This is a genomic window from Mycobacterium genavense ATCC 51234 (assembly GCF_000526915.1).
Classification (GTDB): Bacteria; Actinomycetota; Actinomycetes; order Mycobacteriales; family Mycobacteriaceae; genus Mycobacterium; species Mycobacterium genavense.
Window position 1 is genome coordinate 173014 of sequence record NZ_JAGZ01000003.1, and the last position, 373486, is coordinate 546499.

Annotated in this window: 282 protein-coding genes, 3 tRNA genes, 1 other RNA gene and 68 pseudogenes (1 of these 354 cut by a window edge); 129 read left to right on the forward strand and 225 right to left on the reverse strand. The window is 67.5% G+C overall.

Annotation, left to right across the window (positions count from 1 at the left end):
- From lnt to T428_RS0108545, 3 genes are all read right to left on the reverse strand, one after another.
- On the reverse strand, nt 1–178 hold the 5' portion of the coding sequence (gene lnt / locus T428_RS0108535) for an apolipoprotein N-acyltransferase (RefSeq protein WP_025736145.1). It extends 1817 nt beyond the left edge of the window; the window shows 178 of its 1995 coding nt (coding positions 1–178); the start codon lies at nt 176–178; the stop codon falls past the left edge of the window.
- On the reverse strand, nt 171–1703 hold the full coding sequence (locus tag T428_RS0108540) for an amidohydrolase (RefSeq protein WP_084298694.1): 1533 nt from the start codon (nt 1701–1703) through the stop codon (nt 171–173). Before T428_RS0108540 ends, lnt begins: the two co-directional genes overlap by 8 nt.
- Before the next feature lie 106 nt (nt 1704–1809).
- On the reverse strand, nt 1810–2343 hold the full coding sequence (locus T428_RS0108545) for an FxsA family protein (protein WP_025736147.1): 534 nt from the start codon (nt 2341–2343) through the stop codon (nt 1810–1812).
- A gap of 73 nt (nt 2344–2416) precedes the next feature.
- On the opposite strand from T428_RS0108545, the gene T428_RS0108550 reads away from it, so the two are divergent.
- On the forward strand, nt 2417–3112 hold the full coding sequence (locus T428_RS0108550) for a dienelactone hydrolase family protein (RefSeq protein ID WP_025736148.1): 696 nt from the start codon (nt 2417–2419) through the stop codon (nt 3110–3112).
- Here T428_RS0108550 and T428_RS26630 read toward each other — a convergent pair.
- The 6 genes from T428_RS26630 to T428_RS0108575 all read right to left on the reverse strand — a co-directional run bounded on the left by T428_RS26630 (nt 3101) and on the right by T428_RS0108575 (nt 10316).
- Nucleotides 3101–3832, reverse strand: coding sequence for a type 1 glutamine amidotransferase domain-containing protein (locus T428_RS26630; protein WP_245604844.1), 732 nt, complete (start codon nt 3830–3832; stop codon nt 3101–3103). The two genes, T428_RS0108550 and T428_RS26630, sit on opposite strands and share 12 nt — an antisense overlap.
- Nucleotides 3811–3957: a type 1 glutamine amidotransferase domain-containing protein gene (locus T428_RS34280; RefSeq protein WP_245604845.1), complete on the reverse strand. Its 147-nt coding sequence runs from the start codon at nt 3955–3957 to the stop codon at nt 3811–3813. Before T428_RS34280 ends, T428_RS26630 begins: the two co-directional genes overlap by 22 nt.
- A 7-nt stretch (nt 3958–3964) precedes the next feature.
- On the reverse strand, nt 3965–4360 hold the full coding sequence (locus T428_RS0108560; protein ID WP_025736149.1) for a PPOX class F420-dependent oxidoreductase: 396 nt from the start codon (nt 4358–4360) through the stop codon (nt 3965–3967).
- A gap of 18 nt (nt 4361–4378) precedes the next feature.
- On the reverse strand, nt 4379–7966 hold the full coding sequence (gene cobN, locus T428_RS0108565) for a cobaltochelatase subunit CobN (protein ID WP_025736150.1): 3588 nt from the start codon (nt 7964–7966) through the stop codon (nt 4379–4381).
- A 195-nt stretch (nt 7967–8161) separates the two neighbouring features.
- Entirely contained in the window at nt 8162–8809 is a 648-nt protein-coding gene (locus T428_RS0108570; RefSeq protein ID WP_025736151.1) for an alpha/beta hydrolase, read from the reverse strand.
- 49 nt (nt 8810–8858) lie between these two features.
- Nucleotides 8859–10316 carry a flavin-containing monooxygenase gene (locus T428_RS0108575; protein ID WP_025736152.1) on the reverse strand — a complete coding sequence of 486 codons (1458 nt, stop codon included), beginning with the start codon at nt 10314–10316 and terminating at the stop codon, nt 8859–8861.
- A gap of 123 nt (nt 10317–10439) precedes the next feature.
- Between T428_RS0108575 and cobG the strand changes: the two genes are divergently transcribed.
- The 3 genes from cobG to T428_RS0108590 are packed head-to-tail and all read left to right on the forward strand — an operon-like array spanning nt 10440 to nt 13662.
- Entirely contained in the window at nt 10440–11540 is a 1101-nt protein-coding gene (cobG, locus tag T428_RS0108580) for a precorrin-3B synthase (RefSeq protein WP_025736153.1), read from the forward strand.
- Between the two features lie 9 nt (nt 11541–11549).
- Nucleotides 11550–12176 carry a precorrin-8X methylmutase gene (locus T428_RS0108585; RefSeq protein WP_025736154.1) on the forward strand — a complete coding sequence of 209 codons (627 nt, stop codon included), beginning with the start codon at nt 11550–11552 and terminating at the stop codon, nt 12174–12176.
- Nucleotides 12177–12183: 7 nt separating this feature from the next.
- Entirely contained in the window at nt 12184–13662 is a 1479-nt protein-coding gene (locus T428_RS0108590) for a precorrin-2 C(20)-methyltransferase (protein WP_025736155.1), read from the forward strand.
- Here T428_RS0108590 and T428_RS35700 read toward each other — a convergent pair.
- Nucleotides 13663–15233 (reverse strand): annotated as a pseudogene (locus tag T428_RS35700) (PPE domain-containing protein).
- A 136-nt stretch (nt 15234–15369) separates the two neighbouring features.
- On the opposite strand from T428_RS35700, the pseudogene T428_RS34290 reads away from it, so the two are divergent.
- Both T428_RS34290 and sigC read left to right on the forward strand, forming a co-directional pair.
- A pseudogene (locus T428_RS34290) lies at nt 15370–15987 on the forward strand (DUF2275 domain-containing protein); the annotation flags it as partial.
- Nucleotides 15988–16167: 180 nt separating this feature from the next.
- Nucleotides 16168–16722 carry an RNA polymerase sigma factor SigC gene (gene sigC / locus T428_RS34295; RefSeq protein ID WP_245604850.1) on the forward strand — a complete coding sequence of 185 codons (555 nt, stop codon included), beginning with the start codon at nt 16168–16170 and terminating at the stop codon, nt 16720–16722.
- Here sigC and T428_RS0108605 read toward each other — a convergent pair.
- From T428_RS0108605 to dprE2, 4 genes are read right to left on the reverse strand one after another with little or no spacing between them, the layout of a single operon-like run.
- Nucleotides 16719–17447 carry a cobalt-precorrin-6A reductase gene (locus T428_RS0108605; RefSeq protein ID WP_025736157.1) on the reverse strand — a complete coding sequence of 243 codons (729 nt, stop codon included), beginning with the start codon at nt 17445–17447 and terminating at the stop codon, nt 16719–16721. The genes sigC and T428_RS0108605 overlap by 4 nt on opposite strands.
- Nucleotides 17447–18202, reverse strand: a complete 756-nt coding sequence (gene cobM / locus T428_RS0108610) for a precorrin-4 C(11)-methyltransferase (protein WP_025736158.1) — start codon at nt 18200–18202, stop codon at nt 17447–17449. Before cobM ends, T428_RS0108605 begins: the two co-directional genes overlap by 1 nt.
- On the reverse strand, nt 18199–19359 hold the full coding sequence (locus T428_RS0108615) for a bifunctional cobalt-precorrin-7 (C(5))-methyltransferase/cobalt-precorrin-6B (C(15))-methyltransferase (protein WP_025736159.1): 1161 nt from the start codon (nt 19357–19359) through the stop codon (nt 18199–18201). The genes cobM and T428_RS0108615 overlap by 4 nt, the downstream gene beginning before the upstream one ends.
- A complete protein-coding gene (dprE2, locus tag T428_RS0108620) occupies nt 19356–20105 on the reverse strand; it encodes a decaprenylphospho-beta-D-erythro-pentofuranosid-2-ulose 2-reductase (RefSeq protein ID WP_025736160.1) in 750 nt (249 codons plus the stop codon). Before dprE2 ends, T428_RS0108615 begins: the two co-directional genes overlap by 4 nt.
- A gap of 35 nt (nt 20106–20140) precedes the next feature.
- Here dprE2 and T428_RS0108625 point away from each other — a divergent pair, with 35 nt between their 5' ends.
- Complete coding sequence (locus tag T428_RS0108625; RefSeq protein ID WP_025736161.1) at nt 20141–20554, forward strand: F420-dependent biliverdin reductase; 414 nt, start codon at nt 20141–20143, stop codon at nt 20552–20554.
- Between the two features lie 257 nt (nt 20555–20811).
- On the opposite strand, the gene T428_RS31015 is transcribed toward T428_RS0108625, so the two are convergent.
- Entirely contained in the window at nt 20812–23271 is a 2460-nt protein-coding gene (locus T428_RS31015; RefSeq protein ID WP_025736162.1) for an ADP-ribosyltransferase, read from the reverse strand.
- A 129-nt stretch (nt 23272–23400) separates the two neighbouring features.
- Between T428_RS31015 and T428_RS34300 the strand changes: the two are divergent.
- The 10 genes and pseudogenes from T428_RS34300 to T428_RS26675 all read left to right on the forward strand — a co-directional run.
- A pseudogene (locus tag T428_RS34300) lies at nt 23401–23655 on the forward strand (hypothetical protein); the annotation flags it as partial.
- A 698-nt stretch (nt 23656–24353) separates the two neighbouring features.
- Nucleotides 24354–25550 (forward strand): nitrate/nitrite transporter, encoded by a 1197-nt coding sequence (locus tag T428_RS0108640; RefSeq protein WP_084298677.1) that lies wholly within the window; start codon nt 24354–24356, stop codon nt 25548–25550.
- Nucleotides 25547–29244, forward strand: a pseudogene (locus T428_RS26650) (nitrate reductase subunit alpha). The gene T428_RS0108640 and the pseudogene T428_RS26650 overlap by 4 nt, the downstream one beginning before the upstream one ends.
- A 2-nt stretch (nt 29245–29246) precedes the next feature.
- The gene (narH, locus tag T428_RS0108650; protein ID WP_025736164.1) at nt 29247–30902 is read left to right on the forward strand and encodes a nitrate reductase subunit beta; all 1656 of its coding nucleotides are present in this window, start codon (nt 29247–29249) and stop codon (nt 30900–30902) included.
- Nucleotides 30899–31534, forward strand: coding sequence for a nitrate reductase molybdenum cofactor assembly chaperone (gene narJ, locus T428_RS26655; protein ID WP_036467562.1), 636 nt, complete (start codon nt 30899–30901; stop codon nt 31532–31534). Before narH ends, narJ begins: the two co-directional genes overlap by 4 nt.
- 10 nt (nt 31535–31544) lie before the next feature.
- Entirely contained in the window at nt 31545–32270 is a 726-nt protein-coding gene (gene narI / locus T428_RS0108660; protein WP_025736165.1) for a respiratory nitrate reductase subunit gamma, read from the forward strand.
- A gap of 175 nt (nt 32271–32445) precedes the next feature.
- Nucleotides 32446–34005, forward strand: a complete 1560-nt coding sequence (locus tag T428_RS32670; RefSeq protein ID WP_156942901.1) for a putative alpha/beta hydrolase — start codon at nt 32446–32448, stop codon at nt 34003–34005.
- Nucleotides 34006–34803: 798 nt separating this feature from the next.
- Complete coding sequence (locus T428_RS34305; RefSeq protein ID WP_051465170.1) at nt 34804–35217, forward strand: hypothetical protein; 414 nt, start codon at nt 34804–34806, stop codon at nt 35215–35217.
- Between the two features lie 3304 nt (nt 35218–38521).
- On the forward strand, nt 38522–39076 hold the full coding sequence (locus T428_RS33220; protein WP_281173771.1) for a DUF5631 domain-containing protein: 555 nt from the start codon (nt 38522–38524) through the stop codon (nt 39074–39076).
- Between the two features lie 12 nt (nt 39077–39088).
- A pseudogene (locus T428_RS26675) lies at nt 39089–39394 on the forward strand (DUF2563 family protein).
- Here the strand turns inward: T428_RS26675 and T428_RS36030 are convergent.
- From T428_RS36030 to T428_RS0108735, 10 genes and pseudogenes are all read right to left on the reverse strand, one after another.
- Nucleotides 39391–39486 (reverse strand): annotated as a pseudogene (locus tag T428_RS36030) (M24 family metallopeptidase); the annotation flags it as partial. The pseudogenes T428_RS26675 and T428_RS36030 overlap by 4 nt on opposite strands.
- Nucleotides 39487–39531: 45 nt before the next feature.
- Nucleotides 39532–39636, reverse strand: a pseudogene (locus T428_RS36035) (hypothetical protein); the annotation flags it as partial.
- The gene (locus T428_RS36040; protein ID WP_156942902.1) at nt 39609–39959 is read right to left on the reverse strand and encodes a DUF7373 family lipoprotein; all 351 of its coding nucleotides are present in this window, start codon (nt 39957–39959) and stop codon (nt 39609–39611) included. The pseudogene T428_RS36035 and the gene T428_RS36040, both read right to left, overlap by 28 nt.
- The gene (locus T428_RS26680; protein ID WP_051465171.1) at nt 39901–40821 is read right to left on the reverse strand and encodes an MFS transporter; all 921 of its coding nucleotides are present in this window, start codon (nt 40819–40821) and stop codon (nt 39901–39903) included. Before T428_RS26680 ends, T428_RS36040 begins: the two co-directional genes overlap by 59 nt.
- A 141-nt stretch (nt 40822–40962) precedes the next feature.
- Nucleotides 40963–42052, reverse strand: a pseudogene (locus T428_RS26685) (restriction endonuclease subunit S).
- A pseudogene (locus T428_RS26690) lies at nt 42043–43424 on the reverse strand (class I SAM-dependent DNA methyltransferase). The pseudogenes T428_RS26685 and T428_RS26690 overlap by 10 nt, the downstream one beginning before the upstream one ends.
- A complete protein-coding gene (locus T428_RS0108720; RefSeq protein WP_036467565.1) occupies nt 43424–44656 on the reverse strand; it encodes a winged helix-turn-helix domain-containing protein in 1233 nt (410 codons plus the stop codon). Before T428_RS0108720 ends, T428_RS26690 begins: the two are co-directional and overlap by 1 nt.
- Before the next feature lie 41 nt (nt 44657–44697).
- Nucleotides 44698–45396, reverse strand: coding sequence for a cell division protein DivIVA (locus T428_RS0108725; protein ID WP_025736170.1), 699 nt, complete (start codon nt 45394–45396; stop codon nt 44698–44700).
- A 90-nt stretch (nt 45397–45486) separates the two neighbouring features.
- Nucleotides 45487–45972 carry a dihydrofolate reductase gene (locus tag T428_RS0108730; RefSeq protein WP_025736171.1) on the reverse strand — a complete coding sequence of 162 codons (486 nt, stop codon included), beginning with the start codon at nt 45970–45972 and terminating at the stop codon, nt 45487–45489.
- Nucleotides 45969–46769, reverse strand: a complete 801-nt coding sequence (locus T428_RS0108735) for a thymidylate synthase (protein ID WP_025736172.1) — start codon at nt 46767–46769, stop codon at nt 45969–45971. Before T428_RS0108735 ends, T428_RS0108730 begins: the two co-directional genes overlap by 4 nt.
- Before the next feature lie 41 nt (nt 46770–46810).
- Here T428_RS0108735 and T428_RS26695 point away from each other — a divergent pair.
- Nucleotides 46811–47559, forward strand: a pseudogene (locus tag T428_RS26695) (dienelactone hydrolase family protein).
- On the opposite strand, the gene T428_RS0108745 reads toward T428_RS26695, so the two are convergent.
- The 4 genes and pseudogenes from T428_RS0108745 to T428_RS0108760 all read right to left on the reverse strand — a co-directional run bounded on the left by T428_RS0108745 (nt 47556) and on the right by T428_RS0108760 (nt 51840).
- A complete protein-coding gene (locus tag T428_RS0108745; protein WP_025736173.1) occupies nt 47556–48782 on the reverse strand; it encodes a glycosyltransferase in 1227 nt (408 codons plus the stop codon). The pseudogene T428_RS26695 and the gene T428_RS0108745 overlap by 4 nt on opposite strands.
- 5 nt (nt 48783–48787) lie before the next feature.
- The gene (locus tag T428_RS0108750; protein ID WP_025736174.1) at nt 48788–49885 is read right to left on the reverse strand and encodes an acyl-CoA dehydrogenase family protein; all 1098 of its coding nucleotides are present in this window, start codon (nt 49883–49885) and stop codon (nt 48788–48790) included.
- A pseudogene (locus tag T428_RS26700) lies at nt 49882–51061 on the reverse strand (acyl-CoA dehydrogenase family protein). Before T428_RS26700 ends, T428_RS0108750 begins: the two are co-directional and overlap by 4 nt.
- Nucleotides 51058–51840: an SDR family oxidoreductase gene (locus T428_RS0108760; protein WP_025736175.1), complete on the reverse strand. Its 783-nt coding sequence runs from the start codon at nt 51838–51840 to the stop codon at nt 51058–51060. Before T428_RS0108760 ends, T428_RS26700 begins: the two are co-directional and overlap by 4 nt.
- 131 nt (nt 51841–51971) lie before the next feature.
- Between T428_RS0108760 and T428_RS31860 the strand changes: the two genes are divergently transcribed.
- Nucleotides 51972–52301: a PE-PGRS family protein gene (locus T428_RS31860; RefSeq protein ID WP_084298696.1), complete on the forward strand. Its 330-nt coding sequence runs from the start codon at nt 51972–51974 to the stop codon at nt 52299–52301.
- 20 nt (nt 52302–52321) lie between these two features.
- Here T428_RS31860 and T428_RS26705 read toward each other — a convergent pair.
- Nucleotides 52322–55547: pseudogene (locus T428_RS26705) on the reverse strand (acetyl-CoA carboxylase family protein).
- Between T428_RS26705 and T428_RS31030 the strand changes: the two are divergent.
- Complete coding sequence (locus T428_RS31030; protein WP_169733633.1) at nt 55522–56190, forward strand: oxygenase MpaB family protein; 669 nt, start codon at nt 55522–55524, stop codon at nt 56188–56190. The pseudogene T428_RS26705 and the gene T428_RS31030 overlap by 26 nt on opposite strands.
- A 71-nt stretch (nt 56191–56261) precedes the next feature.
- On the opposite strand, the gene T428_RS0108780 is transcribed toward T428_RS31030, so the two are convergent.
- The 7 genes and pseudogenes from T428_RS0108780 to T428_RS26720 all read right to left on the reverse strand — a co-directional run bounded on the left by T428_RS0108780 (nt 56262) and on the right by T428_RS26720 (nt 62077).
- A complete protein-coding gene (locus T428_RS0108780) occupies nt 56262–56663 on the reverse strand; it encodes a flavodoxin family protein (RefSeq protein ID WP_169733640.1) in 402 nt (133 codons plus the stop codon).
- A 50-nt stretch (nt 56664–56713) separates the two neighbouring features.
- Entirely contained in the window at nt 56714–57172 is a 459-nt protein-coding gene (locus T428_RS0108785; RefSeq protein WP_025736179.1) for a hypothetical protein, read from the reverse strand.
- Nucleotides 57169–57906 carry a 4-hydroxy-tetrahydrodipicolinate reductase gene (gene dapB / locus T428_RS0108790; protein WP_025736180.1) on the reverse strand — a complete coding sequence of 246 codons (738 nt, stop codon included), beginning with the start codon at nt 57904–57906 and terminating at the stop codon, nt 57169–57171. The genes T428_RS0108785 and dapB overlap by 4 nt, the downstream gene beginning before the upstream one ends.
- Nucleotides 57907–58242: 336 nt before the next feature.
- Complete coding sequence (locus T428_RS0108795) at nt 58243–59568, reverse strand: type II toxin-antitoxin system HipA family toxin (RefSeq protein WP_025736181.1); 1326 nt, start codon at nt 59566–59568, stop codon at nt 58243–58245.
- Nucleotides 59549–59857: a helix-turn-helix transcriptional regulator gene (locus tag T428_RS0108800; RefSeq protein WP_025736182.1), complete on the reverse strand. Its 309-nt coding sequence runs from the start codon at nt 59855–59857 to the stop codon at nt 59549–59551. Before T428_RS0108800 ends, T428_RS0108795 begins: the two co-directional genes overlap by 20 nt.
- 101 nt (nt 59858–59958) lie before the next feature.
- Nucleotides 59959–61046 (reverse strand): annotated as a pseudogene (locus T428_RS26715) (NAD(P)H-dependent amine dehydrogenase family protein).
- A gap of 5 nt (nt 61047–61051) precedes the next feature.
- A pseudogene (locus T428_RS26720) lies at nt 61052–62077 on the reverse strand (aromatic ring-hydroxylating dioxygenase subunit alpha).
- A 231-nt stretch (nt 62078–62308) separates the two neighbouring features.
- Here T428_RS26720 and T428_RS0108815 point away from each other — a divergent pair.
- Both T428_RS0108815 and T428_RS0108820 read left to right on the forward strand, forming a co-directional pair.
- Nucleotides 62309–62887: a TetR/AcrR family transcriptional regulator gene (locus T428_RS0108815; RefSeq protein WP_025736183.1), complete on the forward strand. Its 579-nt coding sequence runs from the start codon at nt 62309–62311 to the stop codon at nt 62885–62887.
- 77 nt (nt 62888–62964) lie between these two features.
- Entirely contained in the window at nt 62965–63423 is a 459-nt protein-coding gene (locus tag T428_RS0108820; RefSeq protein ID WP_025736184.1) for a GNAT family N-acetyltransferase, read from the forward strand.
- A gap of 4 nt (nt 63424–63427) precedes the next feature.
- Here the strand turns inward: T428_RS0108820 and T428_RS0108825 are convergent, their stop codons facing one another.
- From T428_RS0108825 to aldR, 5 genes and pseudogenes are all read right to left on the reverse strand, one after another.
- A complete protein-coding gene (locus T428_RS0108825; protein WP_425412014.1) occupies nt 63428–64501 on the reverse strand; it encodes a PDR/VanB family oxidoreductase in 1074 nt (357 codons plus the stop codon).
- A 20-nt stretch (nt 64502–64521) separates the two neighbouring features.
- Complete coding sequence (locus tag T428_RS0108830) at nt 64522–66288, reverse strand: SDR family oxidoreductase (RefSeq protein ID WP_025736186.1); 1767 nt, start codon at nt 66286–66288, stop codon at nt 64522–64524.
- A gap of 3 nt (nt 66289–66291) precedes the next feature.
- Nucleotides 66292–67200 (reverse strand): metal-dependent hydrolase, encoded by a 909-nt coding sequence (locus tag T428_RS0108835; RefSeq protein WP_025736187.1) that lies wholly within the window; start codon nt 67198–67200, stop codon nt 66292–66294.
- Between the two features lie 100 nt (nt 67201–67300).
- Nucleotides 67301–68792: pseudogene (locus T428_RS26725) on the reverse strand (flavin-containing monooxygenase).
- A 15-nt stretch (nt 68793–68807) separates the two neighbouring features.
- A pseudogene (aldR, locus tag T428_RS26730) lies at nt 68808–69323 on the reverse strand (HTH-type transcriptional regulator AldR).
- Nucleotides 69324–69389: 66 nt separating this feature from the next.
- Here aldR and ald point away from each other — a divergent pair.
- On the forward strand, nt 69390–70517 hold the full coding sequence (gene ald, locus T428_RS0108850) for an alanine dehydrogenase (RefSeq protein WP_025736188.1): 1128 nt from the start codon (nt 69390–69392) through the stop codon (nt 70515–70517).
- Here the strand turns inward: ald and T428_RS0108855 are convergent.
- The 5 genes from T428_RS0108855 to T428_RS0108875 all read right to left on the reverse strand — a co-directional run bounded on the left by T428_RS0108855 (nt 70514) and on the right by T428_RS0108875 (nt 76946).
- Nucleotides 70514–71542: a nitronate monooxygenase gene (locus tag T428_RS0108855; RefSeq protein WP_025736189.1), complete on the reverse strand. Its 1029-nt coding sequence runs from the start codon at nt 71540–71542 to the stop codon at nt 70514–70516. The genes ald and T428_RS0108855 overlap by 4 nt on opposite strands.
- Nucleotides 71543–71602: 60 nt before the next feature.
- Nucleotides 71603–72985: a M16 family metallopeptidase gene (locus T428_RS0108860; protein ID WP_025736190.1), complete on the reverse strand. Its 1383-nt coding sequence runs from the start codon at nt 72983–72985 to the stop codon at nt 71603–71605.
- A complete protein-coding gene (locus tag T428_RS0108865) occupies nt 72963–75236 on the reverse strand; it encodes a polyribonucleotide nucleotidyltransferase (protein ID WP_036467576.1) in 2274 nt (757 codons plus the stop codon). The genes T428_RS0108860 and T428_RS0108865 overlap by 23 nt, the downstream gene beginning before the upstream one ends.
- A 327-nt stretch (nt 75237–75563) precedes the next feature.
- The gene (gene rpsO / locus T428_RS0108870; protein ID WP_025736192.1) at nt 75564–75833 is read right to left on the reverse strand and encodes a 30S ribosomal protein S15; all 270 of its coding nucleotides are present in this window, start codon (nt 75831–75833) and stop codon (nt 75564–75566) included.
- 141 nt (nt 75834–75974) lie between these two features.
- Entirely contained in the window at nt 75975–76946 is a 972-nt protein-coding gene (locus tag T428_RS0108875) for a bifunctional riboflavin kinase/FAD synthetase (RefSeq protein ID WP_025736193.1), read from the reverse strand.
- Between the two features lie 142 nt (nt 76947–77088).
- On the opposite strand from T428_RS0108875, the gene mntR reads away from it, so the two are divergent.
- Nucleotides 77089–77793: a manganese-binding transcriptional regulator MntR gene (gene mntR / locus T428_RS0108880; RefSeq protein WP_025736194.1), complete on the forward strand. Its 705-nt coding sequence runs from the start codon at nt 77089–77091 to the stop codon at nt 77791–77793.
- A 146-nt stretch (nt 77794–77939) separates the two neighbouring features.
- Here mntR and T428_RS0108885 read toward each other — a convergent pair whose 3' ends face one another.
- The 5 genes from T428_RS0108885 to T428_RS0108905 all read right to left on the reverse strand — a co-directional run bounded on the left by T428_RS0108885 (nt 77940) and on the right by T428_RS0108905 (nt 83043).
- A complete protein-coding gene (locus T428_RS0108885) occupies nt 77940–79172 on the reverse strand; it encodes an acyl-CoA dehydrogenase family protein (RefSeq protein WP_025736195.1) in 1233 nt (410 codons plus the stop codon).
- A gap of 6 nt (nt 79173–79178) precedes the next feature.
- Entirely contained in the window at nt 79179–80369 is a 1191-nt protein-coding gene (locus T428_RS0108890; RefSeq protein WP_025736196.1) for a lipid-transfer protein, read from the reverse strand.
- Nucleotides 80370–80501: 132 nt separating this feature from the next.
- Nucleotides 80502–81410, reverse strand: a complete 909-nt coding sequence (gene truB / locus T428_RS0108895) for a tRNA pseudouridine(55) synthase TruB (RefSeq protein ID WP_025736197.1) — start codon at nt 81408–81410, stop codon at nt 80502–80504.
- Nucleotides 81407–82081 carry a 4'-phosphopantetheinyl transferase PptT gene (gene pptT / locus T428_RS0108900; protein WP_025736198.1) on the reverse strand — a complete coding sequence of 225 codons (675 nt, stop codon included), beginning with the start codon at nt 82079–82081 and terminating at the stop codon, nt 81407–81409. The genes truB and pptT overlap by 4 nt, the downstream gene beginning before the upstream one ends.
- Entirely contained in the window at nt 82078–83043 is a 966-nt protein-coding gene (locus T428_RS0108905) for a metallophosphoesterase family protein (RefSeq protein WP_036467579.1), read from the reverse strand. Before T428_RS0108905 ends, pptT begins: the two co-directional genes overlap by 4 nt.
- Before the next feature lie 168 nt (nt 83044–83211).
- On the opposite strand from T428_RS0108905, the gene T428_RS0108910 reads away from it, so the two are divergent.
- Together T428_RS0108910 and T428_RS0108915 are read left to right on the forward strand one after the other, a co-directional pair.
- The gene (locus tag T428_RS0108910; protein ID WP_025736200.1) at nt 83212–83799 is read left to right on the forward strand and encodes a DUF3558 domain-containing protein; all 588 of its coding nucleotides are present in this window, start codon (nt 83212–83214) and stop codon (nt 83797–83799) included.
- 40 nt (nt 83800–83839) lie between these two features.
- A complete protein-coding gene (locus T428_RS0108915) occupies nt 83840–85546 on the forward strand; it encodes a CocE/NonD family hydrolase (RefSeq protein WP_025736201.1) in 1707 nt (568 codons plus the stop codon).
- Here the strand turns inward: T428_RS0108915 and T428_RS0108920 are convergent.
- Genes T428_RS0108920 through T428_RS0108930 form a run of 3 tightly spaced genes read right to left on the reverse strand, consistent with a single transcriptional unit; the run spans nt 85505 to nt 87305 of the window.
- Nucleotides 85505–86065: a DUF1802 family protein gene (locus T428_RS0108920; RefSeq protein WP_025736202.1), complete on the reverse strand. Its 561-nt coding sequence runs from the start codon at nt 86063–86065 to the stop codon at nt 85505–85507. The genes T428_RS0108915 and T428_RS0108920 overlap by 42 nt on opposite strands.
- Nucleotides 86062–86331 (reverse strand): DUF2277 domain-containing protein, encoded by a 270-nt coding sequence (locus T428_RS0108925; RefSeq protein WP_025736203.1) that lies wholly within the window; start codon nt 86329–86331, stop codon nt 86062–86064. The genes T428_RS0108920 and T428_RS0108925 overlap by 4 nt, the downstream gene beginning before the upstream one ends.
- A 44-nt stretch (nt 86332–86375) precedes the next feature.
- Entirely contained in the window at nt 86376–87305 is a 930-nt protein-coding gene (locus tag T428_RS0108930; protein ID WP_025736204.1) for a histone deacetylase family protein, read from the reverse strand.
- Between the two features lie 284 nt (nt 87306–87589).
- Here T428_RS0108930 and T428_RS0108935 point away from each other — a divergent pair, with 284 nt between their 5' ends.
- The 6 genes and pseudogenes from T428_RS0108935 to T428_RS0108955 all read left to right on the forward strand — a co-directional run bounded on the left by T428_RS0108935 (nt 87590) and on the right by T428_RS0108955 (nt 92907).
- Nucleotides 87590–88450, forward strand: coding sequence for a hydroxypyruvate isomerase family protein (locus tag T428_RS0108935; RefSeq protein ID WP_025736205.1), 861 nt, complete (start codon nt 87590–87592; stop codon nt 88448–88450).
- Nucleotides 88447–89340 (forward strand): 2-hydroxy-3-oxopropionate reductase, encoded by an 894-nt coding sequence (locus T428_RS0108940; protein ID WP_025736206.1) that lies wholly within the window; start codon nt 88447–88449, stop codon nt 89338–89340. Before T428_RS0108935 ends, T428_RS0108940 begins: the two co-directional genes overlap by 4 nt.
- Nucleotides 89337–91130 carry a glyoxylate carboligase gene (gene gcl / locus T428_RS0108945; RefSeq protein ID WP_025736207.1) on the forward strand — a complete coding sequence of 598 codons (1794 nt, stop codon included), beginning with the start codon at nt 89337–89339 and terminating at the stop codon, nt 91128–91130. The genes T428_RS0108940 and gcl overlap by 4 nt, the downstream gene beginning before the upstream one ends.
- Nucleotides 91131–91174: 44 nt before the next feature.
- A pseudogene (locus tag T428_RS35350) lies at nt 91175–91315 on the forward strand (helix-turn-helix domain-containing protein); the annotation flags it as partial.
- A 91-nt stretch (nt 91316–91406) separates the two neighbouring features.
- Nucleotides 91407–92153, forward strand: a pseudogene (locus T428_RS0108950) (enoyl-CoA hydratase); the annotation flags it as partial.
- A gap of 172 nt (nt 92154–92325) precedes the next feature.
- The gene (locus T428_RS0108955) at nt 92326–92907 is read left to right on the forward strand and encodes a hypothetical protein (protein ID WP_025736209.1); all 582 of its coding nucleotides are present in this window, start codon (nt 92326–92328) and stop codon (nt 92905–92907) included.
- On the opposite strand, the gene T428_RS0108960 is transcribed toward T428_RS0108955, so the two are convergent.
- The 6 genes from T428_RS0108960 to rimP form a co-directional block, all read right to left on the reverse strand.
- Nucleotides 92904–93914, reverse strand: coding sequence for a DHH family phosphoesterase (locus T428_RS0108960; protein ID WP_025736210.1), 1011 nt, complete (start codon nt 93912–93914; stop codon nt 92904–92906). The two genes, T428_RS0108955 and T428_RS0108960, sit on opposite strands and share 4 nt — an antisense overlap.
- Nucleotides 93889–94377 (reverse strand): 30S ribosome-binding factor RbfA, encoded by a 489-nt coding sequence (gene rbfA, locus T428_RS0108965; RefSeq protein ID WP_025736211.1) that lies wholly within the window; start codon nt 94375–94377, stop codon nt 93889–93891. Before rbfA ends, T428_RS0108960 begins: the two co-directional genes overlap by 26 nt.
- The gene (gene infB, locus T428_RS0108970) at nt 94377–97169 is read right to left on the reverse strand and encodes a translation initiation factor IF-2 (RefSeq protein ID WP_025736212.1); all 2793 of its coding nucleotides are present in this window, start codon (nt 97167–97169) and stop codon (nt 94377–94379) included. The genes rbfA and infB overlap by 1 nt, the downstream gene beginning before the upstream one ends.
- 63 nt (nt 97170–97232) lie before the next feature.
- On the reverse strand, nt 97233–97595 hold the full coding sequence (locus T428_RS0108975; RefSeq protein WP_211243909.1) for a YlxR family protein: 363 nt from the start codon (nt 97593–97595) through the stop codon (nt 97233–97235).
- A 72-nt stretch (nt 97596–97667) separates the two neighbouring features.
- The gene (nusA, locus tag T428_RS0108980) at nt 97668–98723 is read right to left on the reverse strand and encodes a transcription termination factor NusA (RefSeq protein WP_025736214.1); all 1056 of its coding nucleotides are present in this window, start codon (nt 98721–98723) and stop codon (nt 97668–97670) included.
- 49 nt (nt 98724–98772) lie between these two features.
- Nucleotides 98773–99300 (reverse strand): ribosome maturation factor RimP, encoded by a 528-nt coding sequence (gene rimP / locus T428_RS0108985; RefSeq protein ID WP_025736215.1) that lies wholly within the window; start codon nt 99298–99300, stop codon nt 98773–98775.
- A gap of 203 nt (nt 99301–99503) precedes the next feature.
- Here rimP and T428_RS0108990 point away from each other — a divergent pair, with 203 nt between their 5' ends.
- On the forward strand, nt 99504–100043 hold the full coding sequence (locus tag T428_RS0108990; protein WP_051465172.1) for a hypothetical protein: 540 nt from the start codon (nt 99504–99506) through the stop codon (nt 100041–100043).
- The gene (locus tag T428_RS0108995) at nt 100040–100486 is read left to right on the forward strand and encodes a ferritin-like domain-containing protein (RefSeq protein ID WP_025736217.1); all 447 of its coding nucleotides are present in this window, start codon (nt 100040–100042) and stop codon (nt 100484–100486) included. Before T428_RS0108990 ends, T428_RS0108995 begins: the two co-directional genes overlap by 4 nt.
- 6 nt (nt 100487–100492) lie before the next feature.
- On the opposite strand, the gene T428_RS0109000 is transcribed toward T428_RS0108995, so the two are convergent.
- From T428_RS0109000 to mqo, 8 genes are all read right to left on the reverse strand, one after another.
- A complete protein-coding gene (locus T428_RS0109000; RefSeq protein ID WP_025736218.1) occupies nt 100493–102241 on the reverse strand; it encodes a proline--tRNA ligase in 1749 nt (582 codons plus the stop codon).
- A gap of 99 nt (nt 102242–102340) precedes the next feature.
- Nucleotides 102341–103957, reverse strand: coding sequence for an MFS transporter (locus T428_RS0109005; protein WP_025736219.1), 1617 nt, complete (start codon nt 103955–103957; stop codon nt 102341–102343).
- A gap of 22 nt (nt 103958–103979) precedes the next feature.
- Nucleotides 103980–105206, reverse strand: coding sequence for a uroporphyrinogen-III C-methyltransferase (gene cobA / locus T428_RS0109010; RefSeq protein WP_025736220.1), 1227 nt, complete (start codon nt 105204–105206; stop codon nt 103980–103982).
- A gap of 81 nt (nt 105207–105287) precedes the next feature.
- Nucleotides 105288–106661, reverse strand: coding sequence for a cobyrinic acid a,c-diamide synthase CobB (locus tag T428_RS0109015; RefSeq protein ID WP_025736221.1), 1374 nt, complete (start codon nt 106659–106661; stop codon nt 105288–105290).
- Nucleotides 106658–107272: a cob(I)yrinic acid a,c-diamide adenosyltransferase gene (gene cobO / locus T428_RS0109020; RefSeq protein ID WP_025736222.1), complete on the reverse strand. Its 615-nt coding sequence runs from the start codon at nt 107270–107272 to the stop codon at nt 106658–106660. Before cobO ends, T428_RS0109015 begins: the two co-directional genes overlap by 4 nt.
- A gap of 28 nt (nt 107273–107300) precedes the next feature.
- Nucleotides 107301–109139 (reverse strand): magnesium chelatase subunit D family protein, encoded by a 1839-nt coding sequence (locus tag T428_RS0109025; RefSeq protein ID WP_025736223.1) that lies wholly within the window; start codon nt 109137–109139, stop codon nt 107301–107303.
- Nucleotides 109136–109606 carry a GNAT family N-acetyltransferase gene (locus tag T428_RS0109030; protein WP_025736224.1) on the reverse strand — a complete coding sequence of 157 codons (471 nt, stop codon included), beginning with the start codon at nt 109604–109606 and terminating at the stop codon, nt 109136–109138. The genes T428_RS0109025 and T428_RS0109030 overlap by 4 nt, the downstream gene beginning before the upstream one ends.
- A gap of 97 nt (nt 109607–109703) precedes the next feature.
- Nucleotides 109704–111191 (reverse strand): malate dehydrogenase (quinone), encoded by a 1488-nt coding sequence (gene mqo, locus T428_RS0109035; protein WP_025736225.1) that lies wholly within the window; start codon nt 111189–111191, stop codon nt 109704–109706.
- 121 nt (nt 111192–111312) lie between these two features.
- Here mqo and T428_RS0109040 point away from each other — a divergent pair, with 121 nt between their 5' ends.
- Complete coding sequence (locus T428_RS0109040) at nt 111313–112329, forward strand: alpha/beta hydrolase (RefSeq protein ID WP_025736226.1); 1017 nt, start codon at nt 111313–111315, stop codon at nt 112327–112329.
- A 321-nt stretch (nt 112330–112650) separates the two neighbouring features.
- A pseudogene (locus tag T428_RS35705) lies at nt 112651–113711 on the forward strand (mycothione reductase).
- Here the strand turns inward: T428_RS35705 and T428_RS0109050 are convergent.
- Nucleotides 113694–114188, reverse strand: a complete 495-nt coding sequence (locus T428_RS0109050) for a Fur family transcriptional regulator (RefSeq protein ID WP_025736227.1) — start codon at nt 114186–114188, stop codon at nt 113694–113696. The pseudogene T428_RS35705 and the gene T428_RS0109050 sit on opposite strands and share 18 nt — an antisense overlap.
- 101 nt (nt 114189–114289) lie before the next feature.
- Between T428_RS0109050 and nicT the strand changes: the two are divergent.
- The 4 genes and pseudogenes from nicT (at nt 114290) to T428_RS26745 (ending at nt 118414) form a co-directional block, all read left to right on the forward strand.
- A pseudogene (nicT, locus tag T428_RS26740) lies at nt 114290–115394 on the forward strand (Nickel transporter NicT).
- Between the two features lie 104 nt (nt 115395–115498).
- The gene (locus tag T428_RS0109060; protein WP_025736228.1) at nt 115499–116632 is read left to right on the forward strand and encodes an alkaline phosphatase family protein; all 1134 of its coding nucleotides are present in this window, start codon (nt 115499–115501) and stop codon (nt 116630–116632) included.
- A gap of 524 nt (nt 116633–117156) precedes the next feature.
- A complete protein-coding gene (locus T428_RS33225; protein WP_169733634.1) occupies nt 117157–117330 on the forward strand; it encodes a hypothetical protein in 174 nt (57 codons plus the stop codon).
- 169 nt (nt 117331–117499) lie between these two features.
- Nucleotides 117500–118414 (forward strand): PPE family protein, encoded by a 915-nt coding sequence (locus tag T428_RS26745; RefSeq protein WP_051465173.1) that lies wholly within the window; start codon nt 117500–117502, stop codon nt 118412–118414.
- Here T428_RS26745 and T428_RS0109080 read toward each other — a convergent pair.
- From T428_RS0109080 to T428_RS0109105, 6 genes are all read right to left on the reverse strand, one after another.
- Nucleotides 118411–119139 (reverse strand): gamma-glutamyl-gamma-aminobutyrate hydrolase family protein, encoded by a 729-nt coding sequence (locus T428_RS0109080; protein WP_025736230.1) that lies wholly within the window; start codon nt 119137–119139, stop codon nt 118411–118413. The genes T428_RS26745 and T428_RS0109080 overlap by 4 nt on opposite strands.
- A 107-nt stretch (nt 119140–119246) precedes the next feature.
- On the reverse strand, nt 119247–119810 hold the full coding sequence (locus tag T428_RS0109085) for a hypothetical protein (RefSeq protein WP_036467585.1): 564 nt from the start codon (nt 119808–119810) through the stop codon (nt 119247–119249).
- A 78-nt stretch (nt 119811–119888) separates the two neighbouring features.
- Nucleotides 119889–121388, reverse strand: coding sequence for a cobyric acid synthase (locus T428_RS0109090; protein ID WP_025736232.1), 1500 nt, complete (start codon nt 121386–121388; stop codon nt 119889–119891).
- A gap of 4 nt (nt 121389–121392) precedes the next feature.
- Nucleotides 121393–122250 carry a type I methionyl aminopeptidase gene (gene map, locus T428_RS0109095; protein ID WP_025736233.1) on the reverse strand — a complete coding sequence of 286 codons (858 nt, stop codon included), beginning with the start codon at nt 122248–122250 and terminating at the stop codon, nt 121393–121395.
- 104 nt (nt 122251–122354) lie between these two features.
- Complete coding sequence (locus tag T428_RS0109100; RefSeq protein ID WP_025736234.1) at nt 122355–122939, reverse strand: DUF1707 SHOCT-like domain-containing protein; 585 nt, start codon at nt 122937–122939, stop codon at nt 122355–122357.
- A 41-nt stretch (nt 122940–122980) separates the two neighbouring features.
- The gene (locus tag T428_RS0109105) at nt 122981–124810 is read right to left on the reverse strand and encodes a penicillin-binding transpeptidase domain-containing protein (protein ID WP_036467587.1); all 1830 of its coding nucleotides are present in this window, start codon (nt 124808–124810) and stop codon (nt 122981–122983) included.
- 131 nt (nt 124811–124941) lie between these two features.
- Between T428_RS0109105 and T428_RS0109110 the strand changes: the two genes are divergently transcribed.
- Nucleotides 124942–125448 carry a hypothetical protein gene (locus tag T428_RS0109110; protein WP_025736236.1) on the forward strand — a complete coding sequence of 169 codons (507 nt, stop codon included), beginning with the start codon at nt 124942–124944 and terminating at the stop codon, nt 125446–125448.
- A gap of 9 nt (nt 125449–125457) precedes the next feature.
- Here T428_RS0109110 and T428_RS0109115 read toward each other — a convergent pair whose 3' ends face one another.
- Genes T428_RS0109115 through dxr form a run of 4 tightly spaced genes read right to left on the reverse strand, consistent with a single transcriptional unit; the run spans nt 125458 to nt 129958 of the window.
- On the reverse strand, nt 125458–126312 hold the full coding sequence (locus T428_RS0109115) for a GNAT family N-acetyltransferase (protein WP_025736237.1): 855 nt from the start codon (nt 126310–126312) through the stop codon (nt 125458–125460).
- A gap of 56 nt (nt 126313–126368) precedes the next feature.
- Entirely contained in the window at nt 126369–127529 is a 1161-nt protein-coding gene (gene ispG, locus T428_RS0109120; RefSeq protein ID WP_025736238.1) for a flavodoxin-dependent (E)-4-hydroxy-3-methylbut-2-enyl-diphosphate synthase, read from the reverse strand.
- A gap of 20 nt (nt 127530–127549) precedes the next feature.
- Nucleotides 127550–128764 carry a M50 family metallopeptidase gene (locus T428_RS0109125; protein WP_025736239.1) on the reverse strand — a complete coding sequence of 405 codons (1215 nt, stop codon included), beginning with the start codon at nt 128762–128764 and terminating at the stop codon, nt 127550–127552.
- Nucleotides 128765–128770: 6 nt separating this feature from the next.
- On the reverse strand, nt 128771–129958 hold the full coding sequence (dxr, locus tag T428_RS0109130; RefSeq protein ID WP_036467589.1) for a 1-deoxy-D-xylulose-5-phosphate reductoisomerase: 1188 nt from the start codon (nt 129956–129958) through the stop codon (nt 128771–128773).
- Between the two features lie 116 nt (nt 129959–130074).
- On the opposite strand from dxr, the gene T428_RS0109135 reads away from it, so the two are divergent.
- Nucleotides 130075–130329 (forward strand): DUF2631 domain-containing protein, encoded by a 255-nt coding sequence (locus T428_RS0109135; protein WP_025736241.1) that lies wholly within the window; start codon nt 130075–130077, stop codon nt 130327–130329.
- 1 nt (nt 130330) lies between these two features.
- On the opposite strand, the gene T428_RS0109140 is transcribed toward T428_RS0109135, so the two are convergent.
- From T428_RS0109140 to pyrH, 6 genes and pseudogenes are all read right to left on the reverse strand, one after another.
- Nucleotides 130331–131182 carry a cytochrome c biogenesis CcdA family protein gene (locus tag T428_RS0109140; protein ID WP_025736242.1) on the reverse strand — a complete coding sequence of 284 codons (852 nt, stop codon included), beginning with the start codon at nt 131180–131182 and terminating at the stop codon, nt 130331–130333.
- Nucleotides 131179–131691 (reverse strand): annotated as a pseudogene (gene dsbE / locus T428_RS26750) (disulfide bond-forming protein DsbE). Before dsbE ends, T428_RS0109140 begins: the two are co-directional and overlap by 4 nt.
- Before the next feature lie 62 nt (nt 131692–131753).
- Nucleotides 131754–132856: pseudogene (rlmN, locus tag T428_RS26755) on the reverse strand (dual-specificity RNA methyltransferase RlmN).
- Between the two features lie 17 nt (nt 132857–132873).
- On the reverse strand, nt 132874–133800 hold the full coding sequence (locus tag T428_RS0109170) for a phosphatidate cytidylyltransferase (RefSeq protein WP_025736246.1): 927 nt from the start codon (nt 133798–133800) through the stop codon (nt 132874–132876).
- Nucleotides 133801–133821: 21 nt separating this feature from the next.
- Complete coding sequence (gene frr / locus T428_RS0109175) at nt 133822–134379, reverse strand: ribosome recycling factor (RefSeq protein WP_025736247.1); 558 nt, start codon at nt 134377–134379, stop codon at nt 133822–133824.
- A gap of 65 nt (nt 134380–134444) precedes the next feature.
- Nucleotides 134445–135218 (reverse strand): UMP kinase, encoded by a 774-nt coding sequence (pyrH, locus tag T428_RS0109180; protein ID WP_025736248.1) that lies wholly within the window; start codon nt 135216–135218, stop codon nt 134445–134447.
- Between the two features lie 316 nt (nt 135219–135534).
- Between pyrH and mbp1 the strand changes: the two genes are divergently transcribed.
- Entirely contained in the window at nt 135535–135774 is a 240-nt protein-coding gene (mbp1, locus tag T428_RS0109185) for a microaggregate-binding protein 1 (RefSeq protein ID WP_025736249.1), read from the forward strand.
- 248 nt (nt 135775–136022) lie between these two features.
- Nucleotides 136023–136747: pseudogene (locus T428_RS26760) on the forward strand (winged helix-turn-helix domain-containing protein).
- A 30-nt stretch (nt 136748–136777) separates the two neighbouring features.
- Here the strand turns inward: T428_RS26760 and T428_RS26765 are convergent.
- The 3 genes and pseudogenes from T428_RS26765 to T428_RS0109205 form a co-directional block, all read right to left on the reverse strand.
- Nucleotides 136778–137704: pseudogene (locus tag T428_RS26765) on the reverse strand (lysophospholipid acyltransferase family protein).
- 144 nt (nt 137705–137848) lie between these two features.
- Nucleotides 137849–138421 (reverse strand): annotated as a pseudogene (locus T428_RS26770) (MPT63 family protein).
- A 297-nt stretch (nt 138422–138718) separates the two neighbouring features.
- Nucleotides 138719–139192: an MPT63 family protein gene (locus tag T428_RS0109205; RefSeq protein WP_025736250.1), complete on the reverse strand. Its 474-nt coding sequence runs from the start codon at nt 139190–139192 to the stop codon at nt 138719–138721.
- A gap of 211 nt (nt 139193–139403) precedes the next feature.
- Here T428_RS0109205 and T428_RS0109210 point away from each other — a divergent pair, with 211 nt between their 5' ends.
- A complete protein-coding gene (locus T428_RS0109210) occupies nt 139404–139823 on the forward strand; it encodes a MarR family winged helix-turn-helix transcriptional regulator (protein WP_025736251.1) in 420 nt (139 codons plus the stop codon).
- A gap of 6 nt (nt 139824–139829) precedes the next feature.
- Here T428_RS0109210 and T428_RS26775 read toward each other — a convergent pair whose 3' ends face one another.
- Genes T428_RS26775 through rpsB form a run of 3 tightly spaced genes read right to left on the reverse strand, consistent with a single transcriptional unit; the run spans nt 139830 to nt 142235 of the window.
- Complete coding sequence (locus tag T428_RS26775) at nt 139830–140516, reverse strand: amidase family protein (RefSeq protein WP_025736252.1); 687 nt, start codon at nt 140514–140516, stop codon at nt 139830–139832.
- A gap of 32 nt (nt 140517–140548) precedes the next feature.
- Complete coding sequence (tsf, locus tag T428_RS0109220; RefSeq protein WP_025736253.1) at nt 140549–141388, reverse strand: translation elongation factor Ts; 840 nt, start codon at nt 141386–141388, stop codon at nt 140549–140551.
- A gap of 1 nt (nt 141389) precedes the next feature.
- Complete coding sequence (gene rpsB / locus T428_RS0109225; protein ID WP_025736254.1) at nt 141390–142235, reverse strand: 30S ribosomal protein S2; 846 nt, start codon at nt 142233–142235, stop codon at nt 141390–141392.
- Between the two features lie 327 nt (nt 142236–142562).
- On the opposite strand from rpsB, the pseudogene T428_RS0109230 reads away from it, so the two are divergent.
- Nucleotides 142563–143012: pseudogene (locus T428_RS0109230) on the forward strand (M23 family metallopeptidase); the annotation flags it as partial.
- Between the two features lie 13 nt (nt 143013–143025).
- Here T428_RS0109230 and T428_RS0109235 read toward each other — a convergent pair.
- Both T428_RS0109235 and T428_RS26780 read right to left on the reverse strand, forming a co-directional pair.
- Nucleotides 143026–143922 carry a tyrosine recombinase XerC gene (locus T428_RS0109235; protein WP_025736256.1) on the reverse strand — a complete coding sequence of 299 codons (897 nt, stop codon included), beginning with the start codon at nt 143920–143922 and terminating at the stop codon, nt 143026–143028.
- A gap of 33 nt (nt 143923–143955) precedes the next feature.
- Nucleotides 143956–145114 (reverse strand): annotated as a pseudogene (locus tag T428_RS26780) (alpha-hydroxy-acid oxidizing protein).
- 55 nt (nt 145115–145169) lie between these two features.
- Here T428_RS26780 and T428_RS0109250 point away from each other — a divergent pair.
- The 3 genes from T428_RS0109250 to T428_RS0109260 all read left to right on the forward strand — a co-directional run bounded on the left by T428_RS0109250 (nt 145170) and on the right by T428_RS0109260 (nt 148023).
- Complete coding sequence (locus T428_RS0109250) at nt 145170–145850, forward strand: flavin-binding monooxygenase-like family protein (RefSeq protein ID WP_169733635.1); 681 nt, start codon at nt 145170–145172, stop codon at nt 145848–145850.
- A gap of 142 nt (nt 145851–145992) precedes the next feature.
- The gene (locus T428_RS0109255; protein WP_245604855.1) at nt 145993–146796 is read left to right on the forward strand and encodes an alpha/beta fold hydrolase; all 804 of its coding nucleotides are present in this window, start codon (nt 145993–145995) and stop codon (nt 146794–146796) included.
- Between the two features lie 246 nt (nt 146797–147042).
- Complete coding sequence (locus T428_RS0109260) at nt 147043–148023, forward strand: enoyl-CoA hydratase/isomerase family protein (RefSeq protein ID WP_084298700.1); 981 nt, start codon at nt 147043–147045, stop codon at nt 148021–148023.
- A gap of 305 nt (nt 148024–148328) precedes the next feature.
- Here T428_RS0109260 and T428_RS31035 read toward each other — a convergent pair whose 3' ends face one another.
- Nucleotides 148329–148994, reverse strand: a complete 666-nt coding sequence (locus T428_RS31035; RefSeq protein ID WP_025736263.1) for a TetR/AcrR family transcriptional regulator — start codon at nt 148992–148994, stop codon at nt 148329–148331.
- A 255-nt stretch (nt 148995–149249) separates the two neighbouring features.
- Between T428_RS31035 and T428_RS0109275 the strand changes: the two genes are divergently transcribed.
- The 4 genes and pseudogenes from T428_RS0109275 to T428_RS35365 all read left to right on the forward strand — a co-directional run bounded on the left by T428_RS0109275 (nt 149250) and on the right by T428_RS35365 (nt 152900).
- Entirely contained in the window at nt 149250–150404 is a 1155-nt protein-coding gene (locus T428_RS0109275) for an acyl-CoA dehydrogenase family protein (protein WP_025736264.1), read from the forward strand.
- 173 nt (nt 150405–150577) lie between these two features.
- A pseudogene (locus tag T428_RS26790) lies at nt 150578–152083 on the forward strand (AMP-binding protein).
- Nucleotides 152084–152115: 32 nt separating this feature from the next.
- A complete protein-coding gene (locus T428_RS35360; RefSeq protein WP_211243911.1) occupies nt 152116–152493 on the forward strand; it encodes an enoyl-CoA hydratase/isomerase family protein in 378 nt (125 codons plus the stop codon).
- Between the two features lie 158 nt (nt 152494–152651).
- Nucleotides 152652–152900, forward strand: coding sequence for an enoyl-CoA hydratase/isomerase family protein (locus tag T428_RS35365; protein WP_211243913.1), 249 nt, complete (start codon nt 152652–152654; stop codon nt 152898–152900).
- Between the two features lie 1069 nt (nt 152901–153969).
- On the opposite strand, the pseudogene T428_RS26800 reads toward T428_RS35365, so the two are convergent.
- Nucleotides 153970–154419: pseudogene (locus tag T428_RS26800) on the reverse strand (siderophore-interacting protein); the annotation flags it as partial.
- A gap of 121 nt (nt 154420–154540) precedes the next feature.
- On the opposite strand from T428_RS26800, the gene T428_RS0109305 reads away from it, so the two are divergent.
- A complete protein-coding gene (locus T428_RS0109305; RefSeq protein WP_051465176.1) occupies nt 154541–155356 on the forward strand; it encodes an IclR family transcriptional regulator in 816 nt (271 codons plus the stop codon).
- 1 nt (nt 155357) lies between these two features.
- Here the strand turns inward: T428_RS0109305 and T428_RS26805 are convergent.
- From T428_RS26805 to T428_RS35370, 5 genes and pseudogenes are all read right to left on the reverse strand, one after another.
- Nucleotides 155358–156483 (reverse strand): annotated as a pseudogene (locus T428_RS26805) (PPE family protein).
- Nucleotides 156484–156493: 10 nt separating this feature from the next.
- Nucleotides 156494–156793 (reverse strand): PE family protein, encoded by a 300-nt coding sequence (locus tag T428_RS0109315; RefSeq protein ID WP_025736269.1) that lies wholly within the window; start codon nt 156791–156793, stop codon nt 156494–156496.
- Between the two features lie 77 nt (nt 156794–156870).
- Nucleotides 156871–157932: a PPE family protein gene (locus T428_RS0109320; protein WP_036467596.1), complete on the reverse strand. Its 1062-nt coding sequence runs from the start codon at nt 157930–157932 to the stop codon at nt 156871–156873.
- 16 nt (nt 157933–157948) lie between these two features.
- Entirely contained in the window at nt 157949–158956 is a 1008-nt protein-coding gene (locus T428_RS26810) for an MFS transporter (RefSeq protein WP_281173755.1), read from the reverse strand.
- 124 nt (nt 158957–159080) lie between these two features.
- Nucleotides 159081–159206: pseudogene (locus T428_RS35370) on the reverse strand (hypothetical protein); the annotation flags it as partial.
- A gap of 272 nt (nt 159207–159478) precedes the next feature.
- Here T428_RS35370 and T428_RS26815 point away from each other — a divergent pair.
- Nucleotides 159479–160735: pseudogene (locus tag T428_RS26815) on the forward strand (CaiB/BaiF CoA transferase family protein).
- Nucleotides 160735–161646 carry a beta/alpha barrel domain-containing protein gene (locus tag T428_RS0109335; RefSeq protein WP_025736271.1) on the forward strand — a complete coding sequence of 304 codons (912 nt, stop codon included), beginning with the start codon at nt 160735–160737 and terminating at the stop codon, nt 161644–161646. Before T428_RS26815 ends, T428_RS0109335 begins: the two are co-directional and overlap by 1 nt.
- On the opposite strand, the pseudogene dprA reads toward T428_RS0109335, so the two are convergent.
- The 4 genes and pseudogenes from dprA to fdhD all read right to left on the reverse strand — a co-directional run bounded on the left by dprA (nt 161643) and on the right by fdhD (nt 165656).
- Nucleotides 161643–162795: pseudogene (dprA, locus tag T428_RS31870) on the reverse strand (DNA-processing protein DprA). The gene T428_RS0109335 and the pseudogene dprA overlap by 4 nt on opposite strands.
- A pseudogene (locus T428_RS26820) lies at nt 162792–164302 on the reverse strand (YifB family Mg chelatase-like AAA ATPase). Before T428_RS26820 ends, dprA begins: the two co-directional pseudogenes overlap by 4 nt.
- Nucleotides 164302–164700 carry a YraN family protein gene (locus tag T428_RS0109350; protein ID WP_025736273.1) on the reverse strand — a complete coding sequence of 133 codons (399 nt, stop codon included), beginning with the start codon at nt 164698–164700 and terminating at the stop codon, nt 164302–164304. The pseudogene T428_RS26820 and the gene T428_RS0109350 overlap by 1 nt, the downstream one beginning before the upstream one ends.
- Before the next feature lie 137 nt (nt 164701–164837).
- The gene (gene fdhD / locus T428_RS0109355; RefSeq protein ID WP_025736274.1) at nt 164838–165656 is read right to left on the reverse strand and encodes a formate dehydrogenase accessory sulfurtransferase FdhD; all 819 of its coding nucleotides are present in this window, start codon (nt 165654–165656) and stop codon (nt 164838–164840) included.
- Nucleotides 165657–165900: 244 nt separating this feature from the next.
- On the opposite strand from fdhD, the gene T428_RS0109360 reads away from it, so the two are divergent.
- Entirely contained in the window at nt 165901–166659 is a 759-nt protein-coding gene (locus tag T428_RS0109360) for a GAF and ANTAR domain-containing protein (RefSeq protein WP_036467726.1), read from the forward strand.
- Here T428_RS0109360 and T428_RS0109365 read toward each other — a convergent pair whose 3' ends face one another.
- From T428_RS0109365 to rplS, 4 genes and pseudogenes are all read right to left on the reverse strand, one after another.
- A complete protein-coding gene (locus tag T428_RS0109365) occupies nt 166660–166965 on the reverse strand; it encodes a DUF2469 domain-containing protein (protein WP_007171389.1) in 306 nt (101 codons plus the stop codon).
- A gap of 4 nt (nt 166966–166969) precedes the next feature.
- Nucleotides 166970–167786: pseudogene (locus T428_RS0109370) on the reverse strand (ribonuclease HII).
- A 13-nt stretch (nt 167787–167799) separates the two neighbouring features.
- Nucleotides 167800–168681, reverse strand: coding sequence for a signal peptidase I (lepB, locus tag T428_RS0109375; protein ID WP_025736277.1), 882 nt, complete (start codon nt 168679–168681; stop codon nt 167800–167802).
- Between the two features lie 90 nt (nt 168682–168771).
- Complete coding sequence (gene rplS / locus T428_RS0109380) at nt 168772–169113, reverse strand: 50S ribosomal protein L19 (protein WP_025736278.1); 342 nt, start codon at nt 169111–169113, stop codon at nt 168772–168774.
- A gap of 329 nt (nt 169114–169442) precedes the next feature.
- Here rplS and T428_RS0109385 point away from each other — a divergent pair, with 329 nt between their 5' ends.
- On the forward strand, nt 169443–170411 hold the full coding sequence (locus T428_RS0109385; RefSeq protein WP_025736279.1) for a serine hydrolase: 969 nt from the start codon (nt 169443–169445) through the stop codon (nt 170409–170411).
- On the opposite strand, the gene trmD is transcribed toward T428_RS0109385, so the two are convergent.
- The 7 genes from trmD to T428_RS0109420 all read right to left on the reverse strand — a co-directional run bounded on the left by trmD (nt 170408) and on the right by T428_RS0109420 (nt 173975).
- Complete coding sequence (trmD, locus tag T428_RS0109390) at nt 170408–171103, reverse strand: tRNA (guanosine(37)-N1)-methyltransferase TrmD (protein ID WP_025736280.1); 696 nt, start codon at nt 171101–171103, stop codon at nt 170408–170410. The two genes, T428_RS0109385 and trmD, sit on opposite strands and share 4 nt — an antisense overlap.
- 3 nt (nt 171104–171106) lie before the next feature.
- A complete protein-coding gene (rimM, locus tag T428_RS0109395) occupies nt 171107–171640 on the reverse strand; it encodes a ribosome maturation factor RimM (RefSeq protein WP_025736281.1) in 534 nt (177 codons plus the stop codon).
- Nucleotides 171641–171652: 12 nt separating this feature from the next.
- Nucleotides 171653–171895, reverse strand: a complete 243-nt coding sequence (locus tag T428_RS0109400; RefSeq protein WP_025736282.1) for an RNA-binding protein — start codon at nt 171893–171895, stop codon at nt 171653–171655.
- A 4-nt stretch (nt 171896–171899) separates the two neighbouring features.
- A complete protein-coding gene (gene rpsP / locus T428_RS0109405; protein ID WP_025736283.1) occupies nt 171900–172421 on the reverse strand; it encodes a 30S ribosomal protein S16 in 522 nt (173 codons plus the stop codon).
- Between the two features lie 197 nt (nt 172422–172618).
- A complete protein-coding gene (locus T428_RS0109410) occupies nt 172619–172954 on the reverse strand; it encodes a hypothetical protein (RefSeq protein ID WP_025736285.1) in 336 nt (111 codons plus the stop codon).
- A gap of 47 nt (nt 172955–173001) precedes the next feature.
- The gene (locus T428_RS0109415; RefSeq protein WP_025736286.1) at nt 173002–173433 is read right to left on the reverse strand and encodes a nuclear transport factor 2 family protein; all 432 of its coding nucleotides are present in this window, start codon (nt 173431–173433) and stop codon (nt 173002–173004) included.
- A 65-nt stretch (nt 173434–173498) separates the two neighbouring features.
- Nucleotides 173499–173975, reverse strand: a complete 477-nt coding sequence (locus tag T428_RS0109420) for a carboxymuconolactone decarboxylase family protein (protein WP_025736287.1) — start codon at nt 173973–173975, stop codon at nt 173499–173501.
- Between the two features lie 80 nt (nt 173976–174055).
- On the opposite strand from T428_RS0109420, the gene T428_RS26825 reads away from it, so the two are divergent.
- Together T428_RS26825 and T428_RS0109430 are read left to right on the forward strand one after the other, a co-directional pair.
- Nucleotides 174056–174376 carry a hypothetical protein gene (locus T428_RS26825; protein ID WP_156942905.1) on the forward strand — a complete coding sequence of 107 codons (321 nt, stop codon included), beginning with the start codon at nt 174056–174058 and terminating at the stop codon, nt 174374–174376.
- A 40-nt stretch (nt 174377–174416) separates the two neighbouring features.
- The gene (locus tag T428_RS0109430) at nt 174417–175286 is read left to right on the forward strand and encodes a D-alanyl-D-alanine carboxypeptidase family protein (RefSeq protein ID WP_025736289.1); all 870 of its coding nucleotides are present in this window, start codon (nt 174417–174419) and stop codon (nt 175284–175286) included.
- Here the strand turns inward: T428_RS0109430 and T428_RS0109435 are convergent.
- The 5 genes and pseudogenes from T428_RS0109435 to ffh form a co-directional block, all read right to left on the reverse strand.
- Nucleotides 175283–175885, reverse strand: coding sequence for a TetR/AcrR family transcriptional regulator (locus T428_RS0109435; RefSeq protein WP_025736290.1), 603 nt, complete (start codon nt 175883–175885; stop codon nt 175283–175285). The two genes, T428_RS0109430 and T428_RS0109435, sit on opposite strands and share 4 nt — an antisense overlap.
- Before the next feature lie 5 nt (nt 175886–175890).
- A pseudogene (locus T428_RS26830) lies at nt 175891–177568 on the reverse strand (N-acyl-D-amino-acid deacylase family protein).
- Between the two features lie 96 nt (nt 177569–177664).
- A complete protein-coding gene (locus tag T428_RS0109445; protein ID WP_025736291.1) occupies nt 177665–179320 on the reverse strand; it encodes a serine/threonine-protein kinase in 1656 nt (551 codons plus the stop codon).
- A gap of 44 nt (nt 179321–179364) precedes the next feature.
- Nucleotides 179365–180435, reverse strand: a complete 1071-nt coding sequence (locus T428_RS0109450; protein WP_156942917.1) for a metal-dependent hydrolase family protein — start codon at nt 180433–180435, stop codon at nt 179365–179367.
- A 13-nt stretch (nt 180436–180448) separates the two neighbouring features.
- Nucleotides 180449–182005 (reverse strand): signal recognition particle protein, encoded by a 1557-nt coding sequence (ffh, locus tag T428_RS0109455; protein WP_025736293.1) that lies wholly within the window; start codon nt 182003–182005, stop codon nt 180449–180451.
- Between the two features lie 195 nt (nt 182006–182200).
- Here ffh and T428_RS26835 point away from each other — a divergent pair.
- Nucleotides 182201–183006, forward strand: a pseudogene (locus tag T428_RS26835) (alpha/beta hydrolase).
- A 146-nt stretch (nt 183007–183152) separates the two neighbouring features.
- Nucleotides 183153–184886: pseudogene (locus tag T428_RS26840) on the forward strand (DEAD/DEAH box helicase); the annotation flags it as partial.
- Between the two features lie 23 nt (nt 184887–184909).
- On the opposite strand, the pseudogene T428_RS26845 reads toward T428_RS26840, so the two are convergent.
- From T428_RS26845 to sepIVA, 14 genes and pseudogenes are all read right to left on the reverse strand, one after another.
- Nucleotides 184910–186575 (reverse strand): annotated as a pseudogene (locus T428_RS26845) (HD domain-containing protein); the annotation flags it as partial.
- A 222-nt stretch (nt 186576–186797) separates the two neighbouring features.
- Nucleotides 186798–187136 carry a P-II family nitrogen regulator gene (locus T428_RS0109475; protein ID WP_025736295.1) on the reverse strand — a complete coding sequence of 113 codons (339 nt, stop codon included), beginning with the start codon at nt 187134–187136 and terminating at the stop codon, nt 186798–186800.
- 2 nt (nt 187137–187138) lie between these two features.
- Nucleotides 187139–188572 (reverse strand): annotated as a pseudogene (locus T428_RS26850) (ammonium transporter).
- A gap of 158 nt (nt 188573–188730) precedes the next feature.
- Nucleotides 188731–190017, reverse strand: a complete 1287-nt coding sequence (gene ftsY, locus T428_RS0109485; RefSeq protein WP_025736296.1) for a signal recognition particle-docking protein FtsY — start codon at nt 190015–190017, stop codon at nt 188731–188733.
- 70 nt (nt 190018–190087) lie between these two features.
- Nucleotides 190088–193696 (reverse strand): chromosome segregation protein SMC, encoded by a 3609-nt coding sequence (gene smc / locus T428_RS0109490; RefSeq protein WP_025736297.1) that lies wholly within the window; start codon nt 193694–193696, stop codon nt 190088–190090.
- Between the two features lie 236 nt (nt 193697–193932).
- A pseudogene (locus tag T428_RS26855) lies at nt 193933–194226 on the reverse strand (acylphosphatase).
- A pseudogene (locus T428_RS26860) lies at nt 194213–194636 on the reverse strand (OsmC family protein). Before T428_RS26860 ends, T428_RS26855 begins: the two co-directional pseudogenes overlap by 14 nt.
- Nucleotides 194637–194645: 9 nt before the next feature.
- A complete protein-coding gene (locus T428_RS0109505; protein WP_025736298.1) occupies nt 194646–195215 on the reverse strand; it encodes a NifU family protein in 570 nt (189 codons plus the stop codon).
- Entirely contained in the window at nt 195212–197128 is a 1917-nt protein-coding gene (gene feoB / locus T428_RS0109510) for a ferrous iron transporter B (RefSeq protein ID WP_025736299.1), read from the reverse strand. The genes T428_RS0109505 and feoB overlap by 4 nt, the downstream gene beginning before the upstream one ends.
- A complete protein-coding gene (locus tag T428_RS0109515; protein ID WP_025736300.1) occupies nt 197125–197361 on the reverse strand; it encodes a FeoA family protein in 237 nt (78 codons plus the stop codon). The genes feoB and T428_RS0109515 overlap by 4 nt, the downstream gene beginning before the upstream one ends.
- A 132-nt stretch (nt 197362–197493) precedes the next feature.
- On the reverse strand, nt 197494–198354 hold the full coding sequence (mutM, locus tag T428_RS0109520) for a DNA-formamidopyrimidine glycosylase (protein WP_025736301.1): 861 nt from the start codon (nt 198352–198354) through the stop codon (nt 197494–197496).
- The gene (gene rnc, locus T428_RS0109525) at nt 198355–199068 is read right to left on the reverse strand and encodes a ribonuclease III (RefSeq protein WP_025736302.1); all 714 of its coding nucleotides are present in this window, start codon (nt 199066–199068) and stop codon (nt 198355–198357) included. It lies immediately after the preceding gene.
- A 3-nt stretch (nt 199069–199071) separates the two neighbouring features.
- Nucleotides 199072–199662 (reverse strand): YceD family protein, encoded by a 591-nt coding sequence (locus tag T428_RS0109530; protein WP_211243914.1) that lies wholly within the window; start codon nt 199660–199662, stop codon nt 199072–199074.
- 78 nt (nt 199663–199740) lie between these two features.
- A complete protein-coding gene (gene sepIVA, locus T428_RS0109535; RefSeq protein WP_025736304.1) occupies nt 199741–200478 on the reverse strand; it encodes a cell division protein SepIVA in 738 nt (245 codons plus the stop codon).
- A gap of 315 nt (nt 200479–200793) precedes the next feature.
- Here sepIVA and T428_RS26865 point away from each other — a divergent pair.
- Nucleotides 200794–201530 (forward strand): annotated as a pseudogene (locus T428_RS26865) (thioesterase II family protein).
- Nucleotides 201531–202151: 621 nt separating this feature from the next.
- Nucleotides 202152–203626: pseudogene (locus T428_RS26870) on the forward strand (type I polyketide synthase); the annotation flags it as partial.
- A gap of 32 nt (nt 203627–203658) precedes the next feature.
- On the opposite strand, the pseudogene T428_RS31875 reads toward T428_RS26870, so the two are convergent.
- From T428_RS31875 to T428_RS33550, 7 genes and pseudogenes are all read right to left on the reverse strand, one after another.
- Nucleotides 203659–204168: pseudogene (locus T428_RS31875) on the reverse strand (polyketide synthase dehydratase domain-containing protein); the annotation flags it as partial.
- Nucleotides 204071–204892, reverse strand: a complete 822-nt coding sequence (locus T428_RS36045) for an SDR family NAD(P)-dependent oxidoreductase (protein ID WP_425412015.1) — start codon at nt 204890–204892, stop codon at nt 204071–204073. The gene T428_RS36045 and the pseudogene T428_RS31875, both read right to left, overlap by 98 nt.
- A gap of 1004 nt (nt 204893–205896) precedes the next feature.
- Nucleotides 205897–209043, reverse strand: a pseudogene (locus T428_RS31045) (type I polyketide synthase); the annotation flags it as partial.
- Between the two features lie 21 nt (nt 209044–209064).
- Nucleotides 209065–209370, reverse strand: a complete 306-nt coding sequence (locus T428_RS31050; protein ID WP_051465180.1) for a hypothetical protein — start codon at nt 209368–209370, stop codon at nt 209065–209067.
- Nucleotides 209371–209829, reverse strand: coding sequence for a beta/alpha barrel domain-containing protein (locus tag T428_RS33540; protein WP_211243915.1), 459 nt, complete (start codon nt 209827–209829; stop codon nt 209371–209373).
- The gene (locus T428_RS33545) at nt 209805–210512 is read right to left on the reverse strand and encodes a beta/alpha barrel domain-containing protein (protein ID WP_211243916.1); all 708 of its coding nucleotides are present in this window, start codon (nt 210510–210512) and stop codon (nt 209805–209807) included. The genes T428_RS33540 and T428_RS33545 overlap by 25 nt, the downstream gene beginning before the upstream one ends.
- A 17-nt stretch (nt 210513–210529) precedes the next feature.
- On the reverse strand, nt 210530–211021 hold the full coding sequence (locus T428_RS33550; protein WP_211243917.1) for a hypothetical protein: 492 nt from the start codon (nt 211019–211021) through the stop codon (nt 210530–210532).
- A gap of 139 nt (nt 211022–211160) precedes the next feature.
- On the opposite strand from T428_RS33550, the gene T428_RS26890 reads away from it, so the two are divergent.
- Together T428_RS26890 and T428_RS26895 are read left to right on the forward strand one after the other, a co-directional pair.
- On the forward strand, nt 211161–212672 hold the full coding sequence (locus T428_RS26890) for a DUF222 domain-containing protein (protein WP_425412016.1): 1512 nt from the start codon (nt 211161–211163) through the stop codon (nt 212670–212672).
- A 358-nt stretch (nt 212673–213030) separates the two neighbouring features.
- Nucleotides 213031–213689 (forward strand): annotated as a pseudogene (locus T428_RS26895) (SIMPL domain-containing protein).
- A 58-nt stretch (nt 213690–213747) separates the two neighbouring features.
- Here T428_RS26895 and hpt read toward each other — a convergent pair.
- From hpt to dacB, 4 genes are read right to left on the reverse strand one after another with little or no spacing between them, the layout of a single operon-like run.
- Nucleotides 213748–214401, reverse strand: a complete 654-nt coding sequence (hpt, locus tag T428_RS0109580; RefSeq protein WP_025736307.1) for a hypoxanthine phosphoribosyltransferase — start codon at nt 214399–214401, stop codon at nt 213748–213750.
- An 11-nt stretch (nt 214402–214412) separates the two neighbouring features.
- Entirely contained in the window at nt 214413–215372 is a 960-nt protein-coding gene (gene tilS, locus T428_RS0109585) for a tRNA lysidine(34) synthetase TilS (protein ID WP_025736308.1), read from the reverse strand.
- Nucleotides 215351–216397 carry a zinc-dependent metalloprotease gene (locus T428_RS0109590; RefSeq protein WP_025736309.1) on the reverse strand — a complete coding sequence of 349 codons (1047 nt, stop codon included), beginning with the start codon at nt 216395–216397 and terminating at the stop codon, nt 215351–215353. The genes tilS and T428_RS0109590 overlap by 22 nt, the downstream gene beginning before the upstream one ends.
- Nucleotides 216394–217779 (reverse strand): D-alanyl-D-alanine carboxypeptidase/D-alanyl-D-alanine endopeptidase, encoded by a 1386-nt coding sequence (dacB, locus tag T428_RS0109595; RefSeq protein WP_025736310.1) that lies wholly within the window; start codon nt 217777–217779, stop codon nt 216394–216396. Before dacB ends, T428_RS0109590 begins: the two co-directional genes overlap by 4 nt.
- A 159-nt stretch (nt 217780–217938) precedes the next feature.
- On the opposite strand from dacB, the gene T428_RS0109600 reads away from it, so the two are divergent.
- Both T428_RS0109600 and T428_RS26900 read left to right on the forward strand, forming a co-directional pair.
- Nucleotides 217939–218427 carry an inorganic diphosphatase gene (locus T428_RS0109600; RefSeq protein ID WP_025736311.1) on the forward strand — a complete coding sequence of 163 codons (489 nt, stop codon included), beginning with the start codon at nt 217939–217941 and terminating at the stop codon, nt 218425–218427.
- 47 nt (nt 218428–218474) lie between these two features.
- Nucleotides 218475–219191 (forward strand): annotated as a pseudogene (locus T428_RS26900) (hypothetical protein).
- A 5-nt stretch (nt 219192–219196) separates the two neighbouring features.
- Here the strand turns inward: T428_RS26900 and T428_RS0109610 are convergent.
- Nucleotides 219197–220279 (reverse strand): DUF475 domain-containing protein, encoded by a 1083-nt coding sequence (locus T428_RS0109610; RefSeq protein WP_025736312.1) that lies wholly within the window; start codon nt 220277–220279, stop codon nt 219197–219199.
- A 127-nt stretch (nt 220280–220406) separates the two neighbouring features.
- Between T428_RS0109610 and T428_RS0109615 the strand changes: the two genes are divergently transcribed.
- The 3 genes from T428_RS0109615 to T428_RS0109625 are packed head-to-tail and all read left to right on the forward strand — an operon-like array spanning nt 220407 to nt 222755.
- Nucleotides 220407–221702, forward strand: a complete 1296-nt coding sequence (locus tag T428_RS0109615; RefSeq protein WP_025736313.1) for a polysaccharide biosynthesis protein — start codon at nt 220407–220409, stop codon at nt 221700–221702.
- 13 nt (nt 221703–221715) lie between these two features.
- Nucleotides 221716–222417 (forward strand): glycosyltransferase family 2 protein, encoded by a 702-nt coding sequence (locus T428_RS0109620; protein ID WP_025736314.1) that lies wholly within the window; start codon nt 221716–221718, stop codon nt 222415–222417.
- Nucleotides 222414–222755 (forward strand): DUF2304 domain-containing protein, encoded by a 342-nt coding sequence (locus tag T428_RS0109625; RefSeq protein WP_025736315.1) that lies wholly within the window; start codon nt 222414–222416, stop codon nt 222753–222755. Before T428_RS0109620 ends, T428_RS0109625 begins: the two co-directional genes overlap by 4 nt.
- Before the next feature lie 97 nt (nt 222756–222852).
- On the opposite strand, the gene T428_RS0109630 is transcribed toward T428_RS0109625, so the two are convergent.
- Nucleotides 222853–223797: a GDP-mannose 4,6-dehydratase gene (locus T428_RS0109630; RefSeq protein ID WP_025736316.1), complete on the reverse strand. Its 945-nt coding sequence runs from the start codon at nt 223795–223797 to the stop codon at nt 222853–222855.
- Between the two features lie 32 nt (nt 223798–223829).
- Between T428_RS0109630 and T428_RS0109635 the strand changes: the two genes are divergently transcribed.
- Nucleotides 223830–225620 carry a hypothetical protein gene (locus T428_RS0109635; RefSeq protein WP_051465181.1) on the forward strand — a complete coding sequence of 597 codons (1791 nt, stop codon included), beginning with the start codon at nt 223830–223832 and terminating at the stop codon, nt 225618–225620.
- 12 nt (nt 225621–225632) lie between these two features.
- Here T428_RS0109635 and T428_RS0109640 read toward each other — a convergent pair whose 3' ends face one another.
- The 3 genes from T428_RS0109640 to T428_RS0109650 form a co-directional block, all read right to left on the reverse strand.
- A complete protein-coding gene (locus T428_RS0109640) occupies nt 225633–225944 on the reverse strand; it encodes a hypothetical protein (RefSeq protein ID WP_025736318.1) in 312 nt (103 codons plus the stop codon).
- Nucleotides 225945–226028: 84 nt separating this feature from the next.
- Nucleotides 226029–226101, reverse strand: a tRNA-Thr gene (locus T428_RS0109645).
- Nucleotides 226102–226156: 55 nt separating this feature from the next.
- A complete protein-coding gene (locus tag T428_RS0109650; protein WP_025736319.1) occupies nt 226157–227374 on the reverse strand; it encodes a DNA polymerase III subunit delta' in 1218 nt (405 codons plus the stop codon).
- Nucleotides 227375–227484: 110 nt separating this feature from the next.
- Between T428_RS0109650 and T428_RS0109655 the strand changes: the two genes are divergently transcribed.
- A complete protein-coding gene (locus T428_RS0109655) occupies nt 227485–229146 on the forward strand; it encodes an adenylate/guanylate cyclase domain-containing protein (protein ID WP_156942918.1) in 1662 nt (553 codons plus the stop codon).
- Between the two features lie 10 nt (nt 229147–229156).
- On the opposite strand, the gene topA is transcribed toward T428_RS0109655, so the two are convergent.
- From topA to cspA, 3 genes are all read right to left on the reverse strand, one after another.
- Nucleotides 229157–231946, reverse strand: coding sequence for a type I DNA topoisomerase (topA, locus tag T428_RS0109660; RefSeq protein WP_025736321.1), 2790 nt, complete (start codon nt 231944–231946; stop codon nt 229157–229159).
- Between the two features lie 181 nt (nt 231947–232127).
- On the reverse strand, nt 232128–232718 hold the full coding sequence (locus T428_RS0109665) for a hypothetical protein (protein ID WP_025736322.1): 591 nt from the start codon (nt 232716–232718) through the stop codon (nt 232128–232130).
- 177 nt (nt 232719–232895) lie between these two features.
- Nucleotides 232896–233099, reverse strand: a complete 204-nt coding sequence (gene cspA, locus T428_RS0109670; RefSeq protein WP_007166602.1) for a cold shock protein CspA — start codon at nt 233097–233099, stop codon at nt 232896–232898.
- A 248-nt stretch (nt 233100–233347) separates the two neighbouring features.
- Here cspA and T428_RS26905 point away from each other — a divergent pair, with 248 nt between their 5' ends.
- Together T428_RS26905 and T428_RS0109680 are read left to right on the forward strand one after the other, a co-directional pair.
- The gene (locus T428_RS26905; protein ID WP_036467609.1) at nt 233348–235651 is read left to right on the forward strand and encodes a DEAD/DEAH box helicase; all 2304 of its coding nucleotides are present in this window, start codon (nt 233348–233350) and stop codon (nt 235649–235651) included.
- A gap of 310 nt (nt 235652–235961) precedes the next feature.
- Entirely contained in the window at nt 235962–236999 is a 1038-nt protein-coding gene (locus T428_RS0109680; protein WP_025736323.1) for a PAS domain-containing protein, read from the forward strand.
- Between the two features lie 120 nt (nt 237000–237119).
- Here T428_RS0109680 and T428_RS35710 read toward each other — a convergent pair whose 3' ends face one another.
- From T428_RS35710 to ssd, 7 genes and pseudogenes are all read right to left on the reverse strand, one after another.
- Nucleotides 237120–237296 carry a pilus assembly protein TadG-related protein gene (locus T428_RS35710; RefSeq protein WP_342666193.1) on the reverse strand — a complete coding sequence of 59 codons (177 nt, stop codon included), beginning with the start codon at nt 237294–237296 and terminating at the stop codon, nt 237120–237122.
- Between the two features lie 31 nt (nt 237297–237327).
- Entirely contained in the window at nt 237328–237630 is a 303-nt protein-coding gene (locus tag T428_RS34335) for a TadE family type IV pilus minor pilin (protein ID WP_025736324.1), read from the reverse strand.
- A 23-nt stretch (nt 237631–237653) separates the two neighbouring features.
- Nucleotides 237654–237845, reverse strand: a complete 192-nt coding sequence (locus T428_RS0109695; protein ID WP_156942919.1) for a DUF4244 domain-containing protein — start codon at nt 237843–237845, stop codon at nt 237654–237656.
- Between the two features lie 33 nt (nt 237846–237878).
- Nucleotides 237879–238466, reverse strand: coding sequence for a type II secretion system F family protein (locus tag T428_RS0109700; protein WP_211243918.1), 588 nt, complete (start codon nt 238464–238466; stop codon nt 237879–237881).
- A pseudogene (locus tag T428_RS26915) lies at nt 238463–239250 on the reverse strand (type II secretion system F family protein). The gene T428_RS0109700 and the pseudogene T428_RS26915 overlap by 4 nt, the downstream one beginning before the upstream one ends.
- A pseudogene (locus tag T428_RS26920) lies at nt 239247–240421 on the reverse strand (TadA family conjugal transfer-associated ATPase). The pseudogenes T428_RS26915 and T428_RS26920 overlap by 4 nt, the downstream one beginning before the upstream one ends.
- Nucleotides 240418–241459: pseudogene (gene ssd / locus T428_RS26925) on the reverse strand (septum site-determining protein Ssd). The pseudogenes T428_RS26920 and ssd overlap by 4 nt, the downstream one beginning before the upstream one ends.
- Nucleotides 241460–241950: 491 nt before the next feature.
- On the opposite strand from ssd, the gene T428_RS0109720 reads away from it, so the two are divergent.
- The gene (locus T428_RS0109720; protein ID WP_025736327.1) at nt 241951–242808 is read left to right on the forward strand and encodes an HAD-IB family hydrolase; all 858 of its coding nucleotides are present in this window, start codon (nt 241951–241953) and stop codon (nt 242806–242808) included.
- A 429-nt stretch (nt 242809–243237) separates the two neighbouring features.
- On the opposite strand, the pseudogene T428_RS26930 reads toward T428_RS0109720, so the two are convergent.
- From T428_RS26930 to T428_RS0109750, 5 genes and pseudogenes are all read right to left on the reverse strand, one after another.
- Nucleotides 243238–243997 (reverse strand): annotated as a pseudogene (locus T428_RS26930) (oxidoreductase).
- A gap of 11 nt (nt 243998–244008) precedes the next feature.
- On the reverse strand, nt 244009–245625 hold the full coding sequence (locus T428_RS26935; protein ID WP_036467612.1) for a dipeptide ABC transporter ATP-binding protein: 1617 nt from the start codon (nt 245623–245625) through the stop codon (nt 244009–244011).
- Nucleotides 245622–246485 carry an ABC transporter permease gene (locus tag T428_RS0109740; RefSeq protein WP_025736329.1) on the reverse strand — a complete coding sequence of 288 codons (864 nt, stop codon included), beginning with the start codon at nt 246483–246485 and terminating at the stop codon, nt 245622–245624. Before T428_RS0109740 ends, T428_RS26935 begins: the two co-directional genes overlap by 4 nt.
- Complete coding sequence (locus T428_RS0109745) at nt 246478–247404, reverse strand: ABC transporter permease (RefSeq protein ID WP_025736330.1); 927 nt, start codon at nt 247402–247404, stop codon at nt 246478–246480. Before T428_RS0109745 ends, T428_RS0109740 begins: the two co-directional genes overlap by 8 nt.
- 3 nt (nt 247405–247407) lie before the next feature.
- The gene (locus T428_RS0109750; protein WP_051465183.1) at nt 247408–249030 is read right to left on the reverse strand and encodes a peptide ABC transporter substrate-binding protein; all 1623 of its coding nucleotides are present in this window, start codon (nt 249028–249030) and stop codon (nt 247408–247410) included.
- 383 nt (nt 249031–249413) lie between these two features.
- Here T428_RS0109750 and T428_RS31055 point away from each other — a divergent pair, with 383 nt between their 5' ends.
- Entirely contained in the window at nt 249414–249938 is a 525-nt protein-coding gene (locus T428_RS31055) for an LppU/SCO3897 family protein (protein WP_051465184.1), read from the forward strand.
- Nucleotides 249939–249941: 3 nt separating this feature from the next.
- Here T428_RS31055 and T428_RS0109760 read toward each other — a convergent pair whose 3' ends face one another.
- Entirely contained in the window at nt 249942–250412 is a 471-nt protein-coding gene (locus T428_RS0109760) for a DUF4232 domain-containing protein (RefSeq protein WP_084298681.1), read from the reverse strand.
- 200 nt (nt 250413–250612) lie between these two features.
- Between T428_RS0109760 and acs the strand changes: the two genes are divergently transcribed.
- Nucleotides 250613–252571 (forward strand): acetate--CoA ligase, encoded by a 1959-nt coding sequence (gene acs / locus T428_RS0109765; RefSeq protein WP_025736333.1) that lies wholly within the window; start codon nt 250613–250615, stop codon nt 252569–252571.
- Nucleotides 252572–252581: 10 nt separating this feature from the next.
- Here the strand turns inward: acs and T428_RS0109770 are convergent, their stop codons facing one another.
- The gene (locus tag T428_RS0109770) at nt 252582–253280 is read right to left on the reverse strand and encodes a S1 family peptidase (protein ID WP_025736334.1); all 699 of its coding nucleotides are present in this window, start codon (nt 253278–253280) and stop codon (nt 252582–252584) included.
- A gap of 234 nt (nt 253281–253514) precedes the next feature.
- Between T428_RS0109770 and T428_RS0109775 the strand changes: the two genes are divergently transcribed.
- Nucleotides 253515–254060, forward strand: a complete 546-nt coding sequence (locus tag T428_RS0109775; RefSeq protein WP_025736335.1) for a phage holin family protein — start codon at nt 253515–253517, stop codon at nt 254058–254060.
- The gene (locus T428_RS26945) at nt 254061–255011 is read left to right on the forward strand and encodes an alpha/beta fold hydrolase (RefSeq protein ID WP_036467616.1); all 951 of its coding nucleotides are present in this window, start codon (nt 254061–254063) and stop codon (nt 255009–255011) included.
- A 6-nt stretch (nt 255012–255017) separates the two neighbouring features.
- Here the strand turns inward: T428_RS26945 and marP are convergent, their stop codons facing one another.
- The 4 genes from marP to nth are packed head-to-tail and all read right to left on the reverse strand — an operon-like array spanning nt 255018 to nt 258394.
- On the reverse strand, nt 255018–256211 hold the full coding sequence (gene marP, locus T428_RS0109785) for an acid resistance serine protease MarP (RefSeq protein ID WP_025736336.1): 1194 nt from the start codon (nt 256209–256211) through the stop codon (nt 255018–255020).
- A 5-nt stretch (nt 256212–256216) separates the two neighbouring features.
- Nucleotides 256217–256999, reverse strand: coding sequence for an NUDIX hydrolase (locus T428_RS0109790; RefSeq protein ID WP_036467621.1), 783 nt, complete (start codon nt 256997–256999; stop codon nt 256217–256219).
- A 56-nt stretch (nt 257000–257055) separates the two neighbouring features.
- Entirely contained in the window at nt 257056–257700 is a 645-nt protein-coding gene (locus T428_RS0109795; protein ID WP_025736338.1) for a TlpA family protein disulfide reductase, read from the reverse strand.
- Between the two features lie 13 nt (nt 257701–257713).
- Nucleotides 257714–258394: an endonuclease III gene (gene nth / locus T428_RS0109800; RefSeq protein ID WP_036467623.1), complete on the reverse strand. Its 681-nt coding sequence runs from the start codon at nt 258392–258394 to the stop codon at nt 257714–257716.
- A gap of 173 nt (nt 258395–258567) precedes the next feature.
- Here nth and T428_RS0109805 point away from each other — a divergent pair, with 173 nt between their 5' ends.
- Both T428_RS0109805 and crp read left to right on the forward strand, forming a co-directional pair.
- Nucleotides 258568–258954 (forward strand): hypothetical protein, encoded by a 387-nt coding sequence (locus tag T428_RS0109805; RefSeq protein WP_025736340.1) that lies wholly within the window; start codon nt 258568–258570, stop codon nt 258952–258954.
- Between the two features lie 85 nt (nt 258955–259039).
- Nucleotides 259040–259714: a cAMP-activated global transcriptional regulator CRP gene (gene crp, locus T428_RS0109810; RefSeq protein ID WP_025736341.1), complete on the forward strand. Its 675-nt coding sequence runs from the start codon at nt 259040–259042 to the stop codon at nt 259712–259714.
- Between the two features lie 104 nt (nt 259715–259818).
- Here the strand turns inward: crp and T428_RS0109815 are convergent, their stop codons facing one another.
- From T428_RS0109815 to sp36, 3 genes are read right to left on the reverse strand one after another with little or no spacing between them, the layout of a single operon-like run.
- Nucleotides 259819–260613, reverse strand: a complete 795-nt coding sequence (locus tag T428_RS0109815) for an MBL fold metallo-hydrolase (protein WP_025736342.1) — start codon at nt 260611–260613, stop codon at nt 259819–259821.
- Entirely contained in the window at nt 260610–261074 is a 465-nt protein-coding gene (locus T428_RS0109820; RefSeq protein WP_025736343.1) for a RidA family protein, read from the reverse strand. Before T428_RS0109820 ends, T428_RS0109815 begins: the two co-directional genes overlap by 4 nt.
- Before the next feature lie 13 nt (nt 261075–261087).
- On the reverse strand, nt 261088–261249 hold the full coding sequence (gene sp36, locus T428_RS32685; RefSeq protein ID WP_090607515.1) for a Sp36 family protein: 162 nt from the start codon (nt 261247–261249) through the stop codon (nt 261088–261090).
- Nucleotides 261250–261358: 109 nt separating this feature from the next.
- Here sp36 and bagA point away from each other — a divergent pair, with 109 nt between their 5' ends.
- The gene (gene bagA / locus T428_RS0109830; RefSeq protein ID WP_025736344.1) at nt 261359–262381 is read left to right on the forward strand and encodes an ATPase BagA; all 1023 of its coding nucleotides are present in this window, start codon (nt 261359–261361) and stop codon (nt 262379–262381) included.
- A pseudogene (gene bagB / locus T428_RS0109835) lies at nt 262378–263529 on the forward strand (ATPase BagB); the annotation flags it as partial. The gene bagA and the pseudogene bagB, both read left to right, overlap by 4 nt.
- 232 nt (nt 263530–263761) lie before the next feature.
- Here bagB and T428_RS0109840 read toward each other — a convergent pair.
- Nucleotides 263762–264112 (reverse strand): WhiB family transcriptional regulator, encoded by a 351-nt coding sequence (locus T428_RS0109840; protein WP_025736346.1) that lies wholly within the window; start codon nt 264110–264112, stop codon nt 263762–263764.
- 361 nt (nt 264113–264473) lie between these two features.
- Between T428_RS0109840 and ponA2 the strand changes: the two genes are divergently transcribed.
- The 5 genes from ponA2 (at nt 264474) to T428_RS0109865 (ending at nt 269806) form a co-directional block, all read left to right on the forward strand.
- Complete coding sequence (ponA2, locus tag T428_RS0109845; protein ID WP_025736347.1) at nt 264474–266900, forward strand: transglycosylase/D,D-transpeptidase PonA2; 2427 nt, start codon at nt 264474–264476, stop codon at nt 266898–266900.
- 46 nt (nt 266901–266946) lie between these two features.
- Entirely contained in the window at nt 266947–267906 is a 960-nt protein-coding gene (locus T428_RS0109850; protein ID WP_025736348.1) for a metallophosphoesterase, read from the forward strand.
- Nucleotides 267903–269009: an L-cysteine desulfhydrase Cds1 gene (cds1, locus tag T428_RS0109855; protein ID WP_025736349.1), complete on the forward strand. Its 1107-nt coding sequence runs from the start codon at nt 267903–267905 to the stop codon at nt 269007–269009. The genes T428_RS0109850 and cds1 overlap by 4 nt, the downstream gene beginning before the upstream one ends.
- A 70-nt stretch (nt 269010–269079) precedes the next feature.
- Nucleotides 269080–269153: transfer RNA gene (locus T428_RS0109860), tRNA-Pro, on the forward strand.
- 110 nt (nt 269154–269263) lie between these two features.
- Nucleotides 269264–269806, forward strand: coding sequence for a hypothetical protein (locus tag T428_RS0109865; protein ID WP_025736350.1), 543 nt, complete (start codon nt 269264–269266; stop codon nt 269804–269806).
- A gap of 42 nt (nt 269807–269848) precedes the next feature.
- On the opposite strand, the gene T428_RS0109870 is transcribed toward T428_RS0109865, so the two are convergent.
- The 3 genes from T428_RS0109870 to T428_RS0109880 all read right to left on the reverse strand — a co-directional run bounded on the left by T428_RS0109870 (nt 269849) and on the right by T428_RS0109880 (nt 271032).
- Nucleotides 269849–270229 (reverse strand): thiol-disulfide oxidoreductase DCC family protein, encoded by a 381-nt coding sequence (locus T428_RS0109870; protein WP_025736351.1) that lies wholly within the window; start codon nt 270227–270229, stop codon nt 269849–269851.
- Between the two features lie 24 nt (nt 270230–270253).
- On the reverse strand, nt 270254–270556 hold the full coding sequence (locus T428_RS0109875; protein WP_025736352.1) for a DUF4193 domain-containing protein: 303 nt from the start codon (nt 270554–270556) through the stop codon (nt 270254–270256).
- Between the two features lie 176 nt (nt 270557–270732).
- Nucleotides 270733–271032 (reverse strand): hypothetical protein, encoded by a 300-nt coding sequence (locus T428_RS0109880; protein WP_025736353.1) that lies wholly within the window; start codon nt 271030–271032, stop codon nt 270733–270735.
- 142 nt (nt 271033–271174) lie between these two features.
- On the opposite strand from T428_RS0109880, the pseudogene T428_RS26950 reads away from it, so the two are divergent.
- Nucleotides 271175–271841: pseudogene (locus tag T428_RS26950) on the forward strand (HAD family hydrolase).
- Here T428_RS26950 and T428_RS0109890 read toward each other — a convergent pair.
- Together T428_RS0109890 and T428_RS0109895 are read right to left on the reverse strand one after the other, a co-directional pair.
- Complete coding sequence (locus T428_RS0109890) at nt 271838–272338, reverse strand: DUF6328 family protein (protein ID WP_025736354.1); 501 nt, start codon at nt 272336–272338, stop codon at nt 271838–271840. The pseudogene T428_RS26950 and the gene T428_RS0109890 overlap by 4 nt on opposite strands.
- A gap of 19 nt (nt 272339–272357) precedes the next feature.
- Nucleotides 272358–272726, reverse strand: coding sequence for an STAS domain-containing protein (locus T428_RS0109895; RefSeq protein WP_025736355.1), 369 nt, complete (start codon nt 272724–272726; stop codon nt 272358–272360).
- 159 nt (nt 272727–272885) lie between these two features.
- On the opposite strand from T428_RS0109895, the pseudogene T428_RS26955 reads away from it, so the two are divergent.
- The 6 genes and pseudogenes from T428_RS26955 to T428_RS0109925 all read left to right on the forward strand — a co-directional run bounded on the left by T428_RS26955 (nt 272886) and on the right by T428_RS0109925 (nt 278519).
- Nucleotides 272886–273765: pseudogene (locus T428_RS26955) on the forward strand (STAS domain-containing protein).
- Nucleotides 273766–273787: 22 nt separating this feature from the next.
- A pseudogene (locus tag T428_RS26960) lies at nt 273788–274179 on the forward strand (STAS domain-containing protein).
- Entirely contained in the window at nt 274169–274579 is a 411-nt protein-coding gene (locus T428_RS0109910; protein ID WP_025736356.1) for an anti-sigma regulatory factor, read from the forward strand. Before T428_RS26960 ends, T428_RS0109910 begins: the two are co-directional and overlap by 11 nt.
- Nucleotides 274572–275201 (forward strand): SpoIIE family protein phosphatase, encoded by a 630-nt coding sequence (locus tag T428_RS0109915; RefSeq protein WP_025736357.1) that lies wholly within the window; start codon nt 274572–274574, stop codon nt 275199–275201. The genes T428_RS0109910 and T428_RS0109915 overlap by 8 nt, the downstream gene beginning before the upstream one ends.
- Nucleotides 275198–277435 carry a SpoIIE family protein phosphatase gene (locus T428_RS0109920; protein ID WP_025736358.1) on the forward strand — a complete coding sequence of 746 codons (2238 nt, stop codon included), beginning with the start codon at nt 275198–275200 and terminating at the stop codon, nt 277433–277435. Before T428_RS0109915 ends, T428_RS0109920 begins: the two co-directional genes overlap by 4 nt.
- Nucleotides 277436–277499: 64 nt before the next feature.
- Complete coding sequence (locus T428_RS0109925) at nt 277500–278519, forward strand: iron-containing redox enzyme family protein (RefSeq protein WP_025736359.1); 1020 nt, start codon at nt 277500–277502, stop codon at nt 278517–278519.
- A 1-nt stretch (nt 278520) separates the two neighbouring features.
- On the opposite strand, the gene T428_RS0109930 is transcribed toward T428_RS0109925, so the two are convergent.
- The 6 genes and pseudogenes from T428_RS0109930 to T428_RS0109955 all read right to left on the reverse strand — a co-directional run bounded on the left by T428_RS0109930 (nt 278521) and on the right by T428_RS0109955 (nt 282039).
- Entirely contained in the window at nt 278521–278730 is a 210-nt protein-coding gene (locus tag T428_RS0109930; RefSeq protein WP_025736360.1) for a CDGSH iron-sulfur domain-containing protein, read from the reverse strand.
- Nucleotides 278727–279419: a HemK2/MTQ2 family protein methyltransferase gene (locus tag T428_RS0109935; RefSeq protein ID WP_025736361.1), complete on the reverse strand. Its 693-nt coding sequence runs from the start codon at nt 279417–279419 to the stop codon at nt 278727–278729. Before T428_RS0109935 ends, T428_RS0109930 begins: the two co-directional genes overlap by 4 nt.
- A gap of 97 nt (nt 279420–279516) precedes the next feature.
- A complete protein-coding gene (locus tag T428_RS0109940; RefSeq protein WP_025736362.1) occupies nt 279517–280071 on the reverse strand; it encodes a type 1 glutamine amidotransferase domain-containing protein in 555 nt (184 codons plus the stop codon).
- Nucleotides 280072–280088: 17 nt separating this feature from the next.
- Nucleotides 280089–280484, reverse strand: a complete 396-nt coding sequence (locus T428_RS0109945) for a hypothetical protein (RefSeq protein WP_025736363.1) — start codon at nt 280482–280484, stop codon at nt 280089–280091.
- A 62-nt stretch (nt 280485–280546) separates the two neighbouring features.
- A pseudogene (locus T428_RS26965) lies at nt 280547–281533 on the reverse strand (LLM class F420-dependent oxidoreductase).
- A 41-nt stretch (nt 281534–281574) separates the two neighbouring features.
- Nucleotides 281575–282039 (reverse strand): GatB/YqeY domain-containing protein, encoded by a 465-nt coding sequence (locus T428_RS0109955; protein WP_025736364.1) that lies wholly within the window; start codon nt 282037–282039, stop codon nt 281575–281577.
- Between the two features lie 65 nt (nt 282040–282104).
- On the opposite strand from T428_RS0109955, the gene T428_RS0109960 reads away from it, so the two are divergent.
- From T428_RS0109960 to T428_RS0109980, 5 genes are read left to right on the forward strand one after another with little or no spacing between them, the layout of a single operon-like run.
- The gene (locus tag T428_RS0109960; protein ID WP_084298685.1) at nt 282105–283553 is read left to right on the forward strand and encodes a DUF7847 domain-containing protein; all 1449 of its coding nucleotides are present in this window, start codon (nt 282105–282107) and stop codon (nt 283551–283553) included.
- A 12-nt stretch (nt 283554–283565) separates the two neighbouring features.
- Nucleotides 283566–284219, forward strand: coding sequence for a DUF4129 domain-containing protein (locus tag T428_RS0109965; protein ID WP_025736366.1), 654 nt, complete (start codon nt 283566–283568; stop codon nt 284217–284219).
- On the forward strand, nt 284219–285358 hold the full coding sequence (locus T428_RS0109970; RefSeq protein ID WP_025736367.1) for a DUF4350 domain-containing protein: 1140 nt from the start codon (nt 284219–284221) through the stop codon (nt 285356–285358). The genes T428_RS0109965 and T428_RS0109970 overlap by 1 nt, the downstream gene beginning before the upstream one ends.
- Nucleotides 285355–286332, forward strand: coding sequence for an AAA family ATPase (locus T428_RS0109975; RefSeq protein ID WP_025736368.1), 978 nt, complete (start codon nt 285355–285357; stop codon nt 286330–286332). The genes T428_RS0109970 and T428_RS0109975 overlap by 4 nt, the downstream gene beginning before the upstream one ends.
- Nucleotides 286332–287666 carry a DUF58 domain-containing protein gene (locus T428_RS0109980; RefSeq protein WP_025736369.1) on the forward strand — a complete coding sequence of 445 codons (1335 nt, stop codon included), beginning with the start codon at nt 286332–286334 and terminating at the stop codon, nt 287664–287666. Before T428_RS0109975 ends, T428_RS0109980 begins: the two co-directional genes overlap by 1 nt.
- 7 nt (nt 287667–287673) lie before the next feature.
- Here T428_RS0109980 and T428_RS0109985 read toward each other — a convergent pair whose 3' ends face one another.
- Nucleotides 287674–288666 carry a stage II sporulation protein M gene (locus tag T428_RS0109985; protein ID WP_025736370.1) on the reverse strand — a complete coding sequence of 331 codons (993 nt, stop codon included), beginning with the start codon at nt 288664–288666 and terminating at the stop codon, nt 287674–287676.
- Between the two features lie 138 nt (nt 288667–288804).
- On the opposite strand from T428_RS0109985, the gene T428_RS0109990 reads away from it, so the two are divergent.
- Nucleotides 288805–289635 carry an RDD family protein gene (locus tag T428_RS0109990; protein ID WP_425412018.1) on the forward strand — a complete coding sequence of 277 codons (831 nt, stop codon included), beginning with the start codon at nt 288805–288807 and terminating at the stop codon, nt 289633–289635.
- Here the strand turns inward: T428_RS0109990 and T428_RS0109995 are convergent, their stop codons facing one another.
- Nucleotides 289636–290022, reverse strand: coding sequence for a hypothetical protein (locus tag T428_RS0109995; protein ID WP_025736372.1), 387 nt, complete (start codon nt 290020–290022; stop codon nt 289636–289638).
- A 186-nt stretch (nt 290023–290208) separates the two neighbouring features.
- Here T428_RS0109995 and T428_RS0110000 point away from each other — a divergent pair, with 186 nt between their 5' ends.
- A complete protein-coding gene (locus T428_RS0110000) occupies nt 290209–290949 on the forward strand; it encodes a PadR family transcriptional regulator (protein WP_025736373.1) in 741 nt (246 codons plus the stop codon).
- Nucleotides 290950–290997: 48 nt separating this feature from the next.
- Here T428_RS0110000 and glpK read toward each other — a convergent pair whose 3' ends face one another.
- The gene (glpK, locus tag T428_RS0110005; protein ID WP_051465185.1) at nt 290998–292554 is read right to left on the reverse strand and encodes a glycerol kinase GlpK; all 1557 of its coding nucleotides are present in this window, start codon (nt 292552–292554) and stop codon (nt 290998–291000) included.
- A gap of 135 nt (nt 292555–292689) precedes the next feature.
- Between glpK and T428_RS0110010 the strand changes: the two genes are divergently transcribed.
- Both T428_RS0110010 and T428_RS26970 read left to right on the forward strand, forming a co-directional pair.
- The gene (locus T428_RS0110010) at nt 292690–294177 is read left to right on the forward strand and encodes a glutamate-cysteine ligase family protein (protein ID WP_025736375.1); all 1488 of its coding nucleotides are present in this window, start codon (nt 292690–292692) and stop codon (nt 294175–294177) included.
- Between the two features lie 19 nt (nt 294178–294196).
- Nucleotides 294197–294876: pseudogene (locus tag T428_RS26970) on the forward strand (class I SAM-dependent methyltransferase).
- Here T428_RS26970 and T428_RS0110020 read toward each other — a convergent pair.
- The 11 genes and pseudogenes from T428_RS0110020 to T428_RS36050 form a co-directional block, all read right to left on the reverse strand.
- Complete coding sequence (locus T428_RS0110020) at nt 294846–295454, reverse strand: VOC family protein (RefSeq protein ID WP_211243919.1); 609 nt, start codon at nt 295452–295454, stop codon at nt 294846–294848. The pseudogene T428_RS26970 and the gene T428_RS0110020 overlap by 31 nt on opposite strands.
- Before the next feature lie 12 nt (nt 295455–295466).
- On the reverse strand, nt 295467–296612 hold the full coding sequence (gene egtE, locus T428_RS0110025; protein ID WP_025736377.1) for an ergothioneine biosynthesis PLP-dependent enzyme EgtE: 1146 nt from the start codon (nt 296610–296612) through the stop codon (nt 295467–295469).
- Complete coding sequence (egtD, locus tag T428_RS0110030; RefSeq protein ID WP_025736378.1) at nt 296609–297574, reverse strand: L-histidine N(alpha)-methyltransferase; 966 nt, start codon at nt 297572–297574, stop codon at nt 296609–296611. Before egtD ends, egtE begins: the two co-directional genes overlap by 4 nt.
- Nucleotides 297574–298272: an ergothioneine biosynthesis protein EgtC gene (gene egtC / locus T428_RS0110035; RefSeq protein WP_025736379.1), complete on the reverse strand. Its 699-nt coding sequence runs from the start codon at nt 298270–298272 to the stop codon at nt 297574–297576. Before egtC ends, egtD begins: the two co-directional genes overlap by 1 nt.
- Entirely contained in the window at nt 298272–299564 is a 1293-nt protein-coding gene (gene egtB / locus T428_RS0110040; RefSeq protein ID WP_036467759.1) for an ergothioneine biosynthesis protein EgtB, read from the reverse strand. The genes egtC and egtB overlap by 1 nt, the downstream gene beginning before the upstream one ends.
- Nucleotides 299565–299656: 92 nt before the next feature.
- A complete protein-coding gene (gene egtA / locus T428_RS0110045; protein WP_025736381.1) occupies nt 299657–300955 on the reverse strand; it encodes an ergothioneine biosynthesis glutamate--cysteine ligase EgtA in 1299 nt (432 codons plus the stop codon).
- A gap of 155 nt (nt 300956–301110) precedes the next feature.
- The gene (locus T428_RS0110050; protein ID WP_025736382.1) at nt 301111–301758 is read right to left on the reverse strand and encodes a sensor domain-containing protein; all 648 of its coding nucleotides are present in this window, start codon (nt 301756–301758) and stop codon (nt 301111–301113) included.
- 71 nt (nt 301759–301829) lie between these two features.
- Nucleotides 301830–303272, reverse strand: a complete 1443-nt coding sequence (locus tag T428_RS0110055; RefSeq protein ID WP_025736383.1) for a catalase — start codon at nt 303270–303272, stop codon at nt 301830–301832.
- Nucleotides 303273–303420: 148 nt separating this feature from the next.
- Nucleotides 303421–303804 carry a hypothetical protein gene (locus tag T428_RS0110060; protein WP_025736384.1) on the reverse strand — a complete coding sequence of 128 codons (384 nt, stop codon included), beginning with the start codon at nt 303802–303804 and terminating at the stop codon, nt 303421–303423.
- 212 nt (nt 303805–304016) lie between these two features.
- Nucleotides 304017–304410: pseudogene (locus tag T428_RS33555) on the reverse strand (hypothetical protein).
- Nucleotides 304411–304572: 162 nt separating this feature from the next.
- On the reverse strand, nt 304573–304674 hold the full coding sequence (locus T428_RS36050) for a PPE domain-containing protein (RefSeq protein ID WP_156942921.1): 102 nt from the start codon (nt 304672–304674) through the stop codon (nt 304573–304575).
- Between the two features lie 236 nt (nt 304675–304910).
- Here T428_RS36050 and T428_RS35375 point away from each other — a divergent pair, with 236 nt between their 5' ends.
- On the forward strand, nt 304911–306182 hold the full coding sequence (locus T428_RS35375) for a PPE family protein (protein ID WP_025736385.1): 1272 nt from the start codon (nt 304911–304913) through the stop codon (nt 306180–306182).
- Nucleotides 306183–306201: 19 nt separating this feature from the next.
- Here the strand turns inward: T428_RS35375 and T428_RS0110080 are convergent, their stop codons facing one another.
- The 6 genes and pseudogenes from T428_RS0110080 to T428_RS0110110 form a co-directional block, all read right to left on the reverse strand.
- Nucleotides 306202–306729, reverse strand: a complete 528-nt coding sequence (locus tag T428_RS0110080) for a hypothetical protein (RefSeq protein ID WP_025736386.1) — start codon at nt 306727–306729, stop codon at nt 306202–306204.
- 17 nt (nt 306730–306746) lie between these two features.
- Nucleotides 306747–307175 carry a hypothetical protein gene (locus T428_RS0110085; RefSeq protein WP_025736387.1) on the reverse strand — a complete coding sequence of 143 codons (429 nt, stop codon included), beginning with the start codon at nt 307173–307175 and terminating at the stop codon, nt 306747–306749.
- A 456-nt stretch (nt 307176–307631) separates the two neighbouring features.
- Nucleotides 307632–308270: pseudogene (locus tag T428_RS34345) on the reverse strand (putative alpha/beta hydrolase); the annotation flags it as partial.
- Nucleotides 308271–308373: 103 nt separating this feature from the next.
- Nucleotides 308374–309504 (reverse strand): DUF4185 domain-containing protein, encoded by a 1131-nt coding sequence (locus T428_RS0110100; protein ID WP_051465188.1) that lies wholly within the window; start codon nt 309502–309504, stop codon nt 308374–308376.
- Nucleotides 309505–309511: 7 nt separating this feature from the next.
- Nucleotides 309512–310555 (reverse strand): aspartate-semialdehyde dehydrogenase, encoded by a 1044-nt coding sequence (locus T428_RS0110105; protein WP_025736390.1) that lies wholly within the window; start codon nt 310553–310555, stop codon nt 309512–309514.
- Complete coding sequence (locus T428_RS0110110) at nt 310556–311821, reverse strand: aspartate kinase (RefSeq protein WP_025736391.1); 1266 nt, start codon at nt 311819–311821, stop codon at nt 310556–310558.
- Nucleotides 311822–312101: 280 nt separating this feature from the next.
- Here T428_RS0110110 and leuA point away from each other — a divergent pair, with 280 nt between their 5' ends.
- Nucleotides 312102–313979, forward strand: coding sequence for a 2-isopropylmalate synthase (leuA, locus tag T428_RS0110115; RefSeq protein WP_425412019.1), 1878 nt, complete (start codon nt 312102–312104; stop codon nt 313977–313979).
- Between the two features lies 1 nt (nt 313980).
- Here leuA and T428_RS0110120 read toward each other — a convergent pair whose 3' ends face one another.
- On the reverse strand, nt 313981–314973 hold the full coding sequence (locus T428_RS0110120) for a DEDDh family exonuclease (protein ID WP_025736393.1): 993 nt from the start codon (nt 314971–314973) through the stop codon (nt 313981–313983).
- 81 nt (nt 314974–315054) lie between these two features.
- On the opposite strand from T428_RS0110120, the gene T428_RS0110125 reads away from it, so the two are divergent.
- The 3 genes from T428_RS0110125 to T428_RS0110135 are packed head-to-tail and all read left to right on the forward strand — an operon-like array spanning nt 315055 to nt 317394.
- A complete protein-coding gene (locus T428_RS0110125) occupies nt 315055–316284 on the forward strand; it encodes a Mur ligase family protein (RefSeq protein ID WP_025736394.1) in 1230 nt (409 codons plus the stop codon).
- Between the two features lie 4 nt (nt 316285–316288).
- A complete protein-coding gene (locus T428_RS0110130; RefSeq protein ID WP_156942922.1) occupies nt 316289–316984 on the forward strand; it encodes a type 1 glutamine amidotransferase in 696 nt (231 codons plus the stop codon).
- Between the two features lie 2 nt (nt 316985–316986).
- Nucleotides 316987–317394: a hypothetical protein gene (locus T428_RS0110135; protein WP_025736396.1), complete on the forward strand. Its 408-nt coding sequence runs from the start codon at nt 316987–316989 to the stop codon at nt 317392–317394.
- A gap of 6 nt (nt 317395–317400) precedes the next feature.
- On the opposite strand, the gene recR is transcribed toward T428_RS0110135, so the two are convergent.
- Nucleotides 317401–318012 carry a recombination mediator RecR gene (gene recR / locus T428_RS0110140; protein ID WP_025736397.1) on the reverse strand — a complete coding sequence of 204 codons (612 nt, stop codon included), beginning with the start codon at nt 318010–318012 and terminating at the stop codon, nt 317401–317403.
- Nucleotides 318013–318021: 9 nt separating this feature from the next.
- The gene (locus T428_RS0110145; RefSeq protein WP_025736398.1) at nt 318022–318372 is read right to left on the reverse strand and encodes a YbaB/EbfC family nucleoid-associated protein; all 351 of its coding nucleotides are present in this window, start codon (nt 318370–318372) and stop codon (nt 318022–318024) included.
- A gap of 137 nt (nt 318373–318509) precedes the next feature.
- Here T428_RS0110145 and T428_RS0110150 point away from each other — a divergent pair, with 137 nt between their 5' ends.
- From T428_RS0110150 to T428_RS36055, 4 genes and pseudogenes are all read left to right on the forward strand, one after another.
- Nucleotides 318510–319232 carry an Rv3717 family N-acetylmuramoyl-L-alanine amidase gene (locus tag T428_RS0110150; RefSeq protein ID WP_025736399.1) on the forward strand — a complete coding sequence of 241 codons (723 nt, stop codon included), beginning with the start codon at nt 318510–318512 and terminating at the stop codon, nt 319230–319232.
- A gap of 506 nt (nt 319233–319738) precedes the next feature.
- Nucleotides 319739–320680, forward strand: a pseudogene (locus T428_RS34350) (condensation domain-containing protein); the annotation flags it as partial.
- A gap of 69 nt (nt 320681–320749) precedes the next feature.
- A pseudogene (locus tag T428_RS34355) lies at nt 320750–341037 on the forward strand (non-ribosomal peptide synthase/polyketide synthase); the annotation flags it as partial.
- A gap of 318 nt (nt 341038–341355) precedes the next feature.
- Nucleotides 341356–342156 (forward strand): condensation domain-containing protein, encoded by an 801-nt coding sequence (locus T428_RS36055; protein ID WP_051465191.1) that lies wholly within the window; start codon nt 341356–341358, stop codon nt 342154–342156.
- On the opposite strand, the gene T428_RS36060 is transcribed toward T428_RS36055, so the two are convergent.
- Nucleotides 342131–342688 carry a hypothetical protein gene (locus T428_RS36060; protein WP_051465192.1) on the reverse strand — a complete coding sequence of 186 codons (558 nt, stop codon included), beginning with the start codon at nt 342686–342688 and terminating at the stop codon, nt 342131–342133. The genes T428_RS36055 and T428_RS36060 overlap by 26 nt on opposite strands.
- Between T428_RS36060 and T428_RS36065 the strand changes: the two are divergent.
- From T428_RS36065 to T428_RS36075, 3 genes and pseudogenes are all read left to right on the forward strand, one after another.
- Nucleotides 342641–349510: pseudogene (locus T428_RS36065) on the forward strand (amino acid adenylation domain-containing protein); the annotation flags it as partial. The gene T428_RS36060 and the pseudogene T428_RS36065 sit on opposite strands and share 48 nt — an antisense overlap.
- A complete protein-coding gene (locus T428_RS36070; protein WP_425412021.1) occupies nt 349496–350287 on the forward strand; it encodes a thioesterase domain-containing protein in 792 nt (263 codons plus the stop codon). The pseudogene T428_RS36065 and the gene T428_RS36070, both read left to right, overlap by 15 nt.
- The gene (locus T428_RS36075; RefSeq protein ID WP_425412020.1) at nt 350212–350397 is read left to right on the forward strand and encodes a hypothetical protein; all 186 of its coding nucleotides are present in this window, start codon (nt 350212–350214) and stop codon (nt 350395–350397) included. Before T428_RS36070 ends, T428_RS36075 begins: the two co-directional genes overlap by 76 nt.
- Before the next feature lie 4 nt (nt 350398–350401).
- Here T428_RS36075 and T428_RS0110230 read toward each other — a convergent pair whose 3' ends face one another.
- Nucleotides 350402–350839 carry an SRPBCC family protein gene (locus T428_RS0110230; protein ID WP_025736414.1) on the reverse strand — a complete coding sequence of 146 codons (438 nt, stop codon included), beginning with the start codon at nt 350837–350839 and terminating at the stop codon, nt 350402–350404.
- A 129-nt stretch (nt 350840–350968) separates the two neighbouring features.
- On the opposite strand from T428_RS0110230, the gene T428_RS0110235 reads away from it, so the two are divergent.
- Together T428_RS0110235 and T428_RS0110240 are read left to right on the forward strand one after the other, a co-directional pair.
- Nucleotides 350969–352297 carry an FAD-binding oxidoreductase gene (locus T428_RS0110235; protein ID WP_211243923.1) on the forward strand — a complete coding sequence of 443 codons (1329 nt, stop codon included), beginning with the start codon at nt 350969–350971 and terminating at the stop codon, nt 352295–352297.
- Complete coding sequence (locus T428_RS0110240; RefSeq protein ID WP_211243924.1) at nt 352294–353604, forward strand: class I SAM-dependent methyltransferase; 1311 nt, start codon at nt 352294–352296, stop codon at nt 353602–353604. The genes T428_RS0110235 and T428_RS0110240 overlap by 4 nt, the downstream gene beginning before the upstream one ends.
- A gap of 2 nt (nt 353605–353606) precedes the next feature.
- On the opposite strand, the gene T428_RS0110245 is transcribed toward T428_RS0110240, so the two are convergent.
- The 3 genes from T428_RS0110245 to ffs all read right to left on the reverse strand — a co-directional run bounded on the left by T428_RS0110245 (nt 353607) and on the right by ffs (nt 357178).
- Nucleotides 353607–355511, reverse strand: coding sequence for a DNA polymerase III subunits gamma/tau (locus tag T428_RS0110245; protein ID WP_025736417.1), 1905 nt, complete (start codon nt 355509–355511; stop codon nt 353607–353609).
- Between the two features lie 190 nt (nt 355512–355701).
- A complete protein-coding gene (locus T428_RS0110250; RefSeq protein WP_025736418.1) occupies nt 355702–356997 on the reverse strand; it encodes an aspartate aminotransferase type Ic in 1296 nt (431 codons plus the stop codon).
- Between the two features lie 84 nt (nt 356998–357081).
- An RNA gene (gene ffs / locus T428_RS31920) (signal recognition particle sRNA small type) lies at nt 357082–357178 on the reverse strand.
- 77 nt (nt 357179–357255) lie between these two features.
- On the opposite strand from ffs, the gene T428_RS0110255 reads away from it, so the two are divergent.
- Nucleotides 357256–357341: transfer RNA gene (locus tag T428_RS0110255), tRNA-Ser, on the forward strand.
- 101 nt (nt 357342–357442) lie between these two features.
- The gene (gene lucA / locus T428_RS0110260) at nt 357443–358237 is read left to right on the forward strand and encodes a lipid uptake coordinator LucA (protein WP_025736419.1); all 795 of its coding nucleotides are present in this window, start codon (nt 357443–357445) and stop codon (nt 358235–358237) included.
- Between the two features lie 88 nt (nt 358238–358325).
- On the opposite strand, the pseudogene T428_RS27015 reads toward lucA, so the two are convergent.
- From T428_RS27015 to T428_RS27020, 4 genes and pseudogenes are all read right to left on the reverse strand, one after another.
- Nucleotides 358326–358982 (reverse strand): annotated as a pseudogene (locus tag T428_RS27015) (LLM class flavin-dependent oxidoreductase); the annotation flags it as partial.
- A 1-nt stretch (nt 358983) separates the two neighbouring features.
- Nucleotides 358984–359469, reverse strand: coding sequence for a VOC family protein (locus T428_RS0110270; protein WP_025736420.1), 486 nt, complete (start codon nt 359467–359469; stop codon nt 358984–358986).
- A gap of 22 nt (nt 359470–359491) precedes the next feature.
- Nucleotides 359492–360751: an MBL fold metallo-hydrolase gene (locus tag T428_RS0110275; protein WP_036467636.1), complete on the reverse strand. Its 1260-nt coding sequence runs from the start codon at nt 360749–360751 to the stop codon at nt 359492–359494.
- Between the two features lie 9 nt (nt 360752–360760).
- Nucleotides 360761–362029: pseudogene (locus tag T428_RS27020) on the reverse strand (sulfotransferase family protein).
- Nucleotides 362030–362079: 50 nt separating this feature from the next.
- Between T428_RS27020 and T428_RS0110285 the strand changes: the two are divergent.
- Nucleotides 362080–362967, forward strand: coding sequence for an IclR family transcriptional regulator (locus tag T428_RS0110285; protein WP_025736423.1), 888 nt, complete (start codon nt 362080–362082; stop codon nt 362965–362967).
- On the opposite strand, the gene T428_RS0110290 is transcribed toward T428_RS0110285, so the two are convergent.
- Nucleotides 362957–363343, reverse strand: coding sequence for a DUF2237 family protein (locus T428_RS0110290; protein WP_025736424.1), 387 nt, complete (start codon nt 363341–363343; stop codon nt 362957–362959). The two genes, T428_RS0110285 and T428_RS0110290, sit on opposite strands and share 11 nt — an antisense overlap.
- Nucleotides 363344–363591: 248 nt before the next feature.
- On the opposite strand from T428_RS0110290, the gene T428_RS35380 reads away from it, so the two are divergent.
- The 3 genes from T428_RS35380 (at nt 363592) to T428_RS0110300 (ending at nt 365278) form a co-directional block, all read left to right on the forward strand.
- A complete protein-coding gene (locus tag T428_RS35380; protein ID WP_281173770.1) occupies nt 363592–363720 on the forward strand; it encodes a hypothetical protein in 129 nt (42 codons plus the stop codon).
- Between the two features lie 78 nt (nt 363721–363798).
- Nucleotides 363799–364053, forward strand: a complete 255-nt coding sequence (locus T428_RS34370; RefSeq protein ID WP_281173774.1) for an NINE protein — start codon at nt 363799–363801, stop codon at nt 364051–364053.
- Between the two features lie 94 nt (nt 364054–364147).
- Complete coding sequence (locus T428_RS0110300) at nt 364148–365278, forward strand: cellulase family glycosylhydrolase (protein ID WP_025736425.1); 1131 nt, start codon at nt 364148–364150, stop codon at nt 365276–365278.
- Nucleotides 365279–365452: 174 nt separating this feature from the next.
- On the opposite strand, the pseudogene T428_RS27030 reads toward T428_RS0110300, so the two are convergent.
- The 5 genes and pseudogenes from T428_RS27030 to T428_RS0110330 all read right to left on the reverse strand — a co-directional run bounded on the left by T428_RS27030 (nt 365453) and on the right by T428_RS0110330 (nt 370508).
- Nucleotides 365453–366592 (reverse strand): annotated as a pseudogene (locus T428_RS27030) (3-ketosteroid-9-alpha-monooxygenase, oxygenase component).
- Nucleotides 366593–366604: 12 nt separating this feature from the next.
- Entirely contained in the window at nt 366605–367708 is a 1104-nt protein-coding gene (locus T428_RS0110310) for a nitronate monooxygenase (RefSeq protein WP_025736426.1), read from the reverse strand.
- Between the two features lie 252 nt (nt 367709–367960).
- Nucleotides 367961–368733 (reverse strand): annotated as a pseudogene (locus tag T428_RS27035) (SDR family NAD(P)-dependent oxidoreductase).
- Nucleotides 368734–368774: 41 nt separating this feature from the next.
- Nucleotides 368775–369395, reverse strand: a complete 621-nt coding sequence (locus tag T428_RS31130) for a TetR/AcrR family transcriptional regulator (RefSeq protein ID WP_025736427.1) — start codon at nt 369393–369395, stop codon at nt 368775–368777.
- Nucleotides 369396–369434: 39 nt separating this feature from the next.
- Nucleotides 369435–370508, reverse strand: a complete 1074-nt coding sequence (locus T428_RS0110330) for a GGDEF domain-containing protein (protein WP_025736428.1) — start codon at nt 370506–370508, stop codon at nt 369435–369437.
- A gap of 212 nt (nt 370509–370720) precedes the next feature.
- Between T428_RS0110330 and T428_RS34375 the strand changes: the two genes are divergently transcribed.
- The 4 genes and pseudogenes from T428_RS34375 to T428_RS27050 all read left to right on the forward strand — a co-directional run.
- On the forward strand, nt 370721–371089 hold the full coding sequence (locus T428_RS34375) for a TetR/AcrR family transcriptional regulator (RefSeq protein ID WP_051465195.1): 369 nt from the start codon (nt 370721–370723) through the stop codon (nt 371087–371089).
- Nucleotide 371090: 1 nt separating this feature from the next.
- The gene (locus tag T428_RS34380) at nt 371091–371354 is read left to right on the forward strand and encodes a hypothetical protein (protein ID WP_051465196.1); all 264 of its coding nucleotides are present in this window, start codon (nt 371091–371093) and stop codon (nt 371352–371354) included.
- Between the two features lie 99 nt (nt 371355–371453).
- Nucleotides 371454–372212, forward strand: a complete 759-nt coding sequence (locus T428_RS0110340) for an alpha/beta fold hydrolase (RefSeq protein WP_025736429.1) — start codon at nt 371454–371456, stop codon at nt 372210–372212.
- 39 nt (nt 372213–372251) lie between these two features.
- Nucleotides 372252–373486 (forward strand): annotated as a pseudogene (locus T428_RS27050) (MCE family protein); the annotation flags it as partial.

The following is a 373486-nucleotide window of genomic DNA, read 5'->3' on the forward strand; positions in this document are numbered from 1 at the left end:
CCTTGCCCAACCGTGCGATCCCGCGGGCCGGCGCGGTGGCCAGCCGAGCGGCCAGGCCCGGGCGGCTGGGGTGCGGCTCGGCTTCGTCGGGGTCGAGATCGTCGTCGTCGCCGTCGTCGTAAAGGTCGTCGTCGAGATCGGCGGCGTCGTCGCGGCGGTCGGCTTCGTCGTCAGCCATGGATGACAGCACCCCGGTGCACGGTCCGCCGGCACCGCGGCAAGTCGGCGGTCGGGTCCAACCGGGGCAACGCGGGAACCCGCGACCGCGGATCGGTCGACCACCGCTGGACACTGTCATCCGGGGCGTGGACGTCGAGGTCGCCGGCGTCCCACACCACGTACGACGCCGGAGCACCGGGCACCAGGGTCCCCATGTTGTCGTCCCGCACACCGCAGGCGCGCCAGCCGCCGCGGGTGGCACCGGCGAACGCGGCCCGGGCCGACACGCCACTGTCCGCGGTGCGGTGGTGGACCGCCGCGCGCACGCTGGCCCACGGGTCGAGACCCGTCACCGGGGCGTCAGAACCTAGCGCGAGGGGCACGCCTTGGGATGCTAACAGCGCAAGCGGATTGAGCGGGCCGGCTCGTTCGGCACCGAGACGGTCGGCGTACATGCCGTCGCGACCACCCCAAAGCGCGTCGAAGTTGGGCTGCACGCTGGCGATGACACCCCAGGCGCCCAGCTTGGCCGCTTGGTCGGCGGTCACCATCTCGAGGTGCTCCAGCCGGTGCCCGCAACGGGCGACGGCGACGGCCCCGAGGTCGGCGACGACTCGTTCCAACGCGTCGACCGCGGCCGAGACCGCGGCGTCGCCGATGACATGGAAACCGGCCGTCACCTGCGCCTCGGTGCATGCCCGTAGATGGGCTTCGATGACGTCGGCATCGAGGTAGCAGGTGCCGACGCGGTCCGGCGCATCGGCGTAGGGCTCGTGCAGCCAGGCCGTGTGCGACCCCAGGGCACCGTCGACGAACAGGTCACCGGCCAGCCCGCGGGCGCCGGTCCGCTCCATCAGCGCGCGGGCCTGCGCGGCGGTGCTGACCGCTTCACCCCAGTAGCCGATCACCTCGACGCCGTGGTCGAGGGCGCGCAGCCGCAGCCAGTCGTCGAGGCCACCGATCTCGGGTCCCGCGCATTCGTGTACGGCGACGATGCCGGCGGCGGCCGCGGCTCCCAGGGCGGCGGTCCTAGCCTGCTCCAGCTGCGTAGCGGTCAGCAAGCTGCAGGCGGCGGCTCGGACCAGGTGGTGGGCGTCGCCGGCCAGCGGCCGGTCGGCGGTGAATCCGCGGGCAGCCTTTAGCTCCGGGACCAGCCTGCGCAGGCCCGTCGAAGCCAGCGCCGAGTGGACGTCGACGCGCGCCAAGTAGGCCGGCCGGTTACCGAGCACCGCGTCGAGCTCGGCGGTGGACGGCGGGCTGTTCTCCGGCCACGACGACTCGTCCCAACCATGTCCCCAGATCGCCTCGCCCGGGTGGGCAGCGGCGTAGTCGGCAACCATCCGCAGGCATTGCCCGAGCGAGGGCGTCTCCCGCAGATCCAGCCCGCTGAGCGTGAGCCCGGTCGCCGTCAGATGAATGTGACTGTCCACAAATCCCGGGGTGACGAAGCCGCCCTCGAGATCCACCACGTCGGCGTCGGGAAATTGTCGGCGACCAACGTCATCGCTACCCAGCCACGCAACGACGTCGCCGCGCACCGCCATCGCGGTCGCGTCGGGATGGGAGGGGCTGTGCACCCGCCCGTTCAGCAGCAGCGTGGTCAGAATCGGGGTCACACCGCAAAACTACGTGCAGCGGCGCCGGGCGCCGTCAGTTCGGGCCGACCGCGTATCGGGGGCCGCCCCAGTGCTCGGGCTCGCCGGTAACGGGTCGGTTCAACGCCGCCGGCTCGACATCGTGGACGTCGATGACCTCGCCGTCGATGTAGTCATTCCTGGTGAAGCTCTCGGTGAAGGTCGACGCGTAGCTCAGCAGCGGTGCGCTGCGCCCGAAACTGCGCAGCGCGATCCGGGTCACGCCGGGCCCGGCGGCCGAGCGCACCGGCGGAAGCAGCAGCAGCATGCCCAGGACCGTCGTGACGAACCCCGGGACGAGGACCAGCGCCGTCGCCACCGTCACCAGCGCGCCGTCGCCCAGGGTGGTGCGCGGTTCCTTGCGACCGGAGCGCAGCTGCCCGAGGTCGCGAATCAGCTGCGATCCCGCGATCGGCGCCAACAGGCCCCAGCCGAGAACGAACGTGACCAGCAGACCCAGCAGGGTCCAGCCCCAGCCGACCGTCGAGATCAGCGCGAAGACCGTCGCCAGTTCGACGACGGCGTACAAGAGTAACAACCGGCGCACCATGTGATTCCAACGTCTGCGGGTCGCACCCGAGTTCCCCCGGTGATCGGTGTCGCGGCTGCAGTTAGATGACGATATGACCACGATTGAGCTCGATACCCCGGACGGACCGATCGACGCGCTGCTGAGCATTCCGCACGGGACCGGCCCCTGGCCCGGTGTGGTGGTGATTCACGACGCCTTCGGCTACGGCCGGGACAAGCAGTCGATCAACGACCGCATCGCGCGGGCCGGCTATCTGGCGCTGACGCCGAATATGTACGCGCGCGGCGGGCGCATCCGTTGCATCACCCGGGTGATGCGCGAGCTGATGACGCAGCGCGGCCGTGCTCTCGACGACATTCTCGCCGCCCGCGATCACCTGCAGGGCCGGCCGGACTGTACCGGGCAGGTGGGAATCGCCGGCTTCTGCATGGGCGGCCAATTCGCACTCATCATGTCGCCCAAGGGCTTTGGGGCTTCGGCGCCGTTCTACGGCGCTCCCCTGCCGCGTCACCTCAACGATGCGCTGGAGGGGGCATGCCCGATCGTGGCGAGTTTCGGCGCGCGCGTCCTGCTGGGCAAGGGCGCACCCGAGAAGTTGCGGGAAGTGCTGGCGGCCAAGCAGATCGCCAATGACGTCAAGGTCTACCCCGGCGCCGGGCACAGCTTCGCGAACACCTTGCCCGGCCAACCCCTGCTGCGAATCGCGGGTTTCGGCTACGACGACGCCGCGACCGAAGACGCCTGGAGTCGGGTCTTCACGTTCTTCGGGGAGCACCTAACGGCGTAGCTTGTCCGATACGACGCCGGCGAAGGTGTGGGTATCGCCGGGCCAGCGCGCCGAGATGTAGTTGCCGTCATCGACGACGAATGCGGGCCGTGAGTCGGTCACGGTGTCCCGCGCCATTCCGGAAGACTTCAGCCGCCAGTGCGGCGTGCCACGTTCGACGTCGCGGAAATCCGCCGGATCTTCAAGCGCGCGAGTGACTTCCGATTGCACGGACATGTAGCCGGCAGGCTGGCCGGGTTGCTCGGGGTACGTCCGATAGTAGTCCGGATCCCAGAACCGGGTGATCCGGGTCAGCCGCCACGCCAGCCGCTCCATCGCCCAGGTGAGCGCGGTGGTCTTGCGTCCGTAGAGCACCGAACGACCCGTGGCGGGATCGACGCTGCGCGCGGCCAGCAGCACACCGTGACAGATCGCGGCCACGATCAGGTCGCGGGCGAAGGCATCGACCACCGGGCGTTGCAGGATGTCGTTGTCGAGGTAACTGCGCATCCCGCGGGCGCGATGCCCGCCCGGCAGCAGCAACGCGTCGATGCCGTCCAGCGTGACGGCCTTCCAGCGGGCGGGATGCCGGTACTCCGGCGAGCGCACCATCGCGGCGTAGGCGTCGCGGCCCTTGGTGTTGGCGCGCAGCGCCAGCCCGACAAGCGGGAAGGAACTCAATATTGGTAGCGCGGACCAGATGTCGAGGCCCCGGCCGGTCACCATGACGTCGTCGGCCACACGGCCGTGCCGCTTTCGGTCGCGAAGATCACCCGGTGACCGTTGTCGGTCAGGACCCGCCAGCTGACCGCGACCTCGGTCGGGTCGAAGTCCCGGTCCGGGATCGGCATCAGCACGGTGCTCATCGAGGCGTTAGCCCGGGGCCACTCGGAGTTCGAGCCCGATGTTGTTTTCCATGCCGCCGCGCAGCTTGCTGAAGAAGCTGAACACCGTGCCGACGATGCCGTAACGCTCACCGATCGCGTCGTAAACTGCGCCGGTGTGCGACTTGTCGAGCACGGTTGCGATGCCCTCGACCGCCTCGCTCGTCGGCCGACCGCGCATGGTGCAGGTGGCCATCGTCACGCGCGGCGTATTGCGAATCCGCTTGACCTTCCACGAGTTTCCCTGCGTGATCACCAGCAGCCGGTCGCCGCGCTCCTCGTCCAGAGCGGTCCAGACCGGAGTCGGCTTGGCGCGGCCGTCCTTGGTGAAGGTGGTCAGCAGGATGTACTGGGCCTTGGCGAGGTCGGCAAAGGTGGGCGTCACGGTCTCAACCTACCTGTGTCAGCCCTCCAAGTCGCCCTCTGTTTCCAGCAGCGTCTGGCGCAGCCCGTCCAAGGTTTCCGGTTGCGGCTCGGCCCACATGCCGCGACCGGCGGCCTCCAACAGTCGTTCGGCCATGCCGTGCAGCGCCCACGGATTGGATTCCGTCATGAATTTGCGGTTCTCCGGATCCAGCACGTAGCGCTCGGTCAGCTGCTCATACATCCAGTCCGCCATCACCCCGGCGGTGGCGTCGTAGCCGAACAGATAGTCGACGGTGGCGGCCATCTCGAATGCCCCCTTGTAGCCGTGCCGGCGCATCGCGGCCATCCAGCGGGGGTTGACCACCCGGGCCCGAAACACCCGCGTGGTCTCCTCGGACAGCGTGCGGGTGCGGATCGCGTCGGGGCGGGTGTTGTCGCCGATGTAGGCGGCCGGCGCCTTGCCGGTCAGCGCTCGCACCGTGGCGACCATGCCGCCGTGGTACTGGAAGCAGTCGTCGGAGTCCGCGATGTCGTGTTCGCGGGTGTCGGTGTTTTTGGCGGCCACTGCAATTCGCCGGTACTGGCGGTTCATGTCGTCGACCGCCTCGCGACCGTCGAGATCGCGGCCGTAGGCGAAGCCGCCCCAGGCGGTGTACACCTGGGCGAGGTCGGCATCGTCGCGCCAGTTCCGGCTGTCGATCAGCTGCAGCAGCCCGGCGCCGTAGGTGCCCGGCTTGGATCCGAAAATCCTGGTGGTGGCCCGCCGTTGGTCGCCGTGCTGAGCCAGGTCGGCTTGCGCGTGGGCGCGGACGTAGTTGTCGTCGGCGGGCTCGTCGAGGTCGGCGACCAGCCGGACCGCGTCGTCGAGCATCGTCACGACATGCGGGAACGCATCGCGGAAGAACCCGGAGATCCGCACCGTGACGTCGATGCGTGGCCGGCCCAGCTCGGCCGGCGAGATCGGTGTCAGACCCACCACGCGCCGTGAGGCGTCGTCCCACACCGGCCGAACACCCAGCAGCGCAAGAACTTCGGCGATGTCGTCGCCGGCGGTGCGCATCGCCGAGGTGCCCCAGACCGACAGGCCCACCGACTGCGGCCACTCCCCATGGTCGTTGCGGTACCGCGCTAGCAGCGAATCGGCAAGGGCGACGCCGGCTTCCCAGGCCAGACGGGATGGTATCGCCTTAGGGTCGACGGAGTAGAAGTTGCGGCCGGTGGGCAGCACGTTGACCAGGCCGCGCAGCGGGGAGCCGGACGGGCCGGCCGGAATGAACCGGCCGTCCAGCGCTCGCAGCACCTGGTCGATCTCCGAGGAGGTGCCGGCCAGCCGGGGTATCACCTCGGTGGCCGCGAACCGTAACACGTTGGCCACGTCGGCGTTGCCGGTGATCGTGTCCGCGGCCGCGGGATCCCAGCGGCTCGCTTGCAGCGCTGCGACCAGTTCGCGGGCGGCGGCCTCGGTTTGATCGACGGTGGTCCGCTCGTCGGTGCCGTCTTCGGCGAGGCCGAGCGCTTGTCGCAGGCCGGGGATCGTCTGCTCGCCGCCGAACAGCTGGCGGGCCCGCAAGATCGCGAGTACCAGGTCGAGTTCGCCTTCGCCCGTGGGCTTTTGTCCGAGGATGTGCAGGCCGTCGCGGATCTGCACATCCTTGATCTCACACAACCAGCCGTCGACGTGCAGCAGCATGTCGTCGAAGGAGTCTTCTTCGGGCCGTTCGGTCAGGCCCAGATCATGGTCCATCTTGGCGGCGCGGATCAGCGTCCAGATCTGCTGCCGGATGGCGGGTAACTTGCCGGGATCCAGCGCGGCGACGTTGGCGTGCTCGTCGAGCAGTTGCTCCAAACGCGCGATGTCGCCGTAGCTTTCGGCGCGGGCCATCGGGGGGATCAGATGATCGACGAGCACCGCGTGCGCCCGCCGCTTGGCCTGGGTGCCCTCGCCGGGATCGTTGACCAAGAACGGGTAGATCATCGGCAGGTTGCCCAGTGCGGCATCGGATCCGCAGGCCGCCGACATGCCCAGCGTCTTGCCCGGAAGCCACTCCAGGTTGCCGTGCTTGCCCAGGTGCACCACGGCATGCGATCCGAATCCGGCGTCCAGCCAGTGGTAGGCGGCCAGGTAGTGGTGGCTGGGTGGCAGGTCCGGATCGTGGTAGATGGCGACGGGGTTCTCGCCGAACCCGCGGGGCGGCTGCACCAGCAACACCAGATTGTCGGATTGCATTGCGGCGATGACGATCTCGCCGTCGGGATCGTTGGTGCGGTCCACGAACAGCTCGCCGGGCGCCGGGCCCCAATGGGTCTCGACGGCGTCGCGGAATTCTTCGGGCAGCGTGGCGAACCAGGCGCGGTAGTCCTTGGCGGACACCCTGACCGGGTTGCCGGCGAGTTGCTCTTCGGTGAGCCAGTCGGGGTCTTGCCCGCCGCGTTCGATCAGCGCGTGGATCAGGGCGTCCCCGTCGCCCGCCTCGAGACCGGGCAGGTCGCCGACCCGGTAGCCGGCGTCGCGCATCGCGCGCAGCAGGGCGACCGCGCTGGCCGGGGTGTCCAACCCGACCGCGTTGCCGATGCGGGCGTGTTTGGTGGGATACGCCGAGAAAACCAGGGCCACCCGCTTGTCGGCGGGAGCGACGAACCGCAGCCGCGCGTACCGGATGGCCAGCCCCGCGACCCGCGCGCAACGCTCCGAGTCGGCGACATAGGAGATCAGCCCGTCGTCGTCGATCTCTTTGAACGAGAACGGGACGGTGATGATGCGCCCGTCGAACTCGGGCACCGCCACCTGAGTCGCGACATCCAACGGGGACAGGCCGTCGTCGTTGTCGTTCCACTGAGCCCGCGAGCTCGTCAGGCACAGACCCTGCAAGATCGGAATATCCAGGGCGGCAAGGTGTTCGACGTTCCAGCTGTCGTCGTCCCCGCCGGCGGACACGGCCGCGGGCTTCATCCCGCCGGCGGCGAGCACCGTGACCACCATGGCGTCGGCGTCTTTTAGCCGATGCAGCAGTTCGGGTTCGGCGGTGCGCAGCGACGCGCAGTAAACGGGCAGCGGCCGGCCGCCGCCGTCTTCGATGGCCGCGCACAGCGATTCGACGTAGGCGGTGTTGCCGGCCAGATGTTGCGCGCGGTAGTACAGCACCGCGATGGTCGGGCCGTCGGTGTGCCGGGCGTGCGGGCGTTCCAGTTCACCCCAGGTCGGGGTCACCACCGGTTCGGTGAAGCCGACGCCGGTCATCAGCACGGTGTCGGACAGGAACGCGTGCAGCTGGCGCAGGTTCTCCACGCCGCCGTGGGCCAGGTAGATGTGCGCCTGCACCGCGATGCCCGCGGCCAACGTGGACAGCCCGGTCAACTCGGCGTCGGCGGCCTGCTCGCCGCTGACCAGGATCGTCGGAATGCCGCTCGCGATCACCGTGTCGATGCCGTTTTGCCAGGCCCGATAGCCGCCGAGGATCCGGACCACCACGATCTGTGCGCCGGCCAGCAGGTCGGCCAGCTCTGGGTCGGTTGAGGGGTCGGACAACCGCGCCGGGTTGGCCCACCGATAGTTTTTCCCGCTGGCGCGAGCGCTGATCAAGTCGGTGTCGGACGTCGACAGCAGCAGGATCGTCGGCTCAGCCACCCCTCATTCGTACCGTAGGGGCGCTGTGAGCTTCAGAACCCGGTGCAGATGCGACAAATCGTATGGGCGCGCAGATGCCGACCCAGACGCGCGGCTGGGGGCCCGACCAGGCCGGCGGTGGAGGCGGTGGCACGGCTTGCACGAATGCCCCCTCGGCAAACATTGCCACAAAGCGCGCGGGAGCGGTGTGGCTTTTCAACCGAGCACCGCCGCGATACGAGCGACGACCTCACCGGCGATCTCGGGCGGCTCGGCAGCGTAATAGCGATCGACGGCCGGGTCGTAGGCCGCTCCGGCAATCGACCCGTGATCGGCCGCCAGCTCGACGAGATCGACCGGCCACCCGACCTCTTCGAGGCGGGCGGCGAAGTCGCGGCTGGCGGTCACCGGAACCACGTCGTCGTCCACGCCGTGTAGCAAGGTGAACGGCGGCCCGTCGCGGTCGAGGACCAGTCCGTCGCCCGGGACGCGACCCGTGATCGGGTCCGGGGCCATGAAAGCGCCTGCCAGACAGACGGTATGGGTCAGGGGAACATCCCGGCGCGTCAGGGTCAGACCCGCGGCGACCAGACCTCCCATCGACCAGCCGACCAGCACGAAGCCGCTGTTGCGCTGCCACATGAATTCGACCGATCGCAACAAGTCCGCGCGGCCTCCGTCGCGGGCGTGGGAATCCCAATCGATCACCACGACGGTGGCACCGTGGCCCGCCAACAAGTGGGCCAGCGGCCGGACGACGGCTCGGGCATTGGCCTGCATGCCATGCCAAAACAGGATCGCCGGTCCGGCGGGATCCCCGAACACATCGGCCAACCGTCCCGGGGCATATTCCATCGTCTGCACCGGGTCAGTGTGCCCGTGAATTGCCCGTCGCAATCTTCGGGTGGACGACCTAGGCCGTGCGGACGTCGAAGTCCGCGGGCTCGGGTCGGCGCAAGAGTGCGCGGTGGGTCTCCGGCGCCCAGGGGCGCGTCTCCGGCAGACCATCCTTACCCAGGTACCAATTGCTGCAGCCTGACGCCCAGATTGTCTGCGGCAGAGCGACTTTCACACGCTCGTTATACTCCTTGGTTGCCGCTTCCGTCGGCGCTGCGGCACGTACCACGCCGCTGCGAATGCGACGGATCCACCAGATCATGTAATCGGCCTGGTCCTCGGCGATGGCGATGAAGGACTGCTGGCCGATCGGCGAATGCGGACCCATCAGCATGAAGAGGTTGGGAAACCGCGGCACCGCGACCGACCGATACGCGATCGGACCGTCGGCCCACGCCTCGTCCAGGGTGATGCCGCCCTCCCCGATCACCTGCATCGGCCGCAGGTAGGCCCGGGCGTCAAACCCGGTGGCGTAGACCAGCACATCGAGTTCGTGCAGGGTGCCGTCGGCGGTCACGACGCCGCGGGGTTCGATGCGCTCGATCCGATCGGTGACCACTTCGACGGTCGGGTGCTGCACCGACCGGTAGAACCGTGACGACATCGCCAGCCGCTTGCAGCCCGGCTGGTAATCCGGGGTGAGTTTGGCCCACAATTCCGGGTCGCGCACCGACAGCCGCAGGTTCCAACGACAGGTGGCCTGAAACAGAGCGCGGCGCAACCCCGAATGGATCAGCGCGCCGCCGAAGACCTTTCGGAAAAACGCACCCCAAAACCAGTGGCTCAGCGAGTTGAATCCCGGCACGCGCGAGATCACGTGCCTGGTCATCGCCGTGTACCGCGGGTTGGGCATCGGGTACACCCATTGGGCGGTCCGCTGAAACAACGTCAGCCAGCGCACCTTGCCGCCGAGCTCCACGATGATCTGCACACCGCTCGAGCCGTTTCCGATCAGACCGATTCGCTTGTCCGACAATGAGACCGAGTGATCCCACCGCGACGAGTGGAATGCCGCCCCCGCAAAGGTCTCCCGCCCGGGGATGTCCGGATAGTTCGGTATGCGCAGCACGCCGGTCGCGACGACCACGACGTCGAACGTTTCCTCACCGAAACTCGTGGTGAGATGCCATGTCCCAGCACAGTATTCGGCTTTGGTGACGTCGCAGCCGAAGCGGATGTGTCGCCGTATGCCCCGTTCGTCGGCCACCCGCCGAAAGTAGGCCTGCAGTTCCGGGCCCGGGGACAGCAGACTCGTCCACTTCGCGTTGGGCGCGAAGGTGTAGGAGTAGTACCGCGACGGCACATCGCAGGTAAGGCCCGGATACGTGTTGTCACGCCAGGTGCCCCCGACATCGTCGGCCTTTTCGAAAACGGTGTAGGAGTCAATGCCGGCGTCCTGCAATTTGGCCGCCATGCAAAGGCCCGATACCCCGGCGCCGATTATTGCGACTTTGACTTGGCGCTGCTGCGTCATGGCCAACCACCAACTTCCCCCGGTATGAGGCCGACGGTAGCGCCGCGGCAAGCAGCGGTGGGGCGAACCAACGGCCAGACAATTGGTGTTTTCAGCGCGGCGTTCTGCCTTAACGTGGAATACGTGCCCCGATCCCGTGACGCCGACGCGTGCCCCGGTGCGCTGCAGGTGCATCAGGCCGCCGACGGCGCGCTGGTGCGCGTGCGGCTGCCGGGCGGGATGATCACCGCCGCGCAACTGGCGAGGCTGGCCGCGTTGTCCAGCGGCTTCGGCTCGGGAAGCTTGGAGCTGACCGTGCGCGGCAATGTGCAGTTGCGCGCGGTCACCGACGTGACGGCGGTCGCCGAGAGCATCGCCGACGCCGGGTTGCTGCCGTCCGCGACGCACGAACGTGTGCGCAACATCGTCGCCTCGCCGCTGTCCGGACGCGCCGGTGGACGCGCGGACGTGCGGGCCTGGGTGGGCGCGCTGGATTCGGCGATTTGCGCCGAGCCCAAACTGACGGGCCTGGGTGGCAGATTCTGGTTCAGCATTGACGACGGCCATGCCGACGTGTCCGGGCTGGGCGCCGACGTCGGCGTCCACGTCTGCGAGGACGGTTACGCACTGCTGCTGATGGGGCGCGACACCGGCCTGCGGATGAACGCCGACGATGTGGTCGCGACACTGCTCGGAGTCGCCCTACGGTTCACCGAGATTCGCGAAAATGCTTGGCGTATCAACGAGTTGGACAACATCGAGGAACTACTTCCGGGAGCTGACGTCAGCGCCGCCCCCGTTGCGCCGGTCGCCAAACCACCGGTGGGCTGGATAGCCCAGGATGACGGCCGGGTCGCGTTGGGCGCCGCGGTGCCGCTGGGTGTCCTGCCCGCGCGCATCGCGGAGTATCTCGCCGCGATCGACGCACCGATGGTGATCACGCCATGGCGCTCGGTGCTGGTGTGCGACCTCGACGAGGGTGTCGCCGACGCCGCGCTGCGGGTACTGGCCCCACTGGGCCTGGTGTTCGACGAGAACTCCGGATGGCTGGACGTCAGCGCCTGCACCGGAAGCCCCGGCTGCGCACGCTCGGCCGCCGACGTGCGGGCCGACGCGGCGCACCTGGTCGGAACGGATTCCGCGGTACATCGTCACCTGGTCGGCTGCGAACGCGCGTGCGGCAGCCCGCCGACGGGACAGGTGCTGGTCGCCACCGGCGACGGATACCGGCTGCTCCGGCCGTAGGGTGAGCACGTGCTCGACTACATCCGCGACGCGGCGGAGATCTACCGCCAATCGTTCGCGACCATCCGCGCCGAAGCCGACTTGGCACGATTCCCCGCCGACGTCGCGCAGGTAGTGGTCCGGTTGATCCACACCTGCGGGCAGGTCGACGTCGCCGAGCACGTCGCCTTCACCCGGGACGTCGTCGCGCGGACCAGCGCCGCGCTGCACAACGGCGCGCCCGTGCTGTGCGATTCGTCGATGGTGGCCGCCGGAATCACCAAGGCACGACTGCCCGCCGGCAACGAGGTGGTGTCGTTGGTGGCCGATCCCCGCGCACCCGCGCTGGCCGCGCAGCGGCGCACCACCCGCTCCGCGGCGGGCGTCGAGCTGTGGGCCGACCGGCTCGACGGCGCGGTGCTGGCCATCGGCAATGCGCCGACCGCGCTGTTTCGGCTGCTCGAACTCGTCGACGAGGGGGCCGCGACGCCGGCCGCGGTGCTGGGCGGTCCGGTGGGCTTCGTCGGCTCGGCACAGTCCAAGGTCGAGCTGATCGAACGCCCGCGCGGGATGTCGTACCTGGTGGTGCGGGGACGCCGCGGCGGCAGCGCGATGGCCGCCGCCGCCGTCAACGCGATCGCGAGCGACCTTGAATGAGCACGGCGTGACCGCGCGGGGCACGTTGTGGGGGGTCGGCCTGGGGCCCGGCGACCCGGAGCTGGTGACCGTCAAGGCCGCTCGGGTGATCCGCGAGGCCGACGTGGTGGCCTACCACAGCGCCCGGCACGGCCGCAGCATCGCCCGCGGCATCGCCGAACCGTATCTGCGACCCGGCCAGCTCGAGGAGCACCTGGTCTATCCGGTGACCACCGAGGTGAGCGATCATCCCGGCGGTTATGCCGGTGCGCTCGAGGACTTCTACGTGCGGGCCACCGAACGCATCGCCGGGCACCTCGACGCGGGACGCAATGTGGCGCTGCTGGCCGAGGGCGATCCGCTGTTCTACAGCTCCTACATGCATCTGCACACCCGGCTGACGCAGCGGTTCGACGCCGTCATTGTGCCGGGCGTGACGTCGGTGAGTGCGGCGTCGGCCGCGGTGAGCACGCCGCTGGTGGCCGGTGACGAGGTGCTGTCGGTGCTTCCGGGCACCCTGCCCGTCGGCGAACTGACGCGCCGGCTCGCCGACGCGGACGCCGCCGTCGTGCTCAAGCTCGGACGCTCATATCACGCTGTGCGGGAAGCACTTTCGGCTTCCGGACGGCTGGCCGAAGCGTTCTACGTGGAGCGGGCCAGCACGGATGCGCAACGCGTCGCGCCGGCCGCGGACGTCGACGAGGCCGGCATGCCGTACTTCTCACTGGCGATGCTGCCGGGCGGTCGGCGGTTCGAGCAACGCGCGCCGGTCGGGGGCGTCGCGGTGGTGGGGCTCGGTCCCGGCGACCACGACTGGATGACACCGCAGAGCCGACGCGAGCTGGCCGCCGCGACCGACCTGATCGGCTACCGCCACTACCTCGATCGTATCCCGGTGCGCGACGGTCAGCGGCGCCATCCCAGCGACAACACCGACGAACCCGCACGGGCTCGATTGGCGTGTGCGCTGGCCGAACAGGGCCGCGCCGTGGCGGTGGTGTCGTCGGGTGATCCCGGGGTGTTCGCGATGGCCACCGTCGTCCTCGAAGAAGCCAAACAGTGGCCGAGAGTGGAGATTCGGGTGATTCCGGCGATGACCGCGGCGCAGGCCGTAGCCAGCCGGGTCGGCGCGCCGCTGGGCCACGACTACGCGGTGATCTCGTTGTCGGACCGGCTCAAGCCGTGGGACGTGATCGAGACACGCCTGGCCGCCGCGTCCGCAGCCGATTTGGTGCTGGCCATCTACAACCCCGCGTCCAAGAGCCGGACCTGGCAAATCGCTGCCATGCGCGACATCTTGCTGACCCATCGCGAACCGGGAACGCCAGTTGTCATCGGCCGCAACGTGTCCGGGCCCGACGAGGACGTCCGGGTGGTGCGGTTGGCCGACCTGGATCCCGCCGACGTCGACATGCGCTGCCTGCTGATCGTGGGATCGTCTCAAACCCAGTGGTACCCAGGCGATTCCGGTGACAGAGTGTTCACACCCCGGCGTTATCCGGGCTAGTCAGTCCCTGACCCAGGTGTTCGGCAGCATCGGCAGCGACGGCCCGTCATTGAGCCCGTCACCGGCCAGCGTGGTCAACCCCGCAGCCCGGCCCGCCCCGGATTTGGCTGCGGCCCCGGCGAATCCGAGCGGCCCGGCGCCGGACTCCCCGGCCGAAGTGACGGACTCGTCGTCCGGGTCGGTGGGCGTGTCCTCGAGGTCCATGAATTCGTAGCGGTAGGCCTTGTCCTTGGCGTCTTGCGCCCGACGCCGGCGGGCCTTCAACCGCTCCTTGGCCGAGGCCGCCGCGGCGCCGGCCGGGGCGTCGACGTCGTCGGGTGCGGGCTCCTCGGACTTGCGGCGGGAACGATTGCGCGCGCTGGCGCTGCCGGACAATCCTGACAGTCCGACCGCCCACAGCGCGTCGGACATGCCGGCGCCGAGGCCGCTCATGCTCGTCGGGCCGAAGCCCACGCCGGGTGGAGTACCGACCGGCGGGGCCGCGCCGGCGGCCGTGGCCGTGGCGGTCGCTGGAGCCGGTGCGGGCGCGCTGGCGCTCGAGGACGTCCGAGGACGTCGGCACGTTGCCGAAACCCGCCGGGGCCGGCGCGGTGGGCATCGGCGTGGGTGCCATCGCCGGCACCAGCTGCACGGCCAGGGGAACCGCGGTGCTCACCGCGATCGCCGTCGCACCCGCGGCCGCACCGGCACCAGCCGCGGCCGCAACGGCCATCATGGCGGGGACGGCGACGACAGCCAGCTGCACCGCGACCTGGATGAACGGCCAGAAGATCATCCGGGTGGGGAAGATCGCCCAGCCGAGCGCGCTCGACAGCGCCGGCGAAAGACCGAGTTGCCCGAAGAACGAGGCAAGGCTGTTGACCCGCGGCACCGGCGGGAAGGGCCAGCCACCGGGGTTGAGGTCCTTGGACACCCGTCACGCGAAGGTGCTTGGTGTACTGCTGCAGCCATTTGGCGAGCTGATCCATCCAGGACGGATACTGCGGCGCCGCCGCGCTGGCTTGCTGAGTGGTCGACGACGTGTCAGCGGCGGCCGTCATGATCTGCGGGGCCGGCGTGGACGGCGGAACGGCGGCGAGCGCGGATTCGCTCACCGCCTCGTAGGTGCTCATCGTCGTGGCGGCCTGCACCCACATACGGGCGTAGTCGGCCTCGTTCACGGCGATCGGAATCGTATTGATGGCGAAGAAGTTCGTCGCGACCAGGGCGCCGTGGATGGCGTGATTCGCCGCGAACTCGCCCATCGTGGGCATCGCCGCCAGCGCGGCCGTGTAGGCGGCCGCGGCCGTCTCGTGCAATGCCGCCGCTGTCGTGCTGTCCGCGGCGCTGGCGAGCAGGCAGGTCAGATACGGCGCGTGGGCGGCGACGTACTGTTCCGCACTCGGGCCCTGCCACTCGCCGGCCTGCACCGCGCCCAGCAGCCCGGTGAGTTCGTCGGCGGCGTCGGTGCATTCGGTGCTCAACGCCGACCACGCGCCGGCGGCCGCCAGCAGCGCCCCGGGGCCGGGCCCGCTGCTCAGCAGGGTGGAGTGCACCTCTGGTGAAAACGCGAGCCAGATCGGGGCGGTCATCGACGCGGGCCTTCCGGAACATGACGCGGGCCTTCCGGGAGATGTGGGCTGTTCCTAGTGGTCGTTGCGCCGCGGGTTTTAGTTCCCACCCGGTTTCGTCTTTGCGCCGGGCGCACGCATGCGCAACGATGCAGGGATGCGGTGTGACATTGCGCGTGAGGCGCTTTCCGCCCGGTTGGACGGCGAGCGAACGGAAGTGCTCGCGCAGCAGGTCGATGCCCATCTGGAGACCTGCCGCGGGTGCCGCACCTGGCTGATCGGCGCGGCCACCCAGACTCGGCGGCTGGCCTCGATCGAGCCCGGCGACGCGCCCGACCTGGTCGCCCGGATCATGGCGAGCATCGACGAGGACCCCGCCGCGCGGCACGGCTGGACGCGCGCGGTACGAGCGCGCTACGCTCGATGGGGACTGATCGCCGTCGGGGTCTTCCAGGTGGCGATCGCGGCCGCTCAAATCGGCGGCGTCAACTTCGGCATGGTGTCGCACCACATGCACGGCGCAATGTCCGGCGAACACCTGCTACACGAGTCAACCGCGTGGTTGCTGGCATTGGGTGCGGCAATGGTCGCGGCCGGCATCTGGCCGATGATGGCGACCGGCGTCGCCGCGATCTCCGGTGCGTATTCGCTTGGGCTGATGGGTTATGTGGCCGCCGACGCTCTCGACGGACAGGTGACCGCGACTCGCGTCGCCAGCCACGTACCGCTGTTGCTCGGCCTGGTATTCGCGGTGTTGGTGGCGCGTGAGCGCACCGGCGGGCGTGGCCCCACGGAGTCCGACTTCGACGCTCTCGACGGCGAGGTGCCGGCCAGCTTCGCCGTGCGGCGACACGGCCACCTGCGACCGATCAACCGCTCCGGGTCGGACCTCGCCGCAGGCTCTACGACGGCCCGTCGTAGACTGTCCGAACCCGCGCAACGAAGGTGGTTGGCCTTGACCGCGTCAAGCGACGACGATGCCGTAACCGAACTGGCCTTGGCAGCCGCGCGCGGGAATGAGCGGGCCCTCGAGGCCTTCATCAAGGCCACTCAGCAAGACGTCTGGCGGTTCGTCACATACCTGTCCGACGCGGGCACCGCCGACGATCTGACGCAGGAGACGTTCCTGCGGGCGATCGGAGCGATCGAGCGGTTCTCCGGACGCTCCAGCGCCCGCACATGGCTGCTGTCCATCGCGCGCCGCGTGGTCGCCGATCACATTCGCCACGTCCAGTCGCGGCCGCGCACCGCCCCGGGTGCCAACCCCGAGCACATCCTGAACGGCGACCGCCACGCCCGCGGATTCGAAGAGTTGGTGGAGGTGACGACGATGATCGCCAACCTCACCCCCGAACAACGCGAAGCCCTGCTACTGACCCAGCTGCTCGGTCTGCCCTATGCCGACGCCGCCGCCGTGTGCGGCTGCCCGGTGGGCACCATCCGCTCCCGGGTAGCGCGGGCCCGCGACGCCCTGCTGGCCGACGCGGAACGCGACGACCTCACCGGTTAGACCTGGCGTGCAACCCAATCCGCGGCTTGCTCGACGGTGTCGACCTTGGTCACCCCTGCCGGCAACGGCGGCCGTTGCACCATGACCACCGGAATATCCAGCGCCGCGGCGGCATCCAGCTTTGCTCGGGTCATGTCACCGCCGCTGTTCTTGGTCACCAGGGCGTCGATGCGGTGATCGCGCATGATCGCAAGTTCGTCGTCGTAGCGATACGGCCCGCGGGACAACAGCAACGCGTGACGGCGGGGCAACGTTCGGGCATCGGGTTCGGTGACCGCGCGAATCAGAAACCACGCTTCGCTGGCTTGGAAGGCTTTGGTTCCCGAGCGGCCCGTGGTGAGGAAAACCCGTTGATAGCGTTGGTTTTCGACGGCCTGCGCCGCTTCGGTGTCCGAGGCTACGCGGATCGCGGTGCCGGGGTCCCAGGCCGGGCGGGCCAATACCAGATGGGGGATCTCTAGTTCGCCAGACGCCTGCGCGGCGTGGGCGGTCATGGTTGCCGCGAACGGGTGGGTGGCGTCGACGACGGCGTCGATGCGGTGTTCCCGAAGCCAGCTTTTGAGGCCGTCGACGCCGCCGAACCCGCCGATGCGCACCGAGCCGACGGGCAGCGCCGGATCCGGTACCCGGTCCGCCAATGAGCTGATCACGTCGACATCGGCGGGGTCCAACGCCTTGGCGAGCGCGCGCCCCTCGGCGGTACCGCCGAGTAACAGCACCCGCATCAGTGTCGGCCTCGTGCGCGGCGCGCGGTCGAATACAGGTAGCTGTCGGTGAAGCCCTCGGCGGCAAGCACATCGCCGACGATGATGACGGCGGTCTTGGTGATGTTGGCGGCGTGCATCTGGTCGGCGATGGTAGCCAGCGTGCCGCGCAAGACCGTTTCTTCCGGCCAGCTGGCGAAAGCCACTACCGCCGAGGGGGTTTCCGGACTGTAGCCGCTGCGCAGGAGTTGCGGGACGATCGCGTCGATCTGGGCGGCGGCCAGGTGCAGCACTAGGGTACCGCCCGATTTGGCGAGGGTTGCCAGGTCTTCGCCGGGCGGCATGGCCGTCGAGAGGGTCGCGACGCGGGTCAAGGTGACCGTCTGCGCCACGCCCGGAACGGTGAGCTCTCTGTTCAAGGCGGCGGCTACTGCGGCGAAAGCCGGTACTCCGGGCACGATTTCGTAGCCGACGCCCAGTGCGTCGAGCCGCCGGCATTGTTCGGCCAGCGCGCTGTACAACGACGGATCACCGGAGTGCAGCCGGGCGACGTCGTGGCCTTTGTCGTGCGCGGCGACGAGCTCGGCGACGATCTGCTCGAGCGTCAACGGGCCGGTGTCAACGATTTTCGCGCCCGGCGGGCACAGGGCAAGCAGGTCGTCGGGCATGATCGAGCCCGCATACAGACATGTCTCGCATCGCTGCAGCAGCCGTTGGCCGCGTACCGTGATCAGGTCGGCGGCGCCGGGGCCGGCGCCGATGAAGTACACCGTCACTTCGTCACCGCCCACTGGGTGACCGGGTATTGCGGGCGCCAGCCGGTGAAGGCGCCCAGCGGCTCACCGTGATAGAGCTGAAATCGTCGCAGCTCACCGTTCATGGTTGACTGTGCTTGCAGCACAACGGCTTCGGATTCGGTAGTTACGGTGTTGACGACCAGACGGCCTCCTTTTGAAAGCTGCTCGAGGCAGGCATCGAACAGGCCCGGATGGGTGAGGCCGCCGCCGACGAAGATGGCGTCGGGCGGTTGCGCGCCGTCGAATGCGCCGGGCGCTTCGCCGCGCACGTCGATGTTGACGCCGAAGGCCGCGGCATTGAATTCGATGTTGGTGCGCCGCTTTTCGCCTTGTTCGAACGCCACGGCGGTGCAGCCCGGCCAACTGCGACACCATTCGACGGCGATGCTGCCCGAGCCGGCGCCGACGTCCCACAGCCGCTCGCCGGGCCGCGGCTTCAAGGCCGCCAATGTCACCGCGCGGATGCCGTGTTTGGTGATCTGCCCGTCGTGGACGAACGCGTCGTCCGGCAGGGGCGTAATGCGCTCGTCGGGCAGGTAGCGGATGGCAATCACGTTGAGGTCGTCGATGTCGTCGTTGCTCCACTGGCGAGCGGTGCCGTCACGGCGGCGTTCGTCCGGGCCGCCGAGTTGTTCGAGCACGCTGAATTCGGAGTCGCCGCGACCGTGGGCGGTGAGCAGTTCGCTCAAGGCATTCGGCGTGGACCGGTTTTGCGACAGCACGATCGCTTGGCCGCCGCGACGCACCGCGGTGTGTGGCGGCGCGGTAACCAGGCTGATCACCTCGGTTTCGTGGACGTTCCAGCCCATTCGGGCACACGCCAATGTCACCGCCGAGACATGCGGCAGGACTTTGACCTTTTCCGCGCCGTAGCAACGGATCAGGGTGTTACCGATGCCGTGCATCAGCGGGTCGCCGCTGGCGACGATGTGGATGTCTGGGCCGTCGACGGGTAGTGCTTGCACGGCGGGCAGCATCGGTGACGGCCACTGTCTGCGCTCGGCGGTAACCGTGCCGTCGAGCAGTTTCAGTTGCCTTTCAGCTCCGTAAACGACTGTGGCCGTTCGTAATTCGTAGCGGGACTTTTCGCCGAGCCCCGCCATGCCGTCGGCACCGATGCCGACCACGACGATCATCGCGGCATCCTGCGCCAGACGAATTGCGGCAGCATGCGCATGACGGCCGCCGCGGGGCCCAATGCCCACGGGATCCACACCGTGCGCCGTCCCTTGGCCAGCGCACGCGCGGTGCCGGCGGCCACCTGCTGCGGAGTGCTGGACAGCGGCGCCGGCGTCATGCCTTCCGTCATACGCCCGATCACGAACCCGGGGCGCGAGATGAGCAGGTGCACGCCGGTTCCATGCAGCGCGTCGGCCAGCCCGCTGGCGAAGCCGTCCAGGCCCGCCTTTGCCGAGCCGTAGACGTAGTTGGCCCGACGCACCCGCGCGCCCGCGATCGAGGAGAACACCACCAGTTGGCCGCGGTTGCTTTTGCGCATGGCGTTCGCCAGATGCGTGAGCATGCTGACCTGGGCGACGTAGTCGGTGTGCACGACGGCCACCGCGTGCGCGGCGTCGGCCTCCGCGCGTGCCTGGTCGCCGAGGATCCCGAAGGCCAGCACCGCGGTGCCGATGGGTCCGTGCTCGGCGATGACGTCCGCGACCAAACAACCGTGTGAGCCCAGGTCGTCGGCGTCGAACTCTCGGGTGTGTACAGCCTTGGCGCCGGCTTGGCGGAGCGCGGCGACCTGCTCGTCGAGCTGGTCGGCCCGGCGCGCGGCCAGGACCACCGTGGCGCCCGGGGCCAGCAGCCGCGCGAGTTCGATGCCGATCTCACTGCGGCCACCCAGAATGAGAACTGGACCCGCGCCCGTGTCGTCCACGGCTGCGATTATCACCTGCGCTAGCGTGAGCGGTGATGGCGAACACCGCGACACGGCTCACCAACGACGCTTTGGCGTTTCTGTCCGAACGCCATCTGGCGATGCTGACCACGCTCCGGGCGGACAACTCGCCGCATGTGGTAGCCGTCGGATTCACCTTCGACCCCACCACCCATATCGCGCGGGTGATCACCAGTGGGGGCACGCAAAAGGCCGTCAACGCCGACCGGGCCGGGGTGGCCGTGCTCAGCCAGGTCGACGGCGCGCGCTGGATTTCGCTCGAGGGCCGGTCCAAAGTCAACAGCGATGCCGATGCCGTGCGTGATGCCGAGTTGCGCTACGCGCAGCGCTATCGCACGCCCCGGCCCAATACGCGGCGCGTAGTCATCGAAGTTCAGATCGAGCGCGTGCTGGGGTCCTCAGATCTGCTCGACCGCAGCAGCGAGTAGCTAGGCGTCGCGCGGCGTTCGAACTCCGTACCCGAAGTGTCGTCCCAGAACTTAGGCGACAACTCCGTCACCCGGTCCTCAGGCGGGACAGCATCTCTTTGCTTCCGGAATTCGTCAAAGGCTTTTCGGGCTCGCGCCAACTCGGCTTCAGTTGGTGGGGTACGACCGAGTTCTTCGGGCGTGGTAAACGTCCTCCCACCGATTTTCCTACTCACGTGTGACTCCCATCTCCCCGTTGCTACCCATTCACTCATGCCCTAATATTCGATCATTTCAATGAAGGTCCGGCCAGTTATTGGATCGAAAATCCTGTTCATGACATAAAATTCCGTACCTGGCGGGAACAGAACCTCCTGCTCGGCTGGGAACATAGAGAAGCTATAAATATCTCGCCCAGATTTGGAAAGAATCTGAAATTCGACATTGCCCGAGAACGTCGGCAGTTGTGCTACCGCGGGATTCTTGGTCGTGCTCAAAAATGCATGCTCCACAATAACCTCGCCGGGTTGATATTGCGCGAGCATTTCTAGCGGGATGTTTGAGCCACGAATTACGGGACCTCCGTACGGTGGGAGCTTCTCCAACGCGCGATTCAGTGCGTCGACCCGAGCAGCTAGCGATGCACCCACTGTCCCATTCCTCAGTGCGTCGTTTAGGTCCGCGTAACCAGGTCCAGTGTAATCGGCGAGTGCAGCCAGATCATTGCTGTTCCAGGGCATGTGCGCGTTTGGATCGGCATCGCCATCCGAGATCCCGCCGCTGTCTGCACCCCCATCGGCAGGACCGTGTGGTCCTGGTTCCGAAGGTAGGCCGTGAGGCTTGCCTTCCTCAAATCCGTGCACACCGCTGCTAGCCGGGCCTGGCTGGTGCGGATGTCCACCCCAGGATCCGGGTTCGGGAGCCTGCGTGTGGGGCGCCGTCGGCATCGGGGCCGTCGGTTGCAATTTGGCCGTGGGCAACTGCTCGACCGGTGCGGAGGGCAATGACCGCGGTTCGTGCGGTGCAACGGCTCGAGCGGGTACCGGTTCGTGAGGACTTCCAGGCGCATCGGGAGGTCGAGCCTCGGTCTGGGGTACGGAATCGTGCGGAGCAACGGGTACACTGGGGCGTGCCGGGGCCGGTGGATCGCCTGGGGTGGTCGGTGAGTGCGGTACGGGCGTACCCGGCGGCGCGGATTCCACAGGCCGCGGCGAAGGCCCGCTCGGAGTATCGACTCGTGGTGAGCCGACCGGACGACCGCCGGGCGGAAAATCCGTCGTGGGCAGAACGAGTTTGAGGCTGTCCAGATCCTTCGTCAGGTCGGTGCCGAGTTTGCCGAGGTCGCCCAGCGCACCGGTCGTCGCCCCAAACTCCCCCAGCTCTCCTGCACGCTCCGCCGCACCCGCGCATTCTGCGCCCTCTTCGGCGCCACGTGCGGCCGCAGAGCCTGCTTTCGCCCCCGCGCCGGCTACTCCGACTCCAGGAAGAAAGAACGTCGCGGCATCGAAAAGGTTCTCACCAAATCCTAAGCCCGGTCGGGCGGTGCTCCAATCTTGAAGGTGCAGAAGCGATTTCAACATATGCAGATTCGCTAACCCGCCCTCTCGTGGATGCAGAATCTCGTTGAGCAAGCTCGCTTTGAACTGGCTTTCTGCCATGCCCTTCCAAGTAGCCTCGGCCCCTTCGGGATCGAGAAGCAACCACTGCGGGCCCAAATCCGCCAGGCCGAGGACCGCCTGCGCAGCTCCTTTGGCAACTCTCTCATTCGCGTTGACGAAAGTATCGAAAACGGTGGCAGCCTGGTTTCCGACTGCGTCGCCGAGAAAGTGCGTGAACTGACCGCGCATGAACTTCTCCATGTCGACGACCAAGCCGTCGGCGGCCTGCATCAGCACCCTGATGCCCTGCTCGAAAGCCCGTGCTTGCCGGCCCAAGTCGTGCAACACGGCGTTGACGTCACGCGCGATACTCATGATTTCTTCGAACGCATCACCATCGAGTACCGAGACCACGTCGTGCCAGATGTCAGTCAGAGACTCCAAGCGGTGCAACAAATTTCGAATATCGTTTTGGGCCTTGGCAACGTGGTCGGCGAAATCGTCGAGCGTGTGGGCAATCGCCCTGCCCCCCTCCCCCAACTTGACCATCGCGGCGCCGATGTGCGACAAGACGTGATCTATTCTTTCGCCCTCGGGAATCTGCTGCGTACCGACCAGCGTCCTCGCCCCGTTCAGGGCGCCTTGCATTCCGCTGACGGCCGAGCTGAACGTGCGCCAGCACCCGGCCGCGGCATGAAGCGCCGCCACATCGCCGTTGGGCCACACGTCGTCAACGAGGGATTGCACCACCGCCCATAGCAGCGGAGGGGGCTCTCCAGGGCCCAATGTTCCCGGCGGTCCGGGGGCGCCGATCCGGACCGGCTCCGTTGGCGCGCGTAAGACGTCGGCGCCGCCGCCCAGTCGCGAGGCAGCCTCGGCCTTCGACCAGTTCGACGCGTCGAGTTGGATCAGGGCGCCATTGCGCCGACATGCGTTGATCGCTGCCGTCGTGGCTTTCAACTGCGACTCCGATATCGCTTGATACGACAGCCCGAACACCTCACCGGCGACATCCAGGCCCGTGTTGGCGCCAAAACCCGCCGTCAATACCGTCATCACCGCTTCGAGGCCGTCGCCCGCTGCAACCACGGCGCTGCCGGCAGCGGACAGCGCGTCTGGGTCGACAGCGATCGGGGCCACGCGCGAGATTCTTGCGCGGGCCGGCCGTCGGCGCTATTCACCCACGGACCACGCCACACTCGTCGACCAACAGGGACCGCGCTATCTCAACTAGCTCGTTGAGGAGGAGATTCCGGTTGGTGTACTTGCCCGGGGGAATGGGTGCAGTGCGATCCGAGCGTTCCCGACTATGCCGGGGTGCTGCGGCTTCCGGTGATGGTGATGTTGGCCGCGTACTCGCGGTTTATCGCCGCGGTGATGCTCCGATCGGGGTCACTGGGATCTGTTCGCCGGTTCCTCGAATCCTGCTGTCGGAAAACGATTCCGGAATCGGTCAACGCGGTCCGACCGGCCGAGGGAGTGGCGGGATTCTGCGGAGCGCTCGGGGGCGCGCGGCTTATCCGAGGCCCGGGATTTTCAAGGTAACTTCGTAAGCTGTTGCAGCCGTTTATCTTTGGTTCATAGGGTGACAGTCGGCCTCTTCGGTTACGAGTGGGCAAGGAATGCCCGATTGTCGTTGGCGAGGGCGGTGAAGTGATCGCCTATATGGACAGGTCCCCCTGGCCGGTAATCAGGATCTCCGAACACACGCTCACCGGGTCCACGTTCGCCTGCTACGGCCTGGACGCGGGTGCGCCATGAGGACGCTCGGCCATCGGCTGGGGCAGCCGATGTTACCGACGTTGTGACAGCACCGCTGACAAGGCGCTGGCAGAGCTGAAACTTCAGGTACCGGGCTCACCGATTCATCGGCAGCTACGAGTAGCGCGGCGATGCTTTGCCTGAATACACTGCGGTGCATGCGGATCCGTCGCGAGCGCGCGCGACAAGTCATTGCAGATCACGGCGAGTGGCCGTGGTTGAGCGGAACCGTGAAGGCACGTGTCGGTGTTGACCTCAAGTGCACGACACGGCCCGCCTGCTGCTGGGGGTTTGAAAGTCGTTGAGGTACACAAGGACGATCGGCCCCCCCATAGGGAAGGTGGAATCGGAAGCGTGAATGCATCGGCTGGTCACCATCGGTATTTGCCGCGAGATTTTGAGTCGGTGCCCGCTTCTGGGTTAGAGGCGATGGCGGTACGGTGAGCACCTCCGGTACGGGGATGCGGCCAACCGTGAACTTGGTGCTTGCCACGTGGGTATCGGTGGTGAATCTTTGGGCATGGAATTTGATCGGTCCGCTGTCGACTTCGTATGCCGGGGCGATGAAGCTCACCAGCGCCGGAGCATCGATTCTGGTGGCAACACCGATCCTGGTCGGTGCCCTTGGCCGGATCGTCACCGGACCGCTCACCGACCGGTTCGGTGGTCGCGCGATGTTGATCGCGGTGTCGCTGCTGTCGATACCACCGGTGCTGGCCGTGGGCGTGGCCGGCTCGACGGGATCCTATCCGTGGCTGGTGGTCAGTGGACTTTTCCTGGGCATCGCACGCACGGTCTTCGCGGTCGGCATTCCGTTCGTCAACACCTGGTATGAGCCGTCTCGCCGTGGATTTGCCACGGGTGTTTTCGGCATGGGGATGGTCGGTACCGCGCTGTCGGCGTTCTTCACCCCGCGATTCGCGCAGTGGTTCGGGTTGCTGACAACTCATGTCATTGTCGCGATCGCGTTGGCGCTCACCGCCGTGCTCAGTTGGATACTGATGGCCGATTCACCGGAGTTTGTGCCAAATACCGAGCGGGTGATACCGAAATTGGAGGCGGCGGTAAAGCTGCCGGTCACCTGGGAAATGTCGTTCCTCTATGCCATTGTTTTCGGCGGATTCGTCGCGTTCAGCAACTATCTGCCCAGCTATATCAAGACCATCTACGGTTTATCCACTGTCGATGCGGGCGCCCGCACCGCTGGCTTTGCTCTGGCTGCGGTATCGGCTCGTCCGGTCGGCGGGGCCCTAGCGGATCGCGTCTCCCCCAAATACGTCGTGTTGCTGTCGCTCGCGGGCACTGCGGTAATGGCGCTGGCGGCGGTCTTCAAACCGCCGGCCGATCTGTGGTCGGCGACAACGTTCATCATCCTGGCGGTGTTCCTCGGCATCGGCATCGGCGGAGTGTTCGCCTGGGTGGCACGGCGCTCGCCAGCGGCCTCGGTGGGCTCCGTCACGGGCATCGTCGCCGCTGCCGGCGGCCTCGGCGGTTACTTCCCCCCGCTGGTCATGGGCGCGACCTACGATGCGGTCGGCAATGACTACACCGTCGGGCTGATGCTGCTGGTGGCTACTGCACTTGTTGCCTTGCTGTACACCGCGATCCGCCTGCGTCCCCACGAGCCGGCGGCCACCGTCAGGGAGTCTTCGCCATGACGACCACCCCGCCGCGTACCGGCGGCCGCATCGAGGAACTGCTCGAGCGCAGTGGTCGCTTCTTCACTACCGGCGAGTTCTCTGACGACCTGCGCACCGTCACGCGCCGGGGTGGGCGCGACGGAGACGTGTTCTACCGCGACCGGTGGAGCCACGACAAGGTGGTCCGATCAACCCACGGCGTGAACTGCACCGGGTCCTGTTCATGGAAGGTCTACGTCAAAGACGGCATCATCACCTGGGAAATCCAGGAAACCGACTATCCGTCGGTGGGCCCGGACCGCCCGGAATACGAGCCGCGTGGCTGCCCGCGTGGTGCCGCGTTCTCCTGGTACACTTACTCGCCCACGCGGGTGCGTTACCCCTATGGCCGCGGTGTGCTGGTCGAGATGTACCGCGAGGCCAAAGCCCGTCTGGGCGATCCGGTGTTGGCGTGGGCAGACATTCAGGCTGACCCGCAGCGCCGTCGCCGCTATCAGCAGGCCCGCGGCAAAGGCGGTTTGGTCCGGGTGACCTGGGCTGAGGCCACCGAGATGATCGCCGCCGCACACGTCCACACGATCAAGACTTACGGCCCGGATCGGGTCGCCGGCTTCTCGCCGATCCCGGGGATGTCGATGGTCAGCCACGCGGCGGGTTCGCGGTTCGTCGAGCTGATCGGCGGGGTGATGACGTCCTTCTACGATTGGTACGCCGACCTGCCGGTGGCTTCCCCGCAGGTGTTCGGGGACCAGTCCGACGTACCGGAGTCAGGCGACTGGTGGGACACCGCATACCTGGTTATGTGGGGTTCCAATGTGCCGGTCACTCGCACCCCGGATGCGCACTGGATGGCCGAGGTGCGCTACCGCGGTGCCAAGGTGGTTGCCGTCAGCCCCGATTACGCCGACAACACCAAGTTCGCCGACGAGTGGATGCCGTGTGCGGCAGGTACCGATGGCGCCCTGGCAATGGCAATGGGTCACGTCATCCTGACCGAATACTTTGTGCGACAACGAGTGCCGTTCTTCGTCGACTATGTGCGCCAGTACACCGACCTGCCGTTCCTGGTCAAGCTCGAGGAGCGCGGCGGCGCCACCGTGCCCGCGAAGATGCTCACCGCCGCCGATCTCGGACAGCAGGTGGAGAACGCGTCGTTCAAACCGGTCGTGTGGGACGGCGTCACCAACAGTGTGGCGGTGCCGAACGGTTCGCTGGGGTTTCGCTTCGGTGACAAAGGCGCGGGCAGATGGAACCTCGATCTCGGTGACGTGGTGCCCGCGTTGACGGTGTCACCCGAGTCCGGCAAAGAGGGCGAGCACGCGCGGGTCACCCTGCCGCGGTTCGACGCCGTCGACGGCCATGGGGAGACAATGACCCGTGGTGTCCCGGTGCGCCGCGTGGGTGAGCACCGGGTGTGCACGGTGTTCGATCTGATGCTGGCCCAGTACGGGGTGAGCCGGCCCGGGCTGCCGGGTGACTGGCCCCGCGACTATGACGACGCGACCCAGTCCTATACGCCGGCCTGGCAGGAGGCCATCACCGGGGTCTCGGCCAGCCAAGCCGTCCGCGTGGCTAAGGAATTCGCCTGCAATGCCGAAGAGTCCGGCGGACGGTCGATGATCATAATGGGTGCCGGCATTTGTCAGTGGTTCCACGGCGACGTCACGTACCGCGCGGTGCTGGCGATGCTGTTGCTGACCGGCTCGATGGGTCGCAACGGTGGCGGCCGGGCGCACTACGTCGGGCAGGAAATAGTGTCGCCCGGTCACCGGGTGGGCGACGATGGCCATGGCGACCGACTGGTGCCGCCCGCCGCGGCAAATGCCGGGCACGTCGTACTGGTATGTCCATACCGATCAGTGGCATTACGACGGCTACCGAGCCGACGCGTTGGCCAGCCCGACGGGGCGGGGGCGGTTCCACGACAAGCACACGATGGATGTCTTGGCCTCGTCGGTGGCGATGGGGTGGAGCCCGTATTTATCCGCAGTTCAACCGGTCGAGCCTCGACGTGGCCGACGAGGCGCGTGCCGCCGGTGCCGACGTCGCCGCCTATGTCGGCGAGCAATTGGCGTCGGGACAGTTGACATTCGCCGTGACCGAACCCGACGATCCCGCGAACTGGCCACGGGTGCTTAGCGTATGGCGTGCCAACCTCCTGGGCTCATCGAGTAAGGGCAACGAGTACTTCCTGCGTCACCTACTGGGTACCGATTCGAACCTGCAGGCCGATCCCGCCGGTGAAGCGTTGCGGCCCAACGGTATTGCCTGCTCAGAGGAAATCCCCGAGGGCAAGCTTGACCTGCTCATGTCGATCGATTTCCGGATGACCTCAACCACACTGCTCTCGGATGTGGTGCTGCCGGCGGCGACCTGGTACGAGAAGCATGACCTGTCCAGCACCGACATGCACCCCTATGTCCACGCGTTCACTCCCGCGATCGATCCGCCGTGGGAGACGCGTACTGACTACGAGGCGTTCGGCGCGATCGCCCGCACGTTCAGTGCCCTGGCGGTCGAGCACCTGGGCACCCGCACCGACGTGGTGTTGGGCGCCATGCAGCATGACACCGCCGGTGCGATGGCGTACCCGTCTGGCACCCAACGCGATTGGCGCGAAGACGGTGAAATCCCGGTGCCCGGCTCGACGATGGGCCCGTTGACGGTGGAGGAGCGCGACTACACCGCGATCGCCGACCAGTGGGCCACCCTCGGCCCCCTGGTCGACCGGTTGGGCACGACCACTAAGGGTGTGACCGTCCATCCGAGCAGGGAGGTCGACGAACTCGCGGCCAAATTCGGCGTCATGGCCAGCGGCCCGGCGCAGGGACGTCCGGCGGTCACTACTGCAGCGCGAATGGCCGACACGATCCTCGCGCTGTCGGGCACTACCAATGGCCGGTTGGCCGTCGAGGGATTCCGCGAACTGGAGCACCGCACCGGTCGCCGCCTGGCGCACTTAGCCCACGGTAGTGAGGAGCGCCGGATCACCTACGCCGACGCACAGGCCCGCCCAGTCCCGGTCATCACAAGCCCGGAATGGTCGGGCAGTGAGACCGGGGGGCGTCGCTACGCACCTTTCACCGTGAACATCGAGCACCTCAAGCCGTTTCACACCCTGACCGGCCGCATGCATTTCTACCTCGATCACGATTGGTTCGAGGAACTCGGAGAGCAACTACCGATTTACCGCCCCCCGCTCGACATGGCGAAACTGTTCGGCGAACCCCCTGTGGGCGACCTCCGGGAGGGCATCGGTTTAGCGGTGCGCTATCTGACCCCCCACTCGAAGTGGTCGATCCACTCGGAGTATCAGGACAACCTGTTGATGCTGTCGTTGTCGCGAGGCGGCCCGACAATGTGGATGAGTCCCGCCGACGCGGCGAAGATACACGTGCGCGACAACGAATGGGTGGAGGCGGTCAACCGTAACGGGGTGCTGGTGTGCCGGGCCATTGTGAGCCACCGGATGCCCGAGGGCGTGGTGTACGTCTATCACGTGCAGGAGCGCACCATCGACGTTCCCCTCACCGAGACCACGGGCAAGCACGGTGGAATTCACAACACGCTGACCCGCTTGCTGATCAAGCCCAGTCACCTGGCGGGCGGGTATGCACAGAATGCCTTCGCGTTCAACTATCTCGGTCCGACGGGCAACCAGCGAGACGAGGTGACCGTCGTGAGACGGCGCAGCCAAGAGGTGAGGTTCTGATCATGAAGGTCATGGCACAGATCGCGATGGTGATGAACCTCGACAAGTGCATCGGCTGCCACACCTGCTCGGTGACCTGTAAACAGGCGTGGACGAATCGGGCCGGCACCGAGTACGTGTGGTTCAACAACGTCGAAACCCGTCCCGGACAAGGGTATCCGCGCACTTACGAGGATCAGGAGCGCTGGCGCGGCGGTTGGATTCGCGACAAGCGCGGTCGGCTGCTCCTGCGTGACGGCGGTCGACTGAGCAAGCTGGTCCGCATCTTCGCCAACCCCAAAATGCCCGGCATCGAGGATTACTACGAGCCGTGGACCTACGACTACGACAATCTCATCTCAGCACCGCTGGGTGATCAGATGCCCGTCGCGCCGCCACGCAGCCTGATCAGTGGAGAGCCGATGACGATCCAGTGGTCGGCCAACTGGGACGATGACCTCGGCGGCTCACCAGAGATCGTTCCCGACGACCCGGTACTGAAGATGATCAGCGAACAAATCCGGCTGGAACTCGAGCAGACGTTCATGTTCTTCCTGCCGCGGATCTGCGAGCACTGCCTCAACCCGTCCTGCGTGGCGTCGTGCCCGTCGGGCGCGCTATACAAACGCAGCGAGGACGGCATCGTGCTCGTCGACCAGGACCGCTGCCGCGGCTGGCGGATGTGCGTGTCCGGATGTCCTTACAAGAAGGTGTATTTCAACCACAAGACCGGCAAGGCCGAAAAGTGCACGCTCTGCTATCCGAGGGTGGAGGTCGGATTGCCCACGGTTTGTTCGGAGACCTGTGTAGGTCGGCTGCGCTACATCGGCCTGCTGTTCTACGACGTCGACCGGGTGACAGAAGCCGCGTCGGTGCCCGACGATACTGACCTCTACGAAGCGCAAAAGTCGATCCTGCTCGACCCGCACGACCCTGAGGTGATCGCCGGTGCCCGCGCCGAAGGTATCGCCGAGGACTGGATCGCCGCGGCGCAGCGATCCCCGGTCTACGCGCTGATCCACACCTACCAAGTCGCGCTGCCGCTGCACCCGGAATACCGCACCATGCCGATGATCTGGTACATCCCACCGCTGTCACCGGTGGTCGACGCGGTGGCCCGCGACGGCCATGATGCAGAAGAGATCGGCAACCTGTTCGGAGCGCTGAGTGCGTTGCGCATCCCGATGCAGTACCTGGCCGGCCTGTTCAGCGCCGGTGACACCGCCGTCATCGAAAACGTCCTGCGCCGGTTGGCCGCCATGCGGTCCTACATGCGGGATATCAACCTTGGGCGTGCACCCCAAGCACACATTCCACAGTCGGTGGGCATGACCGAAGAACAGATCTACGAGATGTACCGTCTCCTGGCATTGGCGAAATACGAAGAGCGGTATGTGATTCCCACCGCCTACGCAGTCGATCCTCTCCATCCGATTGATGAGCCGGGTTGCTCGCTGTCCTACGAAGGTGGGCCGGGAATGTACGAGTCGGGGCCGTTCGGTGAGGCCAGCGGCGATTCGATACCGGTCGCGGTGGAGACCTTCCACGCGTTGCATCAGCGGCAGACCGGTACGGGTATGGCCGCCAACGCTGAACGCCCGTCGCGGGTGAACCTGCTCAACTGGGACGGGCGCGGCGTTCCCGAAGGCATGTTCCCCCACAACAATGTCCGCCAATGAAGCTGCCCAGACGCGCACGTGCCGCCGCACTGGCGGACCGGTTGGTCTGGCAATGCGCATCACTGCTACTCGGTTATCCCGACCAACAGCGGCTGAACACCGCGGCCGCACTGCTCGACCACGTCGAAGGCCTTGCCGCCAAGCACCTTTCCCAGACCATGGTGGCGGTGCGCGACCTGGACCCGATGTGCGCCGCACAAGAATATGTGGCCACCTTCGACCTGCGCCGCCGCTGCACCATGTACCTCACATACTGGACCGCCGGCGACACCCGCAATCGCGGCGCGGCGATGCTTGCGTTCGCCGACACCTACCGGGCGGCGGGCGCACCGACACCCCGCGACGAAGCACCTGACTATCTACCGGTAGTGCTGGAGTTCGCCGCCATCGTCGACGCCGACGCCGGACGCAGGCTGCTCAACGAACACCGAGTCGCCATCGACCTGCTGCATCAAGCGTTGCGCCAGACCGGATCGGTCTATGCGCCTACCGTCGAGGCGGTCCTCACGACGCTGCCGGCCACGACCGACCTTGACATCCGCCGCGCACAGCGCCTCGCCCAAGAGGGGTCACCTGGCGAAACCGTTGGGCTGCAACCGTTCACGCTGACCGTGCCGCCGCGGCGGACCTGAGGAGATCGAGATGTCGGGATGGGAAATCTTCTGGGACGTGATTCCCTACGTGACGCTGACAGCGGTCGCGGCCGGCACCTGGTGGCGCTACCGCTACGACAAGTTCGGCTGGACAACTCGCTCGTCGCAGCTCTACGAATCGCGGCTCCTGCGGATCGGCAGCCCGATGTTCCACTTCGGCATCCTGGTCGTCATCGCAGGACACATCATCGGCCTGGTGATCCCCGAGTCCTGGACCCAGGCGGTGGGTTTGAGCGAACACGCCTACCACGTGCAGGCCATGGTCCTCGGGACGATCGCCGGTGTCACCACGCTCGTCGGCGTCGCGCTGCTGGTATTTCGCCGCCGCACCACCGGGCCGGTATTCATCGCCACCACTGTCAACGACAAAGTCATGTATGCGGTACTGGTGTGCGCCCTCGTCGCCGGATTGGCATGCACGCTGATCGGGGCGACACCCCTTGGCTCCGAACACGACTATCGACAAACCGTATCGCCGTGGTTCAGATCCATCTGGATGCTGCAGCCCCGCGGCGACCGAATGACCCAGGCGCCGGCGTGGTTTCAACTACACGTGACCATTGCCATGGCGTTGTTCTGCCTGTGGCCGTTCACCAGGCTGGTCCATGTGTTCAGCGCACCGATCGGCTATCTATTCCGGCCCTACATCGTCTACCGCAGTCGCCTTCCATCCAAGAAACCCGTTGTCTCACCCCCGCCCCGCCGTGGATGGTAAATTTTTCCAACTTGTCATCGCGCACCCCCATAGCGGTGAATTGACCGGTATCGATTGCCGTGGTTAGCCTCAGCAAAAGCTGTAGTAGCCAGGAGGTGGCGATGTTCGCGAACACCGGACACGTGTGCAGGGCAGCGCGCACAGAGCTGTTGGGACCGCGGTGCAACTGACTTGGATGAGCGTCCCAGAGCTGCTCGCCGAAGCCGGCGGTGACCCCTGGGCAATCAACCAAAGCTTGCAAGTCGGTCGCCCGGCACAGATTTCTGCCTTGGCAGAGGCCTTTCACGCTGCCGGTAGGTGCACGACAGAGTCCAGCAATGCATTCGATGAAGCACGTCGTCGCTTTGAGGCGTCATGGAATCGTGAGAACGGTGATCACCCGATCAATGGCTCCGCCGAGGTGCAGAAGATGGTCAAAGCCCTTGGCTCACAGTCTTTACGGCTCCCAAAAATCGGGGCTGGGTTGGACCGCATTGCCGCCTCTTTGGCCGAAGCGCAAAAAACCGGTACGGTGCTGATCTCCAATTTGGAGACCCAATTAGAAGTTATTGACAATCAACTCGGAGCAGCCCTCGCTCAGGAAAAGAGCGGTCAACTCACTGGCGCAGAACTAGCCATCGTCGCTCAACACATCAACGACCTTGCAGACCTCGCGATCGCCGACACTAGGTCCGCGCTGAGCCAGCTGAAATCAATTCGCAGCGCGTACTCTCTCGACTTGCAACGTGCGCTGAACACGCTGCGCACTGAGGGCTACGACGCGACCGCGGTTGAGGCGATGGATGCGCCAGGAACTTCATCCGATGCCGGAGCCCGGGCCAGGCAGCGGCAGAACCAAATCGATTCGTTTACAAACGTTTTCGGTCGGCCGCCGAGCTCGTCAGCGGACTGGGAAACCGCAGCTGCACTAGATCCGAACAGTTACGAACCCAAGAACGGTGGCGCACTGGCTAACGTCGTCGTGGGGCGCATCAAGCCGGTCCCAGGACAGGGCGTGGTACGGACCAATATGTTCATTCCAGGTCGGGCGGTATGGGACCCCCAAGTCGATTGGCCCCCGTACCATGACAATCTCGGCGATAACCGAGGTTTCTCACCTACCGCCGGCCCTGAAGATTCTCGGGTGTCGATATTTGTCGACTACGAGAACGGCATCATCGTTGCTCGGCAGAACCCGTCAGTCGACGAAAAGACCGGGCAGGTTCGGACGGGGTCACCCAGCATCTCGGCTGTCCAACAAAGCAATGGCGCCGTGCTGATCAAATACAGCGCCGCCGACTCCTTCTCCCCGGGCGGCCAAGATCTCGCCAAGGCGACCTCATTCGATGTGAACGGTACCATCGCGATCGAACCAACGCCCGCGGGTCCCCGAGTAGGGGGCAACGCCACAAACTTTCCGGCGATCGAAATCTACAGTGACCGGCCGGACGGAAACGTCTTGCCCCTCGTGCAGTCGTGGCCGCTTTTTGAGCATCGGTCCGGCGGACCCCTGGCTGGACTTTGGTGGCACAAACCGTTCGGTGACTCAGCCCTTGAGCTGAGGTTCAATGATCAATACCCCGCTCCCCGACTTCCCGCGCTACCGCATGCCGACCACCCGACTCCCGTAGCGCCACTCGGCCCGCCCCTTGTCACGAGCCCGCCCGGCATGTACCCCCTCGGACCTGTCGACCGTCCATCTGACATCGGGGCGCACGACCCGGTTGTAAGGTTGCCGCCGTTGCCGATCAAATAGAGAGAATTGGCTGAGCGAGATGAAAGAACCCATCGACTGGATTCGAGCCGTATTTTTCGGAGCGGCCTCCGGCGGCTTCCTCTGGGTGGTCATGTTAAGTGTGCTGTCTCTTGTGCCTCACGGAGATACCACGACACGCGATCTGTACACCTTTCTTTTCGCCGTGTCGACTGGTGTCCTCAGCGTGGGAATCACCATGTACTTGCGGGCCAGGACATCGATCCGGCGCAGCACAGCGATTGGGATTATCTTGGCCCCACTGATTGGAGGTTCAATCTTATTGTTCGTCACGCTGACTGTAGTTCTGCCCTCACAGAGGACGCACTGACGTGGGCGGCTCGGAGCGTATCAATTCGTTTGCGTGTGCTCAGAAGCATCCGAGTCAGCTCCTGGCGGGACGGTTTACCGGTGTGATGTCGACGCTTCTCACGTTTGGTTGGTTGTGGATTTTCGCACCGATCCTGCCCTTGATTCTGCAGGGATCACGATCAGGTTCCGTCGCACAAAAGCCTTCTCGGTTGGGGCGTTGGCAGCATTTGTCGGGGTAGTCGCTTTTGTCGGGTCGTTCGTAAGTTTGACGGTAACACTATCGTTAATAATTGGATCGAGTCCTCCGTCATCTGCGAATTTTCGCTAATCGTAAGGTCGCGAATTCCGACGGTGAATTGACCAGCGTCGGCGGCAAGATTAGCCTCGCCACTAGGGCAAAAGGGGGAACCTGGTGATGTTGGCGGGCGTTGTTTCGCGAGCGGAGCGTATCCCGGGATCGTTCCACTTGCCGTCGCGCGGGAGGGCGTCATGAGCGGTGACGATGAAATTAGAATTATCCTCGAGCACTCGGCCAAGTTGAGTGGAGAGCCGCCGCCCCCGGGGATCACACCCGACCAGCTGGCTACGGGAACTGTTCCCCTGAGCCAGCTGCTGAGGGCTCTGGGCCTTGCGGCCAATGGCGGCGATCCCCGCGACATGGGCGACGCTCAAACCGCATATGCCGAACGCGACGCAAAAGTCGGTGACGCCATGGCCAAATTCCCTGCCAATGAAGCAGAGTTCGCCGGCAAGTTAGGCGGAGCCGGCAGCCCCGCCGAGATGGCGCAGCAGATTCCGCAGATGATCTCCGGCGTCGCCGGCGGCATCTCAGGCGCCATGCAAGGTTTGATTCAACCGTTGAGCCAGCTTCCGCAGCAGGCTGCGCAGATCGGCCAGCAATGATGCAAGCCGGTATGGGTGCGATGCATGGTGAGGCTATTCCCGGTGAGCTAACGGGCTCAGCGAGCGGTGCCGGCGGAGGCGGTGGCGGTTTGGGTGGCGGCGGGCTCGGCACCACCACGCCGACTGGGGGTCTCAATCCGCTGCCCGCTCCGTCGGCCGGTACCGAGCCCGCGTCGTCGCGTGCCACCTCGGTCCCGCCACCAAGTGCGGCGGCGTCGACTGGCCCCCACGTGGCGGGATGGGCGCGATGCCGATGATGCCGCCGGGTGCGATGCACGCTGGCACTGGGGGTAAAGACGAGAAACCTGATACGAAACGTATTGTGGCACCGACAGTTAAGAACGGCGCGCCGGTCCAGGGGCGTATCACCACACCGCCGCCAGCTCCCGAAGTCGTCAAACGTGTTGAGGGCAAACCGGTTGCGAGCCGACGAATAATCTTGCCCGACCATAAGCGTGATGACGATGACCCCAACTCAAGCCGCTAGACGATTGGTGTGTGGGCTATGGCAGCACCAGATCCCTTGCAATGCAGTCGGATAACGATTGCAAGCCGCCGCTTTGCCACCAAAACGCGCAATACCTCCGCAATCGTGGACGAGCGATAGGATCAGCCCGTGTCGCACCTCACTCCGCCTCCGCCTATGCCGCCCTCACCACAACCGTGGCCACCGTCGTTGACGGTCCCACGCACGCGACAGTGGCCAATGTCCGCATTCTTGATAGTCGCTCTCTTGGTGACGCTCGCCGTTGCGATCATCGGCTGGTTTCGACCCGTGCCCGCGAAACAGCCTCCCCCGCCGACATATTCGAGCCAGCAGGTTGCGGACGCGAAGACTGCTATCTGCGCGGCGTACCAGCAAGTGCGTAAAGCCGGAGACTTGGCTGGCGCGCGAAGCGGAATAGTGACCCGATAGGACTGCTCGCGGTAGCAACGAGCTCACGGCAGGTCTTCGACGCAGGTAGCCGCTACCTATCCACCATGCTCGCCGAGCAGCAGCGACGCCACCCGATCTCGCTGCCGCGATTCAGAAGCTAGCCAACATCTATCAACAGCTCGCAATTGACTACCTTGCTGAGGCGCCTGATTCAGAGACGGACCCACTAGTACGCGCCGGAACGGATGCGCACACAACAATCGAAGGACTTGCAAATGATAAATGCCACCCGACTGACCACGCTGCTGATCGTTGCGTAATTCTGCGATTTCTTAATATCCGAGCTCAAAGTCAGCGCTAAACGAAGTCGCTAAAATTGATTTCAGGGCATTTTTACTTGAGGCCCAATCCAGCTCGTGCACTAATTCGAATCGCTCTTGCCAGCTTCAACGCACGACTGACTAGCGCCGCCACGGATAAGCGATACGATCAGACCGTGTTGGACTTGGCACCTCCACCCCACGCGCCAACCGGACCAGCCACCTGGTTACGCGCGGGTGGTGCACCCGTTCGGCGACATCGACGGCGATTGCGCGCGTTGCTGATCGATGCCCTCCGGGTGACGGGTGGTGCGACGATGAACGGCTCGTTCCGACCATTGCCTACGCAACCGACATGCTGTGACAAAATAACCGTTGAGACTAAAACGACGGCATGTTTAGTCTGCGAAGAAGTCGACAAACCCATCACAGCGACTGTTGCACGAGTCGAACGAACTGGCCTGACAACCCAACTAGTGATCGCAACTGAGAGCCGACAAACGCTGCTGGTGGTTCGATAATGCTTCCGCCCGGAGAATGGTCAATCTATATAGTTGGTGATCAGTGTGTAGATGACCAAGACTTAATGGGCTTTCACAAGGCAAGCTGAATCGTGAAAACATTAAGACTGAATTTTCAAAGTATGGAAATGTCCTGCGCGTCGCCCAAACCGGTCCACTCGCAGACCAACGCGGATTTACCGCCGACGATCTCCGAGACGCCTTCCGGCGGGGTGAACAACAAGCACGGCTAATGGCCGAAAAAATGGTACTAAGCACGGGGCATACGGCACCGCCTACGACAGCATGGTTAGCCTGCGACATGACCTGACCAATTTGGCAGCTGAGGGCAATCAACGGATCAAAGAAATCCAGGACTCCCAGGAACCCGTGCAAGCGAAGGTCCCGCAGATCATTGCCGCAATACACCAGTATCGAGCGCTAGCCAGCATCACCGCAGCGAAATACGCCGGAAATGTACTGGACGCCATGCAGACAGTTCTCGATTCAGAAGGAACTGGTCTTTCGGCGCGCCAATTCGCGCAAGCTCAGGGCTTGGACGTCGGCCAGATGTTTAAACCTCCCGCCGACGATGAGATTCTCCAAGACCATGTGCTCAAGGCGATGAACCAACACGATTCGCCCATGGGTTTGGTCAACGGCGCCAAACTTCCACCAGAACAGACCCCTACTGCTCCTGAGCCGCCGATGCCTCTGGCGCATAACGCGAGTTTCCAGACTGGCAGCCCCCCAATGGATTCTTCGCCCGCTGCAACTCCATCACCGATGAAGCTGGCTAGCAACGCGAAACTTCCAGGTCCGCAAGCCCCACCAGGAGGGCCTGCCCCGGCCGCGGGCCCTATGTCGACTCCGTCCGCTCCGGTGCGGGCCGGCGGCTCGATTCCCAGCGCACCAATGATGAGCCCACCCAGCCCGGGCCTTCATGGAGCTAACGCTACCCCCTTCACTGGCACACCAGCCGCACCGGCGAGTCCGGTTCAACCGGTGACGCCGGCCGAATTGGTGCATAGCTTCGACAAGGGAATGCAAGCCGGGACACCAGTTTCGGCCACGGCCGCCGGGATGCCGCCACCGCAACCGCCCCCCGAGCCGCAGGCACCTACGACGCCGACTGCTGGCGCGGGCAGCGTCCCGATCAACACACCGGCGTATGAGGCACCGCCGGTCGCCCATGCGACAGCCCCGGACGCAACCCCGGCACCGCAGGTCGTCGCGGGACCGTCGGCACCAGTTATTCCGGCTGCCCCGGCCGCACCCGCCGGGCCGCTGCCCGCCTACGCCTCTGACATAAAGCCGACGATCCCCGCGGCCTCCGCCCCCGTCGTGCCGTCGAGCGCGCCACCGTCGGCCATCGCAAGCTCCGCGCCGGTTCACCCGTCAGCTGGACAAGCCGGCGTCGCTGGCCCCACTGTGATTCGTCAAACGCCTGCCCCGCCGCCGCCGTCGTCGCCGTCAAGCCTGGGTACCGAGGCCGTCATGGCCACCGCGACCGGCGCGGCCGCCGGAGCCGCATCCGCCAATGCAACGGCGCGGGCACGGCTGCAAAGACTCGTGTCCGCCGTCGCCCGTCAGCAACCCCGACTCGCCTGGCCGCCGGTGACCGGCCGGATGAAATTACTGTCCTCACAACAGATCTCGCAAGCGGCTGGATTCCGCCCGGTATCGAGCTGCCGGCCGCGGTCACGCTGCTGCCCCCGGAACGACGCCGCGGCGACATCGAAACCTTGCTCGGCGAAGTAACTCTCGCCGCCGGCTACACCCCGATCCACCACATTCCCGAGGAAGACGAGCCGGTCCCCATGTCGCCACGCCCGCGGGATGTGCCCGAAATCGAGGAGCTCGGTTGGGAGCTCAACCAGGCGACTCAGTGGCGCGACGGATTACCACGGCTGGCCCGCGCCCTGGCCAAGGCCGCGACCGGCGGCACGGGAGTGCTGGACAAAGAAGTCGAACTTCTGCAGACACACCTCAAAGAGGTCAGCACCCGCGTTCTGGACAGTTACCCCGACAACGTCGACGCCCACGACATCGGCAACTGGCAGCTGCTGGCCGCCATCGAAGCCCTTGTGGCCGGCGACACGTCGGGCGCCAACTATCACCTCGCCTGGTTCCAGGCGTGCAGCGCCCCGGTCAACCATTAGGAAGGAGCGGCGGTGTTCGTCGACACTGGATTACTGCACTCAGGGGGAAGCCAGTCCCACCGCGCGGGCGGCCACTCCCAAGACGCGGCCGATCGCCTGTCGCGGGGGCCGCTGCTGTCGGGAATGTTCGGTGACTTTTCCGCCGCAGACGAGTTTCACGAAGCAGTCAGCCTGGCCCACAATAAGCACGTGAAAAACCTTCAGGCACACGGGGAAACACTAACCTCGATCGGCGGCAAGGCGTAACAGGCCGAGGCGGGGTTCACAGATATGGAAGCGCACAATAGCGCGGACCTACGCGCAATGCGTCCTACCTAAGAGACCGGTACCACGACCAGTTCGTGCGGCCGATTGTTGACCGGCAACGTGCCCTCCTCGGTCGCCGGGACGACGTCTTCGATGCGAGCGCCCCGTTTTTGACCGCCATCTCGGTCATCCGGCATCGCCTCGGCGACTCATTTGGCTGTCATCAACATCAGGTACTGCGCTGACACCTTCTCGCGCACATCGGGATCAGGGTCTGACGCCTCGATCACATATCTGTCGGCCTGCGCCAAGCAGTAAAAATTTGAGAGGCTACATCCTTAAGCTTGAAACATTTGGCGGTAGGCAGCCCCCGCACCCCAGCTGCCGGGGTGCCGTGAGCTTCCGCGTCCGCTACCAAACCGCCCATAGCCCGCACCGCGGCTGCAGCATCAGGCATTTGGTAGACATTGTCCATGCCGATTGAGCCGTATTGCAAACTAACGGAATCGAACAATTGCTTCGAGCGCGGTGGGTTTTCCTGGAAATGCAGTATGGCCCGCGAATCATAAACGCCTTCGTCAACGGTGGTCGATTTGCAATTCAGGAAGCTGTTCGACCGGTGTGGGCGAAAACTCATCAATTAGCGTCCCTTGGAGATCAAGCGTTGTAGCCACCATGTTGACGAGCACATCGGCTCCCTCAGCGCCGTCGGCAGCATCGGCGGGACCATCGGATTCCGTGCGCGGCGCTCCCAGGTTACGAATGCCAGCAACGCCACCACGCCCACGACCAACAGCACGGCGACCAGCGGGCTGCTCCAGCCGCGCCGATGGGACTCGATGAGCGCGTACACCGTGGCGCCGAGCCCGACCGCGGACAATCCCGCGCCGACGACGTCGACGCGCGCGGTCGACGGGCTCGGGTGTCCGGCGCAGCCAAAATGTCAGGGGGAAGGCGGCGACCGTCGGGACTGTCAGCAGCGCATAGATCCACCTCCAGCCCAAAAAGTCGACGGCCAATCCGCCCAGCAGCGGGCCGATCACGAAAACTGTGCTGGTCCAAGCGGTCCACAAGCCGATGGCGGCCGGGCGGTCGGCCCGGTCGAAGGTGGAGTTGATCAGCGCCAGCGAACCCGGCACCAGAAACGCACCACCCAAACCCTGGACGAGCCGAGCGATGATCAGCACCACCGGCCCCACCGCGGCGGCCGCCAGCAGCGCGCCTACGCCGAAGGTCACCAGCCCCAGGCGCAGCACCGGCAGGCGCCCGAAGAGATCGGAAATGGAACCACTCGGCAGGATCGCCACCGCCAGCGCCAACAGGTATCCGTCTACGACCCACTGCTGCAGGGTCAAGCCCCCGCCGAGGTCGTGCGCTATGGCGGGCAAGGCCAGATTGACGACGTTGCCGTCGAGAAAGGCGACCATCGAGGCCACGATCGCCACCGCCAGGACCCGAGTCGTCGGGGTGATGTCGTGCACCTCGACGCGAAGCTTCACGCGCTATCCCGCGTCGGTGGCTACGGCGACCGGGCCACGACGCGGCCGCCACCTTGGTGTGCAATGCAACTCGACTTCTGCCTCATCTCGCAGGACCCAACACCGGGGGATGCCAGCCAGGGTAGGGCCGGTAGATGGCGACTACCTGTGAGTTGCGTGCGCGTTGACTTGTGGTGGGCTCGAGATCGTTTGCCCGAGTGCGTCGCTCACCGCTACCTCACCCGAGATCAGCAACGGCAGCAGCGCGTCGCGGAACCCGGCCAGCAGCAAAGATTCGCTGCGGCGGGTGTGACACAGCGCACCCAGACCGGTGATCGTCTGTGCCGCATCGGCGCTGAGACGCCGGACGTCGCGCACCGGCACATCCATCAGGTCACCCGGTTGGATGCGTTGCCGGCTGGTCGACGTTCCGGCGACCCGCTGCTGCAGTCGGTGCGATACGTCCGGTTGCCGCAGCGCGGCCCACAACGCGGACGTGTCGACACCATTGGGTGTCAACACGACGAATTCCGTACTCGCGACCGCCATTTCGGAGGGCAGCTGCATGACATTCCAGACCCACGGGATCCGTGGGTTCAGCTTGGCCATCAGCACGCACGGCTGCGACAGCACCAGCTTGGCGCTCTTCACGGATGCGCGACCGACCCGCTGCGGTGCGGCGCCGTCGTCGAACGCCGGAAGGCTGAAATGTGCGACGACGTCGTCGAATTGGCGCGGTCCACGCGTGACGATGCACCGCTGCGCCAGGCTCGACGAGGGCGAGCATCAAGCGTTCGACGGATTCGATCACGCGCTGGCTGGCGGCGATCTTGTCGTCGAAGGCGCCGAGCAGCTCGGCAATCCGCTGTCGTTGGCATCGCGGGACGGGCCGCACCGGCACGTCGCGCAGGACTGCCTGGTTGAGCAGGGGCTGCCCGGATCCGCCGCGATGATCGCCCAGTCGGCAGGTTTGCAGCGCGTAATACCAATAGCGGGTCTCCGCAGGCTCTTTGGGCTTGCATACCAACGCGTTGTCGGTTACCCACGCATCGGAATCGCAGTAACGCACGCTGCCGCAATACGATCCGACACGACCGAGCACGATCAGTGGCCCGCGGGCATTGGGCCTCGCCGCATAACCGATCGTGCCGTTGGCGCCGTAGACGGGGAACCGCCCGTCGGGCACCCGCGCCGGCGCGCCGCTGCCGGTGCGAAAGTCGAGGTACTTGCCGAGCGTCGCCGTCAGCACAATCGACGCACCTGTCGTCGCACCGTCGCATCCAGTCGCGCGGACTCATCCAGCGCCGCCAGCAGCTCCCCGGTCAGTCGCGCGATCTTCACCTGAGCCGGCTCTGCGTCCGACGTGCCCGTCGGCGTTTCGACATAGCGTCCCGGGGTGAGCAGGTACCCCGCCGCGGCGATGTCGTCCAGCGATACGGATTTGCAGAACCCCGGAATATCCTCGTAGCAAATGTCTTTCGCTGACGTCGAGCCACACCAGGTGTGGTAGGTGTCGGCGATCCGGACGATCTCGTCGTCGGTGAGCGCGCGCTCGGCGCGATCGACGAGATAGCCGAGCCCGCGGGCGTCGATGAACAGCACCTGGCCGGACCGATCGCCCTTGTCGGTGGCAAAGAACCACAGGCACACCGGGATCCCGGTACTGCGGAACAGCTGCGCGGGCAGCGCGATCATGCAGGAGACCAGATCGGCATCGACGATCCGGGCGCGAATATCGCCCTCCCCGAGCGCATTCGACGACATCGATCCGTTGGCCATCACGACGCCGGCCTTGCCGCCCGGCGCCAGCTTGGCCAGGATGTGCTGGATCCAGGCGAAATTGGCGTTGCCGGCGGGCGGAACACCGAAGCGCCAGCGCGGGTCGTGTTCGTCGCGGGCCCAATCCTTGATGTTGAACGGCGGATTGGCCAGCACGTAGTCCATCTGGACACCGGCGTGCAGGTCCTCGACGAAGGTGTCGCCCCGGGCCAGGCCCGCGTTGTCGATCCCGTGAATGGCGAGGTTCAGCTTCGCCATCCGCCAGGTCTGCTCGACGCCCTCCTGACCGTAGATGCGGACGTCCTTGGAGTCGCCGTCGTTGGCGGCGACGAAATTCTCGGTCTGCACGAACATCCCGCCCGAACCGCAGCACGGTCGTACACCCGTCCGCCGGCCGGTTCCAGAACCTCCACGATCAGCCGCACGACGCTGGGCGGGGTGAAGAACTCCCCGCCTCGTTTCCCTTCCGCGCGAGCGAAATTGGCCAGGAAGTACTCGTAGACCTCACCCATCAGGTCACCGGGGCCCGGCCCGCCGATTCGTGTGTTCGCCAGCAGCTCGACCAGTTCGCCGAGTCGGCGCTGGTCGAGGTTTTGGTAGATCCGCGGCAGCGTTCCGGCCAGGGCCGGGTTCGCCGTCATCACGGCGTCCATCGCGTCGTCGACGAGCCGCCCGATGTCGTCGGACTTCGCGTTGTCCGCCAACATGTTCCACTGCGACGCGCAGATGTGCTTGAGGAACACCAGCCCGAGCACGACGTCCTTGTATTGGCTGCCCGACAAGGAGCCGCGCAACTTGTCGGCCGCTTTCCACAGCGTGGCTTTGAGTTCCCTGGGCGGTGCCATCAGCTGACCCGCTTGGCGGCGGTGCGCAATTCGGCAGCCAGGTCGCCGCGGCCCGAGACGGTGAACCCGCCCAGACCGATCCAGGCCGCCATCGAGGACAGCTCACCGGCCAGCGCGGCGGCCACCCGGGACCGGGGCACCCGATCATCAACGGGCTCACCGAACGCGCCGACGACCCGCAGCGTGTCGGCGGCCCGGTCGGCCTTGAGATCGACCCGCGCCATCAGCACACCGTCCACCAGGAGCGGCCACACGTAGTAGCCGTACCGGCGCTTGGCGGCCGGGGTGTAGATCTCGATGCGGTAGTGGAAGTTGAACAGCCGCTGGACCCGAGGCCGGAAGAAGATCAACGGGTCGAACGGGCACAGCAGCGCGGTACCGCGATCCAGCCGGGGTACCGAGCGGCTGGCACGCAGATAGACGGGCGCCGACCAGCCGTCGACTTGCACCGGCTCGATCTCGCCGGCCGCCACCAGGTCCGCGATCGCCGGTTTGACCTGCCGGGCGGACAGCCGGAAGTAGTCGCGGATGTCGGCCTCGGTGGCCACACCCAGCGCGGTGGCCGCGCGCAGGGAAAGCTCGCGGACGGCTTCGGAGTCGTCGATCTCGCGGGCCAGCACGTCGGCCGGCAGCACCCGCTCGACCAGGTCGTAGTGACGGGAGAAACCGACCCGGGTGGCGGTGGTCAGCACCCCGGAGGCGAACAGCGCCTCGGCCACCCACTTGGTGTCGCTGCGACTGCCCCACCAGCTTCCCCGGGGCCCGGCCGTTTCGGCCTCGAGATGAGCCTCGATCTGACCGGCGGTGCTGGGACCGAGTTCGCTGACGGCGGCCACGATCTTGTCGGCGAGCTCCGGGTTGGCCCTGACGATGTGGGTCCCCCACCGGCCGTGCCGGTACTGGCGCATCCGCCAGCGCAGCAGCGGCCAGTCGTCGACGGCCATCAGCGCGGCCTCGTGTGCCCAGTACTCGGCCAGCAGCCGCGACGAGCGCGGACCCCAGGCGGCGCGGTCCAGCACGTCGCGATCGTAGGGCCCGAGCCGGCTGAACACCGGCGCGTAGTGGGCGCGCACCGCCACCGAGACTGAATCCAGTTGCAGTACTTGGATTCTCGAGATCAGCCGGCGCAGGTGGGCACGGGTGATTTCGCCACCGGGTCGCGGCTCGGTAAACCCTTGGGCCGCAACGGCTATCCGCCGGGCCTGCGCGGCGGTCAGCCTGCTGATCGACACGCGGGAAGAATACCGGTCAACCGGTCACCGTCGGCGAAGGCTCACCCCGTGCTGACCTTGTCGTCCATCGGCGCGGCGGTGGCCTCCGGCGGGTTCTTCTGCTCGTGGTAGGCCGCCTCGAGAGCGGCCGGAACGGTCTCCAGGTCGCGGAAGACACCCATCAGTTGTTCCAGCACCTTGATCCGCTGCTCGCTGGCGGCGCGCACCGCCCGCCGCGCCTCCTCGCGGTCTCGTTCGACGCGCTCGTTGGCCTCGGCGAGCAGCTGCTCACGCGCCCGCTGGGCATCCTCGCGCATGCTGGCCAGCTCGGCCTCGAGCGCTTGCTTGGTTTCGCGATACTGCGCTTCCATCGCCTGTTGCTGCGAGCCCAGATCCGCCAGCACCTCGCGGTGCTTGCGCTGCTCGGCCTCGATTTCGGCTTCGGCCGCCGCGATCATCGCCTCGGCCTCGGCGCGCGCCTCGGCCTGCATCTCGGAAATCTCGTCGACGGCGCGGCTCAGCATCTTCGCCATCCGTTGCTGGATCGCGTGCGGCGCGGGTGAGGTGTCGGTGAGCGCGACCACCTCCTTGTGCAGCGCGGCCACTTCCTCGCCGGATTCCTTCAGCCGGGCCCGCAGGCTTTCGACGTCGTTGAGCAGCAGATTCTGCTTGGTGGTCAACATCTCGATGTGGGCGTCGACCGCAGCCGCGTCATAGCCCATCCACTTGCGGGTGAATGCCGTTGTGGGTTCGGTGATCACTGCCAATTTGCCCTCCCTGGAATTCCGCAATCCACGTTGCCTCGACCCCGCTCACCCCCGATCGAGTATGTCAGGTCCGGCGGCGAGCCCTCAGGCTCGACGATAACTGTGAAACCGATACCGCAGCCCGGAGCGGCTGACCCGCCATTCGCCCGTCTCGCCGCGCCACGTCTCGTCGAGCACCGGGGCCAGCGCTTCCTCGTCCTCGCGGGCCAGGTCGACCTCGATCTCGGTGACCTCGCACCGGCTGGCGTGCGGCAGCGCGAGCCGATAGATCTGCGCGCCACCGATCACCCACGCCTCCGGGTCGGTGAGGGCGGTGTCCAGCGAGTCGACCACTTCGGCTCCGTCGGCGGCGAAGTCGGCCCGCCGGGATAGCACGATATTTCTGCGACCGGGCAGCGGCCGCACCCGGGCCGGCAGCGAGTCCCAGGTCCGACGGCCCATGACCACGGTGTGGCCCACGGTCACCTGTTTGAAGCGGGCCAGGTCTTCGGGCAAGTGCCAGGGGATGTCGCCATTGCGGCCGATGACACCGGATGTGGACTGCGCCCACACCAAGCCCAGAAGTGTCATACAGCGACGGGAGCCTTGATAGCCGGGTGTGGATCGTAGTTCTTCACGACGATGTCATCGTAGGTGTAGTCGAAGATCGAATCCCGGTGTGCCAAAACGAGTTCCGGATACGGCCGCGGATCGCGACTGAGCTGGGTGCGCACCTGGTCGACGTGGTTGTCGTAGATGTGGCAGTCACCGCCGGTCCAGACGAACTCGCCGACGCCCAGGCCGGCCTGGGCCGCCATCATGTGCGTCAGCAGCGCGTAGCTGGCGATGTTGAACGGCACGCCCAAAAACAGGTCGGCGCTGCGCTGGTAGAGCTGGCAGCTCAGCCGTCCGTCGGCCACGTAGAACTGGAAGAACGCGTGACACGGCGGCAGCGCCATCTGGGGGATCTCGCCGACGTTCCACGCCGAGACGATGTTGCGCCGCGAGTCCGGGTCGGTGCGCAGCAATTCCAGTGCGGCGCTGATCTGGTCGATGTGCTCACCGGAAGGGGTCGGCCAGGATCGCCACTGCACGCCGTAGATGGGGCCCAGATCGCCTGTGTCGCTTGCCCATTCGTCCCAGATCGTGACGCCGTGCTCGTGCAGCCAGCCGACGTTGGAGTCGCCGCGCAAGAACCACAGCAACTCGTAGACCACCGATTTGAGGTGGACTTTCTTGGTGGTCAGCAGCGGGAAGCCGGCCGACAGGTCATAGCGCAGCTGCCGGCCGAACAGGCTGCGGGTGCCGGTCCCGGTGCGGTCCGATTTGGCCGAGCCCGTCTCCAGGACCAGGCGCAGTAAGTCCTCGTAGGGCGTGGGGATCGGCACGCGGAAAGCTTACGTCCAGATCCCAGGAGTAGAACGGTGCCATGCCGAACATCACCGACACCATCACCACCGCCGACGGGGCCTGCACGGTCCAGCTGTTCACCCCGGAAGGCCCCGACACCTAAGCCCCACACCCCGGCGTGATCATGTACCCCGACGCCGGCGGAGTGCGCAACACCTTCGGCCAGATGGCGGCCAAGCTGGCCGGATTCGGTTACACGGTGTTGCTGCCGGACGTGTACTACCGCAACCCCGACTGGGCCCCCTTCGACATGGCCACCGTGTTCGGCGACGAACAGGAAAGCAAGCGCCTGTTTGCCATGATCGGCGGCCTGACGGCGGACAAAAACACCAGCGACGGCCGCGCGTTCTTCGACTACCTGGCCGACCGCCCGGAGGTATCCGGGGAACGCTTCGGCGTGTGCGGATACTGCATGGGCGGGCGCATCTCGGTGCTGGTGGCCGGCCGGATCCCCGACCGGGTCGCGGCCGCGGCGTCGTTTCACGGCGGCGGCCTGGTGTCCGACACCGCGGACAGCCCGCACCTGCTGGCCGAGAAGATGACCGCGACGGTCTACGTCGGCGGCGCCCAGAACGACGCACCGTTCACCGCCGACCACGCCGAACAGCTCGACAAGGCGCTGACGGCGGCCGGTGTGCGGCACACCATCGAGTGGTACCCCGCCGCGCACGGCTTCGCGGTCCCGGACACAACCCGCTCTATGACCCGGCCGCCGAGCAGCACTGGGAGGCGATGACGGAGGTGTTCGCCGCGGCGCTGCCGCGCTAACGCGGTCGCCGGCTCACCGCGTCGAGCAACAACTTCGCGGCCACCGCCGCACCGTCGGCGCGGGTCGCGGCGGCCACCGCCGTCGCCCGCGCGCGGGTCTCGTCGCCGAGGACGACCTCGAGCGCGGCCGGCAGTGAGCCCGGGGGCGGAGTGGGGCCGTCGCAGGCGCTGCCGATGCCCAGCTCGGCCACCCGGCGGGCCCAGTACACCTGGTCGGCCCCCTGCGGCACGACGAGCTGCGGCGCTCCCGCTCGGGCGGCGGTCGTCGTCGTGCCCGCGCCGCCGTGGTGCACGACGGCGGCCACCCGCCCGAACAGCGCCTGCTGGTTGACCTCACCGACGCCCAGGCAGTCGTCGTGGTCGTCGATGGGCGCCAGGTCGGCCCAGCCGCGGGACAGCAGCACACGCCGGCCGCGGGCGCGGACGGCCTCGATCGCCATCGGCACGACCTCCTTGGAACCCCACAGCGGCATGCTGCCGAAGCCGACGTACACCGGCGGCGGGCCGGCGTCCAGGAACTCCTCCAGCTCGGCCGGCAGGGGGCGCTCGTCGGGCAGAAGCCACGCGCCGGTTTGCACGACGCGCAGGTCGGCCAGCGGCTGCCACGGTCCGAGCGTCGGGTCGGCCGCCAGCCATGGCTGGTTGGTATAGGCGTAGGTGCGGACGTCGGTCACCGGGGTCAGGCCGATCGCCGCACGGTGGCCGTTCAGGGTGGGGCCGAACAGCGTATTGGCGTTGTGGGCGTTGTGATTCCACATCACCCGGTTGTCCATCTCGCTGGTGCCCATGCCGCGGCCGACGAATTCCGGCGGCGGGTGGTACGGCGACGGGAGGTGGGTCGGGTGGTAGCTGGCGTAGGCGTAGTGGATGCCGAGCTTGTCGGCCACCGAGCGGGCACCGGCCGCCGTCCACACCAGCGCGGTCGACACGATCGCGTCGCATCCCTGCGCCGCGGCGGCGACGGTGTCGAACTGCGCGGCAAGCAGCCCGAGCACGTGCGCGCGCAGCTCCTGCTCCGACTGCGCCGCCGCGGTCGTCATCGCCCGCACCGGCGGGCCGAACCCCACCAACGGGATCCCGAAACCTGCTGCCCGCTCGGCGAATTCGTCGTCGGGTGGCGCGCAGACCACCGCCTCGGCGCCGCACGCCTGCAGCTGCACCGCCAGCGCCAGCAGCGGTTCGACACCGCCGCGCGAATCGTATGTCGACAGCAACACCCGCATGGCGATTAGGACACCGGCAAGTCGACCAGTCCGGCCAGCCGGGCCCGATGACGGTAGCCGGTGCCGAACGCCAGCTGATCGCTCTTGGCCCGCTTGAGGTACAGGTGCGCCGGATACTCCCACGTCATGCCGATGCCGCCGTGCAGTTGCACGCACTCCTCGGCGGCGTGCACCGCGATTCCGCTGCAGTAGGCCTGCGCGACGTCCGCGGCGATGCTCGCGTCTGGATCCTCCCGAGCGCAGGTATCGGCGGCATGGCGCGCCGCCGCCGTCGCCGCTCCGACCTCGAACCACAGGTCCGCCAGCCGGTGCTCGATCGCCTGGTAGGACCCGATCGCGCGGCCGAACTGCTTGCGCTGCTTGGCATAGGCCAGCGTGGTCTCGAAACACCACTGCGCCACCCCGAGCTGCTCGAAGGCCAGCAGCGCCGCACCGGTCTCCAGCGCCGCGGCCACCGCCGGGTCCGCCGGCCCGACCCGCGAGGACGTCGCACCCGAAAACCGCACATCCGCAAGCGGTCTCGTCATATCGAGGGCCAGCACCGGTGACACCTGGACTCCCGCCGCGGTGGCGGACACGGTGTGCAGTTCCAGGCCGTCGGCGCCGGCAACCGGCACCACGAGCACGTCGGCTTCGGCGGCGCCGGCGACGCCGCCGACCGCTCCGCTCAAGCCGTCGCCACCGCTGCTCACCCCCGCGATCGGATCGCCGGGCGCGGTGGACAGCGGCACCACCAGGGCGGCGGTGAGCTCGCCGGATGCCAGCGCGGACAGGGTTTCGGTCTCGCCGACGCACGCCAGCGCGACCGTGGCCAGCACCGCGCTGGACAAAAACGGCACCGGTGCGACGGCGCGGCCGATCTCCTCCATCACCACGGCCGCCTCGCGGGCACTGGTGCCGGCCCCGCCCAGCGATTCCGGCACCAGCAGCCCGGCCACCCCGAGCTCGGCGGCCAACGTTCGCCAGACCCCGGAAAGGTCTTGTGGCTCTGGGTCGTAACACCGGTTGAGAACGTCGGGCAGGCACCGGTCGGCGAACAGGTGACGAACGCTGTCCCGCAGCGCGTCCTCGGTGTCGGAGTACAGCAAGTCCCCGATGCTCATCGATCCAGGTCCTTCCACGCGACGTCCTTGTCGACGCGGTGTTCGCCGGGCAGGCCCAGAATCCGCTCGGAGATGGTGTTGCGCAAGATCTCCGAGGTGCCGCCCTCGATCGAGTTGCCGCGCGCGCAGATACCGGTAGCCGGGTCCGCGACCGACCAAATCGACCGTCTCGGGCCGGCGCATGGTCCAGTCGTCGTAGCGCAGTCCCGCCTCGCCGTGCATTTCGATCTCGAATCCCGAAATCGCTTGCGCCAGTGTCGCAAACGCGATCTTCATGCCCGCCCCCTCCGGTCCGGGCTGCCCGGTGCTGGCCTGCTGTGCCAACCGTTCGCCGGCGAGCCGCAACACCTCCGCCTCGACCCACAACCGCATGAGTTCGTCGTGCATCGCCGGATTGCGCAGTGTGGGATCGTGTCGCCACGCGGTGGCGACCTTGCCGATGTGACCGCTTTCGCGGGGCACCCCGGAGCGGGAGCCGATCGCGGCGCGCTCGTTGTTCAGCGTGGTGGTGGCGACCCGCCAGCCGCCGCCCTCGGGGCCCAACCGGTTGGCGTCGGGCACTCGCTCATCGGTGAGGAACACCTCGTTGAACTCGGCCTCGCCGGTGATCTGGCGCAGCGGCCGGATCTCGACACCGGGCTGGGTCACGTCGCACAGAAAGTAGGTCAGGCCAAAGTGTTTGGGCACCGTCGGGTCGGTGCGGGCAACCAGGATGGCCATCTGCGCGTTCTGGGCCTGCGACGTCCACACCTTCTGACCGTTGACGATCCAGTCGTCACCGTCGCGGACGGCGCGGGTGGACACCCCGGCCAGGTCCGAACCGGCACCCGGCTCGCTGAACAACTGGCAATAGATCTGTTCACCGGTGAACAACGGGCGCAAGAACTTTCGCTTCTGCTCGTCGGTTCCGAACGCCGCGATGGTCGGCGCCGCCATGCCCATGCCGATGTAGTTCTTCGGCGTGCCGCCCACCGGCGCACCGGCCGCGGCGAGCTGCGCGTCGACGCGCTCCTGGGCCTTGCGCGGCAGGCCCAGGCCGCCGAACCCCGGCGGTAGGTGCACCCAGGCCAGGCCCGCATCGTATTGCGCGCCAAGGAATTCCCGCGGCTCGGTGGTTGCCGGGTCGTATTGGTCCAGCAGCGCCCGTATCCGGGCGTCGAGATCGTCGGTACTCATGGTTTGCTCTCGGGCCGCATCTGGAAGCCCTGCGCGCCGCCGAGCAGCAGACCGCCGTCGATGACCATCGTCTCCCCGGTGATCCAGCTCGCCGCGTCGGACACCAGGAACGCCACCGCGTTGGCCACGTCGACGGGCTCGCCGATGCGGCCGAGCGCGATCTGCGACACCAGCGGATCTTCGTGGTCCTTCCACAGCGCCTCGGCCCATCTGGTGCGAACGACTCCCGGCGCGATCGCGTTGACCCGGATACGTGGCGACAGTTCCAGGGCGAGTTGCTTGGTGACGTGGATCAGCGCCGCCTTGGTGGCGTTGTACATGCCCATCGCCGGGGATTGATGCAGGCCGCCGATGGAGGCGGTGTTGACGATCGCCCCACCGTGCTCGCCCATCCATGCCTTGACGACCAGGGATGTCCACAGCAACGGCGCCCACAGATTGACCTCGAAGATTTTGGTGAACCGCGCATGATCCTGATCGATCAGCGGGCCGTACGCCGGGTTGGTGCCGGCGTTGTTGATCAAAATGTCGACGCTGCCGAACTTTTCCAGCGTGAGCGCCACGCAGTTGCGCGCGGCGTCCTCGTCGACCGCGTGCGCGCCGACACCCGGGGCCCGTTCCCCCACCTGCGCCGCGGCCGCATCGGCTGCGTCCTGTTTACGAGCGGTCAGCACCACATTGGCGCCCGCGGCGGCCAGCTGTTGGGAGATCGCCAACCCGATTCCGCGCGAGGCCCCGGTGACAATCGCAGTACGGCCGGTCAAATCCAGTGTGGTCATCGTTGTACACCCTTTGTCGTGTGGGGCCCAGTTCGCTGGCGGAGCAAGGCGATTGCAATCAATCTTTTCCAGAGAGGTTTTGTCCGCAGGCGTGCGGGTATGCGAGTCGCATGTTAGCGAAATTGACCCTCCTGAAACCACTGGTGATCGGCGGCGCCGTTGCTGCTGCGATCGCCGCTGCACCGATGGCCGCTGAGGATAGTTTTGCGACCGCCCCGACGATGACGAGCCCGGCGCCCACCCACATCGTCTTCAAGGACGACCCGGGTGGCGGCGGCTGCGACGCCAATGGCAACTGCGGATCCGGCGGCCAGAACAACGGCCCGGGCGGCGGCCCGGGTGGCCAGGGCTGCGTGCCCGGCGTCGGCTGTGGCTCCGGCGGCCAGAACGCCGGTCCGGGTGGCGTCCCGGGCGGTACTGGATGTCTGCCAGGCGTTGGTTGCGGATCCGGCCATGCCTGATTCCCCTCCGGCATGGCCCTTCAGACTCTCGCGAGCCTGGTGATCCAGGCCCGGGAGTCTGAAGGGTCGATTACGTCATCAAGTTCGAACGTCGTGGCGGCCCGAAGCGCCTTACCGTGTTGGTAGGCCGCCGCCACCAGCTTGTCGAACAGCTGCACGCGTTCGGCGGGTGAGGCCGCCGCGGCCAGCTCCTTGCTGAAGCCGAGCCGCACCGCGCCTTCCAGGCCCACGATGCCGATCTCGCCCGTCGGCCAGGCGACGGTGAATTGCGGGGCGTGAAAAGAGCCCCCACCATGGCCATTGCGCCCAGGCCGTAGCCCTTGCGCAAGACGATCATGCCCAGCGGCACCGTCAGCCGCGCGCCCAGCACGAACATTTGGCCGAACCGGCGGACCGCGGCCTGCTTCCGCGTCCGGGCCGACCATGAATCCCGGTGTATCGCACAGCGAAATCACCGGCAGCCGAAACGATTCACACAAACTGAGAAAGTCGCCGGCCTTGTCGGCGGCCTCCGCGTCGATCGCCCCACCCAAATGGTGGCTGCTGTTGGCCAGCAGCCCGTACGCCACGCCCACCACCCGCACCAGCGCGGTGACGATCCCGACGCCGTAGTCGGGGCGCAGCTCGAGTACTGAGCCGACGTCGACGATCGCCGCGATCGCCCGGCGCACGTCGTAGACGCGTAACCTGTTCTCCGGCACCACATGTCGGGCCAGCCATGGGTCCGGTGCCGCCCAGTCACCGACGCTGCCCTGGAAGTACGACAGATACTGCTTGGCCAGCGACACCGCGTGCGCTTCGTCCCGCGCGACCAGGCTCACCACCCCGTTGTGCTGCTGCACGTCGATCGGGCCGATCGCCTCGGGCGGATACACCCCGAGCCCACCGCCCTCGATCATCGCCGGCCTGCCCATCCCGATGTTGGCGTCCGGCGTCGCGATGATCACGTCGCACACCCCGGCCAACGCGGCGTTGCCGGCGAAGCAACGCCCGGAGACGATCGATACCAGCGGCACCCGACCGCGCAGTCCGGCCAGCACCCGGAAGGTCGGCACGTCCAGCCCGGCGGCGCCGCCGACGTCGGTGTCGCCGGGCCGTCCACCACCGCCTTCGGCAAACAGCACCACCGGCAAGCCTTTTCGGCCGGCCATGTCGAAGACGCGGTCGGTCTTGGCGTGGTTACGCATGCCCTGCGTTCCGGCGAGCACCGTGTAGTCGTAGGACACCACCACCGCCTCGGCCGCGGCCCGCCCGAACCGGTCGGCGCCGATGGTCGCCAAGCCGGCAACCAGCCCGTCGGCCGGGGTGTTGGCGATCAGATCCTCGTCCGAGCGCCGGCTGCGTTGGGCGGCGATGGCCAGCGCGCCGTACTCGACGAAGCTGCCGTCGTCGATCAGGTCGGCGATGTTCTCCCGGGCGGTGCGGCGGCCCAGGTGGTGCCGCTTGGCGACCGCCGCTGCCCGGCCCTCGTCGAGCGTGAGCAGATGCCGGCGCCGGACCTCGTCGAGGTCGGCGCGCGGCCGGTCGAGATCGATTGCAGGAACGCAGGACTCGCCGCCCACGCCGGCCCCGGTGCGGGCGAAGACGACCAACGGGTCCCCGGTTCGGACGACCTGACCTGGCGTCACGAGATTGCGCTGCGTGCGCAGCGCATCCGGCGCGACGAGCACGTGCTGCATTTTCATCGCCTCCAGCACGACCAGCTGGTCGCCGGGCGATACCTCGGCGCCCTCGGGTGTCATCTCCACCACCGTTCCGGCTAGCTGGGCGCGCAGCACTTCCTCACCGGGATGCAGCTCCACCGGCGCCACTCGGGTGTCATGCTCGTGCGTCAGCGCCGCGGCCGCCAGCTCGGGCAGCTTCGCGTCGAGGAAGCCGGTCGTCACCACACCCGACTGAATCTGACTGTCGGACAACAGCTCCTGCAGAAATCTGATGTTGGTGCGCACACCCTCGATGCCCAACTCGGCCAGTGCGGCGCGCGACTTGCGCAGCGCCACCTGCAGCGACGACCTGCGGACGTGGGTGACGACCTTGGCCAGCAGCGAATCGTAGCGTGCAGTCAACGTCAGCCCCGTCCGACCGAAGGTGTCGACGCGCACCCCCGGGCCACTCGGCGGCGAGAACACCATCAGGGTGCCCCGCCGCGGGCGCCACCGTCCCGTCCGGGGTCAGGGTCTCCGTGTTGACCCGGGCCTGTATCGCGATGCCGCACCGGGCGGCGGGCTCGCCGATGACTTCCTCACCGTCAGAAGCGATTCCGGACGGCAACCCCAACTGGTAGTAGGATGCGCCTCCGGCGATCGCGAGCTGGGCGGCCACCAAATCCACTCCGGTGGTCTCCTCGGTGATGGTGTGCTCGACCTGGATGCGCGGGTTGATCTCCAGGAAGACGAACATCTCACCGGCAACCAGGAATTCGACGGTGGCCAGCCCGCGCAGGCCCGCTCGGCCGCACAACCGGGCCGCGGCCAGGTGCAGCTCGCGACGCAGGGAATCCGAAAGCCCTTGCGCCGGCGCTATTGCGACGATTTTCTGGTAGCGGCGCTGGATGCTGCAGTAGCGGTCGCCCAGGGCAAGCGCATGCGTTTGGGGCCCGGCCGGCGCCGCGACGATCTGCACCTCGATATGGCGGGCGTTGTCGAGCAGCGCCTCGATGAACACGGCGGGATTGTCGAACCCCAGTTGCGCCTCGGCGGCGCACTGGCGGTAGGCGTTGTCGATCTGGTCGGCGCTGTCCACTCGGCGCATCCCGCGACCGCTTCCGCCGGCCAGCGCCTTGATCATGATGACCCCGTCGTGGGCGGCGAAGAATGCGCGGACGTCCTCGAAGCTGCTGGGCCCCGCGGTGGCCGGCAAGACCGGCACGCCCGCGGCGACCGCGGCGGCACGCGCCGCGGACTTGTTGCCGACCGTCTCGAGCACAGCGGCATCCGGCCCCACGAACGTGTGCCCGGCGGTTGCGCACGCACGCGCGAAATCGGCGTTCTCCGCGAGGAAGCCGTAGCCCGGGTGGATCAGCTGCGCCTTGGCGTTTTTCGCCGTGGCCAGGATCGAGGACTGATCCAGGTAGGCGTCGGGACCGCTACCGAGCAGCCCGATCGCCTCGTCCACCGCATGCACGTGCGGGCTCTCGGCGTCGTCCTCGGCGTAGACCGCGACCGTCTGCATGCCCAATTCCGTTGCAGTGCGGATGATCCGGAGTACAATCTCGCCGCGGTTGGCGATCAACAGGGAGTGTGGCAAACAGCAGCCTCAACTTTGGCAGCGCGACTGGGGCACAACGATCAACCAGGAGGACCTACTTGGGACACTTTTGGTTTTTTGGTTTGTCGTCGGCGAACCGATGTGTCGTCTCAGCGTGGAAGTGTCGGCCCGGGATCAAGACGCTTACCTGCATTTGTGGAACGTAATCGGGCATCAGCTCGGCGTATGCCATGACCTGTTGGTGTTCGACGTCGGCGAGGCCAACGCGCTCGTCGACCTCATCCGTGGCAGGCAGTTCAAGGCGTCACCCGAAGGGCAGGACATGACTCGTGCGCTCCTCGTGCTGCTCGACCAGCTAACGCCCTTTCATCGGTTTGACGATACGATCCCACCGTTGATCCGCCATCTGATCGGCGACAAAACCGCGGACCTGTTGCTCGTGCCGCGGTCGGATCTCGGGGGCGAGGTCAGGCGGATCGCGCGCATCAGCAATTGGTTCTATGTTCACGTTTTCGGCCGCCCGGACAAGGGTGATTCCGCGCGTTATGAATTCGTGTTGGACATTGCCCGTCCATTCGGGCGCAATCTACTCCGCGGGATGTTCGAGCTCGAGCGAGGGGGTGAACGGGCTCCGTTCGCCTTGCCCGATCGTCTTGCACGCAGCTGGGAGCTTTCGGCCTGATTCAGCGGCTACTGATAGTGGCCACGACGTTCGGCAACGTATCGGCGAATCACGCTCGTCCTGAACGGAATTCACTCCATCAACCGGGTGGCCACGGTCGCCCCGAGATTCCAGCATGCCTCGACGTCGGTCCTGCTCGGCTTACCCGAAACCACCACGGTCTCCGCGACTTTCACCCAGCCCAGGCCGGTCGTGATTTCGTCGACCGCCCGCTGCGCCCCCTCGGTGCCCTCGTTGCCGTGCAGGTACAAGCCGAACGGTCGTCCCTGTGTCGAATCGAGCAATTGGTAATAGGCACAGTCGAATGCGTGCTTGAGCGCACCCGAGATGTAGCCGAGGTTGGCCGTCGTGCCGAGCAGATACCCATCGGCCCGCAACATCTCGACGGGCGAGACCGTCAGCGCCGCTCGCCGAACGACTTCCACTCCCTCGATCTCGGGGTCGGTCGCCCCAGCCAGCACCGCCTCGAACATCTCCTGGCAGTGCGGCGACGGCGTGTGGTGCACGATCAGCAGCGTCTTGCTCACGGACGCCCCTCCTGTAGCTGCACGGCCGTCTTCATGGCCTCGCGGGCGCGGCGGCGGTCCCCCGCGTAGTCGTAGGCCCGGGCCAGCCGATACCAATGCCGCCAGTCGTCCGGGTGGGCCTCCACCTCGGTGCGCACCGTGGCGAACAGCGCGTCGGCCGCATCGCGCTGGATGCGACCCGACGGCCGCCGCGGCAGCGCGCTGGCGTCGAGTTCCATCCCTTCTTCGGCGATCAGGCGGGCCAACTTCTGGTGCGCGAACCCGGCTCGCAGCGTGGTGACCATCGCCCACAGCCCGATCACCGGCATGATCAGCACCGCCAGCCCGAGTCCGATGGCGGCGGCCCGGCCCGAGGCGATCATCGCGACGGCCAACCGCCCCAGCAGCACGAAGTACAGCAACATCGCCGCGCCCAGGAACGCGATCAGCAATTGCGTGCGCAGCAACCTGCTCATTGCAGATTGAGCATGGGCTCCAGCCCCACCGTCAGCCCTGGCCGTTCTGAAATACGGCGCACCGCCAGCAGCACGCCCGGCACGAACGAGGTGCGGTCCAGGCTGTCGTGGCGGATGGTCAACGTCTCCCCCTCGGTGCCGAATAGCACCTCCTGGTGCGCGACCAGCCCCGCCAGCCGCACCGAGTGCACCGGGATGCCGTCGACGTCGGCGCCGCGGGCGCCCGGTAGACCGGTGCTGGTGGCATCGGGGTTGGGCGGCAAGCCTTTTCGCGACTCGGCGATCAACTTCGCGGTACGCGTCGCGGTGCCCGACGGTGCGTCGGCCTTGTGCGGGTGATGCAGCTCGACGACCTCGGCGGAGTCGAAGAATGGCGCCGCCTGCTTGGCGAAATGCATGGACAGCACCGCACCGATCGCGAAGTTCGGCGCGATCAGCACCGACGTTTTCGGGCTGTCGGCCAGCCAGGCCTCGACCTGCCGCAGCCGCTCGGCGGTGAAGCCGGTGGTGCCGACCACGGCGTGAATCCCGTTGCCGATCAGGAACTCCAGGTTGCCCATCACCACGTCGGGGTGGGTGAAGTCGATCACGACCTCGGTGTTGTGCTCGGTCAGCAGACTGATCGGGTCGCCGGCGTCGACCTCGGCAGACAGCGTCAGATCGTCGGCGGCCCGCACCGCCGCCACCATCGCCGACCCGACCTTGCCCTTGGCACCCAGCACTCCTACCCGCATGGCCTTCACCCTAGACGGGCACCCGGACGGGCCTCGTGCGCAGGCGGCACCTTGGCCGCAGCCAGAGTTTCATGGCCCGTTGCCGCGCGTAATCGTGGGCGCTTTCATGGGGACTTTGTCGCCGGGTGCAGCTTGGTTGGTTGATCCCGGTCCCGGCGGAGGAATCCGCTGCGCAGGACGCCGGTGGCCCCGCGATTGGCTGGCTCGAACTACGCTTGCGGCAGCATGATTCGGGATGAACGCATCGAGTTATCGTGCGGCCCTGCATATTTCCGCCGCTCAGGCCGATGGTCTGGGCGATGTGACCAGGCTGTCGTTGGCGTCGGCCTGAGGAAGTCAGGTCGGTGTACCGAACGGCGGCTCTTTCGGGCTGGCGGCGTCCAGGGCGGAGTCGGAACCAAATTTCAAAGACGCCGTCGGCCAAGAACGTTGGGTCCATAATCGATCAAGGTTTGGCCTGACCGACTCGGCTCCGGGTGGAAGCGCTACGCGCTCGACAGAGCTGTATATCCGCTCCATGCACGACCGTACCGCCGCACGTGCGCGCCGTTCCGCCATGCCCCAGGAAGCCGCTTCGGCTGCCAGATCATCGACGTCGATGCGGTCGATACTCGTCTTGCCGTTAATCACATGGCCGGTGCCCTTGAACGCGGGATCCAGGTGCCTGATCGGCGAGGCATCGTAGATCGGGGCCAGGTGCACGGTCCCGTCGCGGCCAATCATCATTGAGTAGTTTTTCGAGTGCGCGTCAGCATTACCAATCACGACGTTAAACGTGACGGCCTGCAGCAACGTCAGGCGAAACCCGTCAGGGTCCAACGCTCTGGGTGCGGCCGCGCGTGCTATGCGTCGTAGCCGCGAACCGGAACGCGTTGCTTCACTGGTGCTCTCGTATTTGGCGGCAGGATCCAGACCTAGCGCCTGACAGAAATCTTCCTGATGCAGCCGATTGCCCTCAGGGGTTCGGTCATAGCGGACCACGACGATGGCCTCGCGTTCACCGAACCGCGCTAATCGCGACTCCGCAGCATTGATGCCTGCCCCGTGTGCCACTCGTAGCGCCCAATCTTCCGTCTGAATGAGATGCTCTACGGCGCCACCGAGTGGCTCGGGTTTGATGATGTGCGTTGACGCCGCACCCGCTTCGGGCCAGCCCCATTCACCGTTGGAAAGAGCCACTAATAGCACTTTGTCCTGAATGCCGGCGAGCGATGCCTGTGGTGTGGCACCCTCGGGCAGATGGTAGGTCGGCAGGTCCTCGATCAGCCTGTCGATCTCCTGTTTCGTCAAACGGCGGATCTGACCGGCACCGGGCTTTGCTCCGTGGCGAAGGATTTGGACAGCACCGGCACATTCACCGCCTACCCGTTCTAATAGCGTCATCGGGTCGTTGATCGGTACGCGAGCCTCAGTCGCGATGTGACGACGTAGGTTGCCTTCCGGCAGAAGACCTTCGATGAACGCCGACACTTGCAACTTGTCGTCACGGTCTTGGATGGGTTTTCGCGAGATGGGTAACGCCAAGGACAGGACTCGGCTTCCCTCGCCGAAGGTGTCGAGCGCCTCCTCGGTGAACTCCAGACGCAGGCGAAACCGGTGTGGCTCGCTCAGCCTTGCGACGTGGACGCCGTACAACCAAACGTCAAGCGCTTTGCGTGCCATCGACTGTCGTCATTCGGGAGAACTTCGGCACCAGCGCGAGCGCCACGCCGCACTCCGAGAGCGCGCGCATCGCTATGTCGACGCTGACAGATTCGCCCCGCTCCAGACGGGAGATGGTCATCCGAGTGACTCCGATACGGTTGGCCAGCTCATCCTGGTTGAAGCCGCGGTCTCGGCGCGCGCGCCGGATGTGTTCGCCGAGTTCGACGGTGTCGTATATCAGCGGGACGGGATGAGGCATATTTCGATCATACGACCGATATAGCCAAATGATCATTATTTCGATCATCGGATCCAAGTCATCGAAGGATCGAAATTTTGATCAAGTATGCTGGAGACCGGGCTAGTGGTCCAGGGCCCACCCCAAGCGGCTGGCGGATGGCGACGAGGCTACTTCTTGAACCGCCCCGCGAAGGCCCGCAGCGGAAGGTCGGCGCTGGTGATCAGCCCGGGCGGCGCGGCCACCACCGACCTGATCGACGCGAGGGCGGGCATCCCGGTGACGGTCATGCCGATGGAGGCGAAGTTGTCCGGGTTGGACAGGTCCACACCGGGCTTCGGGAAGATCATGTGCTTGTTGTATACGCACGGGTCGCCCTTGATCTGGGTGATGTAGCAGCCCTTGATATCCCAGTGCGGATCGGTGTGCGGGGTCATCTGCCATTCCAGGTGGGTTTCGACGCGTGGCACCCCGTCCACCATGCCCTGGTACTTGATGTAGTTGCCGCCCAGCGAGCCCTTCGGCAGCGTGTACCAGCCCAGGTCGATGTCCTTGGTGCAGGCACCCAGTTCGTAGCTGAACTTGACCTCGTCGAGTTTCAGGTCGAAGCAGTCGGCCATCATCAACACGCTGTCGGCGAACACCCGGGTGTACTTCTCCAACTTGGCCGGGATCGACGGATCAGCCACGGGCAGGCCATAACCCACCTCGATCCAGGTGTCCTTGGAGTGGTGGCACGACACGTCGACGGACTCGATCGTGGTGACGTTCTCGATATCGGCGATGTCGGCCGAGCACACCACGCCGAGGATCTGGTTGAGCCCCGGGTTCATTCCGGTGCCGTAGAAGGTCGCGCCGCCCTTGGCGCATGACTCGGCCAGCAGCTGGGTCACCGGCTTGCCGGACGGGTGCGGGTGGTTGGTGTCGCGATGCCATCCGGTGATCCAGTCGGCGGTGTGACGATGTCGATGCCCGCCTCCAGCACTTTGACATAGAGGTCCTCGTCGGGAAACACGCCATGAAAGGTGACGACGTCAGCTCCGCTTTCGATGATCTCCTCGATGCTGCCGGTAAATTTCACCCCGTTGCACCCGATACCGGCGAATTCACCGGTGTCCTTGCCGACCTTCTCCGGCGAATAGGCATGCACGCCAATGAGTTCGAGATCGGGCTGGGTCGCGATCCGCCTGATCATCTCCGAGCCCACGTTTCCACTTCCGACTTGGAAGACGCGGATCGGTGCAGCGGGTGCGGTCATTGCCTTCAGCCTTCCTGGGATGCTGCGTACACTTCGGCGGCGCTGCCACCGATGCCGTCGGGATAGAACTGCTTGGCCCACTTGCGGATTGCCGTGAACCCCGCGTACTCGTCGGTGGCCAGCTCGGGCGGATCCGAATACCGCTGGTGCTGCCAGATTTCGATGTCCTGCTCGAACTGCCGGATGACTTCTCGGCCGAACTCGGCAGCCTTGGTCTGGGCGCGAACCGGATCCTTGTGCGGCGCGCGGCCGATGTACACCATGAACCGGACATCGGAGGTGCACTCGTCGACCGGGGTGATCGCCGAGATGGTGCGGTTGTCGACCATGCCCCAGCTCTTGGTCACCGCGATGCCCAGCCCGCCATTGATCGCCTCGACGCCGCTGTTGACGTCCTCGATCCGCTGCCCGTCGTCGCCTTCGAAGGTGATGGTGAAGTCCACGAACGACACCGGCTCGCCGAAGTCGTGCCGGGTGAACACCGGCACGATCGGCGTGTTGTGCACGTACTTGAAGTGCGCGAAGTCCACCCCGTTTTCCAGCACGTACTGCGGGTGCAGCTCCAAGCCGGCGCGGTACAGCCGTTGTTGCGGGTAGTAGTCGTCGGAACTGCTACCGTCGCCGAACGCGGCGAACACGTCCGGGGCGTCGAAGAACGGCTCGCGACGCTGCACGTCGTGCCAGATGTAGACGGACTCGTTGCGCTCCACCACGGGGTAGGTGCGCACCCGACGCCCGCGGTTGGGCCGGTCTTGATACGGGATGCACACGTTGCGGCCCTCATGACTCCACTACCAGCCATGGAACGGGCACTGCAAGACCTCGCCGACGACCTTGCCGCCGTAGCCCAGATGTGCCCCCAAATGTTCGCCATAGGCGTTCATCACGGTGAGCCGGCCGGAATCGGCCCGCCAGGCGACCATTTCGATGTCGAAGTACTTCATCTTGTGGACGTCCCCGACGCCGATCTCCTCGGACCAGGCGACCTGGAGCCATCCGGTCGGTTTCATCGACAACGGCGGCTTAGCCATCGAACTCAGCCATCGAACTCAGCCATCACAGCTGCCCTCCTCGCAACGAATGATAGCGGCGTCGGCTCGGACAATCACAGTACCCTCTATGAAGAAGTTAGTGGGGCCGGCCGACGCGCACAAGCCATCGATTACGATCGGCCGATGGCGCAGCGGGCTACCAGGCACGTTTCGGAGGCCGGCATCGCGGGCCGGCGGCCGAACCGGCGCGGCAGCGCAACCCGGGAGAACATGCTCGAGGCCGCGTTGCGGTCGCTGGGCTCGGGCGAGCCGGGCTCGGTGTCGGCCAATCGCATCGCCAAGGACATCGGCGCCACCTGGGGTGCGGTGCAGTATCAGTTCGGCGACACCGACGGTTTCTGGGCGGCCGTGCTGCACCGCACCGCCGAGCGACGCGCGGCGACGTTCTCCTCGTTGTCGACTCCGGTGCGACCGAACGCACCGCTGCGCGAGCGCGTCAGCGCCATCATCGAAACCCTGTACCGCGGTCTGGCGTCGCCGGATTCACGCGCGATCGAGAATCTGCGCGCCGCCCTCCCCCGTGACCCCGCCGAGCTGGAGCGCCTCTATCCGCGCACCGCCGCGGAGTTGTTCTCCTGGGGCAAGAGTTGGCTGGAAACCTGTCAGAACGCCTTTTCCGGGCTCGATGTCGACCCGGAGCGGGTTCGCGAGGTGGCCGCGCTGATTCCTGGCGCGATGCGTGGCCTGGTGTCCGAGCGTCAACTTGGCTCGTACGCCGACCTCGACATGGCCCGGCGAGGTCTGACCAATGCGCTGGTCGCCTATCTCGAGCACTCCCGGCGGCAATGACCTTAAGGTGGCCCTGTGAAATCGAGGACGTCAAGATCCGCCGGGCCGGGCCAAGAGATTTCGAGAAGGTTGCGGCCATGCACTATCCGGTGTGGCGGCAATCCTTCGCCGGAATTCTGGACGATTACCTGCTCGACGTGATCGCGACACCGAGATTGTGGGCCACCGTGAAGTACCCGGAAGCGCTGATGCAGCCGGGGTGGGGCATGTGGGTTGCCGAGGCCCGCGGCAAGCTGCTGGGAATGACGGTCTTCGGGCCCGAAGCCGCCAGCACCGAAAATGTGCAGATCGACGCCCTCTACACCGCGGACGAGGCCAAGGGTCTCGGCGTCGACGTGCGCCTGCTCGACAAGGCGGTGCGCACCTCGTCGGGCGACGTGGTGCTGTGGTGTGCGGAAAAGAACGACGCGGCACGAAAATTCTACGAAGACAACGACTTTCAGCTCGACGGCCGCACCCTGGTCTGGGAACCGCTGCCCGGTGTGAGCGTGTCCCACGTGGGTTATCGGCGGCGCCGATCAGCACCCGAAGGCTGACCGCTCAGGCGTCGATGACGAGCCGGTCGGCCTTGGCCCGCGACACGCAGACCAGCATCTCGTCCTCACCCACGGCCGTGCGCCCACGGTGATCGACCTGTCCGGCAAGCACTTTCACCTTGCACGTCCCGCAGAACCCCTGCTGACAGGAGTACGGGGTGGTCGGGTCGAGGTCGCGCATCACGTCCCGCGCGGACCGGTTGGCCGGAACACCCACCACCCGCCGCGCCCGCGCCAGCTCGAGTTCGAACGCGACCCCGTCGACGACCGGTGGCGGGCTGAACCGTTCGTAATGCAGCGGCGCCTCGGCGTGTTCGTTGCGGGCCAACCGAACCGCCTCGAGCATGCCGGTCGGGCCGCACACGTAGACGGCGGTGGCGGGCCCGGCCCCGACCAGCAGGTCGTCGACCGCGGCGGCGCGGCCGCGTTCATCGTCGGCCCAGACCGTCACCCGGTCCGGCGCCGCCGCCACCACTTCGTCCAGAAACGGCATGTACTCCCGGCTGCGACCGGCATAGATTGCCCGCCAATCGATTCCGCGTTGCTGGGCCGCCTGGATCATCGGCAGGATCGGGGTCACGCCGATGCCGCCGATCACGAACAACACGTCACGCTCGGACGAACCGAGATAGAACGCGTTACGCGGCCCTTCGAATAGCAGCGTGTCGCCCACGCCATACGTGTCGTGCATCTCGATCGAACCGCCGCCGTCGGGCATCCGGCGCACGGCGATGCGGTAGTCGGTGCGCCGCCCGGGCGGGCCGCACAACGAGTACTGGCGTCGTCGCCCCGAGGGCAGCAACACATCGATATGGCCGCCGGGGGTCCACGACGGCAGCAGCCCGCCGTCCGGGTCGGCCAGCGTCAACGCGACCACATCGGGTGCGACGAGTTCGCGTTTGGCGACGACGGCGGACAGGGTGCGCCGCACCGGCTTGATCCGCGAGGACTCCCAGCGTGACACCGAGCTGAATCCGTCGAACAGCACCCGGATCCCGCACAGCACGGCACCGAGCCGGTCCCGGTCGCGCCGGCCGTAGAGGTCGGCCGGCCGGCTGGTCCAGATGCTTTCCCGCACAGGCAATCCCCCCGCCCTGCTTACGTCGGCCGAATATCCAACCGCGCCAGTAGCCGGATCGCCGACGGGCTGATCCGGCGCATCGCGTAGCCGATCCTGGATTCGGCGGCGACCGGCAACACCGCGGGGCCGGTCTTGATCGCCTTGACAATCGCCTCGGCCACGGCCTCCGGGCTGTAGTTGCGGCGCCGGTAGGCCGCGTCGGCCTTGTCCCGGGCGCGCTCCTGCTCGGCGTCCGACATCCCGGCGTAGACGGTGTTCTTGGCGATATCGGTGTTGACGAATCCGGGACACACCGCGGTGACGGTGATGCCCTCGTCGGCGAAGTCGGCGCGCAGCGATTCGCTGAATCCCAGCACCGCCGCCTTCGTGGTGCTGTAGGCGACCATGGACTTCGACGGTAGATATGCCGACGCGGAGGCCACGTTGATGATCGCGCCGCCCTCGCCACGGTCGACCATCTGCGCGCCGAACGCCCGGCTGCCGGAGATCACCCCGCGCAGGTTGACCCCGATGATGTCCTCCCAGTTCTCCGGGCTGGTGTCCAGGAATCGGCCCACCATCCCGATCCCGGCATTGTTCACCAGGATGTCGACCACGCCATGGTCGTTGAGTACTTGTGCGGCAAGGTCGTTCATCGCGTCTTCGTCGCTGACGTCGGTCTGGTACACCGCGGCCTCGGCGCACGCGGCGCGAACCGCGTCCGCGGTTTCGTTGGCCGCAGCCGGGTTTCGATCGACGATGATCACCTTGCGGGCGCCGTGGCGGGCCAGTTCCACCGCGGTGGCCCGGCCGATGCCGGCACCCGCACCGGTGACCAACGCCAGCTTGCCCGGTATCTCGTGCGGGCCGCCCCGCACGGACGGCTCACCGGCGGTGAGGGTGCCGGCGACGCTGCGGTCGATCCACTCACTGGTCAGCCGGGCCACCACGTCGGGACGCGACGTCACCACCCAGTGACCGCCCTCGATCGAAACCACCCTGCCCCCAGCGGGTATCGCGCTGGTGAAGCGCTGCAGGGCGGGCGTCACGAACAGGTCCATGCGTGGCACCAGCACCTGCACCGCGACGTTGGTCTGGGGCAGTTCGCGTCCCGGCATCAGCATCGGCGAGGGCATGTTGGCGCGGTAGAGGTTCAACCCGTTGACATAATCGGCGACCGAGCGCGGCGTGGCGCGGCGCTGACTGCGGGTGCTCGATCGGCCGATGCGTTCCACGGCCTCAACGACTTTCACGCCGATGCCGGAATGAAACGCGGCCTCCGGCACGCACGGGCACAGAAAGAAGCCGATATACGTCGACGCCATCAGCTGCCCGGCGACCTGGGCCAGCGTCCGCGGATTGCGCGCCGAACGCAAGAACCTGCCCGCGTACTGCAGATGCGGACCCGAGATCGAGGTGAACGACACGATCTTGTCCATCACCGATTCGTCGGTGACGGCCGCCCAGGCCTGGATCGAGCCCCAGTCGTGGGCCAGCAGGTGGACCTGCTCGACCCCGAGGCTGTCGATCACCGCGGCCAGATCGGACACCAGATGTTCGAACGCATAGCCGGATTGTTTTGCCGGACGCGATGATTCGCCCGCCCCGCGGACATCGTAGGCGACGAAGTTGTACCGGCCCGCGTAGTTCTGCGCGAACTCCTCGGCGACCGGATCCCAGACGTGGTGGTTATCGGGCCAGCCGTGAATGGCCAGGATGGTCGGTCGCTGCGGGTCGATTTCCGTGTAGCGATGGACGGCCAGGGCCACACCGTTGGATGCGGTGAATCCGAAGTCGATGGTCATAGCTCAGTGCGATGCCCTTGCTGCGGGAGAGACGGCCAGATAGTCGACTGCTCGCCCGAGCCCGCCCAGCTGCGAGGGGTGAAAGCCCGGCCGGTAGTAGTCGGCGATACCACGCAGGAAGCGTAGCGGGCCGGGCAACAGGCCCCGGCGGGCCGCTTTGACGTAGTCGCGCCAGTGCGGCTTGGTGCCCGGGGGCAACAGCGGATCCACCGAATACAGGTACCGCACACCACGAATCCACAGCAGCAACATCGCCGGCGAGACCACCAGCTGGGCGCGCACCCGCCGCCAGTACCCGGCCCGCAGATGCGTCATGGTGTCGAAGGCCACCGCCTTGTGCTCGACCTCTTCGGCACCATGCCAGCGCAGCATGTCCAGCATCACCGGATCGGTGCCGATGGCGTCGTGCGCCGGGGTGTTCAAAATCCACTCGCCCAGGATCGCGGTGTAGTGCTCGATCGAGAAGATGAACGAGACCTGCTCGGCTAGCCAGCGCTCCTGGCGCCGTTTGCTCCACTCCGGCTTGGGCCCCAGCAGCTTCTCGAACATCCACCTGATCTGACCGGTGTAGGGCGTCACGTCGATGCCCCGCGCCTCGAACCGGGCGAGCACGCCCGAGTGCGCCTGCGAATGCACGGCCTCCTGGCCGATGAAGCCCTGCACGTCCAGCCGCAACTGGTCATCCCGGATCAACGGGAGCGCGCGCTTGAACACCTCGACGAAGAACTCCTCACCCGCGGGCAACAGCAGGTGCAGGACGTTGAGCATGTGCGTGGTGAACGGCTCGCCGGGCACGTAGTGCACCGGTAGCGCCGCCCAGTCGAAGGCCACGTCACGTGCCTCGAGCACGAGCCGCTCGTGGTCCAGCGATGCGTCATGCGCACGCGCGGCCTGGTCGTCGACGGCGAACATGTGACCCCTCCGACAAAGTCGTCTCGGTGAACATCGGGCAGGGCAAGTATAAGTTCGCGACGCGAATATGCGAAACCGCCGGTACCGGGTTTCTGCTTTGTCAGTGGGCCGCCACGTTGCGGCGCAGGTCGTACTGGCCGGGGTCGGGTTTCGCCAGCATCCAGCGGTGTTCGGCCGGCGTGAGGGGCCACACTTCGGGCATGCCGTCCTTGTTGAGGTACCAGCTGCTGCAGCCGGTGGTCCACACGGTGTCAGGCATCGCGGCCCGCAGCTTCGCGTTGAATCGCTCGGTCGCCGCGGCCGTGGGCTCGATCGTGTCGAATTCGCCGCGGCGCCAGCGCTCGATCCAGCTCACGATGTGGTCGGCCTGCGATTCGGCCACGGTGGTCAGCGCGAGATTGCGCACCGGACTGTGCGGGCCGAGCATCATGAAGAAGTTCGGGAAGCCGGACAGCGCAACGGTTTGATAGGCGCGGGGACCGTCGCGTCAGACCTCGTTGGCGCAGATCCCGTCGCGGCCGATCAGCTCCATCGGCCGGAAGAACGCATGCGTATCGAATCCCGTTGCCAGCACGATGATGTCGGCCTCGTGCAGCACGCCGTCGGCGGTGACGATGCCGCGCCGTTCCACGTGGTCTATGTCGGCGGTCACCAGCTCGACGTCGTCGCGCTGCATGGCCCGGTAGAAGCCATTCGACATCACCAGCCGCTTGCAGGCCGGCGTGTAGTCAGGGGTCAGGGCCCGGCGCAGCTGCGGATCGCGAATCTCCCAGAGGCTGGCGCGGCACAGCGCCGCCATGATCTTCCGGCGCAGGCCCGGCTTGGTCAGTCCGACCGAGAAGAAGTCGTATCCCGCGCTGTAGATGCGGTACGCCCACGCATCCAGCCACGGCATCTTGCGGCGGGTGATTCCGGTGAACCTGCTGCAGCGCGGATTGACCAGCCGCAGCACCCATTGCGGGGTGCGTTGAAACGTCAACACCTTGCCCGCCACACCGGCCAGCCCGCAGACCAGCTGGACTCCGGTGGATCCGTTGCCTATCAACGCGATTCGGCGTCCCCACAACACCACGTCATGGTCCCAGCGGGCCGAATGGAAGACGGAGCCGCCGAAGTGCTCCAGCCCGGCGATCGACGGCAGGCGCGGGTGATGGAGCACACCGGTCGCCGAGATCAGGAACTCGACCTTACTTTCCTCGCCGGCCTTCGTGCGCAGCACCCATCGGCCGCCGTCGAAACGGGCATGGACGATTTCGGTGCCGAACCGGATCCGCTCGCGCAGTCCGTATTGGTCGCCGATGCCGCGAAAGTAGGCCTGGATTTCGCCGCCCGGCGAGAACAAGCGCGACCAGTTCGGATTCCGCGCGAAGCTGTACTGGAAAATCCGCGAGGGTGATGTCGCAGACCAGACCGGGATAGGTGTTCTCCCGCCAGGTGCCGCCTACCTCGTCGGCCTTTTCATACACGGTGAAATCGGTTATGCCGTTGCGCTGCAAGGCGATTGCGATGCACATGCCCGACATGCCGGCTCCGACGACGGCCACGGTGGGATCGCGTCGCGTCGTCGGTGCCGACACGCACCGGTCGTTCATCCGCAAATCATAAGCCTAGATCGGGGCTGCGCCGCGGAGATGTTCGAAGATCAACGAGGTCTGCGTTCCGGCGACGTCGGCGTCGGCGTTGAGGTTGTCCACCACGAAGGAACGCAGGTCTTCGGTGTCGCGGGCAGCGACGTGCAGGATGAAATCGTCTGCGCCGGCGAGGAAATAGACGTCCATCACCTGCCGCCTACCCCGGATCTGGTGGATGAAGCTGCGGATCTTGCCGCGCGCGTTGGATTGCAGGGTCACCGAGATCATCGCCTGGAGCGGAATTCCCGCCGCGACCGGGTCGATGTCGGTGTAGAAGCCCCGGATCACGCCGAGGTCGACCAGCCGCCGCACCCGTCCATGACACGTCGACGCCGCGATTCCGACCGCCTCGGCAAGCGCGTTGTTGGTGATTCACGCGTCGGCGTGCAGCAGGCTGAGAATTCTGCGGTCCACGTCGTCGAGATCGGCGGGCCGAATATTCTTCGGCGCCTCAGCCAGGCCACCGACAATATCTGTTGACTTATCGGTCATATGTCGATTTTACAGAATTACATCAGCATGTTTGCCGCTTTATCGAAGTTTCTTCACAATTGAACCATGCGAGTCGGCATCCCCACCGAGACCAAAAACAACGAGTTCCGGGTGGCGATCACCCCGGCGGGCGTCGCCGAACTGACGCAACGCGGCCACGAGGTGCTGGTCCAGGCCGGCGCCGGAGAGGGGTCGGCGATCACCGACATGGAGTTCAAGGCGGCGGGTGCGCAGCTGCTCAGTTCCGCCGAGCAGGTGTGGGCCGACGCCGACCTGCTGCTCAAGGTCAAGGAACCGATGCCCGCCGAGTACGCGCTGCTGCGCTCCGAGCAGGTGCTGTTCACCTATCTGCACCTGGCGGCATCGCGCGCCTGCACGGACGCGCTGTTGACTTCCGGTACCACGTCGATCGCGTACGAGACCGTGCAGACCGCCGACGGCGCACTGCCGTTGCTGGCCCCGATGAGCGAGGTCGCCGGCCGGCTGTCCGCCCAGATCGGGGCGTATCACCTGATGCGCACGCAGGGCGGACGCGGTGTGCTGATGGGCGGGGTGCCGGGCGTCAAGCCCGCCGACGTGGTGGTTGTCGGCGCCGGCACCGCCGGCTACAACGCGACCCGGGTGGCCAGCGGCATGGGCGCCAGCGTCCGGGTGCTGGACCTCAACATCGACAAGCTGCGCCTGCTCGACGCCGAATTCGCCGGCCACATCCAGACCCGCTACTCGTCGGCCTACGAGCTCGAAGGGGCGGTCCGGCACGCCGATCTGGTGATCGGCGCCGTCCTGGTGCCCGGCTCCAAGGCGCCCAAGCTGATCGCCAATTCGCTTGTCGTGCAGATGAAACCGGGCGCGGTGTTGGTGGACATCTCGATCGACCAGGGCGGGTGCTTCGAGGATTCGCGGCCCACCACCCACGACGACCCGACGTTCACCGTGCACGATGCGCTGTTCTACTGCGTGGCCAACATGCCCAGCGCGGTCCCCAAGACCTCGACCTACGCGCTGACCAATGCGACCATGCCGTACGTGCTGCGGCTCGCCGACCTGGGCTGGGCGCAGGCCTGCCGGTCGGATCCGGCTCTGACAAAAGGCCTTTCGACACACCGGGGCGCGCTGCTGTCCGAGCGGGTGGCCGCCGACCTGGGCCTGCAGTTCACCGAACCGGCCGGCGTGCTGGCCCAGGCGCCGCGCTAGTCGTCGGGGTTGAGACTGGCGACGATATCGGCCACCGGGCCCGCCTGCGCCTGACGGAAAGCCGTTCCCGCCCAGAGGCTCATGCCCTGGGGATCTTCCCGCTCGGTCGCGGCCTCCCGGATCGGCAGCGTCATCTGGTTGACCTCGGGATAGCCCAGCGGCGCCACGGTGTCGAACAGGCGAATGAATTCGTTCTCCAGACTGCGGGCGTACCGGCCGGAGAACGCCCGCGTGACGATGGTTTTGGCGAACAGCTGATTCTTCATCGCGACACGTTGCGCCGTGCTGGTGCCCGCTTCGTCGCTGAGCAGCAGCGCGGTCCCCACCTGTGCGGCCACCGCCCCCCGGCGCAGCACACCGGCGACATCCTCGGCGGTGCCCAGCCCACCCGCGGCGATGATGGGGACGTCGCGATGGGCCCGGTGGATGCGGTCGATCAGCTGGTGCAGCGACTCGCTGCCGGGATCCATGTCGGGAGCAAAGGTGGCACGGTTCCCGCCGGCGTTCGGCCCCTGGACCACCAGGCTGTCCGCACCGGCGGCGACGGCCACCCCGGCCTCGTAAAGCGATGTCACCGTGACCATCACCAACAGGCCCAGCGCGCTGAACCGCCTGACCACATCCGGCGACGGCACTCCGTAGGTGAACGACACCAGTTCCGGACGCAGGTCGGCGACGACTTCGAGCTTGCGGGCCCAGTCGTCGTCGTGGCCGAATTCGGGCCGGCCCACGTAGACCTGGTAGTGCTCGGCGATCGATTCCAGCGCCTCGGCGTAGTAGTCCAGTGCCACCCAGTCGGCGACACTGGGTTGCGGCACAAGCAGGTTCACCCCGAGCGGGCCGGTGGTGGCGGCGCGCGCCGCGGCAAGGTCTTCGGCGAACCGGTCGGCGCTCACGTACCCGGCGGGGACGAAACCGAGTCCGCCGGCGTTGGACACCGCCGCCGCCAACGCCGGGCTACCGGGTCCGCCCGACATCGGTGCGCCCACGATGGGCACCGCGATATCCCAAAAACCCAGTACCATCCGGCTACTCCGCCGACGATGAGCACCGGCACGGCGCGAGTAAGGAGGCGGACATTTGAGCTAATTTACCATCGCCCGAAGTTGTTGCGGCAGTGATCGTTTCGAAGCATACGGGCCCACGACGGCAGCGCCGAAGCGCTTGCTCAGCAGCTGGCTTGCCACCGCATTGACGTCCTCGACGGTGACGTCGTCGATCTTCCGCAGGGTGTGCTCGATGCTGCGGTGCTTGCCATAGTTCAGTTCGCTACGACCGATGCGGCTCATACGAGAACTGGAGTCTTCCAGGCCGAGAACGATCCCGCCACGCAGAGAACCTTTGGCGATGCGGCACTCGGCCTCGGTGATGCCGTCGCGGGCCACCGATTCGAGCACCTCGCTGGTCACCCGCATCACGTCGGCGAACCGCTCGGGCAGGCACGCGGCGTACACCGACAGCGCACCACTGTCGGAGAACATGTCGACCGAGGAGTAGACCGAGTAGGCCAGCCCACGCAGTTCGCGCACCTCCTGGAACAGCCGCGAGCTCAGCCCGCCCCCCAGCGCGGTGTGCAGCACCGACAACGCCCAGCGATGTTCCCAGGCGCGCCCGGGGGTGCGCACGCCCAGCAACACGTGGGTCTGCTCGGCATCGCGCTTGGCCACCGACAGTCCCGGTCGGCCGTTCACCCGTCCGGTGCCCTTGCGCGGCGAAATAGGCTGGCGCCCACGCACCAGACGCGATCCGAAGTGCCGGCGCACCAGGGTGACCACCTCGTCGTGGTCGACGTTGCCGGCCACCGCGACCACCATCCGCTCCGGGGTGTAGCGCCGCATGTGGAAGGAGTGCAGTTGCGACCGGGTCATCGCCGACACCGATTGCGCGGTACCGATCACCGGGCGCCCGACCGGGTGATCACCGAACAGCGCCGCGAGGAACATGTCGCCCAGCGCGTCCTCCGGGTCGTCGTCGCGCATCGCGATTTCCTCGAGGACGACATCGCGTTCCACCTCGACGTCCTCGACCGCGCAGCGCCCGTTCAGCACCACATCGGCGACCAGGTCGACGGCCAGCTCGAGATCACTGTCGAGCACGTGCGCGTAGTAGCAGGTGTGCTCCTTGGCGGTGAACGCGTTCAGCTCGCCGCCGACGGCATCCATCGCCTGGGCGATGTCCACCGCGGTGCGGGTCGGCGTGGATTTGAACAGCAGATGCTCGAGGAAGTGCGCCGCACCGGCGACGGTCGCGCCCTCATCGCGCGACCCGACACCGACCCACACCCCGACCGACGCCGACCGCACCGCGGGCAGATACTCGGTGACCACCCGCAGCCCACCCGGCAACGTGGTGCGGCGCACGGTGGTCTGCAGCGCGGGTTCGGCTTCGGCGGCATGCTTGCCGCGCCGCAGGGCACCCACTCGAGGCGAGCGCGCCCGGGGTCGGTCAGCTGCTGGCTGTCGCGGCATCGGCCGGCGCGGTCTCCGGGGAATCTGCAGCGGGTGCCGCGCCGTCTTCTTCGACCAGGACCAGCGAGATCTTGCCCCGTTTGTCGACGTCGGCGATCTCCACCCGCAGCTTGTCGCCGACGTTCACCACGTCCTCGACCTTGGCGATGCGCTTGCCCTTACCGAGCTTGGAGATGTGCACCAGACCGTCGCGACCGGGCAGCAGCGACACGAAAGCTCCGAAATCCGTTGTCTTGACCACGGTTCCGAGGAATCGCTCGCCCACCGTTGGCAGCTGCGGGTTGGCGATCGCGTTGATCCGGTCGATCGCGGCCTGCGCCGAGGGACCGTCGGTAGCGCCGACGAACACGGTGCCGTCGTCTTCGATGGAGATCTGCGCGCCGGTCTCTTCGGTGATCGCGTTGATGACCTTGCCCTTGGGCCCGATGACCTCGCCGATCTTGTCGACCGGCACCTTGATTGTGGTCACCCGCGGCGCGTACGGGCTCATCTCGTCGGGGGTGTCGATGGCCTCGGCCATCACCTCGAGGATGGTGAGTCGGGCGTCCTTGGCCTGGGCCAGCGCACTCGCAAGCACCTGCGACGGAATGCCGTCGAGCTTGGTGTCCAGCTGCAGCGCGGTGACAAAGTCCTTGGTGCCGGCGCATTTGAAGTCCATGTCGCCGAACGCGTCCTCGGCGCCGAGGATGTCGGTCAGGGTGACAAAGCGTGTCTCGCCGTCGACCTCGTCGGAGACCAGGCCCATCGCGATGCCGGCCACCGGCGCCTTGAGCGGCACCCCGGCGTTCAGCAGCGCCAGCGTGGACGCGCAGACCGATCCCATCGACGTCGAACCGTTGGAGCCCAACGCTTCCGAGACCTGACGGATCGCGTAGGGGAACTCCTCGACGCTGGGCAGCACCGGGATCAGGGCCCGCTCGGCCAGCGCGCCGTGCCCGATCTCGCGCCGCTTGGGCGAACCGACGCGGCCGGTCTCGCCGGTGGAGAACGGCGGGAAGTTGTAGTGGTGCATGTAGCGCTTGGAGGTCTCCGGCCCCAGCGAGTCGATCTGCTGGGCCATCTTGACCATGTCCAGCGTGGTGACGCCCAGGATCTGGGTTTCGCCGCGCTCGAACAGCGCGCTGCCGTGCGCCCGCGGCACGACGGCGACCTCGGCGCTCAAGGCGCGGATGTCGGTGATGCCGCGGCCGTCGATGCGGAAGTGGTCGGTCAGGATGCGCTGGCGGACCAGCTTCTTGGTCAGCGAGCGGAACGCGGCGCTGACCTCTTTCTCGCGACCCTCGTAGGTCCCGGAGTCCCCGGCGAGGCGTTCGATGACCTTGGCCTTGAGCTCGTCGGTGCGCGCGTCGCGCTCGGCCTTGCCGCCGATGGTCAGCGCCTTGGCCAGTTCGTCGGTGGCCACCGAGGCGACCGAGTAGTAGACGTCTTCGGCGTAGTCCGGGAAGGTCGGGTACTCGGCGACGGGCTTGGCGGCCGCGTCGGCCAGCTCCTGCTGCGCGGTGCACAGCGCGGCGATGAACGGCTTGGCGGATTCCAGCCCTTGGGCCACAACGGTTTCCGTCGGAGCCTGGGCGCCGCCCTCGACGAGTTCGATGACCTTTTCGGTGGCCTCGGCCTCGACCATCATGATCGCGACGTCGGGCTTGCCTTGATCATCGGTGCCGACGATGCGACCGGCCACGACCATGTCGAACACGGCGCCCTCGAGCTGCTCGACGGTGGGGAAGGCGACCCACTGGCCGTCGATCAGCGCGACCCGCACGCCCCCGATGGGGCCGGAGAACGGCAGCCCGCTGATCTGGGTGGAGGCCGACGCGGCGTTGATCGCCAGCACGTCGTACAGGTCGTTGGGGTCCAGGCTCAGGATCGTCACCACGACCTGAATCTCGTTGCGCAGGCCGGAGATGAACGACGGCCGCAGCGGGCGGTCGATCAGCCGGCAGGTCAGGATCGCGTCGGTCGACGGCCGGCCCTCGCGACGGAAGAACGAGCCGGGGATGCGGCCGGCGGCGTACATCCGCTCCTCGACGTCGACCGTCAGCGGGAAGAAGTCGAAGTGTTCCTTGGGCGACTTGCTGGCGGTCGTCGCCGACAGCAGCATGTTCTCGTCGTCGAGGTAGGCGACGACGGCACCGGCGGCCTGCAGGGCCAGCCGGCCGGTCTCGAAGCGAACGGTGCGGGTACCGAAGGTCCCGTTGTCGATTGTGGCGGTCGACTCGAACACGCCTTCATCAATTTGAGCTACAGACATGGGTGTCCGTACAGCCTCTCTGAGTTATTCAGCTATTTCGCGTCGTCACACGCGACCCGCAAGGGTCCGGGGCTGCCCTGAACAAAGAGTCTGAATACGGCTACGGCCATCGATCGAAGCGGCCGAGAAGCCCCAGATCCGGAGCGCCCGGCTGCCACTACCGAAGACCGCCCGATACAGACTGGGCTGCTCCCGTCATGACACGCTGGAACGGAACACGCGGATCTGCGCGGACCGCACCGTTTGTTCGGGCCTGACCGGCCCAGAACGCATCCACTCTACATGGGCGAACTTGGCTCGCCAGAATGACGTGGGATCGGCCGTGCGTCAGCGACGCAGGCCCAGCCGATCGATCAGCGAACGGTAGCGCTCGACGTCGATGTGCGAGATGTACTTGATCAGCCGGCGCCGACGACCCACCAGCAGCAGCAACCCGCGCCGCGAGTGGTGGTCGTGCTTGTGCACCTTGAGGTGTTCGGTGAGGTCGGCGATCCGCTTGGTCAGCAGCGCGATCTGCGCCTCCGGCGACCCGGTGTCGGTGTCGTGCAGGCCGTATTGGCCCAGAATTTCTTTTTTCTGCTCGGCGGTAAGCGCCACGAAATTAACTCCATCAATCGGTCCGCGAAGGTTGTATGTCCGGGCGCGGCCACCGCGAACCGCAGCACGCGCCGATGTCGTCCGGCAGTTTAGCAGCCAACAGGTGCCCGACCCGAATCGTCGGATGCCGGTCAGCGCTGGTCAGTCCGAGAGCAGGCTGCGGGTCCGGTCGGTGTCGACGCCGATCTCGGCCACCAGTTCCTTCACCGAATCGAACTTATGCTGTCCGCGGATGCGCGCGACGAAGTCCAGCGCGACATGCTGTCCGTACAGGTCAGCGTTGGTATCGAGGACGAACGCTTCCACGGTGCGGGTGCGCCCGGAGAAGGTGGGGTTGGTGCCGACGGAGACGGCGGCCTGGTAGCGCTCCCCCGGGACGACGGTGCCGGTCACCGGTCCGTGCCCGAGCACGGTGCACCAGGCGGCATAGACGCCGTCGGCCGGGATGGCCGAGTACATCGGCGGTGCGACGTTCGCGGTGGGAAAGCCCAACTCGGCGCCTCGCCCGTAACCGCGGACGACGACGCCCTCGACGCGGTGCGGACGGCCCAGCGCCTCGGTGGCCGCCACCATGTCGCCGGCGTCGACGCAGGAGCGGATGTAGGTGGACGAGAACGTCACGGTCTCGTTGCTGTGGTGCTCGGACAGCAGCGACATCGACTCGACGGCGAATCCGAACCGGTCACCGGCCTTGCGCAGGGTCCCGACCGTGCCGAGCGCCTTCTTGCCGAAGGTGAAGTTCTCCCCCACCACGACCTCGACGACATGGAGATGCTCCACCAGTAACTCGTGGACGTAGCGCTCCGGCGTGAGCTTCATGAAGTCCGTGGTGAACGGCATCACCAGGAAGACGTCGACGCCCAGCTCCTCGACGAGCTCGGCGCGGCGGGTCAGCGTCGTCAGCTGCGCCGGATGACTGCCTGGATAGACCACTTCCATCGGATGCGGGTCGAACGTCATCAGCACGGTATGCACGTTGCGTGCCCGCCCGGCTTTCACCGCATGGGCGATCAATTCGGCATGACCGCGGTGCACACCGTCGAACACCCCGATCGTGAGGACGCATCGGCCCCAATCAGTGGGGATCTCGTCTTGGCCGCGCCACCGCTGCACGCCGCAAGCCTACGATGCGTACCGGCCCGACGCGCCGTAAGATCCCGATTCCGCAGTACCGGGGCCGGTGTTTCGGCACCGCGACACCGCCCGGCACGGCCAGCACGCCGAATCAGACCTAGATTGCCTAAACTTTTTGTTTGTGAGGGCTGACGACGAGGCTGGCGGTCTCACCGCGGTTGGCCAGGACTATCTCAAGGTCATCTGGAATGCCCAGGAGTGGTCCCCCGATGGCACGCCGCAAAAGGTCAGCACCAAGATGTTGGCCGACCGGATCGGGGTGTCGGCCAGCACCGCCTCGGAGTCCATCCGCAAACTCGCCGAGCAGGGACTGGTCCATCACCCGAAGTACGGCGCGGTGACCCTGACCGACGCGGGCCGGCGCGCGGCGCTGGAGGTGGTGCGCCGGCACCGGCTGCTGGAGACCTTCCTGGTCAACGAGCTCGGCTACGGGTGGGACGAGGTGCACGACGAGGCCGAGGTGCTCGAGCACGCGGTGTCGGATCGGTTGGTGGACCGCATCGACGCCAAGCTGGGATTCCCGCAGCGCGATCCGCACGGTGACCCCATCCCGGCGTCCGACGGGCAGGTGCCCACCCCGCCGGCCCGCCAGCTGTGGGCGTGCGCCGAGGGCGAAACCGCGACGGTGGCCCGCATCTCCGACAAGGACCCCGAGATGCTGCGGTATTTCGACAGCGTCGAGATCAACCTCGACTCCCGGGTGCGGGTGGTGGCGCGCCGCGAATTCGCCGGCATAATCTCGGTCGCGATCCAAGCACTCGGCGGCGCAGAGGCCACCGTCGATCTCGGCAGTCCCGCCGCCCGGGCAATCTGGGTCGTGCCATAGCGCGGCGTCGCTTCCTCGCGCCGTCCTCGCGGCTTCCGCGCGTCTTACTCGCGGCTTTTTCGCGCCGAACGTGCTCTGATGCCGACAATCCGGCGGATTTTCCGCCATGAGAACACGTTCGGCGCGTGACGCCCTTGCCGTGTTGCCTAGGCCAGCAGCCCCTTGGCGATGTGGGTGACCTGAACCTCGTTGCTTCCGGCGTAAATCATCAGCGACTTGGCATCGCGGGCCAGCTGCTCGACGCGGTACTCGGCCATATAGCCGTTGCCGCCGAACAGCTGCACGGCCTCCATCGCCACCTCGGTGGCCGCCTCCGAGGAGTACAGCTTGACCGCCGAGGCCTCGGCCAGCGTCAACGGTTTACCGGCCTGCTGACGCTCGATCGTCATGAACACGATGTTCTGCACGTTCATCCGGGCGATTTCCATCTTCGCCAGCTTGAGCTGGATCAGTTGGAACTGCCCGATGTTGCGGCCCCACAGCGTGCGATTCTTCGCGTAGTCCACGCACAGCCGGTGGCATTCCTCGATGATGCCCAGCGCCATCATCGCGATCCCGATCCGCTCGGCGGCGAAGTTGTCGCGGGCGCTTTCGCGGCCGTCACTCTGCTGCTCGCTCTCGCCGAGCAGCCGGTCCGGGGTCAGCCGCACGTTGTCGAAGAACAACTCGCCGGTCGGCGAGGACATCATGCCCATCTTCTTGAACGTTTTGCCCTGCGTCAGGCCCGGCATCCCCGCGTCCAGCACGAACACCAGCACCGGGCGGTTGCGCTTATCTACGCCGGCGTCGCCCTCGTCCAGCTTGGCGTAGACCACCAGCACGTCAGCGTAGGGGCCGTTGGTGATGAAGGTCTTCTGCCCGTTAAGGATGTAGTCTTCGCCGTCACGCTTGACGTAGGTCTTCATCCCGCCGAACGCGTCCGATCCGGAGTCCGGCTCGGTAATCGCCCACGCCGCAATCTTTTCCAGCGTCATCAGCTCCGGCAGCCAGCGCTCCTTCTGGGCCAGCGTGCCGCGGCTCATGATGGTCGCCGCGCCCAGGCCCAGGCTCACCGATGCGGTGCTCAGCAATCCGATGCTGACCCGGGCGATTTCGGAAACCAGTACCGCGACCATCGATTGCTGGCCGGCCATGCCGCCGGAATCGTCTGTGGTGTCCGGCTTTTCACCGTTTTGCCGGGCGCGCTCGCGGTCCAGCATCTTCTTGACCGACTCGGCGGCCATCGTGTCGAGGCCGAACTGGCTGAAGAATTTGCGCGCGATCGGATACGGCGACAACCCACCGGTTTCCAGCTCGTCCAGATGCGGGCGGATTTCCTTATCCACGAACTGACGAACGGCATCCCGCATCATCAGGTCGGTTTCCGACCATTCGATCATGGCGTCCTAACGCTCGGCCCGCTGGTAGGCGGTCACGACGGCGGCCCCACCCAGCCCGATGTTGTGTTGCAGTGCAGCGCTGACGTTGTCGACCTGACGCTTGTCGGCCTGGCCGCGCAGCTGCCAGTTCAGCTCGGCGCACTGCGCCAGCCCGGTCGCGCCCAGCGGGTGGCCCTTGGAGATCAGCCCGCCGGACGGGTTGATCACCCAGCGCCCGCCGTAGGTGGTGTCGCCGTCGTCGATCAGCTTGGGCGCCTCACCCGCACCGCACAGCCCGAGGGCTTCGTAGAGCAGCAGTTCGTTGGCCGAGAAGCAGTCGTGCAACTCGATCACCTGGAAGTCCTCCGGGCCCAACCCGGACTGATCGTAAACCCGTTGCGCCGCTTGAACATTCATGTCGTAGCCGATGAGGCCCTTGGCGCTGCCGTCGAAGGTGGACTTGAAGTCGGTGGTCATGGCCTGCCCGACGATTTCCACCGCCTGGGTGGCCAGCCCGTGGCGGTCGACGAATCCCTCCGAGGCCAGGATCGCCGCGCCCGACCCGTCGGACGTCGGCGAGCACTGCAACTTGGTCAGCGGGTCGTAGATCATCTTCGCCGCCAGGATGTCGTCGAGGGTGTACTCGTCCTGGAACTGGGCGAACGGGTTGTTCACCGAATGCTTGTGGTTCTTGTAGCCGATCTTGGCAAAGTGCTCCGCGGTCGAGCCGTACTGCTTCATGTGCTCGCGGCCTGCCGCGCCGAACATCCACGGCGCCGCCGGGAAAACGAACTCGCTGATCTCGGCCATCGCCTTGACGTGCTTGTCCATCGGGTTGGTGCGGTCTTCGTAGGTCGTCGCCAGCGACCCGGGCTTCATCTTCTCGAACCCCAGCGCGATCGTGCAGTCGGCCAGCCCGCCGCGAATCGCCTGCGCGGCCAAAAACAGTGCGGTCGAGCCCGTCGAACAGTTGTTGTTGACGTTGACGATCGGAATGCCGGTCAGGCCCAGTTCGTAGAGTGCGCGCTGGCCCGCGGTGGATTCGCCGTAGACGTAGCCGACGTAGCCCTGCTCGATCTCGCTGTAGTCGATGCCCGCGTCGGTCAACGCGTTGGTGCCCGACTCCCGTGCCATGTCCGGGTAATCCCAACCCTCGCGGCGGCCCGGCTTCTCGAACTTCGTCATGCCCACGCCGATGACATAGACCTTGTTGGACATCGTTGCCCCTTTCGACCGGCCCGACGGCCCGAGTTGTTGACACCCGTCTAGTCGGCAGCTTAGCCGTGCTGGTTTGGCGGCGGAAACCCCGTCACAACGTCGCCGGGCGCGGTCCGATTACCCGGCTCCTCCTCAGAACGGGCCGTTCTGCATCGTCGCCGGGCGCAGCACCACCACCGATTTGGTCCGCGAACCCTCGTCGCGCAGCAGCGCGACCACCCGGCCGTCGTCGCAGGCGGCGGCGTAGACGCCGTCGATTCCCGCCGGTGACAAGGGCCGGCCGTGGCTGGCCGACTCGGCCTCCTCGGCGGTCAGCACCCGGAGCGGGAACACCAGCAGGCATGCCTCGTCCAACGTCCAGCTCAGCCCCGGCCGCTCGGCCAGTTCGTCGAGCGTGCGCGCCTGGTCCAGCCCGAAGCGGCCGACGCGGATGCGCCGCAACGACGTCAGATGTCCACCCACCCCGAGCGCGGACCCCAGGTCGCGGGCCAGCGCACGGATGTAGGTACCCGACGAGCAGTCGACCTCGACGTCGAGATCGATCACCTCAGCGCCGCGTCGGGTCGCGGTGACCTCGAACCGGTCGATGCGGACCGGGCGGGCGGTGAGCTCGACGGCCTCTCCCTCGCGGACCCGTTGATACGCGCGCTTGCCATCGACCTTGATCGCGCTGACCGCCGAGGGCACCTGTTCGATGTCGCCGCGCAGCCCGGCGACCGCTTCGGCGATGGCCCGATCCGTCACGTGCGAGGTCGAAACACTTTGCAGCAGTTCACCTTCGGCGTCCTCGGTGGAAGTCGTCTGGCCCAGACGGATCGTCGCGGCATACGACTTCTCCGCTGCCGTCAACAGGCCGAGGATCTTGGTGGCACGATCGATCCCGATCACCAGCACGCCGGTGGCCATCGGGTCCAGTGTGCCGGCGTGGCCCACCCGGCGGGTGGCAAAGATCCGGCGGCAACGGCTCACCACGTCGTGACTGGTCATTCCGGCGGGCTTGTCGACGACGACCAATCCCGGTCCGGTGGGGCTTCCGGTCATAGGACGATCGCGGTGAGCACGAGTCCGCGGTCGACCGTCCAGCGGCCCCGCAACACGGTCAGCGGCGGACCCGACAGCGCCTCCGGGTCGATCAGGACCCGCGAGACAAAGGTGCCGGCCGTCGGGCCGTCGGCCTCGAAGCTGATGTGGGCGTCTTCGAAACCCAACCATCTCTTGGTCAGCGGGAACCACGACTTGTACGTTGCCTCCTTGGCGCAGAACAGGATTCGATCCCAGTGCAGGCCGTCCGGCATTGCCCGCGGAATTTCGCCGCGCTCGGCCGGCAGGCTGATCGCATCCAGTACACCGTCGGGCAACACGTCGTGGGGTTCGGCGTCGATGCCCACCGAGCGCACCGCGGTGCTGCGCCCCACCACCGCACCGCGATACCCCGTGCAGTGGGTGAGGCTGCCGACCACACCGTCGGGCCAGCAGGGTTCTCCCTTGTCGCCCTTGAGGATCGGCACCGGCGGCAGGCCCAGCTCACCCAGCGCGACCCGTGCGCAGTACCGCACGGTGACGAACTCGTTGCGCCGCTTGGCCACCGACTTGGCGATCAGCGGCTCTTCTTCCGGCAACGGGGCCAGCCCGGGCGGGTCGGAATACAGCTCCGCGCAGGCCATTTCGGAGGTCGTCGGCACCACCGACGACACCAGCAGTTCGGCCGTCATCGCGACTGCCGCTGGCGCAACTTTTCCCGGAACTGCTCGGACTGCGCCTTCATCTCGGGCGTGATCACGAAGTGGCCGCCGAAGTCGTTGAGGTAGCCCGGCGCGTACTGCGGATCGGGCAGGATCTGGCGCAGCCAGCTGTACGGCTTGCGGCGCCGCCATTCGCGCGGGTAGCCGACCGAGACTTCCTCGAAGCGCACGTCGTCGTACCAGGTGGTCCGCGGGATGTGCAGGTGGCCGTAGACCGAGCAGATGGCGTTGTAGCGGGTGTGCCAGTCGGCGGTCTTGGTGGTCCCGCACCACAGCGAGAACTCCGGATAGAACAGCGCATCGCAGGGGTCGCGCACCAGCGGGAAATGGTTCACCAACACCGTCGGCGTCATCCAGTCGAGTTGCTCCAGGCGGGCCCGAGTGATGTCCACCCGCTCGCGGCACCAGGCGTCGCGGGTCGGGTACGGCTCCGGCGAGAGCAGGAATTCGTCGGTGGCCACCACGTTGCGCTCGCGCGCGATTTCCAGGCCCTGGGCTTTGCTCAGCGCCCCCTCTGGCAAGAAGGTGTAGTCGTAGAGCAAGAACATCGGCACGATCGTGGCCGGGCCGCCGCGTTCGGTCCACACCGGGAACGGATGTTCCGGGGTGATCACGCCCATCTCGTCGCAGATGTTGACCAGGTAGTCGTAGCGGGCCTTGCCGAAGACCTGGTTGGGATCACGGTTGGTGGTCCACAGCTCGTGGTTGCCCGGCACCCAGATCACCTTGGTGAACCGGCGTCGCAGCAGGTCAAGGGCCCAACGGATCTCGTCGGTGCGCTCGGCCACGTCGCCGGCGACGATCAGCCAGTCCTCCGGCGACGACGGATGCAGCGATTCGGTGACCGGCTTGTTGCCCATGTGACCCGTGTGCAAGTCGGACACCGCCCACAGCGTCGGCTGCCCCCGATTGCTCGAGTCGCTTGTCACCACGAGTAACCAGCGTAACGACCCGGCGCGCTGACCCCGGTTCGGCCGCGGCCTTCGGCCCCGCCGACGCCCCGTGCACCTGCCGGTTAGAACAAGTTCAGGTTTGGCTGTCACCTCGCGCACGTGACTTGTAAACTCCCCGCAAAGGGACGGCCGAGGGTAGGGGGTGTCATGTTCACCACGGTGCGCCTGCTGGGGGCGCTTGGTGCGGTGATCACAGCGGTCATCGGCGGCACCGTGGGCTGGCACAGTGCGCCGCCGGCGCCGACCCAAGCCGACCGGAGCGTCGGGCTGCGCTCGACCGCGCAGCCGATGGAAACCACGATGAAGAGCCCGATCATCGCGACCACCGACCCGAGCCCGTTCGATCCCTGCCGGGACGTTCCGTTCGACGCGCTGCAGCGACTCGGGCTGGCGTTCACCCCGCCCGAACCCCAGGACGGGCTGCGCTGCCAATTCGACGCGGGCAACTACCAGCTCGCCGTTGAACCCATCGTCTGGCGCACCTACGAGCAGTCGTTGCCCCCCGATGCCCTCGAGACGACGATCCAGGGGCACCGGGCGGCCACCTACTGGGTGCTGAAGCCGACCTACCACAACAGCTACTGGTTCTTCTCCTGCATGGTGGCGTTCAACACCAGCTACGGCGTGCTGCAGCAGGCCTTGTTCTACTCGACGGTTTACTCCAACCCCGAGGTCGACTGCCCGTCCACCAACCTGCAGCGGGCCAACGACCTCACGCCGTACTACAAGTTCTAGCCCGGCCGTATCGCTGGCGTCGGCCTCTAATCTGATGGACGTGACTACAACGTCGACTCGATTCGGGCCGCCCGTGCGGCACAGCCTCGCCGAGGCCGGCGTCAACGCCGCGGGCCGGCTGCTGGGTCTGCGGCCGGCCACCACCGGCTACACCGTGCACCGCGTCGACGTCCCGATGCGCGACGGGGTGCGACTGGTCGCCGATCACTACGCGCCGGCCACGTCTGACCCGGCCGGCACCGTGCTGGTGCGCGGACCCTACGGCCGCGGATTTCCGTTCGCGCTGCTGTTCGCCCGGCCCTACGCCGCGCGCGGCTACCACGTCGTCCTGCAGAGCGTGCGTGGCACGTTCGGGTCCGGCGGTGCCTTCGAGCCGATGATCAACGAGGCCACCGACGGCGCCGACACCGTCACATGGCTGGTCGAGCAGCCCTGGTTCACCGGCCGCTTCGCCACCATCGGGCCGTCGTACCTGGGATTCACCCAGTGGGCGATATTGCAGGATCCGCCGCCGCAGCTGGCCGCGGCCGTGATCACCGCGGGGCCGCACGATTTCGCGGAGTCGGTGTACGGCACCGGGTCGTTCGCGGTCAGCGACTTTCTGGGCTGGAGCGACCTCGTCGCACATCAGGAAGACCCGCTCCGGCTTAAGTCCGGCATCCGGCAGATGCGGACACCGCGGCGCATCGCGGCCACGGTCGCCGGGGCGCCGTTCGGCGCGGCGGCCCGGCGAATGCTGGGCAGCGGGGCACCGTGGTTCGAGTCGTGGGTGGAAAACCCCGACCCACAGCACCCCTTCTGGGAGCGGCTGCGGTTCGGCTCGTCGCTGGACCGCGTGCAGGTGCCGGTGTTGTTGCTGGGCGGCTGGCAGGACGTCTTCGTGCGGCAGACCATGCAGCAGTACCGGCAGCTGCGCGGGCGCGGTGTCGACGTCGCGCTGACGATCGGCCCGTGGACCCACACCGAGCTGCTCACCAAGGGCCTGAGAACCAGCCTGCGCGAATCCCTGGACTGGCTGGACACCTATCTGGCGGGCGCCGCGGCGAGCAGCCGCCCCAGCCGGGTTCGCGTCTGTGTGACCGGCCAGGGCTGGCGCAACCTGCCCGACTGGCCGCCGGCCACCGCGCAGCGCGCCCTGTACCTGCGGCCGGGCCGCTATCTGGACGACACGCCGCCCACCGACCTGCCGAAGCTACCGCCGGCGACATTCCGGTACGACCCCGCCGACCCGACGCCGACGATCGGCGGCGGGTTGCTGTCCCCGATCGGCGGCTACCGCGACGACAGCCGCCTCGCGCTGCGCGACGACGTGCTGACCTTCGACAGTGCGACGCTGCTGCACGATCTGTGCGTGTACGGCAGCCCGGTCGTCGAGCTGGCGCACCGCTCGGACAATCCGAACGTCGACCTGTTCGTCCGGGTGAGCGAGGTCGACGCGAAGGGCCGCTCGCGCAACGTCAGCGACGGCTACCGGCGGCTGGGCGTGCCGAGCAAGACCGTCACGATCGAACTCGACCCGATCGCGCACCGATTCCGCGCCGGCTCGCGGATCCGGCTGCTGATCACCGGCAGCTGGTCGCCCCGCTACGCGCGCAACCCGGGCACCGGTGAGCCGACGCTGACGGCACGCCATATCAAGCCGGCCACTCACGCCATCGCCTACGGGCGTTCCCGGCTACTGATTGCGGTCGGTCCGTCCGACCTGTCATCCAACGGCATCGCGGACCCGGGCGGCGACGTCGGCTAGCACGGCTTGGTCGTGAATCGGCGTCCCTACCGCGGGCCGGGTGGGTAGCTGCACCCAGCTGGTGCAACCGCCGTACTCCGGCGTGCGGGTCAGCGGTATCGGCTCGACCAGTGGACTCACCGACACCACCAGCGCGGCCAGTTTGTGTTTGGGCCGGAAGTCGAGCCGGTCGGCGCGTATCGACTCGGCGGTCCAGATGTGCAAATCCTCGATCTCGCCGAGCCGCTCGGGCCGGTTAACCGACAGTGCCGCAACCACTTTGGCCGACGCGCGAATCACCAGCCGATCCTCGGTGCTGTCGGCCGCCGCCGCGGCCAGCAGGTCGCGATGCTCGGGCCGGACCCGCTCGGCGTGGCTGTGCGCGACGGTCGGGAACAACAGGAACTCACCGGCTGCCACGTCGAATCGTTTCTCGCCGATGCCGCCCTTGCGCAACAGCAGGTACTGGCGGCCCTGCAGCAGCGCATGCACGGCCGCGCTCCACTCCTTGAGCGCGGGAGTCGTTGCGGTCAGCGTCATTTCGCGGCGGCGAGGCGGGCGACGACCTCGGGCCGGCGCAGCGGCGGGACGGTCTTGGGCGGTTGGCGACGCGGGGGCAGGGACTCCAGCAATCGCGTCGTCGTCCGCGTGACCTCGGCGACGTCGGCCTCGAACGCGTCGACGTTGGCCGCCGACGGGTGCGTTATGCCGCTGACTTTGCGCACATACTGGCGCGCCGCCGCGGCGATCTCCTCAGCCGTGGCCGCGGGCTGCAAACCGCGCAGTTCGGTGATGTTCCGGCACATCCTTCAACGATAGGCGGGGTCCGGCTGCGAGCCCAGGCGGTGGGCTAACCCTTGAGCAGCTCGGCGACGTGGGCTGCGACGGAATCCGCCAGTCCCTGAAGGTCGTACCCGCCCTCCAGCACCGCCACCAGCCGCCCGTCACAAAGCCTTTCGGCCGAGTTCATCAACTCGCGGGTCACCCAGCCGAAGTCGTCGGCCGTCATCGTCAACGAGCCAAGAGGGTCGCGTTCGTGCGCGTCGAATCCCGCGGACACCAGTATGAACTCCGGAGCGAACCGGTCCAGCGCGGGCAGTATTCGTTGCTGGAAGGCCTCGCGTAGCTCGGCCCCGCCGTCGCCCGGCTTCAGCGGCGAGTTGAAAATATTACCGACCCCGGTTTCGGCCACCGCACCGGTGCCGGGAAACAGCGGCATCTGATGGGTGGACGCGTACAGCACGTCGGGATCGGAGTAGAAGATCTGTTGAGTGCCGTTGCCGTGGTGAACGTCGAGATCGACGATCGCGACCCGCGTCAGCCCGTACTTCCGCTGCGCATACCGCGCTCCGATGCTGATGTTGTTGAACAAGCAAAAGCCCATCGCTCGTTCGGTTTCGGCGTGGTGGCCCGGCGGCCGGCAGGCCACGAAAGCATTCTGGGCCTGCCCGGTCAGCACGCTGTCGATCGCCTGCAGCGTGCCGCCGACCCCGCGCAGGGCCACCGTCCACGTCGACGGCTCCATCATGGTGTCGCCGCCGTCCAGGTAGACATAACCCTGCTCCGGGCAGGCGGCCTCGAGGTCGTCGACGTAGCGGTTCGAATGCACATAGCGGGCCGCCGCCAGGTCCGCCGGCTCGGCGTGCTCGCGCACCAGCGAGTCGAACTGCGGCTGACCGAGCACGGCTTCCACCACGCGGTAGCGGTCCGGCCGCTCCGGATGGCCGGCCGCGGTCTTGTGGTCGGCGAAACTGGGATGGTGCAGCAGCAGGGTGGACATCGCGGCGGACCTCTTTCCAGGATCGTGGGCTACCCGGTTGCAGTATCGCCAAGGCACCGATCGATTTTCGCTATCAGTCGGTGCTTGCGCGGACCAGCCGCACGGGCGCCCAAGCGCATCATATGGCTGCCAAAACCAGGGTGCGCGACGGTCGTCGAAAGCGCCTGTCAAGGCTGACAATTCGGGTTGTACGAGCACGGCCGATTCTTGACGGGTATTGCGGATATCGCCTTGACTCGTTTCGTATTTCGATGCGGGCATTCCGCGATACGGAAAGGTCAGCGATGGTCGGTGCGACGTATGCGGTGAACTGCTCGATCCTTTTCACCGACCTGCCCGTGCTGGACCGGCCGGGCGCGGCTCGCGCGGCCGGCTTCGAGGCGGTGGAGTTCTGGTGGCCGTTCGCCGAGGCAACGCCCCCGGAGCCGGACGTCAAGGCATTCGTCCGCGCCATCGAACAGGCGGGTGTGCAACTGTCCGGACTGAACTTCTTCGCCGGAAACATGGCCGGCAGCGACCGCGGAATCCTGTTAGACCCCACGCTGACAACCCAGTTTCGCGACAATGTGCACGTCGCCATCGATATCGCCGAAAGGCTGGGCACCCGGGCGTTGAACGCCTTGTACGGCAACCGCATCGACGGCATCGCGGCGGCGGTGCAGGACGAGGTCGCGGCGAAGAATCTTGGCTACGCGGCGCAAGCCGCCGAGCGCATCGGCGCGACGGTGCTCATCGAGGCGGTCAGCGGTGCGCCGCGCTACCCCCTCGAGACGGCGGCCGACGCCATTCGCGTTATCGACCGCGTGCGGGCGCAGTCGGGTGCCACCAATCTGCGGCTGTTGGCGGACGTGTATCACCTGTATGTCAACGACGACGATGTGACCGAGGCCCTGCTGTCCAACTACGAACGGTTCGGGCACGTTCAGGTCGCCGATGCCCCCGGGCGCGGGGAGCCGGGCACCGGTGAGGTCCCGCTTGGCGACTATCTCGCCATCCTGCTGGAACGTGACTACAGCGGCTACATCGGTTTGGAGTACCGGGCTTCTCGGCCCGACACGTTCGATTGGCTGCCGCGCGACGAACGAGGACGCGGCGGTGTCAACGTCGAATCCCTGAGAACACCGACAGGAACGAGAAACCAGTGAGCACGATCGGCTTTATCGGCCTGGGCATCATGGGCAACCCGATGGCCTGCCACCTCGCCCGAGCCGGCCACACCGTCGTCGGTTACAACCGCTCGCCGGGTCGCGCCGCGGAGCTGATCGAAGCCGGTGGGACAGAGGCTAACTCGATCGCCGAGGCGGTGAAGGATGCCGACGTGGTGGCCGTGATGGTGCCCGACTCCCCCGACGTGCAAAACGTGTTGCTCTCGGAGGACGGTGTTTTCGCCCACGCTCAACCCTCGACGCTGGTGATCGACTTCTCTTCGATCCGCCCCGACGTCACCGTCGAGCTGGCCAGGGAGGCCGCCCAGCGCGGCCTGCGTCTGATCGACGCCCCGGTGTCCGGCGGTGAGCCCGGCGCCATGAACGCAACGCTGTCGATCATGGTCGGCGCGGCGGACGCCCACTTCGCCGCCGCCAAACCGATTCTCGAGAGCGTCGGCAAGACCATCGTCCATGTCGGCGGCAACGGCGCGGGGCAAACGGTCAAGGCCGCCAACCAGCTGATCGTCGCCGGCAACATCAAGTTGCTGGCCGAGGCGATCACGTTCCTGCGCGCCTACGGTGTCGACCTGGACGCGGCGGTCAAGGTGCTGGGCGGAGGGCTGGCCGGCTCGGCGGTGCTCGACCAGAAGGCGCCGAAGATGCTGGGCCGCAACTTCGATCCGGGTTTCCGGATCCAGCTGCACCACAAAGACCTGGGCATCGTCACCAGCGCGGCGCGCGAAGCCGGCGTGGTCATCCCGCTCGGGGCCGTCGTCGCGCAGTTGATGGCCTCCGCCGTGACCAACGGGGACGGCGCCCTGGACCACTCCGGCCTGCTGCGCGGTGTCGAGCGCCTCTCCGGAGCCAACCGTGGCGAGATCCAATGACGCGTATGCGTACCGTCGACGCGGCCGTCAGGATCCTGGAAATCGAGGGCGCCACACAGGCTTTCGGGTTACCCGGCGCCGCCATCAACCCGTTCTACTCGGCGATGCGCGCCCACGGCGGAATCCGGCATCTGCTGGCCCGCCACGTCGAGGGCGCCAGCCACATGGCCGAGGGCTACACCCGCGCCGCGCCGGGCAACATCGGGGTGTGCATCGGCACCTCGGGACCGGCGGGCACCGACATGGTGACCGGATTGTATTCGGCCAGCGCCGATTCCATTCCCATCCTGGCCATCACGGGCCAGGCCCCCGTCGACAAGCTGCACAAGGAGGACTTTCAGGCCGTCGACATCGCCGCGATCGCCGCCCCGGTGACGAAAATGGCGATGACGGTTCGCGAAGCCGGGCAAGCCCCCGGTGCCTTCGCCAAGGCGTTTCACCTGATGCGCTCGGGGCGACCCGGCCCCGTCCTGATCGACCTGCCCATCGACGTGCAGCTGGCCGAAATCGACTTTGACCCGGCGGCTTACGCGCCGCTGCCGATCTACAAACCCGTGGCCACTCCCACGCAGATCGCCAAGGCACTCGACATGCTGTGCAGCGCGCGGCACCCGCTGATCATCGCCGGCGGCGGCATCATCAACGCCGACGCCGCCGAACTGCTCGTCGAGCTCGCCGAGGTGCTCAATGTCCCGGTGGTGCCGACGCTGATGGGCTGGGGCACCATTCCCGACGACCACCGGCTGGCCGCCGGCATGGTCGGGTTGCAGACCGCCCACCGGTACGGCAACGCCACGCTGCTCGAGTCGGATGTCGTGCTGGGCATCGGCAACCGGTGGGCCAACCGCCACACCGGTGGACTCGACACCTACCGGCGAGGTCGCCGCTTTGTCCACATCGACATCGAACCCACCCAGATCGGCCGGGTCTTCGCCCCGGATCTCGGCATCGTCTCCGACGCCAAGGCGGCCCTGGAACTCCTGGTCGCCGCGGCATCCCAGCGGCGCGCCGCGGGCAACCTGCCCGATTGGACGGGCTGGGTGCGCGACTGCCAGGAGCGCAAACAGACGATGCACCGCAAGACCCACTTCGACGACATCCCGATCAAACCCCAACGCGTCTACGAGGAGATGAACCGGGCGTTCGGCCGTAATGCCCGCTATGTCACCGCGATTGGGCTCTCCCAGATCGCCGGCGGGCAATTTCTGCAGGTGTTCAAACCCCGGCACTGGATCAACTGCGGACAGGCCGGACCGCTGGGATGGACGGTTCCCGCGGCACTCGGCGTGGTCGCCGCCGACCCGAGCGCCACGGTGGTTGGGTTGTCGGGTGATTACGACTTCCAGTTCCTCATCGAGGAACTCGCCGTCGGCGCGCAATTCAACCTGCCCTACGTGCATGTCGTGGTCAACAACTCCTACCTGGGGCTGATCCGGCAGGCTCAGCTCACCTTCGACATGGACTACTTCGTTTCGTTGGCCTTCGACAACATCAATGCCCAGGAATCCGGCGACAACGATTTGCCGAAGGGCTACGGTGTCGACCATCGCCGGGTGGTAGAAGGATTGGGCTGCAAGGCGATTCAGGTCACCGACCCCGCACTGATCGCGCCGGCACTGGCCCAGGCCCAGCAGCTGGCCCGCGAGCACAAAGTGCCCGTGGTGGTCGAGATCTTCCTGGAACGCATCACCAACATCGCGATGGGCACCGACATCGACAAGATCGCCGAGCACAATGAGCTGGCCACCACCATCGACGACTCACTCACCGCCGCAGCGCTATTCGACTAGCCCAGTGACCTGCCCCCGCCGACCGCGCCGGCGGCATCCAATCCGTGGAACGCGCGTTCGGAGCACTAGAGATACTGGCCGCCGTGGGCGAGACGGGCGCGCTCGGCAAGCTGGCCGCTCGCGCGGATCTCCCGCAACCCACGATGCACCGGCTCGCCCGGACATTGCTTCACATGCGATATCTGCGCCAGCTGCCCAACCGGCCCAATTCGACAACGGCGCCAGCGGCTAGGTGCCCGGCCGACCGGTCCATCGCGACCCTCTACGGTGATGGGAATGAGCGACGACATTCTGCTGATCACCACCGACGAGCGGGTACGCACCCTGACGCTGAACCGGCCGGAATCGCGCAACGCGCTGTCCGCCGCGCTGCGGGATCGGTTCTTCGGCGCGCTGACCGAGGCCGAAAGCGACGACGACGTCGACGGCGTGATCCTGACCGGGGCCGATCCGGTGTTCTGCGCCGGACTCGACCTGAAAGAGCTCGGCGATTCGACGGCGCTGCCCGACATCTCGCCGCGGTGGCCGTCGATGACCAAGCCGGTCATCGGCGCGATCAACGGCGCCGCGGTCACCGGCGGGCTGGAGCTGGTGCTGTACTGCGACGTCGTGATCGCGTCGGAACGGGTACGCTTCGCCGACACTCATGCCCGGGTGGGCCTGCTGCCGACCTGGGGCTTGTCGGTGCGGTTGCCCCAGAAGGTGGGCAGCGGCATGGCCCGGCGCATGAGCCTCACCGGCGATTACCTGTCAGCCGCCGACGCGCTGCGCGCCGGGCTGGCCACCGAGGTGGTGCCACACGATCAGCTGCTGCCGACCGCGCGTCGAGTGGCCGCGTCGATCGTCGGCAACAACCAGAACGCGGTGTGGGCGCTGCTGGCCTCCTACCACCGCATCGACGAGTCCCAGACCAGCGAGGGTTTGTGGCTGGAAGCCATGGCGGCCAGGCAATTCCGGACCACCGGCGACGACATCGCCGCCAATCGGGAGGCAGTGCTGCAACGCGGACGCGCGCAAGTCCGCTTAATCATTGCGATGTCAGGATTCGCCCCGTTCGGGCACCAGCAAATGGCCTACCCGGCGCCGCAAATTCATTTCATATGCCATTGACCTGTATCGCGAAACTTTTGATCGCCAGCAGCGGCAATAGCCAATACGATCCCAACAACGGCCCGAAACAATGCAGGAGGAATCGATGCGCATTTTCGTCGACCTCACGATGCGGGTTCTCGGCGTCCTGCCCCTGGTCACCGCGTCCGCGGTCGCGTCCGGGCAGCACGCGACCGCGGAGCCGCCACCGCGATTTCCGAATCTCGACGGATTCACCGCCGTTCCCGCCGACGGGTATATCTCCACATCGTTGCCGGGCAACGCGCCCCGGATTATCTTCTCGACCCAGAACTCGGTGGTGTGCGACTTCTACGGTGGGCCCCCGCCCGCACCGCAACCGTCGCAAGACATTAAGTGCAATGGCGAAGTACCCGGAATGGACGACGTTCTCTTTCCCGGCGGCGGTCACCCGAAAGCCGGCGACTGTGTGGAGGGCTCGGTGAATTTCAAGGGGCCCGGCTACGAATTGAGCCGAATGACCTACGGCGGATGCGGCGGCAACCCGGCCGCATTGCGCTACGGCGGCAAGACATTGGCCGCCGGGCAGAAGCTGTCCTACCTCAACGTCACCTGCGCGGTGGGCGCGGACAACCTGATCGCCTGTCTGGATACCACCAGCGGGGACCACGGATTCGTGCTGCAGTCCGTCGGAAGCTGGGCGTTCTAACCCAACGCCGCCCGCAGCGCGGCCACCACATCCTCGATCGAGCCGGAGGTCGAATAGCCGGCCGCCAGCCGGTGCCCACCGCCGCCGAACACCGACGCGACCGCGGCCAGATCCACGTCGGCCTTGGCCCGCATCGACACCGACCACTGTTGCGGGTCAACCTCTTTGAACACCGCGGCCACCTCGGCCTGCTGGGTGGTGCGCACGATGTCGACGATGCTCTCGACTTCCTCCGGTCGTGAATTCGTCCAGTCGTCGTTGCCGACGACCGCATAGACCAGACCGCGCCCCTGCACTGCGTCCGGCACCAGCTGCGCCGAGCCGAGCACCCGCGACAGCAGCGGCAGCCAGACGAACGGGTGGGTGTCCAGCAGGGTGCGGCTGATCTGGGCGTTGTCCACGCCGAGCTCGACCAGGCGGGCGGCCAGCCGAAACGCGCGGGCGCTGGCCCAGCGGAACGAGCCGGTGTCAGTGGTCAGCCCGGCGTAGATGCAGTGCGCCACGTCGCGGTCGATCTGCTTGCCCCAGGCGTCCAGCAGCTCGGCCACCAACAACGTCGTCGAGTCCGCCGACGGGTCAACGTAATTCGCGGTGCCGAACAACTCGTTGGAGGCGTGGTGATCGATCACCAGAAGCGGCTGCTCCGGGCCGAGCACGTCGCCGAGTGCGCCGAGCCTCTTTTTGCTCGGAACATCCACCGTCACAACCAAATCCGCGTCGCGGCGCATCTCCTCGGGGCTCACCAGCAGCTGACACCCGGGCAACGAACGCAACGACTCCGGCAGCGTGGCCGGCGCGGCGAAGCTGACCTCGACCTCTTTTTCGCTGCGGTCGAGCACCGTGGCCAGTGCCAATCCCGCGCCGATGGTGTCGGCGTCGGGATGCACGTGGCCGATTACTGCGATTGTCGTTGCGGCCGAAAGCAGTTCGGCCGCACCCACCGCGTCTACCCGCGTCCCCGCGATTGGAACGCGGGCCAGCTCAGTCTTTCCGTCGATGGTCGTCACCGCGGTCCTCCACGTCCGCTGCCATCGTCGTCTCCCCGTTCTCCCGATACGGATCGGCCTCACCGGCCGGCTTGGCCCCCAGGCGAACCCGCGCCACGTCCTCGTCGGCGGCGCGGGCGCGCGCCAGCAGCTCGTCCATCCGCGCCACCGCGTCGGTGGTCGTGTCGCGGGTGAACGTCAAGGTGGGAGTGAAGCGCACGCCGGTGCCCGCACCGACCATTGTCCGCAGCGTTCCCTTGGCCCGGTCCAGCGCGGCCGCGGCGGCCTCGTAGTCGGGCTCGTCGTCCAGGGTGCGTCCCATCACGGTGTAGAACACCGTCGCGTCGTGCAGGTCGGCGGTCACCTTTGCGTTGACGATGGTCACCCCGTCCAGCCCGGGATCCTTGATGTCGAATTCGATCGCCGAGGCGACGATGGCGTTGACCCGTTTGGCGAGCCGGCGCGCCCGTCCGGGGTCAGCCATCAGGCGCGCTCCTTCTCGACCAGCTCGAAGGACTCGATGATGTCGCCTTCCTTGATGTCGGAATAGGTCAGCGTCATACCGCATTCGAAGCCGTCGCGAACCTCGGTCACGTCGTCCTTCTCCCGGCGCAGCGAGGAGATCGTCAGGTTATCGGCGACCACGATGTTGTCGCGCAGCAACCGCGCCTTGGCGTTGCGGCGCACGACACCGGAGGTGACCAGGCAACCGGCGATGACACCGACCTTCGAGGACCGGAAGATCGCCCGGATCTCGGCGCGGCCCAGCTGGTTCTCCTCGTAGATCGGCTTGAGCATGCCGCGCAGGGCCTTCTCGATCTCGTCGATGGCCTGGTAGATCACCGAGTAGTACCGGATGTCCACGCCCTCGCGGTTGGCCAGCTCGGTCGCCTTGCCCTCGGCGCGCACGTTGAAGCCGATGATCACCGCGTTCGAGGCCGACGCCAGGTTGACGTTGGTCTCGGTGATGCCACCGACGCCGCGGTCGATGACGCGCAGCTCCACCTCGTCGTCGATCTCGATTCCCATCAGGGCCTCTTCCAGCGCCTCGACGGTACCGGCGTTGTCGCCCTTGAGGATCAGGTTCAGCTGGCTGGTTTCCTTCAGCGCGGCGTCCAGGTCGTCCAGGCTGATCCGCTTGCGCGAGCGGGCCGCCAGCGCGTTGCGCTTGCGGGCGCTGCGCCGGTCGGCGATCTGGCGGGCGATGCGGTCCTCGTCGACGACCAGCAGGTTGTCCCCGGCGCCGGGCACCGACGTGAACCCGATGACCTGCACCGGCCGCGACGGCAACGCCTCGTGGACGTCCTCGCCGTGCTCGTCGACCATCCGCCGGACCCGGCCGTAGGCGTCGCCGGCGACGATCGAGTCGCCGACCCGCAGCGTGCCGCGCTGGATCAGCACGGTGGCCACCGGTCCGCGACCGCGGTCCAGGTGCGCCTCGATCGCCACACCCTGGGCCTCCATGTCGGGGTTGGCGCGCAGGTCCAGCGCCGCGTCGGCGGTCAGCAGCACCGCTTCTTCCAGCGCGTCGATGTTGGTGCCCTGCTTGGCAGAGATGTCGACGAACATCGTGTCGCCACCGAAATCCTCTGCCACCAAACCGTATTCGGTGAGCTGGCCGCGGATCTTGACCGGGTCGGCACCTTCCTTGTCAATCTTGTTGACCGCCACCACAATCGGCACGTCGGCCGCCTGCGCGTGGTTGATCGCCTCCACCGTCTGCGGCATCACGCCGTCGTCGGCGGCGACCACCAGGATCGCGATGTCGGTGGCCTTGGCACCGCGGGCACGCATGGCGGTGAACGCCTCGTGACCCGGGGTGTCGATGAAGGTGATCAGCCGCTCGGTGCCCTCGAAGTCGACGGCCACCTGGTAGGCACCGATGTGCTGGGTGATGCCACCCGCCTCGCCCTCGCGGACGCTGGCGTTTCGGATGGTGTCCAGCAGTCGGGTTTTACCGTGGTCGACGTGACCCATCACGGTCACCACCGGTGGACGGGTCTGCAGGTCTTCCTCGCCGCCCTCGTCCTCGCCGTAGGTGAGGTCGAACGACTCCAGCAGCTCACGGTCCTCGTCCTCGGGGCTGACGACCTGGACGACGTAGTTCATCTCGCTGCCCAGCAGCTCGAGCGTCTCGTCGCCGACCGATTGGGTCGCGGTGACCATTTCGCCGAGGTTGAACAGCGCCTGCACCAGCGAGGCCGGGTTGGCGTTGATCTTGTCCGCGAAGTCGGAGAGCGACGCGCCGCGGGCCAGCCGGATGGTCTCGCCGTTGCCGTGCGGCAACCGCACGCCACCGACGACCGGCGCCTGCATGTTCTCGTATTCGGCGCGTTTGGCCCGCTTGGACTTGCGACCGCGCCGGGGCGCGCCGCCGGGACGACCGAACGCTCCCGCGGCGCCACCGCGCTGGCCGGGACGACCACCGCCACCACCGCCGCCCGGACGGCCGTGGAAGCCACCGCCACCGCCGGGCGCGGCACCGACGCCGCCTCCGCCGCCGCGGTAGTTACCACCACCGCCGTCGCGCCCGCCACCGGGACCACCGGGCCGGCCACCGCCGGGACGGGGTCCGCCGGAGCGGGCCGGACCACGGAAGCCGCCGGCGCCACCGCCGGGACGCGGCGGCATGCTGCCGGGCGACGCCCCACCGGGCCGCGGCGCGCCGGGCCGGGGCGCCCCCAGGCGCGGTGCCTGCGGACGCGGAATGGGCCGGTCGACGGGCTGCGCCGACGAGAACGGGTTGTTGCCGACGCGCGGGGTGCGCGTGGCCGGCTTCGGCATCGGGCCGGGCCGCGGGCCGGGTGTCGCACCCGGCGACGGAAGCTGCTGACCGGGTGCCGGCGTTCTCGGCTGACCGGGCGCCGGCGCCGAGGAACGCGCGGGCGACGGCGCGGGCCGGCCGGGCGCGGGCGTCGGCGCCACGGGCGTTTCGGTCCGCGCCGCCGGGGCGGGCTTGGCCGCGGGGGCGGCCGGTGTCCCGGTCTCGGCGGGCTTCGCGGGCCCGGCGGCGGTCGCACCGTTGCCGGAGGGCTTCTGAATCGCCTTGTCCAACGCCTTGTCGAGCGAGCGGTCCGGGGTCTTCGGCGCGCTCTTGGCCGCGGCCGCGGGCTTGCTGCCGCCGAACGACTCGCGCAGCCGGCGGGCGACCGGCGCTTCTACGGTCGACGAGGCGGATTTGACGAATTCGCCCTGTTCATTCAGCCGGGCGACAACTTCCTTGCTGGTGACACCGAGTTCCTTGGCCAACTCGTGTACGCGGGCCTTACCTGCCACTACATCTCCTGTCTATGAGGCGACAGTCGTGGGCCGCGCCTCGGGTTTAGCTATGACGCATGGTCATCGGGACTTCACGGTGTGCTCATGTTCTTCGCTACCTGTTCTGTTGCCGGGCGAGTCGAGCACCCGTAGGTACTCCACCAGCGCGGATGTGTCCGGTGGACGATCGATGCGCAACGCTTTGGTGAAAGCCCGCCGCCGAATCGCCTCGTGTGCGCACCGCGGTACGGGATGCAGCCACGCACCCCGCCCCGGCAGGCGAGCCGCAGTGTCAACGATCACGGCGTATTCACCGTTCCCGCTCGACACCGCCACCACGCGGAGCAATTGGACTGCCAGCTCTCGCTTCCGGCACCCGACACACGTCCGCACGGGTCCGCCCGTGTGTGTGCGCGCCGAGGCCGAACGCTCGCGCTGGATCACGGCTCAGTCTAGCGTCACGGAACCGATGGTCAGAACCACCCGCAACCGCACCATAACCTGCGTACCGGATCGCTAGTGATCGTGGGCCATTGGGTGGCTGGTGCCGTGTTCCGGCTGGTCGTCCGAGTGTGCAGGGGAACCGGCGGGCGAATCGCCGCGAATGTCGATGCGCCACCCGGTCAGCCGGGCGGCCAGCCGCGCGTTCTGCCCCTCCTTGCCGATGGCCAGGGATAGCTGGAAGTCAGGCACCACCACGCGGGCGGCGCGGGCCGTCTGGTCGATCACCGACACCGAGACCACCTTCGCCGGCGACAAGGCGTTGGCGACGAAACGCGCCGGGTCCTCGTCGAAGTCGATGATGTCGATCTTCTCGCCGGACAGCTCGCTCATCACGTTGCGCACCCGCTGACCCATCGGACCGATGCAGGCACCCTTGGCGTTCAGGCCCGGCACCCGGGACACGACCGCGATCTTGGAGCGGTGACCCGCCTCGCGCGCGACGGCCACGATCTCCACCGACCCGTCGGCGATCTCGGGGACTTCCAGCGAGAACAACTTGCGGACCAGGTTGGGGTGGGTGCGCGACAACGTGATCAGCGGCTCACGCGAGCCCCGCGTCACGCCGACCACGTAGCAGCGCACCCGGTTGCCGTGCTCGTAGCTCTCGCCGGGAACCTGTTCGGCCGCGGGGATGACGCCCTCGGACACCTTGGTCTCCGAGCCCATCCGCACGACGACCAAACCTCGGGCGTTGGCGCGGCTGTCGCGCTGGATCACGCCGGCGACGATTTCGCCCTCGCGAGTGGAGAACTCGCCGTAGGTGCGCTCGTTCTCCGCATCCCGGAACCGCTGCAGCATCACCTGTCGTGCGGTGGTCGCCGCGATGCGGCCGAAACCCTCAGGGGTGTCGTCCCACTCGCTGACGACGTTGCCGTCCTCATCGACCTCGCGGGCGATCACCTTCACCACACCGGTCTTGCGGTCGATCTCGATCCGCGCGTCGTTCTGGTGGCCCTGGGTGTGCCGGTAGGCGGTCAGCAACGCCGACTTGATCGTCTCGAGCAACTCGTTGACCGAGATACCCCGGTCCACCTCGATCGCGTGCAACGCGGCCATGTCGATGTTCATCAGCGCCGCTCCTTCTCATCGCTACGCTCTGCATCGTCGCCGGCGCGGTTCATGCCTCGGCCTCCGTTCTGTCCCCCACGCCCGCCAAATCCAGCTCGGCTGCCGATGGCGACGAAAACTCAACCTGGACAACAGCTTTCGCGATCTCGGCGAGCGGTATCTCGCGCACCGCCCAGTCGCGGCCGGCGCGGACCACCAGCGCTACCGCGCCGGCACGGGTCTGACCCACCCGACCGGTCAACCGCGATCCGTCCGTCAACGCCAGCTCGACCTTGCGGCCACGGGCGCGGCGGAAGTGTTTCTCGTCGGTGAGCGGACGGTCCACGCCGGGCGAGGAGACCTCGAGAACATAGCTGTCGGCAATGCTGTCCAGGCCATCCAACAAAGCGGACGCCGAACGTGACAGCGTCGCCACGGTGTCCAGATCCAAGGCGGTGTCGCCATCGGCGATCACGGTGATTCGCGGCGGGCGCACCCGGGAATCGATGACCACGTCTTCGATCTCATAGCCGGCGCGCGCGAACTCTCCCCCGAGTAGCTCGATCACCTGCGTCTGCGACGGTAGCCCGGTGGTCACGGCGAGCTCCTAATCTTGAGTTGTCCGGTCATCTGGCTGATGTCGCCGCCCCTCGGACTTCGGGCGGCTTCCGGCGTCCCGGTGGAACGGGTTCACGTTCCGCGAGAACCGGCTACCAACGATACGCCAGGAATCGCGTTTGACGAGGTGATCGCGCAGCCCAAGGTCCTCCGCGACATGACCGGCTCGCGGCCAATGGCAGGATGTTGAGCGTGCCTAGCGCTGCAGGAGTCACCAATCGGCGGGGTGTGCTCGCCGGGGGTGCCGCGCTTGCCGCGCTCGGAATGGTCGCCGCCGCCTGTGGCGAGCCCCCGCCGAAACCCCCTGCCGTCGAACAACTGTTGGGTCCGTTGGACCAGGCCAGGCACGACAGCGCGCTCGCCGGTGCGGCCGCCGCCGCCGTCGGCGTCGCACCGCAGATCGCCGCGGCGCTGTCGGTGGTCGCCAACCAACGCGCCGCCCATGCCCGCGCGCTGTCCACCGAGATCGCCCGGGCGGCCGGCAAGCTGACCGCCTCATCGAGCGAGACGACGAGTTCCAGCCCGACGGCCGCGCCGGCCGGGCCACCGCCGCCGCCACCGGCGGTGTCCGACGTGATCAACGCACTGAAGACCTCAGCCGACAACGCGGCCCGCCTGGTGGCCGGCGAGTCGGGCTATCGGGCGGGGCTGCTGGCGTCGATCGCCGCGTCTTGCACGGCGTCGTACCAGGTTGCCCTGGTCCCCGGGGGGCCGTCGATATGACCTCGGGCAAAGACGCCGACAACGCGGCGCTGTGCGATGCGCTGGCCGTCGAGCACTCGACGATCTACGGCTACGGCATCGTGTCCGCGTTGTCGCCGCCCAGCGTCAACAACCTGGTGTTGGAGGCGCTGCTGCAGCACCGCCAACGGCGCGACGACGTGATCGCCATGCTGGCCGCGCGCAAGGTCACCCCGCCGCCCGCCGCCGCCGGGTATCAGTTGCCCCTGCTGGTGGCCAGCCCGGCCGATGCGGCCCGCCTGGCGGTACGGATGGAAGGCGACGGCGCGACCGCGTGGCGCGCGGTCACCGAGCACGCCGAAACCGCCGACGACCGGGCATTCGCCGCCACGGCGCTGACGCAGAGCACGGTGATGGGCGCCCGGTGGAGCCGCATCCTGGGCGCGTGGCCGATCACCAGCAGTTTCCCGGGCGGCAACGAGTAGTCCCGGCTACCCCGTCAGCGCCGCCACGATGTCGGTGGCCAGCGAAACCCCGGTCGCCAACTCGCGGGTCTGCCCGCCGAAGCGGTCGCGCAGCTCCACAACGCCGTCGGCCCAGCCCCGCCCGACCACCACGATCCAGGGCATCCCGAGCAGCTCGGCGTCCTTGAACTTGACCCCGGGCGAGGCGCTCCGGTCATCGAGCAGCACCTCGAGACCCAACCGATCCAGATCCGCGGCCAGCGCAATGGCGCCGTCGCGTGCCCCGGCGTCCTTGTTGGCGATGACCAGGTGCACGTCGAACGGCGCGATCGATGCGGGCCAGCGCAGACCCAGCTCGTCATGATGTTGCTCGGCGACAACGGCGACCAGCCGCGACACCCCGATGCCGTAGGAGCCCATCGTCAGCCGCACCGGCTTGCCGTCCTCGCCGAGCACGTCGACGGCGAACGCGTCGGTGTACTTGCGGCCCAGCTGGAAGATGTGCCCGATCTCGATGCCGCGCGCCATGACCAGCGGGCCGGCCCCGTCCGGGGACGGGTCGCCCTCGCGCACCTCGGCGGCCTCGATGGTGCCGTCGGCGGTGAAATCGCGTCCGGCCACCAGCCCCACCACGTGGCGGCCCGGCTCGTCGGCGCCGGTGATCCAGCTGGTGCCGTCCACCACGCGCGGATCGACGAGATAACGAACCTCGTTGTCCCGCAAGGCCTTCGGACCGATATAACCCTTGACCAGGAAGGGGTATTTGGCGAAGTCGGTGTCGCTCAGCAGCTCGTATTCGGCCGGCTCCAGCGCGGCGCTCAGCCGTTTGTCGTCGACCTCGCGATCGCCGGGCACCCCGATGCCCAGCAGCTCCCACTCCCCGCCGGGTTGACGGACCTTGACCATGACGTTCTTCAGGGTGTCCGCCGCGGTGACGGTGCGGCCGAGACCGGCGCCGTTGGCCCACTGTACCAGCGTCGCGATGGTCGGCGTGTCACCGGTGTCGTGCACTACCGCGTCGGGCAGCCCCTCGATCGGCTGGGCCTCGGGCGCCGCGGTGACGACCGCCTCGACGTTGGCCGCGTATCCGGATTCCACGCACCGGACGAAGGTGTCCTCGCCGATCGGGCTCTCGGCCAGGAACTCCTCGGATGCGCTGCCGCCCATCGCGCCCGACACCGCCGAGACGATGACGTAGCGAACCCGCAGCCGGTCGAAGATGCGCTGGTAGGCCTCGCGGTGCACGTGGTAGGCGGACTTGAGCCCGGCCGCGTCGATGTCGAAGGAGTAGGAGTCTTTCATCACGAATTCCCGGGCCCGCAGGATGCCGGCCCGCGGCCGCGCCTCGTCGCGGTACTTGATCTGAATCTGGTACAGCGTCAGCGGGAAATCCTTGTAGGAGCTGTACTCGCCCTTGACGCCCAGGGTGAAGAACTCCTCGTGGGTGGGCGCCAGCATGTAGTCGTTGCCGCGGCGGTCCTTGACCCGGAACACCCCGTCGCCGTATTCCGTCCAGCGGTTCGTCGTCTCGTACGGCCCGCGCGGCAGCAGGCCGGGGAACAGAATCTCTTGCCCGCCAATCGCGTTCATCTCCTCACGGACGACGCGTTCGATATTGCGCAGCACCCGCAGCCCCAGCGGCAGCCAGCTGTACAGCCCGGGAGCGACCTGCCGGATGTATCCGGCTCGCGCCAGCAGTTTGTGGCTGGGCACTTCGGCGTCGGCGGGGTCGTCGCGCAGGGTGCGCAGGAACAGCTCGGACATCCGGGTGATCACAGCGGGCCAGCCTAGCGTGGTCGACGGCCCGGGCATCGAGCCGGTAATTCTGCAGAACAAGTACGAGTGGGGGCCCGCAGTTTTCAGGCTCGCCGCTGGTTACAGCTCGCCGGCGTCGATGGCTTCCTTGACCTCTTGCGCGTGCGCGACCTGTTCCGGGGTGTACCCGATGAACAGGGCGGCCAGGCCGACGATGACGGCGGTGCCGGCCACCCACAGCAGCCCGTAGGTGTAGCCGTGGTCTAGCGCCCGCAATTGGGCGTCGTTCATGATCTTCACCGGGCCGGTGGTGCCGCCCAGATACAGGGTCCGCGAGGTGATGACGGCCTGGATGACAGCCAGCACCAGCGGCCCGCCCAGGCTCTGCAGCATCAAAGTCATCGCCGACACCGGGCCGATCTGGTCGAAACCGACACCCGCGATCGCGGCGAGCGTCAGCGGAACGACGACCATGCCGATGCCGATGCCACCGACGACGATCGGCAGCACCAGGTTCGGGAAGTACGGCGCGCCGCGGTGCATGAACGCCCAGCCGTAGATCATGGCCAGCAGCAGCAGCCATCCGCCGCCGATGGTCAGCACCCGCGGCGAGAACCGCGACACCAGCTGCGAGGAGATGCCGAGGCCGATGCCCATCGCGATGACGAACGGGATGAATCCGACGCCGGCGCGCAGAGCGCTGTAGCCGAGGATGTCCTGGACGTACAGCCCGATGCAGACGGTCAGGCTGAACATCACGCCGCCGGCCAGCAGGATCGCGGTGAACGTGACCAGGCGGTTGCGGTCGCGGAACAAGCCGAACGGCACGACGGGGTTTTCGGCGGTGCGCTCCACGATGGCGAACGCGATGGCGGCGGCCACGGCCACCGCGCCGGAGCCGAGGGTGACCATCGACATCCAGCCCTTTTCCGGGCCCATCGAGAACGCGAACACGGCGGCCGTGCACGCCAAGGTGGCGAGCATGGCCCCGGCGGCGTCGAGCTTCATCCGCTCGCGGTTGGTTTCCCGCAGTGCGGTGCGGGCCAGGTAGATCATCACCAGCCCGATCGGCACGTTCACCAAAAACGCCAGCCGCCAGGACACCTCGGTCAGCGCCCCACCGACGACCAGGCCCGTCACCGAGCCGATCGCGGTCATGGCGGCGAACACCGCGGTGGCCGCGTTGCGCGCCGGGCCCTTGGCGAACGTCGTGGCGACCAGGGCCAGACCGGTCGGCGACGCGATGGCCGAGCCGACCCCTTGCAGCAGCCGGGCGATGACCAGCGTCACCTCGTCCCAGGCCACCGCGCACAGCACCGAGGAGATGGTGAACAGCGTGACGCCGACGATGAAGGTCCGTTTGCGGCCGATGGTGTCGCCGAGCCGCCCGCCCAGCAGCATCAGCCCGCCGAAGGTCAGCACGTACGCGGTGATGACCCAGCTACGGCCGGCGTCGGACAGGCTCAGCTCGTTTTGAATCTTAGGAAGCGCGACGATCGCGACGGTGCTGTCCATCGTCGCCAGCAGCTGCATCCCGCCGATGGCGATCACGGCGGCGATGAAGCGGCGAGACGGCAGCCACGTCGGGTAATACTTGCTCGTGCGCGTGGCGGCGGTCTTCGAGGAGGTCCCAGCAGAGGTTTGCGACGGGCGCTCGGTGCGCTGGGGTGCCGGACGATCGGGGCGCGTGGCGGTCCAATTCTGGGCCGCGCGCTCGGTGTCGTTGAGGGCCGTCATAACGGGTTACCTTACAGTAATCTTAAGAATCGTTTAAACCCCGAACGTCACCCAGGCCTACTACGGGCCCGATCACGATGATCGCGGGAGGTCTGATCCCTTCCGCGCGGACCTTCCGCGGCGTGTCGGCCAGGGTGGCCCGCAACGTGTGCTGCGCCGGCGTCGTTCCATGCTGAACCACCAGAACCGGCGTATCCGCAGGTCGACCGCCCTGCATCAACGCGTCCACGAACAGTTCGATGCGTTCGACGGCCATCAGCAAAACAATCGTGCCGGACAACGCCGCCAATGCATTCCAATTCACTAACGATTCGGGATGCCCGGGCGCCAAATGGCCGCTGACCACCACGAACTCGTGATTTACCGCCCGGTGCGTGACCGGAACACCCGCCAGGGCAGGCACCGCTATGGCACTTGTCACACCGGGCACCACGGTGACCGGAATGCCGGCGTCGGCGCACGCGATGACTTCCTCGTAGCCGCGGGCGAACACGAACGGGTCGCCCCCCTTGAGGCGGACCACGAAGCGTCCCGCCCGGGCCCGCTCGATCATGACGTCGTTGATCGCGTCCTGGGCCATGGCCCGGCCGTACGGGATCTTGGCGGCATCGATGACTTCGACATGCGGCGCCAGCTCGGCCAGCAATTCGGGCGGGGCCAGCCGGTCGGCGACGACGACGTCGGCTTGGGTGAGCAGCCGCCGACCGCGCACGGTGATCAGCTCGGGGTCACCGGGGCCGCCGCCGATCAGCGCCACCCCGCCCCGCACGACGTCGGAACTCACCGGGCCCTCGGGGGTGATCAGGCCGCGTTGCAGCGCCTCGCGGATGGCCGACCGGATCGCCGCCGACCTGCGGTGCTCGCCGCCGGCCAGCACGCCCACCGACAGCCCGGCGTACTCGAACGACGCCGGGGTCACCGCGGTGCCCTCGATGGCGATGTCGGCGCGCACGCAGAAGATCTGGCGGCTGTCGGCCTCGGCGACGACGGCCTCGTTGACCGCGGCGTCGTTGGTGGCCGCGATCGCGTACCAGGCCCTGTCCAAATCGCCGTCGCGGTATTCGCGCACCGTCAAGGTGATGCCGCTCATCGCCTCGACGGCCGGGGTGGCGCTGCGGGTAATCACGTGGACGTCGGCGCCGCTGGAGATGAGCAGGGGTAGCCGGCGCTGGGCGACCGTGCCTCCGCCGACCACGACGACCCTTTTGCCGGTCAGCCGCAATCCAACGAGGTAGGGGCTCTCGGTCACCCGGCAAGCCTAATAGCTGCCTCCTCCGACACCGCGAACGTAACGCCACGGCGATTTTTCGCCTCGATTTGCACCGTGGGGTTACGTACGCGAGCCCTCCGCCGCGGCCGCCGCGACGAAACGCGCCACCGCTTCCGGCGCCGCGGCCGGGTGGGTGTGCAGATACGACGCGTGCACCCCGGCATGCACGACACCGTCGCGCATCGGCGGCGCGTCGGAGGCGCGGTAGACCCAGGCGGGCTGGTAGCTCTCGGTGAAGGTGAGCTCGGTGCGGTGGAATTCGTGTCCGACCACCCGCGCCCCGGCGGCATACAGCGCCGAATCGACCACCGCGACCGCGTCGCGATACGCCAGCTTCAGCCGCGGGGTGAACCGCGCAGATCCGCCCAGCACCCCGCACATCGGGTACCCGTCGAGTTCGGAAGCCAGATAGATTAGCCCGGCGCATTCGGCGTGCACGGGCGCACCGACGGCGGCCAGATCGCGAATCTGCTGTCGCACAACATTATTGGCGGACAGGTCGGCGGTGAACTGCTCGGGGAAACCGCCGGGCAGCAGCACCGCATCGGTGCCGGCGGGCAATGTGTCGACCAGTGGGTCGAACTCGGCCACCTCGGCGCCGGCGGCGCGCAGCAACTCGGCGTGTTCCGCGTAGCCGAAGCTGAAGGCCTTGCCGGCGGCCATCGCGACGGTGGCGCGGCGACCGGACGTCTGCCCCACCGCGGCAACGGGATCCCACGGCGCGACGTCGACACGGCTGCCCGCGACCGCCCTCACCGCGGCCAGGTCGACGTGCCGCGCGATCAGGGCGGTCATCGCCTCGACCGCGAGCCGGGCCCGCCGCCCGTACTCGACCGCGGTGACCAGGCCCAAATACCTTGTCGGCAGCTCCAATTCGGCGGTACGCGGAATGGCACCCAGTACCGGGATGCCGGTGTGCTCGCAGGCCTGGCGCAAAACCTGCTCGTGTCGGGGTGAACCCACCCGGTTGAGGATCACCCCGGCGATCCGGGTCGCGGCGTCGAATGTCGAAAAGCCGTGCAGCAGTGCGGCAATGCTGTGGCTCTGGCCCCGCGCGTCGACGACCAGGATCACTGGCGCGCCCACCAGCGCGGCGACGTGCGCGGTCGAGCCCGGCGGCGGGGACGCCGGGTCCGGCCCGATCCGCCCGTCGAACAGCCCCATCACCCCCTCGATCACCGCGATGTCGGCGCCGGCGGCGCCGTGCGCGTACAGCGGGCCGATCAGCGATTCGCTCACCAGCACCGGATCGAGATTGCGTCCGGGCCGACCCGCGGCCAGCCCGTGGTAGCCGGGGTCGATGAAGTCCGGGCCCACCTTGAACGGGGCGACGGTATGCCCGGCTCGGCGCAGCGCCCCGATCAAACCCGTTGCGATCGTGGTCTTTCCGCTGCCCGACGCGGGCGCGGCGACGACGACCGCTGGGGCGTTCACCACTCGATGCCCTTCTGGCCCTTGCGTCCGGCGTCCATCGGGTGCTTGACCTTGGTCATCTCGGTGACCAGATCGGCGGCCTCGACCAGCCGCGGCGGGGCGGCGCGTCCGGTGATCACCACATGCTGATGACCGGGGCGGTCGGTGAACACGTCGACCGCCTCGTCGACGTCGACCCAGCCCCACTTCAGCGGGTAGGTGAATTCGTCGAGCACGTAGAAGTCGTGCCGCTGTTCGGCCAGCCGGCGCGCGATCTCGGCCCAGCCCTCGGCGGCCGCGGCCGCGTGGTCGTCCTCGGTGCCGGCCTTACGCGACCAGGACCAGCCGCTGCCCATCTTGTGCCATTCCACCGCTGCCCCGGCGCCGTTTTCGTCGTGCAGCCGGCCCAGCTGGCGGAAGACGGCTTCCTCGCCCACCTTCCACTTCGCGCTCTTGACGAACTGAAACACCGCGACGTCCAGGCCGGCGTTCCACGCGCGCAACGCCATTCCGAACGCCGCGGTCGACTTGCCCTTGCCGTCGCCGGTGTGCACCGCCAGCAACGGCCGGTTGCGCCGAGCCCGGGTGCTCAGCCCGTCGTCCGGGACCTGCGGTGGGATTCCCTGTGGCATAAGGGCAGGACTCCTCTTGTTGCGGCCGCTAGGCCGCGCTGCGCACGGCCCGCGTGAGATGGTCGGCGTGCAGTTGCTCGAGCCGGACGGTCGGTGCACCGAGTTGGCCGGCCAGCTGCCCGGCCAATCCCAGTCGCACATAGGATGTTTCGCAGTCTACGACCACAGCCGCCGCGCCCTCGGCGACCAGCCGGGCGGCGGCGATTCGGCTGCGGCCCAACGGATTCGGGCCCGCGGTGGCCCGCCCGTCGGTGAGCACCACCACCAGGGGACGGCGTGCCCGGTCGCGCGCCCGCTCCCGGATGATTAGCTCACGCGCGGCCAGCAGGCCCTCGGCCAGCGGGGTCTTGCCGCCGGTATCTATTCGGGCCAGTCGCCGGCCGGCGATGTGCGCCGACGACGTCGGCGGCAGCAGCAGTCGCGCATCGTGGCCGCGGAACGTGATCACCGCGACCTTGTCGCGTCGTTGGTAGGCGTCGCGCAGCAACGACAGGGTGGCACCGCTGACCGCGGCCATCCGGTCGCGGGCGGCCATCGACCCCGACGCGTCGACGACGAAGATCACCAGGTTGCCTTCGCGTCCCTCGCGGACCGCGCGGCGGACGTCGTCGGGTCGCGGACGAAGTGGACCCGCCCCGGCGCTTTCGGCGGTCGCGAGCAGAGTCGCGAACAAGTGCAGTCCGTGGGCGCCGGGGTCGTCGGCGTACGCGGTGGCCATCACGCTGCCCGAGCGGTTGCGGGCCCGCGACCGTCGTCCGGGCGCACCTTCGCCGACACCGGGAACCGTCAACGCCCGGGCCCGAAACGTTTTCGACGGCGGGCCGCTCGGCCGCGTCTTGGGCTGTTGCGACTTCCTACTGGGCAGCGAGTCCTGTTGCGGGGCAGGGTCATCGGCGGACTGACCGCCGCCGGGCGGATCGGGATCGGGCTCCGGCTCGTTGCCCGCCCGCTGCAGCGCCTCGTCCAGCTGCTCGCGGTCGATGCCCGGATCGTCGAACGGGTCGCGGCGGCGCCGATGCGGCAGCGCCAGTTCGGCCGCCACCCGGACGTCCTGCTCCTCGACCGTGCGAGCACCCCGCCAGGCCGCGTGCGCGACCGCGGTGCGCGCCACTACCAGATCGGCGCGCATCCCGTCGACGTCGAACGCCGCACACAGCGCCGCGATGCGCCGTAACTCGTTGTCTTCCAACACCACATCGTCGACCAGCGCGCGGGCCGCGGCGATCCGCCGGGCCAGCTCGGCGTCGTCGGCGGCGTAGCGGTGGGCGAAGCCATCCGGGTCGGCCTCGTACGCCATCCGCCGCCGGATCACCTCGACCCGCACGTCCACGTCGCGGGAGGCGTGCACGTCGACCGTCAGCCCGAATCGGTCGAGCAGCTGCGGGCGCAGCTCGCCTTCCTCCGGATTCATCGTGCCGATCAACACGAACCGCGCCTCATGCGAGTGCGAGATGCCGTCGCGTTCGATGTGCACCCGGCCCATCGCGGCGGCGTCGAGCAACACGTCGACCAGGTGATCGTGCAGCAGGTTCACCTCGTCGACGTACAGCACGCCGCCGTGCGCGCGCGCCAGCAATCCGGGCGAAAAGGCGTGCTCGCCGTCGCGCAGCACCCGCTGCAGATCCAGCGAGCCGATCACCCGGTCTTCGGTTGCGCCGAGCGGCATTTCGACCAGGCCGGCGCCGGTGCCGTTACCCCCGGTCGCCGCCGCCAACAACGCGGCAAGCCCGCGCACCGCCGTCGACTTGGCGGTGCCCTTCTCGCCGCGGATCAGCGCGCCGCCGATTTCCGGCCGCACCGCGCACAGCAGCAGCGCCAGCCGCAACTGATCGTGGCCGACGATCGCGCTGAACGGGTAGGACTTCACGGCTTGGCCACCACGCCGGAACCGGGCCGCAGCATCGGGACGTGCGGAACGCCGTCGTCGAGGAAATCGTCGCCGTCGCGCACGAATCCGTGTTGGGCGTACATGTCGGCCAGATAGGTCTGCGCGTTGATCCGGCATGGGTAGTCGCCGACCACGGCCAGCGCGGCCCGCAGCAGCCGAGTGGTGTGCCCCTGTCCGCGCACGCTGCGTTTGGTGCACAGCCGCCCGATCCGGAACACCTTCTCGCCGCCGGCGTGCTCTTCCATCAGCCGCAGCGTGCAGATCACCTCGCCGTCAGCCGTTTCCAGCCAGAAGTGCCGGGTCTCGGCGAGCAGGTCGCGCCCGTCCAGTTCCGGGTACGAGATGGCCTGCTCGACGACGAACACCTCTACCCGCAGCTTCAGTAGCCCGTAAAGGGTTTGCGCGTCAAGATCTTTGGCCCAGATGCGGCGTAGCGCTTCGGTCATGGGCGCCGCTCCTGTTCATCGCTGCGCGCTGCATCGTCGACCTCGCACGCCATCGGCGCCGCTCCTCCTAACACTTGGCAAAGCCGTCCGGCGCGGTTCATGAGGCGTTCAACTGTAATACCCGGGTGCTCCACATTCTCACCTCGTCGTAGAGCGCCGGTTCGTCGGACAGCCGGGCGCCCAGCGAGGGCACCATCTCCTTGAGCTTGGGCAGCCAGGACTGATAGCGGCCGGCAAAACAGTTGGCCAGCACGTCGAGCATGATCGGCACCGCGGTCGAGGCGCCGGGCGAGCCGCCGAGCAGACCCGCGATGCTGCCGTCGGCCGAGCCCACGACGGTGGTGCCGAAGTCGAGCGCCCCGCCGCTACCCCTGGCCCGCCGGATCACCTGCACGCGCTGACCGGCCACCGTCAGCTGCCAGTCCGAAGTCCGCGCGCTGGGCGCGAATTCGCGCAGCGCCTGGATCCGGTCGCGTTCGGTGAGGCGCAGTTGGCGCAGCAGGTAACCGACCAGCGTCCTCTCGGTGATGCCGACCCCCAGCATCGACACGGCGTTGTCCGGCCTGATCGACCGGGGCAAATCGCTGAGGTGGCCATGCTTCAAGAACTTAGGCGACCAACCGGCGTAGGGCCCGAAGACCAGCCATGACTTGCCGTTGACGAACCGCAGGTCCAGATGCAGCGCCCCCAGCGGCGGGGCCCCGGCTGCGGGGACGCCGTAGACCTTGGCCCGGTGGCCGGCGGTCAGCGCCGGGTTGTCGGTGCGCAGGAACTTGCCGCCGATCGGGAAGCCGGCGAAGCCCCTGACCTCGCCGATGCCGGACTTCTGCAACAGCGGCAGCGCCTCGCCACCGGCCCCGACGAACACGAATCTGGCGTTCAGCCTGCGCTTTTCGCCGGTGCGGCGATTGACGATGTGTAGCGTCCAGCCGCCGTCGGCCGTACGGGTCAGGTTGCGGACCTCGTGGCCGAACAGCGCGGTGCCGCCGCCTCGCACGCAGTAGCCGATGAGTTGTTTGGTCAGCGACCCGAAGTCGACGTCGGTGCCGTCGGGCGCCCAGTTCAACGCGACCGGCTCGGAGAAGTCGCGTTCGGCGGCCATGAACGGCAGCCGGCGGGTGAATTCAGCGGGGTCGTCGATCAATTCCGTGCCGGCGAACAGCGGGTTCGGCGCCAGCGCCCGCTGACGGCGGCGCAGATAGTCGACCCGCCGGGCGCCGTGCACGAAACTGACGTGCGGGACGGGGTGAAGGAAGCCCCGATCGGTGAGGATGCCGTTCTCGACGGCGTAGGCCCAGAACTGGCGCGTCACCTGGAATTGCTCGTTGATCGTCACCGCCTTGGTGATGTCGATCGACCCCTGGGAGTCGGGGCGCTCCGGTGTGTAGTTCATCTCGCACAGCCCGGCATGCCCGGTGCCGGCGTTGTTCCACGGGCCGCTGCTTTCGGCGGCGACGGCATCGAGGCGCTCGACCACGGTGATCGACCAGTCCGGCTCCAGCCGCCGCAGCAGGGCGGCCAGGGTGGCGCTCATGAGGCCGGCGCCGACCAGCGCGACGTCGGTGCGCGCCGTCGTGTCTGACACCGAGAATGCCGGTCCTTCCTCGCCGTGGGTGGCCGGTCCTCAGGTTATCCCGACCGGCGCGGTAGAAACGACTTGAACCGGACGCCATCAGCAAAAGCGACCGCCACGCTAAGCTGGCCTGGTGACTGGCTGGGTGCCCGATGTCCTGCCTGGATACTGGCAGTACACCATCGCATTGGGACCCGATCCCGCCGGCGAGGGCGACATCGTCGCAACCCTGATCCGGCGCGGTCCACAGCCCAGCGGCCCCGAGCACGCGGTGCTGACGGTGCACGGCTACACCGACTACTTCTTCAACACCGCGCTGGCCGACCACTTCACCAACCGCGGTTTCACCTTCTACGCCTTGGACCTGCAGAAGTGCGGGCGGTCCCGGCGCGACGGCCAAACCCCGCACTTCATCACCGATCTCGCGCACTACGACACCGAACTCGAACGCGCGCTGGCCATCATCGGCGAACAGGCCCATGACGTCACGGTCCTGATGTACGGCCATTCCACCGGCGGGCTGATCGTGCCGCTGTGGCTGGACCGGCTGCGCCGGCATGACGCGACGGCGCACGCCGGCATCGGCGGGTTGGTTCTCAACAGCCCGTTCCTGGATCTGCACGGCCCGGCGGTGCTACGCCTGGGATTGACCTCGGCGATGATCGCCGGCCTGTCGCGGGTCCGTTCCAAAGCCGTGCTGCGTGGCACCAGCAAGGGCGGTTACGGCACCACCCTGCACCGCGACTACGACGGCGAGTTCGACTACAACCTGGAATGGAAACCGTTGGGCGGCTTCCCTATTACCGCGGGCTGGCTGCACGCCGTGCGCCGCGGCCAGGCCCGGCTGCACCGCGGCCTCGACGTGGGGGTGCCGAACCTGATCCTGCGTTCGGACCACAGCGTGCCCGAAACGGCGGACGCGATGGCGATGCAACGCGGCGACGCGGTGCTCGACGTTACCCAGATCGCCCGCTGGGCGGGCTGCATCGGCAACCGCAGCACCGTCGTTCCGGTCGCCGACGCCAAACACGACGTGTTCCTCTCCCTGGAGGGACCGCGCGCGCTGGCCTATCGGGAGCTGGATATCTGGCTGGACGGCTATTTGCGCGCCGCCGACAACGGTGCCTCGGCCGTCTTCGGGAAGGGGTGACGGCTTGGAGGCCTACGACGTCGCGATCATCGGAACCGGTTCGGGCAACAGCATTCTCGATGACCGCTTCGCCGACAAGCGGGTGGCGATCTGCGACCAGGGCACCTTCGGCGGCACCTGCCTCAACGTCGGGTGCATCCCGACGAAGATGTTCGTCTACGCCGCCGAGGTCGCGCAATCCATCCGGGAGGCAGGGCGTTTCGGCATCGACGCGCACATCGGGGGGTGCGCTGGGACGACATCGTATCGCGGGTGTTCGGACGCATCGATCCGATCGGGGCCGGCGGTGAGGACTACCGCAGCTCCACGCCCAATATCGACGTGTACAAGCAGCACACCCGATTCGGCCCGGTCCGGGCCGACGGGCGCTACCTGCTGCGCACCGACACCGGCGACGAGTTCACGGCCGAGCAGGTGGTGATCGCCGCGGGGGCACGGGCGGTGATCCCCCCGGCGATCCTCGAGTGCGGCGCGCACTACTACACCAGCGACACGATCATGCGAATCGCCGAATTCCCAGAGCATCTGGTGATCGTCGGCGGCGGCTTCGTGTCCGCCGAATTCGCTCACATCTTCTCCGCGCTGGGAGCCCGCTCACGCTGGTGGTCCGCGGCTCCGCGCTACTGCGACACTGCGACGACACTTTGTGCAAGCGCTTCACCCGTATCGCGTCGAGCAAGTGGGAACTGCACACCCACCGCAATGTGGTGAGCGCCGAGAACCACGGCTCGGGCGTCGCGGTGCACCTCGACAACGGCCACACCATCAACGCCGACGCCATGCTGGTCGCGACCGGCCGGGTTTCCAACGCCGATCAACTCGACCTCGAGCAGGCCGGCATCGCCGTCGAGGACGGTCTGGTGGTCGTCGACGAGTACCAAAGGACCACAGCGCGTGGGGTTTTCGCTCTCGGCGACGTTTCGTCGAGGTATCAGCTCAAGTACGTCGCCAACCACGAGGCGCGCGTGGTGCAGCACAACCTGCTGTGCGACTGGGACGACACCGCGGCGATGGCGGTCAGCGACCATCGCTTCGTGCCGTCCGCGGTGTTCACCGATCCGCAGATCGCCTGCGTGGGCTTGACCGAAAACGAAGCCATTGCACAGGGTTTCAAAATCTCGGTGAAGATCCAGGACTACGGCGACGTCGCCTACGGCTGGGCAATGGAGGACACCACCGGGATCGTCAAGCTCATCGGCGAACGCGGCACCGGGCGGTTGCTGGGTGCCCACATCATGGGCCATCAGGCCTCGTCGATCATCCAGCCGTTGATCGGCGCGATGAGTTTCGGGCTGACCGCCCCGGAGATGGCCCGCGGGCAGTACTGGATCCACCCGGCGCTGCCGGAGGTGGTGGAGAACGCGCTACTGGGTCTGCGCTGACTTCACCGCCGGGCCGCCCTGCTGGCACTGCGGGCACAGGCCACGCAACGTCAGGCCGGCGCGGGCCGACAAGGCGAACGCACTGCCCTGCATCGCGTGTTCGAGCGCGGAACTGAGCTGACGCGCGGGCACTTCGATGATCGAATCGCACTGCGTGCAGACGGCGTGGTGATGCGGGGCGGTGGCCAGCCCGTAGGTCGTGACGCCGTCGTCGAGGGTCAGCGCATGCAACACCGACTGCTCGACCAGGGTGGTCACCGTGCGGTAGATGGTGGCCACGTCGGGTGGTTTAGCGCCGGCGGGCAGGCCGGCACGCACCCGCCGGTGAATCTCGGCGACGGAAAGGTGTCCGTTGACGGGTTCGAGCACCGCCAGCACCTGAATGCGTGAGGTCATCCGCCGCAACCCGCGGGCGCGCAGGAAGTCGCCGATGCGTTGGGTGACCGCGGGATCGAGCTCCGACGGGTTGGACGTCACCCGTCCAGTGTTGCGCCCGGCATTGCCGATCGCCAGTCCCGAGTGGCCGGCGTCCTGCAACTCACTTGCATCCAGCTGGTGACCGACCCTAAAGTCGGGCGGTGGCCACCACCGAGCTCGCCGCGGCGCGCACCAGGCTAGCCCGGCTGCGCAGGGCGCTGACGAGGGCGGAATGGGGCCGCCTGGCGGTCATGCTGGCGGTGATCGTCGCGCTACATCTCATCGGCTGGTTCACCCTGCTTTTGATCGTTGAGCCGGTGCGACTCAGCGTGGCGGCAAGGCCTTTGGCATTGGGTTGGGCTGACGGCGTACGCCCTCGGTTTGCGGCACGCCTTCGACGCCGACCATATCGCGGCCATCGACAACACCACCCGCAAACTGATGAGCGACTAACAGCGCCCCCTTGGGGTCGGGTTCTTCTTCTCGCTGGGCCACTCCACCGTCGTGTTCACGCTGGCGATCGGGGCCAAGGCGATCGTCGGGCCGGTCGAGGACGACTCCTCGGCGCTGCATCACTACACCGGGCTGATCGCCACCGGCGTCTCGGGGGTGTTCCTCTACCTGATCGCCATCCTCAACGTCGTCGTGCTGGTCGGAATCGTGCGGGTGCTGCTGCGGTTGCGCCGCGGCGAGTTCGACGAAACCGAGCTGGACCGCCAATTGGACAACCGCGGGTTTGTCAACCGGTTCCTCGGCGGCTTGACGCGCTCGATCACCAGGTCCTGGCACATGTACCCGATCGGCCTGCTGTTCGGGCTGGGTTTCGACACCGCCACCGAGGTCGCCCTGCTGGTGCTGGCCGGCACCAGCGCCGCGGCCGGGCTGCCCTGGTACGCGATCCTGTGTCTGCCGGTGTTGTTCGCCGCCGGCATGTGTCTGCTGGACACCATCGACGGCTCATTCATGAACTTCGCCTACGGCTGGGCGCTGTCCAATCCCGTGCGCAAGATCTACTACAACATCACCATCACCGGGCTGTCCGTCGTCGTCGCGCTGCTGATCGGCAGCCTCGAACTGCTGGACCTGTTCGCCGGGCAGCTGGGGTGGCGGGGCCCGTTCTGGGACTGGCTGTCCGGTCTTGACCTGAACACCGTCGGCTTCGTCATCGTCGGCATCTTCGTGGCCACCTGGGTGGTCGCGCTGCTCGTCTGGCGCTACGGCCGCCTCGAGGACAGATGGACCGCCCCCGCCGAGAGCATGCCATAGCTTCGCACCGAGTGTGAGCATCGAATCACTTGGGGCACAGTCGTTTTCAATAACGGTGCTGACGACGCGGTGAGCTGCCGACGGCCCCGTGCCAGACTGAGGCCATGCCCGCTCCCGCGCCTGGTTCGCTGTGCGACGTGCTTCCCGCGGCGGCCGCCCTGCTTTCGGTCCCGGGCGCCGTCGACCGGCTGGGGGTGACGGAATCGGTTGCCGAACAGGTCGATCGGGTCGCCGTGGTGTTAGTGGACGGCCTGGGTAGGCACCTGCTGCCGGAATTGGCGAGCAGCGCACCGTTGCTGGCCTCAGTCCTGGCCGGCGGCGTCTGGCGGATGACCCAGCTCAGCAGCACCTTCCCGTCGACCACCCCGAGCAGCCTGGTGTCGCTGGGCACCGGTGCGCGGCCGGGCCAGCACGGCATCTTGGGCTTCACCCTCAACGTCCCCGGTACCGAACGGGTGCTCACCCACATCTACTGGCGCGACGACCCGCCAGCGGCGCAGTGGCAGCCGTTGCCGACCTGGTTCGAGCGGCTGCGCCGCTGCGGGGTCGCCGCGCGGGCGGTGCTGCCGGCGCTGTTCATGGGCAGCGGGCTGACGGATGCGGCCTATCGCGGCGCCGACTTTCGCCCCAACAACCCCGACGACGACTACGCCCAGCAGGTCATCGACGAGCTGCGCGCGGCGCCGGGCCTGGTCTACGCCTACACCGCCGAGCTGGACCCCGCCGCACACGTGTTCGGTATCGGGTCGCCGCACTGGCATGCGGCGGCCGCACGAATCGACGCGCTGCTGACCCGCCTGGTCGATGCGCAGCCCGCGACCGCGGCCCTGCTGGTCACCGCCGACCACGGCGGTCTCAACGTCCCGCCGCGAGCCCGCGTCGACCTGGACACCGACGATCGGCTCGGCGCGGGAATCCGGGTGGTCGCGGGTGAGCCGCGGGTACGCTACCTGCACACCGCCCCGGGCGCGGCGACCGACGTACAGGCGACGTGGAGTGAGCTGCTCGACGGCCGGGCCGAGGTGTACAGCCGCGAGCAGGCGGTGGCCTCCGGAATCTTCGGACCGGTCGATCCCGCGCATCTGGCCCGCATCGGCGACGTCGTCGTGATCTGCACCGGCGACACCGCGGTGCTGGCCACCAAGCGCGAGCCTCCGGAAGCCGCACGGCTCATCGGGTTTCACGGCGGAGCCACCGAGGCCGAAATGGCGATCCCGCTGATCGTCTTCGCCGGGTGAACAGTTGTCGACGGGTGGTGTTAGACCGCCGTCGTCCGCGCCGTGCGTGAGGTGCTCGAGCGCGTGACATTCGACTACGTCGACGGAATTCACTTCGTCTCGCGGTTCAACGGGCTCATCGACCCCCGAACCGACACGAAATAACCGGTCGCACATAGCAAATCAAGCACCGGTAGTCGGAATCGAATTACACAACAGACTCGAATCGACCTCACAGCTAGAGCCGACCCATCACCAGGTTCGTCGGGTACAGTCGGCCCACTGTGAAGGTTCGAGGCGCAGGTCACACTCGGCGGTGGCAGCCGGCCATCGCCGTCATCGCGGCACTCAGTTTGTTCGCCAGTCTCGTCGCCGGTTCTTCGTTGCGGTCCCAATTTTCGGCGGCCACCCTGCCGGAACCCGCGGCATGGTCACAGGCGACCCCGAATTCCGGGCACGCGCAGACCAATAGCGCGATCCGCCGGCAACATGCCAGTTCATGGGATGTGTCACCGGCCAAAAGGAAGCCGTTCCGCAGCATGTGGATGACGCACGACCGACCGGAGGTGTGGCCGCGCTTGGCATCGCACTCGCTGTTGTCGGTGCTGCCGGTTTCGTTTTCCGGCACGGTCTTTCAATCCCGCGAAGAGCACACCGGCGCACCCGCGGCCGAATGCGGCGATCCCGAAATACTGGCACTGCTCTGCAGTAACTCGTAGCTGATAGGGCCTCACTGCGCACCGTGCGGTGTTGTGAGTCCTATTACAACTTGCACAGAAGCGAAGCCCGACGGCCCAGCGCGGCGTTCTATTTCGCAGCTATGTCTTGAAGGGAAACCCCATGTTTTCACAATGCTCGACTACCCTCGAAGTGAGATAGCAATGGATTTTGCAGCCCTACCGCCCGGAAGCCAACTCGGCGCTGATGTTTACCGGCCCCGGCTCATGGTCGATGATGAACGCCGCAGTGGCATGGGAGGGTCTGGCGGCGAGCCTGAATAGCGCAGCGGCACACTATATTTCCGTGACATCGAAGCTGAATCCCGCGACCACGGTCTATCCTGAATGGCTGAATTACATTGCCGCACAAGCCGAACGGACGGCAGCTCAAGCGAAGTCGGCTGCCGGCGCGTTCCAGCTGGCGTTGGCGGCGATGGTACCCCCGGCGGCGATCCAGGCCAACCGCATGCTGTGGACCTGGCTGGCAAAGACGAACTATCTGGGACAATCGGGCCCGGCGATCGCCAAGGCCGACAGCGATTGCGACCAGATCTGGGCCCAGGACGGCGACGCGATGTACGTCTATGCCCGGGCGTGCGCCGATGCCGCGCGGGTGACGCCGTTCGCATCGCCGCCGCAGGCCGGCCGGGGCGGCCGGGAACAGAGGGTGGCACCGGACGTCATCTCCACTGGCCGGCAAGTGATCTCGGCGATTCCCCACGCTCTCGATGCGCTGTGGGCGGCACCACCGACGACGTTCGATGTGTGCCTGTTGCCGGTGACGTCGTCACTGTCGAAGCTCGGTTCGCTGTGCGCGCCGTCGGATTTCGCGATCAACCACCTGAATTCCCGGAACAAGCGCGCGGCGCTGAAAAGAGCCGCGACCTTGTCGGCCCGTTTGCCGAATCGCAGTCGCGGTGCGGTGTCGGGCCTTGGGCGCGCGGCGTCGATCGGGCCACTGTCGGTGCCGCGGAGCTGGATCGCCAAGACGCCACGCCCGGTCCCCGCGTCCCGCGGTTGGTGTTACGAGCCAATGCATTTGGTGGCGACCGGTGAGCCGCCGAAGTGGCCGCAGACCCGTTAGCGGCGAGACGGCGTCCGCGTGCTCGACGCGTAGGAGCTCGCCGCATCGACGATCGCGTGGAACAGCCGTAGGTCGTCGAGGAACTGCTCGGGATGCCACTGCACGGCGACCACGAAATCGTCCCCGGGTACTTCCAGCCCCTCGACGACACCGTCGGCGTCCCAGGCGCTGACGATCAGGCCGTCACCGACCTTGTCGACGGCCTGGTGGTGATAGCACCACGCATCGGCGGTGGGCCCGAGCAACCCGGCAAGCCTGGTGCCCGCGACGGTGGTGACCGGCAGCTTGGTGAAACGCCCATAGCCCGCGTGATGGCCGCGGTGTCCGAGCACGTCGGGCAGATGCTGGTGCAACGTCCCGCCGAACGCGACGTTGAGCATCTGGGTGCCGCGGCAGATGCCCAGCACCGGCAGCCCGCGCTCCAGCGCGCCCCGTAACAGCGCCAATTCGAACGCGTCGCGCATCGTGCGGGGCGCGTCGGTCTTGGGATGCGGTTGCTGGCCGTAGGCGCCCGGGTCGACGTCGTATCCCCCGGTGATCACCAGCCCGTCCAGGTGGTCGAGCACGCTCTCGGCGATTTCGTGGTCCACCGGCTGCGGCGGCAACAGCACCGCGATGCCGCCCGCCCTGGTAACGCCCTCGACATAGTTGGCGCCCAGATATGCCGCCGGGATGTCCCACCCGTCGGACTGCACTTGCTCGAGATAACTGGTCAGGCCGAGCACCGGCCGCCGCATTCCAGAGGCGTTCACGCCGCAGGCATCCTTTCCTTGACTGCGCGACCACGTTGTCGCCGAACAACGCTCCCCTATGACTGCGCGCCGACCCGGTCCTACCAGGTACTGGCGCGCAAGACGATCTCGGCTGCCAGCTGCGCGGTCGACTCCTGGGCACTGCGCCGGCCGAGCATTTCCACGCTGCGGTAGTCGGCATAGACGAACCGCTGGCTGTTACGCGCGACCGTCCGCCCGTTCGGCGTGCTGACCAGCGCCGTGGTGCCGATCTCGACCGGCGGGCAGTGCTCGTCGCGGACCACGCCGTGGACGTCGGCCACGCACGGATGTCCGCGGTCGACGACGACCAGGCCGACGAATCGGCCCAGCTTGGTCGCCGCGAGTTCCCAGGCGATGTCGCCGCCCGCGCGGTCGGCCGGAAAGTCGGTCACCACGTCGCGGCCGACGCCCAGGCCGTCGAGGATGCCGATCACCGACTTCGGGGTCAGCCGCGGGTCCAGGCCGATGACGATGGTGCGCAGCGACGCGGTGTGAAGGCGCTCGCAGACCGCGTCATAGGCGGCCAGCTCCCGTCGCTCATCGCCGAGGATGACGACGACGACACCCTTCTCTGGACCGGACACGCGCACCGGGACGGGAAACCCGTCGAGCGTGGTCATCATCGAGGGCACTTACGCACGCTACAGCCAACATTGGCACCGCGCGAGGTTTCTCCCGCCGTCCCCGGCGAGCCGGCGGACCTACGGCCGCAGCCGGCTTGCGAGCTGCGGTCGCGGCGGCGGGCCGACGAGCAGGCTCAGGACGGCGTCGACATCGAGGTGAGACGCCAGCAACTCGGCGGCCACGTCCAGCTGGGCGTCGCGTCGGGCCGCGACGTCGGTGTCGTCGGCGACAACGAACTTTGTCCGCCCGGCGGCGGCCGCCACGCGGCTCAGCCACGCCCGCCGAAAGTCGTCGTTGTCCAGCAGGCCGTGCCAATGCGTGCCGAAGACGGCTCCACGCGTGATGCCGTGTGGCTGCCCATCGACATCGAACCAGGCCGCCTCGTCGCATCGGACGAGGCGGCCGTGGTGGATTTCGTAACCGCTCAGCGGGTGCTGCCAGCGGCGCAGCGTCTTGCGCTCGCCGAAGACGACGTCGGCGTCCAGCAACCCAAGCCCGGCCACTTCCCCGCTGCCGGACTCCACCGTGTCCTCGATGCGCCGGCACAGCATCTGCAAACCGCCGCAGACGCCCAGCACCGGCTTTCCGTACCCGGCATGCTCGGCGATCGCGCCGGCCAGGCCGCGCTCACGCAGCCAGTGCAGGTCGGCGACGGTCGCTTTGCTGCCCGGAATCACCACCAGGTCGGCGTCGGTCACGTCGGCCGGGTCGCCGATCCAGCGCACCCGCACGCCCGGCTCGCACGCCAGCGCTTCGATGTCGGTCGAGTTGGAGATCCGGGGCAGGCGCACCGCGGCGACGTGCAGCCACTCGCCGCCGCGCGGCGGCGCCGGCCGGCCGACGACGGGATGCGCGAGCGCCGACAGCGAGTCCTCGCCGTCCAGCCAGAGGTCGTCGGCGTAGGGCAGCACCCCGTAGGTGGGGCGGCCGGTCAGTTCGAAAAGTTGGCGCAGCCCGGGTTCCAGCAGCGCGGGGTCGCCGCGGAATTTGTTGACGATGAAACCCGCGATCAACGCCTGGTCTTCCGGCTCTAGCACCGCGACCGTACCGAACAGGTGCGCCAGCACGCCGCCGCGGTCGATGTCGCCGACCAAGACGACCGGCAGGTTCGCGGCCCGGGCCAATCCCATGTTGGCCAAATCGGTTGTCCTCAGGTTGATTTCGGCCGGCGATCCGGCACCTTCACAGATCACCACATCGAATTCGTCACGCAGCGAGGCCAACTCGTCGACGACGACTTTCGCGAGCCGATCGCGATGTTCGAAATAGCTTGCGGCGGTGACGGAGTCGGCGACACAGCCCCGGATCACCAGTTGTGACGTCCGGTCGCTGCCCGGCTTGAGCAGGATCGGGTTGAACCGCACGCTGGGCTCCAGTACCGCCGCGCGGGCCTGGATCGCCTGAGCCCGGCCGATCTCGCCACCCTCGACGGTGACCGCGGAGTTGTTGGACATGTTCTGCGCCTTGAAGGGCGCGACGCGGACGCCGTCGCGGGCCAGCAATCGACACAGGCCCGCGACGAGCACCGATTTTCCGGCGTCGGAGCTGGTGCCCGCGACCAACAGAGCGCCGTTCAAGGGTTCACGGCAGCGTGAGGATCTCGGCGGCGGTGTCGGTGACCAGCAGGGTGTGCTCGAACTGCGCGGTCCACTTGCGGTCCTTGGTGACCACGGTCCACCCGTCGTCCCAGATCTCGTAGTCCAGCGCGCCGAGATTGATCATCGGCTCGATGGTGAACGTCATTCCCGGCTGAATCTCGGTGGTGACCGACGACTGGTCGTAGTGCAGCACGACCAGTCCGTTGTGGAAGGTGGTGCCGATTCCGTGTCCAGTGAAGTCGCGAACTACGTTGTACCCGAACCGGTTTGCGTATGCCTCGATGACACGGCCGACGACTGACAGCGCCCGCCCGGGTTTGACGGCGTTGATCGCCCGCATCGTCGCCTCCCGGGTCCGCTCGACGAGCAGCCGGTGTTCCTCGGACACATCGCCGGCCAAAAACGTCGCGTTGGTGTCACCGTGCACGCCGTCGATGTAGGCGGTCACGTCGATGTTGACGATGTCGCCGTCCTCGATCACCGTCGAGTCGGGGATGCCGTGGCAGATCACCTCATTGAGCGACGTGCAGCACGACTTCGGGTAGCCCTTGTAGCCCAGCGTCGAGGGGTAGGCGCCGTGGTCGATCATGTATTCGTGGGCGATGCGGTCGAGTTGGTCGGTCGTGACCCCGGGGGCAACGGCCTTGCCGGCCTCCTGCAGCGCGGCGGCCGCGATCCGGCCCGCGACGCGCATCTTCTCGATCACCTCGGGTGTCTGCACCCACGGCTCGGTGCCCTCCTTGGCCGTCGGCTTCCAGGCGTACTCGGGCCGCGGGATGCGGTTGGGCACCGGCAGAGTCGGGGACAACACGCCGGGCGAAAGCGCGGTGCGAACAGGCATCCCACTAGCTTAATCGCAGGCCGCGCACCTACGTCGGCCGTCGAGTGTGTAGTGACGCTGGCGAGTGTGCAACGAGGACGCCCTCGATGCACACCCCTGGGCCGTCAGGCTCCGCGGCGGTGCAGCAGCGAGCGGCGTGGTCCCCGGATCGTCACCGACCCGCACACCACCCGCCCCGTCAGCACCACATGCGGCCTGCCCTCGCCGGGGGTATCCTTGCGCCGGTCGCGGGCGCTGCCGCCGTAGACCTCGACGTCGTCGATCGAGGCGCTGGCGCCATCCGGTAACCAGATATCGACCCAGCCGAACCGGACGTCGAGCTCGATGACCACCACCGGCCCGGCGAACCGGGCCTTGGTGAGCTCGAGTTTGACCGACCCCAGCCGGCGCACCAGCGCTAACCGGGTGGGCACCGTCCATTCGCCGTGGCGGCGCAGCGATCCGGCCCAGCCGCGCAGTTCGATCCGGTCGGCCGCCGAGGTGACGATCGCGCCGGGCCCGGGCAGGTCTCCGACCAGGCCGTCCAACTCGCCCTGGGTGCGCGCGTAGGACACCCGCGACGAGCGCTGTTCGAACTCGTCGATATCGATCAGCCCGAGCGCAACCGCGTTGTGCACTCGGCGCATCGTCCCATTGCGGTCCGCGTCGGACACGCGCAACGTCACCATGTCCCCGCCGGTATCCGTCATGTTCGCAATTTACCGCTGTTGTGGCCCCAGCGAGCCAGCGCTCAGGCCAGATAACCGGGCGGCATCGACTCGAACATGAACTTGGTCATCCGGACCGCCCACTCCGAGCTGCCGCCCCCAACGATCAGCGCCGCGAACGCCAGATCGCCCCGGTATCCAGCGAACCAGGAGTGCGATCCGCCCGGGAACTCCGCCTCCCCGGTCTTCCCGTAGATCTCGCCGCAGCCGTTGATCTCCTTGGCGGTCCCGTTGGTCACCACCAGCCGCATCATCGGGCGCAGCGCATCGATCATCTTCGGGCTGATCGGGGTGCTGTCGCCCTCGACCGTCGTCGGGTGCCCTGCAATCAATTGCGGCACAGGCGTTTTCCCGGCGGCGACGGTGGCCGCGACCAGGGCCATGCCGAACGGACTGGCCAGCACCCGGCCCTGACCGAAGCCGTCCTCGGTGCGCTCGGCCAGGTCGACCGTCGGCGGCACCGACCCGGTGACGGTGGTGATGCCGTCGACGGTGTAGTCGAGCCCGATCCCGTACTGGGACGCCGTCTGGGTCAGACCCCGGGGCGGCATCTTGCTGCTCAGCTCGGCAAACGTGGTGTTGCACGAACTGGCGAACGCGCGTGACATCGACACCACGCCCAGGTCGAAGCCGCCGTAGTTCGGCACCGTGCGGTGCCCGATGTCGATATGGCCCGGGCACCCGACCATCGAGTTCGGCGTGGCCATGTCACGGTCGACGGCCGCGCCGGCGGTGATCATCTTGAACGTCGACCCGGGCGGAAACAGGCCGTTGGTGGCGGGCAGCCCGTCGGCGTCGGCCGCGCCGTTCTGGGCGATCGCTAGGATCTCCCCCGTCGACGGCTTGATCGCGACGATCATCGCCTTGCCGCCGTTGTTGTCCACCGCGCGCTGGGCGGCGTTCTGCACCACCCGGTCCAGGGTGATCGACACCGACGGGGCCGGCGCGCCCTCGACCTCGTGCAGCACCGCGACGTCGACGTTGTTCTGGTTGACGCTGACCACCCGCCAGCCGGCCTGACCGTCGAGTTCGTCGATCACGGCCTTCTTGACCTCGCTGATGACGGCGGGCGCGAAATGTGGGTCGGTCGGCAACATGTCGGCCTGGGGGGTGACCACGATGCCGGGCAGTCTGCCGATGATCGGAAACACCTTGTCGTTGTCGACGGGCAGCAGCGTGACACCCAGGTCCACCTGGTCGGTGGTCGAGCTGGCCCGCTCGGCCAGCAGCTGCGGGTCGGTCAGCGTGTCGTTGAACGGCCGCAGCACGTCGACGATCGAGTGGGTGGTGAAGCTCAGCGACTGCGGCGGTCCGGCTTTGCTGGCGTCCAGCGTGTAGTGGTAGCGGTAGCCCGGTGCCAGCACATCGCTGCCGCCGAGTTCGTTCACCGACGCGCGCCGGGGGGCGTCGGCCCGCAACGCGAAGGTCTGATGCTCGCCCAGCTTGGGATGCAGGCCGCCGGGCGTCCATCGGACCTCCCAGCGCCCCTCGTCGCGGGCCATCTTCAGCTGGCCGTCATAGCTCCACATCCGATTCTTGGGCAGGTGCCAGCTGAACCGATAGTTGACCGTGCCGGTGTCCTCGGCGTACTTGGAGCCGAGGATCTGCGCGTCCAGGTGGGTCGCCTGCAACCCGGCCCAGGCCGCGTTGAGCGCCTCGCGGGCCTCGTTGGGGTTGTCGCTGAGTTGGGCGGCCGTCGCAGTGTCACCGACGGCCAAGGCGCGGAAGAACTTCTCCGCCGCGGGGCCCGGGCCGTCGGGCCGCGGGGTGCATCCGGCCAGCGCGGTGGCCGCGACGAGCAGCAGGACCCCGGCGGCCGAAACAACTGATACTGATGAGGTTTTTGTGGCCATCGTTGCTGATGTTAAGAAGGTGGGGCCCCGCACCGACGTCGACACACCGAGACCCAACCGTGATGTGGCGCGTGCTGCCGCGATTCCCGGGTACCTCGAACTCAATACCGCGACAGTTCAGGGAGACGGGAATGGCGCGCGACACGCGAGGACCGAACGAGACCGACAACCTGCGCCGGGTCAGCGTCAGCCCGCCGCGGTGGCGCAAGGGTCGATGGCTGCTGGTTGCCGAGGCCTTCGTTGTCGCGATCGTCGGATTGGCGGGGGTCGTTCTCGTTGCGCCCGACGGGGCCACGTTCTCGCTGGCCGGTATCCCGTTGACCCCGACACTGAGCTGGGTGCTGATGAGCCTGGGCGCGGCGGCGGCCGGGTCGGCGACGCATCGACGCCTGGCGTTGCTGTTCTGTGCCGTCACCGCGACGACCGCGCTCGGGTTCGTGATCGTGGCCGCGATGGCCGGTGCTCAGCACGCCCCCGGACCGATGGGATTCACCCCGGCGGCCATCCTGGGGTGGGCGGTGGTGTTCTGCTACAACTTCGCCCTCGGCTTCTGGTTGATCCCCGACCACATCGAGGGTCCCGCGTGGGTGCCGCGGCTCCGGGGCCGCTCCGGCGACGCCACGCGGCGGCGTGGCTGAGGGGTACCGCTAGTCCAGCAGGACGGTGGCGAAGGTGCCGACCTCGGCGAAGCCCACCCGCGCGTAGGCGGCCCGGGCCACCTCATTGAAGTCATTCACGTACAGGCTGGCGATGCGCCCGCTGCCCACGATCACGGCGGCCAGCATCGCGGTGCCCCGGGCGCCGAGCCCCATCCCGCGCCACTCCGGGTGCACCCACACGCCCTGGATCTGGCCGACCGCGGGCGATTGCGACCCGACCTCGGCCTTGAAGACGACCTGGCCCTGCTCGAACCGGGCCCACGCCCGCCCGGCCGCGATCAGGCTGGCCACCCGGCGGCGGTAGCCGCGGCCGCCGTCGCCGAGCCGCGGGTCGATGCCGACCTCGCCGATGAACATGTCGACCGCGGCCACCAGGTAGGCGTCCAGCTCCTCGGGGCGCACCTGGCGCACCTCGGGGTCGAGGTCACACATCGGGTGTTTGGTCAGCGCCATCAGCGGTTGACGTTCGCGCACGCCTCGCGCCGGGCCCCAGGCCGTTTCGAGCCGTTCCCACATCGGCAGCACCAGGCTGGCCCGCCCGACCAGCGACGAACAGCGACGCGTCCCGCTCATCGCCTCGTCGGCAAACGCGTTCAGGTCGGCCGGCAGCCCGCGCAGCGGGATCAGGTTGGCACCGGCGAAGCACAGCGACTCGTCGGCGACGCGGCGGGTCCACAGCTCGCCGCCGATCGCGCCGGGGTCGATCCCGTGATCGGCGACCCGAGAGGCGACCATGCAGGACGCGATCGGGTCCTCGTCCAGTACCCGCCACGCGGCGGCGGCGTCGCGCACCACGGACACCCGTCTGTCGCCGACCAGGCGAAACAGGGGCGGAGCCGACATCTGGCGAACTCTCTGTGGTGCGAACCGAAGGGGCCAGTAAGAGAGAACTGGTCTTATCAGCTTACGGTCACAATTGGCGAACCGCTCGCTGTTGCGTCAGGACCGTTACCCTTTTCGTCGGCCAACCGCATGGCCTCTTCGATCAGCGTCTCGACGATCTGGGCCTCCGGAACGGTCTTGATCACCTCGCCGCGAACGAATATCTGCCCCTTGCCATTTCCGGAGGCGACGCCGAGGTCGGCTTCGCGGGCCTCTCCGGGACCGTTGACGACGCAGCCCATCACCGCGACCCGCAGCGGCACGTCGAGCCCGTCCAGTCCCGCGGAGACCGCGTTGGCCAGGGTGTAGACGTCGACCTGGGCGCGACCGCAGGACGGGCACGAGACGATCTCCAGCCCCCGCGGGCGCAGGTTCAGCGACTCGAGAATCTGGATGCCGACCTTGACTTCCTCGACCGGCGGCGCCGACAGCGACACCCGGATGGTGTCGCCGATGCCCCGGCTCAGCAGGGCGCCGAACGCCACCGCCGACTTGATGGTGCCCTGGAAGGCCGGTCCGGCCTCGGTCACCCCGAGGTGCAGCGGGTAATCGCATTGGGCGGCCAACTGCTCGTAGGCGGCGACCATCACGACGGGGTCGTTGTGCTTGACGCTGATCTTGATGTCGGAAAAGCCGTGCTCCTCGAACAGCGAGGCCTCCCACAGCGCCGACTCGACCAGCGCCTCGGGCGTGGCCTTGCCGTAGCGCTCCATAAACCGCTTGTCCAGCGAGCCGGCGTTGACGCCGATGCGGATCGGGATGCCGGCCGCGCCGGCGGCCTTGGCGACCTCGCCGACCCGGCCGTCGAACTCCTTGATGTTGCCCGGATTGACCCGCACCGCGGCACAGCCCGCGTCGATCGCGGCGAAGATGTACTTCGGCTGGAAGTGGATGTCGGCGATCACCGGGATCTGGCTGTGCCGGGCGATCTCGGCCAGCGCGTCGGCATCCTCCTGGCGCGGGCAGGCCACCCGGACGATGTCGCAGCCGGCCGCGGTCAGCTCGGCGATCTGCTGCAGCGTCGTGTTGACATCGTGGGTTTTGGTGGTGCACATCGACTGCACCGAAATCGGCGAATCGCTGCCGACCCCGACGTCGCGAACCATCAATTGGCGCGTTTCGCGCCGGGGCGCAAGCGTGGGCGCCGGCGCTTCCGGCATGCCCAGGCCTATGTCCACGGTTCGGATTCCTTCGGTTGTTACTGGAAGAGCCTGATCGGGTTGACCAGGTCGGCGGTCACGGTCAGCAGCATGTAACCGACCACGAACACCAAGACCACATAGGTCGCCGGCATCAGTTTGAGGTAGTTCACCGGCGCCGCCGCCACCATGCCGCGGGCCGACCGGATCAGGTTGCGGATCTTCTCGTACACCGCGACGGCGATGTGACCGCCGTCGAACGGCAGCAGCGGCAGCAGGTTGATCGCGCCCAGGATCAAGTTCAGCTGCGCCAGGAAGAACCAGAACGCCACCCACAGCCCGTGGTCGACGGTGTCGCCGCCGATGATGCTGGCCCCGACGACGCTCATCGGGGTCTGCGGGTCGCGCTGTCCGCCGCCGATCGCGTGCACCAGCGCACCGACCTTGGTCGGGATCGCGACCAGCGCCTTGCCCACCTCGGCGGTCAGGTCGCCGGTGAACGCGAAGGTGGCGGGGATGGCGCCGAGCACGCCGTAGTGCGTGGGCGCGACTTTGACGGCGCCGACGCCGATCGCGCCGACGGTCGAGGCGGCCGGCTTGGCGTCCGGCCCGCTGTTTATGTACCGCTGCGTTTGGGTGATGTCGACGTAGGCGGTGATCGGCGTGCCGTTTCGCTCGACGACGACCGGGACGGTGCCGTGCAGCTTGCGGATCGCGGCGGCCATGTCGTCGAAGGTGGACACCTTGGTGTCACCGACCTTGACCACGACGTCGCCGGGGCGGATGCCGGCCAGCGCGGCCGGTCCGGGACCCGTGCAGTCCCCGATCTTGCCCGGCGCGACTTCTGGTGCGACACAAGCTGTTTCGCCGACGATGGCCTGGGTGGGCGGGTGCAGGTTGGGCAGCCCCCAGATCAGCGCGATCACGTAGATCAGGGCCACACAGATGACGAAGTTCATGCCCGGGCCGGCGAACAGCACCGCCACCCGCTTCCACGTCGTCTGCTTGTACATGGCCCGGTCGGTCTCGTCCGGCGCCAGCTCCTCGATCGGGGTCATCCCAGCGATGTCGCAGAAGCCGCCCAGCGGCACGGCCTTGACGCCGTACTCGGTCTCGCCGCGACGGGTCGACCACAGCGTGGGGCCGAACCCGACGAAATAGCGACGCACCTTCATGCCGGTGGCACGCGCCACCCACATGTGGCCGCACTCGTGCAGAGCCACCGAGATCAGGATGGCCAGCGCGAACAGCACAATGCCGATTGCGAACATCATCAGCCGCTAGGACCTTTCTAAGACCATGGTGGCGACCGCGCGCTGCGCTCGCTCCCGCGCCCAACGCTGCGCGTCTAGTACCTCATCCACGTTAGCCGGTGTTACGGCCCATTGGTCGGCGGCGCTCAGCACGTCGGCGATTGTTCTGACGATGGCCGCAAAGCCGATGCCGCCCCGCAAAAACGCCGCCACGGCTTCTTCATTGGCGGCGTTGTAGACCGCGGGCATGCAGCCGCCGGTCTCGCCGGCGTGCCGGGCCAGCTCGACGGCGGCGAAAACGTCGCTGTCCAGCGGCTCGAATTCCCAGGTAGAAGCGGTGGTGAAGTCGCAATGCGCGGCCGCTCCCGGCACCCGGCGCGGCCAGCCCAGCGCCAGCGAGATGGGCAGCTTCATGTCCGGGGGGCTGGCCTGGGCGATCGTGGAGCCGTCGATGAACGTGACCATTGAATGAACAATCGACTGGGGGTGCACGACGACCTCGATGCGGTCATAGGGCACCCCGAACAGCAGATGGGTTTCGATGAGCTCGAGCCCCTTGTTCACCAGCGACGCCGAGTTCAGGGTGTTCATCGGGCCCATCGACCAGGTCGGATGCGCGCCGGCCTGGTCGGGTGTGACGGCCTCGAGGTCGGCGGCGGACCAGCCGCGAAACGGTCCGCCTGAGGCGGTCAGCACTAGCTTGGCGACCTCGTCGGGATCGCCGCCACGCAGGCACTGGGCCAGCGCGGAATGCTCGGAATCCACCGGCACGATCTGCCCCGGTCGCGCCGCCGCCAGAACCAGCGGACCGCCGGCGATCAGCGATTCCTTGTTGGCCAGCGCCAGCCGGGCGCCCGAGTGCAGGGCCGCCAGGGTGGGCCGCAGGCCCAGCGCCCCGACCAGCGCGTTGAGGACGACGTCGGCCTCGGTTTCCTCGACCAACCGGGTGACCGCGTCGGGGCCACTGAAAGGCACGTCTTGCAGCGCCGCGGCGGCGCGCTCGTCGGCGACGGCGATGTTGGTCACCCCGGTCTCGGCGCGCTGACGGGCCAAGATGTCCGGGTTCGACCCGCCGGCCGCCAGCCCGACCACCTCGAAGCGGTCCGGGTTGGCGGCGATGACCTCCAGCGCCTGGGTGCCGATGGAGCCGGTGCTGCCCAACACCAGCACCCGGATGGGGCGGTCGGCGCCCGCGTCGGTCGTCGGGAAATTCACCCACTCATTGTGCCGCCCGGCGGGTCGTACGGGCCATGCCCGCAGCCGTGCCGACCCGTCACGGCATGTGCCAGAATCTGTGATCGAGAAGACGATCCGATCCGAAGGGAACCGCCGTGGCCAGTACCGAGGTGGAGCACTGCACCGGCGTCGACCCGGCCGAGGTGCCATCCGCCGCGTGGGGATGGAGCAAGATCAACGTGCGCACCTGGCACGGCTTCGGCATCTTCGCCGTCCTGTTCCTGCTGGCGATGCTGCGCGGCAGTCACGTCGGCCACGTCGAGGACAACTTCCTGATCGGGTTCGCCGTCCTGGCGCTGGTCATCCTGATCCGCGACATGTGGGGCCGTCGGCGCGGCTGGATCCGCTAGCTCAACGCCGCGCCCGTCGCTGCCAGGCGCTCACCAGCGCGGCGGCCACCAGCGCGACCAGCGCCACCAGCCACGGCCACACGCCGTGTTCGTGCACCCAGCCGGCCAGCACGCCCTGCAGCCGCCCGGCTGCGACGATCACCGCGTCCCGGGGACCTGCCGCGGTGTTCAACAGCCGCAATTCGTAGCAGCCGTAGTAGCCGACGTACAGCCCGACCAGCACCAGCAGCGCCCCGCCGATCCGATTGACGAACGGCAGGATGCGCCGCAGCCGATCGGCCAGCGCCGAGCTCGCGGTCGCGGCGGCGACGGCGAGGACGCCGACGACCAGGGTCAGGCCCGCCACATAGGCCAGATAGACCGACACGCCCGTGACGACCGACCCGCTGCGCAGGCCCGCCGCCGTGACCGCCAGAAACGGTCCGATCGTGCACGACAGCGAGGCAACCGCGTAGCTGACCCCGTAGCCGTACATGCCGGTCAGTCGCGTCGGCGCCCACCGTGGCCCCAGCGGCCGGGGCGTCAGCGCGGTCAGTTCCCGACCCGACAGCAGCCAAATCCCCAGTGCGACAAGCACAATGCCGATCGCCACGGTGGCATACGGCAGGTACCGCTGCACGCTCGTGGCTGCCGAGATGGTCAACGCGGCGGACACCGCGAACACGGTCACGAAGCCGAGTGCCATGCCGGTGGTGGCGGCCAGCCCGCGCGCCACCCCGGCGAGCGGGCGTTGCCCGGTGTGCTGGCCGCACACCACCAGCAGCAGGTAGGCGGGCAGCATCGCGAACCCGCACGGGTTCACCGCGGCCACCAACCCGGCGGCGAATGCCAGACCGACGAGGCCCTGGTTCACTTCAGCGCGGCAACCCGACCGGCCAATTCCTGCTGGGACATCGCCGAGGTGGGGTTGTTGACGAACGTGGAGCTGCCGTCCGCCCGTTAGAACACGTACGCCGGCTGCCAGCGCACGTTGTAGCGGGCCCAGATCGAGCCGTCGGCGTCGTTGAGGTTGGTGGAGTTCAGGCCGTACTTGGAGACAAACCCCTGTTCCGCGCCGACGTCGGAGTGCCCGGCGATGCCGACGAAGGTCACGCCCGGGTTGGCGGCGGCCACCTGGGCCACTCCGGGGGCTTCGGCGTTGCAGAACGGGCAGAACGGCGCCCAGAACCACAGCACCGCCGGTTTCCCTTGCAGGCTGGCGCCGTTGAACGGCGCACCGGACAGCGTGGTTCCGGTGAACTGCAGCCGATCGTCGGCGGCCCGCGCCCGGGGTGCGGCGGTCGATATCAGGGCGACCGCGACCAGGCCCGTCACGATGGCCGCGGCAAACATCCTGAAGCGCGAAGAAAAGCGAATCGTCATGCCAGCCCCCTTTGCTGGACTCCTGCCTGGAAACACGGCGCAGCCGACCGCCCGGTTCAGGCCTACCCGCCTTCGGCGGCCAGCTGTCCGCAGGCGGTGTTGATCTCGCGGCCCCGCGTGTCGCGGACCGTGCAGGAGACGCCCTTTGCCCGGACCCGCCGGACGAACTCGCGCTCGACGTCCTTGGGGCTGGCGTCCCAACCGCTGCCTGGCGTCGGGTTGAGCGGAATGAGGTTCACGTGCACCAACGGCCCCAGCGCGGCGTGCAGTCGCGTGCCGAGCAGGTCGGCCCGCCAGGGCTAGTCGTTGACGTCGCGAATCAGGGCGTACTCGATCGACACCCGCCGGCCCGTCACATCGCCGTAGTAGCGCGCGGCCTCCAGCGCCTCGCCGACCTTCCAGCGGTTGTTGACCGGAACCAGGGTGTCGCTGCAGCGCGTCGTCAGGGGCGTGCAGCGACAACGCCAGCGTCACGCCCAGGCGTTCGTCGGCGAGCTTGCGGATCGCCGGGGCCAGGCCAACCGTCGACACCGTCACCGACCGGGCCGAGATGCCGAACCCGTGCGGCGGCGCCTCGGTGATGCGCCGCACCGCGGCCAGCACCCGGGCGTAGTTGGCCAGCGGCTCCCCCATGCCCATGAACACGACGTTCGACAGCCGATCGCCGAACTCGTCGCGCAGCACCACCGCGGCGGCGCGCACCTGTTCGACGATCTCGGCGGTCGACAGGTTGCACGTCAATCCGCCCTGGCCGGTCGCGCAGAACGGGCACGCCATGCCGCAGCCCGCCTGCGACGAGATGCACACGGTGTTGCGCTGCGGGTAGCGCAACAGGACCGACTCGAAGGTGGTGCCAGCAGGGTCGTTGACGGCCCGCCACAACGTCTTTCGCGTCTGACCGGCATCACAGGTGATCTCGGCGGCGACGGTGAGCAGGTTCGGGAATCGTCTCGGCAATCACGTCGCGCACGGCCGCCGGCAGGTCGGTCATCTGCCGCGGATCGGCGATCAGCCGCCCGTAGTACTGCGCGGCGTGCTGCTTGGCCCGAAACACCGGCAAGCCCAGCTCTGCGACGGCCGACGCCCGGCCCCCCGCGTCGAGGTCGGCGAGGTGCCGCGGCGGCCGTTCCGCGCGCGGTTCTTCGAACACCAGTTGTTGGACCATGACCCGTCCAGTATCGGTCAGCCGGGCAGCAGCGTGAGCACGATCCAGGCCGCGACCGCCGAGGGCAGCACACCGTCGAGCCGATCCATCAAGCCGCCGTGGCCGGGCAGCAGCCGCCCCATGTCTTTGATGCCGAGGTCCCGCTTCACCTGGGACTCGATCAGGTCGCCGAGCGTGCAGGTGAGCACCAGCACCACCCCCAGCAACACGCCCACCCACGGCTCCTTGCCCGCCAAAAACGTCGCGGTCAGGGTCGTCGCGGTGATCCCGCACACCAACGAGCCGACGAATCCCTCCCAGGACTTCTTGGGGGAGATCGCCGGGACCATCGGGTGCTTGCCCCACAACGCCCCCACGGCATACCCGCCGGTATCGGAAGCAACGACGGTGATCATCAGGCAGAACACCCGTCCCGCGCCGTCGTGGGAGTAGACGAGCATCGCACCGAACGACGCGAACAACGGCACCCAGGCGGCCAGTAAAATCGTGGCCGAGGCGTCGCGCAGATAGTTCGACGACGAGCCGGCAGCGGAGTCGCTGCGGCCGGGATCCGGCATGAACAGCCGCCAGATCATGCACACCACGACCATCGCGCCGAAACCGGCCACCGCACCCGCGGCGTGGTACGGCCAGGTCAGCCAGATGGTCAGCTGACCTCCGGCCAGCAGCGGAATGACCGGAATGATGTAGCCGGCCTCGCGCAGCCGGCGCACCACCTCGTGGCTGGCCACGAGAATCGCGATGGCGACGATCAGGACCCAGAAGCGCGGGGCGAACACCAGCGTCGCGACGAGCAACCCGCCGATCGCCGCGCCCACCGCGATCGCGGCGGGCAGATCGCGTCCGGCCCGCGACGTCTTCTTCGCCGGTTGCTGCAGCGTCTTTCTTGCGGCCCGCGCAGGCTGGTCGGACGGGGTGCCAGGGCCGGCGTCGGAGGTTGCCACTGATTCGGTTGCTGAGCGGCCCTAGACCTCCAGCAGCTCGCCTTCTTTGTGCTTGACCAGTTCGTCGATCTGGTTGACGTACTGCTGGGTGGTTTTGTCCAGGTCCTTCTCGGCACGTCCGACCTCGTCCTCGCCGGCCTCGCCGTCCTTGCGGATCCGGTGCAGTTCTTCCATCGACTTGCGACGGATGTTGCGCACCGAAACCTTTGCGTCCTCCCCCTTGCCCTTGGCCTGCTTGACGAGCTCCCGTCGGCGCTCCTCGGTCAGCTGCGGTACCGCCACCCGAATCAGGGTGCCGTCGTTGGTCGGGTTCACCCCGAGGTCGGAGTTGCGAATCGCGGTCTCGATGGCGTGCAGCTGGCTGGCCTCGTACGGCTTGATGACGACCAGCCGCGCCTCCGGGACGTTGATGCTGGCCAGCTGGGTGATCGGCGTGGTCGTGCCGTAGTAGTCGATGACGATCCGGGAGAACATGCCCGGGTTGGCGCGGCCGGTTCGGATGGTCGACAGTTCGTCACGGGCCACCGACACTGCCTTCTCCATTTTCTCTTCAGCGTCGAAGAGAGCCTCATCTATCATTTGCGCCGCTCCTCCCCATCACGTGCTCTGCGTCGTCGCGAGCGCGGATCATTCGCGTCTTTACCTCAATTGGTGACCAGTGTTCCGATCTTCTCACCAGCGACCGCCCGAGCGATATTGCCGTTGGTCAGCAGGTTGAACACCAGGATCGGCATGCCATTGTCCATACACAGACTGAACGCGGTGGCATCGGCCACCCGCAGCCCCCGGTCGATGACCTCCCGGTGGCTGATCTCGGCGAGCAGCTCGGCGTCGGGGTTCACCCGCGGGTCCTCGGTGAACACGCCGTCGACGGCCTTGGCCATCAGCACCACGTCGGCGCCGATCTCCAGCGCGCGCTGCGCCGCGGTCGTGTCGGTGGAGAAGTACGGCAGCCCCATGCCGGCGCCGAAGATGACCACGCGGCCCTTCTCCAGGTGCCGCACGGCCCGCAACGGGATGTAGGGCTCCGCCACCTGGCCCATCGTGATCGCGGTCTGCACCCGGGTGTCGATGCCCTCCTTCTGCAGGAAGTCCTGCAGCGCAAGGCTGTTCATCACGGTGCCGAGCATGCCCATGTAGTCCGAGCGGGTGCGCTCCATGCCGCGCTGCTGCAGTTGTGCGCCACGGAAGAAGTTGCCACCGCCGATCACGACGGCGACCTGGACGCCGTCGCGGACCACCTCGGCGATCTGGCGGGCCACCTGGGCCACCACGTCGGGATCCAGCCCAACCTGGCCGCCGCCGAACATCTCGCCACCGAGCTTGAGCAATACCCGCGAATACTTGGCGCGCGGCTGGTCGCCGTCGGGTGAAGAGGTCGGCACGCCGTTGGTGCTGGTGGGCTCGGCCTGTGTCATCAGACTCCTCGCATGACAGTGCCATCCCAGGCTCGACGGCACAACCACCCCACCCGGAACGACAGTTCATATCCTGCCCCATCGCAGCACAATCTGGCGCCAACGGGGTGGATTATTTGCGCCGCTGGCGAGCCGGGTCGCCGTCGCGGGGCGTAGGCGCAGGTCAGCCTCGGATGCGCCGCAATGGCGACTTTGCTTCCGGCGTCAGATGTTTGAGCGGGAGACGGCCCGGGAATCCGCACCGACGCGGCGGGGAAATCGCGGTCTTGAGAAGAAGGGCTGGAGCGCGCCGTAAACGATCACCAGGAGCCAACGCATGTCGGACAAAGAAAACTCTGGACCCGCCGAAGCCGTCAAGGGCGTCGTCGAAGACGTCAAGGGCAAGGTCAAGGAGGCTGCCGGCGCGCTGGCCGGTCGCGACGACCGCACCCGCGAAGGCCAGGCCCAGCAGGACAAGGCGGAGGCCCAGCGCGACGCGGCAAAGAAGGAAGCCGAAGCGGAGGCCGCGCGCGGCGCAGCCGAGGTAACCGAGCAACGCCAAAAGGCCAACCAGTAGCTTGAATCGAGGATGGGTCCGGCCCGTATTGACGGGCCGGACCCGTCGACTTTTCCGGGCTCGTTACGGGTCCACGCCGGCAAACGCATCTCCACCACCCGCCCGATTCAACGGTCATTCACCCGAACGCGAGCAACAAAGAAGGCATAGATGACTACTGAATGGGGTACTCAGCGCTGCGCTGGCGGCCACCTCCCTGAGGTGCCGACGCGGTCGGGGGCGGCGACAGACCCTCATGAGGTTTGGAGATGTCTTTGGACGTGCTACTGCTTTCCAATGCCGACGATTTCGCGGCGGCTTTACCCACGCTCGGATCGTTGACGCAAACGATTCGCCGCGTCCCGCTCTCCGACCAGCTCGACGGCCATCATGACAGTGCCGATGTGGCGATCATCGACGCGCGCACGGATCTGGCGGCGGCCCGCAGCGTTTGCCGGGGCCTGACCGCCAGCACGCCGGCACTGGCGGTCGTCACGGTCGTCGCTCCGGCGCACTTCGCGTCGGTGGACGTCGACTGGCGCATCGACGACGTGATGTTGCCCGCCACCGGTGCCGACGAACTCGAGGCGCGGTTGCGCCTGGCGATCAAGCGACGCCGCAGCGCCGTGGACGGCTACTTGAAGTTCGGCGACCTCGTGCTGCACCCGTCGAGTTTCGCCGGGTCGTTGTGCGGCAAAGATCTCAGCCTGACCGTCACCGAGTTCAAGTTGCTGAATTTCCTTGTGCAACATGCCGGTCGAGCATCAGCCGCACCCGGCTGATGCACGAGGTGTGGGGCTACGACTCCAACGGCCGTGTCCGCACCGTCGACGTTCACGTGCGGCGGCTCCGCGCCAAGCTTGGGCCACAACACGAATCGATGATCGACACCGTGCGGAGTGTCGGCTACATGGCGGTGACGCCCCCGGATCCGCAGTGGATCGTCAACGACGCCGCCCCCAGCATCGACCGCAACGGCCGCGCCCATCACTGACTCACGTTGTTGGTCAGCCACTTTCGATCGTCAGGCAAAAAGCGGTAACGCACGCTTGCGCGCCAGGGCATCCATTCCCTGCTGAATGGCGTCTTCGACCTCACGGTACTTGCGCTCGACGTAGTCGTCGTCCTCCGCGCGGTCGGGGTCGTGGTCCAGCTCGACCGGCGGCATGAACCGCGTCCTGATCTTGGCCGGCTGCGGCAGCGCGGCCGGCGCGATGCCCCACGGCAGTGAGACCGCCACCGGAAAAACCTTGAGCCGCAGCAGTCGGTCGAGTCACAGCGCCTTCGACAGCCGATCACCGCGGATCAGCACCGGCATGGCGTCGGCGCCCCCGACCGGCGCGATCGGCACGATCGGCACCCCGGCACGAATCGCCATCTTCACGAAGCCGGTCCGCCCCGCGAGGTTGGCCCGGTCGCGCTCGGTCCACGGCCGCAGCGAATCCACCTCTCCGCCCGGCCATAACGCGACGTCTCGCCCTTCGGCCAGCGCCGTGGCGATGGCGTCCGGGGCGGCGGGAAGCGCACCCATCGAGCGAAAGTAGCGGCCGAACAACGGGATGGCCATCAACGCGTCGTGCGCGGTGCCATGCAGCGTGCGTTCCGGACCGAAGCTCCGCCACCATTGCAGGCCGACGGTCCATGCGTCCCAGACGAACGGGGCACCGGAGTGAATGCCGATGAGCAACGCCGGCGGATCCGGAATGTTCTCCCAGCCGTCGATCTCCATCCGAAACCAATAGTCGACCAACAGATTCCAGGCGAACTTCTGGCGTTGCAGGGTGGTGTCGTCCTGACCGCGCAGGTCCCAGCGGGCGGCTCGGCGCGCCACCCAGCCGCTCAATCCACCGTCCTGATCGTCGCGCTTGACCGCCATCGTCGCGCGGGCCTGCTCGGCGTGCTCGTGGGCTTGTTCGCGTACCGGGGCCGGCCGGTGATCTGTGTAACCCATTTTTGCCGGGTACCCCAAATGAGCCCCGGGCAATTCGCCCGATCACCGGCGAAAAGTCTTTTCCGAAACCGCGATTACGCAGACCTCCCCGCGCCACTGGTCCGTGGCGCGGGGAGGATGTGCGGCGACGACGCCTCAGCGGGCTTAGGTGTTGGCGCGCGCGTTGGGTGCCGGGCTGGGCAGCGCACCGGGTCCCGGGGTGGTCGGCGCCGGTGCCGCGCCGGGCTGCGAGCCGCCCGGCATGTTCGACGTCCAGATCAGGATGTCTTGGGTGCCCTCGTTGTAGGCGACGCCGTTCGGCGGTGCGCCGGTCACGTCGAAGTACAGCGTGCCGGTGGACTCGCTGCCCTGCGGGATCGGCGCCGGGTTGAGGCTGCCCGGGGCGCCGACCTTGTCGATCACCCGGTAGTTCTGGCCGTTAGGCCCGCGGGCGATGAAGTCGTTGACCATCGGGGTGACCAGCCCGCCGTCCGAGCGAACGGTGACGTCGGCCTGGTAAAGCGTGCCCTTCGGCGCGTAGCCCGGGATGGTCACATTGCTGGGCTGCAGGTTGCTCGCCGTGTAGTTGGTGATCAGCGGCCCCGCGACGAGCTGCTAGCTGGTGCCGAAGCCCTGGATGTTGGGCGCCGCCGACGCGGTCGCCGCGGTGAATGCGCTGACCGCGGCAATACCGGCGGCGCCGATCACCGATTTCATAGCCGTAGAAGTGAATTTCATGCTGAATATCCCTTTAGTTGGATCGTTCCGTTTGTTTTCCCCCGCGATGATTCCCTCCGGCACGGGCCAGCACCGCACCATTTCCGTATAGCCAATCCCCTGCGGCCGCAAACATCAGCGCTTTGAGCTGCGGCAACGCCCTTCGCAAATGGCAATCAATGCGCCCCAGAATTCGCATAGACCTCAAAGCCAAGTTGAGCCCCAAATGCCACAGTCGACGATTTCAGCGTGGGAAAAAGAAGTTCCCCGCGTCAAAAACACGGGGAACTTCGGGTGTGAATTCGCAGATCACCCGGTCTAGACGTGGCGCGTCCAGACGAGGAAATCGTCTTCCCGATCGGTGTACACCACCCCGATCGGCTTCTGGCCGGTCACGTCGAAGTACAGTTCGCCGGAGCGCTGCTGGCCCGGATCGAGCGGACTGGGGTCAAGGCCATTGGGCACCGGCCCGATGTTCACGACCTTGTAGACGGTGCCGTTGAACGCCCTGGCCGCAAACCGGGCGATCTGTGGCTCGACGGTTCCGGTATTCGCTCTCGCCGTGACATCGGCCTGGTAGAGCTGCCCGGCGGGCTGGAATCCCGGTATCGTCACGTCGCTCGGCCGCAGATTACTCACCGTGTAGTCGGTGATCAGGGGGCCGTCGACCGCCTGCTCCGTAGCTCCAAACCCCTGCACATTGGCGGTAGCGGTCGCCGCCGTGATGATGCTCGCCGCGGCAATGCCCGCCGCGCTGAGCGCCGCTGTCGCTGTCATCGTGGCGAATTTCATTGTGACTCCCTGTCTCTCGTGATTCACCCGCGGTCCGGCGATTACCCGTTTGCCGGCGCGTGCCAAACGACGCGACGCGGGGCGTTCGCCAAATTGCGGCGACGTTCAATCGACGGGTGCCCAGCGGTCACTGCCCATTCACCGCCGCGTAAACGCCGTTCGGGGGGCCGGGGGTGCGTCCGGCCGGAACGGATATGTCAATATCGCTGACATGGCTGCGACCGAAGATGCCCCGCTTGGCTACCTGCTCTACCGCGTGGCAGCCGTGCTGCGGCCCGAGGTTGCGGCCGTGCTGGGCCCGCTCGGCCTGACACTTCCCGAATTCGTTTGTCTGAGAATACTTTCGATGTCGCCGGGGTTGTCCAGTGCCGAGCTGTCGCGTAGTACCAATGTCACGCCGCAGGCGATGAACACGGTGCTGCGCAGGCTGGAAGAGGTCGGGGCGGTGGAACGGCCGACCTCGGTGTCCTCCGGGCGGGCGCTGCCGGCCAAATTGACCGGTCAAGGCCGCACACTCCTCAAACGCGCGGAAGCCGCGGTCCGTACCGCCGATGACTGCATCCTGGCCAAGCTGACCGCGGCGCAGCAGCGCGAGTTCAAGCGGATGCTGGAAAAGCTCGGCTCCGACTGACTCCGGCTATCCATCGGCTTGAATGCGTGCCCACGGCCGCGCCTGTTCGAGTTCGTAGGCCAGTTCCAGCAGCAGCGCGTCCTGCCCCAGGTCGGCGGCGAGCATCATGCCGACCGGCATCCCGTCGGCCGACTGGGCCAACGGCAACGAGATCGCCGGATCCCCGGTGACGTTCTGCAGCGGTGTGAACGCGACCCAGTCGATCAGCCGGTCGATGACCTGCTGGTACTCGGTCGGCGCCAGGTGACCGACCCGCGGGGTCAGGTCGGCGAGCGTCGGGGTGAGCAGCGCGTCGTAGGTCTGGTAGAACTCGGCGCTGCGCCGGCGCATTCTGCGCAGCCGCAGGACCACTCCCGGCATCCGGTGCAGATTGCGGCCGGTGTGGCGCTCCAGGCCCAGCGTCAGGGCGTCCAGCCGGGTGCGGTCGAACGTGTCGCCGAACAGGCGGCGCCCGGTGCGCACCTGCATCAGCGCGAAGAAGGCGCTCGACGGGGCCGCGGACGCGGTCGCCCGCGCCTGCTCGAATGCCTTGTACGCCAAGCCGTTCAGGATGGGGTTGACGGCCTCGGTGCGGGCGATCGCCGCCTCGACTACCTCGGTTCTGCCGACCCGGCCGGCCCGGATGGCCTCGGACAAGGCGGTCGCGTCGAGATCGCCGAGGGCGTCGTCACCGAAAGCGTGCACGCGTCGCATGACAACAGACGCTAGCCGCTCCCGCTGCGCGGTTAAGCCTGACCCACCTCGAAGCGAACAAACCGGGTCACCGTGACACCGGCCTCGTCGAGCAGAGCCTTGACGGTCTTCTTGTTGTCGGACACCGACGGCTGCTCGAGCAGCACGACGTCCTTGAAGAAGCCGTTCAACCGGCCCTCGACGAGCTTGGGCAGCGCCTGCTCCGGCTTGCCTTCCTCTTTCGCAGTCTCCTCGGCGATACGCCGCTCGCTGGCCACCACGTCCTCGGGCACGTCGTCGCGGGTGAGGTAGCGCGCCTTGAGCGCAGCGATCTGCAGCGCCACGGCGTGGGCGGCCTCTCTGGCCGAGGAGGCGCCGGCACCGGTGTACTCGACCAGCACGCCGACGGCCGGGGGCAGGTCCGCGGCCCGCTTGTGCAGGTAGGTCTCGACGGTGCCGTCGAAGAAGGCGGCCCGGCGCAGTGCCAGCTTCTCGCCGATCTTGGCGGACAGGTCGGCGACGGCCTGCTCGACGGTAGTTGTCGCCTCTCCCCCCGGAATGACAGCGGCCCGGAGCGCGTCGACGTCGGCAGCCTTGGATTGCGCTGCCGCGGCGACGATCTCGTCGGCCAGCTTCTGGAACTCCGCGTTCTTGGCGACGAAGTCGGTCTCGCTGTTCAGCTCGATCAGCGCACCGTCCTTGGCCGCGACCAGACCTTCGGCCGTGGCGCGCTCGGCGCGCTTGCCGACGTCCTTGGCACCCTTGATGCGGAGCGCCTCGACGGCCTTGTCGAAGTCGCCGTCGCTGTCGGCCAGGGCGTTCTTGCAGTCGAGCATGCCGGCACCGGTGAGCTCACGAAGACGCTTGACGTCGGCAGCGGTGAAGTTCGCCATATCAGCCTTCCGTGGGGGTGGTTTCGGGCGCAGCTCCAGCGGCGTCGGTGGTGGCTGTGGTGGTAGCGGTCGTCGTCGCAGAAGCCAGCAGCTCCTGCTCCCATTCGGCGAGCGGCTCGGCGGACTCTGCCTCGGGCTTGCCGTCGCCGCGGCCGAGTCCGGCACGCGCCTGCAGGCCCTCGGCGACCGCGGAGGCGATCACCTTGGTCAGCAGCGCCGCCGAGCGGATCGCGTCGTCGTTGCCCGGGATCGGGTAGTCGATCTCGTCGGGATCGCAGTTGGTGTCCAGGATCGCGATGACCGGGATACCGAGCTTGCGGGCCTCGCCGACGGCGATGTGCTCCTTGTTGGTGTCGACGACCCAGATCGCCGACGGCACCTTGGCCATGTCGCGGATACCGCCGAGGCTGCGCTCCAGCTTGTTCTTCTCGCGGGTCAGGCCCAGGATCTCTTTCTTGGTGCGGCCCTCGAAGCCACCGGTCTGCTCCATCGCCTCGAGTTCCTTGAGGCGCTGCAGCCGCTTGTGCACCGTGGAGAAGTTGGTGAGCATGCCGCCCAGCCAGCGCTGGTTGACGTACGGCATGCCGACGCGGGTGGCCTCGGCCGCGACGGACTCCTGCGCCTGCTTCTTGGTGCCGACGAACAGCACGGTGCCTCCGTGGGCGACGGTCTCCTTGACGAACTCGTACGCCTTGTCGATGAAGGTCAGCGTCTGCTGCAGGTCGATGATGTAGATGCCGTTGCGGTCGGTGAAGATGAACCGCTTCATCTTGGGATTCCAGCGACGGGTCTGGTGCCCGAAGTGGGTGCCGCTGTCGAGCAGCTGTTTCATGGTCACGACGGCCATGGTGATGCCATTCCTTTATGATGTCGGTTGTCGCCCGGCATCGGCTGACGCCAGGCCCTGGCGCCTGCTGCGATGCCGGACCCTGTTACGGGACCACCCGGCATGCGCTGCGAACTCCTAGTGGAACGGGAGACGCGAAGCAGACGCGCGAAGTCAGCCCGCGAACGAGCTGCGACGAGCAGTTTACACCGACTCAGCTGGTGGTTTTCCAGCACATGTCCACAGTGCGGCCCGCATGCACAGTTTCGGCAAACGGGAGTGGCCGTGTCGTCGACGCCGCGCTGAACTCATGGGGTGCGGTGGGCGGCGCTGATCGCGAGCTCGGGCCTGATCGGCGCGTACCCGGCGGCCGCCGACGACGTCCGGCTGGACTGGCCGCTGCGGCCCGCCCCCGCCGTCGTGCGCAGTTTCGACGCCCCGTCGCCCGACTGGAAGCCTGGGCACCGGGGCATGGATCTGGCCGGGCGGCCCGGGCAGCCAGTGTACGCCGCCGGCCCCGCGACCGTGGTGTTCGCCGGGTTGCTGGCCGGACGGCCGGTGGTGTCGCTGGCCCATCCCGGCGGGTTGCACACCAACTACGAGCCGGTGCAAGCCGTCGTGCGGGTGGGTCAGCAGGTGAGCGCACAGACGGTGATCGGCGAGCTGTCGGCCGGCCAAGACGGGTGCCGGGTCTCGGCGTGCCTGCACTGGGGCGCGATGTGGGGCCCGGCGTCGCGCGCGGACTACGTCGATCCGCTGGGCCTGCTGAAATCCACCCCGGTGCGACTCAAGCCGCTAGACGGCTGACGTGTCAGGCGCGCGGGTGGGCCTGATCGTGCACCGCCCGCAACCGCGACACCGCGACATGGGTGTAGAGCTGGGTGGTCGCCAAGCTGGAATGGCCGAGCAGCTCCTGGACGACCCGTAGGTCGGCCCCGCCTTCGAGCAGATGCGTGGCCGCGCTGTGCCGCAGCCCGTGCGGCCCCATGTCGGGGGCGCCGTCCACCGCGGCGATCGTCTGGTGCACGACCGTGCGGGCTTGGCGCACGTCGAGCCGGCGGCCCCGCGCGCCCAGCAGCAGCGCCGGCCCGGACGCCGCGGTGGCCAGAGCGGGTCGCCCGTCGGCCAGCCAGGCCCGCAGCGCGTCGGCCGCGGGCAGCCCGAACGGCGCAGTGCGCTGCTTGTTGCCCTTGCCCAGCACCCGCACCACCCGGTGGCCGGTGTCGACGTCGTCGATGTCCAGGCCGCACAGCTCGCTCACCCGAATTCCGGTGGCGTACAGCATCTCGACGATCAGCCGGTCCCGCAGGGCCAGCGGATCTCCTTGCTCGGCACCGGATTTCGCGGCGGCCATGGCATCGCGGGCCTGATCCTGGCGCAGCACCGCCGGAAGCGTGCGATGCGCCTTGGGCACCTGCAGCCGCGCGGCGGGGTCGACCGTGAGCAGGCCGCGACGCACCGCCCACGCCGTGAATGCCTTGACCGCCGAGGTGCGGCGGGCCAGCGTCGTGCGCGCGGCCCCGGCCACCGCCGCGCTCGACAGCCAGCTGCGCAGCAGCGGCAGGTTCAGGCCGTCCAGCGCCGCTGCGCGCTCGTCGAGGAAGGCGAACAACGAGCGCAAGTCGCCCAGATACGCGCGCCGGGTATGCGCCGACCGGCCGCATTGCAGATCCAGGTACTCGTCGAACTCGTCGAGAATCGCCTGCACTCCCCCACGGTCGCAGGCCCGGCCCGCTGCGCGTTAGCCGACGCGCCGAAGCGTGTCCGGGGTGAGATCTTTGCGCGTCGGGTAGCCGTCGACGGCCGTGATTAGGTCCGCTTCGGCCAGCAGACTGCGCAGCACGTGCACGATTCCGTCGACGCCGCCGAGCGCCAGACCGTAGGCGTACGGACGTCCGACGCCGACCGCGGTGGCGCCCATCGCCGGCGCCTTGACGATGTCGGCGCCGCTGCGGATCCCCGAGTCGAACAGCACCGGCAGCCCGCCGGCCGCCTCGACCACCCCCGGCAGACAGTCCAGCGCGGGCAGGCTGCCGTTGGCCTGCCGGCCGCCGTGGGTGGAGCAGTAGATGCCGTCGACACCGCCGTCCCGGGCGCCTTGCGTCGTCGGGATGGCAAATGCCCTTGATGATCAGTGGCAGGTCGGTCAGCGACCGCAGCCAGGCGAGGTCGTCGCAGGTCAGCGGGTTACCGAAGGTCGTGACCCACTGCAGCACGGTGGCTTGCGGGTCCTCCTCGGGCGGGCGCTGCAAGCTGGCGCGAAAGACCGGATCGCTGGTGTTGTTGCTCAGGCAGTGCCCCCGCAGCTGGGGGAAGTTGGCCGTGCTCAGGTCGCGCGGGCGCCACCCGGGGATCCAGGTGTCGAGCGTGACGATGATGCCCTTGAAGCCGGCGGCCTCGGCGCGCTGCACCAGGCTGGCGGCCAGGTCGCGATCCTTCGGCGTGTACAGCTGGAAGAAGCCGGGCGTCGCGCCGAACTCGGCGGCGACGTCTTCCATCGGGTCGGCGGTCAGGGTGGAAACCACCATCGGGACACCGGTCGCCGCGGCCGCGCGTGCGGCGGTCAGGTCGCCGCGGCCGTCTTGGGCGCAGATGCCGATGACCCCGATCGGCGCCATGAACACCGGCGACGGCAAGGTCAGGCCGAACATCTGCACCGAGAGATCGCGCTCGGCGGCACCGACGAACATGCGCGGGATCAGGCCCCAGCGATCGAACGCCTCCCGGTTGGCCCGTTGCGTGCGTTCGTCGCCGGCGCCACCGGCGACGTAAGACCACACCGACGGCGGCATCGCCTGCTCGGCGCGGGCCTCCAACTCCGAGAACACCATCGGCAGCGCGGGCACCACCCCGGCCTGGCCCTGGAAATTCCCGATCACCTCGAAGTACTTCCTCGGCATGGCCCCGCCACCCTGGGTGTTCAACCTATTCGCCTTCCGCGCCGGCCGCCGAGTGATGGACCTGGTGATGAAAGTGGCCGAGGGGAGCCCGGAAAGGTATGGGCTGCCCAAGCCGCAGTGCATACTCGGCGAAACGCACCCCAGCGGGTCCGATCAGATCTTCACAGCCCTTCGCCGAGGGCGTATCCAACAAAAGCCCAATGTCGCCCAGTTGCTGGGCGACAGGGTTCGGTTCGCCGAGGGCAGCTTCGAGCCGGTCGACCTGCTCGTCTACTGTACCGGATACAACATCGACTTCCCCTTCTTCGACCAGGACTACATCTCGGCACCGGACAATCAAATAAGCTTGTTCAAGCAAGTTTTCACGCCCGACCATCTCCGCATCTTCTTCGTCGGGTTGTGCCAGCCCCTGGGCAGCATCCAACCGCTCGCCGAGATGCAATCACGCTGGATCGCCGAGTATCTCACCGGTCGCTACGCCCTGCCGAGCGAAGTGCAGATGCGTAAGGCCATGGCCGACGACGTCCGCTGGCGCTCCAAGCGATTCGTCAAATCGGCACGAAACACCATTGAGGTCGACCACTTTCAATACGCCCGCAGTCTGCGCAAGGAAATCCGGGCCGGCCGCGCTCGCGCCACCGGCCGGCTACCCATCGCTGCGGGGACGGTGGGCGAAGCGACCCATGTTTCCGAGCCGACCGCGAGAAGGGCAACCCGGTCCGCATCGGGCAGTTGATTGGCAGGCTGGTTCGCGCTTACCGCGACAGCCGGGAGACGTTCCCCGAAAGAAGTTGACATAGGCCATGATCGAACAGTGTCTTGCCGGTTTTGCCGGTATCGACACCCGCGAGCTTCACGTCGGCGGTCACCGTCCGGCGATGGTGCTACTCCACGGGTTCGGTCAATCCGCCGAGTGCTGGCGACTCGTGCTCGAGCGTATCGAACGGCTGGGACACGGGGCTGTCGCAGTGGATTTGCCTGGCTTCGGGTATGGCTCACCAGTCAAGCGGGGGCGCGTGCTCCCGCAACTCGACGAGTTCGTCTCCGATGTTGTGGTGACGTATGCGGCGGAGGAACCCATTGTGCTAGTCGGTAATTCGCTTGGCGGGTTGCTCAGTGTGCGGGCCGCCGAGTCACGACGTCGGCTTCCCATTCGGGGATTGCTGGCCATCGATGCCGCGGGGACCGGGTGGACCCGGATGATGCGGATGGCTGGGGCGGGAAATCTAACCGTGGCGCAATGGGGGTTACGAATTCCTATGCCGTCCTTCGTCCGCCATGCAGTACTGACACGGGCCGGCCGGGCAGCCCTCTATGGTGACCGAGCACTCGCCGACCCGAAGATGGTGGCGGAGTTCGCCGAGCCGGCCCGCACCCGCGACGCTTTCCGGGCGCACTGCACCCTCGCGCTACGCATTATGGCCGAGGTCAATGCCGTGCGGCCCCCGAGCGGGGTCCCGTGCCCGACGATAGTGCTACACGGCAGCCGAGACCGGCTGATCCCCGAGTCAGCGGCACGGCTGTTACACAAACACATTCCCGGTAGCATCTTCGAGTCACTCCCCGGAGTAGGTCACTGCCCTCAACTCGAAGCACCCGGGCGTGTGGCCGAGTTAGCCGCCCGCCTGGCCAGGACGGGCCGGATGGCCGACGGCGACCAGCCCTGCTTCACGCCCGCCTGACGCGGTGAGCGTACCCGGCGAAGGCCTTTCAAGTTGTCGTGCCGATATGACCTGATAATCACATGAGGTCTCGACGGTATCCATGCCCATCGACCAGCCCCGCCCAGTTTACGTGTTGGGAGCGTCCAGCCGGTGACATCCCAAAGGCCTCCGTTGACTGTCCCAACATCTGGATGCGCTGGCGGAATGCCAAGCCGGCCGCGGTGAGCTTGTCGGATTCTCCGAAACCGGCCGTCAACTGTGTTCATGTCACCCGTCCGACACCTTGCTTTCGTTCGCCCGCCAGCGCCTTCCAAGGGGGTAATCAACAATGCATGCACGAATGCATCAATAGTGTGTAGCATTCGCTCGTATCTTGGGTACGCCAAAAGCGTTGCACCACCCGGGGAATGGAAAGCGAATCGAAAGAGCGTCGTGACGGCGGACCGAAATAGTTCCATAGTGGTGATCCACCAGAAAGGCGGAACCGCAACTGTACTGATGAACAGACCCGAATCACTCAACGCTCTCGACGTCGGGCTCACCGAAGCACTCCTGGCCGCTCTTCGTGACCTCGCTGACGACGAAACGGTACGGGCCGTGTGCATCACGGGCGCGGGTCGTGCGTTCTGTGCGGGCGCAGACCTGCGAGAAATGACGGCTCTCGGAGCCGAAGTGACCGGCGACCGACCGGATCTACGCCGAGCGCTCATCGAGCGTTTCAACCCGATCACAGTAGAGCTGCGGCAGATGCCGAAGCCGGTAGTGGCGGCCGTCAACGGTGCCTGCGTCGGCATTGCGGTCGGATACGCACTGGCATGTGACTACATCATTGCTGCAGAGTCCGCATACTTCCTGCTCCCGTTCGTCAACCTCGGACTCGCGCCCGTCGGTGGAGTATCGGCCTTTCTGCCTGCCCGCATTGGCGCCACTCGGGCCGGTGAACTGGCCTTCTCGGGCCGGCGCCTGTCGGCGTTTGACGCTCTAGACTGGAGCCTCATCAATCAACTAGCGACCGAGGACGCATTTGAAGACGAGGTGACGAACACGATGACCAAACTCGCGATCGGACCCACCCGCGCATACACGGTGATGAAACGGCAGGCCAATGCCTGGCTGTATCCCCGACTTCCAGAACAGCTCAGCCTCGAGGCCGACACGCAGGACGAGCTGACGGCGACAGCCGACTTCCGCACCGGGCTGGCCGCCTTCAGCCAGAAGGTCACCGCGAGGTTCTGCGGCGGATGACAGACGGCCACCTCGCGTAATTTTCGCCGCATCTGGGCAGAAACTCGACATTCGAGACCTTGGGCGAGCAATCAAGGATCGTCTGGATGGCGCTCCGTCCCCGCTCCCAACGACCGTTCCTCGGCGACTCCCTGGTTGCCGTCTTCACGGGCATCGGGACCAAGATGTAGTCTGCCTCCCGTCTCGACCCCGATGCCACGTCGAGGATCGTGCCCTCGTGTGAGGTCGCCTAGGCTCTCACAGCGAAGCAGCCAGTAGACCCTTCACACCGGTTCGCATCGGAACCAAACGGGGCGGGCTGGCGCCTAACGGCTGCGGCGAGCACTCCCCTGCCGTGACGATTGCACCTTCTGGCCCTCAGCCCCGATGAGTGCCGTGAGCGCACGGACGAGTTCGGTGCGCTGAGCCTTCGCACGCTTTTCATCAGGATCGAAGGCCTCGTGCAACGCCATTCCGCGCATGGCGGAGTAGATGAGCCCGACTATCGCGGTCATTCGTCGGGGTGGCAGAGCCTGCAATCTCGATCCGGCATAGCCATTGGCCAGGGTGGGCGCGAGCTGGTCGCGGATCCGCTTGCTGATTGTGCGCTCCGCCGGTACCAGCGCCGCGCGAAGTTCTTCGTCGGTGCGCGCCGCGGTCCACAGCTCCGCGGCGGCCAGCCAAACGTCATCGTTGAACGACGCCCACACCTGCTCGATAAGGGCCTCCAGGGAGAAATTGTTCCCATTGGCCTGAGCCATCTCCTGGAAAATCTCAATACGTTTGGCGTGAATGTGAAGCAGCGCTGCGGCGACCAATCCGGCTTTCGTCTTGAAATGGTGCATCTGCGCGCCGCGAGTGAGGCCGGAGATCTCGGCGATACGAGTCGAAGTGGCCCCGTGATAACCGTATTTCACGAGGGCTTCGATCGTAGCGTCCAACAGGGCGCCTCGCGTCGCCGAGCTGCGCTCGGCGTTGGTCATCACCACCATAGTCGCATCGTAGTCCAAGCTGTTGCCGCAGGCCCTGCATGGCTGAAGGTGCCCACACTAGTGAGGAGCGGGTTTCACCGGCGCGTCGCGACACGCACGCTGCCGCTGTTGTGCGTCGACAAGCGAATCCCCGTCAGTCCGCCCTCCATCTTTTTATCATCCATGCAGGACTGTATGCTTCCTTGGCAGGAGCACATCGGTGCACGATCGACGATGGGACGTGCCGACAATGGGAATGATTGGACGCGACACCTAATGGCCCCGAGCATATACACGTCGCCTTGGCGTGACGCCGAGATCACCGCGCTCGGTGAGCTGTCGGGCAAATTCTTTGCGAAAGAACTGATTCCGCATCGCGAGCGTTGGGAGCGCCAACGTTACGTTGATCCACGCGTATGGACCAAAGCCGGCGAACTCGGTCTGCTGTGCTGCTCCATCCCTGAGCAGTACGGCGGCGGCGGGGGCACATTCGCCCACGATCTCGCCGTCATCGAGGCGCAGGCCCACGCTATGGACAGCGCATTCGGCAACGCCGTCCACAGTGGTATTGTGGCTCACTACATCCTCGATTACGGTACCGAAGAGCAAAGGCGCCGTTGGCTTCCCAGCATGGCCACCGGCCGCACCATCGCCGCAGTGGCGATGACCGAGCCGGGCGCCGGCTCGGACTTGAAGAACATAAAGACCACGGCGATCCGCGATGGTGACCACTATGTGATCAACGGCGCCAAGACGTTCATCTCCAACGGATCACAGGCGAGCCTGATCGTGGTGGTCGCCAAGACCGACCCCTCCGCCGGAGCGAAAGGCGTCTCGCTGATCGTCGTCGAGACGGCCGACTGCCCTGGGTTTAGCCGCGGCCGAATCCTGGACAAGGTGGGACTGCATGGCCAGGACACCTCCGAGTTGTCGTTCGAGGACGTACGGGTACCCGTGAACAACTTGCTCGGAGGCCGGGAAGGTAAAGGCTTTGGCCAGCTGATGACTCAGCTGGCGCAGGAGCGGTTACTCATCGGTGTCAGCGCGGTAGCTTCGATGGAAACTGCTGTGGCCGAGACCATCACCTATACCAGATCGCGAAATGCCCTTGGGCAGCGGATTTTCGACTTTCAGAATACAAAGTTCGTCCTCGCCGAGTGCCAAACGACCACACACGTGGGGCGCGTTTTCATCGATTCATGCATCCAGCGACACCTGTGCAACGAGCTCGATGACGTGACCGCTGCGATGGCCAAATGGTGGCTTACCGAACAGCTTTGCCAGGTGATCGACCAGTGCGTTCAACTGTTCGGCGGCTACGGATACATGCGGGAGTACGCCGTCGCCCGCGGCTATGCCGACGCTCGGGTGCAGAAAGTCGTCGGCGGAACAAACGAAATCGTGAAGGACATCATCGCACGATCGCTTTGAGCCGACCGGCGGCCGCTCCCCTGCCTCCGCGCGCATCGCATTAGGGCGCAACCACCGGAGCAACTTCAATCTGCGCGATCACGTCACCGCCGGTGCGTAGACCTAGACCGCCTGGCCCACTCGACTATCCCACCACTATCGTTATCCCAACCTCGACTAGGAGCGCCACCTTGATCGACCCAAACGCTGCGGAAGTTCCGTTCATCGGAACCCAGTTGACCTGCTTGGCTGAAAACGAACCGGATCGACCCGTACTGACGTGTGACGGCGTGACACTTTCGCGAGGGGAGCTCGAGTCATCGGCTAACCGACTTGCTCGCGCTTATCGCGAGCTGGGGGTGCGGTTGGGCGACTACGTGACGATTGCCCTGCCCAACTCCATCGAATGGGTGCAGGCCGCGTTCGCCGTGTGGAAGCTCGGGGCGATTGTGCAGCCCCTGTCGCCTCGGCTGCCCGACACCGAGTTCGGCGAACTACTGGAACTGGTGCCGCGAGCGCTGCTCGTCGGGCGCGCCGATCCCTCGGGCAACACCGTCAGTGTTCCGCCCGGTTTCGCCCCTTCGAATGACTTGTCGGACACCCCACTGCCGGAAGCGATTTCGCCGGTATGGAAGGCGATGCCGTCTGGGGGCAGCACAGGGCGACCGAAGCTGATCGAGGTAACCGCCAACGGCCAATTGGACCCGACACCCATGGGAATCATGTTCGGTTTTGCGCCCGATGACACACAGCTGGTGACCGGGCCATTGACTCACAACTTGCCGATTACGACAACGGTGGTCGGGGTGCTCTTAGGTCAGCACGTGGTGCTGATGTCGCGATTCGACGCCGAGCGGTGCCTAGATCTGATCGCCCAACATCGCGTCAGGTAGCTAGCGACGGTTCCAACCGTGTTGCAGCGGCTATTGTCGCTCTACCGGGGCAACCAAAGCGTCTACGATGTCAGCTCGCTCAAGCGCGTATGGCATATGGGTGCACCGTGCCCACCCGCCGTCAAGCAGGCGTGGATCGAGATTTTGGGCGCTGAGGCGGTGTGGGAAGTCTACGGCGGCACCGAACTTCAGGCGACCACCCTCATCACCGGCGAGCAGTGGCTGACCCATCGGGGCTCGGTGGGGCCGGTGGTAGTGGGCGAGATGAAGATTTTGGACGACAACGGTGAAGAATGCCCGCCGGGAGTAATCGGCGAGATCTATATGCGGCCCAACAGCGGTGTCGGGCCCACCTACCGGTACATCGGCAGCGAAGCCCGCACTCGGGATGGCTGGGACACCATCGGCGACATGGGATATTTCGACGAGGACGGATTTCTCTATCTGAGCGATCGGCGAGTGGACATGTTCAATGTAGGTGGCCGCAAGGTCTACCCGGCCGAAATCGAGCTCGTACTCGGCGGACATCCCCACGTTTTGTCGTGTTTGGCGGTGGGCGTGCCGGACAACGATCTTGGGCAAGTGCCATACCTTCTCGTCGAGGCCGCGCCGGACTCCGGGCTAGACAAGTCAGCCGTCAAGGAGTACCGCGCCAAACACATTGCAGCATACAAGGTCCCCCGTTACGTAGAGTTCCGCACCCAACCGTTACGTGACGAGGCCGGCAAGGCACGGCGGTCCGCAGTGCGTGCCGAGGTCATCCTACGTTCACCCGCTTTAAATTCGTTGGCGCAGGAAAACCCGTGAAAAAACAATTAAAACACCAGAACGCAGCAGCAGTGTCGGTTACTCCGACCCACATCGTCGTCGAACGGCGGGGACCCGCCGTATGGATCACCTTGAACAGGCCAGATCGACTCAACTCCATCACCACGACCATGGCGGCCGAACTGTTGGAGACTTTCCGATCTCTCGCAGCCGACCACACCGCGCGGGTGGTCGTTCTGAGAGGCAGCGGCCGCGGGTTCTGCGCCGGCCTGGACATCACAGCTGTCGAGCAGGGTGACGCGCTGGCGGAGGGCATGCCTCTGCCCGAGATCATCTTGGCCATACGGCAGTGCCCGCAACCCGTCATCGCGCTGGTGCACGGTGCGGCGGCGGCTTCGCGTTCGCGCTTGCCGCCGACGTGCGGCTCGCTGGAGACAGCACGCGAATGAACGACGCCTTCGTAAACCTGGGAGTGTCAGGCTGCGAACTAGGAGTGTCCTACTTCCTGCCCCGCCACGTCGGCTTGTCGGCCGCAGCGGAACTGATGTTGACCGGTCGCTTCATCGATGCACAGCGTGTCCTGCAGCTAGGTTTGGTTTCATAGGTCGTGCCCGATAATGCGCTCGAAGAGGCGGGTTCGCGACTTGTCGACGACATGCTGCGCGTCGCGCCGTTGGCTCTGCGTAAGACCAAGGAGACACTCAACCGAGCTATCGGGATTCTCGATCTAAAAAGCGTTCTCGACCTTGAACAGGCCACGCAGCTCGAATGCATTCAAGGTGGCGACTTCCAAGAGGGCCTACGGGCCTTCATCGAGCGCCGCTCCCCTCGCTTCGGATCCGAGCAGGACCGATAGGTGACACGATCCTCAACGTCCAGACATCTCGAACGCGATCCACATCAGTTTTGGGGCTACGAATAGCGCTCGTCGCCTCGGGTCGCACGAAACGCACGCCGTCGAGCGCGCCGTCAAGTGAAAGCGGATCATAGGCTTTCGCTAAACCGCTGGCGTTGCCAATCGCACCTGGCCGGAATCTCGGCCGCGTGTGGTTGCGGCATGTCGAACAGTTCGTGCCAGTCAGGGTTTTCATAAACGCATAGTGCAGTGGGCCGGGACTGGCCCAGCTTGTCCTCCAACCACTCCGAGTAGTTCGACAGGTCAAGCCCTTCACCAACGCATTGCGAAGTCGGCGCCGCGACCATCAGTTCGATCCAACGACACGCTATGCCGCACGATGACCGCCTGCTCGGGTCTGGAGCTTGGCGGGCCTGATCCGATTCAGTTTTGTAACGCCTGATCCGATTCAGTTTTGTAACGGACGGGCAGGAGCGGTAGCGAATGCACAATCCGTGACACGTGCTGAGGGTTTAGACCGATCCAAGTGTCGAGGCCGAGCGGCTCGGCCACCTCGTCGCGAATATAAGAAACCCACACGACGTCGGCTGTGTGAAACGGTGCAGCAGTTGGGCGCTCGACTTAGGGCCTTCCATATTGCGAACATGGCTATACATACATATCTGATTGTTTCTTCCGGGGCGCTTCAACTCTCTTTCATCCGCCCATGCCACACATTGGCCGTCCAGGCGAATGATCCATGCGCGCATGCATGTAGTCTGGACCAGGGTAGCTCGTGGGCCGATGGAAGGGACTCTGATGAGCGACACAGATGTGGGCCGGTTCGGCCGAATTCGATATGACGTTCCGCTTCCGGGAATCGCCCGGATCACGCTCTCCCGCGCTGACAAGTACAATGCGCAGGACCGTCGAATGCTCTATGACTACGACGCCATATTCGGGGCCCCAGTCGTGTCGTCAACGGGCCGGTCAGCGCTAACCTTTCCGGCGGCGGTCCTGGCACGACCTATTGTGCGCCACCAGGAAGATTGGGATGACTTCTTGCGCAATGGGATAGCGCAAATTCTGTGGCGATGGCCGGCAGCGCCGACTCGTCACCGGCCAGCAGATGCCAATCGGCGGCGGGGTCGGGGGTGTAGGCACCGCCGGGGCCCATCAGATAGATCACCTGACCGGGCTGGGCCGACGCCGCCCAGACACCGGCCACGCCGTGCTCGCCGTGCACCACGATGTCCAGCGAGATCTGGCGGGCCGCCGCGTCGACCTTGCGAACGGTGATGGTCCGCACCGACGGCCTTTTCTCGGGCGGCAGTATCGAGAAGCTGTCCTGGGTCAACGGCTGGGGCAACCCGGCCACGTCGATGTCGTCGGCGACGAATACCAACTTGACGTAGGAGTCGGTAAAGTTGCTCGGCACGAACGTGTCGAACTGACTGCTGCCCAACGTCACACGCACCATGTGCGGTGTGATTTGTTGGGTACCGACGACTTCGAAACGTTGAAGTGGTCGACCTGCCACGTGTCCTCCTGTTCCGAACCGACCCCAGCCGACTATACGAGTCGGGCCGTTGCCGCAGGTCGGCCGCCACCGCGGCGCGCAAATGCGCCGTTATCCGCGCCGATACCGGGACAATGGAGGCATGAGCGAGGCCGAGGGTCTGGACATTCCGCCATTGGCGCCGGCGCGGACGCTGTCCGCGGGCGTGAAGCCGCTGCTGGTATTGGCGAAGATTCGCGGCATCATGGACGCCTTCACGCTGTCCGAGCCGGAGCTGACGCTCAGCGAGATTCGGGCCCGCACCGGGTATCCGACCTCGACGGTGCAGCGGCTGGTGGCCAATTTGGTGGCCGAGGAGTTCCTCGATCGGGTGGGCGACCGTTTCCGGATCGGAGCCCGGGTGGCGTACTGGGCGGCCCCGGTGACCAGCAGCATGGGTCTGCTGGACGTGGTGACACCGGCCCTGGAAACGCTGCGCGACGCCAGCGGCGAGACGGCGTGCTTCTTCCGCCGCGAGGGGCCCTTCCGGGTGTGTGTCGCACTTGCCGAGACCCGCCACGGGATCCGCCGCGAGATGCACGTCGGCAAAGTCATTCCGCTCTCCGTCGGGTCGGCCGGCCGGGTGTTGATGGCCTGGGACGATGAGGCATTGGAAGAGGTGCTGCGTTCCGAGTTGATCCAGTTCACCCCGGCGACCGTCACCGATCCAGAGTTGTTGCGCGCCAAGGTCGAACAAGCGCGCCGGATGGGCTTTGCGATCACCAGCGGCGAACGCGACGAAGGGGCTACCGGTATCGCGGCCCCGGTGTTCGATTCGCACGGTCAGGTGCTGGGTGCGCTGATGATCAGCGGACCGAGCTTTCGGTTCTCGCACGAGCTCGCCGAACTGTGGGCCGACAACGTCGTCGGCGCTGCCGACCAGGTGACCCGCACTCTCGGTGGCCGGCTTCCGTATTGAGCTAGCCCGCGAACGGTGGGCGCGCCATCACCGTGAGCTTCAGACCGTATCGGGGTGTCCGGAGTCCTCCGCCGTCTGCGCCACCGACGCGTGGCAGGCCACCGATGACGTTTCCGCTTCCCGTCCCGGTGTCCGGCGCCTCGCGGATGTTGCTGATCGCGGCTGGCGTCGCGGCGTGGTCGGCGGCCTGGACCCCATTCGCGGCGACTTCAACGCCGCCACCGACCAACGCCGGGGTCACGGCAGGGGGCACGGCGGCCGCGGCGGCTCCCCCGAGCGCGCCGGTGGATTTCGCGATCGAGACAAAGGTGTTGGCCAGACCGGCGGAGAAGAACGGCAGGCAGGCCCTCGGTGTTGTAGAACGTGGTGGAAAACGGCGCGTAGAACGTCATCAGATCACCCAGCCATCCCAGCGGACCCGTGGTCAGCGCGTCCTTCACCGGATCATCGGCCGGTGCGGCGGCCTGCATACCGGTGGACAGCTTTCCCAACGCCGAGGTGATCTGGCTCATCTGGTCGTGCAACGTGTTTTGCGCCGCACCCGCCGAGGTACCGGTGGCCGCGGCGACCGCGGACCGCTGGCTTCCGATACCGGCCGGGTTGGTGGTGTGGGGCGCCGGGGTGAACGGCTTGACCGCCGCGGTGTGCGCGGATCGGCCCGCATAGCGGTACATGGTGGCCGAGTCGATTGCCCACATCTCCGCGTACTGGGCTTCCAAAGCCGCAATCTGCCCGGTGTTTTGGCCCAGCACATTGGTGGACAGCAGCCGCGCCAGATTGACCCGGTTAGCCGCGATCACCGGCGGAGGCACGATCGCGGTATGCGCCGTTTCGAAGGCCGACGCGGCGGACATGGCTTGACTGGCCGCATGCTCGGCCGCGGCGGCAGTGGTTCTCATCCATTCCACATAGGGGGTGACGGCCTCGGTCATCGATGCCGAGGCCTGCCCTAACCACTCCTCGCTGGACAACGTGTTCACCACCCTGTCGTAGGCCACGGTGGCCGAATTCAGCTCGGAAGCAAGGGAATTCCACTCAGAAGCCGCCCCCATCAGCGAGGCCGAGCCCGCACCCGCGTACATCGGCCCCGAATTGACCTCCGGCGGCAACGCCCCAAAGTCAAGCATCGCGAGCCCCTTAACCGGTTGCGATCGCGTTGGCGGCCTCCGTAGCCGCATACGATCCCGAGCTGAGATCCAAAGCGTTGACAAACATCTCGTGAATCTCCATCGCCTGCTGACTGACCTGCTGATACAGCTGCCCATGGGCGGTGAACTGTGCCGCGGTCAATATCGACACGTGGTCTGCGGCAGCGGAAATCACCGCAGTGGTCGGCGCCGACGCCGCCGCATTCTGGGCCGCAGACGCGGAGCCGATCGCCCGCAATGCACCGGCCGCCGCGGCCAACGCTTCCGGTTGCGCGGTAACAAAGGACATCTGATCTCCTTATTCAATAACCTTGCGGCTCAACGGTCCTGCAAAGTGGTGTTCGAATTGTGTTCTGGGCCATGACGTTATCCCACCGATGGTAGACGAGCCGTAAAACCGGGCCGGAATCCGTATTCGCGGGGCGGCAAGCCGCCACCACGTCTGCCGCGGGCCGGCGCCATCGGGGGCAACAGTGCCTCCGGTCGATTCGAGGGCCCGCCGGCACCCTCGGTGCCGATCGCCCGGAGCATGGACGCTTCTGCAACCTTGGGTGTTGTCGCAGACCAGCGCGCCGGCACAGATAACGAGCCAATCTTGTTCGACGAAGCCAAGTTCGCCGAGATCAGCTTACCACCGAGGCTGACCGGCGCCGCGAGGGCGGGCGTGGCGGAGAAGCCCACCGCGCCCCCGGCGGCGACGTGCTCGGGCCACAGCACACCGATTTGCGCGAAAATCAGGGAGCCCACATAGATCATCGGCCAGTAGATGACGTCCAAGGGACCGAACAGGAGTCCTTTTACCTGACTGGACAAGGTATTGACGATGTCGGTGAGCGATGTCTGCGACGGCCCGCCGGTCGCGGCCGCCGCGGCGACGGCAGCTTGCTGTCGGGCCAGTCCGGCTTGGTCGGTGGTGTGGACCGGCTCGGTGAACGGGACCAATTGCGTTGCGGTTGCCGCGAAGCCGGCGTATCCGTTCATGGCGGCGGCGTCCTGCGCCCACATCTCGGCGTAGCCGGCCTCGGTGGCGGCGATCGCCGCGGTGTTCTGCCCGAAAAAGTTGGTCGCGACGAGCATCAGCAACCGCGCTCGGTTCTCGGCGATCACCGGCGGCGGGACCGTCATCGCGAAGGCCGCATCGAAGGCCGACGCGACGGCCTTGGCCTGCGCGCTGGTCTGTTCGGCCAGCGCGGCCGCGGCACTGAGCCACGAGATGTAGGGCGTGGCGGCGGCCAGCATCGATCTGGACGCCGGGCCGAACCACGACGAACTCGTCAGCTCAGCCGTCACCGACGAATAGCTGGAAGCGCTCGATGCCAGTTCGGCCGCCAGGTAGTCCCAGGCCGCGGCCATCATGGGCCCCGGTCCGGCCCCGGCATACATTCGGCCCGAGTTGATCTCCGGCGGTAGCGCCCCGAAATCGATCATCGCAACTCCCGGGCCGTCATAGCGGGTTGATCTCTTCGAGGCTGCGCCGCGACGTGCGCGGCCTCAGCGCGAGAACGGCGGCGATGACGACGGCCAATGCGGTTGCCACCGCGGTGAACATCGCGCCCGCACCGTAGTGGTCCAGGATAGTGACCAGCACGAAAGGCGAAGCGCCACTGGATAACCGGGACAGCGAGTACGTCCATCCGACGGCCGTGGCCCGCACGGTGGTCGGGAAGACCTCGGCCTGATACACGTGATAGACGTTGGAGAAGACGTTGCTCGTCGCGGTGGTCAAGAAGCCGAACAGGACGATCAGCGGCACCGACGACTGGGTCGCGAACAACAGTCCGAACGCCGCGACGGCCACGATCGAGCCGACCAGCAGGAACTTGCGTTCGAATCTCGCCAGCAGCGGGATGGCCGCCAGGGAGCCGATCGGATATCCCACAAACGACAGCGCGCTGAACAGCATCGAGGACGTGACGCCGTAACCGCGGCTGACCAGCACCAGCGCGGCGAGGGTGCCGAACCCGTAGTAGCCGTAGGTCTGAAACAAGTGGAACACCGTCAGCATCACGACCCGGCGGTTGTACGGAGCCCGCCGCAATTGCGTCAGGCCCGATTGAGTGGGCCTCCCAACGCCGGCGCGATCGGCGTCGGGAGGAGTATCGATCTGCGCCGCAAGCAGATTCGATCCGGCGGCGAAGACGTTCAGGGCCCGCTGCGCCTCGTCGTGGCGTCCCGCGGACGCAAGCCAGCGCGGCGACCCGGGCACCCACCGGTTCAGGACGAACACGATCAGAGCGCCCCCGGCCCCCAGGCCCAGCAGCCAACGCCACCCCGTGATGCCCAGCGGCGAACGCTGGGTCAGCCACCAGGCCAGGAAGCCGGCGAAGGGGACCGCGAGGAACGAACAGGTGTAGGCGTAGGAGGCCATTCGGCCGCGCTGCTCTTTGGGTAGGACGTCGGCAAGGTAGGTGTCGGCCACCGGGTACACCGCGCCGATCCCGACGCCGGCCAAAATCGGGCGAGCACCAACAGCGCCGGAGACGGCGCAAAGGCACCGGCCAGCGAGAAGGCCGAAAACAGCTGAGCCCGAGCAGGAACGCCCTCCGGCGACCTATCCGGTCAGCGAGCCGACCGAAAAATGCTGCGCCGACGAACATTCCGATGAACGACGACGCCAGCACCAGTTTGAGCGCGGTGCCGCGCACGCCGAAGTTGTGCTGCAGCGTGGCGCTCAGGGTGCTGGACAGGAAGATCTCGTACATCTCGAAGAACAAGCCGAGCCCCACCGCGACGACGACCTTGCGGTGTACCGCCCCCCACCGGCAAGCGATCCAGTTGCTCGCCGACAGAGTCCGCGGTCACTGCCGTGATCGGTGTTGCGGTCATTCAGAGCCCCTCGTCGTCGAGAACCCGCCATGCCCACATCGTGTCTACAAAGTGGTTTGTCGCTTGCATTGTGAGCCATGCACCAACATCCGACTGTAGCGGCCCGCATCACCGAATGGAAGAGTCTCTTGCCATATTGTGGGTAGCAATGCGCGATGTCGGTTACAGGAGGTCTCCAGTGAACGAAGCCAACGGACCGCTTGACCGGGTACGCGTCCTTGAGCTGGGCAATTACATAGCCGCGCCGACCGCGGGCCGACTGTTGGCCGATTTCGGCGCCGTGGTCATCAAGATCGAGCACCCGGAAACCGTTGACGAGTTGCGCACCTGGCGGCTGTACTCCGGCACGACGTCGATGCTGTTTCGCACCATCAACCGCAACAAAAAGTCGGTGGTGGTCGACCTCAAGACCGAGCGGGGCCAGGTGATCGTGCGTGAGTTGGCCCGGAGCTGCGACGTCGTGCTGGAGAACTTCCGCCCGGGGACCCTGAAGCGGTGGGGCATCGGCCCGGCCGAGCTCGCCGCGGAGAACCCCGATCTGATCATCGTGCGGGTGTCGGCCTACGGGCAGACCGGACCGCGTCAGCAGCAACCCGGATTCGCCGCGGTCGCCGAGGCGATGGCGGGGCTGCGGGCACCGACCGGCGAGCCGGACCGTCCGCCGTCACGGGTGGGTGTGTCCATCGGCGACTCCATCGCCGGCATCTACGCCGCGTTCGGCGCGTTGGTCGCGTTGCATCAACGCCAAAAGGACCGTGTCGCAGGCAGATCCACCCCGGTGGCCGACCGGACCGTCGACGTCGCGCTGACCGAAGCCATCTTCTCGGTGATGGAATCGTTGGTCCCGGAGTACGACGCCTACCAGGTCACGCGTGGCCGCACCGGCGGGCGCATGGAAGGCATCGCCCCGTCGAACGCCTACCGGTGCAGCGACGGCCGCTAGGTGGTCATCGCCGGCAACGGCGACGGCATCTATCGCCGGTTCATGACGCTGATCGGCCGGACCGACCTCGCGCAAGACGCACGCTTGGCCAACAACGCGCTGCGGTGACAGGCCCGCGACGAGCTCGACGCGGCGATCGGCGAGTGGACCGCCAGCATGCCCGCGCGCGAAGCACTTTCGGCGCTCGAGGCGGCCGGTGTGCCCGCCGGCCCGATCAACACCGCGGCCGACATCAAGGCCGACGAGCAGTTCCTGGCGCGCGGCATGATCCAGCACCTACCGGTTTCCACCGGCACCGAGATGCTGCCCAGCGTGGCGTTCCCGGGCATCGTGCCGCGGATCGGCGACGGTGCGCGTGCGATCCGCACCCTCGGACCGGATCTCGGCGAGCACACCGACGAAATAGAAATACTTGGCGCCCTGGCGCTTGACCCTCCGAATGTCGAGGAGCTGATCGGATGATGACCCCAGTGCGATTGCGCGACGTCACGCTGCGCGACGGCTTGCAGCTGACCCGCAAGCTGCTCGGCACCGACACGAAAGTCCAACTGGCGCGGGCATTGCTGGACTCGGGCATCGACGCGCTGGAGATCGGGGCGATGGCGCGCCCCGACAAGGTGCCGCCGATGGCCAACACCCTCGAGGTCATCGCGGCGCTGACTCCCGAAGAGCTGCAACGGTGTTGGGTGTGGACGGCCACCCCGCGCGGCGTCACCCGGGCGATCGAAGCCGGCGCGCGCAACGTCGAATACTGCCTCTCGGTCAGTGACCAGCACAACCACGCCAATGTCGGGCGGACCACCGAGCAGAGCATGGCCGCCTTGCCCGAGGCCGTCGACTTCGCGGCGGTGGCCGGCGCCCGGCTGCAGCTGTTGTTGGCCACCGCATTCACCTGCCCGTACCGGGGGCCGGTCGACCCGCAACGGGTCGTCGACCTGGTGCGCGATCCCCGCACGGCGAACATTTCGAGCGTGGTGCTGTGCGACACGCTGGGGCAGGCCACGCCCGAACAGGTGCGGCAGTTGGTCAAGCGGGTGCGCGACAAAGCACCCGAGTGCGAGATCGTCTTCCACGGGCACGACACCTGGAGCCTCGGCGTGGCCAACACCCTCGCCGCCATCCAGGTGGGGGCCTCGATGGTCGACGGGGCGCTCGGCGGCCTGGGTGGCTGCCCTTTCGCTCCCGAAGCCAGCGGCAACACCTCGACCGAGGATCTGCTGTTCGCGCTGCAGCCCCCGTGGCTGACTCCCCCGATCTTCGCCGGAGTCGTGACCGCGGGCGGGCGGCTGCTGGACGAGTTGGGCGTGGAGAACCGCTCCCGCGCCGCCCAGGGCGCACGGTCCACGGTGGACGCATCCCCCTGGGTCAGCTAACCCGCGGCCGCCGACGCACGGCGCGCCCGCACGATTCGCCACTGCCCGTCGTCGCGTGCGGCCAACCCGGACACCGAGCATCGCCAGTGGTCCCAGCACCTGCTCGGGCATCAGCCCGGAAGCGACCGCGATCTCGTCGACCGTCGCGGCGCCGCGACCGGGCAACGCCTCGTACACCTGGCGTTCGGCCTCGCCCAGGGCGTCCAGGGCCGTCGCGGGCCGGGGCTCTTCGACGGCGAGTTCGCCCATGCGGCCGCCGAGTTCGACGACGTTGTCGGCCCGGGTGACCAGCTCGTCGCCGTGGCGCAGCAGCTCATGACAGCCCGCCGAGGCCGACGAGGTGACGGGCCCGGGCACCGTGGCCACCACCCGGCCCAGCGCCCGCGCCCAGGCCGCGGTTTTCGCGACCCCGCTGCGTAGCCCGGCCTCCACCACGACGACGGCCCCCGCGACCGCGGCGACCAGACGATTGCGGGTCAGGAACCGGTGCCGGGCCGGCCGCAGGCCCGGCGGGTATTCGCTGAACAGCAAGCCGTGCTGGCCGATGCGATGCAGCAACGCCGAATGCCCGGCCGGGTAAGGGATGTCGATCCCGCCGGCCAGCACAGCCACGGTGATTCCGTCGCCGGCCAGTGCCGCGCGGTGGGCCGCACCGTCGATGCCGTAGGCGCCGCCGGAGACCACCGCCACGTCGCGCTCGGCCAGGCCAACGGCCAGATCGGCGCTCACCTGTTCGCTGTAGGCGGTGGCCGCGCGGGTGCCGACCACCGCGGCGGCGCGCTGGGTCACCTCGTCCAGGCGCACGGCACTTAACGCCCACAACACCAGCGGTGGTGCGGCGCCGGGCCGCGCCCCGGCGCCGTCGAAGGCCGAGAACGCGAGCAATGGCCATTCCGGGCAGTCGGGGGTGATCAGCCGGCCGCCGCAACGGGTGAGCCACTCGAGATCAGCTGCGGCGGAGTCGATTTCCCGCCTGGCCGCGGTCCGCCGCACCAGCTCGTCGCCGACCAGCCCGCGCCGGACCCGGCCGGCCGCCTCGACCGGGCCCACGGATGCCACCAGTGCGGACAGCGCCGCACACGGCGGCTCGGCCACCCGCGACAGGTACGCCCAGGCCGGCCAGCTGGGGTCGTCGAACGGCGCGGTCATCGCTGCGCCCCCAACTGCCGGAAGCTCAGCGCGGCGGCCACCTCGTCGACCCCGGGAGAGCTCCGGCCGGCCAGGTCGGCAAGACTCCACGCGACGCGCAACGTGCGGTCGAGCCCGCGAATGCTGAGCAGCCCGCGCTCCACCGCCAGCCGCAGCGGATCCATGGCCTTACCACCGGGCCGGTACTTTCGCCGCAACAGCGTTCCGCTCACTTCGGCGTTGGTGGTGAAACCGTGTGGCCGCCACCGCGCGGCGGCCGTGTCACGGGCCTGGGCCACCCGTTGCCGCACCTGCTCGGAGGATTCACCGTCGACGGCAGCGAACGCGCCGGTCCGCACCGGATGCATCTGTACCCGCAGGTCCACCCGATCCAGCAACGGGCCCGACAGCTTGCCCAGGTAGCGGCGTTTGGTCGCGGCCGGGCACATGCAGTCCTGTGGATCGGCCGGCGCGCAGGGGCACAGGTTGGCGGCCAGCACCAGCTGAAACCGGGCGGGGTAGCACGCCACGCCATCGCGGCGTGCCAGACGAATGAGCCCGTCCTCCAATGGTGTTCGCAGCTCTTCCAGCGCGCCGACGCTGATCTCGGCGCATTCGTCGAGGAACAGCACGTCACGGTGCGCCCGGCTGACGGCGCCCGGGCGGGCCATGCCCGAGCCGCCGACGACGAGGGCGGCCACGCTGGAACTGTGGTGTGGTGCCACGAACGGCGGCTGGGTGATCAACGGCGTGTCCGCCGACAGCAGGCCGGCCACCGAGTGAATCGCGGTGACCTCCAGGGCCTCGCTGTCGGTCAAGCGGGGCAGCAACCCCGGAAGCTGTTGCGCCAGCATCGTTTTACCCACCCCCGGCGGGCCGGTCAGCATCAGGTGATGGGCCCCGGCCGCGGCCACCTCGACCGCGAAACGTGCTTGCGCCTGCCCCACCCGTCGGCCAGATCCCCCGCCGGCTTGCGATCGGTGGGCGGCGCGCTGTTCCGCTCGTGCAGCCGGGCCGCACCGCCGAGCCAGCTCTGCAGCTGCCCCAGCGTGCGCGAGCCCCAGACGTCGATCCCGTCGATCAGGCTGGCCTCGGCCAGGTTGTCCACCGGGACGACGACGGCGGGCCAGCCGTCGCGTTTGGCGGCCAGCACCGCGGGCAGCACCCCACGCACCGGCCGGATCCGGCCGTCCAGCGACAGCTCGCCGAGCAGCACCGTCTTTTCCAGGCGCTCCCACGGATTCTTGCGCTGTGCCGACAACACCGCCGCCGCCAGGGCGATGTCGAAGACCGATCCCATTTTCGGCAGTGTCGCCGGGGACAGCGCCAGCGTGAGCCTGGCCATGGGCCAGTCGTTTCCACAATTGGTGACCGCGGCGCGCACCCGGTCGCGTGACTCCTGCAACGCGGCGTCGGGCAGGCCGACGAGGTGGACCGCGGGCAGCCCCGAGGTGATGTCGGCCTCGATCTCCACGATGTGACCGTCCAGGCCGCGCACCGCGACCGAGAACGCGCGTCCCGGCGCCATCAGCCGATTCCCTGCAGATGTGAGATCTCCGGCGTGCGCCTGGAACATCCCGGCCCGAGCCGCACCCCGATCACGTCGATGCGGACCGCCGCCCAGCGGCCGTCCTGAGCGGCCAGCCACAGCCCCGCCAGTCGGCGTAACCGCCGGACCTTGCGGGGGGTGACCGCGTGCGCCAAACCCCCGTAGCCGTCGCCGGTACGCGTCTTGACCTCGACGAACACCAGCGTGCGGGTGGCGTCTTCGGCGGCGATCACGTCGAGTTCGCCGTAGCGACATCGCCAGTTGCGATCCACGATGCGCAGCCCCATCCGCGTCAGGTAATCCACGGCGAGGGCCTCACCCAGCGCTCCCAGTTCGATGCGCGTCCTGTCGGCCCCGGAGGCCTTTGCGGTCGTCATGCCGCCAAACCTGCCCGCCGGGCCCGACACGACACGCCCGGACGGGCGTCGAGGACCCCGCCAACGACGAGTTATCCCCAGTCGGGTGTTCATCCACAGCGATGACCGGAATCGGTCTGCGCCGCAGCGGAATTCGGCTAGATCCGGTCCGCGCGGGTGTAGACGTTCATCGAGTCCTCGCGCAGGAACGCCACCAGGGTGAGCCCGGATTCCTCGGCCAACGACACCGCCAGCGACGACGGCGCCGACACCGCGGCCAGCACCGGGATCCCCGCCAGCACCGCCTTCTGCGTGATCTCGAACGACGCCCGCCCGCTCACCAGCAACACCGAACCGACCAGTGGGATCCGCCCGTGCTCCAGCGCCCAGCCGATGACCTTGTCGACGGCGTTGTGCCTGCCGATGTCCTCGCGGACCACCAGCATGGTGCCGCCGGCGTCGAACAGCGCCGCGGCGTGCAGGCCGCCGGTGCTGTCGAAAACCTTTTGCGCACTGCGCAATTGACCCGGCATCGCCTTGAGCGTGGCGGCGGCAACGGTGACCGGATCCTCAGCCGGGGTGAAGCGGCTGATCACCCGGACCGCGTCCAGCGACGCCTTGCCGCACACCCCGCACGAGGACGTGGTGTAGAAGTTGCGGGTGACGCCGAGATCGGGCGGAGCCACGCCCGGGGCCAGCGTCACGTCCAGCACGTTGTAGGTGTTGGCGCCGTCCTGACCGCGGCCGCCGCAGTACCGGATCGTCAGCACGTCTTCGCGGCGCACGATCACGCCTTCGGTGAGCATAAAGCCTTGCGCAAGTTCGATATCCGCGCCGGGGGTCCGCATCGTCACCGTCACCGGTGTGCCGTTGACCCGGATCTCCAGCGGCTCCTCGACGGCCAGGGTTTCGGGCCGGATGACGGCCTGACCTGCGTTGACGTGCGTCGCGCGGCGGCGCGCGGTTACGTTGCCCACGGCGTGGCTACTTTGGTGCAGCGCTGAAACCTCATCAAGCCAAACTACATTGACCGGCGATCGGCCGCCGGGGCCGCAATGACGCGGCCCTGACGTGCGGCATTTCGACACCGGGTGGTTACCTTTGCTTTAGGGTCGACATGGCTTGTCGGATGATGGGCATGGGGATTTCCGCGGTTGGGGCGTGCGTCGACAGGGTTCGGCGGGCGTCGGGCCGGCGACATCGCCGGAGATGAGGCACAAGATGGCAGCTGGATCAGCAGGCGACGCGGCGATGCCGGGCGGGGAGAAAGCCGATCCGGCCACCGTCTTCGCGGCTCTTGCCGAAATCATCTATCAGGGCTCGGACGCCAAGGAGATGTACGCGGCCATCTGTGTCGCGGCGACGCTGGCCGTCCGCGGCTGCGACCACGCCAGCCTGCTGGTCCTCGACGGCGATCGCTATGTCACGGTCGGCGCCAGCGACGCGCTGGCCGCGAAAATCGACGAGATGGAGCTGGAGGCCGGCGACGGCCCCTGCCTGGACACGATCGAGGAGGAGACGCCGCAGATCGACGCCGACCTGACCACGCCGTCGCACTGGCCGAAGCTGGCGGCCAGGCTGCTCGAGGAGACGCCGGTGCGCGGTGCGATGGGCTTTCGGCTGCTGGTCAACAAGCGCAAGGGGGCGGCGCTCAACCTGTTCAGCGACACCCCCAACATGTTCGACGGCGAGGCCGCCGGGCGCGCGGCGGTGCTGGCCTCGTTCGCCAGCGTGGCCATCAACGCGGTGGCCAAGGGAGAAGATGCCGCCAGCCTGCGGCGGGGGCTGCTCAGCAACCGCGAGATCGGCAAGGCCGTCGGCATGCTGATGGCGCTGCAGGAGCTCACCGAGGACGAGGCGTTCGACCTGCTCCGCCGGCACTCGCAGGCCCTGAGCATCAAGCTGGCCGACGTCGCGCGGGCGGTGATCGAACGCCGCGGCGACCTGCCGCCCGACGGCGACCAAGAGCCCGGCACCTGACTACTCGGGGAGCCGCAGCTCGGGCTTCTCCACTTCTTCGATGTTGACGTCCTTGAACGTCACCACCCGCACCTGCTTGACGAACCGGGCCGGCCGGTACATGTCCCAGACCCAGGCGTCGGACAGGCGCAGCTCGAAGTAGACCTCGCCGTCGGCGTTGCGCGGCACCATCTCGACGCTGTTGGCCAGGTAGAAGCGCCGTTCGGTTTCCACCACGTAGCTGAACTGGCCGACGATGTCCTTGTATTCGCGGTAGAGCGAGAGCTCCATCTCGGTTTCGTACTTTTCGAGATCCTCGGCACTCATCTGCTCAGACGTCCTTTTCCTGCCTGATTTCCTGACTCCACGGTCGCGACGGCCTGGTCGCCCTGTGAGAAGTCTGCACCCATCTTTCCTCACGGGTGTCCGCAACGCTCGTCCGGAGGGTTCGGTTTGAATTCGGCCACCAGTCGCGTCCGGTCGCCGTCCCCCGATGACGAGGCCACGCGCCGAACGTTGATGAACGAATGGCGGTGCTCGGCACACGGCCCCAGCCGGGTCAGCGCGCTGCTGTGCGCGGCCGTGCAGTAGCCCTTGTGGTCGGCGAAGCCGTAACCGGGATGATCGGCGTCCAAAGCGACCATCAGCCGGTCGCGGCTGACCTTGGCCAGCACGCTGGCCGCGGCGATGCAGGCCGCGGCCGCGTCCCCACCGATCACCGGCAGCGACGGCATCGGCAGCCCGGGCACGCGGAAACCGTCGCTCAACACATATCCGGGGCGCACCGACAGACCGGCCACCGCGCGCCGCATGCCCTCGATGTTGGCGACGTGCACCCCGCGCCGGTCGACTTCGGCCGGCGGAATGAACACCACGTGATAGGCGACCGCGTAGCGGCAGATCAGCGGGAACAGCTTCTCCCGCGCCTTCTCGGTGAGCTTCTTCGAATCGTCAAGGGCGGCAAGGCTTTCCAGTCGATTGGGCCCCAGCACGCAGGCCGCCACCACCAGCGGGCCCGCGCAGGCACCGCGGCCGACCTCGTCCACCCCGGCCACCGGCCCGAGGCCGCTGCGATGCAGCGCGGATTCCAGGGTGCGCAACCCCGTCGACTTGCGGATCACCGTCCGCGGCGGCCACGTCAGGGTCATATCCGGGCCAAGGCTACTGGCCTTGCTGGGGGTTCACCGAACCCACTCCACCCCATCGCGTCGGCGGCCAGACGATGAACCTGGCCTTGCCGATGACGTTGGCCACCGGCACCGTCCCCGACATCGGATCACCAGTGCACAGAATGCCTTTGAGCGCATCGGCCGGCGTGCTGGTGCAGTGGGCGCGCGAGTCCGCCGAGTGGGTGCGGTTGTCGCCCATCACCCACAACCGCCCGGCCGGGACGGTGACCGGCCCGAATTCGCTACCCAGGCACGGGTATACCGACGGGTCGGCCATCATCGTTGCCGGCTTGAGATACGGCTCCTTGAGCGGCTTGCCGTCGACCGTCAACCCGGTGTCGGCCCGGCATTGCACCGTCTGCCCGCCGGTCGCGATGACCCGCTTCACCAGATCGTTCTCGTCCGGCGGCACGAAGCCGATGAACGACAGCGCGTTCTGGATCCAGCGCAGCGCGGTGTTGGCAGACCGGATCGACTTGTATCCGGTGTTCCACGACGGCGGTCCCTTGAAGACGATGACGTCGCCCGGGTGCGGTGAGCCGAAGCGGTAGGTGAGCTTGTCGACCATGATCCGGTCGCCGACGCAACCCGCGCATCCGTGCAGCGTGGGCTCCATCGACTCGGACGGGATCAGGTACGGACGCGCCACGAACGTCAAAATGACGTAGTAGAGGACGATCGCGGTGACCGCCAGGATGGGCAGCTCGCGCAGCGCGGACTTCTTCTTGGGTTCCGGCTCGTCGGCGACGGACTCGTCGGATTCGGCGTCCGGCGCGGGGGCCGGCTCGTCGGCGTCCGGGACGCGGGTGGAGATCTTCGGCTCCGACCGACCAGGCTCGGACTGGGGCTCGGGCGAGTCCGTGGAATCCGTCACGGGATCAGCGTAGCCAGCGCCGTGCGAGGGTCGTCAAAACGTCTCGGAAACCGCACGGGCGCACCACGGCGGCCGCCGAGACGCGCGCGGTCAGCGCTTTTCCTTGATCTTGGCCTTCTTACCGCGAAGTTCGCGCAGGTAGTACAGCTTGGCCCGGCGAACGTCGCCACGGGTCACCACCTCGATGTGGTCGATGGTCGGCGAGTGCACCGGGAAGGTCCGCTCGACGCCGACGCCGTAGCTCTCCTTGCGCACCGTGAAGGTCTCGCGGATGCCGCCGCCCTGCCGGCGGATCACCACGCCCTTGAACACCTGGATCCGCTCCTTGGCACCCTCGATGACCTTGACGTGCACGTTGATGGTGTCGCCCGGGCTGAAGGCCGGGATGTCGCCGCGCAGCGACGCCTGATCGACGAAGTCCAGCCTGTTCATGTGAGAGACACTTCCTTGAGGTCGCGGCGTGCGGAAACTGCCCGCACGCAGGGGTGGTCGGTAAGCCGATTCGGCTTTGGGTCGTATCTCGCAGCAGGCGGTAACCGCACAGCGCTGGAGACAACTGGTCAATTGTGCCAGACACCCCGCATGCATTGAAAATCACACGTAAACGCTGCGATTCATGCCGCATCTAACGCGCTGGTGAATGGTACATATGACTGGGGTCATACCACGCTAGCCACTACCCGAACTCGAAGACGCCCGGGCAGATTGCGAAACGGCCGCCCACATGCAGGTTTACGTCAGAGGACTTGGGAGAAGATCAGATGCGTGTACGCCCCCGCACCGCACTCGCCGCCGTCGCGGCGGTGACGCTGGTGCTGGCCGGGTGCGACGAGGCGAGGCTCGCGGCAAAAGCCCAGCTGAAGTCGTCAAACACGTCCGCTGGCGCGTCCTCGGATCACCAACCGCAACTCATTCAGTTCCTGCTGGAAACCATCGACGCGCCCGCGGCGCCGACGGTGCTGGACGCGCTGCCGGGCGGCGGACTGGGCGGCTTGCGGGCACGCATCCAGCAGACCACCGACCAGGCCGCCGCCAGCGGGGCCACCCTTTCGGTGGGCATCCTGGACCGCAAGACCCATGAGCTGATCTCCAGCGGCAACAGCCAGATCATCGGCACCGCCTCGGTGGCCAAGCTGTTCATCGCCGACGACCTGCTGCTGGCCGAGGCCCAGGGCAAGACCACGCTGTCCCCCGACGACCGGCAGGCACTCGACCTGATGTTGCAGTCGTCCGACGACGGGGCCGCCGAGAAATTCTGGGGTCAGGGCGGCGGCGACAGCATCATCACCGCGGTGGCCAACCGCTACGGGCTGTCGTCGACCTTCCCGCCGTCGGACGGGCGCTGGTGGAACACGACGAGCTCGCTGACCGACCTGATCCACTACTACGAGAAGCTGCTCGACGGGTCCGGCGGGCTGTCCGCGGACCGGGCCAAGATCATCGTCAACGACCTGGCCAAATCCACCCCGACCGGGGTCGACGGTTACCCGCAGCGGTTCGGTATCCCCGACGGTCTGTTCGCCGAGCCGGTGGCGGTCAAGCAAGGCTGGATGTGCTGCGTCGGCACGGAGTGGATGCATCTGTCGACCGGCGTGGTGGGCCCCGACCGCCGCTACATCGTGGTCATCGAGTCGCTGCAGTCCTCCGACGACGCGACGGCGCGCGACACGATCACCCAGGCCGTCAAGACGATGTTCCCCGACGGCCGGATCGCGCCCATCCCCTTCTAAGGGTCGCCCGGCTGCAGATCGGGGCGGCGCTCGCGCGTGCGCCGCAGCGACACCTCCCGACGCCAGGCCGCGATGCGCGCGTGATCGCCCGACAGCAGTACGTCGGGTACGTCGAGGCCGCGCCAGCTCGGCGGCCGGGTGTAGCTGGGGCCCTCCAACAGACCGCCCAGCACCTCCGAGTGCGAATCCTCGCGATGCGACGCCGGGTTGCCCAGTACGCCGGTCAGCAGCCGCAGCACGGACTCGATCATCACGACGGCCGCCGACTCGCCGCCCGGCAGCACGTAGTCGCCGATCGATACCTCTTCGACGCGCCTACGGCGCGCGGCGTCCTCGACGACGCGGTGGTCGATGCCCTCGTAGCGGCCGCAGGCGAACACCAGATGCTGTTCGGTGCTCCAGCGCGCGGCGGTGGGTTGTTTGAACAACTTGCCGGCCGGCGTGGGAACGACCAATAGCGTTTCCGCAGAGCAGATTTCGTCCAGTGCCTCACCCCACACCGGCGCCTTCATCACCATCCCCGGCCCGCCGCCGTAGGGCGCGTCGTCCACCGAGTGGTGTACGTCATGGGTCCACCCGCGCAGGTCGTGTACCCGCAGATCGACCAGCCCCGACGCAATCGCCTTGCCGGGCAACGATTGCCGCAGCGGGTCCAGGTAGGCCGGAAAAATCGTCACGACGTCTATGCGCACCGGCTACCCCAGATCCAGCAGGCCCTCGGGCGGATCGATTTCGACCATCCGGTCGGCCAGCGACACCGACGTGACGATCGCATTCACGAACGGCACCAACACTTCCCGGGTTTGTTCGCCGTCGGTTCGGTGCACCGCCAACAGCTCTCCGGCCGCGGTGTGCAGCACCTCGGCGACGACACCGAGATCCTGTCCCGTCGTGGTCCGGACCCGCAGACCCTCGAGCTGGTGGTCGTAGTAGGTGTCCGGCTCGTCGATCGGCGGCAGGTCGTCCGAGTCCACCACGAACAGGCTGCCGCGCAGCGCGTCGGCGGCATCGCGGTCGTCCACGCCGGCCAGCCGCACCAGCAGCCGGCCGCCGTGTTCGCGCGCGCCGGCGACCACATAGCTGCGTTCTTCGCCTTGGCCACGGGATGGCTTGGCGCGCAAGGTAATTCCTGATGCGAAGCGCTCATCGGGATCGTCGGTGTGAACTTCCACGACCACCTCGCCGGTGATGCCGTGCGCTTTCACGACGCGCCCGACGAGCAGCTCCATGAGGAAAAGGACCTACTGGTCGGTGTCCACCACGTCGACCCGGATGCCGCGGCCACCGATACCGGCGACCAGCGTGCGCAACGCCGTCGCGGTACGCCCCCCGCGACCGATCACCTTGCCCAGATCCTCGGGGTGGACATGCACCTCGACGGTGCGCCCACGCCGGCTGGTCACCAGGTCCACCCGGACGTCGTCCGGGTTGTCCACGATTCCGCGCACCAGATGCTCGACAGCGTCGACCACGACCGTACTCATCGCTTCAGCTTTCCGTCGGCAGCTCGCCGCCCTCGGCCGGGGCCTCGGCGGTCTGGGCCTCGGCTTCGGCAGGTGCCTCGGCGGCAGGAGCCTCGTCGGCGGCATCGGCGGCCTCGTCGGCCTTGGCGGCCTTCTTGGCCGGGACCTTCTTCTTCGGCTTGGCCGCCTCGGTGGTCGGGCCGCCGTCGGCCTCGGCCAGCGCGGCGTTGAACAGCTCCAGCTTGCTGGGCTTGGGCGGGGCTACCTGCAGGCTGCCCTCGGCGCCGGGCAGACCCTTGAACTTCTGCCAGTCTCCGGTGATCTTGAGCAGCTTGACGACGGGTTCGGTCGGCTGCGCGCCCACCGACAGCCAGTACTGGGCCCGCTCCGAGTCGATCTCGATCAGGCTCGGGTCTTCCTTGGGGTGGTAGCGGCCGATCACCTCGATCGAGCGGCCGTCGCGCCGCGTACGTGCGTCGGCGACGGCGATGCGGTACTGCGGGTTGCGGATCTTGCCAAGCTGGGTGAGCTTGATCTTCACAGCCATGATTAAGCGAATTCTCCTGTGGGTGTCACGCTGCAATTCAGCGACCAGGGCGGGATGCCCGGACCCGGTTTTGCCTCGCGTGTGTGACCGCCGAACAAGCACCCCGACAACGGGCGGGTCGCGCGGCGGACAGCCGCCTATTGTGCCAGAACGAGCGCCGTCGGCTGAAATTCGCCCGCGTCAATGCGTCGCGGCCGTCAGTGGCCGGATCCGCGCGGCTGGTTGGCGAGGAAACACTGCACCCGCAGGGCGGCGTCTTTCGGCGGGACGCCCATGTCCACCAACCGCCGGGTCACTTCGGCGGACGGAATACCGGAGTCAAGATCGTTCGTGATCACGTGGACGCTGGGAAACCACTCTTCCGCAGTAACCCCGGGCGGCGGGGGCTTCGTGTCGCCTCCCAGGCAATTGGCATAACCGACGACGCCGGTATCGGCGTGGGCAGACGGCGCCCCCGCCAGCACGACGGGGGCGAGGGGCAAGAAGACGGCGGCGCAAATGCCGGCCGCCGCAGCGACATGGATGGAACGCATGCCTTAAGGTACCGCGGCTACCGCGTTCGATCACCGCGTTCGCGGCGTCACATGATCTTTTGGAAGACCTTCGTCTCCACCCGGCGCGACATCCGCCAGCCCGCCGGGGTGCGGACGAACTCGTCGTCGTACCAGAGCCCGCAGAACATCACCTGGTCTCCAGGTTGGCCGGAGTCGCCGGGCAAGACCATCGGGTTGAAGCAGATCACCCGTGAGGAGGCGGTGTCCCCGTCGATCTGGACCGAGAAGTTGCCGAGCATGTGGGCGTACACCGGGAAGTTCGGCAGCACCTCCGACAGCCACTTCTTGACCTCGGGAAAACGGCCCTCGATCCCTCCCAATGCCGTGTAGTCAATGTAGGCATCTTCGGTGAACACCTTGTCCAAATCGTCGAATCGCCGCTGGTCGATCGCTGTGGAATAGTCCACCATCAGCTGCTGGATCTCCAGACGGTCGGAAATTTCGGCCAGGCTCAACATGCCTTGATTCAACACCGGGGCTGACCGGGACGTCGCGGCGACTCGCCACCACCGCCCGGGCAGGTTCAGTTCCCTTGTGTTCCAGCGTTTTTCGCGACGGCAGCGGCTGGCGGTCGGCGGAAGCTGATCGCCAACCGGTTGTAGGCGTTCATCAACCCGATGGCGATGGTGAGATCGACCAATTCCTTTTCGTCGAAGTGTGCGGACGCCGCCGCGTACACGTTATCCGGGACACCCGTCGTCGCTACCCGGGTGACGGTTTCGACCCACGCCAAGGCGGCGCGCTCGCGGCCGTCGAACACCTCGCCGGCTTCCTCCCACACCGGAACCAGCGCGATCTTCTCGTTGGACATCCCCAACTCGCGCAAGTCCCGCGAATGCATGTCGATGCAGTAGGCGCAGCCGTTGATCAGCGACACCCGCAGGTACACCAAGGTCAGCAGCTCCGGCGCCAGACCCGACTGGCTCAGGTAGAGGTGCACGCCCCCAAGCAGTTTCACATCCCGCGGAGCCGCGGCTTCGTAGTCGATCCGTTGACTCATAGCTGCCTCCTCCCCCATTCCCATACCACGCAAAGCCGCCCAGGAGAATAATCCCAGCTATGAAAGCAGGACTGGCCTGCTTGGCAACGGTTCTGTTCGTTGGGGTCGGGGCGCCGTCGGCGACGGCCGCTCCCGGGGACTGCGCACCGGGCAGCGCCTGTCAGCGCTGGTGTCCGGGCGATCCGGACCCGGCGGGCCGGCCCATCCCGTGGGACGCGAACGTCTGCCACGACTTCTACTGGGACTACCAGGGCGTGCACGACACCGGCACCGGCGTCTTCTACTCCTGGTCGTCGCTGCCGTTCAAGCACCCGCCGCCGCCGGGGCCGGTGCCCACCCAGACGTCCTATCTGCCGCTGCCCACGCTGCCGTTCTGCCCGGTTCCGCCCTGGTGCCCGTGAGGCGGACGCCGGCCGGGGCCGGAAGTTAAACTGTGCGGCCATGCGGAAACTCATCGCCGCAGCTGCTGCGCTGCTCACGGTCGCCGGTATCACCGCCCCGATGTCCTGGGCCGACGCCATGCAGCCGGTCGGGTCGGTGCCGATTCCCGACGGTCCAGCCCAGACCTGGATCCTGGCCGACCTGGACAGCGGTCAGGTACTGGCCGGTCGCGATCAGAACGTGCCGCATCCGCCGGCGAGCACCATCAAAACGCTGCTGGCGCAGGTGGTCCTGGACGAGGTCCCGCTCGACTCCACCGTCGTCGCCGACGTGGCCGACACCCAGGTCGAGTGCAACTGCGTCGGCATCAAGCCCGGGTGCGTCTACACCGCCCGCCAGCTGCTCGACGGCCTGCTGCTGGTTTCCGGCAACGACGCCGCCAACACGCTGGCGCATCTGCTGGGCGGCCCCGACGCCACGGTGGCGAAGATGAACGCGAAGGCGGCCTCACTCGGGGCGACCAGCACCCACGCCGCCACCCCGTCCGGGCTGGACGGGCCCGGCGGCTCCGGCGCTTCGACCGCGCATGACTTGGCCGTCATCTTCCGGGCCGCGATGGCCAACCCGACGTTCGCCCACATCACCGCCGAGCCGTCGGCGATGTTCCCGGGCGACCACGGCGACGAATTGATCACCAACCAAGACGAACTGCTGACCCGCTACCCGGGCGCCCTTGGGGGCAAGACGGGGTTCACCAACGCCGCGCGCAAGACCTTCGTCGGTGCCGCCGCCCGCGGCGGACGCCGCTTGGTGGTGGCGATGATGTACGGGATGGTCAAGCCGGGCGGACCGACGTACTGGGATCAGGCCGGCAGCTTGTTCGACTGGGGATTCACGCTCAACCCGTCGGCGAGCATCGGCTCGCTCTAGCGGTCCTGGTTCGGGACCAGCCCGGTAAACAGCTTGGACAGCAACGCAATTCGTTGCTCTTCGATGTCGGGCTCGGGGAAAATCCCGCGCACGATCGCCGCGCCGTCGAAGACGTTGGTCAACAGCGCCATCAACGCCGGGAACGTGTCGGAATCGATGGCGTCGGCGCCCGGCAGGGCCCGGGCCGCGTCGAGGATCTTCGCGGTGTACTGCGCCATGACCTCACGTAGATGCGCGTTGAGCTTGTCGTCGGTGCGCGCGGCGATCATCAGCTCGTAGAGCACCGCGTTCGTCGGCCCCCCGGTGATGTCGCGCAGGATCGTCAGCGCCGCCTCCAGCACCGGGCGGTCGGCCGGAATCTGGACGACCTGCTTGGTGAACGACTCCACCTGCCGGCGCAGCACCTCCGACGCCGTCGCGGCCATGAAGTCGCTCATCGTCTCGAAGTGACGGAACAGCGCCCCCACCGACACCCCGGCCCGCTTGGTGATCACGGCCGCCGACGCGCGGGCGTATCCGACCTCGATGATGCTGGCGATGGATGCCTCGAGGAGCCGCCCGACGGTCTCCTCGCGGCGCTGTTGCTGGGTTCGGGCCATCCCGGTCAGACCAGTGCGGCCGACTGCCGGGTGCGTTGGCCGGCCCGCAGGTAGCGGCCCGACTTGACGGTCTGCCCGTAGCCCTCGCGGAACTGGCCCGCGCGGAACACCACGGCGCCGCCCGCCCCGGTCGCGACGACGGCGTCGTCGTTGCGGTTGACCATGCGCCGCAGGCCGCCGTAGCAGGGGACCTCTTCCTCGTGGTAGGCCTCGACCTGGTCGTTCAGGCCGGCCGGGTCGATCACCACGAAGTCGGCCCGGTCGCCTTGGCGCAGGGTTCCGGCGTCGATGCCGAACCAGTCCGCCAGTTCCCCGGTCAGCCGGTGCACCGCGCGTTCGGTGGTCATGAACGGCGCACCCGCCCGGTAGGCGTCGCGGGTCCGCTTGAGGAGCTTGATCGGAAAGTTGTAGAACGCCATGTTGCGTAGGTGCGCACCGGCGTCCGAGAACCCCATGTGCACGCTTTCCTCGTTGGCCAGCGCGTCGAGCAGCTTGGGCCGGTGGTTGGCCACGATGGTGGTCCATCGCACGTTGCGTTCGCCGTTGTCGACGAGCACATCGAGGAACGCGTCGAGCGGGTGCAGGCCGCGCTCGTCGGCGATCGCGCCAAAGCTCTTGCCGATCAACGACTTGTCGGGGCACTCCACGATCACCGCGTCGTGGAAGTCGCGGTGCCACAGCGACGGCCCGAGCTTGCGCTTGTCGAACTCTCTGCGGAACTCCCGCCGGTAGGCCTCGTCGGCCAGTAACTCGTTGCGCTGCAACTGGTCCCGCAGGTGCAGTGCGGCGGTGCCGGCGCCGAACTCCTCGAACACCGGCAGGTCGATCCCGTCGGAGTACAGCTCGAGCGGCACCGGCAGGTGCTGGAACCGCACGCTGGCGCCCAGCAGCTTGTTCGCCAGCCGCGTCGCCGGCCCGAACACGTAGATCGCCAGCGGGTTCGACTTGGCGTCGGCCGACATCAGCAGGCTCATCCGAACGCCCTTGCGCCGGTTGAAGATCCGGCTGCTGGCCAGGAAAAAACAGCACCGCGGTGATCGCGTTGTCGACGTCGGGTGCGCTCTGCAGAATGCGGCCGCGCTTGCGCAGCACCTTGATCAGCTTGCGCCGTTCGCGCCAGGTCGCGAAGGTGGACGGCAGCACCCGCGAGCGGAAGCGGTCGCCGTCGAGTTTGTCGATGGCGGCGTCCATGCCCGACATGCCGAGCATCCCGGCCCGCAGCGCCTCGTCGAGCAGCGCCGCCATCATCTCCAGTTCGGCGTCGCTGGCCTCGATGTATTCGGCGGCGGTGGTCCAGGTCCGGTTCGCTTCCAGCGCGCCGAGAACGTACTTGCGCGGCACCGCTTCGACCCGGCTGAACAGGTCGGCGGCGTCTTCGGTGTCGGCGTACACCGTCGACAACGAGCACATGCCCAGCAGCACGGTGGTGACGCCGTGGCGCACCGACTCGCGCAGCCCCGGGTCCAGCAGTACCTCGGCGTCGTAGTGGGTGTGCACGTCGATGAAGCCGGGCAGGATCCACTTGCCCGCGGCGTCGATCACCTCGGGACAGCCCGTCTCGTCCAGCGGTGCGCTCGACACCGTGGCCACCACGCCGTCGCGGATACCCAGCGTGCGGGTGTGTGGTGGGCTGCCGGTTCCGTCGAACCACAAGCCGTCGCGGATGATCACGTCGTACGTCATGTCGCCTCCAGGTGTTTGGGCGAACCTACCATAGATAGCGAGCACTCGCAATCTTTTTCTGGAACGTGCTAACGCGCTGGTCACGGCGCTAGGCGGCTACCGCCCCGGCCGCGACGGCGGCGCCGGGCTGGGCGCGGGGGGTTCGGGGACCGAGAGGGGGTCGGGCACATAGACGCCGGACGGGGTGTCGGTGGTGCGGACCATCTTCGCGGGAACCCGGACCACCGATCCGCGCTGACCGCACTCGTCGGTTTGCACGACGAGCTCCATTTCGCCGACGAGGTCGCCCTGCGGGTTGGGCCGCAGCGCCAGCGTCTGCACCGTGGTCTGCGACTTGGTGATCCCGGTTGGTCCCACGCAGGGAAAGGGCACTGTTTCCGGCCGGGCCTGCCACTGCCCGTCGGTGAACTCGAAGATGACCGGACGAGCGCCGACGTTGCCCGGCTGGGTGTGGTCGTTGTTGTCCAGCAGCACCGCGGCGGCCGAGCAGTACGACGGCGTGCACGACGAGCGCAGCGCCCACCACGTGGTGACGTCGGGCGGTTGCGGGCTCAGCGTGTAGTCGAAGGTCTCCTTCGACCGCTCGGCGTCCAGGCGGTAGGTGCCGTCCAGCGGGGTGGGCGGACCGAACGCGGTGGTGGGCGGCGACACCGCGGCCGCGGGGGGCGCGCTGGTGGGGGCGCTTGCCGCGCGCGCCGCGGTCGACTCCAACTTTCGCCCGGTGACGATGCCGAAGGCGAACAGCCCGATCAACGCCACGATCGCCGCCGCGCCGACCACGATCTTGCGGGGCCGGCGCCGCGTAGGCAGGCTGGCCCGCGCCGGCGCCTCGTCGGACGGTGGTCCGGTCGACGCGTCGTCGTCCGGGGGCCAGTCGTAGGCCGGGTAGTCCAGCACCAGGACCGCCTCGGGACTGCGGTCTTTCGCCCTGACCACCGCGTCGGCCGCGTCGGCGAACGCTCGGCAACTGGCAAATCGGTCGGCGGGCCGTTTGGCGAGCGCCCGCGCGAACACCCGATCGAGCTGCGCCAGTTCGGGACGCTGGTCGCTGAGTTTGCGCGGCGCGGCGGTCAGCAACTCGCGCAGCGCGGCGGACGGACTGCGGTACTCGGTCGGCGGCGCGCCGGTCAGCAGGTGAAATGCCGTCGCCGCCAACGCATATTGATCCGCACGCCGATCGACGTCGGCACCCATCAACTGCTCGGGCGCGGCGTAGCCCACCGTGCCGACCGGGACGTGCGAGCCGACCACGCCGGAGTGCTCACCCAGCAAGCGGGCTACGCCGAAGTCCGACAACAGGATCCGCTGCTCGCTGGTCAGCAGGATGTTGGCCGGTTTGACGTCACGGTGCAGCAGCCCGCGCTGGTGGGCGTAATCCAGCGCGTCGGCCACCGCGGTGATGATCGCGAGCACCTCGCCGACGGGCCACACCGCCGGGAATCGGTCCTTGAGCAGCCGCGCGGCGCTGCTGCCGGCCACATAGTCCATCGCGATCCACAGCTGCCCGTGGAAGTCGCCGCGGTCGTGTACGGCCACGATGTGCTCGTGATGCAGGCCCGTCACCGTCGGGGTCTCGGACAGAAAGTCCCGGCGGAATTGCCGGTCCGACGACAGCGCCGGGGACAAAACCTTCAGCGCCTGCCAGCGCGCGGAACGGGGATCCTGAACAAGGTACACATCACCGGTCACCCCGGACCCGAGCCGTCGAGCGACGGTATAACCGGCACAAACCGCGCCGCTGGCCAACGCCATCACGTCATTCTATCCGTGGTCGCGACGCCCCGCAGATCATGCGTTCAGGGCCGAAACGTGTTGCCGCGCAGGATCACCAGATCGGGTCGGCTCAGCACACCGGGACCCTGCCGCGGGTCTTGGGTGTAGCACACCAGATCCGCCGGCGCCCCGTGGTCCAGGCCGGGCCGGCTCAGCCAGCGCCGGGCATCCCAGCACGCGGCGCCCAGCGCGTCGGTGGCGCTCATCCCGACCTTGGTCAGGGCTTCGACCTCGTCGACGATGCGGCCGTGGGCGATCATCGTGCCGGCGTCGCTTCCCGCGTAGATCGGCACGCCGGCGTCCACGGCGGCGGCGATCCGCTCGGGACAGCGCGCGTACAGATCGCGCATGTGCGCGGCGTAGGTCGGGTAGCGCTTGGCGGCGTCGGCGATGCCCGGGAAGTTGTCGAAGATGTTGATCAAGGTGGGCACCAACACGGTTCCGTGTTCGAGCATCAGCGCGATGGTCTCGTCGGTGAGCCCGGTGCCGTGTTCGATGCAGTCGATCCCGGCCTTGATCAGCCCCGGCATGGCCTCGTCGCCGAAGACGTGGGCGGTGACCCGGGCGCCGTGCGCGTGCGCGGTGTCGATCGCGGCCTTGAGCACGTCGTCGGACCACAGTGGGGCGAGATCGCCGACGCCGCGGTCGATCCAGTCGCCGACCAGCTTGATCCAGCCGTCGCCGCGCCGGGCTTCGACGGCCACCGCGTCCGGCAGCTGCGATTCGTCGTCGAGCTCCGTCGCGAAGTTCGGCGAGTAGCGCTTGGGCCGGGCCAGGTGCTTTCCAGCGCGGATGATGCGGGGCAGGTCGTCGCGGTCGTCGAGGCTGCGGGTGTCGGTCGGCGAGCCGCAGTCGCGCAGCAGCAGGGCGCCGACGTCGCGCTCGCTCTCGGCCTGGGCGATCGCGTCGTCCAACGGGATCTCGCCGTGATCGCCGAGCCCGACGTGACAGTGCGCGTCCACCAGCCCGGGCAAAATCCAGCCGCCATCGAAGACCGTGTCGGCACCGGCGACCCGTTCGGTGCCGATGTGACCGTCGACGATCCACAATTCGACCGGGGCCTCGTCGGGCAGTCCCCGACCGCGCACGTGCATGGGCACCGCGCGGCTACTTTCTTCCCGGGTTGCCTGGGAACTTGAGCTTGGACAGATCGAAGTCGGCCAAACCGGGCGGCAGCTCGTTGAGGCCCTCGGGCATCTGGGACAGATCGGGGAATCCGGCGAACATGCCCGGCATGCCGGCGCCGAGCGGGTTGCGGGCCTTGGGCGGCGTCGGGCCGCGGCCCCTCTTCTTGCCCTTGGCTCCCTTGGCTTTTCGGTTGACAGATTTGCGGCCCATGCCGGGGATGCCCATGCCGCCCAGCATCGACGACATCATCTTGCGGGCCTCGAAGAAGCGGTCGACCAGCTGGTTGACCTCGGACACCGTCACGCCCGAACCGTTGGCGATGCGCAGCCGCCGCGAGGCGTTGATGATCTTGGGGTCGGCGCGCTCGGCCGGCGTCATCCCGCGGATGATGGCCTGCAACCGGTCGAGTTGGCGGTCGTCGACCTCGGCCAGCGCGTCCTTCATCTGCCCGGCGCCGGGCAGCATGCCCAGCAGGTTGCCGATCGGTCCCATCTTGCGGATCGCCAGCATCTGCTCGAGGAAGTCCTCGAGAGTCAGCTCGCCGGAGCCGATCTTGGCGGCGGCGGCCTCGGCCTGCTCGGTGTCGAAGACCTGCTCGGCCTGTTCGATCAGGCTGAGCACGTCGCCCATGCCCAGGATGCGGCTGGCCATCCGGTCCGGGTGGAAGACGTCGAAGTCTTCCAGCTTCTCGCCGGTGGACGCGAAAAGGATTGGCACGCCGGTGACTTCGCGGACCGACAGGGCGGCACCACCGCGCGCGTCGCCGTCGAGCTTGGTCAGCACCACCCCGGTGAAGCCGACGCCCTCGCGGAACGCCTCGGCGGTGGTGACGGCGTCCTGACCGATCATCGCGTCGAGCACAAAGATCACTTCGTCGGGATCGACGGCGTCGCGGATCGCCGCGGCCTGGCTCATCAGCTCGTCGTCGATACCCAGGCGTCCGGCGGTGTCGACGATCACGACGTCGTGGTGCTTGGCACGCGCCTCGGCGAGTCCGGCGGCGGCGACGGCGACCGGGTCGCCGGGCCCGGACTCCGCAGATGCGCCCGGATGCGGCGCGAAGACCGGCACCCCGGCCCGCTCGCCGACCACCTGCAGCTGGTTGACCGCGGCGGGACGCTGCAAATCGCAGGCCACCAGCAGCGGCGTGTGCCCCTGGCCGCACAACCAGGCGGCCAGCTTCCCGGCCAGCGTGGTCTTACCGGAACCCTGCAGACCGGCCAGCATGATCACAGTCGGCGGGGTCTTCGCGAACGCCAGCTGGCGGGTCTGGCCGCCGAGGATGCCGATGAGTTGTTCGTTGACGATCTTGACGACCTGCTGCGCCGGGTTCAGCGCGCCGGACACCTCCGCGCCCCGGGCGCGCTCCTTGATCCGGCCGACGAACGCCCGCACGACGGGCAGCGATACGTCGGCTTCCAGCAGCGCGAGCCGAATCTCGCGGGTGGTGGCATCGATGTCGGCGTCGGTCAGTCGACCCTTGCCGCGCAGCCCGGTCAGGGCACCGGTCAACCGGTCGGACAGCGATTCAAACACCCCAACAGGCTACTGGAGGCGCGTTGGCCGATGGCGGCGCATCGCCTGCCGCGACACTTCAATCACGCACACGACGCGCCGATAAACGTCACCATGGTCTCAGTCTTGGGGCCGTGGCACGCTCAACAGCCGCGCATTGACCACCAGGCGGGAACGGCTATTGACGGCGCCGCCGCGGCCAGCAAATCTCAGCTGATGCTCGAGGTAATCGACAAGGGGTCGGGCAGCCGGGACCATCCGGTGCCGTTGCTTTTCGTGCACGGCGGCTGGCACGGCGCGTGGTGCTGGGACGACCACTTCCTGGACTACTTTGCCGGCGCCGGCTACCGCACGGCGGCGATCAGCCTGGGCGGGCACGGCGGTAGCCCCACGGCCAAGCGGTTGGCCAAGGTGTCCATCGCCGACTACCTCGACGAAGTCGAGTCGGTCGCCGACCAGCTGGGCGGCCGGCCGGTGCTGATCGGCCATTCCTGGGCGGCTTCGTGGTCCAGCGCTACCTCGAACGGCACGGCGCTCCGGCCGCGGTGCTGCTGGGTTCGGTGCCGCCGACGGGCGTGCTCAGCCTGGCGATACGGGTGTGGCGCCGCCGGCCGGCGATGACGCTGGAGGCATGGAGTGACCCCACGCTGCTGCGATTCCTGGCCACCCCCGAGCTGACCCGCTAGTACCTCTTCTGCGCCGACACGCCCGAGGCGATCGTCGAATCCTGCCGACAACGCGCCGGAGCGGAGAGCGTGCGGGCCGCCATGACCGATCCGCTGCTGCGCCGCGTCCGGACCCGGCGGGTGCGCACGCCGATGCTGGTGCTCGGCGCGTGGTACGACGGCTTCGTCAGCGTGGACGAGGTGCGCGCCACGGCGCGCGCCTATGGGACCGAGCCGGAGTTCTTCGCGATGGGCCACAACATGATGTTGGAACCGCGCTGGGCCGACGTCGCCGAACGTATCCACCAGTGGCTGCAGACCCGCGACTTGGCGAGCAGTACGCGACTTCCGGGATAACCTGGCTCGAGTCGTTCCAGCGCCGAAAAGCGTTGCCATGCTACATTTCACACCCGCCGTCACGCCGGTTGGCATCGCGGGCCGGGATCTAAGACTTGTCGAGGAGTGCGCGCTGCGAACCGCGCGCCGGAGGGGAGTTTGTGTCGATGCAGCCGGTCAGCGCCGCCGACGCGAGCGTGGGAGTCGACACGCGGCCGCTGCGAGGCTGGCAGCGCCGCGCGCTGGTGAAGTACCTGACCGCCGAGCCGCGCGACTTCCTCGCCGTGGCCACCCCCGGATCCGGGAAGACGACGTTCGCGCTGCGGGTGATCGCCGAACTGCTGGGCGGCCGCGCCGTCGAGCAGCTCACCGTCGTGGTGCCCACCGAGCACCTCAAGGTGCAGTGGGCGCAGGCGGCGCTGCGGTACGTCATCTTCCTGGACCCGAAGTTCTCCAATACCGGCGCGACGACCTCGCCGGAGTATCACGGCGTGATGGTCACGTACGCCCAGGTCGCGTCGCATCCGACGCTGCATCGGGTACGCACCGAGCAGCGTAAGACGCTGGTCGTGTTCGACGAGATCCACCACGGCGGTGACGCCAAGACCTGGGGCGACGCCATCCGCGAGGCGTTTTCCGACGCGACCCGCCGACTTGCCTTGACGGGCACCCCCTTTCGCAGCGACGACAGCCCCATCCCGTTCGTCACCTACGAGCCGGGCCCCGACGGGGTACGCCGTTCGCAGGCCGACCACACCTACGGGTACGCCGAGGCGCTCGCCGACGGCGTGGTGCGCCCGGTGGTGTTTTTGGCCTACTCCGGGCAGGCCCGCCGGCGCGACAGCGCCGGCGGGGAACACGAGGCGCGCCTGGGCGAGCCGCTGTCCGCCGAACAGACCGCGCGGGCGTGGCGCACCGCGCTGGATCCCGCCGGCGAATGGATGCCCGCGGTGATCACCGCCGCGGATCAGCGGCTGCGGCAGCTGCGCACGCATGTGCCCGACGCCGGCGGCATGATCATCGCGTCGGATCAGACCGCGGCCCGCGCGTACGCCAAGCTGCTGACCGAACTGACCGGCGAGGCGCCGACGCTGGTGCTCTCCGACGACCCCGGATCGTCGCAGCGGATCTCCGAATTCGCCGCGAGCACCTCGCGCTGGCTGGCCGCGGTGCGGATGGTCTCCGAAGGGGTCGACGTTCCGCGGCTGTCGGTCGGGATCTACGCCACCAGCGCGTCGACGCCACTGTTCTTCGCCCAGGCATCGGGCGCTTCGTCCGGTCGCGACGCCCGGGCGAGAGCGCGAGCATCTTCCTGCCGTCGGTGCCTAACCTGCTGCTGGCCAGCGAGCTGGAGGCCCAACGCAACCACGTCCTCGGCGAACCGCACCGCGAATCCCTCGACGATCCGCTGCCGGCCGATCCGGCCGTCGCGGAACAGGCCGTCGCGGAACAGAACGAAAAGTCGGATTTGGAAAAGGGTTTCGTCTCCCTGGGCGCCGAGGCCGAACTGGACCAGGTCATCTTCGACGGGTCCTCGTTCGGCACCGCCGCCCCGGCCGGAAGCGACGAGGAAGCCGACTATCTAGGCATCCCGGGACTGCTGGACGCCAGCCAGATGCGGGCGCTGCTGCACCGGCGCCAGCGACGAGCAGCTGCAGAAGCGGGCCCACCGGGAAAAGCAAGCCGGACAGTCGGTACCGGCACCGTCGGCGCCGGGCACCGTGCACGGTCAGCTGCGCGAGCTGCGCCGCGAGCTCAACAGCCTGGTGTCGGTCGCCCATCACCGCACCGGCAAGCCGCACAGCTGGATCCACAACGAACTGCGCCGGCGCTGCGGCGGGCCGCCGATCGCCGCCGCGACCCGCGATCAGCTCAAGGATCGCATTGTGGCGCTGCGGCAACATGAATTCGGAACTGGCGTAATTCATTCGGTGACGGGCTCGTCGACCACCGCGTCGGCCGAGGCACCCAGCACCGCCAGGAGTTGCTTGACCACCTCGGCGCGCGCGGCCGCGTTGCGGTCGCCGTCGGCGGCGTCGGTGGACTCGACCGGCATAGTCACGCAGAACACGTCGGCGGCCGTCGACCCGAAGGTGTTGACCTTCGCCCAGGCGATGTCGGCTCCCGCTCGTTCGAGCGCCTGGGCCAGCAACGTCAGCAGCCCGATCCGGTCCATGGCGCGGACTTCGACGACCAGCTGCCCGGGCGCGGCGTCGAGCCACAGGATGCGCGGCGGGGCGGTCGAACAAGTCAACGGCGCGCCGGCCTGGATTTCCCCGGCCCGGGCCATCGCCGAGTTGGCGGCCTCGGTGTCCCGCTTTTCCAGCGCGCCAAGAACATCGACGTCGCCGCCCAGCGCCCCGACGAACTGCTGACGCAGCAGGCCCGCTTCCGGCGGCGAACCGAACAGCGGTGACACCACGAACTCGGCGATCGCGACACCCTCGTGAATGTTGACCGTCGCGGAGTAAATCCGCAACGAGTTCATCGCCAGCACCGCCGCGGCCTTCGACACCAGTCCCCGCTCGTCCGGGGCGACCATCACCGCGTGCAGGCGTTCGCGCTCCCCCGGCTTGATCTCGACATGTACCCCGTGATCGGCAGCCAATGAAAGTATAGTGTGGCGCAGTCGGTTCCGCTTCTGGCAGGGGCTCACCCACCATCACCAGCCGGCAGCGCCGCACCAGGTCCTCCATCAGCGAGGCCTTCCAGTCGCTCCACACCCCGGGCCCGGTGGCCTTCGAGTCGGCCTCCGCGAGCGCGTGCAGCAGCTCGAGCAGTTGCAGGTCCCCGCCCAGCGCTTCGGACATCGACTCAATGGTTTTCGGGTCGTTGAGGTCGCTGCGGGTGGCCGCGATCGGCAGCAGCAGGTGGTGGCGGACCATGCCCGCGAGCGTCTCGATGTCCAGGGGTGCCAGCCCCAGCCGCTCGCCGATGGGCGCCACCAATTCGGCTCCGAAAACACAGTGATCCACGCCGCGGCCCTTGCCGATGTCGTGCAGCAGCGCGCCGAGGGCGAGCAGATCCGAGCGGGCGACGCGCGTCGTCAGCGGCGCCGCGTTGACGGCGGTCTCGACGATACGGCGGTCCACCGTCCACACGTGGGAGACAGCGCGCGGCGGAAGGACGTCGCGCAGGCCGCCGCGGCCCGATTTCAGGTCCGGCTCCGCGCGTTGCGCGATCCGGCCGCAGCGCAGCCACCGCGCGTTGGTCATCTCCACCAGCTCGTCCATCCGCGAGCGAATTGCGGTGCGCCACTGCCCTCTTGCGCCGGCGATCAACTCCTCGGACAACGCCGGATCGCCGGCAATGTGGCGAGCGTCCAACAGGCCCAGGGCGGCGATCATGTCGCCGTTGGCGACGCCCAGCGTGCCGGAGACGGTGCGCACGCTGTGGTCGAGCCGGACGTTGGCGTCCCACAGCGGATACCACAGCCCGTCGGCGACCCACTGCAGCACGTCGTCGGAGACGTTGTCGTGCAACAACATCAAGTCGAGATCGGAATAGGGCAGCAGCTCGCGCCGGCCCAGGACGCCGACCCCGACGAGCGCGAAACCACTGGTTTCGGTGATGCCGAGTTCGGTGGACTTGGCCATCAGCCACGACTCGTGCAGTTCGAGCCAGGCGTGCCGCAGTTCGGCCGCGTGCAGCGTGGTGCCCTCAGACAGCAGCGTACGCCGCGCAGCAGCTAGATCGCTTGCCCCAGAAGCGATTTCTGCTTGCGCGGCGTCCGCTGAAGAATCCCGGTCGGGCTCGTTCGGTGTCATAACCTCCGGGCCCGCCAAGGCTGGGTCGTCAACGTGCGGCGAGCGTCATATCGCATCGGTCCCGCGTTCACCGGTACGCACTCGCACAATGGTCTCGACGGGACTGACCCAGACCTTGCCGTCACCGATCTTGCCAGTACGGGCCGCCCGCACGATGCTGTCGACGACCTTGTCGACGATGGAATCGTCGACAAGGTCGTCGATCCGAACCTTCGGCACGAAATGGACCGAGTATTCAGCACCGCGGTAAACCTCGGTGTGCCCCTTCTGGCGGCCGTAACCCTGGACCTCGCTGACGGTCAGCCCCACGACGCCCGCGTCCTCGAGGCTGGTCTTCACGTCGTCGAGGGTGAACGGCTTCACGATCGCGGTGATCAGCTTCATGATTATTCCGCCTCCACTTCTCGGCCACTGCGACGTCCAGTCCTCCGTTAGAGCTGTCCGGCAGGGTGGCACGGGGAAGAACCGACGACGTGGGCACGGCGAAATCGTATCCGCTCTCTGCGTGCTCGGCCTCATCGATGCCGGAAGCCTCCGCCTCGGGATTCAGCCGTATCTCGATCGTGAACTTCAGGATGAACGCCAGGATAGTCGTCACGATGAAGGAGTAGGCCAGCACACTGAACGCGCCGACCGCCTGCTTTTCCAGCCGATCCCAGCCGCCGCCGTAGAACAGGCCCTTGGACACGCCGGTCACGCCGTTGATCGCCACGCTCTCCGGCGCGGCCAGCAGGCCGACCAGCAGCGTCCCGGCCAAACCGCCGACCAGGTGGACACCGACCACGTCCAGCGAATCGTCGAAGCCGAGCTTGAACTTCAGCCCGACCGCCAGCGCGCACACCACACCGGCCACCAGGCCGACGATCAGCGCGCCCAGGGCGTTCACCGACGAGCGCGCCCAGGGCGTTCACCGACGAGCAGGACGGGGTGATCGCGACCAGCCCGGCCACGATGCCCGACGCCGCTCCCAGCGTGGTGGCGTGTCCGTCGCGGAGGCGCTCGGTGAGCAGCCAGGCCAGCATCGCCGCGGCCGTGGCGATGCTGGTGGTCATGAAGGTCGACCCGGCGGCGCCGTTGGAGCTGGTCGCCGACCCGGCGTTGAACCCGTACCAGCCGAACCACAGCAGGCCCGCGCCGAGCATCACGAACGGCAGGTTGTGCGGGCGGAACAGCGTGGTGGGCCAGCCTTTGCGCCTGCCCAGCACCAGCGCCAACGCCAGACCCGCCGCACCGGAGTTGATAGGGACCGCGGTCCCGCCGGCGAAGTCGATCGCGTGCAGCTTGTTGGCGATCCAGCCACCCTTCTCGGCGGCGAAGCCGTCGAACGCGAAGACCCAGTGCGCGACCGGGAAGTAGACCAGCGTCGCCCACAGGCCGAAGAACACCAGCCAGGCGCTGAACTTGAGGCGGTCGGATACCGCGCCCGAGATCAGCGCGACGGTGATGATCGCGAACATCAGCTGGAATGCCACGAACACCGTCGCCGGCAGGGTGCCGGCCAGCGGAATGTCGGTCGCGGCAGTGCCTTTGGTCGGGTCGGCGGCCACGGCGTTGCCGCCGATCAGGCCCTTCAGCCCCCAGTACTCGGTGGGGTCGCCGATGAAATTGCCGGTGTCGGTGCCGAATGACACCGAGTAGCCGTACAGCACCCACAGCACCGTCACCACGCCCATGGCGCTGATGCTCATCATCAACATGTTGAGCACGCTTCTGGCGCGCACCATGCCGCCATAGAAGAACGCCAAACCTGGCGTCATCAACAACACCAGCGCTGAACTCGCCAGCATCCAGGCGGTATCGCCGGTATTGGGCTGGCCCATTACTGGGAAACTCACTCGCTATCACCTCCGGTCGGCCCTGCGCCGGTCATCACACATGTGCCTGATGACCTGTCTGTGAACCTTGCGCAATGGTTGTTTCCGAGAGGGGGCCGCCGTGTTTCGGCGTCATTAACGAAACGGCCGCCGTGTTAGGGGTTTCAGCCGAGCAGGGCGTCCACGAATGCGGCCGTCTCGAACGGCGCCAGATCGTCGGGGCCTTCACCGAGGCCGACCAGTTTCACCGGTACCCCGAGTTCTTGCTGCACCCGGAAAACGATGCCGCCCTTGGCCGTTCCGTCCAGCTTGGTCAGCACCGCGCCGGTGATGTCGACGACCTCGGCGAACACCTTGGCCTGGGCCAGACCGTTCTGACCGATCGTGGCGTCGAGGACCAACAACACCTCGTCGACCGCGGCGCGCCGGGTCACCACCCGTTTGACCTTGTCGAGCTCGTCCATCAGGCCCACCTTGGTGTGCAGCCGGCCCGCGGTGTCGATCAACACGACGTCGGCGCCGGCCTGGATGCCCTTGTCGACGGCGTCGAAGGCCACCGCCGCCGGATCCGAGCCCTCCGCCCCCCGCACCACGTCGACACCCACCCGCGACGCCCAGGTCTGCAGCTGGTCGGCGGCCGCGGCCCGGAAGGTGTCGGCGGCACCCAGCACGACACGTCGGCCGTCGGCCACCAGCACCCGCGCCAGCTTGCCGACGGTCGTGGTCTTGCCGGTGCCGTTGACGCCGACGACCAGCAGCACCGACGGGTGGTCGTCGTGCGGCAACGCGCGGATCGAGCGATCCATCTCGGGTTTCAGCTCTTTGATCAGCACGTCGCGTAGCACCGCCCGCGCGTCGGCTTCGGTGCGCACATTGCCGCCGGCCAGCCGGCTGCGCAGCTGCGCGACCACCGATTCGGTGACGACCGGTCCCAGGTCGGCGACCAGCAGGGTGTCCTCGACGTCCTGCCAGGAGTCTTCGTCCAGGTCGCCGCCGCCGATCAGGCCCAGCACGCTGCGCCCCAGCGCGTTCTGCGATCGGGCCAGCCGGCCGCGCAGCCGTTCCAGCCGGCCCTTGGTCGGGGCGATCTGGTCGAGCTCGGGCGCCGACGCGGCTGCCGGCGGCTCCGGCGGGGCTTGCGGCTCCGGGGCCGGCGGGGCTTCGGGTTCGGGCAGCTCGACGTCGACGATCGTGCGCCGCGGCGCGTCGCGCGGGATGGTCGCGTCGTCGCCGACCGCGGGCAACCCGGTGGTGTCGAGCGTCGGCGTCGGGCTCTGGCTGAAGGTGATGCCCGACGACGTGGTGTAGCGCCCGCCCTTGTCGAGTGCGCCGGGTTCGGGCCGGGTCAGGCTGATCCGCCGACGGCGGTACCGGGTCAGGCCCAGGATCAGCGCAGCGATGACAAGCAGGGCGGCTATGACGGCGACGGCGATCCAAAGACCTTGCGACACGCTGACATTGTTTCAGGGCCGCGCCGCGCAACCGACAGCGACGCATAGGGTCAGGCCGCCGCCCGCCGGTCTAGGAAGAAGTGGTAGCGAGCTGGGCGACCTCTTGCCCGCGCATGCGCTGGGAGATCACCGCGGTGATGCCGTCACCCTGCATGGTGACGCCGTACAGCGCGTCGGCGACCTCCATCGTCGGCTTCTGGTGGGTGATGATCAGCAGCTGCGAGCGGACCCGCAGCAGCTCGAACAGCGAGATCAGCCGACGCAGGTTGGTGTCGTCGAGTGCGGCCTCGACCTCGTCCATGATGTAGAACGGCGACGGGCGCGCGCGGAAGATGGCCACCAGCATCGCGACGGCGGTCAGCGCCTTCTCGCCGCCGGACAGCAACGACAGCCGGGTGATCTTCTTGCCCGGCGGGCGCGCCTCCACCTCGATGCCGGTGGTCAGCATGTCGTCCGGGTTGGTCAGCCGCAGCCGGCCCTCGCCGCCGGGGAACAGCACGGTGAACACTTCCCGGAATTCGCGCTCCACGTCGACAAACGCATCGCTGAACACCTGCAGGATGCGGGCGTCGACGTCGGCGACGACGTCGAGCAGATCTTTGCGGGCCGCCTTGACGTCCTCGAGCTGGGTGGACAGGAAGTTGTACCGCTCTTCCAGCGCGGCAAACTCCTCCAGGGCCATCGGGTTGACTCGGCCCAGCTCGGCCAGGTCCCGCTCGGCGCGTTTGGCCCGACACTCCTGGGTGGGCCGGTCGTACGGTATCGGCGCGGGCGCGGTGACCTGCTCGCCGCGCTCGCGGGCCAGCTCGAACTCGGCCATCTCCAGCTCGGACGGCGGCAGCGCGACCTGCGGTCCGTATTCGGCGATCAGATCGTCGGGACTCATGCCGAACTGCTCGAGCACCATCTGTTCGAGCTGCTCGATGCGCAGCGCCGCCTGGGCGTTGGCCACCTCGTCGCGGTGCAGCGAATCGGTCAGGGTGGCCACCCGGGCGCCCAGCGTGTGCACCTCGTCGCGCACCGCGGCCATCGCCGTCGACCGCTCTTCGCGCTCGGCGACCATCGCGTCGCGGATCTGGGTGGCCGCGCCGACCACCCGGTTCAGCCGGTCGGCGAGTAGCCGGCCCGCGTCGGCCACCGCGGCGGCCACCGCGGCGGCGCGCAGTCGCGCGGCGTGGGCCTGCTGCGCGCGTACCCGCGCCTCCCGTGCGGCGGCGGCGGCGCGGCGCAACGAATCGGCCCGGCCGCGAACGGCGTTGGCCCGTTCCTCGGCGGTGCGCACCGCCAGGCGGGCCTCCACTTCGACGCCGCGGGCGGTCTCGGCCGCCGCGGCGATCCGGTGCCGACTGATCGTCGGGTCGGGGTCTTCGGCGGGCGCGAGCTGGCTGGCTTGGGCGTTGCGCAGCCGAGTTTCGAGTTCGGTGACCTCTGCGACGGTCTGGGCGCGCCCGGCCTCCAGCTCCTCGCGCTGGCGCAGCAGCCGGTTCCACTCTTCCTCGGCGGTGCGGGCCTCCTGGCCGAGCCGGCCCAGCTGCTCGTACATCGCCGAGATCTGGGTGTCGGACTCATTGAGCGCGGCCAGCGCCTGCTCGGCGGAATCCTGCCGGGCCCGCTGCTCGGTCAACGCGCCGGACAGCGCGGCGCTCAGTTGGGCCACCTGCGACTCGGCGGCGGCCAGCTCGGCGCCGGCCTTGTCGATCCCCGAGGTGAGCTCCAGCGTCGAGGGCTTGCGGTCCGAACCGCCGCTCACCCAGCCCCGGCCGACCAGGTCGCCGTCGAGGGTGACCGCCCGCAGCTGCGGGCGGTCCACGACCAGATCCAGCGCCGCGCCCAGGTCGCCGACGACCGCGACCCCGGACAGCATCGCGACCATCGCGCCGCGCAGCCGCTGCGGCGCCTCGACCAGGTCGAGCGCCCACAGGGCACCGTCGGGCAGCGGCGCGGCCGGCGGGGGCTGATCGGCGGGCCAGTCACCCAGGACCAGCGCCGCGCGCCCGCCGTCGGCTTGCTTGAGCGCGGCGACCGCCGAGCGGGCGGCGCCGAAGCTTTCGGCGGCCAGGGCGTCGGCCGCGGATCCGAGCACCGCGGCCAACGCCGCCTCGTACCCGGAACGGACCTTGACCAGCTTCGCGACCGGACCGAAAAGCCCTGCGCCACTGTGGTTTTGCGTGAGCCACACGGCGCCGTCCTTGCGCTCGAGCCCGACCTTCAGCGCGTCGATGCGGGCGCGCAGTGACGCCACCCGGCGCTCGGCCTCGCGCTCGGCGGCCTGCAGCTCGGCGACGCGTTCGTCGGCCTGCCGCAGCGCGGCCACGGTCCGCTCGTGGTGTTCGTCCAGGCCGACCTCACCCTGGTCGAGTTCGCCGACGCGGCCCTGCACGGTCTCGAACTCCGCCCGGGTCTGCTGCGCCCGGACGGCGCCGTGCTCGATGCGCTCGGACAGCCGGGCGACACTGTCGTCGATCGATTCGACCCGGGCCCGCATCGTCTCGACCTGACCGGCCAGCCGGGCCAGACCCTCGCGGCGGTCCGCCTCGGCCCGGACGGCGGCCAGGTGCGCCCGGTCGGCCTCGGCGGCCTCGCGCTCCCGCTCGGCCAGCTCGGTCCGGGCGGTCTCCAGCCGGGCCCGGGCGGCTTCCAGCTCCGCCAGCAGCTGGCGCTCGGCGGCCGCGACCTGTTCGGCCTCGGCGTCCAGCGCGTCCGGGTCGGTGTCACTGGTGGCCACCGGCTCGAGATCCAAATGCTGTACGCGCTCGCTGGCGATGCGCACCGTGGCGCCCACCCGCTCGGCCAGCGCCGAGAGGCCGAACCGGGTGTGCTGGACCGACTCGGCGCGCACCGAGAGTTCGGCCAGCGCGGTCTCGTGCGCGGTCAGCTCCTCGGACGCCACGGCCAGCCGGCTGGCGGCCTCGTCGTGCTCGCGACGCATGGCCGCCTCAGCCTCCAAGATCGCGTCCCGCTGCACCTGCCGGCTGACCAGGTCGTCGGCGGCCAGTCGCAACCGCGCGTCGCGCAGGTCGGCCTGGATGGTCGCCGCGCGCCGGGCCACCTCGGCCTGACGGCCCAGTGGCTTGAGCTGACGGCGCAGCTCGGTGGTCAGGTCGGTCAGCCGAGCCAGGTTGGCCTGCATCGCGTCGAGCTTGCGCAGCGCCTTTTCCTTGCGCTTGCGGTGTTTGAGCACACCCGCGGCTTCTTCGATGAACGCGCGGCGGTCCTCGGGCCGCGACTGCAGGATCTCGTCGAGCTTGCCCTGCCCCACGATCACGTGCATCTCGCGGCCGATGCCGGAGTCGCTGAGCAACTCCTGGATGTCCATCAAACGGCAACTGGCGCCGTTGATTTCGTATTCGCTGGCACCGTCGCGGAACATCCGCCGGGTGATCGAGACCTCGGAGTACTCGATCGGCAGCGCGTTGTCGGCGTTGTCGATCGTGACGGTGACCTCGGCGCGACCCAGCGGGGCGCGCGACGAAGTGCCGGCGAAGATGACGTCTTCCATCTTGCCGCCGCGCAGCGTCTTGGCGCCCTGCTCGCCCATCACCCACGCCAGCGCGTCGACGACGTTGGATTTTCCGGAACCGTTGGGTCCGACGACGGCGGTGATGCCCGGCTCGAAGCGCAGAGTCGTCGGCGAAGCGAAGGACTTGAAGCCCTTCAACGTCAGACTCTTGAGGTACACGGCGAGCCAGACTACCGCTCGAATTGCCCGAGTCGCCGTCACGAAGGGGTGTCGGGCCGCCCGAAATACACCCGTTGTTCACCCTTTGACGCACTGACCTCAGTGGCCACTGCATTCACTGCAGGGGGCCATGGTGCGTTCGCAAACGTGATAGCGCCCGCGCCATCACGTTGGGAAAGCGGCCATGCCGGGCCGGCGCGGTGCCGCTGTGGCTCGTGTGATTCAGCGGCCGGAACTCAACGTTCGACGAACCCCTCGAACTGCTCGGCCGGCTGCGACCAGTCGGCGACCACCTTGTCGACCCGGCCGGGCCGCGACGGCCAGCAATGTCCGCCTTCCAGCAGTGCCAGCAGCTTCTAGGCGGCCTCCCGAGGGCCGTGCGCGACGACCAGGACGCGGCCGTCGGCCTGGTTGGCCGCATACCCGGTAAGGCCCAGCTCCAGCGCCCGGCAGCGGGTCCACCAGCGGAAACCCACGCCCTGGACCATGCCGTGCACCCAGGCGGTCAGCCGCACGTCAGGGCCCGGCATGGCCGGCTTCGGGGTCGATGTCGAACTTGACCGTGGTGCCCGCTTTCAGCGTGCGCCCGACGATGCAGACCAGGTCGATCGCCCGGTTGACGACCACCAGCAGCCGCTCCCGGTCTGCTCGGACAATCCCGACAGGTCAGTTCGAGGGTTTCGGACAGCAGCGGATAGACCTCGTTGTCGCGATCGGCGTCGCCGGATACCCGGACCACCGCTTGGTAGTCGTCGCCGAGCCGGTGCGCCAGCGGCTGATCGCTGGACATCCCGCTGCACGCGGCGAGCGCGATCTTCATCAGTTCGCCGGGGGTGAACACGCCGTCGACGTCCTCGGAGCCGACCAGCACTTGCGCGCCCCGCGAGCTGTGGCCGGTGTAGCGACGTGTCCCGGTGCGTTCGACCCACAATTCCGTCATGGGTCCTTTCTAGCGGACGATCAGCGACAGCAGCTTCTTGCCGAACGATATTGCGTTCGAATCGTTTTCAGACGAGACGACTACCTGGTCGTCGACCCGCCGGCGCAGTTCGCACTCGAGTGCGTCCCGCAGCGTCGCCGATGCACCCGGACATCCGTCGCAGGCACCCGCCATCCGTACCGTCACCTGGTGGCCGACCACCGAGACCAGCTCGATCGACCCGCCGTGCGAGGCGGCGAGCGCACCCACCGGCCCGGCCAGCAACTCCTCCACGGCGGCTGCCAATGTGCCTGCGGGAAGGGGTGTTTCGTCGACGGTCCAGCCGGAAGGATCCCGCAGCGCCTCGCCCAGCGCCGCGCGGATGTCGTCGCCGAGCTCACGCCAGCTGTTGGCCGCGCCGATCGTGATCAGGATGCCGCCGCCGCCCACCACGACTTTCTCGATCACGCCGGCGTCCAACAGGGCGCCCAGCCGGCCGGGGGCCGCCCGGACCGTGCCGCGCGGTGGCAGTTGCTGCGGTGCGACCACCCAACGCAGCTGCGCGGGGTCGTCGGTGGCGGTGGCGTGGATTTCGATCATGCGCCCAGCGCTGTCGCGACCGATCGGGCGGTAAAGGCCATCACCCAGGCCAGGACGAACATGTAGGACCACGCGACCGCTGGCCATTTCCACGAGTTGGTTTCGCGGCGCATCACCGCGACGGTCGACATGCATTGCAGCGCATAAATGAAGTACGCCATCAGCGCGATCACGGTCGGCGCGGTGAACACCTTGCGCCCGTTGTCGTCGGTCAGGGAGACCAGCGCCTCGTGCGGATCGTCGGGACTTTCGGCCGCCGCCACCTGGCCCAGGGTGGAGACGAACACCTCGCGTGCCGACATCGAACCGAGCAACGTGATGTTGACGTGCCAGTCGAAACCGAGCGGCTTGAACACCGGTCCGACGAACTTCCCGACGTCGGCGGCCAGGCTGTGGTCCATCACGTTGGCGGTGGCGTCGGTCGGCGACATCTTCGCGGTCTCGGCCTCCCGGGCCGGCAGGTTGAGCAGCACCCACAACACGACCGATGTGGCCAGGATGATCGTTCCGGCCTTGCGCAGGAACATCTTCGCCGAATCCCACATCGTGATCAGCACGTTCTTGGGCGACGGGAAGCGGTACGGCGGTAGCTCCATCGTGAATGGCAGCAGATCGCTGCGCAGGATCGTCGATTTGAATATCGCCGCGGCGATCAGCGCCGAGGTGCCGCCGCACACATACAGCGCGAACATCGCGATGCCCTGCGCGCTGAAGCCGCCCCACTGGGTCTTCGGGGAAACCAGGATGCCGACCAGCAGGGTGAACACCGGAAGCCGCGCCGAACACGTCATCAACGGCGCCGTGATGATCGTGGCGATCCGGTCTTTCGACGACGGCAGCGTCCGGGTGGCCATGATCCCCGGGATCGCGCACGCGAACGACGAAAGCATCGCCACGAACGCGCGGCCCTCCAACCCCGTCGCGGCCATCACCCGATCCATCAAGAACGCGGCGCGCGCCATGTAGCCGACGTTCTCCAGCAGCGCGATCAGCAAGAACAGCAACACAATCTGCGGGATGAACTGCAGCACCGTGCCGACCCCGCCGATCAGCCCCTGGCCGAGCAGCCCGCGCACCACGTAGTTGCCGACGTGGTTGCTGACCAGGTTGCCGAGCCAGCCGAGCCAATCGCCGACCTGGTCCTGCAGCGGCGCCGCCACGGTGAACACGACCTGAAAGAAGCAGAACATCACCGCAAAGAAGATGAAGGTCCCCCACAGCGGGTGCAGCACGACCGCGTCGATGCCACGGGTGCGCCGATCCGGTTTCGGGGCAGTGTAATCCGCCGCCTTCAGCACCGACCGGCCCCACGCGTCGACGGCGTCGTTGTCGGCCGGCGGCAGCACCGGTGGCCGTTGCCATTGACCGAACGCCACCAGTTGCGCACGCAGGGCGTCGATGCCCACGCCGCGGTTGGCCACGACCGGGAGCACCGGGACGCCCAGCGCGGTCGACAGGGCGTCCAGCGAGATGCCGCCGCCGCGCGCGGTCAACTCGTCGGTCATGCTCAGCACCAACAGGCACGGCAGGTCTTGGCGCAGCACCTGTGCGATCAGGATGATCGAGCGGTGCAGCGTGGTGGCGTCGGCGACGATGACGATCGCATCGGGCCGGCCGTCGCCGTAGACCTCGCCGCCCAGCAGGTCGGCGACCACCTGCTCGTCCGGGCTGATCGGGTCGAGGCTGTAGGTGCCGGGCAGGTCCTCGATGGCGACCTCGATGCCGTCCACCTTGGTGATGCCGACGCTGCGCCCGACGGTGACGCCCGGGTAGTTACCCGTCTTGGCGCGCAGGCCGGTGAGGTGGTTGAACATCGACGTCTTGCCCGCGTTCGGACTTCCCACCAGGGCGATGCGAGCCATCCCCGCGACGGCGACGGCGGCACCGCCCTCGTCGTGGCAGGACGCCGTCATGCGTCGGTCCCCGCGGCGACCTCGATCAGCCGCGCCTCCCGCCGGCGCAGGCACAGTTCGGTGTCCTGGACCCGGTAGATGGTCGGGTCGCCCAGCGGAGCCCGGCGGAGCACCTCGACATCGGAGGCCGGCCGAAATCCCAACTGCCGCAGCCGGCCCGCCACCACCTCGGAGGCCGCCGAAGCGACACCCACGATGATTGCCCGCTCGCCCGGCGACAACTGCGCCAACACGGTTGGCGCACCCGGACTGCGATCTGCGTCTCGCGCGAATCTGCGCATTACCCGCCCCAACGCCGGAGGTTCATCATCCTGGTAAGGATAACCTCACCCTGTTGAGGATAGGCTCACCTTTCCCAAGAATCGTTATCCGCGTGGACGAGGTTGACACCGCGGGCAGTAGCACGACGACCGGTTCATGAACTTCTCCCGGCGCATCACCGCGCCGCAGCGCCGGCAGCCTTCGCCCTCGCACCCGTAGGCATCCAGCGATCGGTCGAAGTAGCCCGACTCGCCGTTGACGTTGACGTACAGCGAATCGAACGAGGTCCCGCCCTTGGCCAGGGCTTCGCGCATCACCTCCGCGGCGGCCTGAAGCACGGCGGTCAGCTGGCGCCGGGTCAACGTGTCGGCCGGGCGGGCACCATGAACCTTGGCGCGCCACAACGCTTCGTCGGCGTAGATGTTGCCGATGCCCGACACCACCTGTTGATCGAGCAGCTGGCGTTTGATCTCGGAATGCTTGCGCCGCAACACCTTCACCACCGCGTCGACGTCGAAGCGGGGATCCAGCGGGTCGCGCGCCAGGTGCGCGACGGGCGCCGGCACCACGCTGCCGTCGACGTCGACGAGTTCGGCCAGCAGCCAGCCCCCGAAGGTCCGCTGGTCGGCGAAGCTCAGCAGCGTACCGTCGTCGAGCACGGCCGAGATCCGGACGTGGTCGGCCCGCGGCACCTCGCCGAGCAGCATCTGCCCGCTCATGCCGAGGTGGACGACCACTGCGGTGGCCGGCTCGGGATCGGAGTCGAGCAGCAGCCACAAGTACTTGCCGCGACGATCGGTGCCGTCGATCCGCGCGCCGAGCAACCGGGCGGTGAGGTCGGCGGGCCCGGGCTCGTGGCGGCGCACCGCGCGGGGGTGGTGCACCCGAACCGCGGTGATCGTCTTGCCCACGACATGGGCCTGCAAGCCGCGGCGCACCACCTCGACTTCGGGCAGCTCGGGCATCTAAGCGGGCGTTTTCCCCGCGGTGTCCAACGCTTCCAGCGTCTTCCAGGTCGCGGCGGCCGCCTTTTGCTCGGCTTCCTTCTTGGAGCGGCCCACACCCGACCCGTATTCGGTCTCCATCACGACGACCACCGCGGTAAATTCCTTGTCGTGGTCCGGGCCGGTGGAGGTGACCAGGTAGGACGGCGCACCCATGCCGCGGGCCGCGGTGAGCTCCTGCAGGCTGGTCTTCCAGTCCAGGCCCGCGCCCAGCGTGGGCGCGGCGTCCAGCAGCGCACCGAACAACCGCAGGATCACCTCGCGCGCCTTCTCGATCCCGTGCGCCAAATAGATCGCGCCCAGCAGCGATTCCATGCCGTCGGCGAGGATGCTCGACTTGTCGGCTCCGCCGGTGTTGGCTTCGCCGCGGCCCAGCAGCAGGTGAGCGCCCAGCCCCCCGTCGCACAGGTGTCGCCCGACGTCGGCGAGCGCCTGGGTGTTGACGATGCTGGCCCGCAGTTTGGCCAGGTCGCCTTCGGAGCGTGCGGGATGACGGTGGTACAGCTCGTCGGTGACGGTCAGGCCCAGCACGGCGTCACCGAGAAACTCCAGCCGCTCGTTGGTCGGCAGTCCGCCGTGCTCGTAGGCGTAGCTGCGATGGGTCAACGCCAACGAGAGCAAGTCGTCGGGCAGGTCGACACCGAGCGCGTCGAGCAGGGTTTGCCGGGAGGTCACCGCTCAACCCCGGGCGGCATCCGCGTCGCCGGAATCGTCGGACAGCATGTCCACCAGCTTGGCCCATCGCGGATCGATGCTGTCATGGTGATGGCCGGGGTCGTCGGCCAGCAGCACGCCGCATGCGGGGCACAGCCCCGGGCAATCGGGCTGACACACCGGCGCAAACGGCAGGTCGAGTCCGACGGCGTCGATGATCGACTGCTCGAGGTCGATGCGGTCGTCGACGACCCGGCCGACCTCGTCTTCGTCGGTGGTGGCCTCGGTGGTGCTGTCCGGGTAGGCGAACAGTTCGGTCAACCCGACCTGCACATGCCCGTGGACCTCGGTCAGGCAGCGCGAGCACTCGCCGACCGTGGGCCCCGACACCGTCCCGGTGACCAGCACGCCTTCCGACACCGACTCGACCCGCAGATCCAGGTCCAGCGGGGCGCCCTGCGGGATCGCGATCATGTCCAGTCCGATGCGCAACGGGCTGGGCACGGTGTTGCGTAACGTCACCATCGATCCGGGTCGTCGACCGAGCCGGGTGACGTCGACCGTCATCGGCGAGGCCGGATGGTGCTGCGCTGTAGTGCTGTGTTCGCGCGCCATAGAAAAATCTTACGGCGCTTGCGAGCCGCTCCGGGCGATACTTCGACCATTCGCCCAGGTGGCACCCCCGGGCCGACGCTAGCGCGTCGCGTAGTCGTGCGTGCCGGCCGCCGTGCGCAGTTGGTGACGACCGCGGCCCACCGACCGAAGCGTGCCGTTGAGGAACTCCTCGAACTCGGCGAGCTTGTTGTCGACGTAGATGTCGCACTCGCCGCGCAGCCGGTCGGCCTCGGCGTGGGCGGTGTCGATCAGCCGGGTGGACTCGGCGTTAGCGGCCTGCACGACCTCGTTCTGCGAGACCAGGCGCTGCTGCTCCTTGATGCCCTCTTGCACGGCCTTCTCGTAGGAGATGTTGCCGTTCTCGATCAGCCGGTCGGCTTCGGCCTGGGCCCGGCCGACGCTGGCCTCGTACTCGCGTTTGGCGGCCGTGGCGATGCGCATCGCCTCCTCGCGCGCGTCGGCGACCATCCGTTCGCTGTGCTGGCGCGCCTCGTTCACCATCCGGTCGGCCTGCGCCTTGGCGTCGGACAGCAGCCGGTCGGCCTCCGCGCGGGAGTGGTTCAGCATCGACTCCGACTCGGTGGTTGCCGAGGCGACCATGGATTCGGCGTGCGCCTTGGCGTCGGACAGCATCGAATCGCGGGCGTCGAGCACGTCCTGGGCGTCGTCCAGCTCGCCCGGGATCGCGTCTTTGATGTCGTCGATCAGCTCCAGCACATCACCGCGAGGCACCACGCAGCCAGCTGTCATCGGCACGCCGCGGGCTTCTTCGACAATGGCGCCCAATTCATCCAGCGCTTCAAAGACTCGGTACACGGCATACCCTTCCTGGCGTCCTGCAAAGATCCGGTTGTTACCAGTGTGCCTGGTGTTACCTCTGTGACGGCGGTGGCGACACCGGTGTGTCGGGCATTGGCCTGCCGGCTTGCCGCGGGCGGGTGCTGCACCGCCGCGCGACGGCCGTCGTACCGGTCGCCGGAATTGTGACGCGGCGTGGCAATCGCCCCACGAAAACGGATTCTTCCAGGAACTGGCCGGCCCCGCCCGTGCAGGTCGGGATGCTGTCGTGGCCCGACGAGTAGATGTCGCGGTCGCGGCCGGCCGCCGAACGCCTCGCGATACGCTGGCCCGGTGAATGGGCCCACGGAGCGAAATAGCGGCAGCGCGAGCCCGCCGACGCTATTCATCTTTCCGCACGCCGGCGGATCGGCGACCTATTACGTTCCGTTTGCCAAGGCCTTCACTGCGGATATCAAACGATTCGCCGTGCAATATCCCAGCCGGCGCGATCGCGGCCTGACCGAACTGGCCAGCATTCCCGAGTTCGCCTCCGAAATCTTCGACATGATGGCGCCCGCGGCGAAAGCCGGAGGTCAGGTCGCATTTTTCGGCCACAGCATGGGCGGGCTGGCGGCCTTCGAAGTGGCGCTGAGATTCCAATCGGCCGGGCATCCGATCAGCGCGCTGTTCATCTCGTCCTGTGCGGCGCCGGGGCACATCCGATACAAGGAATTGCAGGGATCCGACCACGAGATATTGAGCTTGGTCGCCCAAGTCACCGAGACGAATCCCGAGCATCTGGCCAATAACGAATTCGCTTCGAGCATTCTGCCCACATTGCAAAGCGTGCGGACCATTGCCGCCTATAACCGGCCCCCGGAGATAAAGCTGTCCTGCCCGATCCACGCATTCGTCGCCGATGACGACATGATCGTGGCAGCGAGAACATGACGGCCTGGGCCGAGCGCACCACCCGCGAGTTCTCCATCCGGGTGTTCCCCGGGGACCACTTCTACATCAATGCGAATTTGCCGGAACTGGTGAAGAGCATCGAGGAAGTGGTGCTCAACTCCCCCGGCGACAGTTAGCTGAGCGAACCGAACGGCGATCGAGGGTCGTCCCGGGCGCCTTGAATCTTTCCTGGCGAAATGGTGCGCAGGTGCCAGAACACGGCGAACCGCGGAGCCCGTCGGCGGGTGAGATTCTTCTCACTCCGCTTACCAAACGCCACCTCTGCCCCACTAGTCACACCCGCTGGATACTGCGGGTGAGCTGCAGTAACGTCGACGGCTGGCACTATAGTAGACGCACGCAAAATAGGGCGAGACCGGCGCTGCCCAAAATCTGTGGATTTCGCCATTCCCCTCACTTCCCCGTGAACGATTGCTTACCTTGCTTCAAGAGACGGATGGTCGGGGTGGACGATCGTCGTGCCGTGGCCGTCCAGCTCCTACGCGCCGACGTTTCCGCCAGCAGCTGCCGTGTCACCGCGGGCGCCCCGAGAGGGGGCCGCGAGCGCTGCTGAACGGAGCGGCATGCAGGGTGCGTGTAGATAGCGCCCACAGGGACATGTAGGGTGAAGCGACTCCGGTGACCGACTCGTCCATCGCTGCTTTGCTGCACGGGCGGGCCGAGCGACGGCTCGATGCGGCGGCAGTCACGTTCATCTCGCTTGCGCGACGCGGCTCGCCCGGCGGGCGTGTGCCGGCATGACGTCCAGCATCCGGCACGAAGCCGACCTTCGTCACTGGGTGGTCGACTATTTGGTGACGAATATCGGCCGCACACCGGACGGGGTCGACCCCGAACTGTCGCTTGCCGACCACGGCGTCAGCTCTCGCGAGGTAGTAGTGCTCTCCAGTGAACTCTCGGAGTTGCTGGGCCGGAAGGTGTCCCCTATCGACTTCTGCGAGCATCCGACGATCAATGAGCTGGCCGCGCACCTGACCGCACCCGTGTCCGACGCCGACGCGGACGCCGCGCTCAAGCGCCCGGCGCCCAATTCGCTCGACGAACCGATCGGCCGTGATCGGGATGGGATGCCGCTTCCCGGGTGACATCCGGGACCCGAAGCCCTGTGGCAGTTCCTCTGCGATCGCGGTTGCACGATCTCCGAGGTGCCGCCCGAACGCTGGCAGCCGTTCGACAACGGCTCACCCGAGGTGGCGGCGGCGCTGGCCCGCACCACCCGGTGGGGATCGTTCCTGCCCGACATCGACGCTTTCGACGCCGACTTCTTCGAGATCCCCCCGCACGAGGCGAACAAGATGGACCCACAGCAGCGGCTGCTGCTGGAGGTCGCCTGGGAAGCCCTCGAGCATGCCGGCATCTCCCCGAGTTCGCTGAGCCGCACCCAGACCGGAGTGTTCGCGGGGGCGTACTCGAGCGAATACGGTGCGATCACGCTGGGCGATCTGCCCCGGGTCGACGCGTGGAACAACACCGGCGGCGCGATGAGCATCATCGCCAACCGGCTCTCCTACTTCCTCGACCTGCGCGGCCCGTCGGTGTCCGTCGACACCGCATGCTCGTCGTCGCTGGTGGCCATCCACCTGGCCTGCCAAAGCCTGCGCACCCAGGATTCCCACCTGGCGATCGCGGCCGGCGTCAACGTGTTGTTGTCCCCCACCGTGTTTCGAGGTTTCGATCAGGCCGGCGCGCTGTCGCCGACCGGCAAGTGCCGAGCGTTCGACGCCGCGGCCGACGGGTTCGTGCGCGGCGAAGGCGCCGGGGTGGTCGTGCTCAAGCGGCTGACGGACGCGCAACGCGACGGCGACCGGGTGCTCACGGTGATCTGCTGCTCGGCGGTCAACCAGGACGGGCGCTCCAACGGTCTGATGGCCCCCAACCCCGCGGCCCAGATGGCGGTGTTGCGCGCCGCCTACGCCAACGCCGGGATGCAGCCGAACGAGGTCGACTATGTCGAAACTCACGGCACCGGAACACTATTGGGCGATCCGATCGAGGCGCGCGCACTGGGCACGATGCTGGGTCGCGGACGTTCGGAAGACTCCCCCCTGCTGATCGGCGCGGTGAAGACGAACATCGGCCACACCGAGGCGGCGGCCGGGATCGCCGGCTTCATTAAGACCGTCATGGCGCTGCAGCACGGCCAGATTCCGCCGAACCAGCGTTTCGAGAGCCCAACCCGCACATCCCGTTCACCGATCTGCGCATGAAAGTCCCATCCCCCAGAGCGGCTGCTCGGTAGCGCACAATTTCGCCCACCCGCAGCGGCAGCACCATGGCCCCCAGTTGCTCGAAGCTCCATACCAGCGCCGTTTGCAGGCAACCGTCGAGCGCGGCCGGATCGGTCACCCACCCTTCGCCCGACCAGCCCGCCATTGTCAGCCCGTACAACACAGCGGTGGCGGCCGACGCCTGGCAGTCGACGCTCTCGAGGACCTGGAATGCGGGGCCGTGGAAGAGCGCGCCGTTGGTGTAGCAGGTGTCGCGGTTCAGCCGCCGGTCGCCGACTGGCACGGCCTCGGGTGTCGCCGTTGCCGCTGAACCCGAGCCCATGTCGACGGTCGCGGAATAGTAGGCGGTCGATCCGGAGGCGTCGGATAGCGTGCACGCCAACCGATGTGGGTGGTCTTCCACCGTCGCGCAACCCACCAGCAAGGCGTCACCGCGTTGGTCGAAGTCGGACAGTGTGACGCCGCGCAGCACTCGAATGTCGGAAATGCGATGCACGCATTGGCCGGGCCGGCAGGCTTCGGCCATCTGCACGAACCATTCCAGTGCCTGCACGATGGGCAGGACGACGTTGCCCTGAATGCGGTGGTCGATCAGGTACCGCTGACGGGCGGTATGGGCCAGCACCCGCGCGACCCGCGCCTTCGGCCGGCACCGGATGGGTTGGCACACCGGCCAATACGCCGTCTCCGAGAATCACCTCGGGACTGACGGTTTGCGCGTCGAGTACGTCGGAGACGAATGCCCGTGCGCCATCGGCGAGCGGGATCAGGGAGATTCCCCGGGATTCGAACATCGTTTTGAGTCCGGGTGTCACCATGCCGGAATCCCAAGGGCCCCAACCCAATGCCCGGACCAAGCAGCCGGGACCGCGGCGGGCCTGTTCGGCCAGGGCTACCTTGTTGAGAATTTCATTGGCCATGGCGTAGTCACTTTGGCCGATGTTGCCGCTGCGCGCGGCCACCGACGAGAACAGGCAGACCAGCTTCAGCTCTTCGGTGGCCGTCGCATCGAGGAGTGCAGCCAGACCCCCGACTTCTGTCTCGAAGACGCGGTCGTATCCCTCCAGGGTCTTCTTGTGCAAGGGCGCATCGGCCAAGACACCGGCTCCGTGGACCAGCCCGGTGATGGGCCCGAAGTCGGCACGCACGCTATCGAGCAACGCGCGCAGTTCGACGGCATCCCGAACGTCGGCCGTGGCGTAGCGGACCCGGGATCCGGCCGCGGCCAGTGCCGTGAGGGTGGCGCGCACTTCGCGGTCGGCCAGATGCCCCGTACCTGTTGTTCCAGCTGTTTGGGTGTGAGCTTGAGTCCTTGCGCGGCAGCACTTGTCAGCAAGGCCCGCTTGAGTTCGGCGTCGGTGGTCAGTCCCCGCACGGCGGGCGGCTCGTCGCCGAGTGCCGTGCGGCCGATCAGCACGAAGCTGGCCTGAGTCTGTTCCGCCAGAGCGATCACCGATGCAGCCGTCACCCCGCGGGCGCCGCCCGACACGACGATGACGTCACGCTGGTCGATGCGGCGGGTGTGCGCGGCGACCGGCGTCGCGTCCGCGACGACTGTGACTCGTCCGTGCGTGCTGCCCAGACCGACTTCCAATTCGGCTCCGCCGGCCAATATCTCGTGAGCGATGTGCTCGGCGACGGCCGTCGGGGCCAGCCGTTGCGCCGCAATATCGATGGCCTTGACTTGCGCCTTCGGCCATTCTTGCGCGGCGGTCTTGGCCAGGGCACCGATGCCGGCGGCCCAGGCGCGTGAGCCGGGCTCGGTGAGCAGACCGAAGGTGCCGCCGGTGTCCTGAACGGTGACAAAGACGCCGCCGCGCTCCTCGAATCGGGCGGCGGCGCTGTGCGCATGGGCGAAGACCGTCCGGTTGAGGGCCAGGGTGTCCGCACGAGTGGTCGTTTGCTGCAGGCCACCGAGGTGAATCACGGCCTCGGCACCGGCGCTGGGCTCGGCCACCGTGGTGGCGCCGATACCGTGGGTGCGCAGGTTGGCGGCCAGGGCCTCGCCGACGCCGGGAGAAGTCGTGACGATCTCCACGTTGGCGGCGCTGTAGAGGCCTGGCATCGCCATTCCGCTTGCCGGAGCAGCGATTGCGCGCACCGCGTGGCGGGCGATCGCTGCTCCGGCTAACTCAAAAGGGAGGCGGTCACCCGCCACGGCGCCGTTGGAGATGGCTGGGACCGGCGGTGGCGCATGCATCGGTGGGGCCCCGTTGTGCGCGGCCGGGGCCATCAGGGACTGCAGATAATCAACGATCTCCTGCAGCGTCCCCAACGCCGCCATCGCCGCGGTCTCCACCTCAGGCAACGACGGCACCCGCTCCTGCACCGCCGACAAAATCTCCACCCGCTTAATCGAATCGATGCCCAGATCCGCCTCCAACGCCATCGACAAATCAAGCATCTCCACCGGATAACCCGTCTTATCCGCCACCACACCCAACACCTGAGAAACCAAATCCGCACTCACCGACGAAACAGACGCAATCCCATTGGACGCCAACGCAACCGGAGCAGCCAACGCAGTAGCCGCCGGGGCAGACGCGGCAGCCACCGAGGCAGGCGCAGTCCCATTGGGGGCCACCGCAACCGACGCGGCCACCGCGACAGGAGCAGGCGCAGCTGCCGCTGTCCCGTTGAGCGCCGCTGGAGCCGGGGCAGGTGATGCGGTCGCCGGCGGAACCACGAGAGCTTGCAACACCCACTGTAGACGATCGAAGCCGTCCCGCAGCGTCCCTACCGCCGAGATCATCTCCGTCACCGCTTCAGCACTCAGCACCGGCGCGACCCCAGGCGCTGCGACGGGTGGAGGAGCCGCCAAAGTCACCGCCGCCGGCGCAGCAAGCACGGCAGTGGCGGACGGGTGCGCGCCATGCCCGTTGCCATTGCTCGCGGCATGCCCATTGAGGACGGCCGCGGCGGGCGGCGGCAGGATCGTCGGGACAACCGGAAGCGACGCCGGGGGGTCGACGGGAGCTGCCGTGCCGTTGACGTGAATCACGGGGGTAATTGGTTCAGATGGCATGAAATTGGACTCCGATTCGGTCCTGTGCCCGTTACTGCGGCCACGGTGGTCAAGAGTTGTTTCGATGTCGGATGGCCGTCGCACCGGCTCGTCGCTTATCGGCGGCCTTCCATAGTTGGATCCGTTGATCTTCAAAGTCAGCTTGGGCTGTTGGCGATTACGCGGATCGTCACCCACGCGATAGTCAGCCCACAGGCCCTCGAAATTCATCGGTACGCCTGCCGCCACGAGTTGAGCCAATCCTATCCACAGCGATCGAATGCCGTTCTTGCCCTTGGCATCCAACGACACTGCGGTGTGCTCCTCGCCGGCCAGACACTTGCCGACGAGATTCGTCAGCACACCGCCGGGGCCAACCTCGATGAATGTCCGGGCGCCGGCTCGCCACATCGCCTGGATCTGTTCGACGAACCGGACCGGCTGAGCGATCTGGTTGGCGAGCGTGGTCCGCATTTGTTGCGCGTCACCGGCATACGGCTGCGCTGTCGCGTTGGCATAGACGGGTACCTCTGGCATGCCGAACGCGACCCCGGCGAGGAAGAAACCGAACGGAACGGCTGCCGGGCTGACGATGTCGGAATGGAAGGCGGTAGCAACATCCAGCCGGCGCGCGTTGATGCCGGCCGCCGCGAATCGCTGTGCCGCGTGATCGATGGCGGTGCTATTGCCCGACAGCACAGCCTGATTGGGAGCGTTGTGGTTGGCGATGACGACAGGCAGGCCCCACTCCCCGATCAGCTGACGAACCTGCTCGACAGGCGCGGTCACCGGGCACATCGCTCCGTCGCTGTTGGTGGCGGCTTCGGCCATCAGCTCACCGCGCTTGCGCGCGATTTGCAGGGCCACATCGCCGCTTAAAACACCGGCGGCACATAAAGCAGTGACTTCACCGAAGCTGTGTCCACCGACGGCAACGGGCGCGATGCCAAGAGCACGGATCACCGTGAGCAGGCTCAAGCTGTGCGCGCCAATGCCGGGTTGCGCCCACTCCGTTTTCGTCAGCTCGGCCGACTGCAGGGCGCGCTCGTCGTCGGTGAACGCCGTCTTCGGCCAGACAACATCGTGCAGATCGCGATCGGCGTGCAGGCGCTCCGCGCGGGCACCCTCCCATGGCGCCAACGCCGGCTCATGCAGCTGCGGCAGGTCGGCGCCCATGCCGACGTACTGGCTGCCCTGGCCCGGAAACAACAACGCGATCGGACCGGGCCGCTGCGCCGAATAGAAGTAGCCCCGCGGCGAGGCGAACGATACCGGCACATCCGCTGCGCTGAACTTGGCGGCGAGTTCGTTCAGCATCGCCTGCAGGCTCACAACACTGTCGGCGACGACGGCCGGTCGGTGCGGCTGCGCAGCGTTGTACGCGGCTTGGGTGCTGCGCGCGATCCAGCCGAGCATGTTCGGGGTGTCGACCAGTGATGCGGCCAGCTGAGCGGCTTGTTCGGACAGCGCCGCCGCAGACGGCGCGCCCAGCACAACCAATTCGGAATCCCAGGACCGGAACCGGTATGCCCGCTTTCCGGTGCCCGTGTACTCCTCGACGGCAACGTGAAAGTTGGTGCCGTCGAAGCCAAATGAGCTGACGGAGGCTCGCCGCGGGACGCCGTTGTCGGCCATCCACGGTTTGGCCTGCGTGGACAGGTAGAAAGGTGACTGCTCGATCTCGAGGGCGGGATTCGGCCGGTCCACCTTGATGGTCGGCGGCAAGGCCTTGTGGTGAAGCGCCATCACCGCTTTGAACAGGCCGCACGCCCCTGCCGCACCTTTGGTGTGCCCGACTTGAGACTTGACCGAGCCGAGCGCGCACCACTGCCGATCCGTTCGTCCCGACTCGTCGAAGACCTCGCGCAACGCGGCGAACTCGGCGGCATCTCCGGCCCTGGTGCCGGTGCCGTGCGCTTCGACGAGCCCCACCGTTTCCGGGCCGTAGCCGGCAGCGGCGTAGGCGCGACGAAGGGCCTTCGCCTGACCCGCCGGGCTGGGCGCGTAGATGCTCTTGGCCCGGCCGTCCGACGACGTGCCGATGCCGCGGATCACCGCGTAGATCCGGTCACCGTCGCGCTCGGCATCGTCGAGGCGCTTGAGCGCGAACATCGACAGCCCCTCGCCGAGCATCGTGCCGTCCGATTGGTCGGAAAAGGGTCGGCAGTCGCCACTGGTCGACAGCGCAGTGACCTTCGCGAAGCACATGTACATGAAGATGTCGTTGAAGGCGTCGACTCCACCGGCGATGACCATGTCCGACTCACCGAGGTACAGCTCGTGCAGTCCCACCTCCAGCGCGGCCAGCGAGCTTGCGCACGCGGCGTCGATGACGCAGTTGATCCCGCCGAGATCGAAGCGGTTGGCGATGCGCCCGGCGATGACGTTGCCGAGCAGTCCGGGGAAGGTATTCTCCTGTCAGGGCGCGTAGTTAGCCGTCACGCGTTCGCTGAACGCGGCGAGCTCTTGCTCCGAGAGGCCGGCCGCCCGGAGTCCGCGCTCCCAGACGGGCCGGTGCAAACGACCACTGATGTAGGTGATCAACTCGGTGCCGCCGGAGGCGCCGAGCAGGACGCTGATTCGCTCACGGTCGATGTGAGATAAATCACCACCGCCCGCGGCATCCTCTAATACTTGTTGCGCGGCCCACAATTCGGCATTGCCGGCGCCATTTGTCGAGCCAGGAAAGGCGTCTGACGCTTTATCCGCGGAGGTCGACGGCACCTACACGGAAAGCGGACGTGGAATGTAGTTGAACGCCTCCGCCGGAACCGGCACGCCGCATTTCCGCGCTTGGTGGGCCCGGCTGATGTGGGTCGCGCCCTCGAGCAAATTCAGCGCCACTTGGTCGACTTTCCGGTGCTCAGCCTGCTCAAGGTAACTACCCGCGACCCAGCTGTTGAAAGCTCCCATGGATGGGCCGCACCAGATTTGGTAGTCCAGGACACGATCGGGTTGACCTTCGATCGCCCACCGACTTGATTTGCCGAGGTACCAGCGGAACACCAGCCCCATCTGATACTTCGAATCGCGGGTCGCGAGTTCGAGCACCGCGGGGTCGCGCTCCTGCCAGTACTGGTGTGTCTCCGCCCAGACGTCCTCGACACTCTTGCCGAGAATCTTTTCCAGCTCCGGGCCGTGTTTGTCGACGACGGCACTCAGGTTCGGGTTGCCGCATACCACTCGTAGAGCTTTCTCCCCCGCGGGCCGAACATGGTGCCACGCTTGAGCACCTGCAGATTCACGCCCATCTCGAACATGTCGGAAGCCGGTGCCATCATCACGTCGGCCACCCCGGCCTTGGCGAGCATGCCCCGGGCATACGGGGAAAGGCCCGATTCCACGCACGCCTGATTGACCGAGCCGGTCAGCACGTAGGCAGCACCCATCGCGAACGCGCCGGCCACCGACTGCGGCGTGCCAAGGCCCCCGGCGGCGCCAACGCGTATCCGGGACGCCAGGCCGTGCTGCTGCGCCAGCTTGTCACGCAACAGCACGATCTCCGAGAAAAGCGCGGGCAGCGGGCGATTGTCGGTATGCCCTCCGCTGTCGGCTTCGACGGTGATGTTTTCGGCCACCGGTACATGTTGTGCGAGCTCCGCTTCCCGCTCGGTCAGCTTGCCGGCGGCGACGAATGCCGAAACCAGCGCCGCGGGTGCCGGCTCCATGAACATGCGCGCGACCTCGGGCCGCGAGATCTTGGCCATCACATGGTTTTTGCGAACGATCGCACCGGCGGCGTCGGTCGACAGGCCCGACAGGGCGTAGTGCACGATCGCCGGGGTGAGCTTCATGAACGCCGAGGCCGCGACGACGCGCACACCCCGCTCGATGAACAGCTCGGCCACACGTCCCTCGAGTGCCACCTCGTTGGGCGAGTGGATCAGGTTCGCCCCCAGGCCAGAGGTCGGCCCGCCAGTCTCGTGTGAATGTCGGCCAGTCCGCGTTCGACGGCGGCATAGGAGAGGCCACCCGCGCCGAAGAAACCCAGCATGCCGGCCTCCGCCATCGCCACCACCAGAGCCGGTGTGGCGATACCGTTCGCCATGGCGCCGGTGACATAGGGAAAGCGGATGCCGTGGGACTCGCAGAACTCGCGGTCGCCCAGCCATTCCGAATAGATCGGGTGCAGTGTCCCCATCAGCGATAGGTCGGACGCACCGGCGCCGACGAGTTCGCCGCCCATCGCAACACCAAGCTGTCCGGTGATGTCCTCGCGGACCACATGAACCGGGTGGCGCACGTACTGCAGGATGTGAGCGATGTCTTGCGGCGCGAACGCGACCGGCGCGGTGGTCGGACGCCACCCACCCAACGACGGACTCCCACCCGACGCGATGCGATCGCTCAAGACAGCGGTGGGTCGCTCATTCACTGCCAAGTCCCTTTCAGCACAGTGTCGACGCGTATCCCCCGCGATAAAGCAAGAATGAGCTTCTCACGAACCGCTGGCCTGCGCGGGAGAATTGTCGTACCGCCCTTTTATGATCGCATGTATGTTCGATGGGGGTTTGGTGGCCGAGATTGAGTCGTTGCATCGGCAGGAGTCGGTGTTGGTGGCGCGGCGGTTGGCGGTGGTGGCGGCGTTGTTGCGGCAGCGGGTGGCCGCGGCGGGGCGGGATGCGCAGCGGCGGGAGTTTGCGGTGATCGACGGGTGTGAGCAGACCGCGGCCGAGGTGGCCGCGGCGATGAACCTGTCGGCGGTGGCGGCCGGCTATGGCGTCTCGGATGCCGAGGCACTCGATACCCGGCTGCCGCAGGTGGCGGCGTTGCTGGCCCAGGGCCGCACCGATTGGCGCACGGTGCGGTTGATCATCGCCCGCACCGGCCTGATCACCGACGAGGCGTTGATCGCCCGGGTCGACCGGTCCCTGGCCGCCCGGCTGGGCAGCTGGCGGGGCTGGTCGCGCCAACGCATCGTCAACGCGGTCGACGCCGCGGTGGTCGCGGTGGATCCCGATGCCGCCCGCCAGCGCCGCCACAGCGCCGACACCGACCGCTACCTGGCGGTGTCCCCGCTGGCCAACGGGATGGCCGAGGTCTACGGCACCATCGCCGCCGCGACCGCCAAGGCCTTCGATCGCGGGCTGTCCCAGCTGGCCGGGCAGGTGTGTGCCGCCGATCCGCGCACCCTCGATCAGCGCCGCGCCGGCGCGCTGGCCGCCCTGATCCAAGGACGCGCCCTGGCCTACCGCTGCCACCAGCCCGGCTGCCCGGCCGCCCCGCCGCCGACCACCCAGGTGGTGCCGGGGTGCGCGTCGTGGTCAACGTCATCGCCGCCGCGCCCACCGTCTACGCCGACAATGCGGCCCCGGGCTACCTCGAGGGCTACGGGCTTATCGACGCCGAGCAGGTCCGCGCCCTGGCCGACACCGCAACCCACCTCGGGGTCGACCCGATCGTCAGCGCCGCCGAGGCGCTGCGCTACCAACCCACCGGCGGCACTGCAACGCTTCATCCGATGCCGGGATCTGACGTGTCGCTTCCCCGGCTGTGCCCGCCCCGCCGAAATCTGCGACCTCGACCACACCGTGGCGTTCAACCACCACGATCCCGCCGCCGGCGGCCACACCGTCGACCACAATCTCAAATGCCTATGCCGCCTGCACCATCGACTCAAAACCTTCGGCGGATGGCGCGACACTCAACTAGCCGACGACCATCATCTGGACCTCACCTGCCGGGCGCACCTACCGCACCCACCCCGGCGGGGTCGACCTGTTCGGGCCATGCCGACCCGCCTGCACCCCAGCGGCCCCACCCCGCGGCGACCGGACCCAGCAACGACACGCCCACATCACCCGCACCCGCGCGCACAACCGGCGCCAACGCGCCCGCAACAAAGAAATCGCCGCACGCAAATTCCGAAACCACATGCGCGACAGCCTCTTCGCCTTCAAGGCACCCCCAGCACCAGCCCCTTCTGCATCTGGGTCAACCAACCCCGCGAACCCGAAGAACTACCCCCCGACTGGACCCCCACCCCCTCCGACCTACCACCCCTACCCGACGACCCACCCTTCTAACAGGCAGCGCCGATTTTCTGAAACAGTCGTGCGCGCGAAACATACTGTGCCGCAGTCTATATCGCTCGCCGCCCCGGTCGTGGTCCCACGTCCGCCCTGATCTGGGAAACACTCGCGGCGAATCCTCCTGTCGCACTGGTGATCGTGCAGCCGTTCGCGACGGCAGTGTTTTCAAACTGGCTTTCGCGCAGGGTGATTCACGATCACGCACCGATCGACGGCAGCTACGACGACCACGCGAGAAACAACCCCTGGAGTGCTGGGCCGTCGAACGGCTAGGGTTGCCAGGCATGGCGGCCAATAGCGCGCTTCGGGTTTCGTCGGATTGTCGCTCGCCGTGGCCGCGGCCGGCCCCGCCATGACCACGCTAGCGGCGTGCGATACCCACAATCCGACTCTCGGAGCGAATCCTCGTCAGGTCACCGTGGTCGGATCGGGCCAAGTGCAAGGCGTCCCGGACACGTTGACCGCCGACGTCGGCATCGAATTCAGCGCACCCGACGTCACCGCGGCGATGAACCAGACCAACGATCGCCAGCAAGCCGTCATCAATGCGCTCGTCGGCGCCGGCGTCGACCGCAAGGACATCAACACCACCCAGGTGACGCTGCAGCCGCAATACGGCAGTCCGGAACCGACGATCACCGGCTACCGCGCCACCAACGCCATCCAGGTCAAGATCCACCCGACCGATGCGGCGTCGCGCATGCTCGCGCTGATCGTCAGCACCGGCGGCGACGCCACCCGGATCACCTCGGTCAGCTACTCCATCGCCGACGACTCGCAGCTGGTCAAGGATGCGCGGGCGCGTGCCTTCAACGACGCCAAGAGCCGAGCAGTACGCCCAGCTGTCCGGGCTACACCTGGGCAAGATGCTGTCGATCTCGGAGACGACCGGGAGTGCGCTCACGACGGGGGCCACCGGCACCGCCCAAGGCCATGGCCGCGCCGGTACCCCTGGAGCCGGGCCAGCAGACGGTCAGCTTCTCGGTGACCGCGGCGTGGGAGCTGGATTAGCGCGGCCTGACGGCGGTGCCCCTAGCGCCGACATCGCCGCGCTTGCGATCGCCGCTAGCTACTGCTCGTACACCCTGGGGTCCAGGGTGCCGATGTAGGACAGATCGCGGTAGCGCTCGTCGTAGTCGAGGCCGTAGCCCACGAAGAAGTCGTTGGGAATGTCGAAGCCCACATAGGCGATTTCGACGTTGGCGCGCACCGCGTCGGGCTTGCGCAGCAGCGTGCACACCCGTAGTGAGCGGGGATGGCGGGTCTTGAGGTTGCGCAGCAGCCAGGACAGGGTCAGGCCGGAGTCGACGACGTCCTCGACGATCAGCACGTCGCGGCCGTTGATATCGCGGTCCAGGTCCTTGAGGATGCGCACCACGCCCGACGACGACGTCGAGGACCCGTACGAGCTGACGGCCATGAATTCGAACTGCGTCGGCACCGGAATCGCGCGCGCCAGGTCGGTGACGAAGATCACCGCACCCTTGAGCACGGTGATCAACAGCAGATCCTCGCCGGTCTCGGCAACGGAGTCGCGATAGTCGTTGCCGATCTGGCCGCCGAGTTCGCCGATGCGAGTCTGGATCTGCTCGGTCGTGAGCAGCACCGACTTGATATCCCCCGGGTACAGGTCCACGGGCTGCTCGGGCGTTATCGCCGAGGAGATCTGGGCCACGCCCACAGCGTGCCATGTCGGCGCCCGAACAACCAACGGCGGTGACATTTTGCGGATTTTTACACCGGCTTGCGCCGTAGGGTGAGCCCGCCGTCACGCCGTCCCGCGATCAGCCGCTGGCCGCGCAGATCCGACCCGACCGCCACCCCGCCCTGCCCGCGCCACGCGGTGACCAGCGCATCCACCCCGCGGATCTGCTTGTCGGTCAGGCCGGTCGCCCCGCCGGTCAGCAGCCAGCCGCGGATCACCCGGCGGCGCACCGGGTCGGGCAGCGTGGCCAGAGCCTCGGCCCGCAACCCGTGGTCCGCCGTCACGCCGGGCAGCGCCTGGGCCGCGAGCGTGTCGATGAACTCGGTGTCCTCCCGCAGCGCGGTCGCGGTGCGGGCCAGTGCCTCGGCCACCCCGCCACCCAGCACCTCCTCGAGCAGCGGCAGCACCTCGTGCCGAAGCCGGGCGCGGGTGAAACGGCGGTCGTCGTTGTGCGGGTCCTGCCACGCGGTCAGGCCCAGTGCGCGGCAGGCGGCGTGGGTGGTGGCGCGCCGGACCCCCAGCAGCGGCCGGCACCAGGGCGGATCGTGCGGGCGCATCCCGGCGATCGAACGCGGCCCGGAGCCGCGGCCAAGCCCCAGCAACACCGTCTCGGCCTGATCGTCGAGGGTGTGGGCCAGCAGCACCGGCCCCAGCTGGTAGGCACTCAGCGCGGCGTAGCGGGCGGCGCGCGCGGCGGCCTCCGGCCCGCCGTCGTTGCCTACCTGCACGCGAATGACTTGTGCGGCAACACATCCCAGCGCCATCGCCTGGCCGCGGGCAATTTCGGCGACGGCGGCCGACTCGGGCTGCAGTCCATGGTCGACGATCAGTGCGGTGGTCGGCCGCAGCCGGGCCGCGACCGCGGTGAGCGCCAGCGAGTCCGGCCCGCCCGACAGCGCCACACCCCATTGGTCGGCGTCGACCAGGTAGGTCTTCGCGAATGCTTCGACAGCCGCGCGCAGCTGCCCTACAGGATCCTGTCGATCCATCGCTGGGGGTCTTCGATCTCGGCGGGCAGCGGCAGCGTTTCGGGGCCGGACCAGACGGTGTTGAACCGTTCCATCCCGACCCGGTCCACCACGTGGTCGACGAACGCCTTGCCGCGGGTGTACTGGCTGAGCTTGGCGTCCAGGCCCAGCAGGGCGCGCATCACGCGCTGCAGTGGTGGCGGCTTGCGATGACGGCGGTCGTCGAACCGACCGCGAATGGTGGCCACCGACGGCACCGCCTTGGGGCCGACGGCATCCATCACGTGGTCGGCGTGCCCTTCCAGCAGAGTGCCCAGCACCAGCAGCTGATCCAGCGCCTGACGCTGGGGCTCGGACTGGACGGCACGCACCAGCCCGACGATGCCCGACGCGGACGCGTCGGAGGTGCCGAGGCCGCGGTTGCGCACGTACTCGGCCAGCCTGCCGGCCACCTCGCCGAGGTCGTCGCCCGCGTCGCGGGTCAGCAACGCCAGCGCATCCGACATGTAGTCGGGCAGCCAGCGGTTGGCGGTGAACTGCACCCGGTGGGTCACCTCATGCAGGCACACCCACAGCCGAAAATCGCCCGGGTCGACCCACAGCTGACGCTCGACGGCGATCACGTTCGGATACACCAGCAGCAGGCAACCCTCTTTGTCGGCGAAAAACGGGTCGTATTGGCCCAGGATTCCCGACGACACGAACGCCAGCACGGCGCCGGTCTGCGCACCGGTGAGCCGGCCGGTGAGAAACCCGCGCGGCTTCTCGGTTCCGTGCGTCATCACCCGCATCGAGTCCGCCGCGGCGCGCACCCACTCGGCGCGGTCGACGATGCGAGCCGCCGGCACCGCGCCATCGGTGGCCAGGCCCGTCACGTCACGTACCAGCGGTTCGGCTCTGTTCGCCGACATCGCCAGCTCGTCGATCGCCTGACGGCGGGTGTAGTCGCTGGCGGGCGGACCGGGCCGGGCCAGCCGGACCCCGACCGTGGCCGCGAACCTCCAGTCGACGGCGATCCCGAGGGTGAGCTCGGGTGAGGCGGTCATGTGCACCCGCACGTCCACAGCCGCGTGGCCAGGGTGTCCATTGCGTTGCGTCCGTTGGGCCCGGCGGCGTTGGAGATGAATGCGAACGTCAGCACCCGCCCGGTGCGATCGGTGACGACTCCGACCAGCGAGTTGATCACCGTCAACGAGCCGGTCTTGGCGCGCAACCAGCCGGCCGGTCCTTGGTTGGTGGCCTGGTCGAGAAAGCGGTCGGCCAGCGTTCCGCTGCCGCCGGCGATCGGCAGCAGATCCAGCAGCGCCCGCAGCGCCGGCTGGTCGGGGCCCGCGGCGGCCTGCACCGTGCCGTCGAGGGTCTTGGCCGTCAGGCGGTCGTCGACGGACAGGCCGCTGGAGTCGACCAGCGTGGCCCCGGTGGTGTCGACGTGCGCGGTGCTCAAGCGGTTGGTCACCGCATCGACGGCGCCGGCGAAGCTGCGCGGCCGGTTGATCGCCGCGGCCACCTCACGGGCGATGGATTCGGCCAGCACATTGTCGGAGTGGTCCATCATCTCGCCGAGGCGCTGGACCAGCGGCGCCGACTGCACCACCGCCAGCTGCCGGGCCCCGGATGGCGCCGAGGCGATGGTCACCGCGGCCGGGTCCAGGCCGAGCGCCTTGGCCAGCTCGCGCCCGGCGTCCAGCGCCGGGGTCTTCGAGCGGCGGGAGTTGACGGTGGTGGGCTGGATGCGGCCGCAGTCGATCATCACCGATTCGATCGGCGCGATGTCACCGTTGTCGACGTCGGCGGGGTCCCAGCCCTGCGCCATCGTCGGGCCGGTGAAGGCCGAGGTGTCCACCTGCACGGCCGTCGGCGTCATCCCGCTGCGATGAATCTGCTCCACCAGGTCGCTGATGCGTGGCGCCCCGCGGTACCAGGTCGGCACGTCGGGCGGCGCCGCCGAGATCGTCGGATCACCGGCTCCCACCAGCACGATCGGCCCCTGGGCGTTCGGGCTGCCGGCCACTACCCGGGTGCTGATGCGGGCCTGACGGTCCAACGTCAGCAACGCTGCGGCCGCCGTCAGGACCTTGTTGGTCGACGCCGGAACCAACGGCACGTCGTCGGCCACCTGCCACAGCACTTTGCCGGTGAGGGCATCGCTGATCCGGCCCCCGAGCCGGCCGAGATTGGGGTCGGCGGCCACCGGAGCCAGCACGGCCGCCAGCGCACCGGGCGACGGCGTCTCGGCGGTGTCGGCGACGGGCACCATTCCGGGCTTCACGATCGGCGCCCGCGGCGGCGGGACCGGAACGTGCGTGCCGCTGCTGCCGTGCCCACCCGTGGTGAAAAAGGTTGCGGCGGCCACAACGGCAGCGACGAACGCCAGCACGGCCAATCCGATGAACACCTGGGTGGATTTCCGCCAGCGAGTACGACCCATCACTCTCCTGACTGTTTGGTCCCATTCTGCCGAATCTGCCGAAACCCGCTCGACTAGGGTGATCCGCGACGAACCGATCTAGCCGGGTCCGCCCAGACTTACCTCTCTACAAAGGAGTGTCAGACAGTGCAATTCCTCTCTACAAAGGAGTGTCAGACAGTGCAATTCGACGTGGTCATCGAGATCCCGAAAGGCCAGCGGAACAAGTACGAGGTCGATCACGAGACGGGGCGGGTGAAGCTGGACCGCTACCTCTACACGTCGATGGTCTACCCGACCGACTACGGCTTCATCGAGAACACCCTCGGCGAGGATGGCGACCCGCTGGATGTGCTGCTGCTGCTGCCGAAGTCGGTGTTCCCGGGGGTGTTGGTCGAGGCACGGCCGGTGGGCATGTTCAAGATGGTCGACGAGGCCGGCGGCGACGACAAGGTGCTGTGTGTCCCGGCCGGCGACCACCGGTGGGATCACATCCAGGACATCGGGGACGTGCCGTCCTACGAGTTGGACGTCATCAAGCACTTCTTCTCCCAGTACAAGGCGCTGGAGCCGGGTAAGTACGTCAAGGCCGCCGACTGGGTCGGCCGGGCCGAAGCCGAAGCCGAGGTGGAACGCTCCTTCGCCAGGTTCAAAGAGGGCGGGCACTAACGCTGCTGGCGTAACCGCGCGCCGATTCTCGGTGGCATCCTGGCGAGGTGAGCCCGGTGCTGCATTTCGCCGCGAATTTCTGGTGGCTGATCTTCCCCTTCGCGGGTGCGATCGGAACTGGTGTCCGGGCGGGGGTGGCCGCCAACGAACGCCGCGCCGAGCGACGGCAGGAACGCTACCGGCTCAAGTAGCAGACCAGGATCGCGGTGGCGCTGGGGGTACCTCCCGCTTGCGGGGGCGCCTCCGGTCGGGCGCGCGTCGACGAGGAGAGCGCGCGCCGAGATCTCGCGAAACTTCTTGCGGCACATGACCGTACGGACGCACGGTGGCTGGAGTACCAGGTCGACATCGCCAAATTGCTGGACTTCCCGCTGATGACGAACATGCGCGATCCGCTCACTATTGCCTTCCATAAGGCCAAGCGGCACGCGGACCTGCTGCGCCCGGATTCCCCGGACGACTTCGCCGGCGACCGGGCGGCGTACGTCGACTACCGCGATGCCGTCCACGAGTACATCAGCAGCTTCGAGATCGCCGAGGCCGAGGCGATTCGCCGGCGCCGCAGCGATTTCTCCGAAGACGAACAGCAGCGGCTGGCCCGCGCTCAACACCTGCTGCACCTGGCCCAGGACGAGGCAGCGACCCTACAGGAGCGGCAGAGCGCCTACGCGCGGGCCGGCAAGGAGCTCGACGGCCTGGTCGTGTTGCCGGCGCAGGCGCGGACCAGCATCGAACGCCGCATCGCCGGGCAGATCGAGGCATAGCCGGCTCAGGGGGCTTGGGCCGCCCGCCGGTTGCGCAGCAGGCTCCACCCGAACGCCGCGCCGACGAAGACGACGCCGACCGAAGCGCTCACCAGCTCGGGGGTCTGATAACGCTGCTCGATGGACGCCAGCATGATCAGCGACAGCGCGCCGATCGCCCAGTGCGCGCCGTGTTCCAGGTACACATAGCGGTCCAGCGTCTGCTGCTGGACCAGATAGATCGTGATGGACCGGACGAACATCGAACCGATCAACCCCAGCCCCAGCGCGATGACAATCAGGTCGGACGTGATCGCGAAGGCGCCGGTGACCCCGTCGAACGAGAACGCCGCGTCCAGCACCTCGAGGTAGAGGAACAACGTCAGACCGGCCTTGCCCACCGCCAGAGCCGGCCCGGAGGGATCGGCACCGTCGTCGACCCCGGCGGGCCGAAACGCCTGGCTCAAACCGTTGACGATCAGATACGTCACCAGGCCGAGCAACCCGGCCGTCAGCACCGTCGCGCACTCCTCGCTGGAATGGGTCAACTGGGTGCCGGCCAGGACCAGCACCACGGTGCTAGTCACCACCGAGACCTCGCCAAGACGGCCGATACGGGCAAATGGAACCTCAATCCACTTGAGCCACTTGATATCTCGGTCGTGAACGACGAAATCCAGGAACAGCATCAGCAGAAATATCCCGCCGAACCCCGCGATCTGTGGATGGGCCGACGCCACCAGCTTTTCATAGCTGGGTGAGCCGTCCGGGAATTCCAGTGCGCCGTGCGGCGGCGGATCCAGCGCCAGCTGCAACGCGTGCACCGGGTCGATACCCGCGGTGGCCCAGACGATGAGCAGCGGGAAGAGCAGCCGCATGCCGAATACGGCGATCAGCATCCCGATCGTCAGGAACATCTGCCGCCAGAACGCGCTCATCCGCTTCAGCACGGCGGCGTTGATGATCGCGTTGTCGAAGGACAACGACACCTCGAGAATGCCCAGCGCGATCAGCAGAAACAGGGCATTGAGCCCGCCGTGGAAATACCCCAGCGCGAGGGCCGCCAACGTGACCAGCAGCGAAATCCCGAAGATGCGAGCGGCGGCCATGGGTCCTTCCTGACAGCCGCCCACACTAGGGCGGACCCGGTCGTCACCGCCAGCCAGCGCAGCAACGCACTTACTATTTTCAAATTGTGGCGGTATATCGGGTCTGTCGGCCTAAAGCGCCGCCCCGATGACCGAAGTCGGCGGTGCGGCGTCCCCGCTGGGCGCTGCCGGCGACGCGGGGGCGTCCCGGGGGCCCGTCGCGCGCGCCAGCATGGCCCGGGTCGGCACGGCGACCGCACTGACCGCGGTGTGCGGCTACGCGGTGATCTATCTGGCGGCTCGTGACCTAGCGCCCAGCGGATTCTCGGTGTTCGGGGTGTTCTGGGGTGCATTCGGGCTGGTCACCGGTGCCGCGTTCGGACTGCTGCAAGAGACCACTCGCGAGGTCCGCGCCACCCGCTACGTCGAGGCGTTGCCGGGTCCCGAATTCCGCAACCACCCGCTGCGCGTCGCCGCGATGCTCGGTGTCGCCGCGGCCGTCGTGATCGCGGGCAGCTCGCCGCTGTGGGGTGCACGGGTCTTCTCCGACGAGCGCTGGTTGTCGGTGGCGCTGCTGTCGGTCGGGCTGGCCGGTTTCTGTCTGCACGCCACCCTGCTGGGCATGCTGGCCGGCACCGATCAGTGGACCCAGTACGGGACGCTGATGGTGACCGACGCGGTAATGCGGGTGGCGCTCGCCGTAGCCACGGTCGTGCTCGGCTGGGGTTTGACAGGTTTCCTGTGGGCGACGGTGGCCGGCGCGGTGGCCTGGCTGATCATCCTGGCGGCCGCGCCCGGGGCCCGCGCGACGGCCCGCCTCCTGACGTCCGGCGACACCGCGACGTTTCTGCGCGGCACCGCGCACTCCATCACCGCGGCCGGCGCCAGCGCGATCCTGGTGATGGGTTTCCCGGTGCTGCTCAAGCTGACGTCGAATCAGCTTGGGGCACAAGGCGGTGTGATCATCCTCGTGGTGACGTTGACCCGGGCGCCGATGCTGGTGCCGTTGACCGCGATGCAGGGCAACCTGATCGCGCATTTCGTGGACGCGCGCCGCGACCGGCTGCGCGCGCTGCTCGCGCCGGCGGCGATCATCGGTGGCATCGGCGCGATCGGGGTGCTGGCCGCCGGCCTGGTGGGCCCGTGGCTGCTGCGGGTCGTCTTCGGCGCTTCCTACGACGCCGGCAGCGCCCTGTTGGCGTGGCTGACGGGGGCGGCGCTGTCAATCGCTATGCTGACGCTGACCGGTGCCGCGGCGGTGGCCGCCGCGCTGCATCGGGCGTATGCGTTGGGCTGGGTCGGGGCCACCGCGGCGTCGGGACTGTTGCTGCTGTTGCCGCTGCCGTTGGAAACCCGCACCGTGATCGCGCTGCTGTGCGGTCCGCTGGTGGGAATCGGCGTTCACCTGGTGGCGCTGGCGCGCGCCGGGCGCCTAACCGGCTGATCCTGGCTACCCTGTGAACATCGAAACGGATTACGCCGGCGTCTGGATCGTCATTCCCGCCTTCAACGAAGCCACGGTCATCGGCGAGGTGATCGCGGACGTGCGCTCGGTCTTCGACAACGTCGTCTGCGTCGACGACGGCAGCACCGACGGCACCGGCGAACTGGCAAGGCGGGCCGGGGCACACGTGGTGCGCCATCCGGTCAACCTGGGCCAGGGCGCAGCGATTCAGACCGGCGTCGAGTACGCCCGCAAGCAGCCCGGCGCGCGGGTGTTCGCGACGTTCGACGCCGACGGCCAGCATCGCGTCAAGGACCTATCCGCGATGGTCGACCGGCTCGCCGCCGAGGACGTCGACATCGTGATCGGAACCCGGTTCGGCGGGCAGGAGAGCAGCCGGCCGCCGTTTCTGAAGCGAATCGTACTGCAGACCGCCGCGCGGTTGAGCCCGCGCGGTCACCGGCTGGGCCTGACCGACACCAACAACGGGCTGCGGGTGTTCAACAAGACGGTCGCCGACGGGCTGGACATCACGATGAGCGGCATGAGCCATGCCAACGAGTTCATCATGCTGGTCGCCGAAAACCATTGGCGCGTAGTCGAACAGCCGATCGAGGTGCTCTACACCGAATACTCCAAGTCGAAGGGCCAGCCGCTACTCAACGGGGTAAACATCATTTTCGACGGGTTCCTGCGAGGGAGGATTCTCAAGTGAACTGGATTCAGGTGCTGCTGATCGGGTCGATCATCGGGCTGCTGATCTATCTGCTGCGGTCGCGCCGCAGCTCTCGGTCGAAGGCCTGGGTCAAGGTCGGCTACGTGTTCTTCGTACTGGGCGGCATCTATGCCGTGTTGCGGCCCGACGACACCACCGTGGTCGCGCACTGGTTCGGGGTGCGCCGCGGCACCGACCTGATGCTCTACGCGCTGATCATGGCGTTCAGTTTCACCACGCTGAGCACCTATATGCGGTTCAAGGACCTGGAGTTGCGCTACGCGCGCCTGGCTCGGGCCATCGCGCTGGAGGGTGCGCAGGCGCCGGATCCGCGTTAGCCGTGCTCGTGGCCGTCAGCCGCCCTCTCGGCGTGCGTCGAACGTGCAACCATGGCGACAATCTCACCGAAATCTCTGCACCAGAGCACGTTCGGCGCTAGTCGGTCCGGGCGTGCCGGAAGAACTCGACGGTGCGGCGCACGCCCTCGGTGAGTTCGACTTGCGGGCGCCAGCCCAAAACCCTTGCCGCTGAACTGATGTCGAGGCAGGACCGACGCAGATCGCCGAGACGATCCGGATGGAACTCCGGATCATCCGGTGCGCCAACGGCTTTGGCCACCGCCGTGTGCAGCTGGCGGTCGGAGGTCTCGATGCCGGTGCCGATGTTGAAACGCTGCGCGCTGCCGGCCTGCTCGGAGGCCTTGACGAAGGCGTCCACGACGTCGTCTACGAACACGTAATCGCGGGTCTTGGTACCGTCCCCGAACACCTTGGTGGGCTTGCCGGACAACAGCGCCTGGGCGAAGATCGCCACCACGCCCGCCTCGCCGTGTGGATCCTGGCGCGGGCCGTAGACGTTGGCCGGCGCGATGTGCGAGCAATCCAGGCCGTACAGGTGCCGAAAGGTGTTCAGGTAGATCTCGCCCGCCACTTTGCCCGCGGCATACGGCGAGGCCGGATCGGTGGGCACGGTCTCCGGGGTGGGGTACTGCGCCGGGGTGCCGTAGATGGATCCGCCCGACGAGGTGTGCACGATTTTGCGGACGCCGGCGCGGCGCGCGGCCTCTGCCAGCCGCACCGTGCCGACCACATTGACCGAGGCGTCGAACTGCGGCTCGGCCACCGAGTGGCGCACGTCGATCTGGGCGGCCAGGTGGAATATCACCTCGGGCCGGTGCTCGTCGAGAATCGCCTCGAGGTCCGCGGTGACGATGTCCGCCTCGACGAAGACGTGGTCGGGATTGTCGGCCAGGTGCTCCACGTTGCGCGCTTTGCCCGTCGCGAAGTTGTCCAGGCTCACCACCGCGTGGCCATCCGCCAGCAAGCGGTCGACCAGCGTGGACCCGATAAACCCGGCTGCCCCGGTAACCAGTGCGCGCACCGGCCCACCATACCGACCGGTAAGAAATAACCATGCCCGCCGCCATGACCCGGATGCCGCGGGTCGCCCTGGCGGCGGCCGCGCTGATCGTGGTCGCGCTGGTCATCCGTGCGGTGCTGGCCTTCGGCGGCTACTTCTACTGGGACGATCTGATCCTGATCGGCAAGGCCGGAACCGAAGGCCTGCTGTCGCCGGCCTATCTGTTCGACGACCACGACGGCCACGTGATGCCGGCGGCGTTTTTGATCGCGGGTGTGCTGATCCGGCTGGGTCCGCTGGATTGGACCGGGCCCGCGACCAGCCTGGTGGTGTTGCAGCTGCTGGCGTCGCTGGCGCTGCTGCGGGCGCTGCAGGTGATCCTCGGCTGGCGTCGAGTGCTGCTGATCCCGCTGACGTTCGCGCTCTTCACCCCGCTGGGGGTGCCGGCGTTCGCCTGGTGGGCCGCGGCGCTGAATTCGCTGCCCATGCTGGCGGCACTGGCCTGGGTGTGCGCCGACGCCGTGCTGCTGGTGCGGACCGGCAACCAGCGCTACGCCCTGACCGGCGTGCTGGTGTACCTGAGCGGGTTGCTGTTCTTCGAGAAGGCCGCGGTGATTCCGTTCGTCGCCTTCGCGGTCACCGCGCTGCTGTGCCAGGTGCGCGGGCAGAAGTCCGCATTGCTGACGGCCTGGCGTGGCGGTGCGCGGCTCTGGGTCGCGTCGCTGATCCTGACGGTCGCCTGGGTGGCGCTTTACCTCGCGGTGGTCGATCAGCAGCGCTGGAGTTCCGATGTCGCGATGACCGCGGACCTGCTGTCGCGATCGATCACCCACGGCATCGTGCCGGGGCTGGCCGGCGGGCCGTGGCACTGGGACCGATGGGCGCCGGCATCCCCATGGGCCACTCCCCTGCCGCTGGCGATGGCGCTGGGTTGGCTGGCACTGGTCGCGGTGCTGGCGCTGTCGCTGGTCCGCAAGCAACGCCTCGGCCCGGTGTGGCTGACGGCGGCCGGTTACGCGGTGGCCTGCCAGGTGCCAATCTATCTGATGCGCTCGTCGAAGCTGACCGCGCTCGAACTCGCCCAAACCCTGCGGTATCTGCCGGATCTCGTTGTTGTGCTGGCGCTGTTGGCCGCCGTCGGGCTGTGCGCACCGAACCGGCCGTCGAGTCTTCGATGGCTGGACTCGTCGCCGTTGCGGGCCGTGGTGGCAACGGGTTTGGCCGTATTGTTCGTCGCCGCCAGCCTGTATTCGACGGCGACGTTTCTGACCAGTTGGCGCGACAATCCCACCCGGAGCTATCTGCGCAATGCGCGGGCCAGTTTGGCTGCGGCCCATGCCAATTCGACTGCCCCGCTGCTGGATCAAGAGGTCGACCCGCTGATCCTGCAGCGGGTGGCCTACCCGGAGAATCTGGCCAGTCACATGTTCGCCCTGGTGCGCGATCGGCCCGAATTCGCCACGGCGACAACACAATTGCGAATGTTCGACAGCGCTGGGCGGCTGATCCCGGCGCGGGTCAGCTGGATTCGGACCATCAAACCCGGGCCGTTGCCGCAGTGCGGCTACTTCGCCCAACCGGACACGCCGGCACGCATGGCGCTCGACGGTCCGCTGCTGCCCGCCGACTGGACCGTCGCACTCAACTACTTGGCCAACAGCGACGGCTCGATGACGATCGCGCTGTCGGAGGGCCCGGGCGTCAAGGTTCCGGTGCATCCCGGCCTCAATCGGGTGTACGCCCGGCTGCCGGGCGCCGGCAACGCGATCATGGTGCGCGCCAACACGACTGCCCTGGCATTGTGCGTCGCGGCGGGACCGGTGGGCTTTCTGACGCCGGCCTGAGTTCGCCTGCGGCTACGCGGCGCTGGGCCCGTGCCACGCCGCTGGCGCCCGGGTCGTGGTCGGCGGGCGCGGTGCCGCCGATGCGGAGCGGATGTGGGTGACCGAGGCTAACGCCTCGTTGCCCTGCCCGTCGTGCGGCACCTTACGACAGGCCAGCCAGGCGACGGTCATGCCCACGATCGCAAGCCCGAGAGCCGACAGGACCAGCACATCGCCGAAAGCCAACAGCACGACGATGCCCGCCGCGATCCACGCCGCCTCGCCGACCGGGTTACGGGATTGGTTGTTGTGCAGCATGTCGGCCTCGCTCGGATCGGGTGCCACCGTATGGCGATTGCAACGCGAGCAGGACCGCAAACACTGCCCAATCACGGGCGATGGTGACCCACCTCACGGTGGTCCGACGAGAGCCGCCTGGGGGAATCGAACCCCCGACCTATTCATTACGAGTGAATCGCTCTACCGACTGAGCTAAGGCGGCGCGCCCCTCAGCGGGGCGGCACGAGTCTACGGCAGGCGGGCGCGCGGGCCCAATTTCAAACCCGTAGTTCTTGCCCGATGGTGGCCACCATGGCGTCGACGGCGAACTTGGGCTTGACGTTGACGGCCAGCGCTTCGCGGCATTCCAGCACCGCCTCGATGCAGCGCAGCAGCCGCTCGGGCGGGGCATGCGCGGCCAGCGCCGCGACCCGCTCGGCCATGTCCGGATGGTTGGCGCGCACCCCGCCCGCCCGCGCGGACACCACCAGCGCGTCGCGGAAGTACGTCGCCAGGTCGATCAGCGCCCGGTCCAGCGCGTCGCGCGACGCCCTGGTCTGGCGAGACTTCTGCCGTCGCTCGAGATCCTTGATCGCCCCGGCGGCGCCGCGCATGGGCCCGGCGGTGCCCTTGCCCGTACCGCCGGCCCCCAGCGCCGTCCGCAGCTCCTCGGTCTCGGCCTCGGCACGGTCAGCGGTCAATACGACGGCCTCGGTCTCGGCCGCGGCCACCAACTCCTCGGCGGCGGCGTAGGCGCGCGCGGGGGTCGCGGCATCGCGCACCAGCCCCAGCGCCCGCTCGCGTCGGTCCCGGGCCTCCGCATCGGTCGCCAGCCGACGCGCCCGCCCCACGTGGCCACCGCTGACCGACGCCGCCCAGTTGGCCGTTTCGGCACTCAGCCCGTCGCTGTCGATCAGCACCTGCGCGATCGACTCGGGCGACGGCGTCACCAACGCGACGTGCCGGCATCGGGACCGCAGCGTGATCGCGATGTCCTCGGGATCGACCGACGGCGCGCACAGCAGGAACACCGTCGACGGCGGCGGTTCCTCGACCACCTTCAGCAACGCGTTGGCGGCGCCTTCGGTCAACCGATCGGCGTCTTCGACCACCACGATCTGCCAGTGCCCGGTGGTCGGGCGCCGCGAAGCGATCTGCACGATCGAGCGCATCTCGTCGACGCCGATGGACAGGCCTTCGGGGATCACCCGGCGGACGTCGGCGTGGGTGCCGGCCATCGTCGTGGTGCAGGCCCGGCAGCGCCCGCAGCCGGGGCCTCCCTCCGCGGCCGAAGAGGTGCATTGCAGCGCGGCCGCGAAGCACAGCGCGGCGACCGATCGTCCCGAACCGGGTGGCCCGGTGATCAGCCACGCATGTGTCATAGTCCCGTGGTCCGCGACGCTGTGATCGGGATCACTTCGGGCGGCGCGCGCGGCGGCCAGCAACGCGGCCTCGACGGCTTCCTGGCCTACCAACCGCGTAAACACTCCGGACATCACCGGCAACACTAGTGAGACAGACCGACGTCCACCCGCCGGCTACCGTATCGCGACAATTCCGTGATCTTCTCCGGCATTTCGCCAGGACCGGACGAGTTGCCAAAGCAATTAAGGGTTGCCGACTAGTCCCTGCCGACCGATACGGTGGGTTGGTGGCAACACCGGGCGCTCTTCCCGGGCGAATCAGTGCGTTCGTCCGGTGGGTGGTGCGCACGCCGTGGCCGCTGTTCTCGCTGAGCATGCTGCAGGCCGACATCATCGGCGCGCTGTTCGTGCTCGGCTTCCTGCGCTACGGCCTGCCGCCGGAGGACCGTATTCAATTGCAGGATCTGCCGACCATGAACCTGGCGATCTTCGCCGGCTCGCTGGTCATCTTGTTCCTTGTCGGTGTGGTGGTCAACCTCCGGCTGCTGATGCCGGTGTTCCGCTGGCAGCGCCGCGACAACATGCTTGCCGAGGCCGACCCGGCCGCCACCGAACTGGCCCGCAGCCGCGCCCTGCGCATGCCTTATTACCGCACCCTGAGCACCGTTGTGTACTGGTGTATCGGCGGCGTGGTGTTCGTCGTCGCCAGCTGGTCGGTGGCCCGGTTCGCCGCGCCCGTCGTCACCGTCGCCACCGCGTTGGGGGCGGCGGCCACCGCGATCATCGGCTACCTGCAATCCGAGCGAGTATTGCGGCCGGTGGCCGTGGCCGCCCTGCGCAGTGGGGTGCCGGAGAACGCCAAGGCGCCCGGCGTCATCCTGCGCCAGATCCTGACCTGGATGCTGTCCACCGCCGTGCCGCTGCTGGCGATCGTGCTCGCCGTGGTGGCCGACAAGATTTCGCTGCTGCGCGCCGCACCGGAAAGCTTGTTCAATCCGATCCTGTTGCTGGCGCTGACCGCGCTGGGCGTCGGGCTGATCAGCACCTTGCTGGTGGCCATGTCCATCGCCGACCCGCTGCGCCAGCTGCGCTGGGCGCTCTCGGAGGTGCAGCGCGGCAACTACAACGCGCACATGCAGATCTACGACGCCAGCGAGCTCGGCCTGCTGCAAGCCGGATTCAACGACATGGTTCGTGACCTGGCCGAGCGGCAGCGGCTGCGCGACCTGTTCGGCCGCTACGTCGGCGAGGACGTGGCCCGCCGGGCGCTGGAGCGCGGCACCGAATTGGGCGGCCAGGAGCGCGACGTCGCGGTGCTGTTCGTCGACCTGGTCGGCTCGACGCAGCTGGCCGCGACGCGACCGCCCGCCGAGGTGGTCCACCTGCTCAATGACTTCTTCCGGGTGGTGGTCGACACCGTAGGGCGCCACGGCGGCTTCGTCAACAAGTTCCAGGGTGATGCCGCGCTGGCCATCTTCGGCGCACCCATCGAACACCTGGACGCCTCCGGTAGCGCGCTGGCGGCGGCCCGCGAGCTGCACGACGAGCTCCTGCCGGTGATCGGAGCGGCCGAGTTCGGCATCGGAGTGTCCTCCGGACGAGCCATCGCCGGCCATATCGGCGCCCAGGCCCGCTTCGAGTACACCGTGATCGGCGACCCGGTCAACGAGGCGGCCCGGCTGACCGAGCTGGCCAAGCTCGAACCCGGGCATGTGCTGGCGTCGGCGATCGCGGTCAGCGGCGCGCTGGACTCCGAGGCGCTGTGCTGGGATGTCGGCGAGGTCGTCGAGCTACGCGGCCGCGCCGCGCCTACTCAACTGGCCCGGCCGTTGAATCTTGCTGCCCCGCCGGGTGTTTCGACACCACCGCGCGCCGTTAAAGATGTAGCCAGCGAGATTATGTGATCGGCAGGCGCTAACCGCGCTTGGCGGCCTTTTTCGCCGGGGCCTTCCGCGCGCTTTTCTTGGCGGGCCGTTTCACCGGACTCCGGGCCCGCCGGTCGGCCAACAGCTCGGCGGCGCGCTGGTCGGTAATCGACATCACGTCGTCGCCCTTGCGGAGGCTGGCGTTAGTCTCGCCGTCGGTAACATAGGGCCCAAATCGCCCGTCCTTCACCACCATTGGCTTACCCGACACCGGGTCATTGCCCAGCTCGCGTAGCGGCGGGGCCGAAGCACTTTGCCGGCCACGTCGTTTCGGCTCGGAGTAGATCTTCAGCGCCTCATCGAGGGTGATGTCGAACATCATCTCCTCGGTCGCCAGCGAACGAGAATCCGTGCCGCGCTTCAGGTATGGGCCGTAGCGGCCGTTCTGCGCGGTGATCTCCTCGCCCGAGGCAGGATCGACACCGACCACCCGGGGCAGCGAGAGCAGCCGCAACGCGTCCTCGAGCGTGACCGTCTGCAAATCCATGGTGCGTAGCAGCGACCCGGTTCTGGGCTTGGGGCCGGTCGGCTTCTTGCCTTTTTTCGCCGGGGCCGCCTCGCCGTCCTCCGGAGGCGGTTCGGGCAGCACCTCGGTGACGTACGGCCCGTAACGGCCGTCCTTGGCGACGATTTCGTGGCCGGTCTCCGGGTCAATCCCCAGCGAGCGGCCCTCTTGCGGAGTGGCGAAAAGCTCCTCGGCCACCTCCAGCGTCAACTCGTCGGGAGTCAGCGAATCGTTGAGGTTGGCGCGCTGCGGCTTTGCCTTCCCGTCGTCGCCGAGGATCGTGCGCTCCAGGTACGGCCCGTTCTTACCGACCCGGACGTAAACCGGACGCCCCTCCGAATCGTCAAACAGCTTGATGGAGTTGACTTCTCGGGCGTCGATACCCTCCAAGTTGACCCCGACGAGCTTCTTGAGCCCGCCGGCGCGCGCCACCGAATCCTGCACGCCGTGGTCGCCGCCGAAGTAGAAGTTGTTGAGCCAGTTGGTGCGTTGCTCGTTGCCGGACGCGATCGCGTCGAGCTCGTCTTCCATCGCCGCGGTGAAGTCGTAGTCGACGAGTCGGCCGAAATGCTGTTCCAGCAGACCCGTGACGGCGAACGCGACCCACGAGGGCACCAGCGCGCTGCCCTTCTTGTGCACGTAGCCGCGGTCCTGGATGGTCTTGATGATCGACGAGTACGTCGACGGGCGGCCGATACCCAGCTCCTCGAGGGCCTTGACCAGCGAGGCCTCGGTGTAGCGGGCCGGCGGGTTGGTGGCGTGGCCGTCGGGGGTGAGCTCGAGGGCCGCCAACCGCTGTTCCTCCGTGAGGTGGGGCAGCCGGCGCTCGGCATCGTCGGCCTCGCCGCCGGCCAGCTCGTCGACGGTCTCGACGTAGGCCTTCAGGAAGCCGGCGAAGGTGATGGTCCGCCCGGTCGCGGAGAACACCACCGGCCGGTCGCCGGATTGGCCGTTGATCCGCAGACTCAGCGTGGTCCCGCGCGCGTCGGCCATCTGCGAGGCGACCGTGCGCTGCCAGATCAGCTCGTAGAGACGGAACTCGTCGCCGTCGAGCTCGCGGCACACGGCGTCCGGGGTGGCGAACGTTTCGCCCGCCGGGCGGATCGCCTCGTGCGCCTCCTGGGCGTTTTTGACCTTGCGGGTGTACTGGCGCGGCGACGGGGACACGTACTCGTCGCCGTAAAGCTGGCTGGCCTGGGTGCGGGCCGCGTTGATCGCCGACTGCGACAGCGTCGTCGAGTCGGTACGCATATAGGTGATGTAGCCGTTTTCGTAGAGCCGCTGGGCGATGCTCATCGTCCGCTCGGACGAGAAGCGCAGCTTGCGGCCGGCCTCCTGCTGCAGCGTCGACGTCATGAACGGCGCGTACGGGCGGCGGGTGTAGGGCTTCTCCTCGACCGAGGCCACCGACAGCTGCGAGCCGCGCAGACCCGCGGCCAGCTCCGTGGCTCGTGCTTCGTCGAGCACCACGGCTTCGTCGGCCTTGCGCAGGACGCCCAGCGAGTCGAAATCGCGGCCGGTGGCGACCCGCAGTCCGTCGAGGGAGGTCAGCCGGGCGGTGAAGGTGGGCGGCTGCGCGTCGGGGTCGGAGATGCTGGCGTCCAGCTGGGCCAGAATGTCCCAGTACGACGCGCTGCGGAACGCCATGCGGTCGCGTTCGCGCTGCACGATGATGCGGGTGGCCACGGACTGCACCCGGCCCGCCGACAACCGGGGCGCGACCTTCTTCCACAGCACCGGACTGACCTCGTAGCCGTACAAGCGGTCCAGAATGCGGCGGGTTTCCTGCGCGTCGACCAGGTCGATGTCGAGGTCGCGGGGGTTTTGCGCGGCCTCGAGGATGGCGGGCTCGGTGATCTCGTGGAACACCATCCGCTTGACCGGGATGCGCGGCTTCAGCGTCTCCATCAGGTGCCAGGCGATGGCCTCGCCCTCGCGGTCACCATCGGTGGCCAGGTAGAGCTCGTCGACGTCCTTCAACAGGCCCTTGAGCTCGGTGACCGTGCTCTTCTTTTCCGGGCTGATGATGTAGAGCGGTTCGAAGTCGGCGTCGACGTTGACTCCGAGCCGCGCCCAGGGCTCCGACTTGTACTTGGCCGGCACGTCGGCGGCGGCTCGGGGCAGGTCGCGGATGTGTCCTCGCGACGATTCGACGATGTAGGTGGAGCCCAGATAGCTCGCGAGTTTGCGCGCTTTCGTCGGCGACTCGACGATGACAAGTCGCCTCCGGCTGCCATTGCCGCTGCCGTCGCGGCCTGATGTCGGGTCAGCCACCTGCGCTTACGCTCCATATCTGCTCCCGGTCCCGTGCGGGACCGCCCTGGGAGGAAGAATGACAGGCAGACGTCTGAAATTCCGCTGAAATTCAAATACGCCGACGTTCCTACCCTTCGGGCACCTGACAATTTCGCACCCGGAGGCAGGCCGACGCAAACCGACTCCCCGGGCGGGCGGGCTAGACCCGCGGCCACAGCGCCGACGCCTCGGCGCCGTCGGGATGTTCCCCCACGTTCTCTACCAGCCGCGATAGCCTGCGGCGTCCGCTGATCCGCAGCGCCGGGCGCCCGCCGCGGGTGCCGATCAAGGTGGGCGCGATCCCGACCCGCATCAGCGCCGAGGCCAGCGGCGAATGGGTGTCCGGGGCGTGTGGATCCAGGCCCAGTTGATAGTGGTCGCCCTCCGGCGTGCCGGCCGCGATGGTCCAGGCCCGCAACTCGCGCGGGCCGGGCAGCCATCGGGGCGGCACAGTCTTGACCGCCCCGCGCGTCCATTCGGCGGCGATCGCCGTCAGCGACGGGTCGACCGCGGTCCGCACCAGGGGCGTGTCCTCGTCGGTGCGGCCGATTTCGGGGACCAAGCCGGCCTCGGCGATCATCTCGGCCAGAGCCGAGGCGCGCCACTGCTGGTCCACGACGACCGACAGCCGGGCGCCACGACCCTCGGCAGCGCCCACCGTCACGATTTGGCCAGAAGCCGCCAGCACCCCGCACAGGTCGGCGACCGCGGGCGGCACCGCCTCCGCAGTGAAGAAGGAAAGCTGGCTCACCACATCGACAGTAAGCCAGCCTGCCCGTCGCCGCTTTGAGGCATCCGGCGCGCCGGGACACCCGGCGTGTCGCCCGCTTGGGGCCGAAGGTTGCCCGGGAGTGAATAGATAGTGAAAACCCCCCGGCGGCACCCGCAAAGCGGGTTGCACGGGGGGTTTTCGTCAGAATCCGCTCGATTAGACGGAGCGGACTCCGGTGGCCTGGGGGCCCTTAGGGCTGTGGCCGATCTCAAACTCGACCTTCTGATTTTCTTCGAGGGTGCGGAAGCCCGAACCCTGGATCTCCGTGTAGTGGACAAAAACATCCGCGGAACCATCCTCGGGGGCGATGAAACCGAACCCCTTCTCCGCGTTGAACCACTTCACAGTTCCCTGTGGCATTTCTCGATCTTTCCTTTTCTTCAAGGTTCGGAGCACCGCTTTTCGGTGCCCCGGGCCCGTTGTCGCCGCCATACCTCGCGGAGTCGTCGGAACTTCACCCGAACGTTAACCTCGCAGGAACCGCGGGTCGCAACGTCGATCCTGCGAAGTTTTGACACGAACACAGAAGCTACGACCGCAAACAGTCAATCACGTTCAACGCGTCGGCGACAGACTTGTGTCCCCGACTGATTCTTGGAGGGTGCGACGTGGCGAGTTTCGGCAGCGACCTGCTCGCCGTCGCGCTCGCCGGAACCGCGCCGGACGAGCATCCGCTGCGCCACGTCGCGGAGCTGCCGGCCCGGACCGGCCGGCCCCACAGGTGGCCGGAATGGGCCGAATCCGACGTCATCGCGGCCTTCACCGCCCGTGGCATCAGCGCGCCGTGGTCACACCAGGCGCAGGCCGCCGAATTGGCCCACGCCGGGCGTCATGTCGTGGTCAGCACCGGCACCGCGTCGGGCAAGTCGCTGGCCTATCAATTGCCGGTGCTCAATGCGCTGGCGACGGATCCGTTGGCCCGAGTGCTGTACCTGTCGCCGACGAAAGCCCTTGGTCACGACCAGTTGCGCGCCGCGCACGCACTGACGGCCGCCGTGCCGAAACTGGCCGACGCGGCGCCGGTCGCCTACGACGGGGACAGTCTCGCCGAGGTGCGCCGCTTCGCGCGCGAGCGCTCCCGCTGGCTGTTTTCCAACCCGGACATGATCCACTTGTCCATTTTGCGGAATCATCCGCGCTGGGCCGTGTTCCTGCGCGGCCTGCGCTTCGTGATCGTCGACGAATGCCATTACTACCGCGGTGTTTTCGGCTCCAACGTGGCGATGGTACTGCGCCGGCTGTTGCGCCTGTGTGCGCGGTACTCCAGCGCGCCGACGGTGATTTTCGCCAGTGCGACGACGGATTCACCCGGCACGACAGCGTCCGAACTGATCGGCCTGCCCGTCGAAGAGGTCACCGAAGACGGCTCACCGCAGGGTGAACGCACCGTCGCGCTGTGGGAGCCCGCGCTGCGCACCGACGTCACCGGTGAGCACGGCGCCCCGGTGCGCCGTTCGGCCGGTGTCGAGGCGGCCCGGGTGATGGCCGACCTGATCGCCGAGGGCGCGCAGACCCTGACGTTCGTGCGCTCCCGGCGGGCGGCCGAATTGACCGCGCTGGGCGCCCGGGCGCGGCTGGACGACGTCGCCCCGGACCTGTCGCAGCAGGTCGCCTCATACCGGGCCGGTTATCTCGCCGAGGACCGCAACGCGCTGGAGCGCGCGCTGGCCGAGGGCCGGTTGCGGGGCCTGGCCACCACCAACGCGCTGGAATTGGGCGTCGACATCGCCGGACTGGACGCGGTGGTGCTGGCCGGATTTCCCGGCACGGTCGCCTCGTTTTGGCAACAGGCCGGCCGGTCGGGGCGGCGCGGGCAGGGCGCGCTGGTGGTGCTGATCGCCCGCGACGACCCGCTGGACACGTATCTGGTGCACAATCCCGCAGCGCTGCTGGGCAAGCCGGTCGAACGGGTGGTGATCGACCCGGCCAACCCCTACCTTCTCGGTCCCCAACTACTTTGTGCTGCAACAGAATTACCGCTCGACGAGGCAGAAGTTCGAGAGTTCGGTGCCGCAGGCGTGGCCGAGGGACTGGTCGACGACGGGCTGTTGCGCCGCCGCGGCGACAAGTACTTCCCCGCACCGGGCCTAGAACCGCATGGGGCGGTGGACATCCGAGGCTCGACGGGCGGCCAGGTCGTCATCGTGGAAGCCGACACCGGGCGGCTGCTGGGCAGCACCGGAGTCGGGCAGGCGCCCGCCTCGGTGCACCCGGGCGCGGTTTATCTGCACCAGGGCGACACGTATGTCGTCGATTCGCTGGATCTCGACGACGCGATCGCGTTCGTGCACGCCGAGGATCCCGGCTATGCAACGTTTGCGCGCGAAATCACCGACATCAAGGTCACGGGCACCGGCGAGCAGTCGACGTTCGGTGCGGTGACTCTGGGCGTGGTGCCGGTCCGGGTCATTCACCAGGTCGTGGGCTATCTGCGTCGGCGGTTGTCCGGTGAGGTCATCGATTTCGTCGAGCTGGACATGCCCGAGCACGTCCTGGACACCATCGCGGTGATGTACACGATCACACCGGAAGCGTTGGCGAGCAATGGAATTGATGCAGCGCGGATTCCCGGCTCGTTGCACGCGGCCGAACACGCCGCGATTGGGCTGCTACCGTTGGTGGCCAGCTGCGACCGCGGGGATATCGGCGGGATGTCCACCGCGGTCGGCCCGTTGGGCGAGCCCAGCGTGTTCGTCTACGACGGGTACCCGGGCGGAGCGGGATTCGCCGAATGCGGATTCCGCCAAGCACGAACCTGGCTCAGTGCCACCGCCGCGGCCATCGAGGCGTGTGAATGCCCGATGGGCTGTCCATCCTGCGTGCAGTCCCCCAAATGCGGCAACGGTAATGACCCGCTGGACAAGGCGGGCGCTGTGCAAGTGCTCAGGCTCGTGCTGGGGGAGTTGCCGTAGCGATCGCGCCGAGCAATCCACGGACGGCGACCGACCCCTCGACGGTCGACCTCCACGGAACTGCATACAACAACCGCCGAATGCGTTTCCGTTTACCGAAGAAACGCCAGCATGCTGTCTCAAAGCGCGACCAACGGCCGGAGCAGAAAACCTACCAAGGCTGTGATGGCGTTTGCAAACTTACCAGTAACTTAGCGGCGGCGAAGTCGATTCGACCTATCGCCGAACCGGTGTCGCGACGGATTTGCTGGCGCAATGACCGTCCGCCCGGGGATCCCTCCGAGTCCGGGTGCGCCCTAAAATTGACCGCATGGCCCACGACTGGTTGCTCGTGGAGACACTGGGGGACGAGCCCGCCGTGGTAGCACAGGGGCGGCAACTCAAGAACCTTGTCCCGATCACGACTTTTCTCCGCCGCAGTCCCCACCTCGCCGCCGTCCGCACCGCGATCGCGGAGTCGATGCGCAGCGGGCAGAGCCTGACCAGCATCACTCCCAAGCACGACCGGGTGATCCGCACCGAACCGGTCGTCATGTCGGACGGCTGCATCCACGGTGTGCACGTGTGGACCGGACCCGCCGACATCGAGCCACCCGAGCGGCCCACCGCGGGCCCGCTGAAGTGGGACTTGACCCTTGGGGTGGCCACCGACACCCGCGAGTCGCTGGCGATCAGCGGCAAGAACCCCGACGTCGAAGTCATTTTCGGCCGGGCGTTTGCCGAAGACCTCCCTTCGCGGGAGCTCAATCCGAACGAAACCAAAGTGCTTGCCATGGCGGTCAAGGCAGTGCCGGGCCAAACTATCTGCAGCACTTGGGATCTCACCGACTGGCAGGGAAATCCTATCCGGATAGGCTTCATTGGCCGCAGCGCGCTGGAACCCGGGCCGAACGGCAAGGACCACCTGGTCGCCCGCGCGATGAACTGGCGCGCCGAGCTCAACGGCCCGATTGTCTCCACCGACGACCTGGCCCTGCGAATCCTCAACGGGCTACGGCAGGGCGGAGTGCACCGGGCGCTCGTCGACCTGAACAACTGGACCCTGCTGAAGTGGCTCGACGCGCCTTGCACCTTTTACGACTGGCGGGGCGCCGACAAAGACCAGCCGAAGGTCCATCCCGATGACGTGCACCAAATGTCGTCGATGACAAAGGAATTCGGTAGGGGATCGACTAACCGCATGCTGCGGATGCGCGGCTTCGACGGCAAGTGGGTGCCGGTGCATGTGACGGCCAACCGCGTGGAACTCGAACCCGACACCTTCGTCGGGCTGCTCTCGCTGCGCTTGCCCAGCGACGAGGAGCTGGCCAACGCCGGGCTACCAACGGCTGCGGAAGGCAGCGCCTGATCATGGCGCGTCGACCGGCCCGGCCCGGGCGGCGGCCTCGGCCACCCCGCCGAACAGTGCCGCGACGCGCACGGTGACGACGACGTCGAGATCGTCGGCCCGGCAGCCTACATCGCCGATTCACATGCCGCGGGCCACCGCACTGGCCCGGGCGCAGGCCGCCTCGGCTCCGGAAGGCAGCCGCGCCGCGGCGGCCAGCGCGGCCAGGTCCGCGGCCGCCTGCGCGCGATGGCGTGCCACCACCGCGGATCCGAGGTACGCACCGGCAGCCGTGACGCACAGCAGCACCGCGACCATCGCCGCCGCGAGTACGGTCGCCGAACCGCGGTCATCCCGAAGGCTCCGCCGCCGAGACCGCGTTGGCGCTGATGTCCAACGCGGGCAGCACCTTCGAGTGCGCCACCACCGTGGCCACCAGGAAGTCTCCGTCGCGGCGGACCTGGACCCGCGATCCGCCCGGGGCGATGCGCCGGGCCGCGGCGAGCGCCGAACGTTCGTCGCCACGCGCGGCCAGTCGGGCGGCCTCGCGGGCGGCCTCGACACAGCGAACCTGCATCGACACGGCATTGATGCCGGCCAGGCATCCCACCAGCACGGTAACCAGCGCGGCGATCGCCAATACCGCTTCCACGGTGCTCGCACCACGGCAATCGGCTAGACCTTGGTGTTGAACGCACGACCGATGATGTTGGTCAGCGCCGACACGATTGAATTGCCGGTGACGACGGTGTAGAGAATCGCGCCGAACGCGGCCGCGGCGACGGTACCGATCGCATACTCCACAGTCGACATCCCCGACTCGTCGGTGGCGAGCATCGCCATCCGCGCCGTCAGCGCCCGAAACATCTTGATCACCAATGTATCCCCTCTGTTGTAATTTCACAGCAAGCCCGATTGCAAGACGTCCCCGGCCAGCCCCGCCACCACCGGGACGATGCCGAGGCAGACGAACGCCGGCAGGAAGCACAACCCGAGCGGTCCGGCGATCAACACACCCGCCCGCTCGGCGGATGCCGCGGCGGTGTGCGCGGCGTCGTGACGGGACTGCTCGGCCAACTCGGCGACGCCGCCGGCCAGCGCCGCGCCCGACGATGCCGACTGTCGCGCCAGTCGCAGCAACGCCTCGGTCTGCACGTCGACCGGTTTCCCGGGTGAGATCGACCATGCGACAGCGGGATCGGCGCCCAGCGCCAGCAGATCGGCGGCCCGCCGCAATACCCCGGCCAGCTGCGCCGGCGCGGAATCGGCGGTTGCGGCCGCCGCGGTCGACACGGCCATCCCGGCCTGCAGGCACACCGCCAGTACGTCGAGGCTAGCAGCGACGGCCAGCGGGTCCGGCCCGCTCGCGGATGCGGCGCGCAGCGCGGGCCGAAGCCGTTGCGCACGAACAATGGCGCGGGCGCGTGCCGTCGACGGCCCGGGTGCGATCAACAACGCCAAGGCCAGTAGCACCGTTGCGGCGCTCATGACGCGGCCCGCTGGATGATTCGGTCCGACCACAGCAGGCCGCCACACGTCAACATCGATCCGACCACCAACAGCCACCCGCCCGCGTGCCCGCTCAGCAAGAAGCTCAGCGGACGGGCACCGATCAGTTGGCCCAGCAACACGCCCAACACCGGCAAGCCCGCCAATATCGCCGCGGTGGCCCGGGCCCCGGCCATGCTCGAGTCAACCTTCGATGAGAATCGTTGTCGCTCAATGATATCGCGTTGCGCGGTACGCATCAGGGTGGCGATCCCAAGACCGTGATCGCTCGCCAGCTGCCAGCACACGGCCAGCCGTTGCCAATGCGCGGGCTGGGCTGAGGAGTCTGCGGCGACCCGCAGGCCCACCGTGACATCGGCGCCCAATCGCGCGCGTGCCGCGACCGCACGCAGCGACCGTGCCACCGCGCCAACGGTTTCGGCGGCGGCCACATCGAAGGCCTGCACGGGATGGGCCCCACGCGCAGCTCGCCGACCAATACCTCGAGCGCGGCTTCCAATGTCCGGCCCTCCTCGGTCGCACGCCGGAGCTGACGGCGCCGGCGGTAGCGCAGGCTCACCGTGGCAGTCACGGTCGCGGCGGCCAGAATGGTGGTCAGCGGCAGCGTTACCACGGCCACAACGGCGCCACCCGCGACCAGGCAGGTGCGCCCGCGCGTGCCGACTACGACTTGTCGACGTGCGGTCAACCGCCGCTTCGGCGACGACGGGAATACCAAGAGCGCCAACGCCATCAGTGAGGCAGACACCGCGATGCCGTTCATGCCGACAACCGGCTTCGCAGCAAGCGATGCAGCTCTTCGGCATCGCCGGTCTTGCCGTGCTGGACGTGCCACGCCGTCACCGCCCGGACCCGCCCGTCGACCTGGCGTAGCACGGCGATCTCGGCGAGCCGGCGCCGGCCGTCGCTGCCCCGCGCAACGTGCAGCAGCACCTGCACCGCCGCGGCGAGCTGACTGTGCAACGCGGCCCGATCCAAACCGCCGAGCGCACCCAACGCCTCCAGCCGGGCGGGGACCTCACCGGGATTGTTGGCATGTACCGTGCCTGCCCCGCTGTCATGGCCGGTGTTCAGGGCCGCGAGCAGGTCGACCACTTCGGCCCCCTGACCTCACCGACGACGATGCGGTCGGGCCGCATCCGCAACGCCTGCCGGACCAGCTGGCGCACCGGAATTTCGCCCACTCCTTCGACATTGGCGCACCGGGCGACCAGCTTGACCAGATGCGGATGCCGGGGCGCCAATTCGGCGGCGTCCTCGACGCACACGATCCGCTCCGTCGGCGAGACCGCGCCCAGCATGGCCGCCAGCAAAGTCGTCTTGCCGGCGCCGGTGCCGCCGCACACCAGGAACGCCATCCGGGCCGCGATGATGTCGGCGACCAACGCGGCGGCCATCGGTTCGATCGCGCCCGCGGCGGTCAGCGCGGCCAGATCCTGCATGGCCGGGCGCAACACCCGCAGCGACAGGCAGGTGCCACCGGCAGCCACCGGCGGTAACACCGCGTGCAACCGGACCGTGAACCCGCCGGCTCCGATACCGGACAGCTGGCCGTCGACCCAGGGCTGCGCGTCATCCAGACGGCGGCCCGCCGCCAGCGCGAGCCACTGGGCCAGCCGTCGCACCGTCGCCTCGTCGGCGAAACGGATGTGGCTGCGTCGCAATCCGTTTCCATCGTCGACCCACACCGCGTCCGGCGCGGTGACCAGGACGTCGGTGGTGCCGTCCGCGCACAGCAACGGCTCGAGAATTCCCGCACCGGTCAGCTCGGTCTGTAGCACCCGCAGATTGGCCAGGACCTCGGTGTCGCCGAGCATCCCACCGGATTCGGCCCGAATCGCGGCGGCCACCACACTGGGCCGTAACGAGGATCCCGGCGGAATCGATTCCGTCGCCAGGCGCTCGCGCACCCGCTCGATAAGCGATCCGCTCACGCCACCCTGGCCTTCGGTCCGCGCGGCAGTAGCTGCAGGACCCGACGAGCCGCCGCCGTCAGCGCCGATCGTCGCCCGAGCCGCACGCCGCCGTGTTCGAGCTGCCCGGCCAGTTGCGGTTGCGCTTTCATCGACGCCAGCAGCGACAGACCGGTGATGTCGGCGACTTCGGTCGCGCGCAATCCGCCCGGCGACGGACCCCGAACCACCAGACCGAGGTTGGGGTTGATCGTGGCCAGTACCGACGTCATCGCCGCCGTCGCCGCACAGGAGCGCACGTCGCACGGGCTGATCACGACGACGAGGTCCGCGGCGACCAGCCCGGCCTGGGTGGCCTCGGTCAGACGCCGGGGCAGATCGTACACCACCGTGACTCCCCCGCGGCGGCCCGCATCGATGACCGCGTCCACCGGGCCGGCGTCCAGCTCGTAGCCGCGCCGTGTACCGGACAGCACGCTGACGCCCTGCAGGCGCGGCAGCGCGTCGCGCACCGCCGGCCAGTTGAGCCGACCGCCCTGCAATGCCAAGTCGGGCCAGCGCAATCCGGGGATGGACTCCCCGCCGAGCAACAGATCGACGCCGCCGCCCCAGGGATCAAGATCAAGCAGCAGTGCATGATTCGCGGCCCGGGCCGCTGCGGCCGCGCACAGCGACGCCCCGGCGCCGCCGCAACCGACGATCACCGCGACGGCCCCGCCGCGCGATCCGTCGTCGCGGATCGATTCAGCGGATTCCGCGAGCTCGCGGATCAACTCGTGTTCCTGCTCGGGCAGGCTCAGCACGTGCTGAGCGCCGACCGCAATGGCGGCCGCCCAGGTGGGCGGCGCGGGTTCGGCGGCGCACAGCACGGTGACGTGGACACGGCGCGGCAGCGCAGCGCGCCCGCAACGGTCCGCACCCGCGGCATCGAGCTACCACCGCCGCGGCCGCCGACCACGTCTTGCGACCCACCGCCGACTCGCCGGCGTGCACCACCCGCACGCCGACCGCGGCGGCCACCCGATCCAGTTCGTCGCGCAAGATCGGGTCGGTCAACACCGCCAGTACACCCGCGGAATGCCTCGCCTCGGAGCCGGTAGCGATCGTCACCCCACCACCGTGCGGGCAGCTCAGGATGGCACACCAGTCCCAAACTTGGATTTGTGGAGAGATACGAGAGTGTGCACAAAGTTCGCGGTTCGGCGGTTGCCCGCACGACGGATAACACTGCGCCCGCAACCGCCGCAGGGTGTACAAGAGGGCCGGATTGTCGAGAAAATCACCGCAGAAAAGGGACGACCCCCGCCAGGGGGGAGGAGGCGGAGGTCGTCGTGTATCAGCCCCCGGGGGGTCGGGCTGATACACCCTCGGCTCAGGCCGAGTAATGCTTACTATACACACGACAGTGCGGATTGACGCAAGTAGCTGTTTTTTGCGGAAGGCAACTTTGAGCCGCAAAAACACCGCTGGCCTCGTCTGTTACCACTGTCGAGTCCCGAATTTGCCGGCACGCCCCCGGACATGCCGGCCGACCGACCTATGCTGAGTCCGTGACCGTCTCCGACTCGGAAGCGCACCAGCAAACCTCGACACAGGCACCCGCACCGGGGCCTCCGCACGCCAAAACCGCGGCCTTTTTCGACCTGGATAAGACGATCATCGCCAAGTCCAGCACCCTGGCTTTCAGCAAACCGTTCTTCAACCAGGGTCTGCTCAACCGGCGCGCCGTACTGAAGTCCAGCTACGCGCAATTCATCTTTCTGCTCTCTGGTGCTGATCATGACCAGATGGACCGAATGCGCACCCACATGACCAACATGTGCACCGGGTGGGACGTCGCTCAGGTCAAGTCGATCATCGACGAAACCCTGCACGACATCGTGACTCCGCTGGTGTTCGCCGAGGCCGCGGATCTGATCGCGGCGCACAAGTTGTGTGGCCGAGACGTCGTGGTGGTGTCCGCGTCCGGCGAGGAAATCGTCGCGCCGATCGCCCGCGCGCTGGGTGCCACGCACGCCATGGCGACCCGCATGGTCGTCGAGGACGGCAAGTATACCGGCGACGTCGCCTTCTATTGCTACGGCGAGGGCAAGGTCCAGGCGATCCGCGAACTGGCCGCCCGCGAGGGCTATCCGCTGGAACACTGCTACGCCTACTCGGACTCGATCACCGACCTGCCAATGCTCGAGGCGGTCGGGCATCCGAGCGTGGTCAACCCAGACCGCGGCTTGCGCAAGGAAGCGACCGAACGCGGTTGGCCCGTACTGAGTTTCTCGCGACCGATCTCGCTGCGAGACCGGATTCCGGCGCCGTCGGGGGCCGCGATCGCCACCACGGCCGCGGTGAGCATCACCGCGCTGGCCGCCGGTGCCGTGACCTACTCGCTGCTGCGCCGCTTCGCGCTCTAGGCGCGGCTGTCAGCAAACCCGCCGCGCGGCCAGTTCCTGTGAATTCGCGACGTTTGCCGAATTGGGCCTTGCTGTGCTAAGGCTCCAGTAGTACAAAGGAACCACGGAAGCCCGGTTAGGCCTAGGTCGAGCCGGAAGAGAAGGTTCGTTCTCCCAACCCGGGCGCCCAGCACGGCACTCGGCACCCACGCGGAGTCATAGCCGCGATAATGGCAGAAGTGTTGCGGGCCTGCGTAATTGCGAAAAATGCGGAAAGTATGAACGGCCCTTTAGGTGGGATTGTAACTTGAAGCGTCGCAAGATCGCCGAGGCCACCCACGCATCCCGAAATTGCACGCTTGGTAACCGAGTTCCGTGCTAGCGGGCGGCGCACCGAGGCATCTCGGAACGCCGCCCGCTCGACACGTCTGGCCTCCTTTTCGGGGTGGCTCATCCCTTGCCCGGCAACGATTCGGCGATCGACAGCGCCTCCTGCGCGCCGGCCTGCAGCGCCCGGCAGCACAGCACCAACCACGCCCCGACACCGGCCGGTGTGCCTTCGGCGAATCCGCGTGCGGCAGCGCGATAGTCGCCGGGCTTGCGCATCCAGCTCACCTCGGGCACACCGAGTCCGTGCGGATCCAGCCCGCTGGCAATCGTCACCAGGCGCGACACCGCGCGCGACCACGCCGTCCGCGCTGCCAAAGGGCTTGAGCGTCAGCAGTTCTCCGTGCGCGACGGCGGCGACCACCGGTGCCGGTACCTGTGTGCGACCGGTCACCAACTCGACGAGTAACTCGAGGCGCGGCCCGATCTCGGGGTCGGCTCGCGGCCGGCCCAACTGTTCGTCGTCGACCTGATCGGCCGCGACGAGCATGTGCAGCCGGGCCAACGCCTGCAACGGCGAGCGCTGCCACACCCCGATCAGCGCGCCGCCGCCGCCTTCGAGCGCCTGAGCTACCCGCAGCGCTCCGCCGAACACCGGATCGCTCACCCCTGAGCTGTCCGCCAAGTCCTCGAACCGCACGGGGCCGCCGTCGAGCACCGAGGAAGCACGCGCCGCCCGCAAGGTGGCCTCGGCCGCCGTCACCGGCCAGCCCCGCAGATTGGCGCGATGCCGGTGCGCGCGGCCCAGCGCGTCGCGGACCCGGTCACTGGCCTCGGCGACGCCGGGGAGCTCGATCAGCGGAGCCAGCGGGTCGGCCGTCACAGGTTGCCAACCTAGCTGGGCGGCATGGACGCCCCGGGAATGGCCTCCAGCAACTGGCGGGTGTAGGCGTGGCCGGGCCTGCTGAACAGCTCATCGGTGGCGGCATGCTCCACGATCCGTCCGGCGCGCATCACCAGTACGTCGTCGGCGATCTGCCGGATCACCGCCAGGTCGTGGCTGATGAACAAATAGGCCAGGCCGAGTTCGGCCTGCAGCGTGGCCAGCAGGTCCAGTATCTGCGCCTGCACCAGCACGTCGAGCGCCGACACGGCCTCGTCGCACACCAGCACGTCGGGCCGCAGCGCCAAGGCCCGCGCGATCGCGACGCGCTGGCGCTGGCCGCCGGAGAGCTCGCGCGGCAACCTGCCCAGTACCGACGACGGCAGGGCCACCTGGTCGGCGAGCTCGCGCACCGCCTTTTCGCGCTGACCGCGGTCGCCGACGCGGTGGATCCGCAGCGGCTCCTCGATAGCGCGAAACACCGAATACATCGGATCCAGGCTGCTGTAGGGGTTCTGGAACACCGGCTGCACGCGCCGGCGAAAGGCCATCATAGCGTCCCGGTCCAGCGCGTCGGAGATCTGGGTACCGTCGAAAACGACTGTGCCCGAGGTGGGTTGGAGTAAGCCCAGCACCATCCGGGCCACCGTCGATTTGCCCGAACCCGATTCGCCGACGATGGCCAGCGTGCTGGCCCGGCGCAGCGCGAAGGACACCGCGTCGACGGCGCGCAACTGCGTCCGGCGCCACGGCGCGCGGTGCGACTCGCGATAGACCTTGGTCAGCCCCGAGGCGATGAGGATGTCGTCGGCTGGCGCGGTTGCCGGCGGACGTGCCGGTGCCGAACTTCGGGCCGTCAGCGACGGAGCCGCGCTCACCAGCCGGCGGGTGTACTCGTGTTGCGGTTCGCGCAGGATCGACTGCGCGGCACCGGATTCCACCACCGTGCCGCGGTGGACGACGACGACGCGCTCGGCCCGTTCGGCGGCCAGTGCCAGATCGTGGGTGATCAGCAGCAGCGCGGTGCCCAGCTCGTCGGTGAGGCGCTGCAGATGGTCGAGCACTTGCCGTTGCACCGTGACGTCCAGCGCGGACGTCGGCTCGTCGGCGATCAGCAGCTGCGGGCGACCCGCCAGCCCGATGGCGATCAGGGCGCGCTGGCACATGCCGCCGGACAGCTGATGCGGGTATTTGCCCGCTTGCTTCTCCGGGTCTGGCATACCGGCCTGGGCGAGCAACTCCACCGCCCGTCGGCGGGCGTGCCGGCCATTGGTGTTGGCTCGCAACGCTTCCGAGATTTGGAAGCCCACCTTCCAGACCGGGTTGAGATTGGTCATCGGGTCTTGGGGCACATAACCGATCCGGCGACCCCTGATCGAGCGCAGCAGACGGCGGTCAGCAGAGGTGATGTTCTGCCCGTCGAAAGTGATGCGGCCGGCCGTGATTCGGCCCCCGGGTGGCAGCAGCCCCAGGATCGCGGCGGCCGTGGTGGATTTTCCAGAACCCGATTCGCCGACCACGGCGACCGTCTGCCCGCGCATGACACTCAGATCGACCCCGCGCACGGCGGGGGGGTGGTCGCCGAACCGGACTTCTAGGCCCTCCACCGTCAACAGTGCGGTGCTCATGCGCGCTGCGCCCGCGAGGCCGGATCCAGGGCGTCGCGCAGGGCGTCACCCATCATCATGAACGCCAGCACCGTGATCGCCAGTGCGCCGGCGGGATAGAACAAGATCGGCGAACCGGCCCGCAGCCGCGTCTGCGCCAGGTTGATGTCGCCGCCCCACGAGACCACCGAAGTCGGCAGCCCGACGCCGAGATAGGACAGCGTGGCCTCGGTGACGATGAACGCCCCCAGCGCAATCGTGCACACCGCGATCACCGGGCCCGCGGCGTTGGGCAGCGCATGCCGCAACAGGGTTTGAAACCTGCTTAACCCCAAGGCTTTCGCCGCCAGCACGTAGTCGCTGGCCCGGACCTCCAGCACCGCACCGCGGGCGATCCTGGCCACCTGCGGCCAGCCGAACAACGCCAGGATGGCGATCACCGTCCACACCGTGCGGTGGTGCAGCACACCCATCAGCACGATCGCGGCCAGCAGCAGCGGCAGCCCGAAGAACACGTCGGCGACGCGCGAGACCACCGCGTCGATCCAGCCGCCGTAGAAGCCGGCCAGTGCGCCCACCGCCCCGCCGACGACGAACACCAGCAGCGTGGCGCCCAACCCGACCGTCACCGAGGCCCGCGCCCCGTAGATGGTGCGCGCGTAAATGTCGTGGCCCTGCAGATCCGTGCCGAACCAGTGCGCGGCCGAGGGATCGAGCAGGCTTTGGCTGGGATCGGCGTAGGTGGGGTCGGCATCGGTGAATAGCGCCGGGAACAGCGCGACCAGCAGGATCAGCAATACCAGTAGCGCGGCGACGATGAACTTGGGGCGCCGGTGCAACTTGCGCCAGGTCTCGCCCCAAAAGCCGGAGTGCTCAGCCATAGCGGATCCTCGGATCCAGTGCCGCATAGAGCAAGTCGACCAGCAGGTTGGTGATCAGATAGATCAACACCAGCACCGTCACGATCGACACCACGGTCGGCGCCTCCTGCCGGGTGACGGCTTGGTAAAGCACGCCGCCGACGCCGTGAATGTTGAAGATGCCTTCGGTGACGATGGCCCCGCCCATCAACGCGCCCACGTCGGCGCCCAGAAAAGTCACCACCGGGATCAGCGAGTTGCGCAGAATGTGCACGGTCACCACCCGCGGCCGCGACAGTCCCTTGGCGGTAGCGGTGCGGACATAGTCGGCGTGCGCGTTGACGGCCACCGCCGACCGGGTCAATCGCACGATGTAGGCGAAAGACACCGAGCCCAGCACTATTCCGGGTAGCAGCAGGCGCGCGAACGTCGCCCGCTCGCCAACGGTGACCGGCGCGATGCCCAGCCGGACCCCGAACAGGAATTGTGCCAAAAAGCCCAGCACGAAGATCGGGATCGCGATGATGATCAGCCCGGCGATCAGCACCGTCGAATCGAACAGCCCGCCATGGCGCAGCCCGGATATCACACCGAACCCGATCCCCAGCACCGCCTCGACGACCAATGCGATCAGCGCCAGCCGGATCGTGACCGGAAACGCATGTGCCAGAACGGCACTGACCGGCAACCCGGAATAAGCCCGGCCCAGGTCACCGTGCAGCACCCCGCCCAGGTAGCGCAGGTATTGCAGCAGGAAGGGATCGTCGAGGTGGTAGCGCGCCCGCAGCTGCGCGGCCACCGCCGGAGTCAGCGGCCGGTCCCCCGCGATCGCGGCCAGAGGGTCGCCGGGTAACAGGAAGACCATGCCGTAGATCAGCAGGGTGGCGCCCAGGAACACCGGCACCATGACGGCGACCCGGCGTGCGATATACCAACCCATGGCTCAGGCCTTGACGATGTTCTCGTAGTTGGGCAGCCCGTTCCAGGTCACCTTGACGTTGCTGACCGCCGGCGACCACCCGAGTACGACGTTGTAGTACCAGAGCGGGACAGCGGGCATGTCGTGCAACAGAATTCGTTGTGCGACATTGACCAGGACGTCGGCTTGCCGCAGGCTGGGCGCTGCCTCGGCCGCCGCCAGGCCGGCGTCGAATTCCGGGCTGGAATAGCCGACGTCGTTGGAGCCCGCACCAGTGGCGTACAGCGGCGCGAGGAATTCGATCATCGACGGGTAGTCACCGATCCAGGCGGCGCGGAACGCGGTGTCGATGGTGCGGTTGGTGATCTGGGTGCGGAACCCCGCGAAGGTCGGCTGCGGCGCGCCGACGGCGTCGATGCCGAGCACGTTCTTGATGCTGTTGGCCACCGCATCCACCCATTCCTGATGGCCGCTGTCGGCGTTGTAGGCGATGGCGTACCGCCCGCTCCATGGCGAGATCGCGTTGGCCTGCGCCCAGAGTTGCCGCGCCCGTTCGGGATTGAAGTCCAGGGCGTCGTTGCCCGGAATGTTCGGGTCGAACCCCGGCAGGGAGCGGGCGGTGAAATCGCGAGCCGGGCTGCGGGTGCCGTTGAAGATCTGTTGACAAATCTGCGGGCGGTTGATGGCCGCCGACAGGGCCAACCGGCGCAACCGTCCCTCTTCACCGCCGAAATGCGGTAGCCGCAACGGGGTGTCGAGCGTTTGACTGACGGCGACGGGTCCGCTGGCGGAGTTGTCGCCCAAGTCGCGCCGATAGATTGTCAGCGCGCTGGACGGAATCGTGTCCAGGACATCGAGATTGCCGGACAGCAGGTCGGCATAGGCGGTATCGAGATTGCCGTAGAACTCGAACCTTAGGCCCCTGTTGCGGGGTTTGCGGTTGCCGTGGTAATCCGGATTGGGTTTCAGGTCGATCCTGACGTTGTGCTCCCACGCGGGCCCGTCGGCACTGTCGGCCAGCCGATAAGGCCCGTTGCCGACCGGGTTGCGACCGAACGCCGCCATATCGCGAAATGCCATGGCCGGCAACGGATAGAACGCGCTGTGTCCCAGCCTCAGTTTGAAATCGACGGTCGGCGCCCGCAGCCGCACCGTGAATTCGAGATCGTTGACCACCCGTAACCCGGACATCGTGGTCGGCCTGCCGTCACCCGGCGCAGCGGCAACGTCCTCGAATCCGTCGATCGGTCTGAAAAAGCCTTGTTGCAGTTGGGCATTGGCACTGAGCGCCCCGTAGTTCCACGCGTCGACGAACGAATGCGCCGTCACCGCCGAGCCGTCGGTAAACTTCCAGCCTGGTTTGAGAATGATCCGGTAGTTGACGTTGTCGGTGGTCTCGATCGACTGCGCCACCTCCGGCGAGGGTCTGCCCTCGGCGTCGTAAGACACCAATCCGGCGAAGAGCCGATCCAGGATCCGCCCGCCGAGGCTGTCGTTGGTTCCGGTCGGAATCAGCGGGTTCGGCGGTTCGCCGCCGTTGACCACGACCAATTCGGGGCTCAGCACACCGCCACCGCAGCCGGCCAGCGACGCGACCGTCAGCACCGCGACGGCAGCAAAAGCCGGCCAGCCCCGCATCCCATACATGACAGCGACCCTAGGCCCTGTGACCGCGCCGACCGCGGAACGACCGTCGGTGAAGTGTGTCATCCGGCGTCGGCAACTTAGGATTCCGACATGGGGGTCACGATTCTCGCCTCGCATGAATCCCAGGTGCAGGTGGGCTACCTGGCGGGGATGTTGGGCATTCCGCTGATCAGATTGATCTGTCTGTCCGTTGGACTATGGGACCGCGCACGAAGTCGTCGGCAGCCCCGCCCCGGCTACCCCCACCCGCCGGGCCGTTTCCACCCGCACCGCCGCACCCCGGCCAATATCCTGGTCCGCCCTACGCGGGATATCCGCCGTATTCGCCGCCGCGGCAACGGACGGGAAGTTCCGCAACCGCGCTCATCGCCGTTGGCTCGGTCATGCTGGCGCTCGGAGAGCTGGGCATCCTGGGGAACGTCACCCGCGCCTTGAATGACAACCACCGGTCCCACGAAACCACCCGCACGCAGCCGGCCAACAACTCCGCGGAACTGCAAATGGGCCAATGCTTCACCGAATTCGATCTGCGATCTGAGTTTCAGGACCGCACACCCACCGACTGCGCTGACCCCAAGGCGACGGATCAACTCGTTGCCCAGGGTGGGCCGAAATCGTTATGCCCCGACGGCCAGCGGGAAGACTCCGTCTACGAGGTCTTCACCAATGCGTCCTCCACCCTGTGCTTTGCCGCCAACCTGAAAGAGGGGCAGTGCTACATGAAGATGGATGACGGCAAGTCAAAGAAGCTGACGCCGGTCGATTGTGACGATCTTCGATTCGCGCAAATCCGAGTCGTCCGGCGCATCGACGGGAGCTCCGACAAGTCGCGATGCCCCGGCAACGCCAAAGGCGTCAGCTATCCGGTTCCCCCACGCGTTTTCTGCTTCGTAGCCGCGGGACCCTAGCCGCTACTGGACGACGGTGACGGGGTGCACCTGCATTTCGCAGACGTCGATGGTGGCCGGCACCGTGAGCAGGATGATCGTGTCGGACGGATTGACCCGCAGCTCGGTGTAGTTAGGGCACGGGTTGCCCTTGCCGTCGATGGCCACGCCCTCGACGATCGCCTGTCCCTGACCTGCCAGCGACAGGGTGACCGTCGGCGGCACCTCGACGTCCCGCGGCAGACCGCCCATGTAGCCGCGCAACGTGGGCTTGGCATGAATGTCGGGCCCGTCGGCGCCCGTCTCGACAGCGGGATAGCCGGTCAGGGTGCACGGCTCGGCGCCGCCGGCGAGGCTAAACGTCAGGGTCAGCGAGCGGTGACCGACGGCCGCTTGCGTCGGGGAGGCGCTCACGGCGACCTGCTCCGAGCGGCAGGGCTCCGCCTGATCGCCGACCGGCACCGCCGACGCGGGCGGTCCCAGCACGACGGCCATCACGTAACTCGTTGCGGTCGCGGCAATGCTGAGGAGCAGGCAACTAACACGCACCCCGCAAGATTCCGGCACAACGGTGATTATGCGGGATGACAACCGGCTTTACCCCCGGATTGAATTCCACAGGTTCGACCGGCGGGTCTAGGCTCACAACGGTTGACGCGCTCAAACCCCGGCCCTTTTCATAGGAGAGAAAGCCAGTGCCCGCCACACACATCGAAGGCCCGTCCTCGTACCCGCCGCCGGCGCAGTTCGCCGAGCAGGCCAACGCCTGTGAGGACCTGTACCGCGAAGCCGAGGAAGACCGGCTGGCGTTCTGGGCCAAGCAGGCCAACCGGTTGACGTGGGCTACGCCGTTCACCGAGGTATTGGATTGGCAGCCGCCATTCGCCAAGTGGTTCTCCGACGGCAAGCTCAACGTCGCCTACAACTGCGTGGACCGCCACGTCGAGGCCGGCCTCGGCGATCGGGTGGCGATTCACTGGGAGGGTGAGCCGGTCGGCGACAGCCGTGACCTGACCTACGCCGAGCTGCAGACCCAGGTCTGCAAGGCCGCCAAAGCGCTGACCGATCTCGGCCTGGTCGCCGGCGATCGAGTCGCCATCTACCTGCCGTTGATCCCGGAAGCCGTGATCGCGATGCTGGCCTGTGCACGACTCGGCGTCATGCACAGCGTGGTGTTCGGTGGTTTCACCTCGAAGGCGTTGCGGGCCCGCATCGCCGATGCCGAAACCAAGGTGCTGATTACCGCCGACGGGCAGTTCCGGCGCGGTAAACCGGCACCGCTGAAGGACAACGCCGACGAAGCTGTCGCGGGCGGACCCGACGGCGAAAGTCCCGTCCAGAAGGTTCTGGTGGTGCGGCGCACCGGGATTGACGTGTCCTGGGAAGACGATCGCGACGTGTGGTGGCACGACGTCGTCGATTCCGCGTCGCCCGAACACATTCCGCAGCCCTTCGACGCCGAGCACCCGTTGTTCCTGCTGTACACCTCGGGCACCACCGGCAAGCCCAAGGGCATCGTGCACACCAGTGGCGGCTACCTGACCCAGTGCTGCTACACGGTCCACACCATTTTCGACGTCAAGCCGGAAAGCGACGTGTTCTGGTGCACGGCCGATATCGGCTGGGTCACCGGCCACACGTACGGCGTCTACGGGCCGCTGTCCAACGGCATCACCGAGGTGCTCTACGAGGGCACACCCGACAGCCCGGACCGCAACCGGCATTTCCAGATCATCGAAAAATACGGCGTCACAATCTATTACACGGCGCCCACCCTGATCCGGACGTTCATGAAGTGGGGCCGTGAGATCCCCGACGCGCATGACCTGTCCAGCCTGCGGCTGCTGGGTTCGGTCGGCGAGCCGATCAACCCGGAGGCCTGGCGCTGGTACCGCGAGGTGTTCGGCGCGGACACCCTCCCGGTCGTCGACACCTGGTGGCAGACCGAGACCGGCTCGGCGATGATCTCGCCGCTGCCGGGAATCGCTGCGGCCAAACCGGGTTCGGCGATGACGCCGCTGCCGGGGATCTCCGCCAAGATCGTCGACGACCACGGCGATCCGCTGCAACCCGACCCCGAGGCCGGCAAGAACGTCACCGGGTATCTCGTCCTGGACCAGCCGTGGCCGTCGATGCTGCGCGGCATTTGGGGTGACCCCGACCGCTACCGCGACACCTACTGGTCCAAATTCGCCGACAAGAGCTTCTATTTCGCCGGTGACGGCGCGCGTTTCGATCCCGACGGCGCGATCTGGGTGCTGGGCCGCATCGACGACGTGATGAACGTGTCCGGGCACCGGATCTCCACCGCGGAGGTGGAGTCGGCGCTGGTCGGCCACTCCGGCGTCGCCGAGGCCGCGGTGGTCGGTGTTACCGACGACACCACCGGTCAAGCCATCTGCGCGTTCGTCGTGCTCTGCGCGGGCTACGACGGCCACGACGGGACCATCGACGAGCTGCGCACCCAGGTGGCTTCGGAGATCTCGCCGATCGCCAAGCCGCGCAAGATCCATGTGGTGCCCGAGCTGCCGAAGACCCGCAGCGGCAAGATCATGCGCAGGTTGCTGCGTGACGTTGCCGAAAACCGCGAGCTCGGTGATACGTCGACGTTGCTCGACCCGGGTGTATTCGACGCGATCAGAGCGGCCCAGTAAAGCGCATCGATTAAGCCGGTATCGGAACGAAGCCCGCACCGGGCCGGTGTCTGGCGTTGATATCGGCCAGGATCGCGTTGAACGACATCACCACCGCCGGAGTGTGCAGCGGGATGTATTTGATGATGCAGGTCGGCAGGTTGTCGCTGAACGCGCCGTGGATCATCCCGACCAGCAGGTTGTCGACGGTCACCGGCCCTCCGGAGTCACCCGGTCGGCCGCAGACCTGCATGACGATGGTTCCCGGGTCCTGGCCCGGACCCCAGGTGACGCCGCACGAATTGCCGGTGGTGCGGCCCTGCTTGCAGGCGACCTGACCGAACACCGGTTCCGGGCCGATGCCGTTGATGATGAAGCCGCCGTAGTTGGCCACCGGCAGCACCTTGGCGGGATCGAATTTGATCACCGCGTAGTCGAGGGCGTTGTTGCCCGCAACCATCGTTCCCAGCGTGCCGCGACCCTCGGCGGCCTCGGCGGCGACCTGGGCGCCCGGGCCACCGCAGTGCGCGGAGGTGAAACCGATCAGCTCACCGGCGGCATCGCCGCCGATGGTCGTCAGCGTGCACATCGTGTCCCCGTTGATGACGATGCCCGCACCGCCGCCCATCGGGACACGGACGTCGGCGGCCGCGACGTTTGCAGGCAACCCCGGCTGGATGAGGAGCACGGCCGCCAGCACCACCACAAACCACCGATGTGCCGTCTGCAATGCGATAACTCCCATCAGCGGGCGGGATGTCGGAGAAACAGCTGCGCCAGTCTAGATGATCCCCCTGCGCCGCTCTTGCAGTGCGAATGGCGGTGACCGGGCCCGTTGCCGCCGGACACCGCGGCCCTCGGCTGGCCTCGTCTGGCATCGCGGCGCATGGCAACATGAACCGCGACGACAGCGAACGGGCCCGGCGACGATGCGAGCCGGGCAGTTCAACGGAGAGGACCGTCTGTGAGCAAAGTCGATCGCAACAATGGTGTGCCGAGCACGCTGACCACGATTCCGTTGGCCGACCCGCACGCCAGCCACGGTGAGCCGTCGATCGGTGACCTGATCAAAGACGCGACGACTCAGGCGTCCATTCTGGTTCGGGCCGAGGTCGAGCTGGCCCGCGCCGAAATCGTCCGCGACATCAAGAAGGGCCTCACCGGCAGCGTCTTCTTCATCGCCGCATTGGTGGTGCTGTTCTACTCCACGTTCTTTTTCTTCTTCTTCCTCGCCGAGCTGCTCGACAGCTGGCTGTGGCGGTGGGTGGCCTTCCTGATCGTGTTCGCGATCATGGTCGTGGTCGGGGCCGTGTTGGCGCTGCTGGGCTATTTGAAGGTGCGCCGGATTCGCGGACCGCGCGAGACCATCGAATCGGTCAAGGAGACGCGAACCGCGCTCACCCCCGGCCACGACAAGCCCGGCGACGCTGCGCCCAAGCAGCTCACCGACGCGCCCGGTAAGCACGCCAAGCCCGAGAACGGCAATCCCAGCGACCCCTCGGGTTGGTAGATGGCAGTACCAGATCCGTCGGTGGTCCGCATCGACGGGCCGTGGCGGCATTTGGACGTGCACGCCAACGGCATTCGATTTCACGTCATCGAGGCGCTGCCGACCGGCCCCGGCGTCCCCGCGGCGGCGACCGCACGACCGCTGGTGATGCTGCTGCACGGTTTCGGTTCGTTTTGGTGGTCCTGGCGCCATCAGCTGCGCGGGCTCACCGATGCCCGGGTGGTCGCGGTCGACCTGCGCGGCTACGGCGGCAGCGACAAGCCTCCGCGCGGTTATGACGGCTGGACGCTGGCCGGCGACACGGCCGGACTCATTCGCGCGCTTGGGCATTCGTCGGCGACGCTGGTCGGCCACGCAGACGGCGGGCTGTGCTGCTGGACCACCGCGCTGCTGCATTCACGGCTGGTGCGCGGCATCGCGCTGATCAGCTCGCCACACCCGGCGGCGTTGCGGCGATCGGCGTTGATGCGCCGCGATCAGGGTTCCGCGCTGCTGCCGTCCTTGCTGCGCTATCAGCTGCCGCTGTGGCCCGAGCGCCTACTCACCCGCGACAACGGCGCCGAGATCGAACATCTGGTCAAAGCTCGTAGCTCCGCCAAATGGGTTGCTTCCGAGGACTTCTCGCAAACCATCGGCTATCTGCGCACGGCTATCCAGATTCCGGGGGCAGCGCACTGCGCACTCGAGTACCAGCGCTGGGCGGTGCGCAGCCAGCTGCGCGGTGAGGGAAGGCGCTTCATGAAGGCGATGTCACGCCAGTTGGGCGTGCCGCTGCTCCACCTGCGCGGCGACGCCGATCCCTATGTGCTGGCCGATCCGGTCGACCACAGCCAGCGCTACGCGACGCAGGGCCGCTACGTATCCGTCACCGGCGCAGGACATTACAGCCACGAAGAGATGCCCGATGAAATCAACAAACACCTGATGAGGTTTTTCGAGCAGGTGCACTGAAACGGATCAGCTGACGCAGGTTCCGGTGCCCACCTGTTGGGTGTCACCGATCTTGGTCATCTGGCCGGCCACCTCGCCGGCGGTCAACACGAATCCGGTGTCGGGGTCGTCGACGGCCGCGCCGAACACCACACCGAGCACGTGACCGCTCAGGTCGATCAACGGTCCACCCGAATTGCCTTGTTCCACATTGGCTCTGATGGTGTAGACGTCGCGGGTGACCGGCTGTGGGTCGCGGTAGATGTCGGGGCCGCTGAGTCTGATCGCCTCGCGAATCCTGGCCGGAGTCGCGGTGAAGTTGCCCCCGCCGGGGTAGCCCAACACCACCACGTCGGTGCCGGTTTTGGCCTCGGTGTCGCTGAACGCCAGCGGCGGCGGCGGCAAGTTCGGAATGGCAAGAATCGCGATGTCGACCGACGGGTCGTAGGAAACGACGGTGGCGTCTAAGGGATTTCTGCTGGCGTAGATCTGGACGCTGCTGGATCCGGCCACCACGTGCGCATTGGTTATCACCCGATCGGGTGCGATGACAAATCCGGTGCCCTCCAACACTTTCTGGCAGCTGGGGGCCAGGCTGCGCACCTTCACGACGCTGGGCGCGGCGGCGGTGACCACCGGGTTGGTGGCCAGCGAGGGATCCGGTGATTCGACTGGGATCACCGGCGTGCGGCTGAACGGCTCCAGCACCGCGGGCAGTCCCGAGGTGTTGAGCAACGCCGAGAGTCGTTTGGGCACAGTCTTCAACCACGGCGGTGCGACGTCGTTGACCTCGGCGAGCACCCGCGAGCCGCGGACCGCCGCGGCCAGCTCGGGTTGGTCTTTCGACTGGGTCAGCGGTGTCGCCAGCAGCCACACGGCGGTGAGCACCACGACTACCTGTACCCCGACCCCGATCACCGAGTCGACGGTTCGGATTGTGCGACTGTGGATTGCGCCGCGCACCGCCCGGCCCAGCACCACGCCGGCGACCTCTCCGACGACGACCAGCGCGAGGATCAGGAACAGCGCGCCGAACAGCTTGGCGCGCGGCGCCGCGATGTGACTGACGATGTGGGGCGCCAACAACACGCCGGCGATGGCGCCCAGCAGCACGCCGACGAACGAGAACAGCGAACCCACCGCGCCGGACCGCCAGCCCGAGATGGCCGCGATGAAAGCGACGGCCAGAATGGCGATATCCAGCCATTGCGACGGGGTCATCGAGTTCATCGCGGGCCGCCCTGCTTGCCGACCAGCATCATCGCGTCGTCGAGTTCACGCACGTCGTTGGTGTCCCACGGCTTTGCCCAGCCGGCGACGTCGAGAACGGCGGAGATCACCTGGCCAGTGAATCCCCAAACCAGCATTTGGTTCAGCAGAAACGCCGGACCGGCCCACCGATTGCCGAGGTCGCCGCGGTAGACCATCAGCCGGTTCTCCGGATTGATGAACGCGCGCACCGGAACCCGCGACACGATCGCGGTCTCGGCCTCGTTGACCACGGCGACCGGTCCGGGGTCCGGCGAGTAGGCCAGCACCGGCATGACGTGGAACTGCGACGGTGCGATGAACGTCTTTTCCACCGTGATGAGCGGATGCAGCCGGGTGACGTCGATTCCGGTCTCTTCGTGGGCTTCTCGCAGCGCGGTGGCGACCGGCCCTCGATCGCCGGGGTCGGATGCGCCGCCGGGAAACGCCGCCTGGCCGGCGTGGTGCCGCAGCGACGACGCCCGCACGGTGAGTAATAGGTCGGCGTCGTCGGGCACGCCGCCGTCCTCCGGCCCGGACTCGGGGCCCGAAAACAGAACCAGCACAGCGGCCTCGCGGTCGTCGTGCGTCGACGCCTCCCTGGCCGCGGTCACCATCGCCAGCACATCGGGTGGCAACCGGCGCCGATAGGCCTCCGGCATCTGACCCACGTTGTCGACCAACGGACGCAGCCAGGGCGGACAGGCGTCGGGCGTGAAGGGAACCGTCCCCTGCGCGCGGGCGGCACCCCCAGCACTCACCGGCGCCTCCTTCTCGGGTCCACCTGCCCAGCTGAGTTTCGGACCGCCAAACTCGGTTATCCGTCGTTTCCGACCGCGGCTGCGATCTCGTCGGCACTCGCGAAATCGCGCAGCAGCGTCTGCGCAACGCTACCGTCCGGGCGCAGCACCACCGTCGCGGGCACCACATTTGCGACCTTGAGCGCCGCAGCGATCAGCCGACGCCCATCCTGCAGCGTCGGGAGCCGAACGCCCAGCTCGGTCAGGCGCAACAGGGCGGCAGTCTCGTTCTCGTCCTGATGCACGGTCACCACCATGACGCCGGGGCCGACGCGTCGCTGATACTCGGCCATCGCGGGCAGTTCCGCGGCGCACGGCGCGCACCAGTACGCCCACAGATTGATCACCACCCGGCGCCCGGCCAGCGCACGCGCGACGTCGACGGCGGAACCGTCGGCCGCGCATTCGACCAGCACACCGCGCAGGGCCGCGGGGCCGGGGCCGTCACTCGCGGCGGGACACGACGGCAGGTTTGCCCGCGTCCGTGGCCCGGCCAGCGCTTCCGGCGTGTCGGCGTCGCGGTGTTCGCGATCGGGCCTCGAGGTTGCGGGCGCGGTGGTCGCGACGGGCGGGGAGTCGTCGCGCAGCTGCGCGACCAGCGCTGCGGCCAGCGCTACCACCACCGCCAAGATCGCGATGGTCCAACGAGTTCTCGGAGTCAACGTCCTGGCCGTGTTACAGCCCGACCAGGGAGAGCAGATGTTCGGCTTCGGGGCCCTGCACCAGGGGCGCCGCCAGTGCCGGTTCGGTGGGGCCAAGCCCGAACGATGGGCAGTCATTGGCCAGCACGCAGACGCCGCAGGCCGGTTTGCGGGCGTGGCACACCCGGCGGCCGTGGAAGATCACCCGGTGGCTGAGCAAAGTCCATTCCTTGCGTTCGACCAACTCGCCGACGGCGTGCTCGATCTTGACCGGGTCCTTTTCGTCGGTCCAGCGCCATCTGGCCACCAGCCGATGAAAGTGAGTGTCCACGGTGATTCCGGGGATGCCGAAGGCGTTTCCCAGGACGACGTTGGCGGTTTTGCGTCCCACCCCGGGCAGGGTCACCAACTCATCCATTGTCGAGGGCACCTCGCCGTCGAACCGTTCGACCAGGGCTTGCCCCAGCCCGATCAACGAGGTCGCCTTGTTGCGGAAGAAGCCAGTGGGACGGATGAGGTTTTCTAGCTCGTCGCGATCGGCTTGCGCGTAATCCAGTGCCGATTTATATCGCGCGAACAATGCCGGCGTCGTCAGGTTCACCCGTTTGTCGGTGCTCTGCGCCGAAAGAATGGTGGCCACCACCAATTCCAGCGGCGTCCTGAAATCCAGCTCGCAATGCGCGGCCGGAAATGCTTGTGCCAGTGTGCGATTCATCCGGCGTGCGCGCCGCACCAAACCCACGCGAGTTTCCGAAGACCACCGCCGGGCAAGTGAAGGGTCTGACTTGGAATCACGGGGGGCCGCCGACGTTTTCGCGCGCCGAGACGGCCTTGCCACTGTCACCTACGACAGAGTACTGATTTCGTAATCTCTCTGAGACCTTGGCCATGTTTACTCTCCTTGTGTCATGGTTGCTGGTGGCGTGCGTGCCGGGGCTGCTGATGCTCGCCGCGCTGGGCCTTGGGCGGCTTGAAAAGGAGCTTGCCCGCGAGTCGATCACGTCGACTGATGTCGCCGAGTTCCTCGAGCAGGCCGAGGCCATGGATATGCGCACACTGGCCCGCGAAGGAATGCCCGAGGCGCTGGAATACCTGCACCGACGACAGGCCCAGCAACTTGCGCTGTCGCCGCCGCCTGGTGGCCGGCATCGCGCGGAATCGCTGCTCGCGACCGCCTTCACCGATCCCCCCGGGCGCGCATTACCGATGCGAATACACCCGCCTTCAGGCGCAAATCCGCAATATGAGGCGACTAGACACGTCGATCGTGTGTAGCGTTGGCACGTTGGCCTACCTCTAGACTCGTCAGACGGGCTAGGTAGGTATCCATATCACTTCGTTGGAAAGCTGAAGAGGCAAAGTGGACGAGATCCTGGCAAGGGCAGGAATCTTCCAGGGGGTTGAACCCGCCGCGGTCACCGCACTGACCAAGCAATTACAACCCGTCGACTTCCCGCGTGGACACACCGTTTTCGCGGAGGGGGAACCAGGCGATCGGCTGTACATCATCGTCTCGGGGAAGGTCAAGATCGGTCGCCGATCACCCGATGGGCGGGAGAATCTGCTGACGATCATGGGACCGTCCGACATGTTTGGCGAGTTGTCGATCTTCGACCCGGGACCTCGCACGTCGAGCGCCACGACGATCACCGAGGTGCGCGCGGTGTCGATGGACCGCGACGCGCTGCGGGCGTGGATCGCCGATCGGCCCGAAATTGCCGAGCAGCTGCTGCGTGTGCTGGCCCGACGGCTGCGCCGCACCAACAACAACCTCGCCGACCTCATCTTCACCGACGTGCCAGGCCGGGTGGCCAAGCAGTTGCTGCAGCTCGCCCAGCGGTTCGGCACCCAGGAGGGTGGCGCGATGCGGGTCACCCACGACCTGACCCAAGAGGAGATCGCCCAGCTGGTGGGCGCGTCCCGAGAAACGGTCAACAAGGCGCTCGCCGATTTCGCCCACCGCGGCTGGATCCGCTTGGAGGGCAAGAGTGTACTGATCTCGGACTCCGAGCGACTGGCCCGCCGAGCCAGGTAGACGCGCGCACCGCGCGGTCGTAGCCCCGCGAGCGTAAACAGGCGGCGATTTGCGGTCATTGGATTCGCCATGCGCTTACGCTCGCGAAATTGCGCGCGGGTGCGTTATTCGCGACGCAGGTAATCCAGCTGCACCTGAACCGACCATTCAGCGGCGTCCCACAGTTTTTCGTCGACATCGACGTACACGTGCTCGACGACTTGGCGCGCGCTGGCGTCCTCGCCGAGGTCGCGCAGGGCCGCGCGCACCTGCTCCAGCCGCTCCTGGCGGTGCACCAGGTATCCCTGCGTGACGGCGTCCAGGTCGGGTAGCTCCGGCCCGTGACCCGACAGCACCGTGCGCTGGCCCAGGCCGCGGAGTCGATGCAGCGATTCCAGGTAATCGGTCAGATTGCCGTCTTCCTTGTCCATCACCGTGGTGCCGCGGCCGAGCACGCTGTCCGCGGTCAATACCGCGTCGTCGAGCAAGAACGACAGCGAATCGGCGGTATGCCCCGGCGTCGCCATCACCTTGATCTTCAGACCGGCGGCATCGATGACCTCGCCGTCGACCAGCTCACCGCCCAGGCCGCGCAGGAATCCGCTTCCCGCCGAGCGCACGGTCGCGCCGGTGAGCTCGACCAACTTGTCGATTCCATCGGTGTGGTCACCGTGCCGGTGGCTGATCAGCACCAACGCGATGCGGCCCAGCGAGGCGATCCGGGCGATGTGCTCGTTGTCGTCGGGCCCGGGATCCACGATGACCAGCTCGCCGCTGCGTGGACCGCGCAACACCCAGGTGTTGGTGCCCTCCAGCGTCAGCAGGCCGGGGTTGTCGGCCAGCAGGACCGAGGCAGTGGCGGTGACGGCCCGCAAACTTCCGTATGCGGGATGAGTCAGCGGCTCGACTGTCTCGGTCACGACCGTTGACCGACCTCCACGATCAACTCGACTTCGACCGGCGCATCCAGCGGCAGCTCGGATACACCGACCGCCGAACGGGCATGTGCGCCTTGGTCGCCGAACACCTCACCAAGCAGTTCGGAGGCCCCGTTGACGACGCCGGGCTGACCGTTGAAGCCGGGAGCCGAGGCGACGAACCCAACGACCTTGACCACGCGGGTCACCGCGTCGATACCCACCAACGAGTTCACCGCCGCCAGCGCGTTGAGCGCGCACAGCCGCGCCAGCGCCTTGGCGTCCTCGGGACTCACTTCGGTGGCCACCTTGCCGGTGCCGGCCAGCTTTCCCTCCGCCATCGGCAGCTGGCCGGAGGTGTAGACCAGATTGCCGGTGCGCACCGCAGGAACGTACGAGGCCAGCGGCGCAACCAACTCCGGAAGCGCGAGGCCGAGCTGCTCAAGCCGGGTCGAAGCGTTCATCTGATGTGTCCTCTTATTTAGGACGCTTCAGGTAGGCGACGTGTTGTTCGCCGGTGGGCCCGGGCAGCACGGCCACCAGCTCCCAGCCGTCGGCACCCCATTGATCGAGGATCTGCTTGGTGGCGTGCGTCAACAGCGGGACCGTGGCGTATTCCCATGGCGTCGGTTGGCTCATGACGCGAGCTTATAGGTCGGGTATGAACCGCATGGGTCAGCCCGGTGGACCGTGATGGGTGGTAGCCACCCGATTTGCGGGGGCTGCCAACCGCTCGGGCTAGCATGCGATGGTGGCAACCACCTCTAGCGGCAGCGCTGCCGTCGGCTGGCCGGCACGACTGTCGAAGGCCCGCTTGCACTTCGTCACCGGCAAAGGCGGGACGGGCAAATCGACGATCGCGGCCGCGCTGGCGCTGACGCTGGCGGCGGGCGGACGCAAAGTCCTGCTGGTGGAAGTGGAGGGTCGCCAAGGGATTGCGCAACTGTTCGACGTTCCACCACTGCCCTACCAAGAGCTGAAGCTCGCCACCGCCGAGCGCGGCGGCCAGGTCAACGCCCTGGCGATCGACATCGAGGCCGCGTTTCTGGAATACCTCGACATGTTCTACAACCTCGACATCGCCGGACGCGCGATGCGACGTATCGGTGCGATCGAGTTCGCGACGACGATCGCGCCGGGCCTGCGTGACGTGCTGCTCACCGGCAAGATCAAGGAAACCGTGGTCCGCCAGGACAAGAACAAGCTGCCCGTGTACGACGCGATCGTCGTCGACGCCCCACCGACCGGGCGCATCGCCCGCTTCCTGGACGTCACCAAGGCGGTGTCAGATCTGGCCAAGGGCGGGCCGGTGCACTCGCAAAGCGAGGGTGTGGTCAAGCTGCTGCACTCCGACCAGACCGCCATCCACTTGGTCACGCTGCTGGAAGCGCTGCCGGTACAGGAGACGATGGAAGCCATCGAGGAGCTTGCCGAGATGCAGCTGCCGATCGGCAGCGTGATCGTCAACCGCAACATTCCGGCGTACCTCGAGCCCCGCGACTTGGCCAAGGCCGCCGAGGGCGACGTCGACGCCGACGCGGTGCGTGCCGGGTTGAAGGCGGCGGGAATCGAGTTGGGCGACAACGACTTTGCCGGGTTGCTGACCGAGACCATTCAGCACGCGACCCGGATTGCCGCGCGTGCCGAGACCGCGCAACAGCTCGACGCGCTGCAGGTGCCGCGGCTGGAGTTGCCCGCAATTTCCGACGGCGTCGACCTCGGCAGCCTGTACGAGCTGTCGGAATCGATTGCACAGCAGGGAGTTCGATGAGCGTCACACCGAAAACCCTTGACATGGCGGCTATCCTGGCTGACCGCGCCAACCGCGTGGTGGTGTGCTGCGGCGCCGGCGGCGTGGGTAAGACCACCACGGCGGCCGCCATGGCCCTGCGCGCGGCCGAATATGGCCGTACCGTATGCGTTTTGACGATCGATCCGGCCAAACGGCTCGCCCAGGCGCTGGGAGTCAACGACCTCGGCAACACGCCGCAGCGGGTTCCGCTGGCACCGGAGGTCTCCGGCGAGCTGCACGCGATGATGCTCGACATGCGCCGCACGTTCGACGAAATGGTGATCCAGTACTCCGGAGCCGCTCGCGCACAAGCGATTTTGGACAACCAGTTCTATCAGACCGTCGCCACATCCCTGGCCGGAACCCAGGAGTACATGGCGATGGAGAAGCTCGGGCAACTGCTGGGCGAGGACCGCTGGGACCTGGTGGTGGTGGACACTCCACCGTCGCGCAATGCGCTGGACTTCCTGGACGCACCGAAACGACTGGGCCGCTTCATGGATAGCCGACTGTGGCGATTGCTGCTCGCGCCGGGGCGAGGCATCGGCAAATTGGTCACCGGCGCAATGGGTTTGGCGATGAAGGCGCTCTCGATGGTGCTGGGATCGCAGATGCTGGGCGACGCGGCGGCGTTCGTGCAGTCGCTGGACGCCACCTTCGGCGGCTTCCGCGAAAAGGCGGACCGCACCTATTCGCTGCTGAAAAGGCGTGGCACCCAGTTCGTCGTGGTGTCGGCGGCCGAACCCGATGCGCTGCGCGAGGCTTCCTTCTTCGTCGACCGGCTGTCCCAAGAGAGTATGCCGTTGGCGGGACTGATTTTGAACCGCACTCATCCCCTGTTGTGCGCACTGCCGATCGAGCGGGCGATCGACGGCATCGAGTCCCTGGAGTCCCACCCCGACTCCGATGCCTCGTCGTTGGCCACGGCCGTGCTGAAGATTCATGCCGACCGGGGCCAGACCGCCAAGCGCGAGATCCGATTGCTGTCCCGATTCACCGGGGCCAACCCGCACGTGCCGGTGGTGGGCGTCCCGTCGCTCCCGTTCGACGTATCGGATCTGGAAGCGTTGCGTGCGCTAGCCGATCAGATCACTTCGGTCGGCGACGATGCGGCCCGCTCAAACGGGGCGGCGAAGCTTGTTCAACAGCGCGCTGAGCGGATGCCAAAAATCGGGGAAGCCGGTGGCGAGGTCACCCGGGATCAGCAATAGCGGCGAATTACCATCTCGCACAAGCTACTTGGAGGTAGAGTCCCTATTGGATATGCGATAAATCCAACGCGCGCTGTAACAGTTTTGTAATAGTAAGCTTCGGCCTAACAGTGCGCCGCGATGGTGCGGCGCACCCGCTCGCAAAGCGTCAGCTGACGCCGCGGTTGCGTCGCTTGTCGAAGAAATCGGACCACGAAACGACCTCGGGGTGCTGCTTGAGCAATGCCCGGCGTTGCCGCTCGGTCATGCCGCCCCAGACACCGAACTCGACCTTGTTGTCCAGCGCGTCGGCACCGCATTCCTGCATCACCGGGCAGTGCCGGCAAATCACCGCGGCCTTACGCTGGGCGGCGCCCCGAACGAAAAGTTCATCGGGATCAGTGGTCCGGCATAATGCTTGGGACACCCAGGCAATTCGTTCTTCAGCATCAACACTGCGCAGCACCCCCTGCGCCGCTGCAATGTTGGTTCGGCGTGCCGCCGGTCGTGTTCCTGACACGAGCTGTTCCCTTCCTCCCGGTCGCCTTTACGACCGCCCTCCTCGGGTGGCAGATCAACGTTGCGATCTACACCACACTGTGCTGATCGGTGTTACCTGAATCTCACCGTCTGTATAAGTGTTAGGTGGTCAGGAGCCAATTGCGCAGCAGTCTGATAACGCTTTTTTTGGGACGGGCGTGCCGTCTTGTCCTTGAGCGTAGAGGCGATCATGAGATTGGGTACCCCTTTTTGGTAGCTGATATATAACGCGATCGGGAACATCCCCTCCTGTTGGCCGCATAGCTGCAGGTCACAAGAGCTAGATCCACCGTGCGGATCAACGGCGCGTCGCGCGACAAGGGGCGGTTACTGTAGTACTCATGTCAGACCACCCGCCGGCAACTCTCACAATTCTTAAGCTTGCCGGCTGCTGTCTGCTGGCCAGTGTGGTCGCCACCGCGCTGATGTTCCCGTTGGTCGGCGGCTTGGGGCTGATGTCCAACCGGGCCTCCGAGGTGGTCGCCAACGGCTCGGCGCAACTGCTCGAGGGGCAGGTGCCCGCCGTCTCCACCATGGTCGACGCCAAGGGCAACACGATCGCGTGGCTGTACGAGCAGCGCCGCTTCGAGGTGCCCACCGACAAGATCGCCAACACGATGAAGCTGGCGATCGTCTCGATCGAGGACAAGCGGTTCGCCGAACACAATGGGGTGGACTGGAAGGGCACACTGACCGGGTTGGCGGGTTACGCGTCCGGCGACGTCGACACCCGAGGCGGTTCGACGATCGAGCAGCAGTACGTCAAGAACTACCAACTCTTGGTGACCGCGAAGACCGACGCGGAAAAGCGCGCGGCCGTCGAAACCACCCCAGCGCGCAAGCTGCGCGAGATCCGGATGGCGCTCACGCTCGACAAGACGTTCACCAAGCCGGAGATCCTGACCCGATACCTGAACCTCGTCTCGTTCGGCAACGGCTCGTTCGGGGTGCAGGACGCCGCGCAGACCTACTTCGGTATCAACGCGTCGGATCTGAACTGGCAGCAGGCGGCGCTGCTGGCCGGGATGGTCCAGTCGACCAGCACGCTCAACCCGTACACCAACCCCGACGGCGCGTTGGCTCGGCGCAACCTGGTGCTCGACACGATGATCGAGAACCTGCCGCAGGAGGCCGACGCGCTGCGGGCGGCCAAGGCGACGCCGCTGGGGATCCTGCCGCAGCCCAACGAACTGCCGCGCGGCTGCATCGCCGCCGGGGGCCGCGCCTTCTTCTGCGACTACGTCCAGGAGTACCTGTCCCGCGCCGGGATCAGTAAGGAACAGGTGGCCCGGGGCGGCTACCTGATCCGCACCACGCTGGACCCCGACGTGCAAATCCCGGTCAAGTCGGCCATCGACAAGTTCGCCAGCCCGACCCTGCCCGGCATCTCGAGCGTGATGAGCGTGATCCGACCCGGCAAGGACTCGCACAAGGTGATGGCCATGGCCAGCAACCGCACCTACGGGCTCGACGTCGACGCCGGCCAGACCATGCGCCCGCAGCCGTTCTCGCTCGTCGGCGACGGCGCGGGGTCGGTGTTCAAGATCTTCACCACCGCCGCCGCGCTGGACATGGGGATGGGCATCAACGCGACCCTCGACGTGCCGCCGCGGTTCCAGGCCAAGGGTCTGGGTAGCGGTGGGGCCAAGGGCTGTCCCAAGGACACCTGGTGTGTGGTCAACGCCGGCAACTACCGCGGGTCGATGAACGTGGCCGAGGCGTTGGCCACCTCGCCCAACACGGCGTTCGCCAAACTGATCTCGCAGGTCGGGGTGACGCGCACGGTGGACATGGCGGTCAAGCTCGGGCTGCGGTCCTACGTCGATCCCGGCACGGCCCGCGACTACAACCCCGACAGCAACGAGAGCCTGGCCGACTTCGTCAAGCGGCAGAACATCGGGTCGTTCACCCTGGGCCCGATCGAGGTGAACGCGCTGGAGCTGTCCAACGTCGCGGCCACGTTGGCCTCCGGCGGGGTGTGGTGCCCGCCCAACCCGATCGACAAGCTGATCGACCGCAACGGCAACGAGGTCGCCGTGACCACCCAGACCTGCGACCAGGTGGTGCCTGAGGGGCTGGCGAATACCCTGGCCAACGCGATGAGCAAGGACGCCGTGGGCGGCGGGACCGCGGCCGACTCGGCCGGCGCCGCGGGGTGGGACCTGCCGATGTCCGGTAAGACGGGCACCACCGAGGCGCATCGCTCGTCCGGGTTCGTCGGGTTCACCAACCGCTACGCCGCGGCCAACTACATCTATGACGACTCCACCTCGCCGACGGACCTGTGCTCGGCCCCGTTGCGGCACTGCGGCGAGGGCGACCTGTACGGCGGTAACGAGCCCGCGCGGACCTGGTTCACCGCGATGAAGCCGATCGCCACCAGTTTCGGGGACATCAAACTGCCGCCGACCGATCCCCGCTACGTCGAGGGCTCACCGGGCTCCCGGGTGCCGAGCGTCGCGGGCATGGACGTCGACGCCGCGCGCTCACGGCTGCGGGAGGCCGGCTTCCAGGTCGCCGACCAGACCAACTCGGTCAACAGCACCGCGAAGCTGGGCGAGGTGGTGGGGACCTCGCCGTCGGGCAATACGATTCCGGGCTCGGTCGTCACCATCCAAGTCAGCAACGGCCTTCCGCCGGCTCCGCCTCCGCCACCGGAAGGCGGGCCGCTGCCGGTCGGTTCGCAGGTCGTGGAAATCCCCGGGTTACCGCCGATCACCATTCCGCTGCTGGCGCCGCCGCCGGCACCCGGACAGCCACCGCCATAGGCGCGCAACACGCTCCTGACTCCGCAACCGGCAGTAAGCTGCGTGCATGGCTGATGTTTTGCCCTCCCTGATCCGCACCGGTGCCGTCGCGCTCGGTTCGACCGTCGCCGGGATCGGTTACGCCGCAGTCGTCGAGCGCAACGCCTTCGTCCTGCGCGAGATAACCATGCCCGTGTTGTCGCCGGGTTCCACGCCGCTGCGCGTACTGCATATCGGCGACCTGCACATGATGCCCAACCAACGCCGCAAGCAGGCCTGGCTGCGGGAGCTGTCCGGTTGGGAGCCCGACCTGGTCGTCAACACCGGCGACAACCTGGCCCACCCCAAGGCGGTCCCCGCGGTCATCCAGGCGCTGGGCGATCTGCTGTCGCGGCCCGGCGTCTTCGTCTTCGGCAGTAACGACTACTTCGGGCCGCGCCTGAAGAACCCGCTGAACTACCTGACCCGCCCGTCACACCGGGCAAAGGGCGAGCCACTGCCCTGGCAGGACCTGCGGGCGGCGTTCACCGAGCGTGGCTGGCTTGACCTGACCCACACTCGCCGCGAGTTCGAGGTGGCCGGCCTGCACCTGGCCGCGGCGGGCGTCGACGACCCGCACATCGACCGCGACCGCTATGAGACCATCGCGGGCCCGGCCAGCCCGGCGGCGAATCTGCGGCTGGGATTGGTGCACTCCCCCGAGCCGCGGGTGCTGGATCGGTTTGCCGCCGACGGCTACCAGTTGGTGATGGCCGGACACACGCACGGCGGGCAACTGTGCCTGCCGTTCTACGGCGCGCTGGTGACCAACTGCGGCCTGGACCGCACCCGCGCCAAGGGGCCGTCGCGCTGGGGCGCGAACATGCAGTTACACGTTTCCGCGGGACTGGGCACCTCCCCGTTCGCGCCGGTGCGGTTCTGCTGCCGCCCCGAAGCGACCCTGCTGACGTTGATCGCCGCCCCGATGGGCGGACGGGACTCCAGCAGTAACTTGGGTCGCTCGCAGCCCGCGGCATCCCTGCGTTGAGCGATCGGACCCGGGTCGCGGTCCGCAGTCTGTCCCGTAGTTGGACGGACCATGCGATCCGGCTGATCGAGGCGGATGCCCGGCGCAGTGCCGACACGCACCTTTTGCGCTACCCGCTGCCGTCGGCCTGGTGCACCGACGTCGACATCGCGCTGTACCTCAAGGACGAGTCCACGCATATCACCGGCAGCCTCAAGCACCGGCTGGCGCGCTCGCTGTTCCTCTATGCGCTGTGCAACGGCTGGATCGGTGAGGGCACCACCGTCGTCGAGGCGTCGTCGGGGTCCACGGCGATCTCCGAGGCGTACTTCGCGTCCCTGCTGGGGCTGCCGTTCGTCGCGGTGATGACGGAGAACACCAGCTCCGCCAAGGTGGCGCTGATCGAATCACAAGGCGGCCGTTGCCATTTCGTGCAGAACTCGAGCGAAGTGTACGCCGAGGCGCAGCGCGTCGCCACCGAAACCGGCGGCCACTACATGGACCAGTTCACCAATGCCGAGCGGGCCACCGACTGGCGCGGCAACAACAACATCGCCGAGTCGATCTTCGCGCAGATGCGCGACGAGAAGTACCCGGTCCCGGAGTGGATCGTGGTCGGTGCGGGCACCGGTGGAACCAGCGCGACGATCGGCCGCTACCTGCGCTACCGCCGCCACGCCACCCGGCTGTGTGTCGTCGACCCGGAGAACTCCGCGTTCTTTCCCGCCTACGCGCAGCAGCGCTACGACCTGGTGATGCCGGCGTCGTCGCGAATCGAGGGGATCGGGCGGCCGCGGGTCGAACCGTCGTTTCTGCCCGACGTGGTCGACCGCATGGTCGCGGTGCCCGACGCCGCGTCCGTCGCCGCCGCCCGCCACGTCAGCACCGTGCTGGGTCGGCGGGTGGGGCCGTCGACGGGAACCAATCTGTGGGGCGCCTTCGGCCTGCTCGCCGAGATGGTCGCCGCTGGGCGCAGCGGCTCGGTGGTCACGCTGATCGCCGACAGCGGCGATCGCTACGCCGACACCTATTTCAACGACGGGTGGGTCACCGACCAAGGACTCGATCTGGCCGGTCCCACCGCCGCGCTGGTCGAATTCGAGCGCAACTGCCGCTGGACCTAGCGCTCGGAGGCCCGCAGCCAGCGGTTTGGGCAGTCGGCGGGCCGGTGCGATAGGCTGTCGAGGCTTCAAGCGGGGTGTGGCGCAGCTTGGTAGCGCGCTTCGTTCGGGACGAAGAGGCCGTGGGTTCAAATCCCGCCACCCCGACTTCAGTGTTCGGCTCTGGCCAATGCAGGCCAGGGCCTTCACCACTCGGCACGCCGGGTCAGCGAGCGCAGCCTCGCCGGGGACCGCACGGCGCACTAAACTTGGCGCGCATGGCGTCGGTCAGGCCGATCTCCGGGCAGCGTGGGATCCGTCAGCACCCGAACACCGAATTCCCTTACCACCCAACTCTTTTAGAGGTCGCCCAACGGCAGCAGGAGCTCGACGTCTGGGAGGCGCTGCAGGTCAGCGGCTACGGATTCGCCAAGCCCGGCACCATCATCAGCTTCCTGATCTCGGCGGTGATGCTGTTTTTCGCGCTCAGCCCGGTCCCGCCGAACTGGCCGTGGAACATCCCGCTGGTCATCGTGGCCATCTTCGGCGCGGTGGCGATGGTGGTCTGCGGCCTCTTGTGGTTCGACACGCCCAAGGCCGGCCCCCGCCCGCAACGGCTGGCGATCGTGCCGTTCGCGCGGGCGGAAAACCTGTACCTGATGAACGACCAACCCGTCGAGCCGTATGTCGCGCACTGCGCCTGCCCAGGCTGCGGCGACGAGTCCACCCATCTTGTTCGGCCGCCCGTCGAGGGCGAGCCGGAATGGTCCACGGTCACCCGGCAGTGCCGTATCTGCGGTCGGAAATGGGCACAGAACTAGCACCACATCGGATCGAAAACCCAGCCCGCAGAACGAATTTGCCTAGGCACAACGCTCGGGCTCGGCCTCGCACAGCGGCGTCGCACCGCGGAAGCGGTAACGATGCGCCGACACCCAGCGGTAGATGGCGTTCTGCGCGGCGCCCACACCGGGGATCCGATAGATCCACAGCGGGACGCGGGTGCCCAGCGCCGCGGACAGCGCGGCATTCATCGCATGCGCCCCGGCCACGACCGCGCCGGAAGAATCCACCCACCAAGCGGATTCGCGCATTCGGTCGTCGGTGACGCCGAGGCGATCGGCCATCCCGGGGGTCTGCATCGGTTCGACGCGGAGCATTCCCGTCCGATCCCACCGAACCAACGCGTTGACCGCCCGAGTGCATACCCCGCACCGGCCGTCGAAGACTAGGACGCCGTGCATCCTTCGATTGTATTTCCCGTCGCGCTACGCACAATCGGTGCAAATGGGCCGCCCCGAGCTGGACAGCACCATTCGGTGTCGGTGCTGGACCAGGAAGCAACTCGAGCAGGTGAACTCGTCGGACTGTTGCGGGATCACCGTGACGGCCAATTCTTCTCCGGACAGATCCGCGCCGGGCAGCTCGAAGAAGTGCACGTCGTTGGGGTCCTCGTCGACGATGGCGGTGGACGCCCCCGACAAACTCGGGTCCAGCTCGCGCAACTCGGCCGGGTCCTGGCTCTCGCCGTCGGACATGCGACGTGCGTCGTAATCGCTGGCGGTCTTCATGGGCATACCTTCCTGCAGAAGTGGCGGGATGACGCACGTCCGATGTACTCCCCCGTGGCACAGACGGTACCCCGTTCCGTGGCGCCCCACACCGGGTCGAACATAAAAAACACCGGGTCGAACATAAAAATTGCCCTCACGACAATTCGGTGGCTGCAGCGGCCGAGCGAACACGGTCAGCCGCTCGGCGGCGGCGCCGCAGCGGCCGATCCCATCGCTGCGAGCTGCAGTTCCGCCTGGCGGACCCGGCGCTGCGCGAAGTTCAGCCAGCCCAGGCCCGCAACACCGGAACCGGCGGCAAGAATCACCGCGACCAACCCGATGCGTACGTCGCCCGCGACCAACTCGTACCCGCCGACACCGAGGGTGACAACTCCGACCACGACCGCGATCAAGCCGGGGATGTTCGCGGTGAGTTTCAGCGTTTCGCCGGCGTGCTGACGCGGGGTGCCGGCATGGTCGATCGGGTAGTCCATCTCGGCTCCTCACGAAACGTGTTGAGTATTAAAACTATTCACGGCGCCGGGGTGCTTACGGTTCAAGGCCCGGCAACCCGACAACACCCGGGTAACCGCCCGACGCCGTGTCAGGCGGCCGGCGGACGGGTATGCCGCAGCGATGAACGCTCCCGCTGTCCTGTTCGACGTGGACGGAACCCTCGTCGATTCGAAATATCTGCACGTGTATGCGTGGCAACGAGCCTTCGACGCCGAAGGCATCGCGGTCGCTGCCTGGAAGATCCATCGCCGCATCGGGATGGACGGCTCGATTGGTGCGCACCCTTTCCGGCGACGGCGCTGAGGAGGTCCGGGACCGGCTCAGCGATGCGCACAGCCGCTACTACCGGGAGACCACGCCCCTGCTGGCGCCGCTACCGGGCGCCAAGGAACTGCTGCACCGCGTCGCCGGGCTGGGCCTGCAGGTGATCCTAGCCAGTTCGGCGCCCGAGGACGAACTCGAGATGCTGCGCAAGGTGCTCGACTGTGACGACGTGATCGCCGCAACGACGTCGTCGCGCGACGTCGACACCGCCAAACCCGAGCCGGGCATTGTGCAAGTAGCGCTGGATCGGGCGGGGGTGATAGCCGGGGACGCGGTGTTCGTCGGCGACAGCGTCTGGGATGCCCACGCCGCCAAGGCTGCCGACGTGCCATGCATCGGGGTGTGCAGCGGCGGCATCGCGGCTGCCGAATTGCAAGCGGCCGGCGCGGCTCCGGTCTTCGCCGACCCGCGGGACCTGCTCGACCAGCTCGAGTCCAACCGCATCGGCACGCTGGCTGACTAGTCGCCGTGGGTGCGCAGCGAAAGGGGCAGCAGCCACCAAAAGCAAATGAACAGCGCGAGCGCACACGCGCCGGCGATCAGCCCCGCCGTGGTCCCGGCCACCGCGACGAAGACGATGACCGTCACCCCGGTCAGGGCCAGCCCGAGCAACGCCAGCCCCGCGTAGGCACACCGGTGCGCGGCCGACACCAGAACCTGCAGGCGGTGCCGCCGGAACAGCAGCCGGTGAATGCCTACCGGCGCGATCAGCAGCACCGTTGCGCCCACCGAGCAGCCCACCGTCGCCAGAAACACCGCCCGCATCTCGTCACTGAGTACGTCGAAGCGTTGTTGGAACGGCAGCGTCAGCAGGAAACCGGTCAGCAGTTGCACGCCGGTCTGCACCACGCGCAGTTCCTGCAACAGGCTGTTCCAGTTGCGGTCCAGCCGCTCGGTTTCGGTCTCGCCACGGTGATCGCGGTCCCAGCGCTGGTCGTCTTCCGGGTGGTCGACATCCATCTGCGGCGATCGTGCGAGGTCAGCCGCTGAGCTTGCCGTCCCGCACGGCGGTCAACGCGTCATCCAGCGTCGGGTACAGCGGGAACGTCTTGTCCAGACCGGTCAGGTGAATCGGGCGTCGGGTCGCCGGACCCCGCGCGACCACCCCGAACTCCGCCGTCTTGCCGAGTTTCTCGTAGGTCGCCGCCAGGATCTTCAGCCCGACCGAGCCGAGGAACTCCACCGCGGACAGGTCGATGACTAGCGCCGTCGGCCCTTCCGCGAAGACTGCACCAATGGCTTGCTCCAGGGCCGGAGCGGTGACCAAATCGATTTCACCGCTGACACTGACCACGGACACCCCATCGTGGTCCGCAACCAACGTGGTAATCGAATCAGGAGCTGACAATGGCGATCCTTCGTCCGGGTCTTAGGTGTGGTGCAAGCCTAACCTGCCTTGCGAACTGCGAGAAGAAGAAGACCTCAATACCTGCCCCGCGTCCAATCACGGTAGTCTCCCCATAGACCCTGCGCACTGCGGAGCGCGACTCGGCACCCGGAAGGCCAGATGTCAGATTCCAGCAGCACCGGCACCACCACAAGCGTCTCGAGCGAAGGTCTACTTCCGCAGTTGGTGCAGCATCTCCGGCAGAATCGCACCAACCTGCGCGAGGAATGGGCCCGCCGCATCACCGAGGCGGAGTTGCTGACCGCGATGACGCCCGAGGAGATTTTCTCCGAGGCGACCGCGGTGTACGACAACTACGTCGAGGTGCTCGAGACCGGTAGCGTCGAGGCGCTGCAGGACTACGCCCGCGACCTGTCCGAACGCATCATCCCGCGGGGCGTGGAAACCGACGAGGTGCTCGGCATCGTGCTGCTGCTGCGTGACGTGCTGGCGCTCGCTGTTCGAGAAGTACCAAACCGAGTTCGACATGCTGAACCGGGTGCTGGACGCCTACGAACCCGCGGCCAACCGCATCGCCAACACCGTGGGTGTGAGCTTCGTGCAGGAACGCGAACGCATCATTCGCCAGCAGCAGGAGGCCATTCGCGAACTGTCCACGCCGGTGCTGCAGGTGCGCGAGCAGCTGCTGATTCTGCCGATCATCGGTGTGCTGGACAGCCAACGCGCCCGGCAGGTCACCGAGCAGCTGCTGCGAGCCATCCGCGCCAACCTCGCGAAAGTCGTCGTCATCGACATCACCGGTGTGCCCACCATCGACTCCACCGTGGCCAACCACCTGGTGCAGACGGTCGATGCGTCCGGCCTGATGGGCGCGAGCGTGATCATCACCGGCCTGTCCTCGGAAATCGCCCTGACGCTGGTGACGATCGGACTGGATCTGTCGAAGATGAACGCCGTCGGTGACCTACAGGGTGGTATCGAAGAAGCCGAGCGGTTGCTCGACTACGAAGTCACGCGTACCGGCGAGCTGACCGGGTGAGCGCAACGAGCACGGGCGCCGTATGCCAGTACCCATTCTGAAACAGGGATCGATTCTTATCGCTTCGGTGCAGGCCGCACTCACCGACTCCGACGCCGAACGGTTGCGCTACGACCTGATGGAGCGGGGGTCAGCCAATTACGCGCACAGGGCATCATCGTGGACGTCACTGCCATCGACGTGATGGACTCGTTCGCCGCCCGGTCGCTGCGCACGATCGCACACATGACCCGACTGCGCGGCGCGGACACCGTGATCGTGGGGCTGCAACCAGAAGTGGCCTTCGCGATGGTTCAACTGGGGCTGGCGTTCGACGACATGAACACCGCGTTGGATCTGGAGGAGGGCCTTGCCCTCCTGAATCGCAAACGGGGAGTAGGCAAACCGATGATCGGGCGCGACGGTGGCGGCTGACGTTGTCGTCGACATCAATAATTCCGACGACATCGTCGAAGCCCGCAAGGCCGGACATCAGCTCGCACTCGACCTCGGGTTTTCGCTGACCGACGTCACCATGATCGCCACGGCGATCTCCGAAATCGCCAGAAACATCACCAGCTACGCGGGCCGCGGCACGGTACGGGTCATGGTGGCAGACCGGGACGGCCGTCAGGCACTGGTCGTCCGTGCCGAGGACGACGGCCCGGGCATCGTCGACATCGAGCGCGCGATGGAGGACGGGTACTCCACCGGCCGCGGGCTGGGCATGGGCCTGCCCGGGGCACGCCGATTGATGGACCGACTGATCGTGGAATCCGCGCTCGGCAAGGGAACGGTCATCGAGATGTGGAAATGGGTGCCGGGCCGTGCGTGAAAACGGTCGAGTAGGGCCGATCGAGTGGGCGAACGCCGGACGCCCACTACCCGGTGAGAACACCAGCGGCGATCGAAAGATCGCGGTCGCGCTGGACGACGACGACGCAGCCCTGTTCGGGGTGATCGACGGCCTCGGTCACGGTCCGGCCGCCGCGACCGCCGCGATGCAGGCCGTCGACGCGGTCCAGCGGGCATCCCGCGAACGGCTCGAAGTCTTGATACAGCTGTGCCACCGGGTGTTGGCCGGGACCAGAGGCGTCGCGATGACCTTGGCGCGGGTGGATTTCCAGACCAATACACTCACCTGGACCGGGGTGGGAAACGTCAGAGCCAACCTCGTCTCCAAGGACGCGACCGGTGTCCGCATCCGATCCAGTGCACGCCTTGCCGCCGGCATCGTCGGCTATCGCATCCCGGAAATCAGGCCTGCCCAGGTGGTTTCACTGCGGGTCGGCGATCTAATCGTGCTAGCCAGCGACGGCATCGCGGAGGATCATCTAGACCATATCGATTTCGCCGCCTCGGCCACGGTGATCGCCGACCACATTCTGACCAAACACGCGAAGGAAACCGACGACGCCATGGTGCTCACAGCGCGTCACCGCGGGGCCTCCACATGACCGAGGCAGACGACTTTCACGCCCAATATCTCGCCGCGCTGCGGACCTATCTACAGGCGCGCGACGACAACATCCTGGCCGTCGGCCACGAGCTCGGCCGCCGGGCACTGCAGGAACAAATCAGCATGCTCGACATCATCGAGCAACACGTTCACATGGTCCTCAAGCTGTCCGAGAACATCCAGATCGACGCACCGCTCGCACTGGAATTCCTGCTGCAGACGCTGGCCCCGCTCGACGTCGCGACCCGAGGATTCCTCGACGGCACCAAGCGCTACGCCGAGCAGCGCGCTCGCGCCGACGATCTGGCGGAGCGGGACAAATTCCGTACCGCCCTGGTGAATTCGTTGCAGGAAGGCTTTTTCGTCGCCGACCACGAAGGCTCGATCATCGAGATGAACAACGCGTTCATCGAGATCCTCGGCTATCCCGCCGAGGGCTTGCCCTACCGGTGGCCGCACCCGTGGCTGGTCGACAAGAAGACCGCCCGAGAACACCAATCCCGGGTCCGCAGCGAGGGCGGCACCCAGTACGAAACACCGATTCGGCATCGCGACGGCCACCTTGCCTGGGTGATGGTGAGCATCAATGCCGTCAAGGAATCCGACGCCGCCCAAGCCGTGTACGTGGGCACGATTCGCGATGTCACCGCCGAACGGGCATTCGCGGCTCGGGAGAGCGCCGTCTTACGTCTGGCCACCGCCGTCGCGGTCGCCAAAAGTGTCGCCGAGCTGCTGGCGATCACCCTCGACGAATGCCGCACGGCAATCGGCGTACAGCGGGTAATCGCCGTGACCTGGCCCGGCGGCGACGGCGAACCGACCGTCCAGGTGGCGGGTGAACCCGCCGTGACGACCTGGCGCGAACTGGATCCCTGGCTGCGCGACACCTTTCAGGATGCCCGCCAACAGCTGCCATTGACCGCCAAAACCGTTGAGCGGCCGAACAAACCCGGCAAGGCGCAGGGGTTGGTCGCGGTGCTCTCGGGCACCGGAGACCTTGCCCTGTGGTTGGAACTCGGTGCGCCGCGCTGGCTCAGCGCGGAGGATCGGCTTTTGGTCACCGTGCTGATCGGTCACCTCAGTTTGGCCATGCAGCATGTGCGCCAGTTCGAAAGTGCCCGCGAGACATCGCTGACATTGCAGCGCGCCATGCTGCCGCCGATCGAGCCCCCGCCGAGGTTCGCGATGCGCTACGAACCCGCCGTCTTGCCGTTGGAGATCGGCGGCGACTGGTACGACGTACTGCGGATCGGCGATCACCGCATCGGCATCGTCGTCGGCGACTGCGTGGGGCGGGGGCTGCCCGCCGCGGCGATCATGGGTCAGTTGCGCAGCTCGGCGCGCGCGCTGTTGATCAACGGCACCCGACCCGCACTGTTGCTCGAACAACTCGACCTGGCAGCGTCGCTCATCCCAAATGCCTACTGCACCACCGTTTTTCTGGCGATCCTGGACACCGAATCGGGAATGTTGGAGTACAGCAACGCCGGTCACATGCCCGCGGTGCTCGCCGGCCCGTCGGGCACCACCGTGCTCAGCGACGCCCGGTCGGTGCCGCTCGCGGTCCTGCGCGATCAGCCCCGCCCGCAAGTCTCCCGCCGGCTGCCGTCCGGCTCCACGTTGATGGTGTTCACCGACGGATTGGTCGAACGCAAACACGAGTCGCTCGACGACGGAATATTCCGGGCCGCAGAGGTTTTGGTGGAAACGAGGACGTTGCCGCTGGATGCCGTCGCGGATGCGGTACTTCGTGAGCTGGCGCCGACGACGGGATACGACGATGACGTGGCCATGGTGATCTATCGGCACCAGCAGGTGCCGCTGCGAATCGAAACACACGCAATCGCAGACGAATTGGCCAGCATCCGACACCGGTTGGCCGACTGGCTGCGGGCCGCGGACGTCCCGGGTGACCTCATCGACGACATCGTGCTGGTCGTCAACGAAGGCTGCACCAACTGCGTCGAACACGCCTACCGTGGGCACGGCTTCGGAACAACGAGGCTCGAGGTCAAAACCGTGGACGGCGAAGTCCGCGCCCGCATCACCGACCACGGCTCCTGGAAACCGCCGGCGATCAACCCGGGCAACAGCGGGCGTGGCCTGATCCTGATGCGCGCGATCAGCAACGCGATGGAAATCGACAGCAGCCCAACCGGAACCGTCGTGGACATCACCTTCCGGCTACCGGCGGCACTCGCAGGCGCCGACGACAGGTCCGGTGGCCGCTAGCAAGCGCCAAGCCGATGCGGCTGAAACCGTTTGCGGCCGGTGAGTTCGTGGTATCTACAAGGACGTGACTCAAGCGTCAATCAGCGTTGAACCCGCCCTGCCGGCAGCACATGGACCGTTGTCGACGGCGGTGCGTCGCGCGTTGGCGGGGCCGCCCTCCGGGGATCACCTGGCACGTATCGGCGCATCCGTGGGCGATTCGGACCCCTATGACCTCGACCTGCAGCTGGCCCTGTGCATGTGCTACGAGCTGCACTACCGGGGCTTTGCGGGCGTGGATCCCACCTGGGAGTGGAATCCCGACTTGCTGCGGCTGCGCGCCGAACTCGAGCGTGTCTTTTTGGCGGGTGTGCGCCGCGATGTCGGCCCCATCGAGCCGGACCGCACCGCCGCCGCGGAGATGGACGCGATGTCCGTCGAGCCCGTCAACGGCACCGGGCCGTCGTACTACCTACGCGACACCGGCACCTGGCAACAGATGCGCGAATACTTCGTGCATCGATCGATGTACCACCTCAAGGAGGGCGATCCGCACGCCTGGGCCATCCCCCGGCTGACCGGCGGCGCCAAAGCGGCCTTCGTGGCTGTCGAGTTCGACGAGTACGGCGCCGGACAGGGCCACCGACTACACCAACAGCTGTTCGCGGATCTGTTGACGGCGGCCGATCTGGACTCGACCTATCTGGGCTACCTCGACGAGGTGCCCGCCGAAGCCCTGGCGGTCGTCAACCTGATGTCGCTGTTCGGGCTGCACCGCCAACTGCGTGGTGCGGCCATCGGGCATTTCACCGCCACCGAGATCACGTCATCGCCGGGATCCCGGCGCATGGCCCAGGCGCTCGAACGGATGGGCGCGCCGGCGGCGTGTGTCGAGTTCTACCGCGAACACGTCGAGGCCGACGCGGTCCACGAACAGGTGGTACGCCTCGACGTAGTCGGTGATCTTGTTGCCCGCGAGCCGGAGCTGAACCGCGACATCATTTTCGGGATACGCGCCCTGATGGTGGTCGAGGATCGCCTGGCGGACCACATCATGACGGCCTGGAAGCAGGACCGGACGTCGTTGCGGCGTCCACTCAATTAGCTCAATTAGGCGCTGGGCCAACGCTTTCGACGCGCCGGCAGCGCCGGTGACTGGTGTCGCACAGCGGGTACTCTTTGCTCCGGCCGCAGGTGCAGATGGCGACCATGAACCGGTCGGATTCGACCACCCGGCCGTCGTCGACCTCGATGCGCACCGGGCCGGGCACCAGGACGGGACCCTTGGGTACCACGCGCACCCGGGTTCCGGTCATCGCTTGTCCGCCCGGATCACCAGCAGCTCCTCTTCCCGGCAGCCGGGCGGCACCAGGCCGATCTCCTCTAGCCAGCTCGCCCGTTGGGTAAGCACCGGACCGAACGGGATTCGTTCGGAGGCAACAATTTCGGCGTCCAACCCGGTGGATCGCAGGTAGTCCAGCGAACGGTAGATACCGGCCAAGGCCGATTGCACCAGCAGCATGGACCCGCCGTCGCACAACAGGTTCGCCGCCGATGCGCACAGCGGGTCCAGCACCCGCCGGCCGTCGGTGCCAGCATTCCACGCCCACGACGGGCCCACACCCGGCGACACCATGTCGATGTCGTCCTGCGGCGGCGTCGGCACGTAGGGCGGATTGGCCACCACCACCTCGAACGGCGCGCAGCTCAGGGCGCCGATCCACGAGCCTTCCCGAACGTCGATGTCGACTGCCGCGACGATCGCATTGCCCTGGGTGGAGTTCACCGCATGCGGGCAAATATCGAATGCCGTTACACTGGCACAACCCATTTCGGCTGCGGCAATCGCCACAAACCCGCTTCCGGTGAATAGATCCAGTACCCGACGGCCGGGAATCAGTCCGCTGTATTGCATTGCGCGAACCAGCAATCGGGAATCCTCTTGAGGCTGATACACGGTGGGCTCAGCTAAAACGTCGGCGGTAACGGGATACGTGCTCGTCAAAGGTGGGCCTTTCGGGTGATCGCCGTGGCGATCACGGCGTTTGTGAATAGTGCCCACAAACTATTACGTTGAAACTCCAACGTCACCCAGCAAAGGCTTAACTTGTTGTTGCGTGCGCGAATTGCTTGATGATCGTCGAGCAGAACGCCGGCAGGTCCGACGGCGAACGACTGGTTATCAAGTTACCGTCGACGACGACTTCCTCGTCGACGACGTTCGCGCCGGCATTGCGCAGGTCGGTGCGGATGCTCGGATAGGAAGTAAGTGTCCGCCCGGCCGCGACCCCGGCCTCGACCAGCGTCCACGGTCCGTGGCAGATGGCTGCGACCGGCTTCCCGGACCCGACGAAGTCGCGAACGAACGAGACCGCCGTCGCGTCGTTGCGCAGTTTGTCGAGGTTCACCGTGCCACCCGGCAGTACCAGTCCGTCGAACTCCTCCACCGAGGCGTCCGACACCGCACGGTCGACGTTGAATCGTCCGGCTGGTTCTAGGTCGTGTTCGCGCGCCTGGATTTCGCCGGCCTTCAACGAGAGGACTTCGACGCGGGCACCCGCCTGCGTGAGCACCGCGCGCGGCTGCTCGAGTTCTACCTTTTCCACACCGTCGGCCGCCAGGATGGCGGTTGTCTTGCCGTGCAGTTCGTTTGCCATCGTGTTCTCCTTCACGATCAGACGGCGTGGGTTGCGCCGTTGCGGGTGGTGCGTAACGCCGTGTAGAGGTCCACCGCTCCAATTCCGGAAAGTGCCGCACCGGCGATGGTTCCGCGCCGGCGGCGGCCCCGTTCGCGACGGGCCACCCCCACCGCCAACAGCGCCAGGTCGAGGATGTCGCCGGCGACCCGCGTCCACACCGCGGTGTCGGGGCCGGCCAACAGCGCCGCGCCGTGGCCGCATTCGCGCACGCCCAGCGCCCGGATGACGCGGCGGGTCAGCCTGGTGTCATCCACCCCCGCGAGGGCGGCGACCTTTCCGGGTGCCACGATTTCGCTCAACCCAAGGCCCACACTGACTCCGCCGAGGCCGTTCACCAATGCCGTCGTTGTCTTGCCGGATGAATCGGTCATGGGCACCCTCCCTCGCGTGACGTCCGCCCGATTACCCTTGCCGGAACGCATCAAACGCGTGTCTAAGACGATGCCGCCCGCAGCGCGGTCAGCAATGGTTCGGCCGCTTCCTTGAGGAACAGGTCCTGTGCCTGCCCGCCGATCTGGATCAGCGCGATATCGGTGAAGCCGGCTTCCCAGTAGGGCCGCACGGCGTCCACGATCGCGTCCAGGTCCGGCCCGCAGGGAATGCTCCCGGCGACGTCTTCGGGGCGCACGAATTGGGTGGCGCCGGCGAAGCCGGCCGGCGTCGGCAGGTCGGCGTTGACCGCCCAGCCACCGCCGAACCAGCGGAACTGGTCGTGCGCGCGTTCGATCGCGGCGTCCCGGTCGGGATCCCAGCACACCGGTATCTGTCCGACCACCCGCCCGCCTTCGGCTCCGTTGGCGGCCTGCCGGGCGGCGTGCCAGGAGTCCACCAGGTCCTTGTCGGGCTGCACCGCGATCAGGTGATCGGCGAGTTTGGCGAATTTCTCGACACTCTTGGGGCCGCTCATCGCCATACCCAGGCCGACCGGTGCGTCGGGAACGTCCCACAGTCGCGCGGAATCCACCTCGAAGTAGTCGCCACGCCAGTTCACCAGCCGGCCGCCGAACAACTCGCGGATGATCTTGATGGCTTCTCGCAGCATGTCCTGGCGCCGTTCGACGGTGGGCCAGCCCTTGCCGACGACGTGCTCGTTGAGGTTTTCTCCGCTGTCTAGGCCGAGGGTGAACCGCCCGTCGGCGAGAATCTGCACGGTCGCGGCCTGCTAGGCGACGGTCGCCGGGTGATACCGCATCGTCGGGCAGGTCACATAGGTATAGAGGTCCACCCGCTCGGTCGCGTGTGCCACCGCACCCAGCACCGCCCAGGCGTTGGGCGCGTGCCCTTGCGACGCCAGCCACGGGTTGAAGTGGTCGCTGCAGACCTCGAAGTCGAACCCGCACTGTTCAGCCGAAACAGCATACTGGACAAGCGCTTTGGGCCCGTTCTGCTCGGTCATCAAGGTGTAGCCGAACTTGGTCATGCCCGACCGGGTACCCCCGGCCCGGGGACGCAAACGAACGGCTAAAGCCGGTCTTTGACCGCCGCCGCCAGTCGGGAGCCGTCGGCCTTTCCGGCCGCGATCGCCGTCGCCGCCTTCATGACCTGCCCCATCTGTTTCATGCCTGGGCGCTCGCCGATCGCCTCGGCAACCTGGGCGATGGCGGTGTCGACCACGTCGGCTAACTCGGCCTCGGTGAGCGGGGTGGGCAGATACTCGTCGATGATCCGCGCCTCGGCGTGCTCGTTGGCGGCAAGCTCACCGCGGCCGTTTTGGGTGTAGATCTCCGCGGCCTCACTGCGCTTGCGCGATTCCCTGGCAAATACCTTGAGGATTTCGTCATCGGAGAGTTCCCTGGCTTCCTTGCCGGAGACTTCCTCGGTTTGTATAGCGGCCAGCAACATGCGCAGGGTCGCGGTCCGCAACTTATCCTGGGTCTTCATCGCCCCGGTGAGGTCCGCCCGCAGCCGGGCTTTGAGTTCCGCCATGCTCAGAGACGCTACGCCCCGGACGGCGCGGCGACGGTGCAGGCCAGCGGGGACGCGACCCGAACCTGGGCAAGATTGAGAAAAGCCCCGACCGTCGACAGGATGGAGCCCATGACGCACGACGACGGCTGCTGGACCCGGTGAGCGCGCAACGGCCTGGCTATCCGGTTGGCCCGCCACAGGGCGGGCCCCGGCCCGACGCCTTTCGGCCGGACTACGGCCCGCCGCCCGCCTATGGCCCGCCGCCCGCCTATGGCCCGCCACCCGGCTATGGCCCGCCACCGGGTTACGGGCCCCCGCCTGGCTACGCGCCCCCACCCGGCTACGCGCCCCCACCCGGCTACGCGCCCCCACCCGGCTACGCGCCACCACCCGGCCACGGGGCCCCACCTGCCTACGGCCCAACTCCCGGTTACGGCCCGCCACCGGGTTACGGCCCCCCACCCGGGTATGGACCGCCACCTGCTTTCGGGGTGCCACCCGGCTACGGCCCGGCGGCCGGCCCGCGCTACGGCGCGCCCCAGCTGGCCCCGGGCGCGAGCAAACCCGGAATCATTCCGCTGCGGCCGTTGAGCCTCAGCGACATCTTCAACGGCGCGGTCGGCTATATCCGCACCAACCCGAAGGCCACCCTGGGGGTGACCGCGACAGTCGTCGTGGTCATGCAGATCATTTCGTTGATCGCCACCGTCGGGCCGATCGCCGCGCTCGGCGGGCTCACCAGCGATCGCTCCGCCGAAGTCATGAACTGGGGAGTGGTCGGCGCGTGGTTCGGATCGGTGGGTGTCGGCGCGCTGGTCACCTGGCTGGGCAGCATGCTGCTGTCCGGAATGCTCACCGTGATCGTCGGACGGGCGGTGTTCGGATCGCCGATCACGATCGGCGAAACCTGGGCTAAGATCCGCGGGCGACTGCTGCCGTTGCTGGGGCTGGCACTGCTGGAAGCCGCCGTCGTGGCCGTGTTGTTCGGGCTGGCCGCGGTGGTCGTCGCGCTGATCGCCGCCATCGGCAACGGCGCCGCGGCGGTGCTGATCGGTGTCCCGGTCTTCTTTGCCTTGATCGCGCTGCTGGTCTACCTGTACATGGTCGTGCTGTTCGCGCCCGTGCTGATCGTGCTGGAGCGACTGCCGGTCTTCGACGCGATCACCAGATCCTTTGCGCTGCTTCGCAATGGCTTCTGGCGGGTGCTGGGCATCCGGGTGCTGACATTTATCGTCGCGGGTGTGGTCTCCGGTGCGATCAGCGCACCGTTCAGCATCGTCGGCCAGTTGATGCTGGCCGGAATGCCGTCCACCGGAATGTTGCTGCCGGGCACGGTGATCACGTCCGTCGGATCCGCGATCGGCCAGATCGTCACGGCACCGTTCAACGCGGGCGTCATCGTGCTGCTCTACACCGACCGCCGAATCCGTGCCGAGGCATTCGACCTGGTGCTGCAGTCCGGTGCGGCGAGCGGACCCTACGCGGGCGCCTCGACCGACAACCTTTGGCTGACCCGGCCATTGGCGAGCTGAGCGGGGACGACGGTGCCTTCCATCGACATCGACCGCGATGCCGCACATCAGGCCGCAACCGACGAGCTCAGCAAGCCGATCTATACCAAGGCCTCCGCCACACAACAGCTGCTCGATTGGGTCAACGAGCTGCTGTACCGGCTGCTGCAGAAGACCGCGTCGCTACCGGGTGGCTGGTTGACCACGGCGGTGCTGCTCACCCTGCTGGTCGTCGTCGTCATCGTCGCCATCCACATCGCGCGGCGAACCATGCGCAGCAGGCGCGGCGGCGACTATCAATTGTTCGAAGCCGCCCAGCTCACCGCGGCTCAACACCGTGAGACCGCCCAACGCTATGCGGCTGAAGGGAATTGGACCGCGGCGATTCGGCACCGATTGCGCGCTATCGCCCGCCAGCTCGAAGAGACCGGTGTGTTGAACCCGTCACCCGGCCGCACCGCCAACGAGCTGGCCCGAGACGCCGGCGCGGCGTTGCCCCATCTGAGCGACGAATTATCCCAGGCGGTAACGGCTTTCAACGATGTCACCTATGGCGAGGTACCCGGGACCCAATCCGCCTATCAGATGATCGCCGACCTGGACGATCATCTGCGGATGCGGGCACCGGCGGGGGCCTCCGCGCCCGGGCACTACACGCCGGTCGAATCCTGGGCGCAGGTGCGGTGATGGCCGCCACCGCATCCCAGCCCGCCGTCGCGCCTACCGGGCGATGGCGATCGTGGCGCGCGATAGTGCTCACTCAGGTCGCGCTCGCGCTCGTCGCCTGGGGCGGCGCCTACCTGACCGCGCCGCGGCCGGGCGCTCGCATGGACGCCGAGTCCACCGGAACCGACGGCGCTCACGCGCTGGTGACCCTGCTGCGCGACGGCGGGGTCGACGTTGTCGTGGCCGACAGCCTCGCCGACGTCGAACAGTCGGCTCGCCCCGACGCGCTGATCATGGTAGCGCAAAGCCAGTATCTGTCCGAGGACATGTTGGAGCGCTTGGACCAGGTGCCCGGCGATTTCCTGCTGATCGAACCGACCGCGCGCACCCGCGAGGCACTGCTGCCCGGCGTGCGCATCGCCGGCGCCAGCCCGTTCGACAGCGAACCGAATTGCACGCTGCGCGAAGCCACTCGGGCCGGATCGATTCGATTCGGGCCGAGCGACACCTTCGACGTCAAAGACAGCCGAGCGATCACCCGCTGCTACGACGGGGTGCTGATCCGATTCCGCGACCACGGTCGCACTATCACCGCCGTCGGCAGCAGCGACTTCATGACCAACGGCGCCCTGGCTCAGGCGGGCAATGCCGCGCTCGCGATGAATCTCGCGGGCGCCCGGCCCCGCCTGATCTGGTACGCCCCACATCACGTCGAGGGTGAAAACACCTCCGCGACATCGATTCTCGATCTGATTCCCGACAACGTGAACTGGATCGTCTGGCAACTGTGCGTCGTGGTGCTGCTGGTTGCCCTGTGGAAGGCTCGCCGGCCCGGTCCGCTGGTGGCCGAGGACTTGCCCGTGGTGGTGCGCGCCTCGGAGACCGTCGAGGGCCGCGGCCGGCTGTACCGATCCCGCCGGGCACGCGATCGTGCCGCGGCCGCGCTGCGCACCGCGACACTGCAGCGGCTGCTGCCCCGGCTCGGCTTGGGCACCGGCGCGCAACCGCAAGCGGTTGTGATGTCCGTGACCCACCGCGCCGGGGTCGACGCGGGATTCGTTTTCTACCAGCTGTTCGGCCCACCACCGGGAACCGACAACGACTTGCTCCAACTCGCTCGTGCGCTCGACGAAATCGAAAGGCAGGTCACCAACTCGTGACACAGTCTCCCACCACACAGTCCGCGCAAGCCGACTCCGCGCGAGATGCACTGCTGGCGTTGCGCGGCGAACTCGCCAAAGCCGTCGTCGGACAGGAGGGGGTGATCAGCGGCCTGGTGATCGCGCTGTTGTGTCGCGGGCACGTGCTACTGGAAGGTGTTCCGGGAGTGGCGAAGACGCTGCTCGTTCGGGCATTGGCGGCGGCTTTGCAACTGGAATTCAAGCGGGTGCAGGTCACGCCGGACCTGATGCCCGGCGACGTCACCGGATCACTGGTGTACGACGCGCGCACCGCCGCGTTCGCGTTTCGGCCCGGTCCGGTATTCACCAATCTGCTACTGGCAGACGAGATCAACCGCACCCCACCCAAGACGCAGGCCGCGCTGCTCGAAGCGATGGAGGAGCGGCAGGTCAGCGTGGATGGTGAAACCCGGCCACTGCCGGAACCTTTCATCGTCGCGGCCACCCAGAACCCGATCGAATACGAGGGCACCTACCAGCTTCCCGAGGCGCAGCTCGACCGCTTCCTGCTCAAACTGAATGTGACGCTGCCGCCCCGCGATGCCGAGATCGCCATCCTCGGGCGACACGCGCACGGCTTCGACCCCCGCGATCTCTCGGAGATCAAACCGGTGGCCGGACCCGCCGAGCTGGCGGCCGGTCGCCAAGCGGGGCAACAGGTTCTGATCGGCGACGAGGTACTGGGCTACATCGTCGACATCGTGGGCGCCACCCGCTCCTCCCCCGCCTTGCAACTGGGCGTGTCACCGCGTGGCGCGACGGCCCTGCTGGGCACCGCGCGCTCGTGGGCGTGGCTGTCCGGTCGCAACTACGTCACTCCCGACGACGTGAAGGCGATGGCCCGCCCGACGCTGCGGCACCGGGTGATGCTCCGTCCGGAGGCCGAACTCGAGGGCGCGACGCCCGACGGAGTGCTCGACGGCATCCTGGCGTCGGTTCCGGTGCCGCGCTAGTGATCCTGACCGGGCGCACCGGCCTGGTAGCGCTGATCGGCATTATTCCGATAGCACTTTCTCGTTGGCCGGCAAGGGTTTTCGAGGCGCTGCTGACGGCGCTGGCGTTAGCGGTGGTCGTCGATATCGGGCTGGCGGCCAGCACCCGCAGATTGCGTTACGTCCGTTCACCGGACAGCTCGGTGCGGGTCGGCCAACCGGTGGACATGCACCTGGCGATCCACAACGACGGCTCCCGCCGCTTCCGCGGCCAGATCCGCGATGCGTGGCCGCCGAGCGCACGCGCCGAACCGCGCACGCACGCCGTCAAGATCGACGCTGGGCAACAGCAGCATGTCGTGACTCACCTGCGACCGGTCCGCCGCGGCGACCAGCGTGCGGCCATGGTCACCGCGCGGTCGATCGGGCCGCTGGGGTTGGCGGGGCGGCAGAGTTCGCAGCCGGTGCCCGGCCAGGTCCGGGTGCTGCCCCCGTTCCTGTCGCGCAAGCATCTGCCGTCACGGCTGGCCAAGTTGCGCAAGATCGACGGGCTGCTGCCGACGCTGATACGCGGCCAGGGAACGGAATTCGACTCGCTGCGTGAGTATGTCGTGGGTGACGACGTGCGTTCGATCGACTGGCGCGCGTCGGCGCGGCGTGCCGACGTCATGGTCCGCACCTGGCGGCCCGAGCGCGATCGGCGGGTGGTGATCGTGCTCGACACCGGCCGCATGGCAGCGGGCCGCGTCGGCGTCGACCCGACCTCTTCAGGTCCGGGAGCCGACCCGGCGGGGTGGCCGCGGCTGGACTGGTCGATGGATGCCGCACTGCTGCTGGCCGCGCTCGCGTCGCGGGCCGGCGACCACGTCGACTTCCTCGCCCACGACCGGGTGAGCCGGGCCGGCGTGTTCGGTGCGTCGCGTACCGAGCTACTCGCCCAGTTGGTGGACACGATGGCCCCGCTGCAACCGACACTTGTCGAATCCGATTGGCGCGCAATGGTTGCCGCGATCGTCCGGCGAACCCGCCGGCGATCCCTGGTGGTGCTGCTGACCGACCTCAACGCCACCGCCCTCGACGAGGGTCTGCTGCCGGTGCTACCGCAGCTGTCGTCCAAGCACCATTTGTTGGTCGCGGCGGTCGCCGACCCGCGCGTCGACCAAATGGCCGCCGGGCGTGCGGATGCGGCGGCGGTGTACGACGCCGCGGCGGCCGAGCGGTCCCGCAACGACCGCCGCGCGATCGCGACGCGACTGCGTCAAAGCGGGGTAGAAGTCGTCGACGCCGCACCCGACGACCTGGCGCCCGCGCTGGCCGACCGGTATCTGGCGATGAAAGCGACCGGGCGGCTGTAGGTCCCGGTCAACGAGTGGGAACGACGTCCGGCGCGTCGTCGATATCGCCGGTCTCCCCGGCTTTTGCGGCCCGACGCCCGAAGTAGATCACATACGTCAGCAAGGCCGCCTCGGCGAGGATCCCGATAGCGACGCGGACAAACGTCGGCAGCGACGACGGTGTCACCATCGCTTCGATCACCCCCGACACCAGCAGCACACCCACCAGCCCCACCGCCACCGAGACCACGGCCCGGCCCTGTTCGGCGAGCACCTGTCCGCGCGGGCGGTCGCCGCGCGATATCACCGACCACCCCAGCCGCATCCCCGCCGCCCCGGACAGGAAGACCGCGGTCAGCTCCAGCAGCCCGTGGGGAAGCAGCAAACCCAGCAGGATGCCGCCCTTGCCGGCCTGGAACATCAGCCCCGCGATCAAACCCACGTTGGCGGCGTTTTGGAACAACACGTACGGAATCGGCAACCCCAGCAACACCGAGAACGCGATACACTGGGCCGAGACCCAGGAGTTGTTCACCCAGACATGCAGCGCGAACGCCAGGGCCGGATGTTCGCTGTAATAGGACGCGATGTCGTGGTTGACCAATTGGTCGATGTCGCTGGGGGTTCCGATCGCGGCCTGCACCTCGGGGTTGTTGGCCACCCAGACCGCGATGATCACCGCGACACCCAGGAAGGCCGCCGCGGTGCCCAACCACCACCGCCCGGCACGGTAGGCCGTCACCGGGAAGGACACCGTCCAGAACCGAGTGAACGTGCTGGTCAACGGCGCATGTGCACCGGTGACCGCGGAACGGGCGCGGGCGATCAAACTCGACAGCCGACCGATCATCAGCGAATCCGATGACGCCGACCGCAGCATCGACAGATGGGTGGAGACCCGCTGGTACAGCTCGACGAGTTCGTCGACTTCCGCGCCCGTCAGCGACCGGCGCTTCTTGATCAGCTGGTCAAGCCGGTCCCAGGTCGGGCGATGGGTCAGCACGAATGCGTCGACGTCCACCTGCGCAGCCTAATCGCTGTTTCGGGGTCGCCGGCTACGGCCGGTCACACGCCCAGCGAATCTGTACCGTTCGGTGTTATGTCGGAGGTGGTGACCGGAGACGCCGTGGTGCTGGACGTGCAGATCGCCCAGCTGCCGGTGCGAGCCCTGAGCGCGCTGATCGACATCACGGTGATCTTTCTCTTGTACGTCGTCGGGCTGATGCTGTGGGCGGCGACACTGACGCAGTTCGACGGTGCGCTGAGCGGGGCGATCCTGATTATCTTCACGGTCCTGGTGATGGTCGGCTATCCGATGGCATTCGAAACGGCAACCCGCGGACGGTCAGTCGGCAAGATCATCATGGGCCTGCGGGTGGTGTCCGACGACGGCGGGCCAGAACGATTCCGGCAGGCCCTTTTTCGCGCGCTGGCGTCGGTGGTGGAGATTTGGATGCTCGCCGGGAGCCCGGCCGTGATCTGCAGCATTTTCTCGTCAAAGGCCAAGCGGGTCGGCGACATCTTCGCGGGTACCGTCGTCGTCAGTGAACGCGGACCGCGTTTGGGGCCGCCGCCCGCGATGCCGCCGGCGCTGGCGTGGTGGGCGGCCTCGCTGCAATTGTCGAACCTCGACGCCGGCCAGGCCGAGGTCGCACGCCAATTCCTTTCCCGCGCATACCAACTCGATCCACAGTTGCGCATGCAGATGGCATACCGAATCGCCGATGATGTGGTGTCGCGGATCGCTCCGCCGCCTCCGCCCGGCGCCCCACCCGAGCTGGTGCTTGCCGCCGTCCTGGCCGAGCGCCACCGCCGCGAGCTGGCGCGACTGCGGCCCGCGATGCCACCCGGGCCACCGCCCAGGCCCTGGGCCGCCGGACCCTGGCCGCCCGGACCGCCGTTTCACCCATCCGGCCCCGCCGCATCGCCGGTGGCCATGCCGCAACCGGCGCCGGGACGGCAAACGGGCGGCTTCTCGCCGCCGGGGTAGTCAGCTCGCGACCGTGGCGGCCATCAGCGCGACGTCGGCGACCAACAACGCCCAGCCAAGTAGTGGCACGGCGACACCGGCGCGGCGCTTGGCCGTGAAAAACGTGATCAGGATGACGACGAAGGCCACCAGCGGCGCTCCGTAGAAGGCGACGCCGAAGTCGATGCCGCCGTCGTCCAGGTTAGGACAGCTGTGCTCGGTACAACCGTCGGTGCTCATCACGGCGCCGAGCGCGAAGAGCATCACGATCGTGGCGGCAGGCACCGTCGACAGCGCCAAACCCCAGTTCACCCACGCCCACACGTGGTTCGGGCCGCTGCCGTGCCGGCCCGGCTCGGTGCGGTGGGTGTCGCGGTCGAACGTCACGTTGGAGTCCCTTGCGTTCATCACGAAGGTCGTACCCGTCGCCCACCCGGGACAAACGAAACCGCGGCGGGAGCCGTGTGTAGAGGTCAGGCCCCTGGAACCGAACCCGGCGATATTCATCGTTGCATCGCGATCGTTTCCGATATATCGTGATACTCCGAAGCGCACGGAGGGTACGCTACCCCGAGAACATTGAGGACGACAACAATGCGCAACCCATTCACTCCCCCCGAGGGACCATTCGCCGGTCATCCCGGCATCGGATTCGGCTTCGGTCCCGGCCACGGACACGGACGCGAGCACCGGCGTGCACTGCATGGCGCGCGGCGGCAGGCCCGCCGCGAATTTTTCGAACACCTCCGCGAGCAGGCGGGCGACCAGGGCTTCGGACCGGGCTTCGGCCCCGGCTTCGGGCCGGGGTTCGGCCCCGGCTTCGGGCCGGGTTTCGGCCCCGGGTTCGGCTTCGGCCCGAGCGGGCGACGCGGCGGATGGCGTCGCGGCGGCCACAACCGCGGCAAGCGCGGTGACGTGCGGGCGGCCATTCTGGCACTGCTGGCCGAGCGGCCGATGCACGGCTACGAGATGATCCAGCAGATCGCCGAGCGCAGCAATGGAATTTGGAAGCCCAGCCCCGGCTCGGTGTACCCGACGCTGCAGCTACTCGCCGACGAGGGCCTGATCACCGCGAGCGAAACCGACGGCAGCAAAAAGCTTTTCGAGCTGACCGAAGAGGGGCGCGCGGCGGCCGAGAAGGTCGAGACGCCACCGTGGGACGAGATCGCCGAGGGCGCGGACCCCGGTCAGATGAACCTGCGGTCGGCCATCGGTCAGCTGTGCGGTGCTGTCGCGCAATCCGCGCACACCGCCACCGTCGAGCAACAGCAGCGCATCGTCGAGATTCTCAACAATGCGCGCCGCGAAGTCTACGGCATCCTAGGCGAGGACTGACCCGCTAGCCAAGAAGTGCCCGTCGGCCCGGCGCCGGCGGGCATTTCGCTACGTGACGTCGACCCAATTCAGCGTGCGCTGGACCGCCTTGTGCCACCCCGCATATCCCTGCGCACGGGTATCGTCGTCCCAGTTCGGTGTCCACCGCTTGTCTTCCTGCCAGTTGGCCCGCAGGTCGGACGGATCGGCCCAGAACCCGACCGCCAACCCGGCCGCGTAGGCCGCGCCCAGCGCGGTGGTCTCGGCGACCACCGGCCGCACCACGTCGACACCGAGCACGTCGGCCTGGATCTGCATGCACAACTCGTTTTGCGTGATGCCGCCGTCGACCTTCAAAACCTCAAAACGCACACCGGAATCCGCTTCCATCGCGTCCACCACGTCGCGGCTCTGATAGCAGATCGCCTCCAGCGTGGCGCGGGCCAGATGCGCGTTGGTGTTGTACCGCGACAGCCCGATGATCGCGCCGAGCGCGTCCGAACGCCAGTACGGGGCGAACAGCCCGGAAAACGCGGGGACGAAATACACCCCGCCGTTGTCAGGAACCTCGCGGGCCAGCCATTCGCTTTGCGCGGCACCGCTGATGATGCCCAGCTGATCACGCAACCACTGCACCGCCGAGCCGGTGACCGCGATCGAACCCTCCAGCGCGTAGACGGGTTTGGCGTCCCCGAACTGGTAACACACCGTCGTGAGCAGTCCGTTGTCGGACCGCACCATGTTCTCGCCGGTGTTGAGCAGCAGGAAATTGCCGGTGCCGTAGGTATTTTTCGCCTCCCCCGCATCGAGGCAGACCTGGCCGACCATCGCGGCGTGCTGGTCACCCAGGACTCCGGCGATCGGCACCTCGGCGCCGAACGGCCCGTCGGTCGAGGTGACGCCGTAGGGCTGCGTCGGCGACGACGACGCGATCGCCGGCAGCATCGCGCGTGGAATCGAAAAGAAGGACAACAGCTCGTCGTCCCAGTCCAGCGTCTCCAGGTTCATCAGCATGGTCCGGCTGGCATTGGTCACGTCGGTGACATGCACCCCGCCCCGCGGACCGCCGGTCAGGTTCCACAACACCCAGCTGTCCGGGGTGCCGAACAGCGCGTCGCCGCTTTCGGCCGCCGCGCGCACCCCGTCGACGTTCTCCAGGATCCATTGCAGCTTCCCGCCGGAGAAATAGGTCGCCGGCGGCAGGCCCGCCTTGCGCCGGATCACCTCGCCATGCCCGTCACGGTCCAGCGCCGACGCGATCCGGTCGGTGCGGGTGTCCTGCCACACGATCGCGTTGTAGTACGGCCGGCCCGTCTTGCGGTTCCACACCAGCGTCGTCTCGCGCTGGTTCGTAATACCAAGCGCAGCAATGTCTTTCGTCGAAAACTTCACGGTGTTCAGCACCGACATCAACACCGACGAGGTTCGTTCCCAGATCTCGATCGGGTTGTGCTCGACCCAGCCGGCCTGGGGCAGGATCTGCTCGTGCTCGAGCTGGTGACGGGCGACCTCGGCGCCGTCGTGATCGAAAATCATGCAGCGGGTGCTGGTAGTGCCTTGATCGATAGCTGCGACGAACTCGGCCACCTGTCTCCTTCGTCGTGAACTGCGACACGTTCCTGCCATCGTCCATGATGGTGCACCGCCGCACCAGATCCGCAGCTAAACGACCCGATTAGCGACGGCCGGGCACCGATGCGCTCGACGCGACCCGTCGCACCGCTCTTGCGTTACCGCCGGTAAACCTGTTCCATCGGCGATGTGGGCGAAGAGGTCAAGCGCACCGCGTATGACCGCGCACATCGGCGGGAGTACCGGCGCAAGGTGCAGCTGTGTCTGGACGTCTTCGAGACGATGCTCGCCCAGTCGCGCTTCGACTCCGACCGGCCGCTGACCGGCATGGAGATCGAATGTAATCTCGTCGATGCCGACTATCAGCCCGCCATGTCGAACCGGCCGGTGCTCGATGCGATCGCAGATCCGGCCTACCAGAAGGAATTAGGCGCCTACAACATCGAATTCAACGTCCCTCCCAGGCCGCTGCCCGGCCATACCGGCCTGGACCTGGAGGCGGAGGTGCGGGCCAGCCTCAACGAGGCCCAGACCAGGGCCCGCTCGGAAGGCACCCGCATCGTGATGGAAGGCATCCTGCCCACGCTGATGCCCGAGCATCTGTCGTGTGACGGCTGGATGAGCGAGTCGACCCGGTACACCGCGCTCAACGATTCGATCTTCAACGCCCGCGGCGAGGACATCCCGATCCACATCTCCGACCCGGAGCGGCTGAGCTGGGAGGCCGTGACCATCGCTCCCGAATCCGCTTGCACCAGCATGCAATTGCACTTGCAAGTGGCCCCGGCCGACTTCGCCCCCAACTGGAACGCGGCGCAGGTGATGGCCGGACCGCAGCTGACGCTGGGAGCCAACTCGCCGTACTTCTTCGGCCATCAACTGTGGTCGGAGACCCGTATCGAGGTGTTCTCGCAGTCCACCGACACCCGGCCCGAGGAACTCAAAACCCAAGGGGTGCGGCCCCGGGTGTGGTTCGGCGAACGCTGGATCGACTCGATCCTCGATTTGTTCAAGGAGAACATCCGCTACTTTCCGTCGCTGCTACCCGAGTTGTCCGACGAGGATCCGGCCGCCGAACTCGCCGCCGGCCGCATTCCACAGCTCTCCGAACTGCGGCTGCACAACGGCACCGTGTACCGCTGGAACCGGCCGGTGTACGACGTCCTGGAAGTGGACGGGGTCGGGCGCCCGCACCTGCGGCTGGAGAACCGGGTGTTGCCGGCCGAGCCCACCGTCATCGACATGCTGGCCAATTCCGCGTTCTACTACGGCACCCTGCGCACGCTGTCCGAGGAGGAAAACCCGCTGTGGACGAAGATGAATTTCGCTGCGGCGCACCAAAATTTCCTCGCAGCCGCCCGCCATGGCGTGCACACCGTGCTGCATTGGCCCGATCTGGGTGAGGTGAGCGCGGCCAAGCTGGTGCTCGACACGCTGTTGCCGATCGCCGACGAAGGGCTGCGCCGCTGGGGGGTGGACGCCGAGGTGCGCGATCGTTTCCTCGGTGTCATCGAAGACCGGGCCAAGGCCGACCGCAACGGCGCCAGCTGGCAGGTGGCAACGGTGCGCGCGCTGCAGGACTCCGGCATGACGCGCCGCGCGGCGCTCGCGGAGATGCTGCGCCGGTATTGCGACCACATGCACACCAACGAGCCGATCCACACCTGGCCCTGCTAGCCGCGGGTAGGTTGGATCCATGACACCGCACGAGGTAATGGACTGGGACAGCGCCTACCGCGGACAAGGGGAGTTCGACGGGCCCCCGCCGTGGAACATCGGTGAGCCACAGCCCGAATTGGCCGCCTTGATCGCGGCCGGGAAATTCCGTAGCGACGTGCTGGACGCCGGTTGCGGATTCGCCGAACTGTCGCTGACACTGGCCGCCCAGGGGTATACGGTGCACGGCGCCGATCTGACGCCGACCGCCGTCGCCGCGGCGACCAAAGCGGCCGAGGAACGCGCTTGAGCACCGCCACCTTCGAGCAGGCCGACATCACTTCGTTCTCCGGCCACGACGGCCGGTTCGCCACGGTGGTCGACAGCACGCTGTTCCACTCGCTGCCGATCGAGGGCCGCGACGACTACCTGCGTTCGGTGCACCGCGCGGCCGCGCCGGGTGCCGGCTATTTCGTGCTGGTCTTCGCCAAGGGCGCCTTCCCGGCCGAGATGAAGCCGAAGCCCAACGAGGTGGACGAGGACGAGTTGCGCGCCGCGGTCGGCAAGTATTGGGAGATCGACGGGATTCGACCCGCCTATATCCACACGAATATCCCCGACATGCCCGACGCGCCGTTCCAATTCCCCCCGCACGACCGCGACGAAAAGGGCCGGATGAAGCTTCCCGCCTACCTGCTGACCGCGCACAAGGCTGGCTGATTCCAGTCACGGCCCCATGATGGCCAGGCCCCAGTCCAGGTGGCCCTGCCATACACTCGCGATGCACCCGCCCTGAACCGCGGGTTTGGGATCACCGATGGGACCACCGGCGGCGCGGACCGCCGCGACCGTGCCGTCAGGTCCGGGGACCACAGCGCGAGCCCGATCAGTGCCGGCGCGGCACCCGTGGCGACGACTTCGATGAAGCCTTCGCCGACGCGGTAGAACGCCATCTCGGGTCCTTGCGGACCCCGCGGATGAAACCGCCTACGCGGCGGCGCGCCCAGCACCGCACTGAGAGCCGTGATGGCAGAGTCCAATTCGCGCACCGTGTAGACCACGTGGTCGACATGGCTGACACCGCAGCAGTGCACCGCGCCGGTGACCGCCGGGTGGACCGACGTGGGGACCCCGAGCGCATCGGGCTGAGCGTAGATCTCGTCGAATCCCCAGCCGCGCTCGTCGCTCAGCTCGCAGCACACCCGTCCGATGCGGATCGCTCCGTCGTCGACAACGAACCCCAATGCCGTCCAAGACCTTTCGTTGCCGGGTACACCGAGCCAAGTCAGAGCGGTCATGCCGGTTGGGGCTCAGGTGGCCGTCGCCGCGGTGGCGGCGATCAGTGCTTCGGCGAAGGTCTCCAGATCTTCGGCGGTGGTGTCGGCGTGCGGCGAGATCCGCAGCCGCGGCCCCGTCATCTCGAGTGGCGCCCGTTGCACCCCGGCGTAGGTGGCCAGGATCCGCCGTTCGGCGAGCAGCCAGTCCCGCACCGCCTGCGGGTCGGCGCCGTCGACCGGCGCCAAAGTGGTGATGGCGCTTGGCTCTTCGGTCTCTTCGACCACCGCCCACCCCGGCACATCGACCAGCGCCGTCCGGCTGATGCGGCCGAGCTCGGCCAGTCGCGCGCGCACCGCCTCGGGACCGAACGCCAAATACTCGCCCAGCGCCACCGAAAAGCCCACTCGCGCAGCGACATTGGCTTCACCGAATTCGAGCTGCTGGGCCACCGAGAACGACCCCGACCACTGCGGTGCCGCCAGCCGGGGGTGGAGTCGCTCCGTCAGCTCGGGCCGCACCGCAAGGAAGCCGACGCCGCGCGGACCGGCAATCCACTTGCGCGACGAGGAGTAGGTGACGTCGGCGCCGACCGCGCAGTCGACCTGGCCCAGTGCTTGGGCGGCGTCGACGACCAGGGGCAGGCCCAACTCGCGGCAGAGTTTCGCGATCAGCGAAATCGGTTGCACGACACCGCTATGGCTGGCGACCGGGGTCAGGTGCACGAAATCGGGCGGTTCGTCCTCCAGGACGAATGCGGCTTCGTCGAGTGCGAGCCGGCCGTCCTCGAGGGTCGGCAGCAGCCGACGGTCGAAGCCGTGGGCGGACATCACGGCGAGGTTGGGACCGTATTCACCCGGCAGGCAGGCCAGTGTCCGCCGCTCGGCGGGCCAGCTGCCCAGCAGCAGATCCAGCGCGTGCAGCGACCCCGTGGTGTAGACGACGTCGGCACCGGCCATCCCGGTCAGCGCGGCGAACGCGGCACGCCCGGCGTCGAGCGTCGGCGCGGCGGCCTGCGCGGCCACATACCCGCCGACCTCGCCCTCGTGGCGGGCGTATTGCGCGGCGGCGTCGATGGCCGCGTTACTCTGCCGCGAACACGCGGCAGAGTCCAGGTGCAAACCGGCCGCGGGCGGGCGGGCCTGCCGCCATCGGTCGGCCAGCGAGCCGCTATCGGTCACTTGACCGCTAACGACAACCCGAAATCGCCCGCGGCGTCGGTCCACCACTGGATGCGATGCAGTCCCGCGCCGGCCAGTTCGGCGCTCACCCCGCCGGGGTGGAACTTGCTCGACACCTCGGTCAGCATTTCCTCGCCGGCGGCGAACTCGACGGTCAGGTCGAGCGCACCGACGCGGACGGTCTGCGGAACGCCGGTCCGCAGCCACATTTCGATGCGTTCCTCGTCGGCGTTCCAGCGCGCCACGTGCTCGAAGGCTTCGACGTCGAAATCGGCGTCGAGTTCCCGATTGATCACCGCGAGCACATTGCGGTTGAACTTCGCGGTCACCCCGGCCGAGTCGTCGTAGGCGCGCAGCAGCCGGCCGGTGTCCTTGACCAGATCGGTGCCCAGCAGCAAAGTGTCGTCGGGCCGCATCACGTCGGCGATGGACTTGAGGAATTCGGCGCGGGGTCCGGGTGTGAGGTTGCCGATCGTCGACCCGAGAAATACGAACAGCCGACGGCCACCACTGGGAATTTCGCCGAGGTGTTCCTCGAAATCGCCGCAGACGGCCATGATTTCGACACCCGCGTATTCGTGCTGAATGGCGGCCGCCGCGGTCGACAGGATGCTCGCATCGACGTCGAACGGTACGAAACGACGCAGCGATCCGCGATTGTGCAGCGCGTCGAGCAGCAGCCGGGTCTTCTCCGAGGTGCCGCTGCCGAGTTCGACCAGGGTGTCGGCCTGGCTGGCCGAGGCGATTTCGGCAGACCGGGCGAGCAGGATCTCCGCCTCGGCCCGGGTCGGATAGTACTCCGGCAGCCGGGTGATCTGGTCGAACAGCTCACTGCCCACCGAATCGTAAAACCACTTGGGCGGCAAGGTCTTCGGGGTGCTCTGCAGGCCGTCGAACGCATCGCGACGCAGAGCGTGGTACGCAGAGTCGGCGGCCAGGTGGTTGGACAACGTCAGTGTCATCAAAGTCCTTTCGGCTCGTCCAGCGGGGTCATCGTTACGCCTTGGGCGGTCACTTTGACGAGGTGGTGATCGGGCACGTCCTCCCATTCGGATGCGTCGTCGTAGGGCTCACTGGCCAACACCACACCGTCGTCGCGGCGCAGGATCGACAAGGTGTCACCCCAAGCGGTGGCTATCATGCGAGAACCGTTGGCGGCCAAGATGTTAAGTCTGGCGTCGGGGTCTAGCGCCCCGATCTGCGCGATGGTCTCACCCAGCACTTCGAGCCCGAGCGAGAAAATGGTGGCCGCCAACATCGCACTGTCGCAAACGGATTCGGCTGTAGCGGTCAAGTGCAGCACGCGGCGATCGACGACACCGTTATGCGACAGCAACCAGCGGCCGTCGGTGAACGGCGCGGTCGCGCTGACGTCCAGCGGCATGCCGACGGTCGCCGAACGCACCGCAGCCACCACGCAGCCACTGCGCAGCGCGGGCGCGACCGATTCCAGCGACGTGTCCCCCCACAGCGGCGCGGTGCTGCGCCAGCGCCGGGGTACGCCGTCGTCGAAAAACCCGACACCCCAACCGTCGGCGTTCATCAGGCCGTGCTTCTGGCGGCGCGGCGAATACGACTGCACGCGCAGACCGAAGGGCGGATCCAGTATCAGCGAGGAGACGCTGACGTCGGCGCCAAGCCAGCCGAGGTGACGGCACATCAGGCGGCGTCCCCCGCCTCGGGAACATCCCAGGCCAGCCGGATACCGGAGAAGATCTGGCGACGGATCGGGTGGTCCCAGTTGCGGAAACTCGGTCGCAGGATGGCGGGTTCGACGGCCCACGAGCCGCCACGCAGAACCCGGTAATCGCCGTCGAAGAACGGCTGCGAGTAGCGGTCGTAGATCATCGGGACGAAACCCGGCCACGGCCGCAGCGGCGAGCTGGTCCACTCCCAGACGTCGCCCAGCATCTGCTCGACACCGTAGGCCGACGCGCCGGCCGGGTAGGCGCCGACGGGAGCCGGGCGCAGCGCGCTGCCGCCCAGGTTGGCGAGCTCGGGCGACGGGTCCTGCGCTCCCCACGGGTAGCGGCGCCGGGTCCCGGTGACGGGGTCCCAGGCGCAGGCCTTCTCCCATTCCATTTCGGTGGGCAGCCGCGCACCGGCCCAGGCCGCGTACGCCTCGGCCTCGAAGTAGGTGACGTGCTGCACCGGCTCGTCGGCCGGGATTTCTTCGATGTAACCGAAGCGGGTGCGGGTGCGCCCGTCGGATCCCCAGAATTGCGGCGCCGTCAAGCCCGCGCTGCAGCGGTGTTCCCAACCGCGGTCGGACCACCAGCGCGCCTGGTGGTAGCCGCCGTCGGCGATGAACTGCTGCCACTCGCCGTTGGTGACCGGTACCCTGCCGATGCGGAACGCCGGCACGTCGACGATGTGGGCGGGGCGCTCGTTGTCCAGCGAGAACGGTTCGCTGGTGGCGTCGACGCCCAGCACGAACGGACCGCCGGGCACCAGCACCGACGTCCCGGCCACACCTGCACGGCCCGCGGGCAAGTTGGCGGGGTCGCGCAGCAGCGCGGCGCCGGTGCGCAGGTTCAACGCCTGCAGCATGGTTTCGTCGTGCTGGTTTTCATGACTGACCACCATCGCGTAGACGAGGGCCGCGTCGTCTCCGGCGGCATCGTCGGGCAATGCGTCCAACGCGTCCAGTGCCGCGGATCGGACTGTGCGGCAATAAGATCGAGCTTGATTCGGCGAGAGCAGCGGCAGATCGACACGACTGGCACGGGAGTGTTCGAAGGCGTCGTAGAGACCTTCGACCGACGGATCCAGCATCCCCGGGCGATTCGGGTCACCGCCGCGCAACAGCCACAGCTCCTCCTGCTGACCGATGTGCGCGAGGTCCCACACCAGCGGGCTCATCAACGGGTCGTACTGACGACGCAGTTCGTCGTCGTCGAAATCGACCAGCTGCAGCGTGCGCGTGCGCGCCCGCTGCAGATCGTCGGCGATCCGTTCCCGGCCAGACGATCGCGGGCACGGCGCAGCCGGGCGTTGGGGACACCTCCCGCTTGCGGGGGACGGGTCGGACTCATCGGGGAAGGTCACAAGCCCCCTTGCGCCAGCTGCGACACCGTGGCCGCGATGCCGTGGTCGATCACCTGGTCGGAGAAGTCGTCGCCCGGACATCGGCCGCGTTCGACCATGCGGATCAGCTGTTCCATCGCGTCGGTGAGCTCGGGTGGCGCCTTCGCGGCAGCGATGGCCACACAGGAAGTGGCGGCCTGGTGCAAACGCCGGTCACTCAAACCGAGCCGGGCGGCGTTGTCCCAGGCGGTGGCCACCGGCTCGACCGCCGCCGCGGCGGCGTCGGCCGCGACCGGGTCGTCGAGCAATGCCGCCAACGTGAACGCGATCGCGGGCCAGTAGGCATCCGATGCGCTGTCGAGGTAGCGGATTTCCAGCCATTGTCTGGGGCGTACCGGCGGGAACAGCGTGGTCAGGTGATAGTCCAGATCGGCCAGGGTGGGCCGGCGATCGCAGAGCAGCGCCGAGCCGTCGGCCCAGTCGGCGAAGGACACATAGTGGGTGAGCGCGCTGAAGTCGTGGGCCTCGGGATTGTGCACCATCATCACCGGGGCCTTGAGCGCATAGCGCGCCCAGTCGGTGCCGGGGTCGTCGCCGCTGGCACCCAGGATGGGTCCGCAGCGCACCGAGTCCATCTGACCCCAGACCCACTGCCGGGTGGACACCCAGCCGGAGAAGTCGCCGCCCAGCATCGGGGAATTGGCCGCGATCGCGATCATCGTGGGACCCAGCGCGTGCGCCAGCCGGACCCGGGCCGCCCAGCCAGCCTGCGGCCCGGCGTCCAGGTTGACCTGGACCGAGGCCGTCGACGTCATCATCGCCGCCCCCGCCTCCGCGGAGTTGCTGGCGGCGAAGAACTCTTCCATCGCGCGGTAGCGCGCGCCGGGGTTGACCCGTTTCGGCACCCGCAGCGGGTCGGCGCCCAAGAACACCAGCCCCAGCCCGGCGTTGGCGAAGGCCTTGCGCAGCACGCTTTGGTCGTCGTCCATCGATTCGATGGCGGCGACGACACCGTCGGTGGGCGGGCCCGACAGTTCGACCGCGCCGCCGGGTTCGACGGTGACGGCACTGCCGGCGGGTAGCGGGGGCAGCTGGTCGATCACCTCGGTGATTTCGTCCCAGCTCGGCCGGCGGTAGGGGTCAACCGGGTCGACGCAGTGCGCCTCCATCTCCAGCCCCATGCGGCCCAGCGGGCCGTCGATCAGGCACCCGTCGGCGATGTACTGGGCGGCTTCCTCGGACGTGCTCAACTCGGAGTCGGCCGGGCGGGCGGCATCTAGCTGCGAGGCCGCGGCGGTGATAGCGGCGAGCGTCATATCACGATCCCTCCGGGCCCGACCGCGCACGCCGAGCGCCTTGTTGGGCAGCTATCCGAACGATAGCTGCCTTGTCTTCATCTTCCAGATCGTCCCGACATATTCCCGTTCCCGCAGCTTCGCGCCGCACGGCTAGCATGACTTGAATTCACCGACTACTGCCCCAGGGCGTTTTGCATCGCCCCGGCCAGCACATTCACCGCGGGTCCCGCGTTGCCAGACTGACAAACCTTCGCCTGAAGCACCACGTTTTCGCGCAGCCGGGTTTGATTGAAGCAGCGACGATCCGTGCCCGCCTCTTGCTTGGTCCAGTTCGCGTCGGTCCCGGTCGCGGGCGCACCGGCAAACGACCATACCTGTGTCTGCCCGTTGTCCAAATGCATCGTCGTGGTCTGCCCCGAGCAACCCACCGTGCGGTCCACCAGTCGGTGGAAGGCCCGGTCGGCGGCGTCGTTCGTGGCGAATACCCCGACCGCCTGCTTGACGAAATGCGTCTGGTCGTTGGCCGACGTCTGCGCGGTCGCCCCGTTGAAGGACGCCAGGTCGGGGTCGTTGTACACATCGGGCAGCCCGATGTCCGCCCAGTTGTTGCAATCGGGCAGGTCGACGAAGAAACCCTGGACCGGCGCGGTGAATACGGCTTCCCACCCCATGGGTCCGCCGACGATGTTGCCGACCGATCCTTTGCCGAGGACCGCGTAGGACACCACCCCGGGCTCCGAAGGATGGGCAGCCGCGATGGGGGCGCCCGAGGCCGCCCCCAAGCCCAGACCGACGCTTACCGCCACAGCGGAGATCCGCATCATGAATCTCGATCATGCCAGGACGACGGCCCGCAGCGAACAGGGCCGCGCGGGACGGGCCAAACGCCAAACTATTGCGCTCGAACGCCCTCCTCGACCTTCTTGCCGAGATCCGGGTCGACGTTGCGCCAGTACTCGAACACCCGAGACAGCACCGGCTCTTTGACGCCCTTGGAGACGTGCCCAATGATGTTGTGGGCCAATCGGTCTCGTGCCGCGTCGTCGAGAACCTCGCGGACCAGGGTGCCCGCCTGGCCCCAGTCGTCGTCATCGGGGCGCAATGTGTATGCGGCGCGGACCATCTGGCCGTCGGCCATCCACCGCACCTCGGCCGCACGCGCCGGGTCGGCCTGTGGACCACCGTAAGAGTTGGGCGCATAGACCGGATCCGACACATTCGCCATCCGCATCGCACCGTCCTTGGAGTAACTGTTGACCTCCACCTTCGGTGTGTTGACGGGGATCTGCCGGTAGTTGGTGCCCAGTCGCGCGCGATGCGCATCGGAGTAGGAGAACCCGCGGGCGAGCAGCATCTTGTCCGGACTCAGCCCGGTGCCCGGCACCATGTTGTTCGGCTCGAAGGCAGCCTGCTCGATTTCGGTGTGATAGTCGGTGACGTTGCGGTTCAACGTCATTCGGCCGACGTCGATCAGCGGGTAGTCGCCGTGCGGCCACACCTTGGTCAGATCGAACGGGTTGAACCGGTAGGCCTTGGCCTCCTCGAACGGCATGATCTGCATCTTGAGCGTCCAGCTCGGGTAATCGCCCCGCTCGATCGACTCGTAGAGGTCGCGCTGGTGATAATCACCGTCCTCGCCGGCCAATCGGTCGGCATCCTCCTGGGTCAAAAAGTCGACACCCTGGTCGGTGATGAAGTGATACTTCACCCAGAAGATCTCGCCGTCGGCGTTGATCCAGCTGTAGGTGTGGCTGCTATAGCCGTTCATCTGCCGCCAGTTCTTCGGAATTCCACGATCGCCCATCAGCCAGGTCACCTGATGCGCCGACTCCGGCGACAGGCTCCAGAAGTCCCACTGCATGTTGTGATCGCGAACGTTGCTGGCCTGCAGCCGCTTTTGCGACCGGATGAAGTGCTGGAACTTCAACGGGTCGCGCATGAAGAAGACGGGCGTGTTGTTGCCGACCATGTCGAAGTTGCCCTCGGTGGTGTAGAACTTCAGCGCGAATCCGCGTGGGTCCCGCCAGGTGTCCGGGCTACCGCGTTCCCCCGCCACCGTCGAAAACCGCGCCAGCATCTCGGTTTTGGTGCCGGGCTGGAACACCGCGGCCCTGGTGTACTTGCTGACGTCATTGGTCACCTCGAACTGACCGAAGGCGCCACCACCCTTGGCGTGCGGTTGGCGTTCCGGGATGCGTTCCCGGTTGAACTGAGCCATCTGCTCGATCAGGTAATGGTCCTGCAGCAATATCGGACCATCAGGACCGATCGTCAACGACTGGTCGTCGCTGGGCGCAGCAATACCCGCATCGGTCGTGGTGAAGCGCTCCGTCATGTGGCCATCTCCTCGCTAACTGGGCTGAATCCGAGGGCAGTGCGACGTGTACCCATCCAGTGTGAACCCGAATCGAGCCTAGCACTTTCAACGCGCGAAACGGCCCGGCACCCGCGGCGAGGCGCCGGACCGTTTGCGACGTTGGGTGCTAGGGACGCGCGGGAGTACTGGGCGCGGGAGACGTCGAGGTCGGAGCGCTCGGGCCGGCGTTCGGACCGCCGGGACCGTATCCGGGCGGCGGACCGTACTGGTAGGGCGGCGGCATTCCTGGCCCGTACTGCCAGGGTCCCGGGGCGCCGGGGGCACCGGGCTTCCATATCTGGCCGTGGTGATGGCGGCACTGGTGGTGGTAATGGTATCCGAAGATCATCGCGCCGGAGAAGAAGACGACCGACAGGATGAAGACGGTCCCGGCAACGATCACCACCCACGCCGCGGCCGTGTAGACCCTGGGCGGCTTGACCAAATGGGGTGGGGGCGGAGGCGTGTCGACGTGCGTCGGCTGGATTGCGCGTTCCGGTGTTTCACTCATGCTTTGCATACTGCGCCTGAATGCAACTGCTGCAACAGATTTCGGCGACAAAGTTGCTGTGAATTCATCCGATTGCGTTCCAGGTGCTCCGATCGCGGAAACCACTGGTAGCCCGGCGCTCTGGTGAGCGCCGGGCTAGTGCGTGTGAAATTAGTGGCCCCCCGGAGTCCTCCTATCACCCCGTGAGCATCTGAACGGTTGAGGTCTCTGGACTACGGTGTCCGGGACGGAGCGACCGACGACGGAACCTGGCTGGGCCCCGGAGCGCCGGGGGTCACGGCCCCGGGTCCACCGGGCTGCTGGTTCGCGCCCGGCCAACCCGGACCGCCCGGGCCACCCGGACCGCCGAACCGGTGGGGGTGCACCATCGCGTGGTGCTTGTGGTGGTGGCCGTGGTGGCCGGTCGACTTACCGAGCATCGGTCGACTTACCGAGCATGAAGCCGGTGAAGAAGATGACCGCGATGATGAACACGGTCCCGGCGACGATGGCGACGTAGGCCGCCGCTTGGAAGACCCTGGGGGTCCGGTAGGCCACCGGCTCTGCGGGCGCCGGTGCGGTAGCGGTCGAGGACCGCACAGTTGTGGTTTCAGATGTTTCACTCATGAGACAAATGATGCGGGGGTAAACACAAGTTATGGCTATGCGCTACTTATGTAGCAGCTGTGAGGGCAAAACCCCTGTTCACCTGGCGAAACAGTGCGCCTGCCTGGGCCGGCCGAGCCCGAAGAAGCCCGACGCCTTGGTCTGGGCGGCGGTCTGCTCGGCCTACGCCGCCGCGGAGCTCATCCACGCCACGTAGGGAGCAGCCACGGCCGCCATCGATGCCAAGGCGACGCCCAGCCAGGAGCCGGTGATTAGCCCAGCGATCCCCTAGCGGTAGCCAGCTGCTGCCATGTGCAACTCGGCGGTCAGCCCCTGTCAGGTTGCCGCTACGGCCAACAGCGAGCTCGCCCTCGGGCCGGAGTGCAACCGTCGCTTTCGAATCCACCGCAGTTTCGGGGGAAGTTTAAACGGCCCGTCATTGCACGTTTACCCGGACCTTATTTGGCGCGCGTTAATGTGCCCAGCAAATCGCCGCGCCTAGCTCGAGAAGGGAGTTTGACATGGATTTTGCTTTGCTGCCGCCGGAAATCAACTCGGGCTTGATGTACACCGGACCGGGCTCGGGGCCGATGTTGGCGGCCGCAGCAAGCTGGGACGCGGTGGCCGCCGAGCTGGAGGCCGCCGCGGCCGGCCGCTCCTCGGAGATCTCGGGGTTGACCGGCCGGTGGTTGGGCCCGTCCTCGATGCGGATGGCGGCGTCGGGCACCCGCCAGGTGGTCTGGCTGCAGGCCAGTGCCGCCCAGGCCGCACGGACCGCCGCGCAGGCCTATTCGGCCGCGGCCGCCTACGAGACGGCGTATGCGATGACCGTGCCCCCGCCGGTGATCGCCGCCAACCGGGCACAGTTGATGGTCCTGGTGGCGACCAATTTCTTCGGCCAGAACACCCCGGCGATCGCGGCCACCGAAGCCCAGTACCTGGAAATGTGGGTCCAAGACGCCACCGCCATGTACGGCTACGCCGCCGACTCCGAGGCCGCCAGCACGCTGACCTCTTTCGACGAACCGTCCCGAACCACCAACCCCAACGGGCAAGCAGACCAAGCCACCGCGGTCGCCCGCTCGACCGCCGACGCCACCAGCACCCGCAGCCAATCGGCGGTGCAGCTCGCCGCAAACAACGCCACGCAGCTCACCTCGACCGACGTTCCGGCGAACGGTGCCGGCACCGCGCCGCCCGGCAGCACGGTCACCGTCCCGCCGGACACCGGGGTGTATATCAACACCGGCACAGTTACCGTCGCCGATCCCGACACTGTGATCGGATACGTGACGGGAGGGCCCATCACCATCAATGTCGACAGCACCGTCGCGACCCTCACCGACGCTCAGTGGGGTAGCACGTTCGTCAACGCGAACACCCTCCTTACCGCCGACGCGACCACCGGCCCCATCACGCTGGTGCCGGTCGCCGATGGCCAACAGGTGGTGGTCGGGTTACTCAGCGGCTCCGCCTCCATCACCGGGACGGGCCCCGGAAACGCCCTCCTCGTAAACGCCTCGTCGGGCGCCATCACGTTCACCGTTGGCTCGATCCCCGTCGAGATTGTTAACGCCGGTCCCGGAACCGTCGTCATCAACGCCGTCACCTCAATCGCACCTGCCTCGGCCGGCGGGCTGGGGTCCGCGGTCGCCGGAACCGGGGCGAGCGCCTCACCCGGCCTGGCCGGTACCGCAGGGATCCAACCGCAGGTCGACGTCGGCGCCCTCATGCAGTGGAGTCAGGGCATCTCCGGTGCCGACCTCGCCGCCGGTCTGGCCGAAGTGGGTTGAGCAGCTATCGCGCAGTGAGCTAGAACGCGTCGCTGCCCGACGGCTTCAGTACGAACCCGTGCTGCCCGCTGGTGGTGTCCAGGCATGCGACGAGCCGGTCCGCCCCCACCGCGCAGGTCGCGTTGCGGAAACTCACCTTCTGCCCGGCGTTGAGCAGGGCCCCGCGCGTGAATGGGGCACCGCATTTGTCCGCCGTGCGGGTGATTGCGTACGCCGGCCCCGAACCGACCGCCGCCGTACCCACCACGCAGGGGTCTCCGTCGGGCATGTCGCCGTGGCAACTGATTCCTTGCCCGGACCACGCGGGGATCGGCTCGCCGGCCTCGAACAAGCACTGAATGTTGTAGGGCGTGGAGAAGTAGGCAAAGCGGGGACCTCGGCCGGGCTCCGCAAGATAGGCGTCGACGGGCACGGGGGCGAATCCACCCAGATCGGGGAAGCCGGGCGGCTGCGCGGCGGCGTGCTGCGGCGCAGCCGTGCACGACATGGAAACCATGACGGACATGGCGGCCAACGACCGCGACGCCAAACTGATGACAGCGCGCATGCGAATCCTCCTCGAACTCAGGGCGTGACGGTGAACGTCGTGGTGTAGGTGTGTGGGTCGTAGTGGCCGTCGCCATAGGTGCTCACCCGCATCGAGACCACCTCCTTGCCGTTGATTACTTGTATGCCGGTGATGGTTGGCCCGTACACCTGCGGCAACGCTTGGGGCGTCACCAGCGCCGTCGGTGCCGCGGTCAACAGACCCTCGGGGGTGCTGGCGGTCACGGCCTGAATGGGCAACGTGTGATGGGTGGGCGTCTCGCCCGCGCCGACGACCAAAAATCCGCCTTTAGGCAGCGCGACGATCTGACTCTCGCGGTTCCCGTTCATCGCACCCGAGAACGTTCCCTGCTGCTGCAACGTGATGCCCCACGCGGCATTCTGGCCTACCGGTGCGGATTGCCACAGCGCCCGCTGCCCGCTCGGGGTGTTCCCGACGATCACCATCCGCCCCGACCGCGGGTCGAACGCCCCACCGGCCTGCGAAATCCCGTGCAGGGTAATTAGAGTGCGGTCTCGGGGTGTTGCAAGTCCACGACGACCGTGTCCGGTGACGTATAGGTGGTATTCGGGCTACCGTCTGGGTTGTGGTACGGCACCACTGCATAGGTTGTGGTACGGCACCACTGCATAGAACGCATACTGCTCGCCGTTCGGCCCGACCGCAGTGCCGGTGGGCAACGGGCGGGAGTCCGGAGGGACCGGCAGCGGATTCTGCCCGTCGTACACACCGGGAACGTGGATGTGCGGATACCCGTCTTTGCCGTCACCGCCCAGCGCGATGTCCGTTCCCGGGATCGACGCATCCAGGTCGTCCTGTTTACCGGTGTTTTGGCCCTCGATCTTGGGCGGCGTGGCGGGTCCATCGATGCTCGGCCCCCCGTGCTGGGCAGGGAATGCCTGGGGAAACTCGTGGGCGTCGGCGCCCCACACCCGGGCCGGGTCGTAGCCGTCCTTGGCCAGGTCCGACTTCGCGTCGTCCAGCACATGCGCATAGCCGTCACGGGTTGCCCGCAGTTGGCCGAGTGCGGCCTTGGTGTCGTCGATGGCGTCGTCTTCGCAGTCGGTGACGAAGGCGTTGAGCGCATCCCGGTCCGCCGCGCTGAGGTGGCCGTCTCTTTCCATCTCGATGGCCTTGCCGATCAAGTTGTCGAGCCGCTACAACTGGGTTTCGAGGGCGGTGATCTGACCGTGCGCAGCGCGCTGCGCCTCGGCCAGGGCGGCGGCGATTTTCTCCAAATCCACGCCGATCTTCGGTATTTGCCGGGACTGCGCGCCGAGCGACTTGACTACCCGCCGCACCTCCGCGGAATCGTTGATCGGATGCTCACCATTCTCCCGATTCCAGGCCGCCGCAAAGCGCCCACGAGCTTCCTAAAAAGCCTTGCTGGACTCGGCTGTACACACACCCGCGGCGTGAAACGCCTCGGCCAAATCCGAGATTTGGGCCGGGCGCCCGGCCTGCAGGCTCCGGTCGATCGCCCACTGATCCCCGCCTGCTTCAGCTATCAGGGCCGGGACGCTTATGTAGCGCAGCCGCACGGAAACGTCGCGCTCACTCGCCGCAGATCTACCAACGTCGCCACCCCCTTGAGCTGGCGCCTACATTACCGCCGCCGACCGCGCCGAGACGGCGATTTGGTGGCTACTCCGGCTTGAACGGATTGACCGCGAACTGGATTACCCGATACGGCGCGGACACCCGGGCGCGAGTGTCCCACTGGCTGACGAAGATTCGCAGTTCGTCCAGGGTGGAGCCGGGCGAAATGTAGCCGCCGTACGGCTGCGCGAGCCGGTTGTCATAGGGCGGTGGCAGGCTTTCGGCCGGCTCGGGCCATTCGTCGTGCTGCACCACCGTGGTCACCGGCGCCTCGCCCAGCGACGTCGGGTCGTTGGCCACGCGGACCTCCATGTTGCCGGTGCTGGCGTTGAAGTAGGACAGCACCGCCTTGCCGTCGATCTGCCGGATGCACATCTCCCCCACCTGGTCGGGCCACAACGGCGTCGGGGTCTTGTTCCAGCCGCCGGCGGGACCGGCCGCCCAGCCCTGCCACCGGGACCGATCGGTAAAGTTCTGCGGCGCAACACGATATAGCACCACCGGCCGGCTGCGGGTGAAACTGTTGGCCACGATGTACACCCACCCGCTCGGCGAATCCGGCGCGGGGATGGGGTCGTAGTAGCCGCTGATCTGCGTCTGCGAGCCGTCCTGGTACGAGGCGACCCGCCGGGAGCCCGGAACCGTGCGCCAGCCCGCACGCGCCGGTTCGGCGGCGACCAGCCGCGAATTCAGCGGCTCCAGGTCTTTCGTCGTGGTCACCATCAGGTAGTTGCGCCTGTTGATCTGCACCACACCGGCCGGCAGCTGCGAGTCCCCCGACGGCGTGGGTTCGGCCAGCAGCGGCTTGGTGATCCCGGTGACACCGGTGTAGCGCACCCCGGCGGGGTCGTCGACCGACGCGGTGTCGACGTGCAACGCGATCGGCGAGTACCAGACCCCGAAACCCACGCCTTGCCCGGCGAAGCTGTCGCCGCAAACCTGCAGCAATTCGGTTGGAAATTCCAGAAATTCGCAAAGATCGGTCGCGCCGATGCCGTAGTCCTTGGTGGGAGTCCCGGTTCCGGCCGTCGGTCCGAGTCGCAGCACCTGGCCGGGTGCCAGCGGCCCCACAATGGGCCCGGGGGCGGGCGCTGGAGGGTCGGCGCGTGCAGACGGAAAGCATTGTGGCACAAGTAAAGACAAACAGATGGGCAGCACAAACCGGGCGCTACTCACCCGCGGATCACACCGAGTGCAGTTCCGAGGCCAGCAACTTGGCAATCTGAATGGTGTTGAGCGCAGCCCCTTTACGAAGGTTGTCTCCCGAAACGAACAGCGCCAGGCCCCGTCCGTCCGGTACCCCCGGGTCGCGGCGAATCCGGCCGACCAATGAGTCGTCGACTCCGGCGGCGTCCAAGGCCGTGGGCACGTCGACCACCTTCACGCCGGGGGCCGCGCGCAGCAGCTCGGTGGCCCGCTCGGGCGAAAGTGGTTGGGCGAACTCGGCATTGATCGACAACGAGTGCCCGGTGAACACCGGCACCCGCACACAGGTCCCGCTCACCAGCAGGTCGGGGATGCCCAGAATCTTGCGGCTCTCGTGGCGCAGCTTCTGGTCCTCGTCGGTCTCCCCGGAGCCGTCGTCCACCAGCGAGCCGGCCAGCGGCAACACGTTGAACGCGATGGGCGCGAGATAGGTTTTGGGCGCCGGGAATTGCAGCGCGCGGCCGTCGTGCACCAGCTGCTCGGCGTCGTCGATCACCGCGCGCGCCTGGGTGGCCAGCTCCTTGACACCGGCCACCCCGCTGCCCGACACCGCCTGATAGCTCGACACCACCAGACGCCGGAGTTGGGCTTCGTCGTGCAGCGGCTTGAGCACCGGCATCGCGGCCATCGTGGTGCAGTTCGGGTTGGCGATGATGCCCTTAGGCCGGTTGGCGGCGTCGCGGGCGAAGTTCACCTCGGACACCACCAGCGGTACCTCGGGGTCCTTGCGCCAGGCCGAGGAGTTGTCGATCACGGTCACCCCGGCGGCCGCGAACCGCGGGGCCTGCACCAGCGACATCGTCTTACCGGCCGAGAACAGCGCGATGTCCAGGCCGGTCGGGTCGGCCGTCGCGGCGTCCTCGACCTCGATCTCTTGGCCGCGGAATTCCAGCTTCCGGCCCTGCGAGCGGGCCGACGCGAAGAACCGCACCGACGTGGCGGGAAAGTCACGCTCGTCGAGCAGATTGCGCATCACCTGGCCCACCTGGCCGGTGGCCCCCACTACCCCGATGGCAACCATTTATCGACCCGTCCCCGCATACACCGTGGCCTCCTCCTCGCCGCCGAGACCGAACGCCTCGTGCAACGCCACGACGGCCTTGTCTAGTTCGGTGTCGCGGCACAGCACCGAGATCCGGATCTCGGAGGTGGAGATCAGTTCGATGTTGACGCCCACCTCGGCCAGCGCCTCACAAAAGGTCGCGGTGACCCCGGGGTGGCTGCGCATACCGGCGCCGATCAGCGACACCTTGCCGATGTGGTCGTCGTAGAGCAGCTGCGTGAAGCCGATCTCGTCCTTGAGCGCGTCCAACTTGGCCACCGCGGTGGGGCCGCTGTCGCGCGAGCAGGTGAAGGTGATGTCGGTCTTGCCGTCCTCCACCTTGGACACGTTCTGCAACACCATGTCGATGTTCACGTCGGCCTCGGCGACGGCGCGGAACACCCGGGCCGCGTACCCGGGGATGTCCGGGATCCCGACGACGGTCACCTTGGCCTCGCTACGGTCGTGGGCGACGCCGGTCAGCAGGGGGCTTTCCATTTCAATGTCCTTGATCGATCCGACAACGACGGTGCCCGGCTTGTCCGAGTACGACGACCGGACGTGCACCGGAAGGTTGTAGCGACGGGCGTATTCCACGCAGCGCAGCATCAACACCTTGGCGCCGCAGGCGGCCATCTCGAGCATCTCCTCGAAGGTCACGGTGTCGAGCTTGCGGGCGTTGGACACGATCCGCGGGTCCGCGCTGAAGATGCCGTCCACGTCGGTGTAGATCTCGCAGACGTCGGCTTTCAGCGCGGCGGCCAGCGCGACGGCGGTGGTGTCCGAGCCGCCGCGGCCCAGCGTGGTCACATCGCGGCTGTCCTGACTGACGCCCTGGAAGCCGGCGACCAACACGACATCGCCTTGGTCGAGGGCGGACTGCAACCGCGTCGGCGTGACGTCGATAATCTTGGCGTTGCCGTGCGTTCCGGTGGTGATGACGCCGGCCTGGGAGCCGGTGAACGACCGGGCGCGGACGCCGAGCGATTCGACCGCCATGGCCACCAGCGCATTGGAGATGCGTTCCCCGGCCGTCAGCAGCATGTCCAGTTCGCGGGCCGGCGGCACCGGGCACACCTGCTGCGCCAGATCCAGCAGGTCATCGGTGGTGTCGCCCATCGCCGAGACCACGACGACGACGTCGTTGCCCTGCTTTTTGGTCTCGACGATGCTTTCGGCGACGCGGCGGATCCGGTCGGCGTCGGCCACCGAGGATCCGCCGTACTTTTGTACGACGAGCGCCACTGTTTTTCTGCCTGCCCTTCCACACCACCGACGTGGTTCAAGTTCACAACAGGATACGTGGCGGCGCATCTTGTTTTTTGACCCGCTGGCGGGCACCGCAGCCTGCGGTTTTGGTCCCGATTCGGCGCGGTTTTCGCCCGGGCGCCGATCGCGGTAGAGTTCAGACCGTGCAGCGGGTGCTCCTTCTCGGACGCCGCGACGGGGTCTGATCCAGACCGGCTTCCCGTCGCGGGTGTTCGCGATGCGCCGGTCTGAAGTCCCTTCTGACATCCCCGGAGCAATGACCGTGACCAACTTGTCGCAGCCCGCCAACCCGGACGCATACAGCTCGACCCGCGCCGTGCGAAAGCCCGCGGACCCGCCCCGACCCGATCAGCCCGCGTGGAATCCGCAGCGCGGCTCGTCGATGCCCGTCAATCGATACCGGTCCTTCGCCGACGAAGTCGAGCCCATCCGGCTCGACGACCGCACCTGGCCGGACCGCGTCACCAGTCATGCCCCGCTGTGGTGCGCGGTCGACCTGCGTGACGGCAACCAGGCGTTGATCGACCCGATGAGCCCGGCCCGCAAGCGCCGCATGTTCGACCTGCTGGTTGGCATGGGCTACAAGGAGATTGAAGTCGGATTCCCGTCGGCCAGCCAGACCGATTACGACTTCGTGCGCGAGATCATCACCGACGGCGCCATTCCCGACGACGTCACGATCCAGGTGCTGACGCAGTGCCGCCCGGAGCTGATCGAGCACACCTTCGAGGCGTGCCGAGGCGCGCACCGGGCGATCGTGCACTTCTACAACTCGACGTCAATCCTGCAGCGCCGCGTGGTATTTCGCGCCGACCGGGCCGCGGTGCAGACCATCGCGACGGACGGTGCCCGCAAGTGCGTCGAAGAGGCGGCCAAATACCCGGACACCCAATGGCGCTTCGAGTATTCGCCGGAGTCTTACACCGGAACGGAATTGGAGTACGCCAAGCAGGTGTGCGACGCCGTCGGCGAAATCATCGCCCCGACACCGGACAACCCAATCATCTTCAATCTGCCGGCCACCGTGGAGATGGCGACCCCGAACGTCTACGCCGACTCGATCGAGTGGATGAGCCGCAACCTCGCCAACCGGGAGTCGGTGATCCTGAGCCTGCATCCGCACAACGATCGCGGAACCGCCGTCGCCGCAGCCGAATTGGGGTATGCGGCGGGCGCGGACCGCATCGAGGGCTGCCTGTTCGGCAACGGGGAGCGTACCGGAAACGTGTGCCTGGTGACGCTGGGGCTGAACCTGTTCTCCCGGGGTGTGGATCCGCAAATCGACTTCTCCAACATCGACGAGATCCGCCGCACCGTGGAGTACTGCAACCAGCTGCCGGTGCACGAGCGGCACCCGTACGGCGGCGACCTGGTCTACACCGCGTTCTCGGGCAGCCACCAGGACGCCATCAACAAGGGCCTAGATCAGATGAAGGCCGACGCCGACGCCGCGGACACCGATGTCGAGGACATGCTCTGGCAGGTGCCGTATCTGCCGATCGACCCCCGCGATGTCGGGCGCACCTACGAGGCGGTGATCCGGGTCAACTCCCAGTCCGGCAAGGGCGGGGTGGCCTACATCATGAAGGCCGACCACGGCCTGGCCCTGCCGCGGCGGCTGCAGATCGAGTTCTCGCAGGTGATCCAGAAGATCGCGGACGGCGAGGGCGGCGAGGTGTCGCCGAAGGAGATGTGGGACGCGTTCTCCGAGGAGTACCTGGCGCCGATCCGGCCGCTGGAACGGATCCGGCAGCGCGTCGACGCCTCGGAGGAAGACGGCGGCACCACCCGGATCGCCGCGACCGTCAAGATCAACGGCGTCGAGACCGAGATCAGCGGCGCCGGCAACGGTCCGCTCGCCGCGTTCGTCCACGCGCTGGGCGATGTCGGGTTCGACGTCGCCGTCCTGGACTACTCCGAGCATGCGATGAGCTCCGGCGACGACGCGCAGGCCGCGGCGTACGTCGAGGCGTCGGTAGCCGTGTCGATCGCGAGTGCGGCGCAGCCGGGCGAAGCGGGTCGGCACGCAAGCGGCGAGCGCCGCACGGTGTGGGGTGTGGGCATCGCCCCGTCGATCACCACCGCGTCGCTGCGTGCGGTGGTGTCGGCGGTCAACCGGGCATCGCGCGGCTGAGCTAAAACAGTGCGAGCTGTTCGTCGGCGCGGGTGGCGTCGACGAATTCCTCCATGCTGGTGCCGCCGATCACGGTGCCCACGCCGACCATGAACTGCGCGTCGGACAGCACCGGCACTCCCAGCTGCTGGGCCTGGTAGCCCTTGCCCTGCACCGGGGTGTCGGCGTTGCACACCACCAGCGAGGTCTCGCGGTCGACGACGTCGGTGTAGGCCAGCCCGGCGTGCAGGATCCGCTCGACGAGCTCCTCGTGCGTGCGCCGCACCTCGGCGGCCAGCGCCACCCGCATGCCCTGCACCAGCGGCCTGCCGCTGACATACGGCCCGGGGTTGAGGTAGGGGCACGGCATCCGGGAGGCCAGCGCCTTCAGCGGGCGCAGCTCGTCGTGGGTCACCCGGCCGTTGGGCCAGCGGCGCCGGGTGACCGGACGCACCGGCAGCCAGATGTCGCGCTCGCGGGCACGTTCGAGCGCGGGCGCGAGCACGCCGGTCAGCACCAGGGCATCGTCGAAGGCGTCGTGCGGCCGCGCCTGCGTCACGCCCCAGTGCGCGGCGACGGTCTCCAGCCGCAGGTTGTCGACGCCGAGGTCGAGCCGTCGGGCCAGCTCGACCGTGCACATCACGCTGTCGACGGGAAGCGCGACGCCGGCGAGTTCGGCCTCCGCGGCCAGGAACGCGTAGTCGAACGCGACGTTGTGGGCCACCAGCGTCCGCCCCCGCAGCACCTCGACCACGTCGCCAACGATGTCGCCGAACTGCGGCTGGTCCTCGAGCATCGCGGCGGTCAGCCTGTGCACGTGGGTGGGGCCGGGGTCCACGCCGGGGTTGAGCAGGCTGACGACCGATTGCTCGACGCGCCCGTCGGCGTCGAGCCCGAGCACCGCGAGGCTGATGACCCGGGCCTGACCCGGCCGGAAACCCGAGGTCTCGACGTCGACGACGGCCCAACCCGCGTCCGGCTCGCTCGCCGGACGGCCCCACGAGATCGGGTTCATGAACGACAGAATCCCACGTCGAACCGACATCACCCGGTCGCTGTGAATTCGTGTCGCGCCAAAACACTATAAACTGCGCGGGTGGTCACCACCCGCGCACGCCTGGCCCTCGCCGCCGGAGCGAGCGCGCGCTGGGCGTCCCGGATGACCGGGCGCGGCGCCGGCGCGATGATCGGCGGGCTGGTCGCGATGACCCTGGACCGCTCGATCCTGCGCCAGCTCGGCGCCGGACGGCGCACCGTCGTCGTCACCGGCACCAACGGCAAGTCCACGACCACCCGGATGACCGCCGCCGCGCTCGGCACGCTGGGTCCGGTCGCCACCAACGCCGAGGGCGCCAACATGGACGCCGGCCTGGTCGCCGCGCTGGCCGCCGACCGCGGCGCGGGGCTGGCGGCCCTGGAAGTCGACGAGATGCACGTGCCACACGTTTCCGATGCCGTCGAGCCCAGCGTCGTCGTGCTGCTCAACCTGTCGCGCGATCAGCTGGATCGGGTCGGCGAGATCAACGTGATCGAACGCACGCTGCGCGCGGGCCTGGTCCGGCACCCGAACGCCGTCGTCGTCGCCAACTGCGACGACGTGCTGATGACCTCGGCGGCCTACGACAGCCCCAAGGTGGTGTGGGTGGCCGCCGGCGGGTCGTGGGCGAACGATTCGGTCAGCTGCCCGCGCAGCGGCGAGGTGATCGTCCGCGAGAAGGGCCACTGGTATTCCACCGGCGCCGACTTCAAGCGGCCCAGCCCACGGTGGTGGTTCGACGACGAGACGTTGTACGGGCCCGACGGGCTGGCCCTGCCGATGCGGCTGGCCCTGCCGGGCGCGGTGAACCGGGGCAATGCGGCCCAGGCCGTCGCGGCCGCCGTGGCGCTGGGCGCCGACCCCGCGGCGGCCGTCGCGGCGGTGTCGGGGGTGGACGAGGTCGCCGGCCGCTACCGGACCGTACGCATCGGTTCGCACGAGGCGCGCATTCTGCTGGCCAAGAATCCGGCCGGCTGGCAGGAGGCGCTGTCGATGGTCGACAAGCACGCGGCCGGGGTGGTCATCTCGGTCAACGGCCAGGTGCCCGACGGCGAGGACCTGTCCTGGCTGTGGGACGTGCGCTTCGAGCACTTCGAGAGCACGTCGGTCGTCGCCGCCGGGGAACGCGGCACCGACCTGGCGGTACGGCTGGGGTACGCGGGCGTCGAGCACACCCTGGTGCACGACACCCTGGCGGCCATCGCGTCCTGCCCGCCCGGCCGGGTCGAGGTCGTCGCCAACTACACCGCGTTCCTGCAGCTGCAGCGCAGGCTGGCCCGTCATGGCTGATTCGGTGGTGCGCATCGGGCTGGTGCTGCCCGACGTGATGGGCACCTACGGCGACGGCGGCAACGCGCTGGTGCTGCGGCAACGGCTGCGGCTGCGGGGCATCGCCGCCGAGATCGTCGAGGTCACACTGGACGACCCGGTGCCCGAATCGCTGGACCTGTACACCCTGGGCGGTGCCGAGGACTACGCGCAGCGGCTGGCCACCCGGCACCTGCTGCGGTATCCGGGCCTGCAGCGCGCCGCGGCGCGCGGTGCGCCGGTGCTGTCGATCTGCGCGGCCGTCCAGGTCCTCGGGCACTGGTACGAGACGTCGTCGGGGGAGCGGGTCGACGGCGTGGGCATGCTGGACGTGACGACCTCTCCGCAGCCGGCGCGCACGATCGGCGAGGTGGTGAGCAAGCCGCTGCTGGCCGGGCTGACCCAACGGCTCACCGGTTTCGAAAACCATCGCGGCGGCACCGTGCTGGGCCCGGACGCCGCCCCGCTGGGCGCGGTCGTTAAGGGCGCCGGCAACCGGCTCGGCGACGGCTTCGACGGCGTGGTCCAGGGCAGCGTCGTCGCGACCTACATGCACGGGCCGTGCCTGGCCCGCAACCCGGAGCTGGCCGACCTGCTGCTGAGCAAGGTGGCCGGCGAACTGGCGCCGCTGGAATTGCCCGAGGTGGACGTGCTGCGCCGCGAACGACTGGCGGCGCGCTAACCGTGCGGGCCCGGACGACGGCCGGTGTCGCGGCACTGCTCGTCGCGCTGTCGACACCCGCGCACGCCGACCCGGACGTGCTGAACGGCCGGTACAACGTGTTGTACGCGAACACCGACAAACCGACCGCCTGGCTCTTCGTCCCGTGCGGATCGGACTGCACCCGGGCGACCTCGCAGGATGGCGGGACGTTCGTCATCAGCTGGGAATTCCACCTGGCCAATGGCCGGTGGACGCATCGCGGAACGGCCCAGGCGCCCTGCCCGAACGGCGCGACGGCGCCGGTGACCGTCGACTACAGCATCGACGCCGTGTCGCTTGCCGGAGAGGGTCAGACGACGACGCCGGACGCGTGTATGGGAGAGCCGGGCAGGACGTTTACCAGGCAATTCCAATTGAGCAAGGCCTGAGGAACCTCAGACCATGGACCGGCGGCCGGTGAGCGCGCGGCCCAGGGTCAGCTCGTCGGCGAACTCCAAGTCGCCGCCCATCGGCAACCCGGACGCGATTCGGGTGACGGTCAGGCCGGGAATGTCGCGCAGCACCCGGACCAGATAGGTCGCCGTGGCCTCGCCCTCGGTGTTGGGGTCGGTCGCGATGATCACCTCGGTGATGTCCACCCCGTCGACCCGCTCGCCGATGCGGCTGAGCAGCTCGCGAATCCGCAGCTGATCGGGGCCCACGCCGGACAGCGGATCCAGCGCACCGCCCAGCACGTGGTAGCGGCCCCGGAATTCGCGGGTGCGCTCGACGGCCTGGACGTCCTTGGGTTCCTCCACGACGCACACCTGCGAGCCGTCCCGACGCGGATCGCCGCAGATCCGGCAGCGCTCGTCGTCGGACACGTTGCCGCACACCGCGCAGAACCGGACGCCGTCGCGGACCTTCGCCAGCACGGCGGTGAGCCGGTCGATGTCCGGCGGTTCGACCGACAGCAAGTGAAAGGCGATGCGCTGCGCGCTCTTTGGCCCGATACCCGGCAGCTTGCCGAGCTCGTCGATCAGATCCTGGACCGGTCCCTCGAACATCTGGCTAGGTCAGAGCCCCGGCATCTGGCTGGGAGGAGTCGGCGGCGCCGGCGGGGCGGTCAAGCCGGCGGTCAGCGACCCCAGCTGCTCCTGTGCCATCTTGGTGACTTGCTTGGAGGCGTCCACCATGGCGCCGACGATCAGGTCCTGCAGCGTCTCGACGTCGGAGGGGTCGACGACCGACGGGTCGATCTTGACCGCGACGACCTCGCCGCTGCCTTTGACGATTGCCTCGACCAAGCCGCCGCCTGCCTGACCGCGGATCTCGGCGTTCGCGAGCTGTTGCTGAGCTTCCATTAGCTTTTGCTGCATCTGCTGCGCCTGAGCGAGCAGCGCCGACATGTCGCCTCCGGGTTGCATGACAATCCCTTCGCATCTTGGTCTCGAGTTGGTTTCGCCTGTGGATGTCGGGCGATTCGAAACACCCAGCGTAGACCGCGCGGCGTTACCTTTGCGCCGTGGACCAACCAGTGAGCAGGCGTGTCGGAATCAAGACGATGATCAGCATGCTGATCGCCGCGTCGACCCTCGTCGTCCCGACGGCGACAGCGACCCCATCCAACATCGCCGGCATGGTGGTTTTCATCGATCCCGGCCACAACGGCGCCAACGACGCGTCCATCGGCCGGCAGGTCACCACCGGTCGTGGCGGTACCAAGGACTGCCAGACCAGCGGCACCGCGACCAACAGCGGCTACATGGAACACACGTTCACCTGGGACACCGCGTTGCGGGTTCGGGCCGCGCTGACGGCGCTGGGTGTCAGGACCGCCTTGTCCCGCGGCAACGACAACGCACTGGGACCGTGTATCGATGAGCGCGCCAACGTCGCCAACTCGTTGCGGCCCAACGCGATCCTGAGCATCCACGCCGACGGCGGACCGCCATCCGGGCGGGGATTCCACGTCAATTACTCGGCCCCGCCGCTCAACCAGGTGCAGGCCGGCCCGTCGGTGCAGTACGCGCGGATCATGCGCGACCAGATGCAGGCCGCGGGTATCCCGCCGGCCACCTACATCGGCCAGGGCGGGCTGTACGGACGCTCGGACCTGACCGGCCTCAACCTGGCGCAATATCCCGCGGTCCTGGTCGAGTGCGGCAACATGAAGAACCCCATCGACTCGGCGTTGATGGAGTCCCCCGAGGGGCGGCAGAAGTACGCCGACGCACTCGTCCGCGGCGTGGCGGGCTTCCTGGCCACCCAGGGTCAGGCCCGCTGAACGCCGCTGGCTACGGGCGTTTTCAGGTGGCGGCGCTGCGTGCCGGGCGGTAGCGTGGGCTTGCGATGCGCGGGCCGCTGAGCTGGGGTTGGCCGAGTAACCAGATCGCTTGCAGCCCTGGCGATTTCGTAGCGCGGATGAGGCCGTGTGAAAAATTCCGGCTAACACCTAGCTAACATCAGGGACTTTGCCGAAACCCCTGTTGGAGCCGGTTTTGGTCCACTAAGGTTTATTCCACTCATGTCGATTAGACGTGTGGGGAGAATCGGTGAGTAACAAACCGTCGGCGACGGCTTCGTACCGGTCAACGACGACCAGCAAGACGGCCCGGGGTGGGCCGTCGCGGATGTCGCCGCCTGGGGGTAAGCGGTTCACCACAAACCGCCCGACGCGGTGGTTTTCGACTGAGTCGCACGCTATTGCACCGACATACGGCCATAGAATCTGCGGGAACCGAAACCGGATAAGGCCGCTATTGGGTAAGCCTTTTGGGTAGGGGCGATCGGATGGAACTTGACGCCCGTGCCCTTCCGCTAACGCGCCGGCAATTAGATATTTGGCTCGCACAGGAATCGGGACGCTCCGGCACCGACTGGCAGCTCGGCCTATTCGTCAGAATCGCAGGCACGGTCCAGCCCGATTTGCTTAAGCAGGCAATCAGCAAAGCGCTGCAAGAAGCCGAGCCGTACCGCGCCGCGTTCTTCGAAGCGGACGGTCAGGTTTTCCAAAAGGTAATGGACTACCCGGATTTCGACCTCGACTATCATGACCTGACCGCCGCGCCGGACCCCGTGGGACAAGCCCGCGAGATTGCGGCGTCGATCCAACGCACACCAATGCCGCTCGACGGCCGGTTACTCAAATTCGCTTTATTCCGAACGAAACCCGACGAATATTACTGGTTCGCCCTCATCACATAATTCTCGACGGATTGGGCATCGCTCTCGTCGGCCGCCGAATTGCGGCTATCTACACCGCAATTGTTGCGGGCACCCCCCAGCTCTCCCGCGTTCTTCGGCTCACTGCAGGACCTCGTTCGCAGCGAGCTGGAGTACGAGGCGTCAGCGGATTATCTGCAAGACCAGGCTTACTGGAACGCCAACCTGCCGTCGGAAAACGGTCCGGATTACCGATTGCCGCAGGCCACCTCGCGGCCGGATCCGAATCAGCCGACCACGCCGGTGCAGTTGGACCCGTCCGTGGTCAGCCGAATCAAGCAGCTGTCCAAAGCGCTGGGCGTGCGCCGCTCCTCGATCATCACCGCCGCGTGCGCCTGCGCCCTGCTGGTACGGGGATGCGCCGGTGGCTCGGAGGTCGTGCTCGACTTCCCGGTCGGCAGACGGGTCCAGCCGGAGTCGAAGGCGCTGCCCGGGATGGTCGCCAGGGTGGTGCCCCTGGTACTCAAGACCCCGCCGGGGTGGTCAGTCGCCGACTTCTGCAAGCACGTCGCCAAGAAGACCAGAGAGGCGCTGCGGCATAAGCGATTTCCGGTGCACGAGTTGGGCGACGAAGGGGGAATGCGGGGCACCGGACCGGCGCCGAATCGAGTAGTCGTCAACTTCATCCCGTCCCGACTCACCCTGAACCTTGCCGGAGTTCCCGCGACCGCGACCGACACAAGTTTTGGTCCGATCGGTCACTTCGGGCTGTTCTTCGTCGGTGCCGGTGACGAACAGTTCCTCACCACAGCCGGTGCCGGACAACCGTATTCGAATTTCGGTGTCGCGGACCCGACCCAGCGGTTGCAGCGAGTGCTGGCGGCCATGACCCTCGCCCCCGAACGCGAGCTCTCCGCGATAGACCTGCTGGACGACGAGGAACACGCCGGCATGGATTGGCTGGGCAACCGTGCGGTGCTGGCGCGGCCCGCGACCGCGACGTCGATTCCGTCGATGGTCGCAGCACAAGTCGCGCGCACCCCAGACGCGGTGGCGGTGACTTTCGAAGGTCGAACGTTGACCTACCGCGGCCTCGACGAGTCCGCCAACCGGGTCGCGCACCTGCTCGCCGACCGGGGAGTGGGCCCGGGACAGACTGTGGCGCTGCTCTTTTCGCGTTCGGCCGACGTCATCGTCGCGATTTTGGCGGTCCTGAAGACCGGGGCGGCGTACGTGCCGATCGACCCGGCGCACCCCGCGGCGCGGATCGAGTTCATGCTCGCCGACGCGGCACCGATGGCCGCGCTGACCAACACCGCACTCGCCGACCGCCTGGCCGGCTACGGCCTGGCGACGATCGACGTTTGCGACCCGACCATCGGCGCTCAGCCCACCAGCGCGCCGTCAGGGCCTTCCCCGGACGACGTCGCCCACATCATCTACACCTCCGGCACCACCGGCGTGCCCAAGGGCGTGGCCATCACCCACCACAACGTCACACAGCAGCTCGATTCGCTGGGCGCCGGCCTGCCGCCGGGACAGGTGTGGACGCAGTGCCACTCCTACGCGTTCGACTTCTCGGTGTGGGAGATCTGGGGTGCGCTCCTGCACGGCGGCCGGCTGGTGGTGGTCCCCGAGTCGGTGACCGGCTCACCCGAGGACTTCCGGGCCCTGCTGGTCGGCGAGCGCGTCACCGTCCTGACGCAGACGCCCTCGTCCGTCGCGGCACTGTCTCCCGACGGCTTGGAAGCGACGGCGTTGCTGATCGGCGGCGAGGCCTGCCCGGCCGAGGTGGTCGATCGGTGGGCGCCCGGACGCGTGATGATCAACGCCTACGGTTCCACCGAGACCACGATCTATGCGGCCATGAGCGCGCCATTGACCGCGGGCAATGCGGTGCCGATCGGGGCGCCGGTGTCGACGTCGGCGCTGTTCGTCCTCGACGCCTGGCTCCCGGTTCCCGCCGGCGCGGTCGGCGAGTTGTATGTGGCCGGCCGCGGCGTCGGATACGGGTACGTGGCCCGAGCCCCCTTGACGGTATCGCGATTCGTGGCCTGCCCCTTCGGGGCTCCCGGGTGCCCGGATGTACCGGACCGGGGATCTGGTGCGCTGGGGGGCCGGCGGGGAACTGGACTATGTCGGGCGCGCCGACGAACAGGTCAAGATTCGCGGGTACCGCATCGAGCTCGGCGAAGTCCGGGCCGCGCTGGCCAGTTTGGACGGCGTGGAGCAGGCGGCGGTGATCTCCCGCGAAGACCGGTCCAATGAGCGGCGACTGGTCGGCTACGTCACCGGAACCGCCGACCCGGCGGGGTTGCGCGGCGCGCTCGCGGAGCGGCTGCCCGCATACATGGTTCCGGTCGCGGTGATCGCGATCGAGGCACTGCCGCTGACCGTCAACGGCAAACTCGACACCCGCGCGCTGCCGGCTCCGGACTACCGCGATGCCGTGCATTACCTGGCGCCGGGCACCCCCGTCGAGGAGATCCTGGCCGGGATCTACGCCCGGGTTCTCGGTGTCGACCGGGTCGGCGTCGAGGAGTCCTTCTTCGATCTGGGCGGGGACTCGCTATCCGCGATGCGGGTGATCGCCGCGATCAACACCGCTCTCGATGCCGGGCTTTCGGTGCGGATGTTGTTCGAAGCCCCGTCGATCGCACAGCTGACACCGCACATCGGTACGGGGCAGCGCCGGCTGGAGCCGCTGGCGGCCGGGGAGCGGCCGGCAGTGGTTCCGCTGTCGTTCGCCCAATCGCGGTTGTGGTTCCTCGACCAGCTGCAGGGCCCGTCCCCGGTGTACAACATCGCGGTGGCCTTGCGGATGTTCGGCCGCCTGGACGTCGACGCCCTGACCGCCGCGATGGCCGACGTGATCGACCGCCACGAGAGCCTACGGACGCTGTTCCCCGCGACCCACGATGCCCCGCAGCAGCTGGTGGGTGGCGGCGCAGCAGGCCGAATTCGATTGGCAGATCGTGGATGCCGAAGGATGGCCACGCGACGAGCTGGACACCGCCGTCGATGCCGCGGCGCACCACGCCTTCGACCTCACCAGCGAAATTCCGTTGCGGGCAACGCTTTTCCGCTTCGTCTCCGATGAGCATCTGTTGGTGGGCGTGCTGCACCACATTGCCGCCGACGGTTGGTCGATCGGCCCGTTGATGCGCGATCTCGGCGAAGCGTACGCCGCCCGGCGTCTCGGTCGCGGGCCGGACTGGGCCGAATTGCCGGTCCAGTATGCCGACTACACACTGTGGCAGCACGCGCAGTTCGGCGATCTTGACGATCCCGACAGCCCGATCGCCTCACAACTGACCTATTGGGTCGACGCGCTGGCCGGGCTGCCCGAGGTGTTGCCGCTGCCCACCGACCGGCCCTACTCGCCGGTGGCCGATCAGCACGGAGTCAGTGTGGCCGTAATGGCCGGCCGAGTTGCAGCAGCGGGTGCGCGAGGTGGCCCGCGAGCACAACGCGACCAGCTTCATGGTGGTCCAGGCCGCGTTGGCAGCACTGCTGTCGACGGTCAGCGCGAGTTCGGATGTGGCGGTGGGTTTCCCGATAGCCGGGCGCCGCGATCCCGCGCTCGACGATTTGGTCGGCTTCTTCGTCAACACCCTGGTGTTGCGGGTCGACGTGGCAGGCGATCCCACCGTCGCCGAGCTGCTGGCTCAGGTCCGGCAACGCAGCCTGGCCGCCTACGAGCACCAGGACGTGCCCTTCGAGGTTCTCGTCGAGCGGCTGAACCCCACCCGCAGCATGACGCATCATCCGCTGGTGCAGGTGATGTTGGGCTGGCAGGACGCGGAACCGGCCGAGTTGATGTTGGGCGACGTGAACGCCACCCCGTTGCCGATCGACACCCACACCGCCCGAACGGATTTGGCGTTCTCCCTGACCGAACGCTTTACCGCGGCGGGCGAGCCGGCCCGGATCTCCGGGACCGTGGAGTACCGCACCGACGTGTTCGACCCGGCCAGCATCGAGGCATTGGTCAGGCGGTTCGAGTGCGTGCTGGTCGCGATGACCACCGATGCGGCACAACGGCTCTCGTCGATCCGGCTGTTGGATTCCGACGAGCAGAGCCGGCTGGACGAGTTCGGCAACCGCGCCGTCCTGACCCGGCCGGGCGTCCGCACTTCGGTTCCGGCGTTGTGGGCCGCGCAGGTGGCCCGCGCGTCCGACGCGGTGGCCATCACCTTCGAGGGCCGCTCGATGACCTACCGCGAGGTCGACGCGGCCGCCAACCGATTGGCGCACCTGCTGGCGTCCGAGGGCGCCGGCCCGGGACAGTCCGTGGCGCTGCTGTTTTCGCGATCGGCCGAGGCGATCATCGCGATCCTGGCGGTGCTCAAATCCGGGGCGGCGTATCTACCGATCGATCCGGCCCACCCTTCGGCGCGGATCGACTTCATGGTGACCGATGCCGCACCGATCGCCGCGATCACCACCGCGGAACTGCGGCCGCGGTTCCGCGGATCCGCCCTGCGGGTCATCGACGTGGATGACCCGCGCATCGACGCACAGCCCGCGAGCCCGCCACTCGCGCCGTCGCCGGACGACATCGCCCACATCATTCACACCTCGGGAACCACCGGCATGCCCAAAGGTGTTGCGGTAACTCATCACAACGTGACGCAGCTTTTCGAGTCGCTCGAAACCGGTCTGCAGCTGTCACCGCAACAGGTGTGGACCCAGTGTCACTCATACGCCTTCGACTTCTCGGTGTGGGAAATCTGGGGCGCGCTGCTGCACGGCGGCCGGTTGGTGGTGGTGCACGAGGCCGTGGCCGGTTCACCGCAAGACTTCCACGCGCTGCTGGTCGCCGAGCGAGTCACCGTTCTCACCCAAACGCCGTCGGCGGTCGGGATGCTGTCCCCGCAGGGCCTGGAATCGACGACGCTGGTGATCGGCACGGAACCCTGCCCGGCCGAACTGGTCGATCGGTGGGCACCCGGACGACTGATGATCAATGTCTACGGCCCGACCGAGACGACGATGTGGGCCGCCAAGAGTGCCCCGCTCACAACGGGTTCGGGTGTACCGCCGATCGGTTCGCCGGTGTCGGGGGCCGCGTTCTTCGTGCTCGACGAGTGGTTGCGCCCCGTGCCCGTCGGGGTGGTCGGCGAGTTATACCTGGCCGACCGCGGGGTGGGGTGCGGGTATTGGCGCCGGGCCGGGTTGACCGCGTCGCGCTTCATGGCCTGCCCGTCCGGCGCTCCCGGACAACGAATGTATCGCACCGGCGACTTGGTGCGCTGGCGCCCAGACGGCCAACTCGACTACCTCGGCCGGGCGGACGAGCAGGTCAAGATCCGTGGCTACCGCATCGAACTCGGCGAGATACGCTCGGCCCTGGCAAGTTTGGCAGGCGTGAAGCAGGCCGTCGTCGTCGCCCGCGAAGATCGTCCCGGGGTCATACGCCTCGTCGGCTACATCACCGGAACCGCCGACCCCAACCAGGCACGCGCCGCCCTGGCCGACCGCCTCCCGCCGTACATGGTGCCGACGGCGGTCGTGGTGATCGACGCCTTGCCGATGACGGTCAACGGCAAGCTCGACACCCGGGCCTTGCCCGCGCCCGAGTACCACGACGCCGATCGCTATCGCGCCCCCACCGATGCCGTCGAGGAGATCCTGGCCGGAATCTACGCGCAAGTGCTGGGACTCAAGCGGGTCGGAATCGACGAGTCCTTCTTCGATCTCGGTGGGGACAGCATCTTGTCAATGCAGGTGGTGTCCCGGGCCCGCGCGGCCGGGGTGCTGTGCCGTCCGCGTGACATCTTCGTCGAGCAGACCGTGGCCCGGCTGGCCCGAGTGGCAAGTGTCGCAACGGATGACGCCGCCGTCGTCGACGAAGGCGTGGGCGACGTGCCGGCCACCCCGATCATCCGCTGGCTGGAGGGTGTGGCCGGCCGCGTCGAGCAGTTCAATCAGACGGTTGCCATTCAGGCTCCCGTCGCGGTGACCGAGGCCGACGTCGTGGTGGTGCTGCAGGCGTTGCTCGACCGGCACTCGATGCTGCGAATGCGCGTCGACGACGACGTCGCCGGCCGCTGGTCATTGTGGGTGCCCGAGCCCGGTTCGGTGGATGCCCGCGGTTGCCTGCATGTCGTCGACACGCTCACCGAGGAGGCGCTGGTCCGAGCGCGAGCGGAGCTGAACCCCGCGACCGGCACCATGGTGCGCGCGTTGTGGGTGGCGCCGATCGGTGAGTTGGTGTTGATCGTCCATCACCTCGTCGTCGACGGGGTATCGTGGCGAATCCTGTTGGAAGACATCAACCTTGCCTGGACGCAGCATAGCGGCGGGCAAGAGGTGACCCTGCCGGCACCGGGGACCTCGTTTGCCCGCTGGGCGTCGTGGCTCGACGAGCACTCCCGCGCTGGGCGGGACAGCTACGCCAGCGCGGGACGGCTGTCGGTGGATCTGGACGTCGAGACCACCCGGATGCTGCTTGGCGAGGTGCCCGCGGCGTTTCACGCCGGTGTACAAGACATTCTGTTGATCGCGTGCGCGTTGGCCTGCGCGGAATTCCTGGGCACCGGGGCCGCGCCGGTCGGCATCGACGTGGAAGGCCACGGGCGCCACGACGAGCTGGCCGGCGACATGGACCTGTCGCGCACCGTGGGCTGGTTCACCACCAAATATCCGGTGGCGTTGGGTGGTAGCCTGTGCTGGGCACAAGTGCTGGCCGGGGCACCGGCGCTGGGCGCGCTGATCAAGGACGCCAAAGAGCAGCTGCGCGCGCTGCCCGACGGTCTGACCTACGGGCTGCTGCACTACCTCAACCCCGACGTGGATCTGGACTCGGCCGACCCGGCGATCGGGTTCAACTACTTCGGGCGTCGCGGCGCCGGTGCCGTCGAGTTCTCCGACGATCTGTGGCTGATCGCCGAGGATGGTGTGTCGGTGGCCGCCGTGGCCTCGGCGATCCCAATGCCATTGGGCCACACCGTCGAACTGAATGCGGGCACGCTCGACACGGACATCGGTCCCCGCTTGCACGCGACCTGGACCTGGGCCACCTCGGTGCTCGACGCCGAGCAGGTCGGCCGGCTCAGTCAACTCTGGTTCGAGGCCCTGACCGGGATTTGCGCGCATGTCCGCGCCGGCGGGGGCGGCCTGACGCCGTCGGATATCGCGCCGGCGCGCCTGGACCAGCAGCAGATCGACGAGCTATGCGAGCGCGACCGCATCGCCGACATCCTGCCGCTCACCCCGTTGCAGCAGGGATTGCTGTTCCACGCCAATACCCACGGCAAGAACCAGTTGGGCGAGCTGTACGCGGTACAGCTGGATATCACCATCACCGGCCGGCTGGAGCCCGACCGCCTGCGCGCGGCGGCGGACACCGTGGTGGGCCGCCATCCCAACCTGGCCGCCCGATTCTTGCCGGAGTTCGACGAACCGATCCAGGTCATCCCGGCCGATCCCGAATTAGCTTGGCAATACCTCGAACTCGTCGACGGCGTCGACGCGGAGGAACAAATCGAACGGCTCTACGCCGCCGAGCGCGCGGCGGTCGTCGACCTGACCGAGCCGCCCGCGTTCCGGATTGCGCTGGCCCGCACCGGCAGCGACCTGCACCGGTTGGTGCTGACGAATCACCACATCGTGCTCGACGGTTGGTCACTGCCGATCTTGTTGCACGAGATCTTCACTACCTATTACGGCCAGCGGCTTCCGGCACCGGCGCCCTATCGCCGGTTCGTGTCCTGGCTTTCCGGCCAGGACCGCCAGAGCGCGGAGGCGGTCTGGCACCAAATATTCGCCGGCTTCGAGGTTCCCACCCTGGTGGGCCCGCCGGGCCGGGTCGGGCTCGGCCGGCGAGAGGTGGTCACGTCGCGGATACCCGCCCAGACTACGCGGGCCGTGGGTGAGCTGGCCCGCGCGCATCACACCACGGTCAACACGGTGCTACAGGCCGGCTGGGCACAACTGTTGATGTGGCTGACCGGTCAGCGCGACGTCGCCTTCGGCACCGCGGTCTCGGGCCGCCCCGCCGAGTTGGCCGGGTCCGATTCGATGGTCGGCCTGTTGATCAACACCGTGCCGGTGCGGGCCACCATCACCACGGCCACCAGCGCCGGTGACCTCCTGGACCAACTGCACCGAACCAACAACCACACCCTGGAGCATCAGCACCTGGCACTGCCCGACATCCACCGCGCCGCCGGTCACGACCAGGTCTTAGACACCCTGTTCGTCTACGAGAACTACCCCGTCGACCCCGCCTTGTTCGGCGTCGACGGTTTGACGGTCACCGGGTATACCGCCCGCGAGAACAGTCACTATCCGCTGACCCTGCAGGCGATGCCCGGCGACGAAGTCGGGCTGCGCGTCGAATACGATGCCGACGTCTTCACCGCGGACCGGGTCCGCATGCTGATCCGGCAGTTCCAGCGCGTGCTGGAGGCCGCGACCACCGACCCCACCCGCAGGTTGTCGTTGCTGGACCTTCTTGACGACGACGAACACGCCCGGCTCGACGAGATCGGGAATCGCGCGGTGCTGACCCGTCCGGCGGCCGGGGTTTCGGTGCCCGCGCTGTTCGCCGCCCAAGCGGCCCGCACCCCCGACGCGGTAGCGATCACCTTCGACGGACACTCGATCACCTACCGCGAACTCGACGAGGCGTCCAACCGGTGGCACACCTGCTGGCCGACCGCGGCGCGGGACCGGGACAGTCTGTGGCCCTGCTGTTCTCGCGCTCGGCCGAGGCCATCGTCGCGATCTTGGCGGTGCTCAAGACCGGCGTAGCCTATCTGTCGATGGACCCGGCTCATCCCGCGGCACGCATCGAGTTCATGCTGACCGACGCCACGTAGAATCGCCGCGCTCACCACGACCGCGCTGCGGGCACGGCTCGACGGGTACGACGTGTCGACCATCGACATCCGCGATCCCACCGTGGGCGCGGCACCCGCCGCCCCGCTAGCGATGCCCCAGCCCGACGACGTCGCCCACATCATCTACACCTCCGGCACTACCGGCGTGCCCAAAGGCGTTGCGGTAACCCACGCCAACGTCACCCAGCTTTTCGACTCGCTGGAAGTCGGGATAGAGCTGAGCGCGCGGCAGGTGTGGACGCAGTTCCACTCGTATGCGTTCGACTTCTCGGTATGGGAGATCTGGGGTGCGCTGCTGCACGGCGGTCGGCTGGTGGCGGTGCCCGAGTCGATGACCCGCTCACCCGAAGACTTCCACGACCTCCTCGTCGACGAACGCGTCACGGTCCTAACCCAAACTCCGTCCGCGGTCGCAGCGCTTTCCGTCGAGGGCTTGGGGTCGGCGGCGTTGGTGATCGGGGCCGAGGCCTGCCCACCCGAGGTAATGGATCGGTGGGCGTCCGGACGGACGATGGTCAATGTCTACGGCCCCACCGAGACGACGATGTGGCTGTCCAAGAGTGCGCCCCTGACCGCGAAAGCCGAAGTGGTGCCGATCGGTTCGCCGACGGCGGGTGCGGCGTTCTTCGTGCTCGACGGATGGTTGCGCCCCGTGCCCGTCGGGGTGGTCGGCGAGTTGTATCTGGCCGGCCGCGGGGTGGGGTGCGGGTATTGGCGCCGGGCCGGGTTGACCGCGTCACGCTTCATGGCGTGCCCGTTCGGCTCTCCGGGACAGCGGATGTACCGCACCGGCGACCTGGTGCGGTGGGGCGACGACGGCCAGTTGCAGTACGTGGGGCGCGCCGACGAGCAGGTGCAGATCCGCGGCTACCGCATCGAGCTCGGCGAATCCGTGCGGCCCTGGCCAGTTTGGCCGGCGTGGAACAGGCCGCCGTCATCGCCCGCGAAGACCGGCCGGGCGTCAGACGCCTGGTCGGATACCTCACCGGTACGGCCGACTCGGCCCTGGTGCGCACCCAGCTCGCCGAGCAGCTCCCGCCGTACATGGTGCCCTCCGCGATAGTGGTGCTCGACGCGCTGCCGATGACGGTCAACGGCAAACTCGACACTCGCGCCCTGCCGGCACCGGACTACCGCGACGACGACCACTACCGCGCCCCGGGTACCGCCGTCGAGGAGATCCTGGCCGGGATCTATGCCCAGGTACTGAATGTAGAGCGAGTCGGAGTCGACGACTCCTTCTTCGATTTGGGCGGGGACTCGCTGTCGGCGATGCGGGTGGTCGCGGCGATCAACACCCTTCTCGACGCGGATCTCAAGGTAGGCAGGCTTTTCGATGCTCCCACCGTCGCCCGGTTGGCGCAGCAGCTGGGCGCTCAGACGAGTCCCCGCGAGCCGCTGTTGGCGCTCGAGCAGCCCGCGCTGGTGCCGCTGTCGTTCGCCCAATCTCGGTTGTGGTTCCTGGATCAGTTGCAGGGACCATCGGCCGACTACAACATGGCCGTGGCATTGCGGCTGTCCGGCCGGCTCGACGTCGACGCGCTCGCCGCCGTGCTGGCCGACGTGGTGGCGCGCCACGAAACTCTGCGCACCCGGTTTTCGGCCCCCGACGGGATGCTCCGACAAATCCTGGTCGACGCCGATGAAGCCGAGTTTGGTTGGCGCGTGGTCAATGCCACCACTTGGTCGGCGAACCTCCTGGCGGAGGCCATCGATGCGACGGTGGGTCACCGGTTCGACTTGACCACCGAGCTCCCGCTGCGCGCAACACTTTTCCGGCGCGGGGATGACGAGCACATACTCGTCGGCGTGGTGCACCACATCGCCGCCGACGGCTGGTCGCTCACGCCACCGGTGCGCGATCTCGGCCAGGCATATGCCGCCCGGCGCCGAGGGCGGGCACCGGGCTGGCCCGAATTGCCGGTGCAGTACGCCGATTACACGATCTGGCAACACAAGCAGTTCGGCGGTCTGACCGATCCCGACAGCCCGATCGGTTCTCAGCTGGCGTTCTGGCGCGATGCACTGGCCGGTATACCCGAACGCATCGCACTGCCGACCGATCGGCCCTACCCACCGATCGCGGATCAGCGCGGGGCCACGGTGGTGGTGGAATGGCCCGCCGAGTTGCAGCAGCAGGTGCGCGAGGTGGCCCGCGAGCACAACGCGACCAGCTTCATGGTGGCGCAGGCCGCGCTGGCGGTGCTGCTCTCGGCGGTCAGTGCCAGTTCCGATGTGGCCGTGGGCTTCCCGATCGCCGGACGGCGCGATCCCGCACTCGACGAACTGGTTGGCTTCTTCGTCAACACCCTGGTGCTGCGCGTCGACGTCACCGGCAACCCCACCGTCGCGGAGCTACTCACCCAGGTGCGCCAGCGCAGCCTGGCCGCCTACGAGCACCAGGATGTCCCGTTCGAGGTTCTCGTCGAACATCTCAACGCTACCCGCAGCTTGGCCCAGCACCCGCTGGTGCAGGTCATGTTGGGCTGGCAAAACTCGTCGCCCGCCGAACCGGCGCTGGGCGACGTGCGGGCCACCGCCCTGCCGATCGACACCCACACCGCCCGAATGGATTTGTCGTTCTCCATGACCGAGTGCTTCACGGCGACCGGTACGCCCGCCGGAATCTCCGGGACGGTGGAGTACCGGACCGACGTGTTCGACCCCGCCAGCATCGAGCTACTCGTGGAACGGCTGCAGTGGGTGTTGACGGCGATGACGGCCGATGCCGCGCAACGACTTTCCTCGATCAAGCTGTTGAGCGCCGACGAACACGCACGGCTGGACATCATGGGCAACCGCGCGATGCTGGCGCTGCCCACGCCGGTGGCGGCGTCGGTGCCGGAGTTCTTCGGCGAGCATGCGCGGCGCACCCCGGACGCGATAGCCGTTACTTTCGAGGGCGGCTCACTCACCTATCGCGAGCTGGACGAATCGGCCAACCGGCTGGCCCATGTGTTGACCGGCCGGGGCGCCCGACCGGGACAGTGTGTGGCACTGCTGTTTTCGCGCTCGGCCGTGGCGATCATTGCGATGTTGGCGGTGCTCAAGACCGGGGCGGCGTATCTGCCCATCGACCCGGCCCACCCCGATGCGCGGATCGGGTTCATGCTCACCGACGCCGCCCCGGTGGCCGCGGCTGCGCGGGTACGACCTCGCGGTCATCGATATCGACGACCGCGCCGGCGATCTCCAGCCCGCGACCCCACCGACGGCTCCGTCGCCCGAAGACATCGCGTACCTGATCTACACCTCGGGCACCACCGGTGTCCCCAAAGGCGTCGCGGTCACCCATCGCAACCTGGCCCGCCTGGCGGTGTCCACACCCAGCCAGCTGCCGGTGACGCCGGTATGGGCCCAATGTCATTCCTACGGCTTCGACTTCTCGGTGTGGGAAGTCTGGGCAGCCCTGCTCGGTGGCGGACGCTCGGTGGTCGTCCCCGAGGAGACGACCACGTCGCCGCACGACTTCCACGCCTTGCTGGTCGCCGAACACGTCAACGTGCTCACTCAAACACCCTCGGCCGCAGCGGCTTTGACACACGACGGGTTGGAGTCCGTGTCACTGCTGCTCGGCGGGGAGGCCTGCCCCGCCGAGGTGGTGGACCAGTGGGCGCCCGGGCGGGTGGTGATCAACGCCTACGGGCCCACCGAAGCTACGGTGTACGCCGCCATGACCGGTCCGGTGGCACCGGGGTCCGGCGCCACACCCATCGGCGCGCCGGTGGCCACCACGGCCGTGTTCGTCCTGGATCCCTGGCTGCGCCCGGTGCCTACCGGGGTGGTCAGTGAGTTGTACATCGCCGGCTCGGGAGTGGCCTGCGGATACCTCGGCCGCTCCGACTTGACCGCCGCCCGGTTCATCGCCTGCCCTTACGGCGAGCCCGGCACCCGGATGTATCGCACCGGCGACCTGGTGCGCTGGCGCACCGACGGGCAACTCGACTACCTGGGCCGGGCCGACGAGCAGGTCAAAATACGCGGCTACCGCATCGAACTCGGCGAAATCCAAACAGCCCTGGCGGGTCTTGGCGGCGTGGACCAAGCCGTCGTCGTCACCCGCGACGAACAGCGCACCACCCGGATCGTCGCGTATGTCACCGGCGCCGCCGACTCGGCCGAACTGCGCGCCGCGCTGGCCGAACGGCTTCCGGCCTACATGGTTCCGTCGGCCATCGTCGTACTCGATGCGCTACCGCTGACCATCAACGGAAAACTGGACACCCGCGCCCTGCCCGCACCGGACTACCACGACACCGACCACTACCGGGCCCCCACCGATGCCGTCGAAGAGATCCTGGCCGGCATCTACGCCCAGATTCTCGGCCTCGAGGAGGTCGGCATCGACGACTCCTTCTTCGACCTGGGTGGCGACAGCATCTTGTCGATGCCGGTGGTCGCGCGAGCCCGGGCCGCCGGCGTAGTGTGCCGTCCGCGTGACATTTTCGTCGAGCAGACGGTGGCCCGGCTGGCCCGGCGGGCCGGCTGGCCAGCGTGGTCGGCGAGGAGGCCGTGGTCGACGAGGGCACCGGGCCGGTGCCGGCCACCCCGATCATGCGGTGGCTGCGGCACGTCGACGGCCCGATCGATCAGTTCAACCAGACCGTCGTCGTGCGAGCGCCCGCCGGCGCTACCGAGGCCGACGCGGCGATCCTGTTGCAGACCTTGCTGGATCGACACACGATGCTGCGGCTGCGCGTCGACGCCGAGTGGTCGCTGGAGGTGCCCGAGGCCGGGTCGGTGGACGCGCGAAGCTGCCTGCGATCCGTGCGGGTGTTCACCGACGAGGCACTGATCGCGGCGCGGCAGCGGTTGAACCCGAGCACCGGGACGATGGTGAGCGCGCTGTGGGTCACTTCGACGTCTCAGCTGGTGTTGGTCATCCATCATCTGGCAACCGTCGGGGTGTCGTGGCGAATCCTGTTGGAGGACATCAACATCGCCTGGGCCCAGTTGCGGGGCGGGCAGCCGGTGGCACTGCCGGCGACGGGTACCTCGTTCGGACGGTGGGCGGCGCTGCTCGACGAACACGCCCGATCCGCGGCGGTGCTGCGGCACGCCGACGCGTGGCGACGAGTTGCGGCGCTGCCGAACGCACTACCGGCGGCCCGGCCCGAGCTGGACACTTGCGCCAATGCGGGACGGTTGTCCACCGAGCTCGACACCGAAACGACCCGGATGCTCTTGGGTGAGGTGCCCGCGGCGTTTCATGCCGGCATACAAGACATTCTGCTGATCGCGTTCGGATTGGCCTGGGCGGAGTTCTTGGACACCGACTCGGCCATCGGTATCGACGTGGAAGGCCATGGCCGCCACGAGGACTGGACCGCCGACGTCGACTTGTCGCGCACAGTGGGCTGGTTCACCGTGAAATACCCGGTCGCGCTGCGCATCGGCGATCTGACCTGGGCCCAGGTGCGCGCCGGCGAGGCCGCGTTGGGTGCGACGCTCAAGGACGCCAAGGAACAGCTGCGCGCTGCCCGACGGATTGACCTACGGGTTACTGCACTACCTCAACCCCGACGTGGACCTCACCGGCGCCGACCCGGCGATCGGATTCAACTACCTCGGGCGCCTCGGCGTGAGCGCCGCCGAACAGTCCGACGAGCTGTGGCGGGTCAACCCGGACAGCGCATCGGCCGCGACTACCGCCGCCGCGATCCCAATGCCGTTGGGGCACACCGTAGAACTCAATGCCGGCACCATCGACACCGACGCCGGCCCACACCTACAGGCGACCTGGACGTGGGCCACCTCGGTGCTCGACGGTGAGCAGGTCAGCCGCCTCAGCGGTTTGTGGTTCGAGGCGCTGACCGGTATCTGCGCGCACGTACGCCGCGGCGGGGGCGGGCTGACACCGTCGGATATCGCCCCGGCCCGCCTGACCCAGCAGCAGATCGACGAGCTGTGCCGGCAAGACCGCGTCGCCGACATCTTGCCGCTGACCCCGCTGCAGCAGGGGCTGCTCTTCCATGCCAGCACCGCCGGCGGCAATGCCGACGACCTGTACGCGATGCAACTGGACATCACCATCACCGGCCCGCTGGACCTGGACCGACTACGTGCGGCCGTGCACACGGTGGTGAACCGCCACCCCAACCTGGCCGCCCGATTCTGTCGGCAGTTCGACGCGCCGGTCCAGGTCTTGCTTGCCAATCCCAGTGTGCCCTGGCGATATTACGAGTCGGATTCCGAGGAGCGAATTCAGCAGATCTGCGCCGCCGATCGCAGCGCGGTCTGCGATCTGACCGAACCGCCGGCATTCCGGGTGGTGTTGATCCGCGCCGCAGACGGGGTGCACCGGTGTGTGCTGACCAACCACCACATCGTGCTGGACGGCTGGTCACTGCCGATCCTGGCTCAAGAGATATTCGCCGGCTATTTCGGGCAACGACTACCGGTGGCCGGGTCGTACCGCAGGTTCGTCGCGTGGCTGGCCGAGCAAGACGTCGATGCCGCGCGGGCGGCCTGGCGTCAGGCGCTCGCCGGCTTCGACACCCCCACGCCGGTGGCCCCGCCGGGCCGCGCCAAGCTCGGGCCCCGCGGCGTCGTTGCCTCGGCGCTGTCGGAGCAGGCGACCCGGGCGCTGGGCGAGCTGGCCCGTGCGCATCACACCACGGTCAACACGGTGCTGCAGGCCGGCTGGGCACAACTGTTGGTGTGGCTGACCGGCCAGCACGACGTCGCCTTCGGCACCGCCGTCTCGGGCCGCCCCGCCGAGCTGGCCGGGTCCGACTCGATGGTCGGTCTGCTGATCAATACCGTGCCGGTGCGAGCCACCTTCACCGCGGCCACCACGACCGCCGACTTGCTCGACCAACTGCACCGCGCCAACAACCACACCTTCGAACACCAGCACCTGGCTCTCACCGAAATACACCGCGCGGCAGGCCATGACCAACTCTTCGACACCCTGTTCGTCTACGAGAATTACCGATCGACACGTCCACGGTGCTCGCCGGCGGGCTGGCCATCACCGCGATCACCGCACGCGAGCTCAACCACTACCCGCTGACCCTGCAGGCGATGCCCGGCGACGAACTCGGCTTGCGTGTCGAATACGACACCGAGATCTTCGACGCGGACGCCATCGAGGCGTTGCTCGAGCGACTGCGGCGGGTGCTGGCGGCCATGACAGGCGATGCCACGCAACGGCTTTCCTCGATCCGGCTGCTGGACGACGACGAACTCGCACGCTTCGACGAGATCGGCAACCGCGAGGTGCTGACGCGACGTGCTCGGCCGACCCAGTCGGTTCCGGAGCGCTTTGCCGCCCTCGCCGCGCGCCAGCCCGACGCGACGGCGATCACCTGCGACGGCCGGTCGATCACGTATCGCGAACTCGACGAGGCCGCCAATCGGATTGCGCAGCTGTTGGCCGGCCACGGCGCCGGACCCGGACAGGTTGTGGCGCTGCTGTTTACCCGCTCGGCCGAGGCCATTGTCGCGATGCTGGCGGTACTCAAGGCGGGAGCCGCGTACCTGGCGATCGACCCGGCTCATCCCGACACCCGCATCGGGTTCATGCTCGCCGATACCGCACCCGTTGCCGTCCTGACCACCGCGGCGCTGCGGCCGCGGCTGCGCGGACACGATCTGCGAATCATCGACATCGACGATCCCGCCGTCGGAACCCAGCCCGCCACCGCGCCGGCGGCGCCGTCGCCGGACGATATCGCCTACCTGATCTACACGTCCGGCACCACCGGTATCCCCAAAGGCGTTGCGGTCACTCACCGCAACCTGGCTCATTTGGCCGAATCGGCACCCGCTGCACTCCCGGCGACCCAGGTGTGGACGCAGTGTCACTCGTACGGCTTCGATTTCTCGGTCTGGGAAATCTGGGCGGCCCTGTTCGGCGGAGCGCGCCTGGTGGTGGTACCCGAGGCGGTGACCAGCTCGCCGCAGGACTTCCACGCGCTGCTGTTGCGGGAGGGCGTCAACGTACTCACCCAAACACCTACTGCCGCTGCAGCATTGACTCCACAAGGGTTGGAGTCGATCGCGGTGCTGCTGGGCGGCGAGGCCTGCCCCGCCGAGGTGGTGGATCAGTGGGCGCCCGGCCGGGTGGTGATCAACGCCTACGGACCCACCGAAGCCACCGTTTACGCCTCGATGAGCGCACCGCTGACGCCGGGCACTACCGCCGTGCCGATCGGCGCGCCGGTCTCGACCGCCGCCCTCTTCGTTCTCGACGGCTGGCTGCGCCCGGTACCACCGGGTGTGATCGGTGAGTTGTACGTGGCCGGCGCCGGGGTGGCGTGCGGATACCTGCGCCGCCCCGAACTGACCGCATCCAGGTTCGTCGCCTGCCCCTACGGTGAACGCGGTACCCGGATGTATCGCACCGGCGATCTGGTGCGCTGGCGCTCCGACGGACAACTCGACTACCTGGGCCGGGTCGACGACCAGGTCAAGATCCGCGGCTACCGCATCGAACTCGGCGAAATCCAAACGGCCCTGGCGAATCTCGACGGCGTCGAGCAGGCGGTCGTCATCACCCGCGAGGACCGCCCCGGCGCCAAACGGCTCGTCGGGTACATCACCGGCTCCGCGGACACGGCCGCGCTGCGCAGCGCATTGGTCGAACGGCTGCCGTCCTACCTGGTGCCGGCCGCCCTGGTGGCCCTGGAGGCACTGCCACTGACACCCAACGGCAAACTCGACAGCCGCGCCCTGCCCGCTCCCGAATACCAAGGCAGCGGCGGCGATTACCGCGCCCCGACCACCGCGATCGAGGAGATACTAGCCGGCATCTACGCCCAAGTCCTCGGTGTCGAACAGGTTGGCGTCGACGACTCCTTCTTCGACCTCGGCGGCGATTCCCTCTCGGCGATGCGCCTGGTCGCCGCGATCAACTCCGGTCTGGACGCGGGCCTGCAAGTGCATGCCCTGTTCGACGCGCCCACGATCGCCCGGTTGGCACCGCGCATCCGCACCGACCGCGGCTGGCTGGAGCCGTTGGCGGCCGGGAGTCGGCCCGCGGCGGTGCCGTTGTCGTTCGCCCAATCCCGGTTGTGGTTCCTGGATCAGTTGCAGGGGCCGTCGCCGGTCTACAACATGGCCGTCGCGTTGCGGTTGTCCGGGCCGCTCGATGTCGTTGCATTGGGTGCCACACTCGCCGACGTGGTCGCCCGCCACGAGAGTTTACGGACGCTGTTCGTGGCAACCGACGGTATCCCCCAGCAGGTGGTGGTGCCGGCGGGGCAAGCCGAATTGGGCTGGCAGGTCATCGATTCCAGTAGTTGGACTGCGACAATGCGGGCAGCGGCGATCGACGCCGCGACGCGCCACACCTTCGATCTGGCCAACGAGCCGCCGCTTCGTGCGACGCTCTTCCGCCACGCCGACGACGAGCACGTCCTGATGGGCGTGGTGCACCACATCGCCGCCGACGGCTCGTCGGTCGCGCCACTGGTGCGCGATCTGGGCGAGACATATGCCGCGCGATGCGCGCGACAAGCACCCGGCTGGACGCCGTTGCCGGTGCAATACGCCGACTACGCGCTATGGCAGCACGCCCAGTTCGGTCGTCTCGACGACCCGGACAGCCCGATCGCCACCCAGCTGTCCTATTGGGAAGACGCCCTGGTCGGAATGCCCGATCGCGTGCTACTTCCCACCGATCGGCCCTACCCCGCGGTGGCAGATCAGCATGGCGCCAGCGTGACCGTGGAGTGGCCGGCCGAGTTGCAGCAGCGGATGCGTGACGTGGCTCGCCGGCACAACTCGATCAGCTTCATGGTGGTCCAAACAGCCCTGGCCGCGCTGCTTGCCGCGGTCAGCGCCAGTTCCGATGTGGCCGTGGGCTTCCCGATTGCCGGCCGTCGCGACGCCGCGCTGGACAAGCTGGTGGGCTTCTTCGTCAACACGCTGGTGCTGCGCGTCCGGGTCGACGGCGATCCCACCGTCGCCGAGCTGCTGGCCCAGGTCCGGCAGCGCAGCCTGGCCGCGTACGAACACCAGGACGTACCGTTCGAAGTCCTCGTCGAGCGCGTCAACCCCGCCCGCAGCTTGACCCATCACCCGCTGGTCCAAGTGATGCTGGGCTGGCAGACCCTGCACGGCGACGACCCCGCTACCGCGCTGGCGCTGGGCGATGTCCAGGTCACTCCGCTACCGGTGGTCACCCGCACGGCGCGAATGGATTTGGCGTTCTCTCTGGTCGAACGATGGACCCGAACCGGCGAGCCCGCCGGAATCTCGGGAACGGTGGAATACCACACCGACGTCTTCGACGCCGACAGCATCCGGACTTTGGTGCGCTGGCTCACGCGGATGCTGGAGGCCGTCACCGACGACCCCGCCCGCCGGTTCTCCTCGATCCGGCTGTTGGGCCCGAGCGAACGCGCTCGCCTCGACGAAATGGGCAACCGCGCGGTATTGAGCCGACCCGCAGCGACGGCGCAGTCGGTCCCAGTACTGTTCGCCGCGCATGCGACGCGGATACCCGAGGCGGTGTCGATCACTTGCGGCGGCCGCTCGTTGACGTATCGCGCACTCGACGAGGCATCGAACCGATTGGCGCACTTGCTGATTGCCAACGGTGTGCGATCTGGACAGTGCGTGGCGCTGGTGATGGAGCGCTCGGCCGAGGCGATCGTCGCGATGCTGGGCGTGCTCAAGACGGGCGCCGCATACCTGGCGATCGACCCGGCGCTGCCCGACGCGCGAATCGGCTTCATGCTCACCGATGCCGCACCCGCTGCCGCGATCACCACCCGGCAGCTGCTGCACCGCCTCGACGGTCACGACCTCGCGGTGATCAACGGCGACGACCCCGCCGTGGATATCCAGCCCAGCACCGCGCTACCGGCGCCGTCGGCCGACGATATCGCCTACCTGGTCTACACCTCGGGCACCACCGGTACCCCCAAGGGGGTCGCGGTCACGCACCGTAATCTGGCGCACCTGGCGGAGTCGACGCCGCGACAGCTACCGGCCGCGCAGGTGTGGACGCAATGCCACTCGTATGCGTTCGACTTCTCGGTGTGGGAGATCTGGGCCGCCCTGCTCGGCGGCGCCCGGCTGGTGGTGGTGCCCGAGGAGGTGGCCAGCTCAGCGGAAGATTTCCACGCCCTGCTGGTCGCCGAAGGGGTCAATGTGTTGACCCAAACCCCCACTGCCGTAGCGGCATTGGCGCCACAACGGTTGGACTCGACAGTATTGCTGCTCGGTGGGGAGCCCTGCCCGCCCGAGGTGGTGGCGCAATGGGCGGATAGCCGGGTGGTGATCAACGCCTACGGCCCGAGCGAGGCCACCGTGTACGCGTCGATGAGCGCGCCGTTGACGCCGGGTATGACCGCGGTACCGATCGGTGCGCCGGTGGCGACCGCGGCGCTGTTCGTGCTCGATGGATGGTTGCGCCCGGTGCCGATCGGCGTGGTCGGCGAGTTGTACATCGCCGGGGCCGGGGTGGCGTGCGGATATTTCGGACAGGCCGAGCTGACCGCGGCACGATTCGTTGCCTGCCCGTTCGGCCGGCCCGGAGCGCACATGTATCGCACCGGTGATTTGGTGCGGTGGCGCGCCGACGGACAGCTGGACTACCTCGGACGCGCCGACGAGCAGGTCAAGATCCGCGGCTACCGCATCGAACTCGGTGAAATCCGTTCCGCCCTAGCCGCTTTGGACGGCGTGGAGCAAGCGGTGGTGGTCACCCGCGAAGACCGGCCCGGCGCGGTCCGCTTGGTCGGCTACATCACCGGCACCGCCGACCCGGTTCGGGTGCGCGCGGCGCTGGCCGAGCATCTCCCGCCGTACATGGTTCCGTCGACGGTGGTGCCGATCGACGCGGTGCCGCTGACGGTGAACGGGAAACTCGACACCCGCGCCCTGCCCGCGCCGGACTACCGCGCTGCCGATCGCTACCGCGCTCCGGGCACCGCCACCGAGGAGATCCTGGCCACCATCTACGCCCAGGTGCTCGGCGTCGAGCGGGTCGGAGTCGACGACTCCTTCTTCGACCTGGGCGGGGACAGCATCTTGTCCATGCAAGTCGCGGCGCGGGCCCGGGCGGCCGGCGTGTTGTGCCGTCCGCGTGACATTTTCGTCGAACAAACCGTGGCCCGGCTGGCCCAAGTCGCCGGTGCGGCCGGCGAGCACGCCATCGCCGACGACGGCATCGGGCCGCTGGTGGCCACCCCGATCATGCGCTGGCTGCTGGACATCGACGGTCCGGTCGAGGATTTCAACCAGGCGAAGGTGATACAGGCGCCCGCCGAAGTTACCGAGGACGCCGTGGCGGTGGTTCTGCAGGCATTACTGGATCGCCACCCCATGTTGCGGCTGCAGGTCGACACCGATGACGCCGGGGCCGCGTCGCTCGAGGTGCCCGAGGCCGGGTCGGTGGACGGCCGCGCGTGCCTGGACACCGTCGACGAACTGTCCGAATAGGTGCTGGCCGGGGCACGGGCGCGGCTGAACCCGTCGACCGGGACGATGCTGAGCGCGGTGTGGGCAAGGTCCACCGGTCAACTGTTGCTGATAATCCACCACCTCGCCGTCGACGCGGTGTCGTGGCGAATCTTGTTGGAGGACATCAACATCGCCTGGACACAGCAGCGCAGCGGGCAGCCGGTCGTGTTGCCCGGGGGCGGGACGTCGCTGGCCCGCTGGTCGTGGCTGCTGGCCGAGCATGCCCGCAGCGCGGAGGTCATCGGGCACGCCGCGGCCTGGACACGCATCGTGGCGATCAAGCCCGCGCTGCCCGCACCGCAACCCGAACTCGACACCTACGCCAGTGCCGGACAGATCTCGGTGCAACTAGACGTCGAGACCACCCGCATGCTGCTTGGCGAGGTACCTGCGGCGTTTCACGCCAGCGTGCAAGACATTCTGTTGATCGCTTTCGGGTTGGCCTGGGCGGAATTCTTGCACGCCGGAGCTGAGCCGATCGGCATCGACGTCGAAGGCCACGGCCGACACGAGGAGCTGGCCAACGATGTGGACCTGTCGCGCACCGTGGGCTGGTTCACCACCAAATACCCGGTGGCACTGAGTGTCGGCGGCCTGAACTGGGCGCAGGTGTGCGCGGGTGATCCGGGACTGGGTGCGCTGATCAAGGACGCTAAAGAGCAACTGCGCGCCTTGCCCGACGGACTGAGTTACGGGCTGCTGCGCTACCTCAACCCCGACGTGGACCTGACCGGATCGGACCCGGCGATCGGGTTCAACTATCTGGGGCGGCGCGGCTGAGCTGTCCGACGAGCTGTGGCAAGTCAGTCAGGATGGTCTCTCGATCGCCGCGGCGTCCTCGGCGGTTCCAATGCCGTTGGGGCACACCGTCGAACTCAACGCCAGCACCCTGGACACCGAGATCGGGCCGCACCTGAACGCCACCTGGACCTGGGCGCCGTCGGCAATCGACGAGCCGCAGATCAGCCGGCTCAGCCAACTGTGGTTCGACGCCCTGGCGGGAATCTGTGCACACGTCCGACGCGGCGGAGGTGGGCTGACCCCATCCGATATCGTCCCGGCGCGCCTGGACCAGCAGCAGATCGACGAGTTGTGCAAACAGGACCACATCGCCGATATCCTGCCTCTCACCCCGCTGCAGCAAGGACTGTTGTTCCACGCCAACACAATCCGCGGCAACAACGACGATGTCTACGCGATGCAACTGGGCATCACCATCACCGGACCGCTGAACCCCGACCGGCTGCGCCTGGCCGTGCAAACCGTGGTCGGCCGGTTCTGCCCCCCAATTCGACGAGCCCATCCAGGTCATCCCGGCCCACCCGGTGCCGGCCTGGCAATACGTCGAGCTCGGCGACGATGCACAGGCGGTCGAACGGGTGGCCGCCGCCGAACGCGCCGCGGTCTGCGATCTGACGCAGCCCCCGGCATTCCGGGTTGCGTTGATCCGCACCGCCAACGACCGCCATCGCCTGTTGCTCACCAATCACCACATCGTGCTCGACGGCTGGTCGTTGCCGATCCTGGCGCAGGAGATCTTCGCCGGCTATTTCGGGCATCGTCTCCCCGTACCCCCGCCCTACCGCCGCTTCGTGACCTGGCTGGTCGAACGCGACATCGCCGCCGCGCGAGAGACTTGGCGAGAGGCGTTCGCCGACTTCGAGATTCCCACGCTGGTGGGCCCGCCCGCGCGAATCGGCTTGGGGCGACGCGGCGTACAAACGTCGCGGGTCAGCGAATCGATGACCCAGTCGCTCAGCGACCTGGCCCGCGCGCATCACACCACCCTCAACACCGTGCTGCAGGTGGGCTGGGCCCGGCTGCTGATGTGGCTGACCGGCCAGCACGACGTCGCCTTCGGCACCGCGGTCTCCGGCCGTCCCACCGAGCTACCCGGCGCCGAGGCGATGGTGGGCCTGCTGATCAACACCGTCCCGGTGCGCGCCAACTGCACCCCGCTGACCACCACCGCCGACCTGCTCAACCAGCTGCACCGCGCCAACAACCGCACCCTCGAACATCAGCACCTGGCGCTGGCCGAGATCCACCGCGTCACGGGCCACGACCAACTGTTCGACACGCTCTTCGTGTTCGAGAACTATCCCGCCGATGCCGCCAACCTGGCCGGCGTCGACGGGCTGGCCATCACCGAGATGACCGCGCGCGAATACAACCACTATCCCCTGACGCTGCAAGCCATGCCCGGCAACGAACTCGGCCTGCGCGTCGAATACGACACCGACGTCTTCGCCGCGGACAGCATCGAGACCCTGATCCGGCAGCTGCACGACGTGCTGCTGGCCATAACCACCGAACCCACCCGCAGGTTGTCGTCGATTCAGCTGTTGGACGCCGACGAGCAGGCCCTGATGGACGAGGTGGGCAACCGGGTGACGCTGGCCCGGCGCGCGCCGCGCGGGTGTCGATCCCCGAGTTGTTCGCCGAACATGTCCAGCGCGACCCGGACGCGGAGCTGCGGCCGCGCCTGGACGGCTACGACGTCCGGATCGTCGAAATCGATGACCCCGCCGTGACTGCCCAACCCGCCACCGCACCAGCGGCCCCGTCGCCCGACGACATCGCGTACCTGATCTACACGTCCGGCACCACGGGTGTCCCCAAAGGGGTTGCGGTGTCTCATCGCAACCTCGCGCACCTGGCCAGTTTGGCACCCGCGCACCTGCCGCTGGCACAGGTGTGGACGCAATGCCACTCCTACGGTTTCGACTTCTCGGTGTGGGAGATCTGGGCGGCCCTGCTCGGTGGCGGGCGGCTGGTCGTGGTGCCGGAGTCGGTGACCGCCGCACCGGAGGACTTCCACCAGCTGATGGCGAGCGAAGGCGTCAACGTCCTGACCCAAACACCTTCGGCCGCAGCGGCATTGGTGCCGAGCCGACTGGACTCGGTGGCGGTGTTGCTGGGCGGGGAAGCCTGCCCCGCCGACGTCGTGGACCAATGGGCCGACGGCCGCGTGGTGATCAACGCCTACGGCCCCACCGAAGTCACCGTCTACGCCTCGATGAGCGCGCCCCTGACCGCGGGGTCGGGAGCCGCGCCCATCGGCGGGCCGGTTCCCACCGCGGCACTGTTCGTCCTCGACGACTGGCTGCGCCCGGTACCCAGCGGGGTAGTCGGTGAGCTGTACGTCGCTGGCGACGGCGTGGCATACGGATACCTGCACCGGGCAGGGTTGACGGCGGCACGGTTCGTGGCCTGCCCCTTCGGCGAACGCGGCGCCCGGATGTATCGCACCGGCGACCTGGTGCGCTGGCATCCGAATGGGCAGCTGGACTACGTCGGGCGCGCCGACGAGCAGGTCAAGATCCGCGGCTACCGCATCGAACTCGGGGAGATCCAAACGGCGCTGGCCAGTTTGACGGCGTCGAACAGGCCGTCGCGGTCACCCGTGAAGACGGGCCCGGCACCACCCAGGTGATCGGCTATGTCACCGGGACGGCCGACCCGGGCGCGCTACGAAATGCGTTGGCCGACAAGCTCCCCGCCTACATGATGCCGCACTCGAGGCCTTGCCGCTGACCACAAACGGCAAACTCGATGTCCGCGCGCTGCCCGCGCCGGAATTCCGCGCGGGCGACGACTACCGCTCCCCCGCCAGCGCCGTTGAAGAAATCCTGGCCGGCATCTACACCCAGGTCCTGGGAGTCGACCAGGTCGGCGCCGATGACTCCTTCTTCGACCTGGGCGGCGACTCCCTGTCGGCGATGCGTCTGATCACCGCGATCAATTCCGCTCTCGACGCCGACCTGGAAGTACACACCCTGTTCGACGCACCCACCGTCGCCCAGCTGGCGCCCCGCATCGGCACGGCCGGCCGGCGCGAGCCGCTGACCGCAGGCGAGCGACCGGCACTGACCCCGCTGTCGTTTGCGCAATCCCGATTGTGGTTCCTCTACCGGTTCGAGGGCGGGGTGGCGACCTACAACATGCCGACCGCGTTCCGGATCGCCGGGGCTTTGGACATCGAGGCACTGGACGCGGCCCTCGACGACGTCATCGCCCGCCACGAGGCGTTGCGCACCGTCTTCGTCGAGATCGACGGTGTGCCATACCAGGAGGTGTTGCCGGCCGCGCCGGGCATGTGGCGGCGCGGCCGGGAGGCGGTGCTACCGTTGGCGCGCCACCACATGGTCGCCGAGATGGTGGCACTGGTGAAATACCGGTTCGATCTGTCGGCCGAGATCCCGATTCGTGCGCAGATCTACTCGGTGTCGGCCGAGGAGCACTACGTCGGGATTGTGGTGCACCACATCGCCTTTGACGGATGGTCGCTGGCGCCGATGGCCAGGGACATCGGCGAGGCTTATCGGAATCGACGGCGCGACCGGGACCCGCAGCAGGCTCCGTTGGCGATACAGTACGTCGACTACACGCTGTGGCAGCGCAAGCAATTCGGTGAGCTGGCCGACGCCGACAGCCCGATCGCCGCCCAGCTGGCGTACTGGGAGCACGCCCTGGCCGGAATGCCCGAGCGGTTGCAGCTGCCCACCGATCCGCCCTACCCGCTGGTCGCCGACTACCGCGGCTCCAACATGGCATTGCAGTGGCCCGCCGAGCTGCAACAGCGCATCCGCGACATCGCCCGCGAACACAACGCGACCAGCTTCATGGTGATCCAGGCCGCCCTGGCGGTGTTGCTCTCGGCCGTCAGCGCGAGTTCCGATGTGGCGGTGGGCTTCCCGATCGCCAAGCGCCGCGACCCCGCCCTCGACGAGCTGGTCGACTTCTTCGTCAACACCCTGGTGCTGCGCGTCGAGGTGGCCGGGGATCCCACCTATGCCGAGCTGCTGGGCCACGTCCGCCGGCGCAGCCTGGCCGCTTACGAACATCAAGATGCTGGCCTGGCAGAGCGCCCCCGGGCACCAGGCCAATCCCGCCGCCGGGCTGGAACTGGAGGATCTGCGGGTCACCCAACTGCCGATGGACACCCAAACTGCCCGAATGGATTTGGTGTTCCACCTGGCCGAGCACTGGGGCGACACCGGTGAACCCGCCGGAATCGGCGGCACGGTCGAGTATCGCACCGACGTGTTCGACACGGACACCATCAGCGCACTGATCGAGCGGCTGCGGCGGGTGCTGGTGACCATGACCGCCGACCCGGCAGCTGTCGTCGACCGATCTGCTCGAGCCCGACGAGTATGCGCGGCTGGACCATTGGGGGAACCGTGCGGTATTGAGCCGGGCCGCAGTCGAAGCCGCGTCGATTCCCGCGCGGTGGGCCGAACAAGTGGCACGCAAGCCCGGGGCGCTGGCGGTGACGTTCGCGGGTCTGTCCATGACCTATCGCGAGCTCGAGGACGACGCGAACCGGTTGGCTCACCTGCTGACCGCGCACGGGGCAGGGCCGGGACAGACTGTGGCGCTGCTGTTTACCCGTTCCACCGAGGCGATCATCGCGATCCTGGCGGTGCTGAAAACCGGCGCGGCCTACCTGGCGATCGACCCAGCCCACCCCGACTCCCGGATCTGGTTCATGATTGCCGACGCCAAGCCGGTCACCGCGGTCACCACCGCCGCGCTGTCCGACCGGCTCGACGGGCACGACCTGACGATCGTCACGATCGACGACCCGCGCATCGCCGCATACCCCAGCACCGCCCTGCCGATGCCGGCCCCCGACGACCTGGCCTACATCATCTACACATCGGGCACCACCGGTGCTCCCAAGGGTGTCGCGGTCCCACACCACAACGTCACCCGGCTGCTGCACTCGCTGCAGGGCGAGCTGGAGATGAAACAGGCCTGGAGGCAATGCCATTCGCTGGCGTTCGACTTCTCGGTGTGGGAGATCTGGGGCCCGCTGCTGCACGGCGGACGGCTGGTGGTGGTGCCCGAATCGGTGGCCCGCTCGCCCGAAAACTTCCACGCGCTACTGGCCGCCGAACGCGTCGGCGTACTCAGCCGCACCCCGACGGCGTTCTATGCGCTGCAAACCGCCGATTCGCTGCAGCCCGGGCTCGCCAGGCGGCTGGAGCTACCGACGGTGATGTTCGGTGGTGAAGCCCTTGAGCCGCAACGGCTTCGAAGTTGGCTGCAACGTCATCCGGGCATGCCACGTTTGGTCAATATGTACGGCATCACCGAGACGACCGTGCACGCCTCCTTCCGCGAGCTCGTCGACGGCGACGTCGACAGCGCGGTCAGCCCCATCGGCGGCCCGTTGTGGCATCTGGCGTTCTTCGTGCTGGACAACTGGTTACGGCAGGTGCCGGCCGGGGTGGTCGGCGAGTTGTACGTGGCCGGTGCCGGGCTGGCCGACGGATATGTGCGCCGGCCCGGGCTGACCGCGTCGCGGTTTTTGGCCTGCCCGTTCGTCACTGCCGACGCGCCGCCGACCAGGATGTACCGCACCGGCGATCTGGTGTGCTGGGGCGCCGACGGGCAGCTGCGCTACGTCGGGCGCGCCGACGAGCAGGTCAAGATGCGCGGCTACCGCATCGAACTCGGCGAAATCGACAGCGCCCTGCTGGATTGCCCGCAGGTCACCCAGGCCGTCACCACCGTGCACCACAGCGATGTCGGCGAGAACCTCGTCGCCTACCTCACGCTGCGGCGCACCAGCACCGCCGACCACGACGCCGAGATCGTCGGACAGTGGCAAGGCGTGTACGACGAGTTGTACGACGGTCAAGACGCCGTCTCGCAATTCGGCATGGACTTCCGCGGCTGGAACAGCAGCTACACCGGAGCACCCATCCCGCTCGAGGAGATGTTCGAGTGGCGGGCGGCCACGGTGCATCGGATCATGGCGCTGCGACCCCGCCGCGTCCTGGAGATCGGCGCCGGTTCCGGGTTGCTGCTCTCCCAGATCGCCCCCCATTGCGAACGCTACGTCGCCACGGACATGTCGCCGGTGGCCGTCGACAACCTCGCGCGTTCGTTGGAGCGGTTGCAGATCCCGTGGCGTGACCGGGTCCAACTGCTGGCCAAGCCCGCGCACGTCACCGACGGATTGCCGCGCGGCCACTTCGACACCATCGTCGTCAACTCGGTCGTCCAGTACTTCCCCAACGCGGGGTACCTGGCCGATCTGCTCGACAGTGCCATGGAGTTGCTGGCCCCCGGCGGCGCGCTGTTCCTCGGCGACATCCGCAACCACACGCTGCAGGACGCCTTCCAGACCGGAGTCGCACTCGCGCGCACTACCACGGCCGACGCCTGCGAGATCCGCCAGCGGGTCCACCGCGCCGTGGTCAGCGAACCCTAATTGCTTTTGGCACCAGAATTTTTCACGACCTGGGCCGCCGGGCACGCGGTGGCGGCCGGGCTCGATATCCAAGTCAAACGTGGGTTGGCCGACAACGAACTCAACCGGTACCGCTACGACGTCGTGATCCGCAAGACGCCCGCGGCGGTACGTTCGGTGGCCACCGCACCCACCTGGACGTGGCCCGAATGCGCGGGCCTACTCGGACTGCACGCCCGCCTGGGCTCGCAGCGTCCCGAGGCGGTGCGCGTCGCGGGGATCCCGCGCGCCAGGCTGATCGCCGACGTCTGCGTCGAGCACGCCCTCGCCGACGGGCAGCCGCTGGCCGATGCGCTCATGGCGCCCGCCCCCGACAGCGTCACTCCCGAGCAGCTGCACCGCCTGGGCGAAAACGCCGGCTACCAGGTCGCGGTCACCTGGGGCGCCGAGCCCGGCACCCTCGACGCGGTCTTCCTCGTCGCCGCCGGTGCCGAACCGACCGACCTGTACCTGCCCCGCGCGGACGCCCGCCCAGCCCAGGCCAACAATCCCCACACCAACATAAAGATCAGCGCGGTGCGCCAGCGGTTGAGCGCGCGGCTGCCGGAGTACATGGTGCCGGCACAGATCGTGGTGCTCGACGAGTTCCCGTTGACCTCGTCGAGCAAGATCGACACCAAGGCACTGCCGGCGCCGGTGTTCGCCGCGACGCCATTCCAACCCCCGCAATCCGAGACCGAACGGGTCATCGCCGGCATCTACGCGCAGGTGCTGGGCATCGAGCGAGTGGGCGTCGACGACTCATTCTTCGACCTCGGTGGCGACTCGCTGTCCGCGATGCGCGTGATCGCCGCGATCAACGGCGCTCTCGATGTGCACCTTCCGGTGCGCACCATGTTCTATGCCCCGTCGGTGCGAAATCTCAGCGAGCAGCTGAGCACGCAGGACAGCGCCGCGGAGGTGGTTCCCGTCGAGGTCTTCCAAGGGGGCACCGGCGCTCCGCTGTGCTGCATTCACGACGGGCTGGGACTGAGCTGGTCGTATCGGACGCTGGGCGAGTTTGTGGATTGCCCGATCGTCGGGATCAACCAAATCCCGCAGGACGGCGAAGCCGAGCCCGTTTCGATTCGGGCCATGGCGGCGAACTACGCGGACCGCATCCAAGCCCGCTATCCCGACGGGCCGTACCGACTGCTCGGCTGGTCTTTCGGCGGCGTCGTCGCGCACGAACTCGCGATCGAACTGCAGCGACGCGGCCGCGTGGTGCAGGGCCTGGTGCTGATCGACCCGGTGTTCAGCGCGGGCACATTCATCGCGAAGCTGAGCGCCACCCGCGCTGCCACCAAAAACCAGACACCCGACGAGAGCCAAATCCTGGAGCACCTGTTGCGGACCAACCGGATCGACGTACCCATGCAGTCCGGGCCGCTGAACTACCGGCAGGCCGAGGAACTGATGCATCAACACGGCTCCGCGCTCCCGCTGCCGCCCCAGCAGCTCCTGGTGTTCATGGTGCACAGCGTCAAGACGAACCAGCGGCGCCTGGCCGACCATGTGCCCGGTGTCTTCGACGGCGACATGGTCATCTTCGCCGCGGCCCGAGGCCGAAGCGACCGGTCCAGGGCACGGTGGCGAGGACTGCGAACCGGCCGGGCGCCCGCTCCCAGCAGCGGCTTTGGCGGCCTTACGTCGGGGGAGAGCTAGCCGCCTACTCGGTCGACAGCACTCACCTGGAAATGCTGACGGCCGAGTCGCTGCGCACGTACGGCGAACAACTCTGGCGCTACCTGCACAGCGGGGTGACGCAGGGCTAGAGGGTTAGCCTTCGAGCTCCTTCTTCAGGTTGGCCAGCACCTCGCCCTGAATTTTCTTCAGCCCCAACGGTGCAAACGTCTTTTCGAAAAAGCCCTTGACGCCACCCGCGCCGGTCCAGCTGGTCTTGACGGTCACGCTGGATCCGGGTCCCGCCGGGGCGACGGTCCAGTTGGTGACCATCGACGAGTTCGCGTCCTTCTCGATGACGCTGTGACCCGCGACGTCGACGCTGGCCTGGACGTCACGGCTGCGTGATTTGGTGGCCTGCAGCTTCCACTTGGCGACGGTGCCCTGGCCCTGCCCACCGTGGAGCACCTGGTATTCGCTGTAGTGCGAGGACAGGATCTTCGGGCGGACGTTTTGGTAGTCCGCGACCGCGGCGAGAGTGGCCCCGGGCTCGGCGTTGATCAAGATGGTGCTGGCGGCGCTGACCTGTGCCATCGGGCGCGACTCCTCTGCTGTGATGCCGCTCGCGAGCGGGTGCACGGGGTGTGGTCGAAGACTAGGGTATATGTGGTGCCAGGTTCGGGATCTGCACTCGCGGCTCACAGGTCGGGCGTCGATCGGCTGATGGCGAGTTATCTTTCCATCCCCGTGACGTCCGCGGTCCGGCTCGCCAAGCCCACGTCAAACCTGTTCCGCGCCCGCACTAAACGCGATGCGCGCGGCCTGGATACCTCGGGACTGACCGGTGTGCTGAGCGTGGATCCGGAGTCCCGCACGGCCGACGTGGCCGGCATGTGCACCTATCAGGACTTGGTCGCGGCCACCCTGCCCTATGGCCTGTCGCCGCTGGTAGTTCCGCAGCTCAAGACCATCACCCTCGGCGGCGCGGTCAGCGGCCTGGGCATCGAGTCGGCGTCGTTCCGTAACGGTTTGCCGCATGAATCGGTGCTGGAAATGGACATTCTCACCGGCGCCGGCGAATTGCTCACCGTGTCGCGTGATCGGCACTGCGACTTGTTCCGCGCGTTTCCCAATTCGTATGGAACACTGGGCTATTCGACCAGGCTCCGGATCGAGCTGGAACCGATCGCGCCGTTTGTGGCGTTGCGGCACATCCGGTTCCGCTCGTTGTCCGAGCTGGTCGCGGCCGCCGAACGCATCATCGACACCGGCGGGCAGGGCGGCGTCCCGGTCGACTATCTCGACGGTGTGGTCTTCAGTTCCGACGAGAGCTACCTGTGCGTGGGCAACCGCACCACCACCCCGGGACCGGTCAGCGACTACACCGGCAAAAAGATCTACTACCAGTCGATCCGGCACGACACCGTCGGCGGCACCAAAGACGACCGGCTGACGATGCACGACTACTTCTGGCGATGGGACACCGACTGGTTTTGGTGCTCACGCGCATTCGGCGTGCAGAACCCGCGGCTGCGGCGCTGGTGGCCGCGCCGCTACCGGCGCAGCAGCGTCTACTCCAAGCTGGTGGCCATGGACCGCCGCTACGGAATCTCCGACCGGATCGAAGCCCGCAAGGGCAATCCGCCCCGGGAGCGGGTGGTCCAGGACGTCGAGGTGCCGATCGGACGATCCTGCGAATTCCTGGAGTGGTTTCTGGACAACGTTCCGATCACACCGATTTGGCTGTGCCCGTTGCGACTCCGCGATCACGAGGGGTGGCCGCTGTATCCGATACCGGCGGACCACACCTACGTCAACATCGGCTTCTGGTCCTCGGTGCCCGCCGGCGACGGGGTGGGGACCACCAATCGGGCGATCGAGGCGAAGGTCAGCGAGCTCGACGGGCACAAGTCGTTGTACTCCGACTCCTATTACACACGTGAGGAATTCGACCAGCTGTACGGCGGCGAGTTTTACAAGACGGTCAAGAAATCCTACGATCCCGAGTCTCGTCTGCTCGATCTCTATGTAAAGGCGGTGCAACGACGATGACGACAACCAAAGAGCCCGACCACTCCACCAAGCGCAAGCTCAACATGGCCGAGGTGCTCGAGATCTTCACCGCAAGCGGCGGGCACCCGCTGAAATTCACCGCTTACGACGGCAGCACTGCCGGAAGCGCAGACGCCACGATGGGCCTGGATCTGTGTTCGCCGCGAGGTGCGACCTATCTCGCGACCGCGCCCGGCGAGCTCGGCATCGCCCGCGCGTACGTCTCCGGTGACCTGCAGCCACACGGCGTGCACCCCGGCGACCCCTACGAGCTGCTCAGGATGCTGGCCGACCGGGTGGATTTCAAACGGCCGTCGGCGTGGACGCTGGCTCAGGTGGTCCGCTCGATCGGCATCGAGCATTTGGTGCCGATCGCACCGCCGCCGCTGGAAACGCCGCCCCGCTGGCGCCGATTCGCAGAAGGGTTGCTGCACAGCAAGTCCCGCGACGCGGGAGCCATCCACCACCACTACGACGTGTCCAACACGTTCTACGAATGGGTGCTGGGGCCGTCGATGACCTACACCTGCGCGGTTTATCCGGACGCCGACGCGACGCTGGAAGAAGCGCAGGACAACAAGTACCGGCTGATTTTCGAGAAGCTGCGGCTGCAACCCGGTGACCGACTGCTCGACGTGGGATGCGGCTGGGGCGGCATGGTGCGCTACGCCGCCCGCCACGGGGTGCGGGCCATCGGCGCCACGCTGTCTGCCGAACAGGCGAAGTGGGCACAAAAGGCGATCGAGGACCAGGGCCTTTCCGATCTTGCCGAGGTGCGCCACTCCGACTACCGCGACGTGCGGGAGTCCAGCTTTGACGCCGTCTCGTCGATCGGGCTGACCGAGCATGTCGGGGTGAAGAACTACCGCGCCTACTTCGGTTTCCTGAAGTCGAAGCTGCGCACCGGCGGGCTGCTGCTCAATCACTGCATCACCTGCCACGACAACGAGCAGCACACGTTCGCCGGCGGCTTCACCGACCGCTACGTCTTCCCCGACGGGGAGTTGACCGGCTCCGGCCGCATCATGGTCGACGTCCAGGACACCGGCTTCGAGGTGCTGCACACCGAAAACTTCCGCCACCACTATGCGATGACATTGCGCGACTGGTGCCGCAACCTCGTCGAGCACTGGGACGAAGCGGTTGAGGAAGTGGGCCTGCCCGTGGCCAAGGTGTGGGGCCTGTACATGGCCGCATCACGAGTTGCGTTCGAGCAGAACAACCTTCAGCTCCATCACGTGCTGGCCGCCAATGTGGAGCGGCGGGGCGCCGACAGTTTGCCGCTGCGCCCTTGGTGGCGGCCTTAGGCTCAGCCGCCGTCGATCCGGCGCGCGCCCAGCTCGTTCTGCAGCAGTTCGAGTGCGGCCTCTTCGGGATCGCGCCGCGGCGCCGACGAATCGGTGCGGCCCGCTTCGGCGAGCATGTGCTCCTCTCCGTCCCGCTGAGCGGATTCCGCAGCGACAGCATCGTTTACGGCAGGCTCCTCCTCGGGAGGCGGCAGAGCCGCGCCCCGGCGAGTGGGAGTCGCGGTCTTACGCACGGGCGGCTCCGCGACCGAGGCCGCCGATTCGCCCGCCTCGCAGCGCACCCGCCAACTGACGCCCAGCAACTCGTTGAGCGCCCCGGCGATGGCGTCGGCGTTGCGTTGCTCGCACAGCCGCTTGGCCAGCGGCGCCGACGGATGGCTGAGCACCAGCGTGTCGCCGTCCAGGGCCCGGACCGTGGCATCCGCCAACATCACCTCGGTGGTGCGGCTGCGCTCGCGAACCTTGTCGCGCACCTCGCGCCAGATGGTCCGTATCGCAGCCACATTGAGTTCGCCCGGGGCAGAAGCGGGTTCGGGCTCCAGCGCCGCGGCGTGTTCCGGATTCGGTACCGGATCCGGTGGCGGCGCCGCGGCCGGGTCGGGGACCTCTTCGCGCGCCGGCTCGGCAGGCTCGGCGGTTCTACGCTGAAACCTGCGGGCGGCCGGGACCTCGTCGGGCTCCGATGGCTGGGCTTTCGACGCCGCGGCCGGCGGCTTCGCGGGCGCCGCAGCGGTATCGCCGGCGGGGGTGGACATGGCCAGCCGGGTCTCGATGCGCTCGATGCGTTGCAGCAGAGCCGATTCGGCGTCGCTGGCCGAGGGCAGCAGCAGGCGCGCACAGACCACCTCGAGCAGCAGCCGGGGGGCGGTCGCGCCGCGCAACGCACCCAGGCCGGCCTGCACCACTTCGGCGTAGCGGGTCAGCGTCGCCGCGCCGATTCGGGCGGCTTGATCGCGCATGCGGTCCAGCACGTCTTCCGGCCCGTCCACCACACCACGGCTTATCGCATCCGGAACTGCTTGCAGCACAATGAGATCGCGGAACCGCTCCAACAGGTCGGTGGCGAATCGCCGTGGGTCGTGTCCGGCATCGATCACCGATTCGACCGCCCCGAACAGCGCCGCGGCATCTCCGGCGCCCAGCGCGTCGACGGCGTCGTCGATCAGCGCGACGTCGGTGGCGCCCAGCAGCCCCAACGCCCGCAGGTAGGTGACGTGGTTGTTGTCGGCCCCGGCCACCAACTGGTCCAGCACCGACAACGTGTCGCGGGGCGAACCACCGCCGGCGCGGATCACCAACGGGAACACCGCGTCGTCGACGATCACGCCTTCTTGTTCGCAGATCCGCCCGATCAGCGACCGCATCGTCCTGGGGGGCAAGAGCCGGAACGGGTAGTGATGGGTGCGCGACCGGATCGTCGGCAGCACCTTCTCGGGTTCGGTGGTGGCGAAGATGAAGATGAGGTGCTCGGGGGGTTCCTCGACGATCTTGAGCAACGCGTTGAACCCCGCCGTCGTCACCATGTGCGCCTCGTCGACGATGAACACCCGGTAGCGGGACTGCGCCGGCGCGTAGAAGGCCCGGTCGCGCAGCTCACGCGTGTCGTCCACGCCGCCGTGGCTGGCGGCGTCGAGCTCCACCACGTCGATGCTGCCGGGCGCGTTGGGTGCCAACGCCTGGCACGAGTCGCACACCCCGCACGGCGTGGCCGTCGGCCCCTGCACGCAGTTCAACGAGCGGGCCAGGATGCGGGCGGACGAGGTTTTTCCGCAGCCGCGCGGCCCGGAGAAGAGGTAAGCATGGTTGATCCGGCCGGCTTCCAGGGCGATGGACAACGGCTCGGTGACGTGCTGCTGCCCCACCACTTCGGCGAAGGTTGCCGGTCGGTACTTGCGGTAGAGCGCCACGGTCGCCCAGGCTACTGGCGGCCGGTGACGAGAGCCCGGCTGGCTATCGAGTGTACGCCGGCGGCGTTCAGTGTGCGCCCAGGGTGACGACACGCTGGGGCGGGCTGCCCTAGCGCAACGCCACAAACCGTCAGCACACCCTCGACGCCGCCAGCGCACACTCGACGCCCTCGGCACACGACGAACGCCGTCAGCTCACAGTGGGCGCCGCGGCGCCCAGCCGGGCCCCGGAGGCGGCCAGCAGCGCGCACGTTGCCAGGCCGTCGACCGCGTCGCGCAGATCGGGCAGCGACGGAAAGGTAGGAGCGATGCGGATGTTCTTATCCTCCGGATCCTTGCGGTACGGGAACGTCGCACCCGCCTCGGTGACCGCGATGCCGGCGTCTTTGGCCAGCGCGACGGTCCGGCGCGCGGTACCGGGCCACACGTCGAGGCTGATGAAGTAGCCGCCCTTGGGCTCGGTCCAGGTCGCGATCTTGGAATCGCCGAGGCGCTGCTCGAGGATCTCCAGCGTCAGCGCGAACTTCGGCGCCAGGATCTGCTGGTGGCGCTGCATCTGCAGACGCACCCCGTCGGCGTCGCCGAAGAAGCGCAGGTGCCGCAGCTGGTTGATCTTGTCCGGACCGATCGACTTCTTGCCCGCGTACTGTAGGTACCAGGCGATGTTGCCCAGCGATCCGCCCAGGAAACTGACCCCGGCGCCGGCGAAGGTGATCTTCGAGGTGGACGCGAAGACGTACGGCCGGTTCGGATTGCCGGCCGTGGCGGCCAGCCCGAGCACGTCGACCTGGCGCACGAAGTCATGTGTCAGGGTGTGCACCGCGTAGGCGTTGTCCCAGAACAGCCGGAAGTCGGGCGCCGCCGTCTGCATCTGCACCAGCCGGCGCACCGTTTCCCAGGAGTACGTCACCCCGGTGGGGTTGCCGAACACCGGCACCGCCCACATCCCCTTGATCGCGGGGTCGACGGCGACCAGCTCCTCGATCAGGTCGACGTCCGGGCCGTCGTCGCGCATCGGGACCACGATCATCTCGATGCCCATCGTCTCGGTGATGGCGAAGTGGCGGTCATAGCCGGGAGAAGGGCACAGGAACTTGACGCTCGGCTCGTCCTTCCAGGGCCGCTGCGAATCCACGCCTCCGTACAGCATCGAGAACGCGACGAGATCGTGCATCAGCTCCAGGCTGGAGTTGCTTCCGGCGATCAGGTTCGGCACCGGGATGCCCAGCAACTCCCCGAAGATGGCCCGCAACCCCGGCAGCCCGTGCAGTCCGCCGTAGTTGCGGGTGTCGGTCCCCTCGGGGTCGCGGAAGTCGTCGCCGGGCAGGCTCAACAGCTGGTTGGACAGATCGAGCTGCTCCGGCGCCGGTTTGCCGCGGGTCAGATCCAAGCGCAGCTTCTTGGCCTGCAGCTCCGCGTAGGCCTGCTGGTTGCGCGAGTGCAGCGCGGTGAGCTCTTGCGCGCTGAGGGAATCGAACGCCGCCATGCCTTCTCGAGGGCCCTTTCGCAGTCGAACGCCGGAGGGTGACGGGCCGGCTCGCGGCATAAGCGCTGGCTGCGCGGCCGCCACACATGGGGGACCCCGCGCACCCGACAGAGCCCATTGACCCTTGCTGCCTTCCGGCCCTGGGGGAGTTCACAGGATAGACGCCGCGCGGGGTCCATGGCGAGTGTAATACCTGGCGCGCGCCGGCCGAGGACGCCGACCGACATTCCACGTTGACCCAGCCGCTACCATTGCCACGGAGGATTCGCCTAGTGGCCTATGGCGCTCGCCTGGAACGCGGGTTGGGTTAACAGCCCTCGCGGGTTCAAATCCCGCATCCTCCGCAAATCGGGTTCACTCGGTTGACGGACGCGGCCAAGCGGTTGTTTGGAATCGGTTTGGCTGCCCTTAGGCTGGCGTGGGCTCAGCAATATGAGGGAGGCGTATGGGGCGCAAGGTCGCCATACCGTGGCACTTGGTGTTTTCGATCGGTGCCGGCGTCCTCTATTTCCTCTACGTGTTGCCCCGCTGGTCCGAGTTGATGGGCGATACTTCGCGCAGCTTGGGAATGGCGGGCCGGATCGGCTCGGGCGCGCTGATCGCCCTGGCCGCGCTGCCCGTGGTGTTCACCCACCTGCGCACGCGCAAGCCGGAGCTGGGCACGCCGCAGCTGGCGCTGACGATCAGGGTCTGGTCGATCGTGTGCCACGTGCTGGCCGGGGTGCTGATCATCGGCACCGCGATCAGCGAGATCTGGCTCAGCCTGGACGCTGCCGGACGGTATCTGTTCGGGATCTACGGCGCCGCCGCCGCGATCGGCCTGCTCGGCATTTTCGCGTTCTACCTGTCGTTCGTCGCCGAGCTGCCGCCGCCTCCGCCGAAGCCCATCAAGGCCAAGAAGCCCAAGAAGAGTCGTCTGCGCCGCAAGAAGGCGGAGGCTGCGGAGGGCGCCGAGGCCGCGGTCGATGAAGAAGCCGAAACCGTCACCGCGGAAGAAGCCGACCGAGACACCGACGGTGAGAACGAAACCGAGGCGGCAGAACCCGTCGAGCCCACCGCCAAAGCTGTCGACGCCGTCAAAGCCGAGAAACCGGAACCGCCGGCCGAGGAGCCGAGCGACGACGACACCGCCGAGACGGAAGAACCGCGCAGCGGTCTGCGCAACCGCCGCCCCGAGGGCAAGGGCTCGCATCGCACGCGGCGCCGGCGCACCCGCGGCGGCGTCGCGCTCGACGAGTGATCAGGTGCGGCGCTTGAGGCTTTCCACGTAGGCGGCCAGGCGCTGCTGCGTCGCGTCGGAACCCCACAGCCGGCGGACGTCGGCATCGGTAGATCATCCCGCGATTGATCGGCCCGGGCATCAGGACAAGGGGCTTGATGCCCGCGGCGGCGCACAGTTCGCGGTATTAGGTGGCGATGTCCGGCAGGTGGTCGGCCAGGCTCAACGGCAGCCCGAATCGCGCCGCCCGGCGCGCCGTGGCGCGCGCACCCCCGCCGACATACAGCGGCGGGTGCGGCCGGCTCCAGGTGCCGGTGCAGATGCCCTCGTCGGCGCCGGACCAGACCGCCAGCAACTGCGCGACCAGATCGTCCATCAGCGCGCCGCGCCGGCTGAAATCCATTCCGAGCGAGTCGTATTCGACGGTGCGGTAACCCAGGCCCACCGTCGTGTGCAACCGGCCGCGGCTCATGTTATCGACGAGCGCGATGTCTTCGGCAAGGCGGACCGGGTTCCACAGCGGGCCCAGCGCGCAGTCCACGCTGGCAATCATCGTCGAGGTGCGCGCCAGAAACATCGCGGCCGCCATGATCGGGTTGCAACTCCACCCATGTCCGGTGGCGTGGTGCTCGTCGACGCTGACCGAGGTGATGCCGCGGGACTCGCCCCATTGCGCCAGTTCGGGCGCGGCGGACAACAGCGTGCTCTGGGTGCGTGGTTCTCCGTGCGGCGAGGCGACGTTGAAGCGCAGCACCGTCAATACCATGTCAGGCTCCGTCGGGGCCCGGGGCGGCGATGGACGCGACGAACGCGGCGAAGTCGGGAAACAATGCGCGATCGACGATTTCGATGCGGGTGCCGAACGGGTCGATGTAGTAGGCGAACATCCCGAACTCCGCATCCGGTATTTGGCCCGTCGTTTCGAAGGTGAAGCCGTTGCTCTCCAACGCGCGCGCCGTCCCGGCGAGGTCGTCGGTGAAATACCCGACGTGGTACACGGCGTTACCCGGCGCGGCCGACCACGGCGTTCCCGCAACCTCCTGGACCAGTTCGATGTGCGGGCTCTGCACGGAGTACACGATCGTCGAGGTCAGCTCGGAAACCCCGGCCGTGGTGCGAAACGGCAGCGTGTAGCTGAGCGGGGTGATCCACCGGTAGCCGGCCAGCACGGTGAGCCGGGCCATCGCGGCGTCGAGATCGGGCACCACGATGCCGGTGTGATAGAAGTCTTTGGGCTGCAACACAAATGTCATAGTGATGTCCCTTTCTGTGCGGTCACGAGTTGATCGCTATTTGCCGCGACAGCCAAGCTCTTTCCCAGAAATTGGTGGTACCGCCCAGCAGACTTTCATGGGCTTCCCGCAGCACGTCGCGCGCCCCCGAATGCTCGGGCTGCGCGGTGGCGACCAGCTCGGCAAGGTGGATGGCGTGCACGGGCCGGTTCTCGGTGAGGTGTGCCCAGGCCCGGTCGACGAGCGCGTCGGCTCCGGCCAGTTCCACCACGTCGGTCCCGACGGCGTCGAACCCGATGGGATACAGCTCGGTGGTTGACCGGTGGTGAAACCAGCCCGAGTAGTTCTCCCACACCGCCCGCACGTCCCAGGAGACCTTGCCGTAACCTTGGCCCAATTCGCATTCCGCGGGCAGGGTGATCTCGCTCATCAGGGTGTGGACGTCTTTTCCGGCGTTCATTCCGGCCACCGTCTCGTCGTGAATGTATTCGATGGCGTTGCGCAGCCAGCTGAGCTCGTGGTGGATGCGGTCGGCGCCGACGATCGGGTCGAAATGGCCGGTCACCAGCAGCTCGGGGCGCAGATCGCGTACCCGCTCGACCGACGAGATCGCGGTCAGGGCGTCACGGTAGCGATCGCCGCGCATCGTGACGAGGTTGGGGATGTGCCCGAAAATCGGCCCGAAGGTGTTTCCGCACAGGCATATTCGCTCGTCCGGCAGCCAGATCACCAGCGAGTCGGTGGTCTCGCCGCCGGGCACGGAGATCAGCTCCAGCCGGCGGCCGCCGACGTCGAGGGTGAGAATGTCTTCGAAGTCGAGATCGACCGTCGGGACGCTCTGGCCCGGCAACCGGGTGGTGCCCAGGCGGCGTTGAATGGCTTGGATCCCCGTCGCCAGGGTGTCGGCAAAGGCGAACGCGCTGCGGCTGGCGCGGTACGGGATGAGGCGTTCGTTGTCGTCTCGCCACTGTCGCCAGTTCGCCTGGGCGACAACGATTGTGTCGGGATCACGGACGCTGTCCAGGCCGCCGACGTGGTCCACGTGTCCCTGGGTGAAGATGATGTAGCGCACCGGGGAGGAGTCGACGGCGTCGAAGTTGGCACGATGCACCGGCCCCTCGAAACCCATGCCGGTGTTGACGATCACCCGGCCGTCGCCGGTGGTCAGCAGGTACGCGTTCGACAGGCCCGGCGAGCACCACAGTCCCGGCGCGATTTCCTCGGCGCGTTCGGCCGCGGACGGCCGCAGTCCGTCGGCGCCCGGCCTGCTGCGGTAAATCGGCTCAAAGTCTCTAGCATTCATCGATGTTCCTCATTCAGGGCGGACGTCGAGCCGGTCGAAGTAGAAGTCGAACCGCCCACGCAGTTCGTCGGCCGAGACGCCGAAGTGCCGTTGCAGGTCGTAGCGGATTCGACCGTGCTTTCCGCGCGGATTGCCGTCGAGGTATTGCTGAAACCGGTTGCGCACCTTCGGCGCCAATTCGACCCCGCCGCACCGGTAAAGCTGCTCGAGCAACGACAATTCGTTGCCGTTGAGTTGGTGGAAGTTCACGTCGATGCTGCGTTCGGACGGCACCAGGTCGCGGTCCCGCACGCACGCGCTGAGCAGCCGGTGCACCCGGTCGGTCCAGTAGTCCAGCAGCCACCCCGGATCGATGCTGGTCCGGCGCAGTCGATCGGAGTAGGCCATCATCGTGATCGCCGACTGCACGACCGCCACGGGATCGCGGTGCGTGAACGCCACCGTCGCATCGGGAAAGTTCGCCATCAGCGGCCCAAGCTGCTCGCAATGCTGGGGGCTCTTGAGGATCCAGGTCTGCGGGCCACGCAGAAAGGTCAGCGCCTGCAGGACCTTCCTCAGGTACGCGTAGTGCCGTGTGTGGTCGAGCGCGAGGTAATAATCGCGCCAATCCGGCACGCGGGCATGCCATTCCAGGACCTAGCCCGCAAGGTCGAGATCGAGGAGTTCGACCTCCTCCTCGATCGCCTCGGGAAAGCGGTCGTGCATGGCGGCCACCACGGGCGCACTGACCATCAGGGCGTCGTGTTCGGCCTTGGCGCGCGCATAGCGCGGATCCACTCCGAAGATGTCGGGGCCCTCACCGCGCGCGGGGATCGGCTCCTGGCTCTCCCAATACGGCAAGGCGCGCCGGCGCGGGTCGGCGGCAATAAGATTCACCAGATGGGTGGTGCCGGATCGCAGCATCCCGACGACGATGAACGGCTTCTCGATGCTAATCGACTCGATCTCGGGGTAGCGCTTGATGAGCTCGGTAAGCGACAACCGGTTTCGCAGCAGGCGAACTATGCGCTGCCGCAACGTCGATTGAGTGAGCTGCCGCAGGCCGTCGTCGGATTCGATGGCCGCGACGTGAGCGGTTAGACGGTCACCGAAACCGTCCGTGTCGTCCAGATCGTCGGCGCCGGCCTGCTCGACGGCTTCCGCGAGCATCCGGTCGATGTCGAATTCGACCGGTCTGGACTCGGTGAATTCCAGTATCTGTCGCTGCACGTCGGTCAGCCGCGGCGAGGTCAGGTCGTCGAAGTCGATGTCAGCGATGTCGGGGCCCGCTGAGCCCATGCGACCGCCTCTTCGACCGAGTGTCGAATATTCGACGTATCATTCGAAATATGATACGGACGGTAGACGCGGTGCAGACGCCTCGTCAACCCACTTCGCCACCGACCGAGCGCGTGGTCGCGATCATGCGGCTGCTCGCCTCGCAACCAACGCACGCCTTCTCGCTCGCCGAGATCACCCGCGAGCTGAGCATCAGCCGCGCCACCGGGCATGCGATCCTGACGACCCTGGCCGCCCACCACTGGGTGGTGCGTGACATCGCGACGGCCGCCTATTCCTGGGGGCCGGGCATCGCGTCGCTGGCCCAGCCGTCCGGCGACCGGGTCTTTCATGGCATCTTGCAGCAGCTCGCCGATTCGACAGCGGCACAAGCATTTCTGGCCCGACGCGAGGGCAATGCCATCGTGGTGCTGGACAGCGCCGGTGAATCCGCTTCCGGGATACGCATCGAACGTGGACTGCGCATGCCGCTGGTCGCGCCGTTCGGCCGCGACTACATCGCCTGGAGCCCGGCGTCCGCGCGACGCGCCTGGCTGGAGGGCATCGGCAAGCCGTCGGCCGCACTGTCACGGCGAATCACGGCGGTGCTCAGCGAGATTCGGCAACGCGGTTATACTGTCGAGCGGCTCAGCCGCGAATACCTGCAGGTTTACACGGCACTGCGCGCACTGCGCGGCGACGGAGAACCCGACGCGATCACCGCGCACCTGGCGCGGGCTTTCGCCGACCTGACGGTGATCGACGTGCTGGACAGCGAGCTCGCCGAAAACGAGACGCACAGCATCGCCACCATTTCCGCGCCGATCTTCGACGACGACGGGGTGGTCACCATGTCGATCAGCGCCGCACCGTTCACCGAGCTGAGCGCCGCCGACCTCGCGCGGCTGCGTGAGCAGGTGTGCGCAGCGGCGCGAAGGATCGCGAACCCTACAAGTTAGCCAGGTCGTCGGGAACGTCGACTTGGTGTTCCAGCAGCGCCTCGAGCGGCACCACCTCGAGGGTGCGTTCATGGGTGCACGCCAGCACCACGGGCGCGGCGCGCCCATCTCGATGAGCTTGCAGCCAATTCAGGGCGGTCACACACCAGCGGTCACCGGGCAGCAGACCCGGAAAGCGGTACTCGGGAACGGGAGTCAGCAAATCGTTGCCGATGGAACGCTGGTGCTCGAGAAAATCCGCCGTCATCACCGCGCAGATTGTGTGCCGGCCGACGTCCTCGGGTCCGCTCGAGCAACAGCCGTCGCGGTAGTAACCGGTGAGGGGTTCGGTGCCACACGGTTGCAGTGGGCCGCCGAGCACGTTGCGATCGGACATCTCGTTAGTATCGCGCCGACGGGGCCGAAGTTAGAAGAGACAGCACCGCGTAGATCCTGCGAATGTGCCGTGCCGGTACGCCTGCCGACGGCACCGTCGCGGCATCGGCGTCGTCAGCAAAAGACATCGCATGCGATAGTTGCAATATAAATTGTTTGGGTTGCGCATGCTGGCTGGTTGCTCGCTTTGGGGTGCACCGCTTCCGCGGCGAATGGACTCGCCCGCCCCAGCAGGGTTAACTCAGGGCAATGTCGACGCCGAACCCACCCGGTTTCCCCGCCGTCCCGCCGCCCGAGGGTTGGCAGCCGCCGGACTACGTGCCGCCCCGCTATCCGCCGCCGTCGGGGTACCAGCCGCCGGGCTACCCGCCTCCGTAGCCATATCCCGGGTATCCCGGGTATCCCGGAATTGATCCCCAGGCGCCATTCGGGCGCGATCCCGTCACAGGTGTTCCACTGTCGGACAAGTCCGGTACCACGGCGGGGATGTTGCAGCTGTTCTTCGGCGTGTTCGGTGTCGGCCGCTTCTATATCGACTCGACCCAGATCGCGGTCGCGCAGCTGCTGCTCGGTCTCGTCGGACTCGTCTTCACCCTGTTCTGCTTCATCGCGTCACCGCTCCTGCTCGGCAGCATCATCTGGGCCATCGTCGACGCGATCATGATGTTCACCGGCAGTGTGAAAGACAATTACGGCCGCAGGCTGCGCTAGTCCCAGATCACGATCAGGTCACAATTGCCAACCTCAAGCATTGCGATCGGCGCGTCGAACCTCCTGCGGGACAAGGGAAATCTAGTGTCACTTCGTGAACCGGCGAACGATCATGAAGTTGCCTCTGGCGCTGGCAGCTGGCGCGGCATTGACCCAGATGCCGCGCGCTTCTGCTGAAGCGACCCGGTGGTCGACTGAACGCGCCAACGCCTGGTATCGCGCGCAGGGTTGGCCTGTCGGCGCGAATTACATCCCGTCGACCGCGATCAATCAGCTTGAGATGTTTCAGCCGGGAACGTTTGACCCGCAACGCATTGACGGCGAATTAGGTGTGGCCCGCGCGCTCGGGTTCAACACCATGCGGGTCTTCCTGCACGACCAATTGTGGGCGACCGACCGCCAGGGCTTCCAGAGCCGGCTGGCCCAGTTCGTCGGAATCGCGTCGCGCCATAGCATTAAGCCGCTCTTCGTCTTGTTCGACTCCTGTTGGGACCCGTTCCCCAAGGCCGGACCGCAGCATGCGCCGGTACCGGGAGTGCACAACTCCGGCTGGGTGCAGAGTCCGGGTGCAGAACGACTCGGCGATCCCCGCTACGTCTCGGTTATGCAGGACTACGTCACCGGGGTCTTGAGCCAGTTCCGCAATGACGACCGGGTTTTGGGTTGGGACCTGTGGAACGAGCCCGACAATCCCGCAAAGGAATATCGCAAGGTCGAGCGCGCCGACAAGCTGCAGCATGTCGCCGACCTGCTTCCCCAGGTGTTCCGGTGGGCGCGAGCGGTCGATCCGGCTCAACCGCTGACGAGCGGTGTGTGGCAGGGGTCGTGGGGAGACCGGGGAAGCCGCAGCACCATCGGCGCCATTCAGCTCGACAACGCCGACGTAATCACCTTCCACAACTACGGCAAACCCGCCGAGTTCGAATCGAAGATCAACGAACTGGCACCGATGGGTCGCCCGATCCTGTGCACCGAGTACATGGCCCGGTCCCAGGGCAGCACCATCGAAACGATCTTGCCAATCGCCAAGCGGCACAATGTCGGTGCGTTCAACTGGGGCTTCGTGGCCGGGAAAACCCAGACCTACTTTCCGTGGGACTCCTGGAATCACCCGTACACCGCACCGCCGAAACTGTGGTTCCACGACCTGCTGCTTCCCGACGGACGGCCCTATCGGCCGAATGAAATGCAGGCGGTTCGCGGCCTGACCGGCGGGCTGAGCTGAGCGCGTCCGACATCAACGCCGAAACGCCACGACGGTAAGCCTAGGCAACAAAAACGAATTTCGCGTCCGGATAAGGCGTTCCATGCTGTGATCCAGCCGACGCCCGGAACGTGAGGTCGGCTCAGCTGTGTACCAGGGTATGGGAGACCCGCGTGACAATCCTGAAGGACCAAGCTAGGGCCGGGCGGCCGCCGCGAGGTTCTCCGCGACCTCGTGTTGCCAAAACTTGTTGGCGTGGTTGGTGTCTATCTCGATTTCGAAGCGATCGGTCATCTCCGCGGTGACGTCGGCGGCGTCGACGTAGAACTGGTCGTACCAGCGCCGGTGCTGATACACCGCGCCGTCCTCCTCGGTAAGCAACGGGTTTTCGATGCGTGTCTTGTGCTTCCAGATCTCGACGTCTTCGAGGAAGCCGTCGCCGAACGATCGGCTCATCGCGGCGGCGAGCTTGGCCGCCTTGTCCGCCGGCAGACCGGGCAGTTCTTGAACGGCCACCCCCCACTGCAGCACGAACGAGCTGTGGGTGACCGGATAGTGGCAGTTGATCAGCGCCACTTCGATCGTGAAGTCCGGCGCCACGTCGTTGTGCAGCCAGTTGACCATCTAGGCGGGGCCGAAATACGTTGCCTCGGAGCGCAGTTTCGTTCCCTCCCAGAGCTTTTCGTAGTTTTTCGTAGTATCGGGCCGGGCCTTCGACTCCATGATCTGGGTCGCGGTGTGGCCCTCGATGATGTTCTTGAAGAACGTCGGGTACGCGTGATGGATGTAGAAGAAGTGGGCTATGTCGACGTTGTTGTCGACGATCTCGCGGCAATGTGACCCTTCGATGAGGATCGAGTTCCACGACCACGGCGACCATTGCCCTTCGTCGTATCCGTCGATGGTCGGCGGGAAGAGCTCCGGGGCCGGCGTCGACCCCTCGGGGTCGTGCCAGACGAGCAGTTGGCCATTGACCTCTCCGGTGGGCCAGCGTCGTGTCCGCGCCGATCGGGGCGTGCGCTTGGCGTAGGGCACCAGCGAGCAGCGCCCGGTCGAGCCTTGCCAACGCCAGTCGTGAAACGGGCAGGCTATCGAGTCACCCTTGACCGTCCCCTGGGACAGGTCGCCACCCATGTGGCGGCAGTACGCGTCGAGAACATGCACCTCGCCTTCGGCGTCGGCGAACACCACCAGGCGAGTGCCGAAGGCGTTGATCGCGTGCGGATTTCCGTCGCGGAAGTCTTCGGCCAGGCCGATGCAGTGCCAGCCGCGGGCAAAGCGTGTCATGGGTACACCGGTGTCGATGTCCCGGATGTCGTTGTCGATGTCGACCATAGTGATGCCTCCTCAGTCGTCTTCAGCCAGTCGTCGCACGGTGGCCAGCCACTCCTCGACGATGTCGAGGACCACGTCCCGCGAGCGCCGCACCTTGTTGATCGACCCGATGATCTGACCCGCCGGGGAGCCCGACAACGCACTCGACCGCGCCCGCATGAACCGAGCGGATGCATCGGCGTAGATGATGCCTTGCAACGGCATTGGCAGTGGTTCCGGATTGTCGGGGCCGTCCCAGGCCTCGGTCCATTCGGTGCGGATCTGCCTGGCGAACTTGCCGGTCATCGCGCGCGACCGCACCGTGTCGGAGTACCCGGCCCTCAAGAGGTTCTCGACGACCCACGGTTCGGTCGACGCCTCGGCGACCGTCTGCCACAGCGATCCTGTCCAAGTGCCCTGCGCGCCCAGGGCCATCGCGGCCGCCATCTGCCGGCCGTTCCCGATGCCCCCCGCAGCCAGCACGGGGATATCGGGTCCGACCTCGTCGACGACCGCGGGCACCAGAACCATCGTGGAGATCTCGCCGGTGTGCCCGCCGGCCTCGCCGCCCTGGGCGATGATCACGTACACGCCGGCGTCGACGTTGCGCCGGGCATGGCGCGGCGAACCGCTCAACGCGCCTACCAGGACGCCCTTTTCGTGCGCGGCCTCGACGGCGTACGCCGGTGGCGGGCCCAGCGCATTGACGACCATCGACACCGGGTGACGAAGCGCGACCTCCACCTGGCCGGGCCCTTCCGCCTCGACCCCGAGGCCCGCGGCGATCACCCGCCGCTCGGCGTCCTCCGGCAGCGGTGGCACGCCGTGGTTACTCAGCACCTTTTCCATGTGTTCGGTGTGGGTGGCCGGGATCAGCTCGCGCAGCGCGTCCAGGCTGTAGGGCTCACCTCTGCCGACGAACTTCTCCGGCATCTCGAAGTCCACACCGTACGGCCGGCCGCCGACGTGCTCGTCGATCCAGGACAGCTCGACCTCGAGGCGCTCGGCGTTGTAGGCCAGCGCGCCCAGAACGGCGTAGCCTCCGGCCTTGCTGACCTCGGCGACGACGTCGCGACAGTGCGAGAACGCGAATAGCGGGAATTCGATACCGAGTCGTTCACAGAGCGCGTTCGCCATGCTTTAGCGACCTTCCTGAGTCACAGTGGATTCCAACGAGCTGTCCCTTCGTCGACGCCATCAGCTCCTGCGCGGCAATGTCACGGCGACGCTCGAGCTGGCGGCGGCCAGCGGCTCGGCGTACGGGACACCCGCGGGGTCGGCCAGATCGTCCGGATCGCGATCGCACCGTCGTCTGAGCGCTCGACGGTGATCGCCGCGTCGCCGCTCATTGCCGCGTTGCGCCGTGTGTGTCGGTCATGACTGCCATTCCTACCTGGCGACCATTCCGCCGTCGGCGATGATGGTCTGCCCCGTGATGAAACTGCCTGCGTCAGAAAGCAACAGCAGCGCGGGGGCACCATCTCGATCGGGTCGGCGATCCGCTTGAGCAACGCGGCTGCCTTCATCACCTCGATGAACTCCGGCGAGTTGACCCGCGCCATGTCGGTGTCGACCGAGCCGGGGGCCAGGGCGTTGACGCGAATCCCTTCCGCTGCGAACGCCGCGGCCATGGAGCGGGTGAACGAGACCATCGCGGCCTTGGCCGCCGAATACATCGATGTCGCAGGCGAATAGATGAAGGCTCCCGCAGAGACGACGTTGAGGATCGAGGCGTGCCCGCTGTTGCGCAGGTACGGTAACGCCGCCTGGATCAAGAACACCGGGCCTTGCAGGTTGACGAAGAACGACTTCGACCACGCCTCCGGGGTGAACTCGCCGAGCGGCAGCGACAGGGCGTTGGCGGCGCTGTTGACCACCATGTCGATCCCGTCGAAGGCCGCGGCGGTGGTGTCGACGAGTCGACCGATGGCGTCCAGGTCGCCCAAATGCGTGGGGACGCCGACGGCCCGACCGCCGCCCAGCGCCTGCAGCTTGTCCGCCGCCGCGGTGCACGCATCGGCCTTACGGCTGGCGACAACGACATTGGCGCCACACTCGACCAATCCCTCGGCGATGGCCAGCCCGATGCCGCGCGTGCCGCCGGTGACGATGGCGGTGCGCCCGGTGAGGTCGAAGAACGCGCGCAGCGAGTCAGTGGTCAAGGTCTGGCCGCAGCGCCATTACCTTACACAATGTAAGGAAACTATTGCTGGAACGTAATGCCATAAACGATCAAAGACTTCAGGTGTGCGATCAGTTCGGCCTCGCCGAGCGCCTTGTTCACCGAGGTGTGCATCGTGACCGCGCCGCGCACGGTGTCCATCAGCGCGCTCCCGTCGACGTCGGACCGCACCAACCCCTCGGTTTTTCCGCGTTCGATCAGTCGGACCCACAGCGCCCGGATCGGGGCCATGTACCGCGCTTCGACCTGTTCGACCAAATCCGGTCGGCTGTAGAGCACGGTCGCGACACCCGGCATGCCGGCCAGGTAGGCGGGATCCGATTGGACCCGGACCATGCCGGTGATCAGGCTGGTCAGCGCGTCGGCGAAGGGGAGTTCGTCGATGGCCGGAAGCTCGCCGGGGACGGAGAAGATGGCGTCCTCGACCAGCGCGAACTTGCTGCCCCAGTGCTCGTAGACGAAGGGGCGCGACACCCCGGCATGGCGGGCAACGCCGGCCAGCGTAATCTCGTCGTAGCCGCTGGCGATCAACAGTTCCCGAGTGGCAGCGATGACCGCCGCGCGGCGCTGCATGTCGCGCGGACGGCCCCGCGCCGCGTCGGACTCGTCTGGGCGCTGCTGCGCTGCGCGGCCCGGTGTCATCGTCGAACCATACCCACTGCCGGGTGGCGGTGGCGGGCGTCAGACCACGAGCGCGTGGTGGTGAGTTTGGTTGCCACCGCGCCGTTTAGCTTCATACATCGCATTGTCGGCATGCGCGACCAACTGGCGAAACGCTTGGTCGGCGTCGTCGATGTCCATGCCGCGCAGCGTCAGAGCGGCGATTCCGACGCTTGCGGTCACGGGGGCGTTGATCGCGGCCACGGCATCGCAGAGATGTCGCCCCCATTCGGGTTTCTGTTCTGCCGTGACGATGTCGGCGATCAAGAATTCCTCGCCGCCGACGCGGCCGATGATCGCGGTGTCACTGCAGGCGGCGTTCAGGGCCGCGGCCACCGCGACGAGCGCCTCATCGCCGGCGGCATGTCCGTGGGTGTCGTTGAGCTTCCTGAACCGGTCCAGGTCGATCATCGCCACCATCAAAAACATGTGGTTAGCCCCGAGAACCATACGCCCCACCACGGCCCGCGCGCAGGCCCGCCGATTCAGCAGGCCGGTCAACGGGTCGCAGTTGGCGCGCAATAGGTCCACCCAGAGAGCGCGCACGACGATCTGGATGGCCAACGGCACGACCACGTTGAGTTCCAGCACCAGAAAATAGCCGGAGAAGGCCAGCACCGCGTTCCCCGCAGCAGCCACACGCACCGCTTCCCACGCCGCGATGACGCAGGCCAGGGCGAAGTTGAGCGCCATGTACTTGGCGGTGTGGAAGAACGCGAGGTAGCCGCCGGGAACCGCTAGCGCCGAACATGCCATCAGTGCGACCAGTGGCACGGGTTGCCACAGGCAGCCGATCGAGATGATCACGCTGCCGGTAAAGATGAAGCAAAGGGACTGGCGCCGAGTGGGCCATCCGCGCAGCCAGAGTACGGCCATGCCCAGTCCGATCACGGCTGCCAGCACGGAATACGCCAGCGCCGCGGGCCGAAACACCGGGGCCGGGCCCAGCCACTCGTTCGCGGGGACCAGCACCAACGAGGCGGCCACCCCCGCCATCAACTTGCGAGTCTTCGAACCCAGCCAGCGGGATTGCAAATAGCCTGTCAGCCAATCGAAATGGTGGTCCTGCCCCCTCCACGTCGTCAGCCACGTCATCGGTCTGCCCCTCCCGCACTCATCTGCCCACGAGCTACGCTGCCCGCGGCTATCGAGTGAGTTGGGTCACAGTAAATAGGATCGCGGCGCGCAAAGATCTCGAATCGCCAAGAAAGGCGGGGTCGACAGCCCGTCGGCCTCCTCGCAGCGGCAATCACCTGCGATTTCTCGCCGGCACCCCGGTTGAGCTGAGTTAGACTCCCCGCGTTGCTATGAAGCGCAAAGCTGATGTCGAAGGGCGCCGCCGCATTCTGTGTGATGCCGCGATCCAAATCCTTGCCGACGAAGGGGCCAAAGGGCTCACGCACCGGAAGGTGGAGCAACGGGCAGGGCTACCCGACGGCACGACGTCATCGTACTTCCGCACCCGCTCGGCGTTGCTCCGTGCGACGGCCGAACGGGTGGCCGAACTGGACGCCATCGATTTCCAAGAAGTCGTGCAACGTTGCGCCCAAGCGGAGGCCAAGACGACCGCAACAATGTTGTCGGTGCTCGCCGAGATGGTGATGCGCTCGGCAGTCGGACCCGCCTTGGATCGGTCGCGCGCGCTACGAATTGGCATTGCACGCGCACCGAGATGAGGTGCTGCACAGTGCCCTCCAGGATGTGACGACGAGTTTCGTAGCGCTGAGAGAACAAGCCGTCACCCAACTGCAACCCGGCCCGGTCGATCGGGCTCTGGTGGAGAAACAGGCCCGCGCGATCACGACCTTCATCAACGGCGTGAGCTTCCGGCAGGTCTTCGGGCATCCGGGCGTGGAGAGCGCCGAGGAACTCACTCAGTTGCTGCACGCGCTGGTCGCCGGCGTTGCGGCTTCCCACCACGTGCACAACGGCAAGCTCTGACCGATTGGCCCCCGTAGGCCGAGTTTTCTACAAACGTAGGATTTGTCTCCTACATTTGTAGAAATCGTGTTAGCCTCTGGGCTCATGGGTGCGGCAGGGATGCGCTTCGTCCTCGTGCACGGTAACTTTCACGCGGCATGGTGCTGGGAGCGGGTCATCCCCGAGCTGAACCGCCTCGGGCACGACGCGATCGCGGTCGACATCCCCGACCACGGTACCCGACTTCACCAGGAATCCACGCTTGCCAACCGGCGCGACGCCATCGTCGAAGTGCTACGGCCGGGAGACGTCCTGGTCGGGCACTCCGGTGGCGGTTTCGACATCACTTTGGCCGCCGATGCGGCCACCGACCTTGTCGCCCACACGATTTACTTGGCGGCCGCCCTGCCTCGTGAGGGCCGCACCTATCCCGAGGCCATGGCGATGCGCGATTCCGAAGACGGCTCCTTCGACGTCGACGTCGGAGAAATGTTGTCCTACTTGAATTTTGACGACGACGGCGCCATGAGTTTCGCCACCTTCGAAGGCGCGTGGCAATACTTCTACCACGACTGTGACGAGCAAACCGCGTGCTGGGCGTTTCAGCGCATGTGCCCAGAGCGGTTCGGCGACACCACGACCACGCCGGTATCGGTACCTCGTTTCTGGGCGGCCGAGCTGCCCCGCAGCTACATCCGTTGCCTGCAGGACCGTTCGAAACCGCGGTGGCTATCCGACGTCGTGGCCAGACGTCTTGGTGTCGAGCCGCTCACGATCGACTCCTCGCATTCACCCTTTCTGAGCCGGCCGGCCGAACTCGTTGAACTGCTGGTTCACGCGACCACCACCCGACCGGTCGCTTCGCTAACCCCGCGGTAGTCGCACGCGAAAGGAGTGTCGGTGACGCTGCTGCTCTCGCTGTCGAGCGCCGAGCGTGTAGGCCGAGTTGCGTTTCGGCGGGTGTGCGCCTTCGGCTGCAGCGTGGTGGTGTCGGCCGCGGGATGCGGGTTCCAGGGCGTGAATTCGTTGCCGTTGCCCGGTGCGGTCGGACGGGGGCCCGGCGCCAACATCTTTCACGTCGAGTTGCCGAATGTCGGGACGATGGAATCGAATTCGCCGGTGATGATCGACGACGTCGTCGTCGGCAGTGTCGGTGAGATGCGGGTGCAGGGCTGGCATGCCGACGTCGAGATCTCGGTCAAGCCCGATGTCGTGGTTCCGGCCAACGTGCTGACCACCGTCGGTCAGACCAGCCTGCTGGGCTCGATGCATGTGGAGCTCAATACCCCGCTGGGCCAGCAGGGCAGCGGTCACCTTCAGCCCGGCGCCACCATCCCGCTGAGCCGCACGACGGCCTACCCCTCGACCGAGCAGACGCTGTCGTCGCTGGGCGCGGTCGTAAACGGCGGTGGGCTGGGGCAGATCGGGGAGGTCATTCACAACTTCTCGACCGCGCTGTCGGGGCACGCGGGTGCCGCGCGTGATCTGCTCAACCGCCTGGACACGTTCGTGCGGACGCTAAATGACCAGCGGGACAACATCGTTGAGTCCATTCAGGCGCTCAACCGGCTTGTCGGCACGTTCGCGGTCCAGCGTGACGTGTTGACCGAGGCTTTACGCAAGATTCCGCCTGCGCTCGATGTGTTGATCAAGGAACGCCTGCGATTGACCGAGGCCCTGGATCACCTGCGGACGTTCAGCGATGCCGCCAATCGGTTGGTCAACGACGCGCAGGACGACCTGGTCAAGAACCTCAGGAACTTGGAGCCGACCCTCAAAGCGCTCGCTGATGTCGGACCCGAGCTCGGGATGGCGGTGGCGGCGCTGTTTTTGTTCCCCTTCAACCAGAACTTCGTCGACCGCGCCGTGCGTGGCGACTACTTCAACATCACCGCCGATCTGGACCTGACGATTCCACGGCTCAAACGCGGACTGATGTTGGCTCAAACGCGGACTGATGTTGGGGACCCATTGGGGACAGCCGGACATGCCCGTACCGCCGGCGCCCGGGACCCCGTTCCGCATGAACTACACCCTCGATCCGCTGCATGACCCCGTGCGGCCACCGTGGGTGGATCCCAATACGCCGCCGCTGCCCGCACCGCCGCCGGGATTCGGCCCGCTGCCCGGACCGCCGCCGGTCACGGCGCCGG

Bases quoted from the DNA above. Each gene is read 5' to 3' on its own strand.
- tsf (WP_025736253.1), bottom strand. From the start codon at position 141,388: ATGGCGAACTTCACCGCTGCCGACGTCAAGCGTCTTCGTGAGCTCACC.
- T428_RS0108780 (WP_169733640.1), bottom strand. From the start codon at position 56,663: ATGTTCGAGGCGGTGCTGGCTGGGGCGACCGACCCCGAGATCGAGGGA.
- T428_RS0110235 (WP_211243923.1), top strand. From the start codon at position 350,969: ATGGCGAGTTATCTTTCCATCCCCGTGACGTCCGCGGTCCGGCTCGCC.
- T428_RS0109255 (WP_245604855.1), top strand. From the start codon at position 145,993: ATGGTGCTACTCCACGGGTTCGGTCAATCCGCCGAGTGCTGGCGACTC.
- egtA (WP_025736381.1), bottom strand. From the start codon at position 300,955: ATGACGCTCGCCGCTATCACCGCCGCGGCCTCGCAGCTAGATGCCGCC.
- T428_RS0109820 (WP_025736343.1), bottom strand. From the start codon at position 261,074: ATGAACGCTTCGACCCGGCTTGAGCAGCTCGGCCTCGCGCTTCCGGAG.
- T428_RS0110080 (WP_025736386.1), bottom strand. From the start codon at position 306,729: ATGCGCGCTGTCATCAGTTTGGCGTCGCGGTCGTTGGCCGCCATGTCC.
- T428_RS0109030 (WP_025736224.1), bottom strand. From the start codon at position 109,606: ATGACCGAAGCGCTACGCCGCATCTGGGCCAAAGATCTTGACGCGCAA.
- T428_RS0108795 (WP_025736181.1), bottom strand. From the start codon at position 59,568: ATGGCACGCAAAGCGCTTGACGTTTGGTTGTACGGCGTCCACGTCGCA.
- T428_RS0108540 (WP_084298694.1), bottom strand. From the start codon at position 1,703: ATGGCGGTGCGCGGCGACGTCGTTGCGTGGCTGGGTAGCGATGACGTT.
- T428_RS0109335 (WP_025736271.1), top strand. From the start codon at position 160,735: ATGACCCCAGTGCGATTGCGCGACGTCACGCTGCGCGACGGCTTGCAG.
- T428_RS0110105 (WP_025736390.1), bottom strand. From the start codon at position 310,555: ATGGTTGCCATCGGGGTAGTGGGGGCCACCGGCCAGGTGGGCCAGGTG.
- T428_RS0108800 (WP_025736182.1), bottom strand. From the start codon at position 59,857: ATGATCGAAATAATGATCATTTGGCTATATCGGTCGTATGATCGAAAT.
- T428_RS0109100 (WP_025736234.1), bottom strand. From the start codon at position 122,939: ATGACGGATACCGGCGGGGACATGGTGACGTTGCGCGTGTCCGACGCG.
- T428_RS0109275 (WP_025736264.1), top strand. From the start codon at position 149,250: ATGGCCCCGAGCATATACACGTCGCCTTGGCGTGACGCCGAGATCACC.
- T428_RS0109410 (WP_025736285.1), bottom strand. From the start codon at position 172,954: ATGCGTTCCATCCATGTCGCTGCGGCGGCCGGCATTTGCGCCGCCGTC.
- T428_RS0110240 (WP_211243924.1), top strand. From the start codon at position 352,294: ATGACGACAACCAAAGAGCCCGACCACTCCACCAAGCGCAAGCTCAAC.
- T428_RS0109940 (WP_025736362.1), bottom strand. From the start codon at position 280,071: ATGGCAAACGAACTGCACGGCAAGACAACCGCCATCCTGGCGGCCGAC.
- T428_RS0109505 (WP_025736298.1), bottom strand. From the start codon at position 195,215: ATGATCGAAATCCACGCCACCGCCACCGACGACCCCGCGCAGCTGCGT.
- T428_RS0110085 (WP_025736387.1), bottom strand. From the start codon at position 307,175: ATGGTGATCGTCGGGAACACCCCGAGCGGGCAGCGGGCGCTGTGGCAA.
- T428_RS0109695 (WP_156942919.1), bottom strand. From the start codon at position 237,845: ATGTTTCGGGCGCTGACGGCGCGGATGGCGATGCTCGCCACCGACGAG.
- narJ (WP_036467562.1), top strand. From the start codon at position 30,899: ATGAAGCTGCCCAGACGCGCACGTGCCGCCGCACTGGCGGACCGGTTG.
- T428_RS0110000 (WP_025736373.1), top strand. From the start codon at position 290,209: ATGCGCAACCCATTCACTCCCCCCGAGGGACCATTCGCCGGTCATCCC.
- T428_RS0109865 (WP_025736350.1), top strand. From the start codon at position 269,264: ATGGCGTCGGTCAGGCCGATCTCCGGGCAGCGTGGGATCCGTCAGCAC.
- T428_RS0109680 (WP_025736323.1), top strand. From the start codon at position 235,962: ATGGCCCACGACTGGTTGCTCGTGGAGACACTGGGGGACGAGCCCGCC.
- T428_RS0110285 (WP_025736423.1), top strand. From the start codon at position 362,080: ATGATACGGACGGTAGACGCGGTGCAGACGCCTCGTCAACCCACTTCG.
- T428_RS0109870 (WP_025736351.1), bottom strand. From the start codon at position 270,229: ATGCACGGCGTCCTAGTCTTCGACGGCCGGTGCGGGGTATGCACTCGG.
- T428_RS0110230 (WP_025736414.1), bottom strand. From the start codon at position 350,839: ATGGCACAGGTCAGCGCCGCCAGCACCATCTTGATCAACGCCGAGCCC.
- T428_RS0110250 (WP_025736418.1), bottom strand. From the start codon at position 356,997: ATGGCGGCGTTCGATTCCCTCAGCGCGCAAGAGCTCACCGCGCTGCAC.
- T428_RS0109590 (WP_025736309.1), bottom strand. From the start codon at position 216,397: ATGACCGCCTCACCCGAGCTCACCCTCGGGATCGCCGTCGACTGGAGG.
- T428_RS0109445 (WP_025736291.1), bottom strand. From the start codon at position 179,320: ATGGCGTTGGCCAGCGGCGCGGTTTGTGCCGGTTATACCGTCGCTCGA.
- egtD (WP_025736378.1), bottom strand. From the start codon at position 297,574: ATGACACTGACGTTGTCCAACCACCTGGCCGCCGACTCTGCGTACCAC.
- T428_RS0109085 (WP_036467585.1), bottom strand. From the start codon at position 119,810: ATGATGACCACGCTCGACGGGTTTCCCGTCCCGGTGCGCGTGTCCGGT.
- T428_RS0109610 (WP_025736312.1), bottom strand. From the start codon at position 220,279: ATGGCCGCCGCTCGCATCTTCGGGATTTCGCTGCTGGTCACGTTGGCG.
- T428_RS0108575 (WP_025736152.1), bottom strand. From the start codon at position 10,316: ATGACGCAGCAGCGCCAAGTCAAAGTCGCAATAATCGGCGCCGGGGTA.
- T428_RS0110275 (WP_036467636.1), bottom strand. From the start codon at position 360,751: ATGAATGCTAGAGACTTTGAGCCGATTTACCGCAGCAGGCCGGGCGCC.
- T428_RS0109320 (WP_036467596.1), bottom strand. From the start codon at position 157,932: ATGATCGATTTCGGGGCGCTACCGCCGGAGATCAACTCGGGCCGAATG.
- narI (WP_025736165.1), top strand. From the start codon at position 31,545: ATGTCGGGATGGGAAATCTTCTGGGACGTGATTCCCTACGTGACGCTG.
- feoB (WP_025736299.1), bottom strand. From the start codon at position 197,128: ATGACGGCGTCCTGCCACGACGAGGGCGGTGCCGCCGTCGCCGTCGCG.
- T428_RS0110290 (WP_025736424.1), bottom strand. From the start codon at position 363,343: ATGTCCGATCGCAACGTGCTCGGCGGCCCACTGCAACCGTGTGGCACC.
- T428_RS0109615 (WP_025736313.1), top strand. From the start codon at position 220,407: ATGACCGAAGTCGGCGGTGCGGCGTCCCCGCTGGGCGCTGCCGGCGAC.
- T428_RS0108785 (WP_025736179.1), bottom strand. From the start codon at position 57,172: ATGAGCAGGTTGCTGCGCACGCAATTGCTGATCGCGTTCCTGGGCGCG.
- gcl (WP_025736207.1), top strand. From the start codon at position 89,337: ATGACGCGTATGCGTACCGTCGACGCGGCCGTCAGGATCCTGGAAATC.
- T428_RS0108640 (WP_084298677.1), top strand. From the start codon at position 24,354: ATGCGGCCAACCGTGAACTTGGTGCTTGCCACGTGGGTATCGGTGGTG.
- pyrH (WP_025736248.1), bottom strand. From the start codon at position 135,218: ATGACACAGGCCGAGCCCACCAGCACCAACGGCGTGCCGACCTCTTCA.
- T428_RS0110050 (WP_025736382.1), bottom strand. From the start codon at position 301,758: ATGCGGATCTCCGCTGTGGCGGTAAGCGTCGGTCTGGGCTTGGGGGCG.
- T428_RS0108815 (WP_025736183.1), top strand. From the start codon at position 62,309: ATGCTCGAGGCCGCGTTGCGGTCGCTGGGCTCGGGCGAGCCGGGCTCG.
- T428_RS0109740 (WP_025736329.1), bottom strand. From the start codon at position 246,485: ATGGCTGAGCACTCCGGCTTTTGGGGCGAGACCTGGCGCAAGTTGCAC.
- T428_RS0109110 (WP_025736236.1), top strand. From the start codon at position 124,942: ATGGCGCGCGACACGCGAGGACCGAACGAGACCGACAACCTGCGCCGG.
- T428_RS0110310 (WP_025736426.1), bottom strand. From the start codon at position 367,708: ATGGCGAACGCGCTCTGTGAACGACTCGGTATCGAATTCCCGCTATTC.
- rplS (WP_025736278.1), bottom strand. From the start codon at position 169,113: ATGAACAGGCTGGACTTCGTCGATCAGGCGTCGCTGCGCGGCGACATC.
- T428_RS0108855 (WP_025736189.1), bottom strand. From the start codon at position 71,542: ATGGTACTGGGTTTTTGGGATATCGCGGTGCCCATCGTGGGCGCACCG.
- T428_RS0110340 (WP_025736429.1), top strand. From the start codon at position 371,454: ATGCGCTTCGTCCTCGTGCACGGTAACTTTCACGCGGCATGGTGCTGG.
- T428_RS0108830 (WP_025736186.1), bottom strand. From the start codon at position 66,288: ATGACCATCGACTTCGGATTCACCGCATCCAACGGTGTGGCCCTGGCC.
- egtC (WP_025736379.1), bottom strand. From the start codon at position 298,272: ATGTGCCGTCACCTCGGCTGGCTTGGCGCCGACGTCAGCGTCTCCTCG.
- T428_RS0109805 (WP_025736340.1), top strand. From the start codon at position 258,568: ATGTTTACTCTCCTTGTGTCATGGTTGCTGGTGGCGTGCGTGCCGGGG.
- glpK (WP_051465185.1), bottom strand. From the start codon at position 292,554: ATGGCAGGAACGTGTCGCAGTTCACGACGAAGGAGACAGGTGGCCGAG.
- T428_RS0110270 (WP_025736420.1), bottom strand. From the start codon at position 359,469: ATGACATTTGTGTTGCAGCCCAAAGACTTCTATCACACCGGCATCGTG.
- ponA2 (WP_025736347.1), top strand. From the start codon at position 264,474: ATGTCAGACCACCCGCCGGCAACTCTCACAATTCTTAAGCTTGCCGGC.
- T428_RS36060 (WP_051465192.1), bottom strand. From the start codon at position 342,688: ATGACCTGGATGGGCTCGTCGAATTGGGGGGCAGAACCGGCCGACCAC.
- lucA (WP_025736419.1), top strand. From the start codon at position 357,443: ATGGGGCGCAAGGTCGCCATACCGTGGCACTTGGTGTTTTCGATCGGT.
- T428_RS0108935 (WP_025736205.1), top strand. From the start codon at position 87,590: ATGGTCGGTGCGACGTATGCGGTGAACTGCTCGATCCTTTTCACCGAC.
- T428_RS0110060 (WP_025736384.1), bottom strand. From the start codon at position 303,804: ATGAGTGAAACACCGGAACGCGCAATCCAGCCGACGCACGTCGACACG.
- T428_RS0108925 (WP_025736203.1), bottom strand. From the start codon at position 86,331: ATGTGCCGGAACATCACCGAACTGCGCGGTTTGCAGCCCGCGGCCACG.
- map (WP_025736233.1), bottom strand. From the start codon at position 122,250: ATGCCTGTTCGCACCGCGCTTTCGCCCGGCGTGTTGTCCCCGACTCTG.
- rbfA (WP_025736211.1), bottom strand. From the start codon at position 94,377: ATGGCTGACCCCGGACGGGCGCGCCGGCTCGCCAAACGGGTCAACGCC.
- T428_RS0109955 (WP_025736364.1), bottom strand. From the start codon at position 282,039: ATGGCGGAACTCAAAGCCCGGCTGCGGGCGGACCTCACCGGGGCGATG.
- T428_RS0109875 (WP_025736352.1), bottom strand. From the start codon at position 270,556: ATGAAGACCGCCAGCGATTACGACGCACGTCGCATGTCCGACGGCGAG.
- T428_RS0109125 (WP_025736239.1), bottom strand. From the start codon at position 128,764: ATGATGTTCGCAATCGGCATTGTGCTGTTCGCGCTGGCCATCCTGATC.
- T428_RS34280 (WP_245604845.1), bottom strand. From the start codon at position 3,957: ATGAGCACCGTGCTGATGCCGATCCCGGACCGGGACTTCGACCCGACC.
- T428_RS0109115 (WP_025736237.1), bottom strand. From the start codon at position 126,312: ATGTCGGCTCCGCCCCTGTTTCGCCTGGTCGGCGACAGACGGGTGTCC.
- T428_RS0109365 (WP_007171389.1), bottom strand. From the start codon at position 166,965: ATGAGTGCCGAGGATCTCGAAAAGTACGAAACCGAGATGGAGCTCTCG.
- T428_RS0109350 (WP_025736273.1), bottom strand. From the start codon at position 164,700: ATGACGACCGCAAAGGCCTCCGGGGCCGACAGGACGCGCATCGAACTG.
- T428_RS0109205 (WP_025736250.1), bottom strand. From the start codon at position 139,192: ATGAAATTCGCCACGATGACAGCGACAGCGGCGCTCAGCGCGGCGGGC.
- T428_RS0109400 (WP_025736282.1), bottom strand. From the start codon at position 171,895: ATGAGTACGGTCGTGGTCGACGCTGTCGAGCATCTGGTGCGCGGAATC.
- T428_RS0109995 (WP_025736372.1), bottom strand. From the start codon at position 290,022: ATGAACGCAAGGGACTCCAACGTGACGTTCGACCGCGACACCCACCGC.
- T428_RS0109415 (WP_025736286.1), bottom strand. From the start codon at position 173,433: ATGTTGAGCCTGGCCGAAATTTCCGACCGTCTGGAGATCCAGCAGCTG.
- T428_RS0108920 (WP_025736202.1), bottom strand. From the start codon at position 86,065: ATGACGCTGACCGCAACGACTCCCGCGCTCAAGGAGTGGAGCGCGGCC.
- dacB (WP_025736310.1), bottom strand. From the start codon at position 217,779: ATGGGTCGTACTCGCTGGCGGAAATCCACCCAGGTGTTCATCGGATTG.
- T428_RS0108615 (WP_025736159.1), bottom strand. From the start codon at position 19,359: ATGATCGTCGTGGTCGGCATCGGTGCCGACGGCATGGCGGGGCTCGGC.
- T428_RS0109920 (WP_025736358.1), top strand. From the start codon at position 275,198: ATGACCGAGGCAGACGACTTTCACGCCCAATATCTCGCCGCGCTGCGG.
- T428_RS0109420 (WP_025736287.1), bottom strand. From the start codon at position 173,975: ATGAGTCAACGGATCGACTACGAAGCCGCGGCTCCGCGGGATGTGAAA.
- frr (WP_025736247.1), bottom strand. From the start codon at position 134,379: ATGATAGATGAGGCTCTCTTCGACGCTGAAGAGAAAATGGAGAAGGCA.
- T428_RS0110020 (WP_211243919.1), bottom strand. From the start codon at position 295,454: ATGACCGCTCTGACTTGGCTCGGTGTACCCGGCAACGAAAGGTCTTGG.
- T428_RS0109210 (WP_025736251.1), top strand. From the start codon at position 139,404: ATGGCTGCGACCGAAGATGCCCCGCTTGGCTACCTGCTCTACCGCGTG.
- T428_RS34305 (WP_051465170.1), top strand. From the start codon at position 34,804: ATGAGCGGTGACGATGAAATTAGAATTATCCTCGAGCACTCGGCCAAG.
- T428_RS0108760 (WP_025736175.1), bottom strand. From the start codon at position 51,840: ATGACCACACTGGATTTGACCGGCCGTACTGCGATTGTCACCGGGGCC.
- T428_RS0109700 (WP_211243918.1), bottom strand. From the start codon at position 238,466: ATGAGCGCCGCAACGGTGCTACTGGCCTTGGCGTTGTTGATCGCACCC.
- nusA (WP_025736214.1), bottom strand. From the start codon at position 98,723: ATGAACATCGACATGGCCGCGTTGCACGCGATCGAGGTGGACCGGGGT.
- T428_RS0108995 (WP_025736217.1), top strand. From the start codon at position 100,040: ATGACCTCGGGCAAAGACGCCGACAACGCGGCGCTGTGCGATGCGCTG.
- T428_RS0109970 (WP_025736367.1), top strand. From the start codon at position 284,219: ATGGCCGCCACCGCATCCCAGCCCGCCGTCGCGCCTACCGGGCGATGG.
- T428_RS33225 (WP_169733634.1), top strand. From the start codon at position 117,157: ATGACGCACGACCGACCGGAGGTGTGGCCGCGCTTGGCATCGCACTCG.
- T428_RS0108865 (WP_036467576.1), bottom strand. From the start codon at position 75,236: ATGTCTGTAGCTCAAATTGATGAAGGCGTGTTCGAGTCGACCGCCACA.
- T428_RS0109530 (WP_211243914.1), bottom strand. From the start codon at position 199,662: ATGGCGCGCGAACACAGCACTACAGCGCAGCACCATCCGGCCTCGCCG.
- dapB (WP_025736180.1), bottom strand. From the start codon at position 57,906: ATGCGGGTAGGAGTGCTGGGTGCCAAGGGCAAGGTCGGGTCGGCGATG.
- T428_RS0109005 (WP_025736219.1), bottom strand. From the start codon at position 103,957: ATGACGGCCCTCAACGACACCGAGCGCGCGGCCCAGAATTGGACCGCC.
- T428_RS0109880 (WP_025736353.1), bottom strand. From the start codon at position 271,032: ATGGACTACCCGATCGACCATGCCGGCACCCCGCGTCAGCACGCCGGC.
- T428_RS0109450 (WP_156942917.1), bottom strand. From the start codon at position 180,435: ATGCACGTGCGCGGTCGGGGACTGCCCGACGAGGCCCCGGTCGAATTG.
- T428_RS0108730 (WP_025736171.1), bottom strand. From the start codon at position 45,972: ATGACACTTCTGGGCTTGGTGTGGGCGCAGTCCACATCCGGTGTCATC.
- leuA (WP_425412019.1), top strand. From the start codon at position 312,102: ATGACCGTGACCAACTTGTCGCAGCCCGCCAACCCGGACGCATACAGC.
- T428_RS0108885 (WP_025736195.1), bottom strand. From the start codon at position 79,172: ATGATCGAATGGTCGGAAACCGACCTGATGATGCGGGATGCCGTTCGT.
- T428_RS0109930 (WP_025736360.1), bottom strand. From the start codon at position 278,730: ATGACCGGAACCCGGGTGCGCGTGGTACCCAAGGGTCCCGTCCTGGTG.
- rpsB (WP_025736254.1), bottom strand. From the start codon at position 142,235: ATGGCCGTCGTGACCATGAAACAGCTGCTCGACAGCGGCACCCACTTC.
- hpt (WP_025736307.1), bottom strand. From the start codon at position 214,401: ATGTCACCGCCGTTGGTTGTTCGGGCGCCGACATGGCACGCTGTGGGC.
- pptT (WP_025736198.1), bottom strand. From the start codon at position 82,081: ATGACGGCCGAACTGCTGGTGTCGTCGGTGGTGCCGACGACCTCCGAA.
- rimM (WP_025736281.1), bottom strand. From the start codon at position 171,640: ATGGAGCTGCTCGTCGGGCGCGTCGTGAAAGCGCACGGCATCACCGGC.
- mutM (WP_025736301.1), bottom strand. From the start codon at position 198,354: ATGCCCGAGCTGCCCGAAGTCGAGGTGGTGCGCCGCGGCTTGCAGGCC.
- T428_RS0109475 (WP_025736295.1), bottom strand. From the start codon at position 187,136: ATGAAGCTGATCACCGCGATCGTGAAGCCGTTCACCCTCGACGACGTG.
- T428_RS0109635 (WP_051465181.1), top strand. From the start codon at position 223,830: ATGCCCGCCGCCATGACCCGGATGCCGCGGGTCGCCCTGGCGGCGGCC.
- T428_RS0110150 (WP_025736399.1), top strand. From the start codon at position 318,510: ATGATCAGCATGCTGATCGCCGCGTCGACCCTCGTCGTCCCGACGGCG.
- T428_RS0109430 (WP_025736289.1), top strand. From the start codon at position 174,417: ATGCGGAAACTCATCGCCGCAGCTGCTGCGCTGCTCACGGTCGCCGGT.
- T428_RS0109305 (WP_051465176.1), top strand. From the start codon at position 154,541: ATGAGCGAGGCCGAGGGTCTGGACATTCCGCCATTGGCGCCGGCGCGG.
- T428_RS0109260 (WP_084298700.1), top strand. From the start codon at position 147,043: ATGTCACCCGTCCGACACCTTGCTTTCGTTCGCCCGCCAGCGCCTTCC.
- T428_RS0108990 (WP_051465172.1), top strand. From the start codon at position 99,504: ATGTTGAGCGTGCCTAGCGCTGCAGGAGTCACCAATCGGCGGGGTGTG.
- T428_RS0109435 (WP_025736290.1), bottom strand. From the start codon at position 175,885: ATGGCCCGAACCCAGCAACAGCGCCGCGAGGAGACCGTCGGGCGGCTC.
- T428_RS0109250 (WP_169733635.1), top strand. From the start codon at position 145,170: ATGGACCTGGTGATGAAAGTGGCCGAGGGGAGCCCGGAAAGGTATGGG.
- T428_RS0109745 (WP_025736330.1), bottom strand. From the start codon at position 247,404: ATGGGTTGGTATATCGCACGCCGGGTCGCCGTCATGGTGCCGGTGTTC.
- T428_RS0108545 (WP_025736147.1), bottom strand. From the start codon at position 2,343: ATGGTGCGCCGGTTGTTACTCTTGTACGCCGTCGTCGAACTGGCGACG.
- mbp1 (WP_025736249.1), top strand. From the start codon at position 135,535: ATGTCGGACAAAGAAAACTCTGGACCCGCCGAAGCCGTCAAGGGCGTC.
- T428_RS0108930 (WP_025736204.1), bottom strand. From the start codon at position 87,305: ATGTCCACCCTGCTGCTGCACCATCCCAGTTTCGCCGACCACAAGACC.
- T428_RS0108890 (WP_025736196.1), bottom strand. From the start codon at position 80,369: ATGTCCAACAAGGTCTATGTCATCGGCGTGGGCATGACGAAGTTCGAG.
- T428_RS35710 (WP_342666193.1), bottom strand. From the start codon at position 237,296: ATGGTCGCGGTGCTGCTGTGCGTCACGGCTGCCGGTGCGTACCTCGGA.
- rpsP (WP_025736283.1), bottom strand. From the start codon at position 172,421: ATGGCTGTGAAGATCAAGCTCACCCAGCTTGGCAAGATCCGCAACCCG.
- nth (WP_036467623.1), bottom strand. From the start codon at position 258,394: ATGAATCGCACACTGGCACAAGCATTTCCGGCCGCGCATTGCGAGCTG.
- truB (WP_025736197.1), bottom strand. From the start codon at position 81,410: ATGACCGGAAGCCCCACCGGACCGGGATTGGTCGTCGTCGACAAGCCC.
- bagA (WP_025736344.1), top strand. From the start codon at position 261,359: ATGGTGGCAACCACCTCTAGCGGCAGCGCTGCCGTCGGCTGGCCGGCA.
- cspA (WP_007166602.1), bottom strand. From the start codon at position 233,099: ATGCCACAGGGAACTGTGAAGTGGTTCAACGCGGAGAAGGGGTTCGGT.
- T428_RS31130 (WP_025736427.1), bottom strand. From the start codon at position 369,395: ATGACACCGGGCCGCGCAGCGCAGCAGCGCCCAGACGAGTCCGACGCG.
- T428_RS0109760 (WP_084298681.1), bottom strand. From the start codon at position 250,412: ATGGCCGTCGTGCTGGGACCGCCCGCGTCGGCGGTGCCGGTCGGCGAT.
- T428_RS0109105 (WP_036467587.1), bottom strand. From the start codon at position 124,810: ATGGCCACAAAAACCTCATCAGTATCAGTTGTTTCGGCCGCCGGGGTC.
- T428_RS26935 (WP_036467612.1), bottom strand. From the start codon at position 245,625: ATGAGCACCGCACTGTTGACGGTGGAGGGCCTAGAAGTCCGGTTCGGC.
- T428_RS26945 (WP_036467616.1), top strand. From the start codon at position 254,061: ATGGCAGTACCAGATCCGTCGGTGGTCCGCATCGACGGGCCGTGGCGG.
- sp36 (WP_090607515.1), bottom strand. From the start codon at position 261,249: ATGAGCCAACCGACGCCATGGGAATACGCCACGGTCCCGCTGTTGACG.
- T428_RS0110330 (WP_025736428.1), bottom strand. From the start codon at position 370,508: ATGACGTGGCTGACGACGTGGAGGGGGCAGGACCACCATTTCGATTGG.
- T428_RS0108605 (WP_025736157.1), bottom strand. From the start codon at position 17,447: ATGCGGGTGCTGTTACTCGGCGGTACCGCCGAGGGGCGCGCGCTCGCC.
- T428_RS0108625 (WP_025736161.1), top strand. From the start codon at position 20,141: ATGGCGAACACCGCGACACGGCTCACCAACGACGCTTTGGCGTTTCTG.
- T428_RS0108745 (WP_025736173.1), bottom strand. From the start codon at position 48,782: ATGCGGGTGTTGCTGTCGACATACGATTCGCGCGGCGGTGTCGAACCG.
- T428_RS0109850 (WP_025736348.1), top strand. From the start codon at position 266,947: ATGGCTGATGTTTTGCCCTCCCTGATCCGCACCGGTGCCGTCGCGCTC.
- T428_RS0110145 (WP_025736398.1), bottom strand. From the start codon at position 318,372: ATGCAACCCGGAGGCGACATGTCGGCGCTGCTCGCTCAGGCGCAGCAG.
- T428_RS0109360 (WP_036467726.1), top strand. From the start codon at position 165,901: ATGGCAGCTGGATCAGCAGGCGACGCGGCGATGCCGGGCGGGGAGAAA.
- T428_RS0109060 (WP_025736228.1), top strand. From the start codon at position 115,499: ATGCCCGCTCCCGCGCCTGGTTCGCTGTGCGACGTGCTTCCCGCGGCG.
- tilS (WP_025736308.1), bottom strand. From the start codon at position 215,372: ATGGATCGACAGGATCCTGTAGGGCAGCTGCGCGCGGCTGTCGAAGCA.
- T428_RS0108550 (WP_025736148.1), top strand. From the start codon at position 2,417: ATGACCACGATTGAGCTCGATACCCCGGACGGACCGATCGACGCGCTG.
- narH (WP_025736164.1), top strand. From the start codon at position 29,247: ATGAAGGTCATGGCACAGATCGCGATGGTGATGAACCTCGACAAGTGC.
- marP (WP_025736336.1), bottom strand. From the start codon at position 256,211: ATGACCCCGTCGCAATGGCTGGATATCGCCATTCTGGCCGTCGCTTTC.
- T428_RS0110120 (WP_025736393.1), bottom strand. From the start codon at position 314,973: ATGAACCCGATCTCGTGGGGCCGTCCGGCGAGCGAGCCGGACGCGGGT.
- T428_RS0109890 (WP_025736354.1), bottom strand. From the start codon at position 272,338: ATGGATGTCGACCACCCGGAAGACGACCAGCGCTGGGACCGCGATCAC.
- T428_RS0108910 (WP_025736200.1), top strand. From the start codon at position 83,212: ATGTTCACCACGGTGCGCCTGCTGGGGGCGCTTGGTGCGGTGATCACA.
- T428_RS0108835 (WP_025736187.1), bottom strand. From the start codon at position 67,200: ATGTTCGCCGTCGACGACCAGGCCGCGCGTGCGCATGACGCATCGCTG.
- T428_RS36040 (WP_156942902.1), bottom strand. From the start codon at position 39,959: ATGAGTTTTCGCCCACACCGGTCGAACAGCTTCCTGAATTGCAAATCG.
- T428_RS0110055 (WP_025736383.1), bottom strand. From the start codon at position 303,272: ATGACGGAGCGCTTCACCACGACCGATGCGGGTATTGCTGCGCCCAGC.
- T428_RS35380 (WP_281173770.1), top strand. From the start codon at position 363,592: ATGTCGACGCCGAACCCACCCGGTTTCCCCGCCGTCCCGCCGCCCGAG.
- T428_RS34375 (WP_051465195.1), top strand. From the start codon at position 370,721: ATGAAGCGCAAAGCTGATGTCGAAGGGCGCCGCCGCATTCTGTGTGAT.
- cobO (WP_025736222.1), bottom strand. From the start codon at position 107,272: ATGCCACAGGGAATCCCACCGCAGGTCCCGGACGACGGGCTGAGCACC.
- T428_RS0109315 (WP_025736269.1), bottom strand. From the start codon at position 156,793: ATGTCCTTTGTTACCGCGCAACCGGAAGCGTTGGCCGCGGCGGCCGGT.
- T428_RS0108750 (WP_025736174.1), bottom strand. From the start codon at position 49,885: ATGAGCATCGGGGACTTGCTGTACTCCGACACCGAGGACGCGCTGCGG.
- T428_RS31055 (WP_051465184.1), top strand. From the start codon at position 249,414: ATGCTGGCGCTCGGAGAGCTGGGCATCCTGGGGAACGTCACCCGCGCC.
- T428_RS26775 (WP_025736252.1), bottom strand. From the start codon at position 140,516: ATGCGACGCGTGCACGCTTTCGGTGACGACGCCCTCGGCGATCTCGAC.
- T428_RS35375 (WP_025736385.1), top strand. From the start codon at position 304,911: ATGGATTTTGCTTTGCTGCCGCCGGAAATCAACTCGGGCTTGATGTAC.
- T428_RS0109750 (WP_051465183.1), bottom strand. From the start codon at position 249,030: ATGTATGGGATGCGGGGCTGGCCGGCTTTTGCTGCCGTCGCGGTGCTG.
- T428_RS32670 (WP_156942901.1), top strand. From the start codon at position 32,446: ATGAGCGTCCCAGAGCTGCTCGCCGAAGCCGGCGGTGACCCCTGGGCA.
- T428_RS0109385 (WP_025736279.1), top strand. From the start codon at position 169,443: ATGCGTGTACGCCCCCGCACCGCACTCGCCGCCGTCGCGGCGGTGACG.
- recR (WP_025736397.1), bottom strand. From the start codon at position 318,012: ATGTTCGAGGGACCGGTCCAGGATCTGATCGACGAGCTCGGCAAGCTG.
- T428_RS0108860 (WP_025736190.1), bottom strand. From the start codon at position 72,985: ATGCCGCGACAGCCAGCAGCTGACCGACCCCGGGCGCGCTCGCCTCGA.
- T428_RS0109945 (WP_025736363.1), bottom strand. From the start codon at position 280,484: ATGACCGATTCATCCGGCAAGACAACGACGGCATTGGTGAACGGCCTC.
- T428_RS31035 (WP_025736263.1), bottom strand. From the start codon at position 148,994: ATGGTGGTGATGACCAACGCCGAGCGCAGCTCGGCGACGCGAGGCGCC.
- ald (WP_025736188.1), top strand. From the start codon at position 69,390: ATGCGAGTCGGCATCCCCACCGAGACCAAAAACAACGAGTTCCGGGTG.
- T428_RS0109650 (WP_025736319.1), bottom strand. From the start codon at position 227,374: ATGTCCGGAGTGTTTACGCGGTTGGTAGGCCAGGAAGCCGTCGAGGCC.
- T428_RS0108820 (WP_025736184.1), top strand. From the start codon at position 62,965: ATGCACTATCCGGTGTGGCGGCAATCCTTCGCCGGAATTCTGGACGAT.
- T428_RS0108955 (WP_025736209.1), top strand. From the start codon at position 92,326: ATGCGCATTTTCGTCGACCTCACGATGCGGGTTCTCGGCGTCCTGCCC.